This is a genomic window from Kitasatospora herbaricolor (assembly GCF_030813695.1).
Classification (GTDB): Bacteria; Actinomycetota; Actinomycetes; order Streptomycetales; family Streptomycetaceae; genus Kitasatospora; species Kitasatospora herbaricolor.
This window is the reverse complement of sequence record NZ_JAUSVA010000002.1, coordinates 4162049-4620879: the sequence shown is the minus strand read 5'-3', so window position 1 is coordinate 4620879 and position 458831 is coordinate 4162049. Positions and strand designations below refer to the sequence as shown.

The 458831-nt window shown below is 73.1% G+C and carries 401 protein-coding genes, 9 tRNA genes, 1 other RNA gene and 9 pseudogenes (2 of these 420 running past the window's edge); 211 read left to right on the top strand and 209 right to left on the bottom strand.

The window, feature by feature from the left end; all coding sequences use genetic code 11:
* Nucleotides 1-128, bottom strand: the beginning of a protein-coding gene (locus J2S46_RS20625; protein WP_191288553.1) for an SUKH-4 family immunity protein. It extends 511 nt beyond the left edge of the window; 128 of the gene's 639 nt are visible here — the first part of the coding sequence; its start codon is at nt 126-128; its stop codon lies beyond the left edge, outside the window.
* An 887-nt stretch (nt 129-1015) separates the two neighbouring features.
* Here J2S46_RS20625 and J2S46_RS20620 point away from each other — a divergent pair.
* Both J2S46_RS20620 and J2S46_RS20615 read left to right on the top strand, forming a co-directional pair.
* Complete coding sequence (locus tag J2S46_RS20620; protein ID WP_191288554.1) at nt 1016-2812, top strand: hypothetical protein; 1797 nt, start codon at nt 1016-1018, stop codon at nt 2810-2812.
* Nucleotides 2813-2815: 3 nt separating this feature from the next.
* Nucleotides 2816-4036: an SUKH-4 family immunity protein gene (locus J2S46_RS20615; protein ID WP_191288555.1), complete on the top strand. Its 1221-nt coding sequence runs from the start codon at nt 2816-2818 to the stop codon at nt 4034-4036.
* Nucleotides 4037-4091: 55 nt separating this feature from the next.
* On the opposite strand, the gene J2S46_RS20610 is transcribed toward J2S46_RS20615, so the two are convergent.
* The 3 genes from J2S46_RS20610 to fbaA form a co-directional block, all read right to left on the bottom strand.
* Nucleotides 4092-5045, bottom strand: a complete 954-nt coding sequence (locus tag J2S46_RS20610; protein ID WP_370882211.1) for a DUF3152 domain-containing protein — start codon at nt 5043-5045, stop codon at nt 4092-4094.
* 182 nt (nt 5046-5227) lie between these two features.
* Nucleotides 5228-5659 carry a DUF3151 domain-containing protein gene (locus J2S46_RS20605; protein ID WP_073929143.1) on the bottom strand — a complete coding sequence of 144 codons (432 nt, stop codon included), beginning with the start codon at nt 5657-5659 and terminating at the stop codon, nt 5228-5230.
* A 157-nt stretch (nt 5660-5816) separates the two neighbouring features.
* Nucleotides 5817-6839, bottom strand: coding sequence for a class II fructose-bisphosphate aldolase (fbaA, locus tag J2S46_RS20600; protein WP_191288556.1), 1023 nt, complete (start codon nt 6837-6839; stop codon nt 5817-5819).
* Between the two features lie 325 nt (nt 6840-7164).
* Between fbaA and J2S46_RS20595 the strand changes: the two genes are divergently transcribed.
* Complete coding sequence (locus J2S46_RS20595) at nt 7165-7884, top strand: DedA family protein (RefSeq protein WP_229912215.1); 720 nt, start codon at nt 7165-7167, stop codon at nt 7882-7884.
* A 143-nt stretch (nt 7885-8027) separates the two neighbouring features.
* Here J2S46_RS20595 and pyrE read toward each other — a convergent pair whose 3' ends face one another.
* From pyrE to J2S46_RS20490, 21 genes are all read right to left on the bottom strand, one after another.
* A complete protein-coding gene (gene pyrE / locus J2S46_RS20590) occupies nt 8028-8579 on the bottom strand; it encodes an orotate phosphoribosyltransferase (RefSeq protein ID WP_073929141.1) in 552 nt (183 codons plus the stop codon).
* 145 nt (nt 8580-8724) lie between these two features.
* Nucleotides 8725-9819, bottom strand: coding sequence for an SRPBCC family protein (locus J2S46_RS20585; RefSeq protein WP_191288558.1), 1095 nt, complete (start codon nt 9817-9819; stop codon nt 8725-8727).
* Between the two features lie 125 nt (nt 9820-9944).
* Entirely contained in the window at nt 9945-11705 is a 1761-nt protein-coding gene (locus J2S46_RS20580; RefSeq protein WP_370882210.1) for a polyamine aminopropyltransferase, read from the bottom strand.
* Nucleotides 11706-11814: 109 nt separating this feature from the next.
* Complete coding sequence (locus tag J2S46_RS20575; RefSeq protein ID WP_073929139.1) at nt 11815-12345, bottom strand: DUF2617 family protein; 531 nt, start codon at nt 12343-12345, stop codon at nt 11815-11817.
* Between the two features lie 545 nt (nt 12346-12890).
* Complete coding sequence (locus J2S46_RS20570; RefSeq protein WP_191288559.1) at nt 12891-13133, bottom strand: acyl carrier protein; 243 nt, start codon at nt 13131-13133, stop codon at nt 12891-12893.
* Nucleotides 13130-17059 (bottom strand): non-ribosomal peptide synthetase, encoded by a 3930-nt coding sequence (locus J2S46_RS20565; protein ID WP_191288560.1) that lies wholly within the window; start codon nt 17057-17059, stop codon nt 13130-13132. The genes J2S46_RS20570 and J2S46_RS20565 overlap by 4 nt, the downstream gene beginning before the upstream one ends.
* A gap of 1 nt (nt 17060) precedes the next feature.
* The gene (locus J2S46_RS20560) at nt 17061-18242 is read right to left on the bottom strand and encodes an alanine racemase (RefSeq protein WP_191288561.1); all 1182 of its coding nucleotides are present in this window, start codon (nt 18240-18242) and stop codon (nt 17061-17063) included.
* On the bottom strand, nt 18229-21321 hold the full coding sequence (locus J2S46_RS20555) for an AMP-binding protein (RefSeq protein ID WP_191288562.1): 3093 nt from the start codon (nt 21319-21321) through the stop codon (nt 18229-18231). Before J2S46_RS20555 ends, J2S46_RS20560 begins: the two co-directional genes overlap by 14 nt.
* Nucleotides 21318-21947 carry an FMN-binding negative transcriptional regulator gene (locus tag J2S46_RS20550; RefSeq protein ID WP_191288563.1) on the bottom strand — a complete coding sequence of 210 codons (630 nt, stop codon included), beginning with the start codon at nt 21945-21947 and terminating at the stop codon, nt 21318-21320. The genes J2S46_RS20555 and J2S46_RS20550 overlap by 4 nt, the downstream gene beginning before the upstream one ends.
* Complete coding sequence (locus J2S46_RS20545) at nt 21947-23116, bottom strand: acyl-CoA dehydrogenase family protein (RefSeq protein ID WP_191288564.1); 1170 nt, start codon at nt 23114-23116, stop codon at nt 21947-21949. Before J2S46_RS20545 ends, J2S46_RS20550 begins: the two co-directional genes overlap by 1 nt.
* Complete coding sequence (locus J2S46_RS20540; RefSeq protein ID WP_191288565.1) at nt 23113-24606, bottom strand: class I adenylate-forming enzyme family protein; 1494 nt, start codon at nt 24604-24606, stop codon at nt 23113-23115. Before J2S46_RS20540 ends, J2S46_RS20545 begins: the two co-directional genes overlap by 4 nt.
* Nucleotides 24603-25115, bottom strand: coding sequence for a peroxiredoxin-like family protein (locus J2S46_RS20535; protein ID WP_191288566.1), 513 nt, complete (start codon nt 25113-25115; stop codon nt 24603-24605). The genes J2S46_RS20540 and J2S46_RS20535 overlap by 4 nt, the downstream gene beginning before the upstream one ends.
* A 74-nt stretch (nt 25116-25189) precedes the next feature.
* Entirely contained in the window at nt 25190-26044 is an 855-nt protein-coding gene (locus J2S46_RS20530; protein WP_191288567.1) for a TauD/TfdA dioxygenase family protein, read from the bottom strand.
* A gap of 62 nt (nt 26045-26106) precedes the next feature.
* Entirely contained in the window at nt 26107-27525 is a 1419-nt protein-coding gene (locus tag J2S46_RS20525) for an asparagine synthase C-terminal domain-containing protein (protein WP_191288568.1), read from the bottom strand.
* 4 nt (nt 27526-27529) lie between these two features.
* A complete protein-coding gene (locus tag J2S46_RS20520; RefSeq protein ID WP_191288569.1) occupies nt 27530-28309 on the bottom strand; it encodes an enoyl-CoA hydratase/isomerase family protein in 780 nt (259 codons plus the stop codon).
* Between the two features lie 224 nt (nt 28310-28533).
* Nucleotides 28534-29382 (bottom strand): EamA family transporter, encoded by an 849-nt coding sequence (locus J2S46_RS20515; protein ID WP_191288570.1) that lies wholly within the window; start codon nt 29380-29382, stop codon nt 28534-28536.
* 69 nt (nt 29383-29451) lie between these two features.
* A complete protein-coding gene (locus J2S46_RS20510) occupies nt 29452-30399 on the bottom strand; it encodes a methionyl-tRNA formyltransferase (protein ID WP_191288571.1) in 948 nt (315 codons plus the stop codon).
* A complete protein-coding gene (locus tag J2S46_RS20505) occupies nt 30399-31589 on the bottom strand; it encodes an argininosuccinate synthase (RefSeq protein ID WP_191288572.1) in 1191 nt (396 codons plus the stop codon). Before J2S46_RS20505 ends, J2S46_RS20510 begins: the two co-directional genes overlap by 1 nt.
* Before the next feature lie 49 nt (nt 31590-31638).
* Entirely contained in the window at nt 31639-33180 is a 1542-nt protein-coding gene (gene argH, locus J2S46_RS20500) for an argininosuccinate lyase (protein WP_191288573.1), read from the bottom strand.
* A gap of 72 nt (nt 33181-33252) precedes the next feature.
* On the bottom strand, nt 33253-33789 hold the full coding sequence (locus J2S46_RS20495; protein WP_229912217.1) for a flavin reductase family protein: 537 nt from the start codon (nt 33787-33789) through the stop codon (nt 33253-33255).
* 9 nt (nt 33790-33798) lie between these two features.
* A complete protein-coding gene (locus tag J2S46_RS20490; protein ID WP_191288574.1) occupies nt 33799-33996 on the bottom strand; it encodes a hypothetical protein in 198 nt (65 codons plus the stop codon).
* Between the two features lie 405 nt (nt 33997-34401).
* On the opposite strand from J2S46_RS20490, the gene J2S46_RS20485 reads away from it, so the two are divergent.
* From J2S46_RS20485 to cs1, 6 genes are all read left to right on the top strand, one after another.
* On the top strand, nt 34402-35415 hold the full coding sequence (locus tag J2S46_RS20485; RefSeq protein WP_191288575.1) for a helix-turn-helix transcriptional regulator: 1014 nt from the start codon (nt 34402-34404) through the stop codon (nt 35413-35415).
* Between the two features lie 597 nt (nt 35416-36012).
* Complete coding sequence (locus J2S46_RS20480) at nt 36013-37734, top strand: thiamine pyrophosphate-binding protein (RefSeq protein WP_191288576.1); 1722 nt, start codon at nt 36013-36015, stop codon at nt 37732-37734.
* 5 nt (nt 37735-37739) lie between these two features.
* Complete coding sequence (locus J2S46_RS20475; RefSeq protein WP_191288577.1) at nt 37740-39305, top strand: asparagine synthase-related protein; 1566 nt, start codon at nt 37740-37742, stop codon at nt 39303-39305.
* Nucleotides 39302-40633: an ATP-grasp domain-containing protein gene (locus tag J2S46_RS20470; protein WP_191288578.1), complete on the top strand. Its 1332-nt coding sequence runs from the start codon at nt 39302-39304 to the stop codon at nt 40631-40633. Before J2S46_RS20475 ends, J2S46_RS20470 begins: the two co-directional genes overlap by 4 nt.
* Complete coding sequence (locus J2S46_RS20465; protein ID WP_229912220.1) at nt 40620-41597, top strand: agmatinase; 978 nt, start codon at nt 40620-40622, stop codon at nt 41595-41597. Before J2S46_RS20470 ends, J2S46_RS20465 begins: the two co-directional genes overlap by 14 nt.
* 93 nt (nt 41598-41690) lie before the next feature.
* On the top strand, nt 41691-42671 hold the full coding sequence (gene cs1 / locus J2S46_RS20460) for a clavaminate synthase Cs1 (protein WP_191288579.1): 981 nt from the start codon (nt 41691-41693) through the stop codon (nt 42669-42671).
* 88 nt (nt 42672-42759) lie between these two features.
* Here the strand turns inward: cs1 and J2S46_RS20455 are convergent, their stop codons facing one another.
* The 3 genes from J2S46_RS20455 to J2S46_RS20445 form a co-directional block, all read right to left on the bottom strand.
* Nucleotides 42760-43854 (bottom strand): GNAT family N-acetyltransferase, encoded by a 1095-nt coding sequence (locus tag J2S46_RS20455; protein ID WP_191288580.1) that lies wholly within the window; start codon nt 43852-43854, stop codon nt 42760-42762.
* Nucleotides 43851-45122, bottom strand: coding sequence for an MFS transporter (locus J2S46_RS20450; RefSeq protein WP_191288581.1), 1272 nt, complete (start codon nt 45120-45122; stop codon nt 43851-43853). The genes J2S46_RS20455 and J2S46_RS20450 overlap by 4 nt, the downstream gene beginning before the upstream one ends.
* Before the next feature lie 91 nt (nt 45123-45213).
* Entirely contained in the window at nt 45214-46329 is a 1116-nt protein-coding gene (locus tag J2S46_RS20445; protein ID WP_191288582.1) for a GNAT family N-acetyltransferase, read from the bottom strand.
* Between the two features lie 315 nt (nt 46330-46644).
* Between J2S46_RS20445 and argJ the strand changes: the two genes are divergently transcribed.
* Nucleotides 46645-47799, top strand: a complete 1155-nt coding sequence (argJ, locus tag J2S46_RS20440; protein WP_191288583.1) for a bifunctional glutamate N-acetyltransferase/amino-acid acetyltransferase ArgJ — start codon at nt 46645-46647, stop codon at nt 47797-47799.
* A gap of 24 nt (nt 47800-47823) precedes the next feature.
* Here argJ and J2S46_RS20435 read toward each other — a convergent pair whose 3' ends face one another.
* Complete coding sequence (locus tag J2S46_RS20435; protein ID WP_191288584.1) at nt 47824-49485, bottom strand: ABC transporter substrate-binding protein; 1662 nt, start codon at nt 49483-49485, stop codon at nt 47824-47826.
* A 500-nt stretch (nt 49486-49985) separates the two neighbouring features.
* On the opposite strand from J2S46_RS20435, the gene J2S46_RS20430 reads away from it, so the two are divergent.
* The 5 genes from J2S46_RS20430 to J2S46_RS20410 are packed head-to-tail and all read left to right on the top strand — an operon-like array spanning nt 49986 to nt 56132.
* Nucleotides 49986-50561 carry a 2Fe-2S iron-sulfur cluster-binding protein gene (locus J2S46_RS20430; RefSeq protein WP_191288585.1) on the top strand — a complete coding sequence of 192 codons (576 nt, stop codon included), beginning with the start codon at nt 49986-49988 and terminating at the stop codon, nt 50559-50561.
* Nucleotides 50558-51550: an FAD binding domain-containing protein gene (locus J2S46_RS20425; RefSeq protein WP_191288586.1), complete on the top strand. Its 993-nt coding sequence runs from the start codon at nt 50558-50560 to the stop codon at nt 51548-51550. Before J2S46_RS20430 ends, J2S46_RS20425 begins: the two co-directional genes overlap by 4 nt.
* Nucleotides 51547-53718, top strand: coding sequence for a xanthine dehydrogenase family protein molybdopterin-binding subunit (locus J2S46_RS20420; protein WP_191288587.1), 2172 nt, complete (start codon nt 51547-51549; stop codon nt 53716-53718). Before J2S46_RS20425 ends, J2S46_RS20420 begins: the two co-directional genes overlap by 4 nt.
* Nucleotides 53719-53778: 60 nt before the next feature.
* On the top strand, nt 53779-55137 hold the full coding sequence (gene gabT, locus J2S46_RS20415; RefSeq protein ID WP_191288588.1) for a 4-aminobutyrate--2-oxoglutarate transaminase: 1359 nt from the start codon (nt 53779-53781) through the stop codon (nt 55135-55137).
* The gene (locus tag J2S46_RS20410) at nt 55134-56132 is read left to right on the top strand and encodes an aldo/keto reductase (RefSeq protein WP_191288589.1); all 999 of its coding nucleotides are present in this window, start codon (nt 55134-55136) and stop codon (nt 56130-56132) included. Before gabT ends, J2S46_RS20410 begins: the two co-directional genes overlap by 4 nt.
* 99 nt (nt 56133-56231) lie before the next feature.
* Here the strand turns inward: J2S46_RS20410 and J2S46_RS20405 are convergent, their stop codons facing one another.
* The 3 genes from J2S46_RS20405 to J2S46_RS20395 form a co-directional block, all read right to left on the bottom strand.
* Nucleotides 56232-57401: a pyridoxal phosphate-dependent aminotransferase gene (locus J2S46_RS20405; RefSeq protein ID WP_191288590.1), complete on the bottom strand. Its 1170-nt coding sequence runs from the start codon at nt 57399-57401 to the stop codon at nt 56232-56234.
* Between the two features lie 201 nt (nt 57402-57602).
* The gene (locus J2S46_RS20400; protein ID WP_191288591.1) at nt 57603-58169 is read right to left on the bottom strand and encodes a type III secretion system chaperone family protein; all 567 of its coding nucleotides are present in this window, start codon (nt 58167-58169) and stop codon (nt 57603-57605) included.
* Nucleotides 58170-58296: 127 nt separating this feature from the next.
* Nucleotides 58297-58659 carry a beta/gamma crystallin domain-containing protein gene (locus J2S46_RS20395; RefSeq protein WP_191288592.1) on the bottom strand — a complete coding sequence of 121 codons (363 nt, stop codon included), beginning with the start codon at nt 58657-58659 and terminating at the stop codon, nt 58297-58299.
* 334 nt (nt 58660-58993) lie between these two features.
* Here J2S46_RS20395 and J2S46_RS20390 point away from each other — a divergent pair, with 334 nt between their 5' ends.
* On the top strand, nt 58994-59263 hold the full coding sequence (locus tag J2S46_RS20390; RefSeq protein WP_191288593.1) for a helix-turn-helix domain-containing protein: 270 nt from the start codon (nt 58994-58996) through the stop codon (nt 59261-59263).
* Complete coding sequence (locus J2S46_RS20385; RefSeq protein WP_191288594.1) at nt 59260-60144, top strand: hypothetical protein; 885 nt, start codon at nt 59260-59262, stop codon at nt 60142-60144. Before J2S46_RS20390 ends, J2S46_RS20385 begins: the two co-directional genes overlap by 4 nt.
* A gap of 101 nt (nt 60145-60245) precedes the next feature.
* On the opposite strand, the gene clpB is transcribed toward J2S46_RS20385, so the two are convergent.
* Together clpB and J2S46_RS20375 are read right to left on the bottom strand one after the other, a co-directional pair.
* Nucleotides 60246-62852, bottom strand: a complete 2607-nt coding sequence (clpB, locus tag J2S46_RS20380; protein ID WP_191288595.1) for an ATP-dependent chaperone ClpB — start codon at nt 62850-62852, stop codon at nt 60246-60248.
* 198 nt (nt 62853-63050) lie between these two features.
* Nucleotides 63051-63959, bottom strand: coding sequence for a LysR family transcriptional regulator (locus J2S46_RS20375; protein WP_191288596.1), 909 nt, complete (start codon nt 63957-63959; stop codon nt 63051-63053).
* A gap of 70 nt (nt 63960-64029) precedes the next feature.
* Between J2S46_RS20375 and J2S46_RS20370 the strand changes: the two genes are divergently transcribed.
* The gene (locus J2S46_RS20370) at nt 64030-65133 is read left to right on the top strand and encodes an SLAC1 family transporter (RefSeq protein ID WP_191288597.1); all 1104 of its coding nucleotides are present in this window, start codon (nt 64030-64032) and stop codon (nt 65131-65133) included.
* Between the two features lie 90 nt (nt 65134-65223).
* Here the strand turns inward: J2S46_RS20370 and J2S46_RS20365 are convergent, their stop codons facing one another.
* A complete protein-coding gene (locus J2S46_RS20365) occupies nt 65224-66093 on the bottom strand; it encodes an oxidoreductase (RefSeq protein ID WP_191288598.1) in 870 nt (289 codons plus the stop codon).
* A 107-nt stretch (nt 66094-66200) separates the two neighbouring features.
* Between J2S46_RS20365 and J2S46_RS20360 the strand changes: the two genes are divergently transcribed.
* The 5 genes from J2S46_RS20360 (at nt 66201) to J2S46_RS20340 (ending at nt 72460) form a co-directional block, all read left to right on the top strand.
* Nucleotides 66201-67085 carry a LysR family transcriptional regulator gene (locus J2S46_RS20360; protein ID WP_191288599.1) on the top strand — a complete coding sequence of 295 codons (885 nt, stop codon included), beginning with the start codon at nt 66201-66203 and terminating at the stop codon, nt 67083-67085.
* Between the two features lie 239 nt (nt 67086-67324).
* Nucleotides 67325-68890, top strand: a complete 1566-nt coding sequence (locus tag J2S46_RS20355) for a drimenyl diphosphate synthase (RefSeq protein WP_229912224.1) — start codon at nt 67325-67327, stop codon at nt 68888-68890.
* A 127-nt stretch (nt 68891-69017) separates the two neighbouring features.
* A complete protein-coding gene (locus tag J2S46_RS20350; RefSeq protein WP_191288601.1) occupies nt 69018-70214 on the top strand; it encodes a trans-sulfuration enzyme family protein in 1197 nt (398 codons plus the stop codon).
* A 292-nt stretch (nt 70215-70506) separates the two neighbouring features.
* Nucleotides 70507-71352, top strand: a complete 846-nt coding sequence (locus J2S46_RS20345; protein ID WP_191288602.1) for a PP2C family protein-serine/threonine phosphatase — start codon at nt 70507-70509, stop codon at nt 71350-71352.
* A gap of 91 nt (nt 71353-71443) precedes the next feature.
* Complete coding sequence (locus tag J2S46_RS20340; RefSeq protein ID WP_191288713.1) at nt 71444-72460, top strand: MASE1 domain-containing protein; 1017 nt, start codon at nt 71444-71446, stop codon at nt 72458-72460.
* A gap of 70 nt (nt 72461-72530) precedes the next feature.
* Here the strand turns inward: J2S46_RS20340 and J2S46_RS20335 are convergent, their stop codons facing one another.
* The 7 genes from J2S46_RS20335 to J2S46_RS20305 form a co-directional block, all read right to left on the bottom strand.
* The gene (locus J2S46_RS20335; RefSeq protein WP_229912226.1) at nt 72531-73226 is read right to left on the bottom strand and encodes an ABC transporter ATP-binding protein; all 696 of its coding nucleotides are present in this window, start codon (nt 73224-73226) and stop codon (nt 72531-72533) included.
* 3 nt (nt 73227-73229) lie between these two features.
* Nucleotides 73230-76028, bottom strand: a complete 2799-nt coding sequence (locus J2S46_RS20330) for an ABC transporter permease (protein WP_191288603.1) — start codon at nt 76026-76028, stop codon at nt 73230-73232.
* 22 nt (nt 76029-76050) lie between these two features.
* The gene (locus J2S46_RS20325) at nt 76051-76518 is read right to left on the bottom strand and encodes a S26 family signal peptidase (protein WP_229912228.1); all 468 of its coding nucleotides are present in this window, start codon (nt 76516-76518) and stop codon (nt 76051-76053) included.
* Between the two features lie 64 nt (nt 76519-76582).
* Nucleotides 76583-78448 carry an ABC transporter ATP-binding protein gene (locus J2S46_RS20320; protein ID WP_229912231.1) on the bottom strand — a complete coding sequence of 622 codons (1866 nt, stop codon included), beginning with the start codon at nt 78446-78448 and terminating at the stop codon, nt 76583-76585.
* Nucleotides 78445-78975, bottom strand: coding sequence for a TlpA family protein disulfide reductase (locus tag J2S46_RS20315; RefSeq protein ID WP_191288604.1), 531 nt, complete (start codon nt 78973-78975; stop codon nt 78445-78447). Before J2S46_RS20315 ends, J2S46_RS20320 begins: the two co-directional genes overlap by 4 nt.
* Nucleotides 78976-79066: 91 nt before the next feature.
* A complete protein-coding gene (locus J2S46_RS20310) occupies nt 79067-79621 on the bottom strand; it encodes a MauE/DoxX family redox-associated membrane protein (protein WP_191288605.1) in 555 nt (184 codons plus the stop codon).
* A gap of 171 nt (nt 79622-79792) precedes the next feature.
* Nucleotides 79793-79993 (bottom strand): hypothetical protein, encoded by a 201-nt coding sequence (locus J2S46_RS20305; RefSeq protein WP_229912234.1) that lies wholly within the window; start codon nt 79991-79993, stop codon nt 79793-79795.
* 863 nt (nt 79994-80856) lie between these two features.
* Between J2S46_RS20305 and J2S46_RS20300 the strand changes: the two genes are divergently transcribed.
* On the top strand, nt 80857-81609 hold the full coding sequence (locus tag J2S46_RS20300; protein WP_229912236.1) for a restriction endonuclease: 753 nt from the start codon (nt 80857-80859) through the stop codon (nt 81607-81609).
* On the opposite strand, the gene J2S46_RS20295 is transcribed toward J2S46_RS20300, so the two are convergent.
* The 4 genes from J2S46_RS20295 to J2S46_RS20280 all read right to left on the bottom strand — a co-directional run bounded on the left by J2S46_RS20295 (nt 81599) and on the right by J2S46_RS20280 (nt 89480).
* Nucleotides 81599-82330: a M48 family metallopeptidase gene (locus J2S46_RS20295; RefSeq protein WP_191288606.1), complete on the bottom strand. Its 732-nt coding sequence runs from the start codon at nt 82328-82330 to the stop codon at nt 81599-81601. The two genes, J2S46_RS20300 and J2S46_RS20295, sit on opposite strands and share 11 nt — an antisense overlap.
* Before the next feature lie 48 nt (nt 82331-82378).
* The gene (locus tag J2S46_RS20290; RefSeq protein WP_191288607.1) at nt 82379-85636 is read right to left on the bottom strand and encodes a type I restriction endonuclease subunit R; all 3258 of its coding nucleotides are present in this window, start codon (nt 85634-85636) and stop codon (nt 82379-82381) included.
* Nucleotides 85637-85792: 156 nt separating this feature from the next.
* Nucleotides 85793-87040, bottom strand: coding sequence for a restriction endonuclease subunit S (locus tag J2S46_RS20285; RefSeq protein WP_191288608.1), 1248 nt, complete (start codon nt 87038-87040; stop codon nt 85793-85795).
* Nucleotides 87033-89480, bottom strand: a complete 2448-nt coding sequence (locus tag J2S46_RS20280) for a type I restriction-modification system subunit M (protein WP_191288609.1) — start codon at nt 89478-89480, stop codon at nt 87033-87035. The genes J2S46_RS20285 and J2S46_RS20280 overlap by 8 nt, the downstream gene beginning before the upstream one ends.
* 115 nt (nt 89481-89595) lie before the next feature.
* Between J2S46_RS20280 and J2S46_RS20275 the strand changes: the two genes are divergently transcribed.
* The 3 genes from J2S46_RS20275 (at nt 89596) to J2S46_RS20265 (ending at nt 94203) form a co-directional block, all read left to right on the top strand.
* Nucleotides 89596-91686, top strand: coding sequence for a 3'-5' exonuclease (locus tag J2S46_RS20275; protein ID WP_191288610.1), 2091 nt, complete (start codon nt 89596-89598; stop codon nt 91684-91686).
* 17 nt (nt 91687-91703) lie between these two features.
* Complete coding sequence (locus J2S46_RS20270) at nt 91704-93512, top strand: ATP-dependent nuclease (RefSeq protein ID WP_191288611.1); 1809 nt, start codon at nt 91704-91706, stop codon at nt 93510-93512.
* 142 nt (nt 93513-93654) lie between these two features.
* On the top strand, nt 93655-94203 hold the full coding sequence (locus J2S46_RS20265) for a GNAT family N-acetyltransferase (RefSeq protein ID WP_191288612.1): 549 nt from the start codon (nt 93655-93657) through the stop codon (nt 94201-94203).
* Nucleotides 94204-94282: 79 nt separating this feature from the next.
* Here J2S46_RS20265 and alaS read toward each other — a convergent pair whose 3' ends face one another.
* The 13 genes from alaS to J2S46_RS20200 form a co-directional block, all read right to left on the bottom strand.
* Nucleotides 94283-96937, bottom strand: a complete 2655-nt coding sequence (gene alaS / locus J2S46_RS20260; protein WP_191288613.1) for an alanine--tRNA ligase — start codon at nt 96935-96937, stop codon at nt 94283-94285.
* A gap of 295 nt (nt 96938-97232) precedes the next feature.
* On the bottom strand, nt 97233-97418 hold the full coding sequence (locus J2S46_RS20255) for a hypothetical protein (RefSeq protein ID WP_191288614.1): 186 nt from the start codon (nt 97416-97418) through the stop codon (nt 97233-97235).
* Nucleotides 97415-98746, bottom strand: coding sequence for a serine hydrolase domain-containing protein (locus tag J2S46_RS20250; protein ID WP_191288615.1), 1332 nt, complete (start codon nt 98744-98746; stop codon nt 97415-97417). The genes J2S46_RS20255 and J2S46_RS20250 overlap by 4 nt, the downstream gene beginning before the upstream one ends.
* The gene (locus J2S46_RS20245) at nt 98743-99648 is read right to left on the bottom strand and encodes an aKG-HExxH-type peptide beta-hydroxylase (RefSeq protein WP_191288616.1); all 906 of its coding nucleotides are present in this window, start codon (nt 99646-99648) and stop codon (nt 98743-98745) included. Before J2S46_RS20245 ends, J2S46_RS20250 begins: the two co-directional genes overlap by 4 nt.
* A 102-nt stretch (nt 99649-99750) precedes the next feature.
* On the bottom strand, nt 99751-99891 hold the full coding sequence (locus tag J2S46_RS20240; protein WP_191288617.1) for a hypothetical protein: 141 nt from the start codon (nt 99889-99891) through the stop codon (nt 99751-99753).
* Nucleotides 99892-100000: 109 nt separating this feature from the next.
* Nucleotides 100001-100858, bottom strand: coding sequence for a protein kinase domain-containing protein (locus tag J2S46_RS20235; RefSeq protein WP_191288618.1), 858 nt, complete (start codon nt 100856-100858; stop codon nt 100001-100003).
* Nucleotides 100818-101504, bottom strand: coding sequence for a nucleoside/nucleotide kinase family protein (locus J2S46_RS20230; RefSeq protein WP_191288619.1), 687 nt, complete (start codon nt 101502-101504; stop codon nt 100818-100820). The genes J2S46_RS20235 and J2S46_RS20230 overlap by 41 nt, the downstream gene beginning before the upstream one ends.
* Nucleotides 101505-101509: 5 nt before the next feature.
* Entirely contained in the window at nt 101510-102256 is a 747-nt protein-coding gene (locus tag J2S46_RS20225) for a hypothetical protein (RefSeq protein ID WP_191288620.1), read from the bottom strand.
* Nucleotides 102253-102885, bottom strand: coding sequence for a hypothetical protein (locus J2S46_RS20220; RefSeq protein ID WP_191288621.1), 633 nt, complete (start codon nt 102883-102885; stop codon nt 102253-102255). The genes J2S46_RS20225 and J2S46_RS20220 overlap by 4 nt, the downstream gene beginning before the upstream one ends.
* Nucleotides 102882-104780, bottom strand: coding sequence for a radical SAM/SPASM domain-containing protein (locus tag J2S46_RS20215; protein WP_191288622.1), 1899 nt, complete (start codon nt 104778-104780; stop codon nt 102882-102884). The genes J2S46_RS20220 and J2S46_RS20215 overlap by 4 nt, the downstream gene beginning before the upstream one ends.
* Nucleotides 104781-104813: 33 nt before the next feature.
* Nucleotides 104814-105248: an NUDIX hydrolase gene (locus J2S46_RS20210; protein ID WP_191288623.1), complete on the bottom strand. Its 435-nt coding sequence runs from the start codon at nt 105246-105248 to the stop codon at nt 104814-104816.
* 112 nt (nt 105249-105360) lie between these two features.
* Complete coding sequence (locus tag J2S46_RS20205) at nt 105361-105897, bottom strand: hypothetical protein (protein WP_191288624.1); 537 nt, start codon at nt 105895-105897, stop codon at nt 105361-105363.
* Nucleotides 105891-106316 (bottom strand): ATP-binding protein, encoded by a 426-nt coding sequence (locus J2S46_RS20200; RefSeq protein WP_191288625.1) that lies wholly within the window; start codon nt 106314-106316, stop codon nt 105891-105893. The genes J2S46_RS20205 and J2S46_RS20200 overlap by 7 nt, the downstream gene beginning before the upstream one ends.
* A gap of 199 nt (nt 106317-106515) precedes the next feature.
* Here J2S46_RS20200 and J2S46_RS20195 point away from each other — a divergent pair, with 199 nt between their 5' ends.
* A complete protein-coding gene (locus J2S46_RS20195; RefSeq protein ID WP_191288626.1) occupies nt 106516-108003 on the top strand; it encodes a helix-turn-helix domain-containing protein in 1488 nt (495 codons plus the stop codon).
* A gap of 48 nt (nt 108004-108051) precedes the next feature.
* Nucleotides 108052-108735 carry a RibD family protein gene (locus J2S46_RS20190; RefSeq protein WP_191288627.1) on the top strand — a complete coding sequence of 228 codons (684 nt, stop codon included), beginning with the start codon at nt 108052-108054 and terminating at the stop codon, nt 108733-108735.
* A 741-nt stretch (nt 108736-109476) separates the two neighbouring features.
* On the opposite strand, the gene J2S46_RS20185 is transcribed toward J2S46_RS20190, so the two are convergent.
* From J2S46_RS20185 to J2S46_RS20170, 4 genes and pseudogenes are all read right to left on the bottom strand, one after another.
* Nucleotides 109477-110142, bottom strand: coding sequence for a hypothetical protein (locus J2S46_RS20185; protein ID WP_229912238.1), 666 nt, complete (start codon nt 110140-110142; stop codon nt 109477-109479).
* Nucleotides 110143-110172: 30 nt separating this feature from the next.
* Nucleotides 110173-110430, bottom strand: coding sequence for a DUF2637 domain-containing protein (locus J2S46_RS20180; protein WP_229912240.1), 258 nt, complete (start codon nt 110428-110430; stop codon nt 110173-110175).
* A 140-nt stretch (nt 110431-110570) separates the two neighbouring features.
* Nucleotides 110571-111182 (bottom strand): annotated as a pseudogene (locus tag J2S46_RS20175) (ATP-binding protein); the annotation flags it as partial.
* A gap of 80 nt (nt 111183-111262) precedes the next feature.
* Nucleotides 111263-112291: a hypothetical protein gene (locus J2S46_RS20170; RefSeq protein WP_191288628.1), complete on the bottom strand. Its 1029-nt coding sequence runs from the start codon at nt 112289-112291 to the stop codon at nt 111263-111265.
* Nucleotides 112292-112830: 539 nt separating this feature from the next.
* Here J2S46_RS20170 and J2S46_RS20165 point away from each other — a divergent pair.
* The 4 genes and pseudogenes from J2S46_RS20165 (at nt 112831) to J2S46_RS20150 (ending at nt 114949) form a co-directional block, all read left to right on the top strand.
* The gene (locus tag J2S46_RS20165; RefSeq protein WP_191288629.1) at nt 112831-113379 is read left to right on the top strand and encodes a helix-turn-helix domain-containing protein; all 549 of its coding nucleotides are present in this window, start codon (nt 112831-112833) and stop codon (nt 113377-113379) included.
* A gap of 159 nt (nt 113380-113538) precedes the next feature.
* The gene (locus tag J2S46_RS20160) at nt 113539-113784 is read left to right on the top strand and encodes an excisionase family DNA-binding protein (protein ID WP_191288630.1); all 246 of its coding nucleotides are present in this window, start codon (nt 113539-113541) and stop codon (nt 113782-113784) included.
* A pseudogene (locus J2S46_RS40885) lies at nt 113784-114202 on the top strand (tyrosine-type recombinase/integrase); the annotation flags it as partial. The gene J2S46_RS20160 and the pseudogene J2S46_RS40885, both read left to right, overlap by 1 nt.
* A 168-nt stretch (nt 114203-114370) precedes the next feature.
* Nucleotides 114371-114949: a tyrosine-type recombinase/integrase gene (locus tag J2S46_RS20150; protein WP_307350689.1), complete on the top strand. Its 579-nt coding sequence runs from the start codon at nt 114371-114373 to the stop codon at nt 114947-114949.
* A gap of 177 nt (nt 114950-115126) precedes the next feature.
* Here J2S46_RS20150 and J2S46_RS20145 read toward each other — a convergent pair whose 3' ends face one another.
* From J2S46_RS20145 to J2S46_RS20135, 3 genes are all read right to left on the bottom strand, one after another.
* Nucleotides 115127-116227, bottom strand: a complete 1101-nt coding sequence (locus J2S46_RS20145; RefSeq protein WP_191288631.1) for a helix-turn-helix domain-containing protein — start codon at nt 116225-116227, stop codon at nt 115127-115129.
* 35 nt (nt 116228-116262) lie between these two features.
* Nucleotides 116263-116565 carry a type II toxin-antitoxin system RelE/ParE family toxin gene (locus tag J2S46_RS20140; protein ID WP_191288632.1) on the bottom strand — a complete coding sequence of 101 codons (303 nt, stop codon included), beginning with the start codon at nt 116563-116565 and terminating at the stop codon, nt 116263-116265.
* 768 nt (nt 116566-117333) lie between these two features.
* Nucleotides 117334-117404, bottom strand: a tRNA-Gly gene (locus J2S46_RS20135).
* Nucleotides 117405-117753: 349 nt separating this feature from the next.
* Here J2S46_RS20135 and J2S46_RS20130 point away from each other — a divergent pair.
* The gene (locus tag J2S46_RS20130) at nt 117754-117975 is read left to right on the top strand and encodes a hypothetical protein (protein ID WP_073929123.1); all 222 of its coding nucleotides are present in this window, start codon (nt 117754-117756) and stop codon (nt 117973-117975) included.
* A gap of 71 nt (nt 117976-118046) precedes the next feature.
* Nucleotides 118047-118622: a dCTP deaminase gene (gene dcd / locus J2S46_RS20125; protein WP_073929122.1), complete on the top strand. Its 576-nt coding sequence runs from the start codon at nt 118047-118049 to the stop codon at nt 118620-118622.
* Nucleotides 118623-118734: 112 nt separating this feature from the next.
* Here the strand turns inward: dcd and J2S46_RS20120 are convergent, their stop codons facing one another.
* From J2S46_RS20120 to J2S46_RS20105, 4 genes and pseudogenes are all read right to left on the bottom strand, one after another.
* Nucleotides 118735-119625 carry an alanyl-tRNA editing protein gene (locus tag J2S46_RS20120; RefSeq protein WP_191288633.1) on the bottom strand — a complete coding sequence of 297 codons (891 nt, stop codon included), beginning with the start codon at nt 119623-119625 and terminating at the stop codon, nt 118735-118737.
* A gap of 156 nt (nt 119626-119781) precedes the next feature.
* Nucleotides 119782-120738: a Yip1 family protein gene (locus J2S46_RS20115; protein ID WP_191288634.1), complete on the bottom strand. Its 957-nt coding sequence runs from the start codon at nt 120736-120738 to the stop codon at nt 119782-119784.
* Nucleotides 120739-121012: 274 nt separating this feature from the next.
* Nucleotides 121013-122077, bottom strand: a pseudogene (manB, locus tag J2S46_RS20110) (mannose-1-phosphate guanylyltransferase); the annotation flags it as partial.
* Nucleotides 122078-122434: 357 nt separating this feature from the next.
* Nucleotides 122435-124654, bottom strand: coding sequence for a (Fe-S)-binding protein (locus J2S46_RS20105; RefSeq protein WP_191288635.1), 2220 nt, complete (start codon nt 124652-124654; stop codon nt 122435-122437).
* A gap of 553 nt (nt 124655-125207) precedes the next feature.
* Here J2S46_RS20105 and dnaK point away from each other — a divergent pair.
* The 5 genes from dnaK to J2S46_RS20080 all read left to right on the top strand — a co-directional run bounded on the left by dnaK (nt 125208) and on the right by J2S46_RS20080 (nt 130742).
* Complete coding sequence (dnaK, locus tag J2S46_RS20100) at nt 125208-127049, top strand: molecular chaperone DnaK (protein ID WP_191288636.1); 1842 nt, start codon at nt 125208-125210, stop codon at nt 127047-127049.
* Nucleotides 127046-127663: a nucleotide exchange factor GrpE gene (gene grpE / locus J2S46_RS20095; RefSeq protein ID WP_191288637.1), complete on the top strand. Its 618-nt coding sequence runs from the start codon at nt 127046-127048 to the stop codon at nt 127661-127663. The genes dnaK and grpE overlap by 4 nt, the downstream gene beginning before the upstream one ends.
* A 150-nt stretch (nt 127664-127813) precedes the next feature.
* Nucleotides 127814-128971 (top strand): molecular chaperone DnaJ, encoded by a 1158-nt coding sequence (gene dnaJ, locus J2S46_RS20090; RefSeq protein WP_073929116.1) that lies wholly within the window; start codon nt 127814-127816, stop codon nt 128969-128971.
* Nucleotides 128972-128978: 7 nt separating this feature from the next.
* Nucleotides 128979-129488 carry a heat shock protein transcriptional repressor HspR gene (locus J2S46_RS20085; RefSeq protein ID WP_190210973.1) on the top strand — a complete coding sequence of 170 codons (510 nt, stop codon included), beginning with the start codon at nt 128979-128981 and terminating at the stop codon, nt 129486-129488.
* 234 nt (nt 129489-129722) lie between these two features.
* The gene (locus tag J2S46_RS20080; protein ID WP_191288638.1) at nt 129723-130742 is read left to right on the top strand and encodes a hypothetical protein; all 1020 of its coding nucleotides are present in this window, start codon (nt 129723-129725) and stop codon (nt 130740-130742) included.
* Between the two features lie 15 nt (nt 130743-130757).
* Here the strand turns inward: J2S46_RS20080 and J2S46_RS20075 are convergent, their stop codons facing one another.
* Entirely contained in the window at nt 130758-131000 is a 243-nt protein-coding gene (locus tag J2S46_RS20075) for a hypothetical protein (protein ID WP_073929113.1), read from the bottom strand.
* Nucleotides 131001-131411: 411 nt separating this feature from the next.
* On the opposite strand from J2S46_RS20075, the gene J2S46_RS20070 reads away from it, so the two are divergent.
* Nucleotides 131412-132038: a TIR domain-containing protein gene (locus J2S46_RS20070; protein ID WP_190210976.1), complete on the top strand. Its 627-nt coding sequence runs from the start codon at nt 131412-131414 to the stop codon at nt 132036-132038.
* 568 nt (nt 132039-132606) lie between these two features.
* Here J2S46_RS20070 and J2S46_RS20065 read toward each other — a convergent pair.
* The gene (locus J2S46_RS20065) at nt 132607-133584 is read right to left on the bottom strand and encodes a LuxR C-terminal-related transcriptional regulator (protein WP_191288639.1); all 978 of its coding nucleotides are present in this window, start codon (nt 133582-133584) and stop codon (nt 132607-132609) included.
* 789 nt (nt 133585-134373) lie between these two features.
* Here J2S46_RS20065 and J2S46_RS20060 point away from each other — a divergent pair.
* The gene (locus tag J2S46_RS20060; protein ID WP_191288640.1) at nt 134374-136035 is read left to right on the top strand and encodes a hypothetical protein; all 1662 of its coding nucleotides are present in this window, start codon (nt 134374-134376) and stop codon (nt 136033-136035) included.
* Between the two features lie 307 nt (nt 136036-136342).
* Here J2S46_RS20060 and J2S46_RS20055 read toward each other — a convergent pair whose 3' ends face one another.
* Complete coding sequence (locus J2S46_RS20055) at nt 136343-136975, bottom strand: HPP family protein (protein WP_191288641.1); 633 nt, start codon at nt 136973-136975, stop codon at nt 136343-136345.
* A 150-nt stretch (nt 136976-137125) separates the two neighbouring features.
* On the opposite strand from J2S46_RS20055, the gene J2S46_RS20050 reads away from it, so the two are divergent.
* From J2S46_RS20050 to J2S46_RS20040, 3 genes are all read left to right on the top strand, one after another.
* Nucleotides 137126-137764, top strand: coding sequence for a CGNR zinc finger domain-containing protein (locus J2S46_RS20050; protein WP_191288642.1), 639 nt, complete (start codon nt 137126-137128; stop codon nt 137762-137764).
* A gap of 197 nt (nt 137765-137961) precedes the next feature.
* Nucleotides 137962-138390, top strand: coding sequence for a YciI family protein (locus J2S46_RS20045; RefSeq protein WP_191288643.1), 429 nt, complete (start codon nt 137962-137964; stop codon nt 138388-138390).
* A gap of 277 nt (nt 138391-138667) precedes the next feature.
* Nucleotides 138668-139909 carry an RNA polymerase sigma factor gene (locus J2S46_RS20040; RefSeq protein ID WP_191288717.1) on the top strand — a complete coding sequence of 414 codons (1242 nt, stop codon included), beginning with the start codon at nt 138668-138670 and terminating at the stop codon, nt 139907-139909.
* Between the two features lie 79 nt (nt 139910-139988).
* On the opposite strand, the gene J2S46_RS20035 is transcribed toward J2S46_RS20040, so the two are convergent.
* Together J2S46_RS20035 and J2S46_RS20030 are read right to left on the bottom strand one after the other, a co-directional pair.
* A complete protein-coding gene (locus tag J2S46_RS20035) occupies nt 139989-140618 on the bottom strand; it encodes a response regulator (protein WP_191288644.1) in 630 nt (209 codons plus the stop codon).
* A gap of 101 nt (nt 140619-140719) precedes the next feature.
* Complete coding sequence (locus J2S46_RS20030) at nt 140720-142021, bottom strand: sensor histidine kinase (protein ID WP_229912243.1); 1302 nt, start codon at nt 142019-142021, stop codon at nt 140720-140722.
* A 391-nt stretch (nt 142022-142412) separates the two neighbouring features.
* Between J2S46_RS20030 and J2S46_RS20025 the strand changes: the two genes are divergently transcribed.
* The 6 genes from J2S46_RS20025 (at nt 142413) to J2S46_RS20000 (ending at nt 148139) form a co-directional block, all read left to right on the top strand.
* Nucleotides 142413-142973 (top strand): GlcG/HbpS family heme-binding protein, encoded by a 561-nt coding sequence (locus J2S46_RS20025; RefSeq protein WP_073929106.1) that lies wholly within the window; start codon nt 142413-142415, stop codon nt 142971-142973.
* Between the two features lie 76 nt (nt 142974-143049).
* Nucleotides 143050-143484, top strand: a complete 435-nt coding sequence (locus J2S46_RS20020; RefSeq protein WP_370882208.1) for a PPOX class F420-dependent oxidoreductase — start codon at nt 143050-143052, stop codon at nt 143482-143484.
* Between the two features lie 162 nt (nt 143485-143646).
* Nucleotides 143647-144078, top strand: a complete 432-nt coding sequence (locus tag J2S46_RS20015) for a YunG family protein (protein WP_191288646.1) — start codon at nt 143647-143649, stop codon at nt 144076-144078.
* A gap of 135 nt (nt 144079-144213) precedes the next feature.
* Nucleotides 144214-145098, top strand: coding sequence for an NAD(P)-dependent oxidoreductase (locus J2S46_RS20010; RefSeq protein ID WP_229912244.1), 885 nt, complete (start codon nt 144214-144216; stop codon nt 145096-145098).
* A gap of 411 nt (nt 145099-145509) precedes the next feature.
* A complete protein-coding gene (locus tag J2S46_RS20005; protein ID WP_191288647.1) occupies nt 145510-146640 on the top strand; it encodes an LPXTG cell wall anchor domain-containing protein in 1131 nt (376 codons plus the stop codon).
* Nucleotides 146641-146873: 233 nt separating this feature from the next.
* On the top strand, nt 146874-148139 hold the full coding sequence (locus tag J2S46_RS20000; protein WP_370882207.1) for a hypothetical protein: 1266 nt from the start codon (nt 146874-146876) through the stop codon (nt 148137-148139).
* Nucleotides 148140-148158: 19 nt separating this feature from the next.
* On the opposite strand, the gene J2S46_RS19995 is transcribed toward J2S46_RS20000, so the two are convergent.
* The gene (locus tag J2S46_RS19995) at nt 148159-148893 is read right to left on the bottom strand and encodes an aquaporin (RefSeq protein ID WP_191288648.1); all 735 of its coding nucleotides are present in this window, start codon (nt 148891-148893) and stop codon (nt 148159-148161) included.
* Nucleotides 148894-149089: 196 nt separating this feature from the next.
* On the opposite strand from J2S46_RS19995, the gene J2S46_RS19990 reads away from it, so the two are divergent.
* Nucleotides 149090-149860 (top strand): MerR family transcriptional regulator, encoded by a 771-nt coding sequence (locus tag J2S46_RS19990; protein WP_191288649.1) that lies wholly within the window; start codon nt 149090-149092, stop codon nt 149858-149860.
* 112 nt (nt 149861-149972) lie between these two features.
* On the opposite strand, the gene J2S46_RS19985 is transcribed toward J2S46_RS19990, so the two are convergent.
* Nucleotides 149973-151031, bottom strand: a complete 1059-nt coding sequence (locus tag J2S46_RS19985) for a helix-turn-helix domain-containing protein (RefSeq protein WP_229912246.1) — start codon at nt 151029-151031, stop codon at nt 149973-149975.
* Nucleotides 151032-151186: 155 nt separating this feature from the next.
* Between J2S46_RS19985 and J2S46_RS19980 the strand changes: the two genes are divergently transcribed.
* From J2S46_RS19980 to J2S46_RS19970, 3 genes are all read left to right on the top strand, one after another.
* Nucleotides 151187-151540, top strand: a complete 354-nt coding sequence (locus J2S46_RS19980) for a rhodanese-like domain-containing protein (RefSeq protein ID WP_191288650.1) — start codon at nt 151187-151189, stop codon at nt 151538-151540.
* Between the two features lie 277 nt (nt 151541-151817).
* Nucleotides 151818-152501 (top strand): RNA polymerase sigma factor, encoded by a 684-nt coding sequence (locus tag J2S46_RS19975; protein ID WP_191288651.1) that lies wholly within the window; start codon nt 151818-151820, stop codon nt 152499-152501.
* A complete protein-coding gene (locus J2S46_RS19970; protein WP_191288652.1) occupies nt 152498-153907 on the top strand; it encodes a hypothetical protein in 1410 nt (469 codons plus the stop codon). The genes J2S46_RS19975 and J2S46_RS19970 overlap by 4 nt, the downstream gene beginning before the upstream one ends.
* Nucleotides 153908-154213: 306 nt before the next feature.
* Here J2S46_RS19970 and J2S46_RS19965 read toward each other — a convergent pair whose 3' ends face one another.
* Together J2S46_RS19965 and J2S46_RS19960 are read right to left on the bottom strand one after the other, a co-directional pair.
* A complete protein-coding gene (locus J2S46_RS19965) occupies nt 154214-155707 on the bottom strand; it encodes an aminopeptidase P family protein (RefSeq protein WP_191288653.1) in 1494 nt (497 codons plus the stop codon).
* 133 nt (nt 155708-155840) lie between these two features.
* Complete coding sequence (locus J2S46_RS19960; protein WP_191288654.1) at nt 155841-157364, bottom strand: PP2C family protein-serine/threonine phosphatase; 1524 nt, start codon at nt 157362-157364, stop codon at nt 155841-155843.
* A 621-nt stretch (nt 157365-157985) separates the two neighbouring features.
* On the opposite strand from J2S46_RS19960, the gene J2S46_RS19955 reads away from it, so the two are divergent.
* On the top strand, nt 157986-158621 hold the full coding sequence (locus J2S46_RS19955) for a bifunctional DNA primase/polymerase (RefSeq protein WP_191288655.1): 636 nt from the start codon (nt 157986-157988) through the stop codon (nt 158619-158621).
* Nucleotides 158622-159008: 387 nt separating this feature from the next.
* Here the strand turns inward: J2S46_RS19955 and J2S46_RS19950 are convergent, their stop codons facing one another.
* The 4 genes from J2S46_RS19950 to J2S46_RS19935 form a co-directional block, all read right to left on the bottom strand.
* Nucleotides 159009-160004: a DUF5926 family protein gene (locus J2S46_RS19950; RefSeq protein WP_191288656.1), complete on the bottom strand. Its 996-nt coding sequence runs from the start codon at nt 160002-160004 to the stop codon at nt 159009-159011.
* A 112-nt stretch (nt 160005-160116) separates the two neighbouring features.
* Entirely contained in the window at nt 160117-160740 is a 624-nt protein-coding gene (locus J2S46_RS19945; RefSeq protein WP_191288657.1) for an ATP-binding protein, read from the bottom strand.
* 246 nt (nt 160741-160986) lie between these two features.
* The gene (locus J2S46_RS19940) at nt 160987-161811 is read right to left on the bottom strand and encodes a glycerophosphodiester phosphodiesterase family protein (protein ID WP_191288658.1); all 825 of its coding nucleotides are present in this window, start codon (nt 161809-161811) and stop codon (nt 160987-160989) included.
* Between the two features lie 122 nt (nt 161812-161933).
* Entirely contained in the window at nt 161934-163277 is a 1344-nt protein-coding gene (locus J2S46_RS19935) for a purine-cytosine permease family protein (protein ID WP_229912255.1), read from the bottom strand.
* Between the two features lie 438 nt (nt 163278-163715).
* Between J2S46_RS19935 and J2S46_RS19930 the strand changes: the two genes are divergently transcribed.
* Nucleotides 163716-165530, top strand: a complete 1815-nt coding sequence (locus tag J2S46_RS19930) for a S1C family serine protease (protein ID WP_191288660.1) — start codon at nt 163716-163718, stop codon at nt 165528-165530.
* Between the two features lie 89 nt (nt 165531-165619).
* Nucleotides 165620-165707: transfer RNA gene (locus tag J2S46_RS19925), tRNA-Ser, on the top strand.
* Between the two features lie 138 nt (nt 165708-165845).
* Here the strand turns inward: J2S46_RS19925 and J2S46_RS19920 are convergent.
* From J2S46_RS19920 to J2S46_RS19855, 14 genes are all read right to left on the bottom strand, one after another.
* The gene (locus tag J2S46_RS19920) at nt 165846-167231 is read right to left on the bottom strand and encodes a site-specific integrase (RefSeq protein WP_191288661.1); all 1386 of its coding nucleotides are present in this window, start codon (nt 167229-167231) and stop codon (nt 165846-165848) included.
* Between the two features lie 62 nt (nt 167232-167293).
* Nucleotides 167294-167482, bottom strand: a complete 189-nt coding sequence (locus J2S46_RS19915; RefSeq protein ID WP_191288662.1) for a helix-turn-helix transcriptional regulator — start codon at nt 167480-167482, stop codon at nt 167294-167296.
* 448 nt (nt 167483-167930) lie between these two features.
* Complete coding sequence (locus J2S46_RS19910; protein ID WP_191288663.1) at nt 167931-169403, bottom strand: AICE element replication initiation protein; 1473 nt, start codon at nt 169401-169403, stop codon at nt 167931-167933.
* Nucleotides 169404-169405: 2 nt separating this feature from the next.
* A complete protein-coding gene (locus J2S46_RS19905; RefSeq protein ID WP_191288664.1) occupies nt 169406-170260 on the bottom strand; it encodes a bifunctional DNA primase/polymerase in 855 nt (284 codons plus the stop codon).
* 229 nt (nt 170261-170489) lie between these two features.
* The gene (locus J2S46_RS19900) at nt 170490-170699 is read right to left on the bottom strand and encodes a hypothetical protein (RefSeq protein ID WP_191288665.1); all 210 of its coding nucleotides are present in this window, start codon (nt 170697-170699) and stop codon (nt 170490-170492) included.
* 18 nt (nt 170700-170717) lie between these two features.
* Nucleotides 170718-170984 (bottom strand): hypothetical protein, encoded by a 267-nt coding sequence (locus J2S46_RS19895; protein WP_191288666.1) that lies wholly within the window; start codon nt 170982-170984, stop codon nt 170718-170720.
* Nucleotides 170981-171196, bottom strand: coding sequence for a hypothetical protein (locus tag J2S46_RS19890; protein ID WP_191288667.1), 216 nt, complete (start codon nt 171194-171196; stop codon nt 170981-170983). Before J2S46_RS19890 ends, J2S46_RS19895 begins: the two co-directional genes overlap by 4 nt.
* 192 nt (nt 171197-171388) lie before the next feature.
* Nucleotides 171389-173497 (bottom strand): FtsK/SpoIIIE domain-containing protein, encoded by a 2109-nt coding sequence (locus J2S46_RS19885; RefSeq protein WP_229912299.1) that lies wholly within the window; start codon nt 173495-173497, stop codon nt 171389-171391.
* Between the two features lie 265 nt (nt 173498-173762).
* Nucleotides 173763-173957 carry a hypothetical protein gene (locus tag J2S46_RS19880; protein ID WP_191288668.1) on the bottom strand — a complete coding sequence of 65 codons (195 nt, stop codon included), beginning with the start codon at nt 173955-173957 and terminating at the stop codon, nt 173763-173765.
* A 51-nt stretch (nt 173958-174008) separates the two neighbouring features.
* A complete protein-coding gene (locus J2S46_RS19875) occupies nt 174009-174272 on the bottom strand; it encodes a hypothetical protein (protein WP_191288669.1) in 264 nt (87 codons plus the stop codon).
* A 42-nt stretch (nt 174273-174314) separates the two neighbouring features.
* Complete coding sequence (locus J2S46_RS19870; RefSeq protein ID WP_191288670.1) at nt 174315-174776, bottom strand: hypothetical protein; 462 nt, start codon at nt 174774-174776, stop codon at nt 174315-174317.
* 14 nt (nt 174777-174790) lie between these two features.
* A complete protein-coding gene (locus tag J2S46_RS19865) occupies nt 174791-175780 on the bottom strand; it encodes a DUF2637 domain-containing protein (protein WP_307352797.1) in 990 nt (329 codons plus the stop codon).
* Nucleotides 175781-175895: 115 nt separating this feature from the next.
* A complete protein-coding gene (locus J2S46_RS19860) occupies nt 175896-176168 on the bottom strand; it encodes a hypothetical protein (RefSeq protein ID WP_191294124.1) in 273 nt (90 codons plus the stop codon).
* Complete coding sequence (locus tag J2S46_RS19855; RefSeq protein ID WP_191294123.1) at nt 176168-176449, bottom strand: hypothetical protein; 282 nt, start codon at nt 176447-176449, stop codon at nt 176168-176170. The genes J2S46_RS19860 and J2S46_RS19855 overlap by 1 nt, the downstream gene beginning before the upstream one ends.
* Nucleotides 176450-177098: 649 nt before the next feature.
* Between J2S46_RS19855 and J2S46_RS19850 the strand changes: the two genes are divergently transcribed.
* Together J2S46_RS19850 and J2S46_RS19845 are read left to right on the top strand one after the other, a co-directional pair.
* Nucleotides 177099-177869, top strand: coding sequence for a helix-turn-helix domain-containing protein (locus J2S46_RS19850; RefSeq protein WP_191294130.1), 771 nt, complete (start codon nt 177099-177101; stop codon nt 177867-177869).
* On the top strand, nt 177866-178339 hold the full coding sequence (locus tag J2S46_RS19845; protein WP_191294122.1) for an NUDIX hydrolase: 474 nt from the start codon (nt 177866-177868) through the stop codon (nt 178337-178339). Before J2S46_RS19850 ends, J2S46_RS19845 begins: the two co-directional genes overlap by 4 nt.
* Here J2S46_RS19845 and J2S46_RS19840 read toward each other — a convergent pair.
* The 5 genes from J2S46_RS19840 to J2S46_RS19820 all read right to left on the bottom strand — a co-directional run bounded on the left by J2S46_RS19840 (nt 178336) and on the right by J2S46_RS19820 (nt 182549).
* Nucleotides 178336-178881: an HD domain-containing protein gene (locus tag J2S46_RS19840; RefSeq protein WP_229913345.1), complete on the bottom strand. Its 546-nt coding sequence runs from the start codon at nt 178879-178881 to the stop codon at nt 178336-178338. The genes J2S46_RS19845 and J2S46_RS19840 overlap by 4 nt on opposite strands.
* 28 nt (nt 178882-178909) lie before the next feature.
* Entirely contained in the window at nt 178910-179350 is a 441-nt protein-coding gene (locus tag J2S46_RS19835; RefSeq protein ID WP_191294121.1) for a GntR family transcriptional regulator, read from the bottom strand.
* 169 nt (nt 179351-179519) lie between these two features.
* Entirely contained in the window at nt 179520-180629 is a 1110-nt protein-coding gene (locus J2S46_RS19830) for a hypothetical protein (protein WP_191294120.1), read from the bottom strand.
* Nucleotides 180630-181498: 869 nt separating this feature from the next.
* A complete protein-coding gene (locus J2S46_RS19825; RefSeq protein ID WP_307350666.1) occupies nt 181499-181693 on the bottom strand; it encodes a hypothetical protein in 195 nt (64 codons plus the stop codon).
* Between the two features lie 193 nt (nt 181694-181886).
* Complete coding sequence (locus tag J2S46_RS19820; RefSeq protein WP_191294119.1) at nt 181887-182549, bottom strand: HAD family hydrolase; 663 nt, start codon at nt 182547-182549, stop codon at nt 181887-181889.
* Between the two features lie 287 nt (nt 182550-182836).
* Here J2S46_RS19820 and J2S46_RS19815 point away from each other — a divergent pair, with 287 nt between their 5' ends.
* The 5 genes from J2S46_RS19815 (at nt 182837) to J2S46_RS19795 (ending at nt 188699) form a co-directional block, all read left to right on the top strand.
* Entirely contained in the window at nt 182837-183967 is a 1131-nt protein-coding gene (locus tag J2S46_RS19815; RefSeq protein ID WP_229913344.1) for a peptidoglycan-binding protein, read from the top strand.
* 159 nt (nt 183968-184126) lie between these two features.
* Nucleotides 184127-184951 carry a MerR family transcriptional regulator gene (locus J2S46_RS19810; protein WP_191294118.1) on the top strand — a complete coding sequence of 275 codons (825 nt, stop codon included), beginning with the start codon at nt 184127-184129 and terminating at the stop codon, nt 184949-184951.
* Nucleotides 184952-185195: 244 nt separating this feature from the next.
* On the top strand, nt 185196-186560 hold the full coding sequence (locus J2S46_RS19805) for an FAD-binding oxidoreductase (protein WP_191294117.1): 1365 nt from the start codon (nt 185196-185198) through the stop codon (nt 186558-186560).
* Nucleotides 186561-187074: 514 nt separating this feature from the next.
* A complete protein-coding gene (locus J2S46_RS19800; protein ID WP_191294116.1) occupies nt 187075-187416 on the top strand; it encodes a hypothetical protein in 342 nt (113 codons plus the stop codon).
* 524 nt (nt 187417-187940) lie between these two features.
* Nucleotides 187941-188699, top strand: a complete 759-nt coding sequence (locus tag J2S46_RS19795) for a pyridoxine/pyridoxamine 5'-phosphate oxidase (RefSeq protein ID WP_191294115.1) — start codon at nt 187941-187943, stop codon at nt 188697-188699.
* Nucleotides 188700-188800: 101 nt separating this feature from the next.
* Here the strand turns inward: J2S46_RS19795 and J2S46_RS19790 are convergent, their stop codons facing one another.
* On the bottom strand, nt 188801-189898 hold the full coding sequence (locus tag J2S46_RS19790) for an EamA family transporter (RefSeq protein ID WP_229913343.1): 1098 nt from the start codon (nt 189896-189898) through the stop codon (nt 188801-188803).
* A gap of 151 nt (nt 189899-190049) precedes the next feature.
* On the opposite strand from J2S46_RS19790, the gene J2S46_RS19785 reads away from it, so the two are divergent.
* Both J2S46_RS19785 and J2S46_RS19780 read left to right on the top strand, forming a co-directional pair.
* Complete coding sequence (locus J2S46_RS19785) at nt 190050-190931, top strand: DUF1906 domain-containing protein (RefSeq protein ID WP_191294114.1); 882 nt, start codon at nt 190050-190052, stop codon at nt 190929-190931.
* Between the two features lie 467 nt (nt 190932-191398).
* On the top strand, nt 191399-193057 hold the full coding sequence (locus J2S46_RS19780) for a long-chain fatty acid--CoA ligase (RefSeq protein WP_191294113.1): 1659 nt from the start codon (nt 191399-191401) through the stop codon (nt 193055-193057).
* An 85-nt stretch (nt 193058-193142) separates the two neighbouring features.
* Here the strand turns inward: J2S46_RS19780 and J2S46_RS19775 are convergent, their stop codons facing one another.
* A complete protein-coding gene (locus J2S46_RS19775) occupies nt 193143-196835 on the bottom strand; it encodes a response regulator (RefSeq protein ID WP_191294112.1) in 3693 nt (1230 codons plus the stop codon).
* A gap of 177 nt (nt 196836-197012) precedes the next feature.
* Between J2S46_RS19775 and J2S46_RS19770 the strand changes: the two genes are divergently transcribed.
* The 3 genes from J2S46_RS19770 to J2S46_RS19760 all read left to right on the top strand — a co-directional run bounded on the left by J2S46_RS19770 (nt 197013) and on the right by J2S46_RS19760 (nt 197616).
* Nucleotides 197013-197103, top strand: a tRNA-Ser gene (locus tag J2S46_RS19770).
* Nucleotides 197104-197333: 230 nt separating this feature from the next.
* Nucleotides 197334-197406, top strand: a tRNA-Arg gene (locus J2S46_RS19765).
* Between the two features lie 134 nt (nt 197407-197540).
* Nucleotides 197541-197616: transfer RNA gene (locus tag J2S46_RS19760), tRNA-Arg, on the top strand.
* 62 nt (nt 197617-197678) lie between these two features.
* On the opposite strand, the gene J2S46_RS19755 is transcribed toward J2S46_RS19760, so the two are convergent.
* The gene (locus J2S46_RS19755) at nt 197679-198908 is read right to left on the bottom strand and encodes a globin domain-containing protein (protein WP_229913342.1); all 1230 of its coding nucleotides are present in this window, start codon (nt 198906-198908) and stop codon (nt 197679-197681) included.
* 10 nt (nt 198909-198918) lie between these two features.
* The gene (locus J2S46_RS19750; RefSeq protein ID WP_191294111.1) at nt 198919-199341 is read right to left on the bottom strand and encodes a globin domain-containing protein; all 423 of its coding nucleotides are present in this window, start codon (nt 199339-199341) and stop codon (nt 198919-198921) included.
* 289 nt (nt 199342-199630) lie between these two features.
* Between J2S46_RS19750 and J2S46_RS19745 the strand changes: the two genes are divergently transcribed.
* The 3 genes from J2S46_RS19745 to J2S46_RS19735 all read left to right on the top strand — a co-directional run bounded on the left by J2S46_RS19745 (nt 199631) and on the right by J2S46_RS19735 (nt 205213).
* On the top strand, nt 199631-202654 hold the full coding sequence (locus J2S46_RS19745; protein ID WP_191294110.1) for an Ig-like domain-containing protein: 3024 nt from the start codon (nt 199631-199633) through the stop codon (nt 202652-202654).
* Between the two features lie 187 nt (nt 202655-202841).
* Nucleotides 202842-204185, top strand: coding sequence for an SPFH domain-containing protein (locus tag J2S46_RS19740; RefSeq protein ID WP_191294109.1), 1344 nt, complete (start codon nt 202842-202844; stop codon nt 204183-204185).
* Nucleotides 204182-205213: a C40 family peptidase gene (locus J2S46_RS19735; protein WP_191294108.1), complete on the top strand. Its 1032-nt coding sequence runs from the start codon at nt 204182-204184 to the stop codon at nt 205211-205213. Before J2S46_RS19740 ends, J2S46_RS19735 begins: the two co-directional genes overlap by 4 nt.
* Before the next feature lie 150 nt (nt 205214-205363).
* On the opposite strand, the gene J2S46_RS19730 is transcribed toward J2S46_RS19735, so the two are convergent.
* Nucleotides 205364-206332, bottom strand: a complete 969-nt coding sequence (locus J2S46_RS19730) for an aldo/keto reductase (protein ID WP_191294107.1) — start codon at nt 206330-206332, stop codon at nt 205364-205366.
* Between the two features lie 183 nt (nt 206333-206515).
* Between J2S46_RS19730 and J2S46_RS19725 the strand changes: the two genes are divergently transcribed.
* Complete coding sequence (locus J2S46_RS19725; RefSeq protein WP_073929080.1) at nt 206516-206716, top strand: hypothetical protein; 201 nt, start codon at nt 206516-206518, stop codon at nt 206714-206716.
* A 171-nt stretch (nt 206717-206887) separates the two neighbouring features.
* Here the strand turns inward: J2S46_RS19725 and J2S46_RS19720 are convergent, their stop codons facing one another.
* From J2S46_RS19720 to J2S46_RS19685, 8 genes and pseudogenes are all read right to left on the bottom strand, one after another.
* Nucleotides 206888-207892: an endo alpha-1,4 polygalactosaminidase gene (locus J2S46_RS19720; RefSeq protein WP_229913341.1), complete on the bottom strand. Its 1005-nt coding sequence runs from the start codon at nt 207890-207892 to the stop codon at nt 206888-206890.
* A 157-nt stretch (nt 207893-208049) separates the two neighbouring features.
* A complete protein-coding gene (locus J2S46_RS19715; RefSeq protein ID WP_191294106.1) occupies nt 208050-208748 on the bottom strand; it encodes a spherulation-specific family 4 protein in 699 nt (232 codons plus the stop codon).
* On the bottom strand, nt 208745-209644 hold the full coding sequence (locus J2S46_RS19710; RefSeq protein WP_191294105.1) for an NAD-dependent epimerase/dehydratase family protein: 900 nt from the start codon (nt 209642-209644) through the stop codon (nt 208745-208747). Before J2S46_RS19710 ends, J2S46_RS19715 begins: the two co-directional genes overlap by 4 nt.
* Before the next feature lie 131 nt (nt 209645-209775).
* A pseudogene (locus J2S46_RS19705) lies at nt 209776-210480 on the bottom strand (nucleotidyltransferase family protein); the annotation flags it as partial.
* 44 nt (nt 210481-210524) lie between these two features.
* The gene (locus J2S46_RS19700) at nt 210525-211517 is read right to left on the bottom strand and encodes an SDR family NAD(P)-dependent oxidoreductase (RefSeq protein WP_191294103.1); all 993 of its coding nucleotides are present in this window, start codon (nt 211515-211517) and stop codon (nt 210525-210527) included.
* Nucleotides 211518-211585: 68 nt separating this feature from the next.
* Nucleotides 211586-213103 (bottom strand): hypothetical protein, encoded by a 1518-nt coding sequence (locus tag J2S46_RS19695; protein ID WP_191294102.1) that lies wholly within the window; start codon nt 213101-213103, stop codon nt 211586-211588.
* The gene (pelF, locus tag J2S46_RS19690; RefSeq protein ID WP_191294101.1) at nt 213100-214641 is read right to left on the bottom strand and encodes a GT4 family glycosyltransferase PelF; all 1542 of its coding nucleotides are present in this window, start codon (nt 214639-214641) and stop codon (nt 213100-213102) included. Before pelF ends, J2S46_RS19695 begins: the two co-directional genes overlap by 4 nt.
* Before the next feature lie 98 nt (nt 214642-214739).
* Nucleotides 214740-217058, bottom strand: coding sequence for a hypothetical protein (locus J2S46_RS19685; RefSeq protein WP_229913340.1), 2319 nt, complete (start codon nt 217056-217058; stop codon nt 214740-214742).
* Nucleotides 217059-217502: 444 nt separating this feature from the next.
* Here J2S46_RS19685 and J2S46_RS19680 point away from each other — a divergent pair, with 444 nt between their 5' ends.
* Nucleotides 217503-218465, top strand: a complete 963-nt coding sequence (locus tag J2S46_RS19680; protein ID WP_191294100.1) for a tyrosine-protein phosphatase — start codon at nt 217503-217505, stop codon at nt 218463-218465.
* 159 nt (nt 218466-218624) lie between these two features.
* Here J2S46_RS19680 and J2S46_RS19675 read toward each other — a convergent pair whose 3' ends face one another.
* From J2S46_RS19675 to J2S46_RS19640, 8 genes are all read right to left on the bottom strand, one after another.
* Nucleotides 218625-219572: an RNA polymerase sigma factor SigF gene (locus tag J2S46_RS19675; protein ID WP_191294099.1), complete on the bottom strand. Its 948-nt coding sequence runs from the start codon at nt 219570-219572 to the stop codon at nt 218625-218627.
* 191 nt (nt 219573-219763) lie between these two features.
* The gene (locus J2S46_RS19670; protein WP_307350657.1) at nt 219764-220798 is read right to left on the bottom strand and encodes an RNA polymerase sigma factor SigF; all 1035 of its coding nucleotides are present in this window, start codon (nt 220796-220798) and stop codon (nt 219764-219766) included.
* A 423-nt stretch (nt 220799-221221) separates the two neighbouring features.
* Nucleotides 221222-221515: a Dabb family protein gene (locus J2S46_RS19665; RefSeq protein WP_190211019.1), complete on the bottom strand. Its 294-nt coding sequence runs from the start codon at nt 221513-221515 to the stop codon at nt 221222-221224.
* Nucleotides 221516-221681: 166 nt separating this feature from the next.
* A complete protein-coding gene (locus tag J2S46_RS19660; RefSeq protein WP_190211020.1) occupies nt 221682-221846 on the bottom strand; it encodes a hypothetical protein in 165 nt (54 codons plus the stop codon).
* 606 nt (nt 221847-222452) lie between these two features.
* Nucleotides 222453-222542, bottom strand: a tRNA-Ser gene (locus J2S46_RS19655).
* Nucleotides 222543-222572: 30 nt separating this feature from the next.
* Nucleotides 222573-223163, bottom strand: coding sequence for a nucleoside deaminase (locus J2S46_RS19650; protein ID WP_191294098.1), 591 nt, complete (start codon nt 223161-223163; stop codon nt 222573-222575).
* Between the two features lie 118 nt (nt 223164-223281).
* Entirely contained in the window at nt 223282-223836 is a 555-nt protein-coding gene (locus J2S46_RS19645; protein ID WP_191294097.1) for a tRNA adenosine deaminase-associated protein, read from the bottom strand.
* Nucleotides 223837-224044: 208 nt separating this feature from the next.
* Entirely contained in the window at nt 224045-224281 is a 237-nt protein-coding gene (locus J2S46_RS19640; RefSeq protein WP_229913337.1) for a hypothetical protein, read from the bottom strand.
* Between the two features lie 274 nt (nt 224282-224555).
* Here J2S46_RS19640 and upp point away from each other — a divergent pair, with 274 nt between their 5' ends.
* Nucleotides 224556-225191 carry a uracil phosphoribosyltransferase gene (gene upp / locus J2S46_RS19635; protein ID WP_191294096.1) on the top strand — a complete coding sequence of 212 codons (636 nt, stop codon included), beginning with the start codon at nt 224556-224558 and terminating at the stop codon, nt 225189-225191.
* Between the two features lie 88 nt (nt 225192-225279).
* Nucleotides 225280-226689, top strand: a complete 1410-nt coding sequence (locus J2S46_RS19630) for an IS30 family transposase (RefSeq protein WP_442358321.1) — start codon at nt 225280-225282, stop codon at nt 226687-226689.
* Nucleotides 226690-226767: 78 nt separating this feature from the next.
* Here the strand turns inward: J2S46_RS19630 and J2S46_RS19625 are convergent, their stop codons facing one another.
* The gene (locus J2S46_RS19625) at nt 226768-227448 is read right to left on the bottom strand and encodes a LytR C-terminal domain-containing protein (RefSeq protein ID WP_229913428.1); all 681 of its coding nucleotides are present in this window, start codon (nt 227446-227448) and stop codon (nt 226768-226770) included.
* A gap of 256 nt (nt 227449-227704) precedes the next feature.
* Entirely contained in the window at nt 227705-228001 is a 297-nt protein-coding gene (locus J2S46_RS19620) for a type II toxin-antitoxin system VapB family antitoxin (protein WP_030061387.1), read from the bottom strand.
* A 208-nt stretch (nt 228002-228209) separates the two neighbouring features.
* Between J2S46_RS19620 and J2S46_RS19615 the strand changes: the two genes are divergently transcribed.
* Complete coding sequence (locus J2S46_RS19615) at nt 228210-229877, top strand: helicase HerA-like domain-containing protein (protein ID WP_191294632.1); 1668 nt, start codon at nt 228210-228212, stop codon at nt 229875-229877.
* A 52-nt stretch (nt 229878-229929) separates the two neighbouring features.
* Here J2S46_RS19615 and J2S46_RS19610 read toward each other — a convergent pair whose 3' ends face one another.
* Both J2S46_RS19610 and J2S46_RS19605 read right to left on the bottom strand, forming a co-directional pair.
* Entirely contained in the window at nt 229930-231096 is a 1167-nt protein-coding gene (locus tag J2S46_RS19610; RefSeq protein WP_191294633.1) for a hypothetical protein, read from the bottom strand.
* Between the two features lie 76 nt (nt 231097-231172).
* Nucleotides 231173-231868 carry a rhomboid family intramembrane serine protease gene (locus tag J2S46_RS19605; RefSeq protein WP_191294634.1) on the bottom strand — a complete coding sequence of 232 codons (696 nt, stop codon included), beginning with the start codon at nt 231866-231868 and terminating at the stop codon, nt 231173-231175.
* 89 nt (nt 231869-231957) lie between these two features.
* On the opposite strand from J2S46_RS19605, the gene J2S46_RS19600 reads away from it, so the two are divergent.
* Entirely contained in the window at nt 231958-232476 is a 519-nt protein-coding gene (locus J2S46_RS19600) for a YbhB/YbcL family Raf kinase inhibitor-like protein (RefSeq protein WP_191294635.1), read from the top strand.
* Nucleotides 232477-232484: 8 nt separating this feature from the next.
* Here the strand turns inward: J2S46_RS19600 and J2S46_RS19595 are convergent, their stop codons facing one another.
* Complete coding sequence (locus J2S46_RS19595) at nt 232485-233468, bottom strand: helix-turn-helix transcriptional regulator (RefSeq protein WP_191294636.1); 984 nt, start codon at nt 233466-233468, stop codon at nt 232485-232487.
* A 93-nt stretch (nt 233469-233561) separates the two neighbouring features.
* On the opposite strand from J2S46_RS19595, the gene J2S46_RS19590 reads away from it, so the two are divergent.
* Both J2S46_RS19590 and J2S46_RS19585 read left to right on the top strand, forming a co-directional pair.
* Nucleotides 233562-235133: an MFS transporter gene (locus J2S46_RS19590; RefSeq protein ID WP_229913426.1), complete on the top strand. Its 1572-nt coding sequence runs from the start codon at nt 233562-233564 to the stop codon at nt 235131-235133.
* Nucleotides 235134-235264: 131 nt separating this feature from the next.
* Nucleotides 235265-235498, top strand: a complete 234-nt coding sequence (locus tag J2S46_RS19585) for a KTSC domain-containing protein (protein WP_191294638.1) — start codon at nt 235265-235267, stop codon at nt 235496-235498.
* Between the two features lie 60 nt (nt 235499-235558).
* On the opposite strand, the gene J2S46_RS19580 is transcribed toward J2S46_RS19585, so the two are convergent.
* A complete protein-coding gene (locus tag J2S46_RS19580) occupies nt 235559-236191 on the bottom strand; it encodes a hypothetical protein (RefSeq protein ID WP_191294639.1) in 633 nt (210 codons plus the stop codon).
* Between the two features lie 150 nt (nt 236192-236341).
* Nucleotides 236342-236920 (bottom strand): HhH-GPD-type base excision DNA repair protein, encoded by a 579-nt coding sequence (locus tag J2S46_RS19575; protein ID WP_191294640.1) that lies wholly within the window; start codon nt 236918-236920, stop codon nt 236342-236344.
* A 427-nt stretch (nt 236921-237347) separates the two neighbouring features.
* Between J2S46_RS19575 and J2S46_RS19570 the strand changes: the two genes are divergently transcribed.
* The 4 genes from J2S46_RS19570 to J2S46_RS19555 all read left to right on the top strand — a co-directional run bounded on the left by J2S46_RS19570 (nt 237348) and on the right by J2S46_RS19555 (nt 242348).
* Nucleotides 237348-239555, top strand: coding sequence for an MMPL family transporter (locus tag J2S46_RS19570; protein ID WP_191294641.1), 2208 nt, complete (start codon nt 237348-237350; stop codon nt 239553-239555).
* Nucleotides 239556-239755: 200 nt separating this feature from the next.
* Nucleotides 239756-240964, top strand: a complete 1209-nt coding sequence (locus J2S46_RS19565; protein WP_191294642.1) for a sensor histidine kinase — start codon at nt 239756-239758, stop codon at nt 240962-240964.
* A complete protein-coding gene (locus J2S46_RS19560; protein WP_073929058.1) occupies nt 240961-241632 on the top strand; it encodes a response regulator in 672 nt (223 codons plus the stop codon). Before J2S46_RS19565 ends, J2S46_RS19560 begins: the two co-directional genes overlap by 4 nt.
* A 77-nt stretch (nt 241633-241709) precedes the next feature.
* On the top strand, nt 241710-242348 hold the full coding sequence (locus J2S46_RS19555; RefSeq protein WP_229913427.1) for a hypothetical protein: 639 nt from the start codon (nt 241710-241712) through the stop codon (nt 242346-242348).
* Here J2S46_RS19555 and J2S46_RS19550 read toward each other — a convergent pair.
* Entirely contained in the window at nt 242336-243379 is a 1044-nt protein-coding gene (locus J2S46_RS19550; RefSeq protein ID WP_191294643.1) for a TolB family protein, read from the bottom strand. The genes J2S46_RS19555 and J2S46_RS19550 overlap by 13 nt on opposite strands.
* Before the next feature lie 211 nt (nt 243380-243590).
* Between J2S46_RS19550 and J2S46_RS19545 the strand changes: the two genes are divergently transcribed.
* Nucleotides 243591-244280, top strand: coding sequence for a rhomboid-like protein (locus J2S46_RS19545; protein ID WP_191294644.1), 690 nt, complete (start codon nt 243591-243593; stop codon nt 244278-244280).
* A 28-nt stretch (nt 244281-244308) separates the two neighbouring features.
* Here J2S46_RS19545 and J2S46_RS19540 read toward each other — a convergent pair whose 3' ends face one another.
* Together J2S46_RS19540 and J2S46_RS19535 are read right to left on the bottom strand one after the other, a co-directional pair.
* A complete protein-coding gene (locus tag J2S46_RS19540) occupies nt 244309-248589 on the bottom strand; it encodes a bifunctional nitrate reductase/sulfite reductase flavoprotein subunit alpha (RefSeq protein WP_307350642.1) in 4281 nt (1426 codons plus the stop codon).
* A gap of 149 nt (nt 248590-248738) precedes the next feature.
* Nucleotides 248739-249521: an ArsR/SmtB family transcription factor gene (locus tag J2S46_RS19535; protein WP_191289011.1), complete on the bottom strand. Its 783-nt coding sequence runs from the start codon at nt 249519-249521 to the stop codon at nt 248739-248741.
* 271 nt (nt 249522-249792) lie between these two features.
* Between J2S46_RS19535 and J2S46_RS19530 the strand changes: the two genes are divergently transcribed.
* The 3 genes from J2S46_RS19530 (at nt 249793) to J2S46_RS19520 (ending at nt 252484) form a co-directional block, all read left to right on the top strand.
* Entirely contained in the window at nt 249793-250302 is a 510-nt protein-coding gene (locus J2S46_RS19530; RefSeq protein WP_191289010.1) for a DinB family protein, read from the top strand.
* Nucleotides 250303-250393: 91 nt separating this feature from the next.
* Nucleotides 250394-250882: a MarR family winged helix-turn-helix transcriptional regulator gene (locus tag J2S46_RS19525; RefSeq protein ID WP_191289009.1), complete on the top strand. Its 489-nt coding sequence runs from the start codon at nt 250394-250396 to the stop codon at nt 250880-250882.
* 75 nt (nt 250883-250957) lie between these two features.
* Nucleotides 250958-252484 (top strand): MFS transporter, encoded by a 1527-nt coding sequence (locus J2S46_RS19520; RefSeq protein WP_370882206.1) that lies wholly within the window; start codon nt 250958-250960, stop codon nt 252482-252484.
* Between the two features lie 147 nt (nt 252485-252631).
* Here the strand turns inward: J2S46_RS19520 and J2S46_RS19515 are convergent, their stop codons facing one another.
* Nucleotides 252632-253936: a glycoside hydrolase family 3 N-terminal domain-containing protein gene (locus tag J2S46_RS19515; RefSeq protein ID WP_191289008.1), complete on the bottom strand. Its 1305-nt coding sequence runs from the start codon at nt 253934-253936 to the stop codon at nt 252632-252634.
* A 278-nt stretch (nt 253937-254214) separates the two neighbouring features.
* Nucleotides 254215-254781, bottom strand: a complete 567-nt coding sequence (locus J2S46_RS19510; RefSeq protein WP_229912396.1) for an isochorismatase family protein — start codon at nt 254779-254781, stop codon at nt 254215-254217.
* A 67-nt stretch (nt 254782-254848) separates the two neighbouring features.
* On the opposite strand from J2S46_RS19510, the gene J2S46_RS19505 reads away from it, so the two are divergent.
* The gene (locus J2S46_RS19505; protein WP_229912395.1) at nt 254849-255436 is read left to right on the top strand and encodes a MarR family winged helix-turn-helix transcriptional regulator; all 588 of its coding nucleotides are present in this window, start codon (nt 254849-254851) and stop codon (nt 255434-255436) included.
* Between the two features lie 25 nt (nt 255437-255461).
* Here the strand turns inward: J2S46_RS19505 and J2S46_RS19500 are convergent, their stop codons facing one another.
* Nucleotides 255462-256082: a class I SAM-dependent methyltransferase gene (locus J2S46_RS19500; RefSeq protein WP_191289007.1), complete on the bottom strand. Its 621-nt coding sequence runs from the start codon at nt 256080-256082 to the stop codon at nt 255462-255464.
* 84 nt (nt 256083-256166) lie between these two features.
* The gene (locus J2S46_RS19495) at nt 256167-257174 is read right to left on the bottom strand and encodes an ArsR/SmtB family transcription factor (protein WP_191289006.1); all 1008 of its coding nucleotides are present in this window, start codon (nt 257172-257174) and stop codon (nt 256167-256169) included.
* Between the two features lie 84 nt (nt 257175-257258).
* Between J2S46_RS19495 and J2S46_RS19490 the strand changes: the two genes are divergently transcribed.
* Nucleotides 257259-258449, top strand: a complete 1191-nt coding sequence (locus J2S46_RS19490; RefSeq protein ID WP_191289005.1) for an MFS transporter — start codon at nt 257259-257261, stop codon at nt 258447-258449.
* Nucleotides 258450-258612: 163 nt separating this feature from the next.
* Here the strand turns inward: J2S46_RS19490 and J2S46_RS19485 are convergent, their stop codons facing one another.
* Nucleotides 258613-259314 carry a DUF998 domain-containing protein gene (locus J2S46_RS19485; protein WP_191289004.1) on the bottom strand — a complete coding sequence of 234 codons (702 nt, stop codon included), beginning with the start codon at nt 259312-259314 and terminating at the stop codon, nt 258613-258615.
* Between the two features lie 151 nt (nt 259315-259465).
* Here J2S46_RS19485 and J2S46_RS19480 point away from each other — a divergent pair, with 151 nt between their 5' ends.
* Together J2S46_RS19480 and J2S46_RS19475 are read left to right on the top strand one after the other, a co-directional pair.
* Nucleotides 259466-259789, top strand: a complete 324-nt coding sequence (locus J2S46_RS19480) for a YciI family protein (protein WP_191289003.1) — start codon at nt 259466-259468, stop codon at nt 259787-259789.
* Between the two features lie 157 nt (nt 259790-259946).
* Nucleotides 259947-261929, top strand: a complete 1983-nt coding sequence (locus J2S46_RS19475; RefSeq protein WP_229912393.1) for a sigma-70 family RNA polymerase sigma factor — start codon at nt 259947-259949, stop codon at nt 261927-261929.
* 28 nt (nt 261930-261957) lie between these two features.
* Here J2S46_RS19475 and J2S46_RS19470 read toward each other — a convergent pair whose 3' ends face one another.
* The gene (locus J2S46_RS19470; protein ID WP_229912391.1) at nt 261958-262413 is read right to left on the bottom strand and encodes a winged helix DNA-binding protein; all 456 of its coding nucleotides are present in this window, start codon (nt 262411-262413) and stop codon (nt 261958-261960) included.
* A 74-nt stretch (nt 262414-262487) separates the two neighbouring features.
* A complete protein-coding gene (locus tag J2S46_RS19465; protein ID WP_191289002.1) occupies nt 262488-263330 on the bottom strand; it encodes an NAD(P)H-binding protein in 843 nt (280 codons plus the stop codon).
* 99 nt (nt 263331-263429) lie between these two features.
* On the opposite strand from J2S46_RS19465, the gene J2S46_RS19460 reads away from it, so the two are divergent.
* Both J2S46_RS19460 and pdxR read left to right on the top strand, forming a co-directional pair.
* The gene (locus tag J2S46_RS19460) at nt 263430-263924 is read left to right on the top strand and encodes a MarR family winged helix-turn-helix transcriptional regulator (protein ID WP_191289001.1); all 495 of its coding nucleotides are present in this window, start codon (nt 263430-263432) and stop codon (nt 263922-263924) included.
* Nucleotides 263925-264043: 119 nt separating this feature from the next.
* Nucleotides 264044-265552, top strand: coding sequence for a MocR-like pyridoxine biosynthesis transcription factor PdxR (pdxR, locus tag J2S46_RS19455; RefSeq protein ID WP_191289000.1), 1509 nt, complete (start codon nt 264044-264046; stop codon nt 265550-265552).
* Nucleotides 265553-265636: 84 nt separating this feature from the next.
* Here the strand turns inward: pdxR and J2S46_RS19450 are convergent, their stop codons facing one another.
* Complete coding sequence (locus tag J2S46_RS19450; RefSeq protein WP_191288999.1) at nt 265637-268165, bottom strand: ABC transporter permease; 2529 nt, start codon at nt 268163-268165, stop codon at nt 265637-265639.
* Entirely contained in the window at nt 268165-268962 is a 798-nt protein-coding gene (locus J2S46_RS19445; RefSeq protein WP_191288998.1) for an ABC transporter ATP-binding protein, read from the bottom strand. Before J2S46_RS19445 ends, J2S46_RS19450 begins: the two co-directional genes overlap by 1 nt.
* Before the next feature lie 95 nt (nt 268963-269057).
* Here J2S46_RS19445 and J2S46_RS19440 point away from each other — a divergent pair, with 95 nt between their 5' ends.
* On the top strand, nt 269058-270047 hold the full coding sequence (locus J2S46_RS19440; protein ID WP_191288997.1) for a helix-turn-helix domain-containing protein: 990 nt from the start codon (nt 269058-269060) through the stop codon (nt 270045-270047).
* 162 nt (nt 270048-270209) lie between these two features.
* Nucleotides 270210-271718, top strand: a complete 1509-nt coding sequence (locus J2S46_RS19435) for an alpha/beta hydrolase (RefSeq protein ID WP_191288996.1) — start codon at nt 270210-270212, stop codon at nt 271716-271718.
* On the opposite strand, the gene J2S46_RS19430 is transcribed toward J2S46_RS19435, so the two are convergent.
* From J2S46_RS19430 to J2S46_RS19420, 3 genes and pseudogenes are all read right to left on the bottom strand, one after another.
* On the bottom strand, nt 271679-271957 hold the full coding sequence (locus J2S46_RS19430) for a glycine cleavage system protein H (RefSeq protein WP_268255678.1): 279 nt from the start codon (nt 271955-271957) through the stop codon (nt 271679-271681). The two genes, J2S46_RS19435 and J2S46_RS19430, sit on opposite strands and share 40 nt — an antisense overlap.
* A 76-nt stretch (nt 271958-272033) precedes the next feature.
* Nucleotides 272034-272198 (bottom strand): annotated as a pseudogene (locus tag J2S46_RS19425) (glycine cleavage system protein H); the annotation flags it as partial.
* Between the two features lie 215 nt (nt 272199-272413).
* The gene (locus J2S46_RS19420) at nt 272414-274252 is read right to left on the bottom strand and encodes an acyl-CoA dehydrogenase family protein (RefSeq protein ID WP_229912390.1); all 1839 of its coding nucleotides are present in this window, start codon (nt 274250-274252) and stop codon (nt 272414-272416) included.
* A 318-nt stretch (nt 274253-274570) separates the two neighbouring features.
* On the opposite strand from J2S46_RS19420, the gene J2S46_RS19415 reads away from it, so the two are divergent.
* Together J2S46_RS19415 and J2S46_RS19410 are read left to right on the top strand one after the other, a co-directional pair.
* Nucleotides 274571-275872, top strand: coding sequence for an ALF repeat-containing protein (locus J2S46_RS19415; RefSeq protein ID WP_191288995.1), 1302 nt, complete (start codon nt 274571-274573; stop codon nt 275870-275872).
* A 245-nt stretch (nt 275873-276117) separates the two neighbouring features.
* Nucleotides 276118-277272: a N(5)-(carboxyethyl)ornithine synthase gene (locus J2S46_RS19410; RefSeq protein ID WP_191288994.1), complete on the top strand. Its 1155-nt coding sequence runs from the start codon at nt 276118-276120 to the stop codon at nt 277270-277272.
* Between the two features lie 429 nt (nt 277273-277701).
* Here the strand turns inward: J2S46_RS19410 and J2S46_RS19405 are convergent, their stop codons facing one another.
* Nucleotides 277702-278025, bottom strand: coding sequence for a DoxX family protein (locus tag J2S46_RS19405; protein WP_229912387.1), 324 nt, complete (start codon nt 278023-278025; stop codon nt 277702-277704).
* A gap of 95 nt (nt 278026-278120) precedes the next feature.
* On the opposite strand from J2S46_RS19405, the gene J2S46_RS19400 reads away from it, so the two are divergent.
* Nucleotides 278121-278552: a winged helix-turn-helix transcriptional regulator gene (locus J2S46_RS19400; RefSeq protein ID WP_191288993.1), complete on the top strand. Its 432-nt coding sequence runs from the start codon at nt 278121-278123 to the stop codon at nt 278550-278552.
* Nucleotides 278553-278720: 168 nt separating this feature from the next.
* On the opposite strand, the gene J2S46_RS19395 is transcribed toward J2S46_RS19400, so the two are convergent.
* Both J2S46_RS19395 and J2S46_RS19390 read right to left on the bottom strand, forming a co-directional pair.
* Nucleotides 278721-279143 carry a hypothetical protein gene (locus J2S46_RS19395; RefSeq protein ID WP_191288992.1) on the bottom strand — a complete coding sequence of 141 codons (423 nt, stop codon included), beginning with the start codon at nt 279141-279143 and terminating at the stop codon, nt 278721-278723.
* Nucleotides 279140-279418: a ribbon-helix-helix domain-containing protein gene (locus tag J2S46_RS19390; RefSeq protein ID WP_191288991.1), complete on the bottom strand. Its 279-nt coding sequence runs from the start codon at nt 279416-279418 to the stop codon at nt 279140-279142. The genes J2S46_RS19395 and J2S46_RS19390 overlap by 4 nt, the downstream gene beginning before the upstream one ends.
* 708 nt (nt 279419-280126) lie before the next feature.
* On the opposite strand from J2S46_RS19390, the gene J2S46_RS19380 reads away from it, so the two are divergent.
* The 7 genes from J2S46_RS19380 to J2S46_RS19350 all read left to right on the top strand — a co-directional run bounded on the left by J2S46_RS19380 (nt 280127) and on the right by J2S46_RS19350 (nt 287385).
* Nucleotides 280127-280771: a glyoxalase gene (locus J2S46_RS19380; RefSeq protein WP_191288990.1), complete on the top strand. Its 645-nt coding sequence runs from the start codon at nt 280127-280129 to the stop codon at nt 280769-280771.
* Between the two features lie 171 nt (nt 280772-280942).
* Entirely contained in the window at nt 280943-281356 is a 414-nt protein-coding gene (locus J2S46_RS19375) for a VOC family protein (protein ID WP_191288989.1), read from the top strand.
* 11 nt (nt 281357-281367) lie between these two features.
* A complete protein-coding gene (locus J2S46_RS19370) occupies nt 281368-281802 on the top strand; it encodes a YdeI/OmpD-associated family protein (RefSeq protein WP_229912383.1) in 435 nt (144 codons plus the stop codon).
* Nucleotides 281803-281879: 77 nt separating this feature from the next.
* Nucleotides 281880-282308, top strand: coding sequence for a DoxX family protein (locus J2S46_RS19365; protein WP_191288988.1), 429 nt, complete (start codon nt 281880-281882; stop codon nt 282306-282308).
* 17 nt (nt 282309-282325) lie between these two features.
* A complete protein-coding gene (locus J2S46_RS19360) occupies nt 282326-282451 on the top strand; it encodes a hypothetical protein (RefSeq protein WP_268255677.1) in 126 nt (41 codons plus the stop codon).
* Between the two features lie 516 nt (nt 282452-282967).
* The gene (locus tag J2S46_RS19355; protein ID WP_191288987.1) at nt 282968-286816 is read left to right on the top strand and encodes an NACHT domain-containing protein; all 3849 of its coding nucleotides are present in this window, start codon (nt 282968-282970) and stop codon (nt 286814-286816) included.
* Nucleotides 286817-286821: 5 nt separating this feature from the next.
* Nucleotides 286822-287385, top strand: a complete 564-nt coding sequence (locus J2S46_RS19350) for a hypothetical protein (RefSeq protein ID WP_191288986.1) — start codon at nt 286822-286824, stop codon at nt 287383-287385.
* A 64-nt stretch (nt 287386-287449) separates the two neighbouring features.
* Here the strand turns inward: J2S46_RS19350 and J2S46_RS19345 are convergent, their stop codons facing one another.
* Together J2S46_RS19345 and J2S46_RS19340 are read right to left on the bottom strand one after the other, a co-directional pair.
* The gene (locus J2S46_RS19345) at nt 287450-288205 is read right to left on the bottom strand and encodes a glycosyltransferase family 2 protein (protein ID WP_191288985.1); all 756 of its coding nucleotides are present in this window, start codon (nt 288203-288205) and stop codon (nt 287450-287452) included.
* A 2-nt stretch (nt 288206-288207) separates the two neighbouring features.
* Nucleotides 288208-288996, bottom strand: a complete 789-nt coding sequence (locus J2S46_RS19340) for a GntR family transcriptional regulator (protein ID WP_191288984.1) — start codon at nt 288994-288996, stop codon at nt 288208-288210.
* A 433-nt stretch (nt 288997-289429) separates the two neighbouring features.
* On the opposite strand from J2S46_RS19340, the gene J2S46_RS19335 reads away from it, so the two are divergent.
* Both J2S46_RS19335 and J2S46_RS19330 read left to right on the top strand, forming a co-directional pair.
* Nucleotides 289430-289711, top strand: a complete 282-nt coding sequence (locus J2S46_RS19335) for a hypothetical protein (protein WP_191288983.1) — start codon at nt 289430-289432, stop codon at nt 289709-289711.
* Nucleotides 289711-289983, top strand: coding sequence for a hypothetical protein (locus J2S46_RS19330; protein WP_191288982.1), 273 nt, complete (start codon nt 289711-289713; stop codon nt 289981-289983). The genes J2S46_RS19335 and J2S46_RS19330 overlap by 1 nt, the downstream gene beginning before the upstream one ends.
* Before the next feature lie 66 nt (nt 289984-290049).
* Here the strand turns inward: J2S46_RS19330 and J2S46_RS19325 are convergent, their stop codons facing one another.
* Nucleotides 290050-290190 (bottom strand): hypothetical protein, encoded by a 141-nt coding sequence (locus J2S46_RS19325; RefSeq protein ID WP_229912381.1) that lies wholly within the window; start codon nt 290188-290190, stop codon nt 290050-290052.
* Between the two features lie 13 nt (nt 290191-290203).
* Here J2S46_RS19325 and J2S46_RS19320 point away from each other — a divergent pair, with 13 nt between their 5' ends.
* From J2S46_RS19320 to J2S46_RS19270, 11 genes are all read left to right on the top strand, one after another.
* Nucleotides 290204-291082: a DUF2637 domain-containing protein gene (locus J2S46_RS19320; RefSeq protein WP_229912379.1), complete on the top strand. Its 879-nt coding sequence runs from the start codon at nt 290204-290206 to the stop codon at nt 291080-291082.
* Nucleotides 291082-291393: a hypothetical protein gene (locus J2S46_RS19315; protein ID WP_191288980.1), complete on the top strand. Its 312-nt coding sequence runs from the start codon at nt 291082-291084 to the stop codon at nt 291391-291393. Before J2S46_RS19320 ends, J2S46_RS19315 begins: the two co-directional genes overlap by 1 nt.
* A 98-nt stretch (nt 291394-291491) precedes the next feature.
* Nucleotides 291492-293696, top strand: coding sequence for an FtsK/SpoIIIE domain-containing protein (locus J2S46_RS19310; protein ID WP_191288979.1), 2205 nt, complete (start codon nt 291492-291494; stop codon nt 293694-293696).
* Between the two features lie 144 nt (nt 293697-293840).
* Nucleotides 293841-294107: a hypothetical protein gene (locus J2S46_RS19305; protein ID WP_191288978.1), complete on the top strand. Its 267-nt coding sequence runs from the start codon at nt 293841-293843 to the stop codon at nt 294105-294107.
* Between the two features lie 40 nt (nt 294108-294147).
* Complete coding sequence (locus J2S46_RS19300) at nt 294148-294333, top strand: hypothetical protein (RefSeq protein WP_191288977.1); 186 nt, start codon at nt 294148-294150, stop codon at nt 294331-294333.
* Nucleotides 294334-294338: 5 nt separating this feature from the next.
* Complete coding sequence (locus J2S46_RS19295; protein ID WP_191288976.1) at nt 294339-294554, top strand: hypothetical protein; 216 nt, start codon at nt 294339-294341, stop codon at nt 294552-294554.
* Nucleotides 294551-294835, top strand: coding sequence for a hypothetical protein (locus J2S46_RS19290; RefSeq protein ID WP_191288975.1), 285 nt, complete (start codon nt 294551-294553; stop codon nt 294833-294835). The genes J2S46_RS19295 and J2S46_RS19290 overlap by 4 nt, the downstream gene beginning before the upstream one ends.
* Nucleotides 294836-295064: 229 nt before the next feature.
* Entirely contained in the window at nt 295065-295919 is an 855-nt protein-coding gene (locus J2S46_RS19285) for a bifunctional DNA primase/polymerase (RefSeq protein ID WP_191288974.1), read from the top strand.
* A 2-nt stretch (nt 295920-295921) separates the two neighbouring features.
* Nucleotides 295922-297394, top strand: a complete 1473-nt coding sequence (locus J2S46_RS19280) for an AICE element replication initiation protein (RefSeq protein WP_191288973.1) — start codon at nt 295922-295924, stop codon at nt 297392-297394.
* Between the two features lie 465 nt (nt 297395-297859).
* Nucleotides 297860-298096 (top strand): helix-turn-helix domain-containing protein, encoded by a 237-nt coding sequence (locus J2S46_RS19275; RefSeq protein ID WP_191288972.1) that lies wholly within the window; start codon nt 297860-297862, stop codon nt 298094-298096.
* Between the two features lie 13 nt (nt 298097-298109).
* Nucleotides 298110-299357 carry a tyrosine-type recombinase/integrase gene (locus tag J2S46_RS19270; protein ID WP_191288971.1) on the top strand — a complete coding sequence of 416 codons (1248 nt, stop codon included), beginning with the start codon at nt 298110-298112 and terminating at the stop codon, nt 299355-299357.
* A gap of 100 nt (nt 299358-299457) precedes the next feature.
* Here the strand turns inward: J2S46_RS19270 and J2S46_RS19265 are convergent.
* Nucleotides 299458-299542, bottom strand: a tRNA-Ser gene (locus J2S46_RS19265).
* Nucleotides 299543-299670: 128 nt separating this feature from the next.
* Between J2S46_RS19265 and ffs the strand changes: the two genes are divergently transcribed.
* The 9 genes from ffs to J2S46_RS19220 all read left to right on the top strand — a co-directional run bounded on the left by ffs (nt 299671) and on the right by J2S46_RS19220 (nt 309187).
* Nucleotides 299671-299767, top strand: an RNA gene (gene ffs / locus J2S46_RS19260) — signal recognition particle sRNA small type.
* 77 nt (nt 299768-299844) lie between these two features.
* Nucleotides 299845-302061 carry a DNA polymerase III subunit gamma and tau gene (locus tag J2S46_RS19255; RefSeq protein ID WP_191288970.1) on the top strand — a complete coding sequence of 739 codons (2217 nt, stop codon included), beginning with the start codon at nt 299845-299847 and terminating at the stop codon, nt 302059-302061.
* A gap of 297 nt (nt 302062-302358) precedes the next feature.
* Nucleotides 302359-302700, top strand: a complete 342-nt coding sequence (locus J2S46_RS19250) for a YbaB/EbfC family nucleoid-associated protein (RefSeq protein ID WP_191288969.1) — start codon at nt 302359-302361, stop codon at nt 302698-302700.
* A gap of 439 nt (nt 302701-303139) precedes the next feature.
* Entirely contained in the window at nt 303140-303739 is a 600-nt protein-coding gene (gene recR / locus J2S46_RS19245) for a recombination mediator RecR (RefSeq protein ID WP_073924685.1), read from the top strand.
* Nucleotides 303732-304385, top strand: a complete 654-nt coding sequence (locus J2S46_RS19240) for a DUF5063 domain-containing protein (protein WP_073924684.1) — start codon at nt 303732-303734, stop codon at nt 304383-304385. Before recR ends, J2S46_RS19240 begins: the two co-directional genes overlap by 8 nt.
* A gap of 419 nt (nt 304386-304804) precedes the next feature.
* Nucleotides 304805-306085 carry an aspartate kinase gene (locus J2S46_RS19235; protein ID WP_073924683.1) on the top strand — a complete coding sequence of 427 codons (1281 nt, stop codon included), beginning with the start codon at nt 304805-304807 and terminating at the stop codon, nt 306083-306085.
* A gap of 377 nt (nt 306086-306462) precedes the next feature.
* On the top strand, nt 306463-306981 hold the full coding sequence (locus J2S46_RS19230) for a SigE family RNA polymerase sigma factor (RefSeq protein WP_191289048.1): 519 nt from the start codon (nt 306463-306465) through the stop codon (nt 306979-306981).
* Nucleotides 306978-308240: a hypothetical protein gene (locus J2S46_RS19225; RefSeq protein ID WP_191288968.1), complete on the top strand. Its 1263-nt coding sequence runs from the start codon at nt 306978-306980 to the stop codon at nt 308238-308240. The genes J2S46_RS19230 and J2S46_RS19225 overlap by 4 nt, the downstream gene beginning before the upstream one ends.
* Before the next feature lie 161 nt (nt 308241-308401).
* A complete protein-coding gene (locus tag J2S46_RS19220) occupies nt 308402-309187 on the top strand; it encodes an SURF1 family protein (protein ID WP_191288967.1) in 786 nt (261 codons plus the stop codon).
* A 56-nt stretch (nt 309188-309243) separates the two neighbouring features.
* Here J2S46_RS19220 and J2S46_RS19215 read toward each other — a convergent pair whose 3' ends face one another.
* The 4 genes from J2S46_RS19215 to J2S46_RS19200 all read right to left on the bottom strand — a co-directional run bounded on the left by J2S46_RS19215 (nt 309244) and on the right by J2S46_RS19200 (nt 313781).
* A complete protein-coding gene (locus tag J2S46_RS19215; RefSeq protein ID WP_191288966.1) occupies nt 309244-309879 on the bottom strand; it encodes a hypothetical protein in 636 nt (211 codons plus the stop codon).
* Nucleotides 309876-311699, bottom strand: a complete 1824-nt coding sequence (locus J2S46_RS19210) for a S9 family peptidase (protein WP_191288965.1) — start codon at nt 311697-311699, stop codon at nt 309876-309878. Before J2S46_RS19210 ends, J2S46_RS19215 begins: the two co-directional genes overlap by 4 nt.
* A 92-nt stretch (nt 311700-311791) precedes the next feature.
* Nucleotides 311792-313270 carry a DHA2 family efflux MFS transporter permease subunit gene (locus tag J2S46_RS19205; RefSeq protein WP_191288964.1) on the bottom strand — a complete coding sequence of 493 codons (1479 nt, stop codon included), beginning with the start codon at nt 313268-313270 and terminating at the stop codon, nt 311792-311794.
* Between the two features lie 148 nt (nt 313271-313418).
* Nucleotides 313419-313781: a nuclear transport factor 2 family protein gene (locus tag J2S46_RS19200; protein WP_191288963.1), complete on the bottom strand. Its 363-nt coding sequence runs from the start codon at nt 313779-313781 to the stop codon at nt 313419-313421.
* 136 nt (nt 313782-313917) lie between these two features.
* Between J2S46_RS19200 and J2S46_RS19195 the strand changes: the two genes are divergently transcribed.
* The 3 genes from J2S46_RS19195 to J2S46_RS19185 all read left to right on the top strand — a co-directional run bounded on the left by J2S46_RS19195 (nt 313918) and on the right by J2S46_RS19185 (nt 318607).
* On the top strand, nt 313918-316686 hold the full coding sequence (locus J2S46_RS19195; RefSeq protein WP_191288962.1) for an ATP-binding protein: 2769 nt from the start codon (nt 313918-313920) through the stop codon (nt 316684-316686).
* Nucleotides 316687-316821: 135 nt separating this feature from the next.
* Nucleotides 316822-317790: a GlxA family transcriptional regulator gene (locus J2S46_RS19190; protein ID WP_191288961.1), complete on the top strand. Its 969-nt coding sequence runs from the start codon at nt 316822-316824 to the stop codon at nt 317788-317790.
* Nucleotides 317791-317968: 178 nt separating this feature from the next.
* Complete coding sequence (locus tag J2S46_RS19185; RefSeq protein ID WP_191288960.1) at nt 317969-318607, top strand: DJ-1/PfpI family protein; 639 nt, start codon at nt 317969-317971, stop codon at nt 318605-318607.
* A 59-nt stretch (nt 318608-318666) separates the two neighbouring features.
* Here J2S46_RS19185 and J2S46_RS19180 read toward each other — a convergent pair whose 3' ends face one another.
* Complete coding sequence (locus tag J2S46_RS19180; protein WP_370882205.1) at nt 318667-319299, bottom strand: TIGR03086 family metal-binding protein; 633 nt, start codon at nt 319297-319299, stop codon at nt 318667-318669.
* Between the two features lie 114 nt (nt 319300-319413).
* On the opposite strand from J2S46_RS19180, the gene J2S46_RS19175 reads away from it, so the two are divergent.
* On the top strand, nt 319414-320226 hold the full coding sequence (locus tag J2S46_RS19175; RefSeq protein ID WP_191288959.1) for an AraC family transcriptional regulator: 813 nt from the start codon (nt 319414-319416) through the stop codon (nt 320224-320226).
* Nucleotides 320227-320270: 44 nt separating this feature from the next.
* Nucleotides 320271-320516: a hypothetical protein gene (locus J2S46_RS19170; protein WP_191288958.1), complete on the top strand. Its 246-nt coding sequence runs from the start codon at nt 320271-320273 to the stop codon at nt 320514-320516.
* A gap of 63 nt (nt 320517-320579) precedes the next feature.
* On the opposite strand, the gene J2S46_RS19165 is transcribed toward J2S46_RS19170, so the two are convergent.
* Complete coding sequence (locus J2S46_RS19165; protein WP_191288957.1) at nt 320580-321023, bottom strand: winged helix DNA-binding protein; 444 nt, start codon at nt 321021-321023, stop codon at nt 320580-320582.
* Between the two features lie 310 nt (nt 321024-321333).
* On the opposite strand from J2S46_RS19165, the gene J2S46_RS19160 reads away from it, so the two are divergent.
* Entirely contained in the window at nt 321334-322371 is a 1038-nt protein-coding gene (locus tag J2S46_RS19160) for a serine hydrolase (protein ID WP_191288956.1), read from the top strand.
* Between the two features lie 75 nt (nt 322372-322446).
* Here J2S46_RS19160 and J2S46_RS19155 read toward each other — a convergent pair whose 3' ends face one another.
* Nucleotides 322447-325350 carry an FtsX-like permease family protein gene (locus tag J2S46_RS19155; RefSeq protein ID WP_191288955.1) on the bottom strand — a complete coding sequence of 968 codons (2904 nt, stop codon included), beginning with the start codon at nt 325348-325350 and terminating at the stop codon, nt 322447-322449.
* A gap of 106 nt (nt 325351-325456) precedes the next feature.
* Nucleotides 325457-326215, bottom strand: coding sequence for an ABC transporter ATP-binding protein (locus tag J2S46_RS19150; protein ID WP_191288954.1), 759 nt, complete (start codon nt 326213-326215; stop codon nt 325457-325459).
* Between the two features lie 279 nt (nt 326216-326494).
* On the opposite strand from J2S46_RS19150, the pseudogene J2S46_RS19145 reads away from it, so the two are divergent.
* The 3 genes and pseudogenes from J2S46_RS19145 to J2S46_RS19135 form a co-directional block, all read left to right on the top strand.
* Nucleotides 326495-327179: pseudogene (locus J2S46_RS19145) on the top strand (DUF234 domain-containing protein); the annotation flags it as partial.
* Nucleotides 327180-327704: 525 nt separating this feature from the next.
* A complete protein-coding gene (locus J2S46_RS19140) occupies nt 327705-328766 on the top strand; it encodes an HNH endonuclease (protein ID WP_191288953.1) in 1062 nt (353 codons plus the stop codon).
* Nucleotides 328767-329227: 461 nt separating this feature from the next.
* Complete coding sequence (locus J2S46_RS19135; RefSeq protein ID WP_191288952.1) at nt 329228-330721, top strand: NaeI family type II restriction endonuclease; 1494 nt, start codon at nt 329228-329230, stop codon at nt 330719-330721.
* A 181-nt stretch (nt 330722-330902) separates the two neighbouring features.
* Here J2S46_RS19135 and J2S46_RS19130 read toward each other — a convergent pair whose 3' ends face one another.
* Together J2S46_RS19130 and J2S46_RS19125 are read right to left on the bottom strand one after the other, a co-directional pair.
* Nucleotides 330903-331589, bottom strand: coding sequence for an HAD family hydrolase (locus tag J2S46_RS19130; protein ID WP_191288951.1), 687 nt, complete (start codon nt 331587-331589; stop codon nt 330903-330905).
* Entirely contained in the window at nt 331586-332434 is an 849-nt protein-coding gene (locus J2S46_RS19125; protein WP_191288950.1) for a GntR family transcriptional regulator, read from the bottom strand. Before J2S46_RS19125 ends, J2S46_RS19130 begins: the two co-directional genes overlap by 4 nt.
* 594 nt (nt 332435-333028) lie before the next feature.
* Between J2S46_RS19125 and J2S46_RS19120 the strand changes: the two genes are divergently transcribed.
* The 17 genes and pseudogenes from J2S46_RS19120 to J2S46_RS19040 all read left to right on the top strand — a co-directional run bounded on the left by J2S46_RS19120 (nt 333029) and on the right by J2S46_RS19040 (nt 345542).
* A complete protein-coding gene (locus J2S46_RS19120) occupies nt 333029-333271 on the top strand; it encodes a hypothetical protein (protein WP_191288949.1) in 243 nt (80 codons plus the stop codon).
* Complete coding sequence (locus J2S46_RS19115; RefSeq protein ID WP_307350610.1) at nt 333271-333588, top strand: WhiB family transcriptional regulator; 318 nt, start codon at nt 333271-333273, stop codon at nt 333586-333588. Before J2S46_RS19120 ends, J2S46_RS19115 begins: the two co-directional genes overlap by 1 nt.
* Nucleotides 333585-333743 (top strand): hypothetical protein, encoded by a 159-nt coding sequence (locus J2S46_RS19110; RefSeq protein ID WP_191288948.1) that lies wholly within the window; start codon nt 333585-333587, stop codon nt 333741-333743. The genes J2S46_RS19115 and J2S46_RS19110 overlap by 4 nt, the downstream gene beginning before the upstream one ends.
* Nucleotides 333740-334759 (top strand): hypothetical protein, encoded by a 1020-nt coding sequence (locus J2S46_RS19105; protein ID WP_229912377.1) that lies wholly within the window; start codon nt 333740-333742, stop codon nt 334757-334759. The genes J2S46_RS19110 and J2S46_RS19105 overlap by 4 nt, the downstream gene beginning before the upstream one ends.
* A 53-nt stretch (nt 334760-334812) precedes the next feature.
* Nucleotides 334813-335346 (top strand): hypothetical protein, encoded by a 534-nt coding sequence (locus J2S46_RS19100; protein ID WP_191288947.1) that lies wholly within the window; start codon nt 334813-334815, stop codon nt 335344-335346.
* Between the two features lie 22 nt (nt 335347-335368).
* The gene (gene traA, locus J2S46_RS19095; protein WP_191288946.1) at nt 335369-336007 is read left to right on the top strand and encodes a plasmid transfer protein TraA; all 639 of its coding nucleotides are present in this window, start codon (nt 335369-335371) and stop codon (nt 336005-336007) included.
* Between the two features lie 41 nt (nt 336008-336048).
* The gene (gene traB / locus J2S46_RS19090; RefSeq protein WP_229912375.1) at nt 336049-338124 is read left to right on the top strand and encodes a plasmid transfer protein TraB; all 2076 of its coding nucleotides are present in this window, start codon (nt 336049-336051) and stop codon (nt 338122-338124) included.
* Between the two features lie 156 nt (nt 338125-338280).
* Nucleotides 338281-338472 carry a hypothetical protein gene (locus tag J2S46_RS19085; protein ID WP_191288945.1) on the top strand — a complete coding sequence of 64 codons (192 nt, stop codon included), beginning with the start codon at nt 338281-338283 and terminating at the stop codon, nt 338470-338472.
* Nucleotides 338473-338509: 37 nt separating this feature from the next.
* A complete protein-coding gene (locus J2S46_RS19080) occupies nt 338510-338923 on the top strand; it encodes a hypothetical protein (RefSeq protein ID WP_191288944.1) in 414 nt (137 codons plus the stop codon).
* Nucleotides 338924-339026: 103 nt separating this feature from the next.
* Nucleotides 339027-339617, top strand: a complete 591-nt coding sequence (locus J2S46_RS19075) for a hypothetical protein (RefSeq protein WP_191288943.1) — start codon at nt 339027-339029, stop codon at nt 339615-339617.
* A 44-nt stretch (nt 339618-339661) separates the two neighbouring features.
* Nucleotides 339662-340105 (top strand): annotated as a pseudogene (locus J2S46_RS19070) (DNA cytosine methyltransferase); the annotation flags it as partial.
* Nucleotides 340106-340723: 618 nt separating this feature from the next.
* Complete coding sequence (locus J2S46_RS19065) at nt 340724-340885, top strand: hypothetical protein (RefSeq protein WP_307352931.1); 162 nt, start codon at nt 340724-340726, stop codon at nt 340883-340885.
* A complete protein-coding gene (locus J2S46_RS19060; protein WP_229912373.1) occupies nt 340882-341241 on the top strand; it encodes a hypothetical protein in 360 nt (119 codons plus the stop codon). Before J2S46_RS19065 ends, J2S46_RS19060 begins: the two co-directional genes overlap by 4 nt.
* A gap of 78 nt (nt 341242-341319) precedes the next feature.
* Nucleotides 341320-342198: a bifunctional DNA primase/polymerase gene (locus J2S46_RS19055; RefSeq protein WP_191288942.1), complete on the top strand. Its 879-nt coding sequence runs from the start codon at nt 341320-341322 to the stop codon at nt 342196-342198.
* Nucleotides 342195-343454 carry a DUF3631 domain-containing protein gene (locus J2S46_RS19050; RefSeq protein WP_191288941.1) on the top strand — a complete coding sequence of 420 codons (1260 nt, stop codon included), beginning with the start codon at nt 342195-342197 and terminating at the stop codon, nt 343452-343454. Before J2S46_RS19055 ends, J2S46_RS19050 begins: the two co-directional genes overlap by 4 nt.
* Before the next feature lie 172 nt (nt 343455-343626).
* Nucleotides 343627-343968, top strand: a complete 342-nt coding sequence (locus tag J2S46_RS19045; RefSeq protein WP_229912371.1) for a helix-turn-helix domain-containing protein — start codon at nt 343627-343629, stop codon at nt 343966-343968.
* 62 nt (nt 343969-344030) lie between these two features.
* On the top strand, nt 344031-345542 hold the full coding sequence (locus J2S46_RS19040) for a LacI family DNA-binding transcriptional regulator (RefSeq protein WP_191288939.1): 1512 nt from the start codon (nt 344031-344033) through the stop codon (nt 345540-345542).
* A gap of 118 nt (nt 345543-345660) precedes the next feature.
* On the opposite strand, the gene J2S46_RS19035 is transcribed toward J2S46_RS19040, so the two are convergent.
* The 3 genes from J2S46_RS19035 to J2S46_RS19025 form a co-directional block, all read right to left on the bottom strand.
* Nucleotides 345661-345734: transfer RNA gene (locus tag J2S46_RS19035), tRNA-Pro, on the bottom strand.
* 112 nt (nt 345735-345846) lie between these two features.
* The gene (locus J2S46_RS19030) at nt 345847-346788 is read right to left on the bottom strand and encodes a metallophosphoesterase (protein ID WP_191288938.1); all 942 of its coding nucleotides are present in this window, start codon (nt 346786-346788) and stop codon (nt 345847-345849) included.
* Between the two features lie 128 nt (nt 346789-346916).
* Complete coding sequence (locus tag J2S46_RS19025; protein WP_191288937.1) at nt 346917-348146, bottom strand: LPXTG cell wall anchor domain-containing protein; 1230 nt, start codon at nt 348144-348146, stop codon at nt 346917-346919.
* Between the two features lie 439 nt (nt 348147-348585).
* On the opposite strand from J2S46_RS19025, the gene J2S46_RS19020 reads away from it, so the two are divergent.
* The gene (locus J2S46_RS19020) at nt 348586-349041 is read left to right on the top strand and encodes a GatB/YqeY domain-containing protein (RefSeq protein ID WP_191288936.1); all 456 of its coding nucleotides are present in this window, start codon (nt 348586-348588) and stop codon (nt 349039-349041) included.
* A 185-nt stretch (nt 349042-349226) separates the two neighbouring features.
* On the opposite strand, the gene J2S46_RS19015 is transcribed toward J2S46_RS19020, so the two are convergent.
* Nucleotides 349227-351524: a transglycosylase domain-containing protein gene (locus tag J2S46_RS19015; RefSeq protein ID WP_229912370.1), complete on the bottom strand. Its 2298-nt coding sequence runs from the start codon at nt 351522-351524 to the stop codon at nt 349227-349229.
* Between the two features lie 413 nt (nt 351525-351937).
* Here J2S46_RS19015 and J2S46_RS19010 point away from each other — a divergent pair, with 413 nt between their 5' ends.
* On the top strand, nt 351938-352261 hold the full coding sequence (locus tag J2S46_RS19010; RefSeq protein WP_033333275.1) for a WhiB family transcriptional regulator: 324 nt from the start codon (nt 351938-351940) through the stop codon (nt 352259-352261).
* A gap of 34 nt (nt 352262-352295) precedes the next feature.
* Here the strand turns inward: J2S46_RS19010 and bagB are convergent, their stop codons facing one another.
* Both bagB and bagA read right to left on the bottom strand, forming a co-directional pair.
* On the bottom strand, nt 352296-353516 hold the full coding sequence (gene bagB / locus J2S46_RS19005) for an ATPase BagB (protein WP_229912368.1): 1221 nt from the start codon (nt 353514-353516) through the stop codon (nt 352296-352298).
* On the bottom strand, nt 353513-354583 hold the full coding sequence (gene bagA / locus J2S46_RS19000; RefSeq protein WP_307352792.1) for an ATPase BagA: 1071 nt from the start codon (nt 354581-354583) through the stop codon (nt 353513-353515). Before bagA ends, bagB begins: the two co-directional genes overlap by 4 nt.
* A gap of 374 nt (nt 354584-354957) precedes the next feature.
* On the opposite strand from bagA, the gene sp36 reads away from it, so the two are divergent.
* From sp36 to J2S46_RS18975, 5 genes are all read left to right on the top strand, one after another.
* Nucleotides 354958-355113, top strand: a complete 156-nt coding sequence (gene sp36, locus J2S46_RS18995) for a Sp36 family protein (protein ID WP_190211199.1) — start codon at nt 354958-354960, stop codon at nt 355111-355113.
* Nucleotides 355110-355580, top strand: coding sequence for a RidA family protein (locus J2S46_RS18990; RefSeq protein ID WP_073924655.1), 471 nt, complete (start codon nt 355110-355112; stop codon nt 355578-355580). Before sp36 ends, J2S46_RS18990 begins: the two co-directional genes overlap by 4 nt.
* Before the next feature lie 167 nt (nt 355581-355747).
* Nucleotides 355748-356659, top strand: a complete 912-nt coding sequence (locus tag J2S46_RS18985) for an NUDIX hydrolase (protein ID WP_191288935.1) — start codon at nt 355748-355750, stop codon at nt 356657-356659.
* Complete coding sequence (locus tag J2S46_RS18980; RefSeq protein WP_191288934.1) at nt 356622-356813, top strand: hypothetical protein; 192 nt, start codon at nt 356622-356624, stop codon at nt 356811-356813. The genes J2S46_RS18985 and J2S46_RS18980 overlap by 38 nt, the downstream gene beginning before the upstream one ends.
* The gene (locus J2S46_RS18975) at nt 356810-357631 is read left to right on the top strand and encodes an MBL fold metallo-hydrolase (RefSeq protein WP_191288933.1); all 822 of its coding nucleotides are present in this window, start codon (nt 356810-356812) and stop codon (nt 357629-357631) included. Before J2S46_RS18980 ends, J2S46_RS18975 begins: the two co-directional genes overlap by 4 nt.
* Nucleotides 357632-357753: 122 nt before the next feature.
* Here J2S46_RS18975 and J2S46_RS18970 read toward each other — a convergent pair whose 3' ends face one another.
* The 7 genes from J2S46_RS18970 to J2S46_RS18940 all read right to left on the bottom strand — a co-directional run bounded on the left by J2S46_RS18970 (nt 357754) and on the right by J2S46_RS18940 (nt 363797).
* Nucleotides 357754-358428 (bottom strand): Crp/Fnr family transcriptional regulator, encoded by a 675-nt coding sequence (locus tag J2S46_RS18970; protein WP_073924653.1) that lies wholly within the window; start codon nt 358426-358428, stop codon nt 357754-357756.
* A gap of 301 nt (nt 358429-358729) precedes the next feature.
* Nucleotides 358730-359617 carry a prohibitin family protein gene (locus J2S46_RS18965; RefSeq protein WP_191288932.1) on the bottom strand — a complete coding sequence of 296 codons (888 nt, stop codon included), beginning with the start codon at nt 359615-359617 and terminating at the stop codon, nt 358730-358732.
* A gap of 276 nt (nt 359618-359893) precedes the next feature.
* The gene (gene lpdA / locus J2S46_RS18960; RefSeq protein WP_191288931.1) at nt 359894-361297 is read right to left on the bottom strand and encodes a dihydrolipoyl dehydrogenase; all 1404 of its coding nucleotides are present in this window, start codon (nt 361295-361297) and stop codon (nt 359894-359896) included.
* A 272-nt stretch (nt 361298-361569) separates the two neighbouring features.
* On the bottom strand, nt 361570-362046 hold the full coding sequence (locus J2S46_RS18955) for an iron chaperone (protein ID WP_191288930.1): 477 nt from the start codon (nt 362044-362046) through the stop codon (nt 361570-361572).
* A 139-nt stretch (nt 362047-362185) separates the two neighbouring features.
* Entirely contained in the window at nt 362186-362809 is a 624-nt protein-coding gene (locus J2S46_RS18950; RefSeq protein WP_191288929.1) for a VOC family protein, read from the bottom strand.
* A 5-nt stretch (nt 362810-362814) separates the two neighbouring features.
* On the bottom strand, nt 362815-363279 hold the full coding sequence (locus tag J2S46_RS18945; protein ID WP_191288928.1) for a helix-turn-helix transcriptional regulator: 465 nt from the start codon (nt 363277-363279) through the stop codon (nt 362815-362817).
* Between the two features lie 107 nt (nt 363280-363386).
* Entirely contained in the window at nt 363387-363797 is a 411-nt protein-coding gene (locus J2S46_RS18940; protein WP_191288927.1) for a VOC family protein, read from the bottom strand.
* 297 nt (nt 363798-364094) lie between these two features.
* Here J2S46_RS18940 and nth point away from each other — a divergent pair, with 297 nt between their 5' ends.
* The 4 genes from nth to J2S46_RS18920 all read left to right on the top strand — a co-directional run bounded on the left by nth (nt 364095) and on the right by J2S46_RS18920 (nt 368064).
* Nucleotides 364095-364997: an endonuclease III gene (gene nth, locus J2S46_RS18935; protein ID WP_229912366.1), complete on the top strand. Its 903-nt coding sequence runs from the start codon at nt 364095-364097 to the stop codon at nt 364995-364997.
* Nucleotides 364994-365725: an NUDIX hydrolase gene (locus J2S46_RS18930; protein ID WP_191288926.1), complete on the top strand. Its 732-nt coding sequence runs from the start codon at nt 364994-364996 to the stop codon at nt 365723-365725. The genes nth and J2S46_RS18930 overlap by 4 nt, the downstream gene beginning before the upstream one ends.
* Before the next feature lie 201 nt (nt 365726-365926).
* Complete coding sequence (locus J2S46_RS18925; protein ID WP_191288925.1) at nt 365927-367111, top strand: MarP family serine protease; 1185 nt, start codon at nt 365927-365929, stop codon at nt 367109-367111.
* 251 nt (nt 367112-367362) lie between these two features.
* Entirely contained in the window at nt 367363-368064 is a 702-nt protein-coding gene (locus tag J2S46_RS18920; protein ID WP_191288924.1) for a metal-dependent hydrolase, read from the top strand.
* Between the two features lie 79 nt (nt 368065-368143).
* Here J2S46_RS18920 and J2S46_RS18915 read toward each other — a convergent pair whose 3' ends face one another.
* From J2S46_RS18915 to J2S46_RS18885, 7 genes are all read right to left on the bottom strand, one after another.
* Nucleotides 368144-368377 carry a hypothetical protein gene (locus tag J2S46_RS18915; protein ID WP_191288923.1) on the bottom strand — a complete coding sequence of 78 codons (234 nt, stop codon included), beginning with the start codon at nt 368375-368377 and terminating at the stop codon, nt 368144-368146.
* A gap of 286 nt (nt 368378-368663) precedes the next feature.
* Nucleotides 368664-369686, bottom strand: a complete 1023-nt coding sequence (locus J2S46_RS18910; protein WP_191288922.1) for an alpha/beta fold hydrolase — start codon at nt 369684-369686, stop codon at nt 368664-368666.
* Between the two features lie 213 nt (nt 369687-369899).
* The gene (locus tag J2S46_RS18905) at nt 369900-370376 is read right to left on the bottom strand and encodes a phage holin family protein (protein WP_191288921.1); all 477 of its coding nucleotides are present in this window, start codon (nt 370374-370376) and stop codon (nt 369900-369902) included.
* 256 nt (nt 370377-370632) lie between these two features.
* Entirely contained in the window at nt 370633-371940 is a 1308-nt protein-coding gene (nhaA, locus tag J2S46_RS18900; protein WP_229912364.1) for a Na+/H+ antiporter NhaA, read from the bottom strand.
* Nucleotides 371941-372641: 701 nt separating this feature from the next.
* Entirely contained in the window at nt 372642-374597 is a 1956-nt protein-coding gene (gene acs, locus J2S46_RS18895; protein WP_191288919.1) for an acetate--CoA ligase, read from the bottom strand.
* A gap of 213 nt (nt 374598-374810) precedes the next feature.
* Nucleotides 374811-377114: a SulP family inorganic anion transporter gene (locus J2S46_RS18890; RefSeq protein ID WP_191288918.1), complete on the bottom strand. Its 2304-nt coding sequence runs from the start codon at nt 377112-377114 to the stop codon at nt 374811-374813.
* Between the two features lie 384 nt (nt 377115-377498).
* Complete coding sequence (locus J2S46_RS18885; protein ID WP_191288917.1) at nt 377499-378488, bottom strand: ATP-binding protein; 990 nt, start codon at nt 378486-378488, stop codon at nt 377499-377501.
* A gap of 147 nt (nt 378489-378635) precedes the next feature.
* Here J2S46_RS18885 and J2S46_RS18880 point away from each other — a divergent pair, with 147 nt between their 5' ends.
* On the top strand, nt 378636-379583 hold the full coding sequence (locus J2S46_RS18880) for a Fic family protein (protein WP_191288916.1): 948 nt from the start codon (nt 378636-378638) through the stop codon (nt 379581-379583).
* Between the two features lie 503 nt (nt 379584-380086).
* On the opposite strand, the gene J2S46_RS18875 is transcribed toward J2S46_RS18880, so the two are convergent.
* Nucleotides 380087-380905, bottom strand: coding sequence for an HAD family hydrolase (locus J2S46_RS18875; RefSeq protein ID WP_191289039.1), 819 nt, complete (start codon nt 380903-380905; stop codon nt 380087-380089).
* 964 nt (nt 380906-381869) lie between these two features.
* Between J2S46_RS18875 and ssd the strand changes: the two genes are divergently transcribed.
* The 7 genes and pseudogenes from ssd to J2S46_RS18840 form a co-directional block, all read left to right on the top strand.
* On the top strand, nt 381870-382985 hold the full coding sequence (gene ssd / locus J2S46_RS18870; protein ID WP_191288915.1) for a septum site-determining protein Ssd: 1116 nt from the start codon (nt 381870-381872) through the stop codon (nt 382983-382985).
* Between the two features lie 149 nt (nt 382986-383134).
* On the top strand, nt 383135-384352 hold the full coding sequence (locus J2S46_RS18865; protein ID WP_307350592.1) for a TadA family conjugal transfer-associated ATPase: 1218 nt from the start codon (nt 383135-383137) through the stop codon (nt 384350-384352).
* 111 nt (nt 384353-384463) lie between these two features.
* Nucleotides 384464-385564 (top strand): type II secretion system F family protein, encoded by a 1101-nt coding sequence (locus tag J2S46_RS18860; protein ID WP_191288913.1) that lies wholly within the window; start codon nt 384464-384466, stop codon nt 385562-385564.
* Nucleotides 385565-385965: 401 nt separating this feature from the next.
* A complete protein-coding gene (locus J2S46_RS18855; RefSeq protein ID WP_191288912.1) occupies nt 385966-386499 on the top strand; it encodes a type II secretion system F family protein in 534 nt (177 codons plus the stop codon).
* A gap of 88 nt (nt 386500-386587) precedes the next feature.
* Nucleotides 386588-386854 carry a DUF4244 domain-containing protein gene (locus J2S46_RS40880; RefSeq protein WP_370882204.1) on the top strand — a complete coding sequence of 89 codons (267 nt, stop codon included), beginning with the start codon at nt 386588-386590 and terminating at the stop codon, nt 386852-386854.
* 58 nt (nt 386855-386912) lie between these two features.
* Complete coding sequence (locus J2S46_RS18845; RefSeq protein ID WP_370882203.1) at nt 386913-387254, top strand: TadE family type IV pilus minor pilin; 342 nt, start codon at nt 386913-386915, stop codon at nt 387252-387254.
* A pseudogene (locus J2S46_RS18840) lies at nt 387242-387688 on the top strand (Rv3654c family TadE-like protein); the annotation flags it as partial. The gene J2S46_RS18845 and the pseudogene J2S46_RS18840, both read left to right, overlap by 13 nt.
* 141 nt (nt 387689-387829) lie before the next feature.
* Here the strand turns inward: J2S46_RS18840 and J2S46_RS18835 are convergent.
* Nucleotides 387830-390256, bottom strand: coding sequence for a DEAD/DEAH box helicase (locus J2S46_RS18835; protein WP_191288910.1), 2427 nt, complete (start codon nt 390254-390256; stop codon nt 387830-387832).
* 221 nt (nt 390257-390477) lie between these two features.
* On the opposite strand from J2S46_RS18835, the gene bldG reads away from it, so the two are divergent.
* From bldG to J2S46_RS18770, 13 genes are all read left to right on the top strand, one after another.
* Nucleotides 390478-390819, top strand: coding sequence for an anti-sigma factor antagonist BldG (bldG, locus tag J2S46_RS18830; protein ID WP_014178436.1), 342 nt, complete (start codon nt 390478-390480; stop codon nt 390817-390819).
* A 121-nt stretch (nt 390820-390940) separates the two neighbouring features.
* A complete protein-coding gene (locus J2S46_RS18825) occupies nt 390941-391357 on the top strand; it encodes an ATP-binding protein (RefSeq protein ID WP_073924634.1) in 417 nt (138 codons plus the stop codon).
* A gap of 309 nt (nt 391358-391666) precedes the next feature.
* On the top strand, nt 391667-392035 hold the full coding sequence (locus J2S46_RS18820; RefSeq protein WP_191288909.1) for a cyclophilin-like fold protein: 369 nt from the start codon (nt 391667-391669) through the stop codon (nt 392033-392035).
* Nucleotides 392036-392164: 129 nt separating this feature from the next.
* On the top strand, nt 392165-392902 hold the full coding sequence (locus J2S46_RS18815; RefSeq protein WP_191288908.1) for a small secreted protein: 738 nt from the start codon (nt 392165-392167) through the stop codon (nt 392900-392902).
* Nucleotides 392903-393179: 277 nt separating this feature from the next.
* Complete coding sequence (locus tag J2S46_RS18810; protein WP_191288907.1) at nt 393180-394727, top strand: DUF7059 domain-containing protein; 1548 nt, start codon at nt 393180-393182, stop codon at nt 394725-394727.
* Between the two features lie 448 nt (nt 394728-395175).
* Nucleotides 395176-395595, top strand: a complete 420-nt coding sequence (locus J2S46_RS18805) for a DUF3592 domain-containing protein (RefSeq protein ID WP_191288906.1) — start codon at nt 395176-395178, stop codon at nt 395593-395595.
* Between the two features lie 474 nt (nt 395596-396069).
* On the top strand, nt 396070-398928 hold the full coding sequence (gene topA / locus J2S46_RS18800; RefSeq protein WP_191288905.1) for a type I DNA topoisomerase: 2859 nt from the start codon (nt 396070-396072) through the stop codon (nt 398926-398928).
* 147 nt (nt 398929-399075) lie between these two features.
* On the top strand, nt 399076-402438 hold the full coding sequence (gene tmk, locus J2S46_RS18795) for a dTMP kinase (RefSeq protein WP_191288904.1): 3363 nt from the start codon (nt 399076-399078) through the stop codon (nt 402436-402438).
* A gap of 154 nt (nt 402439-402592) precedes the next feature.
* Entirely contained in the window at nt 402593-403804 is a 1212-nt protein-coding gene (locus J2S46_RS18790) for a DNA polymerase III subunit delta' (RefSeq protein ID WP_191288903.1), read from the top strand.
* 315 nt (nt 403805-404119) lie between these two features.
* Nucleotides 404120-405229, top strand: a complete 1110-nt coding sequence (locus tag J2S46_RS18785; protein ID WP_191288902.1) for a hypothetical protein — start codon at nt 404120-404122, stop codon at nt 405227-405229.
* Between the two features lie 354 nt (nt 405230-405583).
* On the top strand, nt 405584-407239 hold the full coding sequence (locus J2S46_RS18780) for an alpha/beta hydrolase (protein ID WP_191288901.1): 1656 nt from the start codon (nt 405584-405586) through the stop codon (nt 407237-407239).
* 102 nt (nt 407240-407341) lie between these two features.
* Nucleotides 407342-408004 (top strand): leucine efflux protein LeuE, encoded by a 663-nt coding sequence (leuE, locus tag J2S46_RS18775; protein WP_191288900.1) that lies wholly within the window; start codon nt 407342-407344, stop codon nt 408002-408004.
* A gap of 136 nt (nt 408005-408140) precedes the next feature.
* Nucleotides 408141-408214 (top strand) — tRNA-Thr (locus J2S46_RS18770).
* A 184-nt stretch (nt 408215-408398) separates the two neighbouring features.
* Here the strand turns inward: J2S46_RS18770 and J2S46_RS18765 are convergent.
* Both J2S46_RS18765 and J2S46_RS18760 read right to left on the bottom strand, forming a co-directional pair.
* Nucleotides 408399-409292, bottom strand: coding sequence for a siderophore-interacting protein (locus tag J2S46_RS18765; protein ID WP_191288899.1), 894 nt, complete (start codon nt 409290-409292; stop codon nt 408399-408401).
* 3 nt (nt 409293-409295) lie between these two features.
* Entirely contained in the window at nt 409296-410342 is a 1047-nt protein-coding gene (locus tag J2S46_RS18760; protein ID WP_191288898.1) for an ABC transporter substrate-binding protein, read from the bottom strand.
* 121 nt (nt 410343-410463) lie between these two features.
* On the opposite strand from J2S46_RS18760, the gene J2S46_RS18755 reads away from it, so the two are divergent.
* The 3 genes from J2S46_RS18755 to J2S46_RS18745 all read left to right on the top strand — a co-directional run bounded on the left by J2S46_RS18755 (nt 410464) and on the right by J2S46_RS18745 (nt 413548).
* Nucleotides 410464-411540 (top strand): FecCD family ABC transporter permease, encoded by a 1077-nt coding sequence (locus J2S46_RS18755; protein ID WP_191288897.1) that lies wholly within the window; start codon nt 410464-410466, stop codon nt 411538-411540.
* Nucleotides 411537-412562 (top strand): FecCD family ABC transporter permease, encoded by a 1026-nt coding sequence (locus J2S46_RS18750; protein ID WP_191288896.1) that lies wholly within the window; start codon nt 411537-411539, stop codon nt 412560-412562. The genes J2S46_RS18755 and J2S46_RS18750 overlap by 4 nt, the downstream gene beginning before the upstream one ends.
* Nucleotides 412563-412723: 161 nt before the next feature.
* Nucleotides 412724-413548, top strand: a complete 825-nt coding sequence (locus J2S46_RS18745) for an ABC transporter ATP-binding protein (RefSeq protein WP_191288895.1) — start codon at nt 412724-412726, stop codon at nt 413546-413548.
* Nucleotides 413549-413579: 31 nt separating this feature from the next.
* Here J2S46_RS18745 and J2S46_RS18740 read toward each other — a convergent pair whose 3' ends face one another.
* Entirely contained in the window at nt 413580-416648 is a 3069-nt protein-coding gene (locus J2S46_RS18740; RefSeq protein WP_307350581.1) for a putative bifunctional diguanylate cyclase/phosphodiesterase, read from the bottom strand.
* 185 nt (nt 416649-416833) lie between these two features.
* Between J2S46_RS18740 and J2S46_RS40875 the strand changes: the two are divergent.
* From J2S46_RS40875 to J2S46_RS18720, 5 genes and pseudogenes are all read left to right on the top strand, one after another.
* Nucleotides 416834-417061, top strand: a pseudogene (locus tag J2S46_RS40875) (MbtH family NRPS accessory protein); the annotation flags it as partial.
* Nucleotides 417062-417187: 126 nt separating this feature from the next.
* Nucleotides 417188-420184: a non-ribosomal peptide synthetase gene (locus tag J2S46_RS18735; RefSeq protein ID WP_229912362.1), complete on the top strand. Its 2997-nt coding sequence runs from the start codon at nt 417188-417190 to the stop codon at nt 420182-420184.
* 16 nt (nt 420185-420200) lie between these two features.
* Complete coding sequence (locus J2S46_RS18730; RefSeq protein WP_191288892.1) at nt 420201-421010, top strand: leucyl/phenylalanyl-tRNA--protein transferase; 810 nt, start codon at nt 420201-420203, stop codon at nt 421008-421010.
* 126 nt (nt 421011-421136) lie between these two features.
* Nucleotides 421137-422192, top strand: coding sequence for a LamG domain-containing protein (locus J2S46_RS18725; protein ID WP_191288891.1), 1056 nt, complete (start codon nt 421137-421139; stop codon nt 422190-422192).
* 183 nt (nt 422193-422375) lie between these two features.
* On the top strand, nt 422376-422780 hold the full coding sequence (locus tag J2S46_RS18720) for a universal stress protein (RefSeq protein WP_191289037.1): 405 nt from the start codon (nt 422376-422378) through the stop codon (nt 422778-422780).
* Nucleotides 422781-422801: 21 nt separating this feature from the next.
* On the opposite strand, the gene J2S46_RS18715 is transcribed toward J2S46_RS18720, so the two are convergent.
* The 4 genes from J2S46_RS18715 to J2S46_RS18700 all read right to left on the bottom strand — a co-directional run bounded on the left by J2S46_RS18715 (nt 422802) and on the right by J2S46_RS18700 (nt 425015).
* Nucleotides 422802-423386 (bottom strand): TrmH family RNA methyltransferase, encoded by a 585-nt coding sequence (locus J2S46_RS18715; protein ID WP_073924614.1) that lies wholly within the window; start codon nt 423384-423386, stop codon nt 422802-422804.
* A complete protein-coding gene (locus J2S46_RS18710; protein ID WP_190211245.1) occupies nt 423383-424024 on the bottom strand; it encodes a class I SAM-dependent methyltransferase in 642 nt (213 codons plus the stop codon). Before J2S46_RS18710 ends, J2S46_RS18715 begins: the two co-directional genes overlap by 4 nt.
* 152 nt (nt 424025-424176) lie before the next feature.
* Nucleotides 424177-424680, bottom strand: a complete 504-nt coding sequence (locus J2S46_RS18705; protein ID WP_191288890.1) for a carboxymuconolactone decarboxylase family protein — start codon at nt 424678-424680, stop codon at nt 424177-424179.
* 98 nt (nt 424681-424778) lie between these two features.
* Nucleotides 424779-425015: a hypothetical protein gene (locus J2S46_RS18700; RefSeq protein WP_191288889.1), complete on the bottom strand. Its 237-nt coding sequence runs from the start codon at nt 425013-425015 to the stop codon at nt 424779-424781.
* Nucleotides 425016-425517: 502 nt separating this feature from the next.
* Here J2S46_RS18700 and J2S46_RS18695 point away from each other — a divergent pair.
* A complete protein-coding gene (locus tag J2S46_RS18695) occupies nt 425518-426348 on the top strand; it encodes a helix-turn-helix domain-containing protein (RefSeq protein WP_191288888.1) in 831 nt (276 codons plus the stop codon).
* Nucleotides 426345-426590 carry a DUF397 domain-containing protein gene (locus tag J2S46_RS18690; protein ID WP_191288887.1) on the top strand — a complete coding sequence of 82 codons (246 nt, stop codon included), beginning with the start codon at nt 426345-426347 and terminating at the stop codon, nt 426588-426590. The genes J2S46_RS18695 and J2S46_RS18690 overlap by 4 nt, the downstream gene beginning before the upstream one ends.
* A gap of 76 nt (nt 426591-426666) precedes the next feature.
* Here J2S46_RS18690 and J2S46_RS18685 read toward each other — a convergent pair whose 3' ends face one another.
* Complete coding sequence (locus J2S46_RS18685) at nt 426667-427929, bottom strand: hypothetical protein (RefSeq protein ID WP_191288886.1); 1263 nt, start codon at nt 427927-427929, stop codon at nt 426667-426669.
* Nucleotides 427930-428271: 342 nt separating this feature from the next.
* Here J2S46_RS18685 and J2S46_RS18680 point away from each other — a divergent pair, with 342 nt between their 5' ends.
* Together J2S46_RS18680 and J2S46_RS18675 are read left to right on the top strand one after the other, a co-directional pair.
* Entirely contained in the window at nt 428272-428466 is a 195-nt protein-coding gene (locus tag J2S46_RS18680) for a hypothetical protein (protein ID WP_191288885.1), read from the top strand.
* Between the two features lie 194 nt (nt 428467-428660).
* The gene (locus tag J2S46_RS18675; protein ID WP_191288884.1) at nt 428661-430190 is read left to right on the top strand and encodes an SCO4651 family lipoprotein; all 1530 of its coding nucleotides are present in this window, start codon (nt 428661-428663) and stop codon (nt 430188-430190) included.
* A 61-nt stretch (nt 430191-430251) separates the two neighbouring features.
* On the opposite strand, the gene J2S46_RS18670 is transcribed toward J2S46_RS18675, so the two are convergent.
* Nucleotides 430252-432690, bottom strand: a complete 2439-nt coding sequence (locus J2S46_RS18670) for a lysylphosphatidylglycerol synthase domain-containing protein (protein WP_191288883.1) — start codon at nt 432688-432690, stop codon at nt 430252-430254.
* 122 nt (nt 432691-432812) lie between these two features.
* Nucleotides 432813-433574, bottom strand: coding sequence for an SDR family oxidoreductase (locus J2S46_RS18665; RefSeq protein WP_191288882.1), 762 nt, complete (start codon nt 433572-433574; stop codon nt 432813-432815).
* Nucleotides 433575-433739: 165 nt separating this feature from the next.
* Here J2S46_RS18665 and J2S46_RS18660 point away from each other — a divergent pair, with 165 nt between their 5' ends.
* The 6 genes from J2S46_RS18660 (at nt 433740) to J2S46_RS18635 (ending at nt 439027) form a co-directional block, all read left to right on the top strand.
* Nucleotides 433740-434630 carry a helix-turn-helix transcriptional regulator gene (locus J2S46_RS18660; RefSeq protein WP_191288881.1) on the top strand — a complete coding sequence of 297 codons (891 nt, stop codon included), beginning with the start codon at nt 433740-433742 and terminating at the stop codon, nt 434628-434630.
* A 55-nt stretch (nt 434631-434685) separates the two neighbouring features.
* The gene (locus J2S46_RS18655) at nt 434686-434952 is read left to right on the top strand and encodes a UBP-type zinc finger domain-containing protein (protein ID WP_191288880.1); all 267 of its coding nucleotides are present in this window, start codon (nt 434686-434688) and stop codon (nt 434950-434952) included.
* Nucleotides 434953-435212: 260 nt separating this feature from the next.
* Nucleotides 435213-435488 carry a hypothetical protein gene (locus J2S46_RS18650; protein ID WP_191288879.1) on the top strand — a complete coding sequence of 92 codons (276 nt, stop codon included), beginning with the start codon at nt 435213-435215 and terminating at the stop codon, nt 435486-435488.
* Between the two features lie 199 nt (nt 435489-435687).
* Nucleotides 435688-436917, top strand: a complete 1230-nt coding sequence (locus J2S46_RS18645; protein WP_229912351.1) for a serine hydrolase domain-containing protein — start codon at nt 435688-435690, stop codon at nt 436915-436917.
* Nucleotides 436918-437110: 193 nt separating this feature from the next.
* Nucleotides 437111-437602, top strand: a complete 492-nt coding sequence (locus tag J2S46_RS18640) for an NUDIX domain-containing protein (protein WP_191288878.1) — start codon at nt 437111-437113, stop codon at nt 437600-437602.
* A 294-nt stretch (nt 437603-437896) separates the two neighbouring features.
* Nucleotides 437897-439027: a hypothetical protein gene (locus tag J2S46_RS18635; RefSeq protein ID WP_191288877.1), complete on the top strand. Its 1131-nt coding sequence runs from the start codon at nt 437897-437899 to the stop codon at nt 439025-439027.
* Between the two features lie 49 nt (nt 439028-439076).
* On the opposite strand, the gene J2S46_RS18630 is transcribed toward J2S46_RS18635, so the two are convergent.
* The 4 genes from J2S46_RS18630 to J2S46_RS18615 all read right to left on the bottom strand — a co-directional run bounded on the left by J2S46_RS18630 (nt 439077) and on the right by J2S46_RS18615 (nt 441991).
* Nucleotides 439077-439523, bottom strand: a complete 447-nt coding sequence (locus J2S46_RS18630; RefSeq protein ID WP_191288876.1) for a GNAT family N-acetyltransferase — start codon at nt 439521-439523, stop codon at nt 439077-439079.
* On the bottom strand, nt 439520-440272 hold the full coding sequence (locus J2S46_RS18625; protein ID WP_191288875.1) for a tyrosine-protein phosphatase: 753 nt from the start codon (nt 440270-440272) through the stop codon (nt 439520-439522). The genes J2S46_RS18630 and J2S46_RS18625 overlap by 4 nt, the downstream gene beginning before the upstream one ends.
* Nucleotides 440273-440418: 146 nt before the next feature.
* On the bottom strand, nt 440419-441153 hold the full coding sequence (locus tag J2S46_RS18620) for a VC0807 family protein (RefSeq protein WP_229912350.1): 735 nt from the start codon (nt 441151-441153) through the stop codon (nt 440419-440421).
* Nucleotides 441154-441307: 154 nt separating this feature from the next.
* A complete protein-coding gene (locus J2S46_RS18615; protein ID WP_191288874.1) occupies nt 441308-441991 on the bottom strand; it encodes a hypothetical protein in 684 nt (227 codons plus the stop codon).
* 524 nt (nt 441992-442515) lie between these two features.
* Here J2S46_RS18615 and J2S46_RS18610 point away from each other — a divergent pair.
* The 3 genes from J2S46_RS18610 to J2S46_RS18600 all read left to right on the top strand — a co-directional run bounded on the left by J2S46_RS18610 (nt 442516) and on the right by J2S46_RS18600 (nt 446117).
* Nucleotides 442516-443235, top strand: coding sequence for an RNA polymerase sigma factor (locus tag J2S46_RS18610; protein ID WP_191288873.1), 720 nt, complete (start codon nt 442516-442518; stop codon nt 443233-443235).
* Complete coding sequence (locus tag J2S46_RS18605; RefSeq protein ID WP_191288872.1) at nt 443232-444251, top strand: hypothetical protein; 1020 nt, start codon at nt 443232-443234, stop codon at nt 444249-444251. The genes J2S46_RS18610 and J2S46_RS18605 overlap by 4 nt, the downstream gene beginning before the upstream one ends.
* Before the next feature lie 231 nt (nt 444252-444482).
* Nucleotides 444483-446117 carry a protein kinase domain-containing protein gene (locus J2S46_RS18600; protein ID WP_191288871.1) on the top strand — a complete coding sequence of 545 codons (1635 nt, stop codon included), beginning with the start codon at nt 444483-444485 and terminating at the stop codon, nt 446115-446117.
* A gap of 34 nt (nt 446118-446151) precedes the next feature.
* On the opposite strand, the gene J2S46_RS18595 is transcribed toward J2S46_RS18600, so the two are convergent.
* Both J2S46_RS18595 and J2S46_RS18590 read right to left on the bottom strand, forming a co-directional pair.
* Complete coding sequence (locus J2S46_RS18595) at nt 446152-446730, bottom strand: potassium channel family protein (RefSeq protein WP_191288870.1); 579 nt, start codon at nt 446728-446730, stop codon at nt 446152-446154.
* A gap of 164 nt (nt 446731-446894) precedes the next feature.
* Nucleotides 446895-447530, bottom strand: a complete 636-nt coding sequence (locus J2S46_RS18590) for a MerR family transcriptional regulator (protein WP_191288869.1) — start codon at nt 447528-447530, stop codon at nt 446895-446897.
* A gap of 136 nt (nt 447531-447666) precedes the next feature.
* Between J2S46_RS18590 and J2S46_RS18585 the strand changes: the two genes are divergently transcribed.
* Nucleotides 447667-449094 (top strand): MFS transporter, encoded by a 1428-nt coding sequence (locus J2S46_RS18585; protein ID WP_191288868.1) that lies wholly within the window; start codon nt 447667-447669, stop codon nt 449092-449094.
* Between the two features lie 85 nt (nt 449095-449179).
* On the opposite strand, the gene J2S46_RS18580 is transcribed toward J2S46_RS18585, so the two are convergent.
* The 8 genes from J2S46_RS18580 to J2S46_RS18545 all read right to left on the bottom strand — a co-directional run bounded on the left by J2S46_RS18580 (nt 449180) and on the right by J2S46_RS18545 (nt 457389).
* Nucleotides 449180-450316 (bottom strand): cytochrome P450 family protein, encoded by a 1137-nt coding sequence (locus J2S46_RS18580; RefSeq protein ID WP_229912430.1) that lies wholly within the window; start codon nt 450314-450316, stop codon nt 449180-449182.
* A complete protein-coding gene (locus J2S46_RS18575; protein WP_370882201.1) occupies nt 450298-451950 on the bottom strand; it encodes a cytochrome P450 in 1653 nt (550 codons plus the stop codon). Before J2S46_RS18575 ends, J2S46_RS18580 begins: the two co-directional genes overlap by 19 nt.
* Nucleotides 451947-452555, bottom strand: coding sequence for a GTP-binding protein (locus tag J2S46_RS18570; RefSeq protein ID WP_191288866.1), 609 nt, complete (start codon nt 452553-452555; stop codon nt 451947-451949). Before J2S46_RS18570 ends, J2S46_RS18575 begins: the two co-directional genes overlap by 4 nt.
* Complete coding sequence (locus J2S46_RS18565) at nt 452533-452889, bottom strand: DUF742 domain-containing protein (RefSeq protein WP_191288865.1); 357 nt, start codon at nt 452887-452889, stop codon at nt 452533-452535. Before J2S46_RS18565 ends, J2S46_RS18570 begins: the two co-directional genes overlap by 23 nt.
* A complete protein-coding gene (locus tag J2S46_RS18560) occupies nt 452886-453311 on the bottom strand; it encodes a roadblock/LC7 domain-containing protein (RefSeq protein WP_191288864.1) in 426 nt (141 codons plus the stop codon). The genes J2S46_RS18565 and J2S46_RS18560 overlap by 4 nt, the downstream gene beginning before the upstream one ends.
* Entirely contained in the window at nt 453308-454645 is a 1338-nt protein-coding gene (locus J2S46_RS18555) for an ATP-binding protein (protein WP_191288863.1), read from the bottom strand. The genes J2S46_RS18560 and J2S46_RS18555 overlap by 4 nt, the downstream gene beginning before the upstream one ends.
* A gap of 518 nt (nt 454646-455163) precedes the next feature.
* Nucleotides 455164-455460: a Sec-independent protein translocase subunit TatA gene (gene tatA, locus J2S46_RS18550; protein ID WP_073924582.1), complete on the bottom strand. Its 297-nt coding sequence runs from the start codon at nt 455458-455460 to the stop codon at nt 455164-455166.
* 363 nt (nt 455461-455823) lie between these two features.
* Nucleotides 455824-457389: an MFS transporter gene (locus tag J2S46_RS18545; protein WP_191288862.1), complete on the bottom strand. Its 1566-nt coding sequence runs from the start codon at nt 457387-457389 to the stop codon at nt 455824-455826.
* Nucleotides 457390-457524: 135 nt separating this feature from the next.
* On the opposite strand from J2S46_RS18545, the gene J2S46_RS18540 reads away from it, so the two are divergent.
* Nucleotides 457525-458115, top strand: coding sequence for a TetR/AcrR family transcriptional regulator (locus J2S46_RS18540; protein WP_191288861.1), 591 nt, complete (start codon nt 457525-457527; stop codon nt 458113-458115).
* Nucleotides 458116-458130: 15 nt separating this feature from the next.
* Here the strand turns inward: J2S46_RS18540 and J2S46_RS18535 are convergent, their stop codons facing one another.
* On the bottom strand, nt 458131-458448 hold the full coding sequence (locus J2S46_RS18535; protein ID WP_191288860.1) for a cupin domain-containing protein: 318 nt from the start codon (nt 458446-458448) through the stop codon (nt 458131-458133).
* A gap of 224 nt (nt 458449-458672) precedes the next feature.
* Between J2S46_RS18535 and J2S46_RS18530 the strand changes: the two genes are divergently transcribed.
* Nucleotides 458673-458831, top strand: partial view of a hypothetical protein gene (locus J2S46_RS18530; protein WP_190211277.1) — the 5' portion only. The gene runs 105 nt beyond the window's last position; 159 of the gene's 264 nt are visible here — the first part of the coding sequence; it begins with the start codon at nt 458673-458675; its stop codon lies off the right edge, out of view.

The following is a 458831-nucleotide window of genomic DNA, read 5'->3' as shown; positions in this document are numbered from 1 at the left end:
CAGTCCCGGATCAGTGGGAACCCGATCCCGGTGAAGTACTCCCGCGAAGGCCCGTGCGTGATCCGTACGGGTACGGATCCGCCGGGAATCCGGACGAGTTGGTCGGCGGAGAACACCGAATCGAACATTTCGGGAGTGACCCGGGCCATGGCGCTCCTCTGCTGTTCTCCGGGGCGGGTCCGGTGGCCTGCCGGCACCGGACCCCGGGCCTCTCGCGGGAGGCGGTCCGGATGGTGCTTCATCCGGACGTTACCACCCTGCAAGCCCTGGGCAAGGGGGAGTTGCGGCGCCGGGCGGCGTGGCCGGCGCCGCGACGGCCGGGTGGGGGCGGCCCGGTGCGGAGCGTGCCCGGCCGGCCGTCAGGACGCGACTCCGGGCGGGTATTCCCGGAAATCCGGCCCGGAATGCCCGGGCGTCCGCAACGGCCCGGCGCCACGGCCCGGGGGAGGCAACTCCGGCCCGCCGGGTGGACGACCGGACGGGAATTGGGCGCTGCCGGTGGATTTCGTCCCCGGGATTCCCGCCGGAGTTCCGGGTGGCACCCGTGGACGCCGTCGGTGCCGTCCAAGGGTGCTGTCGGTGGTGCGGGGGTCGGCGCCGGGGGGTGCGGCCGGCACGGCCCGCCGCCGGGCGGCTCGTGGGACGACGGAGGAATCCCTTGCGCATTGCCCGGGCCGGACGGACGCGCTGCCTTTCGCAGCGGAGCACCGGCGGATTCGGCGGGGATTCCGGCGGGACTTCGGCGGGGATTTCCTCGCGGGTCCGGCAGTCCGGCCCGCGGAACTCGTTGCCTCGGTGCTTCCGAGTCCGGCCCGGGGCTGGTGGTGGTCCCGGCTTCAGCGGAACTGATCGCGTCCGGCGGCCCCCGGCTGTCATGACCCTGCGGGTGGCCCGGGTCGAGTGACGCCCAGTAAGTATGCTCATAGCGTTGATGGGAGAGCGTGCTGCCCGACGGACGCCCGCCCCGGCGAGGCGGCGTCCCGCAGGCCGGCGGCGCTGACGGACAGGGGCAGGCATGACGACGGACGGCCGGCGGATCCCGCCCCTCCTGGCGGGCCGCCACCCGGCCGGACTGGCCCTCCTCGGCTGGCTGGACGACGCCCGGGCGCCGCGGCTCTGCCGGCTGTCGGGCCCGCCGGGCATCGGCAAGAGCCACCTGCTGGACTGGCTGGTGACCGGCTGCACCGCACCGCGGACCCCCGCCGCCCGCCGGATCAGGGCCGTGCTGCCGGCCGCCGGCCACTCCCTCAGCTCCGCCGTCTGGTCGCTCGCCCACCGCCTCGGCCTGTCCGCGCGGACCGCGCGGGAACTGACCGCCGCGCTGGCCGAGGACGGCCGGCCCACGGTGATCTGCGTCCCCGGGCTGAACCGGGCCGCCGACCCGGCCGCCCTGGTCACCGGGCTGCTGCGGCCGCTGCTGGAGCTGCCGCAGGTCCGCCTGGTCGTCGAGGCGGTCACCGGCAGCCCCGAGGCGGCAGCCTTCGGCCCGGGCCCGGCCCCGGCCGTGATGGAGCTGGACGACCCGCAGTGGACCGACCGCGAGCGCTTCGGCGCCTGGTGCCTCGGGCACGGCGGCGACCCCGGCGCGTACCCCAACGCGGCCGCCGCGCTGGGGCGTTCCGGGCCGCCCCGGCCGGCCTCGCTGGGCGAACTGGCCGCCCGGATCCCGGTCCGCCCCGACGGCACGCCCGACCTCCTGCGGACGGAGCAGGACCTGCTCTCCGAGTTCTGGACCGCCGCGGCCCGCGAGGGCGGCGCCGGCCGGATGCAGGCCGACCCGCTGCTGCTGGTGCTGGCCGGGCCGGTGGCCGTCACGGCGGCACTGGAGGGCGAGGACGGCACCGTGGCCCGGGCCTGGTGGGCGGCCGGCCCGGCGCTGGTCGAGCAGCCCGACCCCGCCCAGCGGGCCGCCACGCTACGGGCCCGGCTGCTCGGCGTGGACGAGGCCGCCGTCGCCAGGCTGGCCGCCGTACCCGCCGCCTGGGCCGGCGTCTGGGCCCTCTGGCCGTCCGCGGGGGACGCCTGGCCGGGGCCGGTCACCGCGCTGGCCGCCGGGCACGGCGTCCACGCCGGGCAGGTGCTGCTGGCCGGCCCGACCGGCGCGGTCCGGACGGCCGACGCCGCCGGCGGCCGCCCGGGCACCCTGCTGGTGCCCGGCCCCCGGCCGCTGCGTGCGCTCGCCGTGACCCCGGGCGGTACCGTCGTGCTGCTCGACGCCGGGGGCCGCACCGAACTCCTGGCGCCGCCGCGGCCCGGGCCCGGCCTCGACCCGTACGCCCTGGGCGAGGCGCTGGAGCGGCTGCGCGGCGCGGCGGCCGGCGAGCTCAGCGCGCTGGCGGCGGTCGCGGGGTTGTCCGGCGCGGCGCCGGCGGTCGGCGACGTGGCCGGCGGCGTGTGCTGGTACGAGGACGGCGAGGTGCGCCGGGAGCAGCTGCACCAGGGCCCGGTGACCGCGCTCGCCGGGGCGGCGATGCACGGGGACGGGATGTCCGACGAGGGCTTCCCACTGCTGGTGAGCGGCGGCTTCGACGGCGCCGTCCGGCTCTGGGGCCCGCGCTCCGAGCCGATGCCCGGGGCCGCCGACCGGCGCGAGGGCCCGGTCACGGCGGTCGCCGCCGGGGTCGGCGCGGCCGGTCCGGTGGTGGCCGCGGCCTGGGAGGACGGGCTGGTCAGGGTGCGGTGGCCGGACGACCCGGACGGCGTCCTCGACCTGCGGCTGGGATCCCCGGTCTGGTCGCTGGCCCTGGCCGGGGGACTTCTGATCATCGGCGGGCCGGAGGGCCCGGTGGCCGTGCGACTGGGGGCGGGGTAGCGGATGGACGGCATGCGGGCGCCGGTGACGGCGCGGGAGCTGGACGGATGGTTCGGGTCGGCGCAGGTGCGCCGGCTGCCGGCCGGGCTGTTGCCCGGCGCGCTGGTCCACGAGCCCAGCCGGCGATTCCTGACCCGGGTGGGGCTCCCGCCGCGCGCGGCGGGGCTGGAGCTGGACGCCGACGCGGAGGCCCCCTGGCCGACGCTGTCCGAGGTGCTCGGCGGGGACGTCCTGGACGGCGGGCGGCTGCTGGTGATCGGCGCGCCGACGTACGGGGACGGCTTGCTGGTGCTGGACGCGGTCGGGGGAGCCGTCCACCTGGCCGCCCGGCGTCCGGGGCCCCCGGCCGAGCCGGAGCTGGACCTGATCGCCTCCGACCTGGCCACCCTGGTCCGCCTGCTGCGGGAGGCGGACGGCCTGCGGCGGGGCGCCGCCGATCCCGCGTCCGGGCCGCTCCGGCGCGGGCCGGCGGCCTGCCGCGACGTGATCGCGGCGGCCGAGCAGCGGATGCGGGAGCTGGACCCGGCGCTGTTCGCCGCGGACGGCTCGGCGCCGTACTGGAGCACGCTCGTCCGGGCCGAGGGGCTGCGCTGGGGCGCCTCGCGCGGGGACGGCACGGGGCTCGCCTTCGACCTGGTGCCGGAACTGGTGGCCGAGCTCGGCGAGCCGGTGCGCCACCCGGCGGCGGGGCTGCCGGCGGCCCTGACCCACGGCCCGACCGCCCGGCTGCTCGCCGGGGCCGGGCTGCCGGCGGGCCATCGCCTGCTCCGGGACCTGTCGCGGCAGCTCGTCCCGCTGGTCGAGGCCGACCCGTGGCGGTTCGACGAGGACCGGGACGAGGCCGAGGACGACCGCCCGCACCAGCGGGACTTCCTGCGGATCGGCAGCTGGCCCTACGACTGCGAGATCGTGCTGGACGGCCGGACCGGGCGGGTCGAGGTGACGGCCGGTGACGGCGAGGAGGGCTGGCCGGAGGCCTACCTGAACCAGGACCTCTCGGCACTGCTCTACATGTGCTGGACGGTGGACCGGATCCGGGCGGAGCACGAGCGCGGCGCGGCCGGGCCCCGCCGGGGCGGCCGGCCGGTCTTCGATCCGTCGGCGCTGCTGGAGGGGCTGCTGGAGGAGTTGCTGACGGAGATCGATCCGGCGGCCTTCGCGTCCGAACGGCGGCCCTGGCGGGGCCTGGCCGAGGACGGCCACATGGGCGGGCTGATCGGCTGATCGCCCGGGGGCGCCGCCGGGCCGGGCGCGGCCGCCGCCCGGGGGCGCCCGCGGCTCAGGGCACGGCCGGGCCGCCGAGGTAGCCGCCGTCCGCGCCGTAGGGCCAGGCGTTGGGCCGGCAGCCCTTGAGGCCGTAGATCTGCTGCATCATCGCGGGGGCCGGCTTGTCCTTGCCCGGGCAGGTCTCGTGCCCGTGGCCGATCCGGTGCCCTACCTCGTGGTTGACGATCAGCGCGCGGTACTCGTCGATGGGCCCGTCGAACTGCGGCGAGCCGGTGTTCCAGCGCTTGACGTTGACCACCACCTGGTCGCCGACGTTGCAGTTGACCTCGCCGTGGGTGTTCAGGCCGGCGGCGCCGCAGATCCGGTCCACGGTGTCGGGCGAGGCTATTTTCACGGTGAAGTCGTACGGGCCGGAGGCCACCGGCCGGAAGGCGTTCCGGCCGTCGTTCGTCCAGCCCCGCCGGTCCGCCAGGATGCCCTGGATCTGGGCGGCGGCGGCCTGCGGGTCGACCCCGCTGCCGTCCTCGACCTCGACCCGGTAGCGGCGGACGGTGCCGGTGCCGGCCTGGTCGCCCGTGGCGCCGGCGACGGTGAAGGTCCCCGAGCCGCGCACCGGGTCCGCGGCCGGGGCGGTGGGCGTGGCCGTCAGCACGGCGGGGGAGGGCTCGGGCGGGCTGCCGGCCGGGTGCGGCTCGGCGCCGTGCGGCGGCGCGGGGGCGGCGGTGACGGGCCGGTCACCGGCCGGCCGGTCGTCCCGGGACGCCGCGTCCGCCGACGGGGTGGCCCCGGGTGCGGCGCCGGGGGCCGCGGTGGCCGGCGGCCGGGCGCCGGGGGCCGCCCGTTGGTCGGGTGCGGGAGGCCCGGCGAGGGCGTAGACCGTACCGCCGAGGAGGGCGGTCGCGGCGGCCACCAGGACGGCGATGCCGGGGCCCCGTCCCCGCCGGACTCGCCGTCGTCGCCCCCGGCCGGGCCGCGCGCTCTTCGGGGCGGGTGGGGCAGTTCGCACGGCGTACGCTTCCTGGTCCGGGGGCAGGGCCGAGAGGGCGTACGAAACCTGCTGCGCGCCCCCGTCGCCCGTTCACCTTGGCACGGCCGCGGCGCCGTGTCCACATACCCGGTATGCACGAAGCCCCCGCCGCCCGGCCGCCGGACGGCCGGAGGACGGGGGCGGGGGCGCGCCCGGGCCGATCAGCCCAGGGTGTCGGCGGCGGTCGGCGAGCTGTCCCGCAGGAACTGCGTGCAGCGCTCGGCCTCGCCCTTCTCCTCGATCGCGGCGGCCGCGCGCCCGAGGGCGTGCAGCGCGCGCAGGAAGCCGCGGTTGGGCTCGTGCTCCCACGGCACCGGGCCGTGGCCCTTCCAGCCGGCCCGGCGCAGCGAGTCCAGCCCGCGGTGGTAGCCGGTGCGGGCGTAGGCGTACGACTCGACGACCCGGCCCGCGACGAAGGCGTCGTCGGCGAGCTGGGCCCAGGCGAGGGAGGAGGTCGGGTACTTCGCCGCCACCTCGGCGGGGGAGGCGCCGCCGGCCAGCAGCTCCAGCGGAGCGGTCTCGACGGGCAGGTGGGTCGGGGCCGGGCCGCCGAGGAGGTTCTGGCCCGCGAAGGGGTTCTCGTGTGCGCTCATGCCCCCAGTGAACCATCAGCGGGTGGCGGTGCCGTGGCCACGGTGTGGCGGTGCCGGGCCTCCCGGGCCCGGAACGCGCCGCGCCCCCGGCCCGGACGCGAGGTCCGGGCCGGGGGCGCGAAGGACGGTCGGCGCTGCTCGTCGCAGGCCGGTCGCACTACTTCAGGCGGGTACCGGCCGAGCGCAGGCTCTGGGCGGCCTCGGCGACGCGGGCGGCCATGCCGGCCTCGCCGAGCTTGCCCCAGGTGCGCGGGTCGTAGGTGTTCTTCTTGCCGACCTCGCCGTCGACCTTCAGCACGCCGTCGTAGTTGCGGAACATGTGGTCCGCGATCGGGCGGGTGAAGGCGTACTGGGTGTCGGTGTCGAGGTTCATCTTCACGACGCCGTTCTCCAGCGCGGTGGCGATCTCCTCGGCGGTGGAGCCCGAGCCGCCGTGGAAGACGAAGTCGAACGGGTCCTGCTTGCCGTACTGCTTGCCGATCGAGCTCTGCAGCTCGGCGAGCAGCTCCGGCTTCAGGACGACGTTGCCCGGCTTGTACACGCCGTGCACGTTGCCGAACGAGGCGGCCAGCAGGTAGCGGCCCTTCTCGCCCAGACCGAGGGCCTCGGCGGTGCGGACGGCGTCGTTGACGGTGGTGTACAGCTCGTCGTTGATCTCGTGCGAGACACCGTCCTCCTCGCCGCCGGTCGGGGTGATCTCGACCTCAAGGATGATCTTGGCGGCGGCGGCCTGGGCCAGCAGCTCCTGCGCGATGGCCAGGTTGTCGGCGAGGGTCTCGGCCGAGCCGTCCCACATGTGCGACTGGAACAGCGGGTTCAGGCCCTTGGCCACGCGCTCGGCGGAGATCGCGAGCAGCGGGCGGACGTAGCCGTCCAGCTTGTCCTTGGGGCAGTGGTCGGTGTGCAGCGCGACGGTGATGTCGTACTTCGCGGCCACGATGTGGGCGAACTCGGCCAGCGCGACGGCGCCGGTCACCATGTCCTTGTTGTGCTGGCCACCCAGGAACTCCGCACCACCGGTGGAGATCTGGATGATGCCGTCGCTCTCCGCCTCGGCGAAGCCGCGAAGGGCCGCGTGCAGGGTCTGCGTCGAGGTGACGTTGATGGCCGGGTAGGCGAACTTGCCCGCCTTGGCCCGGTCCAGCATCTCGTTGTAGACCTCGGGAGTTGCGATGGGCATGCGAATCCGCTCCTGTCGGGTTGCGGCGTACGGACGGTGATGTCCGACGCTGTGTACGCCTTCGGTACGACCTGAGGTACCGGGGGCCGACGCGGCTCTGCGACACGGCTTTCTGGTACCGGGCTTCGGGGCTGCCGCCGCGGTGTCACGAAGAGGGTGTTCGCTACCACGGGCCGGATGCCGGTGCCATCTTCCCAGACTTGCCCCCGCGGTCCACCAAGGGCCCGCCAGTCGGACGCCCGGCCCCCGCATGCTACGAACGGATGACCCGTCGCCGCCCCGGAGGCTGAGGACTCCGGCAATGCGGGCCCGCTATCCTGCGGCCGTGGACTACAACCAGCTCGCCGTCAACCTGCTCGACGCCAAATCGCTGATCTCGTCGCTCGGCGCGATCGGGTTGATCGCCATCATCTTCGCGGAGACCGGCCTGCTGGTCGGATTCTTCTTCCCCGGTGACTCCCTGCTGATCCTGGCCGGTGTCGCCTCCTCCAGCGCCGCCTCCTCGGTGCTCGGGGAGGGCGCCCGGCTGCCGATCGCCGCGCTGCTGATCGGCGCGCCCCTGGCGGCCGTCGCGGGAGCGCAGCTCGGCCACCTGATCGGGGTCAGGGTCGGCCCCCGGCTGTTCGACAAGCCGGAGTCGAAGATCTTCCGCCGCGAGTACGTGCTAAAGGCCGAGGAGTACTTCGAGAAGTTCGGTCCCGGCAAGGCGGTGGTGCTGGCCCGCTTCATGCCGATCGTGCGGACCTTCCTCAACCCGGTCGCCGGCACCCTGCAGATGCCCGCAAAGACCTTCCTGCTGTGGAACGTGGTCGGCGGCGTGCTGTGGACCGAGTCGATGCTGCTGATCGGCTACTTCTTCGGCGACGCGCTGGCCCCGGTGATCGACAAGTACCTGATCCCCGCCGTGCTGCTGATCGTCCTGCTGTCGATCTCGCCGGTGCTGGTCGAGGTGATGCGCGAGCGCAAGAAGAAGAAGGCCGGCGGCCCGGTGGCGGCCGAGGAGGCCGACGCCGTCCAGGCCGGCGGGCGTCACCGCCGCGGCTGACCGCCGCCCGGGGTGCCCGGGCCCCCGCCGGAGCTGACGAAAGCCCCGCTCTGTTTCACGTGAAACAGAGCGGGGCTTTCCGGTGCGTCCACAGCCCGGCCGCGCCGCCGGGCGCGTGCGCCGGTGCCGGCCGGGTGGCGGGCTCAGCCCAGGTCGAGGTCGGCCAGGTTGTACGCGGTGCGGTACGGCAGGCCGGTCGCCCGGACCGCCTCCTCGCCGCCGCGCTCCACGATCACCGCGACGCCGACCACCTCGGCGCCGGCCTCCCGCAGGGCCTCGACGGCGGTGAGCACCGAGCCGCCGGTGGTGGAGGTGTCCTCCACGGCCAGCACCCGGCGGCCCTTCACGTCCGGGCCCTCGATCCGGCGCTGCAGGCCGTGGGCCTTGCCCGCCTTGCGGACCACGAAGGCGTCCAGCTTCCGGCCGCGGGCGCCGGCGGCGTGCAGCATCGCGGCCGCCACCGGGTCGGCGCCCAGGGTCAGGCCGCCCACCGCGTCGTAGTCCAGGTCGGCGGTCGCGTCCAGCATGACCTTGCCGACCAGCGGCGCCGCCTCGGCGTCCAGCGTGATGCGGCGCAGGTCGACGTAGTAGTCCGCCTCCAGCCCGGAGGAGAGGGTGACCTTGCCGTGCACGACGGCCTTGTCCTTGATCTGTGCCAGCAGGGCGTCGCGGTCGTTGCTCAGGTCGTTGCTCATGGACAGCCAGTCTAGAGGCCGTCCCGCCGCCGGACCGTCCGCCGGGTCGGCGGGCGGTCCGGCCGGGCGGACGGGACGCGGGCCGACCCGGCAGGTCCGGCGATCCTGGCCCGGCGATCCGGGCCCAGGTGATCCTGGCCCGTGGTCAGCGCCGGCGCAGCACCCGGACGAGCACCACCGCGCCGCCCAGCAGGGCCACCCCGCCGCCGATCATCCACGGGACGGCCGCCCGGCCGCCCGGGACGGCGCCGCCGGCGTCGCCGCCCCACCGGGAGGCGGCCCGGGCCCGGGCGCTGCGCGCGGGCAGTGCCGGGGCGTACCGGCCGCGCGGCGGGGCGTGGTCGACCTCCTCGGCCGAGCGCCCCACGATGCTGCGGCGCACCGGGCCGGTGAGCGCCTGGTCCTGGTCGTAGTCGTAGGGCAGGTCGGCGGAGGCGTCGGCCGGCTGCCCGGTCTCCTGCTCGCCGCCGGTGGGCAGACCGAACCGCTCGGCGTCGGCGTCCGAGAAGGCGATCAGGTCGGACAGGTCGTCGTCCAGCGAGTCGCCGTCGAAGGCCTCCTCGAAGGCCGCGTCGGCCGCCGCCGCGGCACCGGCCGCACCTGCGGACCCGTCCTCGCCCTCGTTCCCCCCGGTCGCCGCGTCCTCGCCGTCCTCGGCGGCCTGGGCGCGGTCCTCCAGGAACAGCACGGTGGCGCCGGGGCCCTCGGCGGCCTCCTCCTCGGCCTCCTCGCCCTCGTCCTCCTCCGGCAGGCCGTCGCCGGCGGAGGCCAGTGCGGCGGCGAAGCGGTCCAGCAGCCGGCGCCCGGTGGCGGCGAGGGTCTCCGCGTCGAACTCGTCCAGCCGCCCGGTCGCGCTCAGGTCGCCGGTGAACCGGACGGTCGCGGTGGCGCTGTCCGCGCCGGCCTCGGCGCCCCCGTCGGCGCCGTCGGCCGCGCCGCCCGGGCGGACCGCGATCCGGACGGTCGCGGTGGCCTCGCCGCTGCCCCGGGCCTCCTGACCCTCGGCGAACGCGGTGAGGACTCCCTCGCGGCCCTCGATCAGGGACAGCACGCCCCGGTACGTGATCGTCGAGGTGCCGATCCGCAGCCGCAGCCGGCCGCTGATCTCCTCGGCCTGCCCGCTGCCCGCAGCGGCCGGCTCGGTGCTCAGACCGGGGACGCAGCGGGCCAGCAGGGCCGGATCCTGCAGGGCCTGCCGGACCAGTGCGGCCGGCATCGGGACGACAACCTCATGCTCCATGTCTGCGAGCCTACCCACCGGGCCGGGTTGTGAGGGGTCTCCGGGCCCGTGCGCCGGTGACGGACGACCCCGGCGGCCCCGCGGCGGCCCGCCCGCGGGCGTCCGGACGGCCACCCGGCGGGTCGTCACGGCGGCCCCTCGCCGGCCGGTGGGGCGCTCCGGCGGGGTGGCCCGGCCGGGCCCGCGGGCGGGTGCCGGCGCAGGCCGAGCACCGTCGAGGCGGCCGGCGCCCGGGCCGGCCGGTCGCCCGCCAGCCGCTCGGCGGCGGCGCGCAGGCCGGCCTCGGTGAGTGAACGGGGGAGCGGCGCGTCCGCGGCCAGGGCGAGGCAGGGCCGCCCGGCGGCGGCCAGCAGGAACCCCTGCGGGCGGGCCGGACCGCAGCCGGCGGCCGGACCGGCCGCGATCCCGTACGGGAGGGTCTGCAGGCCGGCCGCCCGCAGGCCCGACTCCACCGGCCAGAGCCCGGACTCCGAGGAGCCGGCCCGGACGGCCAGCCGCCCGCCCGGGGCGAGCACCCGGGCGGCCAGCCCGAGGAACTCCTGGGACTGGAACTTCGCCCCGCGGGCCTCGGGCGGTGCGGGCAGGCCGGAGAGGACCACGTCGAACGGGCCCTCGGCCCGCCCGCCGGACGCACTGCGCAGCCACTCCAGCGGATCGGCGTGGGTGATCCGCACCCGGGGGTCGTCCAGCGAGTGCCCGCCCAGCGCGGCGAGCGCCGGGTCGTTGCGGGCCAGGCCGGTCAGCGCCGGGTCCGGTTCGACCAGCCGGACGCTGCGCACCCCCGAGTGCCGCAGCACCTCGCGCAGCGCCAGGCCGTCGCCGCCGCCGAGCAGCAGCACCCGGGCGTCCGGGCCGGCGCCCATGGCCGGGTGGACCAGCGCCTCGTTGCCCCGGTACTCGTCGGGGCCGCAGACGGCGGGCCGGCCGTCCAGATAGAGCCGCAGCGGCTGGTCCGGGCCGGTGCCGGTGCCGGGGCGGGCGCCGGCCGGGCCGGTCAGCACGATCTCCTGGTAGCGGCTCTGGGCGGCGAAGCGGACCTGCGCGCCGTACAGCGCGTGCCGGGCGGCCCGCTCGATCGCGCCGGAGCAGGCGGCCGCGGCCGCCAGGGTGACCAGGACGAGGCCGCAGCCCGTCCAGAGCAGGGCGCGGGTTCGGGGCTCCGGTTCGTCGCGGAACAGCCAGAGCACCACGGCGCCGCCGGCCAGGGTGTTGACCGCCCCGGTGGCCAGCGCGCCGGCGGCCGGGCCGAAGGCGGGCAGGATCAGGAAGGGGAAGGCCAGCCCGCCGACCAGGGCGCCCACGTAGTCGGCGGCGAACAGGTCCGCGACGGCGCGGCCGGCGTCCTCCCGGCGGATCCGCTGGATCAGGGTCATCAGCAGCGGGATCTCGGCGCCGATCAGGACGCCGATCACCCCGGTCAGCGCGACGATCGCGGCCTGGGCGCCGCCGAACCAGGCCCACCAGGCGTGCAGGGTGAGCACCGAGAGCCCGCCCACCAGCGCCAGCGCGCACTCGACGAGGGCGAAGGCGCTGGCCGGGCGCCGGGTGAACCGCTTCGCGAGCAAGGAGCCGAGGCCCATCGCGAAGACCATCACGGAGAGCACGACGGAGGTCTGCGTGACCGAGTCCCCGATCAGGTAGTTGCCGAGGGCGACCAGTTCCAACTCGTAGACCAGGCCGCAGGCCGCGCAGACGAAGGCGGCCAGCAGCACCGCCGGGCGGGCCAGGCCGGGGCGGGTCCGCGGCCGGCTGCGGCGGCGCGGGGCCCGTCGGCTCCCGGCCGGGCCGGGCCGCGCGGGGCGGCCCTCGGCGCCGGGGCCGTCGGCCGGGTCGGGGCGCGGGTCGAGTACCGGCTGAGCGGGTGGACCCGCCGGATGGTTGATCACGAACAAACGCTAGGCGACGGATGATGCGGATAGCTGCGTCCATCCGTGGGACAGCGCGGTGCGTCCGGTTGACGGACCGTTCCTGCGTACGAATCGGGGGCCGGTCCCGTCATCGGCCGCGGACCACCAGCGAGGAGCGGGTGCACACCAGCCGTCCCTCCTGCGGGTAGGCGTGCCAGGTGCGCCAGAGCAGCCGGTTCGCGTCCCCCTGGGTCATCAGGGCGGTGAAGGCGCTCGGGTCGCCGGGGAAGACCCCGGCGAGGCCGCGCGGGTGGCCCTCGACCAGGGCCAGCAGCTCCTGGGCGCGGGCGGCGAAGTCGTGCGGCGGCATCGCCTCGATCCGGGCCGCGAACTCGTACTCCCAGCCCGCGACCTGCTTGGCGACCCGGGCGGGCAGCGGGGTGCGCCGGCCGGGCAGGCAGGCGACCGTCTCCAGGCACTCGCCCGGCCCGGCCGCGATCAGGACCTGGTGGGAGGCGCCGAGCAGGCGCAGTTGCAGCGTTCCGGCGGGTCCTGGTCCGCGGACGCCGCCGATTCTCAGGTCGCGGACGGCGAGTGCGGGCAGCGGTTCGCCGCCCAGGCACCAGGCCAGGTCACCGGCGCGGGTGTCGGTGTAGGAGGTCTGCAGTGTGGTGAGCATGCTCGGCTCCGCGTTTCAGCTCCGTGCGCGCCCGCCGTGCAGCGTCCGACTAGGCCGAAGACGAGGCTGTTCGAGGCTGTGCGGTCCAGGGCGCGGCCGACCGTGGAAGGAAGGATTCCGGCTGGAGATTCAGCAGCAGAGAAGCATGAATACGCCGGGTCCGTCGGTGATTTACCCAACTTTGTCAAGCATTCACCGTTTCGGGCAGTGGCGCTTCCCCAGTCCGATCGCTCCGGTGCGTGACTGTGTTCGGAGTGCGCCCCCTTGACCGGAGCGTGCGCCGTGCGGTCCGGTCGTGCGCCCCCGGGAAAGCGGACTCGGCGCGCCCCCGCCGTTCGGTTCGCGCCGTGCGCCGGCCACCGTCGGGGAGCGTCCCGCGGCATACCGCCGTCCGGGTGGTGCGACGGCCGCGTCCGGTGTCCCGGCCGGTGTCACGGCCGGCGGGAGCGGCGGGTGGCGGGCGGGCGCCACCGGCATATGACAGGGCGTCAGGCCGGCGGCGCCGCGCGGATGCCGACCGGCCGGTCCCGCGGCCGGAGCGGTGCTCAGGCGGGCCCGGCGGCCGTGATCGCGGCCTCCAGCCGGGCGACGGTCACCGGCCGGGCGAACAGCGCGGAGATGTCGAGGTCCACGTCGAAGGCGTCCTCCAGGGCCGACAGGATCTGCACCAGCGTCACCGAGTTGACCCCGGCGCCGATCAGGTCGAGGTCCGGGTCCTGCCCGGCCGGCCGGTGGCCGTGGGACTCCAGCTCGTCGAGGATGACGGCTCGTACGTGGGGAACGGTCATTGCTTCACTTCCTTGATCGCATCACTCACCAGACGCAGGTTCGCGCCCTCGAACACGTCGAAGTGCCCGCCGGTCAGGACGTGGGACTCCTCGACCCGCGCCACCCGGCCCCACGCGCCGTCCACCCGCTCGGCCGGTCCGTCACCGGCGCGGAACTCGACCACCGGGACCTCGCAGGGCACCGGCTCCCAGTCCCGCAGCAGGGCCATGTTCTGCCGGTACACCTCGAACCTGCTGCCGAGCGTCGGGTCGGCCAGCACCTGCCCGGCGTCGACGGCCACCCCGCCGGTCGCCCGGACGTCCCGGACGAAACCGTCGAGCAGCCGCTCGGTGGTGACGGCGCCCGGGTCGCGGGAGCCGGCCGAGACCGGGGTGTCGACCACCAGCACGCGTTCCACCGGTGCCGAGCAGACCCGGGCCGCCTCGAAGGCGAGGGCGCCGCCGAACGACCAGCCACCGAGGACCAGCGGCACGCCGTCCGACATGACCGGCGCGGGCAGCCGCTCCAGGCAGCGCCGGGCCAGCGCGGCCAGGGTGAGCGGGTCGCCGTCCGGCCCGGCCACCGGGGCGTCGAAGCCGACCACGTGGACGTCCACCCCGCCCGGCAGGCTCCGGATCAGGTCGGAGTAGCAGGAGACACCGCCGCCGACCGGCGGGAACAGCACCAGCCGCAGCCGGGGCCCGGCGGCGGCCCTCGGGTTGAACGACCAGATCCCGGAGTCCTGGGAGGCCCGGGCCCGCCGGCAGCGCGTGGCCAGGCCCGCCGCCGTCGGGTCCGCCATGAAGTCCCCGAACGGCACCTGGTAGCCGTACCGGCCGCGCAGCAGCGACAGCAGCCGGATCGCGTCGTACGAGCCGCCGCCGGACTCGAAGAAGTTCGCCCGGCCGGGCGGCGTGCCCAGGACCTCCTGCCAGCAGCGCGCCACCTCGTGCCGGTGCGGGTCCGAGCGGCCGGACCCGCCGGCCGCCACCTCCCCGGCCGGCTCCGCCGCGTCCGCCGGCGCCTCGTCGAGCGGCAGCCGTTCCAGCTGCCGGCGGTCCACCTTGCCGTTCGCGGTCAACGGGATCGCGTCCAGCTCCACGACGGCGTCCGGGACCATGTACGGCGGCAGCGCGTCCCGCAACGCCGCGTACGCGTCCTCGCGCCAGCCGGCCGGGGCGTCCGGGGCGAGGCTGACGAAGGCGACCACCCGCCTGCGGCGGCCCTCGCCCCGCACGCAGGCGGCGCAGCCGCGGACACCGGCCGCCCCCTCCAGCAGGTTCTCGACCTCGCCCAGTTCGACCCGGTGGCCGTTCAGCTTGACCTGGGTGTCGGTGCGCCCCAGGAACTCCACCACGCCGTCCGGGTGCCGGCGGCCGCGGTCGCCGGTGCGGTAGACCCAGCCGAGCACCGGATCGGCCAGGAACGCGGCTTCGGTCCTGGCCGGGTCGTTGAGGTAGCCGTCGGCGACCCCGGCGCCGGCGATCCAGATCTCGCCGATCTGCCAGTCGGCGCAGGCCTCCCGCGCGCCGTCGAGGACCAGGACGTCCTGACCGGCCAGCGGCCGGCCGTAGGGGATCGAGCGGCCGGCCCGGTCGGCCTCGCGGATGCGGTGCGCGATGGACCAGATCGCGCCCTCGGTCGCACCGCCGAGACTGATCATGTCGGCGTTGGGAGACAGCAGTTGGAGCGCTCCCGGCAGGGTCGGCGGGATCCAGTCGCCGCTCAGCAGGAAGGCTCGCACGGACGGGGTCCCGGCCCCCTCCTCCGCCAGCAGCGAGGCCAGCGCGGGTGCCGAGTTCCAGATCGTCACCCGGTGGCGGTCGATCAGCTCGGCCCAGGCCGCGGGGTCGCGGGCGGTGCCCTCGGAGAGCATCAGCACGGAGCCGCCGCGCAGCAGCGGCCCGAAGATGTCGTACACCGAGAGGTCGAAGCCGATGGAGGAGACCGAGAGGACGCGGTCCGCCGGGCCGAGAGCGAGTTCCTCGTTGACCGCGTCCAGGGTGTTGAGGACGGCCGCGTGCGAGATCACCACGCCCTTCGGCTCCCCGGTCGAGCCGGAGGTGAAGATGACGTACGCGGTCGGATCCGGCGCGGGGGCGCCCGCCGGGGCCGGGCGACATCGGCCGTCGGCGACCGCCGGCAGGGTCACCGTCGTGGCCCCGCGCCGGGCCCATCGCCCGTCCCCGTCGCCGGAGGTCCCGTCGTCGGTCACCGCGAACCGGACGCCCGCGCGCCGCGCGATGCTGTCCAGCCGGCCCTCCGGGGTGCCGTGGTCCAGCGGGATGTAGACGCAGCCGGCGATCAGCGCGCCGAGCACGGCGATCACCTGCCCGCGTCCCCGCGGCAGGTGCACGGCGACCCGGTCGCCGGGCCGCGCGCCGGCGTCGAGCAGCAGCGCGGCGAGCGTCCGTGCCCGCCCGGCCAGTTCGGCGTAGGTCAGAGTGCCGTCGGCGTCGTGCACCGCCGGGGCCGCGGGGGCGCCGTCCGCGACCCGCAGCACCCGGTCGTGCACCAGCTCCTGGACGGTCGTCCGCGGCGGCATGACCGGCGAGGCCCCCGGCGCGGGCGCGGCGACCCGGGTCCAGTGCTCCTCCGACGCGGCGAGCTGCCCGACGAGACCGGCGTACTGGTCCACGAAGTCCTCGCCGAAGCCCGGGTCGAAGGCGTCGCTGCGCCAGTCGAAGCCCAGCCGGAGCCGGCCGTCGGACTCGACCACCACCTGATGGTCGATCAGCACCTGCGGCACCCGCAGCCGCACCTCGTCCCAGCGCCGGCGCAGGCCGAGCTCCGCCTCGCGCCGGCCGTCGACCTCCAGGGCGGTGAAGGCGAACGGGTGGGGCAGCCGGCGCAGGTCGCCACCGGGGTCGGCGAGCCGGGCGATCTCGGCGCCGCTGAGCGAGCCGTGCACGGCCTGCACCAGGTACTGCGCCTGCACGGCCCTGGCGAGTTCGAGGAAGCTCTGCCCGTCCGTCGCCGGGACCTCCAGCGGCATGGTGCTGCCGTGGTTGCCCAGGCTGTCGGGGGCCGGCGGCGTGGTCCGCCGCGAGTGCAGGACGGTCACGGTGTGGGCGGTCCCGCCGCCGAGCCGTCCGAGGACGGCGCCGTAGGCCGCGAGGCAGACCATCGGGAGGGTGAGGCCGTGGGCCTTCGCCGTCCGCAGGAGGCGGGCGGCCGCGGGTGCCTCCACGGTGACCATCCGGTGCGTCACGCCCGGGCCGGCCTGCCGCCAGTCGGGCCGAAGCGGCAGCTCGGCGGCGTCCGGGAGGGCCGCTGCCCGCTCGCGCCAGAACCGCCGGTCGCGCTCGGAGCGGTCCCGGCGGGGCGTGGCCCGGGCGGCGGGCGGCGCGTCGGTGCGGGCGGTCTCGTCCTCGTCCCGGACCAGACCGGCCAGGAAGAGGCCGAGCGAGGCCGCGTCCATCAGCCAGAGGGCGTACACCAGGTGCAGCCGCGCCCGTAGGTCCGAGCTCACCACGACGACCTCGAACTGCCGCCGTCCGTCGAACGCGAAGTCGTCGGCCGAGAACCGCCGGCGGACCTCCTCGTTCGCCGCGTCGAAGTCGGCGTCGGCGACCCGCCGGAGGTCGACGCCGGCCCCGGCCGCGGCCTCGGCGGGCAGGGTGGACACCGACAGGTCGCCGGCCACGTCGGCCCGCAGGACGTCGTTGGCCCGCACCAGCCGGCGCAGCCGGTCGCCGATGCCGGGGACCCTTGCGGTGTCCAGGTCGCAGCCCAGGTAGTACCGCGCGGGGCCGCGCAGTTCCAGGCCCTCCTGGTCCCCGACCAGGTAGGCGCGCTGGATCGGGCTCAGCGCCCCGGGCGTGGTCGCGGCCGGTCCGCGGTCGTGCTGCGGTCCGCCGCCGTGGCCGGGGACGGCCTGCGGCGGGTCGGTCTGCGGCGGGTTGGTCTGCTGCGGGATGCTCTGCTGCATGGTGGTCCGATGCATGTCAGTGGACGATCTCTCCGACCTTGTCGCGGCTGAGGAATCCGCTGGGGCTGAACGTCGGTCCGTAGGCGCCCACACCCGAGAACACCAGGGTGTCGCCGACCTCCACGGCGGGCAGCAGCACGTTCTCGGCGAGGACGTCCAGCTGCGAGCAGAGCGGACCGGTCACGTACGCGGGGCTCAGCTCGTCCGGATTCCTCGCGCCGACCACCCGGACCGACGGCTCGCCCCGCCCCGCGCCCGCCACCAGGCGGCTCGCGATCATCATGTGGTTCATCCCGGCGTCGACCAGGACGTAGCGCCGGTCGCCGACGGTCTTGGTGTCCAGCACGGTGGCCAGCAGGCTGCCGGCCGGACCGACCAGCGACCGGCCGTACTCGCACACCACCGTGGCCGGGCCCCCCTCGCCGGGGACCTCCGGGTACTCGCCGACGGCCCGCAGGCCGTCCCAGTCCACCGGGGCGTCCCGGTCGCACCAGGGCATCGCGATGCCGCCGCCGACCGAGACCAGCTCGAAGGCCAGGCCGTACCGCTCGGCGAGCTTCCGGGCGCGCTCCAGCGCGGTGATCCGGGCGGCCCGGATCACCCCGGCGTCGGAGTACTGCGAGCCCCAGAACATGTGCAGCCCGGTGAGGGCCATCGGCGAGCCGCGCAGCACCTCGACGACCTCGGCGAAGTCCTCGTCGGGGATGCCGAACTGGTTCGGCGACGGGGCGGCGTCAGGGGTGCGGCCGGGGTAGGGCGTGTTGAGCCGGACGACGGCCCGTCCGGTGACCCCGAGCCGGCCGGCCACCTCGGCGAACAGCCGTGCCTGCGCCGGGGATTCGACGGTCACCGCGATCCCGGCCGCCAGCGCGGAGGCCGCCTCCGCCCAGGACTTCGCCGGGCCGGTGAACAGGATGTCCCGGGGCGGTGTCCCGGCGTTCAGCGCGGTCTCCATCTCGGCCGTCGAGCAGACGTCGAAGCCGTCCACCAGCGGGGCCAGCGCCGCCACCACACCGGGGTGCGGGTTGGCCTTCAGGGAGTAGTAGACCGCCGCGCCCGGCACCGACGCGGCGCGGACCCGTCGGGCGGCGGCCCGCAGGGCCTCCCGGCTGTACACGTACACGGGTGTCCCGCCGGCCCGGTGCACGAGGAGCCGGGCCTCGTCGTCGGTGAGCTCGGTCGCCTCATTGTTCGCCATGCAAGGCCCTTCCTGCCGCGGACAGTTCCGCGAGGACGTGGGTGTGGAGCCGGTCGATCACGTCGGGCCCGGCGACGCCGATCCCGCGCCGGTAGTAGTAGGTCAGGGCCATCTCCGAGCCCGAGACCTGGAGTTCGCCCTGGAGCTGGTAGCGCAGGGTGCGCCCGAGCGGGCGCGGCTGCCAGGCCCCGAGGTCGCGGACCCGCAGGCCGCGCCGCTTGGGATGCTGGTTGAACAGCACGGTGGAGAGCGGGAAGCAGTCCGAGCCGGTCAGCCCGAGGGCCTCGACCCGCTGGTCGAACTCCCAGCCGCTCCGCTCGGTGCCGTCCTCCAACTGCTGCGAGAATTCACGGGCGTTGTCCGACAGCGAGTTCGATCCGGCACCGCGGACGATGAGTTGGCTCATGAACATCCCGGCGGCGGAGGCCCGGGTGCCCTCGCGGATCTGCACCGGGACCACGATGGTCAGCGGGTGCGGCCCGAAGGTCCGGGTGACCGCCCGGTCGAAGGCGGCCAGCACGACCGAGAAGACCGAGACCCCGCTCGCGGCCGCGAGCCGGTGGGCCGTCCGGGCGCCGGTGACGCCGAACGGGCGCGAGGTGATCTCGCCCTCGCGGGCGTCCGGGCCGGTGCCCTCCGCCAGCTCGACCTGTTCGGCGCCGGCCAGCAACCGATCCCAGTGGTCGGCGTCCGGCGTCCGGCCGCTCGAGGCACGCCGGGTGGCCCGGCAGTAGTCCCGGAAGCTCGTCGGCGGCGGGGCTTCGCCGAGGTCCAGCCCGAGCAGGGCCGAGCGGAGCTCGGCGGCGAGCAGGTCCATGCTCAGGCCGTCCACGAACAGGTGGTGCGCCACCAGCAGGACCGAGCTGGTGGCGTCCTCCTGGACCACGGCCGCCCGCAGCGGCGGGCCCGTGGTCGGGTCGATCAGCGGCGCCACCGCGTCGGCCCGGGCCTGCTGGATCCGGGCCCGCTGCTGCGCCTCGGTCTGCCGGCCGGCGGGCGCCGGGTGGACGGTGACCGGGCAGCGCAGGTCGGCGGCCTCGGTGTGGACCTGCCGCGAGCCGTCCGGCGTGAGGGAGAGCCGGAGCACGTCGTGGCGGGCGATCAGCGTGCCGAGGGCGGCGGCCAGCTCCTGCGGTGTCACGACCCGGTCGAGCGGGATCTCCCGGGAGAGGTTGCACCAGTTGGCGTTGCCGTCGGCCATGCAGGTCGCCACGTAGGCGATCTGCCGGGTCGACAACGGCACCTCGGCACCGTCCGGGCCGGGCGTCGGCGGCCCGCCGGCGGCCGCCGGCGCCGGGTCGGTCCCGTCCACCGGGGCGGCCCGGCCGGCGCGTTCCAGCGCCCGGGCGAGCGAGGCCACGTCACGCCGGGCGAAGCAGGCCTGGACGGTCAACTCCGAGCCGTAGCGCCGGTTGACCTCCAGCACGAACTCCATCATGTCCAGCGAGGAGAGGCCGGCGTCCACGAAGGAGACGTCGGCGGGGTCCTCGGGCCCGAGGCCGAGCAGCCCGCGCAGCACGGTGGTGACGTCGGCGTCCTGCTCCACCGCCGCAGCGGGCTCCGGCCGGTCGGCCACGGACGCGGCCAGGGCGATCCGGTCCACCTTGCCGCTGCGCAGCAGCGGCAACTCCGCGCGCAGGTGGACGGCGGGCCTGGGCAGCCCGAGGCGCTTGGCGACGTCGCGGATCCGCTCGTGCAGCGACCGGTCCTGGCCGGGGGCGAGGTCCACCGTGCCGACGAAGGCCTGCGGGCCCTGCCGGTCGACGACCACGCACTGCCGTACGTCGGCCAGTTCCTCGACCTCGTCCACGAAGCGGTGGAAGGAGACGCGCCGGCCGGACACCTTGAGGTCGTTGCCGACCCGGCCGGCCACCACCAGCTCGCCGTCCTCGGTCCAGCAGCCGATGTCGCCGGTGCGCAGGGCCCCGGCCATCGGCTCGACGCGCAGCGTCCCCGGGCGCGGCCCGGGGCCCTCGGCGAGCAGGCCCAGCGCCGGGGCCGCCGAGGTGATGAGCACCTCGCCGCGCCCGTCGGCGTCCGGCCGGTCGAGCTCCACCGAGACGCCCGGGCGGGGCCGGCCGACCGGCAGGCCCGTCGTCCGCCTGGCGTCCCCGGCCCGGACGTCCCGCCGGTAGAGCTGCGCGAGGGTTCCCTCGGTCATCCCGTACAGGTTCACCAGCTCGGCGTCCGGAGCGAGTTCGGACCACTGCTCGACCACCCGGGCCGGCAGCACCTCGCCGGCGAAGAAGGCGTACCGCAGGTGGTCCAGCCGGGTGCCCGCGGTCCGCAGCCCGTCCGCGACCCGGCGCGCCAGGGAGGGGACCAGGAAGGCGATGGTGGCCCGGTTGCGGGCCAGGTGGCCGCCGAGCGTGAGCAGGTCCAGCTGGGCGTCGGCCTCGGGCAGGCAGAGGGTGCCGCCCGCGGTCAGCACGGCCAGCAGTTCGCGCAGCGAGGGGTCGAAGCTGACCCGGGTGACGGCGGCGCAGACGTCCAGCGGGCCGAGCGCGAACTCGCCCGAGAACCACGTCAGGAACGCGTGCAGCCCGGTCCGGCTGCCCACCACGGCCTTGGCGGCTCCGGTCGATCCCGAGGTCGGGATGAGGTAGCCGGCGTCCGGGTCGGGGTAGCGGTGCAGGCGGGCGGCAGCCGGCGCCCCGGCGGGGGTGTCCAGGACCGTCCGGCCGGTGGCCGCGTCCAGCACCAGCTCGGGCGCGTCGTGGGTGCCGCGGTACTGCGTGACGGTGGAGACGTCGCTGCTCAGCACGACGGACGGGCGGGCGGCCCGCTCGGTCCAGGCGTACCGGTCCGCCGTCGTCCCGGCGTCGACCGGCACCGGGACGGCCCCGCAGCGCAGCGCCGCCAGCAGCCCGACCAGGTAGGCCGGGCTGAGCGGGCCGAGGACCAGCACGTTGGTCCGGGGCGCGCCCAGCTCCACCAGCCGGCGGGCGAGGTCGTCGACGGCCGTCGCGAGCTGCGCGTACGTCAGGGCCCGGCCGCACCACTCGACGGCGGTGCGGCGGGTCGGGTCGAGGTCCAGCAACCGGGCGAGGGCGTCCGTCCGGACCGGGTCGGCGGTCATCCGGCGGGGGCGGTCGGCGGCCGGCGGACCAGGTCCGCGAGCTCCTGGCGGGCGGCGACGTCGCTGGTGGTCAGGGCCTCGGCGAGGCTCTCCATGCCGTCCTTGTTCTGGTTCAGCCGGAAGCAGGAGGCCAGGTCGAGGCCGGTCAACCGGAAGCCCACGATGTTCCGCAGGTACGAGGTGGTGAGGTCGGCGGGGATCTCGTCCAGCGTCCAGGAGGAGCCTTCGACGGTACGCCGCTGCAGCCGGTCGATCAGCACCTCGATGTCGGCGCGGGTGCGGGCCGGGTCGCTGAGTTCGAGCCGCCCGGAGATCTCCACGGCGCAGTAGAACCAGGTCGGGATGCGGCTGCGGGTGCCGAACCACTCGGCCGGCACGTAGCTGTCCGGGCCGAGCACCGTGAGGGTCGCGGGCGGGGCGGAGCCGAAGGCCTTCGACATCCCGTTGGCCCGGGCGACGTGCCCGGCGACGAACAGCTCGCCGTCCTCGTCCACCCGCAGGTCGACGGGCAGCGGGGAGGTGAACACCCGCCCCTGGTGGCAGGTGGCGAGGACGCCGAACGAGCGGGCGCGCACGAACTCGTGCACGGCTTCCGGCGGCAGGCTGAAGTGTTCTCTGGTGTACATCAGTGCTTGTCCTTGGATCGCGGGTCCAGCGGTTCCAGGCCGATGCCCTCGCGCGCGCCGCGCTGCGGCGGGTGGAAGGCGATCGCGTGCAGGCCGCCGGCGAGCAGGGTGAAGAAGCCGGTGCGCGCGAACGAGCCGCCGCCGGCCGAGCGCAGCAGCAGGCCACCGACGGCGCCCACCTCGTCCTCGACGGCGTCCCGCGCCCGGACGGCCAGATTGAGGCGCTCAGCTGCGCCGGCGCCCCGGTCGACCGCGTGCGCCGCGTCCAGCAGGCCGGCTTCCAGCCGGTCGAGCCGCGCCGCGGCCTCGGTCCAGCCGCGCGAGCCGGCCCGCCGCTCCGGCGCCGTGGCCTGTGCCAGGCAGGTGGCGACGCCGAGGTAGGAGGCGGCGACGAGCAGCTGGAACCAGGTGTAGCAGTCGGTGGCGAACCGGCGGCCCGGCTCGCCCCGGAGCGGGAAGACCCGGCCCCGCGGCACCCGGACGCCGGAGAGCCGCACCGCGTGGCTCTCGGCGGCGAGGAAGACCGGGCTGCGCCAGAACGGCTCCCGCTCCAGCCCCGGCGCGCCGGCGGGGACGAAGGCCTGCGCGAAGCCCTCGCTCTCCCCCTCGGGCGAACGCAGCTCGACCATCAGGGACATCGTGGTCATGCTGGTGGAGAGCGAGCAGGGCCGCTTCACCCCGGTGACCAGGTAGTCGTCGCCGTCGCGGACGGCCCGGCTGCCGAGGCTGCGGAGGTCCTTGCCGGGGACGGACTCCGCGCCGCCCGAGGCGACCAGTTCGGCGCCGCGGGCGAGGTCGGTGAGGATCGCCCGGGCGTGCTCGTCCCCGGCGGCCGCGACACCGCCGAGCGCGGCGATCTTGTAGTGGTGCATCGTGCTGGCGATCGCCGCCGACGGCGCCAGGGTGCCCAGAGCGCGCTGGAACCGGACGGCATCCGCCGCCGAGGCACCTCGGCCACCGCAGTCGGACGGGACGAGCATGGTGGTGGCGCGGGTGTCCTTCAGCGCGGTGAGGACGGCGCCGGCGTCCCGCTCGTACTCCTCGGCGCGCAGCCCGGGCTCCTCCGCCGCCAGCCTGCCGGACAGCCCGTCCGCCACGGCGTCGAGCCTGGCCGCCAGGCCGGGCCCGGTGGTGTCCGGGGTGGTGTCCCCGGGCGCGTGACCGATCACGTGTCGAACCCCTCGTCGTGCATCAGCCGCCGGACGGCGGCGTAGTCGGTCTTGCCGAGCGGAGTGCGCGGCAGCGCCGGCGCGAACTCGTAGCGCTGGGGCAGCTGGTGCGGGAGCAGTCGCTCGCCGAGCCGGCGGCGGACCGCGCCCGGGTCGAAGCCGTCGCCGGTGACGACCAGGGCGGCGACCCGCTCGGTGCTCGCGGGATCGGGGACCCCGACCACCGCGCTGTCCAGCACTCCGGGGCAGTCCCGCAGCGCGGCCTCGACCTCCAGCGGACCGACCTTGCTCCCGGCGACGTTGATGAAGCCGGACCGCCGGCCGCGGACGTGCCAGCCGTCCGGCTCGGCCCGGACGAAGTCACCCGTCAGCAGCCAGCCGTCCTCGAACATCTCCGCGGTGGCGGCGGGATCGCGGTAGTAGCCGCGGGCGAGCGCCGGCCCTCGGACGTGCAGTTCGTGCAGCGGTTCGGAGCCGTCCCCCTCACCCGCCACCGGGACCAGCCGCCACTCGACCCCGGTGACGGGCAGGCCGATCGAGCCGGCGCCCGCGTAGGCGCGGTCGAAGCAGATCACGCCGATCTCGGAGAGGCCGTACACCTGCCGCAACGGCAGCCCGTACCGCTCCAGGAACGCGCGCTGGGTGTCGACGGGCAGGGGCGCGCTGCCGGAGATCGCCAGCCGCAGGCCGGCCAGCGACGAGGCCGGCACCCCGCGGGCGGCGGTCAGCATCCGGTACATCACCGGCAGCCCGCTGGTCACGGTGACGCGGTGCTCCGCGATCCGCCGGGCCAGTCCCCGGGCGGTGAGCTCGTGGCCGCGCGCGAAGACCACCGTCGCGCCGCTCAGCAGGGCGGGCAGGGTCAGCACGTCGATGCCGTGGCAGTGGGCCAGCGGCAGTGCGCAGAGCACCACGTCGGCGGGGGTCAGCTCCAGGTCGGAGCTCCAGTACCGGACCCTCGCCGAGATGGCCTCCTGGGTCATCACGATGCCCTTGGGCTCCCCGGTGGACCCGGAGGTGCAGTGCACCACGAAGTCCTCGTCCCGGTAGCCGTCCAGGACCAGGGCGCGGTGCCGCGGCGCGTCGGCGACCGGCCGCAGCTCGAACGATCCCGGCGCGGACCCCTCGTCCACGGCGAGCCGGGCCACGTCGAACCGGGCCGCTTCGCGGGCCAGTTCGGGCCCGGGGAGCCGGCTGTCCAGCAGCACGGTCACGATGCCGAGCTTCGCGGCGGCCAGGTAGAGCGCCACGAACGTGCCCGGGTCCCCGACCGCCAGCCCCAGGGCCTCGCGGCCGGCCGGCGCGGGCGCCCCGGTGTCCGCCGGCGCGGCCAACCGCCCGGCCGCGGCCTCGACCGCCGCCAGCAGCGACCCGTAGGAGGACACCGCGCCGTCCGGGGTGACCACGGCGGGCGCCCGCGGGGCGGCCAGGGCGACCGCCCGGAAGGCGGTGTACAGCCTGCCGGGCGGCCGGGACCCGTCGGCGCTCACACCTCTCCCCGGGCCGGGTAGTCGTTCTCGTTGATCCAGCGGATCGTCTCCACGACCTCGTCGAGGTGCGGCCGCAGGAACGGCATGGAGGTCTGCACCGCGGCGTACAGCGTGCCGTCCGGGCGGACGATGAACACGCCGGGCTCGCCGAACTCGTTCGGCTGGCCCTCCTTGATGGCCTTGGAGATGTACAGCCCCCACTCGCGCATCGAGGCCAGGGTCATCCCGTGGCCGACCTGCACCCGGGAGAGCCCCCACTCCTCGACGGCCCGCTGGGCGCGGTCCTCGTCGTCGCCGCTCACGGCGATCACCGAGGTCACCCCGACCTCGGCGAACTTGTCGATCAGGCCGTCGAGTTCGGTGATGTGCGCCCGGCACATCGGGCAGTGCACGCCGCGGTAGAAGACCACCAGGGTGAAACGGTCCGGGTGCTGGTCGGCGAGCACCCAGCGGCCGCCGCCGACCAGGGGGACGTCGAGGGTCGGCACCGGCTGTCGAGGCTTGAGCATGTCGGCTTCCTAGCGGGAGTGAGGGGTGGGGGCTTCGGCGCGGCCGCCGGCCGCCGCCTGCGGGGCTTCGGCGCTCAGAGCGTGATCTGGCCGCGGAACAGCACCCGGGTGCCGCCCGCGCCGATCGCGGTGCGCCCGTGCAGGGTCCGCTGGTTGTCGATGACGACCAGGTCGCCCACGCTCCAACGGTGCTGGTAGGTGAAGCGCGGCTCCCGCAGGTACGCGTCGAGCTCGCCGAGGAAGGTGTCCGACTCCTCGGGGGAGAGGCCGGGCACGCGCACCTGCCAGCCACGGGTGGCGGTGCCGGCGGGGAAGTTCAGCGCCAGGTTGAGCGAGCGGACCCGCCCGTGGTCCCGCACCGAGGGGACGGCGTACCAGTCCTCGGGGACGTTCGGGAAGTAGCCGCGCTCCTCGACCAGGTACTCCAGGGCGCCGGCCCGGTCCAGCGGTCCGCGCAGGTGGTCCGGCATCTCGGCCCAGGCGGCCAGCTGGTCGCAGATGAACGTCTCCCCGGAGCCGGGCGCGTCCGAGAACTCGTGCGCGTACAGGATGATCAGGTCGGTGCGTTCGCCCACCAGCAGGCCGTCGGTGTGCAGCGGCAGCATGCCGCGGCCGGTGACGACCTTGCCGGGGTCGTGCGAGGCGTTGAGCTTGAGCAGGTCGGCCTGCCCCTCGCCGAACTTGTGGTCGACGGTGCGGCCCATCGCGTGCACCAGGGTCTGGAACTGCTGCTCGTCCAGGTCGAGCCCCTTCACCAGGACGCAGCCGCCGCTCAGGGCGGCGGTGCGGACCTCCTCGCCGAGGGCGGTGAGGGCGGTGAGGGGGGTGCGGGTGTCGCTGCCGGCGTCCGGGGCGCGGTCGTCGCCGGTGAGCGTGATCACGGTGCCCATGCCGGATTCCGTCAGGGTGCGCGAGGTCGCGGTGGTCATGCGGTCGGTGCTCCTTGGTTCGGTCGGCTGCTCGTCCCGCGGCGGCGCGGGGCGGGTGGCGGTCACTGCGCGCGGACCCGCCGCACGGCGCGCTCCAGCAGGGCCCAGGGGTCGACGGGCTCCAGCTCGCCCTCGGCGGCGCGGTCCACCAGCTCGGCGAAGCAGGCCTGGTAGAGCAGCTCGCGCCGGGCGGTGCCGGTCTCCTTCTCCAGCCGGCGCATCACGCCCTGCTGCAGACCGCCGCCGTGGTGGACGGCGATCTTGCGGCGCCAGGCGATCTGCTCCGGCACCCGGGCGCCCATCGCGGTGCGCAGGTGGAACTTCTCGCGGCCAGCGCTGACCTTGCACTCGGGCGTGGTCTCCAGCGCGGTGCGCATCACCGGCCAGGCCCAGAACGGGTGGTGGGTGGTGGTGCCGTAGGCCAGCGGCATCCGGTTGGACAGTTCGTTGCTCAGCCGGGTCCGGTCCACCGCCGAGAGGACCTGGTCGATCAGGTCGTCCCGGTGGTCGAAGGGCCGGTAGAGGCCGGCGTTGATCAGGTCGCTGCCGTAGCCGGTCAGGACCACCCGGTCGGCCGGGACGGCGGCCAGGCGCTGGACGGACGTGGCGGTCAGGGCCACCTCCACGACCTCCGGGTCGGCGACGCCCAGCCAGCGGACGGCCTCCGGCACGGAGGCGATGATCTCGTCCTCCGAGAGGTGGACCGGCCGCAGTTCCAGGCCCAGTTCGGCGCAGAGCTCGGCCGCGTCGTCCAGCTCGTCGCCCCAGGGGGTGGCCACGCTGTACGGCGTGACCGGCAGCCCCGCGGTGGCCGCGAGGTAGGTGACGGTGCCGGAGTCGATGCCGCCGGAGAGCAGCGTGGCATAGCCGGCGCCCGCCGGTTCGGCCTCCCGGATCCGGGTGATCTCGGCGGCCAGCGCGTCGAGCTGGGCCTCGCCGGCGGCGAGCGCGTCGTCCCGGTGCGGGTCGCGGAAGTCGCTGACCGGGTCGTGCCGGTCGGTGCTCTCCCGGAGCCAGCCGCCGTCCGCGCGGCGGTGCCGGGAGACGGTGCCGTGCCGCAGCCGCTCGACGCCGCGCAGCAGGGTGGCCCGCTCGCCGGACGGGACGCCCGGGGTCAGCTCGACGGGCAGGCCGAGGGCGGGCAGCACCAGCGGGGCCAGCAGCAGGTCGGTGAAGTAGGCGAAGCTGCCGCGCAGGCGGTTCGCCGCGTAGTAGACCGGGTCCTCGTTGAGGGCCGAGATCCGGACCGTGACGGCGTCGCCGTCGATCCGCAGGGTGGAGGCGGGCGCCGCCGAGGGTGCCGCCGAGGGCGCGGTGAGGGTCCGCACGTCCAGGGTGAACGGCAGGGTCCCGGGCAGGGCGGTACCGGCCGGGCCGCGGTGGTGCACCCACAGGTCGCCGAGGTCGGCGCACTGCGCCAGCGGGGCGAGGGCCGGGACGGGGACGTTGGTGACCACGCACCACTTGCTGAGCGGAGCCATCGGATCAGGCCTTCCCGATGATGCGGCGCATGCGCTGCTGGGCCTCGCCGGCGGAGAAGGCGGTGCGGTGCGAGCGCTTGCCCTCCTCGCGGACCCGCTGCAGGCCCTGCACGTAAGGCCCGTTGACCCGCGCGCGGGTCGACTGCACGGCCGCCGCGGTGTAGCCGGCGATCCGTGCGGCCCGCTCCAGGGCCCGGTCCAGCAGGTCCTCCGGCGCGGTGACCTCGTGCAGCAGCCGGTCGGCGAGCGCGCGCTCGGCGGGCCATTCGTCGCAGGTGTAGAGCATGTCCTGCATGACGCTGCGCCCGACGACCGTCTCCAGCATGTAGCCGCCGAAGTTGCAGGCGATGCCGACCCGGAACTCGGGCATCACCAGGGTCGAGGCGCTGCTGCCGATCCGCAGGTCGCAGCAGAGCGCGATCTGCAGGCCGACGCCGATCGCGAAGCCGTCGATGGCGGCCAGCACGGGCTTGGAGATGCCGGCGACGGTGCTGTACAGCTCGGTGATGTCGTCGATCCAGGCGTCGACCTCGTCGCCGCCGTGGAACTCCGACACCTCGTTGAAGTCGCCGCCGGCGCCGAAGGACCGCCCGGGGCCGCCGTACAGCACCACGCAGCCCACGCTGTCGTCGGCGTCCAGGTCCAGCATCAGCCGGGTGAGTTCGCGCATCCGGGCCCGGCTGAACGGGTTCTGCTCGTGCGCCTGGGAGAACTCCACCAGGGCGACCCGGTCCGGCCGCACCTCGCACTTCATGCTCGCCGTCGCGGCGGTGATCACTGGCATGGCAGTCTCCCTGTGAGGACTGGAAGGTCTGCGCCCCACGACCGGGGCGGAGTTGGGGAAGACGGACGTTCGGGTGGGGGGTCGAAGGTCCCGTTTGTCCGGCAGGGGCTGCCGATCGGAGCCGATGACTTCCGTGTAGGGCACGATCTCTCCTCGGCGAGGCGGCGGAGCGGCGGAGCGGTGGCGCGGCGGAGCGGTGGCGTGATGGCGCGGCGGGCGCCCGGTCAGCGGTACGCGAACAGGAGCACGCTGCCGACCGCCAGGGCCACGCCGCAGTGCTGGACCGGCCGGATCCGCTCCTTGAGCACGAACCTGGCCAGCACGACCGTGCTGACGGGGTAGAGCGAGGAGAGCAGTCCGACCACGGCGAGGCTCCCGCCCCGGACGGCGACCAGGAACAGCGCGCTCGACGCCATGTCCAGCAGCCCGGACAGCAGGGCCGGCCGGGCGGCCGCGGCGGGCAGCCGCAGGCTGGTCCGGCGGGCGGCCGCGATGCCCAGCAGCAAGGTGAGCGAGGCACACCGGGCCCAGACCAGCGGCCAGGGGCCGGAGTGGCCGGGGGTGCGGGACAGCAGTACGAAGAAGGCCCCGAAGCCGGCCCCGGCGAGCAGCGCCAGGCCCAGGCTGCGCAGGGTCTCGCGGCGGCCGCCGTCCGCGTCGGGGGTCGCGTCGCCCAGCGAGACCAGCAGGACGGCGCCGAGCGCGGTGACCACGCCGAGCACCGCGAGCGTGGTCAGGCGGTCGCCCGTCAGGACCCCCGCCACGACCGGGAGCGCCGCGGCGGCCGCGGCCGTGGTGGGGGCGACCAGGCTCATCACCCCGCCGGCCAGAGCGCGGTAGAGGAGGATCGCGCCGACGCTGCCGCAGAGTCCGGCCAGGCCGCCCCACAGCATGTCGCCCCAGCCGGTACCGGACCGGGAGAGCACGGTGACCAGCAGCAGTGCGGTCGCCAGGCCGGCGGCGTTGGACCAGATGACGACCACGGCCGCCGCCGCCCGCTTCGCCGCCAGCCCGCCGACGAAGTCGGCCGAGCCGAGCACCAAGGCCGATGCCAGGGCCAGGACCAGATTCACAACGAACTCCTCTTCCGGGGTACCGGGCCGGCCGCGCGCCGGCCGGCCCGGTGGTGGGGCGTCGGTCCGTCAGGGGTGGCCGGTCAGGTAGCCGCCCATGACGCGGAAGAACTCGACCCCGGTGAACTCCCGCCCGTCGTCGGTGCGCAGCCGCTCCAGCACCACGCCGGGCTCGCTGCCCCGGCGGGCGTCCGGACCGCAGACGACCGCGACGCCCTCGCCCTCGGGCCGGAAGACACGTCCGACGGTGCCGCCGAGCCGGCTGCCCGAGACCGAGGCCGACAGGATCCGGACCCGCTCGCCCTTGAAGAAGGCGAAGGCGTTCGGATACGGGTCGACCTGCGCCCGGACCAGGTTGACGATGTCCCGGGCGGGCAGCCGCCAGTCGATCCGGCTGTCCTCGACCGACCGCTTGTGGAAGAGGGTGGCCTCGGCCGGGTCCTGCTTCGTCCAGTCGGTACGGCCCGAGGCGATCAGGTCGAGCGCCTCCAGGGTGGCCGGGGCGAACAGCTCCACGGTCTTGTGGAAGAGGTCCGTGACGGTGTCCCGGTCCTCGACCGGGACGCGTCGCTGCACGACGATGTCGCCGAGGTCGAAGTCTTCGTTCATGAAGTGGACGGTCACGCCCACCTCGGACTCGCCGTTCACCAGCGCCCAGTTGAGCGGCGCGAAGCCGCCGTAGCGGGGCAGCAGCGCGTCATGGATGTTGATCGCGCCGTGCTTGGCCAGGCCGTAGACCTCCGGTGCGACCCAGGTGCGCCAGTCGGAGGAGACCAGCAGCTCGGGTTCGACGGCCCGGATCCGTTCCTTGGTCTCGTCGTCGTCGGCGTACTTGCGCTCCAGCACGGGGATGCCGTGCCGCTCGGCGAGCTCCGCGACCGAGTCGTTCCAGATCGTCTCGTAGGCGTGGTTGCTGGTCGGGTGGGTGACGACCAGCGGCACCTCGTGCTCCGAGGCCAGCAGGGCCTCCAGCACGCGGTGGCCCCAGGTCTGGTACCCCATGAAGACGACGCGCATCAGACCTGACCCCCGGCGGCGGGGCGGGTCAGCGGCAGCGACCAGACGTAGGCGAATCCGGCCCCCGCCTGGTGGTTGAAGGTGTCGCCGGCCTCGTAGGTGGCCAGCGCGCCGCTGTAGCGGGAGAACGGCGAGCGGCGGCCGGCGATCGCGAACGAGCCCTTGTAGAGCTCCAGGGTCACCTCGCCGGTGACCGGGCCCTGCAGCGAGTCCGTGAAGGCGTCCATCGCCCGCCGCAGGTCGGAGAACCAGTAGCCGTAGTAGACCAGTTCGGCGTAGCGGGCGGCCATGCCCTGCTTGTGGTGCAGGGTCTCGCGGTCGAGGACGATCGCCTCCAGCTCCTCGTGCGCGGCCATCAGCAGGGTGGCGGCCGGAGCCTCGTAGATGCCGCGGGTCTTGAAGCCCACGATCCGGCTCTCGACGATGTCGACCCGGCCGACGCCGTGCTGCGCGGCCACCGCGTTGAGCCTGGTGACCAGCTCGGTGAGGCCCAGCTTCTCCCCGTCCAGGGTGACCGGGTGCCCGGACTCGAAGCCGATGGTGACCTGTCGGGGCTGGTCCGGGGCCTGCTGCGGGCTGTTGGTCAGCTGCCAGGCGCGGGCCGGCGGGGCGAGGGTGATGTCGTCCAGCTCGCCGCACTCGATGCTGGTGCCCCAGATGTTGGTGTCGATGCTGTACGGGTTCTCCTTGCCCACCGACACCTGGATGCCGTGCTTGCGGGCGTAGTCGAGCTCCTCCTCGCGGGTTCTCAACTCCCAGTCGATGACCGGGGCGAGGACCTTCAGGCCCGGGTCCAGGGCGGTGACGCTGGTGAAGAAGCGCACCTGGTCGTTGCCCTTGCCGGTGGCGCCGTGGGCGACGGCGTCCGCGCCCACCTCGTGGGCGATCTCGACCATCCGCTGGGCGATCAGCGGCCGCGAGAGCGGCGCCGCGACCAGGTACTTGTTCTCGTACCGGGCGTGCGAGCGCAGCGCCGGCAGCGCGAAGTCGTTCAGGTAGCGGTCGGTGAGGGGCTCGACGAAGACCTCGGAGGCACCGGTGCGCACGGCGCGCTCCCGGACCGTCTCCAGCGATTCGATCTGGCCGATGTCGGCGCAGAAGGCGACGACCTCGGCGTTGTAGCGTTCCTTGAGCCAGTGCAGCGCGACGGAGGTGTCCAGTCCTCCGGAATAGGCCAGCACGATCTTCATCAGGACTCCAGATCCGGTTCTGCGTCGACAGGGTTCGGGGCGGGAGCGGTCACGCCTGGGTGAGCGGCGGCAGCTCGGCGACCACGGTCGCCAGCACCTTGGCCGCGTCGGCGCCGCCGGCGACCTCGCGGGCCGCCCGCAGGGTGGCCCGCAGGGCGTCGTCGAGCTTCTGCTCGGTGTCGGCGCACCACCGGCGGTGGGCGTCGGCGGTCCGGCGCAGCTCGTCGCGGACATCCCGGACGCTGTCCGGCGAGGTGCCTCCGGGGCTGGTGTAGCTGGTGACGGCGTTGCGCGGGGCGAAGATCCGGGCCAGTACCGCCTCCTCGACCGGGTGGCCGAGCTCGGCCAGGATCTCGGCGCCGAGCGCGGTGTCGCGCAGCGTCGAGCCGCGCTTGAGCAGGGCGGAGACCAGGGAGCCGCTGATGTGGTGGGCCTCGCGGAAGGCGATGCCGTGGTCGGACACCAGGTAGTTGGCCAGCTCGGTGGCGGTGGAGAAGTTGTCCCAGCAGAGGTCCTCGCCGCGGGTGCTGTCGAAGGTCAGCCCCCGGGTCTGCCCGGCGATCACCTTGAGGGTGGAGAGATAGGTGTCGATGGCGTTCCACAGGTACGGCTTGTCGTCCTGCAGGTCGCAGCTGTAGCCGAGGGTGACGCCCTTGGCCATGGTGAGCAGCTGGACCAGGGTGCCGACGGTGCGGCCGGCCCGGCCGCGGGCGAGCTCGGCGACGACCGGGTTCTTCTTCTGCGGCATGATCGAGCTGCCGGTCGCGTAGGCGTCCGGGACCTCGCACAGGCTGTACTCGTGGCCGCTCCAGACCACGACCTCCTCGGCCATCCGGGAGAGGTTGTTGCCGCCGATCGCGAACGCCGAGGCGCTCTCGATCAGGTAGTCGCGGGCACTGGTGGCGTCCAGGGCGTGGCTGAGCACGTCACCGAAGCCGAGCAGCCGGGCGGTGACCTGGCGGTCGAGCGGGAACGAGGTACCGGCCAGCGCGCAGGCGCCGAGCGGGGACTCGTCGGTGCGGTCGTAGGCTCCGCGCAGCCGGCGGACGTCGCGCAGCAGCATGCTGGCGTGCGCGGTCTTCCAGAACGCGACGGAGACCGGCTGGGCGGCCTGGCTGTGGGTGTAGCCGGGCAGGATGGCCAGCAGGTCCTCCTCGGGGAAGGACAGCAGCGTGTCGATCAGCGCGAGGTTGGCGCGGACGCTCTCCAGCTGCACCCGGCGCAGGTACATCCGGGTGTCGGTGGAGACCTGGTCGTTGCGCGAGCGGGCGGTGTGCATGTGGCCGCCGACCTCGCGGCCGAGGTCCTCGATGACCATCTGCTCGATGTTCAGGTGGACGTCCTCGAACTCCGGACGCAGGTTCAACTCGCCGCGCTCGCTGCGCTCCTGGAGCGCGAGCAGGGAGCCCAGGATGGACCGTGCGGCGGTCTCCGGGATGATGTCGCGGGCGCTGAGCATCAGCACGTGGGCGATGTCCTGCCAGAGGTCGGCGAAGACCAGGCGGACGTCGATGTCGGTGGTGAGGGTGTAGTCGAGGACATCGGGGGTGATGTCCTCCTCGAAGCGGCCGCCCCACAGCTTTTCGGTCACTGGTGCTCATTCCTTGAGATCGTTGTCCGGCAGGTGGACCGGAGATGGTGGAAGGGGGCAGGGAGACACGGGTCAACCTGCGCTGCTGAAGCCGCCGTTGTGGAAGACCAGTGCGGGCGCGCGGCGCAGGACCCCGCAGGAGGCGACCTCGCCCAGGACCAGCAGGTGGTCGCCGGCCGGGACGAAGCGGGCGTCGCGGCACTCGAACCAGCCGAGGGCTCCGTCGATGAGGAGTCCGCCGCCGGGTGCCCGGCCCAGGGGTACGTCACCGAGGCCGGCCGGCCCGTCGGGCCGGCCCGATGTCGCGAAGCGTCGGGCCAGGTCCTTTTGGTCCCCGGCGAGGACGTTCACGGTGAAGGCTCCGGTGTCCGCGATCCTGGCGTACAGCCGGGCCTTGTCCTGAAGGCAGAAGAGCACGGTCGGAGGACCGAGCGAGACGGTGGTGAAGGAGTTGACCGTCATGGCGTGGACGGTGCTGCCCCGCCCGCCGGTGACGACGGTGACCCCGGTCGGCAGCATCCGGGCCGCGGAGCGGAGGTCGGGGTCCTGCTCGGGCGGGGCGGGCCCGTCGGGATGCTCCGCCCGGTGGCTCGCGGAGAGTTGTTTCACGACGGCGGCTCAGCCCCAGGCGAGGTCGTCCAGGGTCTTCACGCTGGCGCCCGTCAGGCCGACCGCCTCGGCGGATCCGGCGGGCTCGGTGAGGCCCAGCACGGCGGTGGCGGCGAGCACGGCCACCGTGGCCATGAGTGCGGCCAGGCCGCGACGCCGGCCGGTACAACTGGAGTCGGTGCTGACGATCATGTGACGTGCACTCACGGTGGAGCCCCCTCGAACGCGGTGATCTTCGGCCGGTGGCGGTCGAAGGCCCCCCGGTCGTCAGCCTCAGCATGGCCCGCCGGGCGGTCGTCGTACAGGTGGTCCCGATGTCCGCGAGAGGCCATGGCAGAACATGGACATGGACAAGATTGTCTCGCCATGTGAGATCCGATCGATCTGTGGGTACCACCGGCCACGAACAGGAAGGTCTTTCGTCCGATCGGCAATTCTCCGAAGAATCTCCTTTCTCATTCGGTGCAAACCTGATAATTTGTACGCGAAACAGAAGTTCCTGGCGATCCTTCGCAACCGTCCCATCCCGGACTGCCGCGCAGAATGCATAGGTAAGCTGCAACCCGCCATCGCCGGCCGTCGAGGAGCGGTAGACCGAGGAGTTGACGTTCGATGACCCCGCCAGCCGACGCAGCCCAGGAGCTTTTCCGATTCCTGGCGGCCAAGCCGGGGGCGACCCTGCAGGAAGCACGGGAGAGCCTGCGACTCGACCCCGAGACCTTGGGGGCCGCGACCGCCCTGCTGGTCGAGAACGGGCTCATCCGTTCCGGTCCTGAGGCCGCCCCGACGCTCACCTCTCCGGAGGCCGGCCTGGCCCGGTTCCTCGAACGCGAGGAGGAGTCGCTGCTGCGCCGGATCGAGGAACTGCACACCGAACGGTCCGTCCTCGGCGCGCTCAGCGAGAACCTGATGCTGCTTCAGTCGGCCTCGGGCGGCGGGATCCGCGCGACCCTCCTGGAGGGCGAGTCCGAGGTGGTCGCCGCCCTGGAGAGCGCCGCCGCCCGCGCCCGCAGGGAGATCCTCAGCATGCATCCGGGCACGCCGTTGCCCGTCGACATGCTCGCCGACAGCATGGAGCGCAACCAGCAGGTGCTCGAACGCGGTGTGGTCATGCGCTCGATCCACCTCGACGCCATGCTCCGGATCCCCTACGGGCGTGCCCATCTGAGGTCCCTCCAGGAGGCCGGCGCCGAGGTACGGGTCGCCTCCGTGCTGCCGCTGCGGCTGATCGTCGTCGACGGCACGCTCGGCTACGCCTCCACGGCGCCGCGGGACGGACGCTTCGCGGCCCTGGAGTTCAAGGGACCTGAGGTCGTGCACATCCTCCTCCAGATCTTCGAGCACTGCTGGGTGCACGGCGGCGTCGTGCCGCCTTCCGCCGAGTCGGCCGGCCCGCGGACCGAGCAGGTCCCGGCCTGCGCGGAGCCCGAACTCGGCGAACGGGAACGTGCGTTGGTGCGGATGCTGGCCCAGGGCCTGAAGGACGAGGCGATCGCCCGCTATCTCGGGGTCTCCTCCCGTACCCTGCGCCGGCTGATGGCCGAGGTCATGGAGAACCTGGAGGCCGAGAGCCGGTTCCAGGCCGGCGTCCGGGCCATGGCGCGGGGCTGGCTCGACCAGCCCTGAGGCTCGGGCCCGCCGACCCGGGCCGTCCGGAGGCGACCGCAGCATGTATAGGTGCCGGCCTGACTGACTGTCAATTCCCTTGACATCGGCGGTCTGAGGTCGTTCACGCATGTCACCCGCGGTCCGCGGCCCCGCCGCCCGGCCGGAGCCGCGGCCCCGGCGCCGACCTACGTCCTGTTCTGGCCTTCTGCCCGCCGCCCTGCCCGCCGCCCCGGGTCGTGGTCCGCCGTCCGCCGGCGCCGCCCGACGCTGTCCGGGTGCGGACGAGTCCACTCCCGGACAGCGTCCGGCCGTGGACGCGGCCCGCGGCCCGGGCGGATGATCGGCGCACGGTCCTGCCGCGCCGTTCGCCCGGCGCTGCCCACCGACCGCCACCCGCCCGGGGGCCGTGCCGCTCGCGCACCGTCGCCGGGACACCGGCCGCCGACGGCTGCGGATCCGCCCGTCGCGCCCGCCCGTACCGGTACGGCCGCCCGCCGCACCGTCCGCCTCCCCGGCCGCCCGGCCGCCGACCGTCCGGACGCCGGGTGTCCCGTCCGCCCGGCGACCCCGCCGGGCAGCGGCCGGCCCACCCCGCCCAACCTCAGAGAGGTCGTCATGTCCCGTGTCTCCAGTGCCCCTTCCGAGCAGAACACCGCGGCCAGGCTCCTGCTGGAGCGGCTGCACGCGCACGGCGTGAACACCGTCTTCGGCGTGGTCGGCCGCGAGGCCGCCGCGATCCTGTTCGACGAGGTGGAGGGGCTCGACTTCGTCCTGACCCGGCACGAGTTCACGGCCGGTGTGATGGCCGACGTGCTGGCCCGGATCACCGGCCGCCCGCAGGCCTGTTTCGCCACCCTCGGCCCCGGTATGACCAACCTGTCCACCGGCGTGGCCACCTCGATGCTCGACCGCAGCGCGGTCGTCGCGCTCGCCGCGCAGTCCGAGTCGTACGACATCTTCCCGAACGACACCCACCAGTGCCTGGACAGTGTGTCGATCATGCGGCCGATGACCAAGTACGCGGCCGAGCTGCAGCGCCCGGCCGAGATCACCGACCTCGTCGACTCCGCCGTGACCGCCAGTCTCACCGAGCCGGTCGGCCCGAGCTTCATCAGCCTGCCGGTCGACCTGCTGGGCGCCGGTGTGCCGGAGGGTGCCGCCGAAGTCCCCGCGGCCCCGCCGCTGCCCGCGAAGCCGCTGGCCACCGTCGACGCCGACTGGCAGCAGAAGGTCACCGTCACCGCGGAGCTGCTGGCCGCCGCCGAGCACCCGGTGCTGGTGGTGGGCGCCGCCGCGATCCGCTCCGGAGCGGTCGAGGCGCTGCGCGCGCTGGTCGAGCGGCTCAACATCCCGGTCATCACCACGTACATCGCCAAGGGCGTGCTCCCGCAGGACCACCCGCTCGGCTACGGCGCCGTGACCGGCTACATGGACGGCATACTGGGCTTCCCCGCGCTGGAGACCCTGTTCGGCCCGGCCGACCTGGTCGTCACGCTCGGCTACGACTACTCCGAGGACCTCCGTCCCCCGATGTGGACCCGGGGCGTGGACAAGCGCACCGTGCGGATCGCCCCCACCGCCAACCCGGTGCCGCGGGTCTACCGCCCCGACGTGGACGTGGTCGCCGACGTCCTCGCGTTCACCGAGGCGCTGGACGCGGCCACCGCCGGCCTGGAGCCGAAGACCCCGCACGACATCACCCCGCTGCGCGAGCGGATCGCCGAGTTCCTGGCCGACGCCGAGGAGTACGCCGACGGCATGCGCGTCCACCAGGTGATGGACTGCATGAACTCGGTGATGGCCGCCACCGCCCGCGAGGGCGAGGGCACCATCGTCAGCGACATCGGCTTCTTCCGGCACTACGGGGTGCTGTTCGCCCGTGCCGACCAGCCCTACGGATTCCTGACCTCGGCCGGCTGCAGCAGCTTCGGCTACGGCCTGCCGGCCGCGATGGCCGCCCAGCTGGCGCGTCCCGAGGAGCCGGTGTTCCTGATCGCGGGTGACGGCGGCTTCCACTCCAACAGCGCCGACCTGGAGACGATGGCGCGGCTCAACCTGCCGATCGTCACCGTCGTCGTCAACAACGACACCAACGGGCTGATCGAGCTCTACCAGAACCTCGGCCACCGCCGCTCGCACGACCCGGCGGTGCGCTTCAGCTCCGTCGACTTCGTCCAGCTGGCGCAGGCCAACGGGGTCGAGGCGGTCCGGGCCGGCGACCGCGCCGAGCTGATCTCCGCGCTGGAGAAGGGCGCCGGCCTGGGCCGGCCGTTCCTGATCGAGGTCCCGATCGCGTACGACTTCCAGCCGGGCGGCTTCGGCGCCCTGGAGATCTGACCGCCATGCGGACCGAGCTACCCCCGGTGGTGGGGTTCCTGGTCGCCGCGGCCCCGGTGGGGGGCGCGGCGCCGCAGGCCCCCGCCGCGCGGTTCGCGACCGCCGGCCGGCGGTCGGCCTTCGCGGCCGAACCCGCGGGCCAGCTCTGGGCGGGGCACCTCGTCGCCGGCGCACCGGAGCAGGCCGCGCCCGGCGACGGGAACCCCGCCGGCTTCGCGACGGACGCCGGTGCGGCCCTGCTGCTCGCCGGTGAGCTGTACAACCGCGCGGAGCTGGCGCTGGCGCTCGGCGACCCGGGCGCGGCGCAGCTGCCCGACGCCCGGCTGCTGCTCGCCGTCTACCGGCGCTACGGCGCGCACGCCTTCCGCTTGGCCAACGGCCGGTTCGCCGCCCTGCTCGGCGACGGGACCCGGGTGATCGCCGCGAGCGACCACGCGGGCGGGGTACCGCTCCACGTCCGTCCGGTGCCCGGCGGGCTGCTGGCCGCCACCGAGGCCAAGGCCCTGGTGGCGGCCGCGCCCGGCGGGGCCGCCGGCCCGGTGCCGGGCGCCCGGGAGGTCCCCGGCGCACCGGGCCTGTACCAGGTCCCGGCCGGCGCCGTGGTGGTCTTCGGCCTGGACGGGACCGGGCCGGCGCCCAGGACCGTCCGGACCTGGACGCCCGCCCTGCACCGGGTGGTCCGCCCCGAGGGCGAGGCCGTGGCCGCGGTGCGCGCGGCCCTGGAGCGGGCCGTCCGGGCCCGGCTCGGCACCGGGCCGGCTCCGACCGCGGTGCTCTCCGGCGGCATCGACTCCAGCGCGGTGGCGGCTCTGGCGGCCGGCGCGGGGGCCGGCCTGCACACCCTCTCGATGGGCACCGACCGCCGCGACGAGTTCGCCGAGGCGCGCCTGGTCGCGGACCGGCTGGCCGAGGCGCACGGCAACACCACGCACACCGAGATCCGGATCGACACCGCCGAGCTGCTGGGCGAACTGCCCTGGGCGGTCTGGGCGTCGGAGACGGACGACCCCGAGATCATCGAGTACCTGCTGCCGCTCACCGCGCTCTACCGGCGCGTCCCCGGCCCCGCCGGGCGGCGCATCCTCACCGGCTACGGCGCCGACATCCCGCTCGGCGGCATGCACCGGGAGGACCGGCTGCCGGCGCTGGACGACGCGGTCGCGCACGACATGGCGACCTTCGACGGCCTCAACGAGATGACCCCGGTGCTCTCCGGGATCGCCGGCCACTGGACCACCCATCCGTACTGGGACCGCGAGGTGCTGGACCTCCTCACCGGCCTGGAGGCCGGCCTCAAGCGCCGCTACGGGCGCGACAAGTGGGTCCTCCGCGAGGCCGTGGCCGACCTGCTGCCGGAGGCCACCGTACGCCGCCCCAAGCTCGGGGTGCACGAGGGCTCGGGCACCACCAGCTCGTTCACCCTGATGCTGGCGGAGTACGGGGTCGCCGGGGCGGATGTCGCGGCGGCCAAGCGGGCGGTGGTGCGACGCGTCCACCGGGCCGTGGTGACCGGCGGGACGCACCCCGCCGAGGTCGACCTGCGCAAGGTGGCCGAGGAGGTCACCCGGTGACGGCCGAGGGTGCCGGGCGGTACGCGGGGCTGCGGGGCAAGCGGCTGGCGTTGGTCGAGAGCATGCTGCACGACGCCTTCTCCGACGGCATCCACGCGGCCCGGGCCCTGGGCTGCGAGATCTGGCTGCTGATCAGGGACGTCGAGTGGTACACCGCCGGCCGGCCGTTCGAGGAGCACCCGCTGGCCGGGGTCGACCGGGTCGTCCGGACGGACACCCTCGACGTCGAGGCGGTGTTCGAGGCGCTCACCGGACCGTCCGGCGAGGCGCTGGTCGACGGCGTGCTGTCGTTCTCCGACTACCACACCGAGGTCGCCGCCCAGGTCGCCGAACGGCTGGGCCTGCCCGGCCCCGGGGCCGGCGCGGTGGCCGCGGCCAACCAGAAGCACCTGCTGCGCGAGGCGTTCGCCGGTGATCCGGGCAATGTCCGGCACCGACTGGTCGACGACCCGGCGCAGCTCGACGAGGCGGCCGCCGCACTCGGCTTCCCGCTGGTGGCCAAGCCGCCGGCGGAGGCGGTCTCCTACGGGGTCCGGCTGGTCCGGGACCGGTCCGGGCTGGACGAGGCCTACCGGGAGCTGTCGGCCGTCCGGCACAGCCTGCGGGGCCAGCCCCGCACCGGCGCGGTGCTGCTGGAGGAGTACGTCGAGGGGGTCGAGGTCAGCGTCGAATCGATGACCGTCGACGGCGTGACCCGCTTCTACGGGGTCACCTCCAAGGACCTGCTGCCCCCGCCGTCGTTCCTGGAGTGCGCGCACAGCTTCCCGGTGCCGCTCCCCGAGGAGCAGTGGCGGGAGGTCCGCGCCTGCGTCACCCGGGTGCTCGCGGCCATCGGCTACCGCCGGGGCGCGGCCCACACCGAGCTCAGGCTCACCCCCGACGGGCCCCGGATCATCGAGGTCAACCCACGGCTGCCCGCCCACCGGATCACCACGATGATCCAGGACACCCTGGGCGTCGACCCCCACCTGGAGGCCAAACTCCTGGCGCTCGGCGGCCGTCCGGAACCCGCCGGGCCGTCCGAGGGGCGGTCGTCCGCGGAGCTCCGGCCGGGCGGCGCCGCCGTCGTGGTCCTGTACCCGGACCGGCCCGGCCGGCTGCTCGGCGTCGACGGGGTCGAGCGGGCCTCCCGGCTCCCCGGCGTGACGATCAGCCTGCACGCCGAGGTCGGCCAGGCGCTGTGGAAGCGCACCGACAACTCCGCCGGCGTCGGCTTCAGTTACGCCACCGGCCGCAGCGCGGCCGACGCCCTGGCCACCGCCACCGCGGCGGCCGGCCTCCTCACCATCCGCATCCAGGGAACGGAACCGCCCGATGAGCAGTCCTGAGCAGTCGCCGACCGCGGAGCGGGTGCAGACCGTTCGGTCGCCGCGCTACGCGCAGCTCGCCACCTTCATGCGGCTGCCGTACGTCCCCGAGCCGCAGGGCCGGGACGTGGTCGTCATCGGCGCGCCGTACGACGGGGGCACCAGCTACCGCCCGGGCGCCCGGTTCGGGCCGCGCGCCATCCGCTCCGAGTCCGGGCTGATCCACGGCACCGGCATCGACCGGGGGCCGGGCACCTTCGACCTGATCGACGCGGTCGACGGCGGCGACATCGACCTCACCCCGTTCTCGATGGACCTGGCCATCGCCACCGCGACCGAGGAACTCGGCCGGATCGCCCGGGAGAACGACGCCTTCCTGATGCTCGGCGGCGACCACTCGCTCAGCCTGGCCGCGATGCGCGCCCTGCACGCCCGGCACGGCGAGCTCGCGGTCCTCCACCTCGACGCCCACAGCGACACCTTCCCGCCCGTCTACGGCGGCACCTACCACCACGGCACGCCGTTCCGGCACGCCATCGAGGAGGGGCTGATCGACCCGTCCCGGCTGGTCCAGGTCGGCATCCGGGGCCACAACCCGGCGCCCGACTCGCTGGACTACGCCAGGGGCCACGGCGTCACGGTGGTGACCGCCGACCGGTTCGCCGAACTCGGCCCGGCCGGTACCGCCGATCTGGTCCGGGAGCGCACTGCGGGCCTGCCGCTGTACGTGTCGGTGGACATCGACGTGGTCGACCCCGCCTTCGCCCCCGGCACCGGCACGCCGGCGCCCGGCGGCCCGACCTCGCGCGAGGTGCTGGCGCTGTTGCGGGTGGTCGGGGACCTGCGGCCGGTCGGCTTCGACATCGTCGAGGTCTGCCCGCCGTTCGACCACGCGGGCATCACCTCGCTGCTCGCCACCGAGATCGGGGCGGAGCTGCTGTACCAGTACGCCCGCTCGCTCCCCAGGAACCGCGGGACCGCCTGACCCCGGCCGGCCCCGCCGGCCGCCGGACCCCCTGACCGCGAGACCACCCTGACCGCGAGACCCCCTGACCGACCGACACCGAGAGGACCACCCATGCCCGACACGGCCGCACCGATTCTGGTCTGCGACGACCTCGCCGAGCCGCTCGACGCCCTGCGCGCCGAGCTGCCCACCGTGCCCCGCCAGGACCTGCCCGCCTTCCTCGCCGCCGCGAAGGAGGCCGCGGACCACCGTTTGCCGGCCGAACTCGCTTCCGCGCTGGACGACTTCAGGGAGAACGGGAACCAGAACGGCTACCTGCTGCTGCGCGGACTGCGTCACGAGGAGGAGCTGCTGCCGCAGACCCCCACCTCCACCCCGGCACCGGTGGAGCGGAATCTGCTGGCCATGGAGGCCTGGCTGGCCCTGGTCGGCCGCCGGCTGGGCCTGCCCACCGGCTACCGCGAGCTGCGGGCCGGCACGGTCTACCACGACGTGTACCCCTCGCCGGGCGCGCACCACCTGTCCTCCGAGACCTCGGAGACGCTGCTCGAATTCCACACCGAGATGGCCTACCACCGGGAACAGCCCAACTACGTGATGCTGGCCTGCTCCCGGGCCGACCACGAGAACAGGGCGGCCACCCTGGTCGCCTCCGTCCGCAACGCCCTGGCCCGGGTGGCGCCCGAGCACCGCGCCGAGCTGCTCGCCCGGCCGATGCCCTGTCTGGTCGACATGGCCTTCCGCGGCGACGACCCCGAGCTCGGCGCGATCGCCGACGTCCGGGTCCTGTACGGGGAGGCCGAGGACCCGTTCCTCGGCTACGACCGGGAGCTGCTGGCCCCGGACCAGGAGCCGGCCAGGGCCGCCCTCGCCGCCCTGTCGAAGGCGCTCGACGAGGTCACCGAGGCCGTCCACCTGCAGCCCGGCGACCTGATGATCGTCGACAACTTCCGGACCACGCACGCCCGTACGCCCTTCACCCCGCGCTGGGACGGCAAGGACCGCTGGCTGCACCGGATGTACATCCGCACCGACCGGCAGCTCAACGGCCCGGCCACCGCAGGTGAGGTCGTGGCCTTCGCCCCGCGCTGAGCGGCCGGCGCCCCGCCGGGCAGGACGGCGGCCCGTGGGCACCCGCCCACGGGCCGCCGCGCCGGGCGTCCCGGTCCGCCGGACGCCGCTACGGCCGCCGGAGCCGCCCGACCCAGCAGTCGTTGCCGGTCGTCACGCACCCCCGGGAGCGCTTCGCCTCCTCGCTGCCGATGCCGTACTGGATCGCCCGGACGCCGAACTCGGCGGCCCGCTCGACCGGGTGGTAGTAGAGCGTCTCGTAGTAGAGCGGCAGGCTGCCCTGGAAGCCGTAGTCGAATCCGGCCTTCACGGCATGCCACTGGTCGCCCCGGCGGACCAGCACGCCGAACCCGCGGACCTTGCCGTCCGCCACCGCCGACGCCACCAGCGCGTCCTCGCCGAAGGCCGCGAACAGCCGCCGCACGCCCCGCTCCGCGTGCTCCGGGGTCCAGCTGGTGAAGCCGTACTTGGCGAGCAGCTCCAGCTCCAGCGCGGCCAGCCGGGCCGGGTCGTGGGCGGACGCCGGGTCGAGCGACACCTTCACCTCGGCCGTCGCCAGCCTGCGGCGCTCGGCGCGCATCCGGCTGCGGCGATGCCGGCTGAAGCCGCCCAGGTACTCCTCGAAGCCGCCGGCGGGGACGTCGAGCCGGCTGAACCGGCCCGATTCGCAGGAGCGGTAGCCGCCCGCGGCCAGCACCTCGCGCAGCAGGCCCTCCCGCTCGTCGACGTACAGGAACCCCAGCGAGCGGGCGCCGGACTCCCCGGCCAGCTCCTCGGCCCGGGCCACCAGGGCCGCCACGTCCTGGCGTTCGGCATGCTCGGCGAGGGCCATGCCGGTCCGCCCGACATGCCGCCCGCCGCACACCAGTGTGGGCAGCAGGGCCTCGTCCGGCGGCCCGCCGAGGTCCGCGAGCAGCTCGCCGGCGCCCTCGGCGCCCCGCTCGGCGGCCCACCGGAGCACCGTGTCGGTGCGCATCAGCACCCACGGCGCGGTGGCGTCGCCCAGCACGGTCGCCAGCGCGGCCACCGGCCGGCCGGCCCGCCGCAGCAGCAGGTAGCGCAGCGGACGGTCGGCACTGGCCTCCGTCAGGCCGATCCACCGGGTGGTGAGCATGAGGTCCTCGGGCCGGACCAGGGCGTCCCACTCGGCGGCCGGCAGGCCGGAGATCCGGTCGGCCTCCAGGAACTCCAGGTCGGCACTCATCGGTTCACCTCTTCCTTGGCGGGTCCGGCGGCCGGGGACAGGACGCCGCCCGGGCCGGAACGGGTGTCGCGCTCGGTGTGCGCCAGCGCCGCCACCACGACGGTGAGGGCCGCGAGCACCAGCCAGAGCACGGTGGGCCGGGAGCCGACGACGGTGGCGAGCAGCGGCGTCAGGGCGACGGCCACCCCGACCGGGATCTGGCTGACTGCGAGGTAGGAGCCGCGCCGGTGCTCGGGCGCGAGTCCGGCCAGCAGCACCGTCACCTCCTGCATGGCGAGCAGCTCGCCGGCGGTCCAGACGACCACCAGGGGCACCAGCAGGGTCACCGCCAAGCCCGTCCCGAGCCCGCCGAGCCCGGGCAGCGCCGCGTACACGGCCAGGTGCAGCAGGCAGCCGGCGATCAGCACCCGGGCCGGCCGGTGGGACTCCAGCCGCCGGGCGACGGGCAGTTGCAGGAAGGCCATCAGTGCGGTGTTGAGGGTGAAGAACAGCCCGACGCTCCATGCGGGCAGGTGCAGCCCGCGCAGCAGGTGGATCGGCAGGGCGCTCTCCAGGGTGCCGGCGGTGAGCCAGAGCAGCGCGTTGGCCAGCGCGGTCCGGACGAAGCGGAGGTCTCGCCACGGCCGGTCGCCGCCGCCGTCGCCGGGCCGGTCGGCCGGGGACGCGGTGCCGGTCCTGCCCAGCCGGGTGTAGCAGAGCGCGGCGGCCAGGAAGCTGGCGGCGTTGATCAGGCCGAGGGCGTGCAGCCCGTCGCTCCGGGCCGCCACCAGCAGGCCGCCGAGCGCCGCACCGGCCCCGATGCCGGCGTTGCTCACCACTCGGGACAGCGCCAGCCACCGGCTCCGCTCCCCGGGCGGGGCCAGCGCCACCGCGAGGGTCGGGCCGGCCGCCTGGTCGGCGCGGAAGGCCAGCGCACCGACCATGGTGAGCACCACGAAGGCGGGCAGGCCCGGTAGGACGAGGTACCCGGCGAAGACCGCGGCCCGGACCAGCGCGGCGGTGATCAGTACGGTCCGCGCGCCCACCCGGTCGGTCAGCCGCCCCACCGCCGGCACCAGGGGCAGCACCACCAGCGACGCGACGGTCAGCGCGGTGCCCGCGACCCCGAGCGAAAGCCGCGACACCTCGGCGTAGAAGACCAGGGCGAACGGCAGGAAGAACCCCGTTCCCAGGGCGTTGACCAGGCCCGCGGCGCTGAACCAGCGCACGCCCGGCCCGCTCGGCAGCACGTTCCGCCAGCTGCGGCGGGCACCGGCGTCCAGGCTCACGGTGATTCCTTTCAGGAGGGGGCCGCCGGTGGGCGCGGCGGCCGGCGTCGGGGCCTGCGAAGGGCCCGGGTACGGGCCTGCGGGGGTCGGCTCAGGCCGGGGCCGGGCGGTCGGCGGCGTCCGGCCGCAGCACGTAGCAGCGCTGGGTGGTCGCCCGGCAGCCGCGCGAGCGCTTGGCCTCCTCGCTGCCCAGCCCGTAATGGATCACGCTGACGCCGTGCGCGGGGGCCTGCTGCACCAGGTGGTAGTAGAGGACCTCGTAGTACAGCGGAAGCCGTCCCTGGAAGTCGTAGTCGAAGCCGGCACGGTGGGCGTACCACTGGTCGCCGTGCCGCAGTTGCAGCCCGAAGCCCTGGACGGTGCCGTCCGCCACGGCGAGCGAGACCACGGCGTCGTCGCCGAAACGCTCCAGCACGCTGTGCAGGACCAGCTCGGTCTGTTCGGGCCGCCAGTCGGCGAAGCCGTACTTGGCCAGCAGCCGGGTCTCCAGCTCCGCCAGCCGGGGCAGCGGGGCGGCGGCCAGCGGTTCCAGCCGTACCTCGACACCGGCCGCCCGGACCGCCCGGCGCTCGGCCAGGATCCGGCGGCGGCGGTGGGCCGACAGCCGGGCCAGGTACTCCTCGAAGCCCCCGGCGGGCACGTCCAGCCGGCTGTGGCGGCCGGAGACGAAGGAGTCGTAGCCGCGTTCGTCGAGCACCTCGCCGAGCAGGGTGTCGTCCTCGTCGACGTAGAGGAAGGCCACCGACCGGCCGCCCCGCGCCGCGGCGGCGTCCTCGGCGCGCCGTACCAGCTCCGCGACGTCCGCCCGGGTGGCTTCGGCGCCGCACAGTACCCGGGTGCGTCCGAGGTGGCGGCCGCCGCAGACCAGTCCGGGCATCAGCGCCGGTCCGGCCGGACCGGGCAGGCCCGCCCGGAAGGCCTCGGCCTGCGGGAAGCCCTCGGCGGCGCAGTACTCGAGCAGGCTGTCCGTCCGGCCGAGCTTCCAGGGCTCGGCGCCGTCGGCGAGGGCGGTGGCCAGCGCGGCGACCGCGCGCCCGTCGCGGCGGAGGGTGAAGTACTCCATCGGCACGCCGGCGGTGTCCTCGACGGAGCCGAGCCAGCGGTGGCTCAGGAAGAAGTCCTGGGGGCCGACCAGGCCGTCCCACTCCCGCGCGTCGAGTTCCGCGGCGCGGCTGGTGCCGTTGACCTCCGGTGTGCTCGCGTTCACCTGTGACCCTCCGCCACCGTCGTTGCGTCAGCACTCTTCCGGCCGCCGCGGCCGGGGGCAACAGGCGGCCGCTGTCCAGGAGGTGACGTGGCCGGAACGGGACACCGCAGGACCTGGCCGGGTCATAAATATGCAGCTGGTGTCCGCGATGCTGTCTCGGTGGCTGCTCGGACGAAGTCCGGTTGAGCGTCATATTCCCTGCTCAGAAGCAAAATTGCGAGAGGCTGGGCGAGGCGTCGAGTGAAAGCATGGTGTCGGCCACCCCAGGAAGATATGCTGGATTCGGCATCTATATCCACCTGGAAGGGGACGGTCATGGACCTGGCAGTGCCGCAGGGGTATCGCTCGTACACCGCGAACATGGGGCTGAAGGACTCGGCCCACGACTTCGCGGTCGTGGTCTCCGAGGTGCCCGCCGTCTCCGCGGCGGTGTACACCAAGTCCCGCTTCGCCGGACCGAGCGTGGTCCTCAGCCGCGCCGACACCGCCGCCCACAAGAGCCGCGGCATGGTCGTCATCTCCCGCAACGCCAACGTGGCGACCGGCAAGGTCGGCGCGGCGCACGCGGAGGAGGTCCGCCGGCTCGCGGCGGCGAAGGCCGGGGTGCTGCCGGAGGAGCTGGTGATCGGCTCCACCGGGGTGATCGGCCGCCCGTACCCGATCGAGAGCATCCGGGAGGGCATCGCCGCGATCCCCTCGCCGCTGCCGCCCGCCGACTTCGAGGCCGCCGCCACGGCCATCATGACCACCGACACCCGGGCCAAGTCCGTCCACCTGCGCTGCGGCGACGCCGTCGTGGTGGGCATCGCCAAGGGCGTCGGCATGATCGAGCCCAACATGGCGACGCTGCTGACCTTCTTCTTCACCGACGCCGAACTCGCCCCGGACCGCCTGGACGCCGTGTTCCGCCGGGTGATCGACCGCACCTTCAACGCGCTCAGCATCGACACCGACACCTCCACCAGCGACAGTGCGGCCGTGTTCGCCAACGGCCTGGCCGGGCCGGTGGACGAGGCCGAGTTCGAGCAGGTGCTGTACCAGGCCGCGCTCTCGCTGGTCCGCAACATCGCCTCCGACGGCGAGGGCGCCAGCAAGCTGCTGGAGGTCCAGGTCACCGGTGCGCGGGACGTCGCCCAGGCCAAGCGGGTCGGCAAGATCGTGGTCAACTCGCCGCTGGTGAAGACCTCCGTGCACGGCGCCGACCCGAACTGGGGCCGGGTCGCGATGGCGATCGGCAAGCTCGACGACGACCTCGACATCGAGCCGTCCCGGATCCGGATCCACTACGGCGACCTGGAGATGTTCCCGGAGGAGCCGGACGACGCGATGCTGGAGCGGGCCCGGAAGTACCTGACCGCCGACGAGGTCGTGATCCGGATCGACCTGGGCATCGCCGACGGCGAGTTCACGGTGTACGGCTGCGACCTGACCGAGGGATACATCGAGCTCAACTCCGGCTACACCACCTGACAGCGGGGCGACGGGGGTGGCCCGCTACCGCGCCACCCCCATCGCCTGGATGTCGTAGAGCCCGAAGGCCGGGTGCACGTAGACGTTGGTGACCCCCGGGTTGCGGACGTGCAGGGTGCGGTCGTAGACCATCGGCAGGATCACCGCGTGCTCCATCACCGCGCGGTCCACCTCGGCCCACAGCCCGGCCCGCTCCTGCGCGGTGCCGGCGGACTGCGCCGCGTCGATCAGCGCGTTGACGCGGGGATCGTCCAGCTCGGCGAAGTTGTGGTTGCCGCCGCCGGGCTTGATCAGCCGGCCGTCCACCAGCGGGGCCAGGAAGCCGTATTCGGTGGGGTAGTCCGGCCCCCAGTCGGTGACCGCGAGACCCAGGCCCCGCTCCCGGACGGTGGCCGGCAGGCCGAGGCCCGTCCGGTAGTAGCCGGCGATGTCGAGCTCCGCCACCCGGGCGCGGATGCCCACCCGGGCCAGCGAGTGCGCGAGCACGTCCGCCACCACCCGGAACTTGCCGCGTTGGGTGGCGACGACCGTCTCGAAGCCGTCCGGCAGGCCGGCCGCCGCCAACTCGGCGCGGGCCCGCGCGAGATCCCCGCGACCGTCCGGCCCGGCCGGGTAGCGGTCGTACGGGCGGTGCCCCGGCAGCCCGGGCGGCAGCAGGCCCGCGGCGAGGTCGCCGCCGAACACCCCGCCGCCCCGCGCCTCCAGCAGGGCCACCCGGTCGGCGGCGTAGTGCACCGCCCGCCGGCAGTGGACGTCGTCGAACGGCGGCACCTGCGGCTGGATCGAGATGTACTGCAGGAAGTTGGTGACCGGGTTGTCGCTGCGAGCCAGCAGCGCCGGGTCCGCCGCGATCCGCCGCTGGCTCTCCAGCTGGACCCCGCGCCCCTCCAGGTTGATGTCGAACTCCCCGGCCAGCACCCGGGCGTCGACCTCGTGCGGGGTCAGGCCGACGGTCACGTCGATCTCGTCCGGCAGCGCGCTGCGCACCGGGTCGGTGGACCGGTCCCAGGCGGGGTTGCGGACCAGGCGCAGCCGCCGTCCGGGCCGGTACTCGCCGATCCGGTAGGGCCCGCTGGCCAGCGGGCGGCGCTCGTAGCCGGCCCCGGTGTCGGCGCCCGGCGGGACCGGCGCGCTGGTGGGCTGGGCCATCAGGTAGTCGAAGTCCGCGAAGGGCCGCCGCAGGCGGAAGACCAGCGTGTACGGGTCGGGGGTCTCCACTGCGCGCAGGCCCGGTCGCCCGGGGCGCGCGTCCCGGTACGGCCCCGGGTAGGGGTCGGCCGGGTCGTCCAGCAGCCCGATCAGGTAGGTCGGGCCGCCGGGCAGCACGTCCTGGGCGAAGACCCGCTCGACCGCGTACTTGACCTGGTGGGCCGTCACCGGCGTGCCGTCCTCGAAGCGGACCCCGCGGCGCAGCGTGTAGTGCCAGGTCAGGCCGCCGTCCGGGGTGCTGCCGGGGGCCACCGCCAGGTCCGGGACGACGCGCAGTCCGGCCGGCCCCGGCGAGGCGGCGAAGGCCATCACGGTGCGCTGCATGGTGCGCTGCAGCAGCCAGCTCCACACGTAGTAGGTGCGGGCCGGGTCGAGGGAGTCGACGTCGGCGGAGGTCACCAGGCGCAGGACGCCGCCGCGTTGTCCCGAGGGCCGGACGACCGCCGCGCAGGCAGCGTTGAACAAGGGGTCGGTCACGCTTCTCGCCTTCGGCTGTCAGGGGTGGCGCCGGCGGCCCGCCGGGCGCTCCGCGCCTCGGGCCCGCCCGTCCTGCGGGTGTCCGGCGCGCAGGGTCGTGGGCCTCGTGCGGACCAGGTCCGCCCGATCATGCGGGGCGGTTTCGGGTGGACGCAATGCCCGTCCCGGATACCGGACTTCGGCCGCTGTCCAGGTTCTGTCGTGTCCGATCTAGGACAGCGGATGCCACTTCCGGGACGGGACGGCACGGTGGACGATCGGTGGGCGACCGCTCCCGTGGCGAGCGACGGCCGGTCGCTCCCGGTCCCCCGGTCCGTCCTTCCGCCGCGGCTCCGTGCTGCCCCCGGTGGGTGTCCCCCGACGGATCCCCGGCACCCCGGAACGGTCCGGTCGGCCGCCGCCCGCACCCGCCGCCGAACCCAACCACCGCCGCCCGCACCCAGCTTCCGCCCCGCGCCCCGGCCCGGAGCGGCGGGCCCACACTCCGAGGGAGGCCGAGCATGGCTCCGACGACCACCAGCACCGTCACGCTGGCCGTCAACGGCCGGACGCACACCGTGTCCGTCGACCACCGCACGACCCTGCTCGACGCGCTGCGCGAGCAACTCGGCCTGACCGGCTCCAAGAAGGCCTGCGACCAGGGGCAGTGCGGCGCCTGCACCGTGCTGCTGGACGGCCGCCGGGCCGTCTCCTGCCTGCAGCTCGCGGTGGCGGTGCAGGGGAGGGCGGTCACCACCGTCGAGGGGCTGGCGGACGGCGACCGGCTGCACCCGGTGCAGCAGGCCTTCCTCGACCTCGACGGCTACCAGTGCGGGTTCTGCACCCCCGGGCAGATCTGTTCGGCCGTCGCCGTGATCGAGGAACACGCCGCCGGCTGGCCGAGCGCCGTGACCGCCGACCTGCGGCCCGAGGCGGCACCGGCCCGGCTCGACGCCGAGGAGATCCGGGAACGGATGAGCGGCAACCTGTGCCGCTGCGGCGCGTACGTGTCGATCGTCGAGGCCGTCGCCCGGGCGGCCGGTGCGGCCGGGACTGTCGAGGTCACCGCGGCGGCCGGTGCGGGGGCGAGGGCATGAGGGAGTTCGGCTACCGGCGGGCGGGCGACGTGTCCGAGGCGGTCGCGCTGCTGGCGGCGGAGCCCGGCGCGCGCTACCTCGGCGGGGGCACCAACCTGGTCGACCTGATGAAGTCCGGCATCGAGCGGCCGGAACTGCTGGTGGACGTCCGGGGGCTGCCCCTGGACCGGATCGGCACCGGACCGGACGGCGCGCTGCGGATCGGCGCGACCGTCACCAACAGCGACCTGGCGGCCCACCCCGAGGTGCGCCGCCGGTACCCGGCGCTGGCCCAGGCGGTGCTCGCCGGCGCGTCCGGCCAACTGCGCAACATGGCCACGGTCGGCGGCAACCTGCTCCAGCGCACCCGCTGCGGGTACTTCACCGACCTCGCCGGACCGTGCAACAAGCGGGTGCCCGGTACGGGTTGTCCGGCGCTGACCGGCGAGCACCGCAACCACGCGATCCTCGGGGCGTCCCCGCACTGCGTGGCCACCCATCCCTCGGACCTGGCGGTGGCGCTCAGCGCCTTCGACGCCGTGGTGGACTACCGGACCCCGGACGGGCCCGGCGAGCTGCCGGTCGCCGCGTTCTACCGGCCGGTCGGGGACACCCCCGAGCGGGAGACGGCTCTGCCGCCCGGCGCCCTGATCACCGGGGTGACCCTGCCGGCTGCCCCGGACGGCGCCGCCTCCCGCTACCGCAAGGTGCGCGAGCGCGCCTCGTTCGCCTTCGCCCTCGGTTCGGTCGCCGCCGTCCTCGACGTCCGGGCGGGCGTCGTGCGTGACGCCCGGCTCGCCCTCGGCGCGGTCGCCTCCCGGCCCTGGCGGGCCCGCGCCGCGGAGCAGCTGCTGATCGGCGGCCCGGCGACCGCGGCGGCCTTCGGCGCCGCCGCCGACGCCGAGCTGAAGGCCGCCGAACCGCTGCCCGGCAACGCCTACAAGGTGACACTGATCCGCAACCTGGTGGTCGCCGTCCTGACCGGCCTCGCCGAGGAGGCCGCCCGATGACGGCGCCGCCCGTGCCCGCCTCGCCCGTGCCCGTCCAGGCGGTGCCCGCCTCGCCGGTGGCCGGTGCGGCCGCGCCCGCCCCGGCCGTGGGCGCACCGCTCACCCGCCTGGAGGGCCGGGAGAAGGTCACCGGTGCCGCCCGCTACGCCGGCGACGTCGCGCACGCCGGGCTCGCCCACGGCTGGGTGGTCCGCTCGACCGTCGCCCGGGGCCGGATCGTGGCCGTCGAGTCCGCGCCCGTGCTGGCGATGCCCGGTGTCCTGGCAGTGCTGCACCACGGGAACGCGCCGCGGATGCGCGAGCTGGTGGCGGCGTTCGGGCCGGAGCCGCTGATCCAGATCCTGCAGAACGACCGTGTGCCGCACCAGGGCTGGCCGGTGGCACTGGTGGTCGCCGAGACCCTGGAGCAGGCCCGGGCGGGCGCCGGGGCGCTGGCCGTACGGTACGAGCGGGAGCCGCACGACGTGTCCTTCCACGCCGGCCGCCCCGACGTGTACACCCCCGCGGACTCGCCGTCCTGGGCGGCGGAGACCGAGAAGGGCGACATCGAGGCCGGACTCGCCGCCGCCCGGTACGTCGTGGACGAGGAGTACACCACGCCGGAGGAGCACCACAACGCGATGGAGCCGCACGCCGCGGTGGCCCGCTGGGCCGACGGCCGGCTCGACGTGGTCGACTCCACCCAGGGCCCGTACAACATCGCGCAGGACCTCGCGACGCTCTTCGGACTCGACCCGGCGGTGGTCCGGGTGCGGGCCGAGCACGTGGGCGGGGGCTTCGGCTCGAAGGGGACGATCCGTCCGCCGGTGGTGCTCGCCGTCATGGCGGCGACCGTGCTCGACCGTCCGGTCCGGGTCGTCCTGACCCGGCGGCAGATGTTCACGACGGTCGGGTACCGCAGCCCCACCGTCCAGCGGGTCCGGCTCGGCGCCGACGCCGACGGGCGGCTGCGCGCCTTCGACCACCAGGCGCTCTGCCTGACCTCCACGGTCCACGAGTTCATCGAGCAGAGCGCCGGTGTCGGACGGGTGATGTACGACGCCGACGCGCACCGCACCGTCCACCGCGCGGTCCGGCTCGACGTGCCCACCCCGCGCTGGATGCGCGGGCCGGGCGAGGCGCCGGGGGCGTTCGCGGTGGAGTGTGCGATGGACGAACTGGCCGAGCGGTGCGGCCTGGACCCCGTCGAGCTGCGGGTGCGCAACGAGCCCGCGGTGGGCCCGGTCTCCGGGCTGCCCTTCAGCAGCCGCAACCTGCTCGCCTGCTACCGGGAGGGGGCGAGGCGCTTCGGCTGGGCCGACCGCGACCCCCGGCCCGGGGTCCGCCGGGAGGGGCACCTGCTGATCGGCACCGGGACGGCCGCCGCGACCTTCCCGGCGGGAGCCGCCCCCTCCACCGCGTCCATGACCGCCGACGCGGACGGCACCTTCACGGTGCGGATGGCCGCGGCCGACATCGGGACCGGGGCCCGGACGGCACTGGCCCAGCTGACCGCCGACGCGCTCGGAGTGACCCCGGACCGGGTCCGGGTCCGGATCGCGGACAGCGACTTCGGCCAGGCGATGATCGCCGGCGGCTCGATGGGCACCCGGTCCTGGGCGCTGGCGATCCACCTGGCCGCCGCCGACCTGCGCGAGCGGCTGGCCGCCGCCGGCGGCGCCGTCCCGCCGGAGGGGATCACCGTACGCACCGACACCGCGGCGGCGGTCGCCGCGCTGGGGCAGCGGGAGCGGCACGCCTTCGGGGCGCAGTTCGCGGAGGTCGCGGTCGACGTCGCGACCGGTGAGGTGCGGGTGCGCCGGCTGCTCGGGATCTTCGCGGCCGGCCGGATCGTCAACCCGCTCACCGCCCGGAGCCAGTTGATCGGCGGCATGATCTGGGGGCTCTCCATGGCCCTGCACGAGGAGGCCGTCCGGGACGCCGCCTCCGGCGCCCTGGTCAACGGCGACCTGGCCGGCTACCACGTCGCGGCCGGCGCCGACGTACCGCTCGTCGAGGCGGACTGGGTGGACGACCCGGACACCCACGACCCGACCGGGATCAAGGGCATCGGCGAGATCGGCATCGTGGGCGGCGCGGCGGCGATCGCGAACGCGGTCTGGCACGCGACCGGCGTGCGCCACCGGGCCCTGCCGATCCGGCCGGACCGGGTCGTCCGCTCCTTCTGAACAGCCACCGGGCGGCTGCGGGCAGCCGCAGCCGCCACCGCACCGCACAGTGGAGGGTTCGTGACCGTCAACAGCGCACATGACCTGGCCGGGCGACGCGAGGTCGTCACCGAAGTACCCGGCCCGCGTTCCCGGCAGCTCCAGGAGCGGCGCCACAGGGCCGTCGCCCGGGGGGTCGGCAGCGCGCTGCCGGTCTACGTCCGGGCCGCCGGGGCCGGCCTGCTGCACGACATCGACGGGAACACCTTCGTCGACCTCTGTTCCGGCCTGGGCGTCACCGGGGTCGGCAACGCCGCGCCCGACGTGGTGGCGGCGGTCCGTGGCCAGGTGTCCGAGTTCACCCACACCTGCTTCCTGGCCACCCCGTACGAGGGGTACGTGGCGGTCTGCGAGGAGCTGGCCGACCTCACCCCCGGCGACCACGAGAAGCGCTCCGCGCTGTTCAGCACCGGGGCCGAGGCGGTGGAGAACGCCGTCAAGGTCGCCCGGGCGGCCACCGGACGGGCGGCCGTCGTGGTGCTCGACCACGCCTACCACGGGCGCACCAACCTGACCCTGGGCCTGACCGCCCGGAACAACCCGTTCAAGCAGGGCTTCGGCCCGTTCACCCCCGAGATCCACCGGATCCCGGCCTCCTACCCGTTCCGGGACCCGGCCGGGCAGACCGGCGAGCAGGCCGCCCGCCGATCGCTGGAGGCGCTGGAGCGCCAGGTCGGCGGGGAGAACGTGGCCGCCGTCGTCCTCGAACCGATCCTCGGCGAGGGCGGGTTCATCGTGCCCGCGCCCGGGTTCCTGCCGGAGATCGCCCGGTGGTGCGCCGAGTACGGCGCGCTGCTGGTCGCGGACGAGATCCAGAGCGGCTTCTGCCGCACCGGCGCCTGGTTCGCCAGCGAGCACGAGGGCGTGGTGCCCGATCTGGTGGCCAGCGCCAAGGGGATCGCCGGCGGGCTGCCGCTGTCCGCCGTCACCGGGCGGGCGGAGATCATGGACGCCGTGCAGGCGGGCGGCTTCGGCGGCACCTACGGCGGCAACCCGGTGGCCTGCGCCGCCGCGCTCGCCTCGATCGGTGTGATGCGCCGGGACGACCTGGCCGGTGCCGCCCGCCGGATCGAGCAGACCCTGCTGGGGCGGCTCAAGGACCTGCAGTCCCGCCACGAGGTGATCGGGGAGGTCCGCGGTCGCGGGGCGATGATCGGCGTCGAGCTGGTGCGCCCCGGCACCGACGAGCCGGCCCCGGAGCTGGCCCAGCGGATCGTGGCGGCCTGTCACGCCCGGGGCGTCTTCCTGCTGACCGTCGGGACCTACGGCAACGTACTGCGCTTCCTGCCGCCGCTGGTGATCCCGCAGGGCCTGCTCGACGACGCCCTCGACGTGCTGGAGGAGTGCTTCGCACAGGTCGCGGCGGGAGGCGCCGGATGACCCCCGCGCCGCTGCCGACCCGGCGGCTCGGCCCGCTGCGGGTCGCCGCCCAGGGCCTGGGCTGTCTCAGCACGACCTCGTTCTACGGCCGGGCCGACCCCGCCGAGGCGATGGCCACCCTGCACGAGGCGATCGACCGCGGGGTCGCCCTGCTCGACACCGCCGCCATCCACGGCATGGGCGCGGGCGAACGGCTGGTCGGCCGGGCCGTCGCGGGCCGCCGGGACGAGGTGCTGATCGCCACCAAGGTCGGCCTGGACCGGGCGCCCGACGGGACCTTCCTGGGCGTACGCGGTGACCGGGAGTTCGTCCGGCGCAGCTGCGAGGCCTCGCTGGAACGGCTCGGGGTCGAGCGCATCGACATCCTCTACAAGCACTGGGCGTACCCCGGGGAGCCGATCGAGGAGTCGATGGGCGCGCTGGCGGAACTCGTCGCCGAGGGCAAGGTGGCCCACATCGGGCTCTCCGAGATGTCCGCCGAGACGATCCGGCGCGCGCACGCGGTCCACCCGGTGGCCGTGGTGCAGAGCGAATGGTCGCTCTGGGCCCGGGAGATCGAGGCGGAGGTGGTCCCGGTCTGCCGGGAGCTCGGCATCGGCATCGTCCCGTGCTGCCCGCTGGGGCGCGGCTTCCTGGCCGGCCAGGTCCGGTCGGCCGCGGACCTCGACCACGAGCAGGACTTCCGGCGCGGTCTGCCCCGCTTCACCGGGACCAACCTCGGGCGCAACCTGGCCGTGGTCGAGGCGCTGCGCGAACCGGCCCGCCGGCACGGTGTCACGCTGGCCCAGCTCGCGCTGGCCTGGCTGCAGAACCAGGGCCCGGACGTGGTGCCGATCCCCGGCACCGCCGGCCGCGCCCACCTGCGGGAGAACCTGGCGGCGGCCGGCGTCGAGCTGTCCGCCGAGGAGCTGGCCCTGATCGCGGAGGCGGCCGCCCCCGGCAGCGTCCACGGCGACCGGTACCCGCCCGCCCTGATGTCCCTGGTGGGCAACTGAGGCGGGCAACCGACCCGCCCGCCCCGCCCCCGACCCCCGGCGGGGGCGTGGCGGGCGTCCCGGCCGGCCCGGACGCGGGCGCGGTCCTACGAGGTCCGGCTACGCGGGGCTCAGCCGCCGCAGCCGTTCCACCGCCTCCGCGAGGACGTCGTCCTTCTTGCAGAAGGTGAACCGGACCAGGCTCCGGCCGGCCTCGGTGTCGTCGTAGAAGACCACGTTGGGGATCGCCACCACGCCGCAGCGATCCGGCAGCGAGCGGCAGAACTCCAGGCCGTCCTTCTCGCCCAGGGGAGTGATGTCGGTGGTGATGAAGTACGTGCCCTCGGGCCGGAAGACCCGGAACCCGGCCGCGTCCAGCCCGTCGGCGAGCAGGTCCCGCTTGCGCAGCAGGTCGGCCCGGAAGGCGGCGAAGTACTCGTCCGGCAGTCGCAGCGCCTCGGCGACGGCGTACTGGAACGGGCCGGCGCTGACGTAGGTGAGGTACTGCTTGGCGGTGCGGACGGCGGCCACCAGCGGCGCGGAGGCGGTGACCCAGCCGACCTTCCAGCCGGTGAAGGAGAAGGTCTTGCCGGCCGAGGAGATCGAGACGGTCCGCTCGCGCATGCCGGGCAGGGCGGCGATGGGGTGGTGCACGCCGCCGAAGACCAGGTGCTCGTAGACCTCGTCGGCCACCACCAGCAGGTCGTGCTCGACGGCGAGGGCGGCGATCGCGGCCAGCTCGTCGGGGGTGAGGACGGTGCCGGTCGGGTTGTGCGGGGTGTTCAGCAGCAGCAGCCGGGTGCGCGGGGTGATCAGGGAGCGCAGTTCGTCCAGGTCGGGTCGGAACGCGGGGGCGCGCAGGGTGAGCGGCACCCGGGTGGCGCCGGCCATGGCGATGCAGGCGGCGTAGGAGTCGTAGAACGGCTCCAGGGCGATCACCTCGTCGCCGGGCTCCAGCAGGGCGAGCAGGGCGGCGGCGATGGCCTCGGTGGCGCCGGCGGTGACCAGGACCTCGGTGTCGGGGTCGTAGCCGAGGCCGTGGAAGCGCTGCTGATGCTCGGCGACGGCCTGCCGCAGTTCGGGGATGCCGGGGCCGGGCGGGTACTGGTTGCCCTGGCCGGTCAGCACGGCGCGGGCGGCGGCCTCGGCGATCTCGCGCGGCCCGTCGGTGTCGGGGAACCCCTGGCCGAGGTTGATCGAGCCGGTGGCCGTGGCCAGCGCGGACATCTCGGCGAAGATCGTCGTGCCGAGGCCTTGCAGCCTGCGGTTCAGCAGCGGCCTGGTACCCATTGCGGCTCCTCCTGGCTTGTCGTCGGGATCATCCTCCGGGCATCGTCGGGCCCGGGACAAGTACACCCGGCGGGTCCCCCGCGGACGGCGGCGGCCCGGGGCCCGGGAGCCGGCCCGGCGCCGGGTACGACGACGGCCCGCCCCCGGGCCGGGGGCGGGCCGTGCGAGCGGCACGGTCCGCGGGACGCGTGCGCAGGGGGCTCAGGACTCGTCGGAGGGGGCGCCGTCCTCGGGGGTGCCCTCGTCGCCCTCGATGTCCTTCTGCAGGCCGAGGCGCTCGACGATCCACTGCTCGAAGCCGACCGCGGCCTGGGTCCAGTTGGCGGTGGTGGTCACGAAGTACTCCAGGTTCACGCCGGTGCCGACGATCATCTGGGACTCGCCGATCAGGCGGACCACGCCGTCCTCGTGCGTGTGGGTGTAGACCTTCGGCCAGAGGGTCTCGCGGTTCCACTCGTCGATGAGGTCGAGGATCTCGCCCTTGTCCTCCAGCGGGTACGAACGGTCGTAGAAGGCGCGGACCGCGAAGAGCTCCTTCTGCTCGCCACGGAACATGTAGTAGACGCGGAACCCGTCCCAGGGGGCGGTGAGGTCACCCTCCTCGTCGACCACGTGCTTCAGCTGCATCTGGTCGAGCAGCTGGGCCACCAGGGCCTGGTCGGGCACCACGACCGGCGGCGGGCCGGCCGGCTGGCCCTGACCGGGCTGACCACCCTGCGGGCCCTGCGGGACGCCGAACGAAGGGATGGACGACGGGTCGATACTCATGGGGGGTCCTCTTCTCAGTGCACGTGGGTGGTCGGCAATGAGAGGCCGCCCTTCCACGTCCCATCCTGCCTCATCCGGGGCCCCGGACACAGGGGCTCCCCGGGGCGGGCCCGCCCTCCGACCAGGCTCAGGGCCGGTACGCCTCGACCGAACGGACGGTCCCGAGCCGGCCGGCGTCGTTGTACATGCCGCTGTTCCAGGTCCAGGCCCAGAGGTGGCGGCTTCCGCTGCCCGCGGGGGACGAGATGCTGTAGTAGAAGTAGAAGTCGTTGTTCCCGGAGTAGATGTCCCCCGTGTTGTAGATCGTCACGTTCAGGTACCCGTCGTTGGCGAAGCACAGGTGGTCGCTGGTGGTCATGACGTTCACGAAGTCCCACCGGCCGTTGCAACTGACCCGATTGATGGCACTGGCGTCCGTGGCCGGCGCGGCGAGGGCGAGAGCGGCGGCTGCCGCCGTGGTGAGAGCGGCTTTCTTCCAGCGGCGGGTCATGATTCTCCTGTTTTCCCTGGTTTCCCTGCCGGCCGGTTCCTGGCCGGGCCCGGCGGGCCGACATGGGTCGGCGTGGCCGACCGGATCCTTGCAAGCCGGTGTCGGCACGGACCAGGAGGTTGACCGGAGGTTGACCGGAGGAACTGCCGGGCGGCCCACCCAAACGTGTACGGGCAGTGAGCTTTGTCACGCGCTGAGTGATCGCATTCCGTTGCCGTCGCCACCGGATGCCGTTAGCGTGCGGTGAAACCCTCCCGGCAGGACAATTTCCGCTGTCGGACGTCCAGTTGAGGTTTTCATTGGTTCGGGGGAGTCAGTGGTGGGGGGTCCTGTCATGGCGACGGGCAATTGTCTGGGGGCATTGCTCCGGAGCATGCGGCTCGACCGGGGAATGACCCAGGAGGATCTGGGCGCGGCCTCCGGAATGAGCGTGCGGTCCATCCGTGATCTGGAGCGCGGGGTTTCCTGTCCGCGGGTCTCCACTCTCCGACTGCTCGCCCAGACCTGGAAGTTGTCCGAGGCCCAGGGGGCCGAACTGCACCGGCTGGCCCGCACCGAGCGGGACCGCGCGGGCAGGAATCTCAAGACCGGAGCGTACGCGTGAAGTTGCAGGCACGGGTCGCGGCCACGGCCCTCGTGGTCGCCGGGCTGCTCGCCGCCCTCGCGGGGTGCACCTCAGGCCAGGGGGGCCGGGCGGCCCGGCCGTCCCTGACCCCGCCGCCGGCCGGAGCCGCCGTCGCGCCCGCCTCGGGACGCGACGCGATGATGCAACTCCCGCTCGGTGCCTACGGAACCACCGACGGTCGCAGCGAGATGGCGAGCCAGGCGCTCCGGGCGCTGATCACCAAGTGCATGCACGAAGGCGGCTACGCCACCTTCACCCGGGACGACGCTCTCAACGAGGGCCGGCGCCCCGACGCCGCCACGGCGCTGCCGGCCGGCGCCTTCGGCTACCTCTCGGAGGGCGTGGCGGCCGTCCAGGGCTTCCATCCCTCGCCGGAGACGGTGGCCGCGCCGGCTCGCCGGGCGCTGGAGCCGGCCGAGGAGGGGGCCGTGCAGAAGTGCATGGAGACCGCGTTCGCGCAGCTCAACAACCCGGACACGGCCGGTTCGGAGCTGGTCGGGCGGCTCTTCGACGAGTCGCTGGCGGTGCTGGCGAAGGACGCCCGGGTGACCGCGGCCACCACGGCCTGGCAGGGGTGCATGAGCGCCGCCGGATTTCCCGGGGTCACTCCGCAGGGGCTGGTGGACCAGTACCACGCGGCGGGGGCGCAGGCGGCCGCCGGGCCTTCGCCGGAGGAGCTCGCCGCGGCGAAGGCGGACGCCGCCTGCACGGCCCGCACCAACCTGGCCGGGATCTGGTTCGAGGTGCTGACCGGCTACCAGAAGCAGCTGATCGAGGCCAACCAGCAGAAATTGACGGACTATCAGCAGAAGTCCAGGGAGCGGGAGGCGAAGCTCACCAGGATCATCGCCGAGTCCTGAGTCCTGAGTCCTGAGTCCTGAGTCCTGAGTCCCTGGTCCCGCCTCCGCCGGGCGCGCCGGGGCGGGCCGCCCCGAAGGGAACGGCCCGCCGGCGCGCGGTGTCACTTCTCCAGCGGCCCCCGGGCGCGGACCGTCAGCCGGTCGCCGTCCTCGGCCAGCTCGACCACCACGGTCTCCCCGTCGTGGACCTGGCCGGACAGGATGGCCTTGGCCAGCTGGTCCCCGATCGCGGACTGCACCAGCCGGCGCAGCGGCCGGGCGCCGTACGCCGGGTCGTAGCCGGTGAGGGCCAGCCAGTCCCGGGCGGTCGGGGTGACCTCCAGGGTGAGCCGGCGCTCGCGCAGCCGCTCGCCGAGCTTGTTGACCTGCAGGTCCACGATCCGGCTGAGCTCCGCGGTGCCCAGCGGCTCGAAGACCACGATGTCGTCGAGCCGGTTGAGGAACTCCGGCTTGAAGGTGGCCCGGACGGTGTCCAGGACCAGGGCCTTCTTGCGCTCCTCCGGCGTGCTCGGGTCGATCAGGTACTGGGACCCGAGGTTGGAGGTAAGGATCAGGATGGCGTTGCGGAAGTCCACCGTCCGGCCCTGGCCGTCGGTGAGCCGGCCGTCGTCCAGCACCTGCAGCAGCACGTCGAAGACCTCGGGGTGGGCCTTCTCCACCTCGTCCAGCAGGACGACGCTGTACGGGCGGCGGCGCACCGCCTCGGTCAGCTGGCCGCCCTCCTCGTAGCCGACGTAGCCGGGCGGGGCGCCGACCAGCCGCGAGACGGAGTGCTTCTCGCCGTACTCGCTCATGTCGATCCGGACCATCGCCCGCTCGTCGTCGAACAGGAAGTCGGCCAGGGCCTTGGCGAGTTCGGTCTTGCCGACGCCGGTGGGGCCGAGGAACAGGAAGGAGCCGGTCGGGCGGTCCGGGTCGGCGATGCCGGAGCGGGTGCGGCGCACCGCGTCCGAGACGGCCTGGACGGCCTCGCGCTGGCCGATCAGCCGGCGCCCGAGCTCCTCCTCCATCCGCAGCAGCTTGGCGCTCTCGCCCTCCAGCAGCCGGCCGGCCGGGATGCCCGTCCAGGAGGAGACCACGTCGGCCACGTCGTCCGGGCCGACCTCCTCCTTGACCATCGACTGGCTGGCATCCTCGTCCGCGGCCCGCTCCTGGGCCTCGGTGAGCTCGCGCTCGGCGGCCGGGATCTCGGCGTACATCAGCTTGGACGCACGCTCGAAGTCGCCGTCCCGCTGGGCCCGTTCGAGCAGGCCACGCAGGTCGTCCAGGCGCTCCTTGAGCTCGCCGACCCGGTTGAGGCTCTTCTTCTCCTGCTCCCAGCGCGCGGTCAGCACGCTCAACTGCTCGTTCTTGTCGGCCAGATCGCGGCGCAGCCGGGCCAGCCGGTCGATCGAGGCCGGGTCGGACTCCTTCTCCAGGGCCAGCTCCTCCATCCGCAACCGGTCCACGGAGCGCTGGAGCTCGTCGATCTCCACCGGGGAGGAGTCGATCTCCATCCGGAGCCGGGAGGCGGCCTCGTCGACCAGGTCGATCGCCTTGTCCGGCAGGAAGCGCGAGGTGATGTAGCGGTTGGACAGGGTGGCGGCGGCGACCAGGGCGGCGTCCGAGATCTGCACCTTGTGGTGCGCCTCGTACCGGCCCTTGAGGCCGCGCAGGATCGCGATCGAGTCCTCCACCGAGGGCTCGCCGACGATCACCTGCTGGAAGCGGCGCTCCAGCGCCGGGTCCTTCTCGATCCGCTCGCGGTACTCGTCCAGGGTGGTGGCGCCGACCATCCGCAGCTCGCCGCGGGCCAGCATCGGCTTGAGCATGTTGCCGGCGTCCATCGCGGAGTCGCCGCCGGCTCCCGCGCCGACCATGGTGTGCAGCTCGTCGATGAAGGTGACCACCTGGCCGTCGCTCTGCTTGATGTCGTTCAGGACGGCCTTCAGCCGCTCCTCGAACTCGCCGCGGTACTTGGCGCCGGCGACCATCGCGCTGAGGTCCAGCGCGACCAGCCGCTTCCCGCGCAGCGACTCGGGCACGTCACCGGCGACGATCCGCTGGGCCAGGCCCTCGACCACGGCCGTCTTGCCGACGCCGGGCTCGCCGATCAGCACCGGGTTGTTCTTCGTCCGGCGGGAGAGCACCTGGACGACCCGGCGGATCTCCTGGTCGCGGCCGATCACCGGGTCGAGCTTGCCGTCCCGGGCGGCCTGGGTGAGGTCGGTGCCGTACTTCTCCAGCGCCTTGTAGGTGCCCTCGGGGTCCTGCGAGGTGACCCGGCCGCTGCCGCGCACGTCCTTGAAGGCGGCGAGCAGGGCCTTGGGGGTGGCGCCGTACCGGCTCAGCAGGTCGGCGACCGCGCCGCCCTCGGCGGCCAGGCCGACCAGCAGGTGCTCGGTGGAGAGGTACTGGTCGTCGAGGTCGTCGGCGCGCCTGCCGGCCTCGGTCAGCACGGCCAGGGTGTCCCGGGCCAGCTGCGGCGCGGCAACGGTCGAGCCGCTGGCGCTCGGCAGCCCGGTCAGCTGGCGGCGCGCCTCGGCGGTGATCCGGCCGGCGTCCGCGCCGACGGCTTCGAGCAGCGGCTTGGCGATGCCCTCGGGCTGTTCCAGCAGGGCGAGCAGGATGTGCACCGGCTTGACGTCCGGGTTCCCCGCTGCGCCCGCCTGCCGGATCGCGGCGGACAGGGCGTCCTGCGTCTTGGTGGTGAACTTGCTGGCGTCCACTGCTGGGTCGTCCTCCTCTACGTCGGGGCCGGGGCCGGCGGTCGGGGCCGGATCCCGGGGTGGGGAGCTGTCGCTCCTGCTAGATACAGCATGCACTAAGTTGAGTCTATTCCGCTCAACTTTCGGATGAACAGTTCGCGCGGCCGTTCCGGGGCGGCTCCGGGCGGCTCCGGGCGGCCGGGGACGGGCACCGCGGCCTCAGCCGGTCCGCCGGGTCAGGCCCAGCAGCTCCCGGGCCGGGCCGGACGGCCGCTGTCCGGCCGGCCAGACCGCGCGCAGCGGACGCCTCAGGTCCAGCCCCGCCGCCAGCGGGACCGCCACCAGCCGGCGGGTCGCCAGCTCCTCCACCACCGCCAGCTCGCTCAGGCAGACCGGCCCGGCGCCGGTCATCGCGGCCGCCTTCAGCGCCGTCGAGGAGGCCAGCTCCATCAGCGGCCGGGCCGCGCCGCCGTACGGCTCCAGCGCCATCTCCAGCACCTCCCGGGTGCCCGAGCCCGGCTCGCGGAGCACCAGCGCGGTCGCCGCCAGCTCCGGGCCGGTCAGCGGCGCGCGGCGGCGGGCCCACGGATGGTCGGGGGCCACCACCACGACCAGCCGGTCGGCGGCCACCACCGTGCCGGACAGGCCGGCGGCCGTGGTCGGGCCCTCCACGAAGCCGAGGTCCGCCTCGCCGGCCAGCACGTGCCCGGCGACGTCCGCGGAGTTGGCCGTCCGCAGCGTCACCGAGGTCTGCGGGCTGACCCCGTGCAGGGCCAGCAGCCAGCCGGGCATCAGGTACTCGGCGACGGTCAGGCTGGCCACCACCCGCAGCCGGGCGTCCCGGTTCTCGCGCAGCGCGTCGATCCCGGCGTCCAGCGCCCGGGCCGCCTCGACCACGTTGCGCGCCCACTCGACCACCAGCCGGCCCGCCTCGGTCGGCTTCGACCCGCGCGGCGAGCGCTCCAGCAGCGCCACCCCGATCTGCCGTTCCATGCCCTTGATCCGGGCGCTGGCGGTCGGCTGGCTCACGCCCAGCTCGGCCGCCGCCCGCCCGACGCTGCCCAGCCGCGCGACCGCGAGCAGCAGCTCCAGCGCACCCAGCTCGGGGACGTGCGAGGAGAGAGGCATAGGCCCAGGCTATGCGCTCATAGGCGCGCGGGCGCTACCGGCACGGCCAGGCCCCGGGCACGGTGGTGCCATGGCCACCCTCACCCTCGCCCGCCCGCTCACCGGCCACGGCCGCGCTCCCGCCCTCGCCGGACTCGGCCCCCAGTGGTACGCCGCCGTGATGGGCACCGCCGTCGTGGCGAACGGCGCGGCCGCGCTGCCCGTCCGTCCGCCCGGTCTGACCGGCTTCGGCGAACTGCTCTGGGGGCTGTCCGTCCTCGCGCTGCTCGCCCTGGTGGCGGCGCGCGCCGTGCACCTCACCCGGCACCGTGACACCGCCCGGGCCGGCCTGTTCGACACCCCGGCCACCGCCGTCTTCTACGGCTGCCCGCCGATGGCCCTGCTCGCGGTGGGGTACGCCACGCTGGCCTTCGGCCCACGGGTGATCGGCACCGGTCCGGCGCTGGCCGTCGACGCCGTGCTGTGGACGGCGGGCACCGCGTACGCGCTGGCCGTCGCGGCCGGCATCCCCTACCTGATGATCACCCGGCACCGGCTCGCCGCGCAGGACGCCAACCCCACCTGGCTGCTGCCGGTGGTGGCGCCGCTGGTCGCCGCCGCCACCGGCCCCGCGCTCGTGCCGTACCTGCCGGCCGGCGGCTGGCGGACCGCCATGCTGCAGGGCTGCTACGCGCTGCTCGGCGCCGGCCTGCTGGCCACCCTCGCCCTGCTCCCCGTGGTGATCACCGGGCTGCTGCACAGCAAGCCGCTCGCGCCCGCCCTCACCCCCGCGCTGTTCCTGGTGCTCGGGCCGCTCGGGCAGTCCACCACCGCGACCGGCCAGCTGGCCGACGCCGCCGGGCCGGCCGCCCCGGCGCTGGCCCCCGCCGCGCTGGTGCTGTCCGAGCTGTACGGCGTCGCGGTGATGGGCGTCGCGATGCTCTGGCTGCTGGTCGCCGCGGCCGCCAACCTGCGGGCGATGCGGGCCGGGATGCCTTTCGCGATGACCTGGTGGGCTTTCACCTTCCCGGTCGGGACGTGTGTCACCGGCGCGGCCGGCCTCGCCCGGCACACCGGCTTCGCGGGCTTCACCGGGCTGGCCGTGGCGCTCTACCTGCTGCTGATCGCGGCCTGGGCGGTCGCGGCCGTCCGGACGGTCGGCGGGCTGGCCGGCGGACGGCTGCTCCGGGCCTGAGCCGCCGGCCCGGCAGACGACCGCCGGCCCGGCGGCCGGCGGTGTGCGGGCGGCCGGGGTCGGGTCCGTCCGGACCCCGGCCGCCGCGGGTCAGGCGTCGAAGTCCGTGCCCCGGCTGACCTGCTCCCAGGCCAGCAGCTCCGCACGGGCCGCGTCGGCGTTCGCCAGGATCGCGTCGGTCGCGTCGTTGCCCAGCACCAGCCGCAGCGGGGTCCGCTCGGCCGCCAGCGCGGCCAGGATCGCCGCCGCGGCCTTGGCCGGGTCGCCGGGCTGGGTGCCGTCGCTCTGCGGCAGCACCTCGCGGACCGGGCCGACCGTCTCCCGGTACGCGTCCAGGGGGGCCGACTCCAGCAGCGCGCCGCCGCCCGCGAAGCCCGTCCGGAACGAGCCGGGCTCCACGATCATCACCTTCACGCCGAACGGGGCCACCTCCGGCGCCAGCGCCTCCGACAGTCCCTCCAGGGCGAACTTGGTCGCCGAGTAGGCGCCGACCCCGGCGAACGAGAGCCGCCCGCCCATGCTGCTCAGCTGCACCACCGCGCCGGACCCCTGCCGCCGCATCGCCGGCAGTACCGCCCGGGTGAGCGCCGCCGGGCCGAAGAAGTGCAGGTCCATCAGGTCGCGCAGCTCGCGGTCGGTGTTCTCCTCGACCGCGCCGATCAGGCCGCGCCCGGCGTTGTTCACCAGGACGTCGATCCGCCCGTACCAGAGCAGCACCTCGGCCACCACGGCGGTGATCCGCGCCTGGTCGGTGACGTCCAGGGCGACCGGCACCACCCGGTCGGGATGCTCGGCGGCGAGGTCCTTGAGCGCCTCCGGCCGGCGGACCGCCGCGACCACGGTGTCGCCGGCCGCCAGGGCCGCCTCGGTCAGCGCCCGGCCGAAGCCCGAGGAGGCACCGGTGATCAGCCAGACCCGGCCGGCCGCCGTGCGGGTGGCACCTGCGTGAGTGTTCGTCATGTCCTGCTCCTTGATCCGCTGTTGACGGTTCCAGTGAGCCACTTCGCGGTGTCCGGCGTCCAAGACAGAGCTTCCGCCGCCCGATAAAGGCCGCTTATCATCGCTGCGTGGAGCTCCGGCAACTGCGCTACCTCGTCGAGATCGCCGATCAGGGCAACCTGGGTCGGGCCGCGGAACGGCTCCACGTGAGCCAGCCGGCCCTCTCGTACGCGCTCCGGAACCTGGAGTCCGAGCTGGGCCTGCGGCTGTTCGAACGGCACTCCGGCGGCGTGAACGCCACCGCCGCCGGGCTGGACGTGGTCGCCGAGGCCCGCCGGACCCTGCGCCAGGCCGACCGGGTGACGGCGGTCGCCGAGCGCCACCTGCGCGGCGAGACCGGGGTGCTGCGGGTCGGCTTCGAGGCCAGCGGCGCGGGCGAGCTGACCACCCGGGCGCGGGCCGAGTTCGCCCGTCGCCATCCCGGCGTCCAGGTGACGCCCAAGCGCTTCGACTGGAGCGAGGAGGCCGCGGCGCTGCGCGACGGCCGGGTCGACGTCGCCTTCGTCTGGCTGCCCGCGGACCTCACCGGCCTGCACGCCGAACTGGTGCACTCCGAACCCCGGGTGGTCGGCCTGCCGGCCCGGCACCCGCTGGCCGGGCGGGCGGGGGTCGGCGTGATGGAGGTCAACGACGAGCCCTTGATGTGGACCGAGCGGGCGCCCCGCGAATGGGTCGACTGGTGGGCCGTGAACCCCCGGCCGGACGGCTCGGCCCCGCGCTGGGGGCCGACCAACGACAACGTCGAGGAGATGCTGGAGCAGGTGGCCGACGGCGCCGCCATCTGCTTCGCGCCGGCCAGCATGGCCCGGTACTACGGCCGCCCCGACCTCTGCTGGGTGCCGCTCGTCGACGCCGAGCCCCTGCGGGTGGTGCTCGCCTGGGGGGCCGGCACCGACAACCCGCTGGTGCGGGGCTTCGCCGAAGTGGTCCGGGAGCTGGCCGCCCGGGGCTGAGGCCCGGCCGCCACGGGATGCTCCAGGGGCGGTAGTTGGCCCGGAGGGTGGAGTTCCGGAATTCAGGTCACGCAAAGTGTCCGATGAGCTACGATCCGTAAGTCATGATCTTGTCGTGGCCCGGCTCCGGCCTGGCGCGGCCGTGGCGGCGGAGCAGTGCGGCCGGGCCCGCCACCGCCCGGCCGCACCGTCCGCGGCCACCGGCCCGGCCGCGTCGTCCCCCATGGAAAGCCCCGAAGTTGACGCCTGTCCTGCTGCCCTCCGCCGGCCGGGTCGAACCCCTCGCCCACGGGCCGCACGCCGATGAACTCCTGCACCGCCGCGACCGGCTGGCCCGCCGGGTGGCCGCCCGGGTGGGCCCGGACGGCCTGCTCCGGGCGCCCTGCGAGAGCCGGGTGCTGGAGTCCGCGCTGGCGCTGTGGCTGCTCACCGCCGAGCGGACCGCCCCGCAGGCCCGCCGGCGGCTCGCCCGGTACCTCCGGGACACCCTCGACAGCCGGCCGCCGGACGCCCTCCAGCGCGCTCTCGGCCGGGCCGCGCTCGGCACCGCCGGCCCCGCCGACCGGGCGGCGGCCCGGCAGCTCGTCGTCGACGACTTCACGGCCGACCGCAAGCGGCTCATGTTCGCCACCCTGCTGGCCGAACTCGGCGCCGGGGAGTTCCCCCGGGCGCGGCCCGAGGCCTACGACGTGCGCGGCCAGCAGAGCTGGCTCCAGCTGGAGATGACCTCGCTCAAGATCATGGCGGCGTACGGCACCGGCGCCCCCGGACTGGTCACCGGCACGGACTGGGACGTCCTGGCGCCCGCCGTCCGGCCCGGGCCGGCCTGGGAGTGCAACAACCTGGCCCGGTTGCTCGGACTGCTCGCGCTGCGCAAGCACCCCGGCCGGCGGCCGGCCGTCCGCCGCGCCCTCGGGGACGTGCTGGCCGGCCTCGGCCCCGACGGGGGACTCCCGTTCATCACCGGCATGAGCCTCTTCGCCACCGCCACCGCCGGGCTCGCCCTCGTCCGCTGCGGGTACGCGGGGCCGCTGGTCGACCGGATGGCCGACGCCCTCGCCGGCCGGCAGAACCCCGACGGCGGATTCGGCTTCCACCCGGGGGTGACGCAGAGCGACGTCGACGACACCTCGTACGCGGTGGAGTTCCTGCGCGGCACCGGTGCGGCCCGGCACCGCCGGCGGATCCGCGCGGCCGAGCGCCACCTGCTGGAGCGGCGCAACCCCGACGGCGGCTTCCCCACCTATGCGCGCGGCGTCCCCTCGGAGATCGCGATGACCGCCGGGGCCGTCAACGCGCTGGCCCCCGACCCGGCGCACCGGGCGGTGGTCGAGGCCGGCGCGCGCTTCATCGCGGCCGGCCAGCGGGCGGACGGCGGCTTCGGGCGCGGCTGGAGCCGCAACGCCTCCAACGCGGTCTTCCGGGCGGTGCTGGCCTGCGACGCCGCCCGGGCGGGCGCCGGCCCCGCCACCCGCCGGGAGCTGGACCTGGTCAGGAGCCGGGCCGTCGGCCACCTGGCCCGGACGGGCAACGCCGACGGCGGCTGGGGCCACCGGCCCGGCGACCCGAGCGACCCGATCAGCACGGCGTACGCGGTGATCGCCCTGGCCGGCTCGCCGGAACACCGCCCGCTGCTCCGGCGGGCCGTCCGGCTGCTCGCCGACCGCCAGCAGCCGGACGGCGGCTACCTCAGCCGCCCGGACCAGGCCGGTCCCCGGCCGCTGCTCTACGACGTCCCGGCGCTGGCGGACGTGAGCGTGCTGCTCGGCCTGGCCCACGCACCGGTCGGGCCGGCCACCCGGTGACCCGCCCGCCTGCCGCACCTGCCCGGTGACCCGCCCGCCCGGGGCCGCCCGGCGGAACCACGGCCCCTGGGCCAATCCGCTCCGATTGGCCCTGGACGGCCCGGCCCCGGGTTCCGAGGATGGCGCCATGACCTCACTTCCCCCGGAGCTGCACCCCGAGAGCAGGACCGTCCACCCGCCGGTCGCCGAGGTGGCCGGCAGCCGGCCGCTCGGCGTGCCGATCCACCAGGGCCACGTGTTCGCCTTCGACGACCCGGACGCCCTGGCCGCGGCCTTCACCGACCCCACCGGCGCCTTCCTCTACGGCCGGATGGGCAACCCCACCGTCCGGTCCCTGGAAAGGGCGGTCGCCGACCTCGAGGGCGGCGCCGCCGCCCTCGCCGCCGCCTCCGGGATGGGCGCGATCAACTCCGTGCTGCTCGGACTGCTCCGCTCCGGCGACCACGTGATCGCCCAGCGCAGCCTCTACGGCGGCACCACGGCGGTGCTCGGCGACCTGGCCGAGCGCTGGGGCGTGCAGGTCACCCACGTCGGCGGCGACAGCGCCGAGGAGGTCCGGCAGGCGCTGCGCCCGAACACCCGCCTGCTCTACCTGGAGACCATCTCCAACCCGATGACCCGGATCTCGGACCTGCCCGCGCTGACCGCCGTCGCCCGGGAGGCGGGCGTGCTCAGCGTCGTCGACAACACCTTCGCCACCCCGCTGCTCTGCCGTCCGCTCGACCACGGCGCCGACATCGTGGTGCACTCCGCCACCAAGTACCTCGGCGGTCACAGCGACGTGCTCGGCGGCGTGGCCGTCTTCGCCTCCGCCGAGTTGCACGCCGAGGTCTGGCACCACGCCTCGGAGCTGGGCGCCTCGGCCGACCCCTTCACCGCCTGGCTCACCCTGCGCGGCATGCAGACCCTCGCACTGCGGGTCCGGCGGCACTGCGAGAACGCGCTCACGCTGGCCACCCGGCTGGCCGACCACCCGGCGGTGGCCGCCGTGCACTACCCGGGGCTGCCCCGGCACCCGGACCACGCCCTCGCCGGTCGGCTGCTGGACGGCGGCCACGGCGGCATGCTCGCCTTCGAGCACGTCGGCGGCCGGGAGGCCGGCCACGCCTTCGCCGGGGCCGTCCGGCTCGCCGCCCTGGCGCCGTCCCTGGGCGGGGTGCACACGCTCGTCATGCACCCGGCCAGCACCTCGCACCGCCAGCTGGACGACGAGCAGCTGCGGGCGGCGGGCATCGGCGCGGGGACGATCCGCGTCACCGTCGGGATCGAGCACCCGGACGACCTGTGGGCCGACCTCGACCAGGCCCTCGGCAAGGCCGGCTGACCCGGGCGGGCCCACCGGGCGTACTCAGCGGGCGCGAGCCAGGTGAGCGACCGCCGGGCGGCAGCCGGGGGAGCGGCCGCCGGGCGGGAGCGGCCGGGGCCGGGGGCCGGTCCGCTCCGCCAAGCGGCGGCGGCAGCGCAGAAATAGGATGAACCTGCGATTCGCCGGGTGACCGGCCCGGCTCTCGGCCGTCCGGTGCCGCACGGTCGCCCGTCCCGGGGAGTGTCCCGGGTACCGGTCGCACCCGCGGTGACCGGCCTCGGGCGCGTGACCCAAGCCCCTGGGAGGGTCGATGACCCGACGCCGGCCCGCCAGCGCCGACGACCTGCTGACCGAACTCGGACGCCTCACCGCACAGGCCCTGGAGCGCGCCGAGCTGCAGCAGGCCCGGGTCGAACTCGCCCAGGCCCTGCAACGCGAGCTGCTCCCCGGCGCCCTGCCGGAGCTGCCGGGCCTGCGCACCGCGGCCCGCTACGCGCCCGCCCGCAACGGCCTGGACATCGGCGGGGACTGGTACGACGGCTTCCGGCTGCCGGACGGCGCGCTCGGCTTCTCGATCGGCGACGTGCAGGGGCACGACGTCGAGGCGGCCGCCTTCATGGGCCAGGTCCGGGTCGGCCTGCGGGCGGTGGCCGGCATCTCGGCCGACCCGGGGGAGGTGCTGGCCCGGGCCAACGAACTGCTGCTCTCGATGGACTGCACCCTCTTCGCCACCTGCAGCTTCCTGCGCTTCGACCCGGTCAGCTGGGAACTGTCGGACTCCCGGGCCGGCCATGTGCCCGCGGTCTGGGCCACCACCGACGGCCGCAGCGGCGTCACCCAGGACGAGGGCGGACTGCCGATCGGGATCCTGCCCGGCGAGGTGTACCCGGTGACCCGGCGCCGGCTGGCGGTGCCCGGTGCGTTCGTCCTGGTCACGGACGGTGTGGTGGAGGGGCCCTCGTTCCCGATCGAGGCCGGCCTGGAGCAGGTCGCCCGGGTGGTCGAGGAGGGCGTCGGCGCCGGGGCCCGGGCCGGCACCGTCCCCGACCCGGGCGAGCTGGCCACCGAGATCATCAAGGTCGCCGACCTCACCGGCCACACGGACGACGCCGCCGTCCTGGTCCTGTGCCACGACGAGCGGGACCGCGAGGCGTAGGCCGTCCCGGGGCAGGACCGGCAGGCGGAACAAGCCCCGCAGCGCGTGTCACGGGCCGGTGCCGGGCCGGCGGCGTTGTCTGATGGCTTCTGTGGTGCGCAACGAGGTATTCCGGCGTCTCACCGCAGCGGCCCTGCGGATCCTCGCCGTCGCGGCCGCCTGGTTGGTGGCCGGCCGGATCGGACTGCTGCAGCAGGTGGTCGTCGGGGGTGCCAAGGTCGCGCCGCTCTGGCCGCCCACGGGCATCGCCCTGACCTGCCTGCTGATCCTCGGCCTGCGGGTCTGGCCCGGCATCGCGATCGGCACCCTGCTGGTCATCGCCACCATCGGGCCGGTGAACGGCGCCTCCGTCGCGATCGCCGCCGGGAACAGCCTCGCCGTGGTCTGCTCCTGCCTGATGCTCCGGGCGGTGGGCTTCCGGATCCAGCTGGACCGGCTGCGGGACGGCGTGGCCCTGGTCTTCCTCGGCGCGCTGGCCGGCATGCTGATCAGCGCGACCGTGGGCAGCCTCGCGCTGCTGCTGGTCGGCTCGCTGCCGGCCAGCGGCTTCTGCGCGACCTGGTCGGCGTGGTGGGTCGGCGACGCGATGGGCGTCCTGGTCGTCACGCCCCTGCTGCTGGCGCTCTACACCTTCCGCCGGCCGACCGCGATACGGCCCTACCAGTGGGCCGAACCTCCGCTGCTGGTGCTGCTCACCGCCGTGGTGGCCCTGATCGGCACCCGCAGCCCGCTGCACCTGCTGTTCCTGGTCTTCCCGGTGCTCATCTGGGCTGCGCTGCGCTACCAGCTGATGGGCGCCGCGCCGTGCGTGCTGGTCGTCTCGGTGGTCGCGGTCCGGGCCGCGGTCGACGGGGTCGGTCCGTTCGCCGGCCACAGCACGCTCGCCGTCATGTTCACCCTCCAGGCCCTCAACGGCGCGGCGGCGCTGACCGCGCTGCTGCTGTCGGCGCTGATCGCCGAGCAGCGGAACACCTACTTCAAGATCGAACAGGCCTGTGTCGCGCTGGCCGAGGTGGTGGCCCGGCTGGCACCGGGCGAGGACGCCCACCGCTGGCCGCCGGCCGGGGACGAGGAGGACGAGGAGGAGGACCGCCCCGGCGGACGGTGACCGGGGCGGTGGACGTCGACCGGGCCGGCCGCAGGCCGACCGCCGCGGGTCCGGCCGGCCGGACCCGCGCTCAGCCGTCCACCAGACGCCCGTCCCGCAGGCGGATCTGCTCGTCGCAGTCGTCGGCCAGGCCCGGGTCGTGGGTGGCGATCACCATCGTCATGCCGCGCTCGGCCCGCAGGGTGAGCAGCAGCTCCACCACCGCCGCGCCGGTCCGGCTGTCCAGGTTGCCGGTCGGCTCGTCCGCGAGCAGCAGCGCCGGGTCGTTGATCAGGGCCCGGGCGATCGCCACCCGCTGCTGCTGCCCGCCGGAAAGCTTCGACGGCAGGGCGGCCTCCCGTCCGCCGAGTCCCACCACCTCCAGCAGCTCGCGGGCCCGGGCGCGCTTGTCGAAGTCGGTGCGGACCGGCAGCACCGGCGCGATCACGTTGTCCAGCGCCGACAGCGCCGGCAGCAGGTGGAAGCGCTGGAACACGATGCCGATACCGCGCCGGTAGGCGGCCAGCCGGCGGCGCGACATGGCGGTGATCTCGGCGTCGCCGACGTGGATCGTGCCGCTGTCCGGGCGCTCGATCGCGCCCAGCATGTGCAGCAGCGTCGACTTGCCGGAGCCGGACGGCCCGGTCAGCGAGACCGCGCGGCCGGGCTCGATCCGCACGCTCACCCCGTCGACGGCGGCGAGGCTCTGGTCCGCGCCGGTCCGGAAGGACCTCCGCACGTCCAGCGCCCGTACGGCGGCGCCGGAGCCCATGGGTGTGTCGGTCAAGGGTCAGTCCTCCGTGAGCAGTTGGCCGATGGGGGTGCGGCGCAGCAGGGCGGCCGGCACGAGTGAGGCGACGATCGTCGTCAGCACGCCGCCGGCCGCGACGGCGGCGGCCGTGGCCACGACGCCGGCGGGCAGCGCGCCGGCCAGCGTCGCCGTGGCGGCGGCCCCGGCGGTGGCTCCGGCCAGGGCACCCAGCAGGCCCATCAGCGCGCCCTCGGTGACGACCAGCCGGCCGAGTTCGCGGTCGTCCCAGCCGGCGGCCGACAGCGCGGCGAGCTCGGCGGCCCGCTCGCGGATGCCGAGGTAGAGCACGTCGGCCACCGCGAGGGCGCCGAGCAGCACGACGGTCGCCACGGCCACGTAGTCGATGCCGCGGACCTGGAAGGACACCGCCTGTCCGAGCAGCGACCCGACCAGGGCGTTGCGGAAGGTCCAGGTGATCCCGATCAGGACGGTCAGCGCGCAGGTGCCGACGGCCACGCTGAGCGCGCCCAGCAGACTGCGGCCCGGTGTCCGACGGACGTTGCCCGCGGCCAGCCCGGCGATGCCGCGGGCCCGGCTGACCCGGTGCGCGTCCGAGACGGCCGGGCGGACGGCCGCGGCGGGCGCCGTCCGGGCGGCGCGCAGGGCCGGGACGGCGCCGGCGAGCAGGGCCAGCAGGACGGCTCCCGGCACCGCCGTCGCGGCGCGGGCCGCGGTGATCTTCAGGCCGAAGAGCACCGCCACCGGCCAGGACAGCGCCGCGCCGGCCAGCCCGGCCAGCAGTCCGAGCAGGGCTACCTCCCCGAGCAGGGTGGCCAGCACCCGGCCGGGCGACCAGCCCAGGCAGGCCAGTACGCCCAGTTCGGTGCGCCGCGAACGGACGGCGGCGCCCACCGAGTTGGTGACGAACAGCGCACACACGGCGAGGATCAGGACGAACAGGGTGAGGCTCTTGCGGTCCAGCGCGTCCAGCACGGTGAAGGCGACCCCGAGCTTGGCCCAGTTCTGCTCGACGAGCAGCTCCGGCCGGCCGAAGCGTCCGGCGCCGAGCGCGATGGTGGTGGGGTGCGGCGAGGAGCCGTAGGTGACGTCCACGTGCAGGCCGGTGCGGTCCTGGATCTGCTGGGCGATCAGCCGCACCCGCTCGCGGCTGACCGCGTCCGTGCCGGTGATCCCGGAGACCCGGACCCGGACCGAGCTGATCGGGTCGGCGGCGTGCAGGTCACCCTGGAAGGCGCCCCGGGTCAGTGCGGGCAGCGCGTCCAGGGTGGTGAGCAGCTGCGGCGGCTGGCTGAGCAGGCCGCCCAGACCGCCGTCGGGCTGCAGGGCCTTGCCGCCGAGCGCGGCGGTGGAGGCGGCGTCCGCGGGCGTGGTGGTCGGCGGGTCGTACGCGCCGAGCGGGACGGCCGTGAGCGGGTTGGTCGCGGGCAGCTTCGCGGCGTCGAAGACGCCGACGGCCTCCGGCACGGGGACGGTCAGCCGGCCGGGCTCGGACTGCGGGACGGCCAGGTGCTTGTCGACCGCCCGCAGCGGTGTCTCGGCGTTGCTCGGCGGCACCTTGAGCCAGGGCGAGTTCGGCACCCCGGAGGCCCAGGTGGAGTCCGGGTTCTGCGCGGCGGTGGGCCGCAGCACGCCGCCCGGCCCCTCGGTGAAGGTGAGCGGGCCGACCGTCCAGGTGGCGGCCAGCGAGTTCAGGGAGGCGGGGGTGCCCGCGGAGATCCCGTCGAGCAGCTGCCCGTAGGCCTCCCCGGCGGTGACCGTCCGGGTGGTGACCGGCTGCCCGGCCAGTGCGCCGAGGGCCGCCGTGCCGAGCTGCGCCGGGGTGCGGCCGTCCGTCCCGGCCAGCCGCTGAACCGAGACGTCCACGGTCTGGTCGAGGCTGCTCCGGGCCGCCGCCAGCACCGGGAAGGTCGGCTGCGGGACGGTCGTGGCGGTGGTGTCGGTGGCGGTGCCCACGGCGGCGGCCACCTGGCGGGTACCGGCGCCCTGGTGGTCGGCCAGGTACCGGCCGGAGACGACGGCGCCGTCCAGACCGTCCAGCCGGGCCTCGGAGGCCGGGTCGATCGCGCCGATCAGCATCGGCACCCGGATGTTGACCTTGTACCCGACCGGGCCGGAGGCCGGCCGGGTGCTGATGGTCTCGCCGTTCACCACCGAGCGGGAGCCCTTGGTGGAGTCGCAGCCGATCCGGTCCGGGGTGTCGAAGGGGCCGGCCGGCGGCACCGCGTCGACCGGGCAGGCCGCGACCTGGGCGCCGGAGGGGAGTTCCTCCGTCACCGGGCCGGGTCCGCCCTGACCGCCCTGGTTCTCGACCAGCTGGTTGCGGGTGACGTACTGGTAGGTGACGGCCGGCGGGGTCCGGCTGAGGCCCTGGTCGGTGGAGGTGGTGGTGGTGATCCGGAAGACGGCGCCGTCCTGCCCGGCCGGGATCTGCGCGGCCAGGTCGACCGGTACCGAGGCGCTCGCCATGACGTAGCCGACCAGCGCCATCGGCGCGGCCACGTCCACGCCGGGGATCCGCTGGATCCGCTGCCACTGCTCCAGGCTGATCCCGCCGAAGATCCCGGACAGGAAGCCGGCCTGCACCACGCCCTGGGCGCGTTCGGCCTCGGACCGGGCGCCGGTCGGCCGGACCAGGATGTCGTACGCCGAGCGGTAGTTGCTGTCCACCGTCCGGCGGACCTGCAGCTCCTGCGTCCGGGCCGCGCCGGTGAGCACGGTGAACGCGGACGTGGCGACCGCGATTCCGGACATCAGGGCGACGGCTCTGCCGAGCCGGTGCCGCAGTTGGGACCGCACCATCACGAGCAAGTCGACCACCTCATCGCGCGTACCACTTCCGTCAGCCTCGGGGCCGGATGCCGTCAAGGACGATTCCGACGACGCTCTGCGTGGGGAGCACTCCCCAGAGCCGGGAGTCGGTGCTGAAGCCCGGGTTGTCCCCGAGCAGGACGAGCTGCCCGGGCGGGACCAGATCCCCGGCGGCGGCACCGGCGGCCTCCCGGACCTCCGGCGGGATCGGCTCCCCGGCCAGTGCCGCTACCCGCTTCACCAGCAGCGGCCGGGCGCCGGCCGGCCGGCGCCCGGGCCGCCCGTCCGTCCCGGCGGCGGCCGGCGCGGTCACCACGACGATCCGGCCGGTCCGCAGCCGGGCCAGCCCGGGCCGGACGAAGAACACGCGCTGACCGTGCCGCAGGGCCGGCGTCATGCTCGGTCCGGAGACCAGCAGGACGGACACCGACAGCCGGAGCAGCACCAGCAGGGCCGCGAGCAGCGCCGCGAGCCCCAGGAACAGGTGGAGCGGGGTCACTTCGGTTTCCTCCCTTCCGCCGCCCGGCGGTGCCGGGCGGTGCCTGCCCGGCCGCGGGCCGGCCTCAGACCCGCTCCGGTGCGCGCGGCGGGCCCGGTGCGGCGGCCAGCTGGTACCCGTCCGCCTGCAGGGTGAACAGGCCCGCGTACTCCCCGCCGTGCGCCATGAGTTCGTCGTGGGTGCCCAGTTCGCTCACCCGGCCGCCCTTGAGCACGATGATCCGGTCCGCGTCCCGCACGGAGCTCAGCCGGTGCGAGATCACCACGCTCGTCGCGTCGCGCCGCAACTCCCGTAGACTGTCGTGAAGTTCCTTCTCGGCGGCCGCGTCCAGGCCGGCGCTGGGCTCGTCCAGGATCAGCAGGTCCGCGTCCCTGCGCATGAACGCCCTTGCGACGGCCACCCGTTGCCATTCGCCACCGGACAGCGACCGGCCGGCGCCGCCCTGCTCCGGCTCCGGGACGAAGATCCGGCTCAGCAGCGTCCGGTAGCCGGCCTCCATCGCGGAGATCCGCCCGTGCACCCCCGCCGCCCTCGCGGCGGCCGTCACCAGCTCCGGGTCGTCCAGCCGGGAGACCTGGCCGAGGCCGATGTTCTCGCCGGCCGTGAGGTCGTACCGGCAGTAGTCCTGGAAGACCACCCCGATCCGCTCCCTGAGCTGCTCGGGGGTGAACTCCCGGATGTCCAGGCCGTCCCAGAGGATCCGGCCCCGGGTCGGGTCGTACAGCCGGCAGAGCAGCTTGACCAGGGTGCTCTTGCCGGCGCCGTTCAGGCCGACCAGCGCGGTCGTGGCGCCGACCGGGATGGTCAGGTCGACGCCCTTCAGCACCCAGGGCGAGGCGTCGTCGTAGCGGAACCAGACGTCCTGCAGCGTGATGCCGGGGCCGGCCGGGGCAGGGGCGGCGGCCACCGCCGGCCGGGAGAGGTCCGGCGTGACCAGTTGCAGGCCCCGGTAGAAGCCGAAGGTGATCGAGGCCTGGTAGGCGGCGCTGCCGGTACCGGCCAACTGCGAGACGCCGGACTGGATCCCGGCCGTCGCGGCCAGGAAGACCGACACGTCGCCGATCGAGAGCGCACCGGTGCGCGCGGCGTGCACCGCCCAGGCCAAGCCGACGCCGTACACGGCGACCCCCAGCAGGGACGGCGGCAGCCGCCGGAGCAGGTTGCCCAGGTCGGTGAGGCGCTCGGCCGCGGAGGCGGCGCGCAGTTCGGCCCCGGCCCGCTCCTTGAAGAACGCCTGCAGGCCGAAGAGCCGGATCTCCTTCACCGCGTCCACGTCGGTCAGCAGGCTGCCGTAGAACATCTGCCGCCGGTTGCGCGGCATGTTGTCCTGCAGCACCGCGGCGCGCCGCCGCCCGGCGGCCAGCTGGGTCCCGAAGAGCGGCAGCGCCATCAGCACGGTGACCACGCCCAGCACGGGGTTGAGGACGAACACCGTGGCCAGGAACCCGGTGAGGGTCACCAGCGCCTGCAGGCTGCTCACCGCCGAGCCGATCAGCAGCTCGGGAGCGGAGGCGCCGGCCTGCTGGGCGAGCCGCAACTCGTCCTGGAACCGGGGGTCTTCGAAGTGGCGCAGGCCGGGCAGCCGGTTGACGCCGTCGAACAGCTCGTCCTGCACCCGCAGCCGGATCGCCCGGCTGTTCTGGGCCCGGAGGTACTCGATCACCGACGGGACCAGCGACAGCCCGAGGCTCGCCGCCACCAGCAGCACGGTGACCCGCACCAGGGCTCCGGTGGGGCGCAGTTGGGTGATCGCGTCGAACAACTCGCGGACCAGGACCGCGATCAGGGCCGGCAGCAGGCCGGCGACCACGCTGGCCAGCGCGTAGCAGGTGATGGTGCGTGGACCCGACCGCCAGGCCAGCCCGGCGGCGGCCCGCGCCGACCCGAGCGCCCGCAGGCCGGTCCCGGGCGCGGTGTCCGCCCCGGTCACTGGGCCGGGGACGGGGTCGGGACGGCGAGTTCGGAGACCTGGCCGCGGTCCGTGATCCTGCCCTCGGCGTCCACGTTGAGGTAGCTCGGCCACCGGACGATCCCGAAGGCCGCCGAGGCCCCGGCGTGGCCGGCCGGCTCGGTCACCACCCGGGCGACCGGGCTCAGCAGCCCGACCAGCTCCGCCTCCGCGGCGCCGCCGCCCTTGACGAACGCCAGCACCTGCTCGCGGCCGCCGGGAATGTCCCGCACCACGCGGGCGAACTCCGGAGCCTGCTCGCGGCACGGCTGGCAGGTGGTCGAAAAGAATCCGACGATCGCCTCCCCGCGCAGGTCCTCGCGACTGATCGGGCCGTCCGCGTGGGTGTGCGCGTTGAATTCGGGCAGCGGGGATCCGTCCGGCAGGCTGTTCGCCGGCGGCTCGTTGTCGAACGTCGCGGTGCCGGGCGACCGGCGGGCCACGGCGAGCGTCAGGACCAGATTGAAGACGGACAGGCAGGCGATCAGGACGACAGCGGCAACAAGCATGATGACGGGGCCTCGCTTCGGCGCTCGCTATTGAGTGTGCACAAGAAGTGCGGCAACGGTGGTGAAGGCGGCCGATGAAACGGCAGGGAGATCAGGAAGAACTTCGGGGGGCCGCCTTCGAAGGGTCGGAAAAGACGTCGGCAAGGATATCGGTGGCAATGATGAGGAGACTGGTGCAGACAGCGGCAAAAATACTGAGCAATGCTTCCGGGAAATGCGGTAGATAGGCCGTTCCGGGGTCGGCTGCGAACGCGGTGACGCAGCCTGCCGCCGCCGCCGCGAAGAGTACGCAATTCCGGACGACATGGGCCATTCCGACCGGTGTCGCGGACACGCCGAAACACGAGCAGGCGGCGTCGATCCGGCGCCGGAGCACCGAGACCAGGACGGCTGTGAACACCACGGTCAGCCCTGCCGCCAGGGCGTACGCCCAGGGTGCGATCGCCGGTACCCAGACCGCCGCCGCGAGCAGGGCCTCCAGCAACGGCACGGCCACCACGATCTGCCCGGTCAGCCGCTCCGGCGCGACGCGCATCTCCCGCACCGCCGCCGCGAACTCCTGCGGGGCCCGGGCCTTGCCCGCCGCCGAGGCCGCGAAAACGATGGTCACCACGCAGCGGAAAGCCAGTTCCAGGTACTCGTTCATTCATCCCCCAAAGGACGGTGCCGTGTTCCTGCCGCCACCCGTCGGTGGCGGCAGGAACACGGCCCGCTCGACCGAGGCGCGCGCCGGCCGTCAGGTCGGGCGGCGGGCGGTGCGGGCGGCCTCAGGAATGCCGTCCCGCCCATGCCCGGAACCGAACATGATCAATGGTGCTCAGCAGGCGCCGTACACGTAGGTGTACGTGCACGACGGGGCCACCGCGCAGTTCCACGAGCAGCAGAACTTGGTGACGAGAGTGTCACCCACGCAGTAGGTGGAGCTGCCCGCCGGGCAGGCACAGTAAGCCTCGGCGGTTTCCTTGCGCAGCACTCGCGAGAGCGCGCGGTCGGTCATCTCAAGAATTGCCTGAACCATGGATCCTCCACGACTGCGAAGACGGATGCGTTTGGTCGATCCAGCGCTGGCGAGATCTCGTGGCGAAAACCTATCGAACACGTCCTAGGTTGTCTAGACCAAGTTTGATCTTGGGTCTCATTATTCGAGAATGCCGAGGTCAAGGGGTGTGCGATGCATTCTCGGACGGCGTCATGAAAAAGCGGACCAGTGAATTCCGGCAGCCCGAATTGACCCGTACGCCAGATTTCAGGCGTGTGACGTGGTGTGTCCCGGCGATTGGCGGATACCGGCACCGGGGGGTGTGCACCGCACCGCACCGCCGGCTCGAAGGGGCGTTGTCGGCGCCGGCCTATGGCAGGTGCGCGTCAGTCGTCTGGGGCCAACTCCATAACTGAGTCGCGCACCCCTGCAGTTGGCGATTCCGGGCAACGAGAAAGCCCCAGGTCGTTGACCTGGGGCTTTCCTTCGGAGCGGGCGACGAGAATCGAACTCGCGCTATAAGCTTGGGAATCTTTGGCCCTTCGGCCCCAAAAAGGGCCCTGACCTGCGGCGATACCTGGCCAGGTGGGCACATGAGGCGATCAGTTCTGGCCACTGCGGACCATCGTTCGCCGCCCGTTCTGGCACGGATTTGGCACGGCCTGATCAGGTCCCCCGATCAGCGCTCGCTCGCGGGCTCATGGACGACGTGCCGCCGCACCTCAGCCTCTCACGCCGAGCGCCCAGTTCACAGATCTGACAGCCAGTTTGCCATCGACGATCACGACCAGTCGTAGGAAGCCCACAGAACCGCCTCCTGGGGTGACGAGTTGCGAGGCGGTCTTCCCACGAGCCCTCTCCGTGCCTAAAACTGCTGACCGGGATCTTGGGAGGGGGACCGCATGGCCAAGCGAGGCGGACGTCGCTCATCCGGGCGGAAGCGCCGGAACAACCTGTGGAAGGCAGCCACCGTTGGCGCCGTTGTGCTGCTGCTTCTCCTCACGGCTTTCTGGTCGCTGATCTGGCCGTACCTCCTCGGCGCAGCCGGGATCAGTGGTGTTGGCGCACTGGGGTGGCGGCTATGGCGCACTGACCGCCTCCTTCGCAGCGGCGATCGGAAGTGGCGGGCCGAGGAGCTGGTGCGGGCCGGCCACCGGACGCTCGCCGACGTGGACAAGATGACCGGCACCGAGTTCGAGGAGCTGGTCGCCGACCTCTACCGCCGAGACGGCTGCTCCGAGGTCCAGCGAGTAGGAGAGGCCAGCGACAACGGAGCTGACGTGCTCGGCCGCCTGCCGGATGGCCGGAAGATGGTGATCCAGTGCAAGCGCTACACGCCCACCGCCTCCATCGCGAGTCGCGAAGTCCGCGACCTCCCGGGCGCCAAGCAGCACTTCAAAGCAGACATCGCCATCTTCGTCACCACAACCCGCCTCACCCGCCCCGCCGAGGTCTTCGCCCAGAAGAACGCGATCATCGCCATCCACCGCGACCGCTTCGGCGTCTGGAACAGCGGCGCCACCCTGGAGTCGCTTGGCCCACGTGAGCGGAACCGGCCAAGGCGACCCCCGCCATCGCGTCTTGTGGAAGAAGACCTACCAGGCCGACGGCCGATAGGTCCTACCCACACCCGGCGTTTCGCCTTCAAGTGGTGATCTTTGTTTCCGGAAGCCAGAGATCGGGACCGAGCCGTCTCAGCCGGTCGCGACGGGCACCGCAGTCGGGCATGGCCCGCTGAACCATTCGCCAGAATCGTTCGCTGTGATCGGGCACGTGCAGATGGGCTAGCTCGTGCACGAGCACATAGTCGATCAGATCGGGCGGCAGCTGCATGGTCGCCCAATGGATGTTGAGATGGCCATGCAGCGAGCACGACCCCCAGCGATAGCCCAGAGGACGGACCCGGAGTTCACCGTAAGCCACGTCCAACCGCGCGGCCCACGGCTGTAGCCGGTCAGGCAACCAGCTCTCACCACGCCGGGTGTACCAGGCGATCAGGGCCATGGACGGGTCGCGGAGCACATCCTGTCGGATCTCCAGCCGACCTCGCAGCAACCGCACGTCGGCCGGGCTGGTCTCGACCACTAGCAGCCGATGGTTGCGCCCCAGGTAGGGAAAGCCCTCGCCGGAGACGTACTCACGCGAGGGTCTGCCGTTGCTCAGCGACTCGCGTTCGGCGAGCTTGCCGTACAGCCATCGCCGCCGGCTTCTGATCAGCTTGACCAGCTCGGCTTGCCCGGTCCCCGGGGGGACGGTGGCGTTGACCGTCGAGTCACGCTCGACGGTCAGCCTGACCTGCCGCCGATGCTCGCTGACCCGCACCTGTACGTCGAGGTCGTCGACTCGCAGGACCTCGACGGCCGCTGAACCTTTCACGGTCACATCCTGGCACCCGTCGCCGACATTCCCCACCAGGTCCGGCGATCAGGGGCGCGGAATCTCCGTACGACGGTGTCTGATCACGTCCACCAACTGGTCGGCGAGTGAGTCGACCTTGTCGATCGCCACCGTGTCCATGGCGATCAGCCACTGGATGGTCTGACTCCGGAAGTCCTCTTGGTCGACCGGGCTCCGCCAAAAATCACGCCGATGGGTCACCTGCTGGGCGATGGTGAACACACCAGTGCTGATGTCGCACAACCACCGGTCGGTCTCCGGGTCGATCACCCCGTCCCGCGCGATTTCCTCCAGTATGACGCCGTACAGCGCCCGTTCGACCGGGCTGAGCGGGTCGTCCGGCGCAGGGCGGTCCGCTCGCAACTCGGCCACCAGGTTGGCGAGGAGCGCGGCCTGCTGCTCCCAGTTCTCAGCGAATTTGCGCAGGATCTCTTCGAGGCGCTGGCTGAGCTGCTTGTAGAACCTGGGGTCCTTGCCCCGGTTAATCTCGATGTGATCCCGTACGGCGTGCTCCATCTCCGAGGCACGGGTTCGCGCACCGGGAAGTGCCGCTACCTTCTCCTCGAAATCGTCCGCTGTCAGCGACACCGGGGGCAGCTTCTGGTCGATGCCGAGTGAAAGCAGGTGATCGTCGAGCAGTTGCCGGACCTTCGCACCGTACGCGCTGGGGTCGAAGTCGCCACCGTCGACTCGGAACCTGCGCTTGGCCCGCATCGCGATCTCCGCATAGAGGGTGGCGTCATTGAGGAAGGGGCGCACGGTCGGCTCGGGCAGGATGACGTCGATGGTGGTGAGGAACCGCTTGAGCTCGGCCTCGAACCTGTCAAACCGGGCCCCGTCGTTCAACAGAAGCACACAGTCCTCCAGGGTCGTCCCGGAGGGGGTCACCCCGTGGTCGGTGAAGACCGCTAGGAGGCGGCGACGCATCGGATCCAGCTTGGCGACTTCCTCGCGGAGGTCGACGAGGACTCCATCGACATCGTCGGCGGCGTAGGCCCTGAGCGCTTCGGTCAGATGGTTGGCGACCCCGAAGTAGTCGACGACATAGCCGCACTTCTTGTCCTTGGCCGGCCGGTTGACGCGGGCCACCGCCTGCAACAACTCGGCCTGCTTGAGCGAGCGGTCGATGTAGAGCACTTGTTCGATCGGTGCGTCGAAGCCGGTCAGCAGCATTGACTTGACGATCAGAAATGCGACCGGGTGGTCATCCGGGCCGAGTTCCGGCGGAAACGGTTTCGTGAAGTCGTCGACCCTGCGTTCCTGCGGTTTCTGCGCGGTCCACTCGGCGAAGCGCTCCTCGTGGTCGTCAGTGCCCGGTGAGATGACGGGCACAAAATCCATGGCGCGGAGCAGGTCGAGATTCCGGTGCGCGTTGACTTGCGCGATCTGTCGGGCGGTCAGTTGGTCCAGCGGAGAGTCGAGCAACCGCGCCGGGACAGTCTCGGCCTGGCGGACCAGTTCGTCCCTCGCGGCGAGCAGAGCCGCCCGGTAGCGCAGTGTCGCCTCCCTGCTGTTTGCCACCAACTGGGCCTTGAACCCGCCGGGCAGCACGGTCGTGACGTAGTGCCTGAGTAGGTGCCTGGCCTTGGCTGCGATCAGCTCTTCCGATTCGAGCACATCGCCCTTGGTGGCGTACCGGTGCTGCAGGGCCTCGCGGTCCTCGTCGCTCTGCTCGGCGAACAGGTCCTCGAAGACCTCGTCGAGGTCACGTCCGTCCCTGACCGCGCCCTTGACGGTATTGCCCTCGTAGAAGATCCGCACGACTGCGCCGTCGGCCTCGGCGTCGGCCAGCCGGTAGGTATCGATGATGCTGCCGAAGATCTGGGAGGTCTTCTTCTGCTTACCCATGATGATCGGGGTTCCGGTGAAGCCGATCCGGGCGCAGTTGGGCAGCGCCTCCAGCAGGTTCATGTGCAGTGTGGAGCCGTGCGACCGGTGCGCCTCGTCGATGAGGACCACGATCGCGGTGCCGTCGTTGAGTTCCCCAAGTGAGGGGACGGCCTCGCCCAGCTCGCCATCGGTGGACCGCGCCGCCACGTCCTGCTGCTTCTGGATCATCACGGCGACGATACCCGGGCCCTGGGCCGCCAATAGGTGCTTGGCCTGCTTGACCCTCTTGGCCTCCTCGACTTCTTCACCGGTGAGCCGGAGCGTCTCGGACAACTGTTTCTGCAGCTGGGTCCGGTCGGTGACAAGCACGACCTTGACCGCAGACAGTTCCGGGATCGACCGCATGCGGCGGACGAGGAATGTCATGGTGAGGCTCTTACCCGAGCCCTGGGTATGCCAGATGATGCCGCCCCGCTGGTCCTGGGCACCATCCTCCTCGCGCGTGTCACCGGTCAGCAGGCGCTCCAGGGTCTTCTCGACTGCGCGGTACTGCTGGTAGCGCGGTGCGGCCTTGATCCGGATGCCGTTGTCCAGTGTCATGAACGTCACGTAGTTGTGGATGATCTGCAACAGCCGCTCAGGGTGCAGAACAACGGCGGTGAGCCGGTTCTGCTCGGTGACGGACCGCTCGTCGCACTCAAGCCCTGCCGCGATGACCGCATCGGTCAGCGGATACGGATCGCGCCAGGGTACGTAGTGCTCGGTGTCGGCCGTGAAGGTGCCCAGGCGTGCCCGCTCCCCGCAGGTCGCCACGGTCAGCTGGACGCTGTGGAAGAGCTTTGGATTTCCGGTGGGGATTCGACTGCGGCCCTGGCCGGCGTACCGCTTCAGCTGCGTCACCGCCGCGGCGATTGCGTCGCCCTTACTGGGCTTCTTGCACTCCACGACGACCAAGGGGATGCCGTTGACCAGCAGTACCGCGTCGGGTGCGATGTGCTTCAGCCCGCTGGTGCCCGGCACGTCGACCCGGAACTGGGACACGACCACGAATTCGTTGCGCTGCCAGTGCTTCCAGTCGATGAAGTGAACGCGCTGATCCCGGCCTCCGTCCCAGCCTGGCAGTCCAGGCACGGTGACGCCCTTGATCAACAGCTCGGTCGTCAGCTCGTTGGCCTCCAGCAGACCCCTGGCCGTAATCCGAGTCAGCTCACCCAGCGTCTGGCTGATTCGCGCGTCGTCCAGCCAGGGCGCCCCATCCGGCCCCGGGTTGATGTCACGCAGCGCCTTTCGCAGTCGCGACTCCGCCAGCACCTCGGCGAACGACTCTCGCCCGGACGCCGTCGGGTCCTCTGGCTTGAACGCGCCCTCCGTCTGGCCCGGCAGGTGTTCCCACCCCATCAGCATCAACTGGCGGAGCAGTGGAGCCTCAACCTGTACATACTCTGGCCCGGACACGAGCGCCCCCTCGCTTCACATCGGCATACGTTGGCAGCAACCCAAATCATTGCTTATGGACACCGCACCACGCTACGGAGATCCTATTTTCCCGACTGTCGCCCCTCAACCACAAGCCGGGCCAAGTCATCTGGGCGCCGAGGCACACCTGACCGTTCAGACCCGAACCCGCCCAATCAACAGGTCTTCCATAATCCCCTGCTTGAGCTCCCGAAGCTTAAGCAGCTCCGCCTGCCGAAGGCTGATTATCTTGCGATGTGCCGCATCAAGACGGCAAATACGCTCCATGTCCGTCGCCGAATATGGGACAACCAAGGCGCGGATGGATGACTGGCTAATGTTCTTCATGCTCGCACTGGTCCCGGTGGCCGCAATCTGAATCTGCGTTCGCACCTCATCCACCTCCAGTGCCAGATTGACAAATTCGACCGAAGATTTCCTACCATCAACCACCAGGCGGAGCGTTTTGTCGCACAGCATCAGATTTGATGGAACTTCTTCAACAATGCAGCTAAGCCCAACAAGATCAGCAGTATTTGCCCGCGTCATGATCAAATCACCTGGCTGGACGCATAGGCTTTCTTGATGGAGCACCCTGTGCGGGGCTACCTTATTCTCCATTGGGCGAAACCCATGCCGCCCTACCGCGCTTACCTTGAGGACGCCCCACTCACCACTAGCCGCTGGCCGATCTTCCAGGTCCGGGCTATTTCCCGCGTCGATTCGCGACACCAAAGAGCCAAGTCGAATCGCAGACCAGCCATCAACCGATAGTCCATCAATCTCCCGAAAGCGCGAAGCTTCGACTGAACGAATAAGCCCTAGCCCAGGATCCATTGCACGCCGCAACGCACCCGAGCGCAGAAGTCGCAGCTTCGAAGCTTCAAGAAGAGCAGTCTCAATTTGATCATCAACCGCATCGAGGACCTCTGCGATCCGCCGCTGCTCCTCCGAAGGTGGGAGCAAAAATTGGTACTCAGCCAATTCCGATCGATTAATCTTTGGAATTCCGCTACGTCCAGATACGGAATCAGCAAATCGCGAGAAATCCTCACCCAGAAGGATTGCCTGAAGGAACCTCGGCTCGATTTCATTTCGAGATCTTAGTGGATACATGTCAGCCGAGCAAAGTCCTGGAAATCTCGCCAGCACTACTTTTCGAAGCGCGGGACGGATCTTACTGTATACAACGTCGCCGGCCTGGACCACGTACTTGCCGCTAATAGCTCCCTGCTCTGCGGCGGTACTGATGGAGATCAGTCGACCAGTTCCAGGCTCCACGTGATCCGGCGCGATAAGAGGTTGATCACGGTACGACCGCTGGGTGGGATCTACTTGTGTCTTTGGCAGGCTGACGAGCTCTGCTAGAAATCGCATTTTCCAGCCGTCGGGAACACTATGCATAGCCGAGCTCCCGCAGCATCTCATCAACTCGGACGGCCGCAACCGCGCGCTGGGCTTCGAGTTCGGGAAGGGTCACCGCATACTTGGCGGCCCACCTGCTATACCGGTCAATCAGGGCCCTGCGGCCAATAGCGAGGCAGGTGTCGAGACGGCGACTGAGGTCGGCCTTAAGGATTCGCATGACCAAGTCGGGTTCGGTCTCGGCCATGTGAATCTCACGGACGCCCCTGCCAAGCTCCTCAACAAAGGTGGCCTCCAGCTTGCGGGCCTCGGACTTGGCTGCGGTGAGCTGAGCGCGAAGGCGTTTCAACATGACGGGATCGACGTCCTCGACCTCGTCGTCCTCATCCTCAGAGGTCGCAGTGACGGCCTTCACCTTGGCATCGAGTTCGGCCCGCAGATTCTCCGCCTCTTCAAGCTCGCTGAGGTAGTCGGCGAGAACGTATGGGACCAGCGGATGTTCCCGAGTCTTACGCTTGGCAGCTGCCTGACGCTGGGCGTTCAGTACCGCCGCTTCGTCATCCGCGAAAGCGGTCTGGATCGTCGCCAGCCAACCCTGGACAACTCCACTAAACTGGTGGAAGGCCAGCGTGCGGATGTCGTATTGAACACTTCCCCACCAGGAGGCGACCGCGCCAGAGAGCTGAAAGCGGTCGAGTATGACGAGGGGTTCGAGTTCTGCGACGAAGGACTCCAGCAGCTCGGCGCGGGTGTCCATAACCTTGCGGGTATCGGGCAGCTCACGCAGGCGCTTGCTGTGCCGACTCCACCACTCATCGAAGGCGTCTCGCATACGTGCTTCAGCGGGCGCGGCCAGTTCGGGGATGCGGTCAGCAGCCGACCGCCAGCCATCCGCCGGGAATTCGTAGTAGCCGGCGTCCCGTTCGACGAATAGAGAGTGCACGTCCACGCCGTATGCCTGGAAAGCGGCCTCGTGTTCACGGACTTCGGACTTCGGGACACCGCCGTGAAGATGTGCCCAGACATCTTGGGGCTCCGGCGGCGGGGTATTGTCGACATAACGCCGGATGTTGAGGTTGAACTGGTTGTCTTCGAGCTCCTTGAGCGATACCACGCGGGCGAAGCCTGGAATGTCATGTGTCGGGTCGGCCAGATAGGCGCGGTAGGCGGCGACGATCTTCTCGGCGTGTTCGGGTTCGAGGTAGTTCTGGGCGCGGCCGGACAGGTACTCTCGGTCAGCATTGATGAACAGAATCTTGCCCTGGTGGGAGGCTCGGCGAAGGCCAGGGCCGCGCAGGATGAGAATGCACGCCGGGATGCCAGTGCCATAGAACAGGTTCGAGGCGAGGCCGATGACGGCCTCCAGCCGGTCGTCCTCGATTACCTTCCTTCGGATCACCTGTTCCTCGCCGCCACGGAACAGCACGCCATGGGGCATGACCGTGGCGCCGATGCCGCCTGGCCGGAGCACCGCAAGCACATGCTGGGCGAACATCCAGTCGGCCTTCTTGCCGGTTTCGGGGGTCCAGCCGTATTCGAAGCGGTCGGAGTGCTTCATCCCGGCGCTCACGTAGTTCTGCGAGAACGGCGGATTCGTGAGCACCCGGTCGAAGAGCGTCAGCGTCGAACCGTCTGGCTCGATGTGCAGCGGATTGGCGAGAGTGTCCTCGTTCTCCAGGTCGGCGTTGACGATCCCGTGAAGGATCATATTCATCTTCGAGATGGCCCAGGTGCCGCCGTTGGCCTCTTGGCCGTACAGTCGCAGGTCCTGAGCATCCTCACCGGCCTCCGCGACGTACTCCTTCGACATGATCAGCATGCCGCCAGAACCGGCGCACGGGTCGTAGACCCGCATGCCCGAGTGCGGATCGACCAGGCGCGCCATCATCCGGACGACGCCGCGCGGGGTGTAGAATTCCCCGCCCTTCTTACCCGCCGAGTCGGCGAACTCACCAATGAGGTACTCATACGCGGCGCCCAGCAGATCGGGGAACTCGAAGTCCTCGTTGCGGAGCCGGTAGCGGTCGAAGTGCCTGATCAGGGCCCGTAGTTTCTGGTCCGACAGCGACGTCTTGCCGACCTTGCGGTTGAAGTCGATGTGCCCGACCACGCCCTGCAGTGCTGTGACGTTGGCGGTCTCCAGCGCGGCCAAGGCCTTGTTGAGCAGGTCCGCGACGCCGTTCTCGGCCGACTTACCGACCAGATGCCTCCAACGGGCCGCCGTCGGCACGAAGAAGTCGCCACCCCGGTAGAACGCCCGGTTGTCGGCGATCTCTCCGGCCTGGGCCTCTGTCCGGCCCGCCTCGATCTGCTCAGTGATGACCCGGGCCCGGATCGTATCGAACTGGTCGGAGCAGCGCTTGAGGAACAGCATCCCGAAGATGTACTCCTTGAACTCCGAGGCATCCATCTTGCCGCGCAAGATGTCGGCCGCGCCGAACAGATGCGCTTCCAGCTGCGGCAACGTCAGCTTCGCCACAGGCGGAGCCCCCAGTCGTCAGTCAAGGCGGGTCAGAGAACCTCATACGATACTGCCCTGCACAGATCATCAACGACCTACCATGAGGGTCGCACACCCCGTCGGAGGAGTGACCGTGCCGCAGTTGGCGATCGCCAAGGAGTTCCTCTCTGAGTACGCCAAGCTGGAGAAGCCGGTCCAGAAGGCTGTGCAGGCCGCACTCGGCAAGTTTGCCCAGGCCACGCACGCGGGACTGCATCTGGAGAAGCTCAATCGAGCCGAAGACCCTCGGATCAGGACGATCCGGATCAATCAGTTCTATCGCGGAGTCGTCCTGGCACCGGTGACCGGAGAGCTCTACTGCCTGCTGCGTGTCCTGCCGCACGACGAGGCGATCACCTGGGCTACGACGAGGCTGTTCACCGTCAACCACGTCCTCGGCGTCCTGGAGATGCGCGATGAGACACGGCTGCAGAACATGGCCGGCACACTGCGTCTGGCAGCCGAGACTACACCGGCCCGGCTGTTCGATCATGTCCAGGATTCGGACCTCCGCACACTTGGCATCGACGATCAGGTGCTTCCTATCGTCCGACTGCTGACCAGGGAGGCGCACCTAGACGCCCTCCAAAACATGCTGCCGTCACTGCAGTACGACGTCCTCGTTGCACTGGCCTCGGGCATGTCGATCGAGGAGACCTGGGGAGAGGTCAGTAAGCATCTCGTCAACGCTGCCAAGCCCGACCAGGTAGAGCCGGATGACCTGTCCGCGGCAATCGAGCGGACCCCCGACCAGGTCGCGCTCGTCAGCGGTCCCGAAGAACTCGAGAAGCTGCTGCGTCCCCCGTTCGCGCTGTGGAGGATCTTCCTTCATCCGATGCAGCGCCGGATTGCCTACCACGACCCCTATTCCGGTTCGGTGATGATCACCGGCGGCGCGGGCACTGGCAAGACGGTGACTGCCCTGCACCGGGCTGCGCATCTTGCCGGGTTCTACGACAGCGGCACGCCGATTCTGTTGACCACATACAGCCACCCACTCACCGCTGAGTTGACCCGCCAACTGAACCAGCTCGTCGAGAATCCCGGGGATCGCGACCGGGTCGAGGTGATTACCACGAGCAAGCTTGCCTCGTCAGTGGTCAGCAATCGGCATGGCGGTCGCCCGGAGGTGCTCACGTCCCGCGAACTCGTCAGTCTGGCCGACAGCGTGCACCCGGACTACGCCGGGGAGTTCCTGGTCGACGAATGGGAACAGGTGGTCCTCTCCCAGGACATCACCACGCTGGATGCGTACCTGGCGGCCGCACGTGCCGGTCGCCGCCGGGCTCTGCCCCGATCCGAGCGGCCGTTGGTCTGGGCCGCCATCGAGGCGGTGCGTACCCAGCTAAGAAACTGCGGGCGCTGGTCGGTCCTACAGCTAGCCGATGAGGCGGCACGGATCCTGCGGCAGGAGGACGGCCCAGCCATCTACCAGCACATCATCGTCGACGAGGCCCAGGACCTGCACCCCGCGCAGTGGCGGCTGCTCAGGGCGGCTGTCCGCCCGGCTGAGGACGATCTGTTCCTTGTGGCGGACCCGCATCAGCGGATCTGGCAGCACCGGGTACCGCTGAAGAACACCGGGGTCAACATCGTTGGCCGGACGCAGCGGCTCACCGTCAGCTACCGCACTACCCAGGAGATTCTCATCTGGGCAGTCAGAGTGCTGGGGCTGGTATCCGAGGAGGAGCTCGACGGCTGGCCCGACAGCCGGGAAGGCTACGAATCGCTTATGCACGGGCGTCGACCGATCGTCCGGCGGTTCACTGAGTGGTCCGAGGAGCGCGCCGCCGTGGTCTCCCAAGTCCGGGCCTGGTTGGCCGACGGCGTTGAACCTGGTGCGATCGCCGTCGCGGCCCGGGTCAGCGCCAAGTCCGACGACGTGGCGAACGCCCTTCGCTCCGCAGGCATCGAATCCGAGCCGCCAGGCCCGTCCGGCGGCCGGGTCCAGGTCGGCACGATGCACAGTATGAAGGGCCTGGAGTTCCAGTGCGTTGCGGTCGTCGGCGTCCAGGACAGGGTGGTACCGCACGAGCGGGCGATCGTTCCACTGGAAGTCGACAGGGCCGCTCACCTGGAAAGTGTGCAGAGGGAGCGATGCGTGCTCTACGTCGCGTGCACTCGCGCGCGTGACCGGCTGTACGTGTCGTATTCAGGGGCTCCCAGCCCGTTCCTCCCCCGCTGACATCGAGGAGCCTCTCCATGCGCCCCCTACGCGTGGCCGTCCGGAACATTCGCGGCGCCCTCGACGTCGAACTGCACCTACGTCCATTCGGCGCGCTGATCGGCCCGAACAATGCGGGAAAGTCCACCCTGATGGATGCCGTCCTATTGTTCTACGGCGCACTGGACTGGGACGAAGCCCGAGACCTTCCCTGGCACACGGAGCCTGGCAGAGAGTCCTGGGTGCAGATCGACTACAGCGTTGACGCCGCCGAGGCTCGGCAGATCGGCGTCGACCTCGTCGATGGCGATCTCCTCCGGATCCGGCGCTGGTTCACCAAGAGCAACGATCATCTTGCCGGGTCCTACTACCTGATCCCCCAGGATGGTGGCGAACCGCAGCCGACCGGCTGGACCAGTGCGGCCAAACTCGGTCAGTGCGTCCACATCCCGGCGATCAGCAACATGGCCGACCACACATCACTTTCTGGTCCCTCGCCGTTGCGGGACGTACTGCTCCTCGCCTTCTCCGAGCGACACATCGAGACCTTGCTCATGAGTGCCAGAGCCGCCCTCGGGATGCTGAGCAACGCCTTGCAGGAAGGGCCCATCACCGACCTCGAGAGCGATCTGGACGACGCGCTGATGCCCTGGGGCCTGTCTGCGAAGGTCGACGTAGGCGAGCTGTCCAACGAGCTGATCATGCGTCATCTCATCGAGTTGCGACTCCACCAAGAGGGCACCCATCGCCCCCTGGAGACCCAGGGGTCCGGCGTTCAGCGCGCTATGATCGCCGCGCTGATCCAAGCGGCGGCCAAGCTACGGGCCAAAGCCAAGGAGGGGACATTCCGCTGGATCCTGTTCGAAGAGCCCGAGGCGTTCCTCCACCCCTCCCAGGTGACGAGGCTCGCCCACGACCTACATAAGCTCGTCGCCGCTGGCAACACGGCAGTGACGATCACCACCCACAACGCGTCCGTTCTAGCGGCGGCCGAAACCTCCCTTGAGACGATCACCCGGGTGCACCGTTCGCTTCACGGGATCGAGGTGGCATCGCCCTCCCCCGCTCTGGTCAACAACGTTCTCGCGGACATCCACGCCCGCTCGGCCTACGCCATGGGCTCTCGTTCCTGTTTCAAGACGGCCCGTCTGACAGCAGCCGACGAGGAACGGAATCGGGTTCTCTACGACCTGGATGCACACCGGGCCGCCGCATTCTTCGCCGACCGGGTGATTGTCGTCGAAGGTCCCAGCGACGTGTTGTTCTTCGAATGGCTGGCCCGTCGGGGCCTCCTGGCCGAGCTCGGCCCCAACGTCGGCGTACTGAGCGCCTTCGGCAAGTTCGAGCTGCATCGCGCGGCGAGCACCCTCTCCCTGTTCGGCATTCCGCATGTCGTCCTCTGGGACGAGGACGCTGTCATGGCCACCAGCCAGAACGACCGTAAGAAGAGGTTGTGCGAGGACGGTTCCGCGCTCACCGCGCTGGCGGCGTCCGCCAACGATCCCGGATCATCCTTCGTCGGCGCGGTTCGTCTCACCGGCACCATCGAGCGCTGGCTCGGCATCACGGAGGAGAAGGACAACCCCTGGAAGGCGGCCAACATCGGCGCGTCCCTCGGTCAAGCCTACGCGGACCCGTCTTCTCTGCTGCCCGCACGTGTCAACGGCCTGCTGGGCGTGCTCGCAGACCTGTTCGTGGGCCGGGATATCGCTTCCTACCAGCAGCTACCGGGCTTTCAGGACGCGCTGATCTCGGCGACCCTGTCGCCGCCGGCCGTCAATCTTCCATTCGAGGTAGCGACCTTCCCGCGCACTACATGCAGCTGTCCGGTACCCGCGTGGCCATGACGCTTCCACGCTGTCTCTGCTCGGCGTCGGCACTGGCCCCGCGTGCCGCTGGTGACCGGTCGGCGGACACTGGGAGAGCAGCGATGGGATCAGAGGCAGCAATCATCGGCTGCCCCGGTGCGGCGTAGAAAGGTGTGGAGCGATGACCATGCCAATGGGCCCAGGGCAGAGGTCGGCTTTTACGACCGATGTCGTCGAGGTGCGGCCTTTCACGGCGGATGATTCGGCTGCGGAGCTAACCCTCCTTCTCCACCAGGCTTACGCCGATCATGCTGCGGCAGGGCGGGTCTTCTTCGCGTCGTACCAGTCTGCGCAGGACACGGCCGAACGCGTATCCAAGGGTGAGTGCTGGCTCGCAGTCATGGAGGAATCGCTAGTGGGGACGGTGACGGTGGCGGCTCCTTTCGCGGCCCCGGAGGGGTACCCGGCTCCAGCGGGCGCGGGGTCGTTCTGGCAGCTGGCTGTGGAGCCGGCGCAGCGGGGCACCGGGCTGGGGCAGCGGCTGCTGACGCTCGCAGAGGAACGGATTGCCGCGTTGGGTTGCGGACAGGTAGTGATCGACACGTCGTCCGAGGCGAGCGAGCTGGTCGGCTGGTACCGCCGGCGTGGCTACGTCCCGGTGGACACGTGGCGGTGGAACGTCACCAACTACGAAAGCGTCGTCCTGGTGAAAGACCTGCTGGCCCGCTGATCGTGGTGGCGGAGGCATGCACCGGGCGGCGGCTCCGCGTGGGGACCGCCGCCCACAGCATGCCCATGCACGCAGACGTCTACTGGTTGAGGGCATGGGTCGCCTCCTGGACGGCGATGCTGAGAGCCTCGTCGAGGGCTTCGACGCGGCGGCCTCCGGCGTTGGCGACCGGTCCCTTGCCGCCTGTTCCGCCGCCTACGGCGCGGGCGGCAGCGGCGAGGATCTGGCTGGCCTCAGCTCCGTCGCTGAGGAGACTGGGCGTGATGGCGGCGACGAGCAGGGCCTTGCCGTCGTGTTCGGTCCCGAGGACGACCACGGCGCGGTCGTTGCGGAGGTGGTCGGCTGTGCCAGCGGCGAGAATGCGGAGGTCAGCCGCCCCCAGCCCCGTGACCCGCTGCGAGACGATTCGGCCCCCGGGGACCTGGCGGGAGCCCAAGGCGAGCTGTCCCGCCTGGCTCCGCAGTTCGGCCTCGCGCAGGCGGGCGAGTTCCCGCTGCGCGGTGGCCAGGGCGTCGAGGCGCTTGTGCAGGGCCTCGGGGGCATCCTTCGGGCGTGTGCCGAGGAGTGTGGAGAGTTCTTCGAGCAGGCGGCGCTCGGTGTCGTGATGGCGCAGGGTGCCGTGGCCGGTGAGGGCTTCGATGCGCCGGAGGTTGGAGCCGACCGAGGATTCGCTGAGCAGGCGGAAGGCACCGACCTGGGAGCCGTGGCCGACGTGGGTTCCGCCGCACAGCTCGCGGGAGAAGTCGCCGATGTCGACGATGCGCACGGTGTCGCCGTACTTCTCGCCGAACAGGGCGATGGCGCCGGCGGCCTCGGCTTCGACGCGGTCGGCGTGCCAGGCCCGGACGGCCGGGTCGTCGAGGACGTGGCCGTTGACGGCGGCTTCGATCTCGGTGAGCTGGTCGGGGGTGACGGCGGAGAAGTGGGCGAAGTCGAAGCGGAGCCGGTCGGGTTCGACGAGGGATCCTTGTTGGCGGGCGTGGTCGCCGAGGGTGGCGCGGACGACGGCGTGCAGGATGTGGGTGGCCGAGTGGGAGCGCATGAGGCCCTTGCGGCGGTCGGCGTCCACAGCGGCTTCGCCGTTCGCTCCGGTACGGATCTCGCCTTCGATCACGCGGGCGCTGTGGACGCGGAAGCCGTCCAGGCCGTATCGGGTGTCGGTGATCCGGAGCAGGGTGCCGTCAGTGGTGCGCAGGGTGCCGGTGTCGCCGATCTGGCCGCCGGCCTCGGCGTAGAACGGGGAGCGGTCGAGGACGAGTTCGACGTCGGCGCCTTCGGGGGCGGTGGTGGTGACGGCTCCGTCGGAGATCAAGCCCAGGACAGTGACCTCTGCCGTGAGGTGGTCGTAGCCGAGGAAGTCGGTGCGGGGCAGGTGGGCGGACAGCTCGCGGTAAGTGTCCTGCTTGCGCAGGGCTTCGGTGGTCTTGGCCTTGCCGCCGGCCTTGGCGCGCTTCTTCTGCTCGTCCAGCAGGGTGGCGAAGCGGTCGTCGTCGACCGTCAGTCCGGCGTCGTGGGCTGCCTCGACGGTCAGTTCGAGGGGGAAGCCGAAGATGTCGGCCAGTTCGAAGGCGGCCTCGCCGGGCAGCGTGGTGGAGCGGGTCTCACGGGTACGGGTGATCGCGGCGTTCAGCAGCCGGGTGCCCTGCGCGAGGGTACGGGTGAACGACTCCTCCTCGGCGGTGACGACCTGCTCGATGAGGGCGGCTTGGTCGGAGAGTTCGGTCCAGACGTCGCTGAGGTTGGCAATCACGCTGCTGGTGGTCGGCGCGAGGACGTCCCGGTCGATGCCGAGCAGGCGTGCGTGGCGGACCGCGCGGCGCATGAGGCGTCGCAGGATGTAGCCGCGTCCGTCCTTGGCGGGCAGGACGCCGTCTGCGATGAGGAAGGCGATGGAGCGGGCGTGTTCGGTGACGACCTGGAAGGAGATCTTCTCCTCTTTGGTGCCGGGGTAGTCGCGGCCTGCGAGTTCCTGGACCGCCTTCAGGGTGGGCAGGAGCAGGTCGGTGGTGCAGACGTTCTCGACGCCCTGGAGGATCGCGGCGAGCCGATCGAGGCCGAGGCCGGTGTCGATGCTCTGCTGGGCGAGGTCGCCGAGGATCGGGAAGTTGCCCTTCTTGTCGCCCTCGCCGCGCTGGGACTGCATGAAGACGAGATTCCAGATCTCCATGTAGCGCTCGCCGTCGACGGCGGGGCCGCCCTCACGGCCGAAGGCCGGCCCGCGGTCGTAGTTGACCTCGGAGCACGGGCCGCAGGGGCCGGGGACGCCCATGGACCAGTAGTTGTCCTCCATGCCGAGGCGTTGGATGCGTTCGGCGGGGACGCCGATCTTGCGCCAGAGCTGTTCGGCCTCGTCGTCGTCCTCGTAGACGGTGATCCAGAGTCGGTCCTTCTCCAGGTTGTAGCCCTGGGTGAGGAGTTCCCAGGCGAAGGCGATGGCGTCGGCCTTGAAGTAGTCGCCGAAGGAGAAGTTGCCCATCATCTCGAAGAACGTGGCGTGCCGGTTGGTGCGGCCAACGTTGTCGATGTCGGAGGTGCGGGCGCACTTCTGGATGCTGGTGGCACGGCGGTGCTCCGGGGCGACCTCGCCCAGGAAGTAGGGCTTGAACTGATTCATGCCGGCGTTGGCCAGCAGCAGCGTGGGGTCGGAGGGGCTGAGCGGGCTGGACGGGACCTGGCGGTGGCCGCGGGAGGTGAAGTAGTCCAGGAGGGTGGAGCGGATCTGCGTCGAGCGCATGGCGGATGGCTCTCACGGAATAGTCGTGGAGAGTGGGGGGTGATCACACGCCGAGCCGGGCCGAGAACGGGGACTCAGGGGTTCTCAGTTCTCCAGCTCGACGCAGATAGCTCGCGCCCCCACGGTGTAGACCATGACTCCAGATCCGTCGCTCACAGGTGGTGCAGCCAGCACTGAGAGAACGGTGTGCTGGTGGCCGCACAACCAAGATAGCGGCTCCGGCGTCAAGATCGCCTGACTTCCTCGTCCTGCTGCCGCAGGCCTACCAGAACGAGCAGTGCAGCGATCACGTCCATCAGGTGTGGGAGGACGACGTCGACGCCAGACTGGGCGAGCACGGCGGGGCGGCGAAGCCCAGCCCGCGCCGACCGCCGTGCTCCAGCCGCGCGCGGGCGACGTGCACGTCGGCCTCCAAGTCGCCGACGAATACGGCTTCCCAGGGGGCGAATCCGAGCTGTCCGAGGGCTGGCAGCGCTGTCATTGGCGCTTGAAGTTGAGGCCTGGAGCACGGTCGAGGTCCAAGGTGAAGGCATCAGGCGCGGCATCGTTCCCGTCGGCCGACCGCAGGGTCAGCCGGTAGCCCGGGCCGTCGTGGCTGAGCGGTCCTGAACTGACGAGTTGATCGCCACTGCCTCGTCGCCATAGGTAGAGGGCGCCACGCTTCTGAGTGAGCCGGAGCATTCCGGGTACGTCGGTGCAGACGAACGTGCCGAGACCTGTATGGCCGGCGATGTCGGGCTGAGTACTGTCTCCGTTTGCGCGGCTCGGATCCCTGGACGCCATGGACACCTCGTCTGCTGCTCTGGCGAGTACGCCCTCCAACTCGTCGATGTGATTCCTTCGGAGCTCGATGCAGAGCCGCGCAGCGACACGGTCGGCGGCGATGGTGTCGCTGTTGGACATGCAGACGACACGTGCCCCCGTCGCAGCCAGATGGGCTGCTGCCGAGAACCCGTGCTCGTGGCCGTAGTGGAAGACACTGCGCTGTGCAGGACGAGTGTCCGCATACAGGCCAGCTCCGTAGAGGTAGGGGGTGCGGTCAGCGGCCCGATACGGGACAACGTCCTGATCAGGGAGCCCAAGACCGCCCTGGTGCCAGCGGTCGGAGAGGTGGCCGAGCCAGCGGTCGAGGTCGGCAGGGGTGGTCCAGAGGGTGCCTTGGCCGGGCAGAGCGGCGGGCTGGGCGGTGTGTTGCCAGCTGTTGGAGGTGGGCTGGTAGGCGCAGGCGGCGTGCGGGATGAGTTGCCGCATGTCGGTCTTGAAGTGGGTGGCGGTCATGCCGAGCGGGCCGAAGAGGCAGGTTGGGGCGAGATCAGCCAGATCGGTGCCGTGGACGGTTTCGAGGACTTTGGTGAGGAGGAGATAGTTGGTGTTGCTGTAGAGGAACTGGTCTGCGGGGACTGATCTTTGCTGCTGCCGGTAGGCGAGGTTGACCAGGTCGTCGGCGGTGTAGTGGTCGAGGTCGCGGAAGCCGGCAAGCGAGAGCAGGGACTCGGCGTCGCGTAGCCCGGAGCGGTGGGTGATCAGGTCGACGATGGTGATGTTGCGGACCTGGAGCCGAGGGAGCAGAGCGTTCGCCGGCTGGTCCAGCGCGAGCAGGCCGTCCTGGGCGGCAAGCAGGACGAGATGGGCAGTGATCTGCTTGGCGACGGAGCCGACGTTGAATGCGGTGTCGGGGCCGATCGAAACAGCGTGTTCGAGGTTGGCCAGCCCGATGTGCAGTTGGACGGCGGCTTCGCCGGGGCGGCGGACCAGGATCGAGATTCCGGGCTCGGCCACCGCCGATGCGCCGCAGTGGTCGGTGTTCACAGGCTGAGCGCCTGGTGGTGGACGGCGTGAAGGCGGGAGCGCAGGCCGTCGTCGCTGATCAGCTGCAGTGCGTGGGCGTGGTCGTCGCTGGTGCTGGCGAGCAGGATGCGCTGCTGGTCGAGGTAGGCAGCGAGGAAGCGTTGGAGGTCGCCGCTGGTGCGGTCCAGGACGCGGCTGGTGTAGATCATGGTGAGAGGGAACGCCCAACAGGCGTGGAGGAAGCCGAAGGCAGGCCGGGTGGTCTGCTTCCACGGTGAGTAGAAGAGCTCGCCGTCGTTGATCTTGCAGGCGGTCGCGGTGAGAGCGTCGTTGAGCCAGTTGTGGCTGGCCTCGTGGATCAGGTCGCGGGCGAGGACGACGGGGTCGCTGACGTGGTCGAGGAAGACGGTGCCGGGCAGGCGTGTGATGGTCCAGCTGTCCAGGGTGTCGCCGAGTTGCTTGGTGCGGAGCAGGCACGCGACGACGGCGTGGGTGGCCAGGAGGTCGGCGAAGCCGTTGCCGGCGGCCGTGGAGTAGGCGGAGGCCGCGATGCTTCGGAGGCTGAGCGGTGCCTGGACGGTTTCGGGGCGCAGGACGTAGTAAGGGGTCTCGGAGATCGGCGACCGGGGCATGTCGGCGCGGTCGGGGCTGAGGATAATGCGGGGGCCGACAGCGGTAGGGGTGAGCTTGTCGGTGGCTCCGGCGTCGGGGTTGGCCCCGTACCAGTCGAACAGGGCGGAGTCGCTGCTGCGGGCCGCGGTCTCGGAGCCTTCGAGCACGTGGTGGGCCAGGCTGTAGTCGAGTGCGGCGTCGCCGACCGGGGTTGGTGCGGTCGTGGGGTGGGTGACGCTGTGGATCTTCGCGATCCGGCTGCGGTGGAGGCGTTGGATGGGCGGGAAGTCGAAGGCTACGGGTGCCTCCACAGGTTCCTCCTCGGTGAGGTAAGGGGCCCTGGGGCAGGGCCGGATGACCCGGCCCCAGGGGTGTTCACCGCCAGTGCTCAGAGCGCCGGCGGGCGAGCGTGATCAGGTGGCGTCGACGTCGGTGGTCGGCCAGCCCTCGGCCGAGACGCTGGAGGTGTGGGCGGTGGTGCGGACGGTCTCGTCCTCGCCGCGCAGGTCCTCGACGGCGGCGAGGAAGTCGCCGATGCGGTCGTTGGTGTCCATATCCGTGCCTCTCTTGTTGATGGATGGAGCCGAGCTGTTCGTGCGGATGCTCGCGTCCGGGGCGGCGCTCTCGCCCTGCGCATGGTGGGGCCTCCTGGACGTGGGCGGGTCAGGTAGAGCGGCTGACGCTGCGGAGCGCGTCACGGAGTTCGTCCATGGCGGGCCGGTCGGCGGGCGCTTGGGCGAGGGAGGCGGTGATGGTGGCCGTCAGATCGCCCGGGAAGGCCATGGGTTCACAGGACGAGCTGAAGCGGGGGATGTCCGCGCGCAGGTACCGGTAGACGAGGACGCCGAGGCTGAAGACGTCGGCGGCCGGTGTGGCGTGGTCGTAGGCGGTGGCGTACTCGGGCGGCCAGTGGACCTCGGGGCTTCGGCTGGCCGGGCCTCGCGGGGTGTCGGTGCGGCGGGCCGCGCCGAGGTCCGTGATCAGGCCTCGGCCCTCGTGGATGAGGATGTTCTCCTGGTAGACGTCCCGGTGCACGATCCCGCGCTGGTGGAGGTTGTGCAGGCCGTCGGCGGCGTCGGCGAGGATGCCCAACCCCTGGCTGCGCGGAGTGTTGCCCATGAGGGCACGGAAGTTGCCGTCCGCGCAGTGGGGCATGGTGTACCAGTCGAAGCGTTCGCAGCTGCCGCGCTCGAGCAGGGGGACGACGTGGTCGGTTCCGCCGGCTACGCGGGTGAGTTCGGTCTCGTGGAGGAAGTCCCTACGCGCGAGATCCCGTTCGGGCTCGGTCATCTGCGCGTACCAGTAGAAGCCGTAGGCGGCGGGTCTGGTGGCTTCGTCGAGTTCGGCCAGGACGTGGTTACTGCCGAACCCGGCCTTCAGGACGATGGGGGTCTGGCCGGGGCGACTGGCTTTGACGAGTGTGCTGGCGCGGGTGAAGGCGAGGAGGCCGTGGACGTTCCAGCCGGAGTCCCGGACCTGGTCAAGGACCCATGCTGCGGGGTGGAGGGGGTGCAGGTTCATCGGCGGTTTCCTGTGTTCGGGGCTGCGGGACGGTGGTCTCGCGAAGCCGGTCGAGGCAGGCGGCGGCGAGGTGATCGAGGTCGGCCGTGGTGATGCAGGGGCGCCGCAGGACCGGCAGGCCGGTGGTCTCGGTCCACGCGTCGGCGGCCAGCTGATACAGATCTGCGAGCCGGTGAGCGGTGCCCGGATCTTCGACGAAGCGTCGAGCGGTCGCCCGGGTTGCGATCCGGGCGTTGCAGGTCTCGGGCGGGGTGGTGAGCAGGACGGTCAGCTGCGGCCAGACGGCGGACTGTTCAGCGAGGCGTTCGACGAATGTGCGGATTGGCCGCTGATGGAGCAGGGCGAGCAGGCACGCGGTCGAGAGGGTGAGCCGGTCGGCGATCACCGGCCCGAGGGTCAGGGCGGGGGTGAGGTTGAAGCGGGCGTGGAGGGCGAGATCCCAGCACGCGGCTTCCGATGCCTCGTCGGGGCTGGTTGCTGGGCGGCCGGCTCGTAGGCCGATGAGGGTCCGGGTGGCCGGCGGTGACAGCCAGGAGAACTGGCCGGTGTGGCTGAGTGGGATGCCCTTGTTGTGGGCGTCACTGAGGAGGCGGTCGCGAAGGGTGCTCTTCCCGGCGCCTGCGATTCCTTCCAGGGCCAGCAGCACCGCGGTCACCGCCGGTGCGGGGTTGCGGTGTCGGGCTCGGCAGCCAGCCAACTGATGAACTTGGCGGCGCGGCCCTGGACAACGGGGAGGGTGCCGTGGGTGAGCTGGGAGCCGTAGAGCAGTGCGGTGCCGGCTGCAGGGTCGACGCTCCAGCGGGTGCGGGGCATCTGCTGGAACCAGATGGCGGAGTTATCGGCGCCGTCGTGGGCAAGCCACATGCCGTCGGCGTACCCGTGGCGGGTGGCGTCGGCAGGCTGGGTGTTCCAGAGCTGGTCACTGGAAGCGGTTTCGACGAAGAACGCGCCGCCTGCTTCGGCTGAGGTGATCACGACGCTGATGCCGGCGATCTGTCGGGGCCAGGCGAGCGGGTCTGGGGCGATGCCGTCGAGGTGGCTGGTGATGTGCTGGCCGGGGCCGTACTCGACGTAGGTCCAGGGGCGGCAGGTGGTGATGGAGGGCATGACGCGGGCGAGGGCCGGGCGGGCGCGGTCGAAGGCGTGCTGCAGCAGCTTCTCCGCCTCGTCGGGGATGTTCGGGATCTCGATCCGTCCGGCGGGCTCGTAGACGGCCATGGCCTGCTCGGCGGTGTGGCCGGGGATCTCGTGGATGGAGATGCGGCGCTCGTCGCCGAAGCGGATTCGGTCCTGGGCTGCCAGGAAGCCGTTCATCAAGGCGGCGAGGCGGTTCTGCTCGGTGGCGTCGATGAAGTTCTCGACGCTGCCGATGCCGACGGTCTCGGCGATGTGGATCACCGGTTGTTCCTCCTCGTCTCAAGTACGCGGTGGACGTCGTCCAAGGCGGTGCAGTGGTTGAGCCAACTGACCACGGGGCTATGGGCGGTGGAAAGCGGGTCCTGCCACAGCGCGAACAGTTCGCCGGTCAGGGGCAGGTCCTCCGGGCTGGGCAGCAGTGGGTTGCTGCTGGTGGGGCCGAGTGATGCCAGGGCCGGGCATGCCGCGGCATGCTGAGCCGCAAACGGGTGCGCGAGGCGGGCGGCGGCTGCGGTGCGGCAGACCTGCCGGGCGCGGTCGACGGGCGGCTGGCGTTGGTAGGCGCGGTGCTCCGTGATGATCCAGGCGTCGGCGATGGCGGCGCCGGCGGTGGCGACCCGGCAGGTCGCGCAGCAGCTGCCGTCCCGGTGGGGGCACGGCGTGTGGTGTCCGGACAAGGTGGCGGCGATCTCGTCGAGGGCGGTCCACGCTGTGGTCGCTAGGAGGCCGTAGGCGGTGCGCTGGTGGGCGCTGGATCGGTGGTTGCAGCAGGCCCCTCCCCGGCCGGGTTCCTGGGCGGGGACGAAGACGGGGTCGATGAAGAGGGTGTGGAAGTAGACGATGCGGCCGAGGAGCTGGTGCAGCGTGACGTCGTCGATGGCCTTGGTCATGGACTCACCGCCTCGGGCTGTCCGGGTCCGGGGGTACGTCTGGTCGGGAGCGGGCAGGAGCATGCCAGGCTGAGGCTCGGATGTTCGTCGCACAGAGCGTCCGCGAACACAGCTGTGGCCTCGTCCAGGTGGGCGAAGTAGTCCTCCCAGCCGTGGCCGGCGGCCGGCTGGAGGGCGAGGTCGAGGACGGGCGTCGCTGCTCCGGTGGTCTCGCAGGTCAGCTCCGAGCGGCCGAGCGTGACAGTGACCGAGGCCGGCAGCCCGGATGCCGCTGCTGTGGCGGCACGGCAGAGAGCAGCGGCAGCGCGGGTGTACTCGCCCTGGTCGCGCGCGAGGATGCCGACCTTGCGTACAGCGGGGTCCAGGTCGAGGCCCGCGTAGGCGTGGCCCTCGCAGCTGTCGTACGTGATGAGGTTCCAACGGCGGGTGACGGTGTGGACCAGGGGCCAGACGCCCGGTTCGATGGCATCGCGCCACTGCGGGTGGGAGGGGTCGAGGTCATCGGCCTCGTGGATGCCGGGTCGCCCGACGGTGTTGATGTTGCCGTGGGAGCTGGTGTGCAGTCTGACCGTTTCGCGGGGCGCGGTGCGGTCGTCCCAGCGGGCGGCGAAGCCGGCCACGTCTCGCATGCTGTTCGGGGTGCGGGGGCGCCAGCGCAGGGTCCGGCACCAAGCGCCGTCGGGGTGGATGGGTTGGGCGAGCAGGGCGGCGATGCCGTCGATCATGCGCATCCGGTAGTCGCAGTAGGCGTCCTGGTCGCTGGCCAGGTTCATGCGCCAGCGGGTGGCGACGCAGCCTCCGCCGCAGGTGCTGCGGTAGTCGCAGGTCGTGCACTTGTTCATCAGGGCCTTGCCCTGGTTCAGGAGGTTGGAGCCCTGCTGGGCCTCGGTGATCTCGCGTTGGTCGTTCGTCGTGTCCAGGAGGGTGAGCTGGGCCTGGGGCCAGGGCAGTTCGTCGCAGCTACCGAGGCGGCCGTCGGGGTAGAGGGTGACGTGGTCGCACTTGAGGTCGGAGAAGTGGCAGAACCCGGTCCCGAGTCCCCGGAGGCGCCGGATGGTGGAGACGGCCGGTTCGAGCTTGATGCGGGCGAAGTGCCCGGCGCTGATCCAGTGCGCGGTGGCGGCGAGGACGAACTCGGCGTACTCGTCGGGGTGAATCGCCCAGGCCGGTCCTCCGTCGGAGGCCACGGCTGCCTGCTGTAGCAGGCGGCTGGCCAAGGCCCGACGGCCCGTTGCCGCAGTGGGTCGACGGATGGTGGTGTCGAAGCAGGGGACGAAGCTGACGGCATTCACCGAGCCGAAGCCGGCGAGGTGGTCGAGGACGTCCTGGGCTCGGCCGAGTACGGCCGGGGTCACGGCGGCGATCACTCCGACGCTGCGGTCCCGCTCGGCCAGCAGGTTCAGCGCTCGGGCAACCCGAGGGTAGACCGGCTTGCCGTCGTAGCCGACCCGCCAGGCGTTGCCCTGGGCGTCGCCGTCCAACGAGATGCCGATCTGCAGCATCGGGCAGAGCTCCTCGAAGAGGTCGAGCCAGTCCTCGTCGAGCAGGACGCCGTTCGTCTGCAGGCTCACGCGAACGACCGTGGGCAGGGCGGCCAGCTCGCGGAGAATCTCGGCGATGTGCTCCGTGCCGGCGGTCAGCGGTTCGCCCCCGTGAATCTCGACGGCGAGGGGACGGCCCCGAAAGAGGGTGGCCAGGCGCCCGATCTGAGCGGCGCTGACCCGGGCTCCTCCGGGTGCCTCCTTGCGCTTCTCGTAGCAGTAGAGGCAGTCGATGTCGCAGGTCTCGCCGCGCACCTTAACGATGACCGACACCGCGGTACCGGTGTCGTCGGAGTCCAGGCTTCGGTAGAGCTGTTCGATCCCGTCGCGGTGCCGTTCGGTGCTGCGGTGCATCGACTGCCTCCTCACTGCCGTGATCGGATGGGGTTAGTCGGACAGGCGTCCCAGCAGGGCGCCCTGGCCGGACTGGAGGATGTGTGCCGCCTCCAACGGGATCCAGAAGCACTCGAAGTGGGTGGGCTTCTGCTCGCCGTCGTGGTCCTCCTGGCTCGTCCACCGCTCCGGGGTGGGCTCGGTGAGCTCCAGGTGGAAGACGTGCCGGTGCTGGATCTCGAACCGGTACGGGCTGATGTCGTACTCGGCCTCGCCGAGCTTGCGCACGATCTTGAAGTCGGTCAGGCCGGTCTCCTCGCGGGCCTCGCGCAGGGCGGCGGCCTCGGGGGTCTCCCCGGGACGGATGCTGCCGGCGGGGACCTGGATCCCGACCTCCTCGTAGGTGTAGTCGGTGTGCCGGAACACCAGCAGCCGTCCGTCGCGCACGACGTAGACGAGCACCTTGTCCTTGGTGACCTTCTCGGGCATGGATGTGTCTCTTCCTTGGTGAAGGTGGTTGAGGCCGAACGTCGATTCGGGTCGTCCGGCCGCCGTCCCGATTCGGATCCGGGTCGTCCTGGATCTCTGGGAACCAGCGAGTCTATTCGCCTTGATTGAGCGTCAAATCTGCCTGGCGGGAGCCGATAGCACTTGATCGACCCACCCTTGGCCCGGACTTCGACCGGTCTCGGTCGGCGACCATGGCCCGCTCACGCTGCTCGGCCCACAACCGTCGGCCGCGAAGCATCAGGGCCGGGCAACTCGCCGAAAGCCGGTCCACCATCGGCAGTGCGGTCACCCCACGAGCGACCAGAACCATCCTCGCGGTGGCACCGCAGAGTTCCAGCTCGTAGGTGCGTCCCGCGCCGAGCGCGGCCTCCAAGGCGGCGAACGCGTCGCGGTCCAGCAGCCATGCCCGGAGGCCCTCGTTCGCACGCTCGTCGAGCACCTGGGTGATGCCGACGGCCGCGCGGCGGATCTTCTTGAATGCGTCGCCAGTGGTCGCGAGCAGATCCCAGTCGAGAAGTTGAGATCTCTCGGTGCCGGCGTTCTCGAACAGGGCGGTGCAGCTGTAGTGGACGGCGCGCTGCGGGTTCGAACTGGCCATCAGGGGAGTCACTCGGTCGATGGTCAGCACGATCGACCGCCTGGACCGGCTCGGTGATCCTCCAGTCGGAACGAGACCCTCTTGCCCAACGGCAGAGACTCCATGGCGAGTTCGTCGACCAAGGAACTCAGCAGGAACAGGCCCCTGCCGCCCTCCATGTCGTCGGCCGCCTCCCCCACCGTCGGCATCCTGTCGTCGAAGTCCGTGACAGCAACGAGGACGCCATAGGGCGTCTCCTTGATCATCAGCTCGCAGTCGCCAGCTGTGTGCTTGCAGACGTTGGTCAGCAGCTCGGTCACGCCGAGTTCGACGACCTCGGTCAGTCCGGTCCGGCCCCAGAGGCAGAGATGGGCTCGGACGATCTGCCGGAGCGGCCCCATCGCCTCGGGGCACAGCCCTGGCAGCGCGGTCCGGTAGTGCCGATTCAACCTCGCTTCCGTGATGGGCATTTGCTCCTCCTAGACCGATGCGGCGTGCTGGCGGATGTCACTCCAACGTGCACTTCGAAAACACTCCCGCTATCCACTGATCGCGGTGTGTACTGGGTGTGCGACGTTGTGGAACCATTCAGCGCCCTGGCGGCGCCCCGGGGCCAGCCCGGCATGCAGACAGCCCGCGTTGTCCACATCAGCAGGCAGAGGGGGTGCGATGCCGCAACGACCGAAGACGCTGGAGCCTTCCCGATCCGCCCGCGCCTGGTTCGGTGCCGAACTGCGTCACTGGCGCGAGACCCGGCGGCTCTCCCAGGACGCGCTCGGCACTTCGGTGCACGTCAGCGGGGATCTGATTTCGAAGATCGAGAAGGGCCAACGACCGTGTAAGCCCGAGCTCGCGGTCACCCTCGACGCAGCCCTCGGAACCGGCGGGGTCCTCTCCCGCGGCCTGGAACACGTCGACAGCGATGCGGACAAGCAGCCGTCGGATGTGGACAGGGCCGACGCGTCCGGGCGCGCATCGCGTGTGGCGAAGGCCGTGACTCACTCGCCGTCCGTGACCGAAGCCGACCACCGACGGGCGGCAGGAAAGGACGTCGACGCGGCTGCCCTCGGCTCGGCGATGGCGCTGATGAGCGGCGAGGTGCGGGTTGCCTGTCGCATGTCGGACGGGAGAATCACCTTCGTGACAATGCCGCGCCGCAAGCTCCTTCGAAGCGTCACCGCCGTCGCCGGGGCCACGCTGCTTCCCGCCTCCGGTACGTCCTCGAACGTGTCCCCCATCGAGGCCGGGTCGGCTGGGCTCGTCGCCCCGGACGTGCATCCGGTGGAGAACTTCCGCTCTCTGCGGCGCTCGCTGGTCGAGTGCGACAACTTCCTCGGCCCCCGGAACGTGGTCGCCGACGCCCAGGAACACATCCGGCAGATTCAGCAACTCCGCCAGGAGGCGTCCGGGCGGGATCGGCAGGAGCTGATGCAAGTCCAGGCCGAGTACGCCGAGTTCTGCAGCTGGCTGTACCAGGACAGCGGTGACTTCCGCGCGGCCCAGTACTGGGCCGACCGAGCCATCGAGTGGTCGACCGTGGCCGGTGCCCACGACCTGACGATCTACACGATGGCCCGCAAGGCCCAGCTTGCAGGCGACATGCGAGATTCCCTCGACACCGTCGACCTTGCCGAGGCCGCCCAGCGGATAGCGCCTCCGCGAAGCCGCCTCAGCGCCATGGGAGCCGTCTACGGCGCCCACGGCCACGCCCTTCGCGGCGACGAACGGGCCAGCCAGAACGCCTACGACCAGGCGCTGGAGGTCGTCGCGGGACCCAGCATCGACGAGACGTCCCGTGGCCGCTGGCTCGACGCGTCCTACGTGGAGGCGCAGCGCGCCCGCTCGCTCTCGGCTCTCGGAAATCACCAGGACGCCGTCTCCGGCTTCGAGCGCGCCATCCGCGCACTGCCCACCTCATACCGCCGGGACCGTGGTGTCTACCTCGCCCGCGCCGCAGTTGCCCAGCTCCACGCCGACGGACCGGAGGCGGCAGCCGTCAGCGGCTCGGCGGCCTTGGCCATCGCCACGGCGACAGGCTCGGCCCGGATCTTCACCGAGCTTGCCCTACTCGACACGAAGTTGCAGCGCTGGACGTCCGTGGCCGAGGTTTCGGAGTTCCGGGGAGCTCTCGACAACGTCGTGCTCCATGAAGTCTGATCAAATCAGGCAGACGTCCCACCGTCCCACCACGAGAAGGAATCCGAGATGGCCGAGCGCCCGTACGTCCTCCTGAGTGTCGCCACCTCCGTGGACGGACACATTGACGACACGTCACCCCAGCGCCTGCTGCTGTCGAACGCGGAGGACTTCGACCGCGTCGACCAGGTGCGGGCGGAGTCCGACGCCATCCTGATCGGCGGCAACACGCTCCGCAGCGACAACCCGCGGCTCCTCGTCAACAGCGACAAGCGCCGCGCCGACCGGGTGGCAGCCGGCAAGCCGGAGTACCCGCTCAAGGTGACGATCACCGCCAGCGGCGATCTCACCCGGGACCTCAAGTTCTGGCACTTCGGCGACCAGAAGGTCGTCTACACCACCGACGGCGCGGCTGCGAAGCTCCGCGAGGAGCTCGACGGCCTCGCCGACGTGGTCAGCACCGGCCCGACCGTCGACTTCGGAGCCATGCTCGACGATCTCGGCGGCCGTGGCGTCGAGCGACTCATGGTTGAGGGCGGCGGACAGATCCACACGCAGTTCCTGTCCCAGAACCTCGCCGACGAGGTGCATCTCGCCATCGCCCCGCTGCTGGTCGGCCAAGCCCAGGCTCCGCGCTTCATCCACCCCGCCGAGTACCCCGGCGGCAGCACCAGCCGCATGAAGCTCCTCGACACCACGACCGTCGGTGATGTCGTCCTTCTGCGGTACGCGCCCAAGCAGCGCACTGCCTGATCACGACTGTGGGGTTGGACGTAGGTGCCACCAGTTCCGGTGCGAATCCTGGGGCTCATCGGCGGTACCCCAACCCGCCACGGCGTCATCGACGTTGCTGATCGAGCCTTCGCCACATCGTAGGAGCAGAACGCTGGTCGGCGGCCTGCTGGAGCAGGGCCATTCGATGTCGCGGGTGCGGGTGCGGGTGCGGGTGCGGGCGGTTCGCGGGCACGCTCTGTTGAGCGCGACGGTGCTGCACCGTAGGGATGACTTCGGTCCTTGGCGGCTCTTCCCTTTCGTCGGCACCCCCGGGCCGGCCTCCCCGTCGCGGGCTGCCCCATTGGGGCGGCCATCGACAGGGACAGCGCCTGCCCCCAGGGGGCGGGAGCGGGGTAAGGACTCCTTACCCCACAACTTGCTCCGTCTGGGACAGAGCGGTGGTCACTTTCATCGGGGTCACGGGCGGCTACAGGACTCGTGGGCTGGTTGCTCGGGGGTCTGGCGGGCGGTGGTCGCGGGTGTGCTTCAAGGTGGTGGCGGGGTGGATGGGCCGCTTCCGCATGGGTGCCGGTTGGTCGCACCGGCCTTGCGGATACGGGCGGCTTCTCGGGTGGTGCAGCCGGGCAGTGACTGCGCGCGGGAGGGGCCGCCGGATGTGGGAACCAGCAGCAGCGGGCTTCTGCCGGTTTGCGGCTGCGAGTCGGCAGAAGTCGGTGGCCAGCCGACCGAGGTTAGTCGGTCGGCTGGCCTTGATGGCGGTCAGTCGGCTTCCGGGGCCTGACCGCTCTGTTCGCCGTCCGACTCCTGGCGGAGCTTCTTCATCAGCTCGGTGAGGCGGGTACTGCCGAGCGGAAGGCCGGCTTCTCGGACGGCCTTTTCGACGACCGCGCGGGTGAGTCGACCATGGGCCGCGACCGCTATGCGGCTGACCTCCAGCAACTGCTCCATCGACGCGCCCGGCGGACGGCCGAGCGGCTTGCCCTGGACGGTGCTGTCGCTGCCGCCGACCTGGGACGAGTCTGAGGTGTTCGCAGTACCGGATGGTTGGTCATCGCCGTCCGCCGACTGGTGTCCGGGCAGCGTGGCGCTCCACTCGGAGGGCAGCAGACCGGCGGCGGACAGCAATGTCAGCATCGCGTTCTCGTCGCTTCGGTCCTCCGTCCGCTGCGGCTGGACGTCCTCGTCCTGGTCGGCGGCGACGGGGACGGCAGAAGCTCCGCTGCGCGGATCGTCGATCTGCTCACCCCGGCGGATCGCGGTGTTCCCGCCGTGGCGGGCGATGAGGATGTACAAGTGGACGGCGCCGCCGAGAGCGAGCGGGGCAAGGACCGACAGGAAGCCAACGACGGTGTCGCTGAGCTGGAGCCTGCTGCCGATGCCGGCCAGATTGTTGAGGCGGACGGCGTGCAGGGCGTTCGCCCACACGCTGGCAGCGGTCGCTCCGGTAAAGAGCGCCTAGGCGTAGGCGCGGGCGGGCCGGGGGGCTTCGCGCAGGACAAGCAGAGCGCGCACGCCGTAGGCGATGAACCCGTCGATGATCAGCGGGAACGCGTAGGTGAGCGGGCCGCGCACGTGGATCGCGGCGGCCATCTGCCGCAGGGCGTCGTAGGACAGGGCGAAGCCGAGCGCGCCGAGCAGTACGACCGTGAGGCGGTCCCAGGGGGACACCCGGACGGCAGGTATGTGGGCAGAGGGCAGTGCGGTGGTGGTCACGTGAGGTGCTCCAGGTGGCCTCGTCGCTGCGAGGGCAGGGTCGAGCGGCGAGGCGGCGGTGGGGTGGACGTGTGAAGCGGGATGCCGGGCCGTGCGGCGTCAGGTGCACGGCGGCAGCGCGGAGCCGGTGGGGCTCAGGCGGTGCGCCGTCGGCGGTCGGGGCCGGTGAGGATGACGCGCTCGCACATCTCCGCCAGCCGGGACGCGGTGCGGTCGCCGAGGGCTGCGCGGATGTCGCCGAGCGGCAGGTTGGTGGTGAAGATCGTCGGGAGCATGTACTCGTAGCGGTGGTTGACCAGCCGCAACGTGAGCGCTTCGGTCCACTCGGTCGCCTTCGCGGCACCGAGGTCGTCGATGATCAGTAGCGGACAGGCCATCAGCGCACGCATCTCCTGCTCGCTATCAACGCCCTGACGGGGCCTCTGCGCGGCGTACAGCTCCTCGGCGGTCGTCTTGATCCACCGCAGGCGCACACCGCCCGCGAGCAGGCTGCGGACCGCCCCGTAGGACTGGTGCGTCTTGCCCGACCCGGTCGAGCCCGTGATCAGCAGCGACGGGCCCTGGGCGATGCCCGGGGCGCCACCGGGCCCGCGGCGACTCGCAAGGGTGACCTACCGGACCCAGGTGGTGACCTCGGGGTGGTCGGCAATGGCGAGTCGGTAGCGCGGCGGGATGCGCAGGTCGGCCAGCTCCAGCGCGGTGGACGGCTGGTCGGCCTCGCGTTCGGCGGCAGTGGTCGGGACGGCCTGGATGCGGGCGAATCGTTCGCGCCAGCCCCCGCCGATGAGCTTGGGCTCGCGGTCGGCGGTACGGGCCGCCGTCGGGGTGGAGGTCACAGCTCGCCCCCGTAGTAGGCCAGGGCGTCCCCGGGGTTGGTGAACGGCTGGTGCTCTGCACGGGCGGCGCTCTGCCGAGCCGCTGCGGGCTGGGCGTTGATGGCTTCGTGGACCATGTCCGGGAGCAGGCTGGGGCTCAGCGGCCTGGCCTGGTACCGCGCCAGGCCGGCCCGGATCTCGTCTTCGGTGAAGTTCTCGGCTAGCAGGCTGGAGATGACCTTGGCGAGGTGCCCGAGCACCTTGGCGGGCGGGCGCTTGCGGCAGCCCCGCACGTACTCGGCGAGCAGGTCGTGGGCAGTCACGCCGTGCTCGGTTGCCTGCGCCGCGACGTGGTGCGGCTCGTCCTGGTGAGGGATGCGAGAGGGTGCCGGGGTGGGCGCGGCGGAGCCGCCCCCTTTAGGGGTAGATCCAGGATCCAAGATCCTAGATCCAGGCACGAGGTCCTCCTGAGCCCTCCGGGGCGATTCCGGAGATGTGCCCTGACCTGCTGTTTCACCGGCGTCCGCTGGCTGGTGGCCTGACTCGGGCGCGCTGAGGTGATGCGGAGCGGCCTCGGGAAGCGCGCCCTCGCCGACCGGTACCGAAACCGGGTCGGGGACGGCCTCCGGAACCCTCCCGAGGTCCTCCGGAGCCGGGCGGATGCACCGCTCCCCCTTGCATTTGCCGCACCGCCGCCCATGCTCGTGCACCGGGCACGAGGGCAGCCGGGAGGCGCTCGGGTGGGAGATCTTCTGGTGCTCGTGCCACTTGGCGACGTGCAGGTACTGGCGGCCGTCGCAGCCGGTGTACCGGCAGAGCAGGCCGACGGCAGCGAGCTGCTGGAGGTCGTCCGCGCAGTGGACCGGGGTGTGCTCGGGCCGCAGTGCCCACAGGACGCCGTTGATGATCGCGGCGTGGTCGATGTGGCGGCCCTCGTCGTCGACCTGGGTGAGCAGGCAGACGAAGGTCCGCTCGGCAGTCAGCGACACCTCGGCGAGGCTGAGCGACTGGGTGATCTCGGGCTTGATGGTGCGGATGCGCGCCACGGCTACCGCCCCGCCTTCGGGGGCAGGCTGCCGCAGGCGGGTGTGGTGCGAGCCGCCAGGGTCGTACTCTTGGGCATGGCTTCCTCCCCGAGGCACCCGTGACTGTGACGGTCCAGTGCCTCGGTTGATCGCTGTGGTAGGTGGTCGGTTCAGGGAGTTCCTTCGGCCCTCGGTGCGCCAACACCGGGGGCCGCTCCCGTTTTCGGGCGGTCGCGTGGTCCTCTCCGCGCCGCCCCGTTCATCCCCTCCTGCGTCTCCGGTCGACCGGCTCTCTGCCGATCTCGCCGCCTCGGCGGAGGCGACGTCCGCGCCGCCAGCGACGTTCCATCTTGGAGCGCCACGTGGCAAGGCGGCATGGGCTCCGCCCTCCCGACGAGTCGCGCACCCAAGGACTACCAGCAAAGTCCGGCCGCACCAAACAGCATGTCAAGGACCATAAAGCAGTGGACAAACCGACACGTGCGCGGACGGCACAGCACGATCCGCACGGCATTCTCGGACTACTTGGTGCGGCCGGAGATCCATGCTTATATCCCGTCATGGCAACACGACCCGTCGAGATCGGCCCGACCGGACTGCAGACCGCGAAGAACATCGAGCGGCTGCGGACCGAGCTCGGCATGAGCCAGCGCCGACTCGCCGAGATCCTCACCGACCTGGGCCGCCCCACGCCCACGACCGCGCTCAGCAAGATCGAGCGCGGCGAACGGCGCGTGGACGTCGACGACCTCGCTGCCATCGCCGTCGCGCTCGGGGTCTCCCCGACCACGCTCCTCCTGCCGCCCGTCGCCGACGCGAGCCGGACCAACGTCACCGGCGCCGGCCCGGTCACCACCGAGGCGGCCTGGGACTGGGCCGACGGCATCAGCCCCCTTCTGCCCTTCCCCGTCGACGAGGCCAACCAGGCCGGCGACGACGGCCCGCTCACCCACGCCCTGCGCGCGCGACCAGAGGGCAGACGCACCCGACACCTTCCGCCGCTCGCGACTGCCGAAGAGGCAGCCGAGGCCGGCCCGTTCAACCAGTTCACCAGGGCTGAACTCGTCCAGCTCCTCGACAACCTGAAGGCCGCGATCACCCGCGACTGACCCAGGACCCCCAGCCCGGCCACCTCCTGGGCCTACCACCCCCGCTCGTTCCAGTGTTGGCGCACCGGAACCGCAGCGTCCATCCAAGACCGACCACCTACCACAGCGATCAACCGCGGCGACGGCCCGTCACAGCCACGCGCCGCGGGGAGAGAACCCATGCCCGAGAACAGCAACCGCCGCTCGACCAACACCTCCGAGCAGTACCTGACCGTCGGCCAGGTAGCCGAACGCCTGGGCACCAGCGAGCGCTTCCCCCGTCGCCTCATCTCCGAGCGGCGCATCGCCTTCGTCAAGATCGGCAGCCACGTCCGCATCTCCGAGAGCGTGCTCGCCGCCTACATCGAGGCCAACACCGTCGCCCCGGTCCACTCCGGCCGCCGCCGCTTCGGGCGGGCGGCCTGATGGCGAACAACTCCGGCCGACGGCGCCGCTGGGGCTCGGTTCGCAAGCTTCCCTCCGGCCGCTTCCAGGCCCGCTACCCGGCCCCGACGGCCTCCTGCGCAACGCCGAGGAGACCTTCGCGACCAAGGGCGACGCCGAAGCCTGGCTCGTCGAGACCGAGACCGACATACGCCGCGAGGAATGGCGCGACCCCAACGCGGGAGCCGTCAACTTCCTCCTCTACGCCACCGCCTGGATCGACGAACGCGACCTCGCACCCCTCACCGACGAGCTGTACCGCCGCCTCCTCCGCCTGCACCTGGAACCGACGTTCGGCGAGTCCGAGCTGAAGGAGATCACTGCTCCCCAGGTCCGGGCCTGGCGCGCCGCGCTGGTCAAGGACGGCAAGAAGACCACCGCCGCCAAGGCCTACCGCCTCCTGAAGGCCGTCCTGGAGACCGCCGTCGACGACGAACTCATCCGCCGTAACCCCTGCCGCATCAGGGGCGGTGGCAAGGAGGAAGCCGAGGAGCGTCCCGTCGCCACGGTCGAGCAGGTCCTCCAGCTCGCCGACCTCATGGGCCCGCGCTGGCAACTCATGGTGTTCATGGGCTCCTTCATGGCCCTCCGCCCCGAGGAACTGGCCGAGGTCCGGCGATCCGACGTCGACCTGGTCAAGCGGGTCGTGTGGATCCGACGCGCGGCCCCCGAACTGACCACCGGAAAGCGTGTCTTGGGCGACCCGAAGTCCAAGGCCGGCAAGCGACCGGTCGGCATCCCGCCCGAGATCGTCCCGGACTTCGAGCTGCACCTGCGCTGGTACGCCGCGAAGGAGGACGACGGCCTGCTGTTCATCGGCGAGCGCGGCGCCCCGTTCCGCCGCTCGACCTTCGGCCGCAAGTGGCGCAAGGCCCGCATGAAGCTCGGCATGGACGGCTTCCGCTTTTACGACCTCCGCCACACCGACAACGTCCTCGCCGCCGGTACCGGCGCCAGCCTCAAGGACCTCATGGCCCACATGGGCCACTCCTCCGTCCGCGCCGCGCTGATCTACCAGCACGCCACCGCCGAGCAGCAGACCAAAATCTCCAACGGCATCAGCGCCGCCGTCGTCGACATCCGCACTCGCCGCCGTTCCCCTTCGACGGACAGCACCAGTACTCCGAAGGTGCCTCACCAGGCGTAATTCCTGGCGGCGTGGAGCCCTGGCTGAATTGCCGACCGGGGCTCCAGCGACGGGCCCACCAAGCACGCTGGCACTATCCAACCATTCCGCGCCGCCGCAGCTTCTTGAAATCAAACCCCAAATTAGGGGGTATTTTCAATAATTCATCGAGGCGCAGGGGTTGCCGGCCAGGCCCGCCTATTCAACTAGCTCAAACCGCCTCTTTAGTCCATTTCCCCAATTATATGGCCGAAGCTTCTCATGGTGAAGGCGACCCACAACAATGCCGGGCGCTACACCGATCTTTTGGGCAAACGACCTGACGTCACTCAATGAGCGAATACGTTCAAGCCCAGGAGAGTAGATCGAGGGAATTAGAGTATCCCTGGCGAACGCATTGGCTTCATCCTCTTGCGGGTCAGAGGGGTTCTCCGGCCCCTCGATCCTGATGTCTTGCTTGCCATGCAAGAGGACATGCCCCAATTCATGGAAGAATGTGAACCAGAGCTGATCGTCAGTCTTGTACCGCAAGCTAAGCTGCACTGCTACCTTGCCCGGCGAGAGCCAACGAGTTGCGCCAGAGGCACGGCTTCCTGGAATTTCTTTGACGAATACCACCGCCACGCCACACTCCGCAGCAATCCTTACCATTTCCGGCTCGAATTTATCCGGAGGAAGAACGGTCAAGCGACGCAGCTCAGGAATACTGGCACGCAACTTATCTTTGCTATAGGGGGCACATCGGATCGACTGGGCGGCAACTTCACCCAGTCGAAGCCAGGTGGCTACAGCGCCAGCACTTGCCTCGAATGACTTGGCCTGGCGAAAAGCTACTGCCGGACGCTCGTATAGATCCACCCATGCATCGAGGGTTGCGACGCCAAAGAACGCAAGGAGTTGCTCCCATCGCGAAGCCTTATCGCTTGGGGCGTCTGGAAGCTCCCCGCGCTTAAGGAGTTCTCGCCAGGGAACATCCTTCATCCATGCCTCGAAGATGACGGGATCGCGCGTGAGCCTGAGCCTCTCACGGGTGGACTGATAGTCAGCCTCGAGACGATTCCAGAAGCGAGCCCTAATCCCCGTTACTCGCTCAAGCTTCTCTGCAGTCTCTGGAGAAAGGGATACCGTCCCCTTGATAAGCTGATTTACGTGCTTAGGGCTTAGGTCTGCCCTGATGGCAAGCTCCCGCTGCGTCATTCCCGATTCTTCAAGGAACTCAAGGAGAGTTTCGCCAGGAGGAATTGCATAGTCGGGTTCACTAGCTGGATACAGTTCACGCACAGCGTTCGAGTTGATCATCGCCGCCCTACCCCCACGTGGTCTCATCCCGATTACTAGTGATAGTCGACAATGGACAGTACGACGACCGAGTCCACAGCCGACCAGTCGAGCCCACCCTGGCCGTTGTCACTCCAACGCTCAGGGCGGAAGATCAGCCTCCAGTTGGCATCCAGATTCAAGGCCAGACATCCCGCATAGTCCCCGGTCAGCTCGTGGCATTTACCCACTGCCGGGGGTCGAAGGTCTTCAAGATTCTCGGCGGCCTCGAGGGCCGCCAGCCGCTGACCGATCTTCCGAGCGAGAAGCGCCCCGTACTGGCGCCGCATGTCCCGCTCAGACGCGCAGGCCTTCTCCATCTTTCGATCCTCGTACCATACGTCCAAGTCTACCCACCTCCCCCGACATACGTTTACCGAATCGGTAAAGATTCACCCAGCCGTGACAGATCTCACGATAGCAGTGTGATCACACTGGCGACTTGCATGATCACTAGCCGTAGTGATTCACATGCCCAGTGAGCTGCGCCTATCGCTCAAAGGAGTTGCATATTCACTCGGGGTTAGTCTATTGGCATGCGCATGGTGTGCATGCATGGTCATGGCGGAGATGGGCTGGCCACGCGCTCAATGCGGCGCCATGCAGGGCGAGTCGTTCGAGCGCCATTGGCTGAGCAGGTCGCCTGGGCAGTCCGTCAGCCGTCCTCGGGGATGCCACCGTGGCCATCGGGAGCGCCCTCACCATGGTCGGTGCGCTCAGAGGCAAGGACTGCCCTGCAGAAGCCCTCGACACCTCCAGCTAACGCTGGGCTCCCGGGCGGCCCCACCGGAGCCATGAGTCGTGGAACATCCACAAGTGGGCGGGCTGTTGGCCATGGCCGGCGACCAGTCGCCCACCGGATGGATCATCCAAGCAACCCCATCGACATCATGGCGCAGATCACAGAAGGCCGATCTCGTGATTTGAGACGAGCGTCGCCCGCCACCCCGAAAGCCGCACTCCGCAGCCGAAATCCCTCGCAACTAACGCCGGGTCAACAGCTATCTGGCACGAATCTGGCACGACGGCCCAACGTTGGCCTAGACAACAAGAAAGCCCCAGGCCATTGACCTGGGGCTTCATCGCTGAGCGGGCGACGAGAATCGAACTCGCGCTATAAGCTTGGGAAGCTCATGTTCTACCATTAAACTACGCCCGCCTGATGAGCCGTCACGAGACCGCTCGATCCACGATCACTCTACCCCATCGTCGCGGGTGCTCGTAGCGCCCTTCGCGTTCGTGCCGCGCTCGCCCGAGGGGCCCGGCCGCCGGCCGGACGGCGCGCGCGATGTGGGTGTGGCGGAGTGGGGTGGGAGTCGCGTCGGAGTGCCCCCGGGAGGGGCGCGGAGGCGTACTGTTCTGGTCGCGTGGAGAGTCCCGGCGGTGCCTTCCCGGGGGCGGCGAGCCGCTGTGCGGAATGTCCGGAAGATCCCCTAATGTGTCGCTGTCCCGCGATGCGAATCCCGTCGGGGCGCCATGAGTACGGGGGAAGAATGGGAAGGGGACCGATGGAGCAGCGCGCCGTCGTTCGTTGTGCCGAGGGGCACCTGTTCAGCACCACCACGTTCCCGATGCAGAATCTCGGCCCGGCGCGGCTGGGGCCGGGGAGACTGATCCGGTGTCCGCAGTGCGGACGGATGCGCAGCTCGGTGCTCGCCGATGTGCGGGAGCTGTCGGAGCCGCAACTGGAGCGGGCGCTGCGGCTGGAGGCCGCGGAGTTCCTGGCCTGAGGCCGGGTGAGGGCGGTGCCGGGCCCCGGGCGGATTCGTCCGGGGCCCGCCCGTGCACGTAACCTCGAAGCGTGCTGCTCTCTGACAAGGACATTCGAACCGAGATCGACAAGGGTCGGGTCGTCATCGACCCCTTCGACCCTTCGATGGTCCAGCCCTCCAGCATCGACGTCCGGCTGGATCGTTTCTTCCGGGTGTTCGAGAACCACCGCTACCCCCACATCGACCCCTCCGAGGAGCAGCCGGACCTGACCCGGCTGGTCGAGCCGGAGGGTGACGAGGCCTTCATCCTGCACCCGGGCGAGTTCGTGCTGGCGTCGACCTACGAGGTCATCTCGCTGCCGGACGACGTCGCCTCCCGGCTGGAGGGCAAGTCGAGCCTCGGCCGGCTCGGGCTGCTGACGCACTCCACGGCCGGCTTCATCGACCCCGGGTTCAGCGGGCACGTCACGCTGGAGCTGTCGAACGTGGCGACGCTGCCGATCAAGCTCTACCCGGGCATGAAGATCGGGCAGCTGTGCCTCTTCCGGCTCTCCTCGCCGTCCGAGCACCCGTACGGCTCCGCACGGTACGGCTCGCGTTACCAGGGCCAGCGCGGCCCGACGGCCTCGCGCTCGCACCTGAACTTCCACCGCAGCCAGGTCTGATCCGGGCAGAGGACGCAGCAGCGGGCGGTCACCCCCTCGGGGGTGGCCGCCCGCAGGCGTTCCCGGGCCGGCCCGACCGGCGCGGGCCCGGGCCCGGGGTTGCCCGTACGGCTCAGGCGCGCTTCGGCCGGGTGACGGCGGTCAGTTCGCTGCCGTCCTCGGAGAGCCGCAGTTCGGTGCGGAGCTCGGCGAGCTCCCCCAGGTGGTGCAGGTGGGTGCCGCCGCAGTAGATCTGCGCGGGGCCTTCCGGCAGTTCGCAGTGCCACTGGCGGCGGGCGGTCAGCTCGGGGCCGGGCGTCTCGACGCGCACCGGTGCGTCGGCGGCGACCCAGGCGGCGAGCAGGTCGTTGACGGCCTCGGTGACGGCGGGCAGGGCCTCGGCGAGGGCGGGCAGCCCGTCGGCGGCCTCGGCCGTGAAGCCCTTCTTCCTGAGCGACTTGCCGAGCCGGTAGGTGTCGGTGCTGGCCTCCGTGTCCATCACCGAGGAGGCCATCGCCAGGCTGTCGAAGTCGGGGTTGCCGAAGGCGTCGGCGCGGCCCGGGTCCTTGCGCCAGCGCGGGGCGAGGGCGGCGTTCAGGGCCAGGGCGAGCAGGTGGCAGCCGCTGTGCGAGGCGCTGAGGGCGGCCCTGCGGCCCGCGTCGACGCTGAGCGAGGCCGGACGGCCGACGATGTCGCCCGGGTCGTCCGTGAGCACGTGCAGGACCAGCCAGGACCACTGCTCGTCGCCGCGCCGGACCGGGATGTCCGCGCCGGCCAGCAGCTCGCCGCCGTCCGGGCCGAGGGCGCCGGTCAGGCAGTCCACGACGGGCCGCTCGACGCCGTCGACCGTGAGGGTCCCGGTGTCGGCGGGCTGGTCCGGCCAGGTGTGGTCGAGCGGGTGGAACGGCGTCGCCGCGGTGACGACGGCGTACCGCCCGTCGGCCAGCGGCCGGACGGCGAGGACCGGTGATTCGCCGGTCACCGCCCCGGCCGGGAAGCTGACGTGCGTGGTGGGGAGGGTCATACGGGCTCCGTGCACTGGTGCGAGGGTGGGTGGCGAGGGCTCCGGGGAGCCGGAAGCGGGGCGGGCCCCGGTACAGGCGGCCCGCCCGGCCATTCTCCCCCGGACGGTGCCCCGCACCGGGGCCCGCCCGGTCACCCGCGTACCCCCGGCCGGCTCTCAGCCCAGGGTCGGCAGCTTGATCAGTACGAGCAGCGCCAGCAGCTGCAGCGAGGCGGCGCCGGCGGCCTTGCCCCAGGGCAGGTCGTGGATCCGGCGCACCATGGCGGTCAGCAGCCCGGCGCAGAGCAGCCAGGTGACCCAGCCGACCACCTGGACGACCAGGTTGTCGGCCGGCAGGAAGAGCGCCAGCAGCAGCCGCGGCGCGTCGGTGCTCCAGCCGATCAGGATCGCCAGGCCGACGGTGGAGCGCCACGGGCCGTCCCCGCCGAACTGCCGGGCCAGCGCGTACGTGACGGCGCCCAGCATGGCGCCGGCGAGGGTGAAGACCACCGCGGAGCCGGCGAGGGCCGACAGCGCGACCGTGAAGGTGGAGTCGAGCACGTCCTCGCGGGTCAGGCCGAGCCCGAGGACGGCGAGCACGCCGTACAGCAGCGAGACGCAGAGCGCGGGCAGCCAGACCTGGTGGTCGCGGGCCCGGTCGAAGGTGGCGTAGGGCGAACGGTAGATGCCGGTCAGCAGCTCGCGCCAGCGCGGGCGCGGCCCGGCCACCCGCGGCGCCGACTGGCCGCCGGCGCGGTAGACCGCGACGTTGTCCTGCCCGTACTCGGGGCCGTAGCCCTGCTGGTCGTACCCCTCCTGCTGGTACCCCTGCTGACCGTAGCCGTCCTGCCCGTACTCCGGCGGGTACTGCTGCGGATACCCCTGCGGGGGGCCGCCGGGGCCACCGGCGTACGGGTCGCCGTCGCCGACCGGGAAGGCCCGGGTGTGGCCGGGCTGGTCGGCGCCGTACGGGTCGTAGCCGCCGGGGCCGGCCGCGGGGCCCCGGCCCTGCGGCGCGGTGAAGTACTCGGGTCCGTCCGCCTGCCCGTACTGCTGCTGCGGATTCCCCCCGGGGGGAGCCGTCCATCTGCGGGGATCGGCGCCCTGACCGCTGTCGTATCGATTGCCAGCCACGTTCCGAAGGTACCGGTCCTTCGGCCCCCGCGGCGGTCGATCAAGGCTCCGGGACGGGATTGCAGCGACTCTGTGACGGGCCGTCCGCGGTCGCCCCGCGCCCCCGCGGCCGTCGCCTCGGCCGGAACGGCCGGGCGGGAGTGCTTCGCGGGCCCTGTGCCGGGCCCGCGAAGCACTCCCGGAACGGGGCCTAGTGCTGGGCGCCGACCCGCGGTGCGTGGACGGCGGCCGCCGCGGAGGCGCCGGCCGGGCAGCCGCCCGGGCCCGCGGTGGTCCGCACGGCGCCGACCGGCAGCAGGGTGCCGCAGGCGATCCGGATGCCGTTCGGCAGTTCGTTGTCGGCCTCGACGGTCGCGCCGTCGCCGATCACGGCGCCGTCCAGCGAGGTGCGGGCACCGATGACGGCGTAGGCGCCGACGATGGAGTCCTTGACGAAGGTGTCCGCGGCGATGGTCGCGCCGGGCAGCACCACGCTGCCCTCGACGATCGCGCCGGCCTCGACCACCGCGCCCTCGGACACCACGGTGCCGGAGCTGAGCACGGCGCCGGGGTGCACGCTGGCGCCGGGCAGCAGCAGGGCGTCGCCGGTCGGGCCGGGGACGGCGGGGGAGTCGACCTTGCCGAGGACCAGGTCGGCGGAGCCGCGGACGAACGCGGCGGGGGTGCCGAGGTCGAGCCAGTACGAGGTGTCCACCACGCCGCGCAGCAGCGCGCCGGTGGCGAGCAGCTCGGGGAAGGTCTCGCGCTCCACGGAGACCTCGCGGCCGGCCGGGATCCGGTCGATCACCGAACGGGTGAAGACGTAGCAGCCCGCGTTGATCTGGTCGGTGACGATCTGCTCGGGCGTCTCCGGCTTCTCCAGGAACTCCAGCACCCGGCCGTCCTCGTCGGTCGGGACGAGGCCGAAGGCCCGCGGGTCCTCGACCCGGGTGAGGTGCAGGGTGACGTCCGCGCCGGCGGCCACGTGGCCGTCGCGCAGGCCGGCGATGTCGACGCCGGACAGGATGTCGCCGTTGAAGACCAGGACCGGCTCGTCGGGGCCGCAGGTGAGGCCGGACGCGGCGTTGCGGATCGCTCCGCCGGTGCCCAGCGGCTCGCGCTCGGTCAGGTAGACCAGCTCGATCCCGTACGGGGTGCCGTCCTGGAAGTGGTCCTCGAACACCTCGGCCAGGTAGGACGTGGCGAGCACGACCCGGGTGACGCCGGCGGCCGCGGCGCGGGCCAGCTGGTGTGCGATGAACGGGACGCCCGCCACGGGGAGCATGGGCTTGGGGGTGTGGGTCGTCAACGGGCGCAGTCGCGTGCCCTTGCCGCCGACCAGCATGATCGCCTCGGTCATGGTCTGCGCTGTTCCCCTTGTGCTCCGGTGTGGCGCCGCCGCCGGTGCGGCTGCAGCCTCCGCTGGTGGTGGTCCCCGCCCGGTCCGTCCGGGTGCGGGACAGACCCGCACGGCGCGGGTCAGGCGCCTACTGTATTTCCTTCCCGCGGCGGCCCGGTCAGGCGCCCGCCCGATTGGCGGGACGTCCAGCCGGACGAGGGCCCGGGCGCGGCCCCGGGACGACCGGGCCCGGCCGACGCCGAGGAAGCGCGGACCGGGCCCGGTTGTAGCAGAACTTGTAGCAGAACTGTCGAACGGCGCCGCTCGGGCGGCGCCCGCCCGGCCGGCCCGCACGGGTGGCGGGCCGGCCGGTACGGGTCAGGCGTCCACGGTCTCCGGGGCCGCCTCGGCGGTCGGCGCCGCCTTGACGGACTCCAGCAGCAGCTGGGCCACGTCGACCACCTTCAGGTGCTCCTTGGCCGCGCCCTCGTTCTTCTTGCCGTTGGCCGAGTCGGAGAGCATCACCAGGCAGAACGGGCAGGCGGTGGAGACGATGTCGGGGTTGAGCGACAGCGCCTCGTCCATCCGCTCGTTGTTGATGCGCTTGCCGATCCGCTCCTCCATCCACATCCGCGCGCCGCCGGCGCCGCAGCAGAAGCCGCGCTCCTTGTGGCGGTGCATCTCCTGCTGGCGCAGGCCGGGGACCTTGTCCATGATCTCGCGCGGCGGGCTGTAGACCTTGTTGTGCCGGCCCAGGTAGCAGGGGTCGTGGTAGGTGATCAGACCCTCGACCGGGTTGACCGGCAGCAGCTTGCCCTCGTCGATCAGGTGCTGCAGCAGCTGGGTGTGGTGGATGACCTCGAAGTGGCCGCCCAGCTGCGGGTACTCGTTGGCGATGGTGTTGAAGCAGTGCGGGCAGGTCGCCACGATCCGCTTGGCCGGGGCGTCCTCCAGCGCGGCGTTCAGCGTCTCGACGTTCTGCGCGCCGAGCATCTGGAAGAGGAACTCGTTGCCCAGGCGGCGCGGGGAGTCACCCGAGCAGGTCTCCTCCTTGCCGAGGATCGCGAACTTGACGCCCGCGGTGTGCAGCAGCTCGGCGAAGGCCTTGGTGGTCTTCTTCGCGCGGTCCTCCAGGGCGCCGGCGCAGCCGACCCAGTAGAGGTACTCGACCTCGGCCGGGTCGATGTCCTCACCGATCACCGGCACCTCGATGCCGGTCTCCTTCTTGAGCTCCTTGACCCAGTCCAGGCGCGCCTTGGTGGCCATGCCCCACGGGTTGCCCTTGTTCTCCAGGTTCTTGAGCATCGTCCCGGCCTCGGTCGGGAAGGAGCTCTCGATCATCACCTGGTAGCGGCGCATGTCGACGATGTGGTCGATGTGCTCGATGTCCACCGGGCACTGCTCGACGCAGGCGCCGCAGCTGGTGCAGGACCAGAGCACGTCCGGGTCGATGACGCCGTTCTCCTCGGCGGTGCCGATCAGCGGGCGCTCGGCCTCGGCCAGCGCGGCCGCCGGGACGTCCTTGAGCTGCTCGGCGGTGGCGATCTCGTTGCCCTCGGCGTCCTTGCCGCCGCCGGCCAGCAGGTACGGCGCCTTGGCGAAGGCGTGCTCGCGCAGGCTCATGATCAGCAGCTTGGGGGAGAGCGGCTTGCCGGTGTTCCAGGCGGGGCACTGCGACTGGCAGCGGCCGCACTCGGTGCAGGTGGAGAAGTCGAGGATGCCCTTCCAGGAGAAGTGCTCGACCTGGGAGACGCCGAAGACGGCGTCGTCGGCCGGGTCCTCGAAGTCGATCGGGGCGCCGCCGCTGGTCATCGGCCGCAGCGCGCCGAGGGCGACGGAGCCGCTCTCCTCGCGCTTGAAGAAGATGTTGAAGAAGGCGAGGAAGCGGTGCCAGGCCACACCCATCGACGGGTTGACGCCGATGGTCGTCGCCCAGGCGAAGGAGATGCAGATCTTCAGCATCGCGAACAGGTAGATCAGGTTCTCCAGCGTGCTGTGCGAGAGGCCCTTGAAGGCCAGCACCAGCGGGTACGAGACCAGGTACGCGGCCTCGTAGGACTCGACGCCCGCCAGGGCGCCCTCCAGCCCGCGGAGCACCATGATGCAGATGCCGATGCCGAGGATCGTGTACTCGACGTAGAACGCCTGCCAGGCGATCGAGCCGGCGAAGCGGGACTTGCGGCCGGCCCGGCCGGGCAGGCTGAGCAGCCGGATCACGATCAGGGTCGCGATGCCCAGCGTGGTCAGGGTGCCGACCAGCTCGGTGAAGATCTCGAACGGCAGCCAGTGGCCGATCACGGGGATCGTCCACTCGGCGTCGAAGAGCTGCCCGAAGGCCGTGACCAGGGTGGTGATCAGGGTGAAGAAGCCGACCGCGACGAACCAGTGGGCGACGCCGACGACGCCCCACTGGTTCATCCGGGTGTGGCCGAGGAACTCGACGGCCACCGTCTTCGCCCTCCGCACCGGGTTCCCGGTGCGGGTGGCGTCCGGCGAGCCGGTCTTCACCACCTTGTAGATGTACGCGGCCGCACGGGCGGCGAGCGCGGTGCCGATCACAGTGGTGACCAGCGAGATGACGATCGCTGCTAGCTGCATCGGCTCTCCGTCTCCTGCGGCTGGGGTCGAGCTGTGTGTAGAAGGGGTCCGACCGATTGTACTCATCGGTAACTTGCAGGTGGACCTCGGCGGAGACTATCGCTCGTTAACGCCCGTTCAGAAGATGCGCAAGGTATGGCGGCAGTCACTAAGGGCTTACTCACCTGTTTGGTTGAGGCTCCCTCGCCGGGGTGGCCTTCCGCCGGCCGGTGCTGCGGGGGGTGCGCGAACGGATGGGGGGCTTTCTTCGGCCGGTGCCGCGGGGCGTGCGCGAGGGGGTTCGGGCTTCGGTCGGTGGGGTCCGGTGCGGGTGCTCGTGCGGGCGGCGGGGTGCCGCCGGCGGGTGCTTCGTGGGGTGGTGGTCGGAGTCGGTGGCCGTCGGCGGGGCGGGAACGTGTGCTGGTCGGGCCAGGTGGAACGGCGTGGCGCGGGATGCCGTACAGATAAGCGCGCAGTAAAGTTGAGTGGCGACGGCTCAAGCCTGTTGACGCTCCCGATCTCGTCAGGCATGCTTGAGCCCGTAAAGCTCAACTCTTCCGTGGAGGTATTTACGATGGCACGCGCGGTCGGCATCGACCTCGGTACGACGAACTCGGTCGTCAGCGTTCTGGAGGGCGGCGAGCCCACCGTCATCACGAACGCCGAGGGCGCTCGGACCACGCCGTCCGTCGTCGCCTTCGCCAAGAACGGCGAGGTGCTGGTCGGCGAGGTCGCCAAGCGCCAGGCGGTCACGAACGTGGACCGGACCATCCGCTCGGTGAAGCGCCACATGGGCACCGGGTGGAAGGTCAACCTGGACGGCAAGGACTTCAACCCCCAGCAGATCTCCGCCTTCATCCTGCAGAAGCTCAAGCGGGACGCCGAGGCCTACCTGGGCGAGACGGTCACCGACGCCGTCATCACCGTTCCGGCGTACTTCTCGGACTCCGAGCGCCAGGCGACCAAGGAGGCCGGTGAGATCGCGGGCCTCAACGTCCTGCGCATCGTCAACGAGCCGACCGCGGCCGCCCTGGCCTACGGCCTCGACAAGGACGACCAGACCATCCTGGTCTTCGACCTCGGCGGCGGCACCTTCGACGTCTCCCTGCTGGAGATCGGCGACGGGGTCGTCGAGGTGAAGGCCACCAACGGTGACAACCACCTCGGTGGTGACGACTGGGACCAGAAGGTCGTCGACCACCTGGTGAAGGTCTTCCAGGCCGGCCACGGCGTCGACCTGTCCAAGGACAAGATGGCCCTGCAGCGTCTGCGCGAGGCCGCCGAGAAGGCCAAGATCGAGCTGTCCTCGTCCTCCGAGACCTCGATCAACCTGCCCTACATCACGGCCTCCGCCGAGGGCCCGCTGCACCTGGACGAGAAGCTCACCCGAGCCCAGTTCCAGCAGCTCACCGCCGACCTGCTGGAGCGCTGCAAGACCCCGTTCCACAACGTCATCAAGGACGCGAACATCTCGCTGTCCGAGATCGACCACGTGGTCCTGGTCGGTGGCTCGACCCGTATGCCGGCCGTCGCCGAGCTGGTCAAGGAGATGACCGGCGGCCAGGACGCCAACAAGGGCGTGAACCCGGACGAGGTCGTCGCCATCGGCGCCGCCCTGCAGGCCGGTGTCCTGAAGGGCGAGGTCAAGGACGTCCTGCTGCTCGACGTCACCCCGCTGTCCCTGGGTATCGAGACCAAGGGCGGCATCATGACCAAGCTGATCGAGCGCAACACCACGATCCCGACCAAGCGCTCGGAGATCTTCACCACGGCCGAGGACAACCAGCCGTCCGTGCAGATCCAGGTCTACCAGGGCGAGCGCGAGATCGCCTCGTACAACAAGAAGCTCGGCATGTTCGAGCTGACCGGCCTGCCCCCGGCCCCGCGCGGCCTGCCGCAGATCGAGGTCACCTTCGACATCGACGCCAACGGCATCATGCACGTCGGCGCGAAGGACCTCGGCACCGGCAAGGAGCAGCGGATGACCGTCACCGGTGGCTCCGCGCTGCCGAAGGACGACATCGAGCGCATGATGCGCGAGGCCGAGCAGTACGCCGAGGAGGACCACAAGCGTCGCGAGTCGGTCGAGACCCGCAACCAGGCCGAGCAGCTCGTCTACTCGACCGAGAAGTTCATCGCGGACAACACCGACAAGCTCCCGGCCGACGTCAAGACCGAGGTCGAGGCCGCGATCACCGAGCTCAAGGAAGCCCTCAAGGGTGAGGACATCGCGGCCATCCGCGAGGCCACCGAGAAGGTCTCCACCACCGCCCAGAAGCTCGGCACGGCGCTCTACGCCAACGCCGACGCCGCCGGTGCGGCCGCCGGTGAGGGCGCGTCGGCCGGCGCCCCCGAGGACGACGTGGTCGACGCCGAGATCGTCGACGACGAGAAGCCCAAGGGTGGTGCGGCATGACGGAGAAGCCGCAGGGCGCTGAGCCCGGCGACGACTCCGCCGCCGAGGAGGCTGTCCTGAAGGCCGCCGAAGAGGCGGTCTCCGGCGGTACCTCGGAGGAGCTCGCCGCTGCCAAGCGTGAGCTGGCCGAGCGCACTGGTGACCTCCAGCGCCTGCAGGCCGAGTACCAGAACTACCGCAAGCGGGTCGAGCGGGACCGTCTGACGGTGCGCGAGATCGCGGTCTCCAACATCCTGGAGAGCCTGATCCCGGTGCTGGACGACATCGGCCGGGCCCGCGAGCACGGCGAGGTGACGGGCGGCTTCAAGTCCGTCTCCGACAGCCTGGAGACGGTCGTCGCCAAGCTGGGCCTGCAGCAGTTCGGCAAGGAGGGCGAGCCCTTCGACCCGACGATGCACGAGGCGCTGATGCACAGCTACTCCTCGGACGTCACCGAGGACACCTGCGTGCAGATCCTCCAGCCGGGCTACCGGATCGGCGAGCGGATCATCCGCCCGGCGATGGTCGCGGTCGCGGAGCCCCAGCCGGGCACCCAGACCACGTCCGGGCCGGACGACGCCGAGAAGGCGGCGGACGCCGAGGCCGACAAGGCTGACGGTGGCGCGGAAAGCTGACACCCTGTGCGCTGCGGAGTCGTACGTCGTCCAGTACGGCGAACGGCTCCGCAGTGCCGTGTCCGCGGGTGGTACCGGCGGGGCGGACAGCGCCGCCGGCACCGCCCGGGGGTACCAAGGATCTATTGACTCTGGGAGGTGGCGGCAGCCATGAGCGGCAAGGACTACGTGGAAAAGGACTACTACAAGGTCCTCGGCGTGCCCAAGGACGCCACCGCCACCGAGATCAAGAAGACGTACCGGAAGCTGGCGCGGGAGTTCCACCCCGACGCCAACAAGGGTGACGCCAAGGCGGAGGACCGCTTCAAGGACATCTCCGAGGCCTACGACGTCCTCTCGGACGACAAGCGCCGCAAGGAGTACGACGAGGCGCGCACCCTCTTCGCCAACGGCGGCTACCGGGCCGGTGGTCCCGGTGGCGGCAACTACAGCTTCGACTTCGGCGACCTCTTCAGCGGCACCCAGGGCGGTGCCGGCGGCGGGGGCGGCGGGATCGGCGACGTCTTCGGCGGTCTGTTCGGGCGGGGCGGGCGCCAGGCCCAGCCGCGCCGCGGCGCCGACGTCGAGACCGAGGTGACCCTCAGCTTCGAGGAGGCGGTGGACGGCGCGACCGTGCCGCTGCGGATGACCAGCCAGGCGCCCTGCCGCTCCTGCAGCGGCACCGGGGCGAGGGCCGGCACCACGCCGCGGGTCTGCCCGACCTGCGTCGGCGCCGGCACCGTCAGCCGGGGCCAGGGCGCCTTCGCGCTCTCCGAGCCCTGCCGGGACTGCCGCGGCCGCGGCATGATCGTCGACGACCCGTGCCAGGACTGCCACGGCAGCGGCCGGGCCAGCTCGGCCCGCACCATGCAGGTGCGGATCCCGGCCGGCGTCCAGGACAGCCAGAAGATCCGGCTCAAGGGCAAGGGCGCCCAGGGCGAACGCGGCGGCCAGCCCGGCGACCTGTTCGTCCTGGTCCACGTCGACCCGCACCCGGTCTTCGGGCGCAAGGGCGACAACCTGACGGTCAGTGTGCCGGTGTCCTTCCCCGAAGCGGCGTTGGGCGGCACCATCGAGGTGCCGACGCTGAAGGGCCCGGCGGTGAAACTCAGACTGCCCGCGGGGAGTGCCAACGGCCTCACCCTGCGGGCCCGGGGCAAGGGCGCCACCCGCAAGGACGGCACCCGCGGGGACCTGCTGGTCACCGTGGACGTCGTGGTACCGCAGCACGTCACCGGCGACGCGCTGACGGCTCTGGAGCAGTACCGCGAGGCCACCGCCTCGGACGACCCGCGGGCCGCCCTCTTCCGGGCGGCGGAGGGAGCGTGACCAGCACATGAACCGTGACTCGATCGGCGTCGGCCTCGGCGACGGCCTCCCCGGAGGCCCCCGTCCCGGCCGGCCCACCCGCAGCCCGGCAGGCAACCCGGCGTACGTGCTGACCGAGGACACCCCGGTCTACGTGATCTCGGTCGCCGCCGAGCTCTCCGGCCTGCATCCCCAGACCCTGCGCCAGTACGACCGGCTCGGCCTGGTCTGCCCCGACCGGACGGCCGGGCGCGGCCGGCGCTACTCCGCCCGGGACATCCAGCAGCTGCGCGAGGTGCAGCGGCTGTCCCAGGACGAGGGCATCAACCTGGCCGGGATCAAGCGCATCATCGAGCTGGAGAACCAGGTCGCCGCGCTGCAGTCGCGGATCACCGAGCTGGCCGATTCCCTGGAAGGCGCCGCGAGCGCGCTCCAGCAGCGCGAGGCCGCGGTGCACGCCTCCTACCGCCGGGATCTGGTTCCGTACCAGCAGGTCACGCAGTCCAGCGCACTCGTGGTCTGGCGGCCCAAGCGGTAAAGCCGGCATTGTCATGGGCAGGTCGCCGACGGTCTATTCCACCGACCGTCGGCGGCCTTCGGCCGTTCCCGAACTTGTTCTGCGCACAACATCTTTCTTGCTCTCCGCGCCGAAAAGCCGGATCGTGGACGGTAGTGCCAAGCGTCAACTCCTATACGGTATTCACTGGTATCAGGGTGGGTGAGTACGGCCGATCTTCCAACTATCGGCCTGGCGGGGGTCAAGGAGCCATAAATGGGCGGCACCGATGAGCCAGGAGTGACCGAGGGCGGACTTGGTGTTCTGTCCGCGGGCGCCCGGACGCTCTACCTCTCGGCGGTCCGGTCGGGAGGCCGGCTGGTCCCCGCCGAGTCGGGTTGTGACGGCACCAGTCAGCTGCGCGAGCTGGTGGAGATCGGCCTGCTGGTCCCCGACATGGACGATCCCGGGGTCCTGGTGGCGGTCGACCCGCGGCAGCTGACGGCCGGCCTCTCCGCCGCCTGGCAGCGCAAGGCGCTGGAGCTGCTCAGCCGGTCGATGGCCCTGCCCAGCGACTTCCAGCAGCTCAGCCAGGCCTACAGCGAGGTGGGCGCCGACCCCCGGGAGGGCGGCCCGGTCGAGCACCTGGTGGGCAAGACCGAGATCAACCAGCGGCTGTCCGCGCTCTTCGAGGGCAGCACCAAGGAGATACTCAGCGCCCAGCCCGGCGGCGGGGCCAGGTCGTTCCCCACGGAGGCGGCGATAGCGCTCGACGTGGGCATCCTGCGGCGCGGGGTGTCCCGGCGGACCATCTACCAGCCGAGCACCCGCTACTCGGCGCCCACCAGGCACTACGTCACGGCGATGACGGCCGAGGGCGGCCAGGTCCGCACCCTGGACGAGCCGTTCACCCGGCTGATGATCATCGACCGGACGGTGGCGGTCATCCCCGGCAGCGGCGACACGGAGCGGGCCGCCTTCATCCGGGACGAGGCCGTGATCGGCTACCTGCTGAGCCTCTTCGAGGGCTGCTGGGAGCGGGCCATACCCTTCCTCGGCAACGGCGACGTGCCGCCGGAGGTCGTGACCCGGCTGCGCCGCAACATCGTGCGGATGATGCTGCAGGGGGTCGGCCACCGGGTCATCGCCCGCAACCTGGGCCTCAGCGAGCGCACGCTCGCACGGCACATCGCCGAACTCCGCGAGGAGTACGACGCCGAGACCCTCTTCCAGCTGGGGTGGAAGCTCTCGGAGAGCTTCCACCGGCTGCCCGAAGGTGACGGCGACCTCGACTGACGGAGCGGCCCTGGATCAGGTCCAGATGAGGTCGCCGGTGAGCGACTGCGTTGCGGGGCGGGGGGTGGCGACGGTCCAGATCAGGTCTCCGTCGCCCGCCGGCTGCGGTGCCGGCTGGGGCGCCACCGTGACCGTCTCGACGGGGTTGGCCGGGACGGACCTGTTCCAGATCAGGTCGGCGCTCGCCGGACCGGAGCCGACGAAAAGGGCTGCTCCGGCGAGGAGGGCCACGGTGACGAGACGACGCGCCTTGCGCACAAGACCACTTCCTTCAAGATCAGGCCTACATGACTACTGCGGTTCACATTCGATCGACTGTGCCCGCCGTTGTCCAGGAACGGCAATCGATTCTGCCGGATTCCTGATCCTCAATCTTTCGAAGCGAAGCTAACTCTGGCAGATGGTCGGCGGGAGCAGTAGGGCGGGGGGCTGTCATCTCTCTGCCAGGCAGCCAGATGACACCGCGTGACAGTGGACGCCTTTGCGGTGCTTGTTGGACGATCAGCTCATGGTTTCCGCAGACCATACCAGGCATATCGCCACATATTGATCCGTCAACCAAAACTCAACACTGGCATCCGAATGCCGTGAGCGTCGGTCACCGCCAGCCCGAAAGCCCGCAGGCCGACCCGAGCCCCCGCTCCGGCCGGCCATTCCCCCGGAGTCGACATGAGTGAGCCCTACCAGCGCGATCACGCCGGTCATGCCCCCGAGGGCCGGCGAGCCCGAGTGTTCCTCGCCGCGCCGTTGATGCGACTGACCGGGCCTGCCGACAGCGTGGTGACCCTGGCGAGCCGGACCAGGCTGACCACGCTCCGGTCCACGCTGCTGCGCAGCGGTGCCGCCGTGTACAGCGCCCACCACAGCGACGCCTGGACGGTGGCCGGCCGGGCGCCCGAGCCGCGGGTCCCCTCCGACTTCCGCGCGCTGCAGACCGCCGACCTGGTGTTCGCGTACGTCGGGGCGCCGCTCAGCGCCGGGGTCAGCCTGGAGCTCGGCTGGGCGTCCGCGCTGCGCAAGCCCGTCGTCCTGCTGGTCGACGAGGCGATCACCCACAACCCGCTGATCGCCACCATCGAGCAGGTCGCCCCCGTGCTGCCGCTCGTCTTCGACGACACCTGGTCGCAGGAGGCCCTGCGGCACACCGTGGAGACCGCGCTCGACTGGGCCGGCATGGCGCTCTCGCTGCGCGAGGGCTTCTGGACCGCCCCCGGCGAGCACTTCACCATCCCGCGCCAGCAGCCGCCGGCCGTCGGACCGTTCGACTTCTGGGCCACCGGCGCCGCGACCGGCTGACCCCCGGCACCACGTTCCGTCCACCGGGACACACCCCGGCTCCCCGCACCTGCCGGCCCGGCCGGAAGAGCCACTCGGCGCCGTACCGCTCCCGCTACCCCGGGCGGCGGCCGGCAACCGCACGCTCGCCAGGCCCTCCCGACTGCTGATCACCCACCGGGTCACCCCCCGGGACGGCAGCCGCCCGAACCGGACGTCGGCAGACCGCCCGCACCCGCTCCCGGTGCCGGGCACTCCCCGGCGCCTCCGCGCGGCCCGCTGACCGTCCCGCGCGCGGCGCACCGTCAGGACGCCGGCCACGCCCCGGACGCCGACCGCCGTCGGGCCGACGGCCGGCGGCACGCCGACCGCCGCCGGACACCGCAGCCCTGCCGGCGACCGCCGCGCCACCGGACATCGCCCCCCACGTGCCCCACCCGTACCGGCAGGACCGCCCGGCAGCGTCGCCGCGGACCCCGCCCGGCGGACCGCCCCCTCCCGGGCGAGCCGCCGGCGGAACCGATCCGGGCGGTACGTGGCCCGTGCCGGCGCCGAGGGCCGGCCGCCGGGCCGGGGGGTGGCGGTGCGTTCACTCACCCCGGCCGCCCCGCATCAGCCAGCCCAGCTGGAACAGCGTCTGGGCACCGTGCCGCTCGCGCAGCCGCGCGATGTGGGCGGCCACGGTGCGCTCGCTGAGGCCGAGCCGGGTGGCCACCGCGCGCTGGGTGAGCCCGGTGGCGAGCAGCCGGCCGACCCGGTCGGCGGCCAGCCGGGCCGCTCCCTTGGCCGCCGCCGGTTCCCACTCGACCGAGTCGGCCCGGGCCCAGTCGCGCTCGAAGACGGCGACCAGGAAGGCGACGGCGGCGGGGTCGGAGATGAACGCCGCCCGGCTGTGGTCGTCGGCGGCGGGCACCACGGCGATCGACCGGTCGACGATGATCATCCGCTGGAAGGGCTCGTCCAGGACCCTGAGCCGGGCCCCGAGCCGGGACACCTCCAGCGCGTAGTCGGCCGCGCTGCCGTCCAGGACGGCCGTCGGCTGGTACAGCGTGCGCAGGCTCCGGCCGCTCAACAGCAGCGGGACGTCCTGACGCAGGGCCAGCGCCATCGTGGTGGCCTCGCGGGTGCCGGGCTGCGCCGTGAGCAGCCCCTCCTGGCAGTCCGAGAGCAGCTCCGCGATCCGGTGCCGGATGGCCTCGCGGCCTTGGACCAGGGTGGTGTCACCGCGCTGGTCGGGCAGCCGGGGAACGGCGTCGTAGGCCTTGGTCAGGCCGTCCAGCGCGGTCGGCAGGCCCTCCGCTCGGACCAGCAACCGGGTTGCCTCGGAGCGGAGTTCGGCGCCGAGCCGGTCGGTCACGGCGCGCGGGCTGACCGCCGTGTAGGAGGCGTCCACCGCGTTCGGCATCAGCAGGCCGGTGTCGAGGAGCTGCCGCAGGGCGGGCTCGGCGGAGGGTGCCACCGCGCTGACCGGTATCCGCCCGCCCTCGGCCAGGATCGCCAGGTACAGCTGCCGGGCCGGCTCGTCCGGCACACCCGTGCCCTGGCCGGCCGTCGGATCCGCGGTCACTCGAACAACTCCCTGCCGGATGTCCCTCAACGTCCGATCATGATCGCAGGGGAGGTGCATGTCCGCGATCAAGGACTCCGCTTGCCGGCGGCCCCCCGGGCCGGCCGTGCGCTGGCACGCCCGGCCCCAGGGGCCCGCCGGTGAACGCCAAGCTCACGGCGCTTCCGATGAGGCGGAGCAGCAACGCCTCACCGGCCCCGGAGACGGGAGGCCATCACCACACATGGCTTCCCCCCGGTGCTCTTCCCCCCGTGTGCGCCGGCACGGACGTACCGGGCGCACCCATGCGAAGAGCAAGTCGCCTTCATCGGGCTGCGACGGCCCGGACGACTTGGCGTGTCTCCACCATCACAGTGTGTCGGCCGGTGAACAAGTGGCGCCTGATTGCAGGTTTCCGCAAGTGCAGGAACTTGCAGCGGAGGCCGGTGCCACTCCGGGGGAAATTCGCCCCGTTCCGCGCATTTCCGTACGCCGGCCCGACCGGCCGAACGGTCATTCGGCGCAGGAGTTCGAACCGGACTACGCCTTCCCCCCCTCCGGGCGGATTTCCGCCGCCGCCGGAGGACACCCGCGGGCGGCCCGCCGGCGCCGGCCGGCCGCCGGTGCGGCGCTGCCCGGCCACCACCCGTACAGGCGATGTTCCGGCGGCCGTCCCGGCGCCGTCGCGCGCCCTGGGAAGGGTGCTACGTGTACGAGTCGGGCGGCGGTGGAACGAAGTGGCGTCGCCGGGGCGGTAGTGGTTTGATCCGGAGTGCTGCGCGTCATGTTCTGTGGGGGAGTGGGCTTTTCATGGGGGACTCGCCGGTACGCCGGAGACCTTGGGCAGGCGGCGCCGCGACGGCGTTCTCGGTCGCGGCCCTGGCGGCCGCGGCGGGCGCGCTGCCCGCCCACGCGGACAGCTCCCGGACCTCGTTCACGGTGACCGCGAGCGCGCGCACCCTGGTCGCCCCGGCCGCGGACGGCGCCGGCGGCTTCTCCGACCTGCTGGTCTCCTTCGCGGCCGACGACGGCAGCAGTGCTCTGGCCGGCGTCAAGGTCGCCGTCGACGGCCGGCAGCTGGCCCGGCTCGCCGAGCTGCGCCTGCCCGCACCCTGCACCTTCACCGACGCCGAGCACCTGCAGGCGATCTGCGCACCCGGGGACTTCGCGGGCGGCGGCGGACACCTGACGCTCGGCGTACGGGCCGCCCAGGGCGCGCCGGCCGGTGCCACCGGAACGGTCCTCTTCACCGTCACCGCCACCAACGCCACCGTGAACCGCGCCTCCGGACGGGACGTCACCGAGGTGCGCGTCGGCGAGGGCCCCCAGCTCTCCGTCGCCCAGCTGCCGGTCCTGACCCGGACGAAGCCGGGCGCCACCGTCACCCTCGCCACCGGCCTCACCAACCAGGGCGACCGCGAGGCCCACGGCGTGCTGCTGTGGTTCCGGATACCCGAGGGGTACGCCCCGGCCGCCGCCTTCGGGGACTTCGGCAACTGCCGCTACCCGGACCGCGCCGCCGGCCTGGTGCTCTGCCGCTTCGACGACGCCGTGGTCCGCCCCGGCGAGGTGCTGCGCCTCTCCGTACCCGTGGCCCTGGCGGCCGGCGACGACCCGCGTGACGGGCGGTTCGAGTACGGCGCGGACCTCGCCGGCGGCCCCACGGAGCGCGGGCTCACCGCCGCCCAGGGCGCCGGCCGGCCGGGCACCGGGGCGCCGCTGACCCTGACCGCCGGCCAGGCCGGCGGCTTCGGCAGCGAGAGCGCCTCCACCTACCTGGAGACCGGCCGGCCGTACGCCCTGTCCGCCGTCGCCGGCGATGTCGCGGGCGTCCAGGGCGCGACCGTGCCGGCCACCTTCGCCCTGCGCAACGACGGGGACGCGCCCGCGGCGCTCCACGGCGGCCGCCCGGCGGACGGCGACCCGGCCGGCCTGCTGCTGAGCTTCCCGTCCGGGGTCCGGATAGCCGGCGCGCCGGCCGACTGCGCCCAGCGGCCGGCCGAACCCACGGTCTACCTGTGCGCCCGGACCCGGACGCTGGCGCCCGGGGAGTTCCAGGCCTACACCTTCCAGGTACTGCTCGCCGATCCGCTGGACCGGGCACCCGGCCGGGCCTCCGTCGAGGGCCAGGCCCTCGCCGGCGCCGCGCTGTTCACCGTCACCTCGGGCGCCGCGCCGGCGCCCACCACGGTCCGCAGCTACACCGCCGCCCCCGGGCCCGCCCTGCGCGCCGTCGCCCCGGCCGCGGAGGAGAGCGGCCCGGAGCCGTCCGCCCCGCCGGCCGCCGCGGTGACCGCGGCCGCGCCCGCACCGTCCCCGACCTCGCAGGCCTCCCTCGGCACGGGACTGGCCGAGACCGGCGCGGGCACCAGCGGGTTGTCGCTGGCCGCCACCGGCGGGCTCGCCGTGGGCCTCGGCCTGGGGCTGATCGGCATGGCGGCGCGCCGCCACTGGGCCGGCAACCGGGGCTGACCGGTCAGCCCCGGCGGCCGCCCCGCGCCCCGGCGGCGCCGGGCGATCCCGTCCCGGGTGTCCCGCCGCGGTCACCGCCCGCCGGAGGGCGAGTGACATCCGCCACACCGTGAATTCCAGTCCCTCCAATTTCCTCCCCGGAGGGACGGGACGTTCCCGTTTCACCGCCGGTGCCGGAATCCCGCCCGGTGTCCGGCATTCCGAATGGCGGGGGCGCAGGGGCGATCGGTGGAATTCCGGCCGAGGCGCCCGGTGCCGGCGCAATTCCCGTCCCCGGCCTGACGGGGGGCCTGACCGGCTGCCGGCGTCACCACCAGTACGCGGGGTAGCGGGCCGTCCGACCGCTGCGGCCGGCCAGGACGCCGACGAGCACCAGCAGCACGGTCGCCAGCGCCAGCAGGCCGAGGAAGCGCAGGGCGGGCGGCTGGGTCAGCACCACGATCACCGAGGTCGCGGCCGCCGGGGAGTGCGGCGTCCGGGCCGTCGCCATCGCGCCGATCGCCAGGCCGCCCGCGACGGCGGCCGTCCACAGCGAGCTGCCGCCGACCGCCAGGGCGGCGAAGCCGACCAGGGCCGAGACCAGCTGCCCGCCGACGACGCTGCGGGGCTGGGCCAGTGGAAGGGCCGGCGCGGCGAGGACCAGGGCGGCGCTGGCGGCCAGCGGCGGGATCAGGACGGGCAGCTCCAGCACCTTGCCGACGGCCACCAGGAGCACCAGTCCGGCCACGCCGCCGGCCGTGGCGACGGCGAGGAAGGCGGCCGGGGGCCGGGCCGGTGCCTTGCCGGCGAGCCGGCTCAGGAGTCGGGCCGGTGCGAGCAGGGCCGGGCGGCGCCGGGATGTCGGGGCTTCGGGCCTCGGGGCTTCGGAGCCCGGGGCGGGGGCCGTGCCGGGGGCCGCCGGGGCCGGGGCGGTGGCGGTCGTGCTGGGTGCGTCGGACATGGCCTTCCCTACGTCGGGGATCCGTGACCCGACTCAAGATAATGGATGAATCAGGAGACTCGCATTAGTATCGGGTCCGAGGGCCCGCCCGCCGGTACGGGCCCCCGGTGAGTGCCCCCGGGGGACCGCACCGGGCGGGATGATGGGGCGATGGACGGCGGTGGCACGGTGGACACGCAGGCGCAGGCGGCGGACGGGATGCCGCTCACGGGCGAGCCCCTCGCCCTTGAGCTGGTCAACACCACTTTCGTCCGGGGCGGGGCCCGGGGCGTCCTGGTGGACGCCCTGCGGACGCCGGAGGACCTCGACGGCTGGCTGGCGTCCCGGACCGCGCTGTTCAGCGAGCCGCTGCGGGCCGAGCTGTCCGCGCCCGCCGCGACCGGGGCCCACGTGGCACGGTTCCGCGAACTGCGGCAGGCACTGCGGGATCTCGCGGCGGCGGCGGTCTCCGGCGCACGCCCGGCCGACGCACCGGTCGGCCTGCTGAACGCCTCCGCCCGGCTGGCCGTGAGCTGGCCGGAGTTCGAGCCGACGGCCGGCGGGCCGGCCCGGGTGGTGACCAGGTGGTCCGAGCCGGACCCCCTGCTGGCCGCCCTGGGGGAGGTGGCGGCGGCCGGCGTCGGTCTCCTCGCGGGCCGGGCGGTCGAGCAGGTCAGGGCCTGTCCGGCGCCCGGCTGCATCCTCTACTTCGTGAAGAGCCACGGCCGCCGGGAGTGGTGCACCGTCGGCTGCGGCAACCGGGTCCGGGTGGCCCGGCACAGCAGGCGGGCTAAGGCCGACCCGGCCTAGCGGCTCGCCGCCGGACGGCCGCGCCGGAGCGCGCCCACGCGGTCCCGCTCCTGGTCCGGGACCGGTTCGAGGAATCCTCGCCGCCCGTGTCGAGAACCGGGGCCGCCCTTCGACGTCCTGGTGGAGGCCGGAACAGGCCGGCCGGACGACGCGTCCGGCCGGACCGGGCCCCGACCGGGACGCAGGAGGAGACAGCCATGCGATTCATGATGCTGGTCAGGTCGGACGCGCAGACCGAGCAGGGCGCGCCCCCCGGCAAGGAGATCGTCGAGGCGACGGACCGCTACAACGACGAGCTGATCAAGGCGGGCGTGCTGCTCGCCGCCGAGGGCCTGCACCCGAGTTCCAAGGGCGCCCTCGTCTCGTACTCGGGAGGCGGCGCCACCGTGACGGACGGGCCGTTCGCCGAGGCCGAGGGGCTGATCGCCGGGTACTGGCTGATCCAGGTCTCCTCCAAGGACGAGGCGGTCCAGTGGGCGACCCGGATCCCGTTCGAGGAGGGTGCGGTGGAGCTGCGGCAGGTCTTCGAGGCGGGGGACTTCCCGCCCGACGCGGTCTCGCCGGAGACCGTCGCCAAGGAGCAGGGCTTCCGGGACGAGCCGCTGCGCAGCGCACCCGAGCGGTAGTCGCGGCCGGGTACGCGGCCCGGTACGTACGGGAGGCCGGTGCTTCGCGCCGGTGCCGGGCGGGCGCGTCGGTGTTGGCCCGGCCCGCGGCGAGCTGCTCTGATGGGTGGCCGTGACGCCTCCCGAGGACAGCACCAGCGGCCCCGACGACCCCCGCGACCCGCCGGTCGCCCCGGGCGTCCCCGCCGGCGGAGCGTGCGGCGGCGCCGAGGCCGACCCGGTCGTCGGGGACCGGCGGACGGCGCAGGCGCACCGGGCGGTCGAGGCGGTCTGGCGGATCGAGTCGGCCAAGGTCATCGCCGCCGTCGCCCGGCTGGTGCGCGACGTCGGGCTGGCCGAGGAGCTGGCCCAGGACGCGCTGGTCGCCGCGCTGGAGCAGTGGCCGCAGTCCGGCGTCCCGCGCAACCCCGGGGCCTGGCTGACGGCCACCGCCAAGAACCGGGCGGTGGACGCGCTGCGCCGCAAGGAGGTGCTGCGCCGCAAGATCGACGAACTCGGCCACGAACTGGCGGTCGAGGGGGACGGCGCCGGCGCGCTGCCGGACGTCGACGCGGCCCTGGACGACGACATCGGGGACGACCTGCTGCGGCTGGTGTTCACGGCCTGCCACCCCGTGCTGTCCACCGAGGCGAGGGTGGCGCTCACCCTGCGGCTGCTCGGCGGCCTGAGCACCAAGGAGATCGCGCGGGCCTTCCTCGTCGCCGAGCCGACCGTCGCGCAGCGGATCGTCCGGGCCAAGCGGACCCTCGCCGAGGCGAAGGTCCCGTTCGAGGTGCCCCAGGGCCCCGAACTGGCCGGCCGGCTCTCTTCGGTGCTGGAGGTGGTCTACCTGGTCTTCAACGAGGGGTACTCGGCGACGGCCGGCGAGGACTGGATGCGGCCGGCGCTCTGCGAGGAGGCCCTGCGGCTCGGCCGGATCCTCGCCGAGCTGGCCCCGGCCGAGGCGGAGGTGCACGGGCTGGTCGCCCTGATGGAGATCCAGGCCTCGCGGGCCGGCGCCCGGACCGGGCCGGCGGGGGAGCCGGTGCTGCTGCTCGACCAGGACCGCGGACGCTGGGACCACGTGCTGATCCGGCGCGGTCTCGCCGCGCTGGAGCGGGCGGAGGCCCTCGGGACCGCGCGCGGCCCGTACCGGCTGCAGGCCGAGATCGCGGCCTGCCACGCCCGGGCCCGGACCGCCGAGGAGACCGACTGGGTGCGGATCGCGGCGCTGTACGCCGTGCTGGCCCAGGTCACGCCGTCGCCGGTGGTGGAGCTGAACCGGGCCGTGGCGGTGGGGATGGCCCTCGGGCCGGCCCGCGGGCTGGCGCTGGTGGACGGGCTGACCGCGGAGCCGGCGCTCAAGGCGTACCACCTGCTGCCGAGCGTGCGCGGGGACCTGCTGGCGCGGCTGGGCCGGTACCCGGAGGCGGCCGGGGAGTTCCGGCGGGCGGCCTCGCTGACCGGCAACGGACGGGAGCGGACCCTGCTGCTGGCGCGGGCGGCGGCCTGCACGGCCGCGGCGGACGGCGGCGCCTGACGGCCGCCGCCGTCGCCCGGCCGCCGCCGTCGAGCTGTCCGCGGCCCCCGCCGCCCGTCCAGGCCTTGGGCGGCCCGCCTCAGCGGATCAGCCGGCGCTCCTTGGCGGCGGCCACCGCGCCGGCCCGGGTGTCCACGCCCAGCTTGTCGTAGATCCGGCCGAGGTGGGTCTTCACGGTGGCCTCGCTGATGAACAGCGCCCGGGCGATCTCGCGGTTGCCCAGGCCCTGGGCGAGCTGGGCCAGGATGTCCTGCTCGCGGTCGGTCAGCTGCGGCGCGGGCGCGCGCATCTGCGCCATCACCCGGGAGGCGACCGGTGGCGAGAGGGTGGTGCGGCCCCGGGCGGCGGCGTGCACGGCGGCGAACAGCTCCTCCGGCCGCTCGGCCTTGAGCAGGTAGCCGGTGGCGCCGGCGCCGATCGCCCGGGTGATGTCGGCGTCCGTGTCGTACGTGGTGAGGACCAGGACGTGCGGCGCGCCGGGGCCGCCGCTGATCCGGCGGGTGGCCTCCACCCCGTCGATGCCCGCGCCCAGCTGCAGGTCCATCAGGACGACCTGCGGGTGGAGCTTTGCCGCCAGGGCGACGGCCTCCTCGCCGCTGCTGGCCTCGCCGACCACCTCGATGTCGCCCGCGCTGGCGAGCAGCGCCAGCAGCCCGGCGCGCACCACGGCGTGGTCGTCGCAGACCAGCAGGCGTACGGGCGGAGTCATGCGGCCTCCAGGGTCATGCGGCGTCGGGGGCGTCGAGGGCGTCGGGTTTCCGGGCGCCGGGTTCGGGGGCGGGGCGCCTTCCGGGTGGCCGGCCGCCGGTGTCATGCGGTGTCGAGCGGGATCGCGGCGGACACCACGGTGCCCTCGCCGGGGGAGCTCTCCACGGTCAGCGTGCCACCGAACCGGCGCAGCCGGGCGCGCATCGCCGGGAGCCCGTGGCCGCGGCCGGTCGGGCCGTCCGGTCCGGTGCCCTCGGCGGGCGGGGTGAAGCCCAGGCCGTTGTCGGCGATGTCGAGCACCACCTGGTCGCCCAGGTAGGAGAGGGTCAGCGCGGCGGCCGTCGCGGCGGCGTGCTCCCGGATGTTGGCCAGCGCGCCCTGCGCGATCCGCAGCAGCGCGGACTGGGCGGCGGCCGGCAGCGGCACGGGCACGCCGTCCAGCAGGAAGCGAACGGGCAGGCCGCTCTCCCCGGACTCCCGCTCGGCGAGGGCCCGCAGTGCCTGGTCGAGGGTCCGGCCGTCGGCGAGTTCGGCCGGGGCGAGATCGTGGACGAAGCGGCGGGCCTCGGCCAGGTTGCGGGCGGCCACCGAACCGGCGGTCCGGACATGGCCGCGGGCGGTCGAGGGGTCGCTCTCCCAGGTGCGGTCGGCGGCCTGCAGCAGCATCTGCTGGCTGGACAGGCCCTGGGCGAGGGTGTCGTGGATCTCCATGGCGAGCCGCTCGCGCTCGGCCAGCGTGCCCTCGCGGCGCTCGGTGGCGGCGAGTTCGCGCCGGGTGCGGACCAGGTCGTCGATCAGGGCCCGCTGCCGGGCGGCCTGCCGCTCCATGTACAGGAAGACGGCGGTGGCCAGGGCGGCCACCGCGGGCGGGACCAGCAGCTGCGTCGGGTCCAGGGTGTGGGCGAGCCGCGCCTGGGCGACCACCACCAGCGCGGTGAGCGCCGCCACCAAGGGGATCGCGGCCCGGGCCGGGAGGGCGCGCAGGGCGGTGTAGACGAGCGGGACGGCGCACCAGGCGAAGCTCGGTGCGAGCAGGACCAGCACCACCCAGAGCGCCACCACGGCGGTGAGCGGGAGCAGCCGCCGGCGCGCGGCGAGCCGGTCGGCGTCCGCGGCGGCCCGCGTGCCGGCCCGCGCGTCGGATCGCGTACCCGAAGCGTCCGGGTGCGGTGCCGTGCCGCGTCCGGTGGCGGCCGGCCGGGTGCGGAGCAGCCAGGAACCGGCCGGCTGCGCGACGGCGAGTGCGGCGCTCAGGCCGAGCACCCAGGGCACCCGCGGATTGCCCGGGTGGTGGCTCAGGTAGCGGACCAGCGAGGCGGCGAGCAGGAGCAGGAAGGCGGAGTCCAGCACGGCCGCGAGCCAGCCCGCGTCCGGGTCGGTGCCGGGACGGCGGGGGTGCTGCACCTGGGGCTCCTCCTGCTGCGGGGGCGGGCTCGTCCTGCTCGGACCCGTCCTGCTGGGGCTTGTTCTGCGCGGGCCGGCCCTGCGCGGACCCGTCCTGCTCCGTCCTGCTCCGTCCGGGCCCGGCGGGGTGGACGCCGGCGCCGGGCCGGTTGCCCGGTGACGGACCGGCGGCCCGGTGACCGGGGCCCGGCCACGGCTCCGACCTGCGCCGACACCTCGATCCTGACCCGCCCGGCCCACCCGCGCATCAGCCGATCGGTTGACCCCGTCGTCCACCATCATGCGTCGCCGAGCGGGCCGGAACGCCGACCCGGCGCGGCCGGACGCGGCCGGAGGATCGAAGCAGAGCAGGAGCCGTCGGGCTCCGGCCGATCCGACGAGGAGCTGGACCATGAAGAAGATCAGCATGCGCACCCGGGTACTGACCGGTGCCGTCGCGGCGGCCGCCCTCGGTGCCGGCACGCTCGGCGCCGTCTCGGCCAGCGCGGACACCGCGCAGACCCCGGCCGTGCAGGCTGCGGCGAAGGCCGACCCCCAGAACAAGAACCTGACCGAGACCACCGAGCTGACCGTCGAGGCCGCCACCAAGGCGGCGCAGGCCACCCTGGACGCCGCCGCCAAGGCCGGCCAGCACGTCTCGGTCGCGGTCGTCGACCGGGACGGCATCACGCGGGTGCTGCTCAAGGGCGACGGCGCAGGCCCGCAGTCCCCGGTCTCCGCCGAGCGCAAGGCCTTCACCGCCGTCTCCTGGAACGCCCCGACCTCCGAGCTGGCGAAGCGCCTCGCGCAGGCCCCCAACCTGAAGGACATCCCCGGCACGCTGTTCCTCGCCGGTGGCGCGCCCGTGCAGGCCAAGGGCGCCCCGATCGCGGCGATCGGCGTGGCCGGTGCCCCCAGCGGCGACCTGGACGAGCAGTTCGCGCAGGCCGGTGTGGCGGCGCTCGGCAAGTGACCCGCCCTCGCCGCCCGGCCGCCCGGCCCGGGCGGCCGGCCCGTCGGGCGGCGGACGGGCGGGGTGATCCAGCAGGATGGTCGGCATGGCATCCATGACCGAACCCGAGTGGCGCGCGTTCCTCGCAGCCGGCACCCGCACCGCCAAGCTCGCCACCACCCGCGCCGACGGGCGCCCGCACGTCGCCCCGGTGTGGTTCCTGCTGGACGGGGACGACATCGTCCTCAACACCGGGAGCGGCACCGTCAAGGGCCGCACCCTGGCCCGCGACGGCCGGGTGATGCTCTGCGTGGACGACGACCGGCCGCCGTTCTCCTTCGTGCTGGTGCAGGGCACGGCCACGCTGAGCGAGGACCTTCCGGAGGTCCGCGCCTGGGCCACCCGGATCGCCGCCCGCTACATGGGTGAGGAACTCGCCGAGCAGTACGGCGCGCGCAACGGCGTGCCCGGCGAGCTGCTGGTGCGGGTGCGGATCGAGAAGGTGACGGCCGAGTCGGGCGTCGCCCACTGACGGCCGTCCCGCCCCGCCCGCCCGGGGCCGCCCTTCCGTGCGTTCCCCGGGCTGTCGTCCCGTGCGTCCGCCGGACCCGCCCGGGGCCGTCGGCGTGACCCCGCGCCGCCACCGGCCGGTGGCGGCCGCCGATTGTCGGTGCCGCGTGGCAGGCTTCCGGGCATGACGCCGTGGACCCTCATCGACATCGAACGCGCGATCCGCTCCTCCTGGGGCGTCGACACCTGTGCGCCCGAGGACCTGGGCCGGTGGCATCCGGGCAATCCCGCGCGCGGGCAGTGCGGTGTGGTCGCGATGGTGCTGAACGACCTGCTCGGCGGTGAGCTGATGATGGGCGAGGTGCACGTCGACGGCGTCCGGACCGACCTGCACTGGTGGAACCGCTTCGGCGGCGGGGTGGAGATCGACCTCACCCGTGAGCAGTTCGACGCCTGCGAGCAGGTCGGCCCGGGCCGGCCCGTCGCCCGGCCGGAGCGGCCGGGCCGGCTGCAGGGCGAGTACGAGCTGCTGCGCGGGCGGGTCCTGGCCGCACTGGCCGCCGGTGCCCGGGCCCGGGAGCACGGCCGGTCGCCCGTCGCCGCCGCGGCCCGCTGACCTCGCCGGCCGCCCCGCGACCCGCGTCAACTCGGCCTCGCCGCGCGCTGATCCGCCCCGAACGGTCGGACACGGCCTAGGGTCGGAGGTCGCGGGCCACCGCGACGGGAAGCGACGGGAAGCAGGGAGTCAGCCATGTCGGTGATGACGGTCGGATTCGTGGGCCTCGGGGCGATGGGCCGGGGCATGGCCGCCAACCTGCTCGCGGCCGGCCACCCGGTGCGGGTCTGGAACCGCTCGCCCGGGCCGGTGGAGGAGCTGGTGGCGAAGGGCGCCACGGCGGCCGCCGACCTCGGCGAGGTCTACGACAGCGAGGCCGTGGTCTCGATGCTGCCCGACGACCGGACGGTCGAGGCCCTGCTGCTGGACGGTGCGCTGCTCGCCGGGGCCCGCGCCGGGGTGCACGTCAACATGGCGACGGTCTCGGTGGCGCTCGCCGAGCGCGCCACGGCGCTGCACGCCGAGCACGGCATCGGGTACGTCGCCGCTCCCGTCCTCGGCCGGCCCGGCGTGGCGGCGGCGGGGGAGCTCAACGTCCTGGCGGCCGGTGAGGCGGCGCAGTTGGAGCGGGTCGGGCCGCTGCTGGCCGCGATGGGCCGCCGGACCTGGCACTTCGGTGACCGGCCGGCGCAGGCCAACACCGCCAAGATCAGCGCCAACTTCCTGCTGGCCTGCGCCATCGAGTCGATGGCCGAGGCCTGCAGCCTCGCGGAGGCGAACGGCGTGCGGCCGACCGACCTGATCGAGATGCTGACCGGGACGCTGTTCCCCGGCCCGGTCTACTCGGGCTACGGGTCGATGGTCGCCGAGCGCCGCTACGAGCCGGCCGGGTTCCGGCTGCCGCTGGGCCTGAAGGACGTCGGGCTGGCACTGTCGGCGGGGGAGGCGCGCAACGTCCCGCTGCCGTTCGGGAGCGTGCTGCGCGACGCCTTCCTGGACGCGCTGGCCCACGGTGACGGTGAGAAGGACTGGGCGGCCGTCGCCGCCGTCGCCCGCCGCCGGGCGGGGTTGCCGGACTGACGCCTTGTCCGGGCCGGCCCCCTGCGGGCCGGTTCGCGGTCCCGCGCCGGGTAAATGATCATTGTCGTGTGCAAAGCGGAATTGGGACGGCCGATTGACGGCGCCCAGGAAATCTGACGCGGTGAAGGGCGTGTACGTTCGAACTCCCCGGTGCCCGGCGCTCGCGGGGGGCGTGCCGTGGTGCTTTCGGGCCGTCTAAACCCTGGGACAAAAGCCTTGTGCGGTGACGGACTTGCCTCAAACGGACACCGATTCTCCCGTTGCTGGGCACAAGATGGTATCCGGCTACCGAATCGCACGGATCTTTCGGTATCGTCCGTCGGACTTCAGCTTCGCGGGGGCTCTGCTGCACGGCGGCGGATCCGAGCCGCGCCCTCCGGGACGACCCGGACTTCTTCGTGAGGTATCGCTTTGTCCATTCGTCGTAGTCTCGCCCTCGCGGGTTCCGTCGCGCTCGCCTCCTCGATCGTGCTGGGCGGTGCGCAGGGCGCGCTCGCCGTCGGCAGCGCCTCCCCGTCGGCCACCGCCGCGGCCAAGGCCGACAAGGCGGCCCACAAGATCCTCGACCTGTCCGTGAAGGGCGTCCCGAACGAGTTCTTCGCCGGTGGCGAGGCCCGTGAGTTCACCTTCACGATCGACAACGCCACGGCGCACGACTTCGCCTTCGTGCCGCTGCTCAAGTTCAAGGACAACAAGGGCAAGCTGCGCGCGGACGACTTCAAGGCCGAGTACCAGCTCCCCAAGACCACCGCCTGGATCCCGACCGTCCCGCCGCCCGGCGTCGACGGCAGCGGCGACGACGCCGGGCTGACCGCCCTCGCCTCGCTGACCCCGGAGGGCGAGCTCACCGACGACAGCGTGCTCTTCGTCGGCAAGGGCACCAGCGTGACCATCAAGGTCCGGGTCTCCTTCACCAAGGACGCTCCGCTCGGCAAGGCCGCCGTGGTCCCGGTCGTGGTCTCCGCCGAGCTGGACGACACCACCCACGAGGCGAACGGCGACGGCGTCTGGTCCTGCGACCAGATCAAGGGCGCGGGCTTCACCATCAAGGCCCCGAAGCCGGTCCCGAGCCCCAGCGCGAGCACCACGAAGCCGAGCACCAGCCCGAGCCCGAGCGCCACCGTGTCGACCTCGCCGTCCGCCACCACGTCGCCCTCGACGTCGGCGTCCCCCTCGGCCACCGCCACCCAGACCAGCACGCCCACCACGCCGGCGACCACCCCGGCCACCACGCCGGCGACCACCCCGGCCACCAGCCCGTCGGCCTCGACCAGCGCCCCGGCGCCGTCCACCAGCGCCACGGACGGCACCCAGACGCCGGTCGACTTCCCGGTCAAGGCCCCGACCGTCACCCCGCCGAAGATCACCGACGAGGCCGTCACCAAGGCCAAGGCCAAGGCCGACGCCGCCGCCAAGGACCTCGCCACGACCGGTGGCGGCAGCGACAGCACCCCGATCGCCATCGCGGGCGGTGCCGTCCTGGCCGCCGGCATCGGCACCCTCGTGGTGCTGCGCCGCCGCAAGACCGCTCAGGACAGCTGATCCACGGTCACCGCTGACCCGGCTCCCGGCCGCACCCGTCCGGGCCCGGACCGGCCTGACGCGAGCCCCCGCCCCCGGCCCTCCGCCGGGAGCGGGGGCTCGCGCGTTCCCGCCGGGCCCGGGCCACCACGGCTTCGCCACCCGGCCTGCACCGGTCGTCCTTCCCGCGGGTCTAGGATGACCGGCCGATGGGGACGGCCCCGGGCGACCGGACGGCCGGGGAAGAGGTTCACGTGCGCACAGCCAGTCCGGCCAGGGCCACCGGCGACTACGAGGCGGCCACCGGCCGGATCGCGGGCCTGCCGGTCCGCAGACACCATGTCCTGCTGGTCGCCTGGACGGTGCTCTGGTTCCTGCTGGTCGAGCCCAGCGGCGGCGTCTCCTGGCACTACCTGCGCCAGGGCGAGCAACTGCTGTTCGACCAGCAGCCCGGCGGCGGGCTCTCGCTCTACGCCCACCACCCGGAACTCCAGATCGGCCCGGTGAGCCTGGCGGCGGCCGGACTGTTCGGGCCCTTCCCCGAGCACGTCGGCCAGGTGCTGGCCGAGGCGACGATGTCGGCACTGGGCCTGGTGATGTTGGTGCTGGTCGGCCGTACCGCGGCCTGGTACTACCTGGGCACCGGCACCAACCACCGGCGCCTCCAGCAGCGGCTGCTGGTGGCCGGGCTGGCCTTCATCCCGATGTGGGTGGAGGTCTCGGTCCGGTTCGCGCACCTGGACGACGTGCTGGCGCTGTTCTTCACCACGCTCGCCGCGTACGCGCTGAGCCGGGGCCGGACCACCGCCGTCGGCGTCCACCTGGCGCTGGCGGTGGACTCCAAGCCCTGGGCGCTGTCGTTCGTCCCGCTGATCCTGGCCCTGCCCCGCCCGCAGTGGCGGCGCGCGGCGCTGTGGCTGTGCGCGCTGGTGGCCGTCGCCTGGCTGCCGTTCTACCTCGGCACCGACGGCTCCTTCGCCGCCGCCAGGTTCACCATCCCCAACCAGGCGGCCTCCTCGCTGCGCTGGCTGGGCGTCTCCGACCCGGCGACCCCGTGGTGGGACCGCCCGGCGCAGGCCGCCCTGGGCCTCGGCCTCGGGACGGCGGCTGTGCTCCGCGGCCGCTGGCCGGCCGTGGTGCTGCTCGGGGCGAACGCCCGGATCCTGTTCGACCCCAGCGTCTACACCTACTACACGGCGTCGATCCTGCTCGGCACGCTGCTCTGGGACGCGGTGGGCCAGAAGCGCCTGGTCCCGTGGTGGAGCTGGATCGCGCTGGCGGCGCTGTACGGGGGCACCCTGGTGATCCCGTCCGATTCGGTCTGCGGCCTGGTGCGGCTGGCCTTCGTGGTGCTCTCCACGGCGTACGTGCTGCTCCGGCCGGCCAAGCGGCCGCGCGGGCGGCGGAGCGGGACGCGGGCCGGCGGGACCCGGGGTGTGACGCGGAGCGGGACGCGCGGCCCGGAGCCGGGGCGCCGACCGGCCGGCGCGGGGCGGGTCCCGGCGGGCACCCGCGGCTGAACCGCCCCCGGCCGCGGGCTCAGCCGGCGATCAGCTCGCGGGCGTCGTCGGGCACGGCGGCCGGGCGGGCCGGCCGCCCGAACAGCACCGGCAGCAGGGCCACCCCGGCCGCCGCGCCGACCAGCTGGGCCAGGACGAAGGGCGGCACCGAGCCGGCCGCGATCCCGGTGCCGCTGCCGGTGAACATCCGGGCCACGGTCACGGCGGGGTTGGCGAAGGCGCCCGAGGAGGTCGCCCAGCAGGCCGCGGCGATCCACAGGCCGACCGCCACCGGCACGAAAGCGCCGCGGCCGCTGCGGACCAGGCCGAGGACCAGCAGGACCAGTACCCCGGTCGCCACCGCCTCGGCCAGCCAGAGGTGGGCGCCGTCCCGGGCCCGCGCGGAGACCTCCAGGAACGGCCGCTCGAACATCACGTTGGCCAGCCCCGTCCCGGCGACCGCGCCGGCCAGCTGCGCCCCGGCGTACCCGCCGAGTTCCCGGACGGTGAGGCCGGTCCCGGTGTGGCGTTCGGTCCACCAGGCGGCGGCCGAGACCAGCGGGTTGAAGTGGCCGCCGGAGACCGGGCCCAGCACCGATATCAGCACCACCAGCGCCAGTGCCGAGGCGGTGACGTTCGCCAGGAGCTGCACCCCGGCGTCCTGACTGAGGGCGCCCGCCCGGATGCCGGAACCGACCACCACGGCCGCCAGCGCTGCCGTGCCCACCGCCTCCGCGGCCAGTCGTCGGGGCAGGGGCGGTGCGGTGAGGGTCATGGCCACATGCTCGCGGGCGCCGCCGGGCCCCGGCAATTGGCTGCTCCGTCCAAAGCGGGCCCGCTGCCGGGGCCCGCGCTCGGAGACTCGCACGGCGGTGTGCGCTCGGGGGGCCGGCGGTGCTCCCGGACACTGGGGTTGACCCTCACGCGACGTGAGGCGGGAGGGTCGGTGGCAGCAGAAGGGAGCAACCCGAATGAGCACCGGCTACTCGGTGGGCCAGGTGGCGGGGGTCGCGGGCGTGACCGTCCGGACCCTGCACCACTACGACGAGATCGGCCTGCTGTCACCGCGCGGCCGTACCGCGTCCGGCTACCGCCGCTACGAGGACGCCGACCTGGACCGGCTGCAGCAGGTCCTGTTCTACCGCGAGCTCGGGTTCCCGCTGGAGGAGATCGCGGCGATCCTGGACGACGGCTCGGTGAGCCCGGCCGAACACCTCAGACGTCAGCACGGGCTGCTGACCGCGAGGATCGGCCACCTCCAGGACCTGGCCGCGGCGGTCGAACGAGCGATGGAGGCACAGAGGATGGGACACCGCTTGACACCCGAGGAGAAGTTCGAGGTGTTCGGGGCCGACTACCAGGAGAGCTGGGAGGAGGAGGCCGAGCAGAAGTGGGGCGCCACCGACGCCTGGAAGGAGTCCCGGCGCCGCACCACGCGCTACGGCAAGGCCGACTGGCAGCGCATCAAGGCCGAGATGGACGCCCTCAACGAGCGGCTGGTCCAGGCGCTGGCAGCGGGTCTCGCGCCGGACAGCGGCGAGGCGATGGACCTCGCCGAGGTGCACCGCGGCCACATCACCGACAACTTCTACGACTGCGGCTACGAGATCCACCGCGGCCTGGCCGCGATGTACCTCGCCGACCCGCGTTTCACCGCCACCTACGAGCAGCTCGCCCCCGGCCTGGCCCGCTGGCTGCACGACGCGATCATCGCCAACGCCGAGCGCGGCGAACGGGGCTGACACCAACGGGCGGTGCGGCGGCCGGCCCTGCCGCACCGCCCGTTGGCCTGCTCCGAACCGGCCGCGCCCTGTACCGGCCGCGCCCCCGGGCCGGGCACCGCGGGCCCGCGGGCTACGCCGCGCCGCGACCGAACGAGCGCCGGTAGGCCGTCGGCGAGGTCCGCATGGCGCGGCCGAAGTGGTGACGGAAGGTGGCGGCACTCTCGAAGCCGACGGCCGCGGCGATCTCCTCGACCGTGCCGTCCGGGGACTCCAGCAGCGGGAGGCTGGCGGCGATCCGCTGGGTGATCACCCAGCGCATCGGCGTGGTCCCGTTGCGGGCGGTGAAGTGGCGCAGGTAGGAGCGGTCGGACATCCGGGCGGCGCGGGCGAGCAGCGAGACGGTGAGCGGGGTGCAGAGGTGCTCCATCGCCCACCGCATGCTGCGCGCGACGCCGTCGTCCTCCTCCTCCACCGGGTTGACCGCCGCCTCGATGAACTGGGCCTGGCCGCCGTCACGGTGCGGCGGTACGACGAACCGGCGGGCCACGCTGTTGGCGACCTTGGCGCCGTGGTCGCGCCGGACCAGGTGCAGGCAGAGGTCGATGCCGGCCGCGCTGCCCGCGCTGGTCAGCACCTGGCCGCTGTCGACGTACAGGACGTCGGGGTTGACCCGGACCAGCGGGTACCGCTGCTGGAGGAGGTCGGCGTACCGCCAGTGGGTGGTGGCCTCCCGCCCGTCGAGCAGGCCGGCGGCGGCGAGGGCGAAGGCGCCGGAGCAGATCGAGACGATCCGGGCCCCGCGTTCGTGGGCCGTCCGCAGGGCGGCCACCAGCCCGGGGGAGACTTCGCCGCCGAAGGCGTTGGGGACCCCGGGGACGACCACGGTGTCGGCCGCGGCGAGGTCGTCCAGGCCGTGGTGGGCGGTGACGGAGAACCCGCCCACCGCGCCGAGTGCCTCGCCGGGCCGGTCCGCGCAGACCTTGAGGCCGTACCAGGGGGCCGCCAGCAGTCCGCCGAGCTCGGGCCGCGCGAGGGCGAACACCTCGACCACCACGCCGAGTTCGAACGGCGCCATGCCGTCGAAGGCGTACACGGCGACGTCGTGCACGGGCTCCGGGCGGCGGCCGATGGTGACGGCCACCGGCCCGGTCGCGGCGGCCACGGGTGCGGAGGTCTGCGGCTCGGCCACGGGATCCCCTTGATCGAGTGGTTGGCGGAATGTTGGCGAGTGTAGTCGCTCCCGCCACCGTCGGCGCCGGTCCTCCGCCGGCGGAGGACCGACTCGTCGGAGCACGGTCGCACCCGACCACCGGCAGACCGCACCCGACCGTCAGGAGACCGGACATGACCGTCCCGCCCGTCACCACCTCCGCCGTCACCAGCTCCGTCACCCCGCCCGTCACCACCTCCGCCGTCACCAGCTCCGTCACCCCGCCCGTCACCACCTCGCCGGTCACCGCGATCCCTGCACTCGCCCCCGAGCGGGCCTTCGCCTTCTTCCCGGCCGGCCACGGCTCGACCAAGGCCGCGATGCGGCTCGCCGCGCTCGGGCGCGAGGTGGAGGAGATGATCGGCGGCCTGGAGTACTGGATCCGCGAGGGCCGGCCGACCGAGGGCCGGCGGCCGGTGGACCCGAGGACCGCCACGGCGGTCGACCTGGGGCTGGTCCGCCGACCTCCGGCCGGGGCGGCGCGGTGATCGGGCCGCGAACCCGGGGGCGCCGTGCGCCGGCGGGAACACCGGGGCACGCCGCCCTCCGGCGTTCCCCTGTGTTCCCGCCCCGGCGCCGTCCGGAAAGAAAGTGCGAAGCCGCCTGCAACCTCGGCCGGGGACGGACGTCCATACAAGTGGGGGCGGCGTGGCCGGTGGCGACGACGCTGACACAATCACAGCGATCACGACCTTGATCACTTGTCCTGACGGCGGCGATGGGCCCATCGCCGCCGTCCCGGGGGAAAGCGAACAGTAGATGTCCATGGCCATCGCGCCGGCAGGGGCACCCCGCGGGGGGCGTGTCGTCACTCTCCGGGGCCTGCTGAAGCTGCTCTTCGGTGCCGGTACGGCGGCGGAGAACGGCGGGGAGGCGCTCGGCGGGCCGGCCGTCGAGCAGGAGGCGACCCAGCGGCGGTCGGGCTTCCGGCTGCTGCGGGGCGGGCGCAAGCCCGCCGAGGAGAAGCCCACCCTGACCGACCTGTACCACGCCCACCGGCTCGGCCTGGTGCGGATGGCCGTCCTGCTGGTCGACCATCAGGACCTCGCCGAGGACGTGGTGCAGGAGGCCTTCACCGCCCTGTACCAGCGCCACGGCGAGCAGCTGGACGACCTCGACAACGCCCTCGGCTACCTGCGCACCTCGGTGGTCAACGGTGCCCGTTCGATGCTGCGCCGCCGCAAGACGGCCCGGGAGTACGTGCCGCCGCACGAGGCGGACGCACCCTCGGCCGAGGACCACGCCGTACTGAACGACGAGCACCGCCGCGTGTTGGTGGCGCTGCAGGAGCTGACCTCGCGCCAGCGCGAGGTGCTGGTGCTGCGTTACTGGTCCGACATGTCGGAGGCGCAGATAGCCGAGACCCTGGGGCTGTCCCGGGGCGCCGTGAAGTCCACCGCGAGTCGGGCCCTGGACGCCCTTGAGAAGCAGCTGGAGAAGGTCCGATGAGCAAGAAGCATCCCCGGTCGCTCGACGGCGGCGACGACGGGCAGGGCGGAACCCCGATGGAACGCCTGCTCCGCGATGCGCTGGAGGCGCGCGCGGGGCAGATCTCCGCGCACGACCTGCGCCCGGCCGCCCCGCCGAGCCGCCGGGTCCGCCGGCTACGGCCGGTGTACGTCGCCGCGGTGCCGCTCTTCGGACTCGCGGCCGCGCTGGCGTTCAGCGTGCTCGGCTTCCGCGGTGACAACGCGGCCCAGCGTCATGACGCGCCGCCGGCCGCCACGGTCAGCGGCAGCCCCGCCCCCACGGTGAGCGAGGGGCCCGGTCCGAGCCCTTCGCCGAGCGCCTCCGCCACCACGGCCTCCCCCTTGACCCCGCCGGACGGCCCGGCCTCCTCGACCAGTACGACGCCGGGCAGTGGCGCGGCGGTTCCGTACAACTTCCGGGGCGTCAAGTTCAAGGTGCCGGCCGGGTGGACCGTCCCCACCCAGTCGGGCAACCGGCTGTGCGTCCTGAGCCCGGGGGCCCCGGCGGACGCCACCGCCGACTCCTGCGAGCCGTACGGCGTGAGCCTGACGGTGTACAACACGGCCGAGGAGATCGAGCGGGCGATCTGGCCGTCGATGGCGGACCTGGACTCCGACTCCGGCTGGGGCACCCAGCCGTACTGCCCGGTCTGGGGGAACCCGCACGACATCGGAAGCGGCGACACCCTCAAGACGGTCGGCAAGGTCGTCCGGACCAGGGACATCGTGGCCAGCAAGACGATCAGCAAGACGCAGTGGCAGGTCTCCTGCAACAGCAAGGAGAACTTCACCGCGCAGCTGTGGGGCCTGGCCGACGACCAGGTGTACATCGCGGCGATCGGGCTGAAGCCGGAGTACCAGGCGGACCTGGTCTCCATCCTGGACACCCTCGACCTGAGCTCCCGGCCCGCCCCCGCCGCCAAGGCGCACCAGAACGACGTCGCGGTCACCGTGGAGGGCCTGAACCCGGGTCAGTCGGTGCCGAACGACGGCACGATGCTCCAGGTGTCGGTCACCTACCGCAACACCAGCCAGACCAACTACCCCGCGGTGCACCCGTTGCTCTTCGCCGAGTGGTACGCGGGCTCGCCGGGTGAGATGGTGTCGATCACCGCCGGGTCGCTGGAGCGGCTGGACGGTACGGCCTGGAAGCCGTTGGGCCTCGGTGTCGGCGGCGGCATGGACTACGCGACCCAGGGCAAGGACGCGGCCTTCCCGCTGGCGCCGGGTCAGAGCCGGACCGTGAAGTACCGGATGAAGCTGACGCGTGAGGACGGCGCGGGCGTGCTGCCCGTGACCGCCCAGGCGGTGCTGCCCTACGACGGGAGCGGCGACCTGACCCTCCTCGGGCACAAGAGCACTCCGGTGCGGGTGGTCGTGAAGTAGGCCGTCCTGCGGCGGACCGCCCCGGGACCGGGCGGTCCGCCGGGGGGTCCCCCGCGCGGCCGGGTGCCTGCCGGCCTGGGGCGTGCCCTGGCCGCGGGTGGCACGCCGACCACACCTACCGGATCACCCTCCCCGAGCCGCCGGCCGGCGACAGCCCCGAGGTCCGCTTCGGTGCGACGGGCGACCAGCACCTGGCCCCGGGCGTCGAGATCGCGCCCGAGCACGTCGGCCGAGTCCTTCCGCGGGCACGCGCGACGGCGCGGGCCGCCCCGAGGTCCGGGGGCGGCCCGCGCCGTCGTACGAGAGTCAGCCCGTCAGGGAAGCCATCCAGGCCTCGACCTCGTCGGCCGAGCGGGGCAGGCCCGCCGAGAGGTTCTCGTTGCCGTCGGCGGTGACCAGGATGTCGTCCTCGATCCGGACGCCGATGCCGCGGTACTCCGCGGGGACGGTCAGGTCGTCCTGCTGGAAGTACAGGCCGGGCTCCACGGTCAGCACCATGCCGGGCTCCAGCGCCGCGTCGACGTACGACTCGCGGCGGGCCTGGGCGCAGTCGTGGACGTCCAGGCCGAGCATGTGGCCGGTGCCGTGCAGGGTCCAGCGGCGCTGCAGGCCGAGCTCCAGCACCTTCTCGACGTCGTAGACGGAGGCGTCGAGCAGGCCCCAGGCGAGCAGTCGCTCGGCGAGCACCCGCTGCGAGGCGTCGTGGAAGTCGCGGAACCGGCCACCGGGCCTCACCGCGGCGATGCCGGCCTCCTGGGCGTCGTAGACGGCCTGGTAGATCTTGCGCTGCAGCGCGTCGAAGCGGCCGTTGATCGGCAGCGTGCGGGTGACGTCGGCGGTGTAGAGGGTGTTGGTCTCCACGCCGGCGTCGAGCAGCAGCAGCTCGCCGGGGCGGACGTCGCCGTCGTTGCGCACCCAGTGCAGGGTGGTGGCGTGCGGGCCGGCGGCGCAGATGGAGCCGTAGCCGACGTCGTTGCCCTCGACCCGGGCGCGGCGCCAGAAGGTGCCCTCGATCCAGCGCTCGGAGGTGGCCACGGCCTGGCCGAGCTCGCGGACCACGTCGGTGAAGCCGTTCACGGTGGCGGTGCAGGCGGCCCGCAGCTCGCCGATCTCCCACTCGTCCTTGACCAGGCGCAGCCCGCTCAGGAACTCCTTGAGCTCGGTGTCCTTGTCCTCGTCCAGGACGCCGGCGAGCGCGGCCTCCAGGCCGGCGTCGTAGCCGCGGACGATCCGGGTGGGCGCGGGGGCGGCGGCCTTGAGCTCCTCGGCGGCCTTGCGGACGTCGCGGGCCGGCAGGCCGAACAGCTGCTCGGCCTCGTCCAGGCTGTGCCGGCGGCCGACCCAGAGCTCGCCGTTGCCGTCCAGCCAGAACTCGCCGTTCTCGCGGTTGGAGCGGGGCAGCAGGTAGAGCCCGAACTCGTGGCCGGTGGCCCCGGTCGGCTCGGCGACCAGCACCGCGTCCTCGGTCCGGTCACCGGTGAGGTGCACGTACTCGCTGGCGGCGCGGAAGGCGTACTCGGTGTCGTTGGCGCGCACCCGCAGGTTTCCGGCGGGCACGACCAGCCGCTCGCCCGGGTAGGCGGCGGACAGCTTGGCGCGGCGCTCGGCGGCGTAGGCGGCCTGGGCGACCGGGGCGAGGCCGTGCAGCTCGGTGTCGTCCCAGCCGGTCTTCATCGAGGCGGCGAGCTCGTCGGACACCTCGTCGTAGAGGCCGTTCTTGCGGCCCTTGGGCCGCTCGTCCCCATCGGTTCCGGCGGCCTCGGGGTTCTCGGCCACTGCCGGGGTACGGTCCTCGGTCACGTACGTCGCCTCCTTGCGAGTCTCGCCGCCCCGGACGCGTCGGATCGCGACACCCGTGGGCGGCCGTCCGTCCCATGGTACGGACGGCCGACCGTTCACCCGTTCGGGGGCCGCGGCCGGGCCGGCCCGGCGGCTACTCGAAGCGGGCGGCCAGCAGCACCAGGTCGTCGGTGCCGCCGTCCGGACCGGCTCCGGACGGCGCGTCGGCGGGGGTGTCGCCGGCGCCGGCCGGGGCCGAGCAGGCCAGCAGGTGGGCGCAGAGCCGGTCCGGGTCGGTCCGCACGTCGCGCGGGGCGTCCGCGGCCGCCCGGCGCAGCGCGCTCTGGCCCGCGTGCAGGGTCGGGCCGAAGCGCCGGGCCATGCCCTCGGTGTAGAGCACCAGGAGGTCGCCGCGCTCGGCGTCCAGCTCCACGCCGGGCGCCTCCCAGCAGCTGAGCATGCCGAGCGGCGCGGACAACGAGGTCTCCACGAAGTTCGCGCCGTGCCGGGTGACCAGCACCGGCGGGCAGTGCCCGGCGCCCGCCAGGGTGATCCGGCGCTCGTCCGGTTCGACCCAGGCGTAGACGGCGGTGGCGCTGCGGGCCGGCTCGGTGGTCTTGAGCAGCAGCTCCAGGTCCCCCAGGACGGAGACCGGGTCCTCGCCCTCCAGCACCGCGTAGGCCCGCAGGGCGGCCCGGACCCGGCCCATCGCGGCGGCCGCGCCGGGTGCGGAGCCGGGGCCCGCGCCGGGCCCGTCGCCGGAGACGCTGCCGACGCTCAGGCCGAGGGTGCCGTCCGGCAGGGCGATGGCGTCGTACCAGTCGCTGCCGGTGGAGCGGTCGAGTCCGGCGGGCACGCAGCGGGCCGCCAGCCGGACGCCGGGCAGCCGGGGGAGGCGGTCCGGCAGCAGGCCCCGGCGCAGGGCCTCGCCGGCCCGCCGGGCCCGGTCCGCCTCCAGCTGGCCGGCCAGCAGCGGCGCCGCGGCCTCGCAGTAGGCGCGGGCGAGCCGCAGCCGCCGCTCGTCCGGCTCGGCGGGGCCGTCGTAGAACCAGACCGCCGCGGCCGGCGGGCCGTCCTCCTCGGTGCTGATCGGCAGTCCGACGCTGGCGCCGAGGCCGAGCTGCCCGGCGACCTCGCGCAGCCGGGCGGGGGTCGCCGGGCCGGCCAGGTCGGGGTGCAGCACCTGGCGGGGGCGGCCGTGCGGGCGCAGCAGGCCCCCGAAGGGTCCCTGCTCGGCGGGTACGGTCTCCAGCGCGCCGAGGCCGGAGCGGTCCAGGCCGAGGCCGACGGGGCGGCTCACGCCGCCGGGCGACCCGATGACCACGAAGCCCCGGCGGGCGCCGAGCAGGGCCGCCCCGGAGCCGAGCAGCGCGGCCAGGGCGGCCTCCGGACCACGGGCGCGGGCGAGCAGCGCGGTGTGCTCGTACAGCTCGGTGAGGTCGGCCAGGGCGTCGGCCAGCAGACCCGGGTCGGCCTGTCCGGCCGGCTCCGGGGGCCCGGCCGGGCCGACCGCCGCGGTGTACGCCGCCGCCCCGGCCGGCGGGGCGGCGGGCGGTTCGGCGGGCGGGAGGTCGAGCACGGGGAGCCGGGTGCCGCGGCCGAGGTCGCCGGGGGCGGCGGCCGCCGTGAGCGGCGCCGTGGCGCGCAGGCGGGCGGCGGACGGGTGGGGCTCGGTCATGCCGCTTCTCCCAGCACGGTGGTACGTGTCATGCGAAACCCCCAAGTCCGGCCGAGCCGTCGCTTCGCCGTCGATCGCTGCCGATCGCCGTCAGGCGCCACCGCTCGGCACTACTCGTCATTTCTCGGCACTACTCGTCATTGATCGACAGCATCGGCCCTACTTCTGGACAGGCCATTCGGGGCATATCCGGAGCGGGCCCCGGAGCGGTCCCGGCGTGGGCGGCACGGGCCGGCCGGCCCGCACCGGGCACCGGCCCGTCGGCATGGAAGCCCGGAGAGCGGGCAAGACAGGCAGGGACGGTGTTTCGCGGCCCGCCTGTTCCGACGAGCGAACCGGTGGCCGTCCGGATCGTATGCCTGCGCGGCCCGTGGCCCGGGCCGGTCGCGGGTCACTCACTCGTACGGTGGAACCAGCGGCGTCTGAGCGGCGTCCATCTGGTCGCATGAGGGATTCTCGTTCCAGGGGCCGACCTCTCAGGGGCCCTTTTCAAGTCCTGTTCCATGTCGTGTTCCACGTCGCGTGCGGTACGGCGCGGCTGCGGTGATGGCCGGCCCTCGCGGCCGTATGGCTCCGTCGGGGCCGGCAAGCCCCAGCGGTCACGGAAAGGAACGAGCGCCCATGCGTGAGACCAGGCGAGACCGGCAGGAGGGCCGCTCCGCGCGGCTGGCCGCGGCCCTGGAGGCCGCCGTGGAGTACCGCTGGCCCGTGGTGCCGGGCGCGGGGGCACCCGGCGGCCGTTGCTCCTGCGACAGCCCCGACTGCCCGGTGCCCGGAGCGCACCCGCACGACCCCGAGCTGCTGGCGGCCACCACCGACCCCCGGATGGTGCGCTGGTGGTGGGAGCGGCAGAGCCCGGACGCGCCGGTCCTGGTCGCCACCGGCCGGGCCGTCTCGGCCGTCAGCCTGCCGGCTCCGGCGGCCGCGCGGGCACTCGCCTACTTCGAGGCGCTGCGGATGCCGCTCGGCCCCGTCCTGGCCACGCCCGGCCGGTACACCCTGCTGGTGGCCCCGTACTCGCTCGACGCGCTGGCCGAGCTGCTGGCGCAGCAGCCGTGGGTCCCGGGTTCGATGCGCTACCACGGGCCGGGCGGGTACCTGGCGCTGCCGCCGGGGTGCGACCGGGGCCGGGTCCGCTGGGTGCTTGCCCCGGAGCGGCTGGAGGGCGGCGGGGTGCGGCTGCCGGAGGTCGGGCCGATGCTGGAGGAGCTCGTCGCGGCGACGGCCAAGCAGGACACCGGCCGGCCGCGGTTCTAGGTCCGGCCGCTCCGGGCCCGGCGGGGACCGGTCAGGCCGGGCCCGTCCGGGTGGCCGGGCCGCCGTCGGGAAATCGGCTCCGGGCGCCCGCCCGGGGCCGTTCCCGGCTCCGGGCCGGTGCGCGGGCGGGTCGCCTCGGGGGGTCGCCCGGGCGGGTTTTCCGCCGACCCGGCCGCCCGACTCCGCCACCGTTCCGCGGCCGTTTCGGGAGCGGTCGGCCGGGCCGGCGACGGGCATGAAAAAATCCGGCCGCTGGCGACGGGGGATGCACCAGCGACCGGACTGTTTAAACAGTAACAAGGATCGGCGGCCGCGCCAATTTCCAAGACCCGGCCGCCGCCCGGAAATTGCGGGCGACGGCCGGATTGTGACGCGTATCACACGCCGTCAGTTCAGCGTTACCTGACGGTTCACCAAGTTGGCGCGGGCGCGCCGCTCTTCGGTCGTCAGCGGGGTCGGGTCGGCGAGCGTGGCGGCGAGCCGCTCGGCGAACTCGGCGGCCGGCTTCTCGCAGTCGGCGGCCGTCATCTCCAGCGGCAGGTCCCAGACCGGGACGGTCAGTCCGTGCGCCCGGAACGAGCCGACCAGGCGGGTGTCCGGGCCGATCGAGGACCGGTCGGCGGCGGTCAGCCGGGCCAGCGCGTCCAGCAGCTGCTCCTCGGGGACGGTCATCACCCAGCGCAGGTGGTTCTTGTCCGGGGTGCCGCACCAGTACGCGGAGTCCACGCTCGACAGCTTCTCGGTCGGGATGGCCGAGGCGTTGGCCCGCTCCAGCGAGGCGGCGACCTCGCCGGTGGCGGACTCGGCGTCCTCCAGCCAGAACTCGAAGCCGGTGTGCACGGCCGGCGTGAACGGGGCCGACACGTCCAGCAGGTCCTGCAGGCGGCGGCCGCCCGGGACGGTCCGGCGGGAGGGCACCGGGGCGCCGGGCTCGGCGGTCAGGGCCAGCTCCAGGGCGTCCGCCAGGTCGCGGCTCAGGTCGCCGGAGGAGGACTGGGTCTGCAGGCCGAGCAGGATCGAACCGTCCTGGCGGCGCAGGGCCGGCCAGGCCAGCGGCAGCACGGTCGCCAGGGTCACCGACGGGACGTCACCGGTGGCCTCGTCCGCCACGCCGGCGGCCAGCGTCAGCGGCACCGTGGCGGCCGGCACCAGCTCGCGCAGCGCGACCCAGTCGGCCTCGCCCGACAGTCCCTCGAACGGACGGTGCACCAGCTCCTGGACGGCGTGCGACGCCTCCCGGCCGTGGCAGGCCTTGTACCGGCGGCCCGACCCGCAGGGGCAGTCCTCCCGGGCTCCGACCACGGGGATCCCGCCGGTGGCGGTGCTCGTGGCGGTGGCGGACTGGCTGCGCTGCGGCGCCTTCTTGGCGGCCTTCTTGCCCATGGTGCGGCTCTCCCGGGAACGGTGAATTCTTGGGACCGGCGGCCGCCGGGGATGGCGTCACCCATCCCGGCCGGCCGGTCGGTCGTGCTCCCGGAAGCCTACTGAGGTTTCCTCACGCGCTTCGCGCGTCGCTCCCGCCCCGCCGGGCGTGCCTGCCGCGCACCGGCAGTGCCGCCCAGACCGTCACCTCGCCGGGGAGGTCCCGCACTCCCCAGTCGCTGGCCAGCTGGCCGACGATGCTCAGTCCGCGTCCGCCGCGCGAGGTCAGCGAAGGACTGGACGGGATCGGCCGGGTCGGCGCACCGCCGTCGGTGACCTCCAGGGTGAGCATCCCGTCCGGATGCAGGCCCCAGCGGACCAGCACGCCGCCGGGCTCCTCGGCGCTCTCGCCGTCGCCCGCGCCGCGGCCCAGCAGCCCGTTGGCCGGGAACCCGCCGGCCGGGAACCCGCCGGCCTGGGCACCGGCCGGCTGCCGCGAGGGCACCGCCACCAGCACCTGGTCGACCAGCTCCGCCTCGGTGTCGCGGCCCAGGTCGAGCAGCCGGCCGAGCGGTCTGGCGTACCGACAGGCGTTGCTGAGCAGTTCCGAGAGAATCAGAACCGCGTCGTCCACGACCGTGTCCGGTATTTGTCGTTCGCCGAGATCCCGACGCAGCCGACGCCGCGCGACCCCGACGCTGGCCGGGCCGTGCGGCACCGCCATGGTCGATGAAGTCGGCACTTCGCGTGCCACCATCAACGCCACCCCCGGACCTCCTTCAGCGTATGCCGAGGGATGGATGCCCCTTGGGAATGGGTCGGAAACGGCCGTGGGGCGATCCTGCGCGGACATTTCAAGACGAGCGGCAAACCGGCAGCGCGAGGTGATTCCCCGCTCACCCTCGGTACATTCCGGACATTGAATGGCTTCCGTCCCGTGGAACCCACCGGAAACCGGACAGCGGCCGCGCCGGGCCCCGGGGCCGGTGCACCGCCCGACCGGTCAGCGGCCGAGCTGTGCCAGCACCTCGGCCGGGCGGTTGGTGATGATCGCGGAGACGCCCAGCTCCAGGCAGAGCTCCACGTCGGCCGGCTCGTCCACCGTCCAGACGTGCACCTGGTGGCCGGCCCGGCGCAGCGCCGGCACCAGCCCGGGGCGGGCCCGCACCAGGTCGATGCCGGGCCCGGCGATGGTCGCGCCGCCCGGCAGCGAGGTGCCCGGCCGCAGCCGCAGCGGCAGCATCCGGTCGAACAGGAACACCCGGGAGAACTCCGGCGCGGCCCGCCGCACCCGGCCCAGGGCCAGCGCGGAGAAGCTCATGATCCGGGCCTGCGGGCGGCTCTCCGGGTTCCCGCCGGGCCCCGAGATCCCGTACCGGGCCAGTGCCTTCAGCAGCTCGGACTCCACCCGGCCGCGGAACCGGACCGGGTGCTTGGTCTCGATCGCCAGGTCGACCCGGCGGCCGGCGTCGGCCACCAGCTCCAGCAGGCTCTCCAGCCGCAGCACCGCCCGCGCCTCCGGGTCCGCCGCCCCCGCCCCGTCCTTCCAGGAGCCGAAGTCGAACGCCTCCAGCTCGGCCAGGGTCATCGCGGAGACCGCCCCGCGGCCGTCCGAGGTCCGCTGGATCCGGCGGTCGTGCACGCAGACCAGCTGCCCGTCCGCGGTCACCCGGACATCGCACTCGAAGGCGTCGGCGCCCTCCGCCAGGGCCCGCCGGTACGCGGCCAGGGTGTGCTCGGGCAGCGCGCGGGAGGAGCCGCGGTGGGCCACCACCTGGACGGGCTGCGCGGTGCGGGCGGTCGCGGGGGACAGGTCGGCGCTGGTCACAGCGCCAACGATAGGCGGCCCGGATGACGGAACGGCGACGGCGGCCCCAACCTGCGGGGCCGCCGTCGCCGTGGTGGCGCAATCCGGGCGCTCGGGCCGCTCTCCCGGCCGGGCTCGTCCGGTCAGTCGGCCTGGCGGGCCCGGGTCAGCGGGGTGAGGGCCAGGGTCACCAGCGCGGGGACCAGGAACCCGAACAGCGAGGCCGAGGTCCACTCCTGCGGGGTGAAGTGCAGGGCGCTCTGCGCGTCCTTCCAGAAGTCCACCCACCAGCCGGTGATCGCGGTCGGGGCGATGAACTGGTAGACGGCGAAGCCCAGCACCCACGGCAGCAGCATCAGCCAGCGCGAGGGCGCCCGCTCGGAGAGGTCCCAGCCCCGCCGGCCGGCGCCGAAGAAGTAGTCCGCCGCCAGCACCGCGAACAGCGGCACGAAGACCGAGCCGATCAGGCCGAGGAAGTTGTAGTACGAGGCGGTGAATTCCTTGATCTGCAGCGCGAGGACGGTGGTCAGCACGCCGATCCCGCCGGTCAGCAGCCGCCGGTCGACCCGCGGGAAGAGGTTGTGGACCGACATCGCGGTCGAGTACACGTTCGCGAAGGACTGGTCGGTCTCGCGCAGCACCAGCACCAGCAGGAAGGCCCAGCCGGCCCAGACCCCGGTGAACGAGGAGAAGATCTTCTCGGTGTCCCCGCCCGACTGCAGCAGCGCGATCAGGCCCAGCACGTAGCACCAGACCTGGGCGACGGTGTAACCCGAGAAGGTGCCCCAGAAGGAGGCCGCGGCCGTCCGCGAGTGCCGGGTGTAGTCGGCGGCCAGCGGCACGAAGGAGATCGACAGCGCGATCACGGCGTCGGTCGCGGGCAGGAACCCCTGCCAGTTGCCGGCCCCCGGGTCGGGGAAGCCCTGGCGGCCCAGCTGGACGGTGAAGTACACCATCGCCACGGCCACCGCGGCGGCCACGTACTTGCGCAGGACGGCGATCGAGCCCAGCGGCCAGATCGTCAGCACGGTGGTCAGCGCCCCGGCGAGCAGGACGAACAGCCAGCGGTAGCCGTCGGTGCCGGCCACCGTCTGGGCGCCCTGGGCGATCACGGTGAGCTCGAAGACGCCCCAGCCGACGCACTGGGCGATGTTCAGCACGGTCGGCAGGTAGCTGAGCCTGGTGCCGAACAGCCCGCGCAGGTTGGCCATCGCCGGTGCGCCGGTCTTCGCCCCGATCAGGGCGGCGACGCCGAGCGCGGCGGTGCCGATCACGGTGCCGGCCAGAATGGCGACCACCGCGGCCGTGAAGGACATCTCCGAGCCCGGGGCGCCCAGCACCGTCGCGGCGGTGCTGAAGCCGATCAGGCTGACGCCCAGGTTGAGCCAGAGCGCGAACTGGTCCTTGAAGGAGAGCGTGCGCGGCGGCTCGGTGTCGAGGACGAGCGGCGCCTCGGCGCGTCCGTGCGCCTCCGGACGGTCCAGCACGGCGACGTCCGTGTGAAGGCCTTCCGAAGGAGCGGGGAATTCCGTGGACGCCGACGCGTCCGAAGAAGAGGATGGCGAAGCAGGCGGCATGGCCGATACTCCCTACGCCGGCATTACCCGGACAGGTTCCGGCGGTCAGCGCTCCCTCGCCCGCCCTCCACGACTACCGTGGCGTACGGTCGACCAGCGCACTCTCAGCCTGGAAGGGGTCCAAGCTCCCGCGTGTTCAGATTGAAGCGACAGGCTAGCGGGAGCCGGGTGGAACGCCAAGGCCGGGGCCGCGGGCCGTCCGCATCGCGGGACGCGTGGGCCCTGTCGGGCGCCCGTGTTCGGTCCGGCTAAGGATTCTTATGAGTTCTTCAGAGGGCCCCTTACGGCAATCGAATCCCGCATACGAAAAACTATGCTTCTTGGTCCTGTCAGCTATGGAGGTCGTCAGTGAGCACCGAGCGCGAGAGTGGGTCCACCGGACCGCAGGAGGGGCAGCCCTCCGGCGGTCACGGGGCGGTGGGTCCGGCGACCGACGGCCCGGCGCAGCAGCCCGCGGCCGCCGCGGCAGGTGCCGGCACGCCGCCCGCCGGGGACTCCCCGCGGACGCTGGCCTTCGGCAAGCTGAGCGAGCCCGAGCCGGCCGCACCCGGGTCGCCAGTGGCGCCCGCCGCACCTGTTGCCCCGGCCGCCCCCGTCGCCCCCGCGGCGCCGTCCTACCTGGACGCGCCGCCGCCGGTCCTGCCTCCGGCCGCACCGGCCGCGCCGGCCGCGCCCGCCGCCCCGTCCTACCTGGACGCGCCGCCGCCGGCCAACCCGTACGCCACCCCCGCCCCGGCGGCCGACCTGTACGCGGCGCCGGCACCCGCGGCCGACCCGTACGCGGCACCCGTTCCGGTCGCCGCCGGCCCGTACGCGGCCGCGCCGGCGCCCGGCCAGGGCCCCGCCGCCGACCCGTACGGCCCGCCGCCCGGCACCCCGGCCGAGCACGGCCACCACCCGTTCGGCGCCGGCCAGCCGCTCGGCGGCTGGGGCGCCCAGGACGCCGGTGCCGGTGGCACCTACGGCGGCCCCGGCGGGCCCGGCCTGCCCGGCGGCCCCGGCTACCCGGGCCAGTACCCGGGTGCGGCGCCCGGCGGACCGCGCAAGAAGCGCGGCGGCCTGGTCGCGCTGATCGCGGCGGTCGCCCTGGTCGCCGGCGTGGCCGGCGGCGCCGTCGGCGTCGCGGTCACCGACAACGGTGACTCGGTCAGCTCCGCCAACGACCACCGCAGCACCACCGTCCCGGCCGGCAACACCCAGAAGAACGAGGCCGCCCCCGGCTCGGTGGCCGCCATCGCCCAGAAGGCGCTGCCCAGCACCGTCACCATCAAGGCGACGAGCAGCACCGAGTCCGGCACCGGCACCGGCTTCGTCTTCGACACCGAGGGCCACATCCTCACCAACAACCACGTGGTGGCCCCGGCCGCGAACGGCGGCAAACTGACCGTCAAGTTCGCCGACGGCTCGTCCTACACCGCCTCGGTGCTCGGCCGCGCCGAGGGCTACGACGTGGCGGTGGTCAAGCTGGACAACCCGCCGAAGGACAAGCTCAGCCCGCTGCCGCTGGGTGACTCCGACAAGGTCAACGTCGGCGACGCGACCATCGCGATCGGCGCGCCGTACGGCCTGGAGTCCACCGTCACCACCGGCATCGTCAGCGCCAAGGACCGCCCGGTCGCCTCCGGCGACGAGACCGGCGCGCAGGCCTCGTACATGAACGCCCTGCAGACCGACGCCTCGATCAACCCCGGCAACTCCGGCGGCCCGCTGCTCGACGGCACCGGCGCCGTGATCGGCATCAACTCGGCCATCCAGTCCAACTCCTCGGGCAGCGGCCGGGCCGGCAGCATCGGCCTCGGCTTCGCCATCCCGATCAACCAGGCCAAGTGGGTCGCCGACACGCTGATCAAGACCGGCCGCCCGGTGTACGCCAAGCTCGACGTCCTGCGCAACGACGACTACAAGGGCGACGGCGCGCAGATCCAGACCAACGCCGTCCAGGGCACCCCCGCCGTCACCCCCGGCGGCGCCGCCGACAAGGCCGGCCTCAAGCCCGGCGACGTCATCACCAAGCTCGGCGGCAGCCCGATCGAGAACGGCCCCGCCCTCGTCAGCAAGATCTGGACGCACAAGCCCGGCGAGACGGTCGACGTGGAGTACATCCGCGACGGCAAGACCGGCACCACCAAGGTCACCCTCGGCGAGCGCACCGGCGACAACTGACCCCGGGCGGCGCCCCGGCGCCACCTCCCACCCACCCGGCAAACCAGGTGCACCGAACCCCGCCGGACCCGTTAGGCTGACCTCCGCCTGGAGAGCTGCCCGAGCGGCCTAAGGGAACAGTCTTGAAAACTGTCGTGGCGTGACCCGTCACCGTGGGTTCGAATCCCACGCTCTCCGCTGGTGAGGGAAACCTCGAACAGGGCGGGTATCGGCTACGTGCCGATACCCGCCCTGTTCGATTTCTGTCCCGGGGTGTCCCACCCGATGCCAGGTTGAGCCAGAGCGTGTGGACCAGCCGTGGACCAGGTCCACGGGCTACTCCTGGTCGTACTCCTCGTCCAGAAACTTCTCGATCAGGGAGTTTGACCGGTCCCGCCGACCGTCCACCACCTTGGCGTAGAACTTGAAGAGGACCGCGACGCTGTGCCCGGCGCGGTAGGCGACCTCAACCGGGTCAAGCCCGGCCACCAGCCAGCCAGACACGCAGGTCGCCCGCAGTGAGTACGGGACGTCAGCCAATGGCGTTTGCACCTGCGCCGGCGTGAGGACCAACTTCCGGGCCTCCTTCCAGACGGCGGAGTACTCCTTTGTGGTGAGCACCCCGCCCTTGGCGGCGTGAAACACGCGGCCGTCCTCTCCCAGCCCGAACTCGTCCACGTGCTCGCGGACCATCCGGACAAACACCGGCGGAATGGGGATGTGCCGGGTGGCCTTGCGTGCTCGGTGCTTGAGCCCGCGCTCCTCGAATGACCGGCCGTCGTCAGTCCAGCGCGAGCCGACGCGCGGAGAGCTGCCAGGTGCCACGATCAGCCCCCACCCGGTTTTAGGCAGCTCGAAGTCAGCGAGCCGCAGGTGCATTGCCTCGGCCGGCCGGGTGGCTGCCCAGTTGATGCAGCCGTAGAAGGTTGAGAGGTGCCGGCCCCTCGAAGACAGACCGCGCGCCGCCTCGATCAGGTCTCGGGACTGGCGCGGGTTGGGGACGTACCGCCATTCGATCTCGTCGTCCGTCTCCGGCGGCGCCCAGTCCACAAACTTGAGCGGGTTCACAGTGAAGTGCCGACGCTCGATTCCGTAGCTGAGAGCGCCGCTGAACGTCGCGTACTTGCGGTTGATCGTGTTGTCGGCGGCCCTCTTCCCGTCCAGCTTTAACGCGATGGCTTTGAGCGCGCCCCGGATGGTGTCGGAGTCCTCAAGCTGGGAGATCGGCACCGACTTCCGGGCGATCCATTCGAGAGCTTCCGCGATCTCCTTCGGAGGATCCTGCACGTGATCGGAGAAGTTGAACGCCCAGCACGAGAGCGCACGTCGGAGGACTCGCGGCTCTGGTTCCCCGCGCCGATCTGTGACCAGCGCGGGGGTAATGGTGGCCAGACCATCGGCCCGCGCTGCACGCTCCTTGGCCGATGCGGCCGGCCACTTCACCTCGGCATGCTTCTTCGCATGCTCGAACCAGGTCGGCTCCGCCGGCTCCGAAGCCTTGCGAAGCATCTCCAGTTCGGAGACTGGGAGCCCGGTCTCCACATCGAACTGTTCGCGGCGATGGGCTGCGGTCATCAGCTCGGCGCGCCGGCCGTCCGCCTGCACCTTGAGCAGGAAGCTCTCGGAGTGCTGCTTTGGGCCGACCCGCCATCGGGTCTGGAAAGGTTTGGCCCGGTCGGCCCGGTGGCGGATCGTGTAGGGGACGAACTCGTGTGTCAGCAACGGGAGACCTCACAGCAAGGGGCCCCAGCAGTGCTGGGGCCCCGAATGGGTGGGATGGAGGGTCAGGCAGCGCTCAGGCGACGGTCCGCCCACCAGGCATCCAGAGCGGCGCGCGTGCACCGGAGGTGGCCATTCGGGAGGGGGATCATTTCGGGGGCCTGCCCCTTGGCTCGCATGCGGTAGAACGCGGAGCGGGACATGTCGATCTCTTCCAGAACGGCGCGGAGCTTCAGGTACTCCTGCTTGGGCATGGCCTAACTCCTCTTCGCGGGCATGGATCGGGGTGCGTGTGTGTCCTAGGTGCGGATTTCTGCGTCACAGCGTCACAGCGTCATTCGGGCTTCTGACCTGCGGCTTTGCGTGACGCAGAGCCTGGGGGTGCGTCACCGGTGCGTCACGGGCTGCGTCACCGCATGACGCAGCCCGTGACGCAGGTGACGCAGGATGACGCAGCGGCCGTCGTCTGCGTCACGGGTTCAGCCGCAGCTCAGGGGCCGTTTTTCAGCCCGCGTGACGCAGGTGACGCAGGATCTTCCTACTTAGGAAAAAAGAGGGGCTGTCCATGTTGCAGTTCAGCCCTCAGAGCGATCAGAAGGAGCCGCTACGCGGCGCGACTCTCGCGGCTTCGCCGAACAGCAAGAGGAGCACCCCGCTCAGGGACCGGTGCTCTTCTTGCTGTTCGGGGGAACGCGCCATGGGTCAGAGCGTCAGCTGTTCGTGCGGCGGCGCGGTGGCCGGGCGGGCCATTTCGAGGTAGCGGCCCTCACGGGTGCGGCCCGTGTCGAGGAGGACACCGCGCGCCGCAAGCGTCGGCTGAAGGCGCTTCAGCCGGTCGGAGAGCACCTTCCCGGTGGTCGGCCACCCCTTGGGCAGGGAACGCAGCTCGTCGCCGCCGTGGACGCGGCTCAGGCAGTGCAGCCACTCGGTGGAGGACATGCGCTGCGCGGTGCCCGGCTCGATGGTGTCGGCGTGCCTGAGGACGGTCTGCGCGAGGAGATCGCCTTCGATCACGTCGTCGTTCAGGTCGTCCAGGCGGGCCCGGTAGGCGGCCAGCGCCCCCAGACCGGTCGCCGCGTCGAGTTGCGCACACAGGTGGGCGAAGTCGGCCATCCGCAGATCGGTGGGGGTCTGCGCTTCGGCGGCGCGGACCTTGACGGTGAGGTCGAGCAGGGATCCGAGGACGGCGGGCAGGGCCGGTTCGTAGTCCGCCCACAACTCCGCCTCGGTGCGCCTCACGCGGGGCCGCTCCAGCCGCAGCGGCAGCAGCCGCTCCGCGAGGTCGGGGCGAATGACGCCCACGTCGATGCCGGTCAGGAGCAGGGGACGGCGGTAGGCGGCGCGGTGCACGTCGCCGTCGGTGAACAGGGCTCGCTTGACGCTCTCGGCTCCGGTGACGATGCAGCACATGGCATCGGAGAGGTCGGGGGTCATGTGGGAGAGGTTGTCCAGGGCGGTGACCCATCCGGCCGCGACGGCGGCGATCAGGTTCTCTTCGTCCTTGGGTGCGCGGCGCAGGTCGCCGCTCATGCCTTCGACGATCCGGACCAGCATCCGGCCGGCGGTGGACTTGCCGGCGCCCTGCGGCCCGGTGAGGAACGGGGCCGGGACCGGCACGGACGGCCCCAGGCAGCCGATCAACCAGGCGATGGCCAGGCACTCGGTCGCCGCGTCGGCGAAGTTGGTCAGCCCCAGCAGCAGGTCGATGCCCTTCCCGTCGGTGTCCTTGACGGGCAGGGGCAGTTCGCCGGTGAGCTGGGTCCGCCGCCAGCACACCTCACGCGGGTCCGGCGTGAGGATGTCCCAGCCCGTGGGGTGGATGCGCACGGACTGCCCGTCGGACCGGCCCAGGTCGAGCCACGTCGCCCCGTCGAACCCGGGGGCGACACGGATGTGGACGGGCTGCACCGCCTCGGACAGGGCGAGCGCCTCGATCAGGTCCAACGCCTCCTTGAGCGCGGACCCGTTGAACACGCCGATGCCGTCCTTGAACAGGCCGACCATGAGTTCCTGCCGGTGGCTGCCCGTGGTGCCCTGGGAGCGGATCGGCCGGGCCACGGGGTGGCCGTTGCGCTGGGCGTAGACGGTGCCGTCGGCGGTGCGGAAGTACCGGAAGTGCGCTTGGGCGTAGTCGGCGATGACCTGCCGCGCGGGGTTCTTCTCGTCCTCGGCCATGGCTACATCCCCAGCCTGTGGAGGGCGTTGGTCCACGCGTCCGTGCAGTGGCGGGGCGATTCGCCCTTGGCGCGGGCGGCGGCGAACAGCCGCTCCATGTGGGCCTGGGTGAGGCACCCGCACCGCCCGTGGGTGGACAGCACCGCGAGGAACGCCCCGAACACGGTGGCGTGCACCGCGCCGGCCGCGTCGGTGATGCGCTGCTCGGCCATGGCGATGCCCCGGTCCAGGAAGGTGGGCGTGCGGTGCGGGCACCTCCCGTCCCGGGCCGGGGCGGGCGCGGTGACGGCGGCCGGCCGGACCGGGGCGGGCTCCCTCACCACCAGGGCACGGACGGTGTCCGGCAGGGCGGTGGTGGTGCTGGTGCCGGGGCCGAGCCATCGGGCGTAGGCCATGGCGGACTTGATGTCGACGCCGGGCCGCACCGCGTTGGCGGACGGCATGGCGCCCCGGTAGATCCAGTGCTCGCCCCGGGTGGTCGCCACGGTCTGGGTGGCGGGCAGGTTCTCGCGCGCCCAGGCGATGGCGTCCGCGTTGTCGAGGTCCACGACGGTCAGGCCCGCGCCGCCGGGGTGGTAGGCCACAGCCGCCGCCTCCCGCCACGCCCGCGCCCACTCCCGAGAGTTGATGACGTGGGGGTCGGTGGTGGCGGCGGCCCAGCCGTGGCAGGGCGCCGGGCAGGTGCAGGGGCCGGGGGTCTTCATGTTCGGCCGGCCGCCGCACGCGTTGCCGGTGCAGCGGCGGCAGTTGCCGAATGGCACCTTCCCGGCGCGCAACGGCAGCACGGGCACCTTGGCGGCCACCAGGGTGAGGGCGGCGGGCAGGTGCTCTGCCCGGATGTGGGTCGGTTGGGTCATGCTAGGTGTCTCCAGTTCTCTTCGAGGGTGCTGGATAGGCGGCGGCCCCGGTTCTTGCCGGAAGGGGGGCCGCCGCCGTCGTTCATGGCGCTCTCGGCGCAGACCTTGTGCGAGGGCCTGCGCTGGTCGTCTCGCAGGGGTGTGGGGCGGCCGCACCAGCGGCAGGGCAGATCGCGGGTGCGGTCGAAGTGGCGGGCGTCGCGCCAGTCCAGGCCCACGGCCCGGGGTCCTAGTCCTGGTCGCCGTGCTTGGCGTCCCAGCGCTCCTGGGCCTGCTTCTGGATGCGGTCCATCCGGGCCTCAAGACGCTTGGTGGACTTACCGCGGGACTCGGCGCGGGCGGCGCGGGCGCAGAGCAGGAAGACGCGGGCGGCGTCGCCGAGGTTGTCGGCGCCCATCTCGCGGGGGTCGAGGTAGGAGCGGGGTTCCTTCTTGGCCATGGCGGTTGTCTCCTGGGTTCAGGCGGCGCGGCGGTCGGGGAACGGGATGACGGTCGCCAGGCGGGCGACCGGTGCGGGGGCGATGTCGGGGGCGGGCTCACGCTCCGGCGGCGGGGTGCCGCCGTCCTCGTACTCGGTGGGGCGGGTGCCGTCGTACTCGGCGAGGACCTGCCGGATGGCGGCGGAGTCGGACGCCGCGCCGCGCTGGGTCCAGGCGTAGGCGGCGCCCCCGAGGGCGGCGGGGCCGAACAGGACGGCGGCGGCCACGATGTCGACGGCGCTCACTCGGTGCCCCCGGTCCGGGCCGCCAGCGCCAGCGCGTCAAGGACGGTCGTCCCGAGGGCCGAGAGGCGGGTCTCGATGGCCTGCCAGGACTCGGGGTCGATGTGCATGAGGGCCGCGAGGGCGGCCGGGGCGTGGCCGTCGGCGGCGGCGGTGAGGGCCTCGCGGAGGTGGACGGCGGCCAGCGGCCGGATCGCGGATGCGGTGGCGTTCATGGGGTCCTCTCGTCGCTGTGTGTAGCGGGAGGGAGGCATGGGGCGGCCCGGGAGGCCCGTTTCCGGGGTCCCTAGGGGGCTGACCTGGGGCGCTTCCCTGCCTCCCTGGGAGAACAGGCGTGCTGATCAGGGCAGGGATCGGGGTTCAGGGAGGCGGTGAGGGAGTTCTCCCTGTCTCCCTGCGGGCTCCCTTTACTCTCCGTCGTCGTCCGGGGTGTCCGCGTCGCGCTCCGCGAGGGCGGAGAGCACCTTCGCGCGGGCCACGACCATCTGTCCGTCGGACTTGTACGGGGCGGCACCGGCGCCCTCAAGCACGGACTTGAGGTCCCCGAAGTTCCACTCCCGGTACTCGCCCGGGTTCGCGGCGGCGAGCCGCTGAAGGACTTCCTGCGTCCGCAGCCGGACCGCGTCGCCGAGGGCGGCGGCGATGTCCGCCAGCGCGTCCGGGCCGCCCTCGGCCGGCGCGGTCGTGGTCACCGTGGTGACCCCGGCCCGCCGGGCCTTCGCCCGGTCGGCGACCTCGGCCGCCTCTTCACCGGTGATGTAGTGGGTGCGGATGGTGGTGGCGGCCTGCCCGGGGGCGAGCTTCACGCCGTCACCCGCGACCACGACGGTTCCCCTGTCGGCTCCCTGGCGGAGCTTGTGCGGGGCGGCGCCGCCGTCGATGGCCTTGTCCCCCAGCGCCATCCGGGCCTGCTCCTCGGAGCCGAGCGCGAGGGAGGCCCGGATGTGGGCGCCCTCACGGATCAGCTTCGGCAGGTTCTCGTTCGTCGGGTCCTGGGTGCCCTGCCACAGGGTGACGTTCACCGCCCGGCCCTGGTTGTGGAGCTTGCGGCCCGCCATGAAGTACCGGGACGTCGCCTTCGTGCCGCCGTACGGGCGCTTGTCCTCGCCGACGGCCGGGCACATGAACGCCATCTGCGCTTCGTCGACCACCAGCACGAGCGGGTGGAAGTCCGGGTTGGTGCGGGCCACCTCCCGGGTCACGCCGTCGGTGGCGCCGGACGCCTTGACCAGCGCGATCCGGCGCTCCATCTCCCGCACGCCCTCTTCGAGCATCTGCGTGGCTTCGATGACCTCGTTGTCCGTCGGCCCCTGGATCAGCACGGTTGCGAGGCCGTCGAACATCCGCCAGTCACCCACCCCCTTGAGGTCGGCGATCCGGAACTCGACCGTCGGGTCGAGGGCCAGCCACAGGGCCAACGCCCGCAGGCTGGCGGTCTTGCCCTGGTTGGACAGACCCGTGATCAGCAGGTGCCGCTGAAGAACGCTGATCAGCGCCGCGTCCCCGCGCAGGTCCTGGCCCCAGGGCGCGCGGCCGGTGTAGAGATCGGCGGTCAGGTCGTGGTCGGTGACCAGCGGCGACGGCCCGATCGGCTCGTCCAGCGCACCCGAGTCGGCGATCCACAGGCGGACCGTGCGGGCCGCCTCCGGGATGGTGATGAACACTTCGTGCTCGTGGCGGTTCAGGTTCTCCGCGAGCTTGCGGCGGCGCCCCTGGACCTCGTTGGTCGACACCCCCGACGGCAGGGTGACATCCACTTCGACGCCGCATCCGGCGATGCGGATGGGGCCGAGCATGCCCGCGCCGGCGTCGCCCATGTCCTTGATGGCGTTGCGGAGCGGGGCGATGCCCAGGTCACGCAGGGCCTTGACCACGATGGACGGGGTGATCGGCTCACCCACCGTGCTGGTCTGGGTGGCGGGCAGGGTCCAGGCCGGGGCTGCCTGGCGACGCCGGCCGACCGACCACATGGCGAGCAGGGCCGCCCACGGCGCGATGGCGACCAGCGGCCCCCACACGATGCTGACGAACACGACGGCCCAGCGGATCAGGTCGATCACCGTCATGATCGGGGTGACCACGTCGGTGATGTCCCGCTCGGCGATGGCCAGCACCACACCGAGTCCGAGCAGCCCGCCGGCCGTCGCCCCGACCCCGACAGCGGCGTTCTTCGCCACCCGGATCGGGGAGGTCAGCAGGTCCATCCGGCGCTGATGACGGGCGGCCCGGAAGGCTGCCGCCCGCACCTCCCACTCCAACGCCTGCTCGTGCAGGCCGGCGGCTTCGGCGGTGCGCATCATCCGCTCGTAGCGGGCGGTGCTCCGCTCGTCCCACCCGCGCTTCGCGAGGATGCCGCCGCCCCGCACCACGTAGGACCCGTGGCGCACCACCAGACGGGCTGTCGTGCGGGTCCGCTCATCGGTCAGGAACACCCGCACCGCCCGCCGCCCCCGCACCCACGCCGGCGCCTTGGGGACGACGGTCGGGCGCGGGGTGGCCGGGCCGGGCAGCACCACGCCTTCCAGCGGCTGTGGTCCGGCGGCGTAAACCGAGTCCGGGTCGACGTCGGCCGGCGCGGTGGCCGTGGCGGTGGCGCGGGGGGTGCGGGCGGCGCGGGCCTTGCCGAGGTCCACGACCACCCCGCCCGGGGTGTCGTGGGTGGTGCTGTGTGGCTGGTTCACTGGTGGTTCCTTCCTCACAGATTCGGTGGTGCGGAAAGGGCCCCGGGGCGGCCGGTCAGCTTGCCGGCAGGAACGGCCGTCCCGGGGTTGTGCGGCATGGTCAGCGGCCGGTGGGCCGCAGCTCGTGGGTGTGGCACAGGGCGGGGCCGATCAGCAGCCCGATCCGGTTGACGGTCCAGCGACCGCCGGTGAGCGGGCCCGGGGGGACCTCGTCCACGATCCGGCCGGTCCGCCCGGCGGCCCGGGGGTCGTCCTCGCAGGAGAGGATCAGCACTTCATCGCCGGCGGCGAACATGGCGTGGCTCCTTCGGTGTCAGTGCTGGCAGACGGGCGTTGGCACTGTTCGTCAGGACGGGTCGGCGATGGTGTCCAGCGGGGTGCGGGTGGTGCCGGCGTAGGCCTCGGCGGCCGCAAGGTAGGCGGTCGCGGTCTCGACCAGGGCCCGGGCGAACGCGAGGGTCTCGGCCCGGGTCGCGTTGTAGGCGGAGCCGATCGTGAGGAAGTCGACGCCGGTGGTCAGTTCCAGGAACGGCGCGTCGTCCCGGTGCTTGGAGCCGAAGACCTGGTGCTTGGTCCGGGAGTTGGCGCGGAAGTTCACGGAGACGCTCAAGGCGGTTTCCTTCTCTGCTTGTTGGAGGGTTGGCGCTGTCTGTCAGGTGGAGGCGATGACGGCGGCGGCGGTCTCGAAGGCGTGGTGCCAGGCCTGGTCCAGCGCGTAGGCGCCGTTCATGCCGTGGTCGGCGAGCCGCACGAACTCGCCCTTGCCAGTGGCGTCGGCGAGACGGCGCAGGGGCTCACGCCGGTCGGCGACGTAGTGCGTGACGGCCGAGAGTGCGAGGGCCGCCACGACGGGGCCGGGCCGCAGGCGGACCCCCAGGGCGCGGGAGCCGAGCAGCAGGGCGGCGCCCTGGGTGGCGGTGTAGGTGGCGACGTGGGCGGCGCAGGCCCGGCGGCCGGCGGCGCTGGACTGTCCGTCGGTGTGGTCGTGCTGGCCCTTGACGCGGGCCTGGTGGTCGCTCTGGATCCAGTGGTCCGCCACGTCGGCGGCGGCCCGCAGCAGGGCGTAGGCGGCGGCGAAGCGGGCCGCGCGGGATCCGGTGAACAGCTCAGGCATGGTGCCTCTCCTTGTCACGCGGCGCGGCCGTGAGCCGCAGCAGCGGGCTGTGCGGGGGTGTCGCGCAGTTCCTGGTAGCGGGCGGCGATCCACCCGGCCGACCATCCGGTCAGCTCCACCGCCTGACGCTGTGGCAGGCCGGCCGCGCACGCGGCCCCGGCGACCTCCCGGGCCCGCTGCTCGGTGAGCTTCTCCGCGACCGGACCACCGGACAGCAACTCCTGACGGGCACGCTCAGCGGCCTCCCGCTCATGCCGTTCACGGGCCAGACGCTCCTCCCGCTCACGACGCTCACGCTCGCTCACCTCACGCTCACGACGCTCACGCTCGGCCCGCACAGCGCCCTCCCGCCGCTCCTTCTCCTCCCGCTCGAAGGCCTCACGCCGGGCACTCTCCTCACGCTGCTCGCGCAGGATCCGGGCCTCATGCTCACGCTGCTCACGGGCCAGCGTCGCGTCGTGGTCGCGGCGCTCACGCTCGCGTCGCTCGGCCGCTTCGAAGTCCGCGAGACGCTCCTCGCGGGCCCGGCGCCGGTCCTCCTCGGCCCGGCGCTCGCGCTCCGCCCGCTCAGCGCGCTCGGTGGCTTCACGGGCGGCCACTGCGGCGGTGATCGCCCGCCGGTAGGCGAGTGAGGTCTCCGCTGTGACGATCAGCAGCAGCGGTGCCACGGAGTGGACCGCCGCGCCGACCCGATCGCGGTCCAGTGCGGACTGGCCGACGTTGAGCAGCACCGTCATGATTCCGGTCAGCCAGCGCAGCACCGTCGGCCAGCGGCCGCCGTCGCCGCCGAGCCGAGCCAGGGTGCTGTCCATGCGGACCACGATCACCACGGCCGCGTCCACGACCAGCGGCAGGATCGGGGCCGTCCACTGCCACCCCTTGGGGGTGTGTCCGCTCATGAGCGGGGTCACCGTGAGCACGCTGTAGAGGACGGCGCCGCACGTGATCGTCCACGTTCCCGCGCTCAGCGCACGCTCTGCCGAGCGGATCTGCTGCGGGCTCACAATCGCCTTCACCGGCCCCACCGCCCGCGCTGCGACGAGCAGACAGTGAGCGCGGATGCGGTGCCCGTGAGCACCGTGAGCGGGGCGGCGGGCACCCGGTACATTCCGGTCTGGTTCACCGTCGCCACCCCCGCTTCGGCGCCTCGGCGGTGAATCCCGCGTAGCCGTCCTCGGGGGCGGTGGGGTGACCGAACATCGTGTCGGCCGCGATCGCGGCCGCGCCGATGCCGGAGATCACGGCGGCGACCGCCGGGTGCCCGGCTTCGGCGACGGTGCTGGCGATCATGCCGCCGTAGGTCGCCGTACGGCGGTCGGCCGCCGGCGCCCCGTAGCTGTCGGTGCAGTACGAGATGGCCGCCCGGTCCAGGGCGGCACGGATGCGGCCCATCAGGCAGCCACCCCCACCGGCACCACAGCGGCGGGGGCCACGGCCCGGACCCGCCTTAGCGGGACCGGCGCCGACTTCAGCAGCCGCTCGGCGTAGGCGGCCAACTCCGGGTCCTCCCGGCGCAGGTCCGCCAGCACACCGTACGCCGCGTCCAACCGCGCGGCCCGGTCCATCTCGTCCTCGCCGGCCACACCGGCGAACAGCTCCTCGTCCACGCCCAGCGCGAGTTCCGCGAACTCGTTCTCGTTCGCAGCACGCTGGCCTGCAACAATCGACCTCACGGGTCTACCTCTTCCAGTAGGTGTGTGGGCCCGGAGGGGCTGTCGCGCAACCGGCCAAGGACAGCGCGACGGCCCCGACTTATGGGCCCGGCAACTCATCAGGTGACGAGAAGCCATGGCCGCCCGACGCACCCGAACGGGAGCGTCGAGGGCCAAAGTCACTCGTCAAGCAGTGCGGGCCCCGCGCCGGCCGGTCTCCCGGCGATGCGAGGCCCGCGTGTGTCGTCACGTTGGGGAGCGCGCTCCCGGTGAGGTGTGACGACGTGATCTTTCGATCTCGAACCCTCCGGACTGACCAGGCGCCCGGGTGCCTCGGCCCCATCTGTCCGGGGCCCCTTCGTCCCGTGGCGGCCTTCCAGCCGTCCACGGGACGCATTTGTGCAGCTCAAACCAGACCCGAGGAGGGTCTGCAGTTCGCCTGCCTCATCATGCGAGACATGTTGAACATGTCTCTTACGATCCCGCGGAGCCGACTCTGCGTCAAGTCCTGCTGCGTCGCTGTCGGGAGTGTCTTCCGATCCCGCATCACTAGATTCGCCCGAAGGGAGCCGTCGAGATACGGCGGTGCTGGACGGCTTCAGCCCGGCTTCGCTACGGTCAAGTCGTCCCGCATCGTCCACGCGTGACGACTCTGTCCTGGGGGGACGAGATGGCGAACGAACGGCTTCGCGGCGCAATCCTGGCCAGCGGATTAACGCTTGACCAGATCTCGGAGCGTCTCGGTGTCAGCACGCGCACGGTCGAGCGCTGGGTCGAGGCGAAGGACCAGCGCCGGCCATATCGGCGCTTTCAGTACGCGATGGCGAACCTGCTGAAGCGCGAGCTGTCGGACCTCTGGTCGGATGAGCAGACCAGCGCTGAGACCAGCGAAGCGGGCCGGGCTGAGCTGGTCACGCTCTATCCACACCGCGCTGTCGTCCCCAAGGAGTTGTGGACCTCGCTGTACGCGGGAGCGAGCAGGCAGTTCGACCTGGTCGTATACGCGGGCTTCTGGCTCTCCGAGGATCCGCTCTTCTTCCGACTGATTCGAGAGAAGGCGCAAGCCGGCGTTCGGGTGAGGCTCATGCTGGGCGACCCCACTTCCGCCGGAGTTGCACAGCGCGGTCAGGACGAAGGCATCGGCCCTGCCATGGCAGGCAAGATTCGCAACGCACTGGCTAACTATGCACCGTTGTTTAGTGTGCCCGGAGTGGAGTTCCGGCTGCACGCGACTACGCTCTACAACTCGCTGTACCGCGCGGATGACGAGATGCTCGTCAATGGCCACGTCTACGGGGTTGGGGCATATCTCGCCCCGGTCCTCCACCTCGCTCAGGTTTCGGGAGGCGAGCTATTCAGTACCTACGCGGCGAGCATTGAGCGGATCTGGGATGGCGCCCGGGTGATCAAATCTCCAGTACTTGAGAGCGAGGCAGCATGAGCCGCGTCGACTACTTCCGTGACCCTGACGCGCCGCCGGCCAATTCAGTGGTCCCGTCGGTCACTGCCGTGGTCACGGATATGTCCGGGCAGCTGTTGCTGATTCACAAGACCGATAACGACCTGTGGGCACTTCCTGGTGGTGGGCACGACATTGGGGAGTCGGTCGGCCAGACAGTCGTTCGAGAGGTCTTTGAAGAGACCGGCATTGATGTCGAGGTTGTTGCCGTCACTGGGCTGTACACCGATCCAGACCACGTTATCGCGTATGACGATGGCGAAGTACGCCAGCAGTTCTCGATCTGTTTCCGGGCTCGCCCGATTGGTGGAGACCTTCGGACGAGCAAGGAGTCGAAAGAGGTCCGCTGGGTAGACCCAGCGGACCTTGATGAATTGCGGATTCACCCGTCTATGCGGCTGCGGATTCACCACGGGCTTGATCCCCACAGAGTGCAGCCGTACATCGGCTAGGTCTGCGCGTTGACCTGAGACATCAGGCTCTCCACTCGCAGGGCAGCCGCTCCGATCTCGGGCTCAGCCCTGCGGATAAAGCGTCCGACGATACTCTCGGGCCCGTACCGTCCGACGATCTCTGCGATCCTCGCAGGCGTCGTGGTCAGTCCGCCGTCCGGAGTCGTGGTCATGTCGCAGTAGATCAGTGCGTCGACCAGGTTGGCTTCCTCCATTGGGAACTCAGCCTCCAACTCCATTCGGAGACCGCGTTCCTCGGCTTCGAGCAGCGCGCATGAGTGGTGTGCCACCAACCGGACGATGCGTTCGTCTATTTTCTCAGCCCGAAGGAAGCGTGCGCCGTCCAATGGGTGAAACCCGGTATCAGCGATGCGAGGCGAGTAGCCAATATCGTGAAGTACCGCAGCCGCTTCTAGCAACGCGGCGTCCGAACCAAGAATCGGAGCCAGTGAACGGGCTCGGCCGGCTACTCCCTTGGAGTGAACCCAGCGACGGGGGAGGTCGTTGGAAAGAAGGGATTCGGCAAGGTCGTAAGCGCGCACGATGAGGGCTCCAATCCTTCAGGTGAAATCAGAGGTGCTCGGTCGGGAGTGCACGGACGTGCCGGCCTTTTCCATGTCGCGCCTCAAGAACTCCGGCGCCCTCCAGCTGAGCCAGGGCACGACGGACTGTCCCTCGCGACGCGCCAGTCAGCTCACACAGGGACTTCTCCGACGGAAACGGGTCGCCGATCCCGAGCCTGTCAACTCCCATCAAGGCAGTGAGCTGATTTAGCACGGAAGGCTTGGCGTCCTCACCTACGACTGTCCACCCCACGCCCGGTTGCGAGCGGATCAGTCCCTCCTTCGCGAGGACATCCAATGCGCGCTTCACAGTCGTCCGAGCGACGCCATGCATCTCCATCAGTCCAGCTTCGGACGGTAGCTGAGTGACCTCCGAGTCACCGCCGATCTCGGTGCGTAGCGCGTCGGCAATCTGCAGGTACGTGCCGCGTGGGCTCCGTTCGGACACTTGCGGCTCCTTCCACGCGAGAGAGATTTTGACCAGGATGACGGATGCCTCGTCACTGGCACCAGCCCTGATCCTCGCAGTATCTGACTCCTACTTGCAGGAATCTCCTCCGCCGAGACGAGAGGAGGCAAGACCGACCCGTCAGGGATGGCGTGCCAATGTTCCCCAATCATACGTGCAATGGAACAGCGCTGGCGATGAGCGTTTTCTGGGCAAGGAATCGCATGAAGATATTTTCCATCTTGACAGCATCAGCCTCCTTGGAGAGTGGGAGGAGCAGCCCGTCCGGCTGCCCACCGCCGTCCTCTTTAGAGTGCACTACCCGACAGCGAACATTGTAAATCCGATCACAAGCCAGATTGATCAGATCAGCTTTCTGGGATCTAAGATCTAGAGCCGAAACGCCCTTGATTGACGATTTTTCCGTCAAGTGCCTTTCCAGTTCCGGATTGCTTGCAATAAATTCTCGCAAGCTCTCCTCGGATACGCAGTACCTTATGACGGATTTGAGCTGCGAACGCTCGTCCCCGAATCCTCGATTTGACTGGTTTGAGATTCGAATAATGCGCGATAGATGCTGATCGTCATTTGCACTGAATCGAGGATCCCTCAATTCATTGCGAAGGCGATCAAATGCTTCCCTCTGGCCATATCTTGGGAAGTAGTACTCAAGGACTTGATAGTAGGCCAAAAATTCGAGCAGGGGCATCCCTTGCGCCGTTCGTGCATATCGATAAAGGCTCAGCGGTTCCTTTCCGTATTCAAGGCCAGGGTGGGATGGCGCTTCAGTAGAGACCGGAGTCCCCCTGGGGGAGGGGACGTGGAGGCGCAATCGCCGCAATCCCAGGGAAAGGCCATATTTGACGTCCAAATCGAAAACAATGGAGCTGCCTAGCTTCTCCAGGACGCTCAAGGCCTCATCGTGGGTTTTGCGCTCGATTCCTCTGATTCGCAGAGTGACAACACCCTGCCGGACCCGGCTGAGCAAGCAAAAGACCTTGGAAGGTGATCCAATCTCTGCACTCCACCCTTGGCTTTCTGATTCGCAGATGGGCAAAACCCACTTGCGGTCAGTGTGGGCCGCGACCTTAGTGCCGGGAGAGATTTCGCGGTACCCGGAAATAGATGCAAGCGCTTTTCCGATCGCCAGCGTGCTACTTCTGATTACTACCTCAATCCAACGATCCTGCCCCAGCGCCTCGTAGGCTTCATAGTCGCCCAGTGCTCGATATTCCGTCAAATTGAGCGGAAGGAGATCCGAGGCCTGAGAAGGATCCACTACAAGCATTCTGGCGCCTCGTCCGTTCTGGATCTGAATATCCAAGAAGACTGATTCGCCTCCGATGAAGGCCCAGTCGTGCAGGGCCCCATCCTTCTTTACCTTCTCTTCGAGGAGAAGGAGTGGGGAGTCCGGAGGAAGGGTGCTTCTAAAATCCGTCGCCGTGTCAGTTGAGTCCGCCATATTTGCGCCCTCGCTGCTCGTGTTGCATGGAACCCTGCCGAGCTGATTATCCGTGGCGAGTCGCGCACTCGCAGGGGTTTTTTGTAGTTGGCTAGCTCAAAGCTGGGGCCATGTTCGAATCACACTGGCCTTTCCGGATAGTTTGGTATATTTCACGATAGTATGTCCCCTCAAAGGATCGCCGGCATCTGACCAGGCTGAAGCGCACTGACGCCCCTGGATTGCACACATGAGCGGTATCCGGCAGGTACTCAGGGGAGGCTCTATGGACCAGCCGTGGACCAGCGCTGACGACCTGGGTAGTAGCGTGGCCTTCCGGTGCAGGTCAGCACCACAACGGGTGGGTCTGGGTTTTTGGTCTTGAAAACTGTCGTGAGGTGACCCCTCACCGTGGGTTCGAATCCCACGCTCTCCGCTGGTAGGAGAAACACCTGCTCAGGGCGGGTATCGGCAACTCGCCGGTACCCGCCCTTCGCGTTGCCCGGCCTCGGCCGTCCAGCCTGAGCGATGCTCCTGGCCGGCATGGACCGGGTCCCTGGGGCGGGCGCGGCCCGCCGGGCCGGGCAGGTCCGCCCGATCTTGGCCGGCGCTTCCTTCGCTCCCGGGGCCGCGAAGGCCTGGGCCGGCTCGCTCCGAGCCCCTGGCCGTCGGTCCCGGGCCGGAGCCCGCCGCTCGGCCGCCCGTGCTCACCCCTCGCCGGTCAACCGCTCTCCGTCATGGCTGCGGACGGGTGGTCCTCCGGCCGGCCGGAGGGCGTCGAGAACGCGGACGGCGTGGACCTCGCCCATCCGGGCGGACACCTCGGCCGGTGTGAGCCAGGCGACCGCGGTCGTCTCCTCGGAGAGCACGGTGGTCGTCTCCTCCGGGCGACATCGGAACACCGGGGCCGACGATGCCGCGGGGCATGTTCTTGTAGACGCCGCTCAGGTGCTCCAGGGTGACCTTGACGCCGGTTGCCTCGTGGATTTCGCGGCGCAGTCCGTCCTCGACGGTCCCCGCCGGTTCGAGGTCGCCACCGGGTCCGCAGGAGTGGGACGTGGTGCCCGCCCGTCGCGTGGGCGGGTGGACGGCCCGTCAGGCCCCCGCCCCCGCCAGGGCCAGCAGGTGTTCGGCCGCGCTCGCGACGTCGTCCTCGATGTGGTCCGGGATGGCCGGTTGGTCGGCCGTCCAGGGGCGGCCGGCGGAGATCCAGAGGGAGCGGATGCCGGCGGCGGTGGCGCCGGTGATGTCGGTGGCGGGGTTGTTGCCGACCATCCAGGTGGTGGGGGTGAGGGGGTGGCCGCAGCGTTCGGCGGCGATCCGGAAGATCTCGGGGTCGGGCTTGCGGGCGCCGGCCTCCTCGGAGATGCAGACGGCGTCCACGTGGCGGTGGATGCCGGCCGAGCGGATCTTGGCGTGCTGGACGTCGGTGACGCCGTTGCTGAGGACGCCGACCGTCCAGCCGGCCGCCCGGAGCCGGTCGAGGCCGGTCAGCGTCGCGGGTTCGTGGGTGACGTCGGCGGCCAGGGCGGCGACGTAGGCGGCCCAGAGCTCCTCGGTGCTGCCGGGCAGGCCGAGGGGTTCGCGGAGGGTGGCGAAGGCCTCGGGGCAGGTGCGTTCCTTCAGGGCGGCGGCGAGGCGGCGGGTGGCGTCCTGGTCCAGGCCGCGGGCCGCGCAGAAGGCGGCGATCGATTCCGCCACCGGGACCCGGCGTTCGATCAGGGTGTGGTCGAGGTCGATCAGGACGAGCTTGCGCATGCGGCCGACCCTAGGGCCGCGGCCGCCGCCCGGCCGGGGCCGACACGGTGTCACCACCCGTTCCGACGCAGGTCGGGCCGCCTTTTCGCTCGGCCGTCGGTGAGGGGGCCAGGTGTTCGGATCAATGGTCACAGGTGGTTCGCCTGGTGACCCGATCGGGTGGTTTGAATACGATCTGAGGGCCGGCGTTCCGGTTTTGCCGTTCGCTGGTGGATCGCGGGCGAACAGTCCGCGCACCACTTCCGGGCGTTCGCGCCGGGAACTTCGGCACGTCCAGGAGGCACCTCATGGCCTGGTACCCCGGCGCTGAGCGCATGGAGCTTCAACCAGAATCCGACGGCCAGCCGGCCATCGTCCCGACCCAGCTGATCATGCACAGCATCGCTGCGCCGTGGACGCCGCAGCGGATCTTCGAGTACTGGCGGGACAGTACGAACCTGGAGAGCCACTTCGGCCTCGGGTACGACGGCGCGATCGCGCAGTACATCGGCACGCAGACCCGCGCCGACGCGAACATGTACGCCAACCGCCGCCCCGACGGCACCGGCGCGGTGTCCGTCGAGAGCGCCTCCAACCTCCAGCACACCGACCCGTGGACCCCGGAGCAGGTCGAGGCGCTGATCCGGCTCGGCGTCTGGATGCACCAGCAGCACGGCGTCCCGCTGCGGGTCTGCCGCACCTGGGACGACCCCGGGTACGGTTACCACCGGCTGTTCCCGCAGTGGTCGGACGGCGGGACGGCCTGCCCGGGCGACGCCCGGGTGCGCCAGTTCCTGGAGGACGTCCTGCCGGGGATCGTCGCCCGGGCCGGCGGCGGTCCGGTGCCCACTCCGCGCACCCCCACTCCGCCCCCGGCCCCGGAGCCCGCCGTCGCCCGCTACCAGGTGACGATCGGCGGGCTGGTGTACGGGTACGGCGCCCACGGCCCGCACGTCCGGGAGGTGGGCGAGGCGCTGGTCGCGCACGGCCACGGGTCGCACTACCGGAGCGGTCCGGACGAGGACTGGCGGGATCCGGACACCCTCAACTACGCCGACTACCAGCGCTCGCTCGGCTACAGCGGCACCGACGCGGACGGCGTCCCGGGCGAGACCTCCCTGCGCGGCCTCCTCGGCCACCTCCCCGCCCCGCGGGTGGTCTCGCTGGCGCACGTCCGGGCCGCCGCCCGGACGGACCCCGGCGCCGAGCAGGGGCACCGGACGTACGGGGACGAGGTGCGGATCGTCGAGCAGGCCCTGGTCGACGAGGGGCTCCTCGATCCGGTCTGGGTGGACGGCTCGCTCGGCACCCGGACGATCGAGGCGTACGCCGGGTTCCAGCGGCGCCTGGGCTACGAGGGCGCCCAGGCGGACGGGATCCCGGGCCAGCGCAGTCTGACCGAGCTCGGCGACCGGCACGGGTTCACGGTCACGGACTGACCGGGGGAGGGGAGGGCGTAGGGCACGGCGGGTGGAGCAGGGGCCGGTAACGGGGGCGTGAGGGGTGGGCGGCAGCATCCGGCCCGGGAGGGCGCCGGAGGCGGCGGGGAGGACGGGCTTGACCATGACACCGTGTGAGGCTGTGCAGTAGGAGGCGTCATGTTCAACATCGGAGACTTCGCCAGACACGGCCGGGTGTCGGTCCGCATGCTGCGTCACTACGACGCGATCGGACTGCTCCGCCCCGCCCGGGTCGACCCGGTCAGCAGCTACCGCTTCTACGAGGCGGGGCAGCTCGCCCGGCTCAACCGCATCATCGCGCTCAAGGACCTCGGCTTCACGCTCCAGCAGGTGCAGGCCGTCCTGGACGAGCAGGTGGGTGCGGAGGAGCTGCGCGGGATGCTCCGGCTGCGGCGGGCGGAACTGGCGGCCGCGATGGCGGCGGACGCCAGGCGGCTGGCCCACGTCGAGGCGAGGCTCCGGACGATCGAGAGTGAGGGACGCATGCCTGCCGACGACGTTGTGGTGAAGAGCATCCCGGCGGTCCGGGTGGCCGAGCTGACCGGTGTGGCGGCGAGCTACCGGCCGGAGGACATCGGCCCGGTGATCGGCCCGCTGTACGACGAGCTGTGCCGGCGGCTGGTCGCGGCCGGGGTCGGCCCGTTCGGGCCCGGGATCGCGTACTACGCGGACGCGCCCGGCGACGGTGAGGCCGTCCTGGTGCACGCCGCGATGACGGTCACGGTCGATCCCGCCGCCGGGTACGACTTCGAGATCGTCGACCTCCCCGCGATCGGGACGGCGGCGACCGTCGTGCACCGCGGTTCCATGGACGGGATCATGCCGACGGTGCAGACCCTGGCCCGCTGGACGGACGGGAACGGCTACCGCTCGACCGGGTACGCGCGCGAGCTCTACCTGGAGTGCCCGGACGACCGGGACAAGTGGGTGACCGAGATCCAGGAGCCGGTCACCAAGGCCTGACCCGGGCGACCCCTGTCTTCGGGTGCGGCCGCCCTCCCGACCCGCCGGCCCCGGCCTCCGGTCACCCCCGACGTCCGCCGCGTCGGGGGTGACCGGAGGCCGGGGCCGGCGTCCGTCCGGGCCGGGGTAGGGGTGGGCGCCGGCCCAGGGCCGGGGTAGGGGTGGGTGCTTGCCGGTGCCCGGGCGGCGGGGCAGAGTGCGGGGGAGGTGGGACTGCCCGCGCGGCGAGCGATCGGAGAGCACTGTGAGTGACCTGACGGACCGTTTGGCGGAGGGGCTCCCGGCGGGGGCGCTGGTGGTGGACCCGGACGTCACCGCCGCGTACCGCTACGACATGGCGGGCTTCTGCGAGGCCGGGACACCCGCCGTGGTGGTGTTCCCGGAGACGGTCGAGCAGGTGCAGCACATCATGCGCACCGCGACCGCGCTGCGGGTCCCGGTGGTGCCGCAGGGCGCCAGGACGGGCCTGTCCGGCGGCGCCAACGCGGTGGACGACTGCATCGTGCTGTCGATGGTCAAGATGAACCGGATCCTGGAGCTGGATCCGGTGAACCGGATCGCGGTGGTCGAACCCGGCGTGGTGAACGCCGAACTCTCGCGCGCGGCAGGCCAGTTGGGGCTTGCTTACCCGCCGGACCCGTCGAGCTGGGAGTCCTGCACGATCGGCGGCAACATCGGCACCGGCGCGGGCGGGCTCTGCTGCGTCAAGTACGGGGTGACCAGCGAGTACGTGCTCGGCCTCGACGTGGTGCTGGCGGACGGGCGGCTGCTGTCCACCGGCCGTCGGACGGCCAAGGGCGTCGCGGGCTACGACCTGACCCGGCTGCTGGTCGGTTCGGAGGGCACGCTGGGCGTGGTGGTGCGGGCGGTGGTGGCGCTGCGTCCCGCCCCGGCACCGCAGTTGGCGCTGGCGGCGGAGTTCCCGAGCACCGACGCGGCCTGCGCCGCGGTGTGCGAGGTGATGGCCAAGGGCTTCACGCCCTCGCTGATGGAGCTGATGGACACGGTGACCGTGCGGGCGGTCAACGACCTCGCGCAGATGGGGCTCCCGGAGTCGACCCAGGCCCTGCTGCTGGTGGCCTTCGACGGTCCGCACCCGGCGGCCGAGCTGGCCGCGGTGGGGGAGCTGTGCCTGGCGGCGGGGGCGACCGAGGTGGTGCCGGCGGAGGACCAGGCGGAGTCGGAGATGCTGCTGCAGGCGCGCCGGCTCTCGCTCACCGCCCTGGACCGGCTCGGCACCACGATGATCGACGACGTCGCGGTGCCGCGCTCGCGGATGGCCGAGATGCTCGGCGGGGTGGCGGCGATCGCCGAGCGCTGCGACCTGACCATCGGCGTGGTCTGCCACGCCGGTGACGGCAACACCCACCCGATCGTCATCTTCGACGCGGACGATCCGGAGCAGGCGGCCCGGGCGAAGCAGTCCTTCGACGAGATCATGGGCCTGGGGCTGGAGTTGGGCGGGACGATCACGGGCGAGCACGGTGTGGGGCTGCTGAAGCGGGACTGGCTGGAGCGGGAGCTGGGCCCCGTCGCCGTTGAGCTGCAGCGGCAGCTGAAGTCGGTGTTCGACCCGTTGGGGATCCTCAATCCGGGCAAGGCTCTCTGAGGTCCTCGGGCGGCGTCGTCGACGGGGTACCCGGACCCGGGCGAACACCTGGGCCCGGGGCCGGTGGAATATCCGGTGGCTGCAGGGGAAGCCTGATATCGGAGTGGCTGACGAAATGATTTTCGCGTCGCCGAAGAATGGCTGGAATTATCGACTTGGACGGCCGACCGCACCCTGAAGGGGCGCGCATGCCGACGGCCCGCGCCGGGGTGGTGCGGGCCGTTTTCCATGCGCGCTGCCCGCGCCGGACATCGGTCCGCTCCAACGGCCGGGCCGGGGCGGCCGTTGGAGGGAAATCCCAGTTGGCCGCCCGTGTGTCGGCTTTCGGATCCGGTCTCCGGCCGCTATTCGCACCCGGCTCGATGTCACGCTAATGGGCGAAAAAGGCGGGCGGGGGTGGTGCTTTGTCGATTTGTTGCGGAAGTCTGTGTCTCGGCGTCGCAGCCCGCAGATGTTCGTCTGGCCGCGAACTTCTGCACGGATATCATGACTTACAGCTTTTATGGAGGCATTCATGGCTCGCATCCGCACCATTCGTCATCTCGGCCTGCTCGCCGCGCTCCCGATCGCCGCCGCACTCCTGCTGGCCGGTTCGGGAGCCGCGGCGGCCGACAACGGGGCACTGGCCGGCGACAGTTCGAACAGCAGCGTGGTGTCGAACATCGGCAGCGGCAACATCTTCGGCTCGGTGGACGGCAACTACAACGCGACGCAGCAGACGGCGACCGGCTCCGGTGCCTCGAACCAGAACAACACCCTCGGGGTGAAGGACAACGCCGGCCTGGTCCTCGCCGATCAGTCCAACAAGAACCTCAACGTCTACTTCAATCCGGTCTTCGTGCCGGCCCTCGGCTAGCCCCGGGTCCGGAAGGACGGACCGGGCCCACCGGGCCCAGCAGGCCGTAGCAGCGCCGACACCGGCGGCGACGGCCGGGCGAACAGCATCCCGCGGCGCCACGGCGGCGGCGCGGGCAAGCACGGCGACGGGCACCGCGCCCGCACGACACGCACACCGACGGCGGGGGCGCCGGAGGCGGGCATCGTCGGACGGACCGCGGCCGCGGGTGAGCTGAGCACCCGCGGAGCGAGCTCGAAGACCGTACGGGACGGCGCGGCGCGACCGCGTCCGTCCGGCCTCACCGGGAGAGCGGAAAGGGTCACCGCGAACCGGCCACGTGGGCGGCGCCGACACCGGCGCCGCCCACCGGCCTGTCCGGGCGCCGCCCGCCCCGGGACGGGACAGGGGCAGGCCGCGCCGCCGGGCCGCCGCCGCGCGGTCCCGCTCCGGCCGGTCCGCCTCCGGCGCGGGCCCGCCCGGTACGGTGGCGCTCGCGTGGCGCCGTCAGGCCGCCCGACCCGCCCAGCACGGAGGAGAGACCCATGGTGACTGACTCGGTGGACGCCCCCCGGCCGGCCGGTCCCGGCCGGAGCGCGGTTGCCGGGCTGCTGTTCGGCCGGCCGCCGATGGCCCGCGCGCTGCCCTTCTTCGACCCCGAGCGGGCCCCGGACGCTCCCGGTCCGCTGTTCGCCGACTGGCTCGCCGGGGCCTTCGCGGCCGGGGTCCTCGACCCGCAGGTGGTCACCCTGTCGACGATCGGGGCCGACGGGGTGCCGGACGCCCGGGCGCTGGTGCTGCGCGACGTGGACGCCGACGGCGGAGCGTGGGTCTTCGCGATCGACGCGGACAGCCCCAAGGGCCGGCAGCTCGCCGAGCACCCGGTGGCTGCCATGACGCTCTACTGGCCGGCGCAGGGCCGGCAGGTCCGGGTGCGCGGCACGGTCGAGGCGGCCCCGCGGGAGGTCTCGGCCGCCGAGTTCGCCACCAGGTCGCCGGGTGCGCGGGCGGCGACGCTGGTCGGGCACCAGAGCGAGCCGCTGGCGTCGCTCGCGGCGTACGACCTCGCCGCCGAGGAGGTCGGCCGCCGGCTGGAGCTGGATCCGGCCGTGGTGGCGCCGACCCACACCGTCTACACCCTGCGGGCCCGGGAGGTGGAGTTCTGGCAGGGCGACCAGAGCCGCCGTCACGTCCGCCTGCACTACAGCAGGACGGACGCCGCGGCCGGTGAGGCTCCGGCCGTCGGCACCCCGGCCGGTGACGACGCGCCCGCGGGCTGGCGGCGGACCCTGCTCTGGCCGTGACGCCCGGGACGGCGGATGCCCCGGCAGCCCTCCTCGGGCCGCCGGGGCATCCGCCGTCGGGTGCCGCGCCCGGCCGCCGGAGCGGGCGGGCGAGGGCCGCGTTACCGGCGTCCGGTCAAGGTGGCGCCCACGCTGGCGGCGACCACGCACCCGATGCCCGCCAGCTGCGGCCACCCGAGCAACTGGTGCAGCACCACCAGGCCGACCAGCGCGCTCACCGCCGGCTCCAGGCTCACGATCACGCTGAACACCCGCTGCGGCATCCGGCGCAGCGCGGTCATCTCCAGCGCGTACGGGATCACCGGCAGCAGCAGCGACACCCCGGCCACGGCGAGCAGCAGCAGGACGGGTGAGGCGCCCGGCGCGCTCAGCCCGTGCCAGGCCTGGCCGAGGCCGAAGGGCGCCAGCGTGATCGCGCCGACCGTCATCGACACGGCCAGGCCCTGGAACCCCTGGAAGGCCGCGCCGACCTTGTCGGTGAACAGGATGTACACCGCGTAGCAGGCGGCCGCGCCGAAGGCGTAGGCGAGGCCGACCGGGTCCAGCGCGGAGCCGCCGTGCCCGCCGCCGGTGAACAGGGTCAGCAGGGCGACCCCGCCGCCGGCCAGCAGGGCCCAGAGCAGGTGGGCGGCCTGCCGGGCGAAGAGCAGGGCGACCGCGAGCGGGCCGAGGAACTCGATGGTCGCGGCGGTGCCCATCGGCAGCCGGTCGACGGCCCCGGCGAAGAGCAGGGTCATGCCGGCCGAGGCGACGCCGAGCAGGGCCGCCGCGCCGAGGTCGCGCGGGCTGCGGCCGCGCAGCCGGGGCCGGGCCACCGCCAGCAGGACGATCGCGGCGAAGCCGAGCCGCAGGAAGGTCGTGCCGCCCACGCCGAGCAGGGCGAACAGCGGCTTGGAGAGGGCGGTGCCGCTCTGGACGGTGAACATGGCCAGAACGCAGAGAAGCGGCGCCGGGATTCTCGCCGGGCGCCGCAGCAGCTTCGAGGTCCGTCGGCCGGACGGTGTCCGGTCGACGGGTGTGCCCGGTGGCGCGGCGGCCGGCCCGTCGGTCGTGCCGCTGCCGCCGCCTCGTCGCCACCCACCGCGTTCGCCGGCGGGCTCGCCCTTGGGGGCGGGCGGCATGGCGAGGGCCTCGGCGTGGGCGACGGTGGCGCCGGGCCGGGCCGGGAAGGCGGGGGCGGTCGGTTGAGGAGCGGGCATGCCAGTGAGTGTGCCGTAAGGAGTGCTGCCCCGGCAAGCTCGTTACCAGAATATGGACGTACCTGGACGGGTCGGCCAAAAGGGTGACTCGGAGGCGCCTCGGCGGCCCTGTCGCTCGGATCATCCGACGAACCGTCAGTACCAATGGACCGTGCGCTATCTCCGCCCCGCGTCCCTCGCCGCCGCCTCCCTCGTGCTGCTCCTGGCCACCGACGGCGGGGCCGGATCGAGCGCCGAGGCGCTCGCCGCCGCGGGCGCGCCCGCGCCGCCGCCCCGGATCCGCGCCACCGTCCTGGACGACCCGGCCGGACCGCTGCAGGGCCTGCACCGTGAGGTCTTCGAGGGCGCCGGCTTCGACGCCTGCACCGCGCCCTCGCTGGAGACGCTGAAGGCCTGGCGCGCCGACTCCCCGTACGGCGCGGTCGGCATCTACACCAGCGGCGCCCAGCGCGCCTGCGGCCAGCCCCGGCTCACCGCCGACTGGATCCGGCAGGCCCGCGCGATGGGGTGGCGCTTCGTCCCGGTCCACGTCGGCCTGCAGGCGCCCTGCCGGACCCAGGCCGGCAAGCCCCGGCGGATCGACCCCGCCGACGCCGTCCAGCAGGGGCGGGACGAGGCGGGCGTCGCCGTGCGCGGGCTGAAGGCGGTCGGGCTGGGCAAGGGCAGCCCGGTCTACCTGGACATCGAGTCCTACCCGCCGCAGGATCCCGCCTGCGGCCAGGCGGTGGTCGACTTCACCCTCGGCTGGACCCAGGCGCTGCACGCCGCCGGGTACCGCTCCGGGTTCTACTCCAGCCTCGACTCCGGCATCGCCGACCTGGCCGCCGCAGCCCGCGCGGGCGCCGCGCCGCTGCCGGACGCGCTCTGGTACGCCCGCTGGGACGACCGCCCGAGCACCGACCACGCGAGCCTGCGCGGCCTGTGGACCAGGCACCAGCGGATCCACCAGTACCGCGGCGACGTCGAGGAGACCCACGGCGGCGTCACCCTCACCGTCGACCGCAACCAGCTGGACGCCCTGGTCGCCGCCTGACGCCCCGCGCCGGGCGGCCCCGGCCGGGGCTCCGTGCGCGCGGGGTTGCGGGTGCCGGTCGTGCGGCGCCTGGAGTCCCGTGGGAATCCTGGGCTCCGCCGAGGCGGGCCGCCGCGCACCCCCCGTTCCGTCGCCGAGAACCTGGACTCCGCGCGGTGAACGTCGTGCTTGCCGCTCTAGGCCTCCCGCCTGCTGGTCGCCGCGGTCATCGCAACCTGACGGCGCCGCAGGAGCGGCCCGGCCTTCCCCCTCCCGGCGTCCCCGCGGCGCCTCACGTCGTCCTCGCGCCGCCGGACGTGCGGGCGCGCCCACCGCACCGGGCGCCGCGCGAACGTGGCCCAGCCGTGACCGGCGCAACGGCCGCCGGATGCTGACAGCGGCTTCCCCGAGCGGCAGAATCGGCCACGGGCCCCCTTCGTTACCGTCGGGTAGCCCGGCCAGGAGCCGCCAGGTCAAGGAGGACCCGCGTGTTCAGCACCATGCAGGACGTACCGCTCACCGTCGCCCGGATCCTCGTGCACGGATCCACCGTCCACGGCCGCTCCACCGTCACCACCTGGGACGGCACCGGCCCGGTGACCCGCACGTACGCCGAGGTGGGGGCCCGCGCGGCCCAGCTCGCGCACGCCCTGCGCGACGAACTCGGCGTGAGCGGCGACGACCGCGTGGCGACCCTGATGTGGAACAACGCCGAGCACCTGGAGGCCTACCTGGCCGTCCCCTCCATGGGCGCCGTGCTGCACACCCTGAACCTGCGCCTGCCCGCGCACCAGCTGTCCTTCATCGTCAACCACGCCGCCGACCGGGTGATCGTGGCGGACGGCAGCCTGCTGCCGTTGCTGGCGGCCGTGCTGCCGCAGCTGAACCCGACGCTCCAGCACATCGTGGTCAACGGCGAGGGCGACCGGTCCGTCCTGGCAGGCTTCGCCGGGACCGTCCACGACTACGAGGCGCTGATCGAGGGCCGCCCGGCCGAGTACCCGTGGCAGACCGACATCGACGAGCGCCGGGCCGCCGCGCTCTGCTACACCTCCGGCACCACCGGGGACCCGAAGGGCGTGCTCTACAGCCACCGCTCGGTCTACCTGCACTGCCTCCAGGTGATCGCGGCCGACAGCTTCGGGCTGACCGCCCGCGACACCGCGCTGCCGGTCGTCCCGATGTTCCACGTCAACGCCTGGGGCATCCCGCACACCGCCTTCATGTCCGGGGCCAACCTGCTGATGCCGGACCGCTTCCTGCAGCCGAAGCCGCTGGCCGCGATGATCGACCGGATCAAGCCGACCGTCAGCGCTGCCGTCCCCACCATCTGGAGCGGCCTGCTGGACGAGCTGGACGCCGGCGACTACGACACCTCCGCCCTGCGGATGGTCGTGATCGGCGGATCGGCCTGTCCGCCCGCCCTGATGAAGGCCTTCCAGGACCGCCACGGGATCAGCGTGGTGCACGCCTGGGGCATGACCGAGACCTCGCCCCTCGGCACCTTCGCCCTCCCGCCGGGCGGCCTGACCACCGAGCAGGAGTGGCCCTACCGGCTCACCCAGGGCCTGTTCCCCGCCTCCGTCGAGGCCCGGCTGGCCGGCCCGTCCGGTGAGTTCATGCCGCACGACGGCGTGGCGGCCGGCGAGCTGGAGGTCCGCGGCCCGTGGATCGCGGGCGCCTACTACGGCGGCGCGGGCAACGACCCGGAGCGTCCGGACGACAAGTTCAGCGAGGACGGCTGGCTGCGCACCGGCGACGTCGGCACCATCACCGCGGACGGCTACCTGACGCTGACCGACCGCGCCAAGGACGTGATCAAGTCCGGCGGGGAGTGGATCTCCTCGGTCGAGCTGGAGAACGCCCTGATGGCGCACCCGGAGGTGGCCGAGGCGGCGGTGGTCGCGGTGCCCGACGACAAGTGGGGCGAGCGTCCGCTGGCGACCGTGGTGCTGCGCCCGGGCGCCACCGCCGGCCTGCCCGAACTGCGGGCCTTCCTGGCCGAGCGGGTCGCCTCCTGGCAGCTGCCGGAGCGCTGGTCGATCGTGCCGGCGGTGCCCAAGACCTCGGTCGGCAAGTTCGACAAGAAGGTGATCCGGGCCTCGTACGCGGCCGAGGAGCTGGAGGTCACCGTCCTCGGCAAGTAGCCGCCGGACGCGTCCGGGCACAAGGTCCTCGGGCCCGCCCCTCCGACCGGAGGGGCGGGCCCGAGGACGTTCGACGGCCGGCGCGTCAGCGGTCGGCGAGCCGCATCACCCCGGCGCCGGCGGCCGCCCCCGGCTCGCCGAGCGAGCCGATCCGGCCCAGCAGGTCGACGATCCGTGACTGCACGTCCGGGCTGGTCGAGCGCTCGGCCAGGAAGAGCACCGTCTCGCCGGTCCGCAGTCGCGGCAGCTCGCGCGGGTCGAGGTCCACCGAGGTGTAGACGACCAGCGGGGTGCGGTGCAGCCGGTCGTTGGCGCGCAGCCAGTCCAGCAGGCCGACCCGGCGGCGGCGGATCTGGAGCAGGTCCATCACCACCAGGTTGGGCTGGACGCTGCTGGCACGGGCGACGGCGTCGTTCTCGTCCACCGCGTGCTCGACGTGCATGCCGCGCCGTTCCAGGCTGCTGATCATCGCGGCCGCGATGTCCGGGTCGGACTCCACCAGCAGCACCCGGGGGGCGTGGTTCTCGCCGTCACGGGGGGCCAGCGCGCGCAGCAGCACCGCCGGGTCGGCCCCGTAGGCGGCCTCCCGGGTGGACTGCCCGAGCCCGGCCGTGACCAGCACCGGAACCCGGCTGTTCAGCGCGGCGGTCCGCAGGGACTGCAGGGCCGTCCGGGTGATCGGGCCGGTCAGCGGGTCGACGAAGAGCGCCGCGGGGAAGGCGGCGACCTGCGCGTCCACCTCCTCGCGGGAGCGGACGATGACCGGGTGGTAGCCGCGGTCCTGCAGGGCCTGCTTGGTGGACGGGTCGGGCTCCGGCCAGACCAGCAGCCGACGGGCGTTCCCGTCAGCGGCCGGGGCACCGGCGGCCGAGGGGGCGCCGTCCGGTGCCGGGGCGGGCTCGCCGTGGCCGGCGGGGGCCAGCTCGGCCATCGGACGCGGGGGAGTACGGGCCTCCACCGGTGCGCCGCCGTCCGCCGGGCCGCCCGCCTGCGGGACGGCCACCGTGCCGGCCGGGGCGGCCGGGAAGGCACCGGGGAACCCGCCGCCGGCCCCCATCGGACGCGGCGGCGACAGCTCGCCCAGCCCGCTGCCCACCGGCTGCGGCGGGCGCGGCTCGCCCGCCTCGGCGCCGGCCGGCGGGGCCGGCTGCGTGGTCGCGGGCAGGTTGTCGCCCGCCGGCAGCGCCGGTCTGGCGATCTCCAGGGCGCCGGAGGCCGCGGGGGCCGCCTCGGGCCCGGCCGGGGCCTGGCCTGCCTCCTCGCCCTGCTCCTCGGGCCTGGTCCCGGCCGTGCCGCCGGGCGGTACGGCCAGCCGGCGGCGCCGGCCGGTGGGCGGCACCGTGCCCGGCTCGGGTACGGCGGGCGCCGGTCCGGCCGGGAGCGCGTGCTCCAGACCGGGGTAGAGCGGGGTGCCGGGGTCGGGCACGCCGGGCAGCGAGAAGCCGGCCGGCGGCTCCTCGCCGGCGGCGGGCAGGGCGCGCCGGCGCCGCGAGGCGCCCTGACCCTGGGCGGGCACCGGCCCGTCGGCGGGCTCGGACGCGGGGCCGGCCGGTCCGAGGGCCAGCGGTCCGCGCTCCGGGGCCGGCTGCTCGGCCGGTCGCTCCGGCTCGGCGGGCGCCGCGGACGGGCCGGGCCCGAGCGCGATCGCGCCGCCGGACGCCTTGGGGGCGCCCTGCGCGGCGGTCCGGGAGTCGGTGCCGGAGTCCCGGCCGCCGGGTGCCCGGTCGCTCTCTCCGGCGGGCACGGCGTAGGCCGTCCCGCCGTTGTCGCCGCCGCGCCACGGGTCGTGCTCGGCCCGGTCGCCCTGGTCGGCGGCCGCTCTGCCGTAGCCGGCGTCGGCGCCGTCGCCGTTCCACTGCTCGGGGACGGTCCGGCCGAGCGTGACGCCCGTTCCGGTGCCGCCGCCCTGGCCCGTCCGGGGAGCGGGGGCGTCCTGCCGGCGCTCGGGGTCGGCGGCCCGGGCGGCCCGGCGGCCGCGGCCGGTCCGGCCCTCCTCCCCGGGCGCCACCGCGGGGGCCTGCTCCGCCGCCGGACGCGCGGCCGGGGACTGCCCCGCGGCCTCCGCGCCGGTGTCGTCCGTACCGTCGCCCTCGGTCGTCCGCTCGCCCGAGGGCAGCTGCGGGATCCCCGGGAGGTCGGGCAGCACGGCGGTGTCCGACTCCTTCGGGGTGTCCCGGCGTCCGCCGGCCGCCGCGCGCTCGGCGGCGGCCTTCGCCGCGACCGGGTCCAGCGGCAGCTCCACCACGTACGTGGTGCCGGCCCGGTCGGGCAGCTCGTGGGACTGCAGCACGCCGCCGTGCCGCTCGACCACGCTGCGCGCTATCGGCAGGTGGACGGGGCTGGGGCCGAGGCCCGGTCCGCGGATCTCGACCCGGGCGACCTCGCCGCGCTGGGCGGCGGCCAGCACCACCATGGGCGGTTCCCCGCCGGAGGGCGGCAGCTCGGCCGGGCCGACGGGGGCCGGTACGGCCAGGCCGTCGACCACCGGCACGGCGTCCAGCGACAGGGCCACTCCGCTCACGTCCGCGACCAGGTGGGCCAGCGCCTGGGCCAGCCGCTCCTCGTCCGCGATCACCTCGACGGCGGCGGCGTGCACCGAGAAGCGCACCCGTCCGGCGCCGACCAGTTCGCCGGCGTGCTCCACGGCCCGCCGTACGACCTCGTCCAGGCCGACCGGCTCGCGCTCCGGGGCGTTCTGCCCGCTCTCGGCGCCCGCCTCGTAGCTCTGGTACGACAGCACCCCGTCGATCAGCTTGCCGAACCGCCGGCACTCGTCGGCGAGCCGCCGCAGGGTCCAGTTCGCCTCCGGCCAGAGCTGGCCGGCCGGGTCGCCGGCGAGCGCGTCGATGCGCCGGTGAAGGGCCGTCAGCGCGCCGCCGAGCTCGCTCTCCAGCACGGCGGTCAGGTGCTCGTTGCGGGCGACCAGCGCCAGCTCGCGGCTGCGGTCGGTGAAGGTCATCACCGCGCCGACCAGCTGGTCGCCGTCCCGGACGGGGGCGGTGGTCAGGTCGACGGTGACCGGCCGGCCGTCCTTGCGCCACAGCACGGCGCCGCGGACCCGGTGCTTGCGGCCGGAGGTGAGGGTGTCCAGGAGGGCGGACTCCTCCAGCGTCAGCGGGGTGCCGTCGGCCTTGGAGTGCTGGATCAGCGGGTGCAGCTCGCGCCCGCCCAGCTCGCTCGCCCGGTACTCCAGGATGTGCGCGGCGGCCGGGTTGACCAGCACGCAGCGGCCCTCCAGGTCGACGCCCAGCACGCCCTCGGCGGCGGCCCGCAGGATCATCTCGGTCTGCTTGTGCTGGCGCCGCAGCTCCGCCTCCACGCCGAGCCGGCTGGAGAGGTCGCGCACCAGCAGCAGCAGCAGGTCGCTGCCGGAGGACTGCCGCGGGGTGTCCCGGTACGGGTCGTACGGCACCAGCGGCGACAGCGCGTACCCGCGGCCCTCGCTCGCGCCGTCGTCCGCGAAGTCGTTGCCGGACACCTCGACGGGGAAGGCGGTGCCGTCCGTGCGCCGCGCGGTCATCCGCACGGGCCGGTCCAGCGCGTCGTCCTCGCGGGGGGCGGGCCGCATCGAGCCCGGGATCCGGCTGGGATCGAACTCGGGCAGCAGGTCGAGCACGCCCATCCCGACCAGTGAGGTCCCGGGCGCCTGCAGGCTCTGCACGGCGGCGTTGTTGGCATCGACGACCGTGCCGTTGCTGTTCACCAGCAGCAGCGCGTCGGGCAGGGCGTCGAGTATGGCGGCGAGGCGAGCAGCGCCTCGGATCGGCCTGCTGCTCACGTCGACAGGTCTCCTCGGCTCAGGGCAGCTCCTCCGGAGACTGGAGTATCTCATTGTTCTTTGCGGTGGGGACGACCCGCCTAGTAACGTAAGCGGTGGTTGGTGCCGGGCCGGTAGGCTGTGGCATCATCACAGGCACACGGAACGGATCCGCCATGCGGGGACGGTCCTTGTGGAGGAGGCTTCGCCTAGTCCGGTCTATGGCGCCGCACTGCTAATGCGGTTTGGGTCTTAAAGCCCATCGAGGGTTCAAATCCCTCAGCCTCCGCCTCCGGAAGCCCCGCCGGCCCTCAGGCCGGCGGGGCTTCCGCGTTTCCCGGGGGCGGGCGCCGTCCCCCTCCGGTGAGGCCGGACCTGCCCGGCGGGCGGGCCCGGCGGCCCCCGGCCCGGGGCCTCCCACCCGGCCGCCCGGGGGTGCGGATCAAACGATTTCGCCCCACGTCGCAGGTCATGTAATGTTGTTCCCGCACCGCCCCGGCGGCAACAAAGCCAGGGCGAGCGCTCATAGCTCAACGGATAGAGCACTTGACTACGGATCAAGAGGTTGCAGGTTCGAATCCTGCTGAGCGCACCGCAATCGCGAGGCCCCAGGCTCCGGCCCGGGGCCTCGCCGCTTGCCGCACGCGCCGCGCCGGGTGTGCGGGGAGGGCTCCTGGATCAGGTAGGCTTTCCCGAGTACCGCAGGGTGTCGCAAGACCCCTGAGGGCGCTCATAGCTCAACGGATAGAGCACTTGACTACGGATCAAGAGGTTGCAGGTTCGAATCCTGCTGAGCGCACCAGCTGACGCGGAAGCCCCGCCGACCACCAGGTCGGCGGGGCTTCCGCCGTTCCGGGGCGGCCGCTACCACTCCGGGGCGGGGGGCTCGGTGCGGCCGAGTTCGGTGCGGTTGATCCAGGCCACGTCCCGGCGGTCCAGGAACCAGTCGGAGGAGGTCAGCGGGCGGGTCCGGTTGAGCGTCTCGGGCACCGGGTCGTGCCGGATCCGCTCCGGCTCGGCGCCGAGGCCCAGCAGCAGCTCGGTGATCTCGGGGGCGAGGCCGGGCGGGCCGCTGAGGTGGACGTCCCAGCCCTCCCAGTCGCCGTGGGCGCGCAGGCCGTCGGTGAGCAGCCCGTTGGCCGTGGTGCGGTCCGCGCCGTCGGCGGGGGCCGCCAGCAGCACGTCCAGGCGGCTGTAGCGGGCCACCAGCTGTTCGACGGCGGCGAGGTCGTACTGGTCGGCGTCGTTGCGGGCCGCCAGGTAGACCGTCACCCGGCGCGGGTCGGGGGCGGCCAGCAGGTCCTCCAGCAGGGCCTTGACCTGGCCCCAGCCGGTGCCGCCGGCCACCGCGAGCAGCGGCCGCCGGGAGCCGGGCACCAGGCAGGCGTCGCCGAGGGCGGGGCCCAGCCGCAGCCGCTCGCCGGGCATCACGTCGTCGACCAGCGCGGTGCTCAGCAGCCCGCCGCGCACCCGGCGGACGTGCACGTCCAGGCTGCCGTCCGGGCGCGGGGCGTTGGCGATCGAGTACGGGCGCCAGACCCGGGGCACCCGCGGGCTGCACAGGGTGAGGTACTGGCCGGCGGTGTAGGGGTACGGGCGGTCCGGCGCGAGGGTGAGCACCACGACGTCGGGGGCGCCGCGGCGGCGGGTGGTGACCTCGGCCTCCCACCAGGCGGGGGATTCGGGCTCGTCCTCCGCGGCGGCCTCGGTCATCACCTGGGCGATCACGGTGAAGGCCTCGGTCCAGGCCTTCTCGATCTCCGGCGTCCAGCCGTGGCCGGAGAAGTGCCGCAGCGCGGCGATCAGGCTGGCCCCGACGGCCGGGTAGTGCTCGGGCGCGGCCTGGAACTTGCGGTGGTCGCGCCCGAGCGCGCGCAGGTAGCCGGTGAGCTGCCCGGGATTCTCCAGCCGCAGGACGAGCTGGGTGAGCGCGGCGAAGAGCCGGTCGCGCTGCTCGGCCATCTGCTCGGGGAAGAAATCGCGGACGCCGGGGTGGTGCGCGAACAGGTGGGCGTAGAAGTACTTGGCCATGTGGTCGGCGCGGCGCTCGACGACGGCGAAGCTGGCGCGGATGACCGCGGGGTCGAAGGGCACCGCGGCGGCCTCAGGAGTGGGACTGCGCGGCGGTGAGTGCCTCGGTCATGGTGGCGGCGATCACGCCGTAGACGGCGGTCCAGGAGGCCTCCACCTCGGCCGTCCAGGCCTCCTCGCCCGCGAAGTGCCGCAGGGTGGCGAGCAGGCTGGCCCCGACGGCGGGGAAGTGCTCGGGCAGGGCGCCGTAGCCCGCGTGCCGGCCGCCCAGGTCGCGCAGGATGCCGACCAGGGTCTCGGTGTCCTCCAGGTGGGTGACCAGTGCGCCCAGCGCGCTCCAGAGCCGGTCCTGCTGGGCGTCGAGATGTTCGGCGAAGAGAGGGCGGACGCCGGGGTTGTGCTCGAACAGGTGCTGGTAGAAGTGCGCGGTGACGTCCGTGCCATGAGGTTCGACGACCGCGAAACTGCTCTTGATGAGAACGGGATTGATGGTCACGGGCGCCGACTCTACTGAGCATTCCGGCAATTCGAACAGGGATGTCCGATGAATGGTCAAATACTGGTCAGTAACGGTCGGTTGGAATGATCTGACGATCCTTCGGCGCCTGTCACGCCAGGCGGCCCCCCGTGCCATCGGGGTGCTCCGCCGGGAGGGGGCCGCCATTTGGGTACGACCTGGGCAATGCCGCCGGTGTCGGAGTATTACCGGCTCGTGATCGTGATTCCGTTTTGTCGGATCTTGTACCCAGACCCCCTTCGGGTGGCCGACGCCGAAGGAGAGCCGGATGAGCCGACAGTATTCCCGCCCCGCCGCCGCGCCCACCTCCGGCGGGTGCCCGGACGGGCCGCGGAACGCGCGACGGCGGCCGCTCGTCGCGGCCTCGGCCGCCCTGCTCGCCACCGGCCTGCTGCTTGGCTGGAATTCACCCCCCTCGCTGGCCCAGCAGTCCCCTGACGGCTGGACCGGTCAGGGGCGCGCGACGCTCCCCTCCGGCCTCACCGTCCGCCTGGACTTCGCCGCCGCCCCGGGAGTCACCGTGACGGCCGAACCGGGCCGGCTGGCCGACCGCACCGGCGGCGGCCGGCCGGCCGGGTACGCGGACGGGCTCACTGCGGGCGCCCCCGCCGAGACCTTCGGCCTCACCCCCGAACGCCCGCGGGCCGACGGTGCCTGGAGCACCCTGGGCACCCTCCAGATCTCCTTCTCCCGTGCCGTGCGCAATCCCAGACTGCACGTCAGCGGCCTGGCATCGCTCGCCACCGGCCGGGGCGGCAGCACCGCCACCGCCGCCCGGCTGACCGTCACCGGCGGATCGCCCGGCGCCCCGGTGCTGACCGCCCGGACCGGCTGGACCGGCTGGACGGTGGCCGGAAACGCCCTCGCCCCGGCCGGGCCGGACGGCGCCGCGGACGCCTCGCCGGACGCCGCCGCCGAGGGCAGCCTCGAACTCGCCGGAACCTTCAGCACCGCCACCCTGCGGGTCGAGCAGCGCTCCACCGCGCGGGCCGGCAGCAGCACCGCCCCGGCCCCGCTGCGCCAGGCGTACACCGTCACCCTCGACGAGACGGTCGGCACCGCACCCGCCGGCTACACCAACGCCTCGCACCTCGCCACCGACCTGTTGCTGGGCTCCGCGGCCGGCCTCGGCCCGGCCCGGGCCGACCGGACGGCGGACGCCGACGCCGCCGCGGGCGGGCCGCTGGTCGAACTGGACCACGGCGCCGCCCGGCGCGGCCCCTTCGCCGGCCTCACCCCGCCGAGGCCCGAGCCGGGACGCACCGACCACCGGGGCGCCGACCCCGCCGTCAGCTACCCGGCCGAGGCCTCCATCGGGCGCTACTACCGGCTGAGCGTGCCGGTCGCGGTGGGCGGCGCCCCCGCGACCCTGGCCGGCTGGATCGACTTCGACCGCAACGGCCGCTTCGACGCCACCGAGCGGGTGCAGGCCGAACTCGCGGCCGGCGCCACCACGGCGGGCCTCGAATGGACCGTCCCGCCCGGCGCCTCGGCAGGAGAGACCTGGGCCCGGCTGCGCCTCGCCCGGGAGGGTGCCCAACTGGTCGGCCCCGGCGGGTTCGCCGACTCCGGCGGGGTCGAGGACCAGCGCGTCCGGCTCGCCGTCGGCGCCGCCAGGCCGGAGATCGGCCGCCCGGTCGAGGGCGGCACGGTGGCCGACGCCCGCCCCGAGGTGCGGGGCGAGGGCGCGGTGGCGGGCGCGTCCGTCGAGGTCCGGGAGGGCGGCTCCACGCTCTGCCGGGCCAAGGTCGACCAGGGCGGCGGCTGGGCCTGCCGGCCCGGCACCGCACTGGCCCAGGGGGCGCACGCCCTGACCCCGGTCGAGACCACCACCGGCGGGGTGGTGCTGACGGGTGACCCCGTCCGCTTCACCGTGAAGACGGCCCCGCCGGCCGTGCCCGTTCTGGACCTGCCCGAGTTCACCAACGACCCTGGACTGCTGCTCATCGGCACCGGTGATCCCGGCAGCACCGTCTCGGTCGCCGACCAGGCCGGCGCCACGGCCACGGCCACGGTCGCCGAGCTGTGCAGCACCCTGGTCGGACCGACGGGCGGCTGGTCCTGCCTGCCGGTCGAGAACCTGCCGGACGGGACGCACCGGCTCACCCCGTCCGCCGTCGACGCGGCCGGGAACCGGGTGACCGGCCGGGCCTCCGCACTGGTCGTCGACACCGTCGCCCCGGCCGCCCCTGTCCTGACCGCCCCGGCGGCCGGTGAGACGCTCCGTACGGCCCGCCCCCGGTTCGCCGGCCGCGCGGAGGGCGGCAGCACCGTCATGGTGGCCACCCGGGCGGTGGCCCAGAGCCCGGCGGAGCGCGTCCCGTCCTGCAGCGCGGTGGCCGCCGTGGACGGCGGCTGGAGCTGCACCGCCGCCCGGGACCTCGCACCTGGTGATCACTCACTGGTCGTCAGCGCCACCGACCGGGCCGGCAACGGGACGGCGGCGCCGGCCCTGACGATCCGTCTCGCCGCACCCTTGGCGACGCCTTCGGCCTCGGTCACGGCCACGGTCACGGCCACGGCCACGGCGGGTGTCGCCACGGCCACGGCCACGCCTTCGCCGGCGGCGCCGGCCTCTTCCCCCGGACCGGTGAAGGCGACCACGGCCGCGGCGGCGCCCTCTACGCAGCCGCCGTCCTCGCCCTCGCCCTCGCCCTCGCCCTCGCCCTCGTTCTCGTCCTCGTCCTCGTTCTCGTCGGCGACCGCGGCGGTGAGCCCGGTCGCGGTGCCGCCGGGACTGCTGCCGATCGTGGTTCCGCCGGCGACCGCTTCTACTGCTCCGACCGCTTCCGCCGCACCGACGGCCTCCGCTTCGGCCTCGCCCCCCGGCCCTCCCACCACCTCGCCGTCGGCCACCTCCCGGCCGACCGCCTCGCCGTCGGACCGGCCGTCCGCGCAACCTGTGGTCGCGTCACCGGGTGGCCCCGGAAGGACGACCGCCCCGGGGCCGCTCCCGTTCCGGTCGCCGTCGCCGTCCCCACCGGTCTCGTCAGCCGCCTCCGCCTCCGCCTCGTCCACCGCGCGGGGCGCAGCCCAGCCGCTCCCTCCCGCCGCGGGCTCGTCCGCCGTTCGGCTGTCGGGATCGGGGGCCGACGCTGCGGCGGCCGGCGAGGAGGCAGCGGAGCCGGCCGGGACGCTGGTCGAGCAGTCCTCGGGCGGGGCGGTGGCCCAGCACCGGCCGGAGTCGACCGGTTGGCGGGCCGCCCTCGCCGGAGCCCTGCTGCTGCTCGCCTCGGTCGGGCTGATCACCCGCCGGGTGTTCGGCCGGGGAGCCGGCCGGCGGCGGCGCTGAAGATGTTCGTCACCACACCCACCATGTGCCTGCGCGTCAGGTCGAACTCAGACGGTTCGTCAGTGAATGTCGACACGCTATGCGTTAAATGTCGCATTTGATGACATATGAACTTAGCCTGAGTCTGGCACTGCCCGTCAGATCCGGGCCGCCCGTTGCGCGACACACCGACCCCGAGGATCCGTGCATGGACGTCACCCGCGATTCTTCGCAGCGACCCGACAATCTGGCCGACGCCCTCGTCCGGCCGTTGCCCGACCCGCCGGTGGGGGGCGCCACCCCGCTCACCAAGATGGCGAGGCTCCCGCTGGACCCGCTGGCCCGGCGGTCGGCGCCGCGGACCGTCCTCGACCCCCTGGACGGCCCCGCAGCCGAACCCATGACGGTCCAGGCCGTCCCGCCCGTGCAGCCGGTCCAGCCGATTCCGCCCGTCCAGTCCGTGCAGCCGGTGCAGCCGGTCCTGCCGCTCGGTGCGGGCCGGCCGGCCCGGCCGGAGGAGGAGACGGTGGTGCGCGCCACGACCACCCGGCGTCCCCCGCGCACCGATCCCGCGCTGCGGGAGCGCAGCGCGGTGGCGCTGCCCGGGTGGATCGGGCTCTTCGTCCTGCTGGTCGGCTTCGCCGGTGTCGTCCTGCTGCTCGCCCGGACGGGGGTGATCCCGCACTGGCGGGTTCTCCCGGACATCCGCGACGGCGCCGCGCGGGCGGCCGGCCGGCCGGTGGTGACCCTGCGGGACGTCGCCGCCGTCAGCGGGGCGGGGCTGCTGATCCTGCTCACCCTGGCCGGCCTGCTGGCCAACGCCGGCGGCGAGACCCGGGTGCTGACCCGCTGGGGGCGCTATCGCGGCACCGTCCGCCGGACCGGCCTGGTCTGGGTCAACCCGCTGCTGCGCCGCCGCCGGGTGGACGTCCGGCTGCGGCACTGGCGCAGCGAGCCGGTCAACGCCGTCGACCGGACGGGCACGCCCATCGTCGTCCGGCTGCTGATCGTCTGGCGGGTCAAGGACACGGCGCGCGCCCTGCTCTCGATCGCCGACCACGAGAACTACCTGCGCGAGCAGGTCCACGCGGTGCTCACCCGCACCGCCTCCGCGCTGCCGTGCGACAGCAACGCGGTACCCGGCCCGGCCCTGCGGGACGGCCAGTGGTTCGCGGACGAGCTCACCCGGGCGCTGGCCGCCGAGGTCGCCCCGGCCGGGCTGGAGGTCTACTCCGTGCAGCCGATGGCGCTCGACTACGCCCCCGAGGTCGCCGAGTCGATGCGGCGGCGCCGCCTCGCGGACCTCGACGCGGGCCTGCGCACCGTGCTCGTCGACGACGCGGTGGAGGCGGCGGCCCTGGCGGTCCGCCGCCTGGAGCGGGCGACCGCCCACGAATTGGACGAGGCCGCGCGCAGTGCCCTGATGGAGCACCTGCTCGTCGCGTTCGTCGCTCCGTCCGGAGTGGCCGCCTCGGTGCCATCCCCCAGTGTCCGGGCCGGCGGACCGTCGCCGGCCGTCCGGGCCGGGCGTAAGGAAGGACGATCCCGATGAAGATAGCCACCGCACCCGCCGCCGCCGATCCGGCGCTGGCGGGGTTCGTGGAGAGCCGTGGCAGCGTTGCCGCGCCGGCGGGCTGCGGCTGCCTCAGCTGCGCCGCCCGGGTGCGTACGCCCGCCCGGGCCGCGCGGTCCGGGGACAGCCGAATACACCGCACGGTCCGCGGCACCTGCCTGGCGACCACCGTGGTGGCCGGCGCCGGCGTGGTCGCCCTGACCGCCGGCACCGGGGCGGCGCACGCAGCACCTGCTCCGGTGAAGCAGGGCTGGGACGGTTCGAAGTACTGGTTCAAGGGCGTGGGCGGCGAGTGGCGGTACACCAGCCACGACGACGTCTACCTGAACCGGACGGGCGCCAAGCCGGTCGCCCAGGCCGCTCAGGCCCAGGGCACCGCACCGAAGAGCACCCCGCCGAGGGCCACCGCGCCGAAGAGCGCCGACGGTGCGAGCGGTACGGGTCCGCGGCAGGGCTGGGACGGTTCGAAGTACTGGTTCCGGAGCGTCAGCGGCGAGTGGCGGTACACCAGCCACTACGACGTCTACCTCAGCCGCGTCGGCGAGGGCGTCGCGTCCGGCCCGGCCGCCGTCCCGCAGTCGCAGGCCCCGCAGGCGCAGGCCCCGGAGTACGACGGGCCGGACCCGGCCCAGGAGACGGACCGGGGCGGCGTCGAGACGGCCGTCGCCTACGCGCTGGCGCAGGTGGGCAAGCCGTACGTCTGGGGCGGCAACGGCCCGGGCGGCTTCGACTGCTCCGGGCTGGTGCAGCAGGCCTACCGCCAGGCCGGCGTCAGCCTCCCGCGGGTCGCCAACGACCAGTACGCGGCCACCACCCCGATCGGCGCGGGCGACCTGCGCCGGGGCGACCTGCTCTTCTGGTCGGACAGCGGCCGGGCCTCCGCCATCCACCACGTCGGGATCTACCTGGGCGGCGGCCGGTTCGTCGAGGCGCCGCGACCCGGCAGGAACGTCCGGGTCTCCACCCTCGGCAGCGGCTTCCGACCGACCCACTTCGGGCGGCCGTAGCTGCCCGGAGCCGTGGGCGGCCGTCGTTGCCGCAGGGCGCCCGTCCGGCGTCCGGAACGGACCGCGCCCGGTCCACTTGTCCACAGGCCTGTGGACAAGTGAACCGGGCGCGAGGTCCGTCCACAGCCTGTGGACACGGCGCGGCGAGGATCAGGCCGAGGCCTCGTCCAGCAGGGCCAGCTCCTCCGGGGCGAGCCGCAGGGAGGCGGCGGCAAGCAGCGGCGGCAGCTGCTCGACCGTCCGGGCGCTGGCGATCGGCGCCGCCACCGTCGGGCGGGACGCCAGCCAGGCCAGCGCGACGGTCGCCGGCTCGGTGCCGTGGGCGGCCGCGACCGCGTCGAGGGCGGTCAGCACCTTCGGGCCGCGCGGGTCGTCCAGGTAGCGGGCGGCGCCCTGCGCCCGGGCGCTGTCCACGTCGGCGCCGCCGGGCCGGTACTTGCCGGTCAGGAAGCCGGAGGCCAGGGCGAAGTAGGGCACCGAGGAGAGTCCGTGCGCGGCGACGACCTCGGCGAGCGGCCCCTCGTAGGTGGCGCGGGAGACCAGGTTGTAGTGCGGCTGGACGGCCACGTACCGGGCCAGGCCTTCCCGGGCGGAGAACTCCAGGGCCTCGGTGAGCCGCTCGGCGCTGATGTTGGAGGCGGCTATCTCGCGGACCTTGCCCTCCTTGACCAGCTCGTCGAGCGCGGTGACGAACTCCTCCACCGGGGTCTCTGTGTCGTCCCGGTGGGTGTAGAGCAGGTCGATCCGCTCCACGCCGAGGCGGCGCAGCGACTCCTCGGTGGCGGACTTGATGGTGTGTGCCTTCAGGCCGGTCGACCCGGGGTGCGCGCCGACCTTGGTGGCGACCACGATGTCGTCCCGGTTGCCCCGGCTGCGCAGCCAGTTGCCGATGATGGTCTCCGACTCGCCGCCCGTGTTGCCCGGCACCCAGGCCGAGTAGACGTCCGCGGTGTCGATGAAGTTGCCGCCGCCGGCGGCGAACGCGTCCAGCACCGCGAAGGACTGCGCCTCGTCCGCGGTCCAGCCGAAGACGTTGCCGCCGAGCGACAGCGGGAACACCGTGAGGTCGGAGGTGCCGAGCGTCACACCGGGGCGGGAGTCACTGTGGTTTTCGGTCATGCCCGAAGTCAACCTGATCGCGGGAGCCGCCATTCCGGGACCACCACGACTTCACGATGTTGTCGTGCGGCCGTTGCAGTCGGGCCGCCGTCACGCCCGCGGCGCTCCCGGCCCGGGCCGCCCGCCGGTTCACGGGGGATCCGGGGTGTCGGTGGGGCGGGCGGATTCGTTAGAGTCCCTGCCATGGCTGACAACGACTACGACCCCGCCGGCAGCACCCAGATGTTCCGGGCGTTCGTCGACGAGACCCCGGCCCCGCAGGCGCCCGGCTCCGTCTCCACCTATGGCAGCAGCCGCGGCAACAGCCGCACCGGCGTGATCGCCGGCGTGGCCGTCGTGGTGGTGGCCGTGCTGGCCGTCGTCATCTGGCTCGCGGTCAAGTAAGAACGTCCGTACCGCGCCGGGCAGTTCACCCTGTCCGGCCACTCCCTGCCCGACTTCGCACCACCCGGCCCGGCCCGGGCCTCCCGCCGCGCGGACCGGCCCCGGCCCGCCGGCCCGGACGCGTCGGCCGGGCCTGCTGGGCAGGCCCGGCCGCTCGTCGTGGTGAGCCGGTCAGCAGGGCTGGCGCCAGGCGTCCAGCTCCAGGTGCTTCTCCATCGAGCTGAGGCCCAGGGCCTTCGCCTGCCCGCAGAACTTGCTCGTCGGCACCTTGTACTCGACGTGCAGCACGGCCTTGCCCGCCTTGATGAACGGGCTGAGCTTGTCGCACTCGCTGAACTCCGCGCACTGCTCGTTCACCGCGAAGTCGAAGTCACCGACCAGGGCGGGGATCTGGTCGAGGTCGTTCTTCAGGGCCACCGCCATGCCGCGCTCGTGCGCCAGGCCGGCGATCATGCGGTTGTACTTCAGCTGGTCGTCCGCGGTCAGCGGGAAACCGGTCTTGTTGATGTAGGCGTCGAGCAGGTCGGGCTCGACGGCGTCGAAGCCCTTCGCCTTGCACATGTCGAAGCGGGTCGCCATCAGCGGCTTCAGCTTGTCGATCTGCCGGATGTCGAACCACTTCTCGCCCTGCCAGCCGTTCCCCGAGCCCTGCATGCTCTTGGAGAAGGCGGTGGCGTCCGGGCGGAAGTCCTCCCAGGAGCCGGCGTTGATGTAGCAGATCACCTTGCGGCCCTTGGCGTGCAGCGAGGCGACCACCGAGGCGTCGTGCTCGAAGCCGTCGATGTCGTACACCGGTACGTCCACCGACTGGTCGAGGGTGCCGCCGAGCTGCCACTGCCAGGTGACGCCGGGCTTCGGTTGCCACACCGCGCCGGCTGGGCCGGGGGCGGGCGGCTGACCGGTGGGCCGGGGGGTGCCGGGTGCCGGGGGCGTCCCGGGTGCCGGGGTGGCCGGTGCGGGCGAGGTCGCGCCCGGGCCTGTGGAGCCGGTGTCCGTCGGGGTGTCCGAAGGGGTGGCCGGCTGGGGGACCGCCGGGGCGGTGGCCACCGGCGATCCGGAGCCCGTCGCGTCGGCGGAGGTGTCGTCGTCGCCGTCGTCCGAGCTGCTGCAGGAGCTTGCCAGCAGGGCGGTGGTCAGGGCGATGGCGGCCAGCAGTGGCCTGGAACGGCGGGTCACAGTACTCGAACTCCGGATCGGATCGGGTCGGTCTGGTCTGGTGCTCAGATCTCTGTCTGGTCGGGTTCTGATCTGGTCAGGCTCGGTGTCGTGCGGTGTCGTGCGTGCGGCGCGGGGCCTGGCCGTGGCCGTGGTGGCCGGGTCGCGGCGCGGCCGGTCAGCCCTGGGTCTGGAGCGCCGACAGCTCGAACGGCAGGGTCGACCACGGGTTGTCCCCGCTGCCGGGGACCGCGCAGCCGACGCCCGCTCTTCGCGCGGTGATCAGCGCCGCGGCCTCGGCGGCGGCCTCGGCCGGCACGTCGTACACCAGGTGGCAGAAGTGGGCCGCGGCGTGACGGCCCGTCCACAGCGGCAGGGTCATCTCGCGGTACGTCTCCCAGTCACCCTCGAAGGTGACCAGCAGATCGGCCAGCCCGATCTCGGCGTAACCGGGTTCGGGGTGGTCGCCATGGCCGAAGACGACGGTGCCGCAGCCCGCCGCGCGGGCGGCGGTGGCCAGCCGGCGGTAGTGCGGCAGGGCGCCGGCGTGACCGGCGACCTGGTCGAAGTAGACGCCGTCGGGGGTGTACCACTGACGATAGGTCAGCAGGTCCCCGACCACGTCCGCGTGGGGCCGGCGGCCGTAGTCGGTGTCCGAGTAGGCGAGCAGCGGTATGCCGGCCGCGCGCACCTCCTCGGCGCCGGCCGCGAAGACGTTGTCGAAGGCGTCACCGGGGCCGTCGGCGATGTTGATCACGACGCCGGCGACCCGGGCGGGGCCGGCGGCGGCGACCGCCCGCCAGGCCGCCGGGTCCACCGCGGGGTGGACGTACAGCGGCACCAGCAGGCGGCCGTCGTGGGCGGAGCCGGCGGTCATGCGGCGACCGGGTCCGGCTCGGTGCTCAGCCACAGGTCACGCAGGGTGTCGTCGAGACCGGTCTCCGGCTTCCAGCCCAGCTCCTGGGCGGCGAGGGAGATGTCGGCCTGCTGCCAGGAGACGGCGGCGGACCGCTCCGAACCCGCACCGCTCTCGTCGATCCGGCCGGCGAAGGCGGCCGCGGCCACCAGCCCGTCCGCGATCGCCCGCACCGGGCGGGCCACGCCGCCGGCCAGGTTGATCACCCGGGGCAGCGGGCCGGCCGCCGTGACGGCCAGCGCGACCGCCCGGGCGATGTCCCGGGCGTCGACGAAGTCCCGGTACGCGGAGAGGTCGCCGACCTCCACCACGCCGTCCGGGCCGGCCCGGCGCAGCTCGGCGGCGAGCCGCCCGGGCAGCGAGCCGGCCGGCGCTCCGGGCCCGACCGGGTTGAAGACCCGCAGGACCACCGCGTCCAGCCCGGAGCCGGCCACCGCCAGGCTGCCGGCCAGCTTGGTGGCGCCGTACACCCCGACCGGACGCGGCTGCGCGGACTCGCTGAGCGAGGTGCCGTTCTCGCAGGCGCCGTACTCGCCGGCCGAGCCGATGTGCACCAGCCGGGCCTGCGGGACGCCCTCCCGGAGCGCCTCGCAGAGCACGGCCGGGCCACGGGCGTTGACCTCGGCGAGCTTGACGGCGCTGCCGGCCACCGCGCCGGCGAAGTTGACCACCGCGTCGACCGCGAGCTGCCGGAGCTGCTCGGCCAGCACGTCGGCCTGCGCCGTCGCGAGGTCGACCGGCAGGTCGTGGGCGGCCCGGCGGCCACCGGTGAGCACCGTGGCACCGGGCAGCCCGCGCAGGGCGTCGGCGGCGTGCCGGCCGAGGAAGCCGTCGGCGCCGAGCAGCAGTATTCTCACGCGGCCCGCCCGTCGGCGCCGGTGGGCTCCACCGGCTCGGAGGCGGCGTCCGCGGCGGGCCGGGCAGCCGGGATCGGCGTGGCCGGGGCCTCGGCGGACGGCACCGAGCGCAGGCCCTCGGGGGCCTCGTCGCGCAGCAGCAGCGAGCGGTGCGTGGCGAACTCGGCGTTGGCCCGGTCGTAGTCGTCCGGCCGGCCGATGTCGAGCCAGTAGCCGCTGAACTCGTAGGCGGACGGCGGGGTCTCGGCGGCGAGCAGGTCCAGGACGAGCTCGTCGAAGCCCAGCGGCAGGCCCGGGGTGTACTTGGCGAGGGTCGAGCGGGAGACGCCGTAGACGCCCATCGAGACGCGGTAGTCGATGCTGGGCTTCTCCTGGAAGCCGGTGATGCTGCTGCCCTCGGTGGTCAGCACGCCGAAGTCGATCTTGACCTGGCGGGCGTAGGTCGCGATGGTCAGCGGCGCCTTGGACTCCTCGTGGTGCCTGAGCACCCCGGCGAAGTCCAGGTCGGTGAGGATGTCACCGTTCATCACCAGGAAGTTCTCCGGCAGCCGGTCCTGCATGGTGAGCAGCGGACCCATGGTGCCGAGCGGACTGTCCTCGACGGCGTACCCGACCCGCAGCCCCCACTGCGAACCGTTGCCGACGTAGGCGCGGATGATGTGACCGAGGTGGCCGATGGCCAGCGTCACGGTCTTGAAGCCCGCCGAGGCGAGCTGGCGCATCACGATCTCCAGGATCGCGTGCTGGTCGCCGATCGGGACGAGCGGCTTGGGAAGGGCGGTGGTGTAGGGCCGAAGGCGTACGCCCTTGCCGCCGGCCAGGATCACTGCGTGCATGGTGGTTCCCCCACGGAAGACGATGTCTGCATGTGCTGGACGGGTCAGACGTTGTACAGGTCGGTCTTGTACCGGGACAGGTTGGCCGGGTCCCGGAAGAACTCGATGGTCTGCTCCAGGCCCTGCTCCAGGGAGTGGCCCGGGGCCCAGCCGGTGGCGGTGCGCAGCCGGGTGGCGTCGGCGACCAGGCGCATGACCTCGGAGTTGGCCGGGCGGATGCGCTGCTCGTCCTCCTTGACGGTGACGTCGACGCCCATCAGCTTGCCGACCAGGGTGACCAGGTCGCCGACCGAGATCTCGCCGCCGGTGCCGGCGTTGAAGGTCTTGCCGACCACGGTCTCGGCGGGCGCGGTGCCGACGGTGCGGAAGGCGGCCGCGGTGTCCTTGACGAAGGTGAAGTCACGGGTCGGGCGCAGGTCGCCGAGGGTGATCACGGTCTCGCCGGCGGCGAGCTGGGCGATCACGGTCGGGATGACGGCGCGCATCGACTGGCGCGGGCCGAAGGTGTTGAACGGGCGCAGCGTGACGACCGGGGTCTCGAAGCTCGCGTGGTAGCTGTCCGCGAGGCGGTCCCCGCCGGCCTTGGAGGCCGCGTAGGGGGACTGCGTGTTGATCGGGTGGTCCTCGGTGATCGGCACGGTCTGCGCGGTGCCGTAGGTCTCGCTGGTCGAGGTGTGCACCAGGCGCGGGATCTCCAGGTGGCGCACGGCCTCCAGGACGTTGAGGGTGCCGGTGACGTTGGTCTCGATGTACGAGTGCGGTGCCCGGTAGGAGTACGGGATCGCGATCAGGGCGGCCAGGTGGTAGACCGCCTCGGTGCCCTTGACCAGGCCGTTGACCGAGCCCGGGTCGCGGACGTCGCCGAGGACGATCTCGACCGAGTCGAGCACCTCGCGGTCGAGGGTCTCCAGCCAGCCGAAGGAGGAGAAGGAGTTGTACTGGACCATCGCGCGGACCTGGTGGCCGTCGGCGACCAGGGTCTCGACGAGGTGGGAGCCGATGAAGCCCTCGGCTCCGGTGACGGCGACGGTGCTCATACGCATTCTCTTTCTGGTGGGTGTTCAGCTGAGGTGGGTGGCGTGCCGGGCCCCGCGGCCGGCGCGGTTCAGCGGTGCTTGGTGGTTCTGCCGAGCGCGGGCCCGGCGATGGAGGTGAGGACCAGGGCGGCCGCCCCGCAGCCGATCAGCTGCAGGAGGGTCGGGTCCGCACCGGCCAGCAGCCCGGCGCACTCGGCGATCGCGGCGGCCAGGCAGATCAGGGCGGTGCTCCAGCTGTGGCCGAAGGCGTTCAGCAGCAGGGCCAGCCAGAGCGCGCCGCCGAGGACCAGCAGGGCGCCCAGCTGGACGGTCCCGAGGTTCGGCGCACCGGGCCAGAGCACGGTGGCGGCCGCGTCCAGCGCGGCCACGGTGGTGAGGTAGGTGAGCAGGCAGCCGAGCAGCACGCCGCCGGTCCGGCGGACGAACTGGCCGGGGGTGTGGCTGGTGCGCAGCGCGGCCACGGCCATCGCCCGGTAGCGGAACAGCAGCCACTCGGCGAGGCCGAGACTGAGGGTCAGCGCGACCATCGCCGGCCCGGTCGGGGCGGCAGCGTCGGTGGCCCGCACACCCCCGTCGACGGCCTGGTGGATGGTGGTGCCGAGGCCGGCGATCAGGGTCAGGGTGCCGACCGCGAGCCCGAACAGGCCCTGCGGGATCTCCTTGCTCAGCGGCAGCCGCAGCACGGTGGCGTCCTGCTCGGAGCGCAGGCAGCGGATCACCTCGCGGACGGCCAGCGCCAGGGCGAGCGCGAGGGTGGCCAGCAGGACGCAGGTCCGGACCACCTGCGGCACGTCCACGGCGAGGACCACGCCCGCGCCGAGGGCCGACGGCGCCAGGGCGACCAGCAGGGACTTCTCCCGGCCGAGCACCAGCAGCACGGTGGCGGCCGCCAGGTACCCGGACTGGCCGGCCGCGAACAGCAGGGAGCTGAGCGGCCCGCCGACCACGTAGGCGCTGACCGCCGCGACCAGCGCGCCCGCCGGGGCGCCGATCGCCAGGCAGCGCCCGGCGGCCCGGCGCCGGCCGCGCCCGAGCCAGGCGTAGGAGCGGTGGGCGAGCGCCTGGTTCCAGGACCAGCTGGCGAGGGTGGCGACGGAGAGCGCGACCATGCCGGAGGGCAGGCCGAAGCGCATCCGCTCGACCGCGAAGAGGTTGGCGCCGAGCAGGTAGCCGAGGCCGGGCAGCGCGAACACCAGGCCGCGCACCACGCAGCGCCAGGGGTCGGCCCGCCAGGGGTTGGCGAACTCGGCGCTCGGGCCGGGGTAGCGCCGGGCGACCTTGGTGAACAGCTCCTCGGCGAGGGTGAAGGAGTCGGGCCGGCCGTAGTTCAGCGCGGCCTGCTCGTCCGTCAGCCCGTCCGACTCCAGGAAGGCCGCGATCTCGTACGGGTGCACGGCGTCGGCGCAGACGTCGGCGAGCCGCTCCGCCAGCGCGTCGATCGGGTCGGCGGAGAGGTCGAGGCCGTCGTCGGCCGGCTCCGGCGGGGCCGGGCGGCGGCGCTGGCGCGGCAGGGTGCGCAGCTGCATGGTCTGCTCGGCCCACTCGGGGCCGGCTTCGTCGGGGACGAGCCGCAGCGGGCCGCTCATCGGGCCTCCTGCAGCTTCTCGGCGCGCCGGCCCCAGCTGGTGACGGGGCGGCCGGCGGCGGTGCCGGCGTGCTCCTGCGGGAGTTCCGGGCCGTCGGCGCCGACGGCGACGACGCCCTCGGGCAGCCAGCGGGCGGTGCCGAGCAGCTCGGTGTAGATGTTCCGGAAGCCGTCGATGTTCTGGCGCAGGGTGAACTGCTCGATCACCCGCAGCCGGGCCTGCTCGCCGAGCCGGGCCCGCCGCTCCGGGTCGCGCAGCAGCTCCAGGGCGGCGGCGGCCATCGGCTCGGGCTCCCGCGGCGGGACGACCAGGCCGGTGTCGCCGACGGCCTCGCGGACGCCGCCCACATCGGTGGAGACGGTGGAGCGGCCGCAGGACATCGCCTCGATCAGGGTGAACGGGAAGCCCTCGCTGATGCTGGAGAGCATCACCACGTTCCCGGCCGCGTAGGCGTCGGTGATGTCGGCGACCCGGCCCTCGAACACCACCGAGTCGGCGATGCCGAGTTCGGCGGCCAGGGCTATGCAGCCGTCGCGGTAGCCCTCGCCGCCCTTGGGGGTGCCGCCGAACAGCCGCAGCTTGGCCTCCGGCATCTCCTTGAGGACGATGGCGAAGGCCCGGATCAGCGTCTCCAGGTCCTTGATCGGGTCGACCCGGCCGGCCCAGCTGAGGGTGGGGGTCTCCGGCTCGGGCCCGGCGGGCGGGAAGGCCGCCGGGTCGACGCCGTTGTACACGGTGCGGATGTGCGCGGACGGCGTGCCGCCGCGCTCCTCCCAGCGCCGGTTGTACCGGTTGCCGGGGGTGACCAGCGCCGCCCGCCGGTAGCTCTCCTCGGCGAGCATCCGGTAGAAGCCCAGCAGCAGCGCCTTGACCGGCCAGCGGTACGGGCCGGTGCGGTAGCCGAGGTAGCGCTCGCGCAGGTAGATGCCGTGCTCGGTGAGCAGGAACGGTACGCCGAACTGCTGGGAGGCGATCAGGCCGGGCAGGGTCGCCAGGCCGCCGCTGGCCGCGTGCGCGACGCCGTCCTGCGGCGGCTCGACCGAGAGCGGCCGCAGGGCGTGCTCCAGCAGGTCGGTCGCGTTGAGGGCGTCGTGGAGGGTGGGCCGGGAGACGGCGGTCGGCAGGTAGTCACGGGTCCAGACGCGCTGGAGGGTGCGCAGGGCGGGCTCGCTGCGCAGCGCCGGGCTGAGCAGGCCGCGCCGGGCGAGGTCGGCGAAGCCGTACAGCTCCGTGCCGAAGTGGGTGGTGTAGACCGGGTCGAGGATGGAGTGCAGGAAGCGCTCGTACGCGTCGAGGAATCTCCGCAGCTCCTTGCGGCGCGGAGGCTTGGCACCCGAGGCCGGGCCCCAGAGCGGTGCGGTGGTCACCGACCGCACGTTGGCGGGCAGTTCCCAGGCGAGCGGCTCGTGGCCGGTGCCGGTCACCGCGACGATGTCGAAATCGACGTCCGGCATGCCCTGGACGAGCTGGTCGCACCAGACACTCACGCCCCCGTGCTGGTGCGGATACGTCCCCTCGGTGAGCAGGGTGACGCGCATCCCCGATCCCCCTCCTTCTCCCGTCGACGTCCGATGTGGTGGCGGACGTACAGCCGGTGGTGGGGCGGGATCGCCCGCCCCACCACCGGTCCTGCGTCTTACTGCTTGCCGGTCTTGCCGGCGGGCTTCTTCGCCGTGCTCTTGCCCGCGGCGGGCTTGCCCGCGGTGTTGTTCCCGGCCTTGCCCAGGAGGGCCTTGCCGAGGACGGGCTTGCCACTGCCGGGCACCAGCGTCGCCGCGTCGGTCCGGTCGGTGTCGCTCGGGCCGACCGGGACTGCGGTGGCGGCGCCGCTCGGGACCACCGTCTTGGCGGCCGGGGCGGCGACGGGCGCCGTCTTGGCGGCGGCGGCAGCGGGGGCGGCCGGGGCCGCCGGGGTCTGCGCGGCCGTCAGCTTCAGCGTGACGGTGCTCTGCAGCGAGCCGGCCTTGACCCAGCCGGACAGCGTACCGGCGTAGGCGGTGCCGAACGCGGTGCTGCCGAAGGTGAGCTTCTGGACGGTGCCGGTCGGCATGGTGGCCTCGGTCGAGAGCCCGGCGGGCGCGTTCACGGTGACGGTGTCACCGATCCGGTACGCCGTGACCTGGCCGGCGGCCAGGGCGGTGTTCCAGGCCGCGCGGCGCTGGAACTCGGCGCCGATCTCGCGCTGCGGGAGGTTCACGATCGGGGCGTTGTCCGCGTGCAGGTTGCGGTACGTGGAGAGCACCGTGTCCAGGACGGGGTAGACGATCCGGTCCTCGGCCAGGTTCGACTGGTGGATGAAGTGCGGCCGCGGGTCGTTGCTGAGCACGTGGCCCAGGTCGATCCGCGCCTCCAGCGGCACGATGTACGAGGTGTAGCCGGTGGAGGTGTTCAGCGGGGTGGTGAGGCAGGTGGAGTTCGCGTTGTTCTCGCAGACCCCGCTGCCGCCGTTGGCGACGCTGGTGTAGATCCAGTTGTACTCGTCGGCCTCCTCCACCGCCGTGCCGGCGTTGTAGAAGACGTTCATCGGGTACCGCGGGACGGTCAGCGTGGAGCTGCCGACGGCGCGCTGGCCGCTCTCGCGGGAGGCGTCGCTCGCCGTCCACTTGACACCGTTGGTGACCAGGGAGGGCGCCAGGTACGGGTTGTCGCTGGTCTCCTGGGGAGCGGTCAGCAGGCCCGAGTGCTCGCCGGTGACGAGCTCGCTCTTGTCGAGCGTGATGTGGTGCGCCGCGGCCCAGTCCAGGTTGTTCTTGATCTGGCCGGTGATGGTCGCCTGGTCCACCCAGACGGTGTTGCCGCCCGCGTCCTTGGTGCACTTCCACGGCACCACGGAGACGTCCTGCAGGCAGCCCAGGTACGGGTGCGTGTAGGTGTGGTTGATCCAGCGGTAGCTGGCCTGGTCGGCCACCATCTGGTCGACGACCGGGTCGGCGGTGACCTCGTGGTCCGCCTTCCAGTCCTCGCTGCCGCCGCCGTTGAACACCATGTCCATGGTGAAGTTGTGGTCGATCTGCCACTGCTTCGCGTACTGCGCGTCGGCCGGCGTCATCCGGATCGGGTTGCTCGACTCGGGCGTGCCGGGCGGGCAGGTGACGTCACCGGGGGTGCACTTGAGGCTGGTGTCCCAACGGTCGTCCGCGAGGAAGACGTCGTCGACGTGGGCCGCGAAGTAGTTGCGGTCGTAGCCGAGGTGGATGCCCTGGGTCACCCAGTCGACTATGCCGCGGGCCAGCAGCCGGTACTGCTGCTGGTACTGGTTGTAGACGAAGGTGACGACCAGTTCCTTGCGGCCGTCGTGGGTGTACTCGCCGACCAGCGAGCCCTTCTCGGTGCTGCCCGGGATCGGGGCCTCGACGAGTGGCTTGAAATCGGCCCCGGCCAGCGGGGTGGCGAGGTAGCCGTAGCTCTCGCCGATGTTCGGGTCGTTGTCCTCGAACGGGACGCTGCCCTTGAGGTAGCTGAACGGGCCGGCGAGGCCGGTCGTGGTGACCTGCCCCTGGGCGCCGTCGAGGCTGCCGATGTAACCGGGGTTCTGCGCCCAGTTCAGACCGACGTCCGGGCGGGCATAGGTGTAGGCGTCGACCTGTCGGATGCCGAAGGCGGCCTCGAAGGCGGCCAGGGCCGTCATCTCGGCGGACCCGGCGGCGAAGGGGTTGTCGTTGGGCAGGACGACACCCTGGAACTTCGCGCGGGGCTGCCCGTTCACGGTGTCGCTCAGGAAGGCGGCATCGATCACGGGCCGGTTGGCGTCGTTCAGATTGACGATCTTGTAGGGGGTGCCCTGGCTCGCCAGTTCGGCGGCGATGGCGGCGGTGGCGGGGCCACCGTCGCTGATCACGAGCACGGTGAGGTCGATCCGGGTCGTCGTCGCGGCGTTGGCGAAGGACGACTGGAGACCGCCGGCCAGCAGGACTGCCACCGCGCAAGCGGCAGCTCTTCGGGTCGCTCGACCCATGTGGTTCCTCCCCATTGGGCAGGGGCGGTCCGCTGCTCGGCGCGCCTGCCCTGACTCTGTTCGAAGGCAGCAGGCTGCCTGGTGTCATCTTGGTGGAGGTTCAGGGGTGCTAGGGACCAAATGGGTGAGAGTGCAGCGAATCTGTTACCAACGTTCATGGCGATGCCATAAAGGGTTTGAACGTGGTCAGAAAGCCACAATCTACGCAAATAATTAAATGAGAACAACAATCCGTCAGCAGCTGACAGCAATCTGTTGACCAATGCGGCCGTCGGCCGGATACCCGCTGGTCACCGACTACTCCCGGGTAGGCCCCACCGGGCTGCCTAGACTGATCAAGCACCACCACTCTCGCACATCTGTGCCCCCCGCCGGGCAGGTTCATGCAACATCGTGCGAGGTTCTGCGCTGCGGCGTTCCGAATATCCGATGGAGGCCCGACCCGTGACAGATCAGCAGACCGAGACCGCAGCCCCCGGCGCAGCCGGCCGTGCCGCCGACGTCCTGCCCGGCGGGCCGCTCACCGACCTCGCGGCCGCCCGCAGTCTCGGCCTGCGCGGGGCCGTCAACGCCCGCGACCTCGGCGGGTACCGGACGGCCGACGGCCGGGTGCTGCGGCACGGCGTCGCGCTGCGCAGCGACGGCCTCAACCGGCTCACCGACGAGGACCTCGACGTGCTCGTCGGGTACGGCCTGCGCCAGGTCGTCGACCTGCGCAGCCTCGACGAGGTCCGCGAGGCGGGCCCGGACCGGGTCCCCGGCCTGCCGGTCGCCGAGATCGCCGCCGCCGAGCTCTCCGCCACCCCGATCACCGTCGGGCGCACCGCCCCCGACGGCGTCACCCTGCACCACCTGCCCGTCTTCGCAGCCGACTTCGACATCTACGTCGCCCTGCGGGACGCCCTGGCGGACCGCAGTCCCGAGAAGCAGCGCGCGCTGCTCGGCGACGGCCGGGCGGCCGCGATGATGGTCGGCCTCTACCGCTGGTTCGTCACCGACCCGGTCGCCCGGGAGCGGTTCGCCACCGTGCTGCGCCTGTTGGCCGCGCCGGACGGCGCACCGCTGCTCTTCCACTGCTCGGCCGGCAAGGACCGGACCGGCTGGACGGCCGCGATCCTGCTCACCGCGCTCGGGGTGGACCGCGACACCGTCTTCACGGACTACCTGCTGACCAACGAGCGGTCGGCCGCGATCATCGAGCACATCGTCGACAGCTTCGGCACCCGGGGGCTGATGCAGGAGCCGCGGCTGCTGCTGCCGGTCTTCCGGGCCGACCGCGCCTACCTGGAGGCCGCCTTCGAGGAGGTCGCCGCCGGCTGGGCGTCGTTCGAGGAGTTCTGGCAGGACGGCCTGGGTCTGGACGACGAGGTGCTGGCCGGCCTGCGGGCCAACCTGCTGGTCGGCTGACGCCCCGGAGGCCGCCCGGCGGGCCGCGGGCGGGCCCGTGCGAGGGCCGGGGCCCGGCGGGGGCCTTGCCGGGTCTCCTGGGGCGCCAGGAGGCCCGTGGGACGCCTGGTACGAATGTGGCCGGGAGCGGGTGCTCCCGGCCACGCCTGCGGGGGTCTCTCAGGCCTCGCTGATCAGGCCCTCGCGCAGCTGGGTGAGGGTCTTGGTGAGCAGCCGGGAGACGTGCATCTGCGAGATGCCGATCTCCTCGCCGATCTGCGACTGGGTCAGGTTCCCGAAGAACCTGAGCATGATGATCCGGCGCTCCCGCGGCGGCAGCTTCGCCAGCAGCGGCTTCAGCGACTCCCGGTACTCCACGCCCTCCAGGGCGAGGTCCTCGTAGCCGAGGCGCTCGGCCAGCGGCCCGTCGCCGTCCTCCTCGCCGGGGCTGGAGTCGAGCGAGCTCGCGGTGTACGCGTTGCCCACCGCCAGGCCCTCGACCACGTCCTCCTCGCTGACGCCCAGGCAGACGGCCAGCTCGGCGACGGTGGGGGAGCGGTCCAGCTTCTGGGCCAGCTCGTCGCCGGCCTTCGTGAGCGCCAGGCGCAGCTCCTGCAGCCGCCGGGGCACCCGGACCGACCAGCTGGTGTCGCGGAAGAACCGCTTGATCTCGCCGACCACGGTGGGCATCGCGAAGGTCGGGAACTCGACCCCGCGCTCCGGGTCGAACCGGTCGATCGCCTTGATCAGCCCGATCGTGCCGACCTGGACGATGTCCTCCATCGGCTCGTTGCGGCTGCGGAAGCGCGCGGAGGCGTACCGGACCAGCGGCAGGTTGAGCTCGATCAGCGTGTCGCGGACGTACGTGTGCTCCGCGCTGCCCGCCTCCAGGGTGGCCAGCCGCAGGAACAGTGCCCGCGAGAGGGTGCGGGTGTCCAGGGCCGGCGTCGCCGGTGCGGCGGGCGCTGCGGCCGCGACGGGCGCGGCCGGTGTGTCGGGCGTGCCGGGCGTGTCGACAGTGTCCGGCGCGGGCGCCGGCGCGGCCTGCCGCCGGGCCCCCTGGACAGGGATCTGGTCGACGACCGTGACGGCGCCGTGGATCTCAGCAGTGCCCAGCTCTCCGGACATGCACCCACCCCCTTGTGACTGACTGTTGAACGCTCGTCACCGCGCGGTGGTTCCCGCGCGGCGCCCTCCCCCTCCATACCGGTCCCCGGGCGCCCGCAAACCCGAACATCGCAAGATGTCACGTGGCAGTAACGCGCAGCAATCCCGTTTCGTTCGGTCCGAATCGGGCGGTATGGGTGGGTCTGTGACGATCAGTCTTCCCAGGAATTGCCGGTCCGAAGCCTCGTCAGGATCCGGGACAGCAGCCGGGACACGTGCATCTGTGACATGCCCAGCTCATTGCTGATCTGCGACTGCGTCAGATTGGCGAAGAATCGCAGCATGATGATCCGCCGCTCGCGCTCGGGGAGCTGCACCAGCAGGTGCCGCACCATGTCGCGGTGCTCGACCTCGGCCAGTGCGGAGTCCTCGTAGCCGAGCCGGTCGAGCAGCGCCAGGCCGCCCTCGTGCTCCTGCGCCGCCTCCAGCGAGGCGGCGTTGTACGCCCGCCCGGCGTCCAGGCAGGCCCGGACGTCCTCCTCCGGGATCCGCAGGCTGGCCGCGATCTCGGGGACCTTCGGCGCCCGCCCGTGGGTGACCGTCAGCTCCTCCATGGCACCGCTGACCTGCACCCACAGCTCCTGGAGCCGGCGCGGCACGTGCATGGTGCGGACGTTGTCGCGGAAGTACCGCTTGATCTCGCCGAGGATGGTCGGCAGCGCGTACGTCGGGAACTGCACCCCCCGGCTCGGGTCGAACCGGTCGATCGCGTTGATCAGCCCGATGGTGCCGACCTGGACGACGTCCTCCATCGGCTCGTTGCGGCTGCGGAACCTGGTCGCGGCGTAGCGCACCAGCGGGATGTTGACCTCGATCAGGGCGGCCCGCACCCGCCGGCGCTCGGGGGCGTCCGGGGGCAGCTCGGCGAGCCGCTCGAAGAGCACCCGGGTCAGCGTCCGGACGTCCACGGCCGGCCGCCGGCCGCCGGGCCTGAGCTCGCCGGCCGGTCCGAAGACCGCCGCGACCGCCTCGTCCGGCGAGGGCCTGGGCGCGGGCTCCTCAAGGGGGTCGTCGTCGGGCTCGGACCGGCCGGCGGAGCCCGTCCTGACGGCCTGCGAGACCTGGAGGGCCTGTGAGACCTGGAGGGGCTGGACGGTCTGGGCGCCCTGGGTGGTCCGGAGGGGCTGGGCGGCCTGGAGGGGCTGGGCGGTCCGGAGGGGCTGGGGCTTCTCGGGCGCCGAGTGCACTTGGGGCGCCTGGGGCGCCTGGGCGGGTTGAACGGTCCCGCCGGCCCGGACGGCGCCCACCGTCCTGCTCTCGGCGCCGGAGGCGACGGTCGCCGGGGCGGCCACGGCCGCCGGGCCCGCGCCGGTGTCAGGTGCACTCCCTCGAGTCCGCACGGACTCACCCCTCCCAAGATCGACAACGGTGGGGACCTGCGGGTCGGGTGTCGTGCCCCCGTTCATCACCTCGCCATGTCCGGCAAAACCGGTCATAGCATCACAAGGTGGGCACAGTTCGTTCAAGTACCGCGCCGAGGTGTGTTGAAGCACCGTTGGGGCATCCGGCGCAGCGCCCGGGCGCCCCGCCCGGGCACGCGAAAGGCGCCCCGGCCCGGTCGGAGGCGGGGCGCCACGGGTCGTGCGGATGCGACCGACGCGCTCGGGGGATCAGACCTCGATGTCGGCAATCACCCAGGTGGCGAACTCCCGCCACTGCCCGGCGGCGGCCTGGTGGGCCGGATGGGCGATGTAGGCCTGCAGCGCCGCGCGGTCCTCGACCAGACTGTTGATCGCGTAGTCGTAGGCGATGTCGCGGTCGGTGATGTTCCAGGCGCACTCCCACTCACGGAGTTCGGGGATCAGCGAGCCGAGCTCCTCGAAGGCCTTGGCGCCGGCGAGTGCGCGCTCGTCGTCCTTGGTGACGCCTTCGTCGAGCTTGAAAAGGACCAGGTGCCGGATCATGATGCCGCTCCCAGCGGGCGAGGGTTGTGGACCGTGCCACGGTAGCCGCCCGGTCCGGTCCGGCTCCGCACGGCCCTGAGCGGGTGGCCGGCACACCCGCGGGCGCCCGGCCGCGGGTGTGCCGCCCGTCGTGCGGATGCCGCGGGGGCGCGGCCGGCCGGGGGAGTTACTTGACCAAACCGGTCATGAAGGTGCCGACGGCCTTGGCCGCCGTCGAGATCCCCTCGAACCCCGACTGGACGAGTTCGGCCGCGCGGGCGGGGGAGGTGATGATCGTGTAGAGGACGAAGATGAGCAGGAGGTACATGCCGATCTTCCGCGCCTGTGCCATCGAACTGCCCGCCTCCCTGCCGTGGGCCGCCGTCATCCGGTCCCCGAGCGGCCCCTGCTGTGCAGCAGCTTAGACCGACCGGCCCAGCGCGGGCGGCGGCGCGGCGCCCGGATTCGCGCCCTTCTCCGGCCCAGCCCGCCGGCCGGTCCGTTCCACCGGACGGCGCAGCGGATCAGCATCCCGTTCGCCCGACGGGACGAAGGTCCCCGCGAGTGGGGGCTTTCTGCGGGTGCCCCGGCGGGGCGGGTGGAGCAGGATGGTTGTTGTACCGAGGATCTGGCAGGAATCACCGGTACAACGATCCGGAGCTCCCCGCTGTGGGACCGGCCGCCGCGGCTTCCCCCCGACGCGGTGCCGGTTGTGGGACTCCGCCGGGGGAGCGGTTCGACCCCCCCGGAACCGTTCCCCCTCCAGGCTCCGCACCCGTCCGATGATGGTGGTCATCGCTCCGGGTGCGGAGCCTTGCCATGTCAGGGGCCGGGCCGCCGCGGCGGTCTCGGGAGGCGTCCGGGGCACCCGCCGGTGCGGGCCCCGGGAAACGCAGCCGGTGCGGGCCCCGGGAAACGCAGAAGGGCCCGTCCGCGAGGACGGGCCCTTCTGTCGAAGTGGCGGTAGCGGTGGGATTCGAACCCACGGTGAAGTTGCCCCCACACACGCTTTCGAGGCGTGCTCCTTTGGCCGCTCGGACACGCTACCGAGGGAGACTCTACCGGACGCCGGTGGCGGTCACGAAATCCGTTCCGCGGAACCGGGCCGGTGGCCGTCGAAGAAGGAGCGGAGCTGTTCGCCGCACTCGTCGGCCAGCACGCCGGAGATCACCTCGGGCCGGTGGTTGAGCCGGCGGTCGCGGACCACGTCGAAGAGCGAGCCGGCCGCGCCGGCCTTCTCGTCGAAGGCGCCGTACACGACCCGGGCGATCCGCGAGAGCACGATCGCGCCCGCGCACATGGTGCAGGGCTCCAGGGTGACGACCAGGGTGCAGCCGGCCAGCCGCCACTCGCCCGCCCGCCGCTGCTCGGCCTCGCCGTCGGCGCCGGCCAGGGTGTGCAGCCCCTCGTTCAGGGCCTTGGCGGCCGCGCGGATGGCGACCACCTCGGCGTGGGCGGTCGGGTCCCCGACCGCCTCCCGCTCGTTGTGGCCCCGGCCGAGGACGGTCCCGTCGGGCCCCAGCACCAGTGCCCCGACCGGGACGTCGCCGGCGGCCGGCGCCAGGGCGGCCTCGGCGACGGCGAGGCGCATCGGCGCCGCCCACCGGTCGCGGACCGGGTCGGGGCGGACGGGTGCGGGCAGCGGGGCGATCTGCGGGGCGGACTGCATGGCATCCAGTGTCGGGCATCCGCGCCGGCGTCCGGACGCCGAGCGCCTCCGGGGCCGTCCGGCTGGAGCCGCCGGCCGGGGGCCGGCGGGCCGCCCGCACCGGCCATCCGCACGGCGGTTACCGCACCGCCTCCAGGATCTCGCCGCAGCCCAGGGCGTCGGCGATCTCGGCCAGGGCGTCGCCCGGCACCGCGCCCTCGCCGCTGAGGTCGACGAGGTCCTTGGCGGCGAGCCCGAACTCGGCCAGGATCTCGGAGTCGCCGAGCGGGCCGACCGGCACCCCGCCCGGGCCCACGGCCGGGCCGTCGTCCTCGTCCTCCTCCTCGGAGGCCGAGTCCTCGTCGTCCAGCTCGGCGACGAGGTTGTCGAGGTCGTCGAACTCGCTCTCGCCGGCCTGTTCCACCAGCTCGTCGGTGAGGACCGACCCGTAGGAACTCCGGGCGGCTGCGGCGCCGTCCGAGACGAAGATCCGTGGGTCCTCCTCACCGTCCACGCGGACGATGGCGAACCACGCGTCCTCCTGTTCGATGAAGACGAGCACGCTGTCGTCCTCCTGTGCGGCCTCGCGGGCCAGGTCGGCCAGGTCGGCGAGACTCTCGACGGCGTCGAGTTCGGTCTCGCTCACATCCCACCCGTCCTCGGTGCGAGCAAGCACTGCAGCGAAGTACGCCACCAGGGACACTCCCAAGATTGGTCTCGGCTGTAGGCGGTCTCGGGCGAACGCGGTCTGGCCGCCCCCGCGCCAGAGGCGGTCCGCTGTTCGGACCGTCCCATCGGAATCGTGACAGAAAGCCCGCGATTGCGGGGGGTGTTCGGCAGCGCGTCTTCGCAGGTCGTGTCGGAAGTATTGGCCGGGGGCCGAGAAGTGGCCCGACACGCCGTCAGATCCGGAAGGTCCGCATCCGCATGGCCTCGCGCATCCGGCGTTCCTTGGTGCGCCGGGGCTGCACCCGGGCCCGCAGTTCGCGCGCCTCGGCCAGCTCACGCAGGAACACGGCCCGCCGCTTGCGGCGTTCCGTCTCGGTCTCCGGGTGGTCAGGGGCCGCCCTCGCGGGCCCGCCCGACGGGCCCAGCGGCCCGCCCGTCGAGCCGCCCCCGGCGTTCGGGTTGCTCGTCATAGCGTCTGACCTTCCCAGATCCGCCGGTTTGATACCACAGGAGCGGCATCGGCTCGGGCATTCGCGGTGTGTCACGGCGTGCCGCGGATCGCGTGACGGCCGGCGTCCTGCCGCGGGCCGCGGGCGGGCGGGGGGGCGAAGCCGCCGGTGGGGGGCCCGGCGGCCGTCCGGCGGGTCCGTCACGGGGGCGTCCGGCGTCCGCCCGCCCGGGCGGCGGCCGGAAGGCCCCGGTCGGCGGGTCGTACGGGTGTCCGGCCGCGGTTATGGTCGAGACATGCGGATCCACGTCGTCGACCACCCCCTGGTCGCCCACAAGCTCTCCACCCTGCGCGACGAGCGCACCGACTCGCCGACCTTCCGTCGCCTCACCGACGAGCTGGTCACCCTGCTCGCGTACGAGGCCACCCGGGACGTCCGCACCGAGGCGGTGGAGATCACCACGCCGGTCGCGGTCACCACCGGTACCCGGCTGAGCTACCCCCGCCCGCTGGTCGTCCCGATCCTGCGGGCCGGCCTCGGCATGCTCGACGGGATGACCCGGCTGCTGCCGACCGCCGAGGTCGGCTTCCTGGGCATGGTGCGCAACGAGGAGACCCTGGAGGCCTCCACCTACGCGACCCGGATGCCCGACGACCTCTCCGGTCGCCAGGTGTACGTGCTGGACCCGATGCTGGCGACCGGCGGCACGCTGGTGGCGGCCATCCGGATGCTGATCGACCGCGGCGCCACCGACGTCACCGCGGTCGTGCTGCTGGCGGCCCCCGAGGGCGTCGCGGTGATGGAGAAGGAGCTGACCGGCCTGCCGGTCACCGTCGTCACCGCCGCGGTCGACGAGCGCCTCAACGAGAACGGCTACATCGTCCCGGGCCTCGGCGACGCCGGTGACCGCCTCTACGGCACCGCGGGCTGAACCGGCCCCGCGTCCCCTGAACCGCCGAGCACGGCGAAGGCCCCCGGTACCGCTTGGGTTCTAACGGTCCTCGCAACACCCATGATCAATGGGAGTTGCGAGGACCGTGGGCGTTGAGCGTGGTGGTCTCGCAGGGTTGAGGGAGCGGTTCCTTGCGCGGTTGGATGCCGTGGGGAACGTGACTGTGGTGGCGCGTGAGCTGGGCGTGAACCGGAACACTGCCTTCGGCTGGGCCCGGAAGGCGGGGCGGGGTTCGGTGCGCGTATCGCGGCGGCATCCGGGACGGCGTGAGTACGAGCGGCTCCGAGCCGGTGGGGTCGCACGTCGCGAGGCGGCCCGGCGGGTCGGTGTGAACGAGCGCACGGCCAAGGACTGGGACCGGGGCGTCAAGAAGAGCGGCACCGCACGGACCTATCCCGACGGCCGCCGTGTCGACTACGCGGCGGGGACCGTCACGATGTGCGGTGTGACCACAGCACCGGTGGGCCTGGCCGCCCTGGACAAGCAGCTCCACCCGAGGTTCCTGACGCTGTCCGAGCGCGAGCGGATCCGCGATCTGCGCGCGTCGGGCCACTCGTTGCGGGCGATCGGACGGGCCCTGGGCCGGCCGGCGAGCACGATCAAGCGGGAGCTCGACGCGAACTCCGGCAGCGAGGGCTACCACCCCTACGCGGCCCACCGGGCGGCCGCCGCACGCCGGCCCCGACCCAAGGAACGCAAACTGCTGCGCGAGGGCCGACTGCGCCGCTTCGTCGGGGACGCACTGCGCAGACGCTGGTCACCCGAGCAGATCTGCCACGCTCTGCTCAGGGAGCATCCCAACGACGAGAGCATGCGGGTGAGCGTGGAGACCATCTACCAGGCGCTGTATTTCCAGGCCCGTGGCGGCCTGAAACGCGAGGTCCAGGCCGCGGTCCGCTCCGGCCGCACCCGCCGCAAGCCGCACCGCGACCCCGACCGGCGCACCCCGCGCTTCACCGATCCGATGCTGATGATCAGCGAGCGCCCCGCCGGCATCGAGGACCGGGCGGTGCCCGGCCACTGGGAAGGCGACCTGATCATCGGCGCGAACGGCCGCTCCGCGATCGCCACCCTGGTCGAACGCACCACGCGCTACACGATGCTCGTCCATCTGCCCGGCGCAGCCCACGACGCCGAAACCGTCCGCGACGGCCTCGTCCGCACCGTCCAGACCCTGCCCGCACACCTACGCGGCTCCCTCACCTGGGACCAGGGCAGCGAAATGGCACGCCACAAGCAGTTCACCATGGCCACCGGCATGCCCGTCTACTTCTGCGACCCCGCCTCGCCCTGGCAACGCGGCTCCAACGAGAACACCAACGGACTCCTGCGCCAGTACTTCCCCAAAGGCACAGACCTGAGCATCCACAGCTCCGAAGACCTCGAACACGTCGCCCAGGAACTCAACGGCCGCCCACGCAAGACGCTCGACTGGGACAACCCAGCCGAGCGCCTACGTGATCTACTCACCACCTAAAACCGGGCGGTGTTGCGAGGACCGTTAGAACCCAAGCCGTACCGGGGGCCTTCGCCGTGCTCGGCGGTTGCGTGCGCCTCAGCAGCTGCCGGGGGTGGGGGTCGGCGAGGGCTTGGTGGCCAGCGCGAGTGCCGCGGCGGCCTGGGTCTCGTCGAGCAGGGCGTTGTAGCTGTCGCCGATGACGAAGTCGACGGTCGCGTCCGTGCGGGCGTCGGGGGTGCTGATGGCGCCGGCGATCTGCGAGCTCAGCAGGGTCATGGCGCCGACGGCGGCGGGGCCGCCGATCACCTGGGCGGTGCCGGGCACCTTCTTGTCGAGGGCGGTGGGCGCGTTGCCGACGGTGCCGATGACGAAGCCGCGCTTCTTCAGCTCCTCGGCGGTCCGGCCGGCCAGGCCGGCCTTGGCGGTGGCGTTGTAGACGTTGACGGTCACGGCCTGCGGCTGCGGGACGGCGGCCGGGTCGACCGGCGCGGCCGGGGCGGGCGTGGCCCCCGGCGGGGCGTCGGCGGCCGGTGCCGCCAGTGCCTTGCCGCTGACGGCGGCGGACGGGGTGGCGCAGGCCTGGGCGGTGGCGTGCTTGCCCTTGCCGGTGAAGATGTCCACCAGCTGCACACCGCCGAGGCCGATCAGCGCCAGCGCGAGCAGCGAGCCGATGAACGCGAAGATCTTGCGGCCCTTCCTGGGGGGTCGGCCGAGCCGCGGATACGCGGTTCCGGTGACCCGGTACTGCTTCCCCTTCAAGCCTTGGGGAGTCAACATGCTCACGGTTTGTCTCCCCCTCGTGCCAGGGCGGGGTTCGGTGACGGGTACGGCCGGTCGGGCGGGGCGCCAGGGAGATTTCGGCCGTTGTCAGCAGACTAGTGCGGGACCGCTCCGAAGGTACTAAATGATCATCATCTGGAGTACGGCGGCACCCGAAAGGATGTACGGGCCCGGCGGGAGGTGTCCGGCACCGGGACGCGGCAGGGCAGGACGCAGCGCCGGCCGGACGGGGTGGAGCGACGGGGTGGGCCCGTCACTCCATTTCGAGGACGCGGGCGTGCAGCACCTGACGCTGCTGCAGGGCCGCCCGGACGGCACGGTGCAGCCCGTCCTCCAGGTAGAGGTCGCCGTGCCACTTCACGACGTGGGCGAAGAGGTCCCCGTAGAAGGTGGAGTCCTCCGCCAGCAGGGTTTCGAGGTCCAACTGCCCCTTGGTGGTCACCAGCTGGTCCAGTCGCACCGGGCGTGGGGCGACGTCCGCCCACTGGCGGGTGCTGGTCCGGCCGTGATCCGGGTACGGCCGCCCATTGCCGATGCGCTTGAAGATCACACGGAAAGCCTACCGTTTGGGCGGCGGGTGGCGCAGCAGACGCGGCCCGGGAAGACCGCGTGAACATGGCCGACCTGCGTCGATGCCCGGAACTGCGGGCGAAATGTTCCCTCGCGCAGGGGCCTGTCGCGCAGGCCCGGCGGGCGATTGCGGATGTTTCATGGGAAATGTCGCGATCGTTGCCCAGCCTGCCCAGGAGCGTGCCGAGATGACCACCGACCAGAAGCCGGGCCCGGCGGGCGAGGACGCGGCCGGCGGGCCGGCGGCGGGCCGGGGCCTGCCGGGCACCGGCCTGCCCGAGGCCGTCCGCGAGATCGCCGAGGGCTACGCGTTCACCGGGCCGGCCCTGGACCTCGGCGCCGCCCTGCTCGACGGCACCGCCCACCCGGCCGCGCAGGTCCGGATCCCGCTGCCGGTGCTGAACCGGCACGGGCTGGTCGCCGGGGCGACCGGCACCGGCAAGACCAAGACCCTGCAGCTGATCGCCGAACAGCTCTCCGCCCAGGGCGTCCCGGTGTTCCTCGCCGACGTCAAGGGCGACGTCTCCGGCATCGCGGCCCCCGGCGCTCCCGGCCCCCGGGTCTCGGGCCGGGCCGCCGACGTGGGCCAGGACTGGACGCCGCAGGGCTGTCCGGCCGAGTTCTACGCGCTCGGCGGGCAGGGCGTCGGCATCCCCCTCCGAGCCACCGTCACCAGCTTCGGCCCGCTGCTGCTCGCCAAGGTGCTCGACCTGAACGAGACCCAGGAGGCCTCGCTCGGCCTGGTCTTCCACTACGCCGACAAGCAGGGCCTGGAGCTGTACGACCTCAAGGACCTCACCGCCGTCATCACCTTCCTCACCTCCGCCGAGGGCAAGGAGGAGCTGAAGGGCATCGGCGGCCTCTCGGCGGCCACGGCCGGCGTGATCCTGCGCTCCCTGACCGTGCTCGACAACGAGGGCGCGGGGGCGTTCTTCGGCGAGCCCGAGTTCGACACCGCCGACCTGCTGCGGGTCGGTCCCAGCGGGGAGGGGACGGTCTCCGTCCTGGAGCTGCCCGCCGTGCAGGACCGGCCGAGGCTGTTCTCCACCTTCCTGATGTGGCTGCTGGCCGACCTCTACCAGGAGCTGCCGGAGGTCGGCGACCTGGACCGGCCCAAGCTGGTGTTCTTCTTCGACGAGGCGCACCTGCTGTTCAAGGACGCCTCCAAGGCCTTCCTGGAGGCGATCACCCAGACCGTCCGGCTGATCAGGTCGAAGGGGGTCGGGATCTTCTTCGTCACCCAGTCGCCGAAGGACGTGCCGGGCGACGTGCTGGCCCAGCTGGGCAACCGGGTGCAGCACGCGCTGCGGGCCTTCACCCCGGACGACGCCAAGGCGCTGAAGGCGACGGTCTCCACCTTCCCCCGGTCCTCCTACGACCTCGCCGAGGTGCTGACCTCGCTCGGCACCGGGGAGGCCGTGGTGACGGTGCTCTCCGAGACCGGCGCGCCGACGCCGGTGGCGGCGACCCGGCTGCGGGCGCCGCGCTCGCTGATGGGCCCGCTCGGGGAGCCGGCCCTGCGGGCCGCGGTGGACGCCTCCCCGCTGGGCGCGCGGTACCGGGACGCCGTCGACCGGGAGTCGGCGTACGAGAAGCTCGCGGCGCGCGCCGCCCGGCCGCCCGCGCAGGACGCACCGGCGCCGGCCGGGCCCGGACGGACGGCGGAGCCGGAGCGGGCCGGGAAGGCCGAGCGGGACGGCGCCGGGAGGGGGGAGCGGGCGGAGAAGGACGAGGGCGGCCTGCTCGGCTCGCTGCTGGCCAACCCGGCGCTGAAGTCCTTCGCCCGCTCGGCGGGGACGCAGCTCGGCCGGGAGATCAGCCGCAGCCTGTTCGGGACGTCCCGGCGCCGGCGGTAGCGGCCGTCCGGCCGGAGGGGGTGCGTCCCGGCCGGCCCGCCCGGCGGTTCGATCAGCCGGCCAGCGCCGCCCCGATCCGGTCCATCGAGGAGAGCCGCATCAGGCCGTAGTTGTAGAACTCGACCTCCGGCACGCCCAGCGAGCGCAGCACCTCGATCTTGGCGGCCAGGTTGGCCGGCCCGTCGCAGTCGGAGGCCATCGGGCGCAGGATCACCGCCATGTCCTGCGGGCGGACGCCGTGCAGGGCGAAGGCGGCGACCTTCTCGCGGACGGCCTCCGGGGTCTTCGCGTAGCCCAGCGTCTCGATCTGGTGGGCGGCCCCGGCGAGGGCCGGCAGGTCGATGCCGGAGAGCCACCCCTTGCCGGGGCCGCCGCCGTCCATGAAGGTCAGCCGCATGCCGTGGCGCGCGGCGGCCTCGGCCACCTCGGCGGCCAGCGAGGTGACGGTGAGCGCCGAGGCGTCGACGTACGCGGCGACCGCGCCGCCGGCCAGCTGGTCCAGCGGGGTCTGCTCGGCGGCGGCGTCCTCGTCGGCGAGGCGGCGGCGCAGTTCGGCGCGGACGGCCGTGCGGGCCTCCTCGGCGGGGACGCCCGCGCGGACGGCGTGGGCCCGGCAGTGGTCGCAGAAGCAGATCCCGAGCAGCGCCTCGGCCAGCGGGCCGAGCTCCTCGAAGTAGCGCTCGTGGTGGTAGCCGTGGCGCAGGCCGTGGAAGTGCAGCGACTCGGCGCGGATCGCGTCGACGCCGTACCGGGCGAGCTCGGCGACCAGGGTGAGGGCGTACTCGCGGACCTCCGGGTTGGCCGGGCACAGCTCGGTGAGGTGGCGGTCGCCGAAGGCGTTGGCGGGCGCGCAGTCCGGGTGCTGGAAGCCGAGCCGGTCGTTGTGGCAGAAGACCGTCCAGGCGTGCAGCTTGAGGCCGCGCCGGCGGGCCTCGTCGGCGGCCTCGGCGAAGGGGTCGCGGTCGCCGATCGCGGTGGACGGCGCCGGGGCGAGGCGCCGGCCGGCCCAGCGGGCCGGGTCCGGGCGGAAGTACGCGGCGCCCGGCTCCAGGTACCGGATCACCCGCCCGGGGTTGTGCGGGAACACGTCGCGGGCCTCGTGGTAGACCGAGGCGAGGGTGACGCCGCCGACGCCGGCGCGGTCGGTCAGGTTGCCGAAGAACGTGTCGGCGCCCTCGTCGATCAGGTCGGTGGCGAAGGCGAGGACGGACGACTCCACGGCGCGGCTCCGGAGCAGGGGGTACAGGTGTCCTCACGCTAACCCGGCGCCCGGGATTGGTCTATACCTAAAGGGGTCAGATGCCGAGGTCGTCGAGCTCTTTCAGCAGGTCGGCGTGCGCGCTGCGGGCCGGCCCCGGCACCGTCGCCAGCGCCGGGGGCGCCTTCCTCCCGCCCCGGTCGCGGAAGATCCAGGCGCCGGCCAGGCCGCCCGCCAGACCGCCCAGGTGGCCCAGCCAGCTCACGCCCGGGGTGCCCGGCAGGGCGGTGGTGAGGATGTAGGCGAAGGACGCCCCCATCACCGCGCCGATCAGCGTGTCGACCAGGTTCCGGTCGAAGACCCCGCGCAGCACGACGTAGCCGAAGTAGCCGAAGATCACCCCGCTGGCCCCGGCCGAGATGGTGTCCGTGCCCTGGAACAGCCAGACGGCCGCCCCGCTGGTCACCGTGATCAGCACGGTCAGGCCGAGGAACTTGCGCACCCCCCGGTACGCGGCCAGGAACCCGAAGATGAACAGCGGCCCGGAGTTGCCCTCCAGGTGTTTCCAGCTCATGTGCAGGAACGGCGCCGCGAACACGTCCCCGAGCCGCCCCACCTGCTGCGGGCGGATGCCGAAGTCCTGCGTCAGCCGGTAGTCGTCGGCCCAGTTGGCGACCTGGATCAGCCAGACGACGGCCAGGACGCCGATCATCACGAAGAAGGCCCGGCGCGCGTCCGCGATCATGCGGGCCGGGTCCAGGGCGGGAGTGCTGCTGCGGTCGTCCGAGGCCATGGGCAGACTCTAGGGCGAGCTGCTCCCCCGGCGGGAGGGGGAGCCATAAAGTGGGGACGCCCGAGAGCCCCGTCGAAAGGTGATCCCCCGTGAGCGCCCGCCCGCCGCTTCCGTACGAGTTCCTGCCGCAGGTGCCGTCCTTCAGTCTGACCAGCAGTGACATCACCGACGGCGGTGTGCTGCCCAAGGAGTTCGCCCACGCCGGCGGCAACCTCTCGCCGCAGCTGGCCTGGTCCGGCGCGCCGGAGGGGACCCTCGGCTACGCCGTCACCTGCTACGACCCGGACGCCCCCACCGGCAGCGGCTGGTGGCACTGGCTGGCGCTCGGCCTGCCCGCCGGCACCACCGAACTGCCGCGCGGCGCGGGCTCCTCGGACGCGGACCTCCCCGGCGGCGCCTCCTTCCACGCCCGCAACGACTTCCCCGGGCACCGGTACGACGGCGCCGCCCCGCCGCCCGGCCCGGCCCACCGGTACCTCTTCGCCGTGCACGCGCTGGACGTCCCGGCGCTGGAGGTCACCCGCGACACCCCGGCCGCCCAGATCGGCTTCCACATCACCTTCCACACGCTGGCCCGCGCGGTGATCACCGCCGAGTACAGCTCCTGAGGCGCCGCCTAGCGGCCGAGCCGTCCTCGGCCGGGGCCGCCCGCCGTCGCGCGGGTGGCCCTGGCGCCGAGCGCGCGCAGGTGGTCGGCCAGCTCCGGCGGCTCGTGCACCTCGAACTCGCAGCCCAGCATGAGCAGCCGCATCGCCAGCCACTCCAGTGAGTCCTCCCGGCTCTGCAGCCGGCAGCTCCGTTCGTCCAGCGGCAGCACCTCGTCGGCGCGGGGGAAGCGGCGCAGCACCTCCTCGGCCGGTGCGAAGACGGTCGCCACCGCCCGGAAGGACGGGGTGAGCCGGGAGAACTTGGCGGCCACGTACGCGGCGGCGTCCTCGGCGGGCAGCTCGCGGGCCGGGGTCCGCACGCCGGTCGCGAACGGCTCCGTGATCCGGTCCACCCGGAAGATCCGCCAGTCGTCCCGGCCGTTGTCGTACGCCACCAGGTACCAGCGGCGCCCCGCCGAGACCAGCCGGTGCGGCTCCACCAGCCGCTTGCTCTCGGCGCCGTCGACGGCCCGGTAGCCGAAGCGCAGCCGCTCGCGGTTGGAGATGGCGGCGGCCAGCAGGGTGAGGTCCTCCGGGTCGACGGTCGGCCCGTCCCCCCTGAGCAGCGGGACGGTGGCCTCGTTCAGGGTGCTCACCCGGTGCCGCAGCCGGGACGGCAGCACCTGGACGAGCTTGGCGAGCGCCCGCACCGAGGCCTCCTCGATGCCGCCCACGGCGTGTCCGGCCGCCGCCCGCAGGCCGACGGCGATGGCCACCGCCTCCTCGTCGTCCAGCAGCAGCGGCGGCATCGCGGTGCCCGCGACCAGCCGGTACCCGCCGACCACGCCCATCGTCGCCTGGACGGGGTAGCCGAGGTCGCGCAGCCGCTCGATGTCGCGCCGGATGGTGCGCGGGCTGACCTCCAGGCGCTCGGCCAGTTCACTGCCGGGCCACTCGCGCGGGGTCTGCAGCAGGGAGAGCAGATTCAGCAGTCGTGCCGGGGTGTCCGTCATGGCCGCCAGCATGCCGCAGAACGAGGACGGAATCCGACCTACATGGCTTCTAGAGTCGGCGACGTGCCCCGGACAGCCAAGGAAAGGCGTGCGATGACCGCCGCAGCAGTACCCAGGACCGACACCGGAACCGAACCCGACGGCGTCGCCGACCGCCGTCGCTGGATCGCCCTCGCGGTGGTGATGACGGCCTCCTTCATGGACCTGGTCGACGTCACCATCGTCAACATCGCCATCCCGAGCATCCAGCAGGACACCGGCGCCTCGTTCAGCGCCGTCCAGTGGGTCACCGGCGGGTACGCGCTGGCCTTCGCGATCGGCCTGATCACCGGGGGACGGCTCGGGGACATCTACGGCCGCAAGCGGCTCTTCCTGCTCGGCATCGGCGGGTTCACCGTCGCCTCCGCGCTCTGCGGCCTGGCCACCGGCCCGGAGATGCTGGTCGCCACCCGCGTGCTGCAGGGCGGGACCGCCGCGCTGATGGTGCCCCAGGTGCTGTCGATCATCCACGCGACCTTCCCCGCGCACGAGCGCGGCAAGGTGTTCGGGATGTTCGGAGCGATCGTCGGCCTCGGCGCGGTCTCCGGGCCGCTGATGGGCGCGCTGCTGACCCAGTGGGACCTCTTCGGCCTGCAGTGGCGGCCGATCTTCCTGATCAACCTGCCGGTCGGCGTCGCGGGCCTGCTGCTCGGCCGCCGGTACATCTCCGAGTCCCGCGCCGAGAAGGCACTGCGCCTGGACCTGGCGGGGATGGCGCTGGCCAGCGTCGGCCTGCTGATGCTGATCTACCCCCTCACCCACGGCCGCGAGGCGGGCTGGCCGCTCTGGGGCCACCTCTCGATGGCCGGCAGCCTGCCGGTCTTCGCGCTGTTCGTCCGGTACGAGCAGATCAAGACCCGCCGGGACGGCTCGCCGCTGGTCGAGCTGACGCTGTTCCGGGTGAAGAGCTTCGCGGCCGGCATCGGCGTGCAGCTGACCTTCGGGATCGTCACCGGCATCTTCTTCCTGGTCTGGACGCTGTACATGCAGGTCGGCCTCGGCTGGAGCGCGCTGAAGGCGGGGACGACCGGCATCCCGTTCTCGATCGCGGTCTCGGTGGCCGCCGGGATGTCGGTGCAGAAGCTCGTCCCGCGGTTCGGGCGCAAGGTGCTGCAGGCCGGCGCCCTGGTGATGGCCACGGGCGTGCTGCTCTACATCTGGGAGGCGGACCGGTACGCCGGCGCCATCGCGTCCTGGCAGATGGCGCTGCCGCTGGTCGTGATGGGCGCGGGCATGGGCCTGATCGTCGCGCCGATCACCGAGGCGATCCTCTCCGAGGTGCCGCGGGAGCACGCCGGTTCGGCCTCCGGGCTGATCAACACCACCGGCCAGCTCGGCATGGCGCTCGGGCTCGGCCTGGTCTCGGTGGCCTTCTTCGGGGTGATCGACGAGCAGGCGGCGCCGCAGGCGGTCGGGGCGGAGTTCACCGCCGGTTTCGTGCACGCGATGTGGTGGGTCGTCGGAGTGCTGCTGGCGGTCTTCGCGCTGATGTTCGCGCTTCCCAAGCACTCCGCCGGGCACTGGGCCGAGGACGCGGGGGAGTCCGCCGTGGGCGTCGGCGAGGGTTCGGCCGCGGAGCCGGCCGCCGGGGAGCCCGTGCGCGCGGAGCCGGTGCCCGTCCTCTGACCCGGAGCGCTCCGCACCGGAGCATGCCCGAGGGGTCCCGGCCTGCGGCCGGGACCCCTTCGCGTCGCCGGCCTGACGGGCGCACACTGGACGGGGGGCCAGGACCCGGGACGGCGAAGGCTGGTGGCCCCATGGCAGGGACTCGGACGGCCGGCGGCCGCCGGCCGGTGGACTCCTCGGCGCTGCGCTCGGTGGGCTACGACGCGGCGAGCCGGGTGCTGGAGATCGAGTTCGTCAGCGGCGCGGTGTACAGCTACGCGGACGTGCCCCGGCGGGTGCACGAGGAGCTGATGGACGCCCCGAGCCACGGCCGCTGCTTCGGCCGGACGGTCAGGGGCCGCTACCCGTACCGCAGGATCGGCTGACGAGCCCTCCGCACGGCTGCGCCGGCCCCGGGCGCCGGCGCGGCCGTGCGGCGTCCGGTCTCAGGAGCACCAGAAGAGGATCCGGGTGCAGCTCGGCGAGGCCGTCGGGGAGGGCTGCGGCTGCGGCGTGGTCGGCGCGGGGGCGGGCGTGGTCGGCCCGGGTGCGGGCGGGCCGGGGGTCGTCCCCGGCGCGGTCGCGGGGGCGGGGGCGGCCGTCCCCGGCGCGGGCGCCGCGGCGGTGGCCGAGGCGGAGGCGGTGGGGCTCGGCCGGCCGCTCGGCGTGCCCGTGGCGGGCTTCGCGCTGGTGACCACGGGGGCCGGCGCGGGCGCGGCGGTGGTGGCGGGACCGCCGGCGGTGCGGGTGGGGGACGGCGCGGCGGGAGCGGCGGCCGGTGCGGCCACCGGCTCCTGGTCCGTGCTGGCCAGGGCCACCGCGCCGAGGCCGGCGAGCACCAGGACGGCGGCGCCGAGCACCAGGGCGCCGCGCCGCCGGCCGGACCGGGCCCGGCCGCGCCGGTCGGCCCGCGCCCGGGGCGCCGGGGGTACGGCGGGCAGCGCTTCGGTCGGGGTCCCGGCCGCCGTCGGCAGGCCGGGGCCGGGCGGTGGAGCGGCGGCCATGGCGGCGGCCACGCCGCATCCGGGGCAGGAGAGGGCGCCGTTGAGATGGCGTCGGCAGGATGCGCAGTAGTCCATGTGATCTTTCCGTACGGGCGGAGGCGCGAGGACGCGCCGCCGGCACCGGAGGCCGCACACGCCGTTGTGCACGCACGCGGAGCCTAAGCAGCCCGCGCCGCCCGGGAACAGCCGTTCGTGTGAGGCTTCTGAAAAGATCGCATGGACACCTCAGGACTTCTTCGCCGCGCGCTTCGCCTCCTGCTTGTACGCGCGGACCTGCTCCAGCGACTCGGGCCCGGTGATGTCGGCCACCGAACGGTGGCAGCCCTCCTCCCCGTACGGGCCCGCCGCCTCCCGCCAGCCCTCCGGGGCGACGCCGAACTGCTTGCCCAGCAGGGCCAGGAAGATCTGGGCCTTCTGCTTCCCGAAGCCGGGCAGCTCGTTCAGCCGGGTCAGCAGCTCCTTGCCGCTCCCCACGCCCTCCCAGACGGCCGCGGCGTCCCCGTCGTAGTGCTCCACCAGGAACTGGCAGAGCTGCTGCAGGCGCTTGGCCATCGAGCCGGGGTAGCGGTGCACGGCCGGCTTCTGCGACAGCAGGGCGGCGAAGGCCTCCGGGTCGTAGGCGGCGATCTCGTGCGCGTCCAGGTCGTCCCGGCCCAGGCGCCGGGCGATCGTGTACGGCCCCGAGAAGGCCCACTCCATCGGGACCTGCTGGTCGAGCAGCATGCCCGCCAGGGCGGCCAGCGGGCTGCGGCCGAGCAACGCGTCGGCTTCCGGCTGCTGGGCGAGCCGAAGTGTGATGTCCATGGGTCCGGTCCTCGCTTCCGGCCGGCCGTCGGTCCGTCCGGCGGTGCCAGTCTCCCGGACGCGGCCGGGGGCGCCGGGACAACACGCCAGCGCCCGGCGCCGGTGCCCGCGCCCGCGGTATCCCGCCGGGCCGGATACCGCGGGCGCGGTACGCCGGGTGTCTGCGGACGGGTGACGACAGCGCGGTCCCCGGAAGGGAGGGTGGAACGGACCGGGGGAGAGGCCCGCGGCCCCGCCGGGCCGGGCCGGACAGTGCCGTCCGCACCCCGGCTCCGATCCGCGTGACGGACGGCTGCCCACCGGGCGCCGGCCGCGCCCGGCCGCGCCCCGCCGTACGCGGCGGGTGCCCGCGCCCGGCACCCGTGGCGACGTGCGCGGCGGCGCGCCGGCCGGCCCGACCCCGGGCCCGACACCCTCTGGAGACCCGATGTCCGCGCTTGCCCGCTGGTGCCACCGGCACCGGCTCGTGACCGTCCTGCTCTGGCTGGGCCTGCTGGTCGGCCTCGGCGCGGCCTCGGGAGCCTTCGGCACCAAGTACAGCGACAGCATGTCGATGCCCGCCACCGAGTCCAGCAAGGCCCTGGACCTGCTGAAGGCGGGCATGCCGGCCGCGGCCGGCGACACCGACACCGTGGTCTGGCACACCACCGGCGGTTCGGTGAACGACGCCGCGACCAAGGACCGGATGAGCAAGGTGCTGGAGGAGATCTCCACCGCCCCCTCGGTGGCCTCGGTGGTCAGCCCCTGGAGCCCGCAGGGCGCGGCGCAGATCAGCAAGGACGCCACCACCGCGTACGCCCAGGTGAACTTCACCGGGAACGCCCGGGAGATCCCCAAGGCCGACGTCGAGCACGTGGTCGAGCTGGCCCGGCAGGCCCGCACCGACGGCCTGGACGTCCAGCTCGGCGGGCAGGCCGTGCAGAACAGCGAGAGCGAGATGGGCGGTGCCAGCGAGCTGATCGGCATCGTCGCCGCGCTGATCGTGATGACGCTGGTGTTCCGCTCGCTGTGGGCGGCCGCGCTGCCGGTGCTCACCGCGGTGGCCGGCGTCGGCACCGGCGTGATCGGCACCGGGCTGCTCAGCCACGGGATGAGCGTCGCCTCGGTGGCCCCCACCCTCGGCGCCCTGGTGGGCCTGGGCGTCGGCATCGACTACGCCCTGTTCATCGTCAACCGGCACCGCAAGGGCCTGATGGCCGGGCTGAGCGTCCAGGACTCGGTGGTCCGGGCGCTGAACACCTCCGGCCGGGCGGTGCTCTTCGCCGGCCTCACCGTGGTGATCGCCCTGCTGGGGATGCTGATCCTCGGCATCGGCTTCCTGAACGGGATGGCCATCTCGGCGGCGCTGACCGTCGGGCTGACCGTGCTGGCCGCGATCACCCTGCTGCCGGCCATGCTCGGCATGCTGAAGCTGAAGGTGCTGAGCCGCGCCCAGCGCCGGCAGCTGGCCGAGCAGGGCCCGACCGAGCTGCAGTCCGCCGGCGTCTGGGCCCGCTGGGCCCTGCGGGTGCAGTCCAGGCCGACCGGCAAGGCACTGGTCGCGCTGCTGGTGATGGCCGCCGTCGCGGTGCCGGTGTTCTCCCTGCGCCTCGGCAGCTCGGACGCGGGCAACAACCCGAAGTCCAGCACCACCCGGCAGGCGTACGACCTGATGGCCGACGGGTTCGGCGCGGGCTCCAACGGCCCGCTGCTGCTGGTCGCCGAGGCGCCCGGCGCGCCGGAGCGGGCGGCGCTGGCGAAGCTCGTCACCGAGCTGAGGGCGGTGCCCGGGGTGGCCCAGGTGGCCTCCGCGCCGATGAAGGACGGCCAGAACATCGGGACCGTGCGGGTGGTGCCGAGCACCTCCCCGCAGTCCGAGCAGACCTCGGACCTGATCACCGACCTGCGGGAGCGGGTCGTCCCGCAGGCCGAGGCCGGCACCGGCCTGCAGGTGTACGTGGGCGGTGCCACCGCGACCGCGGCGGACTTCGCGGACGTCCTGATCGCCAAGCTGCCGGTGTTCATCGCGATCATCGTGGGCCTCGGCTGCCTGCTGATGATGGTGGCCTTCCGCAGCCTGCTGGTGCCGCTGATCGGCGTGGCGATGAACCTGCTGACGATGGGTGCGGCCTTCGGCGCGATCGTCGCGGTCTTCCAGTGGGGCTGGGGGTCGGAGGCGCTGGGAGCCGGTGCGGCCGGCCCGATCGAGGCCTTCGCACCGGTCATGATCATCGCGATCCTGTTCGGCCTCTCGATGGACTACCAGGTCTTCCTGATCAGCCGGATGCACGAGGAGTGGACCCACACCCGGGACAACCGCCGGGCCGTGCGGGTCGGCCACGGCGAGACCGGGCAGGTCATCACCGCCGCGGCCGTCATCATGGCCTGCGTCTTCGCCGCCTTCATCTTCGGCGGCCAGCGGATGATCGCCGAGTTCGGGATCGGCCTGGCGCTCGCCGTCCTGCTCGACGTCCTGGTGCTGCGGATGGTGCTGGTCCCGGCGCTGATGCACCGGTTCGGCGCGGCCAACTGGTGGCTGCCGGGCTGGCTGGACCGGCTGCTGCCGCACGTCAGCGTCGAGGGCGAGCCGGACCCGGCGCCGCCGCTGCGGGTGGTCCCGGAGCCGGCGTCCGAGCCGGTGGACGCCACCCGCTGACCGCCCGCGCAGGGCGGGGCCCGGACCGGGCGGCAGGACCGGTCCGGGCCCCGGCCCGTGCCGCCCGCCCCCGGCCACGCCCGTCCTGCTCGCCCCCGGCCACGCCCGTCCCGCCCGCTCCCGTCCCGCCCGATCCCGCCCCGCCGGGCCGCCGCCCGGCCCGCCGACCGCCCCCGACTGCGTACGGTGAAGGAGTGCAGATGGCCGACCCGATCAGGACGTGGCTGCGCGCCCGGCCACTGATGACCGACCTGGCCGTGGCGCTGGTCTGCTTCGTGCTGGTCGCCCCGTTCGCGGCGGCCACCGCCTACCACCGGAACGCCTCGATCCCGGTCTACCTGGTGCTGCTCGCGATCTCCTGCGTGCCGCTGCTGGTGCGCAGCCGCTGGCCCGTCCAGGTGGCGGCGGCGACCGTGCTGATCGGCGTGGTCGAGTTCGTCCTGGTGCCCGTCGACGGGCCGCCGCCGGGAGCCGTCGGCTTCGCCCTCTACGCGGTCGCGACCCGGACCGACCGGCGCACCGCCTGGCGCACCGGCACCTGCGCCGCCGTCGCGCTCACGGTCGCCGGGCTGGTCAGCCGCCCCGGGGTGGAGGAGCTGCCGCAGAACCTCGGCCTGATCGCCTGGACGTCCCTGTCGGTCGCCGTCGGGGACGCCGTCCGCAGCCGTCGCGAGCTGCTCGCCTCCGCGATGGAGCGGGCCGAACGGGCCGAACGCACCCGCGAGGAGGAGGCCCGCCGGCGGGTCACCGAGGAGCGGATGCGGATCGCCCGCGAGCTGCACGACGTGGTGGCCCACCACATCACGCTGGTCAACGCCCAGGCCGGGGTCGCGCACCACCTGATGCGCACCGACCCCGAGCACGCCTACCAGGCGCTGGAGCGGATCCGCGACACCAGCCGCGCCGCGCTGGACGAGCTGCGCGCCACCGTCGGCCTGCTCCGCAACAGCGGCGAGCAGGCGGCCCCCCGGGAGCCCGCGCCGGGCCTGGCCGGTCTGGACGACCTGCTGGAGGCCTTCCGCCACTCGGGGCTGCCGGTCCGGCTGGAGCGCGTCGGCCCGGTGGTCGACCTGCCGCCGATCACCGACCTGACGGCCTACCGGATCATCCAGGAGGCGCTGACCAACACCCACAAGCACGCCGGGCCGGTCGGCGCGCGGGTCCGGCTGGAGTTCGGCACCGACACCCTGCGGCTGACCGTCGAGGACGACGGCCCCGTCCCGGTGGCCGGCCCGCCGCTCGCCGCCGGCCCCGGTGCGGGGACGGGGCACGGCATGATCGGCATGCACGAACGCGCCCGGGCCGCCGGCGGCACCCTCTCGGCCGGCCCGCGCCCCGGCGGGGGCTTCCGCATCCACGCCGAACTGCCGCTGCCCGCCGGCGCCGGCCGAAAGGGCTGCTGTCCATGACGATCCGCGTGCTGCTCGCCGACGACCAGGCACTGCTCCGGGGCACCTTCCGGATGCTCATCGACTCCGCCCCCGACCTGGAGGTGGTGGCCGAGGCCGGCACCGGGCGGGAGGCCGTCCGGCTGGCCCGCACCGCCCGGGTCGACCTCGTCCTGATGGACATCCGGATGCCCGAACTGGACGGGCTCGAAGCCACCCGGCTGATCACCGCGGACGAGGACCTGGCCGGGGTGAAGGTCCTGGTGCTGACCACCTTCGAGAGCGAGGAGTACGTCGCCGAGGCGATCCGTGCCGGGGCCAGCGGATTCCTCGGCAAGGGCATCAACCCGGAGGAGCTGCTGGACGCGATCCGGGTGGTCGCGGCGGGCGACGCACTGCTCTCCCCGGCCGCGACCAAGGCCCTGATCGGCCGTTTCCTGGCCCAGCCGGCGCCCGCCGACCGGGCCGCGCTGCCCCGGCTCGACGTGCTCACCGCCCGCGAGCAGGAGGTGGTCACCCTGGTCGCGGCCGGCCTGTCCAACGACGACATCGCCGAGCGGCTGTTCGTCACCCCGCTCACCGCCAAGACCCATGTGAACCGGGCGATGGCCAAGCTCGGCGCCCGCGACCGTGCCCAGGTGGTGGTGATCGCCTACGAGAGCGGCCTGGTGCGACCGGGCAGCGCGTAGGTGGCCGGGTCGGGCCCGAGGCCGCGGAGCGGCGCCCGGCCCTGGTGCCGTGCGGCGGTCGCTGGTAGGCAGGAGGGGTGCGTTTCGACCGCGTTCCGATGCCGCCGGCCGTCGAGGCCAGGCCCCGCGACACCCGTGGCTACCCGGTGCCGGCCATCACCCCCTGGACCGGGGGCGAGCCGCAGTTCGCGCGCACCGACCACGGCCGCAGCGCCGACTGCGCGCGGGGCCGGCGCTGCTCGGTCTGCGACCGGGAGATGGCGCCCGGCCCGGTCTGGCGGGTGGTCGGCCCGGCGGAGTGCGCCGCGATCGCCGACGCGCTGGCCGCCGGACGCCCGTACCGCAACCTCGCGCCGACCCCGGAGGCCCCCGGCCACCGGGTCTGCATGCTGTACGCCTCGATGGTCTGCCCGTACCTGGCCCGGCCCGGCGCGCGGCGCGGGCTGTCGGCCGACACCCCGGACGAGCTGACCGGGCACGTCGTCCGGGGTGCGGCCAGGGGCGCCGTCGGCGCGGTGGCGGGCTTCGGCGACTACGAGTACGCCGTCACCGGCTCCCAGGTGCTGTTCCGCTTCCTCGGCCTGGCCGAGTTCCTCCCGTACGGCCTGGCCGACGAGCAGCTGGCCGAGCTGCGGGCCGAGATCGCCCGCACCGGTCGGCCGCCCGGGCGCCGGGACGCCCTGCGCGAGCCGCCGCCGGGCCGTCAGGGCCGGTAGGCCGGCAGGCCGGTGTACGTGGAGATCCTCACCGGCGCGGCGGACCCGTCCACCGGGAGGGTGTAGATGCCGTCGGGCGCCCGGACGGCCAGGGTCCTGCCGTCGGGGGACCACGCCGGCTCGGTGAAGTCGGTGGTGGCGCCCGGGGTGAGGTCCTTGGCCGGCCGCCGGGCCACCTCGCCCTCGAAGACGTGGTCGTGGCCGCCCACCGACCGGACGAACACCAGGTCCTCCCCGCCCGGCGCCAGCGCGGGCTGGGACCCGGGGAGGAGCGGGCTGCCCTGCTGGCGCAGGAAGTCGTCCCGGATGTAGACCTCACCGGTGCCGCTGTTCGCGTAGACGGCGGTGCCGTGCGGGCCCGCCGCGCTCGGCCAGGTGTTGCCGGTCTGCGGGAGCGGCTCGATGTCCGGGCCCTCCTCGGCGCCCAGCGACAGCACCTCCGGCGTGCCGTCCACGGCGGTGGCGGCGATGCCCTTGAGCCGGGAGACACCGCCCTTGGCGGCGGCGAAGAAGATGGTGTTCTTCAGGGGCACCTCGACGTCCGGCACCACGGAGCTGACCTGCCAGGTGGGGTGGGACCAGGTCTCCCCGCCCGGGGCCCGGGCGACCAGGACCCGGCCGCTGCCGTCCGGGTCGGCGACCATCAGGTTGCCGGCGCCGTCGACGAAGGCCGCCTTGGCGCCGTCCGGCGACCACGCGAGGTCCCGGACGACGGTGCCGAAGTCGACCGAGGTGCCGTTCATCAGGACGTGGTCGGTGCCGTTGCTGACGGTCAGGTGGTTGCCCGCGGTGCCGTTGACGGCGGCCGGGGTGGCGGCCGTCGTGGCGGGGGCGGCGGTGCCGCTCGGGGCCGGCGCCGTCCCGGCCCCGGACAGCGCGGCGGTGACGGGCGGGGCGGTGACGGGCGGGGCGGCCGCCGGTCCGCCGGGGTTCTCCGGGCCGCAGCCGGCCAGCAGTGCGGCGGCGCCGGCGGTGACGGCGGTGGTGAGGGCCACGGCGGCGACGGTGCTCAGGCGGGTGCGTACGGACATCGGTGCTTCCCCCCGGGAACGGTGACGGTCCCAGCAGGGTGGCAGTCCGGCTTCCGGAATCGATGTGGCGCATGTCACAGCCCTGCTACGGATGCCGCGGCCGCCCGCCTCACCCGGTCGGAGCAGTGCGGGGCGTCCCCGGGCCGCCCGTCCAGCAGGCTGGGCCTGATGCCGGCCGCGCCAGGCCGGCCCTGCCGGAGGGGACCCGCCCGTGCCGACGCACCTCGCCCGCGCGGCCCGCGCCTACTGGGCGTACGTCCGACGCGCCCCCGGCACCCACATCTGGCTGGTGATCCTGTTCGCGACCACGGTGGTGATCCGGCACGTGTCACCAGAGACGGCCGAGCACATCCTGGAGCGGCGCTCGACCAACCTCCACCAGCTCTCCGAGTCGCCCGTCCGGGTGCTGGTGACCAGCGCGATGTGGATCGCGGGCGGCGGCTGGTACTTCTACTTCGTCCTCTACAACATCTTCCACGTGCCGGCCGAGCGCTGGCTGGGCACCGGGCGCTGGCTGGCGGTGCTGCTGATCGCCCACGTCGGCGCCACCTACCTCAGCGAGGGCGTCCTCTACTGGGCGATCGAGCACGGCCACGCGCCGCAGAGCGCCGTCTACACGCTGGACTACGGCGTCAGCTACGCCCTGGCCGGTGTCGAGGCCGTGCTGACGTACCGGATCACCGCGCCCTGGCGCTACCTCTACCTCGGCGGGCTGCTGTTCTTCTACGGCCTCGCCCTGGTCGAGGGCCGGGACTTCACCAGCGTGGGCCACTTCTCGGCCGTGCTGCTGGGCCTGGCCTGCTACCCGCTGGTCCGCGCCCGCCCGGGCCTGTGGGACCCGGTCGAGGCCGGCCGGCGGACCTGGCGCCGATTGCGGCGGCGGCCGGCGCCGGCGCCCTGAGCGGGTCGGCGGCCGGCCGGGCCCGCCGTCAGTAGACGTCCCGGACGTAGCGCTTCTCGGCGGCGAGCTGCTTCAGGTACCCGACGGCCTCCTCCTCGGTCAGGCCGCCGTGGTTGACGACGATCTCGCGCAGGGCCAGGTCGACGTCCTTGGCCATCCGGCCGGCGTCCCCGCAGACGTAGAAGTGGGCGCCGTTCTGCAGCCAGTCCCACAGTCGCGGGCCGTGCTCGCGCATCTTGTCCTGGACGTAGATCTTGGCGCGCTGGTCGCGGGAGAAGGCCAGGTCGAGGCGGTCCAGGTGGCCGGAGCGGCGGAACCCGTCGAGCTCCTCGCGGTAGTAGAAGTCGGTGGCCTCCCGCTGCTCGCCGAAGAACAGCCAGTTCGGGCCGGTGTGCCCACGGGCCTGACGCTCCTCCAGGAACCCGATGAACGGCGCCACGCCCGTCCCCGGCCCGACCATCACCATCGGCGTGGTGGGGTCGGCGGGCGGTCCGAAGTGCGGCGAGCGCTGGACGAACACCGGCACCGGGCCGTCGTCCGCCGCGTCGGCCAGGTACCCGGAGCAGACGCCCTTGCGGCCGCGACCCGCCTCGTTCGCGTACCGGACCACGGAGACGGTCAGCCGCACCTCGCCGGGGTGGGCCAGCGGGCTGGACGATATCGAGTACAGGCGAGGCTGGAGGCGCTTGAGGACACCGCCCCACTCCTGGGCGGTGGCCCGGACGGGGTGGGCGCCGACCACGTCGACGGCCTGCCGCCCCCAGCTCCAGCGCGCCAGCTCGCCCTTGTTGTCCGGGCGCAGCAGCCGCTTGAGGTCGCGGTCGCCGGTCCGCTCGGCGACGAAGCGCAGCAGGCCGGGGGTGATCCGGGCGATCTCCAGGCGGGTCCGCAGGGCCTCGCCCAGCGGGACGGCGGCCGGCCCGGCCGCGCCGCCCCCGGCCAGCGGGACGACGTCGTCCGGGTCCAGTCCGGTGACGGCCAGCCACTCCGCGACCAGGTCGGGGCAGTTGGCGGGCCAGACGCCGAGCGCGTCGCCGGCCTCGTAGCCGAGGTCGCCGTGCTCCCCGCCCCGGGTGTCGAAGGCGAACTGCCGGACCTCCTTGCCGGAGCCCGGCAGGCTGAGGACCCGGTTGCCGATCAGCAGGGTGGCGAACGGCGAGGTCTTGGAGTAGCCGGAGCCTGCCGGTGCGGCGGACTTCGGTGCGGCGGACAGCCGTGCGGCCCGGGCCCTGGCGGCGCGCCGGACGGCCAGGGCGGCGAGGACCTCCTCCAGCCAGCGGGCGGCGGCCCGGTCGTCGTCCGGTTCGCAGTCGACCCGGGGGGTCAGCCGGGTGGCGCCGAGTTCGCCGAGGCGCTGGTCGAGCCGGCGGCCGTGACCGCAGAAGTCGTCGTAGCCGGAGTCCCCCAGGGCGAGCACCGAGTACGGCAGGTCGCCGATCCCCGGGTGCCCGTCGGCGGCGAGGGCGTCCCAGAAGCCGGCGCCGTTGTCGGGGGCCCCGCCGTCGCCGAAGGTACTGGTGACGATCAGGACGGGGACCCCGGGCGGCAGCGTGCCGGGGGTGCTGTCGGCCATGCTGAGCAGCCGGGGGGCCCAGCCCGCCTCGGTCAGCCGGCGGGCGGCGCCGGCGGCGGCCCGCTCCGCGTTCCCGGTCTGCGAGGCCCAGAGGACGACCACCTCGGACGCCGGCTCGCCGCCGACGCCGCCCCCGACGTTGCCGCCGACCCTGACGTCCGGGCCGTCGCCCGTCGCGGCCCGCGGCGCCGGCGGGGCGAGCGGGGCCCGGGAGTAGAGCCCGGCCAGCAGCCCGTTCACCCAGCGGGCGCGGTCCGGGTCGAGCGGGGCCTCGACGGGCAGCACGGGTACGGCCCCGCCGGCGCCCGGTCGACCGGCGCTGCCGAGGCCGGCCAGGTAGCCGGCCAGGTACCGGCGTTCGTCCGGGTCGAAGTCGGGCGGCACGAGGTCGGCGACCCCGAGGGCACGGGCCAGCAGCGCGGCGGGGCCGGTGCCCGGCTGCCCCGGGGCGGGCCCGGCGGCCGACGCTTCGGGGACCGGGGCTTCGGCGGTCGGGGCGGGCGCCGCCTCGGCCGGCCGCGCGCCGGCCCCGGGCCGGGCCGGTGCGGCGACCTTGGTCAGTGAGACCGCGCAGGCCTTGAACTCGGGTTGGAAGGAGAGCGGGTCGACGGCGTCGTTGGTGACGGCGTTGACGGCGAGGTACTCGCCGAAGAGGTCGTTCCAGTGGAAGGGCGCGAAGCAGTCGCCGGGGCGGACCCGGTCGGTGACCACGGCGGGCAGCACGGCGCGCCCGCGCCGGGAGGCGACCTCGACGTGGTCCCCCTCGGCGATGCCGAGCCGCCGGGCGTCCTCGGGGTGCAGTTCGACGAAGGGGCCGGGGTTGAGCTTGTTGAGCCTGGCGACCTTGCCGGTCCTGGTGAGGGTGTGCCACTGGTGCTGCAGACGGCCGGTGTTGAGGACGAAGGGGTGGTCGTCGTCGGGGAGTTCGGCGGCGGGCAGGTGCGGGCGGGCGAAGAACCGGGCCCGGCCGCTGGGCGTGGGGAACACCAGCCGCGGCCGGCTGCCGTCCGGGCGCTCGACGAGGGCCTGGCTGACACCGTCGTTGAGGTAGCGGATCGGGTTGCGGTCCGGGCCGCCGGGCGCCGCCGGCCACTGCACCGGCACCTCGCGCAGCCGCTCGTACGTCACCCCGCGCAGGTCCCAGCCCGTGCTGGGGTTCCAGGCCCGGCGCAGCTCGTCGAAGACCTCCTCGGCGGAGCCGTGACTGAAGGCCTCGGCGAAGCCCATCTCGCAGGCGACCCGGGCGATCAGCTGCCAGTCCGGGGTGGCCTGACCGGGCGGATCGATCACGCCGGGCACCAGGGTGAGGTTCCGCTCCGAGTTGACCATCACGCCCTCGGACTCCGCCCACAGCGTCCCCGGCAGGACCACGTCGGCGTAGGCGTTGGTCTCGGTGTCGGCGAACACGTCCTGGGTGACGACCAGTTCGGCGGCCTCCAGACCCGCGATGACGGTACGGCGGTTGGCGACCGAGGCGACCGGGTTGGTGCAGATGATCCAGCAGGCCTTGATGTCCCCGGCGGCCATCCGCTCGAACATCTCCACCGTGCCGCGCCCGACGTCCGTGCGCAGGGCGCCGCTCTCCAACCCCCAGAGGTCCTCGACGAAGGCGCGGTCCGCGTCGACCAGCACGGAGCGCTGGCCGGGCAGACCCGGACCCATGTAGCCCATCTCCCGGCCGCCCATGGCGTTGGGCTGCCCGGTCAGGGAGAGCGGCCCGGACCCGGGACGGCAGATCGCCCCGGTAGCCAGGTGCAGATTGACCAGCGCGTTGGTGTTCCAGGTGCCGTGGGTGGACTGGTTGAGGCCCATCGTCCAGCAGCTCGTCCACTCACCGGCCTCCCCGATCCAGCGCGCCGCCAGCCGGATGTCCGCCTCCGCCAGACCGGTGATCTCCGCCACCCGCGCCGGCGGGTAGTCCGCCAGGAACGCCGGCATCGCCTCCCAGCCCTCGGTGAACTCCGCGACGAACCCCGGATCGGTGTGCCCGCCCTCCACCAGCAGGTGCAGCAGACCGTTCAGCAACGCCAGATCCGTACCCGGCCTGATCTGCAGGAACAGATCCGCCTTCTCCGCGGTGGCGTTGCGCCGCGGATCCACCACGATCAGCTTCGCCCCCGCCGACCGCACCCGCTCCATCATCCGCAGGAACAGGATCGGATGGCAGTCCGCCATGTTCGCACCGATCACCAGGAACGCGTCCGCGCCCTCGAAATCCCCGTACGACCCCGGCGGCCCGTCCGCCCCCAACGACAACTTGTAACCCGTACCCGCCGACGCCATGCACAGCCGCGAGTTCGACTCGATCTGATTCGTCCGCACGAAACCCTTGGCCAACTTGTTCGCCAGGTACTGCGCCTCGATCGACATCTGCCCCGAGACGTAGAACGACAACGCGTCCGGCCCGTGCTCCTCCAGGATCCCCCGCAACCGCCGCGCGACCGCGCTCACGGCCACGTCCACGTCGGTGGGCACCGCCGGTTCGTCCCGCGCGGCGCGTACCAGCGCCGTCCCCAGCCGGCCCGGCGCGGCCAGCATGTCCGCACTGGTGGCGCCCTTCGTGCAGAGCCGGCCGCCGTTCGCCGGGTGGGCCCTGTCACCGTACGCCTTGACCACCGTGCGCCGTCCGGTGCCGGTGTCGATCGCGACGTCGAGCAGCATGCCGCAGCCCACACCGCAGTACGAGCAGACGGTCTTCACCGTGCCGGTGGCGCTCGGTGGGCTAGGTGCCGTCACGGACAGACCCCTTCTCGGAGGACCGCATCTCGCAGGGCCGCTTCTCGGGAGACGGCGGTGCACCGCCCCCACGGCAGGGGCACGGTCGGCCGTCGGTGGGCCGGTCCCACAGGGGGACCGTAGGCGGTGCCGGTTGCGCGGACGTCACATCACCCGTGGCCAGGGGTTACGTCGGCCGCACAGCCGTGCCCGACGGGGTGTGAGCCGAGTGCCGGCGGCGGTGGTTGCACCGGTACCTCGATCCCGAGCAGCTCCCGCAGGTCCCGGCGGCCCGCCGGGGTGGTCCGCAGGGCCCGGCCGGTACCGATCCGCTCCACCCGGCCCAGCTCGAAGGCGCGCCGGCCGAGCGCCGCGCCGACGGCCCCCGCGAGGTGGGTGCGGCGCTCGGTCCGGTCGAGACAGCCGCGGACCACCGGACGGGACCCTTTCAGCTCGGCCGCCGTGACCCCCAGCCCGGCGAGCCGGTCCAGGCCCGTAGCGGTGAGGACGAGCCCGGCGTCGTCCGCGACCAGCCCGCGGGCCAGCGCGGCGTCGGCGACGGCCACCCCGAGCCGCCCGGCGAGGTGGTCGTAGCACGTCCGGGCGCGGGCCTCGGCGCCGAGCCGGCCGGACTCCCGCAGGCCCCCGGGCCGGGCCGGGGCCTGGTCCGGCCCCGGGGCGGTGGGCGCCCCGGCGGCGTAGGAGCAGAGGTCCTCGATCATGGTCGCGGTGGCCGGGCCGGCCAGCCGGAGGTAGCGGTGCCGGCCCTGGCGCTCCTCGGCGAGCAGGCCGCCCGCGACCAGCCGGGAGAGGTGCTCGCTGGCGGTGGACGGCGAGACCTCGGCGTGCCGGGCCAGCTCGCCCGCGGTCCAGGCCCGGCCGTCCAGCAGGGCCAGGCAGAAGGCGGCCCTGGTCCGGTCGGCGAGCAGTCCGGCGACCTCGGCGAGTGACATGCGTCCATGATGCGCGCCGGACGCTTCGGCGGGCACCGAACGGCGGAACTGTTGGTTCCGACCACGGGGACGACCCGCCCCTGGGGGCCCGGCCTGCGGCCGGGGCCGGCGGTGCCCGCGGGCCCGGTGGGCCGAACCGGGGACGGCCCGGCCCGGTTCCGCGGAGCGGGCCGCGCCGTGTGGTTGGGTGGCAGCCGGGCCGTCGGGCCCGGGCGGCCGGACCGCACCGGGTGCGGCCCCTACCCGTTGGACGTCGGAGGAGGCAGGTGCCATGTCGGCTCTTCGGGAGGCTCCCGCCGGCGAGCGCGCCGATCTGCTCCAGACGCTCGCGCGGCACCGCGGCTTCCTGCGGCAGACCGTCCAGGGCCTCACCGACGAGGAGGCGGCCCGCCGTACCACGGTCAGCGCGCTCTGCCTGGGCGGCCTGATCAAGCACGTGGCCGGCGTCGAGGCGGGCTGGATGCGCTTCGCGGTCGGCGGCGCCGAGGCGATGGTGAGCGACCCGGGGGACTGGGAGAACCAGTTCCGGATGGTCGGGGACGAGACGCTGGCCGGACTGCTCGACGAGTACGAGCGGGTGGCCCGGCGGACCGACGAGCTGGTGGCGACGTTGCCCGACCTGGACGTGGCCCACCCGCTCCCGCAGGCGCCGTGGTTCGAACCCGGAGCGCGCTGGTCGGTGCGGCGGGTGGTGCTGCACATCATCGCCGAGACCTCGCAGCACGCGGGGCACGCCGACATCATCCGGGAGTCCTTGGACGGCGCCAGGACCATGGGGTAGGCGTCGTCGGCCCGGCGGCGGCTCCGGGCGCCGGGATCTGGATCCTGCTTCGGATAATCCGCTACGGACCTACTTGCCTATCCTGGTGGGCATGACCGCCATGGCGCCCGCGCGCAACCAACCTGACCTGTCCTTCCTGCTGGACCACACCAGTCACGTCCTGCGGACCCGGATGTCGGCCGCGCTCGCCGAGATCGGGCTGACCGCGCGGATGCACTGCGTGCTGGTCCACGCCCTGGAGGAGGAGCGCACCCAGATCCAGCTGGCCGAGATCGGCGGCATGGACAAGACCACCATGGTGGTCACGGTGGACGCGCTGGAGGAGGCCGGTCTCGCCGAGCGCCGCCCCTCCGCCAAGGACCGGCGGGCCCGGATCATCGCGGTCACCGAGGAGGGGGCGCGGGTGGCCGGGCAGAGCCAGGTGATCGTGGACGAGGTGCACCGGGAGGCGCTGGCCGAGCTGCCGGAGGGCGAGCGGGAGGTCTTCCTGCGGATGCTGAACCGCCTGGTCGGCGGGCCCTTGGCGACCCCCGTGGAGAACCCCCAGCCGGTCCGCCGGGCGCGCCAGCGCAGCAAGTAGATCTGAAGAGGATCGTCTATTACGGGACTATCTGCTACGGTCGCTCTCGTTGACCTCATCCGACGGGAGAGACCCATGCCTGCCACGCCCGTAGTCTCCGATTCCCCCGGCCCGACCCCGCTCCCCGGCCCGACCTCGCTCCCCGGCCCGACCGCCCCCGCCGGGCCCCGGTCGCGCGGGCTCGCCCTCGCGGTGATCGCCAGCGGGATGCTGATGGTCGTCCTCGACGGCAGCGTCGTGACCGTGGCGATGCCGGCCGTCCAGCAGGACCTGGGCTTCTCCCCGGCGGGGCTGAGCTGGGTGGTCAACGCCTACCTGATCGCGTTCGGCAGCCTGCTGCTGCTGGCCGGGCGGCTCGGTGATCTGATCGGCCGCAGGCGGATGTTCCTGGCCGGCACCGCGGTGTTCACCGCGGCCTCGCTCCTGGCGGGCGTGGCCGGCTCGCCGGCCGTGCTGGTCCTCGCCCGGTTCCTGCAGGGGGTCGGCAGCGCGATGGCCGCCGCCGTCAGCCTCGGCATCCTGGTGACGCTGTTCGTGGAACCCGCCGAGCGGGCTAGGGCGATAGCCGTCTTCAGCTTCACCGGAGCCGCCGGCGCCTCGATCGGCCAGGTGCTCGGCGGGGTGCTCACCGACGCGCTCAACTGGCACTGGATCTTCATCATCAACCTGCCGATCGGGCTCGCCGCGCTGGCCGGCGCCAAGCTGGCGCTCCCGGCGGACAAGGGGTCCGGCCTCGCGGCGGGGGCCGACGTGCTCGGCGCGCTGCTCGTCACCGCCGGACTGATGCTGGGGATCTACACCGTCGTCAAGGTCGGCGAGCAGGGCTGGACCTCGGCGCGGACGCTCGGCCTCGGTGCGCTCTCCCTCGCCCTGCTGATCGGCTTCGTCGCCCGGCAGGCCACCGCGCGGACCCCGCTGATGCCGCTGCGGATCCTCCGGCCGCGCGGAGTCAGGGGCGCGAACCTGGTGCAGGTCCTGATGGTCGCCGCGCTGTTCTCGTTCCAGGTCCTGGTCGCCCTCCACCTGCAGCAGGTGCTCGGCTACAGCGCCGCCCGGACGGGCCTCGCGATGCTCCCGGCGGCCGTGGTGATCGGCGCGGTGTCGCTCGGCGTCTCCGCCCGCCTCAACGCCCGCTTCGGCGAGCGGAACGTCCTGCTGGCGGGGCTGGCCCTGCTGGTCGGCGTCCTCGGTCTGCTGGTCCGGATCCCGGTGCACGCCCACTACGTCACCGACCTGCTGCCGGTGATGCTGCTCGCGGCCGGGTTCGGGCTCGCCCTGCCCGCGCTGACCACGCTCGGGATGTCCGGCGCCGGGGCCGACGACGCAGGCCTGGCGTCCGGGCTGTTCAACACCACCCAGCAGATCGGCATGGCGCTGGGCGTCGCGGTGCTCTCCACACTGGCCGCGTCCCGCACCGACGGTCTGCTCGCGGACGGCCGGAGCCGGGCCGAGGCACTGACCGGCGGCTACCACCTCGCCTTCGCGGTCGGCGCAGGACTGCTCGTCACCGCGTTCGTCCTGGCCCTCGTCATGCTCCGGGCGCCGGGCAAGGCCACCGCCTCCGGGAAGGCCACCGCGTCGGCCGCGCCGCACGGGCTCTGACCCGGGCACGCGGACGGGGTCCGCGGCCTCCGACCGGAGGCCGCGGACCCACTCGTGCGCCCGGGCCGCCCGGACCCACTCGTGCGCCCGGGCCGCCCGGACCCACTCGTGCGCCGGGGCGGCCCCGGCCCGCAGGCCGTACCGGGGTCAGTCCAGGTCGGCCCGGAGCGCCGTCACCCGGTCCGCGGCGGCGGTGAACTCCTCGCGGTCGAGCCGGCCGCTGCTCAGGGCCTCGGCCAGGGCCGCCGCGGCCTGCTCGCCCTGGCCGGTGTCCCGGGCCGAGCAGAGCAGCAGGTCCATGCCGGCGAGGGCGGCGGCCACCGCGCGCTGGCCGGTGGTGCCGACCGCCTGCAGGGCGCCGGCCTCCAGGGCGTCCGTGATGGTGACGCCCTCGAAGCCGATCCGCTCCCGCAGCTCCCGCTCGACCACCGTGGACGACAGGCCGGCCGGGTGGTCCGGGTCCAGGGCCGGGTAGACGGCCCAGGAGAGCATGACGAGCCCGACGCCGGCCGCGACGGCGTCCGGGTAGGGCGCCTCGTCGACGTCGCGCAGCCGGCTCAGCCCGGCCGGCAGGGTCACCGGGCCGGTGTCCGTGTTGCTGTTCGCCGGTGCCGTGCCGAGCCCCGGGAAGTGCTTGGCGGTGGCCGCGACGCCGGTCTTCTGCTGGGCCCTGATGAACGCCGTGCCGAGGGCCGCGACCACGTCGGGGTCGGAGCTGAAGGACCGTTCGGCGCGGTCGGCGAAGTTGCCGGGCACGTCGTACACGTCCAGCACCGGGGCGAGGTTGACGTTGAGTCCGACGCCGGCCAGGTTGGTGCCCGCGCCGGTGCCGGCCTCGGTCGCGGCGGCCACCGGGTCGGCGGCCTGCCCGATCCGGCGGGCGGACAGTTCGGGGGCGCCGGGCAGTCGCCTTACCAGGCCGCCCTCCTGATCGGTCATCAGCAGCAGCGGGACCTGCACCGGGCTCTGCTGCTGCGCCTCGCGCAACTGCCGGACGACCGAGCGCAGCTGGTCGGGGCCGGCGACGTTCTCGCCGAAGAAGATCACCCCGGCCGCCAGCCCGGCGCGGATGTCCTCCAGCAGGGCGGGCGGTGGGGTCAGGCCCGGGTAGGAGTAGACGATCCGCCGGCCGGCAAGCTGGGCCGGGGTCGGCTCGTCGGCCCCTTCGTCGGAGCCGGCCGGGCCGGTGGGCTGCGGCGCGGTCGGGTTCAGGGTCGGTGCTCCCCTGCTCGGAGTCGGACTCGGTGCGGCTGTGGCGGTGGTGCCGGCCGTCGGGGCGGTGGCGGCCGGCGCCGAGCCGTCCGGCGCGGCCGGTGAGCCGGTGCCGGTGGGAGCGGCGGTCGTCCGCGCCGTTCCGGTGGTGCTGCCCGGCGGGGACCCGCAGGATGCCACCGCGCCGGAAGCGAGCAGGAGGGCAAGGGTGGTGGCGACCCATCCGGTCCGCAAGGACATGGCCTTCTCCTCCTGCGCCGTCCGGTCCGCCGGCGCGTCGGCGGCTGCGCGGGGGCGGGGCTCCGGGAAGGTTCCGAGAGGCGAAGGGCCTGGTCGTGGCGGTGGCCGCCGGCGGCCCGCCCTTGCCATGTCCTTTCAAGCTACGCCCCGCCCGGCCGTTTGCGGCCGAGCCGCGAGGGCGGGCGGGGCTGGTGTCGCGGCGCCCGCCCCGGGGTCCCGGGGCGGTGGTGCGGCGGGCGGCGGGCGGCGGTGGTGACCGGCGGAGCGCAGTGCGGAGATCAGTGCGCCGGCGCCAGCAGGCCGTGCAGGCCGGTGACGGCCTCGCGTCCGGTGGGGGTGGTGAAGTCGCGGACCAGGTCGGCGATGAAGCCCGCCACGCTGGTGACACGCCCGCCGGCCGCTTCGATCTGCCGCAGGGCGGCCTCCTCGGTGCGGGCCGACATGCCGCCGCAGGCGTCGACCAGGACCTGCACCGTGAAGCCCGCCGCGACGGCGGCCAGGGCGGTGTGCAGCACCACGACCTCGGTGAGCACCCCGCAGAGCACCAGGTCGGGTCGGCCGTGGGCGGTGATCGCCTGCCGGACGGCCCGGTCGTCCCATGCGCACGGGCCGCTGCGGACGAAGACCGGCGCCTCGGGCAGGCGGTCGGTCAGCTCGGTGATCACGGCCGGGCCGCCGGGCCGGGGCGCCGCCGAGAGGGTGACCGGGATGTCCAGCAGGCGGGCCATGTCCGCGAGGACCCGGGCCGACCGCCGCAGGGTGCCGGCGGGGTTGGTGGCGGCCAGGCCGACGATGTCGTCCTGCAGGTCGGCGACGTGCAGCTGAACGGTGGAGAGATCGGGCACGGTGACTCCTCGGTCAGGGCTTGAATCATTCGAACTTTGAATGATTTTGGGAATGTAGCATGGCCGCATGTCCGATGTCAGTGCCGAGGACGGCGCCGAATCCCGTGCCGAATCCCGTGCCGAATCCCGTGCCGAAACCCGCTACGAGGCTCGCTCCGCGGCCGGCTCCTCCTTCGCCGGCGCCCGGCCGGTCGGCGCGGCGGGTGGGGGCTCGCCCGTCGTCCCGCCGGTCCAGGCCTCGACCGTCTTCCGGCTCGGGGTCCTCGGGGCCATGGCCACCGAACGGTTCGCCGCCGCAGTCGAACCCCACGGGCTCAAGCCCAAGCAGGTGGGCCTCATGATCGTGCTGTCCGAGGGCCTGGCCGCCTCCCAGCTCGACGTCGCCCGGGTGATGGGTGTCGCGCCCAGCCTGGTGGTCGGGTTCGCCGACCACCTGGAGGGCCTCGGCGCGATCCGGCGGACCCGCGACCCCGCCGACCGCCGCCGCCAGCTGCTCACCCTCACCGATCACGGCCGCGAGCTGCTCGCCACCTGCTCCGCCCTGGCCCACGCCCTGGACGCGGAGTTCGCGGAGGGCCTGAGCGGGCAGGAGCACGCCGTCCTCGCCGGACTGCTCGGCCGGCTCGCCGCCGGCCGGGGCCTGCCGACGGGCTGACGCGGCCGCCGGTGGGCCGGGCGGGTCAGTGCCCGGTCGTGGCGATGCCCAGGGAGTCGGCGGCCATCACCTTCGGGGCGCCCTTCTCGTAGAAGACGTCCAGTTCGGTGACGGTGAAACCCGCCTCCGTCAGCAGGTCGACGATCGGGCGGGTGAGGTGGCAGCCGCCGAACAACCGCTGCTGCATCGGGTCCAGCCGGTGCTGCCAGCGGCGCACCGACTCGTCCGGCGCCAGGCCGTGCTCGACGAAGTGCAGGGCCGCGCCGGGCTTGAGGACGCGGCGCAGCTCGTGCAGGGCCGCCTCGGCGTCCGGGATGGTGCACAGCGTCCAGGTGGACAGCGCGGCGTCGAAGCTGTCGTCCGGGTACAGCAGCGCCTGGCCGTCCAGGCCGGTGCGCTGCACCGGGATCCTGGTCGCCGCGAGCCGCCGGCCGGCCAGGCGCCAGCCCAGGTCGGACGGTTCGACGGCGGAGACCCGGGTGATCGTCGCCGGGTAGAAGGGGATGTTGAGGCCGGAACCGAAGCCGATCTCGACGACCTCGCCGGCCAGGCCGTCGCAGACCCGTCGGCGCAGGGGATCGGCCTCCTTCATGCCGCAGGCGACATTGATGATCCGCGGAACGACCTGCGTCGTGTAGAAGCCCATGGCGTCCTCCGTCGCTCATCACCAGTCTGGCACCGGCGGGGGGCCGGTGCCGAGCGCTCGGCACCGGGGCCTGGACGGGGCGGGTCAGGCCCGGTCGAGGGCGCCCCGCGCCGGGCAGAGCAGGGCGTCCGCGACGGCCGTGCGGGCGTACAGGACGGACCGGCCGCTGCGGTGGGCGGTGACCAGGCCGGCGTCCCGCAGGGCGGTGAGGTGCTGGGAGACGCCGGCCGCGGACAGGCCGCAGTGCCTGGCCAGCTGGGTGGTGGAGGCCGGGGTGTCGAGCTCGGCCAGCAGCAGCGCCCGGGAGCGGCCGAGGACGCCGGCGACCGCCTCGGCGGAGGTGCTGGTCCGGGGCTCCCAGAGGGTGCCGATGCCGCGGGCCGGGTAGGCGAGCTGCGGAGGGTCCGGCGGGACCGAACGGGTCAGCACGCGTGGCCAGGCGAAGGCCGAGGGCACCAGCAGCAGGCCCGAGCCGGCCTGGTCCCGGGTCAGCGCGCAGTGCCGGCGGACCAGGTGCAGGGTGCCGTCGTCCCACCGCACCGAGGCGTGCAGTTCGTTGAGGACGTGGGCGGAGCCGTGCTCGGCCACCTGCCGGGCCCGGTGGAAGACGTCGGCTTCGAGCAGTTGGCGGATCCTGGCCCAGTAGGGCGCGAGGGCGATCTCCCAGTACACCTCGATCTCGGCCGTCACCTTCTCCAGCGCCGCCCCCGGGTCCTCGCGGAGCAGCCGGACCCGCGGGGAGGCGGCCGCGTCCCGCTCGGTGCCCAGCACGTCCAGCTCGGTCCGGACCCGCTCCGGCGCCGTCCGCCGGATCGCCTCCAACTCGGCCGCGAGGGCGGGGAAGGGACTGGCCGGCGTCGGATTGAGCAGGTCGGCCAGATAGCCGTGCGCGGGGATCAGCTCGGCCAGCCACCCGCGGCCGAGCCCGGCCCGCACCAGCCGGGGGCCCACCTGCGCGGCCCAGCGCCGGTGCACCGGCGGCTCGGCCTGCGCCCTGAGCAGCCGGAAGCTGGTGACGACCTCCCACATCGGGGAGACCGCGAAGCGGGTCTGCGCCAGGTCCGCCGCGGAGAAGCTCAGCCCCGACTCCATCCGTCACCCTCCAGGTTGGCCCGACTGATTCGGTCTCAGCTTAATCAATGGTGCCCGGGGGCGGTGCGGCCGCAGGCTCGTCCCATGCTCTCCACCTTCCGCGGACTCCCGCCCACCGTCTGGACCTTGTTCGCCGGCACCATCGTCAACCGGCTCGGCTACCTGGTCACCCCCTTCCTGGTGTTCTTCCTGGCGGCCCGGGGCGTCACCGGCAGCGAGACCTCGTACGTGCTCGGGGCCCTCGGGGCGGGCAACCTGCTCGGACCGGCGGTCGGCGGCCTGCTCGCCGACCGGATCGGGCGCCGTCCGACGATGCTGATCGGGCTGCTCGGCGCGGCGGTGGCGCAGGGGGCGCTGTACGTGGCGCCCGGCGTGGCCACGATGGCCGCCGCCGCACTGCTGCTCAGCGCCGCCGGGGCGACGGTCGGCCCGGCCGCGTACGCGCTGATGGCCGACGCGGTGGACGCGGAGCGCCGCCGGCGCGCGTACGCCCTGTTCGGATGGGGCGTCAACATCGGTACGGCGGCGGCCGGGGTGCTCGGCGGCTACCTGGCCGAGCACGGCTACCGGCTGCTCTTCGCGGTGGACGCCGGCACCATGCTGGTCTACGCCCTCGTGGTGACCCGGCTGCGCGAGACCGGGCCGGTGGCGAAGGCGCCGGCGGGCGACCGGGACGGCGTCGGCTACGGCGTCGTCCTGCGGGACGGCCTGCTGATGGCGCTGCTCCCGCTGTTCGGCGTGCAGCTCTTCGTCTACTCGCTGACCGAGGTCGCGCTGCCGCTGGCCGTCCACGACAGCGGGCTCACGCCGGCCGTGTACGGCGCCATGGCGGCGGTCAACGCCCTGCTGGTGGTGGGCGTCCAGCCGTTCGCGACGGCCTGGCTGGCCCGGCTGCCGCAGCTGCCCGTCCAGGCCGCCGGCAGTGTGCTGATCGCCGTCGGGGTGGCGCTCACCGGCCTCGCGGACAGCATCGCCGGCTTCGCCCTCTCGGTGGTCGTCTGGTCGCTGGGCGAGGCCGTCGTGGCCGGGATCGCCGCCGCGATGGTCGCCAACCTCGCCCCGGCGCACGCCCGCGGCCGCTACCAGGGCGCCTTCAGCTGGACCTGGGGGCTCGCCCGGTTCGCCGCCCTCACTCTGGGCGTCACCCTCTACACCGGTCTCGGCGCGAACGCCCTGTGGTGGATCGCGCTGCTCGGCGGCCTGCTCAGCTCGGCGGCGACCTTCGCCCTGCGCGGCCGGGTCGCCCACCGTACCGACCACGCGCTCGCGGCCTGAGGGCCGCCCGGCGGCGCCGGGGCGTGGGAGGCCTGGGGTACGGGGGTCCTCAGGCGGCAGGGGAGGACCCCGACCGGGTTTCCGGTCGGGGTCCTCGTCCGTGCGTCCGGCTGTCCGTCCCTCGCCTGTTCGTGCGTCCGTGCGTCCGCCGGTCCGGCGGGACTCAGGCGGTGCGGCGGGCGCGGGCGGCGACCACGGAGACCCAGAGCATCGCGGTGATGACGCCGACGGCCAGGGTCACCGTGCCGGCCGGGCCGCCGCCCATCGCCCAGCCGTCGCCCAGCAGCAGCGCGGTGCCGGCCACCCGGGAGGCGATCGCCGCACCCCGCTGCCCGGCCCGGGAGAAGTGGCGGCCGAGGACGTAGCAGGCGGCGATCAGGGCGGTGAAGGCGATCGAGCCGGCCGCCATGTGGCCGTAACCGCCCGGACCGGGCGTGGCGGGCGGCCCGGCCGGGGTGCCCGCCGGGAAGCCGTCGGCCGGGGCCATCACGAAGACGCCGGCCGCGACCATGCCCAGGCCGAACACCCGGACCAGCCGGGGCGCCCAGGTGCCGCCGGGCGTACCGTGCATCACCCGGCGCAGGCCCTTCGCGCCGAGGGTGGTCAGCAGGCCGGCGAGCAGGAAGTTGCTGATCTGCAGCCGGCCGAGGGAGCCGTTGCTGAGCGCGCTCAGCGGGTGCCGGGTGAGGTCGAAGCCCTCCCGGCAGCCCGCCTGGACCAGCGAGACGACGGCCCACAGCGGCGCCGCGACGACCAGGCAGGCCAGCAGGGTCCGGGTGCCGGCCCGGGCTGCCGCGGGGGTGGGTGCGGTGGTGGTGGAGGCATCGGTGCCGGTGGAAGCGGTGGGGAGCTGGACGGTGCTCATGGCGGGTCTCTCTTTCCGGGGCGGGCTGCTCGGTTCTCGCCTCCACGTCGAACCGCCGATGTGACAGGGAACGTGGCCGTTCCCTGTCACATCGCCCCGATCGACGTCTGGGCAGAAGCAAGTCACCGGACGACCCGACCGAGGAGAGAACATGCGCTACCTGATGACGACCAAGGCCACCGACACCGCACCTGACGAGGCCCTCTTCGCCGAGATGGGCAAGTTCATCGAGGAGCTGAGCGCGGCCGGCGTCCTGCTGGCCACCGGCGGACTTGAGCCGGGCGGGATCGTGGTGACCTCCGCCGGGGACGAGATCACCGTGACGGACGGGCCGTTCGCCGAGGCGAAGGAGGCCGTGGCCGGCTTCGCCCTGATCGAGGTCCGCTCCAAGGAGGAGGCGATCGAACTGGCCCGACGCTTCCGCCGGATCGTCGGTGACGGCGAGAGCGTGGTCCAGCAGGTGTTCGGCCCCTGACCGACCCGGCCGGCCGGGCGGCATCCCGATCGGGACGCCGCCCGGCACCGCGTCCGGTCCACGGGGCGTTCTGCCGGCGCCTTCGGCCGCCCCCCGGGGTCCGTCCCGCCGCTCCGCCGTCCCGGCTTGCGGCCCGGCCGGGGCGGATGCTGTGATCGTGCCCGTGCTGGATGCCCACCGCACGATCGACGCGGTCTGGAAGCTGGAGTCGGCCAGGATCGTCGCCGCCCTCACCCGGATGGTCCGCGACGTCGGCCTCGCCGAGGAGCTGGCGCAGGACGCCCTGGTCGCCGCACTCGAACAGTGGCCCGACGCCGGTGCGCCGGACAACCCCGGCGCCTGGCTGACGGCCGTCGCCAAGCGCCGGGCCGTCGACCACGTCCGCCGCTCCAGGCGCCTGACGCTGCAGCAGGAGCAGCTCGCCCACGAGCTGGAGCAGCAGGGGGACTTCGAACCGGGGTCGCCGCCCGCCCCCGAGCAGGACGACCTGCTGCGGCTGATCTTCATCTCCTGTCACCCCGTGCTGCCGGCCGAGGGACGGATCGCCCTGACCCTGCGGCTGCTCGGCGGGCTGACGGCGCAGGAGATCGCGCGGGCCTTCCTGGTCAACGAGCCCACCGTCGCCCGGCGGATCGCCGCGGCGAAGCGGACGCTGGCCGAGGAGCGGGTGCCGTTCACCCTGCCCGAGGGACCGGAGCTGGCCGGGCGGCTGTCCTCGGTGCTCGAAGTGGTCTACCTGATCTTCAACGAGGGCTACTCGGCCACCTCCGGCGACGACCTGATGCGCCCCGGGCTCTGCCACGAGGCACTGCGGCTGGGCCGGCTGCTGGCCGAACTCGTCCCCGACGAGGCCGAGGTGCACGGGCTGCTCGCCCTGATGGAGATCCAGGAGTCCCGCTCGGGCGCCCGGACCGGCCCGGCGGGCGAGCCCGTACAGCTGCACGAGCAGAACCGCGGCCGCTGGGACCAGCTGCGCATCCGCCGGGGCTTCACCGCGATGCTGACGGCCCGCCGGATCGGCGGGACGCCCGGCCCGTACGTGCTGCAGGCGGCCGTCGCGGTCTGTCACGCGCAGGCCCGGACCGCGGCGGAGACCGACTGGGAACAGATCGCGGCGCTGTACGAGTCGCTGGTCAGGCTGCTGCCAACGCCGGTCGTGCGGCTGAACCGGGCGGTGGCACTGGGCCGGGCGCGCGGGCCGCAGGCCGGCCTCGCGGTGGCGGACGCCCTCGCCGCCGACCCGGCGCTGCGCGACTACCACCTGCTGCCGAGCGTGCGCGGTGACCTGCTGCTGGGGCTCGGCCGGCGGGAGGAGGCGCGGCTGGAGTTCCAGCGCGCCGCCTCGTTGACCGGGAACGCCGCCGAACGGGCCTTCCTCCACCGGCGGGCGGACGGGATCGGACCGGCCGCCGGCGCGGTCCGCACCCTCGGTGACGCGACGGCGGAGTTCCTCGCGCGCGGGGACCTGGACACCGGGACGGTCCGTTCGTACGGGCAGACCCTGCGGCGGCTCGGCCTGGCCCTGGGCGAGCGGCGGCCGCTGGCCACCGTGACGCCCGAGGACGTGGCGCGGACCTTCACGGCGTCCTGGGGCGCCGCGGCGGCCGCCACCTGGAACCGCCACCGCTCGGCCGTCCGCTCCTTCGGCACCTGGGCGGGTGCCGACGACCTGGCCGACGGGCTGGCCCGGCGGGCCGGGCCGGGGCGGCGGACCGAGCCGCTCGGGCCGGACCAGCTGGCGGCGCTCTGGAGCCGCCCGGGCCCGGCGCCGCGCGAGCTGGCCCTGTGGCGGCTGCTGCACGAGTCGGCGGCCGCCGTCCGGGTCGTGCTGGCGCTGAACGTCGAGGACCTGGACCTGGAGGACCGCCGGGCCCGCGCGGGCGACGGCTGGGTGAGCTGGCGCGCCGGGACGGCCCGGCTGCTCCCCGGCCTGCTGGCCGGCCGGTCCGCCGGGCCGCTCTTCCTCGCCGACCGGCGGCCCGGCCCGGCCCGGACGCCGGGACCGGCCGACCTGTGCCCGCACACCGGCCGCGGCCGGCTGTCGTACGAGCGGGCCGAGCACCTCTTCAAGCGGTTCACCCGGGAGCTGGACCCGGCGGGGGAGGGCTTCACCCTCGGGCGGCTCAAGCCCGGCAGCTGACCAGGGGAGCCCGCGCCAGGGGTGGGGCTCAGCGCCGCCCGCCGGCGTACCCGGCCGCGTCGGCGGCGGCCTCGGCGTTGCGCGCGATCCGTTCGAGGACGGTGACGGCGATCCGGTACTCCTCGTCCGGGACACCGGCCGTCACCCGCTCGCGGAAGGCCCCGGCCCGGACGGCCGCCCGGGCGAACCGGGCCCGGCCCTCGTCGGTCAGGGCGAGCCGGCCCGGGGCCGGGCGCGCGGCCCAGCCGCCGGTGACCAGCGACTCGACGGTGGCGGCCGGCGCGGCGGCCTCGCCGTTGGCGGCCAGCACGGTCAGTACCGCGGTGTCGGTGGCCGCCGGGTCGTCCTCGATCACGTTCAGGACCTGCCAGCCGAGCCGGGTGAGGCCGTCCCCGGCCAGCATCCCGTCGACGTACCTGGTCAGGGCGGCGTCGGCGCGGTTGAGCCAGTAGCCGACGGGTTTCATCGGCGGCCGCTGTTCCATGTCCTGCTCCTGTTCCTGTTCCTGCTCCTGGTCACCGGTTCGGGGCGGGCGGATCGGGCGAGGCCCGGGCGGGCTCAGCGCCCGGCGAAGGCGGCGGCGTTCTCGTGGGCCCACTGCCGGAAGGTGCGGGCGGGCCGGCCGAGCAGGGTCTCCGTGGTGTCGGCGACCTCGGCGGGCCGTCCGTCCGCGGCCTCCCAGAGGTTGAGCAGGGAGAACACCATCGGCGCGGGCATGAAGGTGCCCAGCTGCCGCTCGGCCTCGGGGCGGGTGATCCGGCGGACCTCGATCTCCCGGCCGACGGCGTCGGCGAGCAGGGCGATCTGCTCGCGGAAGGCGAGCGACTCGGCGCCGGTCAGGGTGAGCGAGCGGCCGGTGAGGGAATCGCCGGTCAGCGCCTCGAAGGCGATGTCGGCGATGTCCTCGGGGTGGATGGGCGCGATCTGCGCTTCCGGGTAGGCGAGTTCGACCGGGAGCGAGCCCGCGACGGCGCGGGCCCAGCCGAAGGCGTTGCTGGCGAAGGCGTCCGGGCGCAGGAAGGTGCAGGTCAGGCCGGAGGCGGCGAGGGCTCGCTCGACCAGCAGGCTGTGGCTCGCCAGTGGGTCCCGCTCGGCGTCGGGGCCGAGCACGGAGGACGAGGACAGCAGGACGACGTGTTCGACGCCCGCGGCCTCGGCGGCCGCGACCAGCTCGTGGATGCCGGCGGGGTTGGGATAGAGGAACACCTGGCGCACGCCGCTGAGGGCGGCCCCGAAGGTGGCGGGCCGGTCGAGGACGAGCTCGGCGACCTCGACGCCGTCCGGGACGGTGAGCCCGGAGGGGTCGGCGCTGGCGGCGCGGACGGTGTGGCCGGCCGCGTGCAGACGGCCGACGACGGCCTGTCCGACCTTGCCGCGGGCGCCGGTGACGAGGGTGGTCATGAGAACTCCGATCGATTGCTTGCTACATATGCATGCTTACATGCACACGTTTGCGTGTCAACACATGCTTGCGCGGAATCACCTATGTACGATGAGGGCATGACCAAGCACCCGCCCGCGACCGCCGACGAGCTGCTGGACGCCGTGGGCCCGGCGTTCGGGAAGCTGCGCCGCTCCTCGCTGCTGGACGTCGAGAACCCGATCTCCCAGAAGGACCTGAGCCGGACCCTCGTCCTCAACATCGTCCTGGAGGGCGAACAGGCCGAGGAGGCCCGCGAGATCACCGTCGGCGCCGTGGCCGAGCACCTCAGCGTGGACCCGTCGGTCGCCAGCCGGATGGTCTCCGACTCGATCGGGGCCGGCTACCTGATCCGCACCGCCTCCCAGCAGGACGGTCGCCGGACGATCCTTCACCTCAGCCCCGAGGGAAGGGAACTGATGGCCCGGTTCCGGCGCCACCAGCGATCCGCCTTCGAGTACGTCACCGCGGACTGGCCCGAGGACGAACGCCTCGAATTCGCCCGCCTGATGCTGAAGTACGTGGCGGCCCAGAACGCCCTGCGCCGCTCCGGCGACCAGGACACCGCCCGCTGACCGCTCGCCGAGCGCTGCCCGACCGTCCGCCGAGCGCTGCCCGACCGCTTGCCCAGCCCCGCCGACCGTCCGCCGAGTCCTGCCGACCGGGAGTGGCAGCCCGACCGAAGGGCCACCCGATGCGTGAACCAGCAGCCGAGCCGGCAGCCGAGCCTGCGGGTGCCACCGGCCCCGACCTGCACCTGGACCTGCCCGCCACCGGCAGCCGCCGCGCCGCGCTCACCCAGGCGCTCCGGGAGGCCGTCCGCGCCGGCCGGCTCGCCCCCGGCACCCTGCTGCCGCCGTACCGCACCCTCGCCCTCGACCTGGGGGTGGCCCGCAACACGGTGGCCGACGCCTACGCCGAACTGGTCGCCGAAGGCTGGTTCACCGCCCGGCAGGGCTCCGGCACCCGGGTCGCCGAACGGGCCCTGCCGGCCCGCGCGGCCCGTACCCCCAAGAAGCCCTCCGGCCACCGGCCGGGCCCCGCCCACAATCTGGGCCAGGGGCAGCCGGACGCCGCCTCCTTCCCCCGGGCCGACTGGGTCGCCGCCACCCGCCGGGCCCTCACCGCCGCCCCCGACGAGGCCTTCGGCCCCGGCGACCCGCAGGGGCGGACCGAGCTGCGCGAGGCGCTCGCCCAGTACCTCGCCCGGGTCCGCGGAGTACGCACCACCCCCGACCGGATCGTGGTCTGCGCCGGCTTCGCCCACGCGCTGCGGCTGCTCTTCGAGGGCCAGGTGCTGCGCGGCCCGCTCGCGGTGGAGGCGTACGGGCTGCCCTTCCACCGCGGGCTGCTGCACGGCGCGGGCGTCCGCACCGTGCCGCTCGGCATCGACGCGAAGGGCACCAGGACGGACGAGCTGGCGCCCATGACCGCCGCCTCGCCGCGGACGGCCCCGCGGGCCGTGCTGCTCACCCCCGCGCACCAGTTCCCGACCGGTGGCCCGCTGCGCGCGAGCCGGCGGGCCGCCGCGGTCGACTGGGCCCGCGCCAACGGCACGCTGGTGCTGGAGGACGACTACGACGGGGAGTTCCGCTACGACCGCGAGCCGGTCGGCGCCGTGCAGGGCCTCGACCCGGAGCGCGTGGTGTACCTGGGCTCGGTCAGCAAGAGCCTGTCCCCGGCCGTGCGCCTCGGCTGGATGGTGCTCCCCGAGCACCTGGTCGCGCCGGTGCTCGCGGTGAAGGGGGAGCGCGAGGCCTGGACCGGCGCGCTGGACCAGCTGGCGCTCGCCGAGCTGATCGAGTCGGGCCGGTACGACAAGCACGTCCGGCGGATGCGCCAGCGCTACCGCGCGCGGCGGGGCCGGCTGGTCGAGCGGCTCGCCGAGCAGGCGCCGCACATCGAGGTGACCGGCATCGCCGCCGGGCTGCACGCCGTCCTGCGGCTGCCGCCCGGGACGGAGGCCTCCTCGGTCAAGGCCGCCACCTGGGAGGGCGTCGCCCTGGACGGCCTGGCCGGCTTCCGCCACCCGGACGCGGTGGTGCCGCCCGCCGACGGGCTGGTGGTCGGGTACGCCACCCCCTCGGAGTCCGCCTACGGCGCCGCGCTCGACGCCCTCTGCCGGATCCTGCCGCCGGAGCCGGAGCCGGAGCCGGAGCCGGAGCCGGAGCCGGAGCCGGAGCCGGAGCCGGAGCCGGCCTGACCCGCCCCTGCGCGGAGGCGGGGGCGGGTCGGGTCAGCGGCGCCCGGGCGGCCGTCGCTCGCGGCCGTCCTGCTCGCGGCCGTCCTACTCGCGGGCGCCGATCGCCCCCGCCGCGTCCGCGCGCAGCGCCAGCCGCGCCGGCAGCGCGGTGGCCACGAAGGCCAGCAGCGCCGCCGCGCCGACCACGCCCAGGTAGGTCAGCGGCGGCGCGTACGGCCGGGCCGCCCCCGTCATACCCGCGCTGTACGCCGCCAGCGTCCCGTACGCGACGGCCGAGCCGAGTCCGACGGAGAGCAGGACCACCATCAGCGTCTCCCAGCGGAGCATCGCCCGGACCTGCCGTCCAGTGGTGCCGATCAGGCGCAGCAGCGCGAACTCGCGGCGCCTGGCGGCGGTCGCCATCACCAGGGTGTTCACCACCGCGATGCCGGTGAACGCGATGATCAGACCCATCGCGACGTAGTTGACCTGCGCCTGGCTGCCGGCCTGCGCGCCGCGGACGGCGTCGAGTTCGGCCCGGCCCAGGATCCGCACCGCGGGGAAGGCCCCGGCCGCGGCGGCCAGCTCCTCGCGCGTCGCGGTGCCGGCCACGAGCACCGAGGACGCCAGCGGGTTGTCCACGTGCGCCGCCAGCACCCCCACGGGCAACAGCAGGTCGCCGAAGCCGAGGCCGTGCTCGTAGACGGCGACCACCCGCAGCGACACCGTGACCCCGTCGCCCAGCGTGACCGGCAGCGTCCCGCCGACCGCGGCCTTCCTGGTGTCGGCGGCGAGCCGGCTGACGGCGACGGTGTCCTCGCCCATCGCGTCCAGCGACCCGGCGGTGACCCCCGGGTCCATGGTCCGGCCCAGGCCCCGCGGGGTGACGCCCTGGGCCGGGAACCTGTCCGGGCCGGAGTACACGGTCGACCGCACCACCTCGGTCACCGCCTCGACACCGGCGACCCCGCGCACCGCGTCGGCGGCGGCCCGCGGCACGCCCGGCCCGGCGGCGGCCAGCACGAACGGGGCGGTGGTGCCGGTCCGCAGCTGGTCGCCCGCCGCCCGGGCCGTGGTGGTCTGGGTGAACAGGATCGTCGAGGCCATCGCGACGGCCAGGCTGAGCGGGGTGACCACGGCGGCGAGGCGCTGCGCCTGGGCACGGGCGTTCTGCGCGGCGAGGAACCCGGCGGCCGGCGAGAGGGCCTGGACGACCCGGCCCAGCACCGCCGTGGCGAACCCGACCACCGGCGGGCCGAGCAGCGCGGTGGCGACCGCGGCCAGGACCACGGACAGGAAGGTCACGGGGGTGGCGCCGGCGTCGGTGTGCAGGCCCGACAGGACGAGTACCAGCACCACGTGGCCGACCGCCGCCAGCAGGCCGGCGACCAGCCGCAGGGCCCCCGAGCGGGGCTTCGGAGCGGCGGCCTCGGCGAGTCCCTCGGTGGGGTGCACCCGAGCCGGGCGCCGAGCCGACACCCGGGCGGCGCCCCAGCCCGCCAGCAGCGTCGCGAGTACGGCCACGACCGGCGGGAACGGGCTGAGCAGCAGGTGCAGGGTGTCCGGCAGCGCGCCGATCGCCAGGAAGCGGCGGTGCAGCCAGCCGGCCAGCGCGAGCCCGGCCAGCGCCCCGGGCAGCCCGGCCAGCAGGCCGACCACCAGGGCCTCCCGGCCGACCGTCCGGCGCAGCTGGCGCGGCGTCGCCCCGATCGCGCGGAGCAGCGCCAGCTCGCGCACCCGCTGCTGGACGGAGAGCGAGAAGGTGCCCGTCACCACCAGCAGGGCCACCAGCAGCGAGGTGCCGCCCATCGCGGCGCCCATGCTGATCAGCTTCACCCGGGCCTTGCCCGCCGCCAGGAACTCGGCCGGGCCCAGGGCGTCGCCCGCGCGGACCTCGGCCGTCGTGCCGGCCAGCGCCGCGACGGCCCGGGCCCGGACTCCGGGCAGGTCCGCGCCGGGCTCGGGGAGCAGTCCGATCGCGGCCACCTGCCCGGGGCGGCCGGCCAGCCGCCGGGCCTCGCCGGCGGTGAAGAACAGCGCCGACTGCCGGGCGAGCGGACCGCCGACGGGCGAGGCCACCCCGACCACCCGGTACGCGGCTGGCGCGGCGCCGGACTGCACGGTGACCGTGCCGCCGACGCCGACCCCGGCGCGCCGGGCGGCCGCCGCGTCCAGCACGATCTCGTCGTCCGCGGCGGGGGCCCGGCCCGCGTCCAGCCCGAACGGCGTGAGCACGGCGGACTCCCAGGCGTGTCCCCAGGAGGAGCCGCCCGCGGCCCCGCCGCCCGGGGCCAGCACCTCCGCGGGGAAGGTGAGTTCGGGGACGACCGCGCGGACGCCGGGCAGCGCGCCGAGCCGGTCCGCGGTGCGGGCGTCCAGCCAGGCCCGCTCGGTCAGCGCCTTGGCCTTGTCCTTCGTCTTGTCCCCCTTCCGCTCGATCCGGTGCAGCTCCTGGTCCGCCGTGACCAGCAGGGGCGTACCGGCGTACCGCTCGGTGGGGATCCGGCCGCGCAGGCCGGTCTCCAGCAGCGCGCCGCAGGCGGTGACCAGAGCGGCGGCGCACATCAGCGCGACGAAGGCGCCGGCGAAGGCCCCCTTGCGGGCCCGCAGGGTGCTCAGGGCGAGGAAGAACATCAGGCCCACGCTCCCAGCCGGCTCATCCGGTCGGCCACCAGCTCGGCGGTCGGCGCGGTGAGCGCGTCGGCGAGGGCGCCGTCGGCGAGGAAGAGCACGGTGTCGGCGTAGGAGGCGGCGACCGGGTCGTGGGTGACCATGACGACGGTCTGGCCCAGCTCGTCGACGGTCTGCCGGAGCAGCCCGAGCACCTCTTTCGCCGTCACGGTGTCCAGCGCGCCGGTGGGTTCGTCGCCGAACACCACCTCCGGCCGGGTGACCAGCGCCCGCGCGACGGCCACCCGCTGCTGCTGCCCGCCGGACAGTTCGGCCGGCCGGTGCCCGGTGCGGTCCGCCAGGCCCACCCGCTCGACGATCTCCGCCAGCCAGGCCCGGTCCGGGCGGCGCCCGGCCAACCGCAGCGGCAGCGTGATGTTCTGCAGGACCGTCAGGGAAGGCATCAGGTTGAACGCCTGGAACACGAAGCCGATCCGGTCCCGGCGCAGCCGGGTCAGCCGGGTCTCGTCCAGCCCGGTCAGCTCGATCCCGCCGAGCGTCACAGTCCCGCCGGTGGGCCGGTCGAGGCCGGCCGCGCAGTGCAGGAAGGTGCTCTTCCCGGAGCCGGACGGCCCCATCACGGCGGTGAAGCTGCCGCGCGGGATGTCGACGCTGACACCGCGCAGCGCGTGCACGGTGCCGGCGCCGCGGCCGTACACCTTGGTGACCGAGGAGAGGCTCACGGCCGCCTCCGGGCGGGCGCCGGGGGTGGGGTCCGGCGCGGCGGCCGGGCGGGCCGAGGAGGAGAAGATCTTGGGCATGACCCCAGCGTGCTCCGCCGCCCGGCCCTGTTCTAGTGTCAGAAACGGCAACGGATGACAGCTTGTTGCCACTCGACCGGGGATCGGGGGGAACGTTGTCGGGTCTGATCGCGCTGGGGGTTCCGGACGAACATCTCAGGCTGTACCGGTACTTCCTGCGACATCCGGGGCACGCGGCCGAGGCGGCCGGCACCGCCTTCGGCTGGGACCGCGACACCGTCGAGGAGGCCCTGGAGCGGCTGCAGGGGAAGGGCCTGATCCGCCTCTCGGACAAGCACACGGTGCTGGTCTCGGACCCTTCGGTGGCGGTCGAGTGGCTGGTCGAGCAGCAGCTCGGCGAGCTGCGGAACGCCACCGACCAGGTGGTCGCCGCCCGCAAGGTGATCGCCGCGCTCTCCGAGGAGCACAAGCACGGTCTGGCGGAGACACCGGTCGGGGAGATCGAGCGGGTGGACGGCGTGGACGCCATCCGCGACCGCCTCGCCGACCTGGCCTTCTTCACCTTCCGCGAGCTGATGGCGCTGCTGCCGAACCGCTGGCAGCCGGAGAGCATCGAACAGGCCCGGCAGTCCGACCTGCGGATGCTGCGGCGCGGCATCCGCTGGCGCACGGTCGTCGGCCCGGAGGCCGTCGCCGATCCGGCGACCAACGCCTACCTGCGCGAACTCGTGGCGCTCGGCGGCGAGGTGCGGTTCACCGACCAGGCGATCCGGCGGATGGTGATCTGGGACCGTGGTGTCGCCATGGTGCCGGTCGACCCGGACGACTACCAGCAGGCGACCCTGGTGGTCCGGCAGGCCGGCCTGGTCGCCAACACCGTCGCCTGGTTCGAACAGGTCTGGGGGAGCAGCCGGGAACTGCCCGCCGAGGAGAGCGGCGGGGAAGGCGCCCCGCCGGCGCTGTCCGAGGTCGAACGCCGGGTCCTGGACGTCCTCACCCGCACCGACAAGGACGAGGCGGCGGCCCGCGAGATGGGCGTCTCGCTGCGTACCTTCCGGCGCTACATCGCCGACATCATGCTCCGGCTGGGCGCCGCCAACCGCTTCCAGGCGGGCCTGCTGGCCAAGGAGCGGGGCTGGATCTAGGCCCACGGCCCGCTGCCCGCTGCCCACTGCCCACTGCCCACGGCCTTCGGCCCTGGAGCCCCCTGCGGCCTTGAATCTCCCGCAGGGGGAGTTCCTACCGTACGGAGGAACGCGGACGGCCGGCCCGGCCGACCGCGGGCCGAGGGGTGCGAGGAGGCAGTCATGACGGCGTTCGTACTGGTGCCGGGCAGTTGGACCGGCGGCTGGATCTGGCAGGAGGTGGCCGCCCGGCTGCGCGAGTCGGGGGCCGAGGTGCACCCGGTGACGCTCACCGGCATGGGTGACCGGCAGCACCTGGCCGGCCCCGGCACCGACCTGGAGACCCACATCGACGACCTGGTACGGGTGATCGACGAGGTGCGGGACCCGCAGCTGGTGATCGTCGGCCACGACTACGGCATCCACCCGGTACTGGGCGCCGCCGACCGGCGCCCGGACCGGATCGCCCGGATCGTTTACCTGGACGCCGGCATGCCGCAGGACGGCGACGCCGCGCTCCGACTGGCCGACCAGAGCGTCCGCGACCTGCTGCTGGGCCCCGCCGGGCCCGAGGAGGCCGACCGGCCGGTCCCCGCGCCCGGGCCGGACGGGTGGCAGCGCGGCGGCAGCGTCGCCGGCCTCACCGAGGAGGCCCTGGCGCGGATGACCCGGCTCGCCGCACCCCAGCCACGGGCCACCCTCACCCAGCCGCTCCGCCTGTCGGGCGCGGTCGCCGGCCTGCCCACCAGCGGCGTCCTGTGCACGGCCAACGGGACGAGCATCGCCCTGCTGCAGGCCCTGGTCGGCCTCGGCGATCCGCGCCTGCAGGCGCTGACCGACCCGCGGGTGAGCTTCTTCGACCTCGACACCGGCCACTGGCCGATGCTCTCGGCGCCCGAGGAACTCTCCGCCGCCCTGCTGGCCGCCGCCGCCGGCGAGGGCCACCGGCTGTCCGCGGCGGCCGCCGAACGGCCCGCGCACCTGGAGCCCTTCGTGCTGGACGTCCCGGAGCGCCCCCGGGAGCGGGTCGGCGCGGTCGACCTCTACCGCCCCGACGGCGACCTGCCCGCCCCGGCGATCGTGTTCGTCCACGGCGGCCCGGTGCCGGCCGGGGCGCGGCCCACCCCGCGCGACTGGCCGTCCTTCACCGGCTACGCCGGGTACGTCGCGGGCCTGGGCGCCGTCGGGGTGACGGTGGACCACGGGCTGCACGGCCTGGAGGACTTCGCCAAGGCCGCCGAGAACATCGCCGCGGCGGTCGAACTCGTCCGGGCCGACCCGGGCGTGGACGGGGACCGCATCGCGATCTGGTACTTCTCCGGCGGCGGCCCGCTCTCGGCGGAGGTGCTGGCGGCGCCGCCGTCCTGGCTGCGCTGCGTCGCGGCGACCTACCCCGTCCTCGCGCCGCTGCCCAGCTGGGGGATGGCGGCCGACGGACGGTTCGCCCCCGCCGCGGCGGTGCGGTCGGCGGGCCGGCTGCCGATCGTCCTCACCCGGGTGGAGCTGGAGCTCCCGGAGATCGCGACCACCGTCGAGGGGTTCCTGGCCGCCGCGAAGGACGCCGGGGCCGAGGTCGAGGTGATCGACGTACCGGGCGGCCACCACGGCTTCGAGACCGTCGACCGGACGGAGGAGGCCCGTGCGGCGGTGCGTCACGCCGTCCGGTCCGTCCTGGGACACCTGCGCCGCTGAGGCTCCCCGGCCACCCGCCGGGTGCGCACCGAGGGTCCCGGCCGCAGGGGAGCCGGGACCCTCGGCGGGGCGCCGCCGGGCTGGTCGGCGCTCTCCTCCCGGATGTAGTCCGCGTACTCGGCGGCGGTGAGGAGCTCGTCCAGGTGCTTGGGGTCGGACATGGTGACCTGCACGATCCAGCCCTCGCCGTACGGGTCGGTGTTGAGGTACTCCGGGTCGGAACCGAGGTCCTCGTTCACGGCGGCGATGGTGCCCCCCCACCGGCATGTAGATCTCGGAGACGGCCTTGACCGACTCCACGCTGCCGAACGGCTCCGAACTCTCGAAGCTGTCACCGGACTTCGGCTGCTCGACGTAGACGATGTCCCCCAACTGGCGCTGTGCGTGGTCGGTGATGCCGATGTGCACCCTGCCGTTCCCCGAGGGGCGGACCCACTCGTGGTCCTTGCTGTACTTCAGGTCCGTCGGGATGTCTGCCATGCCGGCCTCCGGGGATTCGTCCGTGGGGCGCCCTGACGATGGGGACGGGCGCCGGCGGCGAGCCTGCTACAGGCGGGGTCCCCCGGGCGGGATGCTCACTCGTACGAGTGAGTCGGGCGACTTCGGGCCCCGGTGCTGCCGGGGTTGCCGGTGCCGTCGGCGCTCCGGTCCGAGGGGGTGCCGGTTCCGGCGGTGCCGGCCCAGGGGGTGCCGGTTCAGGTGCGGGGCGCCGGGGCCGCCGCGAGCATCGGGAGCGACGACAGGTGCTCCTCCGGGACGTCGAAGGCCGCGGCCAGGGCGGACAGGTGCGGGGCCAGGCGGGCGACCAGCCGCCGCCGGGTCCCGGCGAGTGCGCCGACCTGACCGGCCGTGAGTGACCTCCCGGCCAGCAGCAGTCCGCTGCGCGAGTCCACCTGACCGAGCAGGAAGAGTGCGCACAGGTCGTCCAGGGCGGCGCGCGTGGCAGGGTCGGCGACGCGGTGGCAGGCCGCGACGAAGGCGTCCGCGGCCTGTCCCACGGCGTGCGCGTCGACGAGGGCCAGCGCGGCGTCGGAGGCGTTGTTCCAGCGGCTCAGTCCGCCGCCCGCCCGGTCGCCGCCCGCCCCGTCGTCGCCGGCCCCGCCGCCGCGAAGGTCGCGCCGGGCGGCCAGGTGCCAGTGGCGCTCGGCGGCGGCGAGAACCTGCCGGAGGAAGCGCGGGTCGGTCAGGTCCTCCGCGCCGGTCGCCTCCCCGGTGGTCGGGGCCGGCTCCTGCCCGAAAATCATCTCGGCGCCGGCCTTGCACCAGATCGCCAGGTTGTCCCCCTCGGCGGTGATCGCCCCGTCCGCGTTGGCGGAGTACTCGGCCAGCCCGTTCACCGGGAAGAGCCCCTGGGCCCCGCAGCGCTCCCGGCTCTCGATCGTGATGTCCCGCGACTTCCAGGTGATCCAGCCCTTGGCGACGGCCACCAGGCGCTCGGCGTCAGCGCGTTCCTCGGGCCGGTGGGTGGTCCAGGCCGCGGTGACCGCCCGGTGGAGGAAGGTCATGGCGTAGGCGGTGGCCACGCACCCCAGCAGCCTGCCGTGGTGGCTGCGGTGCGCGGCCAGCGGGACCCGCCGCCCGTCGCCCGCGCCGGAGATGTGCCGCACGTACGCGTAGCGGACCGCCGCGGCCAGGGCCGCCCGGCAGCCGCCGAGCGTGCTCGCGCTCATGCAGAGCTTGCCCACCGCCACCCGCCCGATGGCGTGCAGGAACCGCTTGCGCGAACTGCCCACCGTGCTGGTGAAGGTGCCGTCCGGCAGCAGCCGGCCGTGCGGCCCCTGGATCAGCGCGGTCCGCGGCAGGCGGACGTGGTGGAAGGCGGTGACGCAGTGGTCCACCGGACTGCCGATCCGCTCCGGCAGCATCGTGACGGTGACCCCCGGCAGCGTCCCCCGGTGGTCGCTCAGTGGGGTGAGGAACAGGAAGACCCCTCGGTCCCGGTCGTCGACCAGCAGCCGGGCCGCCACGACCGCCGTCTTCGGCCCGCCCGCCGGGCCGGTGTTGGGCATGTACTTCCGGGCGCCCTCGTTCGGCGTGTGCAGCACGAACCCGTCGCTCTCCCGGTCGTAGCGGGCGATGGTCTCCAGTGCGGCCGCGTCGTTGCCGTGCGCCCGCTCGGTGCACAGGAAGGTCCCGACGCGGGCCAGCGAGGTGAACTCGCCCACCTCGCGCACCGGCGAGACCTCGTCGTCGAGCACGCTGCCCAGGAAGAGGTTGTAGTGGATGCCGGCCACGGTCGCCGTCGCGCCGTCCACCACCGCGGCCCATTCGTGCAGCGCGGCCAGTGCACGTGGATCCCCGGCCAACCATTCGGGGGAGAGCGGGAGTTCGGCGTTCAGCGCGCGCAGGCGGTCGTACGCGAGCTGCCACCGATCCTCGATCCGGGCCCCGGGCCGGTAGCGGAACAGGTCGGCGGAGACGGCCTTGCGCCAGTGTCCGTGGAGGTAGGTGCCGTCGGGACCGTCGTCGAAGAGGAGCCCGGTTAAGCCGTCGAGGTCGAGGGTGACAGGTGTGGAGGTCGTCGTCGTCATCATGATCGGTTCAACGACGGCGCACAGGGCGCAGGAACGATCTTTCTGTTGCCGTTCCGTTAAACCTCACGCCCGCCCGTCCCGTTCCGGGCGGCCCCCGACCGGGCGGCGCGGTGCCGGCCGGCCCGGGCGGGAACCGGCGCGGGCGGGAACCGGCGCGGGAGGGAACCGGCGCGGGAGGGAAGAGGCGTACGAGGAAACCCTGAGGTCAGGACGTGGCGGAAACGTGTTCGTCGGCCGGGTGTTGTGGCTATACGATCATTCGGCCGGCCGCTGTGAAGTCGCGGCAGGGCCCATTCGCACACGCATCCCGGGGGACCGTTGAAGATCCGTCGTTCGCTCGCCACCGCCGTCTTCCTCGCCACGGCCGCCGCGCCTCTCGCCGCGGGCACCGCACCGGCGTTCGCCGACAGCGTCCCGGCGGGGCAGGAGCAGACCGACCCGGCCGGGACGAAGGCGGACGAGGAGAACCGGGCGGCGATCGAGAGGCTGCTCGTCTACCCGAACGACTACCTGCTGACGGCCCCGAGCGACTACCTGCGCGAGCACGCGGCGGCGGCGCTCGCCGGCACCCCGGCCGACCGCGCGCGGTTCCTCACGTCGGAGGTGGACCGGATCCGCCGGGACGACGCGCGGATCGCCATCCTGCGGATCATGAACGTCGGCGGCCCGGCGGTGAAGAAGGCCGGCACCGCAGCCTTCCCGACGGACGACCTCGACGTGTACCGCGCCTTCCTGAACGTCGGCCAGTACACGGCCCGGGCGGAGGACGAGAACCGCGCCGAGGTACAGCGGCTCCTCGACGACCCGAGCACGGGCCGGGGCGTGCGCGAGGGTGCTGAGAAGGCGCTCGCCGGCACGGCCGCGGACGTCGAGCACTTCCTCAAGGTGGAGTTGGAGCCGCTGCGGGACACCGACGACCGGGTCCTGCTCACCCAGATCATGTCCCGCGGCGGCCCGGCGGTGCGGAAGGCCGCCAACATCGCGATGTCGGGCACCGTCGAGGACGTCCGCGAGTTCCTGAAGACCGGCCAGTACATCGCCCGCGCCGAGGACGAGAACCGCGCCGAGGTCCAGCGCATCCTCGACGACCCGGCCACCGGCCGGCACGTCCGGGAGGCGGGGCAGAAGGCGCTGGCGGGCAGCGCCGCGGACGTCGAGCACTTCCTGAAGGCGGAGCTGGAGCCGCTGCGGGCGAGCGACGACCGGGTCCGGGTCTCCCAGATCATCGAGGCCGGCGGCCCCGAGGTCCGCAAGGCCGGCACCGCCGCGCTCGACGGCGCCATCGAGGACGTCCGGGCCTTCCTGAAGGAGGGCCAGTACACGGCCCGCGCCAAGGACAAGGCCGCCGAGCAGGCCGCCGCCGAGGCCGCGCAGGGCGCCTCCGGTGCCGGCCGGTCGGGCAGCACCGTCGTCCCCGCCTCGGTCACCACCGGCACCACGACCGGGACCACGACCGCCACCCCGGCCCCGGTCTTCGGCACGGGCGGCCAGGCCGCCGGCGGCTCGCTGGCCGCCACCGGCTCGACCGCCCCGCTCGGGTCCCTCGCCGCAGCCGCCGGCGCGGCCGTCGTCCTGGGCGCCGGCGCGGTCGTCGTCTCGCGCCGCCGCCCGCAGGCCTGATCACCCCCCTCCGCCGGTCGCCGCGCTGCTCGCGGCGGCCGGCGGAGTGCTGTCTCCCGCCGACGGTCGGGGCTGCTGGGCCAGTGCATGCGCATCCGCCGACACGGGGCCCGGAAGCCGGGGCCGAGGTGAAGCGGTCGTGCGGACGCGATGCGGAGGTCGCCTGCGGGCGGTCACCGACCACGTGCTCGCCGGCCTCGCGATTAGGTGGGGCGTGCTACACCTGAAGTAATCAAAGGGGCACTTTGCATCAACTGAATCTCGGCATCATGGCGCAGTCACGCAAGGAGAACGAGCACCGACTGCCGATCCATCCCGCACATTTCGATCGGATCGACGTCGACCTCCGCGGCCGTATTCACCTTGAGCGGGGGTACGGAGAACACTTCGGGGTCTCCGACGGGCAACTGGCCCCCCTCGTCGCCGGATTGCTCTCACGGGCGGAGCTGATCAGGCAGTCCGATGTGGTCCTGATGGCGAAGCCGATGCCGGAGGACGTCGCCGAACTGCGCGAGGGACAGGTCCTGTGGGGCTGGCCGCACTGCGTCCAGGACGAGGAGGTCACCCAGACGGCCATCGACCGGAGATTGACGCTCATCGCTTTCGAGGCGATGAACCACTGGACCAGTGACGGCGCGTTCAACCTGCACGTCTTCCACAAGAACAACGAGATGGCCGGGTACGCCTCGGTGCTGCACGCCTTGCAGCTGCGGGGTTCGACCGGGGACTACGGGCGTCGGCTGCGCGCGGTCGTGATCGGCTTCGGCGCGACAGCCCGAGGAGCCGTGACGGCCCTGAACTCCCTGGGTGTGCACAACGTCGACGTGCTCACCGCGCGTGGCGTCACGGCGGTCAGCTCACCGATCCACTCCGCGCGCATCGTCCAGTTCGATCACGACGAGGCGAACGAGACCGCCGACCCGCGCCGCAGCCACGCCCTCACCCAGGACGGCCGGATACCGCTGGCGGAGTTCCTCTCCGCACACGACATCATCGTCAACTGCGTGCTGCAGGACACCGGGGCACCGCTGACGTTCCTGATCGACGAGGACCTCGGCACGCTGGCGCCGGGCACCCTCGTCATCGACGTCTCCTGCGACGAGGGGATGGGCTTCAGTTGGGCGCGGCCCACCACCTTCGCCGATCCGATGTTCACCGTCGGCGACAACGTGCACTACTACGGCGTGGACCACAGCCCCTCCTACCTGTGGAACTCCGCCACCTGGGAGAACAGTGAGGCGCTGATCCCGCACCTGCGCCCGGTCATGGAGGGTCCCAGCAGCTGGGAGGCGGACGAGACCATCCGTCGTGCCATCGAGATCCGCGAAGGCACCGTCCGGAACCCGGCCGTGCTGGCGTTCCAGCACCGGTCGCCGGACTACCCCCACGCCAAGGTGTAGTCGCCGCCGGTCGGACCCAGGACCGGGACGGTGAACGCCGAAGGCCCCGACCGCTGGGCGGTCGGGGTCTTCGAGCTGCCATGGCCGGCAGAGGCGGGGGATACCGGATTCGAACTCGTGAGGGGTCCCAACACGCTTTCCCATGCTCCCGAACGCCGTTCGCCGGGGTTAGCACCCGTTCTGACCTGCAGCGGAGCGGGTGGCCCGGCGGCGCCCGAACTTGGCTGGAAGCGGATGGACGAGACCAGAACCGAGTCCACGGCGCCGGCGCTCGGACGGCCGGTTCCGGGCCTGTCACCACTGGCCTACCGTCACGCCACGACGCACCGGAGCTGATGGCGGCCGGTGACCACCGGCCGAGCACCGGACCGCCGTGCCGGCCCGGCCCGGTGCTCTCGGCGGATCAGAGGGTGACGGCGCGCAGCGCGATCAGGGCGATGGAGGCCATGGTGAGGACCGCCGCCGGAGGCGCGCCCTTGCGGTCGCCGACTCGCAGGTGGAGGCGACCGCCCCGGCGAAGTAGAGCGTCAGGCCAATCGCGGCGGCGATTCCGACGGGTCCCCATCGGAGTCCGGCGAGCACACCGGCCGCGCCCGCGACCTGAGCGCCGATCAGGAAGGCCATCATGCTTTGCGGCACTCCGAGGGTGGACATCTGCTGCGTGATGTGCCGCGTCCGCAGGGACTTGGCCCCGGCCGATATCAGGAGAACGGCCGACATGAACACAGTGACGACGGCAAGGGAGACGAACACGGCTGAAACCTCAATCGTGCGAGATGCGAGCAAGGGATGTGCGCACCTCGACGACGATAGGCGGCCGATAGGTACCTCCAGGTAACCTTCGGGGCATGAGCCAGCGACCCGGAATCGCCTTCCTCGCCGACTGCCCCGCTCTCCTGGCCATGGAGATCATCGCCAGCAAGTGGTCCATGGTCACGCTCTTCGCGCTGACCGACGGCCCGTTGCGCCACGGCGAGCTGGTCGAGCTGAGCGGCGGCATCTCACGCAAGGTACTGACCCAGACGCTGCGCCGGCTCCAGGCCAACGGGCTCGTCGAGCGGCACGCGTATGCCGAGGCGCCGCCGCGGGTGGAATACGGCCTGACCGATCTGGGACGAACCCTGGAGGAGCCCATCAGGTTGCTCACCGCCTGGGCGCGGGAGAACGGCGAGGCGGTCGTCACCTTCCGGGAAAGCAGCCAACACGGCCAGAACCCACGGGCGGGCCGGACGACCCCGGTGAAGAGCCCTCCTGCTGATGAGAACCTGGACCGTTTTTGATCAACGTGCCCGACCCCATGCGCCACGAGACCGCCGAGAAGATCGGCAGACTCCGCCGAGGAAGCATCGCCGGAGCGCCCGGGCGAGGTCCCGGAACGGCCAACTGTTCGTCCAGCCGTCCGGCGGCGGCCGTAGACGTCCTGACCTGCGGTGCCGAGCCGGTCCGGTTCAGACCTTGCTGACGACGATGGTGTCCGGGAGCAGTTTCTCCAGGTCGTCGACGTCGGAGGTGAAGACGGTGACCTGTCCTCTCTGGCGCATGGCGACAACGGCGAGCATCGCCTCGATGGCGTACTTGTGACCGTGCAGGTTCGTTGCGGCCAGCAGTCTGCGGGCCTGCCTGGCCTCGTCCTTGTCCAGGTCGGCCACGCTGACGCGAGAGAGGACCCAGTCCCAGCGCTGCTCGGTGGTCCTGCCGTCGTGAGCTTCGACGAGAGTCATGGGAGAGGTGACCACGTCGGCCTCGCCACGTGCCGCGAGTTCGAGGCGGGCGATCATCATCCGGTCACCGCGAACGGCCAGGGACAGGGCTTCGCAGTCGAGCACGAAGACACGCACCGGCTTGGCCTCGCCGGCGTGCTTCCTCGTCACGCGGCCTCTCCGGTGCGCTTGCTCCGGGCAGCGCGGCGGCGTTCGTGCTCGGCATCGAGGTCGTCCAGCTCGGCGTAGGCCGTTGAGCGCTCAGTCTCGGTGACGGGTCCGTGCTCCTCTTCGAGCCAGTGGACGAGTTCTCCAAGCTTGTCCCGGTCGCGCTTGGCACGCAGCGCGTCGGTGACGCAGGCGGAGATGCCCCGTTCGTCGGCTTCCGCGCGGATCTCCTCAAGGAGATCCTCCGGGATCGTCACGGTCACTTTCTTCGATGCCATACAAGTGACCATGCTCGCCATACATGGCACCCGCACGCAAGGCGGGGCTTGTGCAGCGTGCGGCGGGGAGCGCAGTCCATGACCGGACGGGTCCATGTCCGAGTGCCTCCAAGCCTCCGAGGGGCAGTCGGATGGGGACGCTTCGGGACCGGGAGCCATCTTGCAGTTCGTCCCGCTCCGCGGTCTGGGCCTTCTGCTCGCGGGGATACGGGATCCGAACTCGCGAGGGGTTGCCCCCCACACGCTCTCCCATTCTCCCGAACCTTGTCCGCTGTTGTTCACACTCGTTCTGACCTGCAGTGGAGCGAGCCGTCGGACGGTGGTTGAACCCGGTCGGACCGGGGTGAACGAGACCGGAAGTGAGATCGCTTCCGGGACGTCGACCGGGTAGTGCCCACATGTCTCGGGTCGTTCGTACTGGACGCCGGCCAGGGGCGCCCGAGGGGCTTCCCGGGCTGTCGGGGGACAGTCTTGTCCTGGTCGAGGCGCCCGTACGGCGTCGAGCGGGGGAGGCCGAACATGTCGGCGATCTGCTGGACGGACTCTTCCCGCTCGTCGTAGGGACGTTCGGCGATCCCCATGACGCGGGTACGGCCCGTGAGCCGGTTCGGCCATCGCGGTGGAGCGGATGCCGGCGTGCGTGGCGGAGCAGGTCGCGCGACCGGTCAGGAATCGAGAAGCCCCGGCGGCCGTGCCGCCCCTAGCGTGATGGTCATGGCAACCACCGCTTCCACCGCAGCCCGCACGTCCCTCGCGTCCGTCACCCTTGAGGTGGCCGATCCCGAGGCCGCCCGCCGCTTCTACACCGCCTTCGGTGTGGACACGTACATAGGTCTGCGGGCGTCGGAGGGGCACTCCACCGGATTCCGCGGCTTCACCCTGGCGCTGACGGTGTCCGGGCCGGCCACCGTCGACGGCTTCGTCGCCGCAGCGGTGGAGGCGGGCGCCACGGTCCTGAAGCCCGCTGCGAAGTCGCTGTGGGGTTACAGCGGCGTCGTCCAGGCCCCGGACGGGACGATCTGGAAGATCGCGACCTCGGCGAAGAAGGACACCGGACCCGCCACCCGCGAGATCGACGAGCTGGTCCTGCTGATCGGCGTCGAGGACGTGAAGGCCACCAGGCAGTGCTACGTCGACCGGGGCCTGACCGTGGCCAAGAGCTTCGGCGGCAAGTACGCCGAGTTCGCTCCCGGCACCTCCAGCCTCGTCAAGCTGGCGCTGTACAAGCGCCGTGCCCTGGCCAAGGACCTCGGCGTCCCCGCCGACGGTACGGGCTCGCACCGCATCGTCCTCGGCGGCACCGCCGACACCTTCACCGACGCGGACGGCTTCGTCTGGGAGGCCGCGGCGTAGCCCGCTCCCACGCCGTCCTGAACCCCGCAGGAAGAAGACGGTGAGGGCCAGGACCAGCGCGAGGGTGACCGGGTGATGGAAGACGTCCATGCGTCTGGACGCGGGCGTCGCCACGGCATTTGACCTGAAGGTCCATGCAGCACATGGACCTCGAACGGATGGAGAGACGACATGAAAGCGCACGTGAGTTCGATCCTGCTGGGCGTCCGGAACATGGAGGCGGCCAAGCGGTTCTACACCGAGGGGCTCGGCTGGAAGATCCAGAGCGACTACGGAATCTCGGTGTTCTTCGAATCGGACGGCGCCTCGCCCGTCGGCTTGTACAGCCGCGAAGGCCTGGCCGACCAGGTGGGCACGAGCGCGGACGGCAGCGGCTTCAGCGGGCTGGTCCTCACCTACGTCGTCCGCAGTGAGACGCGGGTCGACGAGGTGATGGCGGAGGCCGTGAAGGCCGGCGCCACGATCCTCAAGCCCGCCGGCGCCCTGCCGTGGGGCGGGTACGGCGGCACCTTCACCGACCTGGACGGCTACGTCTGGAGTCTCGGCTACAGCGCCCAGGGAACCGACCAGCCCTACGCGGAGTGAAGGAGCACGTCGTGAAGTTCCGCACCCTCGTCGAGCCGCCCGAGCCCATGCGGGGATTGGAAGTTCCGCCCGAGGTGGTCGAGGCGCTCGGCGGGGGCGCGCGACCGCCGGTGACGATCACCGTCAACGGGCATCGTTGGAAGAGCCGCGTCGCCGTCATGCGCGGCCGTCACCTGCTCGGTCTCAGCAACGCCAACCGGCAGGCCGCCGCTGTCGCGACCGGCGACGAGGTCGAGGTCGAGCTGGAGCTCGACACCGAGTCGCGCGTCGTCGTCGAACCCACGGACTTCGCCCGAGCCCTCGACGCCGACCCGGCCGCCCGTGCCGCCTTCGACAACCTCACCGACAGCCGCAAGCGTGAACACGTGCGCGCCGTCGAGAACGCGAAGAAGCCCGAGACACGCCGGCGGCGTGTCGAGAAGGCCATCGCCGCCCTGCGGGACTGAACCCGAACAACGACTTCGCCGGCCGGGCAGACGCCGAGCGGAGGGCCGGCCTTACCCAACCCCTGAAAGGGACGTGCATGTCGAAACACTTCAGAACCGGCCTGTACTGGTTCCTGGCCCTTGAGTTCGCGCTGGGAGCCGTGACGAAGTGCTGGCCGGGCGACACGATGTTCAGCACCGCGTACTCCGTGAAGTTCGCCGACTGGGGTTACCCGTCCTGGATGCGCTTCGTGGTCGCCGCCCTGGAAGGCGTCGCCGCCGTCCTGCTCGTGATGCCCGACCGGCGCACACGTTTCCTGGCTGCCACGACGCTGATGTTCGTGCTCACCGGCGCGGCCACCACCCACATCGTCAACCACGACCCGTTGATGGAGAGCTGGGCCGCGCCGACCCACCTCGTCATCATGGGCATCCTCGTCCTGGCCAACTGGCCCGCCGACTGGCGACACCTCCTGCCGGCCGTCGCCGGCGGCCTCCCGCGGTCCCGGCCGAAGATCGTGGGTTGATCCTTCGGTCGTCCGCAGTGCGCGACACGATGAAGGATCGACCACGGCTGGCCGTGCTGTGCCTGCGGGCCCGCCGCAAGCCGCTGAACAAGCCGCTGAACAAGGCAGCCCGGTCGCGAAACGACGATGGCCCGGACCGCTGAGCGGTCCGGGCCATCTGCCGGCGGAGGATACGAGATTCGAACTCGTGAGGGGTTGCCCCCAACACGCTTTCCAATTCTCCGGAACTGCGTACGCCGGAGTGCGTACAGGCCGTGAGCAGGGACGCAGCGGCGGCCCGGGCCTCTGTCTGGTCGGTCGCGAACCGGGGTGAACGAGACGGGAACTGAGACGGGCTGGTCCGGCCCTGGGAGACCGTCGATCGATCCGAGTCCGCATCAGCCCCGACGTGGGCTTCTGTGCACAGCACGCCCCACACAGCTGACGCTGGTCCGCCAGTGGCCAGGATCAAGACCACCAGCCCTGACACTTGTTGCGCAGGCACTGGCGGCTTGCTCCAACTACCCGCGACTGCACGAGGCGAACCGCAGCACGCCCTGTGCCGACAACACGGCGTCGAGCGTTAACTGCCAGGTCCTCCACCTGGCACAACGTCAAACTTGCTGCTCAATAAGGGCGAACATCCTACGGCGAGGCCCAGACCCGGTCATACTGTCGCCATGAAGTTTGATCTCTCGAAGCTGGGTTCGCGCGAGTTCGAGAACCTGACGCAGACGCTTGCCATCGCGGAGTTTGGCTCAGCAGTGACCGTTTTTGGTCCGGGGCCCGATGGAGGACGAGAAGCAACCTTCGAGGGAAACACAAAGTTCGGCGATAACGGGCCGATTTGGCACGGGTACGGCGTCCTTCAGGCAAAGTATTGTGACACATTGACCACGCCCCAAAAGGACGCAACCTGGCTTATCAGCCAAATTCGAAAAGAGATGGCCGAGTGGAAAACCTCCACCAAAAGAGGAAATAAACCCGAGTACATTCTCTTCGCCACAAACGTAACCCTTTCCGGCGTCCCAAAAACTGGAGGACTGGATCGCGTTGGCAAGGAGTTGGCCTCACAGTGCGCGGCCCTCGGGATAAAGGGGTGGCACGTCTGGCACGGGGAGTCCGTAAATCGCCTACTTGAGAAGCATCCAACAATCCGGACAAGTTACGCGGCATGGGTACTTCCCGGGGATATCCTTACCGAACTCTACGCCCAGGTATCCTCGCGCAAACGGGAAGTCGGCACGGCCCTACAGCGATACCTAGCCCGAGAGCTCCTTCGCGACCTTCACGTGAATCTCGATCAGGCCGGTTCGGCAGAAGATCTTCAAATCTCTCTCGCAGACGTTTTTATCGACCTTCCAATCGGACCAGCTGGCGACCATCACTCAGGGCCAGCAGGCCAGGTATTGCGCACGCTCATTGATGTGTGTGATGCGAGAGCATCAAAATCCCAGTCACGGCAAAGCAAGGCCCACAGTGATAGGTACGTTCTGATCGGGGGGCCAGGACAAGGAAAAAGTACCGTAAGCCAGTTCCTCTGCCAGCTCTATCGCACAAAGATGACCGTAGGAACTCCAATTGGTCGAACAAATGAAATGACCAAGGCGATAGATCTCATTGGAGCCCATGCTTCCAAGGAAGGGCTAACGCCAAAGGCTCATCGATGGCCCGTCAAGATTCCCTTGACGCAGCTTGCTGATGACCTCGCGCATCAGCGGTCAAAATCAATCCTGCAGTTCATCGCATCTCGCGTATCAAGTGCCTCGAATTTCAACGTGACACCCCACGATCTGCGTGAATGGCTCGGAGCATTCCCCTGGCTAGTTCTCCTTGACGGCCTGGATGAAGTTCCGACATCAAGCAACAGAGATCAAGTCATTTCCGCGGTCAATGAGTTTATGTTGGACATTGAGGAGTCGTCTGCTGACGTTGTGATTGTTGCTACTACTCGCCCACAAGGCTATACCGATGACTTTTCTCCATCACACTTCACACATCTTGAACTAAAGCCACTGGATAACACCCACGCTCTCCGCTATGGACAGAAGCTAGCAACCGCCCGCCACGGCGCCGCCTCTGAACGTTCAGACCGATTGATGGCCCGCCTGCGACAGGCGGCCGGCGAAGCTTCTACCGCCCGCCTGATGTCATCCCCACTTCAGGTCACCATCATGGCGGTCCTACTAGACCGCATGGGCAAGGCTCCGAAAGATAGATACACCCTCTTCAAAGATTACTATCGAGTGATCTATGAACGGGAGCTCGAAAAGGAAGGGCCTTCGACGAATCTACTGCGGGATCACCGCGGCGATATTGACACTATTCACGCCGATGTTGGATTGCTTCTTCAGACAAAGAGTGAGAGGTCTGGCGATACTGAATCCAGAATCAACCTGGATGAATTCGCAGATATTATCAGGCAGCGACTTGAAAATGAGGGGCATACCGGATCAATTCTTGACGTACTCACCTCATCGATCCGGCTTGCTGCCACTGATAGGCTCGTATTTCTCGTGCCCTCACGAGCTGGCGAAGTAGGGTTTGAGATCAGATCCCTGCAAGAATTCTGGGCAGCAGATGCGCTGATGTCTGCACGCGATGAAGATGTGCGGAATCGGCTGCGTGAGATCTGCGCAAGTGCACACTGGAGAAATGTTCTCCTATTTTCTGTCGGTAAGATCTTCGCCGACAGGCGTCATCTACGTGATTCTGTGGTCGCGGTGGTCTCGGAGATGAACAGCTACGCCAAAGATCCCGACATGCCGACTCGTAGGCTGCTACTCGGATCTCGGCTAGCAGTGGAAATCCTTGCCGACGGGATGGTTAAGGCCCCCAAGCATGAGTCCGTTCTAGTAGATTTGGCGATGAAGCTTCTTGGCCAGCCCGCGGCCGACCTTTTGGAAGTATTGCCTGCTTCACTCAGTGAGAGCGGCCTCCAGACTGCCCGGGAGAACATCGAAATCTGGCTGATTGAAACTGGCCGGGTAACCGAATCACTTCTGACGTTTCTTTCTACCATGGCTACCATTGACAGTGATTGGGCCGTCGGAACGCTGAAGAGGGCTTACGCATCCAGCACGGCTGAAACGCGCAGTAATTTTATCGAGATCGGCTTCAAAATGGGGTCGGGTCATATGCTCGGCATTGCGATGAGCGACCTCCTGGATCTTCGCATTCCCGAAATGCTAAGAGTGTGCCTGGGGAGATCGTTTCGGGACTACTCCACCTCGCCGGAAATTCGCCAAATTCCACCGTGGTTCAACCGTCTCCGTGGTTTCCTTTTCGAAGGATATCAGCATTCATCCGGTACCGCTTCAGTGCTTGACCTTGGAGTTGCTCAGCTCAGCGTGGAGGTTCCACGTCATGACGAGCATCCTCTTTGGAAGGATATCGACCTCTCAGGAATTCCAGAAGAAAGCTGGATTTCGAAGACTCGGGATTTCGCAAAAGAACCGTCTGTTGCAGCGCTTGCGTCGGCATTGGCAGCCATTCGAGCGTCTGGTGCAAGTGCCAACGACATGATGCTACGAATTTTCCCATGGCCAATCGCCGCAGCTCTTCAGGACGTCGAGAGTGGCCAGGCATCAGAGGGCGATATCAACAAGGGCCTGCTTGGCGATCACGAATGCTGGCAAAAGATCGAGAACAGTTGGGTCGGCATCATGGATTGCCGGCATGCCACATCCGGGTTTCGCGAAAGCGTTAAGCATGGGGCGCCGTACCTCCCATACCTGGCAAGTCCAGTGGGGTTCATTGATCGCTTGAACCCTAAAAGAAGATCTTCGAGCGCACTGAAAAACTTGAGCGATGCACTGTCCGCGTGCGGTTCTGGATATAGCCGCTCACATCTAGCCTTCGTGGCCCTCATGGCTGTTAGGCATGGCCTCGCTGGGAACCCGCTAAATGACGATGATGTCGTCTACCTAAAAAATATCTCCGAGATTTCGAATGACCTCAATGAATTCGTCGATATTGGCTGGATTGCGCGCGTCAAAAATCCAAGCGCCAATCTAATCGCATGGCTCGACCAATTCATCAAAAAGTGTGGCCGCCCGATCCCGTATGTTAATTCACACATTACCCGCGCCTGGGTAGCCGACTTCACGCTTACCGGCCTGGGAGCTTTGGTGTGCGAATCCGATCTCACCTCTCTGGCCAAGAGGGCGCAGGGTAAGATCAAGAAAGAATGGTCTACGGTGAGGTCGAGTCAGGAGGTCGGTGCGGATAGGAGAATGTTTGCCTGTGTTGCGGTCGGGTCATTTTTCCCACCTAGCGACAGGAGGGACTTTGACGATCGATTGGCCGCACTCGTTAACGGCATCGAAGCGGGGGTCGCTCGGCCCGATATGGTAATTTCCCAGATCAACCTTATGCACGATGTAATGCAGCAGAAGCTACTTCTAGCTTTCCTTGATAGGGTCGAGGAAGTCGATTATGAGACCCGCAAGACTGCTTTCGATCGCCTAGTTGCCGATCAGACCAGCATGCTGACAAAGATTGACTTCTCCGCAATGCGAGTGCGCTGACATATATGGACACCATCACTCAGCTTGTAACGATCGCTGCCGTAGTGTTCGGCGGGCTTACGACTTGGGCAACGAATCAGCTCATGGAACGGAGCCGCCGCAAGGACCAGCGCCGGGTGCGATGGGATGAGAAGAAGCTCGATGCGTATGTCGAGTACGTCGGCAGCGTCCGGGCCTGCATCTATGCGGCTGTGCTGGCGTACGAGGTGACGCACGATCTTCGGTCCATGCCGCGGACCGAGCACGAGCTGTTGATGGATCTCACTGAGGCTGAGGGGCGCCGTGCCCTGGCTTTCGAACGGCTGATGATGCTCGCAGAGGACCGGGTAATCGACGCCGCGCACGAGGTGAACGCTACTGCCCTGGCGATCGACTGGCGTGCGCGCCGACTGGTCGTGGGCACCTTGGAGGAGTGGCGGGCCTTGCATGCCGGAATCTTCCGTGCGATCAACGCCTTCCACGAGCTGGCTCGTGCTGACCTCGGGGTGAGCGGCGGGTTCGTCGGCGACTCGCACACCTCGCGTGGCCTGATCCTCCCCGAGAGCCGCACTCCCGCGGTGGAGGAGTAGGCCCGACATAGCGCGGCCCAGGCGGCGAGGAACGGTCCTCGCCGCCTGGGCCGCGCCAGCTCTGTCAGGCTTCGTTGAGACGCCAGCTCTCCAAAGCCAACAGGGCTTCGGCCCGCGCTTCGATTACTCCCATACGGGCAGTGCGCTCGACCTCCGCGCTGTGGGCGGCCTGATGGGTGCTCTGTCCGGGCCACTTTCGGTACAGGAGACCGGTCTCCGCGGTGAACCAACCGCGGCTCACGGCGTTGAGGCTCATCAGCAGCCCGGTGTCCTCCGACGCCGGCAGCGCCATCCATCCGCCCAGGGCCAGGACGAGTTCCTGTCGGACGCACAGCGTCGCCGGGTGCACCTGTGCCCGGAAGTCGTGAGCCTTCCAGTGGCGGAGCACCTCGCCCCGTTCGATCGGGCCTTCCGGCGGGTCCTGGTCGAAGCCGACGGTCCGGCCGTCCGGCAAGAGGTCGAGCACACGCGATGTCGTCCAGGCGATACCGGGCCGGGAAAGCGCCGCGATGTCGCGTGCCAGTGCGCCCGGGGTCAGCATGTCGTCGGCGTCGAGAACTCTGACGTACTGGCCGGTGACGCGGGACATCCCCATCGTGCGGGCCATGCCGGCGCGCCCGTGACGGCCCTGTCCGAAGCTGATGCGCGCGTCGTCCGGCACGTGCGGAGCGACGTCGTCGGTCTCGCCATCCTCCTGGATGACCCACTGCCAGTCCCAACCTGCGGGTAGTTCCTGCTCAATGAGCGACTTGTAAGCGTCTGCCAGATACTCCGCCGCCGGGCCGTGCACCGCCGTGATGACGGAAATGACGTTGGTCATGCTCACCACCTGTTCAGAGGAGTCGTGTACACCAGCTCGGTGCGGTCACCCGGCAGGGTGACGTCAGATACCTCGACCACTCGCCCACCAGTGTCGATGCTGACCTTGCGGACGATCAGCACCGATACGCCGGCCCGGAGGCCCAGTTCCTCAGCCTCTTCAGCCGTCGGCGGGCGCGCTGTGAAGTGCTCTTCGATTCGGTCCAGCTCAATGCCGAGGGTGAAGAGTTGATTCTGAGTTCCGCCTGGCCAAGGCTCGGTGCTGGCGTCCAGGAGGTCCGGGTTCGCCTTAACGACGTCGTAGACCAAGTAGGAGTGCGACAGGTTGAACGGCGCATCCTCCTCCTGGTAGCGCGTGCGATAGATCCGCTCCAGTAGTGGCGTGCCCGCAGCGACACCGAAGATATCGGCCAGCACTTCACCAGCCTCCACCTTCCGGAAGTCCGCGCTGAACACCAGGTCCGAGACAGTCAGGCCGGTGTCGTGCTCGGTCGCACCGGTTGCCTTCCGGGTGCCTTCGGGGGCGCGGGCACGGTCCTTCTCCCACTGGTGACGCTGGTTCGTCCGCATGACTCGCTTTCGCGGCTTGCGGACGAAGTTGCCCCGACCGTGGACCTTGTCCACGACGCCTTCGGCCGCCAGGACACCAAGAGCCTGCCGGATGGTCGGGAGGCTGGTCTTGTAGTGCGCGGTTAGTTCGGGCGTCTCGGACGGCAGCTTGCCACCGGGCAGCCACTCGCCGGCGCGGATACGGACGCGAAGGTCGTCCGCAATCTTCTCGTACTTGGCCATTTCGGACCTCACTGCCCTTCAATGGGTGACCACGACAGCTTAAGTCCTCAAGAGGTGTTGACGCGAGGCTGACGGGGCCTCATAGTCTTCATCAGCTCCTCTTGAGGAGTTCAGGAGAACTCATCCTGAGGAACAGGCAAGCATGGCCCTTTATGCCTGTTCGAGCCATGCGCGACCTGAGGTGTCGGGGAAGGCGGCTTAGCCGCACGCCTACGGCTGATGTGATCGCCGGTCTTTGAGAACTCAAAAGAGTGCTGATCGAGAACGAGTGACTTTGGTCCCCGATCCGTGCCGCCTGTGGCGGGTCGGGGGTCATGGCTGCTCGTCACATGACCTGCAGTCCTGGCCCGACAGGACGGGGCCGTCGCGCTGTCCTTGGCCAGTCGCGCGACAGCCCCTCGGGCCCACACTCCATAGAGGAAGAGGTAGACCCGTGAGGTCGATTGTTGCAGGACGGTACGCCGCGAACTCGTTGGAGTTCGCGGAGCTGGCGTTGGGCGTGGACGTGGAGCTGTTCGCCGGGGTGCCCGGTGAGTCAGCGTCCGAGCGAGCGGCCCGGCTGGACGCAGCGGAGGGGATGCTGGCGGACCTGTACCGGGAGGACCCGGAGCTGGCCGCCTACGCCCACAGCCTGCTCAACACGGCGCCGGTTCCGCTGCGGCGGGTCCGGTCCGTGGCCGCCGCCGCTGTGGTGTCGGTGGGGGTGGCGGCCTGATGGGCCGCATCCGCGCCGCCCTGGACCGGGCGGCCATCTCGTACTGCACCGACAGCTACGGGGCGCCGGCGGCGGACCGCCGCACGGCGACCTACGGCGGCATGATCGCCAGCACCGTCGCCGAATCCGGGCACCCGACGGTCGCCGCCGTGATCTCCGGTATCGGCGCCGCCGCGATCGCGGCGGACACCATGTTCGGCCACCCCACCGCCCCGGAGGACGGCTACGCCGGATTCACCGCCGACGCCCCGAAGCGGGGGTGGCGCAGGTGAACCGGGCCGCGAAGTACCGGGTGCCCACCGCCCCGCTCACGGCGCTCATGGGCACCGCATCCGCGCTCACCGTCCGCTCGGCGCAGCGCGGGCGGTGGTCGCAATGAGGGCGGTGGTGAGCCCGCAGCAGATCCGCTCGGCAGAGCGTGCGCTGAGCGCGGGGACGTGGACGATCACGTGCGGCGCTGTCCTGTACAGCGTGCTCACGGTGACCCCGCTCATGAGCGGACACACCCCCAAGGGGTGGCAGTGGACGGCCCCGATCCTGCCGCTGGTCGTGGACGCGGCCGTGGTGATCGTGGTCCGCATGGACAGCACCCTGGCCCGGCTCGGCGGCGACGGCGGCCGCTGGCCGACGGTGCTGCGCTGGCTGACCGGAATCATGACGGTGCTGCTCAACGTCGGTCAGTCCGCGCTGGACCGCGATCGGGTCGGGGTGGCGGTTCACTCCGTTGCGCCGCTGCTGCTGATCGTCACGGCGGAGACCTCGCTCGCCTACCGGCGGGCGATCACCGCCGCAGTGGCCGCCCGTGAAGCCGCCGAGCGCGCCGAGCGCGCGGAGCGTGAACGACGGGCCGAGGAGGACCGGCGCCGGGCCCGCGAGGAGCGCATCGCGGACTTCGAAGCAGCCGAGCGACGCGAGCGTGAACGCCGCGACCACGACGCGACGCTGGCCCGTGAGCAGCGTGAGCACGAGGCCCGGATCCTGCGCGAGCAGCGCGAGGAGAGCGTCCGGCGTGAGGCCTTCGAGCGGGAGGAGAAGGAGCGGCGGGAGGGCGCTGTGCGGGCCGAGCGTGAGCGTCGTGAGCGTGAGGTGAGCGAGCGTGAGCGCCGTGAGCGCGAGGAGCGTCTGGCCCGTGAGCGGCATGAGCGTGAGGCCGCCGAGCGTGCCCGTCAGGAGTTGCTGTCCGGCGGTCCGGTCGCCGAGAAGCTGACCGAGCAGCGGGCCCGTGAGGTCGCCGGGGCCGCGTGCGCGGCCGGCCTGCCGCAGCGTCAGGCGGTGGAGCTGACCGGATGGTCGGCCGGGTGGATCGCCGCCCGCTACCAGGAACTGCGCGACCCCCAGGCACAGCCCGCCGCCGTCCTCGCCTCCACGTGATGGACAGCGCCAACCTCTCCACCCCGCGAACACAGAAGGACACCGCCTTGAGCGTCTCCGTGAACTTCCGCGCCAGCGCCCGGACCCAGCACGAGGTCTTCGGCTGCAGGCACCAGGACGACGCGCCGTTCCTGGTCCTGACCGACGGCGTCGACTCCCTCACCATCGGCTCCGCCTACAACGCGACCCGGGACGAGACCCTCGCGTTCGCCCGGGACCTGGTCGAGACCGCGACCGCCTGCCTGGCCGCCGCCGAGACCTACGCCGGCACCACCCGCACCCTGCTGGACACCGTCGCCGACCCGTCCTGACCGCACCCCCTGCGCGACCCCGGGACGGCCGTTCCTGCCGGCAAGCTGACCGGCCGCCCCGGGCCTTCACCCGCACATCTCTGTGAGGAGAAAGCTCAGTGAACCACGACGACCACGACCAGAACGCTGACCTGTTCGCCCGCCTGGAAGCGGACATGGCCACCGACTACCCGACCGTCCCCGGCCCGGCCGCCGGCGGGTCCGTCCTGGATCTCGACAAGGCCCGCCAGCGCCGCACCGCCCCCGAGCAGGACGGCGACGCGGACGACAGCGACGACGGGCCGTCCGTCTACGTCGACACCCCCGCCTCCAAGGGCGACACCGTCGGCGACCGGTGGGCGACCGCCCGCGCGGCGAAGCGCCGCCCGATCATCCCCGCCTGGGCCCGCTCCAGGGCCGAACTGATCACCGCCTCCCGCTGGCTGGGTGAGCACGTCGCCCACACGCTCGGCTACCACGCGGTGCGCTCCCCGCTGTACGGGGCGAAGCTGCTCGGGCGGGCACCTCGCGGGACCGCCCGCCTGGTCGGCGGCACCTACCGATGGGTGTCCGACGCGGAGTCCCGCCCGGTGCGGGCGGCCGCCGTCCGCCGCGAGGACGTCGAGCAGTACCTGATCCTGTCCCGCCGCCGGGACGCGAGGGTGCGCGGGCGGTCCGCGATCCTGCTGCTCGCCTCCCTGCTCGGCGTCGCGTTCACCGCGGTCCTGCTGGTCGCCACCCCCGGCTGGACCGCCCTCGCGGTAGCCGCGGCTTTGGCGCTGGCGCTGGGGGCGGCCGGCGGGCAGGCCGACGCCCCGCTCATCGACCGGGCGGTCGTCGCCACCAAGGTGCAGCGGCTCACCTCCGACATCGTGGTCCGGGCGCTCGGGGCGATGGGCAACGCCGAGATCAACAAGGCGATGGGCAAGGGCGGCACCGGGATCACGTTCCCGGCGCCGATCACCCGCGACGGCCCCGGCTGGCGCGCCGACATCGACCTGCCCTACGGCGTCACCGCGATCGACATCATCGAACGCCGCGACCGCCTCGCCTCCGGCCTGCGGCGCCCGATGGGCTGCGTGTGGCCGGAGCCGGTGCACGACCAGCACGCCGGGCGGCTGATGCTGTGGGTCGGCGATCAGGACATGTCGCAGGTCAAGGCCCCCGCGTGGCCGCTCGCCAAGGCTGGCGCCGCCTCGCTGTTCCGGCCGCTGCCGTTCGGCACCGACCAGCGCGGCCGGCCCGTCGACATGACGCTGATGTTCGCGAACGTGCTGATCGGCGCCATGCCGAGGTTCGGGAAGACCTTCGCGCTGCGGGTCCTGATGCTCGCTGCGGCGCTGGACCCCACGGCGGAGCTGCACGTGTGGGAGCTGAAGGGCACCGGGGATCTGGAGGACGCGGCGAAGGTCGCCGCCGACTACGGGTCCGGCGCCGACGACGACACCATCGAAGGCACCGTCGGATCCCTGCGGTACGTGCACAAGGAACTGGAGCGCCGCGCCGCCGTCCTGCGCTCCCTGCCCAAGGAGCGGCGCCCGGAGAACAAGGTCACCCCGGAACTCGCCGCCGACCGGGCACTGGGGCTGCACCCGCTGGTCCTGATCATCGACGAGTGCCAGGAGCTGTTCTCCCACGACAAGTTCGGCAAGGAGGCCGGGGAGCTGTCCGAGGCCATCATCAAGCGCGGGCCCGCGATGGGCGTGATCCTGATGCTCGCCACCCAGCGCCCCGACGTCCGCTCCCTGCCCTCCGGCGTGTCCGCGAACGTCGGTATCCGGTTCTGCCTGCGGGTCATGGGCCAGACCGAGAACGACATGGTGCTGGGAACCTCGTCCTACAAGAACGGGCTGCGGGCGACGACGTTCACCGCGAACGACAAGGGCATCGGCTACCTGGTCGGCGCCGCCACCGACGCGCAGATCGTGCGTTCCTACTACATCGACGGCCCGGCGGCCGGGCGCATCATGGACCGCGCCCGCGCCGCCCGCATCACCGCCGGCACCCTGACCGGCGTAGCCGCCGGTCAGGCCCCGGAGCGCGAGAGCAGCAAGTCCAGCCTGCTGGACGACCTGCTCTCCATCTGGCCGGCCGCCGAGCCGAAGGTGTGGTCGGAGACGCTGGTCTCCGCCCTCGCCGCGCTGGACGAGGGCCGCTATGGCGGGTGGGAGCCCGAGCAGCTGGCCCTGGTCCTCAAGCCGTTCGGCATCGACACCGTCCAGATGTCGCGGCGCATCGACGGCCGGCAGGTCAACCGGCGCGGCGTCGAGCGCGACCGGATCACCGCCGCCATCGCGGAGCGTGACGGAAAGCGGTCCGCCTGACCCACCCCCGGGGGTGCTACCGGTAGCAGGGCAACCCGCTACCGGTAGCACCCCCGGTAGCGCCCCAAACCAGCTCTGATCAGCCTGCTAGCGGATAGCGGCTGGCCTCGCGAAACACCCAGAACCGCGTCAGGAGCCCCCTTCGTGACCCCCATAGCCCTGGCTATCGCTTGCCTACTCGCCGTCACTCTTGGTTACGCCATGGTGTGTGCGGTCAGCCCCTTCGGGCGCTGCCGCAAGTGCGACGGCACCGGCCGCACCGCCCCCGCCCGGGGCCTGCGACGGCGCCCCAAGCCCTGCAAGCGCTGCCGCGCCACCGGCCTGCGCCTGCGCGTCGGGCGCCGCATCCACAACCACAGCGCCGCCGCCCGTAGCACCGCGCAGCGTCTGCGCGACGACGCCCGCCAGTAGCTCGACCCCGGACCAAACTGATTCGGAAGGACACCGCCCCGTGCTTGTCACCGTCTCCACCGCGTTCCTGCTCGCCGCCGTCACCGGCGCTCTCGTGTGGTTCAAGCGCGTCACCGTCGGCTCCGCCCTGCTGGTGTGGCTGTCCGGGTTCACCGCCGCCTCCACCGGCCTCGCCGGGCCGGTCAACGACCTGCTCGCCGCCGCGGTCCACGCGATCGGCCAGTGACGCCCGTGACCGCCACCGCCCCGGTGATCCGGCCGCTCGCCGCCGTCCACCTGCGCGAGGCCCTCACCGCCGCCGCCGACGGCCACGCGCCCGCCGCCCTCGCCGCCCTCATGCACATCGACCCGGAGTCCTGGCAGGCCATCGAGACCCGCCTCGCCGACCTCGGCACCACCGTTCTCGACGCCCTCGCCCTCGCGGCCCGAACCGGAGGAACCCCGTGAGCACCACGACCGATCTCGTCGCCGCCGCCGTCCTGTTCGGCCCCTTCGTCGCTGGCAGCGCCGCCTGCGCCTGGTCCCTGCGCGGGCACGCCTCCGACTCCGCCGCCGTCCGCCAGGTCCTCGCCGACCACGCCGCCGAACGCGCCGCCAGCGGTGAGGACGGCGGCGGCACCGACCCGGACCGCGAGCCCGCCCCCGACACCGTCCCGGCGCCGGTCGCGCGCCTCGCCACCGTCCTGCCCTTCCCCACCACCACAGCGCACGCTCGCCGCGCCGCCTAGGCACCCCGGCCGTGGGCCTGGACTGGCGCGACGCCCGCCACTTCGACCGCACCCGCGATCTGCCCTGCCACTGGTGCCGCCGCCCCACACCGCTCCGAGACGACCAGCGCAGGCCCTCGCACAAGGTCTGCGCCGAGAACGCCATGAACGACGGCGGCGGCCCCCTCCCGCCAGGAACCGGGGCCGCCGCCTATCCAGCAACCTTCACAGAGAACTGGAGACACCCAGCATGACCCAACCGACCCACATCCGGGCAGAGCACCTGCCCACTGCACTCGCCCTGGCGGCATCCGGGGTGCCCGTGCTGCCGGTGCGTGCCGGGAAGAAGACGTTCGGCAACTGCCGGCAGTGCGCTGACAACGCGTGCGGCGGCCGGCCGAACATGAAGACCCCGGGGCCCTGCCTCTGCCCGGCGCCTTGCCACGGCTGGGCCGCCGCCACCACCGACCACGCCGTCCTGACCAGCCCGGCGTGGGCACGGGCGTGGCGGCAGGCGGCAGCGGTCGCCTACCACCCCGGCGGTACCGGCCTGACCGTCGTGGACCTCGACAACGCGGACGCCATCGCCTGGGCGGGTGAGAACCTGCCCTCCACCCGGACCGTGGCGACCACCCGGGGCGAGCACTGGCTGTACAAGGGCACCATGCCCTCCGCCAACGCGGTGCGGCCCGACGTGGACATCAAGTCACTGATGTCCTACGCCCGGTGGCTGGGCCCCGGCACGGGAGCCATGACCGTCCTGCCGGACGCCGTCCGCCTGCTGGTGGTGAGGGAGCCCGCGCCGGTCCGGCCGGCCGCCGTCACCGTGCCCACACCGGCCGGGGGCGGGAGGTGTCCGCACCGCACACCGGCCTATCTGGCGCGGGGCATTGCCATGGCCGAGCAGCGCATCACCCAGGCCACCGGCGCGGTGCACGCCACCGTGTTCGGGGCGTTCCTCGCGGTGCTGTCCACGCACGGACGGTGCGGGTGCCTGACCGAGGCGCACACGGAGCGGCTGTTCGCCGCCGCGCGGGCCAAGGGTGAATCGCCCCGGCACTGCGCCGACGCGTGGACCAACGCCCTGACCCGGTTGGGGATGTAGCCGTGTCCGAGGACGAGAAGAACCCCGCGCGTGAGGTCATCGCCGACTACGCCGGGGCGCACTTCCGGTACTTCCGCACCGCCGACGGCACCGTCTACGCGCAGCGCAACGGCCACCCGGTGGCCCGCCCGATCCGTTCCCAGGGCACCACGGGAAGCCACCGTCAGGAACTCATGGTCGGCCTGTACCGGGACGGCATCGGCGTCTTCAACGGAACCGCGATGAAGGAGGCGTTGGACTTGATCGAAGCGCTCGCCCTGACTGAGGACGTGCAGCCCGTCCACATCCGCGTCGCCCCCGGGTTCGATGGGGCGACGTGGCTGGACCTGGGCCGCGATGACGGGCAGTCGGTGCGCATCCACCCCACCGGGTGGGACATCGCCACCCCGGACCCCCGGGAGGTGTGCTGGCGGCGCACCCAGCTCACCGGTGAACTGCCGATGCCGGTCAAGGAGACCGACGGCAAGGGCATCGACCTGCTGTTCGGGTTGACCAACTTCGCCAACGCGCAGGCCGAGTGCCTGGCGATCGCGTGGCTGATCGGCTGCCTGGGCCCGTCCGTGCCCGTCCCGGCAACGTTCCTCACCGGTCCGCAGGGCGCCGGCAAGTCCACCGCCGGCCGGATGCTCACCAGGATCATCGAAGGCACGAGCGGCGACCTGCGCCGGGCGCCCAAGGACGAGGAGAACCTGATCGCGGCGGTCGCGGCCGGATGGGTCACCGCCCTGGACAACCTGAGCTACATGACCCCCGACCTCTCCGACGCCATGTGCTGCATCGTCACCGGGGCCGAGAGCGTCAAGCGCGCCCTGTTCACCGACGGGGACGTCTTCCGCGTCAGCTACCGCAGGCCCCTGCTCCTGACCGGCATCGACGTGGGCGTCATCCGCCCCGACCTCGCGGAGCGACTGCTGCCGCTGCGGCTGGAACGGCCCCGCGCCCGGCGCACCGAAGCCGAGCTGTGGGCGGACTACGAACAGGCCCTGCCCGTCGTACTCGGGTCCCTGCTCGACCTCACGGTCCAGGTCCGCGCCGCCGACGCGGAAACGCCCACCGACCTGCGGATGGCCGACTTCGCGCACCTGTGCGCGCAACTGGACGCGGCGACCGGTCTCGGGGCGCTGGCCGCGTACCGGGCCGGCCTGGACGACCTGAACGACGACGTGATCGAGGGTGACCTCCTCGCACAGACCGTCCTGCGGCACGCCGAGACCATCACCCCGGGGGAAGCGCAGCGGATGACCTCCACCGAGTGGCTGCTGTGCCTCAGCCTCCTGCACATCGGCGAGGAACAGCGCCCGGTGCCCAAGGGGTGGCCGACCACCGGGAAGGTCCTCTCCGACCGGCTCAAGCGACTCCAACCGACCCTTGCGGCGCGCGGTGTCCTCATCGACACCGGCCGAACCAAAGAGGGCCGCTACCTCGAAATGACCCGCCGGGTCCCGGCGCCGCCGCACGAACAGCTGGCACTCTGACCCGTGCCGCGTTCACCCGAACAGCAAGAGGAGCACCGGCCTCCCGCGCGGGGTGCTCCTCTTGCTGTTCGGCGAAGCCGCCCGAGGGTCGTGCCGCGCAGCGGCCCTGCTTCTCGCTCTGAGAGGCACCGAACTGCAACAGACAGCCCCTCTTTTGTCTTAAGAGGAAGATCCTGCGTCACCTGCGTCACCCGGGACGAAAAACGACCCCTGACCTGTGGCTATAGCGGTGACGCAGACGCCGCCCTCTGCGTCATCCTGCGTCACCTGCGTCACCTATGCGTCACCCGGTGACGCAGCCGATGACGCACGGGTGACGCACGCCCGGACCGCTGCGTCACCCAAAGCCACAGGTCAGAGGCCCGAATGACGCTGATGACGCGGTGACGCAGAAATCCGCACCTCGGACACACGCGCACCACGACGAGACGCCTCCGACCGCCCGCACCGCCAGGAGGACCGACCATGACCACCGCCCTGCCCGAGAACCCCGTCGCGTTCGACCCCACCCTCGTGGCCCTGACCGTCGAAGAGGCCGCTCGCCGTCTCGGCATCGGCCGCACCACCATGTACGCCCTCATCCGCGACGGCGAGATCGAGAGCGTCCCCATCGGCCGGCTCCGCCGGGTCCCGGCCGAGGCCCTCACCACCTACGTCCGCAGCCGCATGCGGAAGAACAGCGCCGCCCCGATCGCGGCCTGACCAGAGAGAAGCCGTGGCAGACAACGACAAGCGCACCCGCCGCCCGAACGGAACGTCGTCCATCTATCTCGGTGGCGACGGTAAGTGGCACGGCCGAATCACCGTCGGCGTGAAGGACGACGGCAAGCCGGATCGCCGACACGTTGAGCGCAAGACACAGGCCGAAGTCATCAAGGCCGTCCGCGAGTTGGAGAAGCTCCGCGACGCCGGGACGGTCCGCAAGCCGGGCAAGGCCTGGACGGTCGAGAAGTGGCTGATGCACTGGGTGGAGAACATCGCGCCGCTGAGCGTCAGTGAGAACACCATCGCCGGATACGAGGTCGCCGTCCGGGTCCACCTGGTCCCGGGCCTGGGCGCCCACCGGTTGGAGCGGCTCGAAGCCGAGCACCTGGAGCGCTTCTACAAGAAGATGCAGGCCGCCGGCAGCAAGGCAGGCACCGCCCACCAGGTCCACCGGACCATCCGGGTAGCACTCGGCGAAGCCGTCCGCCGGCGGCACCTGACCATCAACGTGGCGAAGGAGGCGAAGGCGCCGCGGCTCGAAGAGGAGGAGATCCAGCCCTACTCGGTCGAGGAAGTGCAGAAGATCCTGCTGGAGGCCGGCCGCCGGCGGCACCCGGTGCGGTGGGTGGTCGCGCTGGCATTGGGCCTGCGGCAGGGCGAGGCCCTCGGACTGAAGTGGTCCGACCTCGATCTGGAAACCGGAATCGTCCGGCTCCGCCGCGGTCGCCTCCGGCCGAAGTACGAGCACGGGTGCGCCGAGGACTGCGGTCGGAAGGCGGGCTTCTGCAAGCAGCGGAAGCAGATCCGCCGGGAGACAAAGGAGACGAAGTCCCGGGCCGGCCGCCGTCCGATCCCGCTCCCGGATGAGCTGATCTCGTTGTTCCGGAAGCAGCGGGAGGCGCAGGACCGGGAGCGGCAGGCGGCGCGGCAGCTCTGGGTGGACAAGGGCTACGTCTTCACGTCGCCCACGGGGGAGCCACTCAACCCGAACACCGACTACCACGAGTGGAAGGACATGCTTCAGGCCGCCGGGGTCAGGGACGCCCGGCTGCATGACGCGCGCCACACCGCCGGGACGGTGCTGCTGATCCTGGGAGTGCCCGAGCGGATCGTGATGGCCATCATGGGGTGGTCGTCCACGTCGATGGCCAAGCGCTACCAGCACGTGACGGACCCGATCCTCCGGGACACCGCGCGGAAGATTCAGGGATTGCTCTGGGGGCCGCCGGCCGATGGCGCGGGGGAGAACGCCGAGTAGGGCCCACAGGGGCCGAGTGAGACGGAAACTGAGACGGTGAACGACGAAGGCCCCGACCGCAGTGCGGTCGGGGCCTTACGTTTGCCCTGGCGGGCGGGTGCGGAGGATACGAGATTCGAACTCGTGAGGGGTTGCCCCCAACACGCTTTCCAAGCGTGCGCCCTAGGCCACTAGGCGAATCCTCCGTGGGAGAGCTTAGTACATGTTTGGGGGTGCTCGCGACCAGCTATCCGCAGGTGGTCGCGGGCGGGGACCTGCGGATCGGAAGGAGGGGTGGGCGGTAGGAGGTGGGCCCGGGATCCGCTACTCTGGGGGCAGCCCCTCGTGTGGCGTTATCTCTCTGAACCCCCCCAGGGCCGGAAGGCAGCAAGGGTAGGAGGGCTCTGGCGGGTGCACGGGGGGTCTTTGCGTTCCCGGGGCGGGGTCGACCGGGGCCGGGGGCCGAGGGGCGCCGCGTTTGTCCGTGCGTCCCGATATCGTCGGTGGTGTGTCCCTAGCCCTGTACCGCCGCTATCGCCCCGAGACTTTCGCCGAGGTCATCGGGCAGGAGCACGTGACCGCTCCGCTCCAGCAGGCCCTGCGCAACAACAGGGTCAACCACGCCTACCTCTTCAGCGGCCCCCGCGGCTGCGGCAAGACGACGAGCGCGCGCATCCTGGCCCGCTGCCTGAACTGCGCGGAGGGGCCGACACCGACGCCGTGCGGGGTCTGCCAGTCCTGTACGGACCTGGCGACCGGCGGCCCCGGGTCGATCGACGTGATCGAGATCGACGCTGCCTCGCACGGTGGTGTGGACGACGCGCGCGACCTGCGGGAGCGGGCCTTCTTCGCGCCGGTGCACAGCCGGTACAAGATCTTCATCCTGGACGAGGCGCACATGGTGACCTCGGCCGGCTTCAACGCGCTGCTGAAGGTGGTGGAGGAGCCGCCGGAGCACCTGAAGTTCATCTTCGCGACCACGGAGCCGGAGAAGGTGATCGGGACGATCCGCTCCCGTACCCACCACTACCCGTTCCGGCTGGTGCCGCCCGGCACGCTGCGGGACTACCTGGCGCAGGTGTGCGGGCGCGAGGGCATCCAGGTCGAGGACTCGGTCTTCCCGCTGGTCGTGCGCTCCGGCGCCGGTTCCGTCCGTGACTCGATGTCGGTGATGGACCAGCTGCTGGCGGGCGCGGACGAGGCCGGCGTCACGTACACGATGGCCACGGCGCTGCTCGGGTACACGGACTCGGCGCTGCTCGACGAGGTGGTGGACGCCTTCGCCGCCCAGGACGGCGCGACGGTGTTCCAGGTCATCGACCGGGTGGTCGAGGGCGGGCACGACCCGCGGCGGTTCGTCACGGACCTGCTGGAGCGGCTGCGCGACCTGGTGATCCTCGCCACCGTCCCGGACGCGGGGGAGAAGGGCCTGATCGACGCTCCGGCGGACCGGGTCGCGGTCATGCAGGCGCAGGCGGACTCCTTCGGTGCGGCCGAGCTGAGCCGCGCGGCCGACATCGTCAACACCGGCCTGACCGAGATGCGCGGCAACGCGGCGCCCCGGCTGCAGCTGGAGCTGATCTGCGCCCGGGTGATGCTGCCCGGCGCCTACAGCGACGAGCTGTCGCTGCAGGCCCGCCTCGACAAGCTGGAGCGGCGGGCGGCCGCCGGCGGCTTCGCGGCCCAGGCACCGGCAGGGGCCGGATTCGGCGCAGGCGCGGGGGCAGCGGTCGCGGCGATGCCGACGACGGCCGCTCCGGCCGCCGCCGTGCCGCAGGCTCCCGCACCCACGTACCAGGCTCCCGCGCCGGCGCCGGCGGCCTACCCGCCGGTCTCGGCCGCGCCGGCCGCCCCGGCGGCTCCGGCGCCCGCGGCGGCGGGGGCACCCGCTCCCGGTGCCTGGCCGATCCCGCGCAGTTTCCCGCCGGCCGGCGGGGCCGCCGCTCCGGCGGCCGCGCAGCCGGTGGCGCCGGCTCCGGTCGCTCCCGCTCCCGTGGCCGCGCCGGCCCCGGTGGCGGCGCCGCCCGGTGGCGGCCAGCCGTCGCCCGCCGCGGCGCAGGGCGCGGCGCAGATCCGGCAGATGTGGCCGCAGATCCTGGAGGCGGTGAAGAACCGCCGCCGGTTCACCTGGATCCTGCTCAGCCAGAACGGGCAGGTCGCGGGCTTCGACGGCAGCGTGCTGCAGGTCTCCTTCATCAACGCCGGCGCCCGGGACAGCTTCGTCAGCAGCAACAGCGACGACGTGCTCAAGCAGGCCCTGGCCGACGCGCTGGGCGTGGACTGGCGGATCGAGTGCATCGTCGATCCGTCGGGCGGCAGCGCGCCGCCGCCCGCCTCCGGTGGTGGCGGTGGTGGTGGCTGGGGCGGTGGCGCCCACGCGGCCTCGGCCGCGCCCGGTCCGCTGCCGCAGGCACCCGCCGCGTTCACGCCGATGGCGACGCCCGCCGCCGCGCCGGCGCCGGCCCGGCCGGTCCAGGCGGCGCAGTCCGCCCAGCCGGCTCCTTCGGCGCAGGGCGGGCCGGGCCAGGGGCCCGGGCAGGGGCGGCCTTCGGACGGTCCGCCGCAGCCACCGGCGCCGCAGGCCGGTCCGGGAGCGGGGCCGGAGGACGACATGTCCGAGAACGACGGCCCCGCCCCGCAGGCGGAGGCTTTCTCGGGCCAGGAGCTGATCATGCGCGAGCTGGGCGCGACCATCCTGGAGGAGATCCACCACACGGGAGGGTGAGAGGCGCGGGTGCCGTCCGGCCCGCACCTGCCCCCCGGCGCCGTCCGGCGCCCGGGGCCGGACCGGCTCCGCACCCGGCCCGGCCCGGCACGCCCCCGCGCGGACCCGGCCCGCACCCGGCACGGGCCGGGGGCGGGCCGCGGCGGTTCCGCGCCGGATGGCCCCGCGCCGTTCATCCGCAGCACGTAGGCTCGCCGGTGACGTACACCGCGGTACGGGGTTCCGGGTCCGGAGCCGCCGGGCGGGCGGTGTGTTCCCAGGGCGTACCCGACGTCCGCATTCAGGCAGGAGTGAGCCGTGTTTCCCGGTGGTGGCCAGCCCAATATGCAGCAGCTGCTGAAGCAGGCGCAGAAGATGCAGGAGGAGCTCGCCCGGGCCCAGCAGGAGCTGGCCGAGGCGAAGGTGAGCGGTTCGGCGGGCGGTGGCCTGGTCGAGGCGACGGTGACCGGGGCCGGTGAGCTGGTGGCACTGACCATCGCGCCCGCCGCCGTGGACCCGGAGGACACCGAGACCCTGGCCGACCTGATCCTGGCGGCCGTCCGCGACGCCAACCAGGCGGCGCAGAAGATCCAGGCCGAGCGGATGGGTCCGCTGACCCAGGGCCTGGGCGGCGGCGGGATCCCCGGCCTGCCGTTCTGACCACCCGGACCACCCGGATCCGACCACCGGTGCGGGCCGGCTGCCCCGGGCCCGCACCAGGGGCCGGGGCTCGGGCCGGCGACCGGGGCTCGCCCGGCACCCCGCCCGCGTCAGGCACGACCCGTCCACGTCCGGTCAGGACCGGTCGGTTCCGGCCGGCCGGGGGCTTCCGTTCGAACAGCGGGTGACCGTGGCGACGGCATTGTGTGATTTGTGAGGGAGTCGGGCGTCGGACGGTGTGTCCGGCGCCCGATTCGTTGGATGATGGCACCGGACCGTCGGCACCCGCCGCGGGACGGACCGACCGGCCCCAGGGCGCGGCCGGTGCCGCCCCCGTCGGCTCGGGGAGGACCGGCGGGACGGCGGAGCACCGGGCGACCGGTACCGCGGACAGGACCGGGCGACCGGCCCGCAGGCAGGCACGAGGGAAGGCACGACGTTGTACGAGGGCGTGGTTCAGGACCTGATCGACGAGCTGGGCAGGCTGCCCGGCGTCGGGCCCAAGAGCGCGCAGCGGATCGCCTTCCACATCCTGCAGGCCGACCCGACGGACGTCCGCAGGCTGGCGCACTCGCTGCTGGAGGTCAAGGACAAGGTCCGGTTCTGCGCGGTCTGCGGCAACGTCGCGGAGTCCGAGCGCTGCCGGGTCTGCCTGGACCCGCGGCGCGATCTCGCGGTGATCTGCGTGGTCGAGGAGTCCAAGGACGTGGTGGCGATCGAGCGCACCCGGGAGTTCCGCGGCCGTTACCACGTGCTGGGCGGCGCGATCAGCCCGATCGAGGGCGTCGGCCCGGACGACCTGCGGATCCGGGAGCTGCTGGCGCGGCTCGCGGACGGCACGGTCACCGAGCTGATCCTGGCCACCGACCCCAACCTGGAGGGGGAGGCGACCGCCACCTACCTGGCCCGGCTGTGCAAGCCGATGGGCCTGAGGGTGACCCGGCTGGCGAGCGGACTGCCCGTCGGCGGGGACCTGGAGTACGCGGACGAGGTCACCCTCGGCCGGGCCTTCGAAGGGAGACGACTGCTCGATGTCTGACCAGACGCACGGTACCCATACGCACGCCCACGGTTCGGAGCCGGACGACTTCGCGGTGCAGATCGCGGACTCGGTGGAGAGCTTCGTCCTCGCGGTCACCGAGGTGGCCAAGGGCGACGAGCCCGGCAGCGCCGTCTCGCTGCTGCTGCTGGAGGTGTCGCAACTGCTGCTGGCGGGCGGCCGGCTCGGCGCGATCGAGGACGTCGTGCCGGACGACCGGTTCGAGCCCGACGCGGGCCCGGAGCCGGACGGCGTGGAGCTGCGCGAGCGGCTCGCCGAGCTGCTGGCACCGATCGACGTCTACCACGAGGTCTTCGACCCGTACGAGCCGCCGACCAGGCCGAACGCCTTCCGGATCTCGGACGATCTGGCCGGCGTGGTCAGTGAGCTGCAGCACGGGCTGACCCACTACCGCGAGGGCCGGGTCAGCGAGGCGCTCTGGTGGTGGCAGTTCTCGTACCTCTCCAACTGGGGCTCGACCTGTTCGGCGGTGCTGCGCGCGCTGCAGTCGCTGATCGCGCACGTCCGGCTGGACAGCCCGCTGGGCGCGGCCGAGGACGGCGCGGACACGGACGACGACGGGTTGACGGACGAGCAGCTGGAGCAGCAGGCGGGCGACCTGATGGCGGCCGAACTCGGTCTCTAGGGCGCGGCGGCCGCACCGGGTCCGCGGAGCGGCCCCGGTACGGGGCGGCGGGCGCCCCGGGCGGGCTCCGGAGTGCCCCGGCGGGGCCGGAACGGCCGGGTGGACGGACTGTGACGCAGGCCTCGGAAAATCTTTTCGGCGTGGGCCGGTCAAAGAATTCCGGGGCCCGCCCCGCGCCGCCCGCCGATTCTCCGGGCCCGCACCGGCCGGTCCGCAGACCTGCCCGTCGGAGCGTCGGACGGCTGACCATCAGGTGAAACAGGCGTCTCATCATATGGAAAGCGGCTGGCGGGGCCGCCCTGCTCGGTAGACTGGCGCGGACCGCAGAACCCCGGCGCACACCGGGGGTCCGGCGGCCGGCAGGCGCCACCCGCGGCTGACCCGGTCACCGGAGAACCGACACAAGTCGAGGAGCGCACGTGGGCCTTGTCGTGCAGAAGTACGGCGGCTCATCCGTTGCGGATGCCGAGGGCATCAAGCGCGTGGCCCGTCGAATCGTCGACACCAAGAAGGACGGCCATGAGGTCGTCGTCGTGGTGTCCGCGATGGGCGACACGACGGACGAGCTCATCGAACTCGCGGAGCAGGTGTCACCCATCCCTGCCGGCCGTGAGTTCGACATGCTGCTGACCGCTGGAGAGCGGATCTCCATGGCGCTGCTGGCCATGGCGATCAAATCCCTGGGTCACGAGGCCCAGTCGTTCACGGGCAGTCAGGCCGGTGTCATCACCGACTCGGTCCACAACAAGGCGCGCATCATCGACGTGACGCCCGGACGGATCCGCACCGCCCTGGACGAGGGCAACATCGCGATCGTGGCGGGCTTCCAGGGTGTCTCGCTGTCCAGCAAGGACATCACCACCCTGGGCCGCGGCGGCTCGGACACCACCGCCGTCGCCCTGGCGGCGGCGCTGAAGGCCGAGGTCTGCGAGATCTACACCGACGTGGACGGCGTCTTCAGCGCCGACCCGCGGGTGGTCAAGAAGGCCCGCAAGATCGACTGGATCGCGTACGAGGACATGCTGGAACTGGCGTCCTCCGGTTCCAAGGTGCTGCTGGACCGCTGCGTCGAGTACGCGCGCCGCTACAACATCCCGATTCACGTACGCTCGTCCTTCTCCGGGCTTCCGGGGACCATCGTCAGCAGCACCAACCCGACCAAGCCCGAAGGGGGCGAGATGGAGCAGGCCATCATCTCCGGGGTCGCCCACGACACGTCCGAGGCCAAGGTCACGGTCGTCGGCGTGCCGGACAAGCCGGGCGAGGCGGCCCGCATCTTCCGCGCCATCGCGGACGCCGAGGTCAACATCGACATGGTGGTGCAGAACGTCTCGGCGGCCGCCACCGGTCTGACCGACATCTCCTTCACCCTGCCGAAGGCCGAGGGCCAGAAGGCCATCGACGCGCTCGGCCGGGTCAAGGAGGGCATCGGCTACGAGTCGCTGCGCTACGACGACGCGATCGGCAAGATCTCCCTGGTCGGCGCCGGTATGCGCTCCAACCCGGGGGTCACCGCGACCTTCTTCGAGGCGCTCTCCGAGGCCGGCGTGAACATCGAGCTGATCTCCACCTCGGAGATCCGGATCTCGGTCGTCACCCGCGCCGACGACGTCAACGAGGCCGTCCGCGCCGTCCACTCCGCCTTCGGTCTGGACAGCGACACGGACGAGGCCGTGGTCTACGGCGGCACCGGCCGCTGAGCCGCCGGCCGCTGGACCACGGGCCGGGTCCCGCCGCCCTGTGCGGCTGGGCCCGGTCCCGGTCCGGCCGGGTGCGGCCCTGGCCCGGCAGGCCTTCCGGCCCGCCGTGGCCCGCTCCGGGTCGCCGCGCGCGGCCGGGTGGACCGGTGCCGCCGGGCCTCTTCTGAGACAAACTGTCAGAATCCCCCTCCCACCCCTGGAGGGGGATTCGGCCTATGCGGGAGAATGTGCCGCGAGCTGGGCAACCATGACAGGGGATCGAGTGTCCAACGGGCGTGGCGAACATGGTCGGGGTAGGGGTCGGTGTCGGGGCGATGAACGTCGCGACACTGTCTCCGCGCGCCCTGCGGCCGGTGGATAGGTCGGTAGAAGGCACGATGACGGCGGTCGCAGCCGGCACGGCGGGTACCAGCGAAGACCTGCTCACCGAGACCTATCAGGCCCACTACCGCTCCCTGTTGCGGCTGGCGGCGCTGCTCCTCGACGACCTCTCCAGCTGTGAGGACGTCGTCCAGGAGGCGTTCATCCGGGTGCACGCCGCCCGCCGGCGGGTCCGCGAGCCGGAGAAGACCCTCGCCTACCTGCGGCAGACGGTGGTGAACCTCTCCAGGTCCACGCTGCGCCGGCGCATCCTCGGCCTGCGGCTGCTGCCGAAGCCGATGCCTGACATGGCCAGTGCAGAAGAAGGCGCCTACGATGCGCTGGAGCGCGACCAACTGAAGGCCGCTCTGGGGGGATTGCAACGTCGTCAGCGGGAGGTGCTGGTGCTGCGCTACTACGTGGATATGACGGAGGCGCAGGTCGCCGACACCCTGGGCATCTCGCTCGGCTCGGTGAAGGCGTACGGGTCGCGGGGGCTCGCCGCGCTGCGGGTGCAGATGGAGGCCGGGCGATGACCGACGACCACCGGCCGGCCTCCCCGCCCGGCGAACCCGGTGAGCCCGGCGGCCCCGAAGGCATCCGCGGCCCCGGCGTCGTCGAGCGCCCGGACGGGCCGGGCGCTTCGGACCAGGCGGCCGGGCCGGCCGGGTCGGACGCCACCGGTGACCTCGGCGGCCCCGGCGGGCAGCTGTCGGCCGAGGAGCAGCTCCTCCGGGACCTCATGCGGCGCTCCGTCGCCGGGCTGCACCCGGACGGCACCGCGCTGGCCCGGATCCGCAGCGGTGTGCCCCGCCGCCGGGCCGTCCGCCGGGGCCTCTGGACGGGCGCCGCCGCCGTGGCGCTGGCCGCCGCGGTCACCCTGCCCGCCCTGCACTACCCGGAGGGCCTCGGCCTGTCCGGCCCGGCCGCGGTCGGTACCGCGGACGCCACCGGCACCGTTCCCTCGCCCGCCCGGACCACCGGCGGGGCTCCGGCCGGCCGGCCGTCGGGCCCCTACAGCTGGGGGGGTGCCGGCGGCACGACCGGGGGCTGGCCCGGGTCACCGAGCACGTCCGCCGCGGCGAGTGCCGGGGGGACGGCGATCGGCGCCGTCTCGGCCGGGCCGGGGGCGGGCGCGCCGCCGCTGCCGGAGTGCGAGCGGGCCGATCTGGGCCAGGGCACCGTCCAGGTCGGCGGGCCGGACGCGGCGGGCGCGATCTACGGCTCCTTCACGGTGGTCAACACCTCCGGGCGCAGTTGCCTGCTGAGCGGGCCGGGCACCCTGACGGTGAGCGCCGCGACCGGGTCCGACCCGGCCCTGGTGAAGGTCCTGGACCACCTGGCGGGCGACGCCGCGACGGCACTGCCGGACCCGGTCGGCATCGCCGCCGCCGGACCGCCCGTGCTGATGCCGAAGGCCGCCTACCGGGTGCAGTTCGGCTGGGTGCCCGGCGGCTCCTGTGCACGGCCCGGCGGGCCGCCGGCCCCCCAGGACCCGGCCTCACCGGCGCCGCGGGCCGCCGCGGACGCCCCCTCGGCCGCGCCGACTGCCGGCCTGGCGTCCGGGCCGTCCAGCTCCCCGACGGCAGGGCCCACCAGCGTGCCCAGCCCGACCGCGAGCCCCACCGCCGGGTCGAGCGCCCCCGCCACGAGCATCACGCTGGCGTACACCCCGGCGCCCGCAGGTGCCGCCACGATCACCGCCGCCGTCGCCGGTGCCTGCGCCGGCACGGTCTACCGGACGGCTCCGCAGCCCGCCCCGTCCACGGCCTCGGGCCCCACCGCCGCCGGCTGAGCACCGGCCGGCCTGCGGACGGCGGGTTCCTGGCGGGCCCGGCGAGGCGACCCGCAGGGCGACCGGGGACGGGTCGGGGACGGACGCGCGGCCCGCCACGGGGCGGGCAGGGCGCACCCCAGCGGTCCGGCGGCCCGGGGGCACTGGTTACCGTGTGGGGTGTGTACCGGTTCCTCCTGACTCCGCGCTGGCTGAGCAGCACCGTCCTCGCCCTGGTGGCCGTCGCGGTCTGCCTCTGGCTGGGCTCCTGGCAGCTCGGCCGGTTCGAGGACCGGGTCTCCGCCCACCGGGACACCACCGCGACCGTGGCCGCCGCATCGGCCGGAGCGGCGACGCCGCTCGGCGGCGTACTCACCGAGGCCGCCCCGCAGGTCGGCACCGACACCGTGGGCCGCAGCGTCAGCGCCACCGGCAGCTTCGACGCCGAGCACCAACTGCTCGTGCCGGACCGCGTGGTGGACGGCCGCCAGGGTTACTACGTACTGACCCCGCTGCGCACCGCCGACGGCCGTACCGTCGCCGTCGTCCGGGGCTGGGCACCCGGCGCGCCCGCCGCCGCGCCCGCGCCGCCGGCCGGCGAGGTGACCGTCACCGGGCGGCTGCAGGCGGGCGAGAGCAGCGGCAGCAACGGCGCGGTCGCGGGCGGCCTGCCGCCCGGTCAGCTCGGCACGATCAGCCGGGCCACCCTGCTCAACATGCTCCCGTACGACGGCTGGTACGACGGCTGGGTGGCCGCGGACACCGTGCCGGCCGGCCTGACCGCGGTGCCGACCGTGCAGCCGCAGGGCGGCGACGGGCTGAGCCTGCGGGCCTTCCAGAACCTCGGCTACACCCTGGAGTGGTTCGTCTTCGGCGGCTTCGTCGTCTTCATGTGGTTCCGCCTGGTGCGCCGCGAGGCGGAGGCCGAGCAGGACCGGGCCCTCGGACTGGACCCGGTCCTGGACTGAGGTCCGGCCGGCGCCGGCGAGGAGCCGGGACGGCGGGACCGCAGGGAGCGTCCGGGCTACCGGGACGGCTTGACCGAGGGCGCCGAGGACGGCAGGACCGGCTTCGCCGACGGAGTCGGAACCCGGGCGGCGCCGCTCGCCGACGACGAGGGCGACGGCGGGGCCGAGGGGGACGAGGACGGGGACGGCGAGCCGGTCGGGTACGGGTCGTCGCAGCTGTCGTTGTTGCCCGAGGAGTTGTTGTCGTCGTGGTCGGTGTGGTGGCGCACCTTCCGCTTGCTCTTGGAGCTGCTGCTCTTCGAACCGCTGCTCCTGGAGCCGCTGCTCTTCGAGCTCTTCGCGAACAGGCCCACGGAGGTCACGCCCGCCGCCCGCGTACCGCCGGTCGCGACCGTCGCGTCGACCACCGTCACGTCCGCGACCGTCACGTCCGCCCCGCCGGGCCCGGCCGGGACCGCCGGCCGGCTGCCGAACTCCGCCGGGAGCACCGAGCCCGTGCCGCCGAAAGCCGCCCTGGTGGCCGTCGGGACGGCCGGCGTCCTGCTCGGTGACGGGCCGGCCGACGGCGTGGCCGAGGGGGTGAAGACCTGCCGGGTGTCCGGGCAGGCCTGCGCGTCCTCGCCGGCGCAGCCGGTCAGGGCCAGCGCCGCGACGGCGATCACCACGGCCGCCGGCCCGGTGCGGTTTCTCATCGGATCTCCCCCATGTCCAGGTGCCGCAGCGCGAAGTCGATCTCCAGCCGCAGCTGCCTGATCCGCTCGTCGACCACGAGCGAACCGTGGCCGGCATCGTAGCGGTACACCTCGTGCGGCCGGCCGAGCTGCTCCAGCCGCTCGACGTAGTTCTCGATCTGCCGGATCGGGCAGCGCGGGTCGTTCAGCCCGGCGCTGATGTACACCGGCACCCGGACCCGCTCCACGTACGTCAGCGGCGAGGACGCCGCCCAGCGCTCCGGCACCTCCTCCGGCGTCCCGCCGAAGAGCGTACGGTCCAGCGACTTGAGCGCCTCCATCTCGTCGCCGTACGCGGTGAGGTAGTCCGCGACGGGGACGGCGGCCAGGCCCAGCGACCAGTCCTCGGGCTGCACGCCGAGGCCGAGCAGGGTCAGGTAGCCGCCCCAGGATCCGCCGGAGAGCACCAGCCGCGCCGGGTCGGCGAGGCCGCTCGCCACCGCCCACGCGCGGACCGCGCCGATGTCCTCCAGCTCGATCAGCCCGACCCGCTCGCGCAGCGCGTCCGTCCAGGCCTGCCCGTACCCGGTGGAGCCCCGGTAGTTGACCCGGACGACCGCGAAGCCGTGGTCCAGCCAGGCGGCGGGGCCGGCGGCGAAGGAGTCGCTGTCGTGGTGCGTCGGACCGCCGTGGATCTCGAAGACCGTGGGGTGGGGGCCCTCGCCCGCCGGGCGCTGGACCAGCGCGTGCACCCGGCCGCCGGGCCCGTCCACCCAGACGTCCTCGACCGGCACCGACCCGGGCGGAACCTCGCCCGGCGCCCGCAGCACCACCCCACCCGAGGTGGAGCGGACCGCCGAGGGCTCGGCGGCGGAGGACCAGAGGAACTCCACCGAGCCGTCCGGGCGGGCGGTGGCCCCGCCGACCGTGCCGCGCGGGGTGGCCAGCCGGGTCAGCAGGCCCCGCTCCAGGTCGTAGGAGAACAGCTCGCTGCGAGCCTCGAACTCGTGCTCCACCAGCAGGGACCGGGCGCCCGGCCGCCACTGCGCGGAGATGTCGCCGGGCAGCTCGCGCCCGTCCTCGTCGCGCAGCACCAGTTCGGTCTCGGCGCCGGTCAGGACGTCCCAGAGCATCGGCTCCCAGCGGCCGCGGCGCTGGTGGGCGACCAGCATCCGGGAGTCGCCCTCGGCCGGGGCGAAGCCCAGGCAGGCCACCCCGCGCGGCTCGGCGCGGCCGGTCACCTCGTCCAGCTCGGCGACCGTCGCGCCGTCGGCCAGCCGGAGCACCCGCAGTGCGGAGTGCATCGCGTCGCCGTGCTCGGTGTGGTCGACGGCGAGCAGCGTGCTGTCGTGGGACAGGTCGCCGATGCCGCCGTACTCCTCGTGCCGGTAGATCTCCTCCGGCTCCGCGGCGCCGGCCCGGCGCAGGTGCAGGGTGGTGCCGTCCTCGTCGGTGGAGCGCCCGACCACCACGGTGCCGTCCCGCCCCAGGGCCAGGCCGGCCGACCAGGAGGCGTCGAGGCCGGGGACGGCCGGCTCGTCCGGGCCGCCGGCGAACGGCTGGCGGCGCCAGACACCGAACTCGTCGCCGTCGCTGTCGTCGAACCACCAGATCCACTCACCGTCCGGGGACAGCTCCGCGTCGGTGGTGCCGTTCGGCCGGTCGGTCACCCGGCGGTGGACACCGGTGGCGCGGTCCCAGGCGTACACCTCGTACGTGCCGGTCGCGTTCGACACGTACAGGGACCGGTCGGGGGCGTCCTCGGCCCAGTCCGGCAGGGAGACCCGCGCCGCCCTGAACCGCTGCTCCCAGACCGGCACCGCGCTCTTGTCGTCACTCATCCGCCCATCCAACCCGATGGGTGGAGGCGATCGGAACGCCGGAGGTCCCGGCAGGGGCCGCCGGGACCTCCGGGCAGGAAGGGCCGGGCCGGTCAGGCGCCCCGGGCCGGTGCCGGAACGGCGGGGGCCGGGCCGGTGCGGGGCAGCAGCTGGACCAGGGCCGCCAGCACGAGTTCCAGCACCGCCAGCACCGCCACGCTCAACTCGAAGCCCCGCGGGAACCCGTCGGCGCCGTAGAAGACGATGCCGATCAGCGCGATCCCGAGGGCCCCGCCGACCTGCTGGACGGTCGCCAGCACCCCGGAGGCCGAGCCGACCAGCTCCGGGGCGACCCTGGTCAGCACCATCGTGGTCACCGGGGCGATCACCATGCCCATCCCGAGGCCGTCCACGAACAGGCCGGGGGCGAGCCACCAGACGCTGCCCGTCGTCCCCACCCCGTAGGCGGCCAGGCCGATCAGCCCCAGGCCGGCGGCCATCAGCAGGGCGCCCACCGCCACCACCTGACGGCCGAGCCGGGCGGCCAGCCGGTCGGCGGTGATCGAGGTCAGCAGGTAGGCCACGCCGATCGTGGTGAACACCAGGCCGGCACCCAGCGCGTCCAGGCCGCGGCCCTGCTGCAGGTAGAGGGCGAGCACCAGGAAGAAGGAGGCCTGGCCGAGCCAGAAGGCCAGCTGGGCGAGGATCCCGGCGGAGAAGGCGCGCTCGCGGAACAGCCGGGTGTCCACCAGGGGGTGGGCGCTGTGCCGGTGCTGGTGCACGCCGAAGGCGGCCAGCAGGACGGCCGAGCCGCCCAGGCAGAGCCAGGTCCAGAGCGGCCAGCCCTGCTCCCGGCCCTGGATCAGCGGCAGCACCAGGGCGGTGAGGGCGAGGGTGACGAGCACGACGCCGGCCGGGTCCAGCCCGGGGCGCTGCGGCGCGCGGGACTCGGGCAGGCAGCGGCGGACCAGCACCAGGGCGGCCAGGCCGACCGGCAGGTTGATCAGGAAGCAGGCCCGCCAGTCCAGGCCGAACAGGTCCGCCCGGATCAGCAGGCCGCCGATCAGCTGTCCGAACACCGCGCCGACCCCCAGTGTCAGCCCGTACATCGCGAACGCCCGGGCCAGCGCGGGACCGCTGAACGCCGTCCGCAGGACGGCCAGCACCTGCGGGCCCGTCAGCGCGGCGGCCAGCCCCTGCAGCACCCGGGCGGCGACCAGCGCGCCCGCGGTCGGGGCGAGGCCGCAGCCGGCCGAGGCGAGGGTGAACAGCGCCAGCCCGAGGGCGAACACCCGGCGGCGCCCGTAGCGGTCGCCCAGCCGCCCGGCCGTGACCAGCCCGGCGGCCAGGGCCAGCCCGAACCCGGCGATCACCCACTGCACGGCGGAAGGCCCGGCCCGCAGGTCGACCTGGACGGAGGGGACGGCGACGTTGACGATGAAGAAGTCGAGCGCGGTCATGAAGGTCGCGGTCAGGACGACCGGGAGCAGGCCCCGGGCGGGGCGTCCGGCCCGGGCCGGTGCGGGGGGCGTTCCCGTGGCCGGGGACTGCGGCCGGGGGACCGGCCGGGTGCTGCGCAGGATGCTGCTCATGGCGGGACTCTCCTCGGTGCCGGGCACTTCACGGGCCCCGGGCCCGGCCTGGGGCTGGGTCCTGGGGCTGGGTCGGGGCTGGGTCGGGGGCGGGGCTGGGGGCGGGAACGAGGCCGGGGGACGCGTGGGGGCGTCCCCCAGCGGGGCATCACGCGCCGGGGACGCGGTCCAGAAAGCCCAGCACCGACGCGACCCGGCCCTCGGCGTCCGCCACCAGGACGTCGAAGCCGACGATCAGCGCCTGCGCCCCGGCCGGCCCCAGGTCCCAGGTGAACCGGGCCAGGTTGTGGTGCGCGTCCACCGTGCCGAGGGTGAACACCAGCCCCGGGAACTGCGCCCGGGCCGCGCCGATCGCCTCCGAGATCGCGTCCGGGCCGGTGACGGCCATCAGCGGGTCGGTGTACTCGCCGTCCTCGCTCCACAGGTCGCCCACCAGCTTGCGGCGGGCGTCGGCGTCGGCCTCGTTCCAGGTGGCGATGTAGCGCTCGGCCAGCTGCTGGAGATCCGTCATGGTCCTGCTCCCTCGTCCTCGGTGGCGGGCCGTTCCCGCTGGTCGAAAAGGTACGGAGATCGCCCGCCGGCCGAATCGGTCACGCATCGGTAATCGCGGCCGGGCCTACCGGCGTTGAGGTCGGTAGGGTCGGGGCATGCTGTTCGGGAGGGGTGCGGAGCAGGCCGCCATCGGCCGCCTGCTGGACGAGGCGCGCGGCGGCCGCAGCGGGGTGCTGGTGCTCCGCGGCGAGCCGGGCATCGGCAAGACGGCGCTGCTGGAGCACGCCGCTGCGGCCGCCGGCCCGGAGTTCCGGGTGATCCGGGCGACCGGGGTGGAGTACGAGGCCGAACTCCCCTTCGCGGGGCTCACCTTGCTGCTCGCGCCCGGGCTGGACCGGCTGCCCGCCCTGCCCGGGCCGCAACGCCGGGCGCTGGAGGGTGCCTTCGGGCTCGCCGAGGAGTCCGGGCCGGCCGGCGGCCGGTTGCTCACCGGCCTGGCCACCCTCGGCCTGCTGGCCGAACTCGCCTCCGAGAAGCCGCTGTTGTGCCTGGTGGACGACGCCCAGTGGCTGGACGGCTCCTCCGCCGAGGCGCTGCTGCTGGCGGCCCGGCGACTCCAGGCGGAGGGCATCGTGCTGCTGCTGGCCGCCCGCGACGACGAGGGCGCCATCCCGGCGGCCGGCCTGCCGGAGCTGCGGCTCGCCGGACTGGACGAGCCGGCCGCCGCCGAACTGCTGTCTGCCCAGGCCGGGTTCGGAGCGCCGGCCGCAGGCGACGATGTTCCCGCCGACGGCGCCGGCCGCGTACCGCCGGACGTCCGGCGCAGGGTGCTGGCCGAGGCCCGGGGCAACCCGCTGGCCCTGACCGAGCTGCCCGCGGCGCTGGCCGCCGAACCGGCCGGCAGCGCCGGCTCCGGCCGGCTGCCACTCACCAGCCGGCTCCGGCTCGCCTTCCACGGAAGGGTCAGCGGACTGCCCGCCGCCACCCAGACGCTGCTGCTGGTCGCCGCCGCCGAGGAGGCCGGTGACCTGGCGGCCGTCCTGCGCGCCGCCGCCGCACTCGGCGCCGGCCCCGACGCGCTGGCCCCCGCCGAGCGGGCCGGCCTGGTCCGGATCACCGGCCCGGAGGGTGCCGCCGTGCTGGCCTTCCGGCATCCGCTGGTCAGGGCCGCGATCCTCCACCGCGCGCCGCTGCGGCAGCGGTCGGCGGCGCACCGGGCCCTGGGCGAGGCCCTGGAGGACGGCGACCGCCGTACCTGGCACCTGGCGCTCGCCGCCACCGCCCCCGACGCGGCCCTCGCGGACGCCCTGGAGCGGACCGCCGAACGCGCCGAGGCCCGCGGCGGGCACGGCGCCGCCTCCGCCGCGTACGAGCGGGCCGCCCGGCTCACCCCGGACCGCGACGGTGCCACCCGCCGGCTGGTGCTGGCCGCCGAAGCCGCCACCGAGGAAGGCCGGTTGGAGCACGCCGAGGCACTGGCGGAGCGGGCCGGCGCCCGCACCGACGACCCCTTCGCGCACGCGATGATCGCGCACGTCCGGGCCACCGCCCACTTCTGGCGCGGCGACCACCCGACCGCCTACCGCCTGCTGCTGGACGCCTGCACCCCCGGCATCGAGGCCTCGCACGCCGCCCGGATGCTCTTCCAGGCCTTCCATGCGGCCTGGTACGTCGGCGAGGAACCGGTGGGCGCCGTCCTCGACCGGCTGGCGGCCCTGCGGCTGCCGGCGGGGGAGCCGGCCGCGCCGCTCGTCCGCCACCTGCTGGCCGGCACCCTCCCGCTGCTCGGCCGCCCCGCGCCGCCCCTGCCGTCGGCCCGTGAGACGGCCGCCGAGGCCCGCCGGGCCGGCGCCGTCCCCAGCGACCTGGTCCAGCTCTGCGGCGCCACCCTGATCCTCGGCCGGGACGACGAGACCTACGAGCTCGCCGCCGGGCTCGCCACCGAGGCCCGTGCCAAGGGCGCCGTCGGCATGCTGCCCACCGTGCAGTTCTTCCTCGCCGAGGCCGAACTCTTCCACGGGCGCCACCGGGACGCGGAGGTCACCGCGACGGAGGCGCTCGCCCTCGCCGAGGACACCGGCCAGCGTCAGTGGGTCAGCCAACTCGCCTCGCTGCTGGCCTACCTGGCGGCCCTTCGCGGGGACGCCGACAGCTGCGCCGCACTGGTCCGCCGCGCCCTTGCCGGAGCGGGGCCGGGCGGCGCGCCGCCCGCCGGCGAGCCGTGGGCGCAGTGGGCCCTCGCCCTGCTCGACCTGGGCCAGGGCCGGGCCGCCGACGCCGCCGACCGGCTGGGGCCGCTGACCACCGGACGCCACCGCCACCACGTCGGCGCCACCCGCGCCGTCCCCGACCTGGTCGAGGCCGCCGTCCGGCTGGGCACCCCCGAGCTGGCGGCCGAACCGTACGAGCGCTTCGCCCGCTGGGCCGCCGCCACCGGGCAGCCGTGGGCGCACGCCCTGCGACTGCGCTGCCAGGCCCTGCTCGGCCCGGACGAGCTCGCCGAGTCCGGCTACCTGGCCGCGCTGGACCTGCACCGCGACTCCGGCCGCCCCTTCGAGCAGGGCCGCACCGCTCTGCTCTACGGCGAGTGGCTGCGCCGCGAGCGCCGCCGAACCGACGCCCGTCCGCACCTGCGCGCCGCGCTCGAAGCCTTCGACCTGCTCGGCGCCCGGCCCTGGGCGGAGCGGGCCCGCACCGAGCTGACCGCCACCGGCACGCCCGCCCCCGCCGGGCCCGCCGCCGGCCCGCTCGCGGTGCTGACCCCGCAGGAACTCCAGATCGTCCGCCTCGCCGCGCAGGGCCGGTCCAACCGGGACATCGCCGCCCAGCTGTTCCTCAGCCCGCGCACGGTCGGTCACCACCTGTACAAGGCGTATCCGAAGCTGGGTGTCGCCTCCCGAGGTGAACTCGCCGATCTGCTCTGAGCGTTCTCACCCGCGCTCCGGCCGCCAGGGCTTCCAGGGGCTTCAGGGGGCTTCAGGGGCTTCTCGGAGGCGATGGCAGGAATGGTGGGAAGCACGTCATTGCTGCCGTCGCGGACCGCTGCGAGGCTGGGGCGCATGACGACCCGCACCGTGCTGATCGTCCTCTTCGAGGGCGTGCAGAGCCTCGACGTGACCGGCCCGCTGGAGGTGTTCGCCGGGGCCGGAGCCGCCGCCGGGCCGGCGGGGGGCTACCGGGTGCGGACGGCGGGGCCCGCCGGCCGGACGGTCCGGACCAGCAGCGGGCTGCGCCTGTTGCCGGACCTCGACCTGGACCTCGACCCCGGCCCCGACGAGCGGCCGCACACCCTGCTGGTGCCGGGCGGTGACGGGACCGCCGACCCCGATCCGGCGCTGGTGCGGCGGATCGCCCGACTGGCCTCGGGGGCCGAGCGGGTGGTGTCGGTCTGCACCGGTGCCTTCCTGCTCGCGGAGGCCGGCCTGCTGGCCGGCCGGCGGGCGACCACCCACTGGGCGTACTGCGACACGCTGGCCCGGCGGTACCCGGACACCGAGGTCGATCCCGAGCCGATCCACGTCCGGGACGGGCGCATCGCCAGTTCGGCCGGGGTGACGGCGGGCATCGACCTGGCGCTCGCCCTGGTCGAGGAGGACCACGGCCGGGACGTGGCGCTGCTGGTCGCCCGGCACCTGGTGATGTTCCTGCGCCGCCCCGGCGGCCAGGCGCAGTTCAGCGTGCAGCTGGCCGCGCAGGTCGCGCAGCGCAGCCCGCTGCGCGAGGTCCAGCGCTGGATCGCCGAGCACCCCGGCGGGGACCTCTCGGTGGACGCGCTGGCCGCCCGGGCGGCGCTGTCGCCGCGCCAGTTCGCCCGGGTCTTCAAGGCCGAGGTCGGGGTCAGCCCGGGCCGGTACGTGGACGGTGTCCGGCTGGAGGCCGCCCGGCGCCGGCTGGAGGACAGCGCGAGCGGGATCGAGGAGATCGCCCGGGCCTGCGGCTACGGCACCGCCGAGGGGATGAGGCGCGCCTTCGTCCGGACGCTGGCCGTGCCCCCGGTGGAGTACCGCCGGCGGTTCCGGCCCGCCTGACCGGCTCCGGCCGTGCCCGACCCCGCCCGCGTCCGGCCCGCCCGTTCCGCCCGGCCTTTACCGCCCGCCCGTTCCGCCCGGGCCGCCTGACCGGCACGGCCTGCCAGTCGGCACTTCCGTGCCGCCCGGCACCAGGCGGCACCCGTCCGCCCGACCACCTTCACCGAGGGAGAACCCGATGCAGATCGCCGTCCTGCTCTACGACCGTTTCACCGCGCTCGACGCCGTCGGCCCCTACGAGGTGCTCGGCCGGATCCCCGGGGCCGAGGTGGTCTTCGCGGCCGCCCGGCCGGGGCCGGTCCGCACCGACCAGGGCACGCTGGCCGTGACCGCCGACGCCGCGCTGTCGGAGGTGACCTCGCCGGACGTCCTGCTCGTCCCGGGCGGCCCGGGGACCGCCGAGGTCCTGGCCGACCCGGCCACCCTGGACTGGATCCGCCTGGTCGACGCCGGCACCACCTGGACCACCTCGGTCTGCTCGGGCTCCCTGCTGCTGGGCGCGGCCGGACTGCTCGAAGGGCGCCGGGCCACCTCGCACTGGATCAGTCTGGAGCACCTCCCGGCCTTCGGGGCCGTCCCCACCGCCGAGCGGGTCGTGGTGGACGGCAAGTACGCCACCGCCGCCGGGGTGTCGGCCGGCATCGACCTCGCCCTGGAGCTCACCGGCCGGATCGCGGGCGACGAGACCGCCCGGGCGATCCAGCTGGTGGTGGAGTACGACCCGCGGCCGCCGTACGACGCCGGGTCCGTCGCCACCGCGCCCGCCGGGCTGGTGGCGGCCCTGCGGGCGAGCGACCTGGTGGTCGGCGCACCCTGACGGCGGCCCCGGGGCGGGTCTGCTCCCCGGCCACCGGCCCGGCCCGGGCGGGTGCAGGCCTAGGCCGTCCAGGCCGGGTCCCGGCCGGAGAGGGCGAGCGCCCGGTCCATGGCGGAGGCCGTACCGGGCACCGCCACCGGCTCGCCGAAGCCGCTGTACTTCAGGTACAGCTCCGCGTTCTCCTCGACCACCCTGAGCACCGCCCCGGCGGCCTCCGGGGAGCACCGGAACTCCTGGCCGGTCGCCCGGGCGACGTCCCAGCCGTGCAGGACCAGCTCCGCCAGCAGCAGGCCGGCGAGTACCGGGGCCGGCGTGCGGCCGCCGCCGCTGTCGATCTCGCCCTCCCACACCGACGGGTCGGCCCAGGCGGCCACCGCCCGGTCGAGCCGGCCGGCGTAGGCCTCGGCCCAGCCGTCCTCGCCCGTGAAGTCGCGGGTCAGCAGCTCGTCCGGGATCGGCTCGCGCCGGGCCCGGAGCTCCAGGCCGTGCGAGGAGTACAGCACCCAGTGGTTGACCAGGGTGCGGGTGTCGTAGTCGGTGCAGGGCGTGGCGCCGGCGAGCTGCCCGGGGCTGATGCCGCGGGCCACCCGGGCGGCCTCGGCGGCGCCTTCGGCCAGCGCCCGGTGCAGCTGCTCGTCCATCGCCCGTCCGGGAGCCGCAGTCGGCCCGGCCTGCTCGGTTCTCTGGTTCATGGGGCGACCGTAGGCAGCCCGCGGGGGCCCGGTATTGAACAAACGCGACAGCCCCCGCCCGGGCCCCGTGCCGGACTACGCTGGCACGATGACCGACCCCGGGCTCGGGCGGGGGTGCTCCACCCGGCCGCCGCCGCCACCCAGTTCGACCTGCTGCGACGGGAGCCGGCCGCCGACCTCGCCCCGTACGTCGAGTACCACTGGATCGTGCGGTGGGACCTGCGCGGCCGCCCGCCGTACGAGCAGCAGGTGCTCTCCCATCCGAACGTCCACCTGGTGTTCGAGGAGCCGGCGGCCGCCGTCTACGGGGTGCGGCGCGGACTCTTCTCCCGGCGGCTGACGGGGGCCGGCCACGTCCTCGGGGTGCGGTTCCGCCCGGGGGCGTTCCGCCCGCTGCTCGGCGCCCCGGTGGCCGGCCTCGCCGACCGGGTGGTGCCCGCCGCGGAGCTGTTCGGCCCGGCCGCCGACGAGGCCGGGCGGGCCGTCCTGGGCACCGCCGACCCGGCCGCCATGGCGGCGGCGGCCGAGAGCTTCCTGCGCGAGGTCCTGCCGGCGGAGCCGCCGCAGCCGGCGGCCCGGCAGGCCGAGGCCGTCCTGGCGCTGATCGCGGACACGCCCGCGCTGGTCCGGGTCGACCAGGTGGCGGCGGCCGCCGGGATCTCGGTGCGCGGCCTGCAACGGCTGTTCGCCGAGTACGTCGGGGCGAGCCCGAAGTGGGTGCTGCGCCGGGCCCGGCTGCACGAGGCGGCGGCCCGGGCCGAGCAGGGCACGGGCGTCGACTGGGCCGCTCTGGCGGCCGACCTCGGCTACGCCGACCAGGCCCACCTGGTACGGGACTTCACCGCCGTGGTCGGGGCTCCGCCGGCCCGGTACGCCCGGCGCGGGCCCGCCCCGGCGGGCCGGGGCACAGCCCGCGCGAGCCGCTGAGAATCCGCTTGCCGGACTGCCGGCGGGCCGTCAGGATCGCTCCCGTGCCTGGACAACGCAAACGCAAGGAACGGGAGCTCCGTCGGCGCGCGGATTCCTGGCAGGGGCCCTGGGAGACGGTCTTCGAGACCCAGGACCCCGAGGAGTGGCGGGAGTACCTCCGCCGGATCCGTGCCGAGGGCCGTCGTCCCGACGAGTCGAGGCTCAGGTACGACGTGCTCTGCGGCCGCCTCGTGTCTCCGACCACCTACCGGCTGAGCGTCCCCGCGGTGCCACCACCGCCTCGCTGAGGGCCGGCCGGGCGGTGGTGGCAGCACCCCGCCGGGGCCGGCCGGGTCGGGGGTGAACCCGCCTCACCCGCCGGCCAGTTCGGCGTCGGCCCGGGCCGTGACGGTGGCGACCACCCGCCCGGCGACGGCGAGTTCCTCCGCCGTGAAGTCGCCGTACAGCCGCGCCGTGATCCCGCCGACGGCGTCCCGGATCCGGCGCTGCCGCTCCTGGCCGGCGGCCGTCAGCCGCAACCGGGAGGGCTCGGCGGGCGGTTCCTCCAGCAGCCCGGTGTCGGTGAGCCCGGCGAGGGCGGCCCGGGCGCTGTCCTCGTCGATCTTCAGGCCGCCCGTCAGCCGGGCCACGAGCTGCCCACGATCGGCCGAGCCGCCGCCGTCGGCGGTGGCGTTGAGCGCCACCGACTGGAGGAAGGTGGTGCCGGTGCGGGCGAGTTCGCGTTCCAGGAGGGCCCGGGTGGCGTAGTGGGCCAGACCGATGACCTGGCCGTTGAGGCTGGGGGTGGTGGACATGGCTGCTCCTTCTTCGGGGAGTCCGCTGCCGCGGGCCGGGGTCGGTGAGCTCCGCCCTCTGCATTTACAGTACATGGCTACTATGTTCATGGCTATCAATTCCTGAGGGGCGCCCGCCCGGCCCCGCCGGCGTGGTCTTGCGGGCGCCCCCCGCCCCGGCCTGCGCCCGTGGAGTGATTTCGTCCGCCGCCGGCCGGCGGAACGCGGTTCGGAGCACGGGCCCTGACGGACGGTCGTGTCTGCTGGTGCTGGACCGTCCGGTCCCGCCCCAGGGCGCCGGCACCCCGACCACCGGAAGGCACCCCACCCCATGGCCCACTTCCCGACCACCGGCGGCCGTCTGGCCAAGGCCGTCCCGGCCGCCGCCGCGGCCGCCCTGCTGACCGTGTGCGCCGCACCGGCCGGCGCGCAGACCACGGTCCGTCCGACGGCCGTGACGCCGGGCGGCTGCACCTCGGCCACCGACCCGGCCCTGGCCGACCGCCTCGCCGGGGACGTCGCGGCCGCGCTGTCGGGCCGGCAGGGCACGGTGGCCCTGACGCTGTGGGACGCCGGCACCGGCACCTCGTGCGCCTACCGCCCGTCCGCGCACTTCGACTCGGCGAGCGTGGTCAAGGTGACCATCATGGGTGCCGTGCTGCGGCGGGCCGACGAGGAGGGCCGGCCGGTGACCGCCTGGGAGGAGGACAACCTCCGGCCGATGATCACGAAGTCCGACAACGCCGCGGCCACCGCGCTCTGGCTCGACCTCGGCCGGCCCCGTCTGGAGGCCTTCCTGCGGCTGGCCGGCCTGACCGACACCGTCCTGGGCGCCGACGACCACTGGGGCCTGACCCAGGTCACGGCGGCCGACGAGCTGAAGGTGCTGGCCCTCTACACCGACGACCCGTCCGTCCTCTCGCCGGAGAGCCGGGCGTACGGGCTGGACCTGATGAGCCAGGTCGTCCCGGAGCAGCGCTGGGGCGCCCCGTACGGCGCGCCGGCCGGTGTCACCGTGCACGTCAAGAACGGCTGGCTGCAGCGCGCCACGCACGGCTGGCGGGTGCACAGCCTGGGCATCTTCACGGGCCCCGGCCGGAACTACCGGATGGCCTTCCTCACCCACGACAACCCCACCGAGGCGTACGGGATCAGCACCGTCCAGCGGGTCGCCCAGGTGGTGCACCGGGAGCTCGACGCGGCCGCCGGCGTCCCGGCCGCGGCCGCCCAACCGCTGCCCGCCGGACCGGACATCGGCGCCCCCGAGATCTCCGACGGCTCGGCCCCCTACGAGCGGACCGGCCCCGAGCGGGCACCCGCCCCCGCCGGCCCGCTCCGGCCGGGGCGCCACGGCACCGGGGCCGGGTGACGGGACGCGAACGCCGCGGCCGCCCGCCCCCGTGGCGGGGCGGGCGGCCACTGTCAGGTCACTTCGTCCCCCGGGTCACCCCGTACGCCGGGTCAGGGCCACCCGCGAGCGGGTGAACCCGGCGGCGAGCAGCCAGGCGAGCAGCGGCAGCCCCGCCACCAGGGCGGCCAGGTACGGCCAGGGGACCACCAGCGGGTGGGTGCCGAGGTTGATGCCGCCCGCGGCGTCCACCACCGGTCGGACACCCAGGTTCTCGACCCGCTGGACGGCCGCCGCCGGTACGAACCCCGCCAGCGCGCCCAGCACCGCGCCGAGCGCGGCCACCGCGGCGCACTGGAACCCCGACAGCCGGCGCCGGATGCCCGGCCCGGCGCCCACGGCCGCGAGGGTCGCCAGGTCGCCCCGGCTGTCCGTCGCGGCGAGGCCGGTGGCGATGCCGGCGGCTGCGACGGCCACCGCCGAGGCGGCGATCGCGAGGCCCAGCATGGTGGCGTCGCCGTACCTGCTCCGGTAACCGCGCTCCACCGAGAGCTTGGCGCCGGGGCCGTGCGCGGTGACGGCCGCGGTGGCCCGCTGCTCGTCGGCCGGGCCGGGGGCGTGCGCGGGCAGCCAGACCGACTCGTACGTGGTCGGGGTCAGTCCCGCCGCCTCGGCGGCGGCCGGCGACAGCACCGCGCGCGCCGCCGGTGTCTTCGCCCGCACCGCGACCGCCGGGAGGCTGGCGGTGCTGAGCTGGTTGCCGCCCGGGCCCTCGGCGCCGTACCGGGTCAGTTGCAGGGGCACCGCGCCGTCCTTGACGTAGCGCGGGTCCAGGACGACGGCCTTGCCCGCCGCCAGCGCCTGCACGGCCGCGGGGTCGTCCACCCCGAGCAGGTTGCGCAGCACCGTGGCGTCGCCGGTGATCAGCTCGCGGACGTCCTGCGGCGCCGGGGCGCCCGCCTTGCACCTGGGGTCCTCGGCGAGCAGTCGCCGGGCCTGCGCCTCGTCGAGGCGCACCGCGCCCCAGGGGCCGGCCGCGCCGGCCGCCGGGGGGCAGAGGTTCTCCGCCGGCATGTCGAGCCTGACGGTGCCGCAGAAGCTCCCCGGCCGGCCGTCGCAGGCGCCGTACGTCAGGTTCCGCAGGTCACCGCGCTCCCCGAGGCCGGGGACGGCCTGCTCCACCGTCCGGCGCAGGTCCTCGGCGGCCTTGCCGGACAGAGCGGCCGCCACGGAGGCCGCGGACGCTCCGGGGGAGGTGGCCGTGACGGAGGCGGGCGAGACCTGCGGGGCCCGCAGGACGACCGCGCCGATCGGGGCCGACGCCGCGTAGTCCGCCCGGTCCGCGGCGTCGCTGCTGGACTGGAAGGTCAGGACCGCGACCGCCCCGGCGACGGCGGCCATCACCGCCGCCACGGCCGGGGCGGAGCGCCCGCGGTTGCGGGCCGCGTCGCGCAGCGCCAGGCGCGGTCCGAGCGGCAGGGCCCGGGCGATCCGGCCGAGCAGGCCGACGAACCACGGAGTGCAGGCGACCAGGCCCAGCTCCGCGATCACCGAACCCAGCATCACGACCCGGGTCCGCGAGCCCTCCAGCGCGCCGAACAGCGCGAGGCAGGTCCCGGCCCCGGCCACCAGAACGCCGGCCACCGGGATCCAGATCGCGGGCGGACGGGTGGCCGGGCGGCCGGTGAGGGCGGCCGCCACCGGTTGCCGTCCGGCCTGGACCGCGGGGACGATCGCGGCCAGCAGCCCGGTCACGACGCCGATCGCCAGCACGCCGAGCAGGTCGACGGGTTCCAGCGCGAAGTGCCCGAAGCGCGCCCCCGACCTGGCCTCCAGCCACGGCCGGCCCAGGGCCACGGCGAGGCAGCCGAGCACCGTGCCCGCCAGCGCGCCGGTGCCGGCGAGCACGACGGCGCCGCCGAGGACCACCCCGCGGATGTGCCCGCGGTCGCCACCGCCCGCCGCGATCAGCCCGAGGTGCCGGCGGGACCGCCGGGCGCCGACCGCGAACGCCGGACCGGCCAGCAGGACGACCTCCAGCAGGGCCATGCCGACGACGGTGGCGGCGATCGTCGAGGACTTCAGGGCCTCGGTGGCCGCGGCGCCGGAGAGCGGGGTGTCCCGGTAGAGCGGGACGGCGCGGTCCGGCGGCGGGTCGGCGAGGACGGCCCGGGAGGCGACGGTGAAGCCGTAGGTGTTGGCCCGCTGCACGTCCTCCCAGCCGAAGGCGGTGCCTGCGGGCAGCGAGACCAGGAAGTCCGCCGGGCCGTCGGCCGCGGTCCGCTCGGAGCGGTCCTCCGCCGCGGCCAGCAGGGGGCCCAGCTCGCCGGGACGCCCGATCAGCCGTTCCGCGCCGAGGTCCCCGGGGTACTCGACGGCCGCGGTGATCCGCAGCGGCTGGTGGGTGCCGGCCAGGGTGGTGCTCCCACCGACGCTCAGTCCCGACCCGGCGAGGAAGCCGGTGGTCGCCGCGACCTCGTAGGGGGCGGCGGGCCAGCTGCCCTCGCGGAGCGTCGTGATGCCGCGCGCCAGCGGATCGGCCAGGTCCAGGCTCCAGGCCTGCACCCGGGCCTGGCCGGCGGTCGTGCTGGTCAGGGCGTAGCCGGAGGGGGACTCCACCGGCAGCAGCCGGGCCCCGGCGGGCAGCGCCTCCTTGAGCAGCTGGTCGAGCGGCCGGGCCGCGCGCGCCGTCTCCTCCTCGGTCGGAACGGGTTTCGGGCCGTTCTGCGAGAGGACCAGCGTGGTCGCCGGATCGGGGTCCGGCGCCTGCTCCAGCCGCCAGCCGGCCCGCACGGTGCTGAGGTACGCGTCGGCGCCGCCCATCAGGCGGGTGGCGCTCTCCTGCGGGGTGAGCACGCTGCTGCGGGCGACCACGTCCGCGGCCGTCACCCCGACCACGGGCAGCGCGATCATGGCGATGATCAGGGCGCTGCGGCCCTTGGCGCGCAGCGCGTCGCGACGGGCGAGGCGCAGGGCGGCCCGCCAGGCGGAGAGGTTCATCGGGTGTCTTCCTTCTTCCTGGTGGTCCACCCGGTCGGGGCGGTGCGGCGCTCGGCCGCGGGCCCGGCCGTAGGTCCGAGTGCCCGGGGCCGGCCCCCGGACGCGGTCAGCACCGGCTTCCCGTCCCGGCGGCCGGAGCCCCGCCGGACCCGGCCCGCTCCTCCACCACCCGGCCGTCCTGCAACACAACCACCCGGTCCGCCCAGCGGGCGTGGCGGGGGTCGTGGGTGACCACGACCGCCGCGGCCCCGGCGTCGCACCGGGCCCGAAGGACGGTCAGCACCTCCTGGCCCGTGGCGGAGTCGAGGGCGCCGGTCGGCTCGTCGGCCAGGACCAGCCGCCGCTCGCCGATCAGCGCCCGGGCGATGGCGACCCGCTGCTGCTGGCCGCCGGACAGCTGGTCCGGGAACCGGTCCGCCAGCTCGGCGATCCCGACCTCGGCGAGCGCGGCCTGCGCCTGGGCCCGGGTCCGCCGCCCCGGCGCGCCGTCCAGCTCGCGCGGCAGGGCCACGTTCTCGGCGGCGGTCAGCGTCGGAATCAGGTTGAAGTCCTGGAACACGTACCCGATCGCGCGGCGCCGGACGGCGGACAGCGCCTTCGGGGACAGCCCTCCCAGCCCCTGCCCTTCGACCAGGACCTCGCCCGAGGTGGCGCTGTCCAGCCCCCCGGCCAGCCCGAGCAGGGTGGACTTGCCCGAACCACTGGGCCCCGTCACGGCGACGAACTCGCCCGGAAGCACCGTCAGGTCCACCCCGCGCAGCGCGTCCACCCGCGCCCCGCCCTGCCCGTGCGTCCGGGTCAGGCCCCGCAACTGCAGGACGGCCTGCTGCCCGGGGGCCCGCTTCGGTGCGGTCGTGCTCGTCACTCGTCGGCTCTCTTCCTGTCGGCCGCCACCGGTGGTGGCGGCGCGGGCGGCGGCGAGGGTGTGACCTGATGTCACCGCCCCGCCGGGGTGGGCCGGGCGATGCTCCGAGCCCCCTGCATACCGAGTATGTATACCCGGTATGCAGGGGCGCAAGGTGAACCCGGGGCATTGCCCTTTCGGGCAGTCGGGGTGGTCCGCGCGGGCAACCCGGAGGCGGCGGGGCGAGGCCCGGCGGCTCCGGCCCGATGACTCACCCGGCGTGGTGGTGATCGATGAGGTGCCCCACCGTTCGACGCCGCCCTGATCACAGGTGGGCTGCCACTGATCTGCCGAGAGTGGCCGATCGGCGCCTCGATGTGGGAGTTCCTCGGCGCGGCGCCGGAGAACCCGATCTCCGCGCTTGTGGTTCGGGCCGAGCGGTCCTTGGCGCGCTTCCGATCGCCCTGCACCCCTCCGAGGAGTGTCGCCACCGCGTGGCGGACCCGTATCTGCGCTTCTGGCCGGCCTTCCCGGATCCGCACACGGCAGAGATCGAGCGCATGCGTGGTGACCTACCGCTGGAGCGGGTCCGGGAGCGGTGGCCCGGTTGGCGAGGTCGCGCGGTCGAGCCGCTGATCCGGGAGTCGCTCGCTCGCATCGTGCCCGACGGCGATCTGCCGGCAGCCCCGGCCGTCGGTGGCTGCTGGACCCGTAGCAACGACGTCGAGATCGATCTCGTCGATGCTGATCGTCAGCCCGTCGCCAAGCGGCTTCTGCTTCTCGGGTCGATCGCGTGGTTGGAGCTCCCCGTTCGACGCTCACGTCCTGGCCGACCTCCACGAACCGGGCCGCGCTCATAGGCGACCCGATCCCGCTCGTCGCGGTCTCCCGAAGCGGCGTCAGCTGCACCGGGCTCCAGGCAGCGAACGGACCGGATGAACTGCCGGATGATCTGCTCGGTGCTGGCGCACCCGCTGACCGGTAGCCGTCTGCCGGGCGGGGCGGACGGGATCAAGAGGCCGGCTGGGCCGAGCGGCACGGGCGTCCCGGCCCGGGAGAATCGCAAGATCTTCTCCCGGGCCTCTCCCGAGAACGTTCTGAAAAGCAGTCAGGGCCGGTGTCCTGTGAAGGACACCGGCCCTGAGCTGGTGTTACTGGGTCGGGGTGGCGGGATTTGAACCCACGGCCTCTTCGTCCCGAATTAGGCCCTGGAAGATCCGCAACCTGCTGCTGTTGCCAAAGGCACAGCTCAGAGGTTGCTATGCGTTGGTCTTCGTTGGTCCAGTGAGGGCATCGATCCAGGATCGTCTCCAAGGATTCTCCAGACCCTGGAGCCCATCTGTTGCCATGCCGACGTGACGGTCTCCATGCGCTTGGGTGGGTGCTACGACTAGGCGGCCGCGACTCGCGGGTCTGCGATCCGCTCGGCGGGCGGATCAGTAGAAGCATGGATCGGTGCCCGATCTGTGCGGTCAGGAACGTTGTCCTACCTGGCCCGTATGCTCTGGCCATGGAAAAGGGAGCCATCTCGCGGGACGACATCCTGAGGACTCTGCACGAGTACGACGAGTTGGGAGGGCCCGTCTTCCTCAACCGGTACGGCTATGGGGCGGCCCGCAAGTACCTGATCCTGCACGACGGTAAGGCCTACGAGTCCAAGGCCGTTGCGGGAGTTGCCCACAAGCACCGCTTTGGCAGGCCGCTTGGCTCCGATGAACTCAGCGGCGGCCTGGGCCACGCGGTGGACTGGCTCAAGCGTGAAGGCTTCCAGATCGGGGCATCACGCAGTCCCAAATGGACCCGCGATGAGCTGATCCTCGCTTGCGACGTGGTTGCACGGAATGGCTGGCAGGGCCTCTCAGCCTCGGATCCACGTATCGCTGAGCTGTCGGACCTCCTGCAGCTGCTGGCTGCCTACCCGCCCGAGCTACGGGCTGTTGAGTACCGCAACCGCAACGGTGCGGCGTACAAGACCCTCAACATCGCTAGCGTCCATCCCGCCTACACAGGCGATCCGACGAACCACGGCCAGCTGGACCGCGAGGTTCTGCAGGCCTTCCTCGACCGCCCAGCTGAGATGGCGCAGGCTGCGCAGTTGCTGCGGGATGGACTCAGGGACGGGACCCTGCAGCCGGTGCGGCCTGACGACGAGGACGCGGACGACGATGAGGTGAGCGCTCCTGAGGGCCGCGTTCTCTACCGTCGCCACCGCACGCGAGAGCGCAGTAAGAAGCTCCGCGAGAAGAAGATCGCTTCGGTGCTTAAGAAGGGCGATCCCTTGGCCTGCGAAGCCTGCGACTTCGACTTCGCCCAGGTCTACGGCGAGCGCGGCAAGGGATACATCGAGGTCCACCACGTCGTCCCGCTCCACGAAGCGGGTGAGAGCACCACGAAGCTCACTGATCTTGCAGTCATCTGCTCGAACTGCCACCGCATGATCCACCGGAGTGCTCCATGGCCCACTCCGGCACAGCTTCGGGTGCTGGTGCTGGTGCAGGAGCAGGCGGGTGCGGCCGAAACATCACTGCCGAGGCAACGTTCCGGTGTCGAGCACAGCGACGAGACCATCTGAGTGATCCGGCGCTCTGCCTAGCCCTTGACCCGAAGTAACTGGGCTGACGATCTGTCATGACGGAAGGGTCGGCCGGCATCGGTGCGGCGACAGTCGGCGCACGGCATGCTTCAGTGCTTGATCTTGAAGTGCTTGGGGCGCTTCTGCCGGTCCTCGCTCCGCAAGCCCACTCAGATTCGCCCGAATCGGGCGGCAGGCCATCAGTCGGAGTCAGTGGGCAGTCGACGGATGGGCCGAGCGGGCCTCTACATCTCCACCTTGTTGATGTCAGAGCTCACGCGCGACGAGTGCCAAGATCATACTTTGGCTGTTTCGCTCGGCAACGGCTCAGTCTGCGATTCGCTGAAAGATGTCCAGGGGTGGCGATCACATGGCTAGACTCCCCATGCGGAAGCGCGCCCAGATAGGCAACCTTCGGGGGAGCGCCCCCATGCCACTAGAACTCGCTAGCTGGAGCAAACGTGTCAGATTTCGATTTCCAGCAATCCAGACTCGCTCGGCGCTACTCGCCATGGATTGACGGAGATTCGCAGGGTGGCGAAGATGAGCGCGCAGAATTCTTCAAAAGCGGCATAATCATTCTCGATACAAATATTCTTCTCAGTTTGTATGAGTACACCAGGACCAGTCGCCTGGAGATCCTCTCGGCTCTAGAGAATGTCTCCACCCAGCTTTGGCTTCCGTATCAGGTCGGGTTGGAGTTTGTGAATGGTAGGCGACGTGTCTTGGTTCGGCAGAGCGAGGAGCTTGGCCGCGCCCGGAGTCTGACCGAGAAGAGAGCGACGGAGGTCATTAGGACAATCGCGTCACATTCCGATCAGATGACTTCCCTCATCGGCCGATACTCTCGCGATACTCAGCCCCAGGTTGACCTTGAGAGCCTACGTGAAGAGTTTAAGCAAGCTTCCGAAAAATGGAAGTCAGGAATCCTGAAATCCCTGGGAAATCTAAAAAGGGCTCAGGATATCAGCGTCGACGGCATTGGCAAATCGGACCCAATTCTTGCCAAGGTCGCAGAACTCTTTGGCGATCGAATCGCAGATCCTACGGGCGCCGATACGGTTCGCAGGAGGATACGCGACGCAGTCGACTACAGGTTCCCTAACAGGATCCCTCCAGGATTTTCCGATGAGGGTAAGGATACCGAGCTGGATCAGGCTGGAGACCTTCTAATTTGGGAAGAGATCATTGAGCATGCCGCATCCTCCTCATCGAAACTCGTTCTCTTCGTGTCAAACGACACTAAGGAAGATTGGTATGAGCCCGCCGGACCCGGACAAGCAGCTCGGCCGTGGCCGGCACTGTTCGAGGAGATGAGAGTGCGGGCTGGATCCCGCCTGAGAATCGAAACTGCTGCCGAGTTCTTCGATGGCATTGAGAGCTACCTGAATATTCCGATCAATGCTTCTACATTCGAAGAGATTGACCAGGTTGCTGACGAGATCGAAAGTTTTCCGGCCAGCGCCGACCTTAGCGTTGATGGGGGCCTCTCTAAGGTGGTAGCAGCATTCCATGCTACCGATCCGCAGGGTGATCTCCTGGAATCTTGCGTCCGCGACGCGCTTGCGATCGCACTGTCCGATGCGAGCGGCGATGCTGCATCGGATCACCGGGCTGTCAGCAGCGATGGAATGATCGCCTCTGTTTTGACCAGCCGGAATATCGCCCAGAGGTTCGAATTCGTCGGCAGCGAGTTTGGTGATTTCCTGGTAGAAGGGGTTCCCGTTGTCTTTAAATATACAAGTCGACGGTCCGCCATCATGGTGAACTGGCAAATGGTAGGCGCCGTTTTCCTATTTGTTCGATATGATCGCACGAAGAATTCATATTCGGCTGGATTGTTTGCGGCCGAGGAGCATCTGCGTGGTGCCTCCAGCCTTCGCGGGGCACTCCAGGTCCATATTGAACGAATTCCTGGTGTGCACTGGCTGGCCCGCAACAGGAGTCTGCACTGACCTTCTGTCAGTCGAGTCGCCCTCGTGCTGAATTTGCGGAACGACTGCGTGGCTAGGGTACGGCAATGACGTGTTGCCGAACCCTAGCCTTTTGCGCTTTAGGTCAGATTCCTACCCGCAGCCCTTGATTTTCGGGAGCTGAGCCGGAGCCTCGAATGCCGCCAGGAGAGTTGAAATATGTTCAGATAAGAGTATCCGCGATGAGCTGCATCGAGTCGGAAATCACAACAGCGCCAGCGGCGGCCAACTTGAGGTCCTTCCCCGGCTTGTTAGCGAAACCAATCGTGGGTACGCCGGCTGCTTTCCCGGCCTCCACATCGCGGGCTGCGTCACCGATGAAGACGCAGCGCTCCGGCCCACTGCCTGCGGCTTCCATAGCTTCGAGCAGTAGTCGTGGGCTTGGCTTCATGGACGACGGGTCACCGGGAATTCGCCCGAAGACACCCGCCACGTAGTCACCGAGACCGTGCTCCGATAGGTAGGCCTTGATAGCCGTGCCCGAATTGTTGCTGACAATTGAGACCAGTCGGTTGGAGCGGGCGCAGGCGCGCAGAACCGACTCTCCGCCTGGGGTCGGCCGGCCAACCCGGACAGCCTCGGTCTCCAGCGCAGTCAGGGCGGCGTCTGCACCCTCCGTGAGGTCGGGTCGAGTGGCCGAGATTAGCCGGAGCAGGGCGAGTGGATCGTTTTCTTCCTCGTCTCCGGACCGGGCCTGGCCGCCGTCGGCGAGGAAACCGTCCCGAAGCCGCCGTGCGACTTCGGGAGCGGGAAGGCCGGCGAAGACGGAGCACACCGGGCCGTCAAAGTCGAGCAGGATGTGCTTCGCCGGCCGGAGCACGTCGGCGAGCAGCTGTGGGGTGGCGCTCATGGCTGACGCTCGTAGGCGATGGTGGACCACACGCTGTCGAACCACATCTGGGCCTGCTGGACGTACTGCGACCCGAGTGACGCTTCGTCCGGACCGGCAGCGTGGTGGAACAGGGTGGTGTCCTTACCAGTCACGTCGTAGAAGGTGTGGTCCGCGCCGTCGACCGCGATGGTCCGCTCGCGCAGTGGATAGAAGCCGAAGAACGCTTCCGAACGATTCAGGATGTAGAGCTTGAACAGGCTCGATGCTTGGTGAACCTTGACCTGGACGCTAGCTGACTGCACCAGCCCAAGCTCCGCCAGGACCTCCACCGAGTGGGCGATGCCTCCCGCGTTGGTCAGCGCGATGTTCCGCGCCCGCTCGCGAAGTGCCACCTCATCCTTGAGCCCGTCGACCAGCACAGGGACAGCCATCGGCGCTGTGGTATCCGGCAGCAGCAGGCGCACAGTGATGGCCTCTGGGGTCAGCCGACCTGAGCGGATCTTGTCCAGCGGTTCCTGGAGCGCGTTGTGCAGGGTTTCGCTGGAGAAGCCAGCGAAGTCGAGCGTGACTTTCTGCTGCTCGAAGGCGGCTTCGAGGTGTGGCCTAAGCCCGACCGGGCGTGAGGTGCGCTCCCGGACGAACGAGCCGCTTCCCTGGCGGGTGATGATCAGCCCCTCTGTGCGGAGCAGGTCCAGGGCCTTGTCGACAGTGCCGCGCGCCACACCGAAGTGCTTGGCCAGCTCAGGGCCAGACGGAAGTTTGTCGCCGGTCTCAAAACCCGGCTTCTTCGTGAGGATCGAGGCCCGCAGAGAGCTGCTGACCTGCTGATACGGGGGGCGAGAGTCATCCGGGTCTAGGGCCATGCGCCAATGCTAGGACAGGTGCCCAACAGACGCGAGAAACCCGACCCTCTTGACCTGCCTAAGCAGGTTCTCTAAGTTGTGAGTGTCGTCACCGAGAGAAGCGGGATCGACGCGGAGGGGCCTTCTTTGGGCTGCTCTGCACTGCACGAAGGCCCTCGGAAGAACGGCTATGACAGCCGTTCAAGCGGGTGGCTGAGCTGAGGCGGAGGACGCTGCAATCTCCGCAAAGGCCAGGGGACAGGGGCTTCGGCCCCGACTGGCGAGGTGGCCCGGTGACCGCGAGCAACGGCCGGAGAGTGGGGGCGAGGCCCCCCTTGCAGTGCGTATCCCTGATTGCCGATCCCGAGGAGGTCCCCATGGGCCTGATCGTCCGCGAGTCCCATAGATCGCCTCACCGTGGCATTTTCCGGTGAGGCCTCTTGACCAGCACTCACGGTTCCCGGCGTACACCGCTACTGGCGGCGGACGTCGGGTTCCGCGGCTGCTCGTCGTACGACGTGTGGTCCCGGCCCATAAGTCGGGGCTGCCGCGCCTTCCTTGGCCGGAGCGCGGCAGCCCCTCAGGGCCTACTCACCTCCGAGAAGAGGCAGACCCGTGAAACTGATTGTTGCAGGCCAGGAAGCCGCTACGGCTTCCGAGTTCGCCGAGCTGGCCCTCGGCATCGATGTGGAGCTGTTCGCCGGGTCCGACGGTGAGGACGACCTCGACCGCCGGACGCGGCTGGCGGTGGCCACCGAGGTTCTGCGGGACCTGGCGCCGGAGGCGGCCCGGTACGCGAAGGCCCTGATGCGCACGGCTGCCGAGCGCCGCCGGGTGCAGGTGTGGAGGGCCGCCTGATGGCGGCCGCCGCCCGGCGCGTCGCCCGCGTCACGATGCCCCCGCTGCTCGACGTTGTCCCGGACCTGTCCGCCGGCGCCTGCCGGGACGTCCCGGACCCGGACACGTTCTTCCCGGAGGCCGGTGACGAGGTCGGCGCCGTGCGGGCGAAGCGGATCTGCGCCGGCTGCCCGGTGCGATCCGCCTGCCTCGCCTACGCGTTGGCCACGGACGAGCCGCACGGCGTCTTCGGCGGCCTCGACCCCACCGAGCGCGGCGCCTGGTCCCGCAAGGCGGCGGCCGCCGTCGCTCTCAACCCGGTGGGCGGTGCCGCGTGACCACCCCCCTCTCCCAGGCGGATGAGGCCCTGCGGCGGGTGCGCGAGCACGCCGCCCGCCGCGCCCGGGCCGCCGCCCAGCAGCCCCCGGCTCCCGCCGCCCAGCACGCCGCGGGGCCGGTGGCCGCCGAGGTGCCCACCGGCGGTGGGCGGTGAGCGGCCACCGGGTGCCCACCGAGGTGCCCACCCAGGCCCAGATCGACCGCACCTCGCGGACGATCTCCGGGTTTACGTGGCTGCTGACCGGGGCGGTGGTCATGGTGAGCATGTCCACCGCCGCGCCGTTCATCGACGCGCACTCCCCGGGCTGGGGAACCGGCCCGATCATGGCGCTCGGCACCGACGGCTGCTTCATCCTCAGCCTCCAGTCGGACGGCACCCTCGCCCGCTACGGCGTGAGCGGCGGACGCTGGCCGGCCGCCTTCCGGTGGGTCACCGGCCTGGCCACGGTGTGGCTGAACATCGGGGCTGCCGCACTGGCAAAGGACCTGGTGGGCGTGGTCGTCCACCTCATCCCGCCGCTTCTCCTGCTGCTGGTCGCGGAGGCCGGTCCGGCCTACCGCCGGGCCCTGGCCCGCCTCGCCCACACCCCCGCCGCACCGCCGACCAGCGCTCCGGCGGGGCCGCCCCGGGAGCCGGTGAACACCCCGGCGCCCACCGCTTCGGAGCAGGTGCCCACCGCCTTCCCGCCGGTCGGGAACGGGCCGCTTCCGCAGCCGCTTCCGGTCGTCTGGAAGGTCCCGAAGCACCTCCTCCCGCCGCCGGTGAACACCCCCACCGCCCACCAGGTGCCCACCGGCACCGAACAAGTGCCCACCCGGACCGCCCACCCTGCCGCCGGGATGCTCCCCGCGGGCCCGGCAGCGAACCCAGACAGCCCGGTGGTCACCCCGGTGCCCGACGTCGGCGAGGAGGTGCCCACCGCGGTGCCCACCCCGCCCGAGGAGGTGCCCACCGCGGATGCCGAGGACGAGGACCGGGAGGAACCGGCGCTCGTCCGGCTCGGTGAGGCGGAGGCTGCCGCGGTGATCGAGGAGTGCTGGCGCGAGGGCGTCAGCCAGCGTGAGGCCGCCCGCCGGGCCACCCGCGCCCCGTCGTTCGTCGGCCGGATCTACAAGCGGCTCGACGCCGACCGCGGCACCGGCCCGCAGGCCGGACCGCTCGCCGCCTAGGAACAGCGCACCACCCAACACCCCCGCATGTGAATCGACTTGGAGAGTGTCCGATGCGTTCGCGTGTCCGTACCACCAAGGTCCAGCTCCCCCGTCAGCGCGGGCGGCGCGGCCCGTCCGCCCACGTGATCGACCTCGGCCGGGGCGCCGCCCCCGTGGTCGTCGTCATCCCCGAACGCCCCACCCTCGGCCGACAGCTGGCCTACGCGACCGGCAGCGCCCTGTGGCGCCACCGCGCCGCCTGGGCGCCGACGTGGGGAGCGCTCGGCCTGTTCACCGCCGCCGGGCTGCTGTCCGTCGCGGCGCCGGCCGCCGGGATCGTTCTCACCGTCCCGGCCCTGCTCGTCCCCGCCGGATGGGCCCTCGTGCGGCGCTGGCACCCGCGCTCGGCGGTGCGCCGCCGGGCCCGTGCCCTACGCCTTCCGGTCCTGCTCACCAGCGCCGTCGCGCTCTGGACGGGCGCCGCGTGCCTGTTCGGCACCATCAACTGGCCGCTGTTCGGCCTCTGGGCCGCCGCCACCGCGACCGGCCAGGCCGCGTGGTGGCGCTCGCGCCGCACCGTGCCCACCGTCCCGCTCCAGCCCTGACCACACCTGAAGGAGCACCGTCGTGAGCGTTCCTCCGCAGAACAACCCCAACCAGCAGCAGTGGTTCCAGGCCGGACAGAACTACGTCCGACCGCCGCAGTCCCCGCAGGGCAACCCCGGTGGCGGCACCCGGGGCCGCGGCGCCGGCCGCCCGGCCGGCGGGCAGGGTGGTGACGGCGGGAATCAGTACCACTTCCACTACAACTCCGGCGGTGGCAGGCTCGGTTCGGGCGGCGCCCGCACGCCGGGGGCGGGCGGGATCGGGCAGGCCAACCCCGGCGCGCAGGGCGGCGGCCAGCGCGGCGGCGGGCGGACGCATTCGCCGCTCGGTGACCCGGAGTTCTTCACCAACGCGGACATCCGCAACTACTGCGAGAACGCCCGCGCCGCGTTCCTCCAGCTCTCGTTCGAGCTGGCCATGGCCGCGGAGGTGCTGCAGGCGGTGCTGAAGGAGGTCCCCGACCCGAACGGGCGGCCGTTCAGCGGCCAGATGCGGGCCCGCCGGGTGGCGAAGCACCTGAAGAAGACCGCCGACGACGCGAAGGACGCCGCGAAGAACGCGGCCCGCACCTACGCCTCGTTCCAGCGGGAGTTCGACCCGGAGCTGAACCGCTCCGGCCGCCCGCGCCCGCCGCGCCGGTCCTTCGACTTCGGCGCCTGACCAGCCCCTCTGTCCCGCACTGACCCCTGAAGGAGGTCACCGTGTCCGGCACCAACCAGGGCGTTCATCCGCTTCACCTCGACCCCAACCACCCCGGCCCCTACGGCCGGGGCGGGGGTGGTGGGGTGGGTGAGTACCTGCTCGACCGCGCCAAGCCCTACCTGCCGCCGTGGCTGCTGGCCGGCGGCACCGGCATCCTGTCCCTGCCCGCCTACGCCCTGTGGGGCGGCTCCGCCGCGGCGTCCGCCGGCCTCACCCTCGCCTCCGTCGGGCTCACCGCCGCCACCTGGTGGGCGGGGAAGTCAACCACCCAGCAGCGGCGGCTGCACTCGGCGATCACGGTCGCCGCCGGAACCTCCTGGTTCACGGCGGCGGCCCTCGCCGGACCCGCCACCGGCCCGCTCGGCAGCCTCTACCTGATCGGCGCGCCGGCGCTCGCCGCCACCTGGAACATCCGCCAGATCCTGCGGGTCAACGCCGACGGCCAGGCCAACAGCCCCGACAAGGGCCTGCTGGAGAAGGTCGGACTCGCCAAGACCATGGTCACCAGCGCCAAGGCCGCCCCGAACAAGGCGACGTTCGACCTCCAGCTGCCGCCCGGGGAACTCACCCCCGACGACGTGGCCAAGGCCCTGCCCCGCCTCGCCGGCGCGTTCAAGGTCGCCCGGAACGCGGTGCGGATGACCACCGACCCCGACGACTCCTCCCGCGCCACCGTCACCGTCGTCCCCACCGACCTGCTGAAGAACACCGTCGCCTTCCCCGGCCCGTCCTCCCCGGGCGGGTCGATCGCCGACCCGATCGTGGTCGGGATCTACGAGGACGGCACCCACGCCCTGCTCTGGTTCCCCGGCGACCCCACCGCGGGACGCAACGCGATGCACCTGATCGTCATGGGGATGACCGGCTCGGGGAAGTCCGAGGGTGGCATCACCGTCCTCGGCGAGGTCGTCACCCGCCGGGACGTGATCGTGTGGGCGTCCGACCCCGCCAAGGCCGAACAGACCCTCGGCCCGCTGCTGCCCTCGCTGGACTGGGCTGCACTGGACATGAACTCCACCAAGGCCATGATCGAAGCCCTCAGGGCGTCCATCCCGGCCCGCACGGCGTGGCTCGCGAAGTACGGCTACAAGCAGTGGGAACCGGCGTGCGCCGAGACGCAGTCCGACGGGGCCCCGGGGATGCCGTACCTGGTGGCGTGGTTCGAGGAGGCCGCGAAGACCATCCGCGAGACCGACGACGACGTGTTCACCGGCATCGCCCAGGAAGCCCGCTCCGCCGGCATCTCCCTGGTCATCTCCCTCCAACGCGCCTCCGGCACGCAGGTCTCCACCGACTCCCGCGCCTCCTTCGGGTCCTCCTGGGTGTTCGGGGTCCGCGACGAGCGGGACGCCGGATTCGCCCTCCCCGACGAGGCCCTGGACGCCGGGGCGGCGCCGCACACCTGGAAGGACAAGAAGCCCGGCTACTCCTACCTCGTCGCCAACGGCGTCCCGGAGACGTTCTGGGCCACCCCCGCCCGCTCCTACCTCACCCCCACCGACTACCTGCACTGGGCCGCCGTCACCTTCGCCGACATCCGCTCGACCTGCGACCCGATCACCGCCGGCGCCGCCGCGAGGGCCGCCGGACCGGCGTTCACCAAGCGCACCCGCCACCCGCTCCCGGCCCTCCCCGACGCTCCGGCGGCGGCCGGGCAGGCGGACTTGGAGGGGTGGGACGAGGAGGACGGGCCGCTCCACCTCACTGCGGGGGACGACATGGACGACGATGTCGAGCCGGACGAGGACGACGGCGGGGAGTGGATCGACCCGGAGCAGGCCCTGCCGGAGGTCCGCACGATCCTGCCCCTCGCCGCCCGGCCGGCCGGGCCGCCGGCCCGCAAGCTCGGCCAGCAGGAGGCCCGCGCAGCCATGATCGATCTGCTGGCGGAGTTCGAGGACGAGGGCCGTACCGAGGTCGGCCCCACCGACTTCATGGAGCACTGCGACCGCTTCAACCGCTCCCGCCAGTGGGTCTCCGGGCAGGTCGCCGACATGGTCCTCACCGGTCGTCTGCGCGAGACCGACCGGGCCGGACGCTACGAGATCGTGCCCGAGCGCACCTCGGTCGCCTAGGTGACAGGCGACAGTCGCCGACTGTCACCCGAGGCCCATTTCCCCAGGTAACGCGTGCGCGCGAGGGGTGACAGTCGGCGACTGTCACCCCTCTGTCACCCGACCTGACACCCCACCCAGCGCTGTATCTGACACCCCGGAAGGGGCTGCTTCGCCGTGCTCATCACCGCGTCCGCCGCCGTCGTCTTCGGCCTCATCACGATCATCCTCGTCCGCACCCAGCGCGCCAACGCCATGACCGCCGTGCCCATCTGGCTGTCCGGGTTCACCGCCGCCAGCACCGGCCTGGCCGGGCCCGTGAACCAGGGCCTCACCGCCCTTGCCCACCTGCTCGCCTCCCTCCACTGATCTACGCCCGCGCACGGCCCCGAACAGGAGAGCACCGATGAACTACCAGCAGCCGAGCGCCGCCCCGGTGCTCTACACCGCCGACGGCCACCCCCTCTACGCCACCAACCCGCAGACGGTGGCGCCCCTCGTCCCCTACCAGCCCGCGGCACCGGTCGTGCTCCACCAGGCGCCGTACCTCGCCGCCCAGCACCAGTTCGCGGCCGACCCGGCCCGGGACCCGTGGCCCGCCCGGCTGCTCTGCGGCGGCATCGGTGTGGGCGCCGCCGGTGTCGGGGTCGCGTTCCTGCTCCAGGCCGTCGCGGCCGCGACCACCGGGCTCGGCTGCCTGGCCGCCGTCCTCGCCCTCGCCTGGCTGCTGAAGAACAGCAACGGCGGCGGGGGCGGGCGGGGCGGCGCTGTGAACGTGAGCCTCAACGTCTCCAACCGCATGACCAACCGCAACCGCTGACCCGCCCGGGACAGCACGAAACCCGCAGCAGCCGGACGACCTTGCCGGGAACTCCCGGCTGCTGCGGGTCCTCGACCCCGTTCAAGACGAGATCGGACCAAGCATGCCCCAGTTCGCCGCCCAGATGCTCGCCCTCGCCGACGACGAGTACGACAAGGCCAACGGCTCCAACGGCAACTCCCGCTTCGGCGCCTACCTCGCCGTCAACGCCGGCGACCTCCACGACGACGGCGACCCGCTCCGGCCGCTCGACTTCGCCCACGCCGTCTGGCGGATCGCCACCAGCCCCGTCATGTCCCCCGGCTACGTCCGCATCCGCCCCGACCTGAACGGCCTGGCCCTGATCACCACCGGCGAGGACTACGACCAGATCGCGCTCCGAATCGACGTCCCCCTGCACCACCAGGTCCTCGCCCACCGGCCCGCCACCCGGCCCGAGGACTGGCGACGCGACCCCTGGCACATCAGCACCGACCGGTGGTTGCGCCTCGTGGAGCGGGACCTCGACCGCCCCGCCCTGCTGCTGACCGCCACCCTCTACGTGCCCGTCCCGCAGCACGTCCTCATCGCGCCGTCGGGCGCCCGGCCGGGCCCCGCGATGACCCGCCAGGCCAAGCAGATGATCCGGAACCTGGTGGAGCACGCCAACGCCAACGCCCACCTGGTCGCCGACCTGGTCGGGGGTGGGCGGTGAGCCTGCGGATCGGGTCGCTGTGCACCGGCTACGGCGGCCTGGACATGGCCGTGCGGGAGGTGTTCGGCGGCTCGGTGGCGTGGGTGGCGGACATCGACCCCGGCGCGTCCGCGATCCTCGCCCACCACCACCCCGATGTCCCCAACCTCGGTGACATCGCCGCCGTGCGCTGGGCCGAGCAGGAACCGGTGGACGTCCTCACCGCCGGGTTCCCCTGCCAGGACGTCTCCAGCGCCGGCAAGCGCGCCGGCCTCAAGGCTGGCACTCGCTCCGGCCTCTGGTCGCAGGTCGCCCACGCCATCCACGAACTGAAGCCCCGAACGGTGGTGATCGAGAATGTCAAAGGGCTCCTCTCGGCGAATGCCGACCGTGCGGTGGAACCCGGAACTGCGGGTGTGGACCCGGCAACAGGACGCCCCCTCACTCTTCGAGCTCTCGGCGCAGTACTCGGAGACCTGGCCGGCCTCGGGTTCGATGCGGAATGGCTCAGCCTGCGAGCGTCCGACGTCGGCGCCCCCCACCAGCGCACCCGGGTCTTCCTCCTCGCCTGGCCTGCGCACCCCCAGGGCCCGCGACCGCCGCGGCCCGGGCTTCCCGGACGCCCTGCCGAACGTGGTGCGGCCGCTGCCCACCCCGACGGTCTCCGAGGCCACCTGCACCGGACACGCCGCCCGCGGCGGGATGAACCTGCGACACACCGTCTCCCCGCTGCCCACCCCGGTGACAGCGGACGGCGAGCGGCGGAGCGCGACGTACGGCCGGGGCAACCCGACCCTGATCGGCGCCCTGCTGCCCACACCGACTGTGGCGGACTCCCGGGCGACGGCGAACTTCCGGTCGGACGGGATGCCCTACGGCTCGGGCCACGGGCAGACACTGATCGACGCGGCCAGGCTCCTGCCGCCCACGCCGAGGGCGACGGACGGCACCAAGGGCGGCCCGAACCAGCGCGGCTCCAAGGGGGATCTGACACTTCCCTCGGCGGCGGCACGGATTGGGGACCCTACACCGAGGCCATCACGCGATGGGCGCAGGTCTGCGGGCGGCCCGCCCCCCGGCCAACTGACGATCGAGGACGCCTGAGCCCGCCGTTCGTCGAATGGCTCATGGGCCTCGAACCCGGATGGGTCACCGCCGTCCCCGGGCTGAACCGCACCGCCCAGCTCAAAGCCCTCGGCAACGGCGTCCTGCCCGCCCAGGCCGCCGCCGCCCTGCGCATCCTCCACACCCGCGCCACCCCCCTCCCCGGGGCGGAGGCCGCCGCGTGAACGACCGCATCCCGCCCCTCGCCTGCCCCGACCTGTGGCAGGCCGTCATGGCGGCCGCCGCCGGCCGCTGCCAGTGCCGCGGCACCTGCGGCAAGAACCACGCCAAGGACGGCGGCCGCTGCCCCCGCCAGCATGCCGGACTCAACCACCGGCACGGCGGCGGCACCGTCCACCTCATCGCCGCCCCCGCCGACCCGGCCGACCTGCTGCTGCCCGACCACCAGGCCGCCGCCCTGCCCAAGCAGCGCCTGGCCGCCTGGTGCCCCGACTGCCACCACGCCACCCGCACCGCCGCCCACAAGGCCCACCGCGCCACGGCCCCCGCCGCCGAGCCGGACGCCCTCTTCGACCTCTGACACCCAGCCCGGCCCCGGGGCCGCCACCCGACGCGTTAGCGCCCCCGGGGCCGGGCCCCGACCGAGGGGACCTCCCACATGAGCGCACAACCCGCCCTGCTCGCCGCCGCCCTCGGCGCGGCCGAGCGCGGCTGGCACGTCTTCCCGCTCACCCCGAACACCAAGCGCCCCGCCGTCCACGGCTGGGAGCAGCGCGCCACCACCGACCCGGCCCGCATCCGCCGCTGCTGGGCCACCGGCCCGTTCAACGTCGGCATCGCGTGCGGCCCGTCCGCTCTGGTCGTGATCGACCTCGACACCCCGAAGTCGTCGGCGGCCCGGCCGCCGGCGGAATGGGCGGAGCCGGGGATCACGGACGGCACCGACGTGTTCGCCGAACTCTTCCACCGGGCCGAGCAGTCGGTGCCCGATCAGACGTTCCGGGTCCGGACCTGCCGCAACGGACGCCACCTGTACTTCGCCGCGCCCGCCGGCCCGGTGCAGCCCAACACGGTCGGCAGGCTCGGGTGGCTGATCGACACCCGGTCCGCCGGCGGCTACGTCGTCGCCCCGGGCTCGGTCGTGGACGGCGGCGTCTACCGGGTGGAACTCGACCTGCCGCCCCTGCCCCTTCCCGCTCTTTTGCTGATCAGCGAAAGGAGCACCACCGCCCGGCCTGCACCCGCGGCTGCGTCGGGGCGGATCTCCGACCCCGCCGCGTGGGCGAACACCGCGCTGGACCGGGAGTGCGACAAGGTCGCCACCACCGGCGAAGGCGGCCGCAACCACGCCCTGGTCGGCGCCGCCCGCTCCCTGGCCCGCATGGTCGCCACCCGCCACCTCACCCGCACCGAGGTCGAGAACCGGCTCACCGCCGCCGCCCAGGCCGCCGGCATCAGCGACACCGAGTCCGCCCGCACCATCCGCTCCGGCCTCGAATGGGGCCTGGCCAACACCACCGCAGGACGGGCCGCATGACCAACACCCGCAACCCGAACAGCCCCACGGAGGACGGCGCCGCCGTGCTGGATGCGGTCGAGGCCCACCACCGGCGCTTCAACGTCTTCCCCTCCGAGGCCGCCTACGTCGCCGTGGTCCTGTGGGACGCCCACACCCACCTGCTTGACTGCTTCGAGTCCACCCCGCGCATCGCGTTCCTCTCCCCGGAGCCCGGCAGCGGCAAGACCCGCGCGCTGGAGATCATCGAAACCCTCACCCCGCGGCCGATGCTCACCACCGACGTGAGCCCGGCCGCGCTGTTCCGCTCGGTGTCCGACAGCGAGGCCCGCCCGACCGTCCTCTTCGACGAGATCGACACCACCTTCGGCCCCAAGGCCGCGGGAAACGAGGACCTGCGCGGCCTCATCAACTCCGGGCACCGCCGAAGCGGCGTCGTCCTGCGGTGCGTCGGCGACGGCTCCACCCAGACCGTCCAGCCCTTCCCCGTCTACGCCGCCCTAGCCATGGGCGGCCTGGGCGACCTGCCCGACACCATCATGAGCCGCTCCGTCATCGTCCGGATGCGCCGACGTGCCCCCAACGAGAAGGTCGAACCGTTCCGCGAGCGCATCCACAAGGCCCAAGGCCACGTCCTGCGCGACCGCCTCGCCACCTGGGCCGGCACGGTCCGCGACCAGCTCCACAACTCATGGCCCGAACTTCCCGACGGCATCAGCGACCGCCCCGCCGACGTGTGGGAGCCGCTCATCGCGGTCGCCGACGCCGCCGGCGGCAACTGGCCCGAGCGGGCCCGCGCCGCCTGCGTCCAGCTCGTCACCGCCGCCAAGGCCAACGACAAGGGCTCCATCGGCATCCGCCTACTCACCGACCTGCGGGACATCTTCAACGGCGCGGAGCGGATGCTCAGCGCCGACCTGCTGAACAAGCTCGCCGAGCTGGACGACGCCCCCTGGGCCGACCTCGACGGCAAGCCCATCACCGCCCGCGCCCTCGCCCGGATGCTCGGCGACTACGTCACCGCCGACAACGACCCCATCAAGCCCCGCAACATCAAGACCGGCCCCAAGAGCAGCGCCAAGGGCTACTACGCCGCCGACCTCACCGACGCCTGGCTGCGCTATTGCCCGCCCCGCTCCCAGGAATCCGCTACTGCCGCTACCCCCGCTACCGCGCAGGTCAGAACCCTCTTTTCGGTAGCGGATAGCCCACCGGTAGCGGATACGGATCCGCTACTCACCCCCAAGACCAGCCCTGCGGAAGCTGCGCTCCGGTAGACGCCCTGCCGCTCCCGCCACCCGGCGGGAGCGGCACCAATCCGCTACCGCTACCCAATCCGCTACCGAAATCATGCCTCTGACCTGGGCGGTAGCGGCAGTAGCGGCAGTAGCGGATGCCAGAGAAGAAGGGGGCGAAGGCTGCCCCGTCGAAATTTCGGGAGGGTTGATCTTGCCCCAGACGCAGAACGCGCTGCCGACCCTGTACCGCCCGGCGGACATTGCCAAGGCTCTCGGCATGTCCGAGTGGTGGGTCAAGGAGCAGGCGCGGCGCGAACGCATCCCGTTCACCAAGCCCGGGCGTTCCTACCGCTTCACGGCCGAGCAGTTCGCCGAGATCGTCCGACTTTACGAGACCCGGCCGGCCCTGGCTCCGGCGCCGCAGTCCGTTAGTGCCACCGCGCAGGTTGCGAAGAAGCCTTCCCGGGCCCAGCAGCCGGTTGAGGCCGCAACGCGTCTCCGTGCGCGGGTGCCGCGCCGGGCCGGGCTCCACCAGCAGACGGAAGCTGCCTGATCATTCACTGCGTGCCGCCCGGTCCCATAACCGGGCGGCACGCCCTTTGCAGGGGGAACAAGTTGGGATACGCCGAGAACCTCGGCAGTTACTGGCGCGGTCGGTACAAGGCCGCGCCCGGTAAGTACGCCACCGTGCGCGACGCCGCCGGCGAGGCCATCCGCTTCCGTACCAAGCCCGCCGCGAAGAAAGCTGCCGACGCGGAGGAAGCGAAGCTGCTGGCGGGGCTGAAGAAGCCGGTAGCCACGGACCGGACCACGTTCGGCGAGTACGCCAACGACTGGTACGCCCTGCAAGACCTCGCGCCGTCGACCATGCAGAACTATCGGCGACACATCGAGGAACACCTGCTCCCAGAGTTCGAGCAGATCGCGATCGTGGATCTGACGCGCGCCCAGATCGAGGAGTGGGCGAAGAATGAACGCCAACGCGGCTACGCGGTGAGCAGTATCAAGACCTGGCGGAGCACCTTGCACCTGATCCTGGGCGATGCCGTCGAGGACGGGATGCGTGAGGCGAACCCAGCCAGTCGGCGCCGGGGCCGCGGCCGCCGCGCCGGCCGGTCCAGGAACCGCGGGCCGGAGAAGGTGGTGACCGATGCGCTGGGCCTGTTGCTGATCGCCGAGCGTGCCTCGTTGCTGTCCGGGCGGGACGACGAGTTCGTGGGCGTCACCACCAAGGGCTACATGGGGATGCGGTGGGGTGAGCTGGTCGGGCTGGAGACGGAGTACGTTCGCCCGAAGACCGTACGGGTCGAGCACCAGCTGTACGAGCTGGACTCGGGGGAACTGCACCGCTGCCCGCCCAAGGACGACTCTTACCGGACCCTCGACTCACCGCGGTTCATCACCGACCTGCTGACCGGGCACATCAACCGGACCTCCCCGGAGCCCTGCGACTGCCACGGCTTGACCTACGTGTTCAGCGGGCACGGCGCCGCCAACGGGGCGGCTCAGCGCCCCGGGGCCAAGCTGGTCGACGTCGCACGCCGAGCCGCTGTCTCCACAGGCACGGTCTCCAACGTGCTGAACCGGCCGCACGCTGTGGCCGAAGCCACCCGCATCCGGGTCGAGCAGGCGATCGTGGACCTCGGGTACGTGCGCAATGCGGCAGCGGGGGAGCGCGCGAGGCACTGGCGGCGCTCCGGATTCGGCACCTGGCTCTTCCAGCCCGCGGTCACCGGCTGGTATCCGAAGCGCGGGAAGGAGGAGGCCCACCCGGTGCCGGTGCTGGCCGAACCTTGGCCGGGAGTGCCAGCCAGGGGCCGCGGCGCCGCGGCGCGCGCGGACGCCTGCTGGATGCCCATCGCCAAGGGCATGACGCCGCACAGCGAGCGCCACTTTCAGAAGATCCTGCTGGACAAGCTGAAGACGCCCAAGGTGCTGACGGACGAGCGGATGGGGCACATGGACGGGTCGGTCCAGGCCCGCTACTCGCACGTCACGACGGAGATGCGCGAGGAACTGACCGAGGGCCTCACCGAGATTTGGGAGGCCGCGCTGGAAGCCCGCCGGCGGATGGCCCCCGGCTCGCCCGTGGCCGTCCTCGACGCCTTGCTGAAGGGGAGCCAGTAGGGGCCGCTCTGGAGAGAGATTCCATGATCTTCTCCAGGATTTCTCCAGAGAGGCCCCCGACAAGCAGTCAGGGCCGGTGTCCTGTGAAGGACACCGGCCCTGAGCTGGTGTTACTGGGTCGGGGTGGCGGGATTTGAACCCACGGCCTCTTCGTCCCGAACGAAGCGCGCTACCAAGCTGCGCCACACCCCGGTCCTGCTGGTGTTGCCTCCGTCTCCGGTGCAACGAGTAGAACTCTACCGGACGCTCGCCGGGAGACGAAATCCGATTCCCGGCGAGCCTTCGGTGCAGGTCAGCGGGTGGATCAGCGGGCCGCGACGAGGGTGAGGAGGGTGGCCTCCGGCGGGCAGGCGAAGCGGACGGGGGTGTAGCGGTTGGTGCCGCAGCCGGCCGAGACGTGCAGGTGGGAGCGGCGGCCGCCGGCCTGGTGGGTGGAGAGGCCCTTGACCCGCTTCGCGTCCAGGTCGCAGTTGGTGACCAGGGCGCCGTAGAAGGGGACGCAGAGCTGCCCGCCGTGGGTGTGGCCGGCCAGGATCAGGGGGTAGCGGTCGGCCGTGAAGGCGTCCAGGACCCGCAGGTACGGGGCGTGGACGACCGCGAGCGAGAGGTCGGCGTCGGCGGACGGGCCGCCGGCCACCTCGGCGTAGCGGTCGCGGCGGATGTGCGGGTCGTCGAGGCCGGTGAACTCGATGTCGAGCCCGCCGATCGGCAGCCGGCCGCGCCGGTTGGTGAGGTCGAGCCAGCCGGCGGCGTCGAAGCCGTCGCGGAGCTTCTCCCACGGGTTGTGGACGGCCCCGGTGATGCCGCGCTTGCCGGTGCCGTCGGGGTTGTTCAGGCCGTGGCTGCCGCTGCGCATCGCGGAGAGGTAGCGGGCCGGGTTCTTGCGGGCCGGGCCGTAGTAGTCGTTGGAGCCGAACACGTAGACACCGGGGAAGTCCATCAGCGGCCCGAGCGCGTCCAGGGTGGCGGGTACGCCCAGCGGGTCGGAGAGGTTGTCGCCGGTGTTCACCACGAGGTCGGGGCGGAGTCCGGCAAGGCTCTTCAGCCAGCGCTGCTTCTTCTCCTGCCCGCTCACCATGTGGATGTCGGAGACCTGCAGCACCCGGACGGGCCGGGCGCCCTTCGGCAGGACGGGCACGTCGATCCGGCGCAGCCGGAACGAGCGGACCTCGTACCCGGCGGAGTAGGCGAGGCAGGCGGCGCCGGTGGCGGCGAGTCCGAGGGGGACGGAGTACAGCGGTCGCATCGGTCCATGCTCTCAGACGGTGGATCAGCCGGTGCACGGCCGGTCGGTCCCGAAGGCCCGGGAGAGACCGGCCGCGCACCGGCGGCGGGAGCGCCGAACGGCATGGGCCGCGTGCGCCCCGGCCGTCGTCAGGCGCTGCGGCGGCGCCGGGCCAGCCACAGCGCGCCGCCGCCCGCCGTGAGCAGCGAGGCGCCGGCGGCGAGCAGTGCCGGGGCCCGGCCCGCGCCGGTCTCGGCGAGCTGGTCGTCGGTCGCGGCGGGGGCGTCGGACGGGGGCCGGGTGGCGGAAGCGGTGGCCGCCGGGACGGAGGCGGAGGGCGCCGGCGTGGTGGGGGCGGTGGTGCTCGGCGTCGGCGCCGGGGACTGCGTCGCGGCGGCTGCGGTGACCTTCACCTTCGTCCCCCGGACGCAGTTGGTGGTGCCGCGGAAGGGCGTGTCCTTGCCCTCGTTGACGAAGACGCACGGGCTGAGTTCGGTGTCGCCGGCCGGGGTGGTCGCGTCGAAGGAGACCCGGACCCGGGTGGTCGTGGTGGTCCCGGTGCGGATGGAGGAGTCGCGTCCTTCCAGGTAGACGCCGGGCCGGGCGTCGGGCTCGGAGGGGAGCACCTGGGCGAGCTTGCTCCAGGAGCCGTCGGCCTTGCGGACCTGGACGGTGGCGTGCGGGTCGGTGAAGAGGACGTTGCCGACGTTGATGTAGTCGGAGAGCGTCGGGTTCGCCAGTACGGCGTCGAACTCGATCGGGGCGCCGCCGGCCACGGCGGTGGCCGGCACGTGGGCGAGCGAGGTCGTGATCGAGTCGACCCCGATGGTCTTGGTCGACTGGTCCAGTGCGACGTGGGAGCCGTCGATGGCGGAGACGGCCGAGCGCAGGTCGATGGACGGGAAGCCGCCGTTGCTGGCGCCGTCGTGGGGCCGGCCCATCGGGGCACCGATGCGCAGCTTCAGCGTGGTGCTGCCGCCGGCGGGGACGGTGACGTCCGAGGGCAGCATGCCGCCGTAGTGGGCGGCCTCGGCGGTGGTGAACTCCAGGGGGACGGACTTCCAGGCGCCGTCCGCCGGGTCCTTGTAGTCGATCACGATGGCGTCGGGGGGCGTGCCCAGGGCGCTGGTGGTGTCCAGCCAGAGGTGGTACCCGGCGGCCTCGGCGGTCGGGTTGCTGATGGTCTCGGTGAACTCGACCGGCTGCCCGGCGAAGCCGACCGAGGCCGGGGCCTGGACGGTGAGCTTGGCCTGCGGCGCGACCTCTGCGAAGGCGGCGGGAGCCGGCAGCAGGAGCGTCCCCCCGGCGAGTACGACCCCGAGTGTGGCGGCCCTGGTGAGGGTGCGGCGCGGGCGGTGGGTGCGGGTGGTGACGGACATCGAATTCCCCCTGAATTCCGGCTGCAGGCATGCGTCAGCAGCGATTGGCGGTGCCGGTGGATGTGCGGCGGGCCGAATCTCTGCGGCGGCCGCGCGGTGCTTTGCCGTACTCGGACGGTTTCCCGTCCGTCTGCTCTCGGGCGGGCGGTCGCCCGCCGGTTGCCCGTGGTGCGGTGCCGTCGTCCCGTTCGTCCCGTTCGTCCTGCTGGTCCTGCTGGTCCTGCTTGGTCCTGTCGGTGCTGCGGGCCTTGCCGGTCGTGCGGGCGGGTTCCCGTCCGCCTCGCTCCTCGGGGCGCTTTCCCGCCCCCCGGTTATGAAGACGTGTGGCGCGGCTCGGGGTTGCGGGTGGGTTCGGGATTTCTTCGGAATTTCCTTCGGCGGTTCCGGCCTGCCGCTTAATCCGGGGCGATCCGTCGCGCCAGGTGCGAGACTCGGGGGCATGACGACGCTCAAGGAGCAGCTGCATGAGGACCTCACGGCTGCCATCAGGACTCGGGACGAGCTGCGCTCCTCCACCATCCGGCTGACGCTGGCCGCGGTCACCAGCGAGGAGGTGGCCGGCAGGACGAAGCGTGAGCTCTCGGACGACGAGGTGCTGAAGGTGCTCGCCCGGGAGGCGAAGAAGCGCCGGGAGGCCGCGGAGGCCTTCGACACGGCCGGTCGCACGGAGTCGGCCGCGCGGGAGCGGGCCGAGGGCGAGGTGCTGGCGGGTTACCTGCCCAAGCAGCTCTCCGACGAGGAGCTGACGGCCGTCGTGGCCGAGGCGGTGGCGGCCAGCGGGGCGAGCGGGCCGCAGGGCATCGGCGCGGTGATGAAGCTGGTGAAGCCGAAGGTCGACGGGCTGGCCGAGGGCGGTCGGGTCGCCGCCGCCGTCCGGGCCGCCCTGGCGGGCTGACCCGCCCGCACCGGAGCCCGCAGCCGGCCCGGGCCCGGACGCGTGCAGGCCGCGCCGTACACGTCAGGAACGCCCGAGGGGGCGCCTCCCGAATCCGGGAGGCGCCCCCTCGGTGGTTCTGGCGCGGTGGTTCTGGCGCGGGGCCGGTCGGGCGAGCGGGTGGGCCCGCCGCCGTCCGGCCCCGGTCAGTGGCCGCCGGGCTTGCCGTTCCCGCCGTTGTTGCCGTTGCCGTTGCCGCCGCCGATGATGCCCGGCGGGAGGGTGAAGCCGCCGCCGATCATCCCGCCGGCGGCGTTCGCCGCCGCGTCGCCGCTGGGCGGGGTCGCGGGCGCCGTGGCGTTGGGGTCGGGCTTGGGGGCCGGGTCCGGGATGTTGATGGTCACGAAGTCCTGCTTGGGCGAGCCGGCCAGGGCCTGGTTCATCGCCATCTGCCAGATCGGGCCGGGGCCGCTGGCGCCGAAGACGGTGTCGAAGTAGTGCCCGCCGATGGTGATGTTGTTCATCTCCACACCGCCGGCCGGGCCGCCGAGCCAGACCGCGGTGGCCAGCTGCGGGGTGTAGCCGTTGAACCAGGCGGCCTTCTTCTTGTCCGTGGTACCGGTCTTGCCGGCGATCTTGCGGCCGTCGTCCAGCTGGAGCGCGGCGCCGGTGCCCTTCTCGGTCACGTTCAGCAGGACGGTGTTGAGCGCGTCCGCGGTGCCCTCGGAGAAGGCCTGGCTGCAGGTGCTCTGCGGGACGGGGACGTCCTTGCCGTCCACCGTGGTGATCTTGCTGATCGCGACGGGGGTGCAGTACTTGCCGCGGGCGGCGAAGGTCGCGTAGACGTTCGCCATGGTCAGCGGGCTGAGCTCCAGCGTGCCGAGGACCATCGAGGGGACCTCCACGAAGGGGTCGCCCTTGGCGGTCTGGCTGATGCCGAGCTTGTTGGCCATCTGCTTCATCGCGCAGAGGCCGACCTGCTGCTCCATCTGGACGAAGTAGGTGTTGACCGACTTGGCCATCGCCTCCTTCAGCTCGTACGGGCCGACCTCGCTCGCGGACTCGTTGCCGACGCTGCGGTCCTTGCCCTTGGCGTTGTTCTTCCAGGTGCCGGCGCAGGTGGTCATCGACGGGTAGTCGATCCGGTTCTCGGACGGGAAGGCCTGGGTGGGGGGCATCCCGGACTCCAGGGCCGCCGCCGCCAGGATCGGCTTGAAGGTCGAGCCGGTCTGGAAGCCGTTGCCGCCGCCCATCGACGCGTCGACGTTGAGGTTGACCACGGTCTGGTTCTTGTTCGGGTCCAGGCCGTAGGGGCGGGTCTGCGCCATCGCCAGGATCTTGCCGCTGCCGGGCTCCATCATGGTGGCGGCGGCCGAGACCGGGTCGGTGACCTTGACCTTCTTGGTGACGGCGTTCTGCGCCGCGGCCTGCTTGTCCGGGTCGAGGGTGGTGTAGATGTTCAGGCCGCCCTGGTCCCAGAGCTTCTTGCGCTCGGCGGCGCTCTTGCCGAAGGTCGGGTCCTGCTTCACCACGTGGCGGACGTAGTCGCAGAAGAAGCCCATGCCGGCGTTGGCGGTGATGCAGCCGTTCTGCGGGTCCTTGTACTTCAGGCCCAGCGGGGCGGCCTTGGCCTCCTTGGCCTGGTCCGCGGTGATGTGCTTGTTCTCCAGCAGCTTGTCGATCACCACGTTGCGGCGCTTCAGGGCCGCCTCGGGGAAGCGCACCGGGTCGTACGCCGACGGGTTCTGCACCAGCCCGGCCAGCATCGCGGCCTCGGGGACGGTCAGGTCCTTGTTGGTCTTGCTGAAGTAGCGCTGCGAGGCTGCCTCGACGCCGTACGCCTGGTGACCGTAGAAGGTGATGTTGAGGTAGTTGGTGAGGATCTGGTCCTTGGTCAGGTCCTCCTCCAGCTTGATGGCGTACTTCAGCTCCTGGATCTTGCGGCCCAGGGTCTTGCGCTGCGCCTCCTGGACGGCCGCCACGTCGTCGCCGGCCTTCTCCACGTTGACGTTCTTCACGTACTGCTGGGTCAGCGTGGAGGCGCCCTGGGCGGTGGTGCCGCTCTCGGCGTTCTTGCTGGCGGCGCGGAGCACGCCCTTGAGGTCGACCGCGCCGTGCTCGTAGAAGCGGGCGTCCTCGATGTCGACCTGGGCTTGGCGCATCACCGGGGCCATCTGCTCGGCGGTCAGCACCGTCCGGTCGCGCTCGTACACCTTGGCGATCAGGCCGCCCTTGGCGTCGAAGATCTGGGTCGCCTGCGAGAGCGCCGGGGTCTTGAAGTCGTCCGGGATGTTCGCGAAGCTCTCGGCGGTGTTCTTGGCGGTGAGCCCCAGGGCGCCGACGGCGGGCAGCGCCATGCCGGCCAGCAGCACTCCGGACAGCACGCTGACACCCAGGAACTTGATACCGAGCCCCGCCTTGTCGAGCGGTGAACCGCGGTGCTCGCCGCTCGGGGTTCCTGGGTTGCCGGGGCGCTGGGATGCCATGGGGCGCTTCGGTGCCATGGGGAGAACACTACGTCTCCGAATACCGCACATGGGGGCAGGTGTTCGCCTACGCTTGTCACAAGCTTGCGACAGCTTCGCTGTGTGAGCTTCCTTCACTCTTGTGAGTGATGAGCTTTGCCCGAAATGCCCGAGTCTGCCGTGGTTGGCACGGGTGCGGCACCGCCGAAACGGTGACTGTCCGTGGCGGCCCGCGTGGCGAGAGTTGCCGGTGTGTTCTTGGCAAGGCCTGCGACCTGCGATCACTCCAACGAGTGAGCTAGCCGGTACCCATAGTCCAATCGGGTCATTCGAGATTGGGCCCGAAGGGGCTGTTGCAACCTGCCGTTCTTCCGTAACGTCCTCAACTGGCAACGGTGAATATGCCGTTGCCGCCGTGGGGGAGCCTCGATTCGGGAGAGGACGGCGCCGGCATGGGCTGGGTAGACGACTGGAGTGCGCAGGCTGCCTGCCGCACTAGTGATCCGGACGAATTGTTCGTCCAGGGGGCGGCGCAGAACCGCGCCAAGGCAGTGTGCAGCGGGTGTCCGGTACGGACCGAATGCCTGGCGGACGCGCTCGACAACCGGGTGGAGTTCGGGGTCTGGGGCGGCATGACGGAGCGCGAGCGCAGGGCGCTGCTGCGCCGGCGCCCGACGGTGATGTCCTGGCGGCGCCTGCTGGAGACGGCACGCACCGAGTACGAGGAGTCCCTCGCGACCGGCGTGATCCTGACGGACTACGCGCAGGCGGGCTGAGCCCCGCCGGCGGTGTGGGCCGCAGGGCGCCGGGTCACTCCCCGGTGCCGCCGCCGAGCAGCTCGCCGACGGCGCGCAGCCCGTCCAGGTCGTGGACGTCCCCCGGGAGGGCCGCGACCTCGACGATCGGCACGTCCGGGTACACCGACACGAAACGGTCCCGGGTGCGCCGCTCGCGGGCCATGACCTGCATCCGCTCGGCGTGCAGGCGCAGGAGTCCGGCCGCCAGCAGTTCGGCTTCGGGGGAGGCCGTCTCGGAGCCGTTCTCCTCCAGTGCCTCGGCCGCCGCCAGCGCGCGCTCGGCCGTGAGCTGCGGCGCGCCCGTGCTGTGCACCCGGTTGAGCACCAGACCGGCCATCGGCATCCGGTCCGCCTCCAGCCGGTCGACGAAGTACGCGGCCTCGCGCAGCGCGTCCCGCTCCGGCGCCGCGACGACCAGGAACGCCGTGCCCGGCGCCTTGAGCAGCTGATACGTGCGGTCGGCCCGCTCGCGGAAGCCGCCGAACATCGAGTCCATCGCGCTGACGAAGGTCTGCACGTCGGTCAGCAGCTGGGCGCCGAAGATCTTGCCCAGGGTGCCGGTGAGCAGCCCCATCCCGACGTTCAGGAACTTCATCGCGCTGCGGCCGCCGACCTTGGCGGGCGCGGCCAGCAGCCGGATCACCTTCCCGTCCAGGAAGGAGCCGAGCCGGTTCGGCGCGTCCAGGAAGTCCAGCGCGGACCGGGACGGCGGGGTGTCGACGACGATCAGGTCCCACTCGCCGGCGTCGCGCAGCTGGCCGAGCTTCTCCATCGCCATGTACTCCTGCGTGCCCGCGAAGCCGGCCGACAGGGACTGGTAGAACGGGTTCTCCATGATCGCCCTGGCCCGTTCGGGCTCGGCGTGGGCGAGCACGACCTCGTCGAAGGTCCGCTTCATGTCGAGCATCATGGCCTGCAGCTCGCCGTCGCCGCTGACGCCCTTGACGACCCGTGGGGTGTTGTCCAGCTCGGTCAGGCCCATCGACTGGGCGAGCCGGCGGGCCGGGTCGATGGTCAGCACGACCACCTTCCGGCCGCGCTCGGCCGCCCGCAGGCCGATCGCCGCCGCCGTCGTGGTCTTCCCGACGCCGCCCGAGCCGCAGCAGACCACGATCCGGGTCTCCGGGTCGTCGATCAGCCGGTCGACGGCGAGCCCGTTGCCCCGGGCCCGCGCGCCGTCCTCGGTCGTGCCCCGCGCGCCGCCGCGTGCGTCGCTCCTGCCGCCCGTCGTCATGCCGCCCCCTGCCGCTTCAGCTCGCCCGCCAGCCGGTACAGGCCGCCCAGGTCCACGCCCTCGCTCAACAGCGGGAGTTCGTAGGTCGGCAGCTTGAGGTGCTGCAGATCGGCGCGCTGCTCGCGCTCCAGCTCGACCCGCTCGGCGTGCTCGCGGGCCTGCTCCAGCAGCGGGTCGATCAGTGGTTCGACCGCGGCCCGGACGGTGGCACCGGTGCGCGCGCGGCCGCCGAGGCCCGCCTCGGCCAGCGCCAGGGCGACCTCCTCGCGGTGGTCGCCGTCCACGGCCGCCACCGCGGCGGCGTCCAGTATCGGCGGCCGGACCATGTTGACCAGCACCCCGCCGACCGGCAGCGTGGCCTCCCGCAGCTCGGTGAAGCCGTCCACGGTCTCCTGCACCGGCATCTCCTCCAGCAGGGTGACCAGGTGCACCGCCGTCTCCGGCGACTTCAGCACCCGCATCACCGCCTGGGCCTGGGAGTGGATCGGGCCGAACCTGGCCAGCCCGGCGACCTCGGAGTTGACGTTCAGGAACCTGGTCAGCCGGCCGGTCGGCGGCGCGTCCATCACGATCGCGTCGTACGCCCGGCGGCCGTCGGCGCCCTTGCGGCGGGCCGCTTCGCAGGCCTTGCCGGTCAGCAGGACGTCCCGGACACCGGGGGCGATGGTGGTCGCGAAGTCGACGAAGCCGGTCTTCTGCAGGGCCTTCCCGGCCCGGCCCAGCTTGTAGAACATGTCGAGGTACTCCAGCAGGGCCTGCTCGGTGTCGATCGCGAGCGCGAACACCTCCCCGCCCCCGCCGGCGGGCTTCCCGCCCGCCTTGCCGGCCGTGCTCCGCCCGGCCCGCCGTTCGCCGCCGTCCGCCGGCAGCCCGAGCTGGGCGCGCGAGACGGTGGCGATCCGGCGTTCCTCGTAGAGCAGCGCGGCGATGCCGAACAGCTCGGCGATGCCCTGGCGGCCCTCGACCTCGATCAGCAGGGTGCGGCCGCCCTCGGCGGCCAGCGCCAGGGCCAGCGCCGCGGCGACGGTCGTCTTGCCGGTGCCGCCCTTCCCGCTGACCACGTGCAGCCGGACGCCCTCCCAGTCGCCGTCCTCGCCGGTCCGGTCCGCGGGCGCGGCGTCCTCGGGCGCTCCGCCGGCCGGCCCACCGCCCCGCGGGTCCTCCGTCCGCGGTCCGGCTCCCCCGCCGGGGTCGCGCCGGGCCGCCTGGTCGGGGGTGCGTGCCACGCTCCGTCTCCGTCCGTTCCGAGGGCCGGCACCGCGAGGTGCCCTCCCGCGAGGGTAACCAGGGACCGGGCCCGATGCCGGGAGCATTGGGATGGCCAGGTCTGATTCATGCCCTCTTTGTGGCCCACCTCACACTCCGTCCGGGCTCCCGGCGCCCGGCCCGACGCGCTTCGCGCGGCGCCGGCCGGGCCGCCTCCTCGTCTAGAGTCAGCCCCATGACCAAGTGGGAATACGTAACCGTGCCGCTGCTCGTACACGCGACCAAGCAGATCCTCGACAACTGGGGCCAGGACGGCTGGGAGCTCGTCCAGGTCGTCCCGGGGCCCAACCCGGAGCAGCTGGTGGCCTACCTCAAGCGGGAGAAGGCATGAGCCAGGTCGAGACCAAGCTGGCCGAGCTCGGCCTGAGCGTGCCCGAGGTGGCCCCGCCGGTCGCCGCGTACGTGCCGGCCGTCCGCTCGGGCGAGTACGTCTTCACCTCGGGTCAGCTCCCCATGGTGGCGGGCAAGCTGCAGACCACCGGCAAGATCGGCGCCGAGGTCACCCCGGAGGAGGGCAAGGCGCTCGCGCAGATCTGCGCGCTGAACGCGCTGGCGGCCGTGAAGGCCGTGATCGGTGACCTGGACCAGATCGAGCGGATCGTGAAGGTCGTCGGTTTCGTCGCCTCCGCCGCCGACTTCACCGGTCAGCCGGGCGTCGTCAACGGCGCCAGCGAGCTGTTCGGCCACGCCTTCGGAGCTGCCGGCGTGCACGCCCGCAGCGCGGTGGGTGTCGCGGTGCTGCCGCTGGACGCCCCGGTCGAGATCGAGATCCAGGTCCGGCTGAAGCCGCAGGCCTGACCCCTCGGAGCCGCAGGCCCGCCGCCTCCGGGCCGCGGGCCTGACGTCTCTTCGCCGGCGAGCGGCCCGGGCCCGGGCCCGGCCCGGGCCCGTCCTGGCACGCCGTGGCGTGAATCGGCCGGCCTGGGCTCTGTCCAAGGCCGCCTCCGTCTGCGTAGCATCCGGACATGGATCACCAGGCGAAGTCGCTCCCGATGCCGCCGTCCTGGCCTGCCCGGATCCGGGCGGTCGAGGCCGGCGAGCTGATGCCGCCGGTGGCCAAGCCCTCCGCGACGGTCGTCCTGCTGAGGGACGGCGCCGCCGGACCCGAGGCGTACCTGCTGCGCCGGCGCGCCTCGATGGCCTTCGCCGCCGGGATGTACGCCTACCCGGGCGGCGGCGTGGACCCGAGGGACGCCGACGCCGAGATCGGCTGGGCCGGTCCCAGCCCGCAGGAGTGGGCCGTCCGGCTCGGGGTCGACCCGGGCACCGCGCAGGCGGTGGTCTGCGCGGCGGTCCGGGAGACCTTCGAGGAGGCCGGCGTCCTGCTGGCCGGACCGGACGCCAGCGGCACGGTCGCCCCGCGCGACTGGAGCGCCGATCGGGCCGCCCTGGAGGCGCACGAGATCTCCTTCGCCGAATTCCTCCGCAAGCACGGCCTGGTACTGCGCAGCGACCTGCTGGCCGGCTGGGCCCGCTGGGTCACCCCGGTCTTCGAGGAACGGCGCTACGACACCTGGTTCTTCGTCGCCGTGCTGCCGCCCGGCCAGCTCGCCGCCCGTGAGGTGGGCGAGGCCGACAAGGTGGCCTGGCTCTCCCCGGCCGACGCCGTCCAGGGGTACGAGCAGGGGCGGTACGGCATGCTGCCGCCGACCGTGACCGTGCTGCGCGAACTGCTGCCGCTGCGTGCGGCCGCCGAAGCCCTGTCCGCGGCGAGCAGCCGCGGACTGGACCCGATCCTCGGCCGGGCCGAGGTGGCGGGTGATCGAATGACGGTGCGATGGTCGGGGTACGAGGAACTGACCATCGACGGACACTACCCCCAGGAAGGACCTTCGCCCGATGAACCACAACGACGTGGATCGCCGGACGGCACCTGAGCTGCCCGCCCGAGCCCTGACCTCCCACTCCCTGACGCCCCGTGTGCTCGCCCACGACAGCGGCGGCCGGTACGGCGACGAGCCCTGGCTGCGCCCGCTGACGCGCACCGTCCCGTCGCGCCGGCTGCATCGCAGCTGCGAGGGCGGCCGGTGAGCGGTCTTCTCCCGGGTGACCCCGCCGCCGTAGTCGGCGGCGAGGCCACCCCCCGGGCACACTGCGTGCTGGCGCCGAACCCGTCACCGATGACGCTGGACGGCACCAACACCTGGCTGCTCGCCGAGCCCGGCTCGGACCTGGCCGTGGTCGTCGACCCCGGCCCGCTGGACGACGCCCACCTGCGCAACGTCGTGGAGACCGCGGAGCGGCAGGGCCGGCGGGTGGCGCTGACCCTGCTCACCCACGGCCACGCGGACCACGCCGAGGGCGCGGCCCGTTTCGCGGAGCTGACCGGCACCAAGGTGCTCGCCCTGGACCCGGCGCACCGGCTCGGCGACGAGGGCCTGCGGCACGGGCAGCGGCTGGAGGTCGGCGGCCTGGACCTGCGGGTGGTGGGGACCCCCGGCCACACCGCCGACTCGCTGACCTTCCACCTGCCCGCCGACGGCGCCGTGCTGACCGGCGACACCGTGCTGGGCCGCGGCACCACGATGGTCGCCCACCCGGACGGGCAGCTCGGCGATTACCTGGACTCGCTGCGGCGGCTGCACACCATGGCCTCCGAGCACGGCGTCCGCACGGTGCTGCCGGGCCACGGCCCGGTGCTCGCGGACGCGCTCGGGGCGGTGGACTACTACCTCGCGCACCGCGCCAACCGGCTGGCCCAGGTCGAGACCGCCGTGGAGGCGGGCTGCCGCACCGCCGGGGAGGTGGTCGCCAGGGTCTACGCCGACGTGGACCGCGCGCTGTGGCCGGCCGCCGAACTCTCCGTACGCGCGCAGCTGCGCTACCTGGAGGACCACGGCCTGATCTGAGCGCCGGCCCGGCCGCCGTGGCCGCGCGCCCGGCCGGGGTGCCCGCGCCGGTGTCCGGAGACGCCCGAGGGCCCGTGCGCCGGTGGCGTACGGACCCTCGTCGGTGCCGGTGACGGCGGGTGTCAGCGCGAGCGCCGGGACAGCCGCTCGACGTCCATCAGGACCACGGCGCGGGCCTCCAGCTTCAGCCAGCCGCGGCCGGCGAAGTCGGCGAGCGCCTTGTTGACCGTCTCGCGGGAGGCGCCGACCAGCTGGGCCAGCTCCTCCTGGGTGAGGTCGTGGGCCACGTGGATGCCCTCGTCGGACGGCACGCCGAAGCGGCGCGAGAGGTCCAGCAGGGCCTTGGCCACGCGGCCGGGAACGTCGGAGAAGACCAGGTCGGACATCACGTCGTTGGTCCGGCGCAGGCGGCGGGCGATGGCCCGCAGCAGGGCGATGGAGACCTCCGGGCGGGCGTGCAGCCAGGGCTGCAGGTCGCCGTGGCCGAGCCCGAGCAGCTTGACCTCGGTGAGCGCGCTGGCCGTGGCGGTGCGCGGTCCGGGGTCGAAGAGCGACAGCTCGCCGATCATCTCGCTGGGGCCGAGCACCGCGAGCATGTTCTCGCGGCCGTCCGGCGAGGCCCGGTGCAGCTTGACCTTGCCCTCGGCGACCACGTAGAGGCGGTCGCCGGGGTCGCCCTCGTGGAAGAGGGACTCACCACGGGCGAGGGTCACCTCGGTCATGGAAGCGCGCAGCTCGCCGGCCTGCTCGTCGTCGAGTGCCGCGAAGAGTGCGGCGCGCCGCAGAACGTCGTCCACGTGCTTCCTCCTTCTCGGCCGTCCGCCCGTCGGGGCGGTCGGCGCAAGTCCGTACAGTGCTCTGCATCACCAAGCATGGCGCATGTCGCTCCGATCATATGAGGAGGGGGTGCGCCGGGGAGCACTGTACGGGGCCATTCGTACTCATCGGTTACATTTCGGCCCCGCTGGTCAGGGCCCGCCCGACCGGGCCGGGAGACCCGGGCCGACCGGTCGGGGCGGTGCCGGAGGGCCGGTCGTGCGGCGGTCGCGGGGCGCGGCGGCTCCCGGACGGACGGGCTCCCGGACGGCGCGGGCCCGGTCAGCGCTTGGTGCCGTCCACGATCACCGGGGTGCCCGCCGAGCCGCACGGGCTGGCGTAGACCGGGTTCTTCTCGGCCGCGGCCTTGAAGGCCTCGATGCACTGGCTGAGCAGGATCTTGTCGGTCAGCGAGTTGGCGATCACGCTGTTCGCGGCCGCGGTGCTCTCCGATTCGATCTTGCGCTTCTCCGCCTCGGCCTTGGCCGTCCGGGTGGCCGCCTCGGCCTGGGCGGTGGCCTGGTCCTGCTGGATCTTCTGGTCGATGGCCTTCTGCAGGCCGTCGCTCGGCTTGACGTTGCGCAGGTTGACGCCGTTCACGAGGATCCCGCGCGGGGCCAGCCGCTGGGTGATCAGCTGGTCGATCTCGGTGCTGATCGCCTCGCGCTGCGAGGAGTAGCCCTCGACGCCGGTGTGCCTGGCGAAGACGTTGCGGACGATCTCCCGGCTGTCCGGGTAGACCAGGCGCTGCTCGACGGCCTCGGCGCTGCCGGCCAGCTTGTACAGGGCCAGGGTGTGCTCGGGGTCGATGGACCACTTCACGGTGAGGTCGGCGTAGAGCACCCCGCCCTCGGAGGAGCGGACCTCCACCGTGTTGTCGCCGGTCAGATCGAGGTCGGCCGGGCGGGTCGAGAAGGTGGTCACGTCCGTCAGCGGCGACTTCAGGTGCAGCCCGGACTGCCAGGTCCCGCCGACCTTGCCCAGCGTGGTCGGCACCCCTACCTGGTACGGGTCCACGACGTACATGACCGTGCTGAGCCCGACCAGCAGCCCGAGCACGCCGGACAGGAGACCGCCGAAGGTGGCCCAGCCGGACGTCGTCACCCGCCGCCGTCCGAGGACGAGCAGGACCAGGGCGGTGGCGATCAGCAGGACGGAAAGGAAGAGCATCGTCACATCTCTCGGAGTCAGGTGCGGGACGGCCGCAGCCTAGGCACCGGGGCCCGCTCGGAGCGCCGAGTTCGGACGATGTTCATGAAAGGTATGGACCACAGGCCCGGGAGGCCCCCGCGACGCCCCGGGGACTGCTGGACGGCGCCGGTCGGGGGCCGTCGGCAGGGTGCTCCGGCGGTTCCGCGGGTTGTGACGCGACCGGGCCCGGCCCGCGGCGGGTACCGCGGGCCGGGCCCGGTGCATCGTCGGCGGCCGTCCGGCCGCCCGCGGGACTCAGAAGTTGATCATGTGCCCGGCGAGCCCGTGCACCGCTTCCTTCACGGCCTCGCCCAGGGTCGGGTGCGCGTGCACGTTGCGGGCGACCTCGTGCACGGTGAGGTCCCACTGCTGGGCCAGGGTCAGCTCGGGCAGCAGCTCGGTGACGTCCGGACCGATCAGGTGGGCACCGATGATCTCGCCGTACTTGGCGTCGCTGATCAGCTTCACGAAGCCGGTCGGGTCGCCCAGGCCGTGCGCCTTGCCGTTCGCGGTGAACGGGAACTTGGCGACCTTGACGTCGAAGCCCTTCTCGCGGGCCTGCGCCTCGGTCCAGCCGAAGCTGGCGATCTGCGGCTGGCAGTAGGTGGCGCGCGGGATCATCGGGTAGTCGAGCTCCATCGTCTCGGCGTCCGCGATCGTCTCGGCGGCGACCACGCCCATGGCCTCGGCGGTGTGCGCGAGCATCAGCTTCGCGGTCACGTCGCCGATCGCGTAGATGTGCGGAACCGAGGTGCGGCAGCGGCCGTCCACGTCGATCGCGCCGCGCTCGGTGAGCCGGACGCCGGTGGCCTCCAGGCCGTAGCCGGTGACGTTCGGCGCGAAGCCGATCGCCTGCAGCACCTTGTCGGCCTCCAGCACCTGCTGCACGCCGTCCTTGCCGGTGACGGTGACCCGCACCTGCGGGCCGGACTCGTCGATCGACTCCACCCGGGTCGAGGTCAGGACGTCGATGCCGAGCTTGCGGTACTGCTTGGCCAGCTCGGCCGAGACGTCCGCGTCCTCCAGCGGGGCGATCCGGTCAAGGAACTCGACGACGGTGACCTTCACCCCGTAGTTGTGCAGCACGTACGCGAACTCGATGCCGATCGCGCCGGCGCCCGCGATCACGATCGAGCTCGGCACGTCCTCCGCCAGGATCTGCTCCTCGTAGGTGACGACCCGCTCGCTGCGGCTGGTCCCGGGCAGCAGGCGGGGGGTCGCGCCGGTGGCGATGATGCAGTCGCCGAAGCCGATCGTCCGGGTGCTGCCGTCCGACAGCGCGACCTGCAGGGTGTTCGCGTCGAGGAAGGTGCCGCGGCCGTCGAACTCGGCTATGCCGTTCTTCTTCATCAGGTAGTGGACGCCCTTGACCCGGCCGTCCGCGACCCGGCGGCTGCGCTTGAAGGCCTCGTTGTAGTCGAAGGAGACCTCCCCGTCGACCTTGATCCCGAAGGTCTTCGCCTCATGGGTGAAGATGTGGGCCAGCTCGGCGTTGCGCAGCAGGGCCTTGGTCGGGATGCAGCCGACGTTCAGGCAGACGCCGCCCCAGTACTTCTCCTCGACCACCGCGACCCGCTTGCCCAGCTGGGCGGCGCGGATGGCGGCCACGTAGCCGCCGGGGCCCGCACCGAGTACGACGACGTCGAACTGCTCGTCCATGGGGGAGTTCCTTCCGATGAGGGTTGGTTCAGCGCCGGCCGGACCGGCTGTCCACCCGTCCGGGGCGGCTTCGGACACCGTCCGGCTCAAGAAGATCACACCGGGCCCCGCCGGGGCGACGAGACGGTCGCATCCCCGCTCGCCAAGGCGCGCGCCGCCGTGCCGCGCGCCCCTGAGCCATGATCCACGAGCCGGGCCGCTGCGGCCTGCCGGGGCCTGCCGGGGCCGCCGGGCCTGCTCGGGCACCCGTCGGCCGCTCCCTCGGGCGGTCCTCAGCCCACCGCCCTCCTGAGCAGGTCCGCGATCTGCGCCTCGGCGGCGGCGGTCAGCTCGGTCAGCGCGAAGGCGGTCGGCCACAGGGTGCCGTCGTCCAGGGCCGCCTGGTCGCTGAAGCCCAGCGTGGCGTACCGCGACTTGAACTTCTGCGCGCTCTGGAAGAAACAGACGATCTTGCCGTCCTTGGCGTACGCGGGCATCCCGTACCAGGTCCTGGGGGTGAGGTCCGGCGCGGTGGCCCTGACGATGGCGTGCACCCGCTCGGCGAGCGCTCGGTCCGCGTCCGTCATCTCGGCGATCTTCGCGAGCAGCTCGGCCTCGGGATCGGGCTTGGCCGCCTTCGAGCCGCGGGGCGCGGCGGCCTTCAGCTCCCGGGCGCGCTCCTTCATCGCGCTGCGCTCCTCCTCCGTGAAGCCGTCGTACTTCTCGGCGGCCGCGGTGGCGCTCCTGCCGGACGTCTGGGTGCTCTTCATTGCGGTTCCTCCCGGAAAGGGTCGGACAGGGTCGGACAGGTGTGTACAGGTGCCTGCGGAGGTGGCGGTGCGCCGGTACGGCGGTGCCTGTGTGCGGGGTCCCGTACGTGCGTCGTTCGTCGTGCGCCGGCGGCGAGGGTCAGGCCGCGGACACGGGCGAGACCGCCTCCCAGGCGAACCCGTCCGGGTCGCTGAAGGGGCCGGCGTCGCCGCTGAGCACCAGCCGGTGCGAGCCGCTGCCGTCGATCGGGACACCGAGGTCCTTGGCGAGGGCACGGCGCCCGTACAGCGCCAGCTTCACGGCGCTCGACGGGGTGGCGAACTCGACGTACTTGCGGCCGAAGCTCTTCGCCACGGCCAGGCCGCGCCCCACGTAGAAGCTCCTGCTCGCGGCCACGTCCGCGGCCCCCAGCAGGAGCACCATCTCGTCGATCTCCCGGGTGGCCGGGCCGGTGTTCTTCTTCTCCGAGGTGGCGATCTTCCAGATCGTGCCGTCCGGGGCCTGCACCACGCCGCCGTAGCCCCAGAACGACTTGGCGGCGGGCTTCAGGGCGGTGGCGCCGGCGTCCAGGGCCGCGCCGACCAGGTTGTCGACGGTGCCCGGCTGCGACACGGTGAGCGACAGCGAGAACCCGCGGAAGCCGGTCGTCGGCTCCGCCGAGGCCCGCAGGCGCACCCGGGTGCCCAGACCGAAGGCGGTGTAGAAGCGGTCGGCGGCCGTGAGGTCGGCCACCTCGATGGTGAGGGATTCAATGGTTGCCACGGGAATCAAGCTAGTTGGGGCTCGGCGGCGGGCGCTTCTCGATTCCTGACCGGTCCGGTCCGGTGTTCCGCCGGCCTCGGCGCCAAGGCCGCGCCCGGGCCCGCGGCCCGGAGCCGGAAGGCGCCGGGCGGCATGCCGACCAGCTCGGTGAAGCGGGCCGCGAACACGCCCGGCGAGGAGCAGCCGACCGCGGCCCAGACCCCGGCGGGGTCGGGGCCGCCGCGCCGGAGCAGCGCCGTCGCGTGCTCGATGCGACGCGCGGTCAGATAGGCGTACGGCGAACGGCCGTAGGCCAGCCGGAACTCCCGGCTCAGCTGCCCCGCGGGCATGCCCGCGCCACGGGCGAGCGCCTCGACGTCCAGCGGTCGCCGGTACTCCCGGTCGATCCGGTCCCGTACGCGGCGCAGCCGCGCGAGGTCGCTCAGGTGCTGCGCCGCGATGCGCGCGCGATGCCACCCGGGATGGCACATGTCAGGACTCCCTCTCGTCGGTGTCCGCGGGCACCCGGTACCCCTGCCGAGGGGGAGGCGGGGTGCCCGCCGGCTTGTGCTGCGGCCCTACCGGTGACCGGACCGGCTCAGCCCACCTCCTGGATCCGGACCAGGTTGCCCGCCGGGTCGCGGAAGGCGCAGTCCCGGATGCCGTACGGCTGCCGGGTCGGCTCCTGGACCACCTCGGCGTCGCCGGCCTGCAGCTTCTCGAAGGTGCCGTCGAGGTCCCGGGTGGCCAGCAGGATCCAGCCGTAGGTGCCCTTGGCCATCATCCGGGTGATGGTGCCGCGCTCCTCCTCGGTGATCCCGGGGTCGGCGGCCGGCGGCGCCAGCAGGATGGACGTGCCGGGCTGGCCGACGGGGCCGACCGTGATCCAGCGCATCGTCCCGGTCCCGAAGTCGCTGCGGACCTCGAAGCCGAGCACGTCGCGGTAGAAGGCCAGGGACGCCTCCGGGTCGTCGTGCGGCAGGAAGCTGGTGTGAATGGTGATGTCCATGGTCGTCACGGTAGCGGCGGCCGGACGGCCGGCGCTTCTCGAATCCTGACGAGTTCCGCGGCCTTTCCCCGCCCTGCCGAAGGGCATACCCGCCACCGCGCACCCCGCCTGGCGGTGCGTCAGCCGGGATCGTCGTCGCCGTGCCGGACGCCCGCCGGGCGCCGCGGCCCGTCGTCCCTCTGCCGCCGGGCGGAAGGCCCGCCCGGCTCCGTCCCGGGGCCGGAACCGGGCGCCGATCGGCCGGCCGTCCTCGTGAACGCGCTTCGTGGGCCCGCTTCCGCGGCGTAGCCTTCGTGCATGGCAGAGAGCAAGGTCCGCAAGGCGGCCGCGCCGGCGGCGACCAAGGCCGTGAAGAAGGCCGCGAAGCCCGTGGCGAAGCCGAGGAAGCCGGAGTCGCACCTGGCGATGGTCCGGCGGGCGCGGAAGATCAACCGCGAGCTGGCGGAGCTGTACCCGTACGCGCATCCGGAGCTGGACTTCGAGAACCCCTTCGAGCTGCTGGTGGCCACCGTGCTGTCGGCGCAGACCACCGACCTGCGGGTGAACCAGACGACGCCGGTGCTGTTCGCGAAGTACCCGACGCCGGAGGACATGGCGGCGGCGGTGCCGGAGGAGCTGGAGGAGATCATCCGGCCGACGGGCTTCTTCCGGGCCAAGGCCCGCTCGCTGCTCGGCCTCTCGGCCGCCCTGCGGGACCGCTTCGGCGGCGAGGTGCCCGGGCGGCTGGAGGACCTGGTCACCCTGCCCGGGGTCGGCCGGAAGACCGCGAACGTGGTGCTCGGCAACGCCTTCGGGGTGCCGGGGATCACCGTGGACACCCACTTCGGGCGGCTGGCGCGACGCTTCGGCTGGACCGCCGAGGAGGACCCGGAGAAGGTCGAGGCGGCGGTCGCCGAGATCTTCCCGAAGTCCGAGTGGACGATGCTCTCGCACCGCGTGGTCTTCCACGGCCGGCGCGTCTGCCACTCCCGCAAGCCCGCCTGCGGCGCCTGCCCGATCGCCCCGCTCTGCCCCTCCTACGGGGAGGGCGAGACCGACCCGGAGAAGGCGCGGAAGCTGCTGAAGTACGAGCTGGGCGGTCAGCCGGGCCAGCGGCTGCGGCCCCCGGCCGGGTACCCGGGACAGGCCGCGGCGCCCGGCGCGGGCGGTGCGCCAGGCGCCGGAGCCGCCGCCGGGGACGGGCAGGGGGAGGTCGCGTGAGCACGCGGATCGAGCGGGACGGCCTGCCGGCCTGGCTGCTGCCCGTTCGGGACGCGGCCGAGACCGTCCGGCCGGAGCAGCTGAGCCGGTTCCTGCCGCCCGCCGAAGGGGGGCGGCCCTCCGCGGTGCTGATGCTCTTCGGCGAGGGGCCGTCCGGTCCCGACCTGCTGCTGATCGAGCGGGCCCGCTCGCTGCGCTCGCACGCGGGCCAGTCGTCCTTCCCCGGCGGCGCCCTGGATCCGGAGGACGGTGACCCGCAAGGCCCCGGGCCGGTCGCGGCCGCGCTGCGCGAGGCCTGGGAGGAGACCGGCCTCGACCCGTCCGGCGTGCAGGTCTTCGCGACCCTCCCGGCGTTGTACATCCCGGTCAGCCGCTTCGTGGTCACCCCGGTGCTCGGCTGGTGGCGCCGGGAGAGCCCGGTCGGGCCGGTGGACCAGGCCGAGACCGGCGCGGTGTTCCGGGTGCCGATCGCCGAGCTCACCGACCCGGCCAACCGGGCCAGGCTGCGGCACCCCTCGGGCCACCTCGGTCCGGCCTTCGCGGTCGCCGACCGGCTGGTCTGGGGATTCACCGCCGGCGTGATCGACCGGGTGCTGCACCACAGCGGTCTGGAGCGCCCCTGGGACACCACCAGGACGCTGGCCCTCTCCGAGGAGGCCATCGACCTGGCCCAGGCCAGCCTCGGCCGCTCCGGGGCCCTGCTGGGCGACACTCCCGCCGCCGGGTAGCCGCCCGACAGCCGCCGACAGCTGTCGGACGGTCGTCGGAGGGCTGCCGGCGAGCCGGCTGACACCCGCCGAGCGGCCACCGGCCGGCCGCCGGGCGCCCGGGTCGTCCGGGGTCGTCCGGGTTGTCCGGGCGCAAACGGGGGAGGAGCCGTTCACCGAGCCTGGTGCCCGCCCGGCGCGAGGCCGTGGGAGGGTGTCCGGGTGAACGTCCTGGATCTGCTGTTGATCGTCGCCGCGATCGGCTTCGCCGTGTCCGGGTACCGGCAGGGATTCGTGGTGGGCGTCCTGTCGGTCCTGGGATTCCTCGGCGGCGGCCTGATCGCCGTGCAGCTGCTCCCGCTGCTGCTCAGCCACCTCAGCCCGGGCACCACCGCCTCGGTGGTCGCGGTCGTGGTGGTGATCGTGCTGGCGGCGATCGGGCAGGCCGTCACCACGCACTTCGGCTGGAAACTGCGCGGCCACATCGACCGCAAGCCGGCCAAGGTGCTGGACGCGGCCGGCGGGTCGGTGGTCAACGTGATCTCGATGCTGCTGGTGGCCTGGCTGATCGGGTCCGCGCTGGCGGGCACCTCGCTGCCGACCGTCTCCAAGCAGGTCCGGACGTCCGTGGTGCTCGGCGGCGTCCAGGACACCCTGCCGGGCGACGCCCCGAACTGGTTCTCCGACTTCTCCAAGGCGCTCGCCCGCAACGGCTTCCCGCAGGTCTTCAACCCCTTCGAGCACGAGCCGATCACCGAGGTCTCGCCGCCCGACCCCGCGCTGGCCGCCGGCCCGGCGGTGGCCAGGGCCAGGCAGTCCCTGGTGAAGGTGGTCGGCACCGCGACCTCCTGCGGCAAGACCCTGGAGGGCAGCGGGTTCGTCTACGCCCCGCACCGGGTGATGACCAACGCCCACGTGGTCGGCGGGGTCGACGAGCCGACCGTGCAGGTCGGCGGCGTCGGGCCGCTCTACGACGCCACCGTGGTCAGCTACGACTGGCAGCGCGACATCGCGATCCTGGACGTCCCCAAGCTCAACGCCCCGCCGCTGGCCTTCGCCGGCGAGGCCCGGACCAACGACAGCGCGGTCGTGGCGGGGTTCCCCGAGAACGGCGCCTTCAACGTGCAGCCGGCCCGCATCCGCGGCCGGATCCAGGCCAACGGGCCGGACATCTATCACCGCGGCCAGGTCGTCCGCGACGTGTACTCGGTGCGTTCGCTGATCCGCCAGGGCAACAGCGGCGGGCCGCTGCTCACCCCGGACGGGCAGGTGTACGGCGTGGTCTTCGCCAAGTCGCTGGACAGCGCCGACACCGGCTACGTGCTGACGGCCGCCGAGGTCCGCGGCGACGCCGAGAAGGGCGCCACGGCCACGGCCAGGGTGGACACCGAGGGCTGCGCCCTCTGACCCGTCCCGCCGGCCGTCCCGCCGGCGGGCTCGGTGCGCCGGCCCGCAGGCGTACGGGTGCCCCGGGCGGGTATCCGTACGGCTGGACGGGCCCGGTGGCCTCCGCCGGCCGCCAGGGCGCTGCTGATAGCGTCGGCGCGGCTCACCCGTCCGGCTCAGCCGGCCCTGGCGGTGGACCCGCCGGGGCGTCGTACGGCGACGTGACGGAAGCGGCGACCCGAGGGGGCGCACGCGACGAGGGGGAGCACTCCATGATGGGTCACTCGCACGCGGTCAGCGGCGCGATGCTGTACGCGGCCTCGGCGCCGTTCCTGCCCCCGCTGCTGCTGCACACCACGCTCCAGCCCGCCGACATACTCATGGGCACGGTGCTCTGCGCGGGCGCGGCCCTGCTGCCCGACCTCGACCACCACGACGGGACGATCGCCAACTTCCTGGGTCCGGTCTCCAAGCTGCTCTGCCGCTTCGTCGCCTGGATCTCCGGCGGGCACCGGCACGCCACCCATTCCCTGCTCTTCGTCGCGCTGATGGGCGGGGGCAGCTGGGCGGGCGTGACCTTCCTCGGCCGCAACTTCACCCTCGGCCTGACGTTCCTGCTGCTCGCGCTGGCGATCCGGGCGCTGCGGCTGCACCCGCCGGGCGACGGGCCGGCGAGTTGGATCACCATCATCGGCCTTGCCGCACTGGGTACGGCCGGTATGAACAAGTGGCTGCCGAGCGCGCCGGGCTGGCTGCCGTACGCGGTGGCGCTGGGCACGCTGGCACACCTGCTGGGCGACTGCCTCACCAAGAAGGGCGCGCCGCTGCTCTGGCCCCACAAGGAGCGCTACGAACTGGTGCTGATCAAGCGCAGCGGCAACGGCGTGGAGACCAAGGTGCTGGTGCCGATCATGTCGGTGGCGACCTTCGTCCTGCTCTGGTTCACGGTGCTGTCGCCGGGCGTCCTCGGCTGACGGAGCGGTTGGCGCAGCGGCGGCCGGCAGGTGCGGCCGCCGCTCCTGACACGGCGGCCGCGGGGGCGGCTCGGAGTCCTCAGGTGTCGCGCCGCAGGCGGGCGCCGACCCAGCGGGCCCGGCGGCCGATGATGCGGGGGATGCCCAGCTGGCGCGGGCCGCCCTGGCCGGACCGGTGCTCCGGCCCGTCGTGGCCGAGGTCGTCGTGGCCGAGCTCGTCCGCCCAGGCGGACGGGCGGACGAGGCCCTGCGAGCTGTGGCTGGTACGGCGTCGACTGCGCGGCGCTGCGCTGCGATCGGGCATCCAGGTCATACCGGAAAGATGCCCCTGGGCCGCTTGGAGTAACCACCTGGTGGGGTCTCGAATTGGCCTATGCGTTTGTCATATGAGCGCAACAAAAAGACAGTTGATGGCCCGGAGCCCCGCGTCCGGTGGTCACCCGCCCGGCCCCCGAACCCGACCGTCCCCGGCCCCCGGCGGCCCCCGAACCCGACCGTCCCGGCCCCCGGCGGTCCCCGGCCCCCGGCGGTCCCGTGGTCCGGGACGGCAAGGGAGGTCCGGGTCGTACCGCCGGTCCCTCCCCGTCCCGTCGCCGGTGTCAGTCCTTGTGCTGGCCGATCCAGTCGATCAGCTCCGCCGAGAACTCCTCCGGCGCCTCCTCGTGCGGGAAGTGCCCGACTCCCGGCATCAGCCGCCACCGGTAGGGGGCCGTCACGTACTCGCCGCCACCGAGCGCGGTGTGCGACAGCAGCACCGGGTCGGCGGCGCCCTGGACGTGCAGGGTCGGCGCGGTGATCGGCTTCTTCATCCGGCGGGCGAACTGGATGCCGTCCGGCCGGGCCATCGAGCGCAGCAGCCAGCGGTACGGCTCGATGGAGCAGTGCGCCGTGCTGGGGATCTGGATCGCCTGCCGGTACGCGGCCACCGCCGCGCGGTCCAGCTGGTTCGGGCCGGTCCAGGCGTCGAGGTAGCGGCCCACCAGCGCGCCGTCGTCGGCGACCAGCCGGCGTTCCGGTATCCACGGACGCTGGAAGCTCAGCACGTGCTCGAAGGCGGCCAGCTGGCGGCGGTCGGTGAGCAGGGCCCGGCGCAGGTCGCGCGGGTGCGCGGCGGAGACCGCCGTCAGGCTCTGGATCACCGAGGGCCGCATCACGGCCGCCACCCAGGACAGCGTGCCGCCGGAGGCGTGGCCGACCAGGTGCGCCCGCCGCTCGCCCAGCGAGCGGATCACGCCGGTGATGTCCAGGGCCAGGTTGCCGGGGTCGTAGCCGCGCGGGGTGCGGTCGCTGCCGCCGATGCCCCGCAGGTCCAGGGCGACGGCGCGGTAGCCGGCCTCGGCCAGCGCGGTCATCTGGTGGCGCCAGGCCCACCAGTACTCCGGCCAGCCGTGCACCAGCAGGACGAGCGGGCCCTCGCCGAGCTCGGCGATGTGGAACCGGGCCCCGTTCGCCGCGAGGTCGCGGTGCGTCCACGGCCCCGCCTGCCGGATGCTCCAGTCGGCCGCGGCGCCGCCGACGGCGCCTGCCGGACCGGTGGTTCCCGGGACGGCATCGCCGGGGACGTCACCGGAGGAGGGCTGCGACGGCTGGGGCTGGGGCACGGGCTTCTGGTCGAGCGGCATAGCGAGAGCGTGTCATATCCCCGCGCCGGAGACGTGCCCGGCACTCGTACTGGCCGTGCCCGATCCGCCGGTGCCCCTGCCGGGCACGCCCCCGGCACCTCGGCCGAGGGCCCCGGGGAGGGCTCCGGACGGGCGTGTGACGCGGCGTGGGCCGGACGAGCCGACGGAGGGTCGGCGGCGCGGCCGGGGCCCGGCGGAGAGCCCGTGGGGCGGTCAGGGGCGGCGGCCCAGGCCCCGGTCGATCTCCTCCTGGGTGGCCGGGCGGGGCCTGGCGTTCTTGAGGACGTCGGCCGTCGCCTGGGCGCCCTCGATCGTGCGGCGCGGCGGCTCGATCTGCTTGAACGAGCGCAGCGCGAGCAGGCCGAGGACGACCGCCAGCAGCAGGTAGACGCCGGCCACGATCAGGAAGGACCAGCCCAGGGTGATGCCGAGTGCGTGCAGTCCGAAGGCCGCGGCGGCGCTCAGCATCGGGACGGCGGCGAGCGCGACCACGCCGGCCACCGCGAGCGAGACGCCGCCGGAGACACCGCGCTTGACGTCCTGCCTGATCTCGGCCTTGGCCAGCGCGATCTCGTCGTGCACCAGGGCGGACAGGTCGGCCGTGGCCTCGGCGAAGAGCTGCCCGACCGAACGCTCGCCCTCGTAGGGCGCCCGGCCGATGCTGGACGGGTCTGCGGCTCCTGCGGGCATCAGCGTTCTCCTCTGCGGCTTCCGTGCACTGTCGACAGCTCAGAATCATGCCCCTACCGGTGAGTCGGGCACCACTCCGGGGGGCCGGCGGAGCGGCGTGTCCGAGCCGTGCGCACCCCTCCGGCCGTCGGGCGCGCCCTCCGGAACGGTCGCTGCGGGCCGGACCGCCCGTCGGCGGACCGCCGATCGGGACCGTTCGCCGAACCGGCGTCCAGGCCCGCCGCGGCCGTTCGGGCCGGTGGTTCGTCCGGGCCCGTCAGGCCGCGTCGCCCCGCTGGTAGACGTCGGGGATGCCGTCGCCGTCCACGTCCGCGTTCTCCTCGTCGACCAGTCGGCGGTAATGCCGGTTGCGCACTTTGAGGAGGAAGGTGGCGACCACGGCGCAGAGCAGCGAGCCCACCAGGACGGCGGCCTTGGCCCGGTCGGCCAAGGCCGCGTCGTCGGTGAAGGCCAGCTCGCTGATCAGCAGGGAGACGGTGAAGCCGATGCCGGCCAGGGTGGCGACCGCGAACAGGTCCGCCCAGGTGAGCTGCGGGTTGAGTTCCGCCCGGGTGAACCTGGCGGCCAGCCAGGTGCCGCCGAAGACGCCGACCGTCTTGCCCACCAGCAGGCCCAGGATGATCCCGAGCGGGGCCGCCTGGCTGAACACCTCGACCAGCGCCGGGCCCGAGATCGTCACCCCGGCGGCGAACAGCGCGAACACCGGGACGGCGAAGCCCGCCGAGACCGGACGCACCAGGTGCTCGATGTGCTCGCCAGGGGACTGCTGCTCGTCACCGACCCGGTGGCAGCGCAGGATCAGGCCCATCGCCACGCCGGCGACCGTCGCGTGCACGCCGCTCTCGTGCATCAGCGCCCAGATCACGAAGGCCAGCGGCACGTACAGGTACCAGCCGTGCACCTCACGCCGGTGCAGGAACCAGAACAGCACCAGGCCGGCGACGGAGAGCCCGAGCGCCCAGAACTTGATGCCGGAGCTGTAGAAGACCGCGATGATCAGGATCGCGACCAGATCGTCCACCACCGCCAGGGTGAGCAGGAAGGCCCTGAGCGCGGACGGCAGGTGAGTGCCCACCACGGCGAGCACGCCGAGGGCGAAGGCGATGTCGGTCGCGGTCGGGATCGCCCAGCCGCCCAGGTGGCCGCTGGTCGAGTTGACGACGGCGTAGATGACCGCGGGCAGGGCGACGCCGCAGAGCGCGGCGATCACCGGCAGCGCCGCGGCGCTCGGCGTGCGCAGCTCACCGGCCACGAATTCGCGCTTGAGCTCGATGCCGGCCACGAAGAAGAAGATCGCCAGCAGGCCGTCGTTGGCCCAGGTGCCGAGGCTGAGGTCCAGGTGGAGCGGTTCGGAGGGGCCGATCGTGTAGTCCACCACGCTCTCGTAGGCGTGCGGCCAGACGTTCGCCCAGATCAGCGCCGCGATGGCGAAGAGCAGCAGCAGGATGCCGCCGACGGTCTCGGTACGCAGCGCGTCGGTGATGTAGGTGCGCTCGGGGAGCGACAGCCGGCCGAGGAACTGGCGGCCTCGGGGTGTCGGTCCGGTGGGCGGCTGGCTGGTCACGGGGGACCTCCTGGGGGCGGGAACGGCATCCGGATACACCTGTGGTGCAGTGCCGACCAGACTTCCCGGCGCGCCCTGTGACCCATCCACGATCTTGATGCGTCGTTGACAGTCTAGAGGGCGGCGCGAGGAGATATCCGTTTTGCGCATTTTAGGACGATCGGTCCCGCAGGTCGGGGGAGCCCGCCCCGAATGGCGGTGGGCGGGTGCAGACGGGTGACCTCCTCCCTGTCGTCGGTCGAAGGCGCCACCCGAACGGGGCGGCACCTTCGACCCGAACGGAGACGCCCGTGCCCGGCGAGGGGGCGGAAGGCCCCGAGGCCGTGCCGCACGTCATGGCCGGGGGCGAGGGCGCGCAGAGCGTCCCGCCCCTGTTGTCCGCCCGTCCGTGGCCTGCCGGGTCGCCGCGGCCCGTCCGGAGGACCGACTGTGCTCGGGGCACCGGTGCTCGCGCTGTCGGTGTCAGGGGCGCCGGTGTTCCGGCCGTGGGTGTTCGGGGCGCGGGACGCAGCCGGTGCGCGGCCGCGGTTTCGTGCAGGGTGCCTACGAGACGCTGCGGACCCTGGTGGCCGAGCGGCGCCCGGAGTAGCCCCCGGCGGGCGTGGAGCACCCCGAGGGCACGGACGCGAGAGGGCTCCCCGGGCAGTCGTGGGACTGCCCGGGGAGCCCTCTCGCGTACCGGGGCCGGTACGCGGACCTGATCAGGCCTGGTCGCCCTGGGCGGGCAGCTGGGACTGGATGAGGTTCATGACGTTGCTGTCGGCGAGGGTGGTGGTGTCGCCGACCTCGCGGCCCTCGGCGATGTCGCGCAGCAGGCGGCGCATGATCTTGCCGGAGCGGGTCTTCGGGAGCTCGCCGACGACCTTGACCTGCTTGGGCTTGGCGATCGGGCCGAGGGTGCGGCCGACGTGCGCGCGCAGTTCCTCGACCAGCTCGGGGCTGTCGGTGGCGGTGCCGCGCAGGATGACGAACGCGACGATGGCCTGGCCGGTGGTGGCGTCGGTGGCGCCGACGACGGCGGACTCCGCGACGGCGGGGTGGCCGACGAGCGCGGACTCGACCTCGGTGGTGGAGATGTTGTGGCCGGAGACGAGCATGACGTCGTCGACCCGGCCGAGCAGCCAGATGTCGCCGTCCTCGTCCTTCTTGGCGCCGTCGCCGGCGAAGTAGCGGCCTTCGAAGCGGGACCAGTAGGTGTCGATGTAGCGCTGGTCGTCGCCCCAGATGGTGCGGAGCATGGAGGGCCACGGCTCGGTGAGGACGAGGTAGCCGCCGGCGCCGTCGGGGACCTCGCGGGCCTCGTCGTCGACGACGGTGGCCGCGATGCCGGGCAGCGCGCGCTGGGCCGAGCCGGGCTTGGTGGTGGTGACGCCCGGCAGCGGGCTGATCATCATCGCGCCGGTCTCGGTCTGCCACCAGGTGTCGACGATGGGGGCCTTGCCGGCGCCGATGTGCTCCCGGTACCAGACCCACGCCTCGGGGTTGATCGGCTCCCCGACCGAGCCCAGCACCCGCAGGCTGGACAGGTCGAACTTGGCCGGGATGTCGTCGCCCCACTTCATGAAGGTGCGGATCGCGGTGGGCGCGGTGTAGAGGATGGTGACGCCGTACTTCTGGACGATCTCCCAGAAGCGGCCCTGGTGCGGGGTGTCGGGGGTGCCCTCGTAGATCACCTGGGTGGCGCCGTTGGCGAGGGGCCCGTACACGATGTACGAGTGGCCGGTGACCCAGCCGATGTCGGCCGTGCACCAGTAGACGTCGGTCTCCGGCTTGAGGTCGAAGACGGCGTGGTGGGTCCAGGCGGCCTGGGTGAGGTAGCCGCCGGTGGTGTGCAGGATGCCCTTGGGCTTCCCGGTGGTGCCGGAGGTGTAGAGGATGAACAGCGGGTGCTCGGCGTCGTGCGGCTCGGCGGTGTGCTCGGCCGACTGGCGCTCGACGACGTCGTGCCACCACACGTCGCGGCCCTCGGTGAAGGCGGTGTCCTGGCCGGTGCGGCGGACCACCAGGACGTGCTCGACCTCCGGGCACTTGGTCAGGGCCTCGTCGATGGCGGGCTTGAGAGCGGTCGCCTTGCCGCGGCGGTAGCCGCCGTCGGCGGTGATGACGAGCTTGGCGTCGGCGTCCTGGATGCGGGAGGCGACGGCGTCGGCGGAGAAGCCGCCGAAGACCACGGAGTGGGTGGCGCCGATGCGGGCGCAGGCCAGCATCGCGACGACGGCCTCGGGGATCATCGGCAGGTAGACCGCGACGCGGTCGCCCTTGGTGACGCCGAGTTCCAGCAGGGCGTTGGCGGCGCGCGAGACCTCGTCCTTGAGCTGGGCGTAGGTGATGGCGCGGCTGTCGCCGGGCTCGCCCTCGAAGTGGATGGCCACGCGGTCGCCGTTGCCGGCCTCGACGTGGCGGTCCACGCAGTTGTGGGCGACGTTGAGGGTGCCGTCGGCGAACCACTTGGCGAACGGCGGGTTGGACCAGTCGAGGGTCTCGGTGGGCTCGGTGGCCCAGTCGAGGCGGCGGGCCTGCTCGGCCCAGAAGGCGAGCCGGTCCTCGGAGGCCTGCGCGTAGGCGGCCGCCGTGACGTTGGCCGCAGCGGCGAGCTCCGCGGGCGGGGCGAACCGCCGCTCCTCCTTGAGCAGGTTGGCCAGGCTCTCGTTGCTCAACGCGCACTCCTCATCGAGTTTCTTCTTGGGACACTCCCGTGCGTAGGGATTGTCCCGTGTGTCCCAGCACACAGCTCACCAGGCGAACAGGGCTGTTGACAAGAGGCTCCGAGGAATTGGTGTAGACCTTTGACCTGAAACCGGGTCGCCCAGGGAGCCGACCGGCCCGCCGGTACGGGCCTCCGCCGGGTGGGCGGAGGCCCGTACCGGGCCTCAGGCCGCCGTGCGCAGCGGCGTCGTGTCGTGCTCCGTCACCGGGGAGAACAGGCCGCTCCGGCGGTCGAGGACGTAGGCCTGCGCGGTGGCGAAGTCGAAGTACATCCCGACCAGCCGCAAGGTCCCCTCCTCGACCCGCCGTTCCACCGCGGGGTTGGCCAGCAACTGGTCCAGCTGCTGGACGACGTTGGTGAGGCAGAGCTCCTCCACCAGATCGGCGGTGGGGCGGGCCGCGAACCCGGCCGGTGCCCGCCGCAGCCGGTCCAGCGAGCCGCGGCCGTTGCGCAGCCAGCGGGTCAGCGCGGTGGGCGGTCCCGGCCGCTCGTGCACGCCGTCCAGCAGGGCCTTCATCGCCCCGCAGCCGGAGTGCCCGCAGATGGTGATGGAGCGGACCTCCAGGGCCTCCACGGCGTACTGCACGGCGGCGGCCACCGAGTCGTCGGCGGCGCCGGGCTCGTACGGCGCGGGGACGAGGTTGCCGACGTTGCGCACGGTGAAGAGGTCGCCCGGACCGCTGTTGGTGATCATGCTGGTGACCAGCCGGGAGTCCGCGCAGGTCAGGAAGAGCTCCGAGGGCGTCTGCCCCTCGCGGGCGAGCCGGGCCAGCTCGGGGCGGACCAGCGGCGCGGTGTGCTGCTGGAACACCCGCACCCCGTCCAGCAGCCGGCCGTGCGGGTCCTCCTGCTGCTCGATGCAGTGGTGGCCGACCCAGGGGGTCCAGGCCCGGCAGCGGTGCGGGCCCGCGGAGCTGCCGGAGCGCACCGCGCCGTCCGGGTCCAGCACCTCGTCGGCCTGGCGTTCGGTCACCATCAGCACCGTCCCGCCGGCGGCCTGGTGGCCGCCGCGCCAGGAGTGCAGCGCCTCGTACGCCGCGTGGTCCAGGAACGAGCCGTCGTGGCAGACCGTCACCCGGGCGGTGGCGGGGATCGCGCCCAGCGCCCGGCTCAGCCGGGGCACCGAGGCGAAGGTCAGCGGGCCGTGCGTCCGCACCGCGAACGATCCGTCGGGCGCGGCCGTGACGTCCACACGGGCGCGGGTCAGGCGGTGCAGCGCCAGCAGGACGGCGATCGCGGCGCCCAGGGCGACACCCGGCAGCACGCCCAGCAGGACGACGCCGAGCACGGTGGCCAGGTAGACCGGGAACTCGCGGTGCTGGTGCACCTTGCGGATGTGCGCGAAGCTCACCATCTGCAGGCCGACCACCAGGACGAGCGCGGCCAGTGCGGCCAGCGGGATCCGGCGCAGGCCACCGGTCAGTGCCACGGCGGCCAGCAGCACCCAGACCCCGTGCAGGACGGAGGACCAGCGAGTCCGCGCGCCGGCCCGGACGTTGGCGGTGCTGCGCACCGCGCCCCCGGCCACCGGCAGCCCCCCGAGCAGGCCGCTGACCATGTTGGCCACGCCCTGGCCGCGCAGTTCGCGGTCGAGGTCGCCGGAGCGGTTGGACATCCGGTCGACGGCGACGGCGGAGAGCAGGGATTCGACGCTGGCCACCGCGGTCACCGTCAGCACCGCGGCGAGCAGGCCGGCCGCCGACCCGTGGGGCAGCGCCGGGAGGCTCTGCGGTTGCCAGGCGGGGATGTCGACCCGGGCGAGCCGCAGGCTCAGGCCCATGGACAGGGCGGTGGCGGCCGTGATGGCCACCAGTGGGCCCGGGATCCGGGCCAGCCGGGCGCCCAGCTCCCCGGCGCGGCCCGGCAGCCGGCCCAGCCGGGGCCAGCCGCAGAGGATGGCGATGGCGAGCGCGCCGACCACGACCGCGGGGAGGTGCGGCCCGGCCAACTGGCCCGGCAGCGCGGTCAGGTTGGCGAGTGCCGAGCTCTGCGGCGAGCCGCCGAGCACCACGTGCAGCTGGGCGATGGCGATCGCCAGCCCGACTCCGGCGAGCATGCCGTGCACCACGGCGGGCGAGACGGCGAGCGCGGTGCGGGCCAGGCCGCGGGCGCCCAGCGCGAGTTGGAGCAGGCCGGCGGCGAGGGTGATGGCGCAGGTGGCCTGCCAGCCGTACTGGGAGATCAGGCCGGCGGTGACCACCGTGAGGGCCGCGGACGGGCCGCTGACCTGGAGCGAGGTGCCGCCGATCAGGCCGACGACGATGCCGCCGACGGCGGCGCCGATCAGGCCGGCGGTCAGCGGGGCGCCGGTGGCCAGGGCGATTCCGAGGGAGAACGGCACGGCGATCAGGAAGACCACCAGGGAGGCCGAGAGGTCGAACGAGGCACGGGCCTTGCGGCCGACGGTCGGCGGGGCGTGGTCGGTGGTGTCGGAGGCGATGGGGGCGGTGGAGATGTCGAGGGTCATGTCTTCCCGTCTTTCCGGGGGAGCGAACGCAGTCAGGTCCGGGGTGCTGCTCGGGGGAGTCGGATCGGCTGTCGTGGGTCGCGACGGTGTGGCGGGATGGCGTGGGCTCGGCGGCCTGTGCGGGGGTGGCACAGGCGGGCCCAGGGACCATCAAGGAATCGGAACCATCAAGAATCGGTAAACCGAGAGTAATGAAATCTTTGCACAGCGTAGAACACGGTGACGGGATCGGGGCCCGGATTCATCCCTATGGGTGGCATCCGAACCAATGGGGAACAGATCGGAGTCGTCCCGCGCAGCACGCACGGCGGGCCACCGCCCTCGGAGCAGAGGGTGGTGGCCCGCCGTGGTGGCCCCGGCCCGGCCGTGCGGGCGGCGCACCGGTCAGGCGCGGGCCCCCGCGGTGGCCGGCTCGACGCCGAGCACGAACTCCTCGTCCACCTGGGTGGAGAGGTCGAGGCCGACCTTGGCGTTGCCCCAGCTCTCGGCGTTGCGCAGGTGGAAGTGCACCGCCTGCCGGGTGTACCGCTGCGGATCGCGGCGGCCGTGCGCGGTGTCCGCCTGGGCCTTCAGCAGTTCCAGGACGGCGCGGTTGGCCGGCTCCAGCGTGCGCAGCGGCGGCTCGGCGCCCTGCTCCAGGCGGCGGACCCACTCCGAGTGCCCGAAGGCGGCGAGCAGGTCGTCGCCGGCCTCGCGCTGGAGGTAGGCGAGGTCGTCCGGCCCCTGCACCTTGTTCCCGATCACCCGCAGGGCGACGCCGAAGTCGCGGGCGTACTCCTTGTACTGGCGGTAGACGGAGACGCCCTTGCGGGTCGGTTCGGCGACCAGGAAGGTGAGGTCGAAGCGGGTGAACAGCCCGGACGCGAAGGAGTCCGAGCCGGCCGTCATGTCCGTGACCACGTACTCGTCCGGCCCATCGACCAGGTGGTTGAGCAGCAGCTCCACCGCGCCGACCTTGGAGTGGTAGCAGGCGACCCCGAGGTCCTCCTCGGTGAAGGCGCCGGTGGCGAGCAGCCGGACCGAGCCCTCGTCCAGTGCCACCGGACGGGCGCAGGCCGCGTAGACCGGGTTCTCCTCGACGATCCGCAGCAGGCGTGAACCCCGGCCGGGCGGTGTGGTTTTGATCATTTCGTCGGCCGAGCCGATCAGCGGGTTGCTGCCGCGCAGGTATTCCTTGATCAGCGGCAGGTGCGCACCGAGGGACGGGAGCCGGGCGGACTGATCGTCGGTCAGGCCGAGCGCGGGGCCCAGATGTTGGTTGATGTCGGCGTCGACGGCGATGACCGGGCGTCCGGCGGCGGCCAGGTGGCGGATGAACAGTGAGGACAGCGTGGTCTTGCCGCTGCCGCCCTTGCCGACGAAGGCGATCTTCATCTGGGACTCCGGCTCTCGCTCGTTGGCTCGCGCTCGCGATCTTCCCGATCTCCAGTGTTGGAAATCGTTATCGTCTCCGATAGCGCCATGCTAGTCGGGCCGAGGGGCCGGACAGGGCAGGGAACGAAGGATTGCCTCGAACGGGTGATGGCGGGGTTGCTGTGTCGGGGGTGGCGGCCGGGACCTTACTCTCGGGTAGTGAGCACTGGAACAGATCCCCTCGCCCCGCTGGCCGAGCTGCCCGGGGTGCCCGAGGCCGTCGCCGAGGTCCGCAAGTCCGTGGACCGCCTCTACGGCCACCGTGTGATGCGCCGCCGCGCCTCCGAGGTCACCTCCGAGGCCGCGCTGCGCGGTGCGCGGGCCTCGGCCGCGCTGGACGGTGCGGACTGGCCGCTGGAGGAGGTCCGCCGGCGCACCGACTTCGGGGCCGACGCTGAGGCCCGTACGGTCGGCGCCGCGCTGCGGGTGTCCGCGGAGGCCGGGCAGCTGCTCAGCACCTGGCGGCACTCGCCGCTGCAGGTGCTGGCCCGGCTGCACCTGCTGGCCGCCGGGGACGCCGACGGGACGGCCGGCCGGCCCCGGCGGGCCGGGGAGGGCGCGGAGGCGCTCTTCCCGCTGGAGCTGAAGGCCGCGGTCGGTCCGGTGGACGGCCCGGACGCGCCGCGCGCCGCGATCGCCGACCTGCCGCCCGCGCCCGGCGCCGAGGAGGTGGCCGCCCGCCTCGACCAGCTCTCCGCCCTGCTGGTCGCCCGCACCGAGGGCGCGGGCGCCAAGGCCCCGGCGCTCGTGGTGGCGGCGGTGGTGCACGGGGAGCTGCTGGCGCTGCGGCCGTTCGGCTCCCACAACGGTGTCGTCGCCCGGGCCGCCCAGCGCATCGTCCTGATCGCGGAGGGGCTGGACCCGAAGGCGATCTGCCCGGCCGAGGTCGGCCTCGCGGAACTCGGCACCGAGGCCTACCGGCGGGCCCTGGGCGGCTACTTGGCGGGTACTCCGGACGGCATGGCCGGCTGGATCGACCACTGCGGGCAGGCGCTGCGGCTCGGGACGCGCGAGAGCACGGCCGTCTGCGAGGCGATGCAGCGCGGCATGGTCTGACCGTGCGGGGGCCGGGATCGCCAGGAGGGCGTCCCGGCCCGGCGCGGGGGTGTGCGGTGGTGGAGGGGAGCGTGCGTGCGGGCTCGCGCTGCGACCGGCACGGACGGGTGCGGAGCCCCGGAGCCGGAGGCGGTGGGCATCCGGAGGTCGGCGCACGCCCTGAAGGCGGCGGACACAGAGATGCGGCGGCACCTGATCCTGCCGGGTGCCGCCGCTGGTACAGGTACCGGGTTACCAAGCATGCACCGGAAGTGCCCATCAGACGGGGATCCTGCCCGTTCGTCTGGTGCGGCGGCCCGACAGCGGGTCGGCTGCATGTGGGTGCTCGGTTATCTGTACGCGGTCCGTGGGGCCTGAACTGCGTTGTCGGTTTGACCTCTTCGGGTCCTGACCGGGTCTCGCGGGCCGTTGCTTCATTTGTATCGCGTTTCGGGTCAAAGGGGAACCCGAATCGCGAAGTCTTTGGCTTTTGCCCGTTTTGGGACGGGCGAATGGAAACCGCCTCAGACGGTCGGGCGCCGGCGCTTGGCCGCGTACCAGATCACCCCGGCGGTCAGCAGCGCCGTACCGATCGCCACGGCGGTGAGCACCGAGCGGCTCGGGGCGGAGAACTCCGGCAGTCGCCGCCGCAGTTCCACCGGCCGGTCGAAGACCAGCACCGGCCACTCGCGCGCGACCGCCTCCTTGCGCAGGGCGCGGTCGGGGTTGACCGCCGACGGATGGCCGACGGCTTCGAGCAGCGGCAGGTCGGTCGAGGAGTCGCTGTAGGCGTAGCAGTCGGCCAGGTCGTAGCCCTCGGTCTCGGCCAACTCCCTGATCGCGGCCGCCTTGTTCTCGGCATAGGCGTAGTACTCGATCTCGCCGGTGTAGCGCCCGTCCTCGATCTTCAGCCGGGTGGCGATCACGTGGTCGGCGCCGAGCAGCGCCCCGATCGGCTCGACCACCTCGGAGCCGGAGCTGCTGACGATCACCACGTCGCGGCCGGCCGCGTGGTGCTGCTCGATCAGGGACGCGGCCTCGTCGTAGATGATCGGGTCGATCAGGTTGTGCAGGGTCTCGGCCACGATCTCCCGGACCTGCTGGACGTTCCAGCCGCGGGTGAGCGCCGAGAGGTACTCGCGCATCTTCTCCATCTGGTCGTGGTCCGCGCCGCCGACCAGGAAGACGAATTGCGCGTAGGCGCTCTTCAGCACCGCCCGACGGTTGATCAGACCGCCCTGGTAGAAGGGGCGGCTGAAGGCGAGGGCGCTCGACTTGGCGATGATGGTCTTGTCGAGGTCGAAGAAGGCCGCCGTCCGGGGGCCCGCGTCGTGCGGGCGCAGGACCGCCGGGCGCGTCGCGACGCCGGTGCCGTCCGGGGCGCCGCCGCGGGTCGACGTGCCGTCGTCGCCGGTCGGTGCTGCGCCGTCGCCGCCGGCCGTGGGGTCGGGGGCCGCCGGTCCGGCGTGATCGTGGACGGCGTCGTGGCGGGCCGTGCCGGCATCCGCCGGGAGCGTGGGGCCGGACGTCGCCCCCTCCCGGAAGTTCCGTCCGGGGGTGGCCTGCGGGGCTGACTCCGGGCCGGTCCCGGAGTTCGCGCCGGTGCCGGTGGTGTCGTCCGCGTACTCGTCGGCGTTCTCGGTGGTGTCCACGGGAACCGAGGATAGAGGGCGCGGCTAAACGGCCCGCCATTCGGTGTACTCCGGGCCGTGCGGGTTTGTGTTTCTGGCCGCTCGGGTACACCATGGAAGTCACGGATCGTTCGCGACCGTGCTAACCCGGTCCGGCTCCTCCCCCCCGAGTCGGACCGTGGATAGACGACCCCCGCTCTCCCCCCCGGCGGGGGTCGTCGCACGTCCGGGCCCGTTTTCGAGCCGTTGAAGGCTCTCTCGGGAGACGTGTGCAGGGGGTGCTTCCCTGAGACTCGCCGAATCGGACGCGGTATTCGACGGCACCGATTGGTCACCCTCCGTAGCCAGTTACTCCGAGTGATGCGCGGGCGGACAATACGTCATCCGAGTCCGTCCAGGCTGTCCGTTCCCTTCTTGCGCAGTTGTTCCCGGTGACCAACTTTCGTCAATTCCCTCACTTTAGTAACCCATGTGGGTGAACTCGGCTATCCACATCCCCGAGTTGTCCACAGGCATTCGGATCACTGATGACGGATTGCGGATCACCCCCCACCGTGGTCATCGGCAGTCGGCATTCGCTCCCCCACCGGGGACGACCGCCGCTGACCGAACGGCAGGGATTGGACCACGCGCCCGCACCGGTAAGCCGGGCGGCGCCTTCCCGGGGGAGACCGTCATGTCGAAACCGATCGCCGACCACGACCAGGCAGCGGAGCGGGCGCCCGTCGGCCCGCTGATCGTCACCGAGGACGAGGCGCTCGCCGAACACCTGCTGCGGCTCTGCGCCGCCGCCGGCACCGAACCCTTGCCGGTCTGCGGGGCGCCGCCGCCCCGCCGGCTGTGGGAGAGCGCGACGCTGGTGCTCGTCGGGGACGATCTCGCGGAGCGCTGCGCGGGCTTCGCCCGCCGCCCCGGCGTCCTCCTGCTCGGGCTGGACCTGGACGACTCCGAGATCTGGGTTCGGGCCGTCCAACTCGGTGCCGAGCACGTGCTGTTCCTCCCGGACGCCGAGAGCTGGCTGCTGGACCGGATCGCCGACGCGGCCGAAGGCGCCGGGCCACCGGCGCTGACCGTCGCCGTTCTCGGCGGCCGGGGCGGGGCCGGCGCCTCGACCCTGGCCTGCGCGCTGGCGGTCACCGCGGCCCGCGCCGGTCACCGCACCATGCTGGTCGACGCCGACCCGCTGGGTGGCGGGCTCGACATCCTGCTCGGGGGCGAGAGCGCCTCCGGCCTGCGCTGGCCCGATCTGGCGGCCTCGCGGGGCCGGGTGAGCGGCGCCGAACTGACCAAGGCACTGCCGGTGCTCCACCGGCTCACCACCCTGTCCTGGGACCGCGGCGACACACCGGCGGTCCCTCCCGAAGCCATGCGCAGCGTGCTGGCAGCGGCCCGCCGCCAAGGGGGCCTGGTCGTCGTCGACCTGCCGCGCCACCTGGACCAGGCGGCGGGGCAGGCGCTGGAGCAGTCCGACGTGGCCCTGCTGGTCGTTCCGGCCGAGGTGCGCGCGACCGCCGCCGCGGGCCGGGTCGCCGCGGCCGCCCGGATGCGCCTCACCGACGTCCGGGCCGTGGTCCGGGCCTCCGGGCCGACGGGGCTGACGGGTGCCGAGATCGCCCGAGGGCTGCGGATGCGGCTCGCCGGCGAACTGCCCCAGGAGCCGGGCCTGCCGGTGGACGTGGAGCGGGGCATCCCGCCGGGCATCAGGGAACGGGGCCCGCTGGCGCGCTTCTGCGGCAGCTTCCTGGACGAGGTCATGCCGCCGGTGCCGGCCGTCGGCGGGGGCGTGTGCTGATGAACCGTCTGCGCAGGTCCCGTGATCGCGGTGGGCCCGGCCCGGCCGCCGGCGCAGGGAACCACGGTGGGCAGGGCGCCGGCCAGGAGTCCGGTGCAGGCCGACCGGCCCTGGGCGGTCCCGGCCCCCGACGAGGGCTCGGGCAGGGGGTGGCACCGGGCCCCGACGGTGCCGCCGGGCCGGAGCGGGCAGCCGCACTGGTGGACGCCGTCCGGCTGCGGCTGGCCGAGTCGGGCGCGGCGCCCACGGCCGGCTCGGTGGCGGCGGCCCTCCGCGCCTCCCGGCCCCCGCTGGGTGGCGACGACGTGCTGGACGCCGTCCGGACGGTGCGGGCCGAACTGATCGGGGCCGGCCCGCTCGACCAACTGCTGGCGGCGCCCGACGTCACCGACGTCCTGGTCAACGGACCGGACGAGGTGTGGGTCGACCGGGGCGGCGGGCTGCGGCGGGCGGTGGGTGTCGGGTTCCCCGACGCCGAGGCTGTGCGGCACCTGGCGCACCGTCTCGCCACGGCGGCCGGCCGCCGACTGGACGACGCCCGGCCCTGGGTCGACGCGAGGCTTCCGGACGGCACCCGGTTGCACGCGGTGCTCCCGCCGATCGCCGCCGGCTGCACCCACATCTCGCTGCGGGTCTGCCGGCCCCGCCCTTTCACGCTCGACGAGTTGGTCCTCGCCGGGTCGCTGCCGGCGGCCGGGGCCGAACTGCTCGCCGCCGTCCTGAGGGCCAGGCTGTCGCTGATGATCAGCGGCGGGACGGGCACCGGCAAGACCACCCTCCTCGCGGCCGTCCTCGGACTGGTCGGTCCGGGCGAGCGGATCGTCATCGCCGAGGACTCCGCCGAGCTGCGGCCCGCGCACCCGCACGTGGTCCGGCTCCAGAGCCGCCCGCCGAACCAGGAGGGCCTGGGCGAACTCACCCTGCGGGACCTGGTCCGCCAGGCGCTGCGGATGCGTCCGGACCGGCTGGTGATCGGAGAGGTGCGTGGAGCCGAGGTGTCCGACCTGCTGGCGGCCCTCAACACCGGCCACGAAGGCGGGTGCGGGACGGTGCACGCCAACACGGCGGCCGACGTGCCGGTACGCCTGGAGGCCCTCGGCTCCCTGGCGGGCCTGGACCGGCTCTCGCTGCACAGCCAGTTGCGTGCCGCGCTGGACGTCGTGGTGCACCTCGTCCGGGACCAGGCAACCGGTCTGCGCCGGATCGCCGAGATCCACACGCTGACCGGCGACCGGCAGGGGCTGGCCGTCACCACCGCGGCCGTGAGGTTCACGGCTGCGGGGGTGCTGCTGCCGGGCCCGGGCTGGGAGCGGCTGGCCCGGCTGTGCGCGGCTCGCGGGGTGCCCCTCCCGGGCGGGCCGGGATGACCGCGGGCGGGGCGCAGACGCTGTTCGCCCTGGGACTCCTCGGCCTGGTGCTGGCCGCCGGGTTCCTGCTGGGGCCGGGAGACCGGAGAAGTCCGTCACGAGGAGACGAGAATGACCGTGAGTCAGCTGGACCTGTACTCGGCGGCGGCGCTCTGCGCAGCGGTGGCGGCCGCCCGGCAGGCGCTCCGGCGGCGGGTCGCCACCGGCCGGTGCGCCCGGTTGCTGCCGGTCGGTGCGGTGGGCATCGCGGCCGACCCGGCCACCATGGCCGGGACGAGGTCGCGGTCGCGGCCGAGAGCCTGGAGCGAACTCCGCGGGCGGCTCACCTCGGCGGTGGCCACCCGACCGCGCTGGCTGGTGCCCGAACTGCTCCTCCTGCCTGCCGGATCGGTCGCCTGGCAGGTGCTCGACTCGCCCCTGCCGGCGGTTGCCGCGGCGGCCGCCGTACTGCCGGTGCACCGGTGGCGCCGGCGCCGTCGGGTGGAGGCCGAGGCGCGTCGGCGGGCCACGGCCGTGGTCGAACTCTGCGTGGCGCTGTCGGCCGAGCTGCGCAGCGGAGCGACGCCTGAACAGGCCCTGCACACCGTCACCTCGCGACTCGCCGCGGACCAGGAGTCGCTGCGCCGGATCGGGCGGGAGCCGGTGGCCAGGTTGGCCGCGGGCCGGTACGGAGGGGACGTGCCCGCCGCCTTCGAGCTGCTGGCGGAGCTGCCGGGCGGCGGTGGGGCGGCCGCGATCGCGGCCTGCTGGCGGGTCAGTGCGGGGAGCGGCTCGGGGTTCGCGGGCGGGCTGGACCAGGTGGCCGAGGCGCTCCGGGCCGAGCAGGCCCTGGCGGAGGAGATCGAGGGCGAGCTGGCCGCGCCCCGGACCACGATCACCGTGCTCGCGGCGTTGCCCGTGCTCGGGCTGGTGCTCGGTGCCACGCTCGGCGCCCACCCCCTGGACATCCTGCTGCACACTCCCGCCGGGCTGTTCTGCCTGGTGGGCGGAACAGCCCTGGAGGTGGCCGGGCTGGCCTGGACGGCGCGGATCGTGACGACGGCGCGAGGAGGCGCGGACGGCCCCGGGCCGGTGCGGGCCGAGACAGGCCCCGGGCGGGCACGGGGCGGGGGCGGCGACCTCGGTGGGATCGAGGCGCCGTGCGGGATCTCGCGGCTGCGCAGGGTGCCGGGAACAGCCGCTGCCGCCCGGGGGCGGGCGGTGCTCCGGTGAGCGGGTCGGCCGGGCTGGCCGGGCCGGCCGCGGCGCTGCTGTCTGCCTGGGGCGTGGTCGGGGCCGTCGCCCTGCTGGGTCACGTCAGACGTCGCCGGGTACGGCGCCGGGCCTTCCCATGGCCGGTCGACCGGCGGCCGGGCCTGAAGCACCGCGCAGCAGGGCCGTTCCGGGGTGAGGACGGGTGGGAGGTCCGGCGGGGTTGGCCCGCAGCGGTCCTCGGAGGCGCTCGGTGGCGGCGCCCGGCGGGCCGGACCGCTGTCGTCGAGCCGGCGGGGGCAGGGCCCGGGGCGGGAGCGGCTGAGCAGCCGGGCCGACGCGCGTCGGTCGGTCGCGCCGCCGCCGTGCTGGCGACCGGAGGAGCCGTGGCCTGGCTGCTGGGGGGACCAGGAGGCCCGGCGGTGGGCCTGCTCCTGGCGGTCGTGCTGCACCGCCGGCTCCCGCGGCCGCGTTCACCCGCCCAACGCGAGGCGGCCGCCGAGCAGGAGGCGCTGGCCCGGCAGCTCCCGCTGACGGCCGAGCTGCTGGCGGCCTGCCTCGGGGCCTGCTCCTCGCCCTCCCAGGCGGTTTCGGCCGTGGCCCACAGCGTGGGCGCGCCGATGGGCCGCCGGCTCGCGACGATCTCCGCCGAACTCGCGCTCGGCGCAAGGCCCGAGCTCAGTTGGGGCCGAGCGGGCGAGGAGTGCCCGGCGCTGGCGCCGCTGGGCCGGTGCCTGGTGCGGGCGAGCGTCGGCGGGGCTCCGCCCGCCGGGCCGCTGCTGGGCCTGGCCCGGGCCCAACGGGCCTGCGAGGCGCGGGCGGCCCACGCCCGGGTCCGTCGCGCGGGAGTGCTGGCCACGGCTCCGCTGGGCGTCTGTTTCCTGCCGGCTTTCGTCCTGATCAGCGTCGTCCCGGTGGTCATCGGTCTGACCCGGATGTTCGCCGGGCGGATGTGAGCAAGCGGCACCAGGGATTTCGGGCTCCGGTGCTTTATCGAAAGTTCTCCATTTTTCTCGTGTCCCCACGACCGAAGGAGTATCCGACATGGCAGAAATCATCGTTCCCCGGGCCACCGGCCGCCTCCCGCACCGCGCTCTGGCGGCGCTCGGCCGGCGGCGTGGCCGCTGGGCGGCGATCCGCGTCCGCAGGATGCCGAACGGCCGCCGGGACAGCGGGATGAGCACGGCCGAGTACGCGGTCGGCACCCTGGCGGCGTGCGCCTTCGCCGCCATCCTCTACAAGGTCGTCACCAGCGGCGCGGTGAGCGGTGCGCTGACCGACATCCTCAATCGGGCCCTCAGTGCGGCGTGACCTGGCGCGGAGCCCCCGCCGGGCCCCGGACGCGGGCTTCGCGACGGCGGAGACGGCGGTGGCGCTCCCGGCCCTCGTCCTGCTGGCGGCGATGCTCCTCTGGGGCATGGTGGCCGCCACCGCACAGATCCGCTGCGTGGACGCGGCGCGGGCAGGGGCCCGGGCCGCCGCCCGGGGCGACACCGACGCCGTGGCCCTGGCCCGCTCCGCCGCCCCGCCCGGTGCGGAGGTGCGGATCGCGACGGAGGGGGAGTCCGTACGCGTCACCGTGCAGGCCCCCTGCCCCGGCCCGGGCGGCCTCGCGGAGGTGCTCTCGGTGCGCCTGGGCGCCACGGCGGTCTCGGCCCGGGAGGACACGCTGACGGGCTCGGCCGGGGGTGCCTCGTCATGGCCGTCCTGACGGTGCGGCGCTCGGCGGCCGGAGCCGTGGGCCGGGCCGGCGGTGCGTGGGCCGGTCGAGGGGACGGGCAGGCGGGGGATGCCCGGAGCCCCGGTGTCCGGGTCCGGGCGTCGGACGCGGGATCGGCGACCGTCTGGCTGCTCGCCCTCGCGATGCTCGGGTGCGCGGTGTTCGCCGGGATGCTGGCACTGGGATCGGTCGTCGTCGGCCGCCACCGGGCCGAGTCCGCCGCCGACCTGGCGGCCCTCGCGGCGGCCGACCGGCTGCTGCTCGATCCGGACGGCGGCTGCGGGCGGGCCCAAGGCGTCGCCGCCGCGCATCAGGCCACCCTGGTCTCCTGCGCGGCCGATCCGTCGGCGGACGAGGTCGAGGTGGTCGTCGAAGTACCGGTACGAGGTCTGCCGTTGCCACTCGGGCCGGCCAGGGCCCGGGCGCGTGCCGGCCCGTTGTGGGCGCCGGTCGACACCGCGGACGGCTCCGGCGCCCCCGCCACCTCCGACACGGCCCCGGGTGGCGTCAGGCCCGATACGGCGAGCGGACACCGAGCCGAGGACGCCGCCACGACCGGCGGCCCCTCAGGGCGCCGCGTCACCCCCGACCGCGCCACCCCCGACCGGTGTGCTCCCGTCGACCGGTGCGCCGCCCCCGTCGACCGCTGCGGCTCCGTCGGCCGGTCCGGCCCCGGGAGCGGGTGCACCCGCCAGCAGGACGTCCAGCAGCCGGACCGCCGCCGCCTTGTCCAGCGGGTCGTTGCCGTTGCCGCACTTCGGGGACTGCACGCAGGAGGGGCAACCCCGCTCGCACTCGCAGGCGGCGATGGCGTCCCGGGTCGCCGTCAGCCACTGGGCGGCCCGCCGGAAGCCGCGTTCGGCGAATCCCGCCCCGCCGGAGTGGCCGTCGTAGACGAACACGGTGGGCAGCCCGGTGTCGGGGTGCAGCGGCACCGACACCCCGCCGATGTCCCACCGGTCGCAGGTGGCGAACAGCGGCAGCAGACCGATCGAGGCGTGCTCGGCGGCGTGCGCGGCCCCCGGGAGCTGGTCGAAGGGGACGGTCGCGTCCAGCAGCTGGTTCTCGGTGACGGACCACCAGACCGCCCGGGTGCGCAGTGTCCTGGGGGGCAGGTCGAGCTTGCTCTCGCCGAGGATCTCGCCGGTGGAGATCCGCTTCCGCAGGTAGCCCACCACCTGGTTGACCACCTCCACCGACCCGAAGCTGAGCCGGGCCTCGCCCCAGTCCACCGTGGTGTCGGTCGAGAGCACCGAGATGGAGGTGACGTCGCGGGCGGCGGTCGTGTAGGGCGGGTCGGCCCGCTCGACGAGGGCGACCGAACCGTCCAGGTCGAACTCCCGCACCAGGTAGGTCCGCCCCTGGTGCAGGTGGACGGCGCCGGTGTGGACGCTGGTGTGCGCGGCGGAGGCGTCCACCGTGCCGAGCAGCCGGCCGGTCTCGGCCTCGACGATCTGCACCGGGCTCCCCCCGCTCCCGCGCAGGTCCACGGCGTCGGCGGCCCGCTCGCGCCTGGTCCAGTACCAGGTGCCGTCGCCCCGGCGGCGCAGCAGCCCGCGCTTCTCCAGTATCGGCAGCAACGCCTCGGTGGACGGCCCGAAGAGCTCCAGGTCGCCGTCGGTGAGCGGGAGTTCGGCGGCGGCCGCGCACAGGTGCGGCGCCAGCACGTGCGGGTTGTCCGGGTCGAGCACGGTGGCCTCGACGGGTGTGTCGAAGAGTGCCCCCGGGTGGTGCACCAGGTAGGTGTCCAGCGGGTCGTCGCGGGCGATCAGCACCGCCAGGGCGCCCTGGGCCTCCCGCCCGGCCCGGCCGGCCTGCTGCCAGAGCGACGCCCGGGTGCCGGGGTAGCCGGCCATCAGGACGGCGTCGAGGCCGGAGACGTCGACGCCGAGTTCGAGGGCGGAGGTCGAGGCCAGGCCGAGCAGCCGCCCGGAGTGCAGGTCGCGCTCCAGCGCCCGCCGCTCCTCCGCCAGGTAGCCGCCGCGGTAGGCGGCGACCCGGTCGGCCAGTGGCCGGCCGAGCTGGTCCTGGGCCTGCAGCGCGACCAGCTCCGCGGCCCGCCGGGAGCGGACGAAGACGACCGTCCGGGTCTCGGACCCGACCAGGTCGGTGAGCAGGTAGGCGGCCTCGGCGGTGGCGGTCCGCCGCACGGGGGCGCCGTGCTCGCCGACGTTCTCGGTGAGCGGCGGCTCCCAGAGGCCGAAGACCAGCGGCCCGCGCGGGGAGCAGTCCTCGGTGACGGCGACGGCGGGCAGACCGGTCAGTCGGTGGGCCGTGGCCGCCGGGTCGGCGGTGGTGGCCGAGGCGAGCAGGAACGTGGGTGAGGAGCCGTAGCGGGCGCAGAGCCGGCGTAGCCGGCGCAGGACCTGGGCGACATGCGATCCGAACACGCCCCGGTAGGTGTGGCACTCGTCGACGACCACGTACTTCAGCGTCTTCAGGAAGGACGCCCAGCGCGGGTGGGCGGGCAGGATGCCCCGGTGCAGCATGTCGGGGTTGGTCAGCACGTACGAGGCGTACTGGCGGACCCACTCCCGTTCCTCGGGTGGTGTGTCGCCGTCGTAGAGCGCGGCCCGCACCCGGGCGGGTGCCAGTTCGGCGGCGCGGCGGCGCTGGTCGGCCGCCAGCGCCTTGGTGGGGGCGAGGTACAGCGCGGTCGCCCCCCGCCCGTTCCGGGCCTCCGTGCCGTCCAGCAGGTCGCTGAGGACGGGCGCCAGGTAGCCGAGCGACTTGCCCGAGGCGGTGCCTGTGGCAAGGACCACAGTTTGGCCGGATTTGGCCAGTTTCATGGCCTCCGCCTGATGGGCCCACGGCTGCTCGACCCCCAGGGCGAGCGCGGCTGCCACGACCTCCGGCCGGACGGTGTCCGGCCAGGGTGCGTGGCGGGCCTCACGGGCGGGCAGATGCTCCGTATGGGTGAGCCGGTCGGCGCGTCCCCGGACGGCGGAGAGGGAGGCGAGCAGCGCCTCGGGCGGGCGGTGACGGGGCAGCATGGGGACCCAGTGTGTCACCGGCGTGACGGAGAATCGTCGTAAGGCATCGTGCGGTCATGGTCACAGGTGGTTGAATGAGGCCGTGACGGCCACATGGCCGAGGGTCGCAACGCCGAGGCTCGCCGCATGCACGTTGGGCGCGCCCAAGTTCGCGACCACGCGGTGGCGGCCGCCAGGCCGAGGATCGCAATGACGTAGCAAGGCAAGGCGCTGGAGGTTCCGTGGACCTGTCCCTGTCGACCCGTACAGTCGGCGATCGCACGGTCGTCGAGGTTGGCGGCGAGATCGATGTGTACACCGCCCCGAAGCTGCGTGAGCAGTTGGTCGAGCTCGTCAACGACGGCAACTACCACTTGGTCGTCGACATGGAGGGCGTGGACTTCCTCGACTCGACCGGTCTGGGCGTCCTGGTGGGCGGTCTCAAGCGAGTGCGTGCCCACGAGGGATCGCTGCGCCTGGTCTGCAACCAGGAGCGCATTCTGAAGATCTTCCGGATCACCGGTCTCACCAAGGTGTTCCCGATCCACACCTCGGTGGACGACGCGGTCGCCGCGACCGACTGATCTCACCTTTTTGGGGCGGGTCGGGCCCGAAGGGCCTGCCCGCCCCGGCTAAGGGCTGGTTCCGTCCAGCCCTGGGGGCTGGCTTGCCAGCCCGTGGTCGGAGCACCCCGGAGGGGGAGACATGGCAACGGTCGAACTTCGATTCAGTGCGCTTCCCGAGCATGTGCGCACAGCCCGGCTGGTGGCCGCGGCGGTGGCCAGACGCGCAGGGGTCGACGAGTCGGTGCTCGACGAGGTGCGTCTCGCGGTCGGCGAGGCGTGCTCCCGCGCGGTGGGCCTGCACCAGCGTGGCGGGGTGACGGCCGGCGCCGTCCGGGTGGCCCTCACCGACCAGGAGAAGCGTTTCCTCATCGAGGTCGAGGACGAGGCCGGCCCAGCGTCGGTCCCGGACCCGGGTGTCGACGAGGACGCCGACGAGGACACGCTGGGCCTCGCGGTCATCACGGGCCTGGTCGAGGACCTTGAGGTCACCCACGGCGCCCGTGGCGGCGTGATCCGGATGAGCTGGCCGGTATCGGTCGACGCCCTGGCGCACTGAGCCGCGCGGACCGACCCCGTTCACCCGGGCGGTTACGACGCTCCCGCTGATCGGGTGCTGCCCACCCTTTCGGCCGGTCTCGTCCGCCCGGTCCGGCTTCGCCGTGCCCGCCCGGCGACCGTTCCCGGCCGCAGCCGGCCGTCCCCTCTGCCGACTCCGGTGCGGCGCTGAAGCGGATCGTGGCTCCGGACTCCGCGGGCGGCCGTCCGGCGACCGGACTCGCCCCGGGGTTGACAGATTGTTGAATTGGGCGGTTCCCTGCATCCTGGCGCGACCGGATCGGATCTGTCGGAGATGAGGGAACACCCCATGCGGATGCGAATCCTGTGGCCTGCGGGTCAGACGACGGCGACCCTGCAGCCGACGCCCACCGCCAAGGCACTCTGGGAGGTGCTGCCCCTCAGCTCCTCCGCGAACACCTGGGGCGACGAGGTCTACTTCGGGACGCCGGTCACCGTGCCGCTGGAGGTGGACGCCCGGCAGGTGGTCGAGCCCGGCACCGTGGCGTTCTGGACGGACGGCGACAGCTTGGCGCTGCCCTTCGGGCCGACCCCGATCTCGCGCGGGGGCGAGTGCCGGCTGGCGGGCCCGTGCAACGTGCTGGGCGTCCTGGACGGGGACGCGAACGTGCTGCGTACGGTGCGGCCGGGTGACGCGATCCGGGTGGAGCGGGCCTAGCCGCTCCCGGCGGTCCGAGTGCAGCGGGGCTCCGGTCGTCCGGCCCTGGCGGGGCCGCCGTCGGGACGGCCGTGTCGGGCGGGCGTGTAGGTTCGCTGTTCGACAACCGCATCCGAAAGGGCTTCTCCGGTGAACAAGCGACTGCTGGCCGTACCCGCGCTGGGCGCGTTGCTCGCGTTCGGCGCTGTCGGGTGCGGCGGTGATGACAGTGCTCAGCTGAACGCGTGGGCCACGAGTGTCTGCGACTCGGCGAAGGAGCCGATCGCACAGGCGCAGGCCGCCCTCGCGGACACCGGGCAGGTCAAGGACGGCGAGGGCCCGGCCGATCTGCAGAAGCGGCTCTCGGACGATGTCGCGCGGCTGGCCAGGACCAACCAGCAGATCGCCGAGGCCATCGACAAGGCCGGCGCCCCGAAGGTGGACAAGGGCGGCAACCTGCAGAAGGACGCGGTCGACGAGCTGAACAAGGCCGCCCAGGGCTACCTGGACGTCCAGAAGAAGCTGGACGGGCTGCCCAACACCGACCAGGCGAAGTTCGCGGACGCGCTGCGCAGTGTCGGCGACCAGGTCCAGCAGCTGGCGACGCTGTCCACCCAGGCGCAGAGCAAGCTGCAGAGCGGTGACCTGGGTGCGGCGATGGCCAAGCAGCCGGGCTGCAAGCCGGGCGCACCGGCCGCCGCTCCCTCGGGCGCCCCCGCCGGCGCATCCACCGGCGCGAGCGCCCCGGCGACCCCGGGAGCGGCGGGATCGCCCGCCGCGTCGGGTGATCCCGCCGCCTCGCCGTCCGCGCCGGCCGCCGACGCCACCGGCTCCGCCGCACCCTCCGCCTCCGCCCCGGCCACCTCCCCGGCCGCCTCGCCGAGCTGACCCCGCTGCGCTGACCCGCTGAGCTGACCCACTGAGTTGAGCCAGCCCCGCCGAACTGCCTCGACGCACCTCGCTCGCGGTGCGGCCGGCCCCGACCCCTCGGGCCCGGCCGTGCCCCGGCCGTACCCGGCCGCGCCCGCCGTGGTCAGCGACACCGGCCGTGCCGGCCTCCGCTCCCGTGGCCGGCTGACCCGCTGACCCGCCGGCCACGGTCCGCGCGAGGGCGGTCCGCCGTGCCACGGCCCGCCGCGCCCCGGCGTCGCGAGACAATGACCGGGTGACCAGTAGCCCCGTTCTCGACCCCACCCGCCTCGCCAAGCTCCGCGAGGCGCTGCTCGCCGCCTCGTACACCGCCGACGGCTGCCTCGACCTGCTCGGGCCCACCGGTTACGCGGCCCTGGCCCGTAGCGAGGCGGTGCCGGCGCTGCGCGCGACCCGCGGAGGCAGTCCGCTGGAGACGCTGGTGCGGCTCTTCCTGCTGCAGCAGCCCGTCCCGTACGCGGCGGCCGCTGCCGCGCTGCCCGTGGAGGACTGCCTCGCGGACGGCTGGCTGCGGCCCGACGGCGACCAGGTGCGTGCCACCGTGGACGTCCGCCCGTACGCCAACGAGGTCGCCGGCCTGCCGAGTTCGGATGCCTGGGTGGTTTCCGACCTGGGCTGCGCGGTCGGTGGTGCCGGTGGCATCGGCTCGGGGGAGACCGCGCACGGGGTGGCCCGCAAGGAGCTGGTGCTGGGGGTCGGCGGAGCGTCCACCACACTGGCGAACATCGCCGTGCGGCGGTCGGTGCGCACGGCGCTCGACCTCGGCGCGGGCTCCGGCGTGCAGGCGCTGCACGCGGCGCGCCACGCCCAGCGGGTGACGGCGACGGACGTCAACGCGCGTGCGCTGCGATTCACCGAGCTGACCCTGGCGCTGTCCGGGTTCGACAACACCGACACGGCCGAGGGCAGTCTCTTCCAGCCGGTCGTGGACCGGAAGTTCGACCTGATCGTCTCCAATCCGCCGTTCGTGATCTCACCGGGCAGCCGCTTCACCTACCGGGACGGCGGGATGGCCGGTGACGACCTCTGCCGGAGCGTCGTGCGGGGCGCCGCCGCACATCTGGAGCCCGGCGGCTACTGCCAGTTGCTGGCGAACTGGCAGCACGTCAAGGGCGAGGACTGGCACGACCGGCTGGCGGGTTGGGTGGCGGGCACCGGGCTGGACGCGTGGGTCGTCCAGCGCGAGGTGCAGGACGTCGCCCAGTACGCCGAGTTGTGGCTGCGCGACGGCGGCGACCACCGCGGCCCGGGCGGCGACTACCAGGCCCGGTACGGCGAGTGGCTGGACGCCTTCGAGGCGGCGAAGGTCGAGGGCATCGGCTTCGGCTGGATCACCCTGCGGGCGAGCGGCGCGGACCGCCCGACCGTGCGCGTGGAGGAGTGGCCGCACTCGATCGAGCAGCCGCTCGGCCCGCACATCGAGAGCTGGTTCGCCCGGCAGGACTTCCTGGCCTCGCACGACGACGCGGGGCTGCTGGACACCCGCTACCTGCTCTCGGACGAGGTCGTCCAGGAGCAGGTCGGCCCGCCCGGCGCGGAGGACCCGGAGCACGTGATCCTGCGCCACAACCGCGGCATGCGCCGGGCCACCAAGGTCGACACGGTCGGGGCCGGGTTCGTCGGGGCCTGTGACGGCACGCTGTCGGCGGGCGAGATCGTGGACGCCATCGCGCACCTGCTGGACGAGGACCGGGTGGTGCTGCGGGACCAGGTCCCGCAGTCGCTGCGGATGCTGACCGAGCAGGGCTTCATCGCGCCGGCGGGCCTGGGCCAGGAGGACTGACAGCGGGGGGCACCCAGGGGGTCACCGCCCCGGGGTGCCCCCTGCTCTGCCCGCCGTTCCCGTGGCCTTGCCACGGCCCCCGATCGACCGTCCCCGCCCCTCGGCCCCGCGCCTCGGCCCCGCGCCTCGGCCTCTCACTCGGCCCCGCCCCTCGTACCGCCGCGCGCACGTCGCCGCGCGCCATGTCGCCCTGGCCCGCCGTGCCCAGGAGGCCCCGCCCCGCCGCGCCCGCCCCGTTCACATTCCCGTTCCCGCCGGTTCGGCCGCCGTACGGCGGGCGTCGGTCGGGTGTTGTCCCTGCGCTGCGAATCTCTGTCCACAGGCTGTGGACAGAGATTCGCGGCGGGCCGGACGGGGGAGGGGCGCGATGGAGACACCCACGGGTTTTGCGGCGGGGGTCGTACTCGTCCTCTTCGGAGGCGCACTCCTGTTCTGGTGCGCTGTCGAAATGCGTCTTCGCCACCGGGTGCGCCGCCACGGGGTGCCGGTCTCGGCACGGGTCGTGGCCGACGACGATCCGTACGGCACGTTGGACAGTGCGCCCCTGCTGTCCTTCGCGACCCTGCCCTCGGTCGGGGCCGCCGGGGTGTCCGGTGCCGCGGGCGGAGCGGCGGGCGCCACGGGTTCGACCGGCCGGGGCGAGGCGGTGGTCGCCAGACCGCGCGGCCACACTCCGCTGCGCCGGCCGGCCGGACTGACGATCGGGTCGGACGTCCGGGTGGCGTACGACCCCAGGCGCCCGGGGCTGGTGGTGCTGGCCGCCGGCGAGACCGGGTCGACGCTGGCCAGTGACGTGTTCTGGACGCTGCTCGGTGCGGGAAGTCTGGCGGGCGGTCTCGCCCTGCTGGCTTCCCTGGCCGGTCGCTGAGGCCGGCCGGGGAGCCTGGCGGAACCCGCCCGGGGCCGCGCGGCGGGGCACCGACGCGCGGGTCGACACCGGGGCTGACCTCGGCCGTTGCCGGCCGAGACGGTGCGCGGCGGGGCACTCGGGGGCAGCCGGGCGGCCGGCTCGCGGCGGCGGCCGATCGGCGTACGGCGGTCGCGGGAAATCATGATGACAGATTCTGAAATCTGTTATTCCATCCTTCTGAAACCCGCCGAAGCACCCCCTCTGCGCGGCACGATCCTCCATCATCGGGTTACCGTTCGAGTGGCGTAGGTCGGCTTTGCCGGCGAAAAAGAAGGATCCGTCCGTTTGACAAGGGTGGCCGGGGTACGGTCACACTCCGCTGGTGGGGTCGTCGCGCAGCGGCAGCCCCGGACGGTGGTGGGGTCGGGCGGAGCGGCATCCGTACTGCCTGCGCCGACCAGCTCACGTAACGACCGGGAGAGAAGAGCGAAGGTGTCCCCGAGCAGCGAGACCGCGCGCAACGGCCAGCGACTCGTCATTGTCGAGTCGCCGGCCAAGGCGAAGACGATCAAGGGCTATCTCGGCCCCGGCTACATCGTCGAGGCGAGCGTCGGGCACATCCGCGACCTGCCCGGCACGGCCGCCGAGGTCCCGGACAAGTACACCGGCGAGGTGCGGCGCCTGGGCGTCGACGTCGACCACGACTTCGCGCCGATCTATGTGGTGAACGCGGACAAGAAGTCCCAGGTCACCAAGTTGAAGTCGCTGCTCGCCGAGTCCGACGAACTCTTCCTCGCCACCGATGAGGACCGCGAGGGCGAGGCCATCGCGTGGCACCTCCAGCAGGTGCTCAAGCCCAAGGTGCCGGTGCACCGGATGGTCTTCCACGAGATCACCAAGGCCGCGATCCAGGAGGCCGTGGCCAACCCGCGCGAGCTGAACCAGCGCCTGGTCGACGCCCAGGAGACCCGCCGGATCCTCGACCGCCTCTACGGCTACGAGGTTTCGCCGGTCCTGTGGAAGAAGGTCATGCCGAAGCTCTCGGCGGGCCGCGTGCAGTCCGTCGCGACCCGCCTGGTGGTCGAGCGCGAGCGTGAGCGGATCGCCTTCCGCACCGCCTCGTACTGGGACCTCACGGCGACCTTCGCCACCGGTCGGACCGCGGCGGACGCCGCGAACCCGGAGAACTTCGGCGCCCGGCTCTCCACCGTGGACGGCCGCCGGATCGCCAGCGGCCGCGACTTCGGCTCCGACGGGCAGATCAAGAGCGCCAACACCCTGCACCTGGACGAGCAGGCCGCCCGCGCGCTGGCCGCCGCCCTGGAGCGGACCGCGTTCAGCGTGCGCAGCGTCGAGTCCAAGCCCTACCGCCGTTCGCCGTACGCGCCGTTCCGCACCACCACGCTCCAGCAGGAGGCCAGCCGCAAGCTGGGCTTCGGCGCCAAGCGCACCATGCAGGTGGCCCAGAAGCTGTACGAGAACGGCTTCATCACCTACATGCGTACCGACTCGACCACCCTCTCGGACACGGCGATCTCCGCCGCCCGGGCCCAGGTGACGCAGCTCTACGGTGCGGACTACCTGCCGGACGCGCCCCGCACGTACGCCAGCAAGGTCAAGAACGCGCAGGAGGCGCACGAGGCGATCCGCCCCTCCGGGGACCGCTTCCGCACCCCGGCCGAGACCGGTCTGAGCAGCGACGAGTTCCGGCTCTACGAGCTGATCTGGATGCGCACCGTCGCCTCCCAGATGAAGGACGCGGTCGGGCAGTCGGTGACCGTGAAGGTCGGCGGCGCCTCGGCGGACGGCCGGGACGTGGAGTTCTCCGCCTCCGGCAAGATCATCACCTTCCACGGCTTCCTCAAGGCCTACGTCGAGGGCGCGGACGACCCGAACGCCGAGCTCGACGACCGCGAGCGCCGGCTGCCGCAGGTCGCCCAGGGCGACCCGCTCTCGGCCGAGCAGCTGAACCCCGAGGGCCACTCGACCAAGCCGCCGGCCCGCTACACCGAGGCCTCGCTGGTCAAGGAGCTGGAGGACCGCGAGATCGGCCGGCCGTCGACGTACGCGTCGATCATCGACACGATCATCAACCGCAAGTACGTCTTCAAGAAGGGGACGGCGCTGGTGCCGTCGTTCCTCTCCTTCGCGGTGGTCAACCTGCTGGAGAAGCACTTCGGCCGGCTCGTCGACTACGACTTCACCGCGCGGATGGAGGACGACCTCGACCGGATCGCCGCCGGTGAGGCGAAGTCCGTGCCGTGGCTGAAGCGCTTCTACTTCGGTGTCGGCGAGGGCGAGGGCCACGCTGTCGGCGCCGCCGCCGAGGCCGGCAACGGCGACGGCGACCACCTCGGCGGTCTGAAGGAGCTGGTCACCGACCTCGGGGCGATCGACGCCCGCGAGATCAGCTCGTTCAAGATCAGCGACGACATCACCCTGCGGGTCGGCCGCTACGGCCCCTACGTGGAGAAGGCCTCGCAGGTCGAGGGCGAGCCCGGCCAGCGCGCCGACATCCCGGACGAGCTGCCGCCGGACGAGCTGACCGTCGAGCTGGCCGAGGAGCTGCTGGCCAAGCCCAGCGGCGACTTCGAGCTCGGTACCGACCCGGTCAGCGGCAACCCCGTGGTGGCCAAGTCCGGCCGGTACGGCCCGTACGTCACCGAGATCCTGCCCGAGGGCACGCCGAAGACCGGCAAGAACGCCGTCAAGCCGCGTACCGCCTCGCTCTTCAAGACGATGTCGCTGGACACCATCACCCTGGACGAGGCGCTCAAGCTGCTCTCCATCCCGCGGGTGGTGGGCACCGACCCCGAGGGCCAGGAGATCGCCGCGTACAACGGCAAGTTCGGGCCGTACCTCAAGCGGGGCACCGACTCGCGCTCGCTGACCAGCGAGGAGCAGATCCTTACGATCACCCTCGACGAGGCGCTGGCGATCTACGCCCAGCCCAAGCTGCGCGGCCGGGCCGCCGCCGCCCCGCCGCTCAAGGAGCTGGGCACCGACCCGGTGAGCGAGCGTCCGGTGGTGGTCAAGGACGGTCGTTTCGGTCCGTACGTGACCGACGGCGAGACCAACGCGACCCTCCGCAAGGACGACGAGGTCGAGACGATCACGCCGGAGCGCGGCTACGAGCTGCTCGCCGAGAAGCGGGCCCGCGGGCCGGTGAAGAAGGTCGCCAAGAAGGCGCCGGCGAAGAAGGCCGCCGCCACCAAGACGGCGGCCAAGAAGACCACCACCGCGAAGAAGACGGTGGCGAAGAAGACGGTCGCCAAGAAGACCGGCACCGCCACCAAGACGGCCGCCAAGAAGGTCGCGGCGAAGAAGAGCACCGGCTCCGACGAGGGCTGACCTGCCGACAGGCACCGCGGGCCCGCCCCTCCCACCGGGGGGTGCGGGCCCGCGGTCCGTCCGCGAAGCGTCACAACCGTGCAATGAGCGGCATCCGGAGGCCCACTCCTTCCTTTTGCGGGCACCGCAGACCGCTACGCTGACCGTATGACGAGCGAGGAGCAGCCCACCCCCAGCGCCGCCGTGGCGGCTGGAGCCGCCACCCCCGACCTTCCGGAGGTCGCACCGGCCGGGAGCGCGGGTGAACGGGCCCGCGCACTGCTCCGCCTACGCCCGTACCGAAGGCTCTGGACGACCCAGCTGATCGGCGGCACCGCCGACCGGCTGGGACTGCTCGTCCTGCTGGCGCTGACCGTGATCGCCGCCGCCCTCGGGCAGCAGTTCGGCGACCTGCCGCGCAGCCTGGCGTTCGCGGTGTCCGCCGTGTTCGTGGCCCGGCTGGCCGCCACCCTGCTGTTCGGCGCCGCACTGCTCGGCCCGCTGCACCAGCTGGTGGGCGGCAAACTGGACCGCCGCTGGACGCTGCTGGCCACCGACGTGCTGCGCGCCGTGCTGATCGGCCTCGCGCCCTGGTGGGTGATCTGGTTCCCCGCCACGGCGGCGAAGCCCAGCACCGGCGCCGCCACCTACGCCCTGCTCGCCACCGTTTTCGTCACAGGTGCCGCCGAGCGGATCTGGACCATCAGCAAGGACGCCGCCGCGCCCGCTCTGCTGCCCCCGGTGAACCCGCACGCACCCTTCGCCGAGCAGCGCCCGTCCGCCGCCAACCTCGACACCGTCCGCACCCTGGACCTGCGCACCGGCTGGGCCACCGTCCCGCTCGGCGCCGCCGCGCTGGTGCTCTTCACCCTGCTCAACAACGTCTTCGCGGCGCTCGGCTCGGACTGGCTCCGCAGCCACCAGGCCACCTGCGCCGCGCTCGGCGCGGCCGCGCTGTTCGTCACCTCCGCCGCGCTGACCTACCTGCAGGATCTGCCGGCCGGCCCCGTCGCCGTCGCCCCGCGCTCGCCGCTGCAGGGCCTGCGCGCCCCGACCGACGCCACCGCCGGACCCGCGCTGCGCAAGGGCCGGACCGGATCGGCCCCCTACTTCACCTTCGCGGTGGCCGCCGCCTACTCCTCGTTGGCCGGCGTGGCCTCGCTCGCCCTGCTGACCGCCGTCGAGCACCGGGCCGGCCCGATCGGCTACGGCCTGGTCGTGCTCGCCGCCGCCGGCGCCCCCGCGCTCGGCGTCCGCCTCACCCGGGTCACCCTGCCGTCCTTCTCCCGCCGCCGGCTGCTCGCGCTGGCGCTGCTGGTCGAGGGCGTCGCGCTGATCCTGGCCGGCCTGGTGCTGGACTTCGTGCTGGTCCTGCTGCTGACGACGCTGGCCGGGCTGGCCGCCGGGATCGTCGTCTCGGCCGGCCGCTCGCTGCTCGCCCAGGAGGTGGAGGAGGGCCGGCTGCCGAAGGTCACCGACCACCTGTACGCGGTGCTCCGGGTCGTCGTGTCGCTGGCGCTGATCGCCGTGCCGCTGATCGCCGCCGCCTACGGCAACGTGATCGTCGGTGACGTGAAGCCGGGCGGCTTCACCTTCATCCACGGCGGTGCGGCCCTCGCGGTCGGGACCATCGGGCTGCTGACGCTGGTGCTGGCCGCGGTGGTGCTGCTGAAGACCGACGACCGGCGCGGCACCGCGCCCTTCGTGCGGGACCTCCTCGACGCCGTGCGCGGCACCACCGGCCCGGCCCCGCACCGCACCTCCGGCACCGGTTTCTTCATCGCCCTGGAGGGCGGCGACGGCGCCGGCAAGTCCACCCAGGCCAACGCCCTCGCGGAGTGGATCCGCAGCAAGGGTCACGAGGTCGTGCTGACCCGCGAGCCCGGCGGCAGTCCGGTCGGCCAGCGGCTGCGCGGCCTGGTGCTGGACGTCGGCAACACCGGCCTCTCGCACCGGGCGGAGGCGCTGATCTACGCCGCCGACCGTGCCGAGCACGTCGAGAACGTGATCCGCCCCGCGCTGGAGCGCGGCGCCGTGGTCATCACCGACCGCTACATGGACTCCTCGATCGCCTACCAGGGGGCCGGCCGCGACCTGGCGGCCACCGAGGTCGCCCGGATCTCCCGCTGGGCGACCGGCGGGCTCGTCCCCGACCTGACCGTCGTCCTGGACGTCGACCCGAGCGCGGCCCGTGAGCGGTTCACCGAGGCGCTCGACCGGCTGGAGTCCGAGCCGACCGAGTTCCACCAGCGGGTCCGGTCCGGCTTCCTCGCCCTGGCCGCGGCCGACCCTTCGCGCTACCTCGTCGTCGACGGCAGCCAGCAGCCCGGCGTCGTCACCACCGCCGTCCGCCACCGGCTCGACCGCGAGCTGCCGCTCTCCCACCAGGAGCGTGCCGCCCGGGTCGAGCAGGAGCGGCTGGCCCGCGAGGAGGCCGCCCGCCGGGCCGCGGAGGAGGCCCGGCTGAAGGCCGAGGCCGACGCCGCCGAGCGCAAGCGCCTGGAGCTGCTGGAGCAGCTGCGCGCCGAGCAGGCCGAGAAGGACCGTCTCGCCAAGGAGGAGGCCGACCGGATCGCCGCCGAGGCCGCCCGCAAGGCCGCCGAGGAGGCCCGGCTCAAGGCCGAGCAGGAGGCCCGCGAGCGGGCCGAGGAGCAGGAGCGCCGCCGGGTCGCGGAGGCGGCCCGGCTGAAGGCCGAGGCCGCCGAGCGCGAGCGGCAGGAGGCCGAGGCGGCCGCGCAGGCCGAACTCCAGCGCCAGCGCGAGCTGCAGCGCGCCGAGCAGCGCCGCCGGGCCGAGGAGGCCCTGCAGCGTGCCGAGGAGGCACGGCTGGCGGAGGCCGCGGCCGCCGCGGCGGCAGCCGGGTCCGTGGACGTGACGGCGGAGCTGCCGCAGATCGGGGCGGCCGACGTCACCCTGGAGATCTCCGAGCGGGACCGCCAGGCGGCGGTCCGGGCGGCCGCCGAGGCCGAGCGCGCCGCGAAGGCCGCCCGGACGGGCGGGGCGTCACCGGTTTCCCCGGCCACCCCGGCTTCTCCGGCCACCCCGGTTTCCCCGGCCACTCCGGCTTCTCCGGCCACCCCGGCCGACGAGACGGAGCTGCTGCCCCGGGTGTCCGCCCCGCTGGACCGGACGGCGGTGCTGCCGAAGGTGCCCTCCTCGGACGGCGACACCGCCCGCTCCCGTGGGACCGGCACCGGTGAGGACGCGGAGGGCGCCATAGCCGGCGCCACCGACCGCACCTCGGTGCTGCCCAGGATCGAGTCCGACGGCCCGGACCAGACCCGTGAGCTGCGGGTTCCGGCCCCCCCGGTCCCCCCGGCGGCGGAGGCCGACCCGGCGGAGGAGCCGCCCGCCGCGGTGCGGCCGCGTCCGTCCTGGGCCGAGGAGACGCCGATGGACGACCTGCCGAGCCTGACCGACACCCTGCTCGGCTCCCGCGAGGAGTGGGCGCAGTGGGAGCAGCCCGGCCCGGACGAGGACGGCGACGGCGACGGCGACGGCCGCGGCAAGGGCCGCAAGCGGCGTCGCTGAGGCGCCCGCGGCAGTCGGTTTCGACGCCGGTACGACGGTGAGGTGGGTGGTGCCCGGTCGGGCACCACCCGCTGTCGTCGCGGCCACGTATGCTCGACCGCGAGCGGAGCCCGGTCGGGCGGAGCCGCACCGACAAGAGGGTTGAGGAGCGCCGGTGGCCGTCTGGGACGACCTGGTGGGCCAGGAGCGGGTGGTCGAGCAGCTGACCGCCGCCGCCGGGGCGGCCAGGGCGACGGTCCTCGCCGGGCGCGGCAGCGGGCCGGTGGAGGGCACCAACGCCTCCCTGATGACGCACGCCTGGCTGTTCACCGGGCCGCCCGGAGCCGGCCAGATCACCGCCGCCCGCGCGTTCGCGGCCGCCCTCCAGTGCACCAGCCCCGACCTCGAACTCGGCGGCACCCCCGGCTGCGGGTTCTGCGACGGCTGCCACACCGTGATGGCCGGCAGTCACGCCGACGTGAAGTTCGTCCGTACCGACGGGCTGTCGATCAGCGTCAAGGACATGCGTGACCTGGTGCTGCGCGCCTCCAGCTACCCGACCGGCGGCCGCTGGTCGGTGATCATGATCGACGCCGCCCACCGGCTCACCGAAGCGGCCGCCAACGCCCTGCTGAAGGCCGTCGAGGAGCCCTCCCCGCGGACGGTCTGGCTGCTCTGCGCGCCGTCGGTCCAGGACGTGCTGCCGACCATCCGCTCGCGCGCCCGGCTGCTGGTGCTGCGCACCCCGGCCGCCGAGGCGGTCGCCGACATGCTGGTCCGGCGGGACGGGGTCGAGCCGGAGACGGCCCGGCTGGCCGCGCTGGCGGGGCAGGGCGACGTGGAGCGGGCGCACCGGCTGGCGGTGGACGAGCAGGCCCGTGGCCGCCGGGCCGATGTGCTGCGGATCCCCCTGGAGGTCGCCGACATCGGCGGCTGCCTGAGCGCCGCCCAGCGGCTGGTGGACACCGCGAAGGCCGACGCGGACGCCCTGGCCGAGACGCAGGACGCCCGGGAGACCGGCGACCTGAAGGCCGCGTACGGGGCCGCCGAGGGGTCCAAGGCCCCGCGGGGCATGGCCGGGGCGGTGAAGGAGCTGGAGAAGCGCCAGAAGAGCCGGGCGACCAGGACGCGCCGCGAGACCCTGGGCGTCGCCCTGCTCGACCTGCTGGGCTTCTACCGGGACGTGCTGGCGATCCAGCTCGGGGCCACCGGGGCGCTGGCCAACGAGGACCAGCGGCCGGCCCTGGCGAAGGTCGCCTCGGGCGGACCGCCGGAGGGGACGCTGCGCCGGATCGAGGCGGTGCTGGCCTGCCGCCAGGCGCTGGACCGCAACGTCGACCCGCTGCTGGCGGTCGAGGCGATGACCGTCGCCCTGCGGGCGGGCTGACCGCTGGGCCGAGCGGCTCGCGGTGCTCCGAGCCGGCCCTGAGAGCGCCCGTGGCCTCCGGCGCGGGCCGCTGAACCTTTCCCGGGCGGCCTGCCCCGCCGCCACTGCGGAGCCGGTCGGAGGCCGTTCGCGTCCGGGCGCCGTAGTGCCGCGTCCTCCCTTCGAGTGAACGTCCGCACTCGCCCGGAACGCTCGCGTGCGCCGGGCCGATCGTCTTGCACCCTGTGGACCGAGTACACCGTGGCCGTCCGGCGGAGCTGGTCGCCGGGGCCGCCGCGGCCGTCCGCTACCGGTCCTCCCGAGGTGGTGCGTCCCATGCTCCGTCCGCTCCTGGTCGTCCCCCTGCTCGCCGCCGCGGTCTGCGGGGTCTGGTTGGCCCGCGGCGCCCTGCTGCGCTGGCGGGACCTGCGTTCGGCGCAGACCTACGAGTTGGCCGGCGACCGGCGGCCGGTACTGTTCCGGGCCGCCGGGGCGGTGCTGTGCGCGGTCTGCGTCACGGCGCTGGCCGGGCCGGCGGCCGACGGGATCCTCGGCGGGGCAGGCGACGCGCTCCCGCGGGAGGACGCCCGGGCCGCGACCGCGCCCAAACAGGCGGCCCCGCCGCCCGGCGAGGCCGCGGACCCGGAGGCCCCGGCGGCGGCGGTGCCCGCCCCCGCCCCCGTGGTCAGCCACTTCGAGAGCATCGGGCACCCGGCCGGCGGGGAACTCCTGGAGTCCGCGGTGGCCGGCCGGGACGGGCATCCGCGCAAGGTGCGGGTCTGGGTCCCGGCCGAGTACGCCAAGGACCAGAACGCCCGGTTCCCGGTGATCGTCCTGCACGCGGCCACCCCGCGGAGGACCGCCGACGCCGAGGTGCCCGACGTCTTCGACGGCATCGCCTCGGCCGTCCAGACCGGCCGCTCCCGCCCCTTCGTGGTGGTCGCCCCCGAGGCCCCCTCGGGCACCGAGCGGCCCTGCGACCTGGTCGCGGCCGCCCCGCAGGCCGTCTCCGACGACGCCGCGCTGCGGACGGCCGTGGCCGCGGCCTTCCGGACCGTCCCGGCCGGCCCGGCTGGCTGGGGCGTGCTCGGGGTCGAGGGCGGTGCGCCCTGCGCGGCGGCCGCCGGCCTCTCCCGGCCCGACCTGTACGGCGCCGCCGCGGCCGTCTCCGGCCGGTACGACACGGCCGCCCTGGTCAGGACGGGTGCGGAGGCCGCCGCCGCCGACGCCCCGCACCTGCTGCTCGCCGCCGCCAAGGCCGACGCGCCCGGACTGGACGGCCTGCGCAAGCTCCAGGCGGCGCTGAAGGCCGGCACCGGCCAGGCGGCCCGGGCCGACGTCCGGACCTCGGAGATCGTGCAGGACTACACCCCGGCGCTGGAGCGGCTGCGGCTGGTCCGGGTCGCGGTGCAGTACCTTGCGGAGACGCTCGCCAAGCCCTCCTGAACCACCCCGGCCGGGCGGCGGACTACGCTTGATCCACGACGCTCCGGCGATCGGGTCGAGGGCAGCGGTGCCGGGCCCCGAGCGGCCTTGGCGGACGCGGTGACCCCGGTCGGGCGGCGTCCGGCAGCCGTGTCGACAGCAGACAGCAGCACAGCAGACAGCAGGACGATCACGGCACCCGGGTACGCGAGTATTCGGGTGCCGTCCGTTCGTTCCGTCCGGGTGCCGGGCGCACCTGAGCTTCCGGAACCCCGTGTCGCTCAGCCTTCCAGCACCCAGCCTTCCAGCACCCAGCCTCCCGACAATCAGCCTCCCAGCACTCCAGCACTCCAGCACCCGAGGGGAACCCCGCCGATGCGCGCAGTCCAGCCGGCCGGAGCAGTGACCGCAGCACCTGCCCGATCGCGGTCGGCCGCCCGGCTGCGAGCGGCCGCCGTGGCGTGCGCGGTCACCGGGCTGCTGCTGGGCGGTTGCTCCGCCCCGGGCGCGGACCCGGGGCCGGCCTCGCCGCCCTCCACCGGGCCGGCGTCCCCGTCGTCCTCGTCGGCCCGGCCCGTCGCCGGTGCGGCCCCGGCCACCCCGTTGGAGCCGCTGCCGGCCGGGATCCCGGCCGCCCTCGCCGGCTACTACGGGCAGAAGCTCAGCTGGCAGCCCTGCGACTCGGGCTTCGAGTGCACCACGTTCAAGGTCCCGCTCGACTACGCGAAGCCGGAGGGCGGCGACATCTCCCTGACCGCGGCCCGACGCCGGTCGGACGGCAGCGCGAAGAGGATCGGCTCGCTGCTGCTCAACCCGGGCGGGCCCGGCGGATCGGCGGTCGAGTACCTGGAGGCCGCGGCCGGCGGCTACGACCCGGGGGTGCGCGGCGCGTACGACCTGGTCGGCCTCGACCCGCGCGGGGTCGGCCGCAGCAGCCCCGTCGGCTGCCTGAGCGGCGAGCGGATGGACGCCTACACCGCCGTCGACATCACCCCGGACGACCAGGCCGAGACGGACGCCCTGGTGAAGGCCGACAAGGAGTTCGCCGACGCCTGCCGGCAGACGTCCGGCGCGTTGCTCGGCCACGTCAGCACCGTCGAGGCGGCCCGCGACATGGACGTCCTGCGGGCCCTGCTCGGCGACGACCAACTGCACTACGTGGGCAAGTCGTACGGCACCTACCTCGGCGCGACGTACGCCGGGCTCTTCCCGGCCCGGGTCGGCCGGCTGGTGCTCGACGGCGCCATGGACCCCTCGCTCGACTCGGTGGCCGGCAACCGCACCCAGGCCGGCGGCTTCGAGACCGCCTGGGCCGCCTTCGCCAAGGACTGCGTGAAACGGGACGGCTGCCCGGTCGGCACGACCGAGCAGCAGGCGGGCGAGCGGCTCGACGCGCTGTTCAAGTCGATCGACGCCCAGCCGCTGGCCACCGACTCGGGGCGGCGGCTGACCGAGTCGCAGGCCACCACCGGGGTGATCGAGGCGATGTACGCCGAATTCCTCTGGCCCAACCTGCGCAGCGCCCTCGCCGACGCCCGGGCGGGGGACGGCACCGGCCTGCTGAACCTCTCCGACTCGTACTACAACCGCGGCGACGACGGCTCCTACCCGAACCTGATGTTCGCCAACATGGCGGTCAACTGCCTGGATCTGCCGGCGCCCTTCGCCGCGCCGGCGGACGTCCAGCGGGCGGTGCCGGACTTCGAGCAGTCCTCCCCGCACTTCGGCCGCGACATGGCCTGGATGGCGCTGGCCTGCGGCTACTGGCCGGTCGCGGCCACCGGCGCGCCGCACACCGTGCGGGCGGCCGGCGCCGCCCCGATCGTGGTCGTCGGCACCGTCCGCGACCCGGCGACCCCGTACGCCTGGGCCCAGTCGCTGGCCGGCCAGCTGGAGTCCGGCCGGCTGATCACCTACGACGGCGACGGCCACACGGCCTACGGGCGGCACAACACCTGCGTGGACGGCGCCGTGAACCGTTACCTACTGACCGGCCAGGCGCCGGACAACGGGTTGAGCTGCGCAAAGTAATTCGCACTTCAACAGTCCGCCTGCGACCAGGTACGATGACTCGCCTTTTCCGCGTCCGCCGCCATGGCGTCCGCTGTTCCACGCCTGCCGTAGGGAGCCCCCGTGCTCGGAGTCAACGACCTGGCGACGTACGTCCTCGGCGCCCTGGTCATCGTGCTGCTGCCCGGCCCGAACTCGCTGTACGTCCTGTCCGTGGCCGCCCGCAAGGGCGTCCGCACCGGCTACCGCGCCGCCCTCGGCGTGTTCGTCGGCGACTTCACCCTGATCAGCCTGACCTCGCTCGGCGCGGCCTCCCTGCTGAAGGCCAACCCGGCGGTCTTCCTGGTGGTGAAGTTCGGCGGCGCCGCCTACCTGCTCTGGATCGGCGTCGGGATGCTGCGCGCCGCCCGCCAGCTCTGGCGCGAGCACCGCGCCGGGGCCCTGAGCGAGTCGGACGGGGAGCCGGCGGCCGTCGCCGCCACCGAGGAGAACCCCTTCCGTCGGGCGCTGGTGATCAGCCTGCTCAACCCGAAGGCCATCCTGTTCCTGCTGTCCTTCTTCACCCAGTTCGTCGACCCCTCGTACGGCCGGCCGGTGCTCTCCTTCGCCCTCCTCGGCGGGATCCTGCAGAGCTTCAGCCTGCTCTACCTCTCGGCCCTGATCTTCGCCGGCACCAGCCTGGCCGCCGCCTTCCGCCGCCGCAAGCGCCTCTCCGCCGGCCTGACCAGCGGCGTCGCCGTCCTCTTCGCCGGCTTCGCCGCCAAGCTCGCCGTCTCCTCCGCCTGACGCCCCCCACCGACCCCCGTCCGGGCCCCTCGAACAGGAGCCCGGGGGGCCGGTACGGATCACCCCTCGAAACTGTGTAGACTTGCCCGCGTTGCCGACGCAATGATTGCCCCCACGGGCAGCAAAGCCCGGCCGCGCCGCTTTAGCTCAGTTGGCCAGAGCAACGCACTCGTAATGCGTAGGTCTCGGGTTCGAATCCCGAAAGCGGCTCTGCGAAACCCCAGGACTCACTCGCCGTGACCTGGGGTTTTGTGTTTCCCGGATGTGCTCGCTGTGGCCTTCCGGTGCGGCGTCCCGGACGGCGACGCCCGCCACGCGTGTTCGGCGGGCGGACGGTTGACGCAGCCTCGACGGGCGCCGTCCCCGGGTGGGACGGTGTCGCCGTCCCGGGCAGTCAGCCCCCGTCCGTCCCCGCCCCCGTCAGGGCCTCCGTGCGGAGGTCCTCCTCGGAGGCGCCGCGGCGCCAGTAGCCGGCGAAGGTGACGGTGCGGCGGGCGAGGCCGCGTTCGGCGACCAGGTGGCGGCGGAGGGCCTTGACGGTGCCGGACTCGCCGGCGATCCAGGCGTACGGGGTGCCGTCGGGGAGGTCGGCGGCGCGGACGGCCTCGATCAGGGGGGACGGGGCGGCCGGGGTGTCGCGGACCAGCCAGGTGATGTCGGTCTCGGGGGAGACGTCCAGGTCCTGGATGTCCTCGGCGTGCGGGACCTCGATCCAGACCCGGGCCCGCAGGCCGGGCGGCAGCTGGTCGAGGATGCCGCCGGCGGCCGGCAGGGCGGTCTCGTCGGCTGCGATCAGCACCCAGTCGGTGCCGGCCGGCGGGCGGAAGCAGACGCTGCGGTTGTCCTGGACGGCCGGGCCGAGCAGGATCACGCGGTCGCCGGTCCTGGCGGCCGCCGCCCAGGTGGCGGCCGGGCCGGCCGGGCCGGCGGAGCGGGTGGACCAGGAGGGCGCGACGCCGTGCAGGGCGAAGTCGACGTCCACCTCGTCCGGGTCGCGGCGCTGCGCGCGGACGGTGTAGGAGCGCATCACGGCCCGGACGTCCTCGGGCAGGGCCCGCCAGGCGGCGAACCAGCCCTCGCCCTCCTCGACGGGGAGCACGGGGGCGGCCTGGCCGGGGTGCGGGAGGAAGAGCGAGAAGCTCTGGTCCCGGCCGCCGGAGACGAAGCGGGCCAACTGCCCGCCGCCGAAGGTGATCCGGAGCATGGTGGGGCCGAGGCGCTCGGTCCGGACGACCTGGGCCTCGAAGAAGTCGTACTGCGCCGCGAGGTTCTCGGATCCGCCGCTCATCGGTCAGCTCAGCTTCCTGGCGTTCTGGACGGCCTTGGCGAGGTTCTCCAGCAGCGGCGCGGCGCCGGCGTAGGAGAAGCGCGGGACGGCGTCCCACGGGGTGACCTGGCCGGCCTTGACGGCGGGGAGCTGGCCCCAGGCGGGCTTGGCGGCGAGGTCCTTGGGCTGGAGGGCGGTGCTGCGGTTGTCGAGCAGGATCAGGTCGGCGGGGAAGGTGCCGGCGTTCTCCCAGCTGAGGCTCTCGAAGTAGTCGCCGCCCTCCAGCTTGGTCGGCTGGACGAAGTCGACGCCGAGTTCGGCGAAGTACATCAGGTCGGTGCTGACCTTCGGGTTGGAGACGTAGAAGAGGTCGGGGCTGCCGGAGGCGGCCATCACCTTGATGCCGCCGGCGGCCTTGGCGGTCTTGGCGACCTGGCGGAGGTTCTCGGCGGCGGCCTCGAAGCGGGCCTTGGCGTCGGTGACCTTCTTGGCCGTCAGGTCGGCGCCGAGCGACTCGGCGAGCTTGGCGTAGTGCTCGATCGGCTGGGTCATCGGCACCCGTGCGGTGGTGACGACCGCGCTGGGGGCGAGCTGCAGGATCTTGTCCTTGCTCTCGTCCGGCACGTACCAGAAGGCGTCGGGGTCGTACATGTGGGTGACGAGCAGCTCGGGCCGCAGGGCCGCGTACTTCTCGATGTTGAACTCGCCCCAGACGTTGCCGAGGATCTCGACCTTGTCGATCGCGAGGTCGCCGGCCTGCGCTTCGGCCTTGCCGTCCGCGGTCCTCGTCTCGCCGAAGACCCCGACGATCTGCCGGTCGAGGCCGAAGTCGACCAGGGCCGCGGCGGCGCCGGTGAAGGCGACCACCCGGGTCGGGACGGCCTTGGCGGTGATCTCCTTCCTGCGGTCGTCGGTGAAGGTCCAGGGGCCGCGGCCCTTCGTTCCCCCGCCGGCGTCCGAACCGCTGCCGCCGCCGCTCCCGCAGGCGGTCAGCAGGGCGCCGAGGCCGGCGGCGCCGCCGGCGGCGAGCAGGCCGCGCCGGGACAGGGGGGTGGTGCGGGAAAACGGCATGGCGGGGTCTCTCTCGCAGTCGGGCAGGGCAGGGAAGCCTCAGAGGGATGTAGGTTAACCTAACCTAAGTCCTTGTACAGAGGGGGCCTGCTTGGCGCTCCCGCCAGCTCCGGAGCCCACCGTGTCCGTCACCAACTCGCCTCCGCTCCAAGGAGGTTCGGCGCCGTCCCGACCCTCCTCGGGGCTGCTGGGCGGTGTCCGCCCGGGTGGACGCCATGCCCCTCGCGCCGTCGGGCTCGCCGGCTCCGTCCTGGTGCTGCTGCTCGTCCTGGTGCTGAGCATCGGTGTCGGGGCCAAGCAGCTCTCACCCGGTGAGGTCTGGCAGGGCCTGGTCGACAGTCACTCCGAGGCCTGGACCGTGGTGCACCGGATGCGGCTGCCGCGCACCCTGCTCGGGCTGCTGGCCGGTGCGGCCCTGGGCCTGGCCGGCGCCGTGATGCAGGCCCTGACCCGCAATCCGCTGGCCGACCCCGGCCTGCTCGGCATCAACGCGGGCGCCTCGGCGGCGGTGGTCACCGCGGCCTCGCTGTTCGGGGTCGCCACCTTCGACGGGTACGTCTGGTTCGCGCTGGCCGGCACCGCGGTGGTCGCCGTCCTGGTCTACGCGGTCGGCGGCGGTCGCGGGGCCACCCCCGCCCGGCTGGCCCTCGCCGGGGCGGCGCTCAACGCCACGCTCTACTCCTACGTCAGCGCGACCATGCTGCTGGACACCGCCTCGCTGGACCGGATGCGGTTCTGGACGGTCGGCTCGCTGGCCGGCGCCGAGCCCTCGACGGTGCTCAAGGTGCTGCCCTTCGTCTCGGCGGGCCTGCTGCTCGCGCTCGTCCTCGCCCGGCCGCTCAACGCGATGGCCCTCGGTGACGACTCGGCCCGCGCCCTGGGGGCCCGCCCCGGCCTCGTCCGCGCCGGCGCCGTCCTGGCGGTGACCCTGCTCTGCGGGGCCGCCACCGCCGCCTGCGGCCCGATCGTCTTCGTCGGCCTGATGGTGCCCCACCTCGTCCGCTCGCTGACCGGGCCCGACCTGCGCTGGCTGTTCCCCTACTGCGCGGTGCTCGCGCCCGTCCTGCTGCTCGGCGCCGACGTGCTCGGCCGGGTGCTGGGCCGGCCCGGAGAACTCCAGGTGGGGATCGTCACGGCGGTGCTCGGCGGCCCGTTCTTCCTCTACTTCGCCCGGCGCGGAAAGGTGGCCCGCGCATGAGGGCACTGCGTTCGGCCGGCGGGCGCTCCGTGCTCCTGCGGCCCCGGGCGGTCGCGGTCGGGGCGGCCTGCGCGCTGCTGGCGCTGGTCGTCGGTGTGCTCGCGCTGGGCAGCGGCGACTACCCGATCGCCCCGGCCGACGTGCTGCGCACCCTCACCGGTGGCGGCTCGCCCGCCGAGGACTTCATCGTCAACCAGCTGCGGCTGCCCCGGGTGGTGACCGCCCTGCTGGTGGGCGCGGCGCTGGCGCTGGCCGGCGCGCTCTTCCAGTCGCTGGTCCGCAACCCGCTGGGCAGCCCGGACATCCTCGGGTTCACCCAGGGCGCGGCGACCGGCGCGCTGCTGGTCGTGGTGGCCGGCGGCAGCAGTCTGGCCCTGGCCGGCGGCGCGGTGGCCGGCGGTCTGCTCACCGGGGTGCTGATCTACGCCCTGGCCTGGCGCGGCGGGGTGCACGGGCACCGGCTGGTGCTGGTCGGGATCGGCACCGCCGCGATCCTCACCGGCGTCAACGGCTATCTGCTGACCCGGGCCCAGCTGATGGACGCGGCCCGGGCGGTGCTCTGGCTCACCGGCAGTCTGGACGGGCGCGGCTGGCAGGACGCCTGGCCGCTGCTGGCCGCGACGGTGGTGCTGGTCCCGGTGGTGCTGGGTTGCGGCCGGGCGCTGCGGATGATCGAGATGGGCGACGAAGCGGCCGGCGGCCTGGGCATCAGGGTCGAACCGGTGCGGCTGACACTGCTGGCCTCGGCCGTCCTGCTGGCCTCGCTGGCGGCGGCCGCCGCCGGCCCGGTCTCGTTCGTGGCGCTCATCGCACCCCAGCTGACCAGGCGGCTGACCCGCGCGCCCGGGCCGAACCTGCTGCCCTCGATGTGCACCGGCGCGGCCCTGCTGGTCACCGCGGACTGGGCGGCCCAGCGGTTGTTCGCCGGTCACCAGCTGCCGGTCGGCGTGGTGACGGGCGTGCTCGGCGGGGGCTACCTGGTCCGGCTGCTCGCCACCGAGCGCCGGGCGGCCCGGCTGTGAACGGGCCGGCGGTGAACGGGCCGGCTGTGAACGGGCCGGCGGTGAACGGGCCGGCCACGAACGGGCCGACGCGGCCCCAGGACCTGCCGGGGGACGTCCCGTACCCGGCCACCGCAGGTGAGGGGCGCCGCCCCGACCGGCAGACGAACGGAGACCCGACCATGGAACCGGAACCGGCCGCCCCACGGCTGAGCGGTACCGCGCTCACCCTCGCGTACGAGCGGCGGACCATCGCCGAGAACCTCACGGTGGCGATCCCCGACCGGTCCTTCACCGTCATCGTCGGGCCGAACGCCTGCGGCAAGTCCACCCTGCTGCGCGCCCTGTCGCGGACCTTGAAGCCGGCCGCCGGGGCGGTCCTGCTGGACGGTCAGGACATCACCGGTCTGCCCGCCAAGAAGGTGGCCCGGACGCTCGGCCTGCTGCCGCAGTCCTCGGTCGCCCCGGACGGCATCAGCGTGGCCGAGCTGGTCGCGCGCGGGCGCTACCCGCACCAGGGCCTGCTGCGGCAGTGGTCCGCGCGGGACGAGGCGGTGGTCGAGGAGTCGATGGCGGCGACCGGCGTCGGGGACCTCGCCGAGCGGACGGTGGACGAGCTCTCCGGCGGCCAGCGCCAGCGGGTGTGGATCGCGATGGCGCTCGCCCAGGAGACCCCGTTGCTGCTGCTGGACGAGCCGACCACGTACCTCGACATCGCCCACCAGATCGAGATCCTCGACCTGTGCGCACGGCTGCACGAGGAGCAGGGCCGCACGCTGGTCGCCGTCCTGCACGACCTCAACCACGCGGCCCGCTACGCCACCCACCTGATCGCGATGCGCGAGGGCCGGGTGGTGGCGTCGGGGGCGCCGGGGGAGGTGGTCACCGCCGAGCTGGTGCACGAGGTGTTCGGGCTGCCCTGCCGGGTGATCGACGATCCGGAGACCGGTACGCCGCTGGTGATCCCGGCGGCGCGGCGGCGGGCCGGGCAGGCTGCCGGGGCCTGAGCCGGGTCGCCCCGGCCGCTCGGTGCCGGGCTCAGGAGCGGTCGCGTTCGGGCAGGCCGACCAGGGCGGCGTCCTCGCGGACCAGCGCGCCGGCCTGCTCGACCGTCAGGGGCTGGGCGAACAGGTACCCCTGGCCGAGCGGGCAGCCCATCGCGGCGAGCAGGTCGCGCTGGGCGGTGGTCTCGATGCCCTCGGCGATGACCTGGACGCCGAGGGTGTCGGCGATCCGGGTGATGCCCTCGACCAGGGCGTACTGCTGCTGGGAGACGCCGAGGCCGTCGATGAAGGACTTGTCGATCTTGAGCAGTGAGATCGGGAACTCCCGCAGGTAGCTGAGCGAGGAGTAGCCCGTCCCGAAGTCGTCGATGGCGATCCGGACGCCGAGGTCGCTGAGGGTGGCCATGTCGGCGCGGACCCGGTCGTCGCGGCGCATCAGGATGCTCTCGGTGAGTTCGAGGATCAGCGAGTCCGGCTGGATGCCGGAGGTGTCGATGATCTGCCGGACGGTGTCCACGAAGCCGGCGTCGCGGAACTGCCGGGCCGAGACGTTCACGCTGACGTGCAGCGGGGCGCGGCCCCGGACGGCCCGCGGGGCGAGGCTGGTCCGCTGCCACCGGGTGGTCTCGGCGGCCGCGTGCTCCAGCACCCAGGCGCCGAGCGGCACGATCTGGCCGCTCTCCTCGGCGAGGGCGATGAACTCCTCCGGGGGCACCATGCCCCGGCGGGCGTGCGGCCAGCGGACGAGGGCCTCGAAGGCCACCAGCCCACCGCCCGCGAGGTCGACGATGGGCTGGTAGTAGAGGGTGAAGGCGGACTCGGAGATGGCCGAGTCGAGGCTCTCGTTGAGCTCGTGCCGCTCCGCCAGCCCGGCCTGCAGGGCCGGCTGGTACTGGCACCACTGCCGCTTGCCGGAGGCCTTGGCCGAGTAGAGCGCCAGGTCGGCGTGGCTGAGCAGTTCGGTCGAGTCGACGCTGTCCTCGGTGGTGGCCACGCCGACGCTCGCGGACACCCGGACGGCTCCGGCGCTGAGCCGGAACGGTTCGGAGAACGCGGCGAGGACGCTGTCGGCGATCCCGCCGACGTCGGCGGGCGAGCGGGCGTCCTCGACCAGCACGGCGAACTCGTCGCCGCCGAGCCGGGCCGCCGTGTCGGAGGTGCGCAGCGCGGTGGAGACCCGGAGCGAGACGGCGACCAGGAGTTCGTCCCCGACGCTGTGGCCCTGGGTGTCGTTGACCACCTTGAAGTCGTCGAGGTCGAGGAAGAGCACGCCGGTGACGGTGCCGCGGCGCTCGCTGCGGGTGAGGGCGTGGCTGACCCGGTCCTGGAAGAGCACCCGGTTGGCGAGCCCGGTCAGCGAGTCGTGGAAGGCCCGGTGGGTGAGTTCGCGCTCCATCTGCCGCTGGTCGGTGACGTCGCGCAGGGTGAGGACCAAGCCACCGACCGTGGGGTCCTCCCGGAGGTCGTTGCAGCGCACCTCGACCTCGATGCTCCGGTGGTCGCCGCGCAGCAGCCGCCAGTGTTCGCGCTGCTCGGAGCGCTCGCGGTCGCCGCGGCGCATCCGGGTCAGGGCGAGGACGACGGCGTGGCTGTCCTCGGGCGGGACGAGGTCGCTCAGCCGGGTGCCGCCGAGGCCGGGGTGGCCGAGCACCCGCTCGGCCGAGGAGCTGGCGTACCGGACGCTGTCGTCCTCGTTGAGGATCAGGATGACGTCGGAGGCGCTCTGCACGAGGGTCCGGAAGTAGGCCTCGCTGTTGCGGGCGTTGATCTCCTGGCTGAGGATCACCCGCTCGACGGCGAGCGCCGACTGGGCGGCGAGGATCTCCAGCGAGCTGCGCAACGCGGCGAGCCGCTGGTCCGTCCCGCCGACGATCAGCACGCCGACCAGGTCGTTCCCGGAGGGGCGTTCCTCCAGGGCGAGCGGGCAGACCAGGGCGCGGGGCATGCCGTCGAGCAGCTTGGCCAGGTCGCCGCCGAAGGCCTCGGCCGGCACCAGCCGGGATCCTCGGGCGCCCTCCGACGCCGGCAGCTGCGGGAGCCCCTCGTCGGCCAGGCTGCCGCCTTCGCCGACGGCGAGGGTGGCGACGTGGTGGGGCGTGTCGGGCATCAGGGTGGAGACGGCGGTGCGGACGGCTTCGGTGACCTCGTCCACCGTGACCGCCGAGGTGAGTTCGGCGCCGGCGGCCCGCAGGACGCGTTCGCGGTCGAGGGCCTGCCGGTGGACCAGCACCACGCCCGAGAGCCGGGCCAGGACGAGCAGGAAGAGGACGGCCGAGAAGGCCGCGATCACCCCGGCGTGGCTGGAGTCCCCGTGGGCCACCTCGAACAGCAGGACGGCGGGGGCGATCAGCGAGGCGAAGGCGAGCAGGGCGATCCGGCCGCGGGTGATGTGGGTGGGCTGGACCGGGATCGGCTCGGTGAGTTCGACCATCGAGGGGTGCAGGGCGGCGGCGCCCCAGAGCGCGTAGAAGGCGGCCCAGCCCAGGTCGACCGGGGTGCCGATGCTCCAGGTGCCGTGCAGCTGGATGAGCCCGTAGAGAACGTCGGAGACCAGGATGCCGATGGTGCCGGCGGTCAGCAGCTGGAGCGAGCGGCTCTTGCCGCCTCTGGGGACGAGCAGGCGTAGCAGCATGGCCAGCACCAGCACGTCGCCGAGCGGGTAGGCGATCGAGATGGCCTTCTGCACCCAGGTCAGCTCGGGGTCGCGGGCGTAGGGGAGGATCAGGTAGATCCAGGAGAGCAGGGCCAGGCCGACCGTCAGGGTCAGTGCGTCGATGAGGCTGCCGCGGTCCTGATGCGCCGTCCGCCACCGGATGAATCCGAGGACGCCCGCCGCGTAGAGCAGGAACTCCGCGAGGTACGCGCCGTCGGCGATGGACGGGAAATTCGTCTGGTGGAGGTAATCGGTCTGGATGACCTGGACGACCTCGCCCGCCGTGAAACTGAAATTGGCGGCGGCCAGGAAATACCAAGGGAGCGCGTGTGCGGGGCGGTTGATCCGGGCCCCGGTGATGATGGCGGCGACTCCGCTGAGTCCGATTCCCGTCCACCAGATGATGCGCTTTTCCGGGAACAGGTAATAGATGACGGTGAGAAGTATCATCCACGCGAAGTAACAGGCCATCAGGCGCTGTCGGCGAGCTGTCAACGCATTCTCCCCCCTGTGCGGAGCTGGTCCGCGGGAAGATCGATGCATGGAAGGTCGGTCACTTGTCGGGCTCACTTAGGATACACAACTCACCATTGCTGGATATAGTCGAGGAAGTGGGCCGCTGCTGACGGCGGGCCATGCACTGTCAGTATTCCCTCGTACACATGTCGAGGTCTGAGCCTGTGGACACGTCCAAGCTTTCCCGGCCGCACAATTCCGGGCTCAATGCCGTTCTGCTCGGCGGTGGCGGCCAGTACACGATCTGGCCGGGTCACTTAACGGTCCCGGCCGGTTGGCGCAGGGTGTACGGGCCCGCGCCGCTCGCCGCCTGCCGCGCCGAGGTGCGCGGCCGGTGGGCGGACGCGCTTCCGCCCGGCTCCGGGCGGGCGGGGGCCCGGCGGCCCGGGTCGCGGGTGCTGAACGGGTCCGGCGGCCCGGTAGGGCCGGCGGCCGCCGCGCGGGGCCCGCTCGTCGGCGATCCGGCGGCCGGGGTGTCCGAGCTGTTCCGGCGGACGGCCGCGCGCAACCCGGACGGCGTCGCGGTGGTCGCCGAGGACGGCGAGATCCGGTACGGCGAGCTGGACGCCCGCAGCGACCGGCTGGCCCTGCGGCTGCGCGAGCTGGGGGTGCGGGCCGGGACGGTCGTCCCGGTCTGCCTGGAGCGCGGCATCGACATGGTGTCCGCGCTGCTGGCCGCGCTGAAGGCCGGCGGGGCGTTCCTGTCGCTCGACCCGGCGCACCCGGACCGCCGGCTGCGCCAGCTGATCGAGGACGCCCGGGCCCGCTTCGTGGTGACCAGCGCCGACCAGGCCTGGCGGTTCCGGAACTACAGCCTCACCCCGCTGCTGGCCGAGGAGCACCGGGCGCCGCTGCCCGGCCCGGGGCCGGTCGACGTGGCGGCACCCGGTGACCTGGCCTATCTGATGTACACCTCCGGCACGACCGGTGCGCCCAAGGGGGTGCTGGTCGGGCACGGTGCGCTGGCGCAGTCGCTGACCAGGGTCGGCGCCGCGTACGGACTGACCCCGGACGACCGGGTGCTGCAGTTGGCGGCCCTGGGGTTCGACACCTCGGTGGAGCAGATCTTCACCCCGCTGCTCTTCGGCGCCACCCTGGTGCTCGGCGGCCGTCGGACCTGGGCCCCCACCGAGCTGCTCGCCCGGCTGCCCGAGCTCGGCGTCACGGTGGCGGACCTGACGCCCGCGTACTGGCACCAGTTCCTGCGGATGGCCGAGCACGGCGGCCCGCGCGAGGGGGGTCTGCGGCTGCTGGTGGTCGGCGGGGACAGCCTGCGGGCCGACGACTGCCGGGCCTCGCTGCGGCTGCTGCCCGGCACCCGGCTGGTCAACGCCTACGGCCTGACCGAGACGGTGATCACCTCCACGCTGTGCGAGATCACCGAGGACCTGCTCGCCCCGGAGCCCGCGCCCGTCCCGATCGGGACGCCGCTGCCGGGTACCGAGGTGTACGTGCTGGACGAGACCCTGCGCCCGGTGGCGCCCGGTGAGCGGGGTGAGGTCTTCATCGGCGGAGGGGTGCTGGCGCGCGGCTACTGGCGGCGGCCCGAGCTGACCGCCGAGCTGTTCCTGCCGGACCCGTTCACGGACGACCCGGGCGCCCGGATGTACCGCACGGGGGACACCGGGCGCCTGCGGCCGGACGGGCGCCTGGAGCTCTTCGGGCGGACCGACCTGCAGGTGAAGGTGCTCGGCTTCCGGGTCGACCCGGGCGAGGTCGAGTCGGCGCTGGCCTCGCACCCGGCGGTCGGCCAGGCCAGGGTGGTGGCGGTGGGCCGGCCCGAGGGCGGGCGGGTGCTGACGGCGTACTTCACCCTGCACAGCCCGGCCAGGGCGGACACCTTCCACCGGGGGGTGCGGGCCTACCTGTCCGCGCGGCTGCCGGAGCACATGGTCCCGGCCGCGTTCGTGCACGTCGACCGGATCCCCACCGAGCCGGACGGCAAGGACCTGGTGCGCCCGTCGCGTCCGGAGTCGGCCCACACCGGCAGCGGGACGGCGGTCGAGGCCGGGCTGGCGCACCTCTGGTGCGAGCTGCTGGGCGTCGAGCGGGTCGGCCCGGACGACGACTTCTTCGCGCTCGGCGGCAACTCGCTGATCGCCATGGAGATGCTGGCGCGGGCCCGGATCCTGTTCGGGATCGGGGTCACCCAGATCCGCTTCCTGACCAGGTCGCTGCTGCACCACCCGACGCTGCGGGCCTTCGCCGAGGTGACCAGGTCGGCCCGGACGGGCACCCCCGGTGAGGCCTCCCAGCCGGTGGACTTCGTCGCCGAGGCGGCCCTGGACGTGCCGGTCCGCCGGGGGCTCGGGCCGGAGCCGCGCTGGCGGGACCCGGCCGAGATCCTGCTGACCGGCGCCACCGGGTTCTGCGGCTCGCACCTGCTGGACACCCTGCTGGAGACCACCGGCGCCAGGATCCACTGCCTGGTCCGGGCCGCGGACGAGGAGCAGGGCCTGGAGCGGATCCGGGCGGCCCAGCGGCGCTTCCTGCGGCGCGAGCCGGTCACCGACCGGATCGTCCCGCTGGTCGGGGACCTCACCCGGCCGAGGCTGGGCCTGTCCGAGGAGCGGTTCGAGGAGCTGGCGGCGCGGGTGGACGTGATCCACCACTGCGGCGGGCAGGTCAACTTCATCTACCCGTACCAGGACCTGCGGGCGGCCAACGTCGGCGGCACCCGGGAGGTGCTGCGGCTGGCGGGCCACGCCCGGGCGATCCCGGTGCACTACGTGTCGAGCATGGCCGTGCTGGCGGGCTTCGGCCCGGCCGGCGTCCAGGAGGTCACCGAGGACATGCCGCTGGGCCATCCGGAGCTGCTGTCGGTCGGGTACGTGGAGAGCAAGTGGGTGGCGGAGCAACTGCTGCACAACGCGGCGGCGGCGGGCCTGCCGGTGGCGGTGCACCGCGCCGACGACGTCACGGGGGACTTGGTGACCGGCGCGATGAACACCGGCACGGAGGTCTGCGCGATGATCAAGTTCATCGCGGAGAGCGGGGTCTGCCCGGACGTCGAACTGTGGCTGGACTTCGTCCCCGCGGACCGGTTCAGCCGGGCCGTGGCCCACATCGCCGCGCACCTGCCGGCCGCCGGGGAGGTCTACCACCTCACCAATCCGCGCCACGCGGTGCTGGGGGAGCTCGCCGACCGGCTGCGGTCCCGCGGCTACCCGGTCGAGCTGCTCCCGTACCCGGCGTGGGTGCACCGGCTGGTGCGGTTCGCGGCCGGGCACCCGAACCACCCGATGACACCGTTCGTCCCGCTGTTCGTGGACCGTTGCAGCGGCGCCGACCTGTCCATCAGCGAGATGTACTTCCGGCCGACGCTGCCGCTGTTCCCCCGGACCAGGGCCGAGCGGGCCCTGCGGGACGGCGGGATCGAATTCCCCCCGGTGGACGACGTCCTGCTGGACCTCTACCTCGACGATCTGCTGGCCGCCGGCTTCCTGGAGCCGCCGCGGACGGCGTCCTGACGGCGGGGGCGGGCCGATGGTGGTGCGGCACGGGACGTGGAACTCGGTCGACCTCAGCGTCGTGCCCGCGGACGCCCCGGCGGCGTTCTGCGCCGACCTGAGCCCGGCGGGCCTGCTGGCGGGCTACCGGGCAGGCGCCTACCCGATGCCCGCCGAGGACGAGTACGCCCGCTACCTCAGCGAGGCGCGCTTCGAGGACCTGGTGGCCACCGGGGACATCCCGGTGGTCGGGGCGGGCGGGGCGGGCGGTGACGAGGTGCCGTACGAGGTCGCCTGGTGGTCGCCGGACCCGCGGCCGGTGATCGCGCCGGCCGCGGCCCGGATCGGACGCCGGCTGGGCCGCACCCTGCGCAACCGGCTCCGCTGGTCGACGACCGTGGACGTGGCCTTCGACCGGGTGGTGGACGAGTGCCGGGCCGGCCGGGTGCCGCGCTGGCTGACCGACCCGCTGAAGGAGGGCCTGTGCGAGCTGCACCGGGTGGGCAGCGCGCACAGCGTCGAGGTGTGGGAGGACGGCGAGCTGATCGGCGGCGCCTTCGGGGTGCGGGTCGGCCCGGTGCTCAGCCTGGACTCGATGTTCCACCGCCGCCCGGGCGCGTCCCGGGTCGCCATCGCCGACCTGGGTGCCCGCTTCGCGGAGGCGGGCGGGCAGCTGCTGGACGCCCAGTGGGACAGCCCGGCCGTGCGCAGCCTGGGCGGCAGCCCGATGCCGCGCGTCTGGTACCTGGAGCTGCTGCGCTCCGACCGGGGGGCGCCACCGCTGGACGGCACGCGGGCGGCGGGGGAGCGGGAGCCGACGGGTGAGCCGGGGCCGCCGGCGGGCTGAGCTGTCCGGGCCGGCCCGGGCCGGCCCGCCCGATGGGGGCGCGCGACCCTTGCCGTGCGCCGACCGGCGTGGCGGTCACGCCCTTCGGGCAGGCCGCTGAGCAGCGGTGATGGCTAGCATCCGGGCATGACCGACGGTACGGAACACCCGGACGCGGCCACCACCCCGGCACCGCCCGCCGCCGGCCCGCAGCGGCCCGAGGTGCCCCGGCAGGCGCGGCAGGAGCACGCGCCGCCAGGCGATGCCCAGCCGCCGACCCCGCAGCCGCCTACCCCGCCGCCGCCTACCCCGCCGCCCCCGATCGCGCCGCCCCTGCCGTCCGCCGAGCCGGACTGGGCGGCGCTGGCCGAGCGCAACGCCGCCGACCTTCGCCGCCGTCGCCGGCTGCGGACCGGCGGGATCGCCGCCGTGCTCTGCCTGCTCGCGGCCGGCGGCGGTCTGCTGGCGGCCCGCCAGGGCGGCACAGCGCCGGGGGAGGGCGCGGGCGGCCCCGGGACGCACGGCCCCGCCACCGAGTTGCCCGCGCTGCTCGCCGACCACTCCGGGCGGAGCACGGTCGTGCTCGCTCCGGCCGCCCACGTGCGGGAGGTGCCGGGTGGGCACGTGCTCAGGCTGGTCGGCACCCCCGACTCCTTCGCCCGGGCCGCGGACCAGCCGGTCGACGTAGGGCGTGGTTTCACCGTCTCGGCCTGGGTCTGCAGCGATGCCACCACCGGCTCCCGGGCGGTGCTCAGCCAGGGCGACGGTCCCGCGTACTCCTTCGAACTGGGCCGCACCGACGTGGCCGGCCGCCCGGCCTGGTCCTTCCGGGTCCGTACCGCCGAGCCCGGCCCGGGGGCCGCGGACGAGGGCGCCACCGTCCAGGTGGTCGCCGAGGGCACCGCCGCGGCCGGCACCTGGGCGCTGCTCACCGCCACCTACGACGCGGGCCCGCACACCGTCACCCTCTACCTGGACGGCCGGCCCGCCGCCTCCGCTCCCGCCCCCGGGATCTGGCCCGCCCCGGGCCCGCTGCAGCTCGGCCGCAGCCGGCAGCACGACGGCTGGGGCAGCCCGTGGTCGGGCGCGATCGGCCGGATCATGCTGTGGGACCAGGCCCTGGACCCGGCTCAGGTCGCCGCCCTGGGCGGCGGCGCCGGCACGCTCACCACCCGCCCGAGCACCTCCTGGCTGGTCGACTGAGCGGCCGGCCCACCGGGCGGCGGTATCGCCCGTTCCTGTGCTTGAGGTCGGCGCCCGAGCCCCGGGCCCGGCTCGTCCGGCGGTCGGCGTTAGCCTCGGAAGGTGAGCGACGAGAGCCGGACCGAGCAGCCGGAGCAGGCGGGCGAGGGCTTCGAGCGGGGCACCGACGGCCCCAAGGTGATCATGGTCGGGATGGACGGCTCGGAGGCCGCCGCGCGCGCCGCCGCGTACGCGGCCGGGCTGGCCCGGCGGCAGAACGCGCTGCTCGCCATCGTCTACGTGCAGCCGGTGTACGCCGGGGCGGCGGCGCTGGGTGCGGCGGTGAACGAGACCACCGAGGAGGTCGCCGGCGAGCTCATCCGGGAGATCCGGGCGTCGGCGGAGCGGCTGCGCGGGGTCTTCGAGGTCCGCTGGCAGTTCCACACCTTCCGCGGTGACCCCTACCAGGGGCTGGTGAAGGCCGCCGACCAGCTGAAGGCGGACGCGGTGGTGGTCGGCGCCTCCGAGCAGGCCGGGCACCGGATCGTCGGCTCGGTGGCCCTCCGGCTGGTCAGGGCCGGGCGCTGGCCGGTCACCGTGGTGCCGTGACCGGCCGCCGCTCGGCGGATCTCATTCGGTCTCGTCCAGCTCCAGGTCGAACTCGCCGGCGTCGCTGCCGTCCGGCGTACCGCTGATCGCGTAGCCCTGCCGGCGGGCCTCGTAGCAGGCGACCGAGGTCGCCGAGGAGACGTTGAGCGAGCCGACCCGGCCCAGTTGCGGGACGAAGGCGACGGTGTCGCACAGCGCCAGCGCCTCGGCGGTGACGCCGCGGTCCTCGTGGCCGACCACGAACGCGGCCGCCGGGGTGAGCTTCGTCGCGAACAACGGGACGGCCTCGTCGGCCAGTTCGAGGCCGACCACCAGGAAGCCGTCGGCCTTGGCCGCCGCGACGGCCTCGGCGACCGTCTCGAAGTGCTCGGCCTTCAGGTACCGGTCGGTGCCCATCGCGGCCTTCTGCGCGCCGGCGGAGCGCACCGAGGGCGTGTCGCCGGTCAGGTACAGCTTCTCGGCGCCCATCGCGGACGCCGTACGGACGATCGAGCCCACGTTGAAGGGCGACTGGAGGTTCTCCAGGATGATCGCCAGCCTGAACTCGTTGCTGCGCCGCCACTGGCGGTGCAGGCGCTTCAGGTCGGTCCCGCGGAGCTGCTTCACGACGTCGTACCTCGTCCAGTGTCGGTGCCGGCCGCCTCGGGGCGGGGCCGCGCTTCAAGAATCCGGAATCCGTTGACCGAGGTGACCCGCGTGGTCGGGTAGCCCTCGGTGTTCAGCCACTTCTGCAGCGAGTCCGAACCCAGGTTGCGCTGCACGACGAGGAAGGCCGAGCCGTCCGGCGTCAGGCGCGGCAGCCAGCGGTGCAGCAGGCGGTGCAGCGCGCCCTTGCCGATCCGGATCGGCGGGTTGGAGTAGATCGCCGTGAACCGCAGGTCCTCCGGCACGTCGTCCGGCAGCACCGCCTGGACGTTGTTCAGCCCCAGCGCCTTCGCGTTGTCGGTGACCAGGTCGAGCGCCCGGGTGTTGATGTCGACGGCCCAGACGGCCGACCGCTTGCGGCGCGAGGCCCAGGTCAGCGCGATCGGCCCGTACCCGCAACCCATGTCCAGGATGGGCCCCTTCACCCGGGGCGGCGGCGCGTGCTCCAGCAGGATCCGGGTGCCCGGGTCCAGCCGGCTCCGCGAGAAGACCCCGGTGTCGGTGGTGAGCTCCAGGGTGATGTCAGGCAGGGTCACAGTGATCGGACGTCGCTCGCTGACAACGTCGGGTGCACTGGTGAAGTAGTGCGAGCCGGACATGATTTCCCCGTCGGGTCGTGAGGGCCTGGGGCCACCTGGTGGGCGCGGGCCGGCCCTGCGTGTTCGGCCCTGATCGTAACCCTTCGGCCGCCGCCACCCGGATCCGTGCAGGTCAGAGCCCTGTCCGGGCGACGCCGGCGGGCCGAGGCCGGTCAGCCGATGCCGGGCACCTTCCGGGTGGAGATCGCGATCCGGTTCCAGGTGTTGATGGTGAAGATCAACGAGAGCAGCTGGGCCAGCTCCGCCTCCTCGAACTCCTCGGCGGCCCGGCCGTACACCGCGTCCGGCACGCCGTCGCCGATCCGGGTGACCGCCTCGGTGAGGGCCAGCGCGGCCTGCTCCTTCGCGCTGTACAGACCGGCCGGCGCCTCCCGCCAGACCGACAGCAGGTAGAGCCGCTCCTCGCGCTCGCCGGCCTTGCGGGCGTCCTTGATGTGCATGTCCAGGCAGTACGCGCAGTTGTTGAGCAGCGAGGAGCGGATCTGCACCAGCTCCACCAGCGCCGGGTCCAGACCCTCCCGGGAGGCGGCGTCCAGGGCGAGCAGCGCCCGGAAGGCCTTCGGGGCGGCCTTGGCGTAGTTGACGCGGGCGGCGGGGGCCGGGCCCGTGGCGGGGGTCGTGGCGGTGGCGGTCGCGGTGTTCTCGGTGATCGTCATGTGGACAACTCTAGGAGTGGAATGCACCCCGGGCATGGTGCATTCCATCACCTGTTTCACGGGTCAATCTCGATGGCGGCCGACCCCGACGCCCCGGCTCAGGTGTCCACCGCGCACCAGAGCAGGCCGTCCCGGCTGGAGTGCCCGAACCTGTCGGCCAGCCCGAGCGCGGGCAGCGCCGCCAGCTGCTGTCCGGGATCGTCGGGCACCGGCGCGGTCAGCAGGTAGCCGGCCGGCGTCCTGGTGAGCCGTACGTCGGTGCCGACGCCGGTGGCCAGCCGGGCGGCGATGGCGTGCGCCCGTTCAACGGCCCGCATCGCCCGCAGCTCGCGCATCGCGCACGGCGTCCCCGGGCTGCGTCGCGAACGGTGACACCCGGTCCAGCCACCGGCCGTCCACGTCCCACTCCACCCCGCCTCCGGCGGGCCGGAGGAAGACCACGGTGCCGACCCGGTCCATGAACACGCCGGTCCGCCCGTTCAGCGTGTCCAGAACCAATTCGCCAGGCCTGGACGGGCGGTGCGGGTGGGCCGGCGGATCGACCCGGCCACCCCAGGCCGGTCCGGCCGGGTACGGGCTCACCAGCCTGAGCCCTGCCTCCGGCCGTCCGCCGCAGTTCGCGGGGCAGCGGCAGGCGGGCAGACTCCGGTCGCCGACGACGGCGGGCGCGTAGGCCTGCTGGTCTTCCGGCTGAGGGATCGTCATGATCGTTTCTCCATGGCGGTCTTGGACTCGGCAGTCCTTACTTTCCGTAGTCCAAGCGTCGCGCTCCGGCGCTACGCTGAGAAGGTGCGACATGTTCGCAACGGCACCGGGAACATGGGGGTTCGAACAGACATGGCAGCCCATGAGCGAGAGCTTCGGCCGGAACGATCCGTCCGGGACCTCTTCGGATTTCAGCTTCGCGTGACGCGCAAGCGCCAGGGGCTGTCGCTCGACAACCTCTCGTCCCAAATCAGTTACAGCAAAACCCATCTGTCGAACGTGGAAACCGCCGACCGTGCGATTCCGCCGGACCTGCCGGCCAAGCTGGACGCCACGTTCGGGACGGACGGCATCTTCGGTCACCTCCATCGCCTCGTACTTCGTGAATCCTTTCCTGACTGGTCGCGTCGGTTCATGGAGTTGGAAGCGCTGGCATCGGCTCAACGGAAGTTTGCCAACGGGGCCTTCCCCGGACTCTGGCAGACGGGTGGATACGGCAAGCGGCTGCTGGAACTCGGACTGCCGAGGGCCACACCGGGCGAGATCGAGGAACGCTGGGCCGTCCGAGAGAGTCGTCAGGCGCTCATCGCGGGTGACGAGCCGCCGCACATCTGGGTGGTCCTGGATGAGGTGGTCGTGCGGCGACCGGTCGGTGACCCCAAGACGATGCGGGATCAGATCGACCATGTGCTGGAACTGACTGCGGGTCCCGACGCCGTGGTTCAGGTGCTTCCCTTTGCGGCGGGCGGTCACGGCAGCATGGCCGGATCGATTACGCTGCTCGACTTCGTGGACGCACCGCGCGCTGCCTACGTCGAGGGCTATGTGGTCGGCCAACTCGTCGAGTCCCCGCAGGAGGTGGCCGAGATCGCGCTGACCTACGATTTCCTGCAAGCGGCAGCCATGTCGCCGCAGGAGTCGAGAGCGTGGCTCCGACGTGCAATGGAGGAGTTTCGAGCATGAGCACTGCTCCCACCCCAGGTGAAGAAGCCATCGACCCCGCGGCCGCGCAGTGGTTCAAGAGCAGCCACAGTGATGCCCAGGGCCAGGGCGACTGCGTCCGCATCGCCACGACTTTCGTCGCCACTCACGATCTCGTGATGGTCGGCGATACCAAGAACCCCGATGTCAGCATCGCCGTCTCTCCGGACGCCTGGACCGACTTCGTGCGCGCCGTCGCCGACGGCGAGTTCGGCGCGCCCTGAACCCGGACGCAAGCGACGGCGCGGGCCGGCCCCTTGATTTCGGGGGCCGGCCCGCGCCGTCGTGCTGGGGCGGGGGTCAGCCGGTGACGGTGGGGGTGATCTTGACGGCGGTGGCGCGGTGCTGGTCGGCGGTGGCGCCGAAGGAGAGGTTGAACTTGTTGCCGGTGGTCCAGCCCTTGTCGACGCCGATCCGGAAGGTGTATTCGGTGGTGGCACCGGCGGGCAGGGCACGCTGCAGGGAGTCGGCGTTGATGGCGAGGTTGTCGTTGCAGTCGTGGTCGACGGTGACGGGGCGCCACTGGCCGTGGTCCTGGACCTCGACGACGAGGTCGGCGGCCTCGATGAAGTGCTTGGTGTAGTCGCCGGACTTCGGGTCGACCACGTTGGGCAGGCTGATCGTGGGGGTCACCTGGCGGAACGCGGCCTTGGTGGGGTTGGTGACCTTCACGGTGTACTGGGCGGCCTGCTTGCCGACGACCAGGGCGCCCGGGCCGCCGGAGACGGTGACCTTGGGCATGTGGGTGTCGACGACCTTGGTGTCGACGACCTTCTTCGTGGCGATCTGCTTGATGGTGGTGACGGAGTCGTAGGCGGCGGCTTCGACGGGCAGGGTGCCGGGGCCGTTGTCGGCGTCGAGGTGGATGCGGTACTGGATGGTGCGGCTGGCGCCGGAGGGGAGCGGGAAGGTGGCGGACCGGCCGCCCATCACGTAGTCCATGCCGGTGCCCTGGCTGAGCGGGAACTGCTTCCAGGTGTTGCCTTCCTTGCGCTCGATGGTGCCGCCGGCCATCCGGCCGATGAATCCGCATGCGGCGCCGTCGTACTGCTGGGAGGCGACGACGGGGACGACGCTGTCGTAGCGCTTGGTGCCGGTGTTGGTCCAGGTGACGGAGAAGGCGACGGTGCCGCCGCCGGCCTCGATCCTCTGGCCGGGGTTGAGGCCGTCGAAGCGGATCTCGATTCCGCCGCCGGGCTTGACCACGCTCGCCGGCGTCTTGGCCGCCGCGGCGGGGGCCTTGGCGGCGGGGGCCGGGGTGGTGGTGCTCGGCGCGGGCGCCGGGGCCGGGGTCTCGGCGGTGGGGGTCGCGGCCGGGGTGGCGGCGGGCACCGAGGTGGTCGCGGACGGCGCGGGGGTGCTCGGGGCGGTGGCGGCGGCGGGGGCGCTGAGGGTGGGTGCGGCGCTCGGCGCGGCGTCGGTGGAGGTGTCGGGGGTGCAGCCGACGGCGCCGGTGGCGATGACGGCGGCGAGCGGCAGGGTGAGGGCCAGGCGGCGGGAGCGGCCCTTGGCGGAGCCGGCGGTGACGATCTTCGCAAAGCGGTTGATAACGGACGCGTTCATGATGCAGATCCCCCTGGGAAGTGGTCTCGGAAGTTTTTGACTCGACGAGGCGGCCGGCCCTGCTCCCCGGCTTCCCGCCGGTCCGCCTCGCTGGCCCTCACCCTGATAGACGTGCATCCCCCCGAGGGGTTGCAGGTGGATTCAGAAAACTTTTCCGCCGCTTCCGGGCACCCCGCGCCGCCCCCTGGGGCCTGTCGCCCGGCGCCCCGTTCCGGGCCCCGCAACACGCCCACGCCCGGGCGAGGCGTCGCGTCCGGGGCGCTGCGGACGGATACTTCAAGGGCCCCGTCAGGCAGGGCCCAGCAGGGTCCGGGTGAGGCTCCCAGCAGCGAGGACGACACCATGCCGCAGAATCCCGAGGACTACGTGGACGAGGTCGCCGCCGAGGTCGACGAGCCGGCTGAGGACGACCCGGAGGCCGACGAGTACGACGAGCTGGTGGAGCGCCGCGCACTGGGGGCGGACCCGGCGACCGACGTCGCCGACGCGGCGGAGCAGGCCCGGGTGGTCATGCTGGACGAGGACGAGTACCGCTGACACCGCGCGGCGCGCGCCGCCGATACGTCCCGATTGCCCTCCGACCTGCCGGGTACCTGCCGGGTTCCCCCCGCCCGGCCGGACCGAATCGGTTTGAACCCGTTCAAACGCTCTGGCAGGATCGGGCCGACCGGGCCTGGGGCCCGCGGAACGTGGGGGGTTGGGTCATGCGCGCGCTTTTTTCCGCTGTCGTCATGGGGGCCACGCTGGTGGGCGCTCTGACGGCCTGTGACGGCGTGACCGGGGCCGGGACCTCGGACGAGGCCGAGGCGCGGGCCGCGCTGGCCGCCTCGGCCGAGGTGATGCTGAAGGCCGGGAACGGTGCGGTGGAGATGGACTCGCCCGGCGATCTCCCCACCGCGGACGTGAAGGGCTACGCCGACTGGAAGAACGGCTCGGCGCTCGACGTCAGCAGCAGCAAGGCCGGCGGCTACCGGGTCCGGGTGGTGGGCGACGCCACCTATGTGGCGGTGCCCCCGGCGCTGGTCAAGATGTCCGGTGGCAAGCACTGGACGGCGAGCCGGCCGCTCTCCGCGGACCAGGCGACCGACGCCCAGGACACCCGCAACACCGTGCTGGCGCACCTGCTCGACCCGGTGGTCCAGCTGCGGCTGGCCACCGAGGGCGGGACGCTCAGCACGGCCCGCGACGGGGCACCCGAGGACAAGGGGACCCGCCGCTACCGCAGCGTGCTGGACGGCCGCTCGCTGATGGCGGCCCTGGGCGCGGCCGGCGTGGAACCGGACCGCACCTTCGCCCTGCGGCCCAAGGAACTGTCGAAGGAGCCGCCGGAGAAGGCCCGGACGCTCACGGCCGAGTTCGCGATCAACGACAGGCACGAACTCGTCAGCGTCAAGCTGTACTTCGTCCAGGCCGGGCGGACGTCGCTGGCGGCGGAGGGGAGCGCCCCGGTGGTCCTGCGCTGGTCGGAGCTGGGCGGTGCGCCCAAGATCGAGGCGCCGGCCAGGAAGGACATCGTGCGGGACCCCAAGGCGCGGTCGGCCGGGCCGCAGACCCCGACGCACGACGCCGCCGAGTCCTTGGAGGACGCGGTGGTCCGGGCCCAGCAGCTGACCTCGTACCGGACCAACCGGACCGGGCCGGAGGGCTCCGGCGAGCGGGCCGTACTGGCCTTCCAGCAGTCCGGGACGTCCGCCCTCTCCATCACCGCCTCCGACATCGAGACCTGGGGCAACCCGAAGACCCTCATCGACAAGGACGGCCACCAGCACGTGATCGTCACGGGCGGTGTCTACTACGCGCTCGCCGAGCTGAGCGTGGGCAAGAGCTGGCTCAGCCTGGAGAGCGGGACGGGCGATTCGAAGGCCAAGGGATACCTGGCGGCCTTCGTGGGGGCGCTCGCGGCGACCGACGAGGCGGCCTGGGTGGCGACCGAGGAGATCGGCGGCCGCCCGGCGGAGCACTACCGGGGCACCGTGGTGCTCTCCACGCTGGCCGAGTACACCGGCCCCGTGCTCGGGCAGTTCGAGCGTGACAACCTCGTCAAGGACGCCCGGGCGCACGGGCTGGACAGGGCCGACATCGACGTCTGGCTCGGCACGGACGGCCTGGTCCTGCGGACCCGGGAGTCCGGCAGCGGGTCCCAGGGCGCGTACAGCGTGACCGAGGAGTACAGCGACCACGGCGCCGTCCGCGACATCGCGGCGCCGCCGGCCGGGGACGTGATCTCGTCGAAGGACCTGCTGGACGGCCTGAAGCGGTAGGGCCGGGCGCGCCGAACCGCACCGTGGCCCCGGACGGACCCGTCCGGGGCCACTCCGTCGTTCAGAGCGCCTTGCGCCGCTGCAGCCAGGCGAAGGCCGCCCAGCCGGGCAGGACCGGCAGCAGGAAGGTCAGCAGGCGGTACAGCACCACCGCGGCCACCGCCGAGCCGCTGTCCATCGCGGCGGTCGCCACCAGCATCCGGGGCAGGGTCAGCTCGATCCAGCCCGCGCCGCCCGGGGTCGGCGCGGCGCTGCCCACGGCGTTGCCGACCAGCAGCACCACCGCGACCGAGGCGAAGCTCGGGCGGCTGTCGACGGCCTGCGCGCAGCAGTACAGGCAGGCCACGAAGCAGAGCGAGACGAGCAGCTGCCCGGCGATCCCGGCGCTCAGCCGCCCGGGGCTGCGCAGCAGGTCGAGCAGCCGGGGCAGCACCTCGGAGGTGAGCGGGCGGAGCCGGGCGGCGAGCCAGCGCCGGGCCGGCGGGACGGCCGCGACCAGGCTGAGCAGCACGGCTGCCCCGGCCAGCCCGCCGACCAGGGTCGGCAGCGCGTCCAGTTCGGAGCCGGGGTCGTTCCCCAGCAGGTAGACGAAGGCGCCGAGCTGCAGCAGGTGCAGGATCAGGCCGAGCAGCTGGCCGACGCCCACGCTGGACAGGGCCTGCGGGGTCGGGACGCCCGAGCGCTGCAGGAAGCGGGTGTTCAGGGCGATCCCGCCGACCCCGCCGGGCGAGACGATCTTGACGAAGCAGCCGGCCACCTGGGCCAGCAGGGCGTGCCAGAGGTTCACCCGCTCGGGCACGAAGCCGACGAAGCCGACGGTCGCGGCGACATGGCTGGCGGCGGCGAGGAGCACGGCCAGGGTCATCCAGCCCGGGTCGGCGCCGGCCAGGGTGGCGATCGGGTTGTGGTCGGTGGTGAAGAACTGCGGCAGCAGCAGGCAGCCCGCCACCACCCCGCCGACCACGGCCAGCAGGGTGCGCGGCCGCAGCCGCTCCAGCCGCACGGCCCGGACCGCCGCCTGCGGGCGGGTACGCAGCACCTCGGCCCGGATCGCCTCCAGCAGTTCGGGCCGCTGCTTCAGGGCGGCCCTGGTCTGCCGGGCCAGCGCTATCGGCTGGAGCAGCGGCAGGGCCGCGCCGACGGCGGCCGGGCCCAGCACCGCGACGGCGGAGCCGACCGCCCGCTCGGCGCCGGTCCGCAGGGCGAGGGTGGTGAGCAGTTGCGCGGTGTCGGCCCGCAGCACGAGGTCGCTGGCCGCGATGTCGCCGTCCGCCAGGTCGACCAGGTGGACGGCCCCGCACTCGGCCACCACGACGGCCGCGGGGACGAGTGCCCGGTGCGAGATCCGCCGGGTCTGCAGCAGCTTGAACTGGGCCCAGACGTCCGCGAGCAGCTCCTCGGTCAGCTCCTCGTCGGCGAGCAGGTCGAGCGCCCGGCCGGGCACGTGCTCGTACGCGACCAGGGCGGCGTCCGGGCCGAGTTCGGCACTGGCGACGACCCGGCGGGTGCGGACCCCGGCCGCCACCGCCGCGTACGAGACCAGTGCCTCGTGCTCCAGGCCGGTGCGCAGCGAGCGCAGCACCCGCGGGTGCGGGGCGGTGCGCAGCCGCAGCCGGCGCCAGACCCGCTGGAACAGCGCGGCGACCAGGGCCTGCCGGTCCAGCAGCAGCACGTCCAGGTCGGGTCGGCCGTCGTCCTGCCCGACCAGGTAGCGGTCCGGGCCGGACGGCGTGATGGTGCGCGGGCGAAGCCCGACCTGGCGCAGGCTGAGCGCCAGCGCGGCCGGCCGGGGCCGCGGGTCCGGGACCCCGACGGCGTACAGCGTGCCGTGCGCCACGGTGGCGCCGATCAGCAGGCCGAGCAGCAGCGAGAGCGGGCCGGCGTACCCGCTGAGCAGGCCGGCCACGCCGGAGAGGGCGAAGGCGACCCGGGGCCGGTGGCGGTCGCGGGCGCCCGCGGCGATCAGGAAGGCCAGCACCGGCGCCAGGTAGCCGTAGACCGGCTCGGTGTGGCCGGGGCCGTCGGGCAGCGGGTGGGTGAGGGCGTCCAGCAGGGAGGCCGGGGCGGCGCCGTCGATCCAGAGGTCGAGGGCGACGCAGAGCCCGTACGCCACGGTGGCGGCCAGCAGGCCGTCCGCCACCTGCTGGCGTCCGCGCCGGCGGTCGTGGCCGAGCAGCAGCCGGGCGCCGGCGACGGCGGGGACGAGCAGCAGGGCGGCGGTCGACAGCGCCCCGGCGATCCGGGACACCGCGTGCGGGATCAGGTCGACGCCCTGGGCGATGTCGGCGTCCATGCCGCCGGCGGTGGCCTGGGCGTAGTCGGCGAGCAGCAGGGTGAGGCAGATCGCGGCCAGGCCGAGCAGCAGCCGGATCAGCGCGGCGGGCTGCCGCACCCGGTCGGTGCCGCCGACCATCCGGCGGACGGGTGCTCCGGCGGGTGCGGTCGGGGGCGGTCCGGCGGGACGGTCCGTCTCCGTGCCGCTGCCTTGTCGATCTGTCACCGTGGCCACGCGGCATGCTCCCATGCCGGGCCGCCCGGGGGGAGTGGCGGCCCCGGTCCGGGGGCGGCCGGGGCGGATCCGGTCGGCGCTGGTGGGCGCCGGTCGGGCCGGGCGGGCGCCGGTCAGGCCTGCCGGGTGGGGACGACGACCAGCCGGCTCAGGTTGACCTCCCGGCGGCGGCTGACGGTGTAGCCGATCAGGTCGGCGATGTCCTCGGAGGTGAGCGCGGGGATGGCCGCGAACATCCCGCCCAGCTGCTCGGCGAGCTCCGGGTTGTCGATGTGCCCGCCCAGCTCGGTGCTGGTGAGACCGGGCTCGACGGTGGTGACCCGGACGTCGCGCGGGCCCAGTTCGGTGCGCAGGGCCGCGGAGAGCTGGGTGAGGCCGGCCTTGGTGGCCGCGTACACGGCGTAGTCCGGGAACACCACGTGCGAGGCGATCGAGGAGACGTTCACCAGGTCGGCGGTGCGGCCGGCCCCGGCGGCGCCGGTCAGGTCGGGGACGAAGGCCCGGATCACCCGCAGGGCGCCGGTCAGGTTGGTGTCGATCATGCGGCTCCACTCGTCGAGCCGGCCCTGGCCGATCGGGTTGGGCAGCATCACGCCGGCGTTGTTGACCACCAGGTCGACCCGGCCGTACGCGGCCCGGACGCGGTCGGCGGCGGCGTCCACCGAGGCCTGGTCGGTGACGTCGACCGTCACCGCGAGGGCCTGGCCGCCGTCCGCGCCGATCTTGGCGGCGAGGTCGTCCAGCCGGTCGGCCCGGCGGGCCAGCAGGGCGACCCGGGCGCCGTTGGCGGCGAGCAGGCGGGCGGTGGCCTCGCCCATCCCGCTGGCGGCGCCGGTGACGACGGCGGTGCGTCCGGCGAGGGTGGGGTAGCTCATGGGGTTCTCCTTGGCTCAGGTCGTTCGTGCGAGGGGTGCGGTCCGGCGGTGGGCCGGGCCCGGCGGATCCCACTCTGCGCGCCCGCCGGGCGGCGGCCCAGGCCTCGCTCTTCCTGGGAAAGCCAGTACCAGGCTGGGCCGGTGAGGCCGGGCTAGCCTGGACTGATGGAGAACACGGTGGGGGAGTTCCTGCGGTCCAGGCGGGCCCGGATCCAGCCCGAGGAGGTCGGTCTCCCCTCGCACGGGCGCCGGCGCGTCCAGGGTCTGCGGCGCGAGGAGGTCGCGCAGCTGGCCGGGGTGAGCGTGGACTACTACATCCGCCTGGAGCAGGGCCGCGGCACCTCCGCCTCCGACGCGGTGCTGGACGCGGTGGGCCGGGTGCTGCGCCTGGACGAGGTGGAGCAGGCCCACCTGCGCGACCTGCTCCGCCCCGCCCGGGCGGCGGGCCGTGCCGTCCGGGGCCGCCAGCAGGTCAGGGAGGGCGTCCGGCTGCTGCTGGAGATGATGGACGCGGTGCCCGCCTTCGTGCTCGGCCGCCGGATGGACGTGCTGGCCTGGAACGGGCTCGCCGACTCGCTGCTCGGCTTCAGCGGCCAGCCCCCGGAGGAGTGCAACACCGCCAGGCACGTCTTCCTCGACCCGGGCGCGCGGGACTGCTACCCGCAGTGGGAAGCGGTCGCCGCCGAGACCGTCGCCTACCTCCGGCTGGACGCCGGCCGCTACCCGCAGGACCGCCGCCTCAGCGCGCTGGTCGGCGAACTCTCCGTCCGCAGCCAGGAGTTCCGCCGGCTCTGGGCCGACCACCAGGTCAGGGAGAAGACCCACGGCAGCAAGCTGATCCGGCATCCGCTGACGGGGACGCTCAGCTTCGGGTACGAGACGCTCGCGATCGCGGGCGCCGCCGACCAGCTGCTGATCACCTACACCACCCCGGCGGGCTCCCCGACGGCGCAGAAGCTGGCGGCGCTGGCGAGCTGGACGGCGGACGGCCCGGCGGGATCCGCGCCGCGCGGGCGGGCCGCGGCGGCGGAGGAGGGCGCGGGGCCGCCCGGCTGAGCGCGGCCCGGCGCGGTTCCCGGCCGCCGGGCCCCGGCCTCACTACCCTGCCTACATGAGCGCGTGCGAAGACCTTGCGGCGGCCCCGGCGGACATCGCGCCGTCGCCCCCGACCGACGGATGCGCCGACTGCCTCGCCGCGGGCAGCCGGGACTGGGTGCACCTGCGGCTCTGCCTGGACTGCGGGCACATCGGCTGCTGCGACAACTCGCCGCAGCGGCACGCCAGCGCCCACTTCCACAACAGCTCCCACCCGGTGATCCGCTCGTACGAGCCGGGCGAGGAATGGCGCTGGTGCTACGTCCACGAGGCGATGGGCTGAGCGCCGTGCGGCGATCGGCGCACTCCTGAGCGACCTGCCCCGGCCGGCCGCCGGTACCGCGCGGGCGGGTGCCGGCCGAGCCTTCGACCGGGTGGCCGAGGGGCCGGTTCGGGTGCCTGGCGGGGCATCCCGAGCTGTGCCGCCCGGGCCGGACACCCACCCGGGAAAATGTGTACATCGGATGAAATCCGGACATAACATCCCGTGCGGCTCCCTTGCCCCGCAGGTGCGGCGCGAGCGCCGCCGAAGGGAGAACAACGATGACCAAGCAATCGTCGGCCCGGATGAGCAAGCTCCAGCGCGGCACCCAGGAACTGCTGGAACGCCGCGGGATGGCGGCGACGCCACGGCCGCTCGGGCCGCCGCCGCTCACCAACGCGCCGCCGACCGGGGCACCCGGCATGCACTTCGGGGACAGCACGTTCCGCCACGGCGGCCGGGAGGGCACGTCGACGGCCATGCACTCCGCCCCCGCCATGCACGCCGAGCTGAAGGGCCACCGCCACCGCGGCGCGGAGAAGCACTCCGCCCACTGAGCCCGGTCAGGGGGCGGGAGCCGCCGGCCGTCCGCCGGCCGCGCTCCCGCCCCTGACGCGTGCTCGGCCGCGGCTCGGGGGAATCCCCCGGCGGGATCAGGGGCGGCTCGGGGCCCGTCCCGGATGGCCCGGCCGCGCGGTTCCGGCAGGCTGCTCGACGGAAGCACCACCCCGCCGCCGACCGCCTGGAGCGACTCCCGTGAACTCGTCCGCGCACCGCACCCGTTGGACCACCCTGGCGGCCGCCGCCACCCTGGTCGCCGCCGTCGCGGCCGGCGCCGGGACGCCCGCGCTCGCGGCCGGGCCCGCCGCCACCGGCCCGTCCGCCGCCACCGCCCCGCCGGCCCGGCCGGACCGGGGCGCGCTCGCCCGGACCATCGCCGACCTCCCCGACGAGGGGATCACCGGCGCGCTCGTCCGGGCCGGCGGCCGCGGCGGGCAGTGGTCCGGCACGGCGGGCGACGGGGTGGATCCGGACGGCCGGTTCCGGATCGGCAGCATCTCGAAGGTCTTCACCGCCACCGTGGTCCTGCAACTCGCGGCCGAGCGCCGGCTCGCCTTGGACGCGCCCGTCCAGCGCTACCTCCCGGGCCTGCTGCCCGCGGACCGTCCGGCCGTCACCGTCGGCCAACTGCTCGACCACACCAGCGGACTGCCCGGCGGCTCCGGCCTCACCTCGGGCGACGGCAGCGCCGGCTGGTTCGCCGACCACCGCACCGACTCCTGGACGCCGTCCGAGGTGGTCACCGCCGCGCTCGCCGGCCCGATGAGCTTCGCGCCCGGCAGCGCCCAGCAGTACAACGGGATCAACACCTTCGTCGCCGGGATGGTCGTCGAGAAGGTGACCGGCCGTACCTTCGCCCAGGAGGTGCAGACCCGGATCGCCCGGCCGCTGGGCCTGCGCGACACCTACCTGCCCGCCGCCGGCGACACCTCGCTGCCCGGCCCCTCGGCGCACGGCTACCTGACGGTGCCCGGCCCCGGCGGGGCGGGCGGCCCGGGGGTCCGGGTGGACGTCACCGAGCAGAGCCCCTGGCCGTGGGCCGAGGGCGGCATGATCTCCTCCGCCCCGGACCTGGAGCGGTTCATGACCGCGCTCTTCCGCGGCCGGCTGCTGCCGCCCGCCCAGCAGGCCGAGCTGTTCACGGTGCCCGACGTTCCCAACGTCCGGAACAAGAACTGCGAGATCGGCCCGACCGCCGGACGGGCGTGCTTCAGCATGGGCCTGATGAGCGTCACGCTGCCCGACGGCACGGTCGTCTGGGGCAAGACCGGCAGCCGTCCGGGCTACACCGGCGGCCTGTTCGCCACCCGTGACCTGAGCCGCCACGTCGTCTACTCGTTCAACCCGACCGGCCTGAACGGCGAGGAGTTCCCGCACGTGTGGGCCGTGGTGACGACGGCCTTCGGCTCGGGGCAGGCCTACTGAGGAGGCCGAGGGGGCCGAGGGGGCCGAGGGGGCCGAGGGGGCTGAGGAGACTGGGGCGGCCGAGGAGGCTGAACGGGTGGGGTCGCGGCCGGTGGTTCGCGTCCGGTCCCGCCCCGGCGGACCGTGGCACAGTGGGGGCGCACATTCTCGATCCGCGCCGGTCCGCCGGTCGCGCACTCCAGAAGGAGTCACCATGTCGGACGGCCCGCTGAAGTCCCGTGAGGAATGGCTCGCTTCGCTGCCGCGCGCGTACGCGGCCGCCGGATGCCTGCTCCGGGACGAGGAGGGGCGGGTGCTGATCGTCAAGGCCGGCTACCGCCAGCACTGGCAGTTCCCGGGCGGCACCATCGACCTCGGCGAGGGCCCGGACGCCTGCGCAGCAAGGGAGTTGGAGGAGGAGACCGGGATCGTCCGGGAGGCCGGCGACCTGCTGGTGGTGGCCTGGACGCACCCGTCCGCCGAGCTGGCGCACCCCGCGATCCACTTCCTCTTCGACCTCGGCAGCATCGCGGGCGACACCCCGGTGACCCTCCCGGCCGGGGAGCTGGACAGCTACCGCTGGGCCCCGGTCGAGGAGGCGCTCCAACTGCTCGGCCCGGCGCGCTCGTTGCGACTGGCGGCCGGGCTGGAGGCGCGTGCGGACGGGCGGGTGCGGATGGTCACCAGCCCGGTCTCCGGCTTCTGAGCAGGCCGTTCGGCGGTGTCACCGGCGTTGCCGGCGAGGGGCGGCGCGTCGAACTGACGTCCTGTCATATCCCTTGGTGTGCAGATGAAATGGATGATCCCCCGGATGTAGCATCCGGGGGATCAGACCGTTACGACTGCCTGGCCACATTTTTCTTGGCGGAAAGATCACCAGGCGGCCGCACACATCGAGTGGCCGACGCCGGCCGAGCCCGATCCCCAGAGTGTACGCACGCCGAGCGGCGCGCGGAGCCCTCGGCGCGTCGGCGGGGGCGCGGCGCCCTCGGGAGAAGCCATGAACCTCAGCGACACCGCCGCAGCCCGCCCCGCCGCCTGGACGGCCCCCGCCAACGAGTTCCGCACCAGGCTCGGCCAGTGGATGCAGCAGATCCCCACCGGCGGGGCCTGGAAGTCCTTCGGATCGGCGTTCGCGCTCTTCCTGATGCACGCCGCCCAGAAGGCCGACGCCGACGGGACCAACCTCCACCGGGCTCCCTCGAACGAGTGGTTCGCCAAGTCCTGCCGGACGTCCAAGGACTCCATCCCCCGGTTCTACCGGGCCGCCGCCGAGGCCGGGCTGATGACCCTCGCCTTCGGGCCCTCCGGCGCCCGGGTGCGGGGCTACGCCTGCGTGCTGCCGATCGGCGGGGTCCCCCGCTGGGAGGCGGCCCTGGCCGTCCTCCGGCAGGACCGCCGCAGGGTCCGGCAGGCCGCCCGCCGGACGGCCGACCGGCCCGCGGTGGCGGCCGGAGGCCCCGCGGGGACGAGCGAGGCCGTGCCCGCCGTGCCCGCTGCCGGTGCCGTGCCTGCTCCCGCTGCCGTGCCTGCCGCCGGTGCCGTGCCCGCGTCCCGTGCCGCGACCGTCGACAACTCCGCACACGACGCCCGCCCCGGCCCCGTGCCCGGGTGCCCGCCCCGTAAGTCCGCACGTGCGGGCCTGCCCGGCGAGGGCGCCGGGAGAAACAGCTCCGCACGTGCTGGTTCGGGCAGGTCCGCACGTACCGGCTCACAGGTCCGCACGTGCGGGCCCGACCAGGAAGCCGACTACCAGGACAGGACGACGGCTGGTCTTTCCCGGCCCGTAACCACTCCGCGCGTGCGGGCGTTGTTGAGCGTGGGGGGAGCGGCCGCAGCGGCCGGCCCCGCCCCGGCCGAGCCCCTCCCGGCCGGACCGAGGACCGCCGGGCCTGCCGGCCCCGACGACCTGGAGCACACCGGTGGACCGCAGCATCGCGACCGGCCGCCGGCGGGCGTTCCCGCCGCACCGGCCTGCGCCGCACCGCCCCCCGAGCCGGCCGGACCGGCCGCGCCCGGCGCCGGGTGGCCGGCGGGGGAGGTCGTCCGCCCAGGAACGCCCGGGTGGGACGAGCTACGTGCCACCATGCGGGCGATCCGTGAGCGCCTGGGCGGTGGCCGCCGCCGGTGACGCCCCGGATCCCGGCGGCCCGGCGCCCCCGTGACGTGCGGACCTGCGGTCAGAGGTTCAGCTTGAACCCGTCGTGGCTACGGGCGAAGCCGAGCGAGGCGTAGAAGGCGTGGGCCCCGGCGCGGCGTTTGTCGCTGGTCAGCTGGACGAGCGTGCAGCCGCGCCGCCGGGCCCGCTCGACGGCCTCGCCGATCAGCCGGCGGCCCAGCCCGTCGCCGCGCCGGTCGGCCCGGACCCGGACGCCCTCCAGCAGGGCCCGCTCCTCGCCGTGCCGGCCGAGGCCGGGGATGTAGGTGAGCTGCAGGTACCCCAGGACGGTGCCGTCGCCCTCGTCCAGGACGAGCATCTCGTTGCGGGCGTCGCCGTCCACCGCCTCGAAGGCCCGGCTGTACGCCTCGTCCACCCGGACGCCGGCGGGGTCGGTGACCCGCTCCTCGTCGGTGAGCAGGGCGATGATGGCGGGGAGGTCCTGGCGGACGGCGTCACGGAAGATCACGGGTGGATCATCGCAGCCGGCGCTTCGAGCAGCCGGGCGCGGGCGGCGGCCAGGTCGGCGGGGCCGAGTCCGGCGGCGAGCAGCCGGGCCTGCGGGTCGAAGCCGTCCAGGGCGGCGAGCAGGGCGTCGTCGGCGGTGGTGCCGGCCCGTTCCAGGGCGGCGGCGATCAGCGCTTCCTCGTCGGGGCGTCCGAGCATGGCCCAGAGAGGGCGCAGGTTGGGGCCGCTGAGCAGGTAGTCGGCGACGATCGCGGCGGGCTCGACGCCCGCCAGGGTGAGCAGCAGCAGGGTGGCCAGGCCGGTGCGGTCACGGCCCGCCCCGCAGTGCACGACCACCCCGCCGGGCCGGGCCCGGGCGACGGCCGCGACGATCTCGGCGATCGCGCCGGGGCACTCGTCGAGGTAGGGGCGCAGCGCGAGCGGGGTGCCGTCGAGTTCGCCCCAGCGCTGCCACCAGGAGGCGCCGGCCAGTTCGTCGAGCGGTATCCGGACCAGGTCGAGGTCGGCGGGCAGCGGCAGCAGCGGCTTGTACTCGTCGGCGTTGCGCAGGTCGATCACGGTGCGGACGCCGTGGGCGCGCAGGGCCTCCCAGCCCTCGGCGGTGAGCCGGTCGAGGTTGTCGGCCCGGACGACGGCGCGGTGGCGGGTGCGGCCCCCGGCGGTGGTCGGCAGGCCGCCCAGATCCCGTACGTTGAGGCATCCGTCCCAGGTCAGGGTGCGCCTCTCGGCCTGTGCGCCGGTGTCTGTCATCGGTTCCCCCCGTGTCCGGTGGAGGCGGTCGCCCCCTGTGTTGTGACTCCTGGGGCGGCCCGGTGGTTCCGGGGCGGGCTCTTCGCCCGATGCCGCGTCAGGTCCGCCGCCGGGCTCGGGGGCGGCGGCCCGGGCAGGTCGCCGGGTCAGGCGGCGGCGGGCGCGGGGAGGGCGGCGGCCTCGGCCCGGACGAGCTTCTCCATCGGGTCGGCGGCGGCCCGGCCGAGCACGGCGGCGACCATCATCGCGGCCACCAGGAAGACCGTCGACAGCCAGGCCATGGTGCTCACCGGCAGGGTGAAGGCGCCGGTCACCCGGGCCGCGCACTCGCCGGACAGGGCCAGGCCCCAGATCGCGGAGAAGGCGCGCTCCTGCCGGCGGAAGGCCCGCGAGCCGGCCGCCCGGCCGTCGGCGAGCCGCTCCCAGGCGGCCGTGCGGAGCCGGTCGCCCTTGGTCAGGAAGGGCATCAGCACGCCGGACATCAGCGGCCGCCCGGCGGCCGACGAGGCCAGCACCGCCAGGCCGACGGCCCCGCTGAGCAGGCCGTCCTTGGCGATCATCAGGCGGGCGTCGCCGGTGACGCCCGCCAGCACCAGGCCGAGCAGGTTCACCGTGAGCATCAGGGCGGCCCAGGTGTTGAGCCGGCGTTCGCGCAGCAGACCGAGGACCGTCCGGGCGGCGGGGATCACGCTGGCCAGGCCGAGGGCCGCGACCTGGCTGAGACCCAGCGCGGAGTGCAGCAGGAAGTAGCCGCCGAGCGGGGCCAGCACGTCGATCGCCAGGGGTGCGTAGGCCGAGCGGGTGCTCGCGGTCGCGGTCGCGGCGCGGGGGGCGGTCGCGGTGCCGGTGCCGGTGCCGGTGCTGGTCAGGATCTGGCTCATGGTGGCTGCCTCCGCCGGGAGTTGGCGCCGGGCGGTGCGCCCCGCGTCGTGCCTCCAGTCTGGCGATCCGGCCACCCGCCCCAGCAGTGCCTTCCGTTGCCGGATCGGCGTGACAACTGTCATGGGAGCGAGCGTGACACGCCGCCCGAGAGGCCTACCGGCCGGGGAAGACCCAGAGTTCGCGTCCCAGGGTGTCCTCGCAGCGCACCGCCCGGAACCGCTCGTCCCCGGCGGAGAGGAAGCCCTCGGCGACGCCTTGCAGGACCTCCCGGGCGACCTGGTCGGACCGGCGCCAGGCGCCGGTGAGGACGAGTGACTTGTCGGCGAGTTCGGCACGCTGGATCCGGCCGACCGAGGCGCCCAGCAGGACGGCGTTGACGTCGGCGAGCCCCGCGCGGGAGAGGTAGGTCTCGCCGGTGCGGGCCCGGTCGACCAGGCGCAGCAGCTCGGGCAGGGCGTAGTGCCGGACGGCGGCGACGGCGTCCTCCACGGCGACCTGCCAGCGCGGGCCGGGGAGCACCTCCCACCACATCTCGTCCTGCACGGGCAGCAGTTCCCCGATCCGGGCCCGCCAGATCTCGACGCCGTGGCGGACCCGGGGGTCGGGGCGCAGCCCGGGCAGGCCGCTGTCGGCCCAGTCCTGCTTGCCGGTCAGACTGAGTTCGAGGGTGAACCGCACCCGGTCGCCCAGCGGCCGGCGGACGACGCCGATCAGGGCCCAATGGCCCTCGTCGGGGAGGCTGAAGGTGTGCCGCCAACCGCTGAGGCCCAGGGCGCGCATGGCGGGCGCGAAGTGGTCGCGCAGCCCGTCCGTGTAGAGCTCTTGGGCGGTCTTCATCACGTCTTCCTGGTCGGCGGAGCGGGGCGGGGCGGGCGCACCGGCCCGCCCGGCCGTGCGGGCCGGTGGGTGAGGTGCTGCGACGGGGCACGTGGCCGGGCAGCGGCGCGGCCGGGCGGTGCGGGGGCGGGCCACGGGGCCGGCCCGGGGGAGCGCGGCTGTGCAGGGGCGGCGGTCGCCCGTGGAGGGCAGGCGCGTTGTGTGGAGAAACCGTGGAGGTCCGGTGTTGCTCCGGTTCTCCTCCAACGTATGCGGGGTGCGGGTATCGGGACCGCGGGCGAACGGCAGCGGCCGACGGGACCTTGGACCCCGTGGGGCAGGGGGTTTGGTCCCGCCCGCCGCAACACGGAGTTCACCGGGCACCCGTCCGGCCGGGGACCGGATGCCGCATGATGGGGCGAGTGCACAGTGCAGACCGCCCCGGAGCCGGTACCGACAGAGGTGTCGGCGTCCCCGGCTTCGTCCCGCCGCCGCGATCCCGGTCGGCCGGCCCCCTTCCGGACCAGCCGGCGGCCCGCCCTGCCGTGAGCGCCGCGGGAGGTCCCGCCGCCCCGGCCGGGGCGAGAACCGGCGGCCGCCCGACGGACGGCGCGGCCGACCTCTCGGCCGCCCTGATCGCCGCGCAGGGCGGCGACGAGGAGGCGTTCCGGCAGCTGTTCCGCGCGGTGCAGCCCGGTCTGCTGCGCTACCTGCGGGTGCTGGTCGGCAGCCGGCCGGGCGACACCCAGGACGCCGAGGACATCGCCTCCGAGACCTGGCTGCAGATCGCCCGCGACCTGCACACCTTCTCGGGGGACACCGACGGGTTCCGCGGCTGGGCCGCCACCGTCGCCCGCAACCGCGCCCTGGACCACCTGCGCAGCAGACGCCGGCGCCCCACCGCGGACCTGCCGCTGGAGTACCTGGCCGAACTGGCCTCCGGCGACGACACCGCGGGCGCCGCCCTCGCCACCGTCGGCACCTCCGACGCGCTCGCGCTGATCTCCCGGCTGCCGCGCGACCAGGCCGAGGCCGTCCTGCTGCGGGTCGTCATGCAGCTGGACGCCGAGAGCGCCGCCCGGGTGCTCGGCAAGCGGGCCGGGACCGTGCGGATGGCCGCCCACCGGGGGCTGCGCGGGCTCGCCAAGCTGCTGGAGCGCACCGGTGCGCCCGAGGCAGGGATCCCGCACCGGGGGGCTCCGCAGAAAAAATCTCCGCAGGGTGTGACAGAACCCAGGACCGCGACGCTGAAGGACTTGAGATGAGCACCAACCGATCCCGTCGGATCGACCGCGACACCGCCGAGCAGTTGCTCGCCGGTGCGGCGGCCGGTACGCCGGGCGGTCAGGCCTCCCTCACCGGAGAGGACGGCGACACCGGGCACCAGGCGCTGGCCGCCCTGCTCACCGCTGCGGCTGCCCCGCCGGCGGAGGGCGAACTCTCCGGTGAGGAGGCAGCCCTGGCCGCGTTCCGGCTGGCCGCCCGTCCCACCGCCGTACCCGTCCCTGTCCACGCTTCCGCCGCACCGCCCCGGAGACGATCGATGGCAACCGCCGCGCTGGCCCAGGCCTTCAGCGCCAAGGCCGCCGTCGTCGCGCTCGCGGCCAGCGCGCTCGGCGGGGTCGCGGTCGCGGCGGGGGGCGGCCACCTGCCGGCCGCGCTCGGCGGCGGCCAGGGCGGCTCCGGCCGGCCCGCGGCCCTGAGCACCCCCGAGATGTCCACCGGTACGCCGTCCGGCACGCCGTCGGCCAAGCAGACCGGCGCCCGCCCGGGCTCCTCCTCCGGCGGAGCCTTCCTCCCCTCCGGCGGGCCCGCCACCGGTGGCGGGGCGACCGTTCCGGGCGCCGCCTCCTCCGGCCCGGTGGACGCCCCCGGCACGCCGTCGGCCACCCAACCCGGGGCCGGACCGGGCGAGCGGGGCGCTTCGCCGACGCCCGGCAGCCCCACCGCCGTCCCCGAACTGGTGGCCCTCTGCCGGGACCTGGCCGACGCCGAGGTGCACGGCAAGACCCTGCGCTCGCTCGCCGCCGAGGCCCGGTACGGCCCGCTGCTCAAGGCGGCGGGCGGCGCCGAGAAGATCCAGGGCTACTGCGCGGCGGTGCGAGCGGGCACGACCGGCAGCGCCCGTGAGGGCGGCGGCCAGGCCACGACCGGCGCCTCGCCGACGGCCGCGAACGGGACGCAGGGCGGCCAGACCGGCGCCCCGCAGTCCTCCGAGACGGCCGCCGGCCGTGCCGAGGATCCGCCCGCGCGCTCCGGCAACACCTCCACCGCGAGGTGACATGAACTCCGGACGGGCGGTGGGTGAATCCCCCCGGACCCGCCGCCCGTCCGGACCCCTTCCCCACCCCGTCGGCCGCCGCCCGGCCGACGGACCACCGCCCGCCCGCCGGTCGCGCACCGGGCCGGGCGTCCCGGATCCGTGGGGCCGCCGCGGCACGGCGGCTATCGTGCACAGGTGCGCGAGGCGACCAGGAGCCCTGGGCGCGGGACGGTGAGGGGAGCGGTTCCAGTGATCGGACGTGCGCTGAACGAGCGTTACGAGCTCGTGGAGATACTCGGGGTCGGTGGGATGGCCACCGTCTGGCGCGGTGTCGACCGGGTGCTGGGCCGGCAGGTCGCCGTCAAGGTGCTCAACGGCGGACTGGCCGACGACCCGCGCTTCGCCGAGCGGTTCAGCCGGGAGGCCCAGCACGCCGCGATGCTGGCGCACCCGCGGATCGTCATGGTCTTCGACTCCGGGGTCGACCAGGGCTCGCCGTACATCGTCATGGAGCTGGTGCACGGCCGTTCGCTGGCCGCCCTGCTTGCCGAGCAGCCGATGCTGCCGGTCGAGCGGGCGGTCGGGATCGCGGCGGCCGTCTGCGAGGCCCTGGAGGTGGCGCACGGCGCCGGCCTGGTGCACCGGGACATCAAGCCGGGCAACATCATGATCACGTACGACGGCGGGGTGAAGGTCGTCGACTTCGGCATCGCCCGGGCCGGCTCCTCCGGTGCCGGGCTGACCCAGGCCGCCACCGTGCTCGGCACCGCCGCCTACCTCTCGCCCGAGCAGGCCACCGCCGCTGCCGTGGACGGCCGATCCGACCTCTACGCGGTCGGCTGCGTGATGACCGAGATGCTCACCGGCGAGCCGCCGTTCACCGCCGACACCCCGGTGGCGATCGCGTTCAAGCAGGTCTCCGAGCAGCCGCTGCCGCCGTCCGCCCGCCGCCCCGGGACACCCCCGGCCCTGGACGCCGCGGTGCTGCGGCTGCTCGCCAAGAACCCGGGGGACCGCCCCCGCGACGCGGCCGCCGCCCGCGCCGAACTCCTCGCCGCCGTCCCCGCCCTGCCGGCCGGCTCCGCCGCCGACCGGACGGCCGAGCTGCTGGCCGGCCCCGCCCCGGCCCGGCCGCTCTTCCCCGGCGTGCCGCAGGACGGCGCCGACCAGCAGCACACCACCGTCCTGCCGCCCGTCCCGGGCCCGGGCCACCACCCGGCCGCCGGGTACCCGGCGCCGCCCGGTCACGCGGGCCCGGCCACCGCTCTGATGCCGCCGGTGCCGGTCATGCCGTCCGCCGGGCAGGCACCGCCGTACGCGACCGCCTTCGGCGCCGCGGCCCCGGAGCGCCCGCCGGCCCGGCGCCGGCCGCTGCTGCTGGGCGCCCTGGGGGTGGCCGGGGTCGCGGGTGCGGCGGTGATCGCGATCGTCGCGCTGGACGGTCCGCCGGCCGGGAAGCCGACCACCCCGCCGGCCGCGACCCGCAGCGCCGCACCCGGCAGCCCGGTGGCGATCAGCCCCACCGTCGCGCCGTCGACCGGCCGGCCGTCCCCCACGGCGTCACCGACCCCCACCAAGCCGCAGGGCCCCGCGGCGCAGCTCGTCGCGCTGCGCGAGCTGGTGGCGAAGGCGCAGCTGCAGAAGGAGCGCGACAAGCAGGCCGACCTGCTGCGGGCGCTGGACGACGCCGGCAAGGCACTCGCCGCCGGCCGGGAGGCGGACGCGCAGCAGGAGTTGAAGGACGCCCAGCGGATCGTCCGGGACCTCGCCAAGAAGCACGCGATCGACACCGCGACCAGCCTGAACTGGCAGGCCAGGCTGACGCTGCTGGTCAACACGGTGCACCCGGCCGCCGGCGGGAGCGGCGCCGAGGACAACAGCTGACGGCTGCGGGCGGGTGCCGGCGGCCCTTCGGTCGTCAGCCGTCCGACCCCGGCTCGGGCTTCGCATCCGGTTCGGGGCCCGGCCCCGGAGGCCGGCGGCTCTCGCGGGCCCGTGCGCTGATCTGGCTGCGCACCCGGTTGCTGAGGCTGCCCGCGGCCGCGGCCAGGAAGACGAAGTTGTAGAAGATCTGCAGGATCACCACCACCCTCGCCTCGTCCCCGCTCGGCGTGATGTCCCCGTACCCGACGGTCGACAGGGTGATCACGGTGAAGTAGAACGCGTCCAGTCTGGTGTGCAGGCCGTCGAACTGGTTGTCCCGGGACAGCACGAAGTAGCCCGCGGAGAACGTCACCATCGACAGCATGATCAGGAATGCCAGGCCCACGCCGGGCCGGCCGCCGACCTGGGTCAGCACCTGCAGCGTCTTGCGGAGCAGGAGCACGGTCAGCACGGTCAGCGCGGCGCCGAAGACGATCCAGCTGAGGGCCGGCCGCTCGGGCCCGAAGAACTCCAGGGGGAGGGTGAAGTAGCCGATCATCAGGAGGGCGAAGCCGCCGACCACCGAGGCCACACCGCGGATCAGCTTGGGGGTCCACGTCTCCACGGGCACCATCCTGCGACTGGGGATCCACGGCTTCGGGCGCAGCCCTCCCCAGCGTGCGGCCCGGTGCCCGGGCCCGCCCGGGGGCCTGCTCCGAACGGGTCCGCCGAGCTGCCGAGCCGCCACTGTGCCGAGCTGCCGACCCGCCGCTCCACCGATCCGCCGTCGTGGCTCCGTCAGCCCAGGGCGGCGAAGGCCCGGGCCGAGGCGTCCTCCTGCGCGAGCCGGTGCAGGGCGGTGATCAGCGCGTCGCCGAGGACGGTACCCAGGACGACGCCCTCGACCTGGCTGTCCGGGTCGGGGCGGCGGCCGACGGTGGCGATCTCCGAGGCGGCCAGGCTCTCGACGGCGTCGGCGTAGTCGTCGAGCACGACCAGCAGGTCCTGCTGCCCCAGTTCGAGGTAGCTGTGCAGGACCTGGGTCAGGGTGTCCCGGGCCGGGCCGGGGCTCTCGACCAGCCAGCCGCGTTCGGCGATCAGGCGGTCGGCGAGCTCCCGTGCCTCCTGCAGGTCGGCGGAGTCGGGGTCGCCGGCCGGCGCCGGGTTGAGGGCGTGCTGGGCGATGCCCAGCCGGTCGTGCAGCGAGTTGTCGGGGGCGTCGATCGAGTCGAGGACCGTCCGGGTGGCCGCGATGGAGAGCTTCCCGACGTCGAGCAGGGCGCGGACCAGCTTGAGCCGCCGGACGTGGGCGTCGCCGTACTGGGCCTGGTTGGGGCTGGTCAGCTCGCCGGCCGGCAGCAGGCCCTCGCGCAGGTAGTACTTGATGGTCGGTACCGGGACGCCGGTCCGGGTGCTCAGCTCTCCGATGCGCATGGGCTCTCCCTCTCCAACGGTATGGATAGCTTACATCTCCACTTTTTTCCGAGCGGCCCTTGCGTCGCCTCCTGATGGATACCCATACTGTCCATTATCGATAGTGAACAGTATTGCTATCCATAAGGAGCCGGTCATGCCCGAGAACCGGCCGGGAGCGCTCTGGGCGCTGCTGGCGACCTCCGTCCCGATGTTCATGGTCTCCCTCGACAACCTCGTGGTGACCAACGCCCTCAACGAGATGAGCGCCGACCTGGGGATCGGCCAGTCCGAGCTGCAGTGGGTGGTGAACGGCTACGTCCTCGCCTTCGCCGGGCTCCTGCTGGCCGGCGCCGCGCTCGGCGACCGCTTCGGCCGCCGCCGGGTCTTCCTCTGGGGAGTCGCGGTGTTCACCCTCGGCTCGGCCGCCTGCGGCCTGTCGGACACCGCGGACCAGCTGATCGCCGCCCGGGCGCTCCAGGGCGCCGGAGCGGCCGCCATCCTGCCGGTCTCGCTCACCCTCGCGGTGGCCGCCGTGCCGCCCGCCCGACGGGCGCTCGCCGTCGGCGTCTGGGGCGGCGTCAACGGGCTCGGCGTCGCGATCGGGCCGCTCGCCGGCGGCCTGGTCACCGAGGGCCTGGACTGGCACTGGATCTTCTGGATCAACGTCCCGGTCGGCCTGCTCGCGCTGCCGCTCGTCCACCGGGCCGTCCGGGAGAGCCGGGGCCGCGAGGGCGCCCTCGACGTGGCCGGCGTCGCCCTGGTCACCGCCTCCGTGGTGGTCGCGGTCTGGGGCATCGTCGGCGCCGCCGACCACGGCTGGACCGGCCCCCGGACGCTGGCCGGCCTCGGCGGCGGGGCCGTGCTGCTGGCCCTCTTCGCCGTCCAGCAGCGGCGGGCCCGGCAGCCGCTGGTGCCGGCCGGCATGTACCGGATCAGGTCCTTCATGCTCAGCAACACGGTGGCGCTGGCGATGTACTTCGGCGTCTTCGGCTCGATCTTCTTCCTCGCCCAGTACCTGCAGGGCCCGATGGGCTACTCGCCGTTCGAGGCCGGGCTGCGCACCCTGCCCTGGACGGCCGCGCCGGTGGTCGTCGTCCCGCTCGCCAGCGCGCTGGTGGCCAGGGTCGGCGGCGGCGTCCTGCAGGCGCTCGGCTGCGTGCTGCAGGCCGCGGCCCTCGGCTGGCTCGCCCTGCTGGTCGGCCCCGGGGTCTCCTACGGATCGCTGGTACCGGCCCTGGCGGTGGCCGGCCTCGGCATGGGCCTGGTCTTCGCCGCCAACCCGGCGACGGTGATCGGCAGCGTCGCCGAGCACGAGCACAACAAGGCCTCCGGGGTGAACAACACCGTCCGCGAGTTCGGCGGTGCGCTGGGCATCGCGGTGATCACCACCGTGTTCAGCCGGGCCGCCAGGGCCGCGGCGGCGTCCGGGCCGGCCGCCGCGTTCGAGCAGGGGCTGCGGGAGTCCCTCTGGCTCGGCGCCGGCGTGGTGCTGCTCGGCGCCGTCGCCGGACTGCTGATCCGCCGGCCCCGCCCCCGGCCGGCGGCCGGCGCCGAGCGGCAGGCCCTGGCCCGGGTGCGTTGAGGCGGGCACCGGGCCGGCCGGGCGCGCCGCAGGCCCCGGGTGCGGCGGGCGGCCCGCCGCACCCCGGGACCGTGGCGCCGTGCGACTACCCCGCGGCCGGCCGCAGCACGACGGGCAGGGTGAGGTGGCCGTTCGAGATGAACGACTCAACCGGCGCCAGCTCCCCGGCCGGCTCGACGAGCGCGAGGTCGGGGAACCGCTCGAACAGTCCGGGCAGGGCGATCGCCGCCTCCAGCCGGGCCAGCGGCGCACCGAGGCAGAAGTGCACCCCGTGGCCGAACGCCAGGTGCTCCTTGCCGGCCCGGGTCACGTCGAAGACGTCGGCGTCGGCGCCGTGCACGGCCGCGTCCCGGCCGGCGGCGGCGTACGCGGCCAGGATCGCGTCACCCTTGCGGATCAGCACGTCCCCGGCCTGGATGTCCTCGACCGCGTAGCGCAGCGGCAGGTTGGCCACCGGCGACCGCAGCCGCAGCGCCTCCTCGACGACGTCGTTCCAGGAGGCCCGGCCGGCCCGCACGAGCGCCAGCTGCTCGGGGTGGGTGAGCAGCAGGTGGATGGCGTTGTCGAGCAGGTTGACGGTGGTCTCGTGACCGGCGCTGATCAGCAGCAGCAGGGTGTCCACCAGCTCGCTCTCGCTGAGCTGCGCGTCGCCCTCGCCGTCGGCGTCCTCGTCGCGCACGCTGAGCAGCACGCTGGTGAGGTCGTCGCCCGGCTCCTTGCGCTTGAGCGCGACCAGGTCGGTCAGGATGCCGTAGATCGCGACGACGTTGGCCTGCGCCTCCTCGGGTGTCGCGTTGGTGTTGAAGATGCCGTCCACGCACGCGCGCAGCCCCGCGTGGGCCTCCTCGGGCACGCCGAACAGCTCGCAGATGACCTGGATCGGGACGGGGTACGCGTACCCCTCGCGCAGGTCCACCGGCTCCCCGGCGGGCGCGGCGGCCAGGGTGTCCAGCAGGTCGCGGGTGATCCGCTCGACCCGGGGCCGCATCGCCTCGGTGCGTCGGGCGGTGAAGGCGGCGGCGACCAGCTTGCGCAGCCGGCGGTGCTCGGTGCCGTACGCGGTGAACATGTTCTCCACGGCGACCCAGAGGTTCAGCGGCCAGTCCGCCGGGATGTCACCGTTGATGAACGCCGTCCAGTGCCGGCGGGCGCTCTTGGAGACCCGCGGGTCGGTGAGCAGCTGCTTCAGCAGGTCCTGGCTGCCTACCGACCACGCAACCACCCCACCAGGGAGTTCCACCTGCGCGACCGGCCCGTCCCGGTGGACGCGGGCGGCCTCGCCGTGGATGTCGCTGCCGGTGGGGTCGAGGGCGTAGGGGCAGGAAGCGGCGGAAGCGGCTGAAGGGGCTGCCATGAGGTCTCTCCAGTGGTCTCGGCGGGGCGTCCGGGGGCGGCGGTGCGCGGTGCGGCCGTGCTGGCCGCGGCGCTCGGCGGCGCCGCGGCGGAGGGAGCGGCGCGGTAGGCGTCGGTGGCGTCCGGCCCGGCCTGCTGCGGGGCCGGGTACCCCGGTGCGGACTGCTGCGGAGCGCCGAACTGCGCCGCGCCGTACTGCGGTCCGGCCTGCTGCTGGGCGGCGTGCCGCGGCGCGGCGGTGCGGCCCGGCGCGGCGGCCGGAGCCGGCTGGACCGGCGGGAAGCGCACCGGCAGGGCGGCCAGCGCGCGGTGGAACGGCCCCGGTCGCCACGGCAGTTCGTCCGCCGGGACGCCGAGTTCAAGGTCCGGCAGGCGGTCCAGCAGCTTCTCGACCGCGACGGTGGCGATCAGCCGGGCCGGGCTCTGCGCCGGGCAGGTGTGCGGACCCGCGCTCCAGGCCAGGTGCGCCCGGTTGCCGGTGCGGTGCTCGGCGGCCAGCGTCGGATCGTTGTTGGCGGCCGAGAAGCTGATCACCACCGGATCGCCCGCGGGCAGCCGCACCCCGCCGAGCTCGGCGTCCCGGACCGGGAAGTGCACGGCGTAGTTGGCCATCGGCGGGTCGGTCCAGAGCACCTCGTCGAGCGCGTCGTCGACCGGCAGGCTGCCGCCCGCCAGACTGCCCGCGAAGCGGTCGTCGGAGAGCAGCAGCCGCAGCGCGTTGGTGATCAGGTTGAGCTGCGGCTCGGTGCCGGCGCCCATCAGCAGCACCAGCTGGTGCAGCATCTCCTCGTCGGTCAGCCGGGACGGGTGGGACATCAGCCAGGAGGTGATGTCGGGCCCGGGCCGGGAGCGCTTCAGCGCCACCAGCTCCAGCAGGCAGGCGGTGAGCTCCTGGTTGGCTCGCTCGGCGTCGACCCCGTCGAAGATCCCGGACATCCCGGCCACCAGGCGGTCGCCGAACTCGGCCGGGGAGCCGAAGAGTTCGTTGAACACCAGGAGCGGCAGGGTGCGCGCGTAGTCGCGGACCAGGTCGGCCTCGCCGAGGGCGGCGAAGCGGTCGATCAGGACGTCGGCGCTGCGCTCCACGTACCCGCGCAGCGCGACCGGGTCGACCTGCTCCAGGCTGTCGTTGATGGCGCCGCGCAGCCGGGCGTGGTCCTCGCCGTCCGTGAACAGGGCGTTCGGGCGGTAGGCCATCATCGGCAGCGCCGGACTGTCCGGCGCGATCACCCCGCGGTTGAGGTCCTTCCAGCGGCGGGGGTCCTTGGAGAAGGTCTCCGGGGTGCGCAGCACGTCCAGGGCGGCCGCGTACGAGGTGACCAGGGTGGCCCGCACCCCCGGGTACAGCTCGACCGGGGCGGCCGCTCCGTACTGCCGCAGGTGCGCGTAGACGGCATCCGGGTCGGTGGCGAACTCCTTGTCGTACAGCGGGAATCCGAAGGCCGCGGGGGCGCCGTCGGCGTTGTGCGCCGGGCAGCCCGGGGGCGGGGCGGGGTGGGTCACGCGGGCTCCAGTTCGGTGGGGTCCTCGACGCGGGCGGACAGGTACTCGACGAGCGTCACCAGGGCGCGGGTCGCCGAGCCGGTGTCCCGCGCGTCGCAGCTGACCAGGGGGGTGTCGGGGAGCAGGTCGAGCGCCTCGCGCAGCTCCTCCTCGGCGAACTCCGGCGCCCCGTCGAAGCGGTTGACGGCGACGGCGTACGGCAGGCCGTGCTCCTCCAGCAGGTCCATCACGGCGAAGGACTGCTCCAGCCGGCGGGTGTCGGTGAGCACCAGCGCGCCGAGCGCCCCGTAGGCCATGTCCCGCCAGAGCGGGGTGAAGCGCTGCTGCCCGGGCGCGCCGAACAGGTAGAGCACCAGGCTCTCGCTGAGGGTGAGCCGGCCGAAGTCGAGGGCGACGGTGGTGGTGTCCTTGCCGTGCACGCCGGCCAGGTCGTCGACCAGCGCGCCGGCCTGGGTCATCCGCTCCTCGGTCCGCAGCGGCGGGATCTCGGAGAGGGTGCCGACGAAGGTGGTCTTGCCGACCGCGAAGTGCCCGACGACCAGCAGCTTGACGGCGGTCCGCACGCTCGGGGCCAGGTAGATGTCAGAGGCGGGCCCGGAGGCCATGCAGTACCTCCCGCAGGAGCTGGGAATCGGGTTGCGGGGTGCGCGGCACGGCAGCCCGGGTCATGATGTGGCCGCTGTCGACGAGGTCGCCGAGCAGCACCTTGGTGACGCTCACCGGCAGGCGCAGGTGGCCGGCCACCTCGGCCACCGACAGCGCGCCGAGCAGGCAGAGTTCGACGATCCGGCGGCGCTCCGGGCTGAGCCCGGCGAGCGGCCGGTCCGGCATCGCGCTGACCAGCGTGACCAGGTCGAAGGTGTTGCGGCTGGGGTGGGACCTGCCGTCGGTCACCACGTACGGCCGGACCAGGCCCTTGAGCCGCCGGTCGCCGCTCATGTCCGCAGGGCGGCGTCGTGGCGCGGCGGGCTGGTGAGCTCCTTGCCCAGCCGGTCGACCAGCTTCTGCATCCGGTAGCTGACCGCCTCCATGTCCACCGTCTCGCTCGCGGACACCGCCAGGTAGGCGCCCGGGCCGGCGGCCACCAGGAAGACGTAGCCGTCGGCGAACTCGATCAGGGTCTGCCGCCACGGGGTGCCCTCGCGGCCGGCGAACCCGGAGGTGGATCGGCTGATCGACTGGAGGCCGGAGAGGGCGGCGGCCTGCCGGTCGGCCTCGTCGCGGGTGATCCCGCGGGAGTGCGCGCGCAGGAGGCCGTCGGCGGAGAGCAGGATGGCGTGCCGTGCCTCGGGCACCAGCAGGACGTCGTCGAGCATCCACCCGAGTTCGTTGTCCAGGTGGTTGTTGAGCGGGCTGTTCATGCCTGCGGGGTCCCTTCGGGATCGGTGGTGGCGGCGCGGCCGGCCCGGGTGCCGCGGGCGAAGGCGCCCATCCGGCGTGCGGTGTCCTCGGCGGACCGTCCCCAGGCGGCGTCCCAGTCGGCCTCCGAACCGAGCGGGGCGTCGGCGGCGGGCCGCACGGCGGCGGCCTGCTCCGGCGAGGCGTGCCGCCGGCGCCGCTTGGGCAGCCCGCCGACGGTCTGCCCGAGCGGGGCGGCGGGGAAGGCCTCGGCGGGCGCGGGGGCGGCCGTGCGCGGTGCGGCGGGTGCCGGGGCCGGAAGCGCGGCGGCGGCCGGCTGCGATTCGGTCTCGGGCTCGGGCTGGGTCAGCAGGGCGCTCGGCAGGAACAGCACCGCGCGCACCCCGCCGTACGGCGAGCGGGTGTCGACGGAGACGCTGAAGCCGTAGCGGGCGGCGAGCACGCCGATCACCGCGAAGCCGAACTGCGGCGGGTCACCGAGCTGGGTGACGTCCACCGCCCGCTGTCCGGAGAGCAGTTGGCCGGCCCGGCGGATCTCGCGCTCGTCCATGCCGACCCCGGCGTCGTCGATCACGACGCAGGCGCCGTTGTGCGCCGGCTGGAGGTTGACCTCCACCGTGGTGTTGGGCTGGGAGTGCCGGGCCGCGTTGTCCAGCAGTTCGGCCACCGCGAGCACCACCGGCTCCACCGCCCGGCTGACGACGGCGAGTTCGTGCTGCGTCCGGACCTCGACCCGCCGGTAGTCGCGGATCCGCGACTTCGCGCCGCGCACCACGTCGGAGAGCGCGGAGACCCGGCGCTGGCGGCCCGGCCAGGAGCCGCAGAGCACGGCGATCGCCTGGGCGCGGCGGCCGAACTGCGAGTTGGCGTGGTCGATCTCCAGCAGGTCGCGCAGCACGTCGGGGTCGTCGTGGCGGTCCTGCATGTCGGAGATGGAGAGCTGCTGCTCGTTGGCCAGCCCCTGGAGGGAGCGGACCGCGCCCTTGAGCGCGGTCTTCGCGGACTGGTCGGCGCGGTCCCTGGCCAGGGCCGCGGCGCCGGCGAACTGCTCCAGCACGCTGTGCAGGTGGCCGGCGAAGGCCGTCCCGGCGAGTCTCGCGTCGGCGGCCGGCGGGAGGTCGTGGGGAGCGGCGTGCGGCGCGGCGGCGAGGGCCGGTGCCTGCACCGAGGCCAGCCGGTGGGCGGCCTCGTCCCTGGCGGCCACGGACGCCTCAAGAGCGCCGATCCGCTCGCCGAGCGAGCCGGTGATCCGCCGCTGGCGCAGCAGCAGCACGGCGGCGGCTGGCGCCCCGACCGCCAGGCACCATGAAACGGCGTCCGGTATGTGTGGGGTCATCAGATCCTCGTGGCGGAATTCGAACCGCCGGTGGGTGACAGGCCGCGGTCATCCTAAGCGGATCGGCGACGCATTGTCAGAGATTCGTCTCGCATGGTGATCTGACGAACACTTTTTTGATGTTGCGTCAATGTGACTGCAATGGAGCGGTTTTGTCGAAAATCGAACTGTTCGGATCGGATGCGAAGTCACTTGTGCCCGACTGCTCCGGGCCGTCCCACCAGCGTCGATGACCCCGTCGGCACCATCTGTTCGACCGCTCCGGCCGGGGCCCGTCGGAGGCGCCGCCGTGGGCCGCCGGGCGACCCTCGTCGCGCGTGCGCGGCGGGGAAATTCGTGGCCGGGCCGGCCGTCCCGGACGGCCCCGGGGCGTCGGGCGTGCGGCCCCGGGGCGCGGCCCGGGGTGTCCCGGACGGCCGGGGTGTCGGCATGCCATCGGCGGCCCGAACAGCAACGGAGCCCGCGATCCGTCGGAGGACGGATCGCGGGCTCCGCAGAGCGTTCGGGTGCGGCCGGGCTCAGGCGCCGGTGGCCGACTTGGTGTTCTCGGCAGCCGTGGTGACGTTCGACGGCGTCACGGCCGCCGGACGCGGCTGCTCGGGCGCCGGCGACGCGGTGGACGCGGCGGTGGCGTTCGACGCGGCGGCGTCGGCCGGTGCGTCGTCCTCGCGCAGGGCCTTGGTCTCCGCCTTGAGGATGCGCATCGACTTGCCGAGCCCACGGGCCATCTCGGGCAGCTTCTTCGACCCGAAGAGCAGGATAATGACAGCCAGCACCACCAGGAGGTGCCAGGGCTCCAGACCGTTACGCAGCATCCCTGACCACCGGTCCCTTCGATTCTCGCCGTTGTCGCCGGGCAAATCGCCCGGCTCGGCCAGTATGCCTGGCGAAGACGGCGAACGTATACACCGGTCGGGAAACGGTGGTCAAAGAGCCGGAGCCGTAGGGGTGGATTCCGGGGCTCGCGCCGGGCCGCCCCCGCCGACCGTCCGGCCGCCCGGATACCACGGCTGACCTGCGAGGACATCACAGCAGAGCCCCCTCCCGGGCGGGAGGGGGCTCTCGATGATCCGCAAGGCCCGGCGACCGGGCGATCTCACTCCTGCGGGCGGGCCGAGGGCGGCGGGAAGGTCCGTCCCCACCGCCCCGGCCGGGCCCTTCCGCTCCCGGCCGGGCCGTCAGACGGCGGCCGGCTCGGCCTGCTCCTGCCCGGCCGGCCCGGCGGGTGCGGCCGGCACCGGCAGGTGCCGCATCAGGCGGTGGGCCGCCACTGCGGCGCCGAGCAGGAAGACCAGTCCGACCATCGCGGCCACGTGCATGCCGTCCGTGAAGGCGGCCCGGCCGACCTCCAGCACGTCGCCGCCGAGCCGGCCCGGCAGCTGCCCCGCCACCGAGACCGCCCCGCCCAGCGTGTCGTGCGCGGCCCGCGCCGCGTCGCCGTCCAGTCCGGCCGGCAGCCGGCCGTCCAGCCGGCTCTTGTAGATGGCGGCGCCGGCGGCGCCGAGCAGGGCGATGCCCAGCGAGCTGCCCAGCTCGACCGCGGTCTCGGAGGTGGCGGAGGCGGCGCCGGCCTGCTCCGGCGGAGCGGCGGCGACCACCATCTCGGCGGTGAGGGTCATGGTGCCGACGCTGCCGGCGGCCAGCACGCCGGCGGCGACCAGGATCAGGGCGAGCGGGGAGTCCGGGCCGACCAGGGTCATCATTCCGAAGCCGGCCGCGCCGATCAGGAACCCGCCGGCCATCAGGTGCGCCGGGCGGACCTTGCCGGCCAGGGCGCCGGCCAGGCCGACGGCCGCGCCGACACCGACGCTCGGCGCCAGTGCCCAGAGCGAGGCGGCCAGCGGGCTCATGCCCTTGACCAGCTGCAGGTACTGCGAGGTGAAGAGGGCGAAGCCCATCATCGCGAACATCGCGATGGTGTTGACGGTGATCGCGCCGCTGAAGGTGCGGATCCGGAACAGGCCGAGGTCGATGAGCGGGTGGGCGGCGGTGCGCTGGCGCAGGACGAAGGCGGTGCCGACCAGCAGTCCGGCCGGCAGGGCGAGGGCCGGCAGCAGGCTCCAGCCGTCCACCGCGACGGTCTTGACGCCGTAGACGACCGGCAGGATCGCCGCCATCGAGAGCGCCGCGCCGAGCAGGTCGAAGCTGCCGGCCTTCGGCGCGCGGTACTCGGGGAGCAGGAACGGCGCGGCGACCAGCACCAGGGCCATCACGGGGATGGCGATCAGGAAGGCCGACCCCCACCAGAAGTGGTTCAGCAGCAGACCGCCGGCCACCGGCCCCAGGGTGGCGCCCCCGGTGAGCACCCCGCCCCAGGCGGCGAGCGCCGTCTGGCGCTGCTTCGGGTCGTGGAACATGTTGCGGATCAGCGCGAGGGTCGAGGGCATCACGGTGGCCCCGGTGATGCCGAGCACGGCCCGGGCCGCGATCAGCTGGTCCGCGCTGCCGGACCAGGCGGCGAGCAGCGAGGCCCCGGCGAAGCCCGCGGCACCGATCATCAGCAGCCGGCGGCGGCCGATCCGGTCGCCCAGCGCGCCCATCGTGATCAGGAACCCGGCGAGCAGGAAGGAGTACATGTCCATGATCCACAGCTGCTGGGTGCCGCTCGGCGCCAGGCTCGTGCTGATGAACGGGACGGCGAAGAAGAGGACGCCCATGTCCATGCTCAGGACGAGGACGGGGAGCAGGAGGACGGCGAGGCCGATCCATTCGCGGCGGCCGGCGAGGCCGTGGGTTGCGGTCATGAGGATGACAGTACGAGCGTTTCAGACGCTTGTCTAGTACGTATGTCTAGATCGAACGTCTCGCTCTTTCGTCTTACTCATATGTCTGGTTCATACGTGCAAGACATCCGTCCATGGCTGTCGTAGCATCGAGCCATGGGAAATCGAGAAGACCTGCTGGCCGGGGCCAAGCGCTGCCTGTACGAGAAGGGCTACGGGCGCACGACCGCCCGGGACATCGCCTCCGCCTCGGGGGTCAGCCTGGCGGCCATCGGCTACCACTTCGGCTCCAAGGAGTCGCTGCTCAACCTGGCGCTGATCGAGGCCGTCGGTGAGTGGGGCGGCGCGCTGGCCGGCGCGGTGGCGCGGGCGGACGGCGGCACCGACGACCCCGAGGAGCGGTTCGTCGCCGTCTGGGACGGCGTCCTGGAGACCTTCGCCGAACACCGCGGCCTGTGGGCCGCCCAGTTCGAGGCGATCGCCCAGGTCGAGCACGCCCCCGAACTGAAGGAGCAGCTCGCCGCCGTGCAGAAGGAGGGCCGGCTCGGGCTGGCCGCGCTCTTCCAGGGACTGCCCGAGGTGGTGGACAACGAGACCGAGCTGGCCCGGGGCATGTTCTACCAGGCCCTGCTCGCCGGGCTGGCGGCCCAGTGGCTGGCCGCGCCCGAGCTGGCCCCGAGCGGCCGGGACGTGCTGCGCGGACTGCGGCTGGTCGGGGACGGCGTTCCCCGGGCGGTCACGGCCTAGGTTCTCTCCGCCGGGTCAGTTGGTGACGGCGGTCAGCAGGACGACCGAGTCCACGTGCGCCAGCAGCCCGTGCCGCTCCTGCGGGATCGGGTGCAGCTGGCCGGTGGACAGCTCCAGCCGCCGGCCCGCGATGGTCAGCGACACCCGGCCGCGCAGCACCTGCAGGCTCGCGGCGCTCGGCGCGTTGTGCTCGTCCAGGGCGGTGCCGGCGGTGAGCGCGATCACCGTCTGGCGCAGCACCCCGTCGTGGACCAGCAGGTGGGCGCTGCGGCCGTGCGCGCTGGCGGCGGCCTTGGCGGCCTGTTCGTCGGCGAGCTGTACGAGATCGTCCATGACGTCCTCCTGGAAGGGCCCCCGTCCGCGACCCTAGGGCCGACCGGGCGGGATCCGCATGCCGGGCGCGGCCGGCGCACGGCCGTGACGCCCACCGCCGCGCCCACCGCCGCGCCGTCCTTCGCGCCGCCCGCCGGGCGGGCCGGGGACCCGGTCGGAGCAATTCCGCGCGGCCCGGGCCTGTCCGGGATGCGGGGGCGGACGGGCTCACGGATGGTGGACCCATGGCGAATCAGAATGTCCTCAGTGGAATCCAGCTCAACCGCGGCCTGCTGGTCGGCGGTGTGGTGCTCACCGGTGTCGGGGCCGTCCTCGGCCTGGCCGGTGCCGTGATGGTGAGCGTGTCCATCGCTTCCGCCGGGCGCAGTTGGGTGCGGCAGTTG

Bases quoted from the DNA above. Each gene is read 5' to 3' on its own strand.
- J2S46_RS19945 (WP_191288657.1), bottom strand. From the start codon at position 160,740: ATGGTGGCACGCGAAGTGCCGACTTCATCGACCATGGCGGTGCCGCAC.
- J2S46_RS19225 (WP_191288968.1), top strand. From the start codon at position 306,978: ATGACCGACGACCACCGGCCGGCCTCCCCGCCCGGCGAACCCGGTGAG.
- J2S46_RS19960 (WP_191288654.1), bottom strand. From the start codon at position 157,364: ATGACCGAGCCCCACCCGTCCGCCGCCCGCCTGCGCGCCACGGCGCCG.
- J2S46_RS18660 (WP_191288881.1), top strand. From the start codon at position 433,740: ATGGAGAACACGGTGGGGGAGTTCCTGCGGTCCAGGCGGGCCCGGATC.
- J2S46_RS18725 (WP_191288891.1), top strand. From the start codon at position 421,137: ATGACCGACGGTACGGAACACCCGGACGCGGCCACCACCCCGGCACCG.
- J2S46_RS19420 (WP_229912390.1), bottom strand. From the start codon at position 274,252: ATGATGACGACGACGACCTCCACACCTGTCACCCTCGACCTCGACGGC.
- J2S46_RS20130 (WP_073929123.1), top strand. From the start codon at position 117,754: ATGGAGCAGCGCGCCGTCGTTCGTTGTGCCGAGGGGCACCTGTTCAGC.
- J2S46_RS20165 (WP_191288629.1), top strand. From the start codon at position 112,831: ATGGCAACACGACCCGTCGAGATCGGCCCGACCGGACTGCAGACCGCG.
- J2S46_RS20045 (WP_191288643.1), top strand. From the start codon at position 137,962: ATGCGATTCATGATGCTGGTCAGGTCGGACGCGCAGACCGAGCAGGGC.
- J2S46_RS18570 (WP_191288866.1), bottom strand. From the start codon at position 452,555: ATGGCCTCCGGGCCCGCCTCTGACATCTACCTGGCCCCGAGCGTGCGG.
- J2S46_RS18985 (WP_191288935.1), top strand. From the start codon at position 355,748: ATGGATCACCAGGCGAAGTCGCTCCCGATGCCGCCGTCCTGGCCTGCC.
- J2S46_RS19240 (WP_073924684.1), top strand. From the start codon at position 303,732: ATGTCTGACCAGACGCACGGTACCCATACGCACGCCCACGGTTCGGAG.
- J2S46_RS19525 (WP_191289009.1), top strand. From the start codon at position 250,394: ATGACCGCCATGGCGCCCGCGCGCAACCAACCTGACCTGTCCTTCCTG.
- J2S46_RS19715 (WP_191294106.1), bottom strand. From the start codon at position 208,748: ATGACCGCCGGCTCCGCCCACGACGGCCGCCTGCTGGTGCCGCTGTAC.
- J2S46_RS19495 (WP_191289006.1), bottom strand. From the start codon at position 257,174: ATGGAGTCGGGGCTGAGCTTCTCCGCGGCGGACCTGGCGCAGACCCGC.
- J2S46_RS19185 (WP_191288960.1), top strand. From the start codon at position 317,969: ATGCAGATCGCCGTCCTGCTCTACGACCGTTTCACCGCGCTCGACGCC.
- J2S46_RS19050 (WP_191288941.1), top strand. From the start codon at position 342,195: ATGACCAACACCCGCAACCCGAACAGCCCCACGGAGGACGGCGCCGCC.
- J2S46_RS19180 (WP_370882205.1), bottom strand. From the start codon at position 319,299: ATGAACCAGAGAACCGAGCAGGCCGGGCCGACTGCGGCTCCCGGACGG.
- J2S46_RS19015 (WP_229912370.1), bottom strand. From the start codon at position 351,524: ATGGCACCGAAGCGCCCCATGGCATCCCAGCGCCCCGGCAACCCAGGA.
- dnaK (WP_191288636.1), top strand. From the start codon at position 125,208: ATGGCACGCGCGGTCGGCATCGACCTCGGTACGACGAACTCGGTCGTC.
- J2S46_RS18990 (WP_073924655.1), top strand. From the start codon at position 355,110: ATGAGCCAGGTCGAGACCAAGCTGGCCGAGCTCGGCCTGAGCGTGCCC.
- J2S46_RS18710 (WP_190211245.1), bottom strand. From the start codon at position 424,024: ATGTCCGGCTCGCACTACTTCACCAGTGCACCCGACGTTGTCAGCGAG.
- tmk (WP_191288904.1), top strand. From the start codon at position 399,076: ATGACGAGCGAGGAGCAGCCCACCCCCAGCGCCGCCGTGGCGGCTGGA.
- J2S46_RS20530 (WP_191288567.1), bottom strand. From the start codon at position 26,044: ATGACCACCGCGACCTCGCGCACCCTGACGGAATCCGGCATGGGCACC.
- J2S46_RS20560 (WP_191288561.1), bottom strand. From the start codon at position 18,242: ATGGCGAACAATGAGGCGACCGAGCTCACCGACGACGAGGCCCGGCTC.
- J2S46_RS19800 (WP_191294116.1), top strand. From the start codon at position 187,075: ATGGCTCGCATCCGCACCATTCGTCATCTCGGCCTGCTCGCCGCGCTC.
- pyrE (WP_073929141.1), bottom strand. From the start codon at position 8,579: ATGAGCAACGACCTGAGCAACGACCGCGACGCCCTGCTGGCACAGATC.
- bagB (WP_229912368.1), bottom strand. From the start codon at position 353,516: ATGACGACGGGCGGCAGGAGCGACGCACGCGGCGGCGCGCGGGGCACG.
- J2S46_RS18820 (WP_191288909.1), top strand. From the start codon at position 391,667: ATGCGGATGCGAATCCTGTGGCCTGCGGGTCAGACGACGGCGACCCTG.
- J2S46_RS19480 (WP_191289003.1), top strand. From the start codon at position 259,466: ATGCGCTACCTGATGACGACCAAGGCCACCGACACCGCACCTGACGAG.
- J2S46_RS19605 (WP_191294634.1), bottom strand. From the start codon at position 231,868: ATGGCCTCGGACGACCGCAGCAGCACTCCCGCCCTGGACCCGGCCCGC.
- J2S46_RS18540 (WP_191288861.1), top strand. From the start codon at position 457,525: ATGGGAAATCGAGAAGACCTGCTGGCCGGGGCCAAGCGCTGCCTGTAC.
- J2S46_RS20350 (WP_191288601.1), top strand. From the start codon at position 69,018: ATGACCTCACTTCCCCCGGAGCTGCACCCCGAGAGCAGGACCGTCCAC.
- J2S46_RS19125 (WP_191288950.1), bottom strand. From the start codon at position 332,434: ATGGCCCTAGACCCGGATGACTCTCGCCCCCCGTATCAGCAGGTCAGC.
- J2S46_RS18695 (WP_191288888.1), top strand. From the start codon at position 425,518: ATGGCAGCCCATGAGCGAGAGCTTCGGCCGGAACGATCCGTCCGGGAC.
- J2S46_RS19675 (WP_191294099.1), bottom strand. From the start codon at position 219,572: ATGTCCGGAGAGCTGGGCACTGCTGAGATCCACGGCGCCGTCACGGTC.
- J2S46_RS20390 (WP_191288593.1), top strand. From the start codon at position 58,994: ATGGCGACGGGCAATTGTCTGGGGGCATTGCTCCGGAGCATGCGGCTC.
- J2S46_RS19160 (WP_191288956.1), top strand. From the start codon at position 321,334: ATGGCCCACTTCCCGACCACCGGCGGCCGTCTGGCCAAGGCCGTCCCG.
- J2S46_RS19730 (WP_191294107.1), bottom strand. From the start codon at position 206,332: ATGACCGAAAACCACAGTGACTCCCGCCCCGGTGTGACGCTCGGCACC.
- J2S46_RS18565 (WP_191288865.1), bottom strand. From the start codon at position 452,889: ATGAGCGGCGACCGGCGGCTCAAGGGCCTGGTCCGGCCGTACGTGGTG.
- dnaJ (WP_073929116.1), top strand. From the start codon at position 127,814: ATGAGCGGCAAGGACTACGTGGAAAAGGACTACTACAAGGTCCTCGGC.
- J2S46_RS19590 (WP_229913426.1), top strand. From the start codon at position 233,562: ATGACCGCCGCAGCAGTACCCAGGACCGACACCGGAACCGAACCCGAC.
- J2S46_RS19910 (WP_191288663.1), bottom strand. From the start codon at position 169,403: ATGGCCGAGGACGAGAAGAACCCCGCGCGGCAGGTCATCGCCGACTAC.
- J2S46_RS19580 (WP_191294639.1), bottom strand. From the start codon at position 236,191: ATGGACTACTGCGCATCCTGCCGACGCCATCTCAACGGCGCCCTCTCC.
- J2S46_RS19505 (WP_229912395.1), top strand. From the start codon at position 254,849: ATGTCCGATGTCAGTGCCGAGGACGGCGCCGAATCCCGTGCCGAATCC.
- J2S46_RS19080 (WP_191288944.1), top strand. From the start codon at position 338,510: ATGAACTACCAGCAGCCGAGCGCCGCCCCGGTGCTCTACACCGCCGAC.
- J2S46_RS19400 (WP_191288993.1), top strand. From the start codon at position 278,121: ATGAGCCAGCGACCCGGAATCGCCTTCCTCGCCGACTGCCCCGCTCTC.
- J2S46_RS19320 (WP_229912379.1), top strand. From the start codon at position 290,204: ATGAGCGGACACACCCCCAAGGGGTGGCAGTGGACGGCCCCGATCCTG.
- J2S46_RS19460 (WP_191289001.1), top strand. From the start codon at position 263,430: ATGACCAAGCACCCGCCCGCGACCGCCGACGAGCTGCTGGACGCCGTG.
- J2S46_RS20535 (WP_191288566.1), bottom strand. From the start codon at position 25,115: ATGCTCAAGCCTCGACAGCCGGTGCCGACCCTCGACGTCCCCCTGGTC.
- J2S46_RS19795 (WP_191294115.1), top strand. From the start codon at position 187,941: ATGGTGACTGACTCGGTGGACGCCCCCCGGCCGGCCGGTCCCGGCCGG.
- J2S46_RS19950 (WP_191288656.1), bottom strand. From the start codon at position 160,004: ATGGGCAAGAAGGCCGCCAAGAAGGCGCCGCAGCGCAGCCAGTCCGCC.
- J2S46_RS18880 (WP_191288916.1), top strand. From the start codon at position 378,636: ATGGCGGGGTTGCTGTGTCGGGGGTGGCGGCCGGGACCTTACTCTCGG.
- J2S46_RS19215 (WP_191288966.1), bottom strand. From the start codon at position 309,879: ATGAGAAACCGCACCGGGCCGGCGGCCGTGGTGATCGCCGTCGCGGCG.
- J2S46_RS19665 (WP_190211019.1), bottom strand. From the start codon at position 221,515: ATGATCCGGCACCTGGTCCTTTTCAAGCTCGACGAAGGCGTCACCAAG.
- J2S46_RS20215 (WP_191288622.1), bottom strand. From the start codon at position 104,780: ATGCACCGCAGCACCGAACGGCACCGCGACGGGATCGAACAGCTCTAC.
- J2S46_RS19975 (WP_191288651.1), top strand. From the start codon at position 151,818: ATGGCCATCGCGCCGGCAGGGGCACCCCGCGGGGGGCGTGTCGTCACT.
- J2S46_RS20035 (WP_191288644.1), bottom strand. From the start codon at position 140,618: ATGACTCCGCCCGTACGCCTGCTGGTCTGCGACGACCACGCCGTGGTG.
- J2S46_RS19065 (WP_307352931.1), top strand. From the start codon at position 340,724: ATGGGCCTCGAACCCGGATGGGTCACCGCCGTCCCCGGGCTGAACCGC.
- J2S46_RS20570 (WP_191288559.1), bottom strand. From the start codon at position 13,133: ATGACCGTTCCCCACGTACGAGCCGTCATCCTCGACGAGCTGGAGTCC.
- J2S46_RS20555 (WP_191288562.1), bottom strand. From the start codon at position 21,321: ATGACCGCCGACCCGGTCCGGACGGACGCCCTCGCCCGGTTGCTGGAC.
- J2S46_RS19380 (WP_191288990.1), top strand. From the start codon at position 280,127: ATGGTCATGGCAACCACCGCTTCCACCGCAGCCCGCACGTCCCTCGCG.
- J2S46_RS18720 (WP_191289037.1), top strand. From the start codon at position 422,376: ATGGTCGGGATGGACGGCTCGGAGGCCGCCGCGCGCGCCGCCGCGTAC.
- J2S46_RS18730 (WP_191288892.1), top strand. From the start codon at position 420,201: ATGGTGGTGCGGCACGGGACGTGGAACTCGGTCGACCTCAGCGTCGTG.
- fbaA (WP_191288556.1), bottom strand. From the start codon at position 6,839: ATGCCCATCGCAACTCCCGAGGTCTACAACGAGATGCTGGACCGGGCC.
- J2S46_RS18535 (WP_191288860.1), bottom strand. From the start codon at position 458,448: ATGGACGATCTCGTACAGCTCGCCGACGAACAGGCCGCCAAGGCCGCC.
- J2S46_RS19345 (WP_191288985.1), bottom strand. From the start codon at position 288,205: ATGACCAACGTCATTTCCGTCATCACGGCGGTGCACGGCCCGGCGGCG.
- J2S46_RS20585 (WP_191288558.1), bottom strand. From the start codon at position 9,819: ATGGAGCATGAGGTTGTCGTCCCGATGCCGGCCGCACTGGTCCGGCAG.
- ssd (WP_191288915.1), top strand. From the start codon at position 381,870: ATGTCGAAACCGATCGCCGACCACGACCAGGCAGCGGAGCGGGCGCCC.
- J2S46_RS20195 (WP_191288626.1), top strand. From the start codon at position 106,516: ATGCCGCAACGACCGAAGACGCTGGAGCCTTCCCGATCCGCCCGCGCC.
- J2S46_RS19075 (WP_191288943.1), top strand. From the start codon at position 339,027: ATGCCCCAGTTCGCCGCCCAGATGCTCGCCCTCGCCGACGACGAGTAC.
- J2S46_RS19205 (WP_191288964.1), bottom strand. From the start codon at position 313,270: ATGAGCAGCATCCTGCGCAGCACCCGGCCGGTCCCCCGGCCGCAGTCC.
- J2S46_RS18785 (WP_191288902.1), top strand. From the start codon at position 404,120: ATGCTCCGTCCGCTCCTGGTCGTCCCCCTGCTCGCCGCCGCGGTCTGC.
- J2S46_RS19810 (WP_191294118.1), top strand. From the start codon at position 184,127: ATGTTCAACATCGGAGACTTCGCCAGACACGGCCGGGTGTCGGTCCGC.
- J2S46_RS18915 (WP_191288923.1), bottom strand. From the start codon at position 368,377: ATGACCTGGATGCCCGATCGCAGCGCAGCGCCGCGCAGTCGACGCCGT.
- J2S46_RS20565 (WP_191288560.1), bottom strand. From the start codon at position 17,059: ATGCATCGGACCACCATGCAGCAGAGCATCCCGCAGCAGACCAACCCG.
- J2S46_RS20105 (WP_191288635.1), bottom strand. From the start codon at position 124,654: ATGCAGCTAGCAGCGATCGTCATCTCGCTGGTCACCACTGTGATCGGC.
- J2S46_RS20255 (WP_191288614.1), bottom strand. From the start codon at position 97,418: ATGACAGCGCTGCCAGCCCTCGGACAGCTCGGATTCGCCCCCTGGGAA.
- J2S46_RS20480 (WP_191288576.1), top strand. From the start codon at position 36,013: ATGTCCCGTGTCTCCAGTGCCCCTTCCGAGCAGAACACCGCGGCCAGG.
- J2S46_RS19550 (WP_191294643.1), bottom strand. From the start codon at position 243,379: ATGTCCGTACGCACCCGCCTGAGCACCGTCGCCGCCGTGGCCCTCACC.
- J2S46_RS19315 (WP_191288980.1), top strand. From the start codon at position 291,082: ATGGACAGCGCCAACCTCTCCACCCCGCGAACACAGAAGGACACCGCC.
- J2S46_RS19980 (WP_191288650.1), top strand. From the start codon at position 151,187: ATGACCGTCCCGCCCGTCACCACCTCCGCCGTCACCAGCTCCGTCACC.
- J2S46_RS19520 (WP_370882206.1), top strand. From the start codon at position 250,958: ATGCCTGCCACGCCCGTAGTCTCCGATTCCCCCGGCCCGACCCCGCTC.
- J2S46_RS20455 (WP_191288580.1), bottom strand. From the start codon at position 43,854: ATGAGTGCCGACCTGGAGTTCCTGGAGGCCGACCGGATCTCCGGCCTG.
- J2S46_RS19450 (WP_191288999.1), bottom strand. From the start codon at position 268,165: ATGTTCTTCCTCGCCCTGAGCACCCTGCGGGCCCGCAAGGGGGCCTTC.
- J2S46_RS20370 (WP_191288597.1), top strand. From the start codon at position 64,030: ATGGCCACCCTCACCCTCGCCCGCCCGCTCACCGGCCACGGCCGCGCT.
- J2S46_RS19900 (WP_191288665.1), bottom strand. From the start codon at position 170,699: ATGGCCAAGAAGGAACCCCGCTCCTACCTCGACCCCCGCGAGATGGGC.
- J2S46_RS19365 (WP_191288988.1), top strand. From the start codon at position 281,880: ATGTCGAAACACTTCAGAACCGGCCTGTACTGGTTCCTGGCCCTTGAG.
- J2S46_RS19330 (WP_191288982.1), top strand. From the start codon at position 289,711: ATGGGCCGCATCCGCGCCGCCCTGGACCGGGCGGCCATCTCGTACTGC.
- J2S46_RS20505 (WP_191288572.1), bottom strand. From the start codon at position 31,589: ATGAAGATCGTGCTGGCCTATTCCGGAGGACTGGACACCTCCGTCGCG.
- J2S46_RS20300 (WP_229912236.1), top strand. From the start codon at position 80,857: ATGGCCAAGCGAGGCGGACGTCGCTCATCCGGGCGGAAGCGCCGGAAC.
- J2S46_RS20055 (WP_191288641.1), bottom strand. From the start codon at position 136,975: ATGTCCGACGCACCCAGCACGACCGCCACCGCCCCGGCCCCGGCGGCC.
- J2S46_RS18835 (WP_191288910.1), bottom strand. From the start codon at position 390,256: ATGCTGCCCCGTCACCGCCCGCCCGAGGCGCTGCTCGCCTCCCTCTCC.
- J2S46_RS20420 (WP_191288587.1), top strand. From the start codon at position 51,547: ATGACGGCGCCGCCCGTGCCCGCCTCGCCCGTGCCCGTCCAGGCGGTG.
- J2S46_RS19820 (WP_191294119.1), bottom strand. From the start codon at position 182,549: ATGCGCAAGCTCGTCCTGATCGACCTCGACCACACCCTGATCGAACGC.
- J2S46_RS20365 (WP_191288598.1), bottom strand. From the start codon at position 66,093: ATGACGAACACTCACGCAGGTGCCACCCGCACGGCGGCCGGCCGGGTC.
- J2S46_RS19210 (WP_191288965.1), bottom strand. From the start codon at position 311,699: ATGAGTGACGACAAGAGCGCGGTGCCGGTCTGGGAGCAGCGGTTCAGG.
- J2S46_RS18860 (WP_191288913.1), top strand. From the start codon at position 384,464: ATGACCGTGAGTCAGCTGGACCTGTACTCGGCGGCGGCGCTCTGCGCA.
- J2S46_RS20025 (WP_073929106.1), top strand. From the start codon at position 142,413: ATGAAGAAGATCAGCATGCGCACCCGGGTACTGACCGGTGCCGTCGCG.
- J2S46_RS19340 (WP_191288984.1), bottom strand. From the start codon at position 288,996: ATGGCCAAGTACGAGAAGATTGCGGACGACCTTCGCGTCCGTATCCGC.
- J2S46_RS18700 (WP_191288889.1), bottom strand. From the start codon at position 425,015: ATGCGCGAGCTGCGGGCGATGCGGGCCGTTGAACGGGCGCACGCCATC.
- J2S46_RS18750 (WP_191288896.1), top strand. From the start codon at position 411,537: ATGAGGGCACTGCGTTCGGCCGGCGGGCGCTCCGTGCTCCTGCGGCCC.
- J2S46_RS19030 (WP_191288938.1), bottom strand. From the start codon at position 346,788: ATGCGACCGCTGTACTCCGTCCCCCTCGGACTCGCCGCCACCGGCGCC.
- J2S46_RS18595 (WP_191288870.1), bottom strand. From the start codon at position 446,730: ATGGTGCCCGTGGAGACGTGGACCCCCAAGCTGATCCGCGGTGTGGCC.
- J2S46_RS19625 (WP_229913428.1), bottom strand. From the start codon at position 227,448: ATGTTGACTCCCCAAGGCTTGAAGGGGAAGCAGTACCGGGTCACCGGA.
- J2S46_RS20575 (WP_073929139.1), bottom strand. From the start codon at position 12,345: ATGCTCACCACACTGCAGACCTCCTACACCGACACCCGCGCCGGTGAC.
- J2S46_RS19735 (WP_191294108.1), top strand. From the start codon at position 204,182: ATGAAGATAGCCACCGCACCCGCCGCCGCCGATCCGGCGCTGGCGGGG.
- J2S46_RS20375 (WP_191288596.1), bottom strand. From the start codon at position 63,959: ATGCCTCTCTCCTCGCACGTCCCCGAGCTGGGTGCGCTGGAGCTGCTG.
- J2S46_RS19530 (WP_191289010.1), top strand. From the start codon at position 249,793: ATGTCGGCTCTTCGGGAGGCTCCCGCCGGCGAGCGCGCCGATCTGCTC.
- J2S46_RS20305 (WP_229912234.1), bottom strand. From the start codon at position 79,993: ATGGTTCAGGCAATTCTTGAGATGACCGACCGCGCGCTCTCGCGAGTG.
- J2S46_RS20050 (WP_191288642.1), top strand. From the start codon at position 137,126: ATGGACGGCGGTGGCACGGTGGACACGCAGGCGCAGGCGGCGGACGGG.
- J2S46_RS19575 (WP_191294640.1), bottom strand. From the start codon at position 236,920: ATGGACATCACACTTCGGCTCGCCCAGCAGCCGGAAGCCGACGCGTTG.
- J2S46_RS19465 (WP_191289002.1), bottom strand. From the start codon at position 263,330: ATGACCACCCTCGTCACCGGCGCCCGCGGCAAGGTCGGACAGGCCGTC.
- J2S46_RS18825 (WP_073924634.1), top strand. From the start codon at position 390,941: ATGGCAACGGTCGAACTTCGATTCAGTGCGCTTCCCGAGCATGTGCGC.
- J2S46_RS20070 (WP_190210976.1), top strand. From the start codon at position 131,412: ATGAGTGAGCCCTACCAGCGCGATCACGCCGGTCATGCCCCCGAGGGC.
- J2S46_RS19275 (WP_191288972.1), top strand. From the start codon at position 297,860: ATGACCACCGCCCTGCCCGAGAACCCCGTCGCGTTCGACCCCACCCTC.
- J2S46_RS20425 (WP_191288586.1), top strand. From the start codon at position 50,558: ATGAGGGAGTTCGGCTACCGGCGGGCGGGCGACGTGTCCGAGGCGGTC.
- J2S46_RS20210 (WP_191288623.1), bottom strand. From the start codon at position 105,248: ATGCCCGAGAAGGTCACCAAGGACAAGGTGCTCGTCTACGTCGTGCGC.
- J2S46_RS19970 (WP_191288652.1), top strand. From the start codon at position 152,498: ATGAGCAAGAAGCATCCCCGGTCGCTCGACGGCGGCGACGACGGGCAG.
- J2S46_RS18905 (WP_191288921.1), bottom strand. From the start codon at position 370,376: ATGCCCGCAGGAGCCGCAGACCCGTCCAGCATCGGCCGGGCGCCCTAC.
- J2S46_RS18760 (WP_191288898.1), bottom strand. From the start codon at position 410,342: ATGCCGTTTTCCCGCACCACCCCCCTGTCCCGGCGCGGCCTGCTCGCC.
- J2S46_RS18955 (WP_191288930.1), bottom strand. From the start codon at position 362,046: ATGAAGAGCACCCAGACGTCCGGCAGGAGCGCCACCGCGGCCGCCGAG.
- J2S46_RS19630 (WP_442358321.1), top strand. From the start codon at position 225,280: ATGGGAGTTGCGAGGACCGTGGGCGTTGAGCGTGGTGGTCTCGCAGGG.
- J2S46_RS18615 (WP_191288874.1), bottom strand. From the start codon at position 441,991: ATGAAGACCGCCCAAGAGCTCTACACGGACGGGCTGCGCGACCACTTC.
- J2S46_RS19535 (WP_191289011.1), bottom strand. From the start codon at position 249,521: ATGTCACTCGCCGAGGTCGCCGGACTGCTCGCCGACCGGACCAGGGCC.
- J2S46_RS19560 (WP_073929058.1), top strand. From the start codon at position 240,961: ATGACGATCCGCGTGCTGCTCGCCGACGACCAGGCACTGCTCCGGGGC.
- J2S46_RS19585 (WP_191294638.1), top strand. From the start codon at position 235,265: ATGGCAGGGACTCGGACGGCCGGCGGCCGCCGGCCGGTGGACTCCTCG.
- J2S46_RS18690 (WP_191288887.1), top strand. From the start codon at position 426,345: ATGAGCACTGCTCCCACCCCAGGTGAAGAAGCCATCGACCCCGCGGCC.
- J2S46_RS20085 (WP_190210973.1), top strand. From the start codon at position 128,979: ATGAACCGTGACTCGATCGGCGTCGGCCTCGGCGACGGCCTCCCCGGA.
- J2S46_RS20200 (WP_191288625.1), bottom strand. From the start codon at position 106,316: ATGCCCATCACGGAAGCGAGGTTGAATCGGCACTACCGGACCGCGCTG.
- J2S46_RS18945 (WP_191288928.1), bottom strand. From the start codon at position 363,279: ATGTGCCATCCCGGGTGGCATCGCGCGCGCATCGCGGCGCAGCACCTG.
- J2S46_RS19615 (WP_191294632.1), top strand. From the start codon at position 228,210: ATGACCACCGACCAGAAGCCGGGCCCGGCGGGCGAGGACGCGGCCGGC.
- J2S46_RS19850 (WP_191294130.1), top strand. From the start codon at position 177,099: ATGGCGAACGAACGGCTTCGCGGCGCAATCCTGGCCAGCGGATTAACG.
- J2S46_RS18910 (WP_191288922.1), bottom strand. From the start codon at position 369,686: ATGCCGCTCGACCAGAAGCCCGTGCCCCAGCCCCAGCCGTCGCAGCCC.
- J2S46_RS19350 (WP_191288986.1), top strand. From the start codon at position 286,822: ATGGACACCATCACTCAGCTTGTAACGATCGCTGCCGTAGTGTTCGGC.
- J2S46_RS18585 (WP_191288868.1), top strand. From the start codon at position 447,667: ATGCCCGAGAACCGGCCGGGAGCGCTCTGGGCGCTGCTGGCGACCTCC.
- J2S46_RS18940 (WP_191288927.1), bottom strand. From the start codon at position 363,797: ATGGACATCACCATTCACACCAGCTTCCTGCCGCACGACGACCCGGAG.
- J2S46_RS19955 (WP_191288655.1), top strand. From the start codon at position 157,986: ATGCGTGAGACCAGGCGAGACCGGCAGGAGGGCCGCTCCGCGCGGCTG.
- J2S46_RS19570 (WP_191294641.1), top strand. From the start codon at position 237,348: ATGTCCGCGCTTGCCCGCTGGTGCCACCGGCACCGGCTCGTGACCGTC.
- J2S46_RS19155 (WP_191288955.1), bottom strand. From the start codon at position 325,350: ATGAACCTCTCCGCCTGGCGGGCCGCCCTGCGCCTCGCCCGTCGCGAC.
- J2S46_RS20315 (WP_191288604.1), bottom strand. From the start codon at position 78,975: ATGCTTGTTGCCGCTGTCGTCCTGATCGCCTGCCTGTCCGTCTTCAAT.
- J2S46_RS19695 (WP_191294102.1), bottom strand. From the start codon at position 213,103: ATGAGCGGCCCGCTGCGGCTCGTCCCCGACGAAGCCGGCCCCGAGTGG.
- J2S46_RS20060 (WP_191288640.1), top strand. From the start codon at position 134,374: ATGGGGGACTCGCCGGTACGCCGGAGACCTTGGGCAGGCGGCGCCGCG.
- tatA (WP_073924582.1), bottom strand. From the start codon at position 455,460: ATGCTGCGTAACGGTCTGGAGCCCTGGCACCTCCTGGTGGTGCTGGCT.
- J2S46_RS18640 (WP_191288878.1), top strand. From the start codon at position 437,111: ATGTCGGACGGCCCGCTGAAGTCCCGTGAGGAATGGCTCGCTTCGCTG.
- J2S46_RS19995 (WP_191288648.1), bottom strand. From the start codon at position 148,893: ATGACCCTCACCGCACCGCCCCTGCCCCGACGACTGGCCGCGGAGGCG.
- argJ (WP_191288583.1), top strand. From the start codon at position 46,645: ATGGACCTGGCAGTGCCGCAGGGGTATCGCTCGTACACCGCGAACATG.
- J2S46_RS19285 (WP_191288974.1), top strand. From the start codon at position 295,065: ATGACCCAACCGACCCACATCCGGGCAGAGCACCTGCCCACTGCACTC.
- J2S46_RS20465 (WP_229912220.1), top strand. From the start codon at position 40,620: ATGAGCAGTCCTGAGCAGTCGCCGACCGCGGAGCGGGTGCAGACCGTT.
- J2S46_RS20395 (WP_191288592.1), bottom strand. From the start codon at position 58,659: ATGACCCGCCGCTGGAAGAAAGCCGCTCTCACCACGGCGGCAGCCGCC.
- J2S46_RS40880 (WP_370882204.1), top strand. From the start codon at position 386,588: ATGGCAGAAATCATCGTTCCCCGGGCCACCGGCCGCCTCCCGCACCGC.
- J2S46_RS20160 (WP_191288630.1), top strand. From the start codon at position 113,539: ATGCCCGAGAACAGCAACCGCCGCTCGACCAACACCTCCGAGCAGTAC.
- J2S46_RS19230 (WP_191289048.1), top strand. From the start codon at position 306,463: ATGACGGCGGTCGCAGCCGGCACGGCGGGTACCAGCGAAGACCTGCTC.
- J2S46_RS19355 (WP_191288987.1), top strand. From the start codon at position 282,968: ATGAAGTTTGATCTCTCGAAGCTGGGTTCGCGCGAGTTCGAGAACCTG.
- J2S46_RS19870 (WP_191288670.1), bottom strand. From the start codon at position 174,776: ATGCCTGAGCTGTTCACCGGATCCCGCGCGGCCCGCTTCGCCGCCGCC.
- J2S46_RS19500 (WP_191289007.1), bottom strand. From the start codon at position 256,082: ATGGGCTTCTACACGACGCAGGTCGTTCCGCGGATCATCAATGTCGCC.
- J2S46_RS20265 (WP_191288612.1), top strand. From the start codon at position 93,655: ATGACCATGCCAATGGGCCCAGGGCAGAGGTCGGCTTTTACGACCGAT.
- J2S46_RS20015 (WP_191288646.1), top strand. From the start codon at position 143,647: ATGACGCCGTGGACCCTCATCGACATCGAACGCGCGATCCGCTCCTCC.
- J2S46_RS20520 (WP_191288569.1), bottom strand. From the start codon at position 28,309: ATGCCAGTGATCACCGCCGCGACGGCGAGCATGAAGTGCGAGGTGCGG.
- J2S46_RS19190 (WP_191288961.1), top strand. From the start codon at position 316,822: ATGACGACCCGCACCGTGCTGATCGTCCTCTTCGAGGGCGTGCAGAGC.
- J2S46_RS20190 (WP_191288627.1), top strand. From the start codon at position 108,052: ATGGCCGAGCGCCCGTACGTCCTCCTGAGTGTCGCCACCTCCGTGGAC.
- J2S46_RS19010 (WP_033333275.1), top strand. From the start codon at position 351,938: ATGGGCTGGGTAGACGACTGGAGTGCGCAGGCTGCCTGCCGCACTAGT.
- J2S46_RS18545 (WP_191288862.1), bottom strand. From the start codon at position 457,389: ATGACCGCAACCCACGGCCTCGCCGGCCGCCGCGAATGGATCGGCCTC.
- grpE (WP_191288637.1), top strand. From the start codon at position 127,046: ATGACGGAGAAGCCGCAGGGCGCTGAGCCCGGCGACGACTCCGCCGCC.
- J2S46_RS20240 (WP_191288617.1), bottom strand. From the start codon at position 99,891: ATGGACACCAACGACCGCATCGGCGACTTCCTCGCCGCCGTCGAGGAC.
- J2S46_RS20120 (WP_191288633.1), bottom strand. From the start codon at position 119,625: ATGACCCTCCCCACCACGCACGTCAGCTTCCCGGCCGGGGCGGTGACC.
- J2S46_RS19485 (WP_191289004.1), bottom strand. From the start codon at position 259,314: ATGAGCACCGTCCAGCTCCCCACCGCTTCCACCGGCACCGATGCCTCC.
- J2S46_RS19165 (WP_191288957.1), bottom strand. From the start codon at position 321,023: ATGTCCACCACCCCCAGCCTCAACGGCCAGGTCATCGGTCTGGCCCAC.
- lpdA (WP_191288931.1), bottom strand. From the start codon at position 361,297: ATGGACGAGCAGTTCGACGTCGTCGTACTCGGTGCGGGCCCCGGCGGC.
- J2S46_RS20010 (WP_229912244.1), top strand. From the start codon at position 144,214: ATGTCGGTGATGACGGTCGGATTCGTGGGCCTCGGGGCGATGGGCCGG.
- J2S46_RS19740 (WP_191294109.1), top strand. From the start codon at position 202,842: ATGGACGTCACCCGCGATTCTTCGCAGCGACCCGACAATCTGGCCGAC.
- J2S46_RS19845 (WP_191294122.1), top strand. From the start codon at position 177,866: ATGAGCCGCGTCGACTACTTCCGTGACCCTGACGCGCCGCCGGCCAAT.
- J2S46_RS20400 (WP_191288591.1), bottom strand. From the start codon at position 58,169: ATGAGTATCGACCCGTCGTCCATCCCTTCGTTCGGCGTCCCGCAGGGC.
- J2S46_RS19905 (WP_191288664.1), bottom strand. From the start codon at position 170,260: ATGACCCAACCGACCCACATCCGGGCAGAGCACCTGCCCGCCGCCCTC.
- J2S46_RS19860 (WP_191294124.1), bottom strand. From the start codon at position 176,168: ATGGGCCGCATCCGTGCCGCCCTGGACCGGGCGGCCATCTCGTACTGC.
- J2S46_RS18890 (WP_191288918.1), bottom strand. From the start codon at position 377,114: ATGACCCTCGACATCTCCACCGCCCCCATCGCCTCCGACACCACCGAC.
- J2S46_RS20020 (WP_370882208.1), top strand. From the start codon at position 143,050: ATGGTCGGCATGGCATCCATGACCGAACCCGAGTGGCGCGCGTTCCTC.
- J2S46_RS19445 (WP_191288998.1), bottom strand. From the start codon at position 268,962: ATGCCCAAGATCTTCTCCTCCTCGGCCCGCCCGGCCGCCGCGCCGGAC.
- J2S46_RS19990 (WP_191288649.1), top strand. From the start codon at position 149,090: ATGAGCACCGGCTACTCGGTGGGCCAGGTGGCGGGGGTCGCGGGCGTG.
- J2S46_RS18965 (WP_191288932.1), bottom strand. From the start codon at position 359,617: ATGCTCTTCCTTTCCGTCCTGCTGATCGCCACCGCCCTGGTCCTGCTC.
- J2S46_RS20345 (WP_191288602.1), top strand. From the start codon at position 70,507: ATGACCCGACGCCGGCCCGCCAGCGCCGACGACCTGCTGACCGAACTC.
- J2S46_RS20235 (WP_191288618.1), bottom strand. From the start codon at position 100,858: ATGAACCTGCACCCCCTCCACCCCGCAGCATGGGTCCTTGACCAGGTC.
- pelF (WP_191294101.1), bottom strand. From the start codon at position 214,641: ATGCGCGTCACCCTGCTCACCGAGGGGACGTATCCGCACCAGCACGGG.
- J2S46_RS20485 (WP_191288575.1), top strand. From the start codon at position 34,402: ATGACCCCGCCAGCCGACGCAGCCCAGGAGCTTTTCCGATTCCTGGCG.
- J2S46_RS20605 (WP_073929143.1), bottom strand. From the start codon at position 5,659: ATGAGCGCACACGAGAACCCCTTCGCGGGCCAGAACCTCCTCGGCGGC.
- J2S46_RS19375 (WP_191288989.1), top strand. From the start codon at position 280,943: ATGAAAGCGCACGTGAGTTCGATCCTGCTGGGCGTCCGGAACATGGAG.
- J2S46_RS20405 (WP_191288590.1), bottom strand. From the start codon at position 57,401: ATGGGTACCAGGCCGCTGCTGAACCGCAGGCTGCAAGGCCTCGGCACG.
- J2S46_RS19515 (WP_191289008.1), bottom strand. From the start codon at position 253,936: ATGTCCTTGCGGACCGGATGGGTCGCCACCACCCTTGCCCTCCTGCTC.
- J2S46_RS20430 (WP_191288585.1), top strand. From the start codon at position 49,986: ATGGCTCCGACGACCACCAGCACCGTCACGCTGGCCGTCAACGGCCGG.
- J2S46_RS19700 (WP_191294103.1), bottom strand. From the start codon at position 211,517: ATGAGCACCGTCGCCGTCACCGGAGCCGAGGGCTTCATCGGCTCCCAC.
- J2S46_RS18920 (WP_191288924.1), top strand. From the start codon at position 367,363: ATGATGGGTCACTCGCACGCGGTCAGCGGCGCGATGCTGTACGCGGCC.
- J2S46_RS19390 (WP_191288991.1), bottom strand. From the start codon at position 279,418: ATGGCATCGAAGAAAGTGACCGTGACGATCCCGGAGGATCTCCTTGAG.
- J2S46_RS20615 (WP_191288555.1), top strand. From the start codon at position 2,816: ATGGACGGCATGCGGGCGCCGGTGACGGCGCGGGAGCTGGACGGATGG.
- J2S46_RS19650 (WP_191294098.1), bottom strand. From the start codon at position 223,163: ATGCAGTCCGCCCCGCAGATCGCCCCGCTGCCCGCACCCGTCCGCCCC.
- J2S46_RS20550 (WP_191288563.1), bottom strand. From the start codon at position 21,947: ATGTACACCAGAGAACACTTCAGCCTGCCGCCGGAAGCCGTGCACGAG.
- J2S46_RS18675 (WP_191288884.1), top strand. From the start codon at position 428,661: ATGGGGGCCACGCTGGTGGGCGCTCTGACGGCCTGTGACGGCGTGACC.
- J2S46_RS20525 (WP_191288568.1), bottom strand. From the start codon at position 27,525: ATGGCTCCGCTCAGCAAGTGGTGCGTGGTCACCAACGTCCCCGTCCCG.
- J2S46_RS19725 (WP_073929080.1), top strand. From the start codon at position 206,516: ATGGCTGACAACGACTACGACCCCGCCGGCAGCACCCAGATGTTCCGG.
- J2S46_RS18745 (WP_191288895.1), top strand. From the start codon at position 412,724: ATGGAACCGGAACCGGCCGCCCCACGGCTGAGCGGTACCGCGCTCACC.
- J2S46_RS19595 (WP_191294636.1), bottom strand. From the start codon at position 233,468: ATGACGGACACCCCGGCACGACTGCTGAATCTGCTCTCCCTGCTGCAG.
- J2S46_RS18650 (WP_191288879.1), top strand. From the start codon at position 435,213: ATGACCAAGCAATCGTCGGCCCGGATGAGCAAGCTCCAGCGCGGCACC.
- J2S46_RS19490 (WP_191289005.1), top strand. From the start codon at position 257,259: ATGCTCTCCACCTTCCGCGGACTCCCGCCCACCGTCTGGACCTTGTTC.
- J2S46_RS20270 (WP_191288611.1), top strand. From the start codon at position 91,704: ATGCGCCCCCTACGCGTGGCCGTCCGGAACATTCGCGGCGCCCTCGAC.
- J2S46_RS20510 (WP_191288571.1), bottom strand. From the start codon at position 30,399: ATGCGCGTCGTCTTCATGGGGTACCAGACCTGGGGCCACCGCGTGCTG.
- J2S46_RS20140 (WP_191288632.1), bottom strand. From the start codon at position 116,565: ATGGAGAAGGCCTGCGCGTCTGAGCGGGACATGCGGCGCCAGTACGGG.
- J2S46_RS20220 (WP_191288621.1), bottom strand. From the start codon at position 102,885: ATGACCAAGGCCATCGACGACGTCACGCTGCACCAGCTCCTCGGCCGC.
- J2S46_RS19130 (WP_191288951.1), bottom strand. From the start codon at position 331,589: ATGAGCGCCACCCCACAGCTGCTCGCCGACGTGCTCCGGCCGGCGAAG.
- J2S46_RS19915 (WP_191288662.1), bottom strand. From the start codon at position 167,482: ATGCCCAAGCAGGAGTACCTGAAGCTCCGCGCCGTTCTGGAAGAGATC.
- J2S46_RS19055 (WP_191288942.1), top strand. From the start codon at position 341,320: ATGAGCGCACAACCCGCCCTGCTCGCCGCCGCCCTCGGCGCGGCCGAG.
- J2S46_RS18665 (WP_191288882.1), bottom strand. From the start codon at position 433,574: ATGAGCTACCCCACCCTCGCCGGACGCACCGCCGTCGTCACCGGCGCC.
- J2S46_RS19880 (WP_191288668.1), bottom strand. From the start codon at position 173,957: ATGTTCGCCGCCGGCGATGAAGTGCTGATCCTCTCCTGCGAGGACGAC.
- J2S46_RS18685 (WP_191288886.1), bottom strand. From the start codon at position 427,929: ATGAACGCGTCCGTTATCAACCGCTTTGCGAAGATCGTCACCGCCGGC.
- J2S46_RS19890 (WP_191288667.1), bottom strand. From the start codon at position 171,196: ATGAACGCCACCGCATCCGCGATCCGGCCGCTGGCCGCCGTCCACCTC.
- J2S46_RS19025 (WP_191288937.1), bottom strand. From the start codon at position 348,146: ATGTCCGTCACCACCCGCACCCACCGCCCGCGCCGCACCCTCACCAGG.
- J2S46_RS19745 (WP_191294110.1), top strand. From the start codon at position 199,631: ATGAGCCGACAGTATTCCCGCCCCGCCGCCGCGCCCACCTCCGGCGGG.
- pdxR (WP_191289000.1), top strand. From the start codon at position 264,044: ATGCGTGAACCAGCAGCCGAGCCGGCAGCCGAGCCTGCGGGTGCCACC.
- J2S46_RS20150 (WP_307350689.1), top strand. From the start codon at position 114,371: ATGGGCTCCTTCATGGCCCTCCGCCCCGAGGAACTGGCCGAGGTCCGG.
- J2S46_RS19470 (WP_229912391.1), bottom strand. From the start codon at position 262,413: ATGGAACAGCGGCCGCCGATGAAACCCGTCGGCTACTGGCTCAACCGC.
- J2S46_RS19140 (WP_191288953.1), top strand. From the start codon at position 327,705: ATGGAAAAGGGAGCCATCTCGCGGGACGACATCCTGAGGACTCTGCAC.
- J2S46_RS18885 (WP_191288917.1), bottom strand. From the start codon at position 378,488: ATGAAGATCGCCTTCGTCGGCAAGGGCGGCAGCGGCAAGACCACGCTG.
- J2S46_RS18635 (WP_191288877.1), top strand. From the start codon at position 437,897: ATGAACCTCAGCGACACCGCCGCAGCCCGCCCCGCCGCCTGGACGGCC.
- J2S46_RS18620 (WP_229912350.1), bottom strand. From the start codon at position 441,153: ATGAGCCAGATCCTGACCAGCACCGGCACCGGCACCGGCACCGCGACC.
- J2S46_RS18625 (WP_191288875.1), bottom strand. From the start codon at position 440,272: ATGACAGACACCGGCGCACAGGCCGAGAGGCGCACCCTGACCTGGGAC.
- J2S46_RS18980 (WP_191288934.1), top strand. From the start codon at position 356,622: ATGAACCACAACGACGTGGATCGCCGGACGGCACCTGAGCTGCCCGCC.
- J2S46_RS18655 (WP_191288880.1), top strand. From the start codon at position 434,686: ATGAGCGCGTGCGAAGACCTTGCGGCGGCCCCGGCGGACATCGCGCCG.
- J2S46_RS18765 (WP_191288899.1), bottom strand. From the start codon at position 409,292: ATGAGCGGCGGATCCGAGAACCTCGCGGCGCAGTACGACTTCTTCGAG.
- J2S46_RS18590 (WP_191288869.1), bottom strand. From the start codon at position 447,530: ATGCGCATCGGAGAGCTGAGCACCCGGACCGGCGTCCCGGTACCGACC.
- J2S46_RS19790 (WP_229913343.1), bottom strand. From the start codon at position 189,898: ATGCCCGCTCCTCAACCGACCGCCCCCGCCTTCCCGGCCCGGCCCGGC.
- J2S46_RS18605 (WP_191288872.1), top strand. From the start codon at position 443,232: ATGAGCACCAACCGATCCCGTCGGATCGACCGCGACACCGCCGAGCAG.
- J2S46_RS19660 (WP_190211020.1), bottom strand. From the start codon at position 221,846: ATGGCACAGGCGCGGAAGATCGGCATGTACCTCCTGCTCATCTTCGTC.
- J2S46_RS19115 (WP_307350610.1), top strand. From the start codon at position 333,271: ATGGCGGCCGCCGCCCGGCGCGTCGCCCGCGTCACGATGCCCCCGCTG.
- cs1 (WP_191288579.1), top strand. From the start codon at position 41,691: ATGCCCGACACGGCCGCACCGATTCTGGTCTGCGACGACCTCGCCGAG.
- J2S46_RS20310 (WP_191288605.1), bottom strand. From the start codon at position 79,621: ATGAACGAGTACCTGGAACTGGCTTTCCGCTGCGTGGTGACCATCGTT.
- J2S46_RS19640 (WP_229913337.1), bottom strand. From the start codon at position 224,281: ATGACGAGCAACCCGAACGCCGGGGGCGGCTCGACGGGCGGGCCGCTG.
- J2S46_RS19685 (WP_229913340.1), bottom strand. From the start codon at position 217,058: ATGGGTCGAGCGACCCGAAGAGCTGCCGCTTGCGCGGTGGCAGTCCTG.
- J2S46_RS19100 (WP_191288947.1), top strand. From the start codon at position 334,813: ATGCGTTCGCGTGTCCGTACCACCAAGGTCCAGCTCCCCCGTCAGCGC.
- J2S46_RS18680 (WP_191288885.1), top strand. From the start codon at position 428,272: ATGCCGCAGAATCCCGAGGACTACGTGGACGAGGTCGCCGCCGAGGTC.
- J2S46_RS20285 (WP_191288608.1), bottom strand. From the start codon at position 87,040: ATGCATAGTGTTCCCGACGGCTGGAAAATGCGATTTCTAGCAGAGCTC.
- sp36 (WP_190211199.1), top strand. From the start codon at position 354,958: ATGACCAAGTGGGAATACGTAACCGTGCCGCTGCTCGTACACGCGACC.
- J2S46_RS19200 (WP_191288963.1), bottom strand. From the start codon at position 313,781: ATGACGGATCTCCAGCAGCTGGCCGAGCGCTACATCGCCACCTGGAAC.
- J2S46_RS18780 (WP_191288901.1), top strand. From the start codon at position 405,584: ATGCGCGCAGTCCAGCCGGCCGGAGCAGTGACCGCAGCACCTGCCCGA.
- J2S46_RS18705 (WP_191288890.1), bottom strand. From the start codon at position 424,680: ATGACGATCACCGAGAACACCGCGACCGCCACCGCCACGACCCCCGCC.
- J2S46_RS18740 (WP_307350581.1), bottom strand. From the start codon at position 416,648: ATGATACTTCTCACCGTCATCTATTACCTGTTCCCGGAAAAGCGCATC.
- J2S46_RS19435 (WP_191288996.1), top strand. From the start codon at position 270,210: ATGACGGCGTTCGTACTGGTGCCGGGCAGTTGGACCGGCGGCTGGATC.
- nth (WP_229912366.1), top strand. From the start codon at position 364,095: ATGGCAGAGAGCAAGGTCCGCAAGGCGGCCGCGCCGGCGGCGACCAAG.
- J2S46_RS20145 (WP_191288631.1), bottom strand. From the start codon at position 116,227: ATGATCAACTCGAACGCTGTGCGTGAACTGTATCCAGCTAGTGAACCC.
- J2S46_RS19565 (WP_191294642.1), top strand. From the start codon at position 239,756: ATGGCCGACCCGATCAGGACGTGGCTGCGCGCCCGGCCACTGATGACC.
- J2S46_RS20475 (WP_191288577.1), top strand. From the start codon at position 37,740: ATGCGGACCGAGCTACCCCCGGTGGTGGGGTTCCTGGTCGCCGCGGCC.
- J2S46_RS20080 (WP_191288638.1), top strand. From the start codon at position 129,723: ATGGGCGGCACCGATGAGCCAGGAGTGACCGAGGGCGGACTTGGTGTT.
- J2S46_RS19020 (WP_191288936.1), top strand. From the start codon at position 348,586: ATGACGACGCTCAAGGAGCAGCTGCATGAGGACCTCACGGCTGCCATC.
- J2S46_RS20620 (WP_191288554.1), top strand. From the start codon at position 1,016: ATGACGACGGACGGCCGGCGGATCCCGCCCCTCCTGGCGGGCCGCCAC.
- J2S46_RS19815 (WP_229913344.1), top strand. From the start codon at position 182,837: ATGGCCTGGTACCCCGGCGCTGAGCGCATGGAGCTTCAACCAGAATCC.
- J2S46_RS20410 (WP_191288589.1), top strand. From the start codon at position 55,134: ATGACCCCCGCGCCGCTGCCGACCCGGCGGCTCGGCCCGCTGCGGGTC.
- J2S46_RS19195 (WP_191288962.1), top strand. From the start codon at position 313,918: ATGCTGTTCGGGAGGGGTGCGGAGCAGGCCGCCATCGGCCGCCTGCTG.
- upp (WP_191294096.1), top strand. From the start codon at position 224,556: ATGCGGATCCACGTCGTCGACCACCCCCTGGTCGCCCACAAGCTCTCC.
- J2S46_RS18560 (WP_191288864.1), bottom strand. From the start codon at position 453,311: ATGAACAGCCCGCTCAACAACCACCTGGACAACGAACTCGGGTGGATG.
- J2S46_RS18805 (WP_191288906.1), top strand. From the start codon at position 395,176: ATGCGTCTTCGCCACCGGGTGCGCCGCCACGGGGTGCCGGTCTCGGCA.
- alaS (WP_191288613.1), bottom strand. From the start codon at position 96,937: ATGCGCTCGACGCAGATCCGCTCCACCCTCCTGGACTACTTCACCTCC.
- J2S46_RS18555 (WP_191288863.1), bottom strand. From the start codon at position 454,645: ATGACCCCACACATACCGGACGCCGTTTCATGGTGCCTGGCGGTCGGG.